The organism is Streptomyces sp. C36, assembly GCF_040932295.1.
Taxonomy (GTDB): domain Bacteria; phylum Actinomycetota; class Actinomycetes; order Streptomycetales; family Streptomycetaceae; genus Streptomyces; species Streptomyces triculaminicus.
In genome coordinates this window covers 738,690-1,193,050 of sequence record NZ_JBFQGI010000001.1, presented here as the reverse complement: position 1 = coordinate 1,193,050, position 454,361 = coordinate 738,690, and the positions used below count along the sequence as shown (strand labels likewise).

The following is a 454,361-nucleotide window of genomic DNA, read 5'->3' as shown; positions in this document are numbered from 1 at the left end:
GGTCCACGGTGTGCACGCTCCTTGTCGTCTCATCCTGGGCCTGCCACGAATGGCGGCCTTGCGTGAGGGGCAGGTTCCGAGGGCCGGGGAGGCAGTCTCGCTCATACGCACCCTGCGACACGCCACCGCCACCAGACCGTGACCAGCAACGTCACCCGACAAGCCGGACTCCGTCAGGTCGAGGTCGAGGTAGGCGAAGCTGTCCTTGACGGAAGCGTCAGGCACGGCGGTGTCGATCCGGGCCACCGGACCGGCCGGGTCGGCGCCAGGCCCCAGCCTGGAGCAGCCGACCGAACTGCGTCCATGTCCCCCGCCGGACCGCGGAGGGCGCAAGAATGCGGGGAGGGGTGCCGCCCGGCCGGGCGGCGGAGGGGGCGCGGCAGTGGTGCTCAATATCGTGGCCACCGGGTTGTCCGTGGTGGCGCTGTTCGTCGCGGTGTATACGGCGATCTCGCAGGCTGTTCTCCTGCGGCGGGGCAACCAGTTACCGGCGTACGTGGATCTGCTCGCGGACTTCCGATCGATGGAGTTCCATGACCGGTACCGGTTCGTGACGCAGCGGCTGTCCGTCGAGCACGACCCGGTACTGGGGCTGTCCGGGCTGCCGGACGAGGCACGCCGACAGGCGTACGACATCGTGTACTACTACCAGAACATCGCAGTGTTGCGGCTGGCCGGCATCGTGGACGACGAGATGGTGGCGTTGCTGCGGGGGCGGGTGATCAAGGTCTGGGAGGCCGTCGCGCCGTTCGTGGAGCGGGAGCGCGAGCTCATGGGAACGAACGGGCCGTACATGCTCCGGAATCTGGAGGACTTCGCCCGCGACGCACAGCACATGCCGCACGACGTCATCGACCACCTACTGCACCTCAACCGGGTGCAGCGGAGCGGGTGGCGGCGCGGCGTCGCGCTGGGGCGGCTGACCGCCGTACGGGTTCCGCGCCGGAACGACCACGGAGTCCTTTGACCACGTGGGACAGGTGTGACGCGTAAGGCGGCAGCCGAACGTGCGACGCCGTCACGGCGGAGGAACCGTCTCGGTATCTCTCGACGTGCGGGCCAGGATGCCTGGGGCTCTCCCTGGCCCGACGTCGCGAGCACATGCCGGGTGCCGGTGTCTTCGCGTGGCGTCGCATGCGCGTGCGTACGCCCCCGAAGTCCTGCTCCCCGTATGCCGGGCCCGGACTAGGGCTCGGAACGACGGTTCGCGGTCACTTTCTTGGCGGCCCAGCCGATGACCGCGAGTACCGTGCCCGAGCCCAGGCCGGCGACGAATCCGGGCAAGGCCGTGCGCAGGATTCCGTCGAAGGTCAAGGGGGCGGACTGGGGCGTCGGGGTGGGGTGGACGGCGCTGGGTGACTCGGGCGCCGCAGATGCCGCGGAGGCCTCCGGTCGCACGGGCGGTCGGCCCGCCTGTGCCGTGTCGGCGGGCGCCAGAGCGAGGAAGAGAACCACGAGGAGAATGTGGAGGTGCGCACGATAGCGCATGCGCACCGTCTCGTGACGGATTTGCGCGGTACGGGCATGCCGGGCATGCCCCTTCCTAGGATGCATGGTGCCCCTTGTGGGTCGGGCCGGGCCGCCCTCCCTGCTGCACGCTGGTTCGCGGCGGCCCGGCCGTGTGGAGGCCGGCGGCGGATCGCCGATCGGCTCCCCACCAGTCGACACCCGGCCACAGGGCGGGTTACACCATGCTTACGGGTGAACGTTTGTCACTCCGCTGCGGGCCGGGCGGATGTGATGACAGCATCGGAGCCCTCTGATCGTTCTGACAGCAGGGAGCCCTCGCTCATGCCCGCTCAGACTGGGGCTGAGCGGGAGCCCCATGGCGCTCTGCGCGCCTTGCGCGACGCGGTGGCCGAACTCCGTGAAGCGGCCGGCAATCCATCGGCGCGGGCGCTCGCCCGTAAGATCACCGATGACGCGGAACGCCTGAAGACGACCGCCTCGCACAATACGGTCACCGAGGTGTTCACCGGCAAGAGGCTCACGCGGCTGGTCACTCTCCAGGTCGTGGTCCTGCAGCTGCACAAGGACCGCAAGCAGCCCTCGCCGGGTGGCGGGAAGTCTCCGTCGGCCGAGGAGATCTGGCCCCGCTTCGAGGCTCTGTGGCATCAGGCGAAGCAGGAGAAGGACCACCAGCAACTCCCCCAGGCTCTGCGGACGTTCACCTCCCTCATGCGCGACATGGTCTTCGGCCCGCTGGGCCATGACGTCGACGTCATCAGCGACCGGCTGGGCACGCGGGCGCGGCCGGGCCCGGGTGTGCCGGCCGTCAGGTTGACGGCGATCTGCCACGGCACGCACGTACCCGAGAAACAAGAGGTCGACCATCTCGTCGACCTGCTGGAGGACAGCGGGCAAGGGCTCGCTCCGGGTGACCGACAGGCGCTGATGGTGTCGTATTACGACATGCTCCGCGTCTGCGCTCCGGACCGGTACGCCGATTACATGGTGCGGGAGGAGTGCGAGGCCCATCGCGAATTCCGCGCCGCCCTCGAAGACCGCGTAAAGGCCCTTGAGCGCCGGCATCGGCGGGACGGGGAGGGGGCCGGGGACAGGGATCGCGAGCCCCGGGAGCAGACGTCTCCGGCCCGCCCGCCGCAGATCGACGCGCGGCTGCTGAAGGACGAGCTGGATCTGACGCGCCGCCGGATCCGGGCTCTGCGGGCCGATCTGGCCCGCCAGTCGGAGCACATCCGCACCCTCAAGGGCAAGCTGTCCGACGCGGAGGGCGAGACCGAACGTGCCCGCAAGGACATCGCCGCCGCCCAGAACCTGGTCCTGGACGTGCGCAGTCAGCGTGACGAGCTCGAGCGCAGGAACACCGAGCAGGCGGCACTTCTCGAGGTCGCGAACACCATGGCCGCCACCGCCGAGCGCGTCCCCCCGCCCGCCATCCCGACCGTCCCCATGACGGGTTGGGACACCACCGCCTGGAGCCAAAGCCAGCCCTGGTCCCATGACTACGACCCCTACGCCGCTTCCAGCTGGGGCGGAGCGGAAGGTCTCTTGTGCAACCTGCCTCCAGAGGGAAGCGCTCCGGGCCCGTACGCGCTCTACTCCTACAACGACCGGCTGTATCCACCGCCTTCCTGGACGCCCGAGCCCTTCCCCGGCAGCACAGCGGCCGGAGGCGCGCTGGCCGCCATGCTCTCCAGCCAGACCACCGCTCCTCCCTTCACCCCACCGGCAACGCCCCTCCCCCCGTCAGATGTGACAGCGGCGGCAGAAGATGACAGCGCCCCGGACCCGGCTGATCCGCCCGCGCCGCAGACACCCACCGCGCGGACGCAAGGACCGTTCCAGCTCCTCAGGGCAGTCCTCCGCCCCGGCACCGGCCGCCACGCGCGGCGACGACGGGACTGAGGCGTGTTCGAGATGTGTTTGAGATGTGGTCACGGTGCTTGCCGTATCAGGACGGGCTGGACGGTGGCATGGCCAAGCTGGACACCTGCGGTGGCTGACCTGTCGTCGCGGACGCGCAAGGGGCAGGTCAGGCGGCTGTCCCGCCGGCGTTGCGGATCAGCTGCCGGAGCACCTTGAGCGTGGTGACGTAGTCCGTGTCGTCGATGCCCTGGTGGAGGGCGGCGCGGATCGCGGGGGCGTTGCGTGCGAGGTCGACACGGGCCTGTTCCCCCTCCTCGGTGAGCCACAGCCGGTCCTCGGCGTCCTGCGTCAGCCAGCCGCGCTCCACGAGCACCTCGGCCTCCGCCGCCAGATCGTCCTCGGGGCGGATGTAGGAGGCCATGGCCTTCCGCAGCTCGGGCAGGGTCATCCCCTCGCCGTCGGGCGAGATGTCGTTCACCGACAGATTGCGCAACAGCCAGAACTGGGGCTGGGTGTAGCCCTTCTCGGCCTGCCGGGCCCGGGTGAACGCGATGAGGGCCTCGTAGGCGACACCGGTCCAGTACGCGGCGGGCTGTCCGGCGAGTTCGGCGTCGGAAATCTGCTCGGTCGTCATGGCATGCCCTCCAGGCACTTCGGCGCGAATCCTGCACTCCCTGCAGGTCATGACCGAAACCGTAAGACCTCAAGTGCGGTTGAGGGCAAGCGCGTGATCTCCCGGAGCCCCGCACCGCCCCGCCCCGGGCGCATCCGAGGCGTTGACCAGCCGCCCTCGCGGGGCAGGTAGCGGTGGAACGTCAGCCGGCGAAGCCGCCCCGCCTGTTTCGAAGCCATGATTCGCCTCGGGAGAGCCGACCGGAACTGGGGTGGGTGGCGATGTTGAGGTGATCTTCTGGCCTATGTCGGCCCAGGAGATCAATTTCGATATCGACCTGCGAGAGCTGCGAGGCCAGACAGGGGTGGACACTCTTTGCGCTTTCCTCGGCACGCTCGGGCGGAGTCTCGGCAAGCCGGTGCGGATGACGGGCGAGGGGGACTACGAGAACCCGGTGCTCGGGTTCGAGCCCGCCCTCGGCCGCGTTGTGATGTCGGCACGGTGACGACAGCGGCGGCACCCCCGCAAGGGCTGGGCTGCCGCGACGGGGCGCCGCAGCCGGTCCCAGACCGGTGGTGGGCGTCAATTCCTGCCCGCGGCTCGGGGTTCGGCATTTTCGGCGGCTTCTCCGGCCGGACATGCGCCTTGATCCTCAACACCCATGAACGTCACGGTCACGACGGGCGCGAAGGCGTGAAACCCGGCCTCGACGAACCGTCGGCGGCCGCGCCGGAGTCGTACCGCCCAGTGGAACATCGAGCTGCTCGCACAGTACGGCATCGATTCCGCGCGCGGCCTCGGGCGGGGTACTGCTCAGCGGGGGACGAAAGGGTCAGTCGTGCCAAGGGGAGGATTCCTTGCGATGGCCCCAGCCGAGGACATCAGGCTCAGGTGCGGGCCTGTAGTCGCCCTCCGCCCTCTCCTCCACTTCCTTCCTGATCTTTGCCGCCTTCTCCTCTTGCTTGCGCTGGTGTTCGGCGGCACGGGCCTGTGCGCTTTTTCTCTTCAGCAGCCCGGCCATGGCCGATCCAATCTCTCGGAATTCGGAGTTCCCTTTCAGGTTCACACGGGCGCGCGAAGAACGCATCCCTCTGCGACAATGCGGAGCACGGAAAGCGACCAGTCATTCACGGTTCGTCGAGAACGTGGCTCGGGGCAACCATGAGCAGCCCCGCCGGTCGGCGCCCGGGACCGCATGCGCGACGGTCCCACCCCAGGCTCAGGCGGCAGTAGCGGAGCGGTAGGCGCGACCGTACGTCCCGCCGCGCCGCCCACTGCTCCGCTCACAGCCTCGGTTCCCGGGGCAGCGGGCCTGCTGCCCGGTCTGGGCCAGGATGCCGCAGCACGACGACAGCGGGAGATCTCCTCATAGCGGGAGAGGCGGGCGTGCCTTAGCGCTTGAACCGGCGGACCGATGGGCCAGGGCCGGCGTGTAGCCACCGCTCAACGGGGCACGATCACAGCCACCATCGGGGAAGACCCCCAACGTGAGTCGTTCAGCCACAGAACCCGACGGCGAGAGGGATCAGCATGCGGACCGGCATCGTCATGGCTGCACGCCCGGGTCTGGAGCACCTCGCCGCCCGCGCGGAGGAACTCGGCTTCAGTAGTTTCTGGGTATACGACACCCCGATGGTCCATGGTGATCCGTTCGTCAGCCTCGCGCTCTGCGCCAAGTCGACCAGCCGGATCAGACTCGGTATCGGGGTCACCTCACCGGCGCTGCGCTCCGCGCCTGCCGCGGCGGCGGCGCTCAGCAGTCTCAACGCCCTCGCTCCCGGCCGCATCATCTGCGGGGTCGGCACCGGCAACACCGCACGCCGCACGCTGGGCATGCGGCCCACGAAGATGGTGGAGCTGGAATCGTTCACGGCCGCCCTGCAGGATCTCACCGCCGGCTGCGAGACGGACTACCGCGAGGGAACCCGGACCAGCAGGGTGCGCTTCCTGCACGTCGGCGACTACGTCAACACCGAGGACCCGGTGGAGTTCGTCGTGGCTGCATTCGGCCCGAAAGTTGCCGCCATCGCCGGCCGCCTAGGTACAGGAATGATCTCCTTCGCGCTGCACGCCCCCGCGGCCTGGTCCGCGCTCGGCCAGGCACGCCGGGCAGCGGCACAGGCCGCGGGCAACAGCGAGAAGACGCATTCGTACCTCATCTCCTCCCTGTACGTTCTCGCAGACGGCGAGGACCGGCACGGCGATGCCGTCAAGGACGCGATGGGGCACATCGCGGTGAGCGCACTGATCCTCGCAGTGGAGAACCCGGCCTTCCGCGCGGCCCTGCCTGAGGAGGAGTCCGCGGCCGTCGACCGCCTGCTCCACCTACGCGGTACCACCGCCACCGACCCCGACCGCCATCACACGCTCTACCACAATTATCTCGGCCGACTGTCCACCGAGGACCGCGATCTCGTCGTGCCATCACTGGTGGACAAGTTCGGTCTGATCGGCACCAGGGACGAGATCGGACAGCAGATCAACGCGCTGGAGAAGTCAGGAGTCAACGAGCTCGTGATCCAGCCCGTGGCGGATCCTGAGGCGGAAATGGCCGAGCTCGCGCGGCTCCTGCCCTGACGCTGTGCCCTGATACTGCACAGCCACGGTCATGGCTCGTTGATCGTATCGGCGGCACGCAGGAGGACAGCGGCCGGTTCGGCCCCGAGCTGCCGGGCGGAGGCGGCGAGGGCAGCACCATCTGCCTGTACTGTCCGGGACTCCCGGCCCGCATCGTGTGCCGCCGTGCCGCCGTGCCACCTGAGCATCGGGCCGCGTCAGGCCGTGAAGGCGTTCAGCTTCGCACCTGTCACCGGAGCCGCAGGCTTGAACGTGTAGTCGAACTTGTACGTCGTCTCGTGCGAGCTCGTGAAGTGCGGGCAGACCAGCGGACCAACCATCCCGCCCTTCGCGCCCATCTCGATCCACCAGCCCGCGCAGCGCCCGTCCGGCGTGCCCCAGCCCTTGCCGGGCAGCAGGTCCTCGACCCAGCCGGTGACCCGCGTGGTGCCATCGCTCTGCGGGCACATCGATATCTCGCCGCGCCCGAAGGACTTCGTCCCGGCGGCCGTGACGCACGCCGACCCATCGGATGGGGCAGCCTGGGCGGCGGGGGCGGCCAGCAGCGTCAGGGCGCCGGCCGCAGCGGTCGCTCCGGTCATGGCCAGGGTACGGACAAAGCGTCTCATGCTCGTTCCTTCTCTCCTAAAGGGCTGATCCCGAGACAATCACGAAGTGGATCAACAACGCCAGAGGGTGTTCAACCGCCGGTACCGGACCGCGAGCCACCGTTCGACAGGGACTGCGCGCAACGACCCAGCGCCACCTTGAAGTTCGTCACGAACGCTTCCCTTTCTTGTGGCCCGTGTGCTGTCAGGATTGGGGTGGGTGCCCGCCCTTGAGTAGTCGGGTAGCCCGGCGGTGCGACCCCCTCCGGGCTACCCGACTCCTCATGCCTGCCCCCACAGGGTGTAGCCAAGATCCCAGGTGCCCGAGCCGAGACAGGCACCGCAACAGTCGGGACGAACCGCGAAACTGCCCAGGTGGCGGGCACCCGCCGAGCCCGATGCCGCAGCTAAAGCCCGTGGCGGTGTGGCAGCGGGTCCGGCATCATCCCTGTGTGATTGTGATGCAACCCGTTCTGGAGATCTTCGCTGCCGACGACTTCGCGCTCTGGCCGGTTGGCGAGCACGAGTCGTACGGCTACCTCGTGCTGAACGGGGAGCTGACTCCGGCGCAGGTCGGCACGGCAGTCATGCGGATCGCCGACTGCAACGACTACGAGCCGGAGGAGGAGCACGGGCCGTGCCCGACCGACCCGCTCGGCGCGTTCCTGCACGGGCTGCTCACCATGCCCGACCTGATCGCCGCCGGAGGGTTCCGGGTGACCGACATAGCCACCGGCACCGTCTTCGTCGAGCCGGGCTGCTGCAACGGCCTGGAGACCTGGCGGGAATGGCGGGAGGTGCTGGACGGCACCGGCTGCTCCTACTTCGGCCACGACCCGTCCTCGGCGGCCGAACGTGTCGGCGACACCGTCCGGCTGACTCTCGACGCCCACGCGAAGGACGGCAGCCCGGTGATCGAACTGCCGGTGGACCACGTGCGCGCGCTCGTCACCGGTGCCCAGGCGGACTTGCGGGACTTCCTCAGCCTCGCCGGAACCTGGGCCGAACAACACCTGCCGACGTACGCCGCCGCCGTCACGGCCGCCTTGGCCCGGGCACTGGACCTGGAGCTCACAGAGTGACCAGCTTCCTGACCCACCGGGCGCGCGTGCACGACGCCCGGCTCCCCCTCCACCGGCGGCACAGCGCGCTGCGCACCTGTCTCACAGTTTTCGCTCCTTACGGCCTGCGGGCGACATACCACCACCTCACGCTCAGCGCCGCGATCCCCCGGCGGCTGGAGGCGGACCCGGACGCGCTGGCGCGGGCGGTGGAGGAACTGCACGAGGCGCGGGTTCTATGGCTCGTGCGGGCAGAGGAGTACGCCGTGCAGCGTCGGACGGAGAAGCAGGCGGGACGGCGGGCTTCACCGAACCCTCGGCCGTGGTGGCTGCGGAGCTGGTGGGAGAGCCCGGACCGTGCCTGGTTCGAAGACCCGTTTCGCCACCCGTCGCTGCGACTGTCCGAGTACGTCCGGCGGCAGAACGCGCTTCTGGACGGCACCGATCTGCCCGGCTGCCCGGCTTGCGGGGACGAGGGACCGTTGGAGCCGCACTCGACCGGACACGGCTGGGTCGAGCTGTGCCGTGGGTGTGCGTGGGCGCCGTCGCCGTGTCCGTGCGGGCAGCGGCACCGGCTCGTGCCAGTGCTCCCGTATGGCTGGCAGGAGATCTGGCAGCGGGCGCACATGAGCGATGACGGCATGCCGAACCCACACCGGCCTGCGAGATAGCCACTCGGATGCGGACGGCGAACCCATGCGCAGGACCACCACAGCCATCAGCTGACATACAGGTTCGGGCCTCCCAACGCTCAGGATTCCGGGAACCCGCGCGCTTTCAGCCGTACGGAAGCATCGACATGGGCCAACACCTCCGTAGACCTCGGCGCATCGCTGGCATCCGGACAGTGTGTCCGAACCCGCGGGCTGTGTCTTGGTGTTGGCTCCGGAGCAGGTACGGCGAAGGCGGCTGCTGACCGTCTTCGGTGCTTGGGCACTCGCTCGGGCCGAGTGGCGACCACGAGCAAGAAGGCGCGCCCGGCGCCGGACCTGTCGATGATTGATTCCTGCCGCGTAGGATTCGCCCTCGCGGTCTGACCATCACCCGCGTCCGTTACACCGTGGGCAGTTGGGACAGGAAGGTGCGCACAGCGGCGGCGAACTGGTCGGGGGCGTCGCAATGCACGACGTGCCCAGCGGGGAGTTCGACCAGCTGAGCCCGGCCGACCCGGCGGGCGATCATTTCCCGGGCGTGGTCCTGCATCAGTACAACGCTGTCCCTTCCCCGGATCAGCAGGGTCGGGCAGGTCACCGACTCCCAGTCGCTCCAGTAGTCCCCGGTGAGGGCTTTGTGGGACAGCACCATGTGATCGATGTCGAACGAGTATCCCCAGCCATCACCGAGCCGACGGAAGGAACGCTCGAGATAGGGCGCCAATGAGCCGAGAGCCGAGGCCAATGCCTGGTGGGACGGCGCCTTGCGAGGCAGCCGCGTAGCGAGCGACCAGTCGGCGTTCACCACGGCGCCGATGTCCTCGACGATCAGAGCTGTCACCTGGTCCGCGTGCCGGACGGCGTACTGATAGGCGTTCACACCGCCCAAGGAGTGTCCGAGAACCGGCACCGGACCGAGTCCCAGATGGCGATGGAAGGCCGCGATGTCAGCGACGTACTCGTCCCGTTGATAGCTCGGGGCACAGTCGGACTCGCCGTGCCCGCGCTGGTCCAGAGCAATCACTCGCCACCGCGGCGCCAGCGCCTCAGCCAGCGGGGCGAACACCGATCCCTCGTTGTAATGCCCGTGAAAAGCCAGTACCGGAAGTCCCGAACCACCGAAGTCCAGAAACGACAACCGCCGCTGATCGACTGTGAAGAACTCACGCATACCGCGCATGCTAGCGCCGACATTGGCATCAACACCGGCCCATCACGCACTGACCAGGTTCCACCCATCGTCGCAGAACTCAGAGCACGCGCTGATAGCGGAGCTCAGTGAGCGTGATCTCGCCGTAGACGTCGTCTTGAGCCGCACCGTCGGCTTGATAGCCGGCTCGCTCGTAGAAGCGACGGGCGCGTTGGTTGTCACAGAGCACCCACAAGGCCGACGCCTCGAAGCCCTGGCCCTTCATCTGAGCGTGAGCCTCGCCCAGGAGCCTCCGGCCGATGCCCTGGCCGATCAGATCCGGCGAGACGTACAGGGCGTAGGTCTCACCTACCCGCCGCATATCAGGCATGTCGCTTCGACACGGTCCGAAGCAGATCCACCCCACCGGGCCACGGTCGCCGAGCGCCACAAGGTCTCGTGACGTCCGACGAGGTTGAGAGAACGACTGCCGTCGCTGACCGGCATCACCTTCGACCGTCATTGCATCCAGGTACGACTGGGGAACGATGCCGGCGTACGCCGCCTGCCATCCCCGGACCCGGATCGCCGAGACGGCCTCGATGTCGACCTCGAGCATCTCCCGCACATGCACCATCACGCCACGGTAACGCCACAGGTACCTCGGAACGCACTGCTTTACCCCGCTGAGGCCGTGAGGCCGTGAGGCCGAGTCTGCTGTCCGATGGTGCCCTGGCGAGGCGTTCGGCATGGGCCGACGTCCGACGACCTGCTCCTGGATCAGAATGCCCGCGAGTCCGCTCGGCGAGCAGCCGGGCCGGGCCGGGCCTCCGGCCCTGCCGGTCAGGCGGCCACGTCGCGTCGGCCCACGTTGTTGTCGAACCGGACCAGGATGTCGGGGTCGAGCTCGCCCGGGTAGACGTCGGGAACGGAGTGGTCGGAGGGGGCCGACGCGATCGCGAACATGACTTCGTGATCCGTGGTCTGAGGTGTCCATTCGAACGGCCCCACGCGCACCGAGCCGCCGGCCGGAATCGTCTGGCCGATCACCAGTGTGCCGATCGGCTGGAAGCCGGTCGGCCAGGTCACCTCGGTGACCGGGTCGCACCGGTAGGCGCGGACCTGGGCGACACCGCCGCCCACGGCGGCCGTCCCCCGGTTGTGCACGCGCACGTAGAGCCGGTTGGGTACGCCGTTGACGGGTGTCTGGTGGCCGAGTTCGGGGTCGTCGCCGGCGCTGATGTCGTTGTTGCGGACCCAGAGGTCGGGAGAGGCCCCGTCCGGAGCTGGGCTCGGCTGGGATCCGGTGTCGGCGAGACTGTCCCGGATGTACAGGTCCACGGCCGAACCCGCTTCGTCGGCGACGTCCAGCGCTTCGGCGAGCAGGGTCGCCAGTACCGTCTTGGTGACGGCGGCGAGGTAGCCGTAGTCGAGCGTCGCCGGCTTGTCGGACGTCCGGTGGTAGTGCGGGTTCCCCTCCCCCTCGTAGGCGCCGACCGTGATGTCTCCGCGGGCTTCGAAGGGCATGTAGTCGCTGTCGTAGATGGGGCCGAGCTTGACGGGCAGGGCCGTGTAGGACGCGGCGGCCTGCGCCATCACCGCGCCGAGGGCCTGGGATGCGGCGTCGTTGCCCGGTACCGCGTTTCCCAGGTCGCGTTCCACCGTCACGGAGCCGTCCGCCGGCGGCCGACCGATCATGTCGAGGTTGATGACCCGGTGGACGTCGGCGCCCGCGGCGTGGAGCTCCGCGGCGTACGCCGTGGAACCCCACAGCCCCTGTTCCTCCCCGGAGAAGGCCACGAAGCGGATCGTGGCGGAGAGGGTGACCGGCGCGAGCAGACGCGCGATTTCGAGGATCGCCGCGACGCCACTGGCGTTGTCGTCGGCTCCTGGAGCGCGAGCGGTCACGTTGTCCAGGTCTTCCATGCGGCTGTCGTAGTGGGCGCACACGATGATGACGGGTCCGCCGCTTTCCGTCCCCGGCTTGGTGCAGACGACGTTGTCCGCACTGTGGCCGGCGTGGGACCAGGTACGTCTGACGACGTCCGGGTATCCCGCTGCCGTGAACCGGTCCGCTATGAGGGTGGTGGCCTCCCCGAGGTGCGGTGAGAACGTGTGCCGTGTGGGGATCGCCGCGAGTGCCTCCACCGTGCTGCGGAGCGCCCCGGCCGAGACCAGTTCGACGAGCGTCGCAATGAACTTGTCCGGCAGTGTGCCGGCCCACTTGCGTGTGGCGGGTGTGACCCAGACGCCCGCGCTCGGTGGCCGGCGCTTGTCGGGGACGGCGAACGAATCGGGGACAGCGAAGGTGCCAGGGGCGGCGAGCGGCTGCCCGGCGTACATACCGTGCCGCCGCGTCGCGGGCCGTCCGTCGCCGCCCTGGTCGTTCTTCCGGCCCGCCGCCCGTCTACGCGGCCACATCGCGCAGCCCCACGTTGTTGTCGAACCGAACGATCTTCTCGGCGGGTACCGCCCCGTTGAGCGTGGCGGTGACGGCCGGGTCCGGAGCACCGTGCACGACCGCCGCCAGGAACGCGTCGTCCGCCCCGGGCGTCCACGCCAAGGGCCCGACGCGCAGTGCACCGCCGGCCGGGATCTGCTGGTCGATCAGCAACGTGCCGATCGACTGGAAGTGCGTCGGCCAGACCATCCCGGAGTTCCGGTCGCACCCGAAGACTTCGAGCTGGAACGTTCCGGCCGAGGCCGTCTGTACTCCACGGTTGTGTACGCGCACGTATACCTGGTTCGGCTGGCCGCTGACGGGCGTCTGGTGCCCGAGTTCAGGGTCGTCGCCCGCGCTGATGGCGTTGTTGCGGACCCAGATGTCGGGCGAGGTCATGTGCGGGCGCTCGCTCGGCAGGGCCCCGGTGTCGGCCGGGCTGTCCGCTACGTAGACGTCCACCTTGCGCCGCGCCCAGAGTCCCTGGCCGGTGAAGGCCTCGTCCATCACCTTGCTGAACAGGCCGCCGGTGAGCGCCGTGTCCGCGGCGATGCAGCCCTGGGCCAGGCTGATGGCGTGCGCCGCCTCGGTGGAGTCGTCGTCCGGCACGACGAGCAACATCTCCATGATCGTTTTGATCATGGAGTCGGCCGCGGCCACCCGCTCGGCGGGGTCCGCCGAGTCCCCGCCCATGCCCAGGTAGCACCGCCACAGTGCCGTGCCGAGCATCGAGGCGCGGAGATCGTGTCCGTAGGTGCCGAACTCCGCGTCGTCGAACCGCTCGGTGCGGTCGAGTCGGCGCTCCGTGCTCCACCGGTCGGTGGCGTTGTTGTCGAAGGGAAACGTCTCGGTGCGCCGCTTCCCGGTGGCGTTGAACCGGTCCCGGTAGATAGCGGGCAGGGCGTCACAGATGCTGTGCTCGTACGACAGCGATCCGCCGTGGTCCGCCCCGAGCCATTGGCAGACTCCGTGCGTGTACTCGTGGACGATGACGCCGAAGTCGGCGGCGTCCGGTGTACCGCCCTCGCCGAAGCGGATCCGCGGGGGATCGGTCGAACCGAACCATTGGCTGTTGTCACTGCCGTCGAACGCCTGGGCGTCGACGTCGACCTTCGCCATGTTGGCGTTCAGCGTCGTGTTTCCCAGGCCGCGGAGATAGCGCGCGGCGGAGTCGAGCCAGTAGTAGGCGTTCGCGCTCAGAAAGGCGCGATTACTGGGAAACGTGTGGTACTGGAATGCCGGCGATGTTTCCTGCGGCTGCGCGAACGTGGGGGTGTCCCAGTCCTTGCACCGGAACCAGTCGCCGTCGAGCAGGAACTTTCCGCCGGTGGCGGGAGCGATCTCGGCCTGGACGTCGTGCCGGAAGGCGTCGAGCGTCGCCGCGCTGGACCCGCCGTGCAGCGCGTCGCTGTCCGACTCCGTCACCGGGTCCGGGGAGAAGACCTTGAGGTCTGCCGCCACGTATTTGCCGACGAGCGCGATCCAGAGCAGCTCACCGGATACGGCATCCACGACGACGCGGAAGTGCTCGAAGGGCCCGGTGGTCTCCACCAGGAGGTCCCGGACGAGATGCAGTGCGCCGTCGGGCGGACTACCCTGCGCCAGCAGCTCGGTCGAGGCGCTGGGATAGTCGGTCGCCGGCAGGGCGGGCCGGGAAGCGTCCCGCAGATAGACAAGGTCGTCCTTGACCACTTCCGCGGCTTCGAAGTCCCTCTCGAACGGCGCGAGGGCCACCTCCTCGAGAGCATCGAGGGTGCGGGCCGCGCCCGGGTCGGGCGCCCCCGTCATATCGAGCTCGCCGCCATGGTCGACCTGGATGACGCCGGCCTGTTTGACGTCGGCGACGGCCTGCAAGGTCGCTCCCGCGACGGGGACGTCGTTGTGGAACTGCTGGAAGCGGACCCGCAGCGTCGCCGCGCCTTCACTCTCGTCGACCTCGCGCAGATCGATGCCGCCGGATTTCAGGTCGCCCTGGCGCGCCGCGATGAACTGCTCAATGGCTTTCCGGGCGGTTGGCGCACGGGTCAGCGTCGCTCCCGGATCGACGTACTTCCGCAGCACGCCCTCGGCATCGGTGTGCTCCCCCACGCCGGGAACCATCCGCAGAGGCTTCTCGGCTTCGGGGCCGGGCTGATTCCGCTGCTGATCGCTGTGGTGCTGGGCCATGATGATGCCCTCCTCAACACGCGTGGAGGGGAGATTCGCCGGATGAACGGCCCGCGAGCTCGCGATACACCCATGAACAGGCTAGCGCGAGGCGGGCCGGCTCGCGCCTCGGCTACCGAACGCTTCCAGCGGGCCGCTCGCCCGCGACATCGGGGGAGAGCGGCCTGTGGCCTCATACTCCAGTTGCAGTTCGCCATGACGGTGAAGACGGTCATCGCCCTCACCGATCGGGGCGATGAGGCGCTTCAGCCGCCCGGGGCCCGGCGCCGGGGCCCGGTTGCGACAATCCCGTACGAGCCGCGACGATCAGCGGATGTTCGAACTGCTGCCGAGAATCGGGGTCGTCCTGCCGGACGGCGCGGGGACCCTCCGCTTCGGCATGGACGAGGACGCCACGCAGGCGACTCTGGCCCGCCTCGGCCAGGTCCGCGGCGAGGATGTCCCCGACGTACCGTGGGCCCTCACCGTCGCATGCGGCGACCTCGAGCTGACCGCTGGACCGGACGCCATCGCGCGGTCCGGCACTCAGCGGACGGACCCGCTCCTGGCAAACGTCGTACTGCGCCGGACCCGGCACACCCACCGACCGCACCCCCGCCCGCCCAGGGCCGGACACGACACCCGCCCACCGGTGTGCTGGGGCCCGGCCGCGGTCCCGGTCGTCCTCGACGACATCGACCTGTTCGGCTACCCGGCGATCGAGGTGCTGGAGGCGCTCGGAGACGACCCGAACCGCGGGCTCCGACTCCGGCCCGTCGTACCGGGCGGCTACGCCCACGAGGTCGCCTTCCGACTTCGGCACCTGCCCCGGGGCGGGGACCGTGCCGGCGCCCGTACCGACAGCGACGAGCCGGTCCTCGCCGACTACGAGCACATGTGGACAACCGAACGGAACTCATGGCAGCTGGAACGGACAGGCACCGGCTATCTCGTCGTCCTGAAGGGCGACCCGCCGATGGACGTATTGATGTGCCACGACACGCTGGCCGATCAGATCATCGCCAGGATGATCGCAGCCGGGGTGGAGATCGTGGCCGGGTGAGGAGACGCCCAGGAGCTGGTCGTCGTCGACGTCGTTGACGCGGTCGGCGCCCACCCCGTACCGGTCCCTGTTCGTGGGCACCGAAGGGTGGTTCTGCATCAGGACCGCTGCCCGGCGACGGACCCGTGCTCGTCATGTGCCCGCTGGCACCGGACGAATGGCGGCGCGCGGCGGCGGATGAACGCGCGAGCTATCGGCGTTACGGCAGGATCTCCAGCTGAACGGCCCTTTCGCCCCCTTGGAGACCGGAGGCGAGGCAGTCCGTGGGCAGTTGCCGGGGCGGAGCAGCCACGGTGCGCCGTACGGGGTGTCCTGCGCCGCGTCCTGCGGTGACCCGGCCCGATTGCAGGACGACCAGGACACCCGCGACGCGGGTGGTTTCACTTTCGATGGTGATCAGCGAGCGTCCGCCGTCGGCGTACCGGACGATTTCCACGCCGACGCCTCCCTGGGACACCGAAGCGCAGGACGCCGGGGTCGGGGCCGAGTCGAACGAGCTGGTGGCTGCGACGGTGCGGTAGGCGCCGACGGCGCACGTGTACCGCACGTCCGCGTGGATGCGGGTCGGCCGCGGCCGGAGGGTGAGCGGTGGGTCGTAGCGACTCGTGGAGTTGCCCGTGCAGGTGACGGCCCCGTGCCCACCCGTCCAGGCCTGGCCGGCCGGCGCCCACACCAACGACGAACACACCAGTGCCAGGGATCCCAGCGTCACCGCCATGCCACGCATTCCGGACACACGCCCTCCAACGTATTTGCATCGCTACTGTCCCTTGACTGCCCCCGGCCGCAGCCGCCACCCCGGCGCCTCAGAGCGCATCTCCGCGCGCACCCGCCCGGACGCGCACCCCGACGCGCCACCGCTCCCGCCGGATCCCCACCTATTGCCGCGCCCGCATGAGAGGCGAAGCAACGCCGGGGTAGGAAGGGCGGGACGAGTCCTCGTCGAACTGCAGCGAGCGGGAGGAAACCCGAGTGGACCGTACGACCACCACAGCCGACACCACGCCCACACGGCGGGTCTTCGCCATGATGGACGCGGACGGGGACAGCGTCATCTCGGCGCACGACTACCTCTCCCGCATCGATCGGGCGGTCCGGGCGACAGGGCGTACGGAGGACGACCCACTCGTCGCCATCGCCCGTGCGGAAGGGCTCAAGGCCTGGGGGGTGATGGACGCCAACGCGGACGGCCTGCTGACCTTCGAGGAGTACGACGCATGGGTGGACGGAGACAAGTTCGACAACATCTGCCAGTTCGCACTCGGCTCACTGTTCGACCTCGTCGACACCGACGGGGACGGTGCCCTGGACCGGACCGAGTTCACCACCCTCCGCACCGCGCTGAACAATCCGCCCGGCAACGCCGCGGCCGCTTTCGACGCGCTGGACACCGATGGCGACGGCCGGGTCGCCCGCGCCGCGTACCTGGCGGCGATCCGCGCCTATGTCGTCGGCGAAAGCTCCCCCATGGGCGAAACCCTGTACTGAAGACTGTCCGGCATCGTCTCCGGATGGACGACGGAAAGCACGCCCGTATCCGCTTCGTCGCGTGGGAGCCAACAACGATTGGACGTACGGAATGTGACGCAAGAGCCGGTCCAGCGGCTCGCGGCGCCGAAACCTGTGGACGACACCGGCGGCTCGCGGCAACCGCGTCCCGCTCGTCCATGGGCACGCTCTTCTGTGACACCACTGTGACCGGAAGCGTGGCTTCCGTCATAGCCTGTCGTGGTCCTGGTCTGATCGACTCGGTGAAATGCGCAAAGCTCCGCTCACTCGACCCGCTCTGCTTGCCGGACTCCTGCTGCTCACGGCGTGCGGGACAGAGAAGGCCGAGGGGCAGGGCGGCGGTCTGACGCAGACCCAGGTGCCCGGCGCCCAGGGCCTTCCCGGTGAGTCCCTCTGCGGAGCTCAGCCCTCCGCAACGGCAGTCGCGCCGGGCACGTCGGCCGCCCTGCCCGGAGGCTCTTCCCACGAGGAGAAGGACGGAGTCACGATCACCGGCCTGAGCCGAGGTGCACCTCATTGCGCGGAGTTCGCGGTCACCAACCACAAGGCCGAACCCTTCAGCTACACGATCACCTTCACCTTCCTCTCGGGCACCGGCGAGGCGCTGGCAAGTCAGAAGAAGACCGTGCCGTCCGTCAAGCCCGGTCGGACGGCGAAGGGCACAGTTACCGCGAGCGGGCTTCCCTCCGGTGCGCCGAGCACAGCACGCGTACGGATCACCGAGGTGAGAAGCGTCCCCAGCGACGAAGCGCCTTCCGAAGGGAGCTCCTGCCCGCCCTCGGGCATCCGCGTGTACGCCGATGACGGCGATGCCGCCATGGGACTCCGCGTCGTAAGTCTTCACCTGGAGAACTGCGGCACTCGGCTCTACCCGCTCAACGGCTATCCGCGGCTGCAGCCTCTCGACAAGGACCACAAGCCCGTCGACAGCGTGAAGACCCTCCAGGGCGGAAGCTCCGTCGCCACCGGCACCGGAGCCGACGGTGTGCCTCAGCCGCTGGACCTGAAGCCCGGCGAGCGCGCCTACGCCACTCTGGTGTGGCGCAACACCGTGGAAGGCGGGACCGGCGATCCCGTGAACGCTCCCTATGCCAGGGCGTGGGCGAAACCCGGCGCCGCCCCGGTGATGGTGATGCCGGAGCTCGACCTGGGCACCACGGGAAAACTCGGCGTCGGCCCCTGGAAGAAGGACGAGAAGCCCGCGCCGGGCACCGGCAGCGCATCCGGCACCCGGCCGTCCGCACCGCCGGCCGCGTCCGCGGCACCCGCACAGCCGTAACGGCACGGAGCCGGTCCCAGCGAGCCGGAACCGTGAGAAGGCCGAGCAAGCCCACCTACGCCGGCCGGGTATGGGTGCGGGCCCCGGCCGACGGCGGTCACCAGTCGATGTGTGCGTTGATCCAGTCGACCAGGCCGTCTTCGTCGTCCGCGGAGGGCAGATCGGGGCCGCAGGTGAGGGGAGTAAAGGACAGCTGCAAGTGGGTGAGGTAGCCGTAGGGGCCGTTGTCGGATGTCTGCCCGAGTATCAGGGCGTGCGTGGGGGTGCGCCAGATGCGGTGCGTCAGTTCGGGCCCGGCCACCACGGTCGCAGAGGATGAGAACGTTCGCTCAGGGGGCGCTCCGAGGTGTTCGGTCACCGCCTGCGCGGCCTGCGTGAGGACGGCCTCGCAGTCCTGGTCCGTGGCGGGCCTGCGACCGCTCCAGCCGGGCAGTTCCTGCCAGCGGTCCATGAGGCCGTACAGCCATGATTCGTTGGCCAGGCGTTCGTCGTGCGGGTCGACGGGGTACAGCTCTCCGAAGACCAGGAAAGTCCGCGCGTCCGGGTTCCCGAACGGGCTGGCGTAGTCGGAGCACAGCACATGCTGGTCCGCGGTGCGGAAGGACTCGCAGACCAGGCTCTCCTCCCAGCACCACCCCCGCCTCTGCACTTCGGCCTCGACCGCTTCGAAGTCGTCGGAGACGTGAGACGCGGCCGGCAGATCCACGAGTTCGGCGACGGCCCCAGCCGTCAACGGCCGGTGGGCAAGGGCATGTACGGGAAACAGCATGCGCAACACCCTAAAGGTGGTGCCACCGCTGCCGAACCACCAGCTCCGCTTCCACAGCATCTCACCTCGGCCCTGCCCAGCCGCTTCGCAGGCCGCCGCCCCCGGCCGCGCCGTCAGGACGATCGGGCGTGGGCCGCGCCACGTCGGGATGGCCATGCCCATGCCATAAGCTCCGGATCGTCCCGGCCGTCGGAGCCGGGCCGCACCACGGGGAATCACCATGGCTGTTCGCCACGTTTTCACATCCGCGCTTGTCATCGCCGCCGCACTCGCCCTGACGGCCTGTGGGCCCGATGAGGACACCGGCGCATCGGGATCGTCGGCGACTCCGCAGCACAGCGCCACGGCTCAGCCTTCGGCCAAGCCGTCGTCTGCCGGGGGTGGGGACGCCAGGGGCAAGGGCGGCTGCCCCACGCTCAAGCCCGGCCACAAGGTCATCTGGGTCAACAACATCGAGGGCGCGATGAACAACGTCATCGCCAAGGACACCAAGACGGCCTGCGACCCGTCGTCGAACGCAGGGGCTTCCTACCACCCCGTGGGCGAGCTGAAGACCTACGCCCTGGACCCGAACACCAAATTCGTCCTCATCACCAAGGACGGCGGCGGCAAGGTCCCCGGCCCCACGGCGGGCCCCGGCAGCGGCGTCGCCCATGTGAAGACCTGTGCGGACCCGGACGGCAAGCAGTACGACGGCGGGCAGCAGAAGCAGAACCAGCAGAAGACGAAGAACGGGGAGTTCTGCTGGGGCATGAACTTCTACGACGTCGCGGTGGGCTCCGACAACAAGATCACGGAGATGACCGAAGTCTTCTCGTCGTAGCCACACCCCTCAAGAGCTCGGGCGCGACCGGGGCCGTCGCTCCGCACGGTGCAGTGGCATCGGCGGCGATCGTGACGACCCCGGTCTCCGCCATGGTCGGTTGTCCTGCGCACGCCCGGCCGGACCGGCGGTCGGTGCCGGCCTTCACGCCATGCGCGCAGGTCGCTCTGCCCAGGGCGACGCCGAGGCAGTGTCCGGCCTCGCGGTGGCGGTCGGTCGTCAGTCGTCTGTCTTGATCTTCTTCATGGTCAGGTGGGACTCGACGCGCAGGATGCCGGGGAGGCCGGTGAGCTTGCCGGTGAGGAAGGCGCTGTAGGCGGCGTGGTCGGCGACGGCGACGCGGAGGAAGTAGTCGGGGCGGCCGAACATCCGGCGGAACTCTATGACCTCCTCATAGGAGGCCAGCGTCTCCTCCAGCGTTTCGATGGTCTTGAGGTCGTTGGCATAGACCTCGATATCGATCATGACTTCCAGGCCGCGGCCGACGGCTTCCGGGTTGATGATCGCGCGGTATCCGGTGATGGCTCCGACCTCCTCCAGCCGCTTGAGACGCCGTAGGCACGGCGGCGGAGTCAGACCGACCCGCTTGGCCAGTTCCACGTTGGTCAGCCGCCCGTCCTGACGCAGATGAAACAAAATTTCTCGATCGACCGCATCAAGGCCCAGTTCATTGCTCATGGGGCCAGAATAAGGGAATTCTTAGCAACCATATGTGGTGGAAATCCGCCTAAAGTTTCAACATGCCCGCGTTTCCGGTCGCTGTCAGCGATCCCTCTCGTCATGCCCCCGCTCCCCCACCCCGACAGCTGTCCGAGGCGACGGCGGCCCTGAAGGATTCCGCCTCCGTGGGGCTGGGCCTGCTGCCGCTCGGACTCGCCCTCGGCGTGCTCATCACCCACGCCGACCTGCCTTGGTGGTGCGCGAGCCTGTCCACCGCCGTCATCTACGCAGGCTCGTTCGAATTCCTCCTCGTCGGCCTTGTGGTCGTGGCCGCGCCCCTGGTGACGGTCGCGCTGACCGCCTTCCTGGTCAACGTCCGGCACGTGTTCTACGCGCTGTCCTTCCCGCTCGGCCGCGTCCACGGGCGCCTGGCCAGGGCTTACAGCACCTTCGCCCTGATCGACGAGGCATACGCCCTGACCACCGGCCCACAGGCCCGGTCCTGGTCCGGCGCGCGCATTGTGTGGTTGCAGATATACATGCAGCTGTACTGGGTCGGCGGCGCCACCGTCGGCGCCCTGCTCGGCTCGGTGATACCCGACAGTGTCACCGGCCTGGACTTCGCCCTGACCGCTCTGTTCACCGTGCTGGCCCTCGACGCCGTCAGGGAACGGCGCGGCGACCTGCCCACCCCCGTCCTCGCGCTGCTCAGCGCGCTGGCCGCCCGCCTGATCCTCCCCGGCCAGCTGCTGCCGGCAGCCTTCGCCCTCTTCACCGCCGCGCTCCTGACCCGACACCTCGTCACCCGCAGGAGGCGGGCCCATGCCTGACACCCGCTATCTGCTCACGGCCATCGCCGTCTCGGCCGCCATCACCTGGGCCCTGCGCGCCCTGCCCTTCACGGTCCTGGCCCCCTTGCGCGCCAGCGCGACCGTCAAGTACCTCGGCGCCCGCATGCCGGCCGGTGTCATGGTGATCCTGTTCGTCTACTGCCTGCGCGACCTTCCGCTGCCCGGACCACGCGCCGCCGCACCCCTGGCAGCCCTGGCCGTCACCATCGGGCTGCACCTTTGGCGCCGCAACGCCCTGCTGAGCATCCTCGGCGGCACCATCGTCAGCGTGGCCCTGGCCAGCACCTTCTTCGCCCACTGAGCCGTTCCGGCGGCGAGCGAGCCGCCCCGCAGGGTACGCAGTCGGGACCGCCGCCTTGGGCGAGGCGCGCGTGGCGCCGCCGGCCGGCACGGTTGCCCTCGACGACTGGTCCCGCTGCCCCGCCGCGTGCACGGATGCTCTTGAAGCGCCGATCGTCGGCCGCCTACCGTCGTGTGGACCGTGTTCCGGTGAGCCGCTGGGCCGCCGGGTGAGCGGTACGCCGCCGCTACGAGAGGAACGCCCGCTGTGCGTGTGCGCGAGGAACGGGAGCAAGCCGAGGCCGCCGGACACCTGATCCGGCCGCCCGGGAACAGCACGCCCGAGCACCGTTTCGCCCCGGAACACGGCCCGATGACACCGGCCCAGGCGATCAACCTCCGGAGCACCGCGGGCAACGCGGCGGTGAGCCGGGTGGTCGGCCAGAACCGGGGAGCGGAGCCGAAGATTCCCTGGGCCGCGCCGGGGACGCGCTCGAAGCGGTCCCAGGGCGAGGCCGGCATAGAGCGGGGCGAGAGCCCGCCGCAGCAGGTGACCAGGACCACGCGCAGTGGAAGGGCCGGGACGTCGGCGAAGGGCAAGGAGAAGGCGGAGGAGCCCGAGGAGATCGGCAACCCCACCCTCCGGTTCACCTCCAACTATGCCGGCCCCACAGAGCAGTCCCTCGCCGGGAACCACGCGATCGGCTTCGAACAGGAGGCGACGCTCCAGCGGGCGAACGGGATGACGACGCCGGCGGAGGACGCGTACGACTTCTGGCAGGAGGTCACCGATACGTACTCTTACATCCCACCGGACGCGGTGAACTACCGTCCCAAGAAGACCAAACGCCCGTGGGTCGTGGACGGCCCCTTCCATCCGCCCTACAACACCGAGGACGGAATGGTCATCAAGGACGACAATCGCATCACCTTCGACGACAGCCCCGGATTCTCAGGCAATATGAGAATGACGAACGGCTACTGGCTCTCCTTCTACGAGGTCAAGTTCCGCTGGAAGGTCCGCCGCAAGCTGGGCGGGCAGTTCACCAAGAAGGAACCGTTCTGGACCAGTGACGAAATGGTCCATCGAGTGGAATCCGTGTTCGACCCCCAGAACCCGGAAGCGACCGCGCAGATCACGGCGAGGCCGGCGGGCAACCGTACGTGGAACGTCGAACTGCCCAACTGAGAAGTACTTGGCGTGCACGGCTGAAAGGCGCGGCCTCGATAGTACGTAGGGGCCCTGCTACGTAGTTCTCGCCGATGCGACGTTCCCCTCCCCCACGGCATGGTCGGTACCGCAGTCACGTCGCGCCGGCCGACGGCTCCCGCCCGGGACGTGCCGGTGGACAGAAGAGGGGAACGGTTTGTTCAGCTCGTATCCGGCCGCCACGTCTTCCGTACCGACCGCACGCCGGGTGCGGGTGGCGGTCACAGCACCCGATCCGATCAGCCGCGAGGGGGTTCTCGGTCTGCTGCGCCGCCGGCCGGAGGTCGACCTCTGCGAAAGTGACGGTTCCGCAGCCGTTGCCGTGCTCGTCGAGGACGTACTCGACGAGGCCGTGCTCGCCCGGCTGCGCCGGATCGTGCGCAGCGAGGGAGCGCGGGTGGTGCTCGTCGTGGGGAGCATCCGGGAGAACGAACTGCTGGACGTCATCGAGTCCGGCGCGGGAGCCATCGTCTGGCGCCGCGAAGCCACCGCACACCGGCTGGTGCAGGCGGTGCTGACCGCGGCCGAAGGCGGCGGCGATCTGCCCGCGGATCTGCTGGGCCGGCTCATCAGCCAGGTGGGACGCCTGCACCGGGGCGGCGCCGACCATCCGGGGTCCTTCCTGGGTCTGACGTCACGCGAGGTGGATGTCGTGCGGCTGGTGGCCGAGGGACTCGACACCTCGGAGATCGCCGCCAAGCTGTCGTACTCCGAACGCACCGTCAAGAACGTCATGCACGGACTCACCACGCGCCTTCATCTGCGCAACCGCTCGCACGTGGTGGCGTACGCGCTCCGTGAGGGCTACATCTGACCGGACGGGCGGCGGGGGCGGCCCCTTGAGGCACGAGCGCTGCCTCGCCGCCGTCCCTGACGCGCCTGCACTCCGGGCGGCGCGGGGACCACGATCGGCGGCGGGGCCGCGAAGAGCCGCCGCCGGGAGCCGGCAGGGGCGGCGGCCGACAGGTGGGAGCGCGTGAGTGATTCATGAGGTGGACGAGGTCCTCAAGGGCCTCATCGGCGGCGGGGCGCTGGCCGGGTCCGGCATCGAGGTGTCCTTCGAGGTGCCCACCCGTGACTGGGCGGCCCGGCGCAACGCGCCCGTGGTCAACGCCTACTTGTACGACGTCCGGGAGGACGTGTCCCGGCGGCAGCGCGGACGCACGGAACTGCGCGACGACCGGGACATCGCCGTACGCCGCCGTCGCCCGCCACGTTGGTTCCGGCTCTCCTACCTGGTGACGGCCTGGACGAAGACGCCGCAGGACGAACACCGGTTGCTGTCCGCGGTGCTGGCCACGCTGCTGCCGCACGAACTGCTCTCGGCGCAGGACCTTCCGGAGCCTCTCGGACGCCTCGGACTGGCGGTGCCGGTGACGGTGGGCGGCAGCCGGTCGGAGGCCCGCTCCCTCGCCGAGATCTGGTCCGCGCTGGGCGGTGAACTCAAACCTTCCCTGGACGTCGCGATGACCGTGCCGTTCCCGGCGTTCCCCGATTACGACGCGGCGCCCCCGGTCACGGAAGGCGCGGCGGTCCGGGTACGCGGTGTGGACGGCGGCCCGCCCCGGTCGGAGGAGCGCGCCCACCGACCCCGTCAGGTCGCGGCGGCCCGCGCCGCACACGAGCGGACGGCGGCCCGCCGCACGGAGCGGACATGAACGCCGCGCCCCTGGACGACCTGCTTCCCGCCACCGCCGGCCCCGGGGACGCCGGTGCGGCCGGTCCGGCGCACTCGCTCCTCGGACGGCTGACCGGACTGCGGCATGCCGTGACCGCGCTGGTGGAGCACCGCTCCGCCGACGACCCCACCGCGAACGACCCGTTGCGCGGCCTGTACATGTCCGAGGAGGCCGTGGGCCGTCTGCTGCACACCTGGCCGTGCGCGGTGCCGGACGCGGCGCGGGAGACGGACGTACGGCCGGGCACTCCGACGGAGTGGCCGCAGGACGCCGACGACCGCCTGGCCCGGACGGCCGCCCGGCTGCGGCTGACCGAGCTGGACACGGCCGTTCTCCTCATCGCCCTCGCCCCCGACCTCGATCGCACCTTCGAGCCGCTCTACGGCTACCTCAACGACGACGTGAGCCGCCGCCGAGCCACCGTGGGTCTCGCCCTGGACCTGTGCGGGACGCCCCCACACCTTCCGGAGGCCCGCGCCCGGTTCCACCTCTCGGCTCCGCTGCGCGCCTTCGGGCTGCTGGCCGTCGAGGAGGCCGACCGCCCGCTGCTGACCCGCTCGTTGTCCGTTCCCGACCGGCTCACCGCCCACTTGCTGGGGGATGATGCCCCGGATGCCGCGCTCCTCGGCCGGCTGCGCCCGATGCCGGACCCGCTGCCCGGCACGGAGCACGAGGCGGGCTTCGTCCGACGGCTGGCCGCCCGTCTCGGCGACGGACCGTTCAACGCCTACCTGCGCGAACACCGTGAGGGCGACGCGTTGGCCACCCTCGCGTCCGCCCTGCGCGAGGCGGACGTCGACGCGCTGCGCTACACCGGGCCCGTGGACCACGTACCGGAGCTGCTGAGGGAAGCACGCCTGACCGGCCGGGCGGTCGTGGTGTGCGGCCTGCCCGAGCGACCTGGCCCGATGGTGGCCGAGTTGACCGCGGCCGCCGACGTGACCGTGCTGCTGACCGACTCCCGTCCGTACGATCCGCAGTGGTCCGCGCACGACCCGCTGGTGCTCCAGGCGCCCCGGCGGCCGACCGGAGGTACGGCCTCCTGGCGCGCCGCGCTGGGGCCGGCGGCCGACGGCTTCGACCTGGCCGGCACGGTGGCCCCGTACCATCTCGGCGGTGAACGCATCGCCCGCGCCGCCCGGGCCGCGGCGGAGCTCGCCGCCTTCGACGGGACCGCGCTCACCGCCGCTCACGTACGGCTCGCCGCCCGGCAGCAGTCGGCCTCGGGCCTGGAACGGCATGCGCGCCGGATCCGGCCGGCGGTGGACTGGCGTGACCTGGTCCTGCCCGACGGTCCCCTCGCCCAGCTGCGGGAGCTCACCCTGCGCGCCCGCCACCGCGACCGGGTGCTCGGCGACTGGCGGCTGAGCGCCGGCGGCGGTCGCGGACGCGGCGTCCTGGGGCTCTTCGCGGGCGAGTCCGGCACCGGCAAGACGCTGTCCGCGGAGGTGATCGCCGCCGATCTCGGTGTCGACCTGTACGTGGTCCAGCTGTCCTCGATCGTGGACAAATACGTCGGTGAGACCGAGAAGAACCTCGAGCGGATCTTCACGGAGGCCGACCGTACGGACGCCGTGCTCCTCTTCGACGAGGCCGACGCCGTCTTCGGCAAACGCTCGGAGGTCAAGAACTCCCACGACCGGTACGCCAACATGGAGAGCGCCTACCTGCTGCAGCGCCTGGAGTCCTTCGACGGCATCGCCCTGCTGACCACCAACCTGCGGGCCAACATCGACGACGCGTTCACCCGCCGCCTCGACCTGGTGGTCGACTTCGCCTTCCCGGACGCCGGACAGCGTCGCGCGCTGTGGCGGCACGGCCTGTCGCACGTGCCCCGCGCCGAGGACATCGACGTCGACGACCTCGCCCGGGACTTCGAGCTGGCCGGCGGTGCCATCCGCGGGGCGGTGGTCACCGCCGCCTACCTCGCGGCCGGCCGGGACGAGCCGGTCACCGAGGGCGACCTGTGGGAAGGCGCCCGCCGCGAGTACCGCAAGGCGGGCCGACTGGTCCCGGGCGACACGAGCTGGTGACACGCGGCCGGCGTGGTCACACGGTGAACCGGACCGCCTCCAGCTGCAGTTTCAGCTCCATCGGGCTTCCGCCGTACTTCCACTGGCCGGGGTCGGTGCACACCTGGCCCATCCAGTTCTTCTCCTTGACATAGGCGGACTGACACACGGAGCCGTCGAAGACCTTGATGGTGAATCCCTGCATGGGGGAGTCCGCCTCATTGGTGCTGCCGATGACCATGTCCTCCTGGTCGGCCGCCGACGACCACTCGTCGCCCTTCCGCCAGCCCTCGACGACATAGGCACTGGCGCCGGTGACCCCCCTGGTGCCGGACACCGCGATGTTGAGGGCTTTGACGGGCGTGCCCTTGCCCACCGTGCCGGCCTCGGCTCCGTCGCACACCGGGTCCTGCCAGCCGCCGCCCGCGACGTACGCGCGGTAGCAGATGTGGCGGCCCGCGCTGCGGGCGGCGAGCTTGCGCACCGCGGTGGCCGCGGTCTGCTCCTCGGTCTCCTTCTTGGGCTCGTCCCCGCCTCCGTCCTTCGGCTTCTCCTGTCCGCCCGAGTCGGGATTCCCGGGCGATTCGTCCGACTTCTCGTCGGACTTGGGGGGTGGGCTGCTGATCGGTGGGGTCGGACTGACCGGCGTGAGCTCGCCGGCCTTCTCGGGCCTCTCCCTGGCCACGCTCTGCACTTGCGGCTGATACGCCAGCCAGATCGTCACGAACGCGATCGTCAGCGCGAGAAGCAGACCGAAGGTGGTGGCCAGCCAGCCCGGCAGGATGCCGCGCTGCACGAAGGTGCCGTTCACCTCCACCGGCTCGCTGCCTGAGCGTCGCAGGGCCAGCGCGTACGGCTGCTCCTGCTTGGAGCCGAACCAGGTGATCTGCCGGGGGCGCAGCGTCGCCTTCACGAAGGCGGCCCGGCCCGGCTCGATCTGGATGTTGCCCGGCTGGAGGTCGTACGACAGCCGTTCGCCGGTGTCCTTGCCACTGAGCGAACCGGTCACCTTGGTGTTGCCGAGGTTGTCCACGGCCAGTCGTGGCCGTCCCCGGAACCGCCCCTTCACGGTCGGCGGCACCAGCTCGGCGCGTACCTCGGTGAAGGGGGTGACGGTGAGGTTGCCCTCGGGGACGGTGACGGCGTCCGGATGTTCCGTCGGCGTGACCCGTACCGCGTACGGATGGGGGCCGGCGGTCGCGTCCGGCGTACGCGGCGGCGCGAACGTCAGCTCCACCGTGCCGGTCGTACCCGGATAGAGCCGCAGTGCCCGCGGCTCCACGGTGGTCCAGGGGGCGAGATCACCGACCGGTTCGAAGCGGTACTCGTCGACGATGTCCCCGGTGTTGCGCACCCGCAGCCGCACCGTGGTGCTGCTGCCGGGGTCGACGGTCGCGGAGAGGGGTTCCAAAGAGGTCCAAGGGCTCACGCCACGACGCTAGGAGAGGCGGCGGACAGCGTCAGGAGCCCTCCGGGCAGACCCGGTTGCCCGGACGGGCGATGACGTGTGCCCTCGGTCCGCGGCGCGGCACCCCGGTCGCCGGCGGTGTCGGCCCCGCCGGCCCGAACGGCTTCGGCGTCCGCGGCCATGGGCCACCGCCGGCCGGCCGCGAAGGCATGTCGTCACGCCCTTGGGGGCAGCGGCCTTGCCCGGGGCCCGGCACCCGGGGACGTTTCGGCGGCGAGGTGCCTGCGCGAGGGTGGGCACGTCCCGTTTCGTACCCCGAGGAGAGCAGAGCATGCCGTCCTATCTGTCGCCCGGCGTCTACGTCGAGGAGGTGGCCAGCGGTTCGCGTCCGATCGAGGGGGTGGGCACGTCCGTGGCGGCCTTTGTCGGGCTCGCGCCGGCCGGGCCCCTGAACGAGCCCACGCTGGTGACCAATTGGACCCAGTACGTCGCCTCCTTCGGTGACTTCACCGACGGGTACTACCTCGCCCACTCCGTCTACGGATTCTTCAACAACGGTGGCTCCGCCGCGTACGTGGTGCGGGTCGGCGGCCATGCCGGCGGTGCTTCCGGGGACGGCGAGGCCCCCGCCGAGGTGACCGGCCCGGCCCCTGCGGCGAAGCTGCCCGCCGCCGAGCCGAAACAGCTCGGCGCGTTCTCCGTGGCGGCCACCGCCCGGGGTGCGAACGGCCCCTTGACCGTGGAGGTCGCCGACCCCGAGGGGGAAGGCCCCGCCGAACGTTTCAAGCTGATCGTCAAGGACGGCGACAAGCCGGTCGAGACGTTCGACGTGAGCGCCAAGAAGAGCAACCGGTCCTACGTCGTCACCCAGGTCAAGGAGCACTCCAGGCTCATCACCGTGACGGAGGCCGCGTCGGCGGCCCAGCTCACCCGCCCGGAGAACCAGACCGTCACCCTGGCCGTGCCGCCCGCCCCGGCCCCCACGCGGGCGCCGGCGCCCGCGGAGCGGGACACGACCTCGAACCCCGGCCCGGCCCAGTACCTCGGCGACTCCGCGGACCGCACCGGCTTCGGCGGCCTGGAGGCCGTCGACCAGGTGTCCATGGTGGCCGTGCCCGACCTCATGGCCGCCTACCAGCGGGGGGCGATCGACCTGGAGGCCGTCAAGGCCGTACAGCTCGGGCTCATCGCCCACTGCGAGCTGATGGGCGACCGGGTGGCGGTCATCGACCCGCCGCCCGGCCTCAACGCCCAGCAGGTACGGGTGTGGCGCCAGGAGACCGCGGGCTACGACTCCAAGTACGCGGCTCTCTACTACCCCTGGCTGAAGTCCTTCGACCCCGCGACGGGCCAGGCCCGGATGGTCCCGCCCAGCGGCCATGTCGCCGGCATCTGGGCCCGCAACGACTCCGAGCGCGGTGTGCACAAGGCCCCCGCCAACGAGGTCGTACGTGGCGCCGTCGACCTGGAACTCCAGATCACCCGCGGGGAACAGGACCTGCTCAACCCCGTCGGCGTCAACTGCATCCGTGCCTTCCCCGGCCGGGGCGTCCGCGTCTGGGGAGCGCGCACCCTCTCGTCCGATCCCGAGTGGCGCTACCTGAACATCCGCCGGTACTTCAACTACCTGGAGGAGTCGATCCTGATCGGCACCCAGTGGGTGGTGTTCGAGCCGAACGACCACGCGCTGTGGGCCCGCATCCGGCGCAACATCTCGGCGTTCCTGGTCAACGAGTGGCGCGGCGGCGCACTTTTCGGCCAGCGGCCCCAGGAGGCCTACTACGTCAAGTGCGACGAGGAGACCAACCCGCCGGAGTCGGTCGACCTGGGCCGGGTCGTGTGCGAGATCGGTGTCGCCCCGGTCAAGCCGGCGGAGTTCGTGATCTTCCGGTTGTCGCAGTTCTCCAGCGGCAGCGGTGAGTTGGAGGAGTAGGCCGCCCGCCCACGCCCTCAGCCCTCGCACCCGACCGTCAAGAAGCCCAGAAGGACAGCGAACCCATGGCTCTCATGCAGGGTGACTCCCTCACCTCACACAACTTCGGCCTGCAGATCGACGGCGTGATGGTCGAGTACCTCTCGGAGGTCAGCGGCCTCACCATCGAACAGGACGTCATCGTCAGCCCGCAGAACACCGCACAGGGCAAGATCGACATCAACATTCTGCCGGGCGTGCAGAAGAACGGGCAGTGCACCGTGGTGCGCGGCATGACGCAGTCGTCCTCGTTCACGCAGTGGATCAACGACTCGATCAACGGCCGGATGAGCACGGCCCGCAAGAACGCCTCCATCATCATGATGGACTACGAGGACAATCCGGTGAAGCGGTACAACCTGCGCAACGCCTGGTGCAGCAAGATCGACGCCAGCACCCTGAAGGCCGGTGAGGCCGCCGTGCTCACCGAGACCGTCACCATTGTCTTCGAAGAACTGGTCATCGAGTGATGCGGCGCACGGCCACCGGTGTGCCGGGTACGGGCACAGCCACGGCGGTGCCACCGGCCCCTCGGACCGCGGCGGCGGAAACGGAGTCCCCTTCCCCGTCCCCCGCCGCCGCTCCGGCCGACGCGGCACGCCGGAGCCTGCGCACCGAGTTCCCCTTCCAACTGCCGCGCGGATACGTCGACGAGGCGGGCACCGTGCACCGGGACGGCGTGATGCGCCTGTCGACGGCGCGGGACGAACTGGTCCCGCTGCGCGACGTCCGGGTCCAGGAGAACCCCGCGTACCTGTCGGTGGTGCTGCTCGGCCGGGTCGTCACGCGCCTGGGCACGCTGCCGATGGTGCACGACGGGATCGTGGAGAACATGTTCGCCTCCGATCTCGCGTTCCTGCAGGACTTCTACCGCCAGATCAACGCCGAGGGCCACACTCGCGCCGCAGTGGACTGCCCGCACTGCTCGGAGCCGTTCGAGGTGGAACTCGGCGGGAGCCGCCTGGGGGAATCGTGACGTACGCGACCGACCGACTGCACGAGGAGATCGCGTACGTCGCCTACCACTTCCACTGGGATCTGGAGACGATCCTGGACCTGGAACACCACGACCGCCGCGGGTACACGGACCGGATCGCGTCCTTCGTGCCGCGCGCCGGGGCGGAGGACTGAGCCATGGGTTTCCTGGACCGGCTACGGGGCCGGGGCGGTCGTCACCACGGTGGAGAGGCGGAGGCGCGTCACACTCCTGAAGGCACGGACAGCCGGGGCGGCAGCGGAACCGAGACCGGCAGCGGCGTCGGCACCGCCGGGGAACCGCCGGCGAGCGGTGCCGTGCTCGGCGGTACGGCGTCCGGCACGGCCTGGCGAACGCTGCCGCCCATCGAGCGGTCCGTGGCCGGCGGCCGGGCCGAGGTCGCGGACGCCGGGTTCGGTAAGCGTCTGCCGACGTGGCAGAACCCTTCGTTCATGGAGGTACCGTCCCCCCTCGGAGTCCTCGACACCGCTCCCAGCAGCCTGCTTTCGGGGGCGATGACCGACACGGCCCGGCCGGTGACCGGGCTGGAACGGCCGTGGCACACGCTGCCCTGGACGCCGGGGTCAGCGGAGCTGACGGGGCAGCCGGTACCTGTGGCACCGCTGCGGGCCGTGCCGCCAGCGGCGACGACGGCGGCGGCGACGGCGACGGATTCGGCCGGAGGGGCGGGGGCACTGCCCACGGGAGCTGCGGAGGTGGGCGCGCAGCCGATGCCGCGGAGCGCGGTGGCGGCGTCGGCTTCCCCTGGCGAGGCTAGCGGGGCTGTTGGTGCCGCCAGGTCTGCGGTTGCGGCATTGCGAACTCCGTCTCAGGCCGCTGTCAGTGCTCGTCGGACCACACCTGCTGCCACGCCCCGGCCGGTTCGGACGGCTTCACGCCCCTCGACCACCGCCGGCGCTCAGAGGGTTACGGGGACGGCAGCGAACGGGCCGGCCGCCCGGGAGACGCCGACGACGCGGGAGCACTCGCCGGTTGCCCCGGCCGAGCGGACGCGTCCTGCCGAATCCTCGACGCCGGCGGCTCCGCTCGCCGCTTCCCCGGCTCCGGCGTCCCAGGACGCCCATGTGCCTGCCCTGACCCCGGAGCGCGGTGTCCGTGTGACGCCCGCCCCGCCCGCCCCGCCCACCCGGCTCCGGCCGCTCCTCACCAAGGCACCGACCGGACCGGAGGTCGTGCAACAGCGAACTCTGCCTGCGGTACGGCAGGAGCTCGCGCCCGCGAGGGACACAGTGGCGGCCGCGGAATCCCCGGTGACGCGAGCGCGTACCACGAGGACCACGCGGGAACCGGACGGTGTTCCCGACGAGTCCGGGACGGCCGCACCGGCCGCGGACGGCCGAGGGGAAACCGACGCGGCTGCCCCACGCGACCCCCTCAGCCACCCCGCTCCGTCGCCGAAGAACGAGAGTGCCGGTCCGCCCGCGCCCGGCGGCGCTTCGACATCCCGCGGGCGGACAGCGCCTGGACGGACAGGCGCCGAGACCGTGGTGCAGCCGGTGGCCGTCCCCCGCGATCGGGCACCGGCAGTGCCCGGCACCGGTACGGCACCCGGCCCGCGTGACGGAGCGACGGCCTCTCTCGCCGACGCCGCTTCCGCAGGCGCAGCACCCGAAAGGAGCGACGAGACGACCGGCCCCCTTCCCCGGGCCGACGATGCGCACGACCGTCACGGCCCGGCGGCCACCGGTCCGGCCGGCGTACAGCGGGCCACGGCCCAACAGAAGGACGTCGTCCAGAGGGACGTCGTCACGTACGCCACCGGCAGCGCGCCCGGCGAGGCGGCGTCCGCCACCGCACGCACCTCCGGATCCGGGAACACGGCACCGGCACCGGCACCGACACCGGCGCCCGGTCATGACGGCCCCGCCCACGCATCGCCGAGTCCGGTCCTGACCCCGCACCGGGCTCCTGCCACCCGGCGCGGAGCGGTCGGCCCGAGCGTGGCGGGCGCTTCCAGCGGGACCGAGGCCGCCGGCCGGCAGCCGACCGCCGTCTCCGGCCGGCCGGGGGCGCGGCAGGCCCAGGTGGCCGGCCCTGTCGCCGCGGCGGATGGTGGCCCGGCAGCCGGTCCGTCGGCAGGACCGGCGCAGGGTGCGGGCAGCGGTCCGGCACCCGCCCCGCGCGGCGCCGGCACCTCGGCCGTTCCGTCGCGCGCACTCCCCCGTACGCAGGACGCCGCGCCCGGGTCCGTCATGCCCTCGGGACAGGCGCCGGCCGCTCGCCCGGTCCCGGCCGGCGGGGCGGCGGAGAACACCACGGCGGCAGCCGTGCCCGCCTCGGGCCCGGTCAAGCCGGCTGCTCCTGCTCGGCGATCACTTCAAAGGCCGCGGTCGCTCGCGCTCGCCGACGGCCACGCCGTACCCACTGCACCTTCGGCGACCGGGTCCGACACGCCGGACCCGGCCCCGGGCCGCCTTCCAGCCCGTCCGGCCACGGCTCCGTCTCCCTCCGGGAGCACGCACCCCGTTTCCCCGGCGCCGTCCGCCACGTCCCGTACCAGGCCGAACCCGCCCTTGGACGGGTCCCCGGCTTCTCCCCCGTCCCACCGGCCGGTTCAGCGCGGCGTCACCCCTGGAGTCATCCGAACCGGCCTCGGCACCCCCGTCTCGGCGACGCCCGCGCCGCCGACCGCCGTGCCTCGGGCCTCGGTGTCCCAGGACTTCTCGCCCCGCCCCACCACGCCCACAGGCCCACCCGCCGCTCCGACCCTCCCGGGCGACGCACAGCCCGTCGTTCCGCACCGCCACCGCCCCCGGTCGGGCGCCACCTCGCCGGCCCCCGGGCCCGGGGCCGGCCCTGCTTCCCGCTCCCCGCTGACAACGCCCGGAGGCCGGAGTGCCCCGGCAGCCACCGCACCGCGCCGTACCCCACTGGGTGCGCCGATCACCGGCGCGCCCGCGGACGCCACCCCCCTGACCAGGCCCTCGGCCCGTACGAACGCCACGCTTCCCGCCGGGCCCCCGACCCGCGTGGCGGCCACGCCCGCTCGGGCCCCACTCCCCACGCCTCCGGCCGTGGGGTTCCAGGCCGCTCCACGGTCCCCGGTGGCCCCTGCCCCTCCCCCCGCCGACGTCCGGCGTCACACCGCGCTCCCCAAGGGCGTACCGCTGCATCACCCCACTCCTCACCGCTCCCCCTCCACTCCTCGCCCCCTTCCCGTGGCCTCTCGCGCGACTCCTCCGGGGCCGCCCCCGCTCCCGCACGCCCCCAGTGCCGGCGGCACCCCGGCGTCAGGCCCCGTCACCGAACAGCGTGCGCAGAACTCGGCCACCGGAGCGCTCGCCGCCCTGGCCGCCGCCACGGTGGCGGACGCGCTGCCGCAGATCCGTCCTCCGCTCCGGTCGGCTGCCGCGAGTGAGCACCTTCCTTCGTACGAACCGCCTCCTTCGTACGAATCGACCGCGCAGGAACAGCCGCTGGGGAAACAGCCCCCGCCCGCCTACACGGGACCCCCCGTCGGCGGATTCGATCCGCGCGCCCTCAGCGACTTCCAGCTCGACGAACTGGTGCACCGGATCATCGGCCGCGTCACCCGGCTGATCCGCACCGAACTGCGGCTGGACCGCGAGCGGATCGGCAGGCTCCGCGACCCCCGCCAGTGACCGGCCGACGGCCCCCCGCCTCGCCGGTCGGCCGGCCGACCACCGGCCGACCGGCACCGTACCTCCGACAGACCTGACAGAAAGGCCCTCCGCGATGTCCCGCCAGGACCCGGGATCCTCCCTCTGGTTCACCCTCTCCATCGACGGCGAGAGCCTCGGCTACTTCAACGGGTGCGACGGGCTGTCGTCGCAGGTGGAGACGGAGCAGCGGCAGGAGGGCGGCAACAACGGCTTCGTCTGGCGGCTGCCGACCCGCGTCACCTTCTCGACCATCCGGCTGACCCGGCCCCTCACTCCGGACACCACGAAGGTCGCCAAGTGGATCTCATCCGTTCAGACGGGCATCGAGCGGCCCACCGCCCAGATCACGGCGCTGCGTGCGGACGGCTCGGAGGTCGCGCGCTGGGGTCTGATCGACGTGCTGCCCGTCAGCTGGCAGGGCCCCACCCTCGATCCGGCCAGTCCGGCCGTCGCCACCGAGGTCCTGGAGATCGCCCACCACGGGTTCACCGACTGAAGCCCCTGACCGAGGAACGAAGAGACGACCCCATGCCCAAGAGCAGCAACGGCGCGGGCAAGAGCCTGGTCCGGGCCTCCCTCGCCATCCACGAGCCGCCACTCGGCACCGGCACCCGCCCGGGCGCGCTCATCAAGACGTTCGACTTCGACTTCAACCCGGCGCAGCTGTCCCTCAGCCGTGCCGCTCAGTGGAAGGTGACGCCGACCGTCGCCGCACGGGGCGGCCCGCGGCCGGAGTTCATGGGATCGGAGCCGCGCGCGATGTCCCTGGAGGTCTTCCTCGACTCCTCCGACCGTCCCACCAGCGACGTGGTGCTGAAGAAGGTGGCGGCGCTCTTGCGCTGCTGCGACGTGACCGCCAAGAGCGTGGCGGCCAAACAGCCCTCTCCTCCCTGGGTGGTCTTCCAGTGGGGGTCCTTCTCCACGGCCCGGTTCATCGCGTACGTCAGCTCCATCGACGTGTCCTACACGCTGTTCGGGACCACCGGCGTCCCCATCCGTGCCACCTGCCAGATGCGCCTGCAGGAGATCCCCCGCAAGTCCCGGAGGCAGAACCCGACGTCGGGTGCGCTCACCGCGCGGCGGGTGCACCGGGTCGTCGCCGGTGACTCGCTCCAGTCCCTCGCCTGGCGGGAGTACGGGGACGCGACCTCATGGCGGGCGATCGCCGAGGCCAACGGCATCGACGATCCGTCCCGGCTGCCCACGGGCATCGAACTCGTCCTGCCCGCCGCCGAGGAGGTGCGTCGCTGATGCCGGGTCCTGCCACGTCCGCCGTACTCCAGGTGTCCATCGGCGGCGACAGACTGCCCGACGACGCCGCCCTCGCCCTCGTCGACGGCTGGGTCGACCAGGGTGCCGGGGTCCCGGCCGCCTTCCAGCTCACCTTCCGGGATCCCGACCGGGTCATGATCAGCCGGCTGGGCGCCACGTTCGGCACCCCGGTCACCATCGCGACCGTCACCGACGGCCAGGGCGCCGGCGACACATTGCTGACCGGTGAGATCACCGGTTTCGAGGCCGATTACGACGGCACCGGCACGTTCACCGTCATCCGTGGCTACGACGCCGGGCACCGGCTCATGCGCCAGCGCCGGGTGGCGGCGTACAGGAACCAGTCCGCCTCCGACATCGCCACGAAGCTGGCCGCGCGGGACGGTGTGCCGATCGGCACGATCCGGCCGACGAGAACGGTGTACGACTTCATCAGTCAGTCCAACGTCAGCGACTGGGACTTCCTGGCGCGACTGGCCGACGAGAACGAGACCGTCATGTCGGTCGACGCGAAGGGCAGGTTCTGCTTCGTCAGGCCGGAGCCCGCCTCGGGGGCGCCCTCGACGAGCCCGGACGGAGAGGACCCGCTCGATCTGAAGGCCGGGATCGACATTCTGCGACTGCGGGCCGCCGTCACCGCCGCCGATCAGGTCGGCAAGGTGGAGACGCGTGGCTGGGACGTCTCCCAGAAGAAGGCGCTCAGCTCCGTGTCGCCCGCCACGGACAACCCGGGCTTCGCCATCGGCGACACGCCCGGCGGGGCCGCGGGCAGCTTCAAGCCGGGCAAGCTGGTCGAGACCTCGACCCCGTACGGCAAGTCGGCCGACGTGAGGTTCGCTTCCGACGCCCTCTCCGAGGACGTGACCGCGGCCTTCGCCGAGGTGGAGGTCGTGGTGCTCGGCAACACGCGACTGCGGCCGGGGGTGCCGGTGACGCTCTCGGACACCGGCGCGCCCTTCGAGGGCAAGTACACGGCGACCTCCGTACGGCACGTCTTCGGCGACGGGAAGCACTACGAGTCGTGGGTGACCGTCAGCGGCCGGCAGTGGCGTTCGCTGTTCGGGCTGACCTCCGGCGGGGGCGGCACGGGCACCGGCCCCACACTGCCGAGCGTGGCCAACGCCCTGGTCACCGACGTGAACGACCCGCTCAAGCAGGGCCGCGTGAGGCTGCGGTTCCCGTGGCTGGACGACAAGTACGTCAGCGACTGGACGCGGACGGTGCAGATGGGCGGCCTCGGCGGCGGCGGGGTGTTCCCGATGGACGTCAACGACGAGGTGCTGGTCGGGTTCGACCGGGGTGCCCTCGACCATCCGTTCGTGATCGGCGGTCTCTACAACGGCAAGGACAAGCCGACTGTCGTCGGTGACGTGCCGCTGCACGACACCGTACGGAAGAGGGCGAGCCGGCACACGGTCTCCGACCGGGACGGCAACCGCATGGACCTGCTCAGCCAGAAGACCGGCGGTCGCAAGCAGGGCGTCCGGCTGACGTCCGGCGACAAACAGCTGACCATCAACCTGGACCGGACGAACACCGAGATCGTCGTGGACAGCAAGGGGTCGGTCACCATCAAGGGCAGCAGGTCGGTGTCCGTGGAGGCCGGCGCCGACCTCACGCTCAGTGCCCGGCGCCGGCTGAGTCTGAAGAGCGGCGGCCCGCTCAGCGTCACGAGCGGCGGCCCGCTCACCATGGACAGCGTCGGCCTGATCAACCTCAAGGCCCTGGGACAGATCGGGCTCACCACGGGGGGAGCCCTGAACATGACCGCCGGCGGCGTCGCGAACCTCACCGCGGGAGGCACCGTGCAGATCACCTCGGCCATGACCACGATCAAGGGCCCGAACACCACCATCCTGTCCCCCACGTTCGCGGTCGCCACACCACCCGTGCCCTTCGCGGTATGAGCTCCGCCTTCTGCCCTGTGTCCGCTTCTTTCTGTTTCTGTGTCCGTGAAAGGCGGGTGTGGTTCTGATGGCCGAACAGTTCGTCGGCTCCGGGTGGTCCTTCCCGCTGCGCATCGGGCCGACCGGCGGTATCGCGCTGGTCAGCGGGGATCGGGAGATCGAGGAGGCGATCCGGCTGGTTCTGGCGACCACGCCTGGAGAGCGGCCCATGCGGCCCGAATTCGGCTGCGCCATCCACGACCTGGTGTTCGCCCCGGTCAACGAGCAGACCGCGGGCCGCATCCAGCACGAGGTGTACGCGTCCCTGGACCGCTGGGAGCCGCGCATCGAGGTCACCGACGTCCAGGTGACCACCGGTACCGACCGCAGCGTCCTGTACATCGACATCCGCTACCGGATCCGCGGCACCAACAACCCGCGCAGCCTCGTCTTCCCCTTCTACGTCATCCCCTCCCACGAGGACGGCCCCGGCGACGGCCTCTTCGACGACGGATCCGGCAACTCCCCCGAAAGCGACCGCTGATGTCCCTGCCTTCGCCCCACCTCGACGACCGCCGCTTCCAGCAGTTCGTCGACGACGCCAAGCGTTACATCCAGCAGCGCGCGCCGGAGTGGACCGACCACAACGTCTCCGACCCGGGCATCACCCTCGTCGAGACCGTCGCCCACATGGCCGACCAGATCGTCTACCGCCTCAACCGGGTACCCGAGAAGAACCACCTGGCGTTCCTGGACCTCGCGGGCGTCACCCTCTTCCCGCCGTCGGCGGCCCGTACGGACGTCACCTTCTGGCTGTCCGCGCCCCAGGAGGAGGTCGTACCGGTGCCGGTCGGCACCGAGGTGGCCACACTGCGCACCGAGCAGGAGGAGGCGGTGGTCTTCGCCACCGAGCGCGAACTGGCCGTCGTCCCCTGCGCGCTGAGCCGTCTGATGGTGCAGCACCGGGACGAGCCCGTCAGCGACCGCACCGCCGCGCTGGCCGAAGGCACCGACGTACGGTGCTTCGCCGAAGCCCCCGACCCCGGCGACTGCACGCTGATCGGTCTGACGGCAGCCGTCCCGCACTGCGCCGTCGCCCTGGAACTCGACAGCCGGGTGGACGGTGTCGGCGTCGACCCGAGGCAGCCGCCCCTGGTGTGGGAGGCGTGGACCGAGGACGGCTGGCAGCCCTGCGACATCGACCGCGACGGCACCGGCGGCCTCAACCGCCCCGGCGACGTCGTCCTGCACGTACCCGGCGGCCACGTCCTGTCCCGCAACGGCGGCCACGAAGCCGGCTGGCTGCGCTGCCGGGTCACCGAGCCCCTGCCCGGCCAGCCCTTCTACACCACGTCACCGACCGTACGGTCCGCCGGGGCCTGCACCATCGGCGGCACCACCCGCGTCGTCCACGCCGCCACCGTGTACGACGAGGCGCTCGGCGAATCCAGCGGACTGCCCGCGCAGCGACGGCGGCTCGCCCACGCGCCCGTCGTCGGCGACGACCCGCCCCTGCTGCTCCAGACCGCCGAACACGACGGATGGCAGGACTGGAGGGTCGTCCCGCACTTCGCCGCGTCCCGGCCGGACGACCGCCACATCACCCTCGACGCCACGACCGGTGACATCGCCTTCGGCCCCGCCGTCCGTGAAGCCGACGGCACCCTGCGCCAGTACGGCATGGTCGCCCCCAAGGGCGCGGTCGTCCGCGCCCGCCGCTACCGCACCGGCGGCGGCCGGACCGGCAACGTCACCCGGGGCGCCGTACGGGTCCTGCGCACCTCCATCCCCTACGTCTCCGAAGTCGTCAACCGCGAGGCCGCACGCGGCGGAGTCGACGGGGAGACCGTCGAGGAGGCCAAGGTCCGGGCACCGATCACCCTGCGCGCCCAGGAGCGCGCCGTCACCTTGCGCGACTACGAGGAACTCGCCCGCCGGGCCGCACCCGAGACCGCCCGCATCACCTGTCTGGAAGGCGACCCGGATGAACACGGGGCCTACGCGGTACGGGTGCTGGTCGTGCCGCAGGCCGTCCCGGACCCCGGCGGCCGTCTGCGGTTCGAGCAACTCGTCCCTGGCGACCGCCTGTTGGAACGCATCACCCGCCATCTGGACGAACGCCGCCTGATCGGCACCAGACTCGCGGTCGGTCCGCCCTATTACCAGGGAGTCACGGTGGTCGCCACCGTCCACGCCTTCCGCGGCACCGACACCGACCGGGTGCGCCGCCGGGCCCACGACGCCCTCTACCGTCACCTGGACCCGCTCACGGGCGGCGCGGAGGGCCGTGGCTGGGCCTTCGGCCGCCCGGTCCAGGCCGGCGAGGTCTTCGCCGTCCTGCAACGCGTCCCCGGCGTGGAGCTGGTCGACGAGGTCGTGCTGCACCCCGCCGATCCGCTGACCGGCCGGCGCGGTGACCCGACCGACCGCATCGATCTCGAACCACCGGCCCTGGTCTTCTCCTTCGACCACCGCGTTCGGGTGATCGGGGACGCGGCGTGACGCGATCGATGTGCCCAGGAGGCCGCCCGTGAGAGGCTCCATCGACGGCCTGGGCACCTCCGCCCCCATCGGGGCGATGCTCCCGGCCGTCTTCGCCGACGACGATCTCGCCCAGCGCTTCGTCGCGGGACTCGACGACGTCCTCGCGCCGATCCTGAACGTGCTCGACTGCCTGGACGCCTACTTCGACCCCGCGCTCACCCCGGTCGACTTCGCCCGGTGGCTCGGCACCTGGGTGGGCGCCGAGACCGACGGCACCGAACCCGAGCCACGGTTGCGCGCCGCCGTGGCCGCCGCTGTCGCTCTGCACCGCGTCCGTGGCACTCCGCGTGGCCTGTCGGAAGCCGTACGCCTGGCGTTCGGCGCCGAACCGGAGATCACGGAGAGCGGCGGCGCCACCTGGAGCGCGCGTCCACGCGGCTCCTTCCCCGGAAGTGCCCGCCCAAGTCTGCACGTCGTCCTGCGGCTGCCGAACCCCACCCGGGCCGACACCCACCGCCTCGACACGCTCGTGGCTGCGGCCCGTCCCGCGCACATGCCCTACACCGTCACTGTGACCACCACCACTGGGACCGCCACCACTGGGACCACCATCGAAAGGACCTCGGAGACATGAGCACGCCGGACTGCGGTGAGTGCGGCACCCGCGCGGAGCCGGGGCAGTCGTTCTGCGACGCCTGCGGAGCCGTCCTCCGCTGGGATTCCGCCGGTGGCCGTAGCGGCCGACCGGCGGCTTCGGCGGCCGGTTCCGGCCGGGGCGCCACCGTGCGCCCCGACGGCACCGGCCCGGCCCCGGACCACGCCGACGCCGGCGTACCGGCGGCTCCTTCCACCCTGCGCGGGCACCGCCCGTCGGGGACGGCCCCCGATCCCGTCGAGGACCGCGACGGTGCCGGAACAGCCGGCGCGTCCCGGTCCGCGTCCGGCACCCCGGATCCGGAGGACACCGGCCCCGGCATCCCGCCGGTCAGAGCGCAGGACGGCCCCCCTCCGGACAGCCCCACGACCGACCGCGCCCGTTCCCTCGTCGTACCCGTCCCGGAGCAGGAGGCCACCCCTGCCGTACCCGCTCCCGCCGTGGCCCCGGTCCTGCCCGGCCGCCCCGACACCGACCGGCCCCACGTACGCGTTCCCGGCCCCCGGGGGACGGGGGACGGCCCGCCCTGTGCCTGGTGCGCCACGCCGAACCACCCGGACCGCCACTTCTGCGACCACTGCGCGATGCCCCTCGCCGAGAGCGGTGACGCCCCCGCGCCCGGACACCGCCCCTGGTGGCGCCGCCTCCTCGGCCCCGGCGGCCACGAGACCCCCTGGGCCGGCGACCGCCCCCGCCTCCGCCGCGCGTTCGACCGCGTCGGCACCTGGGTCACCCTCGCCGTCGCCGTGACGCTGATCATTCTCGGCGTGCTGTACGTCCCCGACGGCATCCAGGCCACGCGCGACCACTTCGCCAAGCGCGCTCCGGTCCAGCCGGACGAGATCCGTGCCTCACGCTCCTACCCCGACCACGAACCGAAGCTGGCCATCGACAAGCTCAACAACACCTGGTGGGGTCCGGGGGTCTCGCAATCGGGCCAGGGCGAGTGGATCGAGATGCGCTTCGCGCGCCCGACGCGGCTGCTCGACGTCATCATCACGCCGGGTACGTCCACCCGCGCCGATCAGCTCGAGAAGTCCGCGCTGCCGCACCGGGTCAAGGCGACGGTCACGAGGAAGGACGGAAGGACCGTGACCCGCGAGCTCACCCTGGACCCGGGCGCGGGCGGGCAGCGCCGAGCCTTCCGTGTCGGTGAGGCCACGGCAGTCCGCTTCACCATCGAGTCGGCCCACGCCGCCTCCGCCGACAAGCAGGTGGCCATAGCCGAGATCGAGCTGTTCGGACGGTCCGGTGGGGACCGGTCCTGAACCGGCCGCGGTATGCCGGTATGCCGGTATCCCGGCGGAACCGGAGTGTCGGCGTACCGCGGAGCCGGGGGGTCACAGCGGCATCTCGCGGAGCTGGCGGCGCGAGGAGATGCCCAGTTTGCGGTACACGTTGCCCAGGTGGGTGTCGATGGTGCGGGGGCTGAGGAACAGCATCACGCCCACTTCCCTGGACGTCGCTCCGGCAGCGACCTTCCCGGCGATGAGCCGTTCCTGCGCGGTGAGCCGGTCCAGTGGGTCCTCCCCGTGCCGACCTGGCCGCTCGCCGGTGGCGCGCAGTTCCCGGGCCGCGCGCTCGGCGAAAGCGCGGGCCCCGATGCGCGACAGCATGTCGTGCGCCGCCCGCAGCTCGACACGGGCCTCGCTCCGCCGGTTCGCACGACGCAGCCACTCCCCGTACGTCAGCCGGGCGCGCGCGTGGAGCACCCGGACCCGAGTCCGGGAGAAGTGGTCGATGGCTCGCCGGTACAACGCCTCGCAGTCCTCGCCCCGTTCGAGGAGGGCCTGCGCCTGCAGCCATTCGGCGACGGCCCACGGGGCGGGATTCGCCCGGGCCAGCGCCTCCAGGTGTTTCATGGCCGCGGCCGCTTCCTCACCGCGGCCGGCGCGCGCGGCGGCTTCGACGAGCTCGGTGTAGACGGCCCAGATCGAGTAGGAGCCGGCCTGGTGCCGGCGCTGGGCCGTCAGCGCGGCGTCCAGAGCCGCTTCGTAGTCGCCGAGCCCGTTGTGCAGTACCGCCCTGGCGTAGTGCTCGCCGGCGGCTTCGAACGGCCGCCCGTCACGTCCCAGCAGATCCCGCAGCTCGGCGAACCGGTCCCCGTCACCGCGGAAGCCGGTGAGGACGAGCTCGGGCCCCAGGAGCGGCAGCGTGCCCGCCGCTTCGTCGACGTCCCGGGCCTCTTCGAGGCAGACGGCCGCCTCGTCGAACCGGCCGGCCGAGACCCTGGCGACCGCCTGGTACCGCAGGGCCTGCGGCAACGAGGCGAGGGAGCCCTGACGGCGCGCCACGTCCACCTGACGGTCCGAGATCTCCTCCATCGCCTCGTCGTCCCGCAGGTCGATGACGACCTGACAGAGCAGGTTCATCCGCCATGGCCCCGACGAGGGTGCGGCCGTACGGCAAGCCGTCACCGCGTCGCGCATCGCGGGCACCGCCCGCTCGACGGGCAGCATGCTCTGGTCCAGCAGAGCGTCGAGCAGCAGATCGGTCGGCCGGGCGGGCTCCCGCCGCGGCACTCGCTCACGGATCCGGGCGCCGAGCTCCTGGAGGAGGCCCGGGTGGTTGTCGTTGTACATGACCGACGCGAACGCTTCCAGGTAGGTGTCCCCCGCCTGTTCGGGGGCCAGCTCCATGACGGCGTCGACGAGTCTGGCGGTGGCCTGCGGGCCGTGGGAGAGCTGATAGCCGATCCGTGCCCGCAGCAGGCGGGCCCTCGCGCGGCTCTCGTCGTCCATCGGACGCCGCTCCGCCCGGGTGAGCAGTGCGCGGGCCGCGTCGGGCGCCCCGGCCTGCAGCCGCAACTGGGCCGCGACGAACAGCCGCCCGGCCTGGCGGCCGGGAGCTGGTGTCAGCCGCCCCGCTCGCTCCATGAACGCGGCGGCCGCGGCGAACCCGCCGCGCAGGCGCGCCCGGCCGGCGGACCGTTCCAGCTCCGCGGCGACGTTCTCGTCGGCGTCGATGACCGCGTGGGCCCGGTGCCACGCCCGGCGGTCGAGGTCGGTCTCCGGATCGGTCGCCTCCGCGAGAGCGCCGTGCATGCTGCGGCGCTTTTTCGGGGTGGCCGACGCGTAGACCGCGGAGCGCACCAACGGATGCCGGAAGCGCAGCCGCGGCCCCAGGGCCAGAAGTCCGGCATTCTCCGCGAGAGTGAGCCCCGCGGCATCCAGCCCGAGGAGCCGCGCCGCGCGACGCAGCAGGTCGAGATCGCCGACCGGCTCCGCCGCCGCGAGCACCACCAGCGACCGGGTCGCATCCGGCAACCGCTCGAAGCGGTGGACGAACTGCTCCTCCAGCATGTCCACCACACTCGCGCGGAATCGCCGTGGGCCGGGCACACCGAACGGCTCCGCGTGGTGGGCGAACTCCAGCAGCGCCAGCGGGTTTCCGTGCGCCTCGGCCAGGATCCGGTCGATGACCTCGGCGTCCAGCCCGACGTGTGTCGCCGCTCGCAGCAGGGCCCGGGCGTCCTCGTCACACAGACCCGCGAGGGGCAGGCGCGGAAGCTCGGCGAGTCCGGACGGCGGGCGGGCATCGCGCGCGGCGAACACCATCGCGATCCGCTCGGCGGACACCCGCCGGGCCACGAACACCAGCACGCGCCGCGAAGCGTCGTCGATCCACTGGGCGTCGTCCACCACGCAGCAGACAGGTCCGTCCTGCGCCACCTCGTGCAGCAGCCCCAGGACGGCGAGACCGACCGTCAACGGATCGGGCGAGGTCTGCGCGCCGAGCCCGAACACCGCCTCCAGCGCGTTCCGCTGCACCACGGGAAGTCTCTGACGGTATTCGAGAACCGGAGCGCAAAGCTGGTGCAGCGTCGCGTAGAGAAGGTCTCGCTCGAACTCCGTACCGGCGGCCGGCAACACCTCGAAGCCGTCCAGTTCCTCCACCACGGCGTCGACGAGCGCCGACTTGCCGATCCCCGCCTCCCCCGCCACCACGACGGCCCCACCACGCCCGGCGGCCGCCGAGGTCATTAATCGATCGAACTCACGCCGCTCCGCGTGTCGAGCCACGAGCTGCACCGGAATCGTCCTCCGAGTCAATTGCTAGAGGTTTCTCACGATCGCGTTCATATGGAGTCAGTCCGTCTCTCCTGCACGGCGAGCGCCCTGCACGGCGGGCGCCGGTGCAGCTCCTCAACCGGTGCCTTCCTGACTGATCTCACGTCTGGGAGACGTCGGGCACGGCCGACAGGTTCTTGATCGGAAGCGACATTTCTTGAGCGATAACGGCGTCCCGGTCGGTCAGTGATGCCGACGGCGGCGCGGGTGGACCCGCCGCCACGGCCGCTCCTCGTGACCGATCGCGCCGAACACTCCGGCTGACACCCGGGATGGGGTGGATCACGGCGCGAGGTAGGCGTGGAAGAGGTTCTCCGGGTCCCACCGCGCCTTGAGCTCTTGCAGACGGTCCCAGTCGGCGGGGGCGTACGAGCGCCGGGCGCGGTCGGCGCCGGCCTCCAGGTCGGCCTCGGCGACGTACCGTCCGCCGTGCCCCGACGGGTCCGCGGCGGCCTCCACGCCCCGCAGCCAGCGGGCGTTGGCCTCGTCGGCGCCCGGGTCGTCCCAGATCGCGTAGGAGACGCAATAGGACCGGCCGAGCGGCGAGAAGGACATGTTGCGCAGCAGGCCCGGTTCCTCGGACACCGGCTGCACCGGGGCGAGCACGAGGGACCTGGGGGACGGGGCGTGGGCGACCGCGTCGGCCATCCGGGTCAGCTGGGTCTCGTAGCTCTCGGCCGACCACAACGTGTCGGCCGCGTACCGGTGGTCGGGCGGCCACAGCGAGTCGGCGCCCGTGTGCAGGGCCGCGAACGACGTCGGCTCGGGCGCCTGCCGGGAGTCGGCGCCCGCGGCGAAGGGGCAGGCGGCCACCGGGGCGAGCGAGGCGAGCGCTTCGTCGGGCGACGCCGCGAACGAGGTGGCGGCGATCACGACCTGAGGCCCCGCAGGAGGCGTCGCGGCGGGATCCGCGGAGGCACGCAAAACTAGGGACGTCTCGACGTACGGCGGGAGTTCGCGCGCGGTCCGCTCCCCCCAGGCCGCCACCCGCCCGACCTCGGCCAACGGGAACGTCAGGCTGGTGGTCACGATGGCCGCCGGCTGGGGGTGGAGGCCGAGCCGGAAGCGGGTGACGACGGCGAAGAAGCCCGGCCCCGCGCCCCGGGCGGCCCAGAACAGGTCGCTGTTCTCCGTCTCCGAGCAGTTCACCGTGCGGCCGTCGGCGGTGACGGCCTCGATCTCCTGGACGTCGGCGCACGACACGCCCCAGGCACGGGAGTTCCAGCCGAGCCCGCCGCTCAGCAGGAAGCCGCCCACCGCGACGGTGGGACAGTGGCCCACGGGGAAGGCCAGTTCGTGCGGGGCGAGCGCCGCGACCAGGTCCCGGCCGGTGGCCGCGGGCCCGACCGTGGCCGTCGCCGACACGGGGTCGACCTCGCACCCCCCGAGCCCTGACAGGTCGATCAGCAGTCCCCCGTCCCGGAGCGGGGAGCCCGACCAATTGTGACCGCCGGAGCGCACCGACACGCGCAGCCCGTGGGAGCGGGCGTAGGACAGGGCCCTCGCCACGTCCCCCGCGGAGGCGGCCCGCACGATGGCATCGGGGGTTCGTCGCGGCTTGCGCCCGTTCCACACCGCGTCGGCCCTGGCCCGGTCGTAGTCCCGGTCACCGCGCCGGATCAGGACCCCTTCGAACTCCCTTTCCGCGGACATCAGCTGATCAGCCCGAAGATCGCGACGAACAGCAGATAGGCGAGCACCACCAGCGCCGCGCCCGCAACGTGCACACGGGTGCTACGGGCGCGCCCCGGCACCAGCCAGAAGGCGAGCACCCTGTTCACCAGGGGCATCAGCAGCCAGGTCAGCGCGCTGACGCTCAGCACGTTGCCGATGAACAGACCGACGTAGCCGGGGACGCCGAGGTCGTCCAGCTCGTATCCCACGGTCAGGTTCAGGACCATTACGGTGGGATAGAGGGCCAGGAGCACGGACATGGCCTGCTTCCAGTTGGGCGGGGCGTCACCCCGTGCGCCTCCCTCGAAGCTGAACCAACCGCTGAACGCCGAACCGACCTTGTGGACGTCGTACGAGGCGAAGTAGCGACGCCCCTCCTCCAACAGCCCCTGGCGGACGTCGGAGGCGAGCCAGTCGTCGAGGTGCTCGCGGGAATCGAACCGGAACACGGCGACCCAGCGCTCCTGGACCCCCTGGACCGGCCTGAACAACTCGGAACCCATGAATCCGGGTGCCTTCTCCTGCGCCTTGAGGGCCTTCGCCTGCCAGCGCAGGAACCCCTGTTCCCGCCCGGGCTCCACCACGTGGGAGACGACGGCCGTGACGGCGCCGGCCTCCTGCTCGGCGGGGGTGCCGCCGTGCAGCACTTCCTGGGTCGCAGGCCCGTCGAACAGGTCCTGCCCCTCGGCGAGCAGCTCCCGTCTGCGGCTCGAGTCCAGCCAGGCGGTCAGGCGGTCGATGCCGGAAAACCGGAAGACGGACACCCAGACGTTCTCGTCGCCGCCTTCGGGCGGGTACACCTCGGCGCCCTCGAACCCCTCGAATTCGCGGGCCGCCTCGTTCGTCCTGCCTTGCCAGCGCTGATAGTCGCCGATCCGACCTGCGCGCACCTTCTGCGAGATCACAACGGTGGCGTTGTCAGCCCCGGGGGCTCGGCTTGCGCGGGGACTCACAGCAGGTAGCCTAATTCATATAGGATATTTCTAGCAAATCGGGCGTTCGGCCGAGGGGTTGTTTCCATCGAGGGTTTGTTGAGCCGTTCCACCATTTCGTTCCTCAAAGGAACACCCACGCGCCGACGGCCCTGCCGATCGGAGAGCGCGCGATGGAACACAAGGAACTCATCACCGAAGCGGTACGGCTCGCCACCGAGTCGGTGGAGAAAGGCTGGGGCGGTCCGTTCGGCGCGGTGCTCGTCCGGAACGGCGAGATCATCGCGCGCGGGCAGAACCGCGTCCTGCTGACCGGCGACCCCACCGCCCACGCCGAAGTCGAGACCATCCGCAAGGCCGTGGCACATCTCAACCCCGAAGCCCCCTCGATCTCCGAGGAGCACCAGAACGAGAGCACCCTCGCCTACGTGCCCCGCCCCGAGGGGTCGCCGGACCCGGTCCCCGAGCGGGCCCGGATGCTCCAGGGCTGCTCCATCTACATCAGCGGCGCCCCATGCCCGATGTGCATGAGCGCCATCTACTGGGCACGGATAGACGCGGTCTACTTCAGCTGCGACCTCGACGACACTCGCCGGATCGGCTTCGACGACGCTTACCAGTACGAGGACTTCACCAAGCCGCTGAGCGAGCGGAGGATCAAGATCGAACAGATCCATCCCGAGATCGGCGCCCACGCCTACGACGCCTGGACGAGCAAGCCCGACCGGCACCCGTACTGACCTCGCACCGACCGACGCGGGCGTGCCGGGTCGGCGTGCCTTGCTGCCGGAGCGCTCATGGCCGCGCGAGGCGGGCGAGGTCGGTGGGCCTCAGGTGCAGACGGCCTGCGGCCACGTTCTCCTCCAACTCCGCCACGGTCCGGGCGCCGAGGAGGATCGCGTCTGCCGGGAACCGGGCGAGAAGCCAGGCCAGGGCAGTCTGGACCCGGCTCGCGCCATGCCGGGTGGCCACCGCGTCGAGCGCGCGCAGCTGTTCTTCGTCGGCTGTGCGAAGCATCGCATCGGCGGATTCGTAACGTGCTACGAACACCACGCCGCGTTCCAGGCAGGCGGACCGGAGATCGTCATCCTGCGGGCGGAAGAGGTCGAAGTCGGCCTGAACCGCGGCGATCGGGGTTATCTCACAGGCCAGGGACACTCCCTCGGGCCAGCATTCATTGAGACCGATGTGCCGGATGAGCCCGCGCTCACGCAGCTCGGCGAGCACCTCCAGACCCTGCGAGAGCGGCACGCCGTCATTGTCGCTCGTGGCACCGCCGAACAGCAGCACCAGGTCCAGCTGCTCTTTGCCCAGCTCGGACAGATCGTTGTCGACATCCGTGGCCAGTGCGGAGGCCCTGCGGTAGGCGTACGGCAACCGCCACCCGTCCTCCTCGACGCCCGCCGTGGTGGCGACTACGAGGTCGGCCGGGCAGGGTTGAATCGCTTCCCGGATCAGTCCGTTGGCCACGCGGGGGCGGTATCGCTCACCGGAGTCCAGGTGGGTGATGCCAAGCTCCACCGCGCGCCGCAGCACGGCCAGGGATGACAGGCGGTCCTTGGGGTGTCCGAATCCGTGAGGTCCGAGCAGCTGATTCGCACCGAGGCCGATCCGGCTCACCTCGAGCCCAGGGGCGAGCCGAACGGATCCGCCCGGCGCGGCACGATTCTCACTCATGGAAGTCTCCCTCGTTCGTCTGGACAGCCCCATCCTCTCGCGTGCCGAGCCACCGCCTTCCGCCCACGGCTCGTCGACGTCGCGGCTCAGCCCTCCTCCGCCCAGTCGAGGCCGAGCGTTTCGGCGAGTTGCTCCAGCGCTTTCTCGGTGCGTCCGCTCGCTGCAGTACTGGTTCTCGGCCATGAACACGCAGACGCGCTGGTCGTCCCCCGGTCCGACGAACGGGTCCTGGGTCAACTCCGGCGGCGGCTCGGTGTGGAAGTGCGGCACACCCGTGGGGATCTACAAGTAGCCGCGCGTCCGCCGCGCGCGTCACGCCTGCCGCGTCGGCGGACCATCACCCGCCGCAGGGTCACGTGCCGGGGGCGGCTCGTCACGAAGGCGACGACATCGGCGATCTCCTCGACGAAGGTGGGCGGCAGCACGACGTCGGCGGCCCCAAGGCGGGCCCGACGTGGCCGCCCCGGGGCCGAGGGTGTCCACCCCAGGGCCGGCCCGCATGGGGGATCAGGGGTGCCAGATCTCCTTGATGCTCTTCACCTTGCCCTCGGGGTCGAGCGTGATGTCGTAGATGTTTCCGGAGCAGCTGTACGGCGACTTCACTTCCGAGCTGCTCGCGATGCAGTCACCGGCGTGGTTCCACAGTTCCCCGACGGGGACCGTCTTGGTGGAGCCGGACCCGGTGGCCAGCTCCGCCTTCACGTCCTCGGAGAAGAGGTAGTAGTTGGCCTTGCCGTCGCCGTGGTAGATCCAGTCGTTGGGCGTGCAGGTCGGCTTGGCGTCCTTGGCGGACATCGAGCCCTTGGACGGGGGCACGGCGATTTCGACCATCTTGTGGCCGGCCGGGAGCTTCGGCGGCTGCCCGCAGTCGCCGCCACCGCTGTCCGTCGAGCCGCTTCCGCCCGTGCCCGTGCCCGGCTTCGCCGACGGCTGGGACGAGGCGCCCGATCCGCCGGCGCTGTCCTCCTCGGGCCCGCAGGCGGTGAGGGCGCTCAGCGCGGCCACGATGGCGAAGGTACTGATGAGACGTCGAGTATGAATCATTCTGATCCCCCGTGATGAAGTGACGTGATCATGATCGATCGACGGGGATTTCTACACCATGAAGTAGTTCAATATCCAATCGGTTGTGCGGCCCATGCCCGCGGCCGCGCCTCTGCGGCACGAGGGCTCGAGCGCTCCACGTGACCGGAAGCCACGCGGCGGGCCGGTATGCGGTGCGACGTCGACGCGGCCTTCGCGCTCTGCATGGGGCGCCGACACGCAGGCGGCCTGCGTCCCGCTCCCAGCGGTCCCAGTCGGTGGGCCACCGCGCATCGCCCAGGCCCCAGCGGCGATCGCTTTCTGCTCGTCGTGCACCGGCTAGGAGAGTGAACCGCCGTGGCCAGGGGCGGAATCGGTCGTTTTCCAGACTGGCCAGGAATTTCTCCGTATTCCTCTCAATGAATGGGGTTCACCGTGCGGCGTGCGTGTCCTCGGAGCCGGTGGAATGTCGTTGTCACCGGTGTCGCCTCGGTCGGCCTCGTGGGCTTGCTCACCACTCCGGCCGCCCCCGCGTCCCCCGACCGCCGTGGGATCTCCGACTGCCTGGGAAGGGAGGACGGCCACGACCGCGGGCTCCTGGAGAACAACAGGGAATGGGCGCGGGCCGAGAACCGCCACCTGGGATACGCCCGGTACGCGACATGCCGTTTCGTCATCACGCACAGGTCCCGGTACGTGGACCTCGGCCAAAAGGCCGTGTCGGACACCTACGGCGCCTGCGCCGGCCCCGCATGGAGTGTCGAACTGCTGGTCAACGAGTCCGTGGCCAGGTCGAAGGCGATGTCGTGGGAGAGGGAGAGGCTCAGGAAGCGGGAGCGCTCGATCGAAAGGAACGTCTCGGGCTTGATCTCGGCGGCCATCGCGGACGTGCTGGACATCAGCCTCCTCGGCGACGACGTCACCGTGGCGCATCTGGAAGGCGAAGAACACTCACAGCGGCACGGTGAGACCACGGAGTGGACCGACAGCAGGACCGACGAGAAGAAGAACATCGTCAGCATCCCCGAGGGGAAGAGGGTCTATCTCCGGTCCGCCCCGTGGCTTCAGAGGAGCTCCGGCTACCTGGAGATGAGCTACTGGGAAGGTGGGGCCGGCAGCCGCAGCAGGACCGTGAAGAAGAACGACCTGACGACCCACACCCCGGTCCTGACAGCGAACAAGAAGCCGCGCATGGACTACCAGACCCGATGGATGGAGTGCCGCAAGAAGAGGAGCTCCAAGCCCGAGCCGACCGCTGCCCCCTCACCGGCCTCACCGGCCCCAGCAGCCGCAAGTACGCCGTAGACAGATCAAGCACGCGGCGGCCCTTCTCGAATGGCTCAGCAGCCATGACCGGACGCTTGCCGCCTGCCGTCAGGCGGAGGAACGGGCGGACGACGGTCTGCGCCCCTTCCGCGACCGGGACGCCGTCGAGGAGGAGGGCTGACAGCCGGCGAGCGATGCGAGAACGCGAGCATGGGCCGATCGACCCGGGCACCGAGCTGAACGCCACTCCGGGGAGGTGCAGGGACTGACCTGCGGTGTCGGTCGCCTGTCGGGGACTGTCGGTCCGTTGCCGGTGGCTTGTCGGCGCGGCCTGGCACCTTTCCAGAGACGGCCGGCCGGAGCCCACCGGGCGGCCCGATCCCGAAGGAGCCACCATGCACACGCCCGTCACGATCATCGGCGCCGGACTCGGCGGACTCACGCTGGCCCGCGTCCTGCACGTCCACGGAATCCCGGCCACGGTCTACGAGGCGGAGGCCTCACCGTCGGCGCGCCTGCAGGGCGGGATGCTCGACATCCACGACTACAACGGGCAGCTCGCCCTCGAGGCGGCCGGCCTGATGGACGAGTTCCACGCCATCATCCTGGAGGGCCGCCAGGCGACGCGGGTCCTCGACCGGGACGGGACCGTCCTGCTCGACAAGGCCGACGACGGCACGGGCGGACGACCCGAAGTGCAGCGCGGTGAGCTGCGACGGATCCTGCTCGACTCCCTCCCGGCCGGCACCGTCCGGTGGGGACACAAGGCCGCAAGCACCCGTACCCTCGGCGAGGGCCGCCACGAGGTGACGTTCGCCGACGGCAGCACCGTCGCCACCAGCCTGCTGGTCGGCGCGGACGGCGCGTGGTCACGGGTGAGGCCGCTGCTCTCCACCGCCATACCCGAGTACACCGGCACGTCGTTCGTCGAGACGTACCTGTTCGAAGCCGACACCCGCCACCCCGCCGCCGCGAAGGCGGTCGGCGGCGGAATGCTGATCGCGCCCTCGCCGGGCAGGGAGATCTTCGCTCACCGCGAGAGCGGCGACACCCTGCACACCTACGTGGCGCTGGCCAAGCCGCAGGACTGGTTCGCCGCCATCGACTTCACCGACGCCGCCGCGGCCACCGCGCGGATCGCCCAGGAGTTCGACGGCTGGGCACCGGAACTCACCGCCCTGATCACCGACGGGGACACCGCGCCCGTCCTGCGCCCCTACTACGCCCTGCCGACCGGGCACCGGTGGGACCGGGTGCCAGGGGTGACCCTGATCGGCGACGCCGCCCACCTCGCCGCCCCGAACGGCGAAGGCGCCAACCTGGCCATGCTCGACGGCGCCGAACTCGGCAAGGCCCTCGCCGCACACCCCGCCGACATCGAGGCCGCGCTCACCGAGTACGAACAGGCCATGTTCCCCCGCAGCGCCGAGGTCGTCACTTTCGAAGGCGCCGAGGTCCACGGGATCGACTCCGACGGCAACACAGCCCACGCCCTGATCAGCCTGATCACCGAGAAGGGCTGATGAACCACTCAAGACTCGGCCTGATGCGCTCCCCTTCCCGCCGAGATGAGTCATAGGCCGGGTGAGGGGCCTCGGCAGCCCGGCGGATGGGCCCACATGGGAAGCCCACCCGCCGGGCGTTCGGCCGGGCGTCATTGCTGATGCTGGAGCCAGTAGACGAGCAGGCTCATCAGGCCGGTGCCTGTGCCGTAGCAGATGCCGCGCAGCACCAGTCCGAGGGCGGCTCGTCGGCGTACGGCCGTCCAGCGGGCGGCACGGCAGGGGGTGCGGCCGAGCTGCTGTGCGAGTCGGCGCAGGCGGATAAGGTGCATGGAGATGTCCTTCGCTGTCGGGGGATGTCGGGCGAGGAGCCCCTGTGCGACCCGTTGGCCTAGGAACCGGGGTCGTGGAGAGAGGGCTCCTTGCTGCTGTTCGGGGTCAGTGACGGTTGAAGTCCCGCAGTTGTTTGGCGAGGCGCCGGTCGGGCCGGCGGACGATGATGCAGTTGCCGGCGCCGGCGTCGGCGAGCCGGTCGACCTCCATCTCCAAGGTCCCGGTGGGGGCGGCGGCCACGGAGCCGTGGGTATGCACGTAGCGGGCGACGACTTCGATCGACTCGATGAAGTCCTCGTCCAGCGGCGCGTCCGTGCGCGTGGGGGCATGCATCACCTGATGCCGCCAGTGGGCGGCTTCGCGGGCTTCGCCCAGGGAGAGGTGGTGCAGGTGCAGGCAGTACCCCGCGGCCCGGTGGCCGGCTCCGGCGGCCAACTGCCACCAGAACTGGGCCGACTCCGGATGCCCCGTCAGGTACAGCAGGCAGGCGAAGACAACGGCCCCCTCGACGTCGAGGCTGTCCTCCTCCACCGGGGCGTCGGGCCCGTCCTGGACGAGGCTGTCGACGTGGTGCGCGGCGTCGGGCTGGTTGAGGATCCACCGGGCCACGACGCCCAGGCGCTGTCCGGCCTGGGCGGCGCGCGCCATGCCGAGGGTGGGGTCGGGGGTGGCCCGGGCCGCGTCCGCGGCCAGGCGCCGCAGGGCGGCCCCGACGTCGAAGCCGCGCGCGGGCGAGACCGGTACGGCGGCGTTGGCCAGGAGTGCGTCGATCGTCGAGATCACTGCCCTTGCCCCTTCCCGGGGGTATCGGAGGGCAGCCCCAGCCGGATCCGCAGCCGCTCCTTGGCCTTGCGGCCGTGGTAGTCGACGGTGCGCGGATCCAGGCCCATGAAACGTGCGATGCGGGCGGTCGGGTATCCGAGCAGGTGTTTGAGCACGATCACGGTGAACTGACGGGTGGGCAGCTCCAGGATCGCCTCGTACAGGCCCGAGGTCCCGTGTGCGATCTCCATCTCGCTGCGGATCGCGCGCAGGGTCTGGGCTATCGGCCCGGAGATCACGAACGCCGGCGGCCTCTGCTCCCGCTCCAGCCGCTCCCGCACATGGCGGCTCAGGACCGCCAGAGTGCGCTGTTCCAGGTCCGTGTCCTGCAGGAGGCCTTCCCATCCCGCCAGGATCTCCAGGAACACCTGGTGGACGGTTTCCTCGGCCTCGTGCCGGTTGCCGAGGTGGAGCTCGGCGAAGGAGTGGAAGAACTCCTGATGGCCCAGGTAGTACGCCTCGAAGTCCAGTGGCAGCGGCAGCGGCTCGTGCAGCGGTTGCGGCCGCCCCGCGAAGGACGGGCCCCCGTACGACTCGAGTAGGTGATCGTCGTTCACGCGGGCCTCCGGTCAGTGCTCATCGTGATCCTGTCGCTCGTCAAAGATCCGGCTCGGCCCAACAGGGCTTTGCCCAGAGCTGGGTGAGCTCTGATGACCACGATGTCGAGAACGACGCCGGCTCACTCAAAGCGACCGGCAAAGAATTACACAGCGATCGCGACCGGTCGCTGAACGTATTCGCGAACAATGAACACTTGATTAGCCGGGCGCGCTGACCAGCGGTGACGAACGGCTGCTTCTCCACACGCAACGAGTTCCCGTACACCACGTGAGATGAGTCATATCTCCGCCCTGAGACCCGTCCCGGTGCAGGCTTCTGACCACCCAGCGGTTTGCCAGGGCTGGGAACTTCCGGTGCCGCGCAGCGTCAGCCCGCTGCAGAGGAGATGCCGGCTGGTCGGGGATGGTCCCGAGCCGCCGCTGTCGCCTGCTCCTGAAGAGCCTGGATCAGCGTCGTCACCAAGGGGTGGCCCCGGCGGCGCAGCACAGCGACGCCGATGTGCCGGGTCGGGGCCGGCGGATTGATCGGAACGGCCCGCAGGCCCGGCAACTCCGGGGTCAGCGCGATGGAAGGGATCAGCGAGACCCCCATGCCCGCCGCGACGAGCGAGCGGGCGAAGAAGTAGTCGGTCGTCGTGCCGCGTACCTCCGGGGTGAAACCGGCGCGCTCGGCGTAACGACGCAGGTAGGTCTCGGTCTTGAGGCAGCCGAGCACCCAGGGCTCGTCCGCCAGTTCGGCGATGTCGAGCGCCCGGCGGCCGGCCAGGTGGTGAACCTCGGGGAGGACGACGTACAGGGGGTCCTCCATCAGCGCGGTCCACTCCACGTCGGAGCTCCGGCCCGGCCGGCCGGGCAGCGGCCCGTCGAAGTGGTAGGCGAGCGCGAGATCCACGGCACCCTGGCGGACCAGGGGCAGGCTGTCCTCGGGCTCGGCCTCCCTGACGTGGACCACGGTGTCGGGATGGGCGGCCGTCATGCGGGTGAGGGCGCCGGGCAGCAGGAGTCGGCCGCCGCTGGTGAACGTGGCGAGGGTGAACTGGGTACGGCCGGTGCCCAGCCGGTCGACCTGCCGCTTGGCGTGCGCCAGCTCCGCGGCGACCGACTCCGCGGCCCCCACCATGATCCGACCGGCCTGGGTGAGGGTCACCCCTCGGGTACTGCGTTCCACGACCCGCGCGCCGAGGCTGCGTTCCAGGGCCGCGACGTGCTGGGAGACGGCCGAGGGGGTGAGGCGCAGGGCGGCCGCCGCCTGGTTGAAACTGCCGTGTTCCGCCACCGTCCGCAGGACGCGGAGCCGCTGCACATCGATCAACAGTTTTCCTTAATACGTTTCCATTAAGTCGGCACTTCTGCTGGTGACTGTAGGCGCGCAGGATGAGGCCATGCAAAGCATCTGCGTCATCGGCGGAAACAGGTACTTCGGCAGGCTCCTGGTCCAGCGCCTGCAGGCCGCCGGACACCACGTCACTGTGATCAACCGTGGCTCGACCACGCCGCCCGACGGCGTCGAGCACCTCGTCGTCGACCGCGACGACGAGGCCGCCCTCACCGCCGCCCTCGCCTCCCGCACCTTCGATGTGGTCGTCGACCAGGTCTGCTACACGCCGGTGCAGGCCGCGATCGCCGCCCGCGCCTTCCAGGGCCGCACCCGCCGGTACGTCATGACGTCCACCATCGAGGTCTACGACCCGTCGACCGCGGCGCTGCCCTTCATCCCGCATGGCACACCGGTGCCGGAAGAGACCGTGGATCCCACCACGTGGCGGGTGAGCACGGATCTGCCCTGGCGCGACGAAACCTACCTGGAAGCGCACTATGCCGAGGGCAAGCGCCAGGCGGAGGCCGTCTTCACTCAGCACCGCGGGTTCGCGTTCGCCACTGTGCGCAGCGCCCACGTACTCGGCGGCGGTGCGCAGGAGTTCACCGGCCGGCTGGCGCACTACGTCGAGCACATCACCCAGGGCAGACCGCTCATCGTGCACCGCGCGGTGCTGCCCACCGTGTTCATCCGCTACGAGGAGCTGGCCGACCTGCTGTTGTGGGCGGCCACGGCCACCGACTTCACCGGACCGGTGAACGCCTGCTCGGACGGCCTGTTCGACGTACGCGATCTGAGTGCCGTGATCCACGCTCGGACCGGCCGAGAGCCGGTGTACCGGGCCGCCGCCGCGGGCGAGGCGGCCTCGCCGTTCTCCTTCGACCGCCACTACGCCATGAGCAACGCCCGCGCGAAGCAGCTGGGCTTCACCTTCTCCCGCACCGCCGACTGGCTGCCCGGCGCCGTGACCGAAGCCCTCACCGCATCCGCCACCCCGGCACTCTGAGCAACACGGACATCTGAGCAGCACGAACACTGGAGAACAGACGCATATGAAGTACCGCGCCTTGGGAAGCATCACGGTCGGCGCGATCGGCTTGGGAGCCATGCCCCTGTCCATCGAGCACCGCCCGGACGAGCAACGAGCCGTCGCAACCATCCACGCCGCCCTCGACGCCGGCGTCACGCTCATCGACACCGCCGACAGCTACCACTGGCACGCCGACGAGCGCGGCCACAACGAACTCCTCATCGCCCGCGCCCTGGCCCGCTACGGCGGTGACACCTCCGACGTCCTCGTCGCCACCAAGGGGGGCCGGGGCCGCCTCGGCGACGGCGGCTGGACCGTCACCGGCACCCCCGCCCATCTCAAGCACGCCGCCGAAGCCTCCCTCAAGCGCCTGGGAGTGGAATCCATCGGCCTGTACCAGCTCCACAAGCCCGACCCTGACGTGCCCTGGGCGGAATCGGTCGGCGCGCTGCGCGAACTGCTCGACGCCGGCACCATCCGCACCGCCGGCATCTCCAATGTGACCACCGGCCAGATCCGTGAGGCCCACGCCATCCTCGGCGACGCGCTCGTCTCCGTACAGAACCGGTACTCCCCCGCCGTTCGCGACACCGAACCCGAGCTGGAGCTGAGCACCCGACTCGGCCTGGCCTTCCTGCCCTGGAGCCCGTTGGGCGGCATCTCCCGCAGCTCCCTGGACGGCCGGTCCGGCCCGACCTCCGCGAACACCGTCTTCCATCGCATCGCGGCCGAACGCGGCGTCAGCCCGCAGCGGATCGCCCTGGCCTGGCTTCTGGCCCGCTCCCCGGCGGTCATCCCGGTACCGGGGGCCAGCCGTCCGGCTTCGATCCAGGATTCGGCCAAGGCCACGGAGGTCGAGCTCGAGGCGGCGGAACTGGCAGAACTGGAGGCAGCGCTGCCGAACTGAGAGGCTGACGCCCCTTTGCACGTACGAGCCCGTGTCACCGCACCGTCAGCTCGGGGCGTCGTAGGCGACGCGGGCGGCGCGCACCTCGTCCATGTGCTCCTCCGCCCAGTCCTTGATCGCGCGCATGACCGGCAGCAGCGAGCGGCCGAGCGGGGTCAGTTCGTATGCGACGCGGACCGGGACGGCGGGAATCACGGTCCGCGACACCAGTCCGTCGCGTTCCAGATGACGCAGAGTCTGCGTGAGCATTTTCTGGCTCACACTCGCCAGCCGGCGTTGCAGCTCGGTGTACCGCTGTGGCCCGTCGGCAAGCGCGTTGACGACGAGGCTGACCCATTTGTCGGCGATGCGGTCCAGCAGGTGCCGGGCGGGGCATTCGGCGAGGTACGCGTCGTAGGTGACGCTCGCCTCGGCCCGGCGCTGAGCGGCCGTGCGGGTGGGCATGGCTCTCCTTCCGGTGCCGTACGCACCCCGAAGTGCGTACTTCCTGATGGAGAGTAGCGGTTCCTATGGTGTGCAACATGATCACTGAAGAGAAGATGCGGGCGGTGGTCGCCCGCGGTTATGGCGGGCCCGAGGTGCTCGAGTCGGTGACGGTCGCGCTGCCGGAACCCGGCCCCGGGCAGGTGCGGATCCGTGTCGAGGCCGCGACCGTCAATCCCGTCGACCTGGTCACCCGTTCCGGCGCGCTCGTCGAAGCCGGACTGATGGCCGCCCGCGAGCACACGGGCATCGGATGGGACGCCGCGGGCGTCGTCGACCGGATCGGAGCGGGCGTGACGGCGTTCGCGCCGGGGCAGCGGGTGATCGGGCTGCGCGACCTGCTCGACGTACCGCTGGGCGCCTACGCCGAATACCTCGTCCTGGACACCACGGCAGTCGCGCCCGCGCCGGCCGGCGCCTCCGCCGCAGCCGCGGCGACGCTGCCGTTGAACGGCCTTACCGCCCTCCAGTCCCTCGACCTGCTCGACCTCGCCGCGGGCGACACCGTGCTGGTGACCGGAGCCGGCGGGGCGGTCGGCGGCTTCGCCGTCGAACTGGCGGCACGGCGCGGCCTGCGCGTCGTCGCCCAGGCCGGCGCCGCCGACGCGGAGTTCGCTCGAAGCGTCGGCGCCGAATGGCTCGTCGACCGTGACACGTCCGACCTCGCGGCCGATGTCCGGCGCCTGGTACCGGGCGGCACCGACGGCGCGCTCGACACGGCAGGACTCGGAATCCGCGCCCTGGCAGCCGTCCGCGGCAAAGGCGCCTACGCCACGGTGGTCGGCGGGTCGGCCCCGCTCCCCTTGCGCGGCATCCGGGTCCACCAGCACTGGATCAGCGCTGACGCACACGCCCTGACCGAGCTCGCCGCCATGGATCTGACTCTACGGGTCGCCGACGTCCTCCCCCTCGAGCGCGCCGCCGACGCCCACGACCGGCTCGCGGCAGGCGGGATACGCGGCCGGCTGGTACTGGATCCCACCAAAAGGGCCTGATCCGGCCCGGCCGCGCCGGACGGGACCCGAAGACCCGGCGTCAGCAGGGGCCGACCGGGGCGGGAGAGGACTCGGGATCGCTTCACACTCCGGGTGCGGGCCGCACGGTGATCCCGTTCCGCTCGAGCAGTGCCGCCGTCACGCCGTCTCCTGGCACCAGCTCCCCGGCGAACGACCCGTCGTAGACCACACCCCGTCCACACGACGGACTGCGCGGCATCAGCAGTGCCTCCGTGCAGCCTCCGTGCCGCGCCGCCGCGAGTGCGCGCCGCGCTCCGTCCACGAACTCCGCTGTCACGTCGCGCCCAGTGTCCTCGACGACCCGTGCCGTCCCGTCGAGCACGTCGTTCCCGTCGCCGCCCACCAGCTCCGCTGGCCGCCGCGGGGTCGCGAGCCCGCCCGCCACTTCTGGGCAGAAGGAGACGACTTCGCGACCCGTCACTGCCTCCGCGATCTCCGCGGACGCCTTGTGCTGCCCGTCGAACCGGCATGGGACCCCGCGCAGACACGCGCTGACCAGGATTGCTTCCATGCCGCCAGACTAGCCACAGCCACAGCCGAGGGCGCCGAGCCGTTGTGCGGCCCGGAGCGATCCCGGCTCCCCCAACCGCGCTCCCCGACCGGTCCGCCCGTGGTCACCACGACAGACCTGACCTCAACGCCCGGCCGGGGGCGTCCTGTTGGGGATCGGCAGGGTGGCCAGTGCGCGGCGGTCGGTCTTGCCGGAGGGGGTGACCGGCAGTTCGGGCAGCCGGACGAACCGGGTGGGGATCATGTGTGCGGGCAGGGTGCGGCGGGCGTGGTCGGCCAGCCGGGTGCCGAGGTCGTCACCGGGGGCGGCGGTGTAGAAGGCGGTCAGCGCCGGTTCGCCGAGCCGGGTGACCGTCCGGACGACCACCAGCTCGCGGACGGCGGGCGCGTCGCTCAGCCGGGCCTCGATCTCGCCGAGTTCGATCCGGAACCCGTTGATCTTCACCTGGTCGTCGACCCGGCCCGCGTAGCGGTACGTGCCGTTGGGCAGCAGCCGGGCCAGGTCGCCGCTGCGGTAGGAGCGCTTCGTTCCGCCGCCAGGGGCGGGGAGCTCGGGGAAGCGTTCGGCGGTGAGTTCCGGCCGGTCGAGGTAGCCGGCGGCGACGCCCGCCCCCGAGACCACGATCTCCCCGGTCTCGCCGGGCCGGATGTCCGCACCGTCCGGGCCGACGACCCGAAGTTCCCAGCCGTCCAGCGGTTCGCCCAGGTCGAGGGCGAAGTCCGGGTCGGTGGACGGGTCCGGCGCGCGGTCCAGTTCCTCGTCGGTGAGCGGGCGCGAGGTGACGAAGACGGTGGTTTCGGTGATGCCGTACGTGTTGACGAAACGTGTGGCCCGGCCGAAGACCGCCCGCCATGCCCGTACGTCCCGCACGTCGACGGACTCCCCGCCGAAGATCACGTACCGAAGCGCCGGCGGGGCGCCGCGCCCGGTCCGCGCGACGCGTGTCAGGTAGCGGAAGACCGAGGGCACCACGTTGAGGACGGTGACGCCCTCGCGGCTGAGCAGGTCCAGCGTCGCCTGCGGGGAGGCCGCGACCGCCTGCGGGACCACCACCAAGGTGGCGCCGCTCAGGAGCGCGCCCCAGATCTCCCAGACCGAGAAGTCGAACGAGTAGGAGTGGAAGAGCGTCCATACGTCGTCCGGACGCAGCTCGTAGCGGTGTGCGCAGGCCCGGATCAGTGCGATCACGTTGCGGTGGGGAACCGGCACTCCCTTGGGGAGGCCGGTGGAACCCGAGGTGTAGATCACGTACGCGGGGGTGGCGGGGTCGACCGTCGGCCGGGGCGTACGGTGCGGCTCGGGGGCCGGTTCAAGGGGTACGTCCAGCCGCAGTACCGGCGTCGCGCCCGCCTCGGCAGGGACGGGGCGGTCGGAGAGGATCAGCGACAGGCACGCGTCCCGTGCGGTGAAGCGCAATCGTTCGGCCGGGTATCCGGGGTCCAGCGGCACATAGGTGTGCCCGCTCTTGAGTACGGCGAGCATGGCGGTGACCACGTGGGCGCCGCGTTCCAGGTGCAGTCCGATCCGGGCGCCGGGTTCGGGGCAGTGTTTCCTCAGCAGTGCTGCCAGACGATCGGATCGGGCGGCGAGTCGGGCGTAGGTGACCTCGCCATGCTCGTCGCGCACCGCGATGCGGTCGGGCCCGTGCGCGGCCCGTCTGTCGAAGAGGAGGTGGATCAGCGGTTCGCCGTCGGGCCCGACGGGTTCGGTGATCTCTCGGGCGGTGCGGTGGTCGGTCATGGGCGGCCGGCCTTTCCGGGGCGGGGAACGGTGGTCACATGGCGAGTGGCGGCCGGGGGTGTTCACAGGACCAGCCGGACGCGGCGCCGGCGCAGCCAGGCGTCGAGTTGGAGCACCATCTCGGCATCCGCCCGGCCCAGCCAGCCGCCCCGGTCCAGTCGGCGCGGGTCGTCGACCACCTGCCCGGCCGCGGCCCGGTCGAGCAGTGGCAGCACGGGGGCGTCACGGTCGTGGAGCAGGTCGCGCATCCGGTCCGTCAGCGACTGCTTGTATCCGTTGTGGTACGTGATGGGGAACGGCACCTTGGGACGGTCCAGCACCGAGGCGGGCAGCAGGTCGCGGGCGATGGCCCGCAGCAGGCTCTTGTCCCGGCCGTCGAACGACTTCATCCGCCAGGGAACGTTGTACAGGTACTCGAAGAGCCGGTGGTCGGAGAAGGGGAAGCGGATCCGCAGTCCGGCCGCCGCGCCGAGCCGCTCGGAGTGGTTGACGGCCTGTTCGTAGAGCCGGGTCATGTGGAAGTGGTCGATCTCCCGGGCCCGCCGGTCGTCGGCGGGGGCGCCGGGCAGGTGCGCCACCTCCTTCCTGGCCTCCGCGTACCGCTCGGCGCAGAAGCCGATGAGGTCGACCCGGCGCAGCAGCCCCTGGTCGAACAGGCCGTTTCCGATGCCGTTCGTCAGTCCGAAGGCACGGGCGCGTTCGATCCACGGGAAGGTGCGGTGCCCGGCGTCGGCCCGTTCCTCCTCGCTGATGAGGCCGCCGAAGACGGCGTCGGCGGCCTCGCCGCTCAGCGCGGTCGGGGCGAGGCCGGCGACCCGGCGGTAGAACAGGTAGGGAGTGAGGTTCTTGTCACCGAACGGCGACGGGTGGTCCTTGGCGTCCAGTACCGCGTCGAGGATGCGCGGGTCGGTCAGTTCGGCCGGATCCACCAGGATTTCGTGATGGTCGCAGGCGAGGTGGTCCACCACAGCCTGGGCGAACGGCCGGTCCGGTACCGGCGCGGCGCTGTCGCCGAAGGAGACGGTGAAGGTCCGTGGGCCCGTGCCGGCCCATGCGGTCACCAGGCCGGTGAGGGCGCTGGAGTCCAGGCCGCCGGAGAGGAGCACGCCGGCGGGCGGGCCGCCGGGCCCGCCCCCGGCGGTGGCCTCCCGGGCGATCGCCTCGCCGAGCAGTCCGCGGGCGGTGTCGATGGTGGTGGCCAGGTCGTCGGTGTGCGGGCGTGCCGTCAGTGACCAGTAGCGGTGTTCGCGCGTCCCGTTCTCGCCCATGCGCACCAGGTGGCCCGGACGTACCTCGCGCACCCCTCGCAGTAACCCGCTGCCCGGTCTGCGCACCTGGGCGAGGAGCGCGCACAGTCCCTCGGCGTCGAGTTCCGGCTCGAGCAGCGGATGTGCGGCGAGGGTCGCCGCCTCCGAGGCGAACAACGCGCCGGTCGCCAGGGGGACGTAGCTGAGCGGTCGGATCCCGAATCGGTCCCGGCACAGCACCAGTTCCCGCGAGCGGGCGTCCCAGACCGCGAACGCGAACAGCCCGTGCAGCCGCTCGGCCACCGCGTCCCCCCACCGCAGGTAGGCGCGGAGCACCAGGTCCGCGTCGGTGGCGGGGCGCGGCCCGGGGCCGGCGAGCAGGGAGCGCAGTTCCCCGGCGTTGTCGAGGACGCCGTCGAAGACGATCACGGCGGCCGGGCGGCCGTGCTCCGTCACGGTCGCGGGCTGCGCCCCGACCGGGTCGAAGGCGTCGGCATCGTGGCGGAGCACGGCGGACGGGCCGGCCCACCGTCGTTCGCCCGCTCCGCCGCGGCTCGAGGGGAACGTCGATGCGGCGCCCTCGTGGGTCAGGTCACGGCTGCGGTCGATCCAGCCGCTGATCCCGGACATGTGCACCTCTGAATAGCTCGTACGGAAGGGGGACGCCGTGGTTCAGGACGCGACGGGCGGCGGGTCGAGCTCTTCCAGGGGGATCGTCAGCCGGTCCGGGAACGTGGTCAGCAGAGAGGCCAGGAACCGGCCGAGCCGGGTGACGTCCGCGGGGTCGAACCGGTCGCCGCGGTACGACAGCCCGGCCCGAAGGCGTGCGCCGTCCTCGACGAAGGTGACGGTGATCCCGAACTTGGTGTCGTAGCCGTAGCGTTCGTCGGAGTGCAGCGGGGTCATCTCCGCTCCGGCGAAGGACACCGGCGTCGCGGAGCGGGAGCTCATGTTGAGCATCACGTCGGCGAACGGGGTGGAGGTCGAGCCGCGTGGCGGGGCCAGCCGGGCGATGAGGTCGTCCAGGGGGGCGCGCGGGTGGTCGGCGAGGAGCAGCACCGTCTCGCGTGTGGCGGCCAGCAGATCGCCGAGGGTGTCGCCGGAACGCCGGGTGGAGCGCAGGACGGCGGTGCCCAGCCGGGGGCCCAGCAGACCGGCGAAGCCGTCGCCGGGGGAATCCGCGACCGGCACGGCGAACGTGATGTCCTCGTGTTCTGTCAGTCGGTGCAGTGCGGCGGCCAGCGCGGTGGCGGCCACCATGAACCATGAGGTCCCGCGCTCGCTTCCCACCGCGCGCAGCCGGGGCAACAGACCGTCCGGCAGTTCCAGGGCGAAAGCGCCGTCCGGCCGGCTGGGCGACGGCGGGTCCAGGGGCAGTCGGGCGGGGGCGCCGGTGAGCCGGGCGGCCCAGAAGTCCACCGACGTGGCGGCCTCGGCCCGTGCCCGGGGGTCCTCCAGGGCGGCGACGAAGTCCCGGTACTGCCTGGCCGGCGGCTCGCTCGGGAGGCCTTCGCCGGCGACCCGGTAGCCCGTGGCCAGTTCGGCCGCCAGTGTCCGCACCGACTCGCCGTCCAGCACCAGGTGGTGGGCGCAGACCAGCAGGGCCTGTCCGCCCGCGGGCAGTTCGGCCAGGGCGAAGCGGACCAGCCGTCCGCTCTCGGGGTCGAAGCGGGTACGGGCGGCTTCCCGCAGCCACGCCTCGACGGCCGCCGACGCGTCCGGTTCGGGCATCCCGGCCGGCTCCAGGAATTCGAGCACCGGATTCCATGGGTCCTGGATGCTCTGGACGAGCCTTCCGTCGTCGTCCAGGAACCGGGTCCGCAGGATCTCGTGCCGGTCCACCAGCACCGCCAGGGCCTTCTCCAGGGTGCCTGGATCGAGTCGGCCGTGGATCCGCCAGGCCAGCACGATGTTGTAGAGCGCCCGGCCGGGATCGAGGCGTTCCGCCAGCCAGATGCGTTCCTGGAAGCCGGACGCGGGGAACCGGGCGGCGCGCGGGGCCGGATCGGTCGGCGGTGCCGCGGGGGCGGGCGCGGTGCGCTCGTCCACGAGTGCGGCCAGTTCGACGAGCCTGGGGTGGTCGAAGACGTCCCGCAGGGTGATCTCCGCGCCGAGGTCCTCGCGCACCTGGGTGACGAGCATGCCCACGAGCAGGGAGTGGCCGCCGAGTTCGAAGAACGACTCCTCGGGGCCGGGTGGTTCGATGCCCAGCACCTGCCCCCACACATCGGCGAGCACGTCGAGGCAGGCAGGTGGCGTCGCCGCGGTGGCCGCCGGTCGGGTGGGTCCGCCGGTCTCCGTGGCCGGGGCGAGCGGTTCCAGGCGCGCGCCGGGCAGCCATCGGGCCCGCAGGCCGGTCCGCCAGGCGGAGCCACCCGCGGCGGACAGGGGCAGCAGGGCCGGCACCTGTCCGGGGTCGTCGTCCGGGACACCGTCGGAGGCGGCGAGGGCCACGGCTTGACCGGACAGCCACAGCCGTCCGGGAACCCCCGGCGCCGCCGGGTTGCCGTCCTGGTCCACGACGTACGCCGTCACGTCGTCGGGCAGAACTCCGTGGGTGCCGTCGTGCGCCGAGAGCAATCCTCGCCAGGGCGGCGGAAGTTCACCGGTCACCACGACCTGTGCCGGGGTTTCCTCGGTACGCCGCAGCACGGCGGCCACCTCGCCGATCGGGCGGTGCGGGGTGGCGCAGGCGTCGTCGAGCAGCGCCAGGTAGTCGTCGGCCATCGCGGTGAGCAGGGTCGGCCCCAGGGTGCCGCCCGGATCCTTCAGCAGCATGGAGAGGCCACCCTTGTCCCCGCGGAGCATGAAGGCGGTCCGGTAGTCGGCTGTGCTCTCCAGTTGCCGCAGTCGCAGGGTGCACGACGATCCGCCGGGTGCGGACAGCCGCAGCGCGCGGACGTCCACCCGCGGGTGGCGGCCGGCGTCCCACCACTGGAACACCACCTGGTGGGTGCGTGCGTGGGCGTCCGGACCGCTGAGTCCGGCGGCGCGCAGGAGGGCCGGCAGGGGCAGGTCGCCGTGGGCCGTGAGGGCCCGCATGTCGTGGTGGAGACCGGTGATCAGCGAGGCGTAGTCGTCCGTCCTGGTGACCGTGCGCAGGACCGGCAGGACATTGACGAAATAGCCCACCGCGCCTCGCGTCCCGGGCAGGCTCCGGCCGTGGAAGGGGACGGCGGTCAGCAGCCGGTCCTGTCCGCCGTAGCGGCGCAGAAGAACGAAGAAGACGCCGAACATGACCGTGAAGCGGCTGACTCCCAGCCGCTGGGCGAGTCCGGCGACCCGGTCGAGCAGTGCGCCGTCCAGCGGGCGGCCCAGCACCTGGTAGCCGGTGGGTTCCAGGGGTGCGGGCAACTCGAAGGAAGGTGGCTCGCCGCCGAGGGTCTCGCGCCAGAACCGCCGGTGCGCCTCGCCCTCCGGGCCTTCCGCCAGCGCCCGCGAGCGGTCCGCCGACGCGGCGAACGCCTCCGTGTCGTCGGGGACTCCCAGCTCCTCGCCGCGCCAGGCGCGTTCCAAGGCGTCCAGCAAGGTCAGTACTGACGCGCCGTCGCATACGAGATGGTGGATGGCGATCAGCAGCACGGTGCCCTCGGGGTGGCGGATGACGTCCGCGCGCAGCAGTGGCCCGGCGGTCAGGTCGAAGGGGTACTGCCAAGCGGCTCGCGTCGCCCGGTCGGCGCTGTCGGCGGTGGTGCGCTCGCGGACGGCGACAGGGGGCATCGCCGACCAGTCGAGGACGGGGGTGCCGTCGCCGGTGTCGCGGACCCGGCCGCGCAGGTGCGGGTAGCGCTCGGTGAGGGCGGCCAGCACGGTACGCAGCCGCTCGATGTCGAGATCGCCCTCGATGTCGAAGGCGAGGGGGATGATGTGCGTCCACTGGTCGCGGTCGAGCTGCCAGGCGACCCACATGGCCTGCTGTCCCACGGACAGCGCGACCTGCCGGCCGTCTCCGGCCTCCGGGGCCGCGCCCCCGGACTGATCGGTTGCCATGTTCTCCTCCTGCTGCGGTGGCACAGGCGCGCTGCGCCGGTGGGTGAGGCGTGGGGGCGTGTCCGGCCGCGCGGTCCGCGAGGGGGGGCCGGTCGCGGTGCGCCGGGCCGGCGGAGAGAAGCGTGCCGCCGGACCGGAGTCGGCAGGGAAGGGTTTTCCGTCACGTTCGGGAGTGGGTCGGCGAGCGGCGACTGCATTTGCTCGGCGAATCACCCCCGGCGCTGCCTGGCATTTTTCTCCGGCGCGCGGATACGGAGCACCGCGTTGGTGCGTTCACCGTGCAAGTAAACCGGTTCACGTGGCGAAGTCGGAGAGGCCGCCTTTGGATCAACGTAACTTCTCCGTAGCCATCACGCCAGACTTCTCCGCGATCTGACGCAGTCACACCCGGGCGGCAAATCCCTCTAATCCCGCATAAGATCGGTCATTTTGCCGCGCAAAACACGGCACTTGGGGGGAGTCATCCCCCCTCTGAGGTGATCTATGGGTGCAATTTTGGACGCTCGTATTCAGAGGTTGACGGATACACGGATTCGCCTATGCTCATGCCGAAACGGCCGATGGATTCACATCGGACCCCCATTCAAAAACCGTGCGCACCATGACCTGAGCGGCGGACAGCCGAATTCCCGGCGCACCGCGCGGACCTTTGCAGGTGCCCGCGCCCCCGCGAACAAATCCGAAGGAGAGTCGGCCAGATGTCTCCTGCTTTACCTTCCCTGCCCGAGGCCTTGGCCGAGCAGACGCTCCGCACCCCGGACGCGACGGCCATCCGCCACCAGGACGGCACTCTCACCTACCGCGAACTCGCCGACCACGTCACCCGCTGCGCCGCGGTCCTGCACGACCGAGGAGTGCGCCCCGGTGACGTGGTCGCCCTCCAAGCCCCCCGCGGCGCCCCCGCGGTGCTCGCCCTGCTGGGGATCCTCGCGGCCGGGGCGGCCTACCTGCCACTCGATCCGGCCGAACCCGCCGCCCGCGCATCGGGCCTGTTCGCCGACAGCGGCGTAGCGCTGGCGGTGGTCGACACGGCCGGCGGCGGCCCCCCGCCGACGGCCGGAGGCGTCACCGTGGTGCCCCTCGCCGAGCTCCTCTCGGCCCCCGCGGCCTCGGGGCCGCCGCCCGGACCCGCCGACGCGGGGCAGCCCGCCTACGTGATGTGCACCTCGGGCACCACCGGCCGCCCCAAAGCCGTCTCGGTACCCCACCACGGGGTGGTCCGCCTGGTCCGGGACCAGTGGTACGCCCGCTTCGGTCCCGACCACACGGTGCTGCTGCACTCCCCGCTCTCCTTCGACGCCTCGGTCTTCGAGATCTTCGCCGCCCTCCTCAACGGCGGTCAGCTGGTGATCGCCCCGCCCGGCCGCCTGTCACCGGCGGACCTGGGCAAGGTGCTGCACCGCTACGCGGTCACCACGCTGTACCTCACCGCGTCGCTGTTCCGGCTCGTGGTGGACGAGGAACCGGCGGCGCTCGGCGGGGTGCGTCTGCTGTTCACCGGTGGTGAGGCCGCCTCCGCGGAGCACCTGGAGCGGGTCCGCCGCCAACTGCCGGGGTGCCGGCTGGTCAACCTCTACGGCCCCACCGAGAACACGGTCTCCAGCACCATGTACCCGATCGACCCTCACTCACCGGTCCCCAGCCCCGTACCCATCGGCCGGCCGGTCGACGGCGCCGAGGTCCACATCATGGGTGAGGACGGCCGCCCGGTGCCCGACGGCGCGACGGGCGAGCTCTGGCTCGGCGGCGTCGGCCTGGCCCACGGCTACCTGGGCGCCGCCGGACGGGACGCCTCGAGGTTCGTACCGCACTTCGACGGCGTCCCCGGCCACCGCCTCTACCGCAGCGGAGACCTCGGCCACCGCCGCGCGGACGGCGACATCGTCTTCGAGGGGCGCGTCGACGATCAGATCAAGATCGAGGGGCATCGCGTCGAACCCGGCGAGATCGAACACGCCCTGCGCCGCCACCCCGCGGTCGCGGACGCCTTCGTCCACGCCCGGCGATCGCCCGGTGCCGAACAACGGCTCGTCGCCCATCTGGTCCCCCGAACCGGCGCCGCTGCCCCGCTCGACGCCCGCACGGCCCGCGAGCACCTCGCCGGACTGCTCCCCGCCTACCTGGTGCCCGGCCAGTACGTAGTGCTGGAGCGGCTGCCGCTCAAGGAGAACGGCAAGGTGGACCGCGCCCGGCTGCCGGCCCCCGAGGCTCCCCGGACGGCTCCGGAGCGCCTGTCGCCGACGGAGCATCAGGTCGCCGGGATCTGGTGCGAAGTGCTGCGGCTGGACACCGTCGGCCCGCGGGACGACTTCTTCACCCGGGGCGGCACATCGATCGGCGCCTCCCGGGTGGTGGCCAGGATCCGCGGCCGGCTGGGCGTGGAACTGCCGCTCGCCGTCATGTTCGACACCCCGACGTTGGCCGAGGTCGCCCGCGCGGTGGACGCGGCGGCGGGCCGCCCCGCACCGTCGCCGCCGCCTGCGGCGCCCCGCCCGTCGGCCGGATTCACGGTGGAACTCTCCGCCCAGCAACGCGCCCGCCTGAACGTCAACCGCGCGGCGGCCGACGGACGCACCCAGCCGGTGCTCATCGTCCACCGCCTCACCGGCCCCCTCGACGTACCCGCCCTGCGCTCGGCCCTCGACGCCCTGGTGGCACGGCACGACGTCCTCGCCACCCGCTACCCCCTCGTCGCCGAGCCGGTCGGCGTGGTCGCCCCGGCCGACGCGCGCCACTGGCCCCTGGAGGTACGCCTGCGGCCGAGGGCGCGGCATGACGCCGAGGTCGACGCCCTGCACGCCGAACAAGGCTTCGGCCGCCGTCCGTTCGACCTGGCCGACGGCCCCGTGGTCCGCGGCCTGCTGATCACCGACGGCGACCGGGACCACCTCCTCGGCCTCGCCGTCGACCACATCGCCTTCGACGAACTGTCGGCCGAACTCCTCACCACCGAGCTGGCGGCGCTGTACGGAGAAGCCCGCGGCACCGCGCCGGCCGGCCTGGGCCCGGTGACCCAGTACCAGACCTACGCCCGCATGCGGGCCGAACGCTACGCCGGCCCCGAAGGACGGGCGGCCGTGAACCGCGCCGTCGACGAACTGCGCACGAACGGGTTCCGGCCGCCGCTGCCGCTGCCCGACCACCCCGGACACGACCCGCGCGCGACCGGAGCGACCCGGACCCTGGAACGCGACCTGCCCCCGATCCCCGCCCCGGCCGCCGCCCGCCTCGCCGCCCACGGCATCACCCCCAACGGCCTCCACCTGTGCGTTCTCGCCCGGGCGGTCTCCGCCTTCGCCGAGCAGGAGCGCTTCGGCTTCCAGATCTCCCAGTCCGGCCGCCACCTGCCGGGCACCGACACCACCATCGGCTGCCTCACCGAACTCGCCTTCGTCCACTTCGAACGGACCTGGTGCGCGGACCTCGCCGAACTGTGCGAGAAGACCCGACGGCAGTTGGTACGGCTCGCCACCGACCCGCCACCGCTCGCCGCCGCACTGGCCCACTTGCGCGCGGACGGCCACCGCCAGGAGGTGGAGCGGTTACGCCACCGCCCCTACCTGCTGTTCCACCATCGCCAGGAGACTCCCGTGACCCCCTTCGCTCCCGATGTCAACCTCACCCCCTTACCGCGTCCGGCACCTCGCACGGGCGCCCGCCGGGATCCCGCCCTCACCGTGACCACCCGCTCCGGCCCCTGCGGCGGAAAGATCACCGTGGAGTACGTCGAAGCCGCCTATCCGCGGGAGTTCGTCGCCGGCCTCGCCGACGCCGCCGCCGACGCCCTGACCGACCTGACCACCTGGGCCGGCTCCCGGTGAGCCCGTCACGCACCCGCCCGGCCACGGCGCACCTGGCGCAGCGGGCCGCGCTGGCCGCCGTGCTGGGGTACACGGCCGTCGGTGCGAGCAACGTCATCCGGTCGGCCCGCTGGAAGAGTCGCGCCCGGGCCGGCTTCACCGCCCGACCGGCCGGCTCCGCCCCCGGCGCCGCCTACGTCTACCTGCTCGTACCCGCCCTGCGCGAGCAGAACGTCATCGAGGACACCCTCGCCCACCTGCGCCGCCTGGACTACCCCGCGGACCGGTTCGAGATCGTCGTGGCCGTCGACGGCAAGGAGACCGACGAGCCCACCACCGCCCGCGTGGTCGAGGAGTACGCCAAGCACCACCCCGACGGCGCCCCGATCACCGTCGTCGCCCACACCGGACCCGGTCAGCGCCGCAGCCTCCAGCTCAACGTCGCCCTCGACCACGTGCTGGAGCGCGTGGCGGAGCGGCCGCCGCGGGAGCGTGTCCTGGTCGGCGTCTACGACGCGGACTCCCGCCCCGAACGGCAGGTGCTCGCCTACCTCGACGACCACCTGCTCCGCCACCCCGAGGCGATGGCGTTCCAGCAGACCGTCACCTACCTGGACAACCACGAGGAACTGGCCGGACGCGGGCTGGTGCACGCCAACGCCGTCTACCAGAGCCTGTGGAACTACGTCTTCGAGATCCCCCGGCTGCTCGCCTCCCGGGACCGGCTCACCACCGGCCGCACCCTGCGGTTCCCGCCCTACTGCATGGGCCACGGAGAATTCTTCGACCTGCGGGCCCTGCGCCTGATCGGCGGATTCCCGCGCACCGGACCGTGCGACGGCATCCAGATCGGCTTCGCCCTGTCCCGCGCGGGCATCGCCGTCCACCCGGTGCCCTTCGACGACGCGTGCCAGTCGCCCACCTCACCGGCGACCATCGTGCGCCAGCACACCTTCTGGTACTCCGGACTCCTCCAGTTCTTCCACTGGTACACCCCGCGTCGCCTGAGCCGGGACACCGCCCTCCCCCTGCTCTGCCACACCGCGCACTCCACCAAGTGGCTGGTGCGACCGCTGGTGTTCACGCTGGCCGCGGCCGGCGCCCACCGCGCCTACGGGCGGCGCGGCCCCCTGGCGCTGACCGGACTGGTCTACGCGTACTACGAACTCGGCGCCGCGGCGCTGCGCCGTACCAGTGCCCCGGAAACCGGCGCCGCCGCGCGCCGGGTACGCGGACGGATCCCGCTCGCCGTGGCCTTCAAGTCGCTCGGCGCGGCCAACGCCGTCGGCCGGATGCTGCTGGGCAGATCGACGTTCAACAAAGTCGAGCGATAGAGAGGAAAACACGATGGACGAGACCTGGGTCTCCGACTTCCTCGCCCACGAGGAGATGGAACCGAACCGCACCGGCCACGCGGCCCTGCCGGCCGGACCGCCCGGATGGGGCGGACGCGACGCGCCGGACTCCGTCCGCGCCGAACACCGCGAGCGGCTCGGGCTCGGCTGGCTCTACTACGGCCTGGCCCGTGCCCTGGAACCGCGCACCGTACTCAGCATCGGCTCCGGACGCGGCTTCGTGCCGATCCTGCTCGCCAAGGCCCAGCGCGACCGCGGCGCGGCGCCCGTCACCTTCGTCGACCCCTCCTTCGACGACGACTTCTGGACCGACGCCGAACGGGTGCGCAAGTGGTTCGCGTCCTTCGGCGTGGAGGACCACATCGTCCACCACCTGATGACCACCGAGCGGTTCGCGACCACCGAAGCCTGTGCCCAGCTCCCCCTGGTGGACCTGCTGTTCATCGACGGCGGGCACTTCTACGAGCCGGTGGAGGCCGACTTCCGGCTGATGTCCCCCCGCCTCGCCCCCGGCGGCACGATGGTCTTCCACGACACCGTCAGCCGCAGCGCCAACCCCAAGTGGTCCGGCCCGCGCCGGCTCCTGCTGGAGATCGAGGAACGCGAACCGGGCCGCTGGCAGATGCTGGACCTGCCCTTCGGCGCCGGGGTGACGGTGGTCCGCGAACGCGCGGAGCAGTCCCTCCCCGGCTATCTCGCGGAACTGCACGAGTCGTGGCCCGACCCGGACTCCACGGAATTCTGACGGAGGCACACACCCGTGACGACAACACAGCGACACCTCCAGGAACGCATCGAGGCCCGCATCCGCGACAACCTGGTGGGCCTGGTCGACAGCAAGCAGTGGAACATCTACCGCGGGCGGTTCGTCAACGCGGTGGAGGCCCGCGCCCGGGAACTCGTGGGCGTGCCCTGTCTCACCACCAACGCGGGCACCTCCGCCATCGAGCTGGCCCTGCGCGCCCACGGCATCGGACCCGGCGACGACGTGGTGATCCCCAGCTCCACCTTCGTCGCCACCGTCCAGGCGGTCCTGCTCACCGGCGCTCGCCCCGTGCTGTGCGACGTGGACGACGCCACGTACAACCCCGAACCGGAACACGTGGCGGCGGCGCTGACCCCCGCGACCCGGGCAGTGCTCTTCGTCCACACCTTCGGCAACCCCTCCGGCGCCGCTCGGGTGGCGGCGTTCTGCGCCGAGCGGGACCTGATCCTGCTGGAGGACGCCGCCCAGGCGTTCGGCGGCCGGATCGGCGGCCGACCGGCCGGCACCCTCGGCTCCGGAGCGGCCTTCAGCTTCAACAGCTCCAAGCCCATGAGCTGTGGCGACGGTGGGATGTTCGCCACCGGCGACCTCGAGGTCCACCGACGGGCGAAAGCCATCCGGCACGCCGGACTGCGCGAGGTGCCCGACGGCCGCTTCCTGGCCCACGAGATCGGCGGCAAGTCGCTGATGACCGAGTTCCAGGCGGCCGTCCTCGAACCGCAGATGGACCTGTTCGACGAGTTGTCGCGGGTCCGTACCGGGGCCGCGATGTCGCTGCGCGAGGCGCTGCCCGAGGTGTCGCCGCACGCCCGCCTCCAGCGGGTGGACGACGACGCGGTCAGCGCCTGGCAACGGGTCGCCGTCACCCTCGACACCCCCGCCCGGGCCGAGGAGACACTCGCCCGCCACCCCTGGCTGGAGCGGTTCTACGCCGCGGCCCTGGTGGACGAGCCCGTCGTGGCCCGGCACGCCGTCTTCACCGACGACGTCGCCCACCGCTGCCGCGATCTGTGGGGACGCCTCATCGGCGTCACCCTGTGGCCGTTCCAGGACTTCGGCGATGTCGTGGCCAAGGCCCGCGAGGCGAAGGCAAGCCATGTCTGACCCGGCGGACCCGGCCGACCCGACGTGGGCCGTCGGCTCGACCCTCCTGGTCACCGGCGGCGGGGCGGGCATCGGGGCCGCGGTGTGCCGGGCCTTCGTCCGGGCGGGCGGTGAGGTGATCAGCCTCGGACGCTCCCCGGCCGAGGGCCCCGGCGTCCGCAACCACCTGGTGGACCTCGGCGACGCCGAGGCCCTCGACTCCGTACTCGCCCACCTCGCGGACACCGGCACCCCCATCCGCTATCTGGTCAACAACGCCTCGCTGCGGCGGACCCGGCCGCTGCCCGACGCCGACCGCGGGCACTGGTGCGAGACCTTCGAAGTGAACCTCTTCGCACCCATGGAGATCTGCCGGACGGTCGGCGGCCGGCTCCCGTCCGGCGGCGCCGTCGTGAACGTCACCTCCAGCGCCGCCCGCCACCTCAGCCCCGGCACCGCCGCCTACGCCGCGTCGCAGGCCGCGCTGGAGGCGGCGTCCACCGTGCTCGCCCGCGAACTCGCCGGCCGGGGCGTCCGCGTCAACACCCTCGCACCCGGCCCGACCCGGACCCCAGGGCTGAGCCGCGCGGTGCGCGGCGGACAGTCCCTGGACGAGGCACGGCTGGCCGAGCGCATCCCGCTGCGGCGACTGGGGCGGGCGGAGGAGATCGCCGCGGCCGTCATGTTCCTCCTCTCCCCGGCCGCCGGTTTCGTCACCGGACAGGTCCTGCCCGCGAACGGAGGCCTGTGATGCCCGCCATCGCCCTGCGCGCCCGCCGGGACGGCCGGCGACCGCCGCACGGCCTGGACGCGGCGGCCGGCACGGCGTTCGCGGCCGACCTGCACCACTGGCGCCGGCAGGCGGAGGAGGACTGGCGTGCGCTGTGCGGGCCGGACGAGGATTCGCCGGTCTCCCGCACCGTTCCCGGATACCTGCTGGACCGGTACGCCTTCCGCGCGTTCATGCGCGCCACCCGCGAGGTACGGATCGCCGACCGCTTCGCCCGCCCCACGGGGCCGCAGGCCGCGCGCTGGGAGGAACTGACCCGGTCACGGCTGCGCGGCGCCCCCAGCGTGGGGCTGGCGCCGGTACGGCTGACGGACCCGGTCACCGACACCCCGCTCGTGCGTGACCTGCTCGGCCGCTGGCGAGACCACCTGGCCGCGCTCGGCGTCGACCATGACCCGGCGCTCTTCCGGCCTCCCACCGGGCAGACCTGGCTGGACCTGTACCGTGCCTCCGTCCTCTACCCGTTCTACCCGCCGGCCATCCTCGGCCCGTCGTTCATGGAGCGGATCAGCGCCCGGCAACGCGACGAGATCCTCGCCACGCACGGCCCCACCGGCGTCATGAGCCTCTACACCTTCCTGCTGGAGTCGCACGAGGACACCCACCGCGCCCAGCGTGGCGAACCCCTGCTGTGCGAGTACGTGCTGGCGATCCTGTGGTGCCGGTTCCTCGACGAACACGACCAGTGGTACTGGGAGCGCAACGAGGACACCGGTGTCTCCCTCAACGTCGAGGAGCCCTACGTACGCCGCGTCCATCTGGCGGACGAGGCCCTGCGTGCCCTGTTCCGCGACACCGCGACCGGCGTCCACGAGGTGCTGGGCCCCACCGCCTACGACGAGTTGTGCCTGACAGGGTGGCTCTTCGACGCCCGGGCCATCACCTACCGCGACTATCTGGAACTCATCACCCTGCGTCTGACCGGCCACTCCCTGCACGACCGGCTGGCCGCGCTCACGACCGCGCTCGACGACCGCCTGGCGCCGCGGCCCCGGCCCGATGCCGGTGACACCGCCGGCTCCGCGGACCCCGCCGACCCAGCAGAAGGGACGCACCGTTGACCCCGACCGACCCGGCAGGGTTGCCCGGCACCGCCTACCTCTCCCTCCAGAACCCCTGCAACGCGAGCTGCCCGATGTGCCTGAGCTGGCGCGACGACAGCGCCCTGCCGATAGCGGCGGTCCGCGACACCGTGCGCGCCCTCGCCGACCAGGGCTGGCGGCGACTGATCTTCACCGGCGGGGAGTTCGTCACCTACCCGGGCTACGACTCCCTCCTCGACCTCGCCACCGACCTCGGTCTCGACCACGGCTTCATCACCAACGGAACCGCCCTCGACCCCGCCTACGACGCACTGCTGGACTCCCCCGGGCTGACCAAGGTCGTCCTCTCCCGGGACTTCGCCGACCCCGCGCGGCACGCCAAATGGCGCAAGCTGCCCGAATTCTCCGACGAGACCATCGCGGACGTCTTCGCCCGGCTGTCCGGCCGCGGTGTCTTCTGCCAGGTGAACACAGTGCTCATGCCGTCCAACGCGGACGCCCTGGTGGACTTCCCCGCCCTGCCGTTCTGGACCAGCCTCCACCTGTGGCACCTGATCCCCGTCAAGGGTCCGATGGCCAGGCGGTGGACACACGAGGCGCGCGAGCGCTTCGCGGCCACCGCGGAGGCACTGGAGCACGGACCGGGCCCGGGACCGACCCTGGTGACGCCGCTGCCGTCCGGCTTCGCCGAGCTGCCGCTCGCCGACATCCGCGGCTCACGCCCCACCGAAGCCACCGTCCAGGGGCGTTCCTGCGCGGTGGAACGTGCCCAGATCTACGTCGACGCCTCCGGCCACGTGCTGCCCTGCAACTCCATCGCCTGGGAGGAACGCAGGACGGTCGGCTTCGGCAGCCTCCACGACGACCCGGCCCACGTCATCCTCGACCGCCGCCGCCGCGCCCTGGAATCCGACCACAACAGCGAACGCCGTGGCTGTCACGCCTGCGACCCGCTCAACTTCGCCATGAACGAGAGCGCGTCCAGGGTGTGAGCGCACGGTCACTGTGCTTCGGCGGGCTGTCCCAGCCCGCCGAAGGCTGATTGGTCGCGCTATGAGAGTGTCCGATCCGGTGGTGCTCAGGGTCCCAGGACTCCGGCGGTGAAGGCCGCCAGGTGAGCCCGCATCTGCTCCCGGGTCATCCCCTGCCGGCCGACGAGGTGTTCGACGAGGTCGGCGCGGGTGGCGGCAAGCAGAGCATGCGCGGTGAAGTCGCTGTCGGCGAGTCCGGGAATCCCTTCCAGCGCGGCCTGGAGTGTGCTGTGCCACCGCTCGTAGTGCTCTGCCGCGTAAGGGCTGTCGCCACCGGTTCCCTCGAGCGCCAGGGCGAGGTGCCGGTTGTCGATCTTGAAGCACAGGACGGCATCGAGGAGGGCGGATACGCGCTGGAGCGGCGGGGTGGCCGGCCCCAGAGGTGGCGCCCCTTCCTCGATGGCGCGCCGGATCGGTGCGAGCCGCATCTCGTACAGCGCATGGATCAGGCCGGTGCGGTCACCGAAGCCGCGAAAGAGCGTCGCCTTGCCGACGCCGGCCGCTGCCGCGATGTCGGCCATGGTGACCGCCTCGGGGCTGTCGCAATGGGCGAAGAGTGCGTCGGCGGCCGCGAGGACGGCCTCCCGGTTGCGAGTGGCGTCCGCGCGCGGCTTGCGTTCAGGGCGTTCGGACCGTTCGGGCATGAGGCTCCTCCTTTACAAAACGGACCCCGGGTCCGTATCGTCGGCCCCATGAAGCGGACCCAGGGTCCGTATCGTACGGGGCGGAGCAACTCATGAGCGCGAGCACCGCACCGGCGGATCCGTACCGCCACGGCCTGCGGCTACTGCTGGAACCCGCTCGCCGTCCAGAACACCGCCGCCGACTTCGCCAGGAGCAACCAATGAACGAACCCCAAGAGTTCACCCTGGTCATCGGGGCCACCGGTACCACCGGCAGCCGCGTCGCCGCCCAGCTTGTCGCCGGGGGCCGGTGCGTCAAGGCCGCCAGCCGACGCGCCACCCCCGTGGACGGATCGCGTTCCGTACGGTTCGACTGGGGCGACCCCGCGTCCTTCGAAGGCGCCCTTGAAGGCGCGGACCGGGTCTACCTCATCCCACCGCTCGGCGATCCGGACCCGGCGGCCGTCATGCTGCCCTTCCTCCGACAGGCCCGCACCGCAGGGGTCCGCCGCGCGGTCCTGCTCAGCTCGTCGGCGATCCCCGCCGGCGGCCCTGCCGTGGGGCAGGTCCACCAGGCCCTGCCCGGACTGTTCGACCAGTGGGCGGTCCTGCGGCCCTCGTGGTTCATGCAGAACTTCACCGGCGACCACGCGCACGCCCGGACCATCAGAGCGGACGGAACCATCCACACAGCGGCCGGCGACGGCCGCGTCGGGTTCGTCGACGCCGACGACATCGCCGCTGTCGCCGTGCACGCACTGACCGAGACGCAGGCCCCCAACACCGACCTGATCATCACCGGACCCCAAGCACTGAGCCACAGCGACATCGCCGCCATCCTCACCGACGTCACCGGCCGGACCATCACCCACCGCAGGCTGACCTACGAGCAGATGCGCGACCGCCTGGCCGCCGACATCCCCGCCGAGTTCGCCACACTGCTCGCCGACATGGACCACGCCATCGCCCAAGGCGCCGAAGACCGCACCACCGACACCGTCCAACGCCTCACCGGCCGCCCACCGAGCACCTTCCGCGCTGTCGCAGAACGGGAACTGGGCCGGCTCCGGAGCTGAACTTCCCGGTTCCCACCGTGGCGAGGGCGCAAGTGAAGCGATGCCCTGACGGGCTCGAGTGGAGACATCACCCAAGGCTGGGTATCGTCAAGTAGGCGTTTCAGCCGGATGCTGGCGGCGTGTAGGCATTGATACCAAAGGCCGGTATCAAAGGCCGGAATGGCACGCCCACAAACGACCATCCCGCTGCATTTCGCTTCAGCATTCACACCCCGATTCCCCGGCACTCCCGTGCTGTCTCCGGAAGGGGAGAACGATGCGTTCCATGCGATCCCTCGCGCTGCGGGCAAGCCCGATCGCCGCCGCCGCGGCCTTGGCGTTCTCGCCGGTTCTGACGCCGCAGGCCGTGGCCGCGCCCGCCCATGCCACGGTGGTGGCGGTACCGCAGGTCACATGGGAATACGCGACCGCGCCGCTCCTCCCGGGGGCGACCAAGCAGATTCTGGACTTCTGGGGCGCGGACGGCTGGGAGCTCGTTCAGGTCGTCCCGAACCCCGCCAACCCGGCTCAGCTCGTGGCCTATTTCAAGCGGGCGCTGCCGGCGTAAAGGTCGGATCCCGGGGGTTCACGCCGGCCAGGGCAGCCCGAAGCGCCTGCCGATCGAGGGGCTCGGGGGCGACGGCCGGGTTCGGGCCTACCGGGGAACGTCTCCCCGCGCCTCCCGCCACATCGACCAGAGAGTCGGGCCTCCGCCGGGTACGTGGATCTCGCACCGCACGGTGAACCCGAATCGCTCGTAGAAGCCGATGTTGGCCTGCTTCGACGATTCGAGGTGTACCGGCAGACCGGCGGCGTCCGCCTTGGCCAGGCCCGAAAGCAGCAGGGCGGCGCCGTGTCCGTTGCCCTGGGCCGCCGGGTCGGCGCCGAGCACCGCCAGGTACCAGTGGGGTTCCTGGGGGGCTGCCTCGCCGACCAGTTCCAGCATTTCTCCCAACCGGGCCACGTGATCGCCCAACAGCCCGTTGATACGGGCCAGCGTCCCCTCGTCCGGGTGCTGCTCGGCCGTACCGGGCGGTGTCCAGAAGGCCGCTGCCGCGTCGGTGCGTTCACAGTGACCAAGTGGGCCGTACTTGTGCGTGAGCATGACGTCGAACCACTCGGCAAGACGCTCCTCACGCCCATCTTCGTCGGGGAAGAACCACAGCATCATCGGGTCGTCCCCGAATGCGCGGGCCAGGATGCGTGTGATCTCAGGGGTGTCGCCGGTCTCGATCGGCTTGGGTGTGTTCGGTGACTGCATGCGGCCAACGTAGGTTCCAAGATCCTTCCGGCACATCGGTCGTTCTGCCGATACCCGGGCCCCGGGTACGGCCCGCCGCGGCGCAGGGACGGCACACAGGCCGACTCCGCCGCGTCGATGGCGATCGTGGCGCTCATCGGCGGCACCTCCCCCGTCGCGGCGAGAGGAGCGGCGGCCCCCGACCCGTCCGCTCCGGCGACCGCGCCCGCCGGGCAGGGGCCCGTCGAGGGCAACGCGGAAGCCGGGAAGTCCGGCTCGGACGCGGACGCGTCCGCGGTGATCCGCTGTGACGGCCAGGTGCAGCGCCCGCACAGCGCGGCATGACGGGCCGGGCATGTGGCGGATGTACCTCGACCTGGGTTCGAGTCTCCATCCCCGACCCTGGCAGACGTGGCAGTTGCCGGTCACCGATCCCGCCGCCGATGTCCTGGAGATCGGCGGCGCGGGCGACTGGGCGGCTTTCGTCGGTCGCTATCCGCTCGTCCGCGGCAACGACGTCTACCCCGATTGGGCCAAGGTCGCCCGGGACTTCCCCGGGGTGCATATGACGCTGCGCGCGATCGTCGCGGCCCAGGGGTTCCGCATCCTGGTGGCGGACGGTCTGGCCGCGGCGCCGTTCTGGGACATCGAGTCAGTGCTGTGGCTGCGCTGGTGCTTCGACCCCCCGCGCCTGGTAGAGGTCACATCGCCCCACGTCCGGCCGTGACGGGGGCCGGCTCCTGATTCTGCCTCGCCACCGCTACGGGCCGGCCTGCGACCTCGTCCAGCTCGAGGAATCCGTTCGACGGCCGGCAGGAGGAGCGCGGTCACAGTCGGATGGCCTGGATTCCCTCCGAGGACAGCGCGTACAGGACGCCTGAGGCGATGTACGGATCGGCCATGGTGATGGAGGTGGCGGGCAGTTGCCACCGGGGTTTGCCGGTGCGGGCGTCGTAGGACCACATGTTCCCCGCATGGGTCACGATCACGTCGTCGCCGGCAACATAGGGACGTGACGAGCACCTCGTCGTGCGGTCCACCCGCCACAGCTGCTTGCCGGTGTCCGCGGACACGGCCAGGACGTAGCCGCGGTAGGCGCCCAGGCCGAGGACGCTGTCGGATCCGAATTCCAGGGCCGAGGTGACGAACACCCGGCCGGCGTGCTGGGTGACCAGCGGCTCGCGACGGTGACCCCACTGGGGTTCCAGTACCCGACTCCGACCTGCTTGTCCCATCGGCTGCGGCCGGTGGCGGTGTCCACGGCGAGGAGGCCGCCAGGCTGGTCGGTGGTGACGAAGAGACAGCGCCCGTCGCTGCTCGTGCCGTAGGGATTCAGCTTCCTCGGTGCGGTGAAGGACCACAGCGCTGTGCGCTGCGGCGGGGCGGGAACGTCCTTGTCCCGCTGCATTTCCCAGCTGGTGTAGCCACCGGCGCCGAGGACTCCCGCGGCCGCGGTCAGGAGAAGAGTCCGCCGCGACGGGAGACGGTTGTTCGAATTCAGGGACACGCACGGAACTTACCGTGCAGTAGCGCGAAAGCGCGGCCCGGATCGCGGCGGACAGCGGCTACGTCGACCAGTCAGGAGCAAGCACCGTGCGGCAGGCCGACCAGGCGGATCGGCTCAGCATGGGGCGGAAGCGGGTGAACAGGGCCAGGAGCTCGAGTCCACACGTCTCGCGGAAGAAAGGATCGATGCCGGCGAGGTCGAGTTCGTTGGCGGCGGACAACTCTGCGAAGTCTCGTCGCAGTTGCCATTCCGGAGCGTGGACGCGGCCGGTGAATCGGTCGCGGAAGGCGGCGTCGGTGGCCGTGAAGGCCGGATAGGTGGCCTTCCGGTCGCACGAGGCGTAGAGGTACACGACGGCTTCGGCCTCGGCGCCGATCACCATCGCGAGTTCGGTGCGACGGTCCGGCGTAAGCAAGGCGGCGGGAAAGCCGTCGGTGCCGTAGAACGCATGACACAGGCCTGCGAGCTGCAGCGCGGGGCGGGCACCCCATGCGGCGAGTTGCCCTTGGACGCGCTGGAGGTGTGCGAGGAGAGTGCCGCCCGGATGGGCGATGGCCGCGGCACCGAGTTCGCGCAGGAGCGCGGTGGCTTGGTCGGCGGCGAAGGAGGAAGCAGGCATGGCGGTGTCCTTCCTGCGCTCGGGTCGGCACCCGTCCGTGCCTTCGCCTGGTCCGGACACCGCGAAGACGCCGGACGGGTTGCCGCCCTGGGCCCTGCACCGATCCTCCCCGGCGTCCTGACCCCCAGTCAATCCTGGGGATTCATCGTCATATCCAAGCTGTAGCTTGGGTGTATGACTCTGGACGACCTTCGCGTCTTCGTGGCCGTGTGCCGAGCGGGAAACCTCAGCGCCGTCGCCCGGGAGCTGGAGTGCACACAGTCGGCGGTGAGCCAGCATGTGAAGCGGCTGGAACGGGAGACCGGCGTCAGCCTTCTGGAGCGCCGGCCGCGGGGTGTCGTGCCCACTCAGGCGGGGCGCGTCCTGGAGGAGGCCGCCGCCGACAGCCTTGCCGGCCTGGACCTGGCCCTGCGGCGCATCGGAGACCTCGTCAACGGCGACAGCGGCTCCGTGCGCGTCGCCACGGGCGGCACGACCGTACGGCACTTCATGTCCGAGGCCGTCGTCGCCTTCCGGCAGCGCTACCCCAAGGTGAGCCTGGAGTTCCGGACGGAGACATCCGGTCGCCGGTGTTTCGACGCCCTCGCCGCCGGCAAACTCGACCTCGCCTGGGTCACCATCGGCGATCCTGTGCGCGGCATCGAACAGCACCCCGTCGTCGACCTGCCCTGGGTGCTGGCCGTCCGTGCCGACGATCCGCTCGCCGACCGCCCTCGCGTCGGCACCGCCGACCTCACCGGCATCCGCCTCATACGGCTCCCCCGGAACTCCACCTCAGGTGCCCGCCTCGACGTCGCCTTCGCCGAGCTGGGCATCCAGACCGACTCCGACACCAGCGTCGCCGACTGGGACACCGCCCTCCTGCTGGCGGAACTCGGACTCGGCCGGGCCGTCATACCCGCCCTGCCAGGCCGACAGGTACCCGGCGAAGGCCCCCTCCGCCTCGTACCCCTCCCCGACCTGCCGCCGCTCCCGGTCGGCTGGGCCGTCCGCCGCTGGGACGCCCTCACCCCCCTCGCCCGGGCCTTCGCCGACACCGTCGCCCGCCATTGCGTGTCGACCTCGCCCCGACAGCGCGCGAGGTAGACACTGTCTACCTCCATCGGGTAGACAGCGTCTATGGAAAGCGAGAACTCCCTTCGGGAGCGGTTGATCGACGTCGGAGTGGAACTCGTGGCGACCACGGGTTCGGAGTCGTTGGGGCTGCGCGAGATCGCCCGTCGCGCGGGGGTGTCGCATGGGGCTCCGCGTCGGTACTTCCCCACACTCCACTCCCTGCTCTCCGCGATCGCCCGGCGCGGCTTCGAAGACCTCGGGGCCCGGTTCGCGGCGGCTGTCGCCGACACGGCGTCGCCGAGGGCTCAGTTGCAAGCGGCCGCGCGGGTGTACGTCGGGTACGCGCTGGAGTGCCGTGGAATGTTCGAGCTGATGTTCCGTCACGACCTGCTCGACAGCGAGAAACAGGCATCGGACGGGCCACGGCTTCGGGAATCGACCCTCCCTCTGTTCGAGCACTTCGTCGCCCTCGTCGCCCAGTGCCGGGCGGAGCAGGGCACCGCGAAGGCCGGCGGGCCGGGCACGGCCGCTCCCCCGCCTGCCGTGACGGCCGCCGCTCTGTGGGCGAACCTGCACGGCGTCGCCCAACTGTGGACGTGGGGCAGCCTGCAGCTCATCCTCGGCACCGAACCGCCCGGCGCCGCACCTCGTGGCGACCGACTCGACCGGCTCGACCGGCTCGTCGCGGCGGTGCTGGACGCTCACCTGGGCCCGGTGACCTCGTGATCGCCCCCGCGCAGCGGCACGTTGCGCTCCTGGCCTGCGTGGCCGGCGCGATGCTCGTCGCGCTGGACGGCACGGTGCTGCTGGTCGCGCAGCCGAATCTGCAGCATGACCTCGGCGCGAGCGTGGCGCAGGTGCAGTGGACGAGCACGGGTTATCTGCTCGCCGTGGCCGCGCTTCTCGTCATCGCCGGGCGCCTCGGGGACCGGTATGGGCACCGACGGCTGCTGTTCGTCGGCGTGCTCGGTTTCGGGGCCGCCTCGGGCGGTATCGCGCTCGCGCCAGGGGTCGGCTGGGTGATCGGCCTGCGCGTCGCGCAGGGCGTGTTCGGCGCTCTGCTCCAGCCGGCGACACTCGCGTTGCTGCGGCTGACGTACCCGGCGGACCGGCTCGGCAGGCCGGTCGCCATCCGGACCAGCGCGATCGCGGTGGCCGCGGGGGCCGGTCCGGTACTGGGAGGTGTCCTTGTCGCGCATCTGGGTTGGCGTGCCGTGTTCTGGATCAACGCCCCCATCGCACTCCTGATCGCCGCACTCACCCTCGCCGTCCGGCCGCCGGCGCCGGAACGCACCGGCCCCCAGCGGCTCAACCTCACGGGCGCGGCCCTGCTCGCGATCACGCTCGCGATCCTGGTCCACACCCTGGCCGGCGTACCGGCGCACGGGTGGACCACCGTGCCGACGCTGCTCGGACTCGTCGCCGTCGTGGGCCTCGCAGTCGTGCTCGCCGCGCACGAACGACGCAGCGCGTGTCCGATCGTGCCGCGTGCGGTGGCGCGGTCCGTGCCGGTGGCGGCGTCCATGGTGATGCTTCTGCTCACGGGCGCCGGCATGTTCGGTGCGCTGTTCACGGCCACGTTCTACCTCCAGGACGTACTCCGCCTCGATCCCCTCGCCTGCGGCTTGCGCGTCCTTCCGCTGACCGCGTTCATGGTCCTCGGCTCACCCGTCGCCGTTATCGCACTGCGCCGGTACGGCCCGCGCCGTAGCGCGATCGCCGGTACGGCTCTTGTCGTCCTGGGTATCGCGGGGCTGTCCCGGCTGGGACCGACGAGCACGTGGATGGCCATGGGCGCGACCTTCGCAGTGCTCGGCGCGGGGTGGGCCACCGTAATGGTCACCGCCACGGGGACCGTCGTCGGGGACGCCCCACCCGGTTACGCCGGGGTCGTCGGCGGACTCAAGCAAACCGCCATGAACATCGGGCCGACCTTCGGCATCGCCGTCGCCGCCGGCGTGACCTCGGACGGCTCCCCGGACAGGGTCGCAGCGTCCGCCCCGACGATGGGTTTCACGCTGCTGATCCTGGCCGGATTCGCGGCCCTTGGCCTGCTACCGGCATCTTTGCTGCCCCCCGCCCGGGCTACCGAGCGAGAGAAGCCGCGACCGCCGCGGCCGGACGTAGCCCCCGCCGCCGGTTGCGCGGCAGCCCGTGACGTCCGCTGAGTCCGCCGATTCCGCTACGAAGCGACTGTCCCGGTCGCAATCATCAACGCATGGCCACGAGGGGATGGTGGCGGACGCCTCACGCTACGGGTGACCACGGGACCCAGGGAAGAGCCTCACGCCAACCGGGTCGCCCGTAGGCCCAGGCCTGAAGCACCTCAGCCACAGGTTCTACGGCGAAGGTCTCGTGCTCGCGGGGTACCCATGCCTGGAAGTGCCTGTCCGGCCCTCCCTCTCGGTACTCCACCTGATAGCTCAGGTCGTCGTTGAGACGGACCTGCATGAAGTGCTGGTCGGCAGGTTCCACGTCGAGCCGCCGCACGACGACAAACCGCCACGTAAGGTTCATGTCGGCCAGCAAGTCGTGCAGTTGTTCTTCGGACGGGTCGTCCCAGGTCGTTCCGTCCGCTTCCATCGCTTGAAGTACTGGTGCTGCCATGCAGGTGACTCTAGTGGCCGATCAAGCCCTTGACCGCGGTGGGCTCGGCTACGTGCGGACCCGCCAGGCGCACGTAGCGGTGGCGGCTCTGCCGTTCCTCGGCCGGCAGGTTTCCGTACACGCAGGTGCGACGATCTTGGTATGAACACCTCTGAGCCGTTGCCTGCTGCGGAGAGCGCCTTCATGCTCAACGCGTTCGAGATCGACATCCTGCCCGGCGTGCGCGGGGACTTGGACGAGCCGCTCGCATCGGCCGCGCCCGAAGAACTGCTCCGCGTCCTTCTTCCGCTCGTCGACAGGGGATGGATCGAGGTGTGCCGCGTGATTCCGTTGGCGGCTCCGGACGGGCGGCGTGGTATCCAGGCCGGCGCGCCCCTTGCCCGTGAAGAACTGCCGAAGGTCCTGGCCGATGCCGCCAACTGGGAGTACCCCGGCGGCGGCGACTGGATCGGCTGCCTGACCCTCACCCTCACTCACCAGGGGCGTCAGATTCCCTGGTGAGTGGCCGGTGGTCCCACTTCGGTGGCGCCCCGGGGACCATCCCGCATGCGCGGGGAGCAGGCCTTCAGCGCAGCTTCGATCGCCTGCCACCCGGGCGCGCCCTCCCCGTACGGGCCCGAGCCCGCTCGGGCAGGCCCGACAGGTCGCGGTCGAGCCACCGCTCGGCCTGCGCCCATGCGGCCTTCGCCATGACGGCCCGCAGCCGCCCGGGCAGCGCCGCGCACTGCCGCCGGCACCGCTCGCTGCCGCAGTGCAGCGGGGAGGCCTTCGCGCCCGACCGCGGGTACTCCATCGACTTCGGCGGCAGGTAGACACAACCACAGACCATGCAGGTGAACACCGGGCGCATCGTCGACTGCTCCCCGGCCGCTTCTTCGCTCGTGCTCATCAGCTCTCCGTCCCCGTACCGCTGCAGTGTGAGCAGGCCGAGACGAACCTGTGGGTGACGGCGACCTGGTTGCCGTTCTCGTCGAGCTCGACCGAGTGCTGTTCCTTCTCGGTCACCGCATCGCCGTTGCAGGCGCCGCATTTCCGCTCCCGCCCACCGGACATCGCCGGCCCCCTTCTTCCGAGGTCGCCCCGAGGCTATCGCCGGAGCTTCCTCACGGACAGGTGGCGAGCCCTGGCGCAGCAGTGAGAGCCGGCGGTCGCTCATCACCTGGCCCACTCCCGGACGCCGCCCACACTGTGAACAGCGTTGCGTCAGGTGCCGGGCACGCCGGCCGGGGCCAAGGTAACGGAACGGGGTCGAGGTTACCGAATCGGCCACGTCGCTCTTCGGCCAAGGGCTATACCGGTGGCGTGACTGTGCCAAGGGATGTGGACGAAACGCGCGGTGAACTGCGCGATGTTCTCGACCGGTCCGAGGCGTGGCTGCGCGATGCGGCCGCCCTCCCCGAGGTTCCGGGAGAATGGCCGGAGGAATTACGCGGGGAAGCCTCGACCGTCAAGCGGCTGAGGACGCGTGCGGCCTCGACCCTGATCAACGTGGCGCTCCTGGGGGCCTTCTCATCCGGCAAGAGCTTCCTGCTCAGCGGTTTGCAGGGCGGTCTGGAACTGGTCGAAGTGCAGACAGCCGACGGCCAGACGGCGGACAAGTTCGTGGGACTGCTGCCGTCCTCGCCGGTGCCGACCACGGCCTGTCCGGCGAGCGTGGTGCCGGTGGACGTCCAGTCCACGGTCGACGCGTCCGGGACCGGCTATCTGCGGGTGCGCTTCACCGACTCCGCCGACGGCCAGTGGGAGGACGTCGGGAACTCCCCGGCCCCGTCCGTGGTCGCGGCGTACGCGATGCAGGACGCGGACGTCACCGACCGGCTCAGGGAGCACCGGGGCCGTGAGGTCGCCGAGGTCGAGGTGCTCCTGGCGGACGCCAGGCTTCCTGCGAAGTTCTACGACCTGCCCGGCTACGGCTCCCCGAACCCCGTCCACGACATGATCGTCAGGGCCGCGATGGCCGATGCCGACTGCTTCATGTACGTCTCGCACGCCAGCCGGACGCTGTCGGAGCGGGACCTCGACCTCATCCGCTTCCTCTACGAGCACTATCTGCTCTCCGGGAAGCGGGTCGTGTGGGTGGTCACCGCCATCGACTCGGCGTCGAACCTCGATCTGCGCAATGTCGTCGAGTGGAAGGCGACCATAGCCCGCAACAACAGCTACCTGCGGGAGAATTTCACCCTCCCCGACGGCCAACCGGACCTGGGTTTCATAGGCGAGGGTTTCCTCCCCGTCTCCCCCGCCCTGGAGGCGCGTGCGGCCAAGCTCGAGGCCGAGGAGGCCGAGGCGCCCGCACGGCGGTACCGCGCGGAGAGCCGGATGGACACGCTGCGTCAGGCGATCGAGGACCTGATCAGCACCGGAACCGGTACCCGGCACATCGCCGCCGTGGCGGCCGAAGCACGTGTCCTGCTCGTTCCCCGGCTGCGGGTGATCGAGGACCGGCTGCGGGCCGAGCGGCTCGAGGTCGACGGGCTGAAGGAACTGCTGGACGCCCAGCAGCAGCGGCTCGCGCTGTTGGACCGGGAGCTGCCGCAGTTGCGCGAGCAGCTCGAGCGCAAGCTCCAGACCCGCATCGGGCGGGCCGTCCGGCCGTTCGGCCGCCTGGCCGCCCATCTGCACACCGCGCTGGACTCCACCATCAGGCAGACCGACGTCAGCAAGCTGGCCAGGGCGAACCAGGTCCAGGTGTCGAAGTCCCAGGCGCTCCGGGCGTGGATGGAGGCCCCGACCGGTCCGGCAACGCTGTGGACCGAGCAGTTCGAGGCGTTCAAGCAGGACGTGGTGCAGGCCGTGGAGCACGTCTTCGGTGACAAGGACCTCGCGGGACGGCTTCCCGACTCCGTCTTCGACGTGAACGATCTGTCCTTGCCCCAGCGGCCGCATCGCGCGACCAGCGCCCAGGACGTGGTCCAGCGTGCGGCGGCCCTGGTCGGCATCGTCACCCCCGTCGCCGCGGGCGGGACCTGGCTGTACGGTCTGGCGGCGGCCGGCACCGTCTTCCCTCCCGCCGGGTTCGTCGCGGGCACGGCCGCGATGGTCTTCATGGGAATCCAGTACCGCAAGAAGAAGATCAGCTCGCTCCAGGCCCTTCAGGAGGAGTGGATCAGCTCCATCGACATCGAAGTCGCAACGGTCAAGGAACAGTTCGCGCTCTCCGCCGGTGTCCAGGGCACCGACGTCATCGATCACCTGAGCAACAATCTGGCGCAGTACCGGGAGCAACTGGAACAGACGCGCGACTTCGTACGGCAGCGCATCGCCAACCCCGAGAACCAGGTCCGGCAGGGCCTGATCGAACAGCTCGAACCGGTCTACGAGGAAGGCCGGGCGCTCATAGAAGCGCTGCGGACCCTGGAGAAGGCCTGACAGGTCCGGAGGCGAGGGCGGTGAAGGACGCCGGCGGGACGATCTGCCCAGCTCCCAGCGCCAGGGGATTCCAACAGGCACTCACGGATTCGGCATGGTGCGCCGGCGTTCCGTCATCGTCCTCACCGGTCGGGTCAGCCTGCGCATGACCGTGCCCAGGACGCGTTCGAGGGGGAAGTAGCCCACCTCCCTCGAGTCATAGCTGATGCCGCTGTTGTCGCCGAGGAGAACCAGCCGGCCTGGCGGCACGTGGCGTTCCGGAGTGGTGGCCAGGGAGCGGACGTGGTGACGGGGGACCGGGTCGCCGGGGACGGCGGCTACGCGCTTGATCAGCCATGCGCGTCCGTGGACGGCCGTCGCGCCGGCCGCGGGCGGGACGGGCGGGTCCGGCCAGGTTCCGCCGGGTGCCGGGTGTTCGGCCACGACCACCTGGCCCACGGCCGGTCGGGAGCCGCGCCGGACCAGGACCCGGTCGCCGTCCTCGAATGCCGGGGACATGCTCGCGCCGCGGACCGTCACCACGACCAGTCCGCGTGTGAGCACCAGCGTGGCGGTGGCGGCGACGAGCGCCGCGCCGGCCGCCGCCGCCAGGGCGGCCCTCACCGGGGTTCCCCGGTGACCGTGGGGGCGGGCTCGGTCCCGGCGGTGTCCTCGGCCTCGGCTCCGTCGACTGAGCGATCTGCGCGATCTGAGCGATAGCCGGCCGCCTGGAGGGCGAACAGGCGGGCGTAGCGGCCGTCGGAGGCGACCAGTTCCGCGTGCGTGCCCTGTTCCACGACGCGGCCGTCCTCGAGGACGGCGATGGCGTCGGCGTCTCGTACGGCACCGAGCCGGTGGGAGATGAGCAGGCTCGTACGCCGGCCGCGGTGGCGCCGCAGTGCGGTGTGGATCTCGTGTTCGGCCTCGGCGTCGAGTCCGGCCGACGGCTCGTCGAGGATCATCAGGTCGCGCCGGTCGCGGAGGAACGCGCGGGCGAGGGCGAGTCGTTGCAGCTGACCGCCGGAGAGGACCACTCCGGTCTCCGGATCGTCCTTGTCCGACTCCATGAAGAACCTCCGTGAGAGCAGGGTGTCGTACCCGTAGGGCAGGGCAGCCAGTCGGGGATGGATCCCCGCGCGCCGTGCGGCCGCCTCGACACGCGGGCGGTCGCCGAGCGCCGTGAGGTCGCCGAGGGCGATGCTCTCCGCGGCTGTCATGTCGTAGTGCATATAGTCCTGGAACACCGCTCCGATGTGCCGTCGCAGGTCGGCCGGGTCGACGGTGCGGATGTCCACACCGTCCCACAGGACCGCGCCGCGTTCGGGGTCGTAGAAGCGGCACAGGAGTTTGACGAGGGTGGACTTGCCCGCGCCGTTGAGGCCGACGAGGGCGAGCACCCGGCCGTGTTCGAGGCGAAGGTTCGCCCCGCGCAGCACCCACGGGTGCTCCTCCGAGTAGCGGAACCATACGTCTCGCAGCTCGATACCCGAGGAGAGGGGCGGGAGGGGTACGGGTGCGGCGGGCACGGGGAGGTCCGGTCCGGACTTCGTGACCGTCAGGTAGTGGTCGAACATCAGCAGCGCCTGGTGGGAGCGGGCCACCTCGCTGGCGAGGGTGGCGAGCGCACCCTGGATTCCGGCCACGGCCGCCACGAACATCACCACGTCGCCGGCCGACAGGGTGCCGGAGTGCGCGGCGGTCACCGCCCACAACAGCCCGCCGCCGGAGACGAGCGCGGCGAGGAGTCCGAGCCCTGCCATGACGAGGGCCTCTCGCCGGTCCACCGTCCGTTTGGCGGCGTCGGCGGTGCGCCGGTCGGCGAGCATCCGCGCGCGCAGGAATCCGCCGATGCCGAAGAGTCGGATCTCCTTGGCCGCTTCCACGCTGGACAGCAGTTCGCCATAGAACATCTGCCGTCGCTCGACCGGGCCGATCTCCCAGAATACGCGCGCTTTTCGGCGTGCCATGGAGACCTCGGAGACCAAGGTGGGCACGGCCGCGCCCAGCACGAGAGCGGTCATCCACGGGTTGAGTACGGACAGGGAGCCGAGGAACCCGCCGATCGTGACGGCACCGCGGGCGATGCCGACCGCCCCGTCCACGGCCTGGTTGGGGGTGCCGCCGCCGGAGCCCTGGGCCAGCCGCAGCCGGTCCAGGAAACGCGGGTTCTCGAAGCGGCCCAGTCCGGCGAAGCCCTCGACCGCGCGGAAGAGCCGGTCGTCGGCCAATAGCCCCACCCTGCGGTCGAGTTCGCGCCGGAGGTACTGGCTCGCCTGAGGTGTCACGGCGAGGACGACGCCCGCCGCGGCGAGTCCGGCGCCCACGCCGACGAGGTCGGCGAGCGGGGCGTGGGATCCCAGCCCGTCCAGAAGCAGCTTGGTCAGCCAGGCAGTGATCACGGGGAGGCCCCCGGCGACCAGGGTGAGGACGAGGTAGAGCCCCAGAGCGCTGGGGGACGCGCTCGCCACCAGCGCGGCAGCCGCGGCGATCCGCCTCGCCACGGCCGCGGGGCTGGTGGTCCCTCCGGGGGCGAGATCCGCCGCGTCGGCGCGGGGGCGGGGGCCGGCGGGGCCGGGCCTCGGGCCTGGGCCTGGACTCGGGCCTGGGCCTGGACTCGGTCCCGGGCCTGGACTCGGTCCCGGGGTGCGGTCCGGCCCTCCGTGGTCCTGCCCGCTCATGCCGCTACGACGGGCGCGTCCAGGTCGACATGGTTGCGTGCGATCACGGGCCGCCCCGCGGCGTCCGCGGTGACCTGGAGCAGGGTGGGGAAGCCGAAGACCTGGAACGCGTCGGTCACGGTGGTGTCGCTGCCTTCCTGCACCACGACGCGGGCGACCGGGCCGAGTTCGGCGACTTGCGATCGCGCGCGGTCGGCGGTACCCACCACCACGGCCAGCACCTGCTCGCGACCGCCGGGCACGTTCCGGGCGTACTCCACGAACTTCGGGAGCATCTCGTGGCACGGTCCGCAGTTCGGTGAGAAGAACGCCACGAGCGTGTCACCGGAGAGCGATGCCCGGGTCAGCGCCTCGCCGTCGGCGGAGACGGCGCTGAATTCGCCGACCCGCTCCCCCACTTTGATGACGGGAGGTCTGCCGGGGGCGCCTCCGTCGGCGACCTTGGTCAGCATCGCCGTGTGCTCCCGCAGCCTCTTGATCACCCCCAGGGTGAGGACCAGGTCCAGTGTGCAGAGCAGTCCCACCAGCACCACTGCCGCGGTCAGGACGGGCATGGGGTCGTCTCCTCCGGGATTCATGGCTTCGCAGGGATACGGGACGTGCGGAACAGGTCGAGGATGTCGTCGAGCGCGGCGACGAGCCCGCCCAGGAGCAGGCCGGTGCACGCCGCCAGTACGGCCCCGGCCGGGGCGGTGCCGCCGCCCGCGGTCACGGCGATCGCGCCGGTGACCGCCATGGCCGCCAGCGCGAGGTTGCGTACGAGGTGTCTCGGCCCGAGGACGCTCGCCGAGGTTCCGAAACATCGGCAGGGTGTTCGCGTGCCCCGCCGCACGGTCAGCGCGATGCCGGCCGTGAACACCGCGAGCAGGGCGGCCGCGAGCACGAATCCGGCGACGGCGGCCACCGGCAGCGGCGTGATGAGAGCCGCGCACACGGCGGCCTCGGCGGCCACCACCCACCGAGCCACCGACCGGGACGAGCGTGGGGGCACGATGCGCATGCCGTCCACCGAGGACACGAACCGGTCGAACGCCCCTGGCCCCGCCGTCTTGCCGACGGACGAGGCGAGGAACACCGCGCCGATCAGACAGCGGATGCCGAGCGCCAGATATCCCACCGGTTCTCCTCCTCCGGCTGTCGCCGTGTCGCTCCCGTTCCGGTCGGGGGCGGTTGTCGCCGGTCGTCACCTTGTGGTGCCGTTCAACCGGCTAGGGGTGAGGCAGTGGTGCGGGTCTTCTCCGGGCGACCGGTGTCATCAGCACTGACAGACGATCGTCGGGCAGCCGCGGGAGTTGCAGCAGGCCCAGCAGGGGGCGTTGTAGCCGCACTTCTCGCTGCACTGCCAGCAGGCCGGGTAGTTGCCGCAGGAGAGGATTTCAGCGGCGGCCGCGTCCACTTCGGGAACGAACTTCCCCAGCAGGCGGCTGCCCAGTTCCGTGAGCTTCGCGTACATCACATACTCCTCACTCGACCCGTAGCGGGATCGGATCCGGGATGGATCGGTGCGGCCGGGCTTGCGCCCCGCCTCACGGCGGTGAGTCTCATGGGCCACGAGAACGACGGATAGTGCTGTTTCCGGTCGAGGCGAGCCCGCGGGGCGGCGTATGCGGCCTCGTGGGGCGTGACGGGAAACAGGCCTTGCCGGATGTCCCGCGCGTCGCACGTGGTGTTCCGGCCCGCCCCGGGACACCGGGAACGGCGGTGACGGTCGGGGACGACCCGGCGGCTCCATGCCCCTGCGGACCGGTTCCTTCCTCCCGTGGGCGGGAAGCGCTCCCACCGGTTGCGCCGACGGGCGGGCACCCTGGCCAGGGTCGGTGCATGCCGCCGGTATGCGCCATGCGAGCGAGGCCGACCGAGAACGGTACGACATGTTCCGGCCGTCGCCTCCACTCCTCCGCACACCGGGCCGACGGGATGGTTCCGCTTCGGTACGAGGTGTGGTACGTGCGACGCCCAGGTCTCGTTCAGGACTTCGTCGCCGTCCGCCACTGGGGTGCGGGTGGTCCGTGGCCGCGCCCGTGTCGACGCTCCGGCATCGTTCCTCGTAGCCCGGGCGGCCCCGGACGCCTCTGCCGTACACCGATATGCGGACGTCCGGCCCGGAACAGCGCGGCAAGCATCGCGTGCGCGGAAGGGCCACGGCGGGACCGCGGGAGCTCCATCGGGCAGACGCAACCGTGGTGACGTGGTGCTCCGGGGCCGGGGAGCCGGATGAGGCCACCGGGACGTACGGCGGCCGGTTCTGGTCGGTCGCGCGGGGCGGCCGGGCGCTGCCCCCGTAACAAGCAGGGGCCGTGTCTGGGCCCGGGCTTCCGCCTCGTCTCCCGCCATTAGGAGGAGTCATGGGTGTGGCGGGATGCGGGCCGAGCGCGCCGCTCGTACGTTCAGGTGCTTGTCGAAGACCGTCCGCCGCGTGCGGCAATCCCGTCCGGAGCGCTCCCCCATGCCCTCTACCCTCCCCTCCCGTCCGCACGGGCCGACCCGGCGTGGCGCGCTCGCCGCGGGGCTGGCCACCGGCACCGGAGCGGTCGTCGCGGCTGCCACGTCGGCCCGGGCCACGCCCACTCCCGACACCGGCACCAGCCCCGGCACCGGCATCAGCCCTGGCGCCGGCCCGTCACCCGTGTCGTCCCCGGCTCCCGGAGCCATGAGGCTCTTCGCGGACGAGTTGTTCAACTTCAGTGCCCTGATGGCACTCGGCGGCTCCGGCATGGGCGCGGGTGAGGTGGGCGAGGTGCTCAGCGCGGTCAACGCGATCAACGCCGCGGGGCTCGGCGCGCAGACGTACACCGCGGAGTTCCGGCGCTGGGGCGACCGACTCGTCGCCACGGCCGGGAACCACAAGGAGACCCGCAGGTGGCGTTTCCTGCGGGCGGCCCAGTACTACGCGCAGGCGCTGTTCTTCGTCCTCGGCTCCGACAACCCCGGCGACGAGAAGAAGCTCTACCTCGCCGGGCGGCACGCCTGGGACTCGTTCGCCCGGCTCTGTGAGCCGGCCGCGCTGACGGACATCGTGCGATACGACAAGAAGACGTCCCTTCCGGTGTGGTTCTTCAGGCCCGACGACTCCGGCAAGCCGCGCCCGACCGTCATCCTCACCAACGGCAGTGACGGCCAGAACGTCGACATGTGGACCTACGGGGTCTCCACCGCGCTGGACCGGGACTGGAACGCCCTTGTCTACGACGGCCCAGGCCAGGGCCAGTTGCTCTTCGTCGACCAGCTGACGTTCACCCCCCGCTGGGAGCGTGTCGTCACCCCACTCGTGGACTGGCTGGTGCGCCGTCGGGACGTCGACGCCCGGCGGATCGCCCTGACCGGCCTGAGCATGGCCGGTGATCTGGCCCCACGCGCCGCCGCCTTCGAACCCCGTATCGCGGCCCTGGTCGCCATGCCTGGCACCCTGTCGCCCTGGCTCGCCTTCCCTCCGGAGATCCGGGAGATCGTCACCGCCGACAAGGCGGAGACCAATCGGATCTGGAACGAGGAGGTCGTGCCGGAACTCAACCCGCAGCAGGCCTACACGCTCGAGAAGCGGCTCGAGCCCTTCTCCGTCGAGGCCATGCTCGCCGCCCGCTCCGGCCGAATGCTGACGGACTTCTGGACACCGGCGCAGCGCATCATGGCGCTCGACATCAACGGTGTGGTGGGGCGGATCAAGGCACCCACCCTTGTTCTGGACTACGAGGACGAGCAGTTCTACCCGGGGCAGCCGGCCGAGTTCCACGAGAAGCTGCGCTGCCCGAAGAAGTACGTGAAGCTGACGGCCGCCACCGGCACCCAGCTGCACTGCTCCCCCATGGCGCCGCAGCAGCACGGCGAGGTCGTCTTCGACTGGCTGGAGGACACGCTCGGCAGGCGCGCCGGCCGAGCTCACCAACGACGGTGAGCACCGCGAAGCCCTGGCAGGGAGCCCACTCGGCCAGGCCCTGGGGACGGACGGCAGTGACGGCCCTGACCGGGCGACCGTGCGGCGGCCCCACTGCGAGACACCCAGTATTCGCCGACTTTGCCGTCAGGCTTGCGATGCGCTGTGTCCCACGCCAAGGTCGTCCGGCGGATGGGACCGCCACCCCTTCCACGCCCAAGAGTTCTCGCCGCACGCCGGGCTGCCACTGAGTCCGGACGCTCTCGGGCCGAACTCCCACCTGATCGTGTACAGGCGTCTCCAGGGAGGCATCGATGCTCCACCTGCAACTGATACCCCGCTCGCCCGCACGCGGAGGCACACGCTTCGCGCTGTGTGCCGTCGTCGCACTGCTCGCCACGCTGATAGCCCACCCCCAGACATCACACGCCACCGACAAGGCCAGGACCAGGGTCGCTCACGCCGCCGACCGGCCCGTCATGGCATGGCGGGGCACGGGGGCGGACAACGTGATCTGGTGGTCGCAGTTCGACGGCACCAACTGGTCCCCCCAGCAGGCACTCACGGACCGACGCACCGAAGCCGCACCCGCCCTCACACGCGGCAGCAACGGACGACTCCTCATGGCCTGGCGCGGCGCAGCCGACAACCACATCTGGTGGTCCCAATACGACGGTGCCACGTGGACCGCACCACAGGCGCTGGTTGATCGAAGAACCGACGGATCCCCGGCCTTGGGTACCGGAGCGGACGGCACGCCCGTAATGGCCTGGCGGGGAACCGGCCCTGACAACCTGATCTGGTGGTCGTACTTCGACGGCACCAACTGGTCCTCCCAGCAGGCACTGACCGACCGCCGCACCGAAGCCACACCCGCCCTCACACGCGGCAGCAACGGACGACTCCTCATGGCCTGGCGCGGCGCAGCCGACAACCACATCTGGTGGTCCCAGTACAACGGCTACAGCTGGTCCGCGCAGCAAGCGCTCAACGACCGCAGAACGGACGGCTCACCGGCCCTGGGTACCGGAGCGGACGGTACGCCCGTGATGGCCTGGCGGGGTGCCGGCCCTGACACCCTCATCTGGTGGTCGTACTTCGACGGCACCAACTGGTCCTCCCAACAGGCACTGACCGACCGCCGCACCGAAGCCGCACCCGCCTTGTCGCGCAGCGCCGACGGACAGCTCGTCATGGCCTGGCGCGGGGCCAGCGACAATCACATCCTGTGGTCCCGGTACAACGGCTACAGCTGGTCCGCACCGCAAGAGCTCTACGACCGAAGGACCGACGGCGCCCCCGCACTGGGGTTCTGACGGCTCCGGCTCTGCGCGGCCGGTAGCCGTCGGCCTGTGCTCCCGGCCGGACCGGCCGGGAGCACAGGCCCAGGCTCGAGCGCGGTACCGGTCGACCCCGGCTGACCCTGCTGCCACCGACGGCACGTTCCGGTACTCAGTCCTCCCACGGCCAGCGGGCGTTCCGGCCGGCCTCCAGCAGCGGCACCATACGGAACGCCGCGTCCGTCAGGCCGCCGAAGGTGTGCCGGTTGGCGGAACCCGACGGTCCGTGGGCGGGCCGGTAGCCGGCGAGGTTCCAGGTGTAGACCGGGACGTCCGCCGGGATCTGCTCGGTCGGACCGCCCGCACGGTGGTAGGAGGCCTGCTCGTCGGTGACGATGAGCACCCGGTCGTGGCCGCGGTAGTGCCGCCGCACCGCCTCCGTGGTGTCGGTACCGCCCAGGTCCCCGAAACGCTCCAGCACCTTCAGGACCGACTCGCCCCGGCGAAAGGCCACAGGGGCGCTGCTGGTGCCGAACTCGACGAGGTCGGCGTCGGCAGCGCGCATCGCCACGGCCGTGCCGAAGATCGCTGCCGCGTCCGCGCGGTTGAGCTGGGAACGGTCGGACAGCGGCGCCCACATGGAGCCGGAGCGGTCGACCAGGATCAGGGTCCGGCCGGGGAGCGCGGGCACGTTCGTCAGCGAGTGGCCGAGGGCCTGCTCCAGCGGGTAGGCCCAGCGCAGCGAGGGGGCGTGCTGGTATGCGGCCAGGTAGCGGAAGGGGAACTGCCGGGAGCGGGCGACTTCTGCCGGGTCGGCTATTCGCGCCGCCACGTGCTGGGCGACCTCGTCGCTGACACCGGCCTCGTCGAAGTTCCGCAGATTGCGGACCAGGGCCATGGTGCCCATGGAGGGGATGACGGCCTCCCAGGCCGCCGCGTCCATCGGGCCCTGCAGCCACCCCGCCAGCGCCTCCCACGTCATGCCGGCCGCGGCGAGCCGCTCGGCGCCACCGGGACCGGTGACCAGGGAGCGGCGTTCCTCGACGGGTACGGCCATCAGCGCGCGGTGCGCGCTCAGGGTGCGGTCCGAGGCAGGCGGCTCGGCGGTGTCGGGGTTGTGGCGGCGGTCGAGGGCGTACTGGAAGAGGTCACCCTGCCACGGCCTGTCCGGGTCGGGCGTGGGGTGGACGAGGTTGAGCACGTCGCCGAAGCGGTAGCCCTTGGAGGCGGTGTCGTACTTCAGGAGGCTGCGGCCGGTGTAGAGACGCCGCACGGCATCGGCGATGCCCCGCTTGACGGGCTTGGGCACATTCCTGCCGTACATGGAGGCCCAGTACGCCAGCATCTCGCCGGGCTCGTCCGCGCGGTACAGCACCGATGCGACGACCTCGCGGTTCGTGGGGCCGTCCGTGGCGCCGGCCTCGAGCCGGGCCTTGACGTACTCGGCCGCGCCGACCAGGGAGGCGGTGCGCATCTGGCCGTCGCCGCGCAGCCACTTGAGGAGGCCCGCGGTCCAGGCCGGGTCCTCGACGGCGAGCTTGCGCACGAGCGCGGCGAACCGCTCGTCACGGCCCGTGCCGCTCTCGTGGAAGGTCTGCTGGGAGACGAAGTTGGCGATCGCGAGCAGGAACAGCTCGGACCGGACGTCCCGCAGGTGCCCCTTGCCACCGAGGTGGGTGCGGGTGCCGATGGTCGTGGTCACGGGCGAGACAGCGCCGGCCGTCTTGGACGTGCGGGTGTTGAAGCGTGCCATGTGAATTCCCCCGAATTCCTCCGGGGAAGCACGACACCGGGGCGTCCGAGATCGGGGTCGGCGACGGTACGTAGACAGCTGCTCTACCTGACTGAGCTACACCAGCCCTCGGCTGGGACGGGATTCGAACCCGCGACCCGCTGTTCCGGGAAGTAACCGTCACCTGCGCACCGGACGCCCCGGTGCCGCGCCTCCCGAGTTCAAAGTGGCCACGGCATGGAATTCGATCACAACGAAGTAGCCGTGGCCCGCGCACCGGGAGGTGCGTGAAGTCTTGCGTCCAGAGATCGAGGCGGCGGAACCGACAAGGCGCTCTGTCCCCTGAGCTACGCCGGCCTGAGTACCGGCGGCGGGATTCGAACCCGCGACCTCCCGATGTGGAGTCGAAGTAGGTCCTGCCTTCGCACCTGGACGTAGATCAGCTTAGGTGTACCGGCGTTCCGGGTGCCAACGGTTTTTCGCACGGCTGCGGAATGCTCGTGGTCTGCCCCGCTGATGCCCCTTGGACGTGCCTGTACCGCCCTCGGGCCCGGAGGGCGGTTCGCGACTGATCATCGCCGGTCCGTCGGCCGATTCGACTGTCGCCGGGCCGCTCACCGGGCTCGGCGTCTTGCGCCGCTCGACGACGGGACGTCATCGAGCGGCGGCGCGCTTTGCGTCACTTCGTCGGGGGCAGCAGCACCGACGCCCGCACCGTGTGGAGGTGGATCACGATGTCGAAGGCGCGGCCCAGTGCCAGCGGCGGCGTGGGGTCGTTCGGGTGGCGCCCCGGGATGACGTACGTCGGGCGCGCCGTGTCCAGCCAGGCGCCCACACCGGGTGCGCTGCGTGCCGCGCGCAGGTCGATGTAGAAGTCGCGGTGGGGCACCTGGTCAAGGGTGTACTCGTTGCTCCCGGGTGCGGCGGGGGCGACGCTGAAGACCGCGCTCTCGCCGTTCGCCGTGCGGGCGCGGTAGTCGCCGCTGTCGATGGTGGTGCCGACGGCGACGTACTCACGGCCGACGAGCTCGCGCAGGTCGGCGCCCATGGTGACGGGGAAGACGGCGGGCACGGCCGAATCGTAGGCGACGTGCCCGTCGTGCCCGGAGACGACGAGATGGTCCCCGGTCCGCCGCTGCCACCAGACGGCGTTCTCGGCCAGGGTCCGGTCGCGATGGCGGTTGGCGGCGGTGGCCTGGGCGGGGTCGTCGCTGTCGAAGGCGAACGAGGTGGCCATCTGGGAGACGACGCGGGCGTCCTGGAGCACCCAGGGGTCCGTGGTGCCGTGCTGCTCCAGGAGCCGGTACGCGGCCCCGGCGTCGTCGGCCATCTTCTTCCGCTCGGCGAGTGGGAGTCCCATGTACGTCTCCAGCCGCGTCGCGACGCCGCCGGGCAGGGCGCGCAGGGCGGCGTAGTGGCGCTGCAGTTCGGGGAGGAGTCCGGGGGCGTGCTCACCCGTCCAGCCGAGGACGCGCTCGTACTGTTCGGGGTTGACGTCGGCGAAGTCCATGCCCACGAGGCGGACCTGGCGGCCGCCGGCCCGGTTGTGCTCCCGGATCCAGGTGAACAGATGCAGGTATTCCTCGGTGTTCGTCAGGCCGTATGCGTGCTGGAATTCCTCCCGCATGATCTGCCGCAGGTCGCCGCGCCCGGTGGTGAGGTAGGTGTTGAGCCGGGCGGCGGCCGACCAGTTGATCTCCATGGCGAAGGCGGAGAATCCCTCACGCTCGACCAGTTGCCGCAGTACGCGCTCCTTGACGGTGAACACGTCCTTCGAACCGTGCGAGACCTCGCCGAGCCCGACGAAGTTCGCGCCGCGGGTCATGGCGGCGAACGCGTCGAGGTCGGCGGCGGGCCCGACCGGCGCGGTGGTGCGCAGCGGATGGGCGTAGCGCGTCAGGCCGACCACCACGGACCGGTCCGAGGGGGCGGAGGAGGTGGAACGGGACATGCTGTGTGATCCGGCTGCCGTGGCGGTAGTCATGCCCGCACAGCCCAGGACCGTGGTCAGGGCGAGAGCCAGGGCCGTCGAGGAGCGTAAAGGTATCTGTATCATGCAGCAGTTATACAAGGCATCTCGCCTGGCGACTGAGGCAGTGGAGACACCCACACCGGGCAGCCCGGATGGCAGGCGTGGCGGGAGTCGCCTACGGTTATCTGGGATGTTCCCCTTTTCGAACGCCTGAGCCTTTCATGGAGGTCAACCATGAACCGTTTTCGAACCCTCACCCTGGTAGCCGCTCCCGCCGCGATGCTGATCGGCCTGGCCGCTCCCGCGGTGGCCGCAGACACACCCGGCCCGAACACGCCGGCAACCGTGAGCTCCAGCGCCGCCGCGAAGGTGCAGGTCAAGACATGGCACTGGATGGGCAATTACGGATCGCCCTACGACGTGACCAATGCCGCCAACGGGGCCGGGATCGGGGCCGGGGAACTCCTCACCCAGAACGTCAACGGCCTGTACGCGACATTCATGTACTACTGAGCCGACGCGGCTCGGCAGTCCCGGCACCATCACCCGTACACCGCGCAGGGCCCGTCCGTGGCCGCACGCCACGGACGGGCTCCTGGGTTTACTTCCTGTCGGTTACGCGGTATCCACCGCGGCCTCCGGCTTCGGGCGGCGAGCGGCGAGCGGCGAGTGGCCGACAATCAGCTCTCAGCCCACGACTCCCATCGCCTCCGCGTCGGCCGACGGAAGCCATCCCGAGCCCGCGGGCCGCATCCACCGCTGTGCCGCACCGAGCTCCTGCGCGGCCGTCCGCAGCGCGTCGACCCCAGGGTGCCGCAGGCCGCGCCGCCACACCATCGACACCGGCGACAGGGGTACGGGCTCGACCAGAGGCCTCAGCGCCATCCCCGGCACCTCGATGAACTCGACGCTCGCCAGGACCGACCATCCCCGCTTGCGTACGACCCGGACGAACTCCTCCGCCCCCTCGATCCCGGGGAACGGTTCAGCCATGACGATCCCGTGCCCGTCGAAGAGCCGGGTGGCGAGATCGGTCCACTCCGCGGTGGCGGAGTTCCCGGCACCGGCGTACACCGTCTCGCCCCGCAAAGCCCCCACCGGCACGGCGTCGTGGCCGGCCAGCGGATGGTCCTCGCGCAGCAGGACGGCCATCCGCTCCAGCCGGACGGGCAGGTGATCGAGTCGCTCCCGCACCTCCGGCGCCAGCCCCGCGATCCTGCCGAAGGAGACGTCGAGCCGACCGGCGAGAATGTCCTCGGCCGCGCCGGTCAGGCCGCTGTGGTAGCGGGCGACGAACTCGAGCCCGGGCGCCGCTGCCCGCGCCGCGGTCACCACACGCTGCCCCGTGGACACCGGCCCTCCGACGTCGACGAGCAGCGGCCGGCTCTCTCCCGCCCGCGCCGCGGCCAGTTCGTCGTACGCGGCGAGGACACGCCGAACGTACGGCAGGAGCCTGGCTCCCTCCGCCGTGAGCGAGACGGCCCGGGTGGTCCGGGTGAACAGCGTGGCACCGACGGCTTTCTCGAGCCGCTGGATGTCACGGCTGAGCGCCTGCTGGGCAATGTAGAGGCGCGCTGCGGCGCGCGTGAAATGGAGCTCCTCGGCAACGGCGGCGAAGGCTCGCAACAAACGCGGTTCCAGGTCGTACGGCACGTGAAGCAGTCAACAACAGCAACGTAGTAAATGGCCAGTGATCAGGTGTTGGACCCGTCGGCGCCGACCGGCGACCGTAGACGGCATGATTCTTTTCCTCGCCACCCCGCCCCGTTGGACGCCCGACGCGCGCCCCACCGTCCGCACCCGCTTCCGCTCCGCCCTCGGCGCCGTCGTCACCACCGCCCGGCGTGCGCGGGAATCCGCTCGCGGCCTGCATCCGTTGTTGGCTGATGCTCCCTGAACGATGGGCAGGCCATCGCACACGTCTCCTTGGCGAACAGACAGTTCGACCGGAGGAGCGCACGATGGCCTTGTCGCCCGCCCTGCGGCGTCAGCGGCCGTCGTGAATTTCCTGGTGCATCTGGGGCTGCTTGTCCTTGTCGTGGGTGGCCGCGTCCTCCAGGACCGCGTTGAACACCTTGTTGCCGGCGCCGATGGCCTCCTTGTACGGGTCGATGCCGGTGGTCTGTTTGACGGCACCGCTCAGGGCGCTGCCCAGACCGCCGGCGAGACCATGGCCGGCGGCGGCGGGCTTGGCGAAGAGGTCGAGCGGGCTCCTGGGAACGCCGGCCATGTCGGCGTACTTGTCGGTGAGCGCCTGGCGGACCATCGCGATGAACGTGTCGGTCACCACGGGCGTCTTCATGAGCAGTTCCCGGTAGTACTTGATGGCCTGCTCGGTCATGAAGACGCCGTCATTGGTCTTCTTCCACTCGTCGTCGCGCACCTTGGTCCATACCCGGTCGACCAGGTCGGCGTCCTTGGGCAGCTGGAACCTCTCGAGAGTGCCGAGGTAGTGGTTGACGTAGTGCCAGGCAGCCATGAAGCCGTGGCGCTGGGCATCCGAGGGATTGATGCCGAGGTGGCGCATGGCCTGAAGGATCTGCACGCTGAAGACGCACGTGGCGCCGGTGGTGTACTTCTGCGAGACCGGCTCGCCCCACTTGGCGTAGTCCCACTCACCGCTCTTCTTGTGCAGCTGCCGCACCGAGGCGTGCACGAGCCGGACCTTGGTGACCGTCGCCTTCAGCGTCCCGTCCCGCATGGCGCCCTGGTCGCCCATGCCCTGGAACAGGCGTGTGGACTGCGACAGCCGACGGCCCGGACCTTCGACGCCGCCGAGACGGCCGGTGGAGCGCAGCGTGTAGGCGCCGGTCGGGGACAGGTAGGTGCCGATGAGTCCGACGGTGCCCTGAAGCATGGACGCCACGCCGTGGTGCTCGTCGAAGAAGCCCTCCGCGGCCTTCACGTCCGCCTCGGTCCAGCCCGGCGGATCGGCTTCCGCCTCCCGCATGAAGTCCGCCAGCCGCGGGGGCAGCTGGGAGTGGTCCATGCCGGGCTTGAGAGTGTTGATGGTGCGGAAGAGCTGGTTGACCCCATCGACTTCCCTGTTGTCGATCAGATCGGACACGAGCTCGTCGGCGGGCGGATCGCCGACCTGGCTCGCCGCTTCCAGTTCTTGGACGATGTTTGCTTCCGTCAGTGTCACGGCCGTTCTCCGTTTCTCGGTGACTCAGTGTGCGCGGGCCATCCCCCATGCCGGGGACGGCAGGGCGTGCGGAAGCGTCTAGCCATGGGCCGGGCGGCACGCAGCCCACCAGACAACCCGGCGTTCCTGGACTGCCTGACTCAGCATCCCGCTCCGCAGCTCCGCCGCCCGAGCAAGATCACCGTCTCCCATCCTTCCCGCTACCTTGCGTAACGACCGCGCTCCCCTAGGGGCGCACAGAGGTGCACCGGCGCACTGGGAGCGCACTGTGCGCCGGCCACAGCCAGAAGCCAACCCGGCCCGAACGGCGCACCAACAGGGTCTTCGCATACGCGCGAAAAACTCGTGTGTAACGTGCCCCTCTCCCCGCCTCGTGTATGGAGTGACGTCAGATCACGGAAGGGAACACGGTGGGGGAAGCACCCGGCGATTACCTGGAATTCGCGACCGCGCGCAGCGGCTATCTGTTTCGTACAGCGTGCCTGCTCACCGGCGGCGACTGGCACCTCGCGGAGGACCTGGTCCAGGAGACTCTCGCCAAGATGTTCCGGTCGTGGCGGCGGATCAACCGCAACCACTCCCCGGTCGCCTACGCGCACACCGTGCTGGTGCGTACGTTCCTGTCGCACCGGCGGCTGCGCAGCTCCAGCGAGCGTCCGAGCGATTCGTTCCCGGACGCCGCCGGGCGCGTCGACGACGCGGAGCTGCGGCTGACGTTGCTGGACGGTCTGGCCCGGCTGGCCGCCAAGGACCGTGCCGTGCTGGTACTGCGCTACTGGGAGGACCGCACGGTGGAGGAGACCGCCGTGGCCATGAAGCTCTCGCAGGGGGCGGTGCGTGTCCGGAGCCTGCGGGCGTTGCAGCGCCTGCGTGAGCTGCTCGGCGACGAGCTGTCCGAGCTCGCGGCCCGCTAGCGTGCCCCGCCGTTCCCCTTCCCCGCGGTTTCCCCGCAGTTTCACTGCAGTGCGAGTCACCGCTGCCAAGTCACCGCTGTACGAGCCGTACGAACGGAGCTGTCCCATGCCCCTCGACGACCATGACGACGCGTTCGAGCGGCGGCTGTCCGCCGCCCTGGAGGACGCGACCCGCGCCTGCCCTCCGCCTTCCCCCGACCTGGTCGACCGCGCCACCGCGCGGGGCCACCGGCTGCGCCGGGTGCGCGCGTTCCAGATGGGAGCGGGGTGCGCCGCGCTGACGCTGGTCGCGCTCGGCGGCACGCTTCTGGGCACCGGCGGGTCCGGCGGCGCGGCGGCCCCTCAGGACCTCTCGCCCGCGGCCTCCGGCGCCGCGCGGACACCCGCCACGACGATCAGTGGGGAGGAGATGGTCACGACGTTGAAGAGCCTGCTGCCGAAGGACGGGACGGTCTCCGACACGTCAGGGACCGGCTCGACGGGCACCGGGAAGAAGGCCCTGACCGCCAAGCTCACCTACTCCGACGCGCGCGGCAGTTCCAGCCTCGACATCGCCGTCGGTCGGCTTGGTCCCGGCGACCGGCCGGGCGGCTGCCTGCCCGTCCAGGTGCGGCCGTACGACCGGTGCGAGGCACGCAAGCTGCCCGACGGCTCGATGCTCTACACCACCCGGTCCTTCACCCACCCCAACAGCGACACGGGCCAGCGGCGCTGGTACGCCGAGCTCGTCACCGCGGACGGCGCGGACCTGTTCCTCCAGGAATTCGGGGGCGGCGACGAGAAGGCCTCGGACGGCACCGCCGACCCGGCGTTCTCCCTCGAGCAACTGAGCACGATCGTGCGGAGCCCGGCATGGCGCAAGGCCATCGCAGCCCTCCCCGCCCCGGCTTCCGGCGCACCCGCCAGGCCCCAGCGGCAGGCCGCCTCCGGCGAGCGCATGGCCGAGGTGCTCACATCCCTGCTGCCACCGGGCGGCAGGATCACGGACCTGCACACCGACACCGGCCTCGTCCAGCTCGTCCACGACGACGGCCACGGCAAGTCCATGATCGAGGCGGACGTACAGAGCGACATGACCGACGCGCTGGCCGAACACATGGGCTGCCCGTCCGACACCGACGACGCCGACTGCCGGAGCCGGACCCTGCCGGACGGTACCCGGGTCAAGGTCACCCGTCAGCCCTCGGAGAAGGGAGGCTCCGCCGTCGTCTGGACCGCCGACACCCTGCGCCCGGACGGCCGCCGCGTCCTCGTCCGCGAGATCAACTCGTATGCGGAGAGCGGCCCGGTGACTCGCCCGGAACCGCCGCTGAGCCTGGAGCGGCTGCAGGCCATGGCGCTCGAGCGGAAGTGGCTCGGCTGACGGAGAGAACGAAGCGGACGAAGCGGCACGAGGGTGCGCCAAGCTCAAGAGCTGACGCGCCCGTCGACCGCGCTGCCCTCCGAGTACTCTCCGCACCGGTCGGTTGCCCGGAACACCGTCTCCGCGGCGATGGGCGCGGCCCATACGCGGATCAAGTGTTCCTCCGCGCCCGCCTCACCGTCGCGGGAGGCGTCCCGGCCGCGTGCGTGGACCCGTACCCGGTACGGTCCCGGGCCGGCCCCGGAGAAGCGCGGGAAAATGTCCCGGGCAGTCCTGGGGGGTTCCTGATCACCGTCCTCGTCGGGCTCCCAGGGGTTGGTCTCCTCCGGCAGGGAGAACACTCCGGCCTCCAGGCCGTCCAGCGCGAGCGACACCTCGACGATCTCGCTGTACCGCTCGCGTTCGGCGGCCGAGGGCGGCAGTGGCGGAGCGTCCAGCACCTCTACGGTCAGTTTCAGAGAACCGGACCTCATCCCGGTGCTCACCACGCCCCACACGCCGCCGTCCATGACATGCCCGTCCGGGCCCACGGAGGCGACCAGGCCGTTGGACCCGGCGAAGGAGAAGTCGACCGGGCCCGCGTCGCCCTCCAACAGGTATTGACCGTGGTCGATCTCGATCTGTGCTGTCACCGCCGCCATCTGCCGTCCTCTCACCTTCCTGTGTCAGCTTCCTTTACCGGCTACGGCTACGGCTGCCTTTGTCAGCCCGTTCCTCGTCAGCCGGCGTCGACCCAGAACCGGTCGCCGTTGAGGATCCGGTTGTTGTCGTAGAACGTGCGGATCTGGTAGCCCTGCCGATCGTTCTCGTTCTTCGGCACCCAGCGCCAGCCCCAGTCCGGCCACTGCGTCCGCGACGCCCCCTGAAGGGTAGAGGCGAAGGGGTACTCGTCGCAGGTCTGCCCCGGAGGGCGCGGACGGGAGGACGGGCACGCGGCGTCGTTGTTGTTCTTCCGGATCGCCGCGTTCGAGGTGTAGACCAGCGGGTTCGGGTTCGTACCCGTCTTACGGCCGTAGTGGTGCGGCCCGACCCGCTGGACCTTCCGGATGCCCTGGGAGATGTAGGGGAACTGCTTCATCTCCGTCATCGTGGGCCAGTACTCGGGCAGTACGCACCCGGCTCCCACGCCGCCCCGGCCCATGTTGCGTATGGAGTCGCAGCGCACACTGGCCGAGGTCAGATCATGCTGGGCAACGCCCACCCAGCCGGGGTTGATGAAGACGGCCGTGGCACGGTTCTGACCCTTGCCACGTTCCTTGCCCTGCTTGTCGATCGTGGACCGCATCTTCCACTGACCCTCGTTCGTACGCCCTTCGCCCATGCGCTGCATGGGGAAGTTCGTGAACAGCGTCGTGCACTTGTCCGCGGACGCGCAGCGGCCCACCCCGTAGACGCTGGTGCCGGCGATACGGCCCCAACCGCCGGTCTTCTTCATCGAAACCGTCTGATCCCAGGTCAGGGAGTCGTTCTTGGCGACGATCATGCCGACCGACAGGTAGTAGAGCTGCCCGACGAGTCGGCCGGTGCGCACGTTCCGCACGTTGATCAGGCGGGACTCAGGGTTGCAGGCCCGGCCGCGGCCGGTGAACTTCCACCCCTTGTTGGGCGCGGTCGCGCAGGGGCCGGCGGCCAGCAGTTCCTTGGCGGCGGGGGTACGGAGCTGCGCCGCTGCCTCCTTCTCCCCGGCGGGCGCGTCGCACGCCGCCAGGGCCCCGTCCTGCGCGGCCTTCGCGAGCGCCGGAAGGCGCTTGTCCAGCTCCGTGCAGTCCGAGACCGCGACGGCCGCGGACACAGTCCTGGGCGTAGAAGCGCCCCCGGACCGCTGCGGGGTGTCGGCCGCGGTGGATACGGGGGCGAGGAGGGTTCCCAGGATGGCTACCGCTCCGAGAGCGGGTACGGTTATGCGTTTTAACTGCATGGATTCCCTTCGCAGGCGATGGACATGAACATGCCATGCGTTTGGCCCGTCGATCCTAAGCGGTCAACCGTGATCGACTCCAACAACTCCGCGGAAATTGCGAGCAGTTGGACGCACGGCGTTGCCATCGGCCGTCATCGTGCAGACAAGCACGAAGGGGCAGCCTTCAAGCGGACTCACCCCGCACTGCCTTGCCCCATCTCGCGTACAGCCACTCACAGCGGACCAGCGGTCGCGCGAAAGGAGGTATCGCCCGTTCGGCGCAGCCTGGGGGCGTACGCGGACGGGGCGCCGGACAATAGCGTCAGCGACGACGAGGGATCCGGGCGCTCGATGGCGCATGAGGGAGAGGCGCATGGACTGCGGCGACCACCGCGTGCAGGCCCTGTCCTTCGGTGCCGCAGCGGCCGCCTACCAGCGCGGGCGCCCCCCGTATCCGGCCCAGGCGATCGACTGGATGGTCCCGGCGACCACGCGCCGCGTCCTGGACCTTGGGGCCGGCACCGGCAAACTGACCCGGCAGCTCCACGAACGCGGCCTGGACACCATCGCGGTCGAGCCCGACGAGCAGATGCGCGCCGAGCTCACCCGGAATCTGCCGGGCGTCCCTGTGCTGGCCGGCTACGCCGAGGCCATTCCGCTATCCGACCACAGCGTGGACACCGTGGTCGCCGCGCAGGTCTGGCACTGGGTCGACACCGAACGCGCCTTGCCCGAAGTCGCCCGTATTCTCACCCCGAACGGCACCTTGAGCCTGGTGTGGAACATCCACGACGAGCGTGCGGACTGGGTGGCCGGCCTCGACCGGATCCTGCACCCGCACGGCATTCCACGGGTTCCCAGCGTCGGCGTTGGTGTCGACGCCATCCAGCGGCCTTTCGCGCCGGTCGAGCATCACACCGTCGAGTGGTGCAATCACCTCACCCACGCCGAGCTCCTCGATCTGGTCGCCTCCGGTAGCTCCTTCATCGCCCTACCGCCTGCCGAGCGCACAGCCCTCCTCGCCGAGGTCCGCACCTTTTGCGCCACCCATCCCGCACTGGCCGGCACGAAGAACATCACCATGCCGTACATCACGCACTGCTACCGCACCCACCTCCTGCGATAGGGAACGATCACCCGCGAAGCGCGGCCATGGCCTTGAGCAAGCAGACGTGCGTCAACGCGGCCGTCATGGAGGTCCGCCACCCCTGCACACCTGACGCGCTCACACCAGGCCCGCTCACACCAGGCCGCCGCGTCACGAGTCGCGGAAATAGCGGATGCGCCGCTCAAGAGGCGTCGGTTACGGTAGGTGCATGTCTACGCCCCGAATTTCCTAGCTGAGGACCCGCTTCCACGCCAGAAGTGTGTCCTTTTGCTTTTTCGGAGCGTAACCCTATGATCACCGTTCGTGGTGCCGAGCTGCGCGCGGGCGCCCGCCTGCTGCTCTCCGGCATTTCCTTCACCGTCTCCCCCGGCGACCGCATCGGCCTGGTCGGCCGCAACGGCGCCGGCAAGACGACCCTCATGACGACCCTGGCGGGCCGGACCGTGCCCGCCGCCGGGTCCATCACCCGCGCCGGCCCGGTCGGCTTCCTTGCCCAGGACTCCCGCGCGTCCGACCCGGACGTCACGGTCACCGACCGGATCCTGTCGGCCCGGGACCTCGACCGGGCGCTGCAGCGGCTGCGTTCCGCCGAGGCCGCCATGGCCGACGCGCCGGGTCCCGCCGCGCTGGAGCGGGCGATGAACGTCTACGCCCGTGCGGAGGCCGCCTTCCAGGCCGGCGGCGGGTACGCGGCCGAGGCCGAGGCCGCGCGTATCGCCGCCGGCCTCGGTCTGCCCGACCGGGTCCTGCACCAGCCGGTCGGCACCCTGTCCGGGGGCCAGCGGCGCCGCGTCGAGCTGGCCCGCATCCTCTTCGCGGGCCACAACGGCACGCTGCTGCTGGACGAGCCGACCAACCACCTCGACGCCGACTCCGTCGCCTGGCTGCGCGCCTTCCTCCAGGGGCACCGGGGCGGCCTGGTGGTGATCAGCCATGACAACGGCCTGCTCGCCGACGTCGCCAACCGGATCTTCCACCTGGACGCCACCCGCGCCACGATCGACGTCCACAACACCGGCTGGACCGCGTACCTGGCCCAGCGGGAGGCGGACGAGCGGCGCCGCGCCCGGGAACGGGCGAACACCGAGCGCAAGGCAGCCGCCCTGCACACCCAGGCGGACAAGATGAAGGCGCGGTCCGCGACCGCCGTCATGGCCAGGAGCATGGCGCGGCGTGCCGACCGGATGCTGACGGAACTCGAGCCGGCCCGGCGGACGGAGAAGATCGCGAAGATACGGCTGCCCGAGCCCGCCCCCTGCGGCCGGACGCCGCTCGGCGCGATCAGCCTCATCAAGTCCTACGGCGACCACCAGGTCCTGGGCGGTGTGGACCTGGCCGTGGACCGGGGCAGCCGCCTGGTCGTCCTCGGCCTCAACGGTGCCGGCAAGACCACCCTGTTGCGCGTTCTCGCCGGTGCGGAGCGGCCGGACGCCGGCCGGGTGACGCACGGGCACGGGCTGCGCCTGGGCTACTTCGCCCAGGAGCACGACACCCTCGCCCTCGACCGTACGGTCCGGGAGAACCTGGCCGACGCCGCCCCGCACCTGAGCGACGGTGACGTGCGCAGGGTGCTGGGCGCGTTCCTGTTCTCCGGGGACGACGCCGAGAAGCGGGCCGGGGTGCTGTCCGGTGGGGAGAAGACCCGCCTGGCCCTGGCCGGCCTCGTCCACTCCGGCGCCAACGTGCTGCTGCTGGACGAGCCGACCAACAACCTCGATCCCGCCTCCCGTACCGAAGTCCTGGCCGCCGTCGACTCCTACCCCGGGGCGATCGTCATGGTCACCCACGACGAAGGCGCCATCGACGCCCTGCGCCCCGACCGCGTCCTGATCCTGCCGGACGCGGACGAGGACCTGTGGAACGAGGACTACCGGGACCTGGTCTCCCTCGCCTGACCACCCCGCCCCGACCGGACCCACCGCTCGGGGCGGTCCGGGGTGACAACGTCCGCGCCATCACCGGCCCGGTGGTGGCGCGGGCGGGTGTCGGCGACTCACGCAACGCCGCTTCAGGGGCCGCGTCGGGCTGGGGCGTGGTCAGGAAGCATCGCATGCTCTCCGGACCACCACCGGGACTGCCGACGCCGGTCATGGGCGTTTGTCGCCGTGGGCCATTTGTGGTAATTGCTACCGCCTCCTCCCGCGCCTGCCGTGGAACCGTCCGCATCGCGATGAACAATCACGTCGCCGTGGCCGTTGGACGCCCGAGCGGCGTGCCGATGGACGCGTGAGCACATCTCAGCTCGCAGCGACGCATGGAGAAGAATCCGATGGACGCAGCAGGACACCCGCGCCGTAGAGCGCTGCTCACCGGTGGCTTCGCGGTCGCCGCGGCCGCGCTCGCCGGGTGCGCGAAGAGCACGCCGAAGCCCGCGACGCCCGCCGACCTGAAGGTGAAGGCGAAGGCGACGACCGCGCCACCGGACGAGCGTCCGACCACGGCCAAGGCGGCACTCGCGAGGCTCATGGAGGGCAACAGGCGCTGGGTGGACGGAAACCTCCACCACCCCGACCGCGATCCCGACCGGCGTCAGCTGGTGGCCCAGACGCAGGAACCGTACGGGGTGGTCCTCTCGTGCATCGATTCCCGCGTACCGCCCGAGCTTCTCTTCGACACCGGTCTCGGCGACCTGTACGTGCTGCGCACTGGCGCTCAGGCGGTCGGCCCGGTGGTCACGGGTTCCGTCGAGTACGGCCCCATGACGAGCGGCACCCCGCTGATCGTCGTCCTCGGACACCAGCGCTGCGGCGCCGTGGAGGCGTCGTACAAGGCCATGCGCGACGGCGCGACGCTGCCCGGCAATCTGCAGGCGATCGCCGACGCCCTGCGTCCTGCGTACGACCAGGCCGTCAGGCTGGACGGTAGCGACCCGGTCGACACGATGACGCGCGCCCAGATCAGACTGACCGCGAACGACCTGCGCTCCAACAAGGACCTCGGCCCACTCGTGAAGAAGGGCTCCCTCGCGGTGGTCGGCGCCTACTACTCCCTCGACACCGGGCGCGTGGAGATCCTGGGCGGCGCTCCCTCCTGACACGCCCTGTCCGTGGGCGTACGACGGGGCGGCTGCCGCGATGGCCGCAGCAGCCGCCCCGTGCTCCACCGCCCGCGCACGTCGGCCGCGGGCAGGGCGCCCATCAGGGAGCGCTCGGCCCTCGATGGATCATGCCGTCCCGGAGGACATCAGGGGGGAGACTCCTTACGACGACCCGGGCCCAGGGCATCGGTCTCGGCAGCAGGCTTGTCAGGGCGTTCCCCCGTCGCTGCCCGCCGTTCCTGCTCTGCTGCGTCCGGTGCCTTCTGCTGCCGCTTCCGCTTCTTCGCAGCGGCGCGGGCCTCGTCCCGTCCCTTCTTGTGCGTCCCGACCATGACTAAGATCCAATCTCTTGCACCGCGGGATCTCTTCTCAGGTTCACACGGATGGACGAGGCGCGCATCATGCCGCGTATCCACGCGCATGAGATGACCCTGCGCATCGCCTACGACGCCCACCGAGCGGCCCTGCGGCCAGGCGTCAGGGAGCCGATCCGGCGATCAGCTGACGTGGGCGGCGATGGTGAGCGCACACGCAAGGGACTCGGTGTGCGTCGTGTCCACCTCCAGGTCATAGAAGACCCCGTCGTGAACGACCTCAGCCTGCAACGCGGCCATCCCCTGGACGCGATCTCCTCGTGCGATCTCACGGCCCGCGGCGACCGCGCTCTCGCACCTGACGCCGACCCACAACACGGCCAGTCCGTCCAGAGCCTTCTGCCACCGCTGCTGGGACGCCGCTCCGCCGAGGAAGACGTCATCGATGATGACCCTGGCGCCTCCACGGGCCATCGCCGCTATGCCCTCCGTCCAGGCCGCCTCCAGCGCCCGGAAGTCCGCCCCGACGCTCACTCCGCCATCCGACGCGATCCGGATCCCCTCGTCCGACGCCCGCATCTTCGCGGGCATGGCGTCGACGAACGAGTCGCACCCGAAGGCAAGCCACGGATCCGGCAGTACGTCCTGCAGGCACCGTACGATCCCGGACTTCCCTGAGCTGGACCCACCGTTGAGAATGATCATCTGAGTCGTCACCGGGTCACAGTAGGGCGCAACCTGCACGGCACGAAGCGAATTTCGGCACACACACGCCAGCGGTGCCGACAGCAACAGAAGTCGCACGCGGGCGGGGCGGCATCGGCCGGCCGTGTGCCCGCCGGCACGCCTTCGTCGTCTGCGTCGTCTGCGTCCGTGTGGCCGACGGCCGCCGACGGCCGCCGACGGCACGGCCGTGGCGCGGTGTCTCGTTCATGCCTACGACGCGGTACGGCGAGCGGAGTTCATGCTGCTCGGCTCGTCCGGTGAGCGGCGGGCTGCCGGTCCGCCGGGACGGGGGTCAGCCGGTAGCCGTCGGCGTGGGAGCTGACGTGGCCGCCGGTGGGCGGGGGGAAATGGGTGCCCAGCACGAGGGCGCCGGTGCCGGCCAGTGAGGCGAGCAGGGTGCGCCGGGTGGCCTGGGATTGCGCGGGGTCGATGTCGACGCAACTGCCGATGCCCGGGTCGGCGAGCTGGACCGGGTGATGGATGCAGTCTCCGGTGATCAGTGCCGTCGCGTCGCGGCTGCTGACCTGGACCGCGATGTGGCCCGGGGTGTGCCCGGGCGTGGGGATCAGGCGCACGCCCGGGGCGATGTCCTTGCCCTCGGCCGGAACGTCGACGAGGTCGAGCAGCCCGGCGTCCTCGATCGGGTGCACGGAATCGCGGAACATCTGCTGCCGGGCTTCGTCCATGTCGTAGCCGGCCCAGAACTCCCGCTCGGCGCGGGAGGTGACGTAGCGGGCGTTGGGGAAGGTGGGAATCCATTGACCGTCCACCTCACGGGTGTTCCAGCCGACGTGGTCGGCGTGCAGATGCGTGAGGATCACCAGGTCGACGGACTCCGGGGGAAAGCCGGCGTTCGTGAGGCGGCGAAGGTAGTCGGTCCGCAGGTTGTGCCAGGCCGGGTTCGCCCGCGTCTTTCCGTTGCCGATCCCGGTGTCCACGACGACCCGCAGCCCGCCGGCCGAGAACGCGAAGCTGTGGCTGGAGAGGTGCAGGACGCCTTCGTGGTCGGCGAAGTCGGGCTGCAGCCAGTCGTGCCGGGTGACGACATCGGCGGTGGCGGTGGGCAGCAGCCACTGCCCGGTCGCGGGCGGGAGAGGCACCTCGTCCACTCGGTGGAGGACGATGTCTCCCACGGTCCAGGACGGGGCCGCGGCGGAAGTGAGTTCGGTGGCGGTGGGTGCCTGCATCGCGGTGGCTTCCTTCAGGGAGAGGGTGGGCGGCGGGTTGCCTGGGCGGAACGGGGAGGCGGACACGGAACCCCCTTCCGACCCACTTAAAGCAATGGGTTTGCGTTAAGCCAGCGTAGTCCCTAGCGCTCGACAAAGGCAAACACTTAGCCTTTAGGCGGGTCGCTGGCTTCAACACCCCCGCCGTGTCGACCCGATCAGGTGCCGCCCACCGCGCGGGAGAGGAGAGCAGCGATGCCGCCGCATGAGCTGTCTCCGGCCGCCGCCATCCGAGGAGATGACGGCACAGTGGAGCCACGGCCGACCCGGGGTCGCACACCTGACGCAACTATTTTGCATTAAGTTAAAAGTGATCACCATGCCCAGACCAATGGCCCGCGCCGGTCGCCGACTGCCTGCGGCACGGGCGACGCCGGCGTCACGCCACCGCTGCCGGGCCGCCGGTGTACTGACCGTTCCGGCCCGGCTCGTCGCGCGCGGCCGCCGTGGAACGTCCCCGTTCCCTCAACGGCCGCTCGGGACACCGCACCGGGCCGGAGCGGCGGCTCTCAGAGCCGCGGCCGTGCCCAGAACCGCTCCAGGGCGTCAGCCGCGGCATCGGGCCGTTCGAGCATCCACCAGTGCCCCAGACCCGTCAGCGTCTCGGTGCGGGCACCGAGACGGGCGGCCACGGCGGACGAGGTCTCGATGTCGTCGAAGGGGTCGAGCGACGGCTGGAGAACCAGGCCGGGAGCGGAGGTGGGCGCCGAGAGCTCCCGGCTCCAGGACGCGAAGACGTTGGGCGTCGCCGAACGGTAGAGGTCCAGGATGGAGACCGCCATGGTCTCGTCGAACGCCGCGGCCATCGCCTTCGCGTGCTCCTCCCCCACTCCGGCAGCCACGAGTTGGGCGGCGGTTCCCTCAGGAGCGCCGGGGGCGGCGCCCACCGCGGTCCGCACCCATTCCTCGCCGGCTCCGGATGTCTGCCACAGCCGCGCCGCCGCATGCCACTCGTAGTCCGGGTGGAGTACGCCGCCCACGTCCACGGCCCAACTCCGCAACGGAACACGGGAACCAGCCGCCACGCACACCACCAGCAGCGCACCCCAGTCATGACCGACCAGGTCGATCGGCCCCTCCGTCTCGAGCAGCGCCTCCTCCAGCCACCGCACGTAATCCTCCTTCGCGGCACGGAACCCGTGCGGCCGGGGACCACCGAATCCCGGGAGCTCCAAGGCCACCGTGTCCCCGCCCAGCCGGGCACGTAAGCCGTCCCACACGCTGCCGGTCTCCGGAACACCGTGCACGAACACAGCCGTCATCGTCCTGCCTCCTGTCTCGATCACCGGGCTGCGCCCATGGCAGCCCTTTCCTCACCGTTCAACGGCGCGGACATCAGTTCAGTTCATCCGATCGATCAACTCTCTCGCCCCACAGGGAGATCAGCTCATCCCGCGGGGCCGGGCCGCTGGGTCAGTCGGCGGCGGTCAGCGCCGGCAGTCCGGACAGGTGCCGGCTGCTGGGCTGGTGGGGTGGGTCAAAGGAACGACGGTCGCGGCCGACCGCGCAGATGTACTCGCCCGGCCGGCGGGAGCCGCCTTGGGCGAATGGCTCCTCGCGGCCAGCCTGTTGGTGCTACCGCCCCCGGTCCCGCTCGACACCCGGTGCCCGTGGCGCGGTGTGCATACGGTGCCCGCTGACAGCCTCCTGCTCCTTCACGCGGACGGCGCGGCGCGGGTCGTACCGTGGTGGCGCCCGTCACCGTTTCGGCGCGGGAAAGGGTGCCGCTGCGGGATCGCCTCGCCGCCCGACTGGCCGTGACTCTGGCTCGCCCGCTGGCCTCTCTGCCCGCAGGGCGCCCGAGGCGCCTCCTGCGCGTCGTACGCCGAGGCGCCGCTCCGGCCACCGCCGCGCAGGCCCTCGCCGCCCGGCGGGCCGTCGTCGCGGTGAGCGCACGCTGTGCCGGCCAGAACTGCCTTCAACGTTCCGTGACCACGGCGCGGACGTGCCGGATGGGCTCGGTGTGCCCGTCTGGTGTACGGGCGTACGCACCCAGCCCTTTCGCGCCCATGCCTGGGTGGAGGTGGACGACCTTCCCATCGGCGAGCCGCACGTGCCCGGCTATTACCACCGGCTGATGACAGTAGGGCCCGTGGCACATGGATCCACCGCGGGCCCTTCCCCTCAGGGCGCGCCGCATCCCTGACACAACGGGCCGATCCGGTGTCGCATCGGTGATCTCCTGTGCCCGAACAGGACTAGGTGTGCTCCGGGCCCAGGCGTCAGTTCTTCGCGCATGCGACGACCGGCCCCTTGAGCATTCCACCGGTGTAGGTTTCCTGGCCATTGGGCAGCCAGTAGCCCATCTTGGAGATGATCGTCGAACAGTGGGCCCCCAGGCGCACCATGACCTTCACCTTCGTCGGACGTCCCGGTTGCACACCGACCAAGGCGCAGTCCAGGACGTGCGGCCGGCGTTCCTCGGACGGGTAGGCCTTCGTCAAGGGGTTGGTGCACTGGCGGTCGGAGGAGGAGAGGCGTAGGCCTGTTCCTTCCTGGCCGATCAGGCCCAGGCGGGCATTGCTGTCGCCGCGCAGGTCGTGGCGCGTGACCGTGTAGGTCAGCGTCGTGGCGCGGCCGGGGCGGATGGTGGCCGGTGTGACGGTGATGGTGTGGACCGGAGCCGGCTTGGGCCATGCCAGGGTGATCGTGCGGGTCCAGCCGCCGCGTGCGTCGAAGGCCGGCGTCGCCGACCGCGCGCGCATGGCGACCGTGACCTTGTACGTGCCCGGCCCGGGGTATTCGGTGCGGGTGCCCAGACTCCCCGAGGCGACCTCGCGGCCGTCGCGCGCCGTCATTCGGTACGTGCCGGAAACGTCGCACGCGGAGTGTTCGCACCACGTCGGCGTCGACAGGGTGACGAACGCATTGTCCAAAGACGCGCACAGCCGTGTCCTCGCCGAACGCCCACCCGCGCCGGTGAGCGCACCGCCGTCGACGCATCGCTGCTCCCCCGCCTGCGGGGCCGCCGCTTCCAGGGCCTCCACTGCCGGCGGCGGACCCCATAGCGGCGTCGCGACCAGCGCGGCAAGAGCGAACGTACGAACGAACCTCTTCGGCCTCATCACGAACTCCCGGTGTCCGGTAACAGCGCAAACGCCCAGAGTGATTATCCGTGCGCCCACGCCGACCCTTCCGACGCCACGCCGACGACAGGCCCCCGGGGCCAAGGGCTTCCAACCCCCACTCAGGCGACGTCGGCGCGTACGAGCAGGTTCCCCAGGGCCTCGTCCCCCGGCGGGTCGGGCCACATGCCGGTGATGTCCCTCCGCCGTGGACGGTGACGCCGCCCGCCTCGCACCGCCCAGCCGTTCCCTGCACGGTGAGCGCGGTGCCCGGCAGCTCGCCGACGGCGTGGCCAAGGCCGGCCCGGTCTGGTCCGGTCCGGTCCGGTCCGGTCAGAGGACCGCATCACCGACCAGCCGCAGGCGGCCAACTGCCCGGTCCGGTGTGCGAGCCAGGCGGCGAACATGGTGCAGGGGCGCCGAGCGGAGCTGTTTCGCACACATGCCCGCCGAGTCCTGCATCGCTGTCCGGACCATTATCGTGGACAGCGGGGTGGGTACGGCCCGATCGGGACCGGCTACCGCTGCTCGCGGAAGAGTGTGGGCAGCTGGGCGGTGGTGGTGACATGTGCTTGGCGGGGGAAGATCGTGTCGGTGAGGAAGTTGTGGACGGCTGGGTCGTGGTCGGCGCATGCGTCGGCGAGGACGACGAGGCGGTAGTCGCGGTCGGCGGCGTCGCGGAGGGTGGACAGGACGACGCCGCTGGTGGCCACGCCGGCGAGAACCAGAGTGTCGATACCGGCCGTACGCAGACGGTCGTCGAGGTCGGTGGTGGAGAACGCCCCGATGCGGGTCTTGCGGACGACGATGTCCTGCGGGTGCGGCGTGAGCCGCTCGTGGACGGCGGTGCCGGGTACGTCGGCGTGCAGAGCGCGTAGGAGTTCGGGCGTGGCCATGGCCGCGATCGGGCTGACGGCCGGGATCGCGTCGCAGTCGGCGTCGGTGAACGCGACGCGTACGTAGCCGATTCTGCCGCCCAGGTCACGGACGGTGTCGATCGCGGTGGCGGCCTTGTCCAGCAGATCCGGGGCAGCCGCTGCGAGCGAGCCGAGGATGGAGGGCTGGTAGTCCATCACCAGCAACGCGGTGCGGCGGGGGTCGAGCGTCGGCTTGGCGTCTGTCATGAGTCGGCTCCTTGGTGTCGGTGGCGTTCAGGCGGTGGTGTCGCCGGTGTGGCGCAAGGTGCGGTCGGCGAGGGTGATGAGCAGGAACAGTGCCGAGGCGGCGAGCATGAACCAGGCCAGGTGGTGCAGCCCTGTCGTGCCCGAGCCCGGGGTCAGGAAGGCGCTGGTGGCAACGGTCGACCCGATGGCGCCCAGGTAGGAGAAGGTGCGCAGTAGTCCCGCCGAGGAGCCGATGCGCTGCGGGTCCGCCTGGTGGTAGACGGCGTTTTGGATGGCGAGATTGTTGAGCCCGTACGGGATGCCTATGGCGCACGCGGCCGCCGGCAGGAGCCAGAGCGGGGCGGAGGGGCGTATCGCGAACAGGAGCGCGCAGGCCGCGAGCTGGGCTGCGCTGCCGGCGAGCAGCTTGCCGCGGATCTCGGCGCGACGCCCGGTGATGGTCGAGACCGCGATGGCGGTGGCCGACATCGGCAGCATGACGAGTCCGGCCGTGGTGGGGTCCAGGCCGCGGTCCTCTTCCAACCACTGGGGGAAGCCGTACAGGAAGCAGTTGGCAACCATGGCGATCAGCAGGCCGCGCGCGTAGCTGGCCAGGAGCGGGCGGCTGCCGGCCAGGGCCCGTATGTCGAGGAAAGGCTGCGTGGTCCGCAGCTCACGCACGACGAAGGCCGCCGCGAGCACCGCGGTGATCACCGGGAGATACCAGTGTCCGGCATGCGGGCTCATCAGAAACAGCAACAGCGACAGCAGCATGGCGGCGAAGAGCACCATGCCCGGTAAGTCCAGGCCGGCCAGGCCCGCCAGGCCGGACCGGGTCTCCCGCGACGCGGTGGTTTTCGGGAGCCAGATCATGCCCGCGATCAGGCAGCCGAGCGCCAGTGGGATGTTGATGGCGAAGGTGGTGCGCCAGCCGCCGAGATGGATGAGCAGCCCGCCCAGGGCCGGTCCGATCACGATGACGGTCTGATTGGCGATCGCCAGCACCGACAGCACCCCGGTGGGGCTGCTGCGGCCGGTGCGGTCGGCTTCGCTGCGCAGCAGGTACATCGAGGCGGGATATCCGGCACAGGTGCCGAACCCGAGGATCACGCGGGCCAGCACGAGCACCCACAGCGAGGGGGCGAGGGCGCCGACTAATCCGGCGAGCCCCGTGAGCGCGGCTCCGGTGAGGAACAGAGGGCGCGGGCCGTAGAGTTCGATCAGCCGTCCCATCGCCGGCTGCCCGATGGCGGTGGCCACATACAGGGCCGAGACCAGCCACACGGTCTGCGACGGCGGCGCGCCGAACGCCACCCCGATCGCCACCAGGGACACCGAGATGATCGAGGAATTGACCGGGTTCAGCACCGAGCCGAGCACCATCGGGACCAGCAGCCGCCGGTCGAAACCGTCCGTCTTCTGCCGTCCCTCGTCGGCTCGTTGCGACGTGGACGTGACGGTCACTGCCGCACCAGCCTTTCCAGGAGCCCCAGCGCCGTCAGTACGGTCTGCCGCTCCTGCTCGGTGAAGTTCTCCTCGAGCTCGGCGGACAGCCATTCCTGCGCGGCATGCGAGCGGCCCGCCACGTAGTCCTGACCTGCCGGGCTCAGGGACACCAGCTGACGGCGCCGATCGTCCGGGTCCGGCCGGCGTTCGACCAGCCCCCGCTCTCCCAGCACTGCGACGGTCGCGGCGATCGCCTGCGGACGTACCCGCTCGACCGCCGCGATATCGCTGGCCGACGCGTCCCCGTCCCGCAACCGGCTCAGCACCGCCACCTGCGACGGCGTGAGCTCCCCACTGCCGGACGACTCCTGGAACCTGCGCCGCAACCGGCTGACCAGCCCCCGCAGGTCCTGCGCGGCCCGAGCAGCCGATGCGGAGATGCTCGAAGGGTTCTGAGTGGATTCGGACATACCCTCAGAGTAGATCTTCAAGTCAGATTGAACAAGCCAGGTTGAAGATTGTCCGCCGTGTGATGAAGCCGGGAAGGTGGCGCAACGTCACGAGGTGGCTGCCGACCTGGCGCCAACGGATTCCTCGAAGCTCGCATCAGGCGCGAAGAGCCAGGCACCTCGCCGGGCCCCGAGGCCGGCCTCGGCCATGGCGCTGCTCCCCCTACGCCTCCCCGCTGGTGGGTTGCCTCGCCAATTCGGCCTCGAGGTCGTCCAGGCCCAACGAGCCCTGCGAGAGCGCCATCATGTGCCAGCTCTTGAGGTCGAAGCGCGCCCCCTGCCGACGGCGGGCTGCTTCCCGCCCGCGCAGCCATGCCCGTTCTCCCAGCTTGTAGCCGATGGCCTGGCCGGGCCATCCGAGGTAGCGGTCGATCTCACCGGCGCGGCGCGCGGCCGGGCTGCCGTGGTAGGCGGCCATGAACGCGGTCGCCAGCTCCGGGGTCCAGCGTTCGCCCGGGTGGAAGCCGGAGTGGGTGGGGATGGTGAGCTTCAGGTGCATGCCGATGTCGACGATGACGCGAATGATCCGGAGCATCTGCTTGTCCAGGTAACCCAGCCGACGGGCGGGGTCGGTGAGGAAGCCCAGTTCGTCCATGAGGCGTTCCGCGTAGAGGGCCCAGCCCTCGACGTTGGCGCTGACCTTGCCCAGGGTGATCTGGTAGCGACTGAGCCGGTCGGCGACGGCCACCCACTGGGCCAGCTGGAGGTGGTGCCCGGGGACGCCCTCGTGGTACCAGGTGCTTACCAGTTGCCACGTCGGGAAGGTGGTGCGGCCCAGGGCCGGCAGGTAGGCGCGGCCGGGGCGGCTGAAGTCGAGGCTGGGGCCGGTGTAGTAGGGGGCCGTGGAATTGCCGGGCGGGGCGATCCGCGATTCGAACCTGCGGACGGGGCCGGCGAGGTCGAAGTGGGTGCCCTCCAGAGCGTCCATCGCCTGTTCCGCGATCGCTTGGAGCCAGTCGCGTATCCGGTCCTCGCCTTCGATCGCGTGGCCGGAGGTGTTGAGGTGGTCCATGACGTTGCGTACACCGGCCCCCGGCAGTACGCGGTCGGCCGCGGCCCGCATCTCCGTGACCGTTCGGTGGAACTCTTCCCAGGCCCAGTGGTAGGTCTCGGTCACGTCGATGTCGGTGCCGGTGGTCCAGCGAGCCGAGAGCAGGTAGCGTCCGCGCCCCACGGCGTCCGGGATGCCGTCCGCGGCAGGCAGGTACGTCTCACTCAGCCAGCCGCGGAACTCCTCGACGCCGGCGGTGGCGTGGGCAGCAGCGGCCTCCAGCTCCTGGCGCATCCGGGGCGGGCCGTCGGCGACGAATTCGAGGAACCAACTCCTGGTGCCGTTGTCATGGCCGGTCCAGGAGGCAAGCTGGCCGATCACCGCCCGGGCCTGGCGCGGCGCGGACAGCAGACCTCGTCCGATGCCCTCGGTGAGGGTCGCGCGGTAACCGGCCAGCGCTGCCGACACATTGCGAAGCCGGCCGGCCACTGCGGCCCAGTCGTCCTCGGTGTCGGTGGGCATGAGGGCGAAGATCCTTCGTACCCGGTGCACGGGCGAGTTGACGTTGCGCAGCTGCCGGTAGTGGTCACCGGCTTCGTGCAAGGCGAGCTCGGCGGCGAGGCGCTCCCGCAGCAGCCGGTCACAGGCGCGCTCCGCAGTCCCCGCACCAGTCGGTGCCGCGTTCAGCGCGGCGAGCGCACGACGGCTCTCTTCGGCCAGGGCGTCGAAGCCGTCCGGGGACAGGTCGGGCTGACGGTGGTTCCCCGGGAACAGGCCCAGCCGTGCGGAGGTCATGGGGTCGAGTGACGCGATCCGGTGGACGTGATCGTCGGCGATACGACGCGCGGTCATGGGCTTCTCCGGCACCCCGCCATCCTGACGGAACGTGGAGCGCGGTGTCACCAACGCAACCTGCACGTCTGCACACCTGCATGCCTGCATGCCTGCATGCCTGCACGTCACGCGCCGGGGTCAAGACCGGCTTCGTCGACATCTCGCTGAAGGTCGCCGGTCTCAGACAGGCAAGAAGGGGCTCGGTGAACACCCGACAAAAGTGGTGCGGAGAGTGTCGGGTGATCGGGACCGGTGCCGCCGCACGATGGGGGCATGGATGACACGACCTTGGTATCCCGCTTCCTCCGCGACGGCTTCGTGAAGTTGGAGGGCGCCGTCGCGCCGCGCGTGGCCGCGGACTGCGCGCGACTGCTGTGGCGAGAGACGGGCTGCGACCCGAACGATCCGGCGACGTGGACGCATCCCGTGCACTGGGTGGCCGGCATGGCGCAGGGGCCGTTCGCCGCCGCACCCAACTCCCCGTCCCTGCAGCGCGCGTACGACCTGCTCGTCGGCGCGGGACGCTGGGAGCCGCGCTACTCGCTGGGCACGTTCCCGCTGCGCTTCCCGCACGAGGAGGAGCCGGACGACGCGGGCTGGCACATCGAGGGGAGCTACCTGCCGGAGGGCGAGAGCTGGTACTTCACAAACCTGCGCTCCCGGGGCCGGGCGTTGCTGATGCTGTTCCTGTTCAGCGAGGTCGGTGAGGAGGACGCCCCGACCCGGATCCGGGTCGGCTCACACCTCGACGTGCCGAAGGTGCTGGAGAAGTACGGGGAGGACGGGGCGAGCGGGCTGGCCCTTGCGCCCGATCTGGTGGCGGCGTCCGACCACCGGCCACTCGCCCTCGCCACCGGGTCCCCGGGCGACGTCTTCCTGTGCCATCCGTTCCTGGTGCACGCGGCGCAACCGCACCATGGGGTGCGACCGCGCTTCATGGCCCAGCCGCCGCTGATGCCGGCCGCGCCGTACGAACTGGAGCGGGCCGACGGCGCGTACTCACCCGTGGAGATCGCGATCCGTCGGGGCCTGGGACAGGACACCCCGGTCACCGGCCTTTACTGAGAAACGCTCAATCTTCTGACAAGGGGCCGACCGGGCCGACCGGGCCGCTATACAAAGGGGATGACTTTCCCGGAGGCGTCCCGACGCCACTTCCTGCACGCGGCGGCCGCTGCCACCCCGCTCGCCGCGCTCGGCACGGCCGCGCCACCCGCGAGCGCCGAGCCGCAGCGCTGGAGCGGGGACTGGCCCGCGCCCCTCCGGGACGCGGTGACGCGCGCCATGCCCGCCGCCGTGGACCGGGCCCGCGAGGCCCGCTGGCCGTTCGGGGCGGTCCTGGTCGACGTGAGCGGCGGGGCCGTCGTGGCCGGAGCCCGTAACACCACGGACCTCTCCGGCGACCCCACGGAGCACGCCGAGGTGAACCTGCTGCGCAAGGCCGTGGAGCTGGACCTCGACCTCCACACTCACGTGGTGGTCTCCACCGCCGAGCCGTGCGTGATGTGCGCGGGCGCGCTCCTCTGGGGCGAGGTACGGGGTGTCGCCTACGGCACCTCCGTGGCCAAGCTCATCTCCTACGGGATCCCGCAGGTCGACCTGTCCTTCACCGACATGGCCAGGCGCTCGCGGCTGAAGACGGGGCGGCCCATCGTGGCTCGCGACGTACGGCCGGACCTCACCGATCCCCTCTACCGCGATCTGATGCCCTGAGCACCGCCATGAGCTCCAGCCCGTAACGGCCAGAGCGGCCAGGGCGGCCAGGGCGGCCACAGGCCGATCGGGGTTCGACCGCGGGGACGGTGGCACGGGTGCCGTTCCAGTCCGCCACGGCCGGCGGAAAAACCCACTTGAACGGGCCCTGGGTGGGCGTGGCAGGCTTGCGCGGTGATCGTTGAGTTGGCTCCCGGCTTTCTGAGCTGGGACGAGGTGGACCCTGCCCGTCATCCGTTCGACAGCGCGTCGGCAGCGCACGTGGTGCGGTCGCTCGGGCCGGCCCGGCGGGTGCCTCGCCGCCCCGACATCCCCTTCCACAACGTGGCGATGAGCGATTGGAGCCACGGCGAGGCCAAGCTCTGGGCCGACGCCATGTCGTATGCCCTCGTCCAGCGCTACGGCCGCTGGACCGTGGGCTCGCGCTGGGCACACGACGAAGGGGACTTCGACGGAGGACCGGTGGGCAACTGGTGCTGCCCTCGGGATTCCATCACCACCCCGGAGGAGACGCTTGCCCTGGTCGTCGCCGCGCTGCGCGAGTGGCGCGGGTGGCTGGAGAGCCTCGCCGGATGGTTCGAGGCCTATCCGCTGCAGCTGACCGCCGTCGAGGATCAGCGGATCTGGTGGGAGCGCGCGGCTCGGAACCTGATCCTTCAGGTCGTCGACCGCACCGGCAGCGGCAGCGGCTGGCACAGGCACTGCCGGCAGGTGCTCACCTGGTTCCTCGATCGCTGGGGAGTCGCAGCCGACGTGGCGCAGGAGCTGGTCGAGGAGGCGATCGGCGGTCGGTTCCACAGCTGGACCGGCCCCGAGACGGTGCTGGTCGACGATGTCGCGGAGCGGCTCGCGCTGTCGCTGCGGCCGGACGACGGCACGCGGTCCCCCGAGCCAGTCCCGGACCACTTGCGGCGCTGGCTCGCGGTGCGTGAGTCCGTGCCGTGGCAGGAGGCCCCGGGGGGTGGCGCGGACGGGCCGGTGACCCCGTGCCGCGACGGCGCGGCGGAGGACATCCGTGCCTTCGACGGCGCCGTGGACCCCGCCCGCGCCTCGGGCCTGCTCGCCGCCCTGGACGTGCTGCGGGCCGACGCCGCACGCGGCGTCCCGCTCGACTTCGAACTGCTCCGCCGCTGGCAGCAGCACGTCCTGGACACACCACAGGTGCCGCCGTTCCGCACTTCACCCGCCTTCGCCAAGGGTGGCCGGGAACGCTACGGCATCGGCCCGGACACCCGCGCCCGCTTCGATGCCTGCCTGGCCGAAAGCGCAACGAACGGCGGGCGCACCCTGCCCCTGGCCGCTCGCGCGGCACGCGCCTATCTCGACGTCTGCTTCTTCCATCCCTTCGACGACGGCAACGCCCGGTCCGCCTTCCTCGCCCTCGCCCTCGTCTTCGTGCTCGCCCGCGAGGGCATCGCACTCGAGGATGTCGGCTTGCTCCGTCGCGTCACCTTCCAGGCCGATGTCCCTCAGGACCCGCTGATCCTCGCCCGGTACATCGGCATCCATCTCACGGAGACCCGACGCACCGCTGTCTCCCCCAGCTCGTCACCGAGCTGAGCGGCTCAGTCCCACACCGCGAACCATCCGACCGCCGTTGAAGCTCGCACGTTTCGGCTGCTGCGGCGGGAGGAGGTTGACCCTGACCCTACGTCAGGGTTGGAGCCTGGTCGCATGACGAACCACATCACTTCCTCGGATCGGCTCGCTCCGCCGATCGGAGGGTTCCAGGAGATCGACGGCCGCCGTGTTTTCGTGCATCGGTCGGGCAGCGGCGGACCGGCCGTCGTGTTCCTGCCGGGCGCGAGCGCGACCGGCCTGGACTATTTCGGTGTCCAGCAAGGGGTTTCGCAGTTCACCACCGCTGTGGTGTACGACCGTGGCGGCTCGGGCTACAGCGATCCCCTCCCGCTGCCGCGTACCGCCGCCGCGGTCGCCACAGAGCTGCGCAAGCTGCTGCGCGCCCAGGGCATCGCCGCCCCGTACGTTCTGGCGGCACACTCCCTCGGCGGCTTCTACGCGCATCGGTTCGCGCAGCTGTACCCGCAGGACGTGGCGGGACTGGTCTGGTTGGACGCCCTCCATCGCGACTGGGACGAGTTCCTGCCGCCCGCAATGCATCTCGCCGCCTTCGAGCGGACGGCGCCCGATCTGAAGCAGCTCGAACAGATGCGCCCAGCCCTGCGCGAGATGCGCGACGAGTTGCTCGCGGACTACCCGGAGCACGTACGGCAGCCGCTGATCGATGCCCATGAGAGTGACGAATGGCTCCGCGTCGGCATCGCCGAGCGCAGCGCATTGGCCGAACTCGCCAGTGAATTGCGGGCCGGACCGAACATTCCCGACGTCCCGGTGGTCGCTCTCACCGTGCTGGGCGTAGACCCCGCCCAGCAGGCTCTGACATCGGAGCGGACGTTGCAGGAGATGCATGACGGGAAGACGAGGATGGACGCGGCCCTGGTGAGCGCGGTCTCGCACGGGGAACAACGCATCCTCTCCGACACCCTCCATCACCGGCTCTGCTTCGACCGCCCGGATGCCGTGGTCCAGGCGATCCGCGACGTCTTCGACCGGGTGGCGCACCCCTAGACTCGGCTCAATCCCCTTGCACGAAAACCAGAGGAGCACGGTGCTCACGATCAGCCAGCTCGCGACTACCGCCGGCGTGACCGTGCGCACCGTGCGCCACTATCACCACGTCGGCCTGTTGCCTGAGCCCGAGCGCGACGCCTCCGGCTACCGGCGCTACAGCGCGCAAGCGGCGGTGGATCTCATCCGGATCAGGACCCTCGCCGATGCCGGTGTTCCGCTGGCCCGTATCGACGCGCTGCTGCATGCGCAGCCGGCCGAGTTCGCCTCGGCCATCACCGACATCGACGCCGAATTGCAGCGCAAGATCGACCAGCTCGCCGATTACCGCCGCCGGATCGCGGAACTGGCCGGCGGCGAAAAGCTTGTTCTGCCCCCCGAGGTGGTCGACATCCTGAACCGGATGCGCAGTCTTGGGGTCAGCGAACGGAGGGTACGGCTGGAGCGCGACTCGTGGATCCTGATGCGGGCACTGGATCCGCATGTCATGCCGCAGCGGATACGGGAGAAGAACGCCGGCTTCGACGACCCCGAGACGATGCGCCTGTATCTCGCCTGTGATCAATCAGTCGACTGGGATCCGGACGATCCACGCCTGGACCGGCTCATCGATGACCTGGACGCCTGGGAGATCAAGCACGAACGAGACGGCAGCGAGCCGAAGTACGTGAAGCTGGCCATTGCCCGGATCTCCGAGGCGTCACCGGCATGGCAACGCATCCTCGACGCGCTCGCCCACCGTGCCAAGCAGCGCCGAACCGCCGGGCGCGACAGCTGAAGCCGGCGCCTTGGTGACGTCCGGCGCGAGCGATCGCGTCAGCGACGCCGCCCCAGGTCAGGCCGGGCCAGGCAAGCACATTCACATTGCCGCAGTGGCTGTGAGAGCACCACCCACCCCGTCTCATTTGCCGAAGGCCGCCAGGGCGAGGCGCAGGCCTGTCGCGGGGGCGCCTTGGTTGTCGGTGGAGGAGGTGCCCAGGGCGTAGACGGCTCGGCGGTTGAGGTCGCGGGAGGCGAAGACGCCGCTGCGGTAGCCGGGGTCGCTGCCGGTTTTGCCCCAGAGTATCGAGCCGTCGGGCAGGGGGACCGACATCAGGCCGACGCTGAAGCAGGCCGTCCCCTTGACGGGGCCCGTGTTGCAGTTGGAGTCGTTCGCATAGGGCAGGGGCTTGTTGTCGGTGCCGCGCGGGACAGTGAAGAGTTCGGCGGCCTGGGCCGGGCGCAGGAGGCTGCCGTCGAACAGGCCGGTGATGAAACGGTCGAGGTCGCCGGTGGTGGAGGTCATGCTGGCGGGCAGGCCGCCCTGTTCGTTGACGTCGACGAGCTCGCCGTTGCTCCTGGGCAGGTAGCCGGGGAGGTACGGGCGGGGTACGGGGGTGCTGCGCCCGGGTACGGCGGGGGCGGTCTCGCGCATCTTCAGCGGCTTGAGGATGCGCTTGGTCACTTCGTACTGGTACGGGTGTCCGGTGATCTCCTCGATGAGCTTGCCGGCGACGCGGTAGCCGAAGGAGTTGTACTCCTGCTTGGTGCCGGGGCTGAAGCGCGGTCCCGGGCCGGGCCTGCCCTCGGGGCGGAGGGTCTGCTGGATGATCTGGCCGAAGGTGAGGTAGTCGAAGCGGCGGTCGATGTCCTGGTCCGGGGAGGTCCCGGGGGCGCCTTCGAAGTCCTGGGGAAGTCCGCTGGTGTGGTTGAGCAACTGCCGTACGGTGATGGGCTCCTTGAACCGGTCCTCCGGCAGCAGGCCCGGCAGGTAGTGCTGCACACTCTGGTCGAGGTCGACGCGGCCCTCGGCGGAGAGCTGAAGGAGGATCACCGCCTCCATGGGCTTGGCGATGCTGCCGATTCTGAAGTGCGCGTCGGTCCTGATCCGCTTGCCGGTCACGAGGTCTCCGGAGGTTCCCCGCCAGGTCTGCCCGTCCTTGTGGACCTCGGCCACAGCGCCGACGGCGCCGTCGCCGGGGCGCAGATGTATGGCCTCGTTCAGGGCGGCGCGGTCCAGGCCGGGGGACGTGGTCGGCGCCGCCTGCGCGGGGGCCATGGTGAGCATCACTGCGGCGGTCGTGACGGTGGCCAGGGACAGGGCCGATGAGCGGCGCATGCGGGAGACTCCGGTTTCGCAAGAAGGCGGTTGTCGAACGATGTCGAGTCTTCCGGTCAGGGCCTGCCGGTACGACAGGGAAGACCCTGACCCGCCCCCGAGAGACCCCCGACGTCCAGGTCCAGGAAGTCCCCGACGGCCTTGATGCCCCGCGACCTCCACCGCATCCTGTACCGCCCACCCGCCCTGGCCTTCGCGTCCGGGCCGGGCAGGACGGAATACTCCGAGCACGGCCGAGGCTGACCTGATCATGAGTGAGATTCTTGTGACTGGCGCGACGGGCAATGTCGGCCGAGAAGTTGTGGCTCAGCTTCTGGCCGCAGGCAACGCTGTGCGTGCATTGGCACGTGATCCCGAATCGGCCGAGCTGCCGGGGGAAGCCAAGGTCGTGGGTGGGGACCTGTCCGAGCCGGACTCGCTGGAAGGGGCACTGACCGGGAGTGAGGCGGTGTTCCTGATCTGGCCTTTCCTTACGACCGAGGGCGCCCCTGCCGTACTGGAGGCGATTGCACGACATGCTCGCCGCATCGTCTATCTGTCATCGTCCGGTGTGAACGAGGACGCCGATCGGCAGACCGACCCGATCCACCAGCTCCACGCGGACATGGAGCGCCTGATCGAAAAGTCCGGCCTGGAGTGGACCATCCTGCGGTCGGACAGCATCGCCTCCAACGCGCGATGGTGGGCCGAGCAGATCCGCGCCACGGACGTCGTTCGCGGTCCCGACATCGCCGCCACGGCGGTGATCCACGAGCGCGATATCGCGGCCGTGGCGGTACGTGCGCTGACCGATGACGGGCATACGGGCGCGAAGCACGTACTGACCGGCCCGCAGGTCCTGAGCAGAGCCGACGAGGTACACACGATCGGGCAAGCGATCGGCCGTGCGACGCGCTTCGAGAAGGTTCCCCTCCAGGTCGCACGAGAGCAGATGCTCGCCGACGGCCTTCCGCCCGCTCTCGTCGAGGCCCTGTTGGCCAGCGCTGAAACGCGGCCCGAATCGAGCTTGGTCACCTCCGCGGTGGAAGAGATCACCGGAGCGCCGGCACGCACGTTCCGCTCGTGGGCGGAAGAGCACGCGGGCGATTTCCGCTAGGTTCGCCGGCCGCCACCCCCGCCCCATGCGACAGGACCGCGTCAGGCGTATTCGAAGCCGTGACTCTGGAGGGTGCGGTCGATGTGCCAGAAGGTCCTGCTGATGGCGTGGCGGGGGAAGGTCGTGGAGTAGGGCCCGGCCGCCGCGGGGACGGAGTCGCAGCCGTCCTCGATGAGGACGAGGACGCGGTCGAATCCACAGTGCCCCTGGAAGAGGCCGATCTCGTGGATCACGTTCTGGCGAGCGACCAGGTGTCCGTCGTCGGTGGTGTCTTCGGCGGTGAGGATGCAGACCGCGAAGCTGCACCGTTGGAGATACTCGCTCAAGGCTTCGGTGACCGGACGACTGCCCCAGGATTCGGATTCGAAGGAGTAGACCGGTACGCCGAAGCGTTCCTCGATGAAGGCCTTCACCGCCAGCCACTCCGGGCTTCGTCCGTGGGCGACGAAGACGCCGGTCGGCTGGGCGGCGGTACGTCGGGCCGCGTCCAGAGTACGGATGAAGTCGCGGGTGACGTCGGCGAGCTGCGCGTGTCCGTGGCTGCCGACGTAGCGCAGTTTGTGACGTGCGAGGGTCATGCCGAGCAGACAGCCGAGCTCGATCCGCAGCCGGTCTCCAGTGAGGACCGCGAGCAGGCCGGCGGCGAAGACGTCTCCCGCACCGGTGGCGTCCTCGATCTGGTCGTCGGGGAGAACGACCTGGGGGTAGAACTCGTCGAGCACCTTGTCGTTCTCGCGGCGCCAGGCGTGGATGCCCGTGCGGCGTTTGACGATGACGACGCCGCGTTCGTTGGCGAGTCGTTCCAGCAGCCTCGCGGCCACGTCCTGTTCGGTGTCCTGTCCTGTGCGGTGCCCGAGTTCATGGAATTCGCGGTGGTTGAGCAGCAGGTAGTCGGCGAGACCGACGATCGCGTCCACGTCGGTCGTGTGGTTGACGCTCCAGACGTGGCCCGGGTCGAGGCTGATGCGTGTGGCGGGGCTGATGCGTTTGACGGCTCGCAGCAGCGCGAGGAGCCGCGCCGGGGTGTGGTCGTCGAGGAAAGAGGTGACGTGGATGACGCGGGCGCCGGCGAGATAGGCGACGACTTGGTCGAAGGCCGCGTCGAGATGGTCGGCCATGGCGGCGTTGGCGCCCGCGTGGGTGAGGAGGGTGCGTTCTCCGTCTTCGGTGTAGGAGAAGCAGACGCCGCAGAGGTGTTCTTCGTCGTGGAAGACCAGAGAGTGGTCCACCCCGAGTTCCTGGAACCTCTGGACGGCGGACAGGCCGGGCCCGGGAACGCGGCCGGCGACTCCGACGTAGCCGAGGCGCAGATCGAGCTGGAGCTGGGCCAGCGTGTTGATCGCGTTGAATGCGGAGCCGCCGAGTGAGGTCTGCAAGGCCGAGGCGTTGACCGCCTCGAGCGCGGCGTAGACCGTGGCCTCGTCCACCGCCGCCTCGGTGCCCCACTCCGGGACGGGGCTGCCGTCGTCCAGCAGAGCCGCGATCCGCGCGCTCAGGGGCATCGAGCGGTCCGCGTCCGTGCCGCGGTCGTCGTGGGTGATGTAGTCGAGGTTGAGGGCGCCGACACCGACGACGTCCAGGGCGAACTCCGCTTGTGTTGCCGGCGGGGATCCGTCGCTCAAGTCAGTGGTCACGTTCGCGGCCTCCTTACCAGGACTGCTTCCCGGACCAGCATGCGTTCCAGCTGCACGAAGGTGCTGTCGATACGCCCCGGCGGAAAGCTCATTCGAATCAACCCGGCGTTGTTCGAAAACTGCTCGCATCCTTCCTCAGCCAGGATGGCCACACGCCCGAATCCGTAATAGCCCTGGAAGACGCCAACCTGGTGAACGATCTCCTCGCTCGCCCGGCGCCGGCCTCCCGCCATCACCCGGGAGGCGGTGAGGACGGATACAGCGAATCCACAGCGTCCCAGTTGATCGTGCATGAGCCGGGTGACGTCACCGCCGTCGGGCCGGGCCCTGCCAAGGGTATGGACGGTCAGTCGGCAGTCCTCCTGCAGGAACCTGCGCAGTGTCTGCCACTGGCTCCCGCCGTCGTGGGCCACCAGCACGGCTCTGGGCCGGGTGCTCGGTCCGGTCAGCGTTTCGGTCGACTGCAGGAATCCCTCTCGCCCCACCGCCGGGAGGGCGGCGGAGGGATGGAGATCCCCTCGGGCGATGCGGTACCGGGACAGGCTCAGACCGAGGTACGCCCCCAGTTCCACCTGCAGGCGCCCGGAGAGCAGAGCTGCCAGGACGGAGGCGGAGAACACATCGCCGGCGCCTGTCGCGTCTTCGATCTGCGTCTCGCGCAAGGGCCGGCGCAGGTGGAAGCGCTGTGCGAGCACTCCGGCGCTGGAGTCCCGGAACACCTCGATCGAGTCGTAGCGCTTGGTGACGAAGACGGTGCATCCCCGCGAACAGCGCGCCAGCACCCTGCGGGAGAGCACCTCGTCGGATTCGCCGAGCGAGTAGCCGCCCAGTGCCTTGAACTCCCGGTGGTTGACGAAGAGCAGGTCGCTCAGGGCGAGGATTCCGTCGATGGCGTCGCTGCGGTGTGCCGCCCAGTCGAAGCCAGGGTCGAAACTGATCATCAGCGCCGGGTTGCGACTGCGCGCCCGGGTGAGAACCTTCAGCATCACAGGGGGTGTCACCTCGTCCAGGAAGGAGGTGACGTGCACGATCCGAGCGCCGGCCAGGTACGCCGCGATCTCTTCGCCATGGGCACGCAGGTGGTCGGCCATCGCGAAGTTGGCGCCGGGGTGAGTGAGCATGACGCGCTCGACGTCGTCCAGGTAGGACAAGCAGATGCCGCAGAGCCGGGCCGGCCGTCGGGCCACCCAGCGCCGGTCGATCCCCAGCAGATCCATCTGGCGCACGAACGACAGTCCCGGGGTCTCGATCCGCCCGACCACGCCCACGTATCCCAGCCGCAGGCCCAGTCGCATCTGCGCCAGCGTGAAGATGGTCAACCACGCCGAACCGCCTAATGAGGCATCCAGCGATGACGCCCCGAGCCGCTGGACCGCCTTACTGATGGTCAGCTCGTCGACGGGCCCTTCGGTGTTCCACTCGAACCGGGCCGTCGACTCCGAGACCTGCTCGGCCATCCGGGCCGACAGCCGGGAGGCGCTCGCGATGTAGTCGACGTTCAACGCCCCGAACCCGACGACCTCCGGTGAAGAAGGCTGCACGTCGGCTGCGCGCGTGTCCCCATCCATGACTCCCCCGTCAGGCCGGTTCCTCTTCCCACCATGGGATACCCGCCCACACCCCCGTTCATCGCGGAGCAGGCAGTCGGTCGGAGACAGGCGGTGGATCAGGACGGTCAAGACGCTCGCGTGCCGGACGGTCGCCGAAGCCGGGGTGCCGGGCAACGGCCGGGGCGTGTCCCCCGGCCGCTCGTCACGTCACCGGCCCACGGCTTCACGCAATCGGTCGATCACTTGTGGATTTTGATGCAGATCTCGTCGGGGTAGTCCAAAGGCTCCTGCGTCTTCTCCACGCCGGCGCACATCATCGCGCCATCGGGGTAGTTCCTGCTGCTGAGCCCTTTCATGTAGATCACGGGCGCCCCGTTCTGCCAATCGGTCCAGTTCCACTCGATGTTTCCTCCGCCATACCGCACCTTCGCGAAGTAGTAGCCCGAGCGGACGTGGCCGTGTTGCACGCTGACCATCACGTCCGAGACGTGCAGCCCCTTGCCGATGACCTTGATGCAGGTACCGTTGCCGCACTTGGCGACCGTGGCGGAGGCAACTCCGTTGGTGACCAGCGGAAGGACCGCGCCGGCCACGAGGGCCACCAGTAACCGACCTCGAGGAATACGCATATCGCTCCTGTCCGTGCGTGGGTGAAGTCCGGGGCGTCGCTTCTCCGCTTCCCACTCTCACGAGCCGCGCCACGAAAGCGCCCCGGCGGTGCTATGGGCCGGCTATGCCGGCGGTTGGGGCGGGCCGCTCTCGGCCAGGGACGAGGCTTCCAGCGCATGACGGATGGCTTGTTCGGCCGTCATGGCGCTGCCGTGCTTCTCGGCTTCGGAGTGCTCCCCCGCGGCGAGGCGTTTCCGGAGGCGTCGTGCCAGTGCTCGCAGCACGGGGTGTTCAACGGGTGCCGGGTGCCTGCCGGTCGTGGTGCGCAGGGAGTTCGCCGCGGAGAAGAGGGTGACCGCGCGGGCGGGGTGTCCGCGGTCGGCTTCCTGGCGTGCGGCGGTGATCAGAGCGTCCACGGCCGGCATCCACAGGCCTTTGTCGAGGCAGGCGCGCAGTACGGTACGGAGCAGGCGCGCGCTGGTGGCGAGGTCTCCGGCGGCGTGGAGGTTGCGGGCGTGCTGTGCTCGGCGGCAGACCGTGGCGAACAGGTCGTGCCCGACCGCTGTGTCCTGTAGCGCCGCGGCGGAGAGCGCGGCCGCGCTGTGCGCGTCGCCGCGGTAGTAGGCGAGCTCGGCCTGGGCCCAGCGGACCGTCGCCAGTGCCTCGCGGTCCTCGTGAGCGGCGAGGACGCCTTCGGCGAGTTCGAGATGGTGCGCGGCGAGGGAGAGGTCCCCAAGTCCGCACCGCGCGACGGCGACGGCCACCCTGGCCCGGGCGGTCGCGAATTCGGTGGCCAGGGGCTGGACGATGGTCAGTACGAATTCGGCGGTCCGGGTGGACTCCTCGGCTTCTCCCTGCATGCAGCGTACGACGGAAAGCTGGGCCAGGGCCTCCAGCTGCCGGGGAACGTCCCCGCACGCCTCGGCGGAGCGTGCGGCCTGCTCCAGCAGGGCGGCCGCGCGGGGCAGGTCGGTGCTCAGGTGGATCAGCCCGGCCGCGTACAGCACCTGGGGGCGGACCGTGGGCGGGGCCGAGTCCAGTCGGGTCAGGGCCCGCTCGACCCACTCAAGCCCCTCGCCGGGGAGCCCGACCCAGATCCAGGACATGGCGCCGACCAGCCGGAGCCCGTCGTCGAGGTCGCCGGGGCCGAAGGACCAGTCGAGGCCTGCTCTCAGGTTGGGCAGTTCGCGCCGGAGGCTTCTTCTGAGCCGGATGCTCCGGTGCTCCGCCCCGTCGCGGCCGTCTCCAGGAGCGTCGCCGGAGAGTTGGACGTGTTCGGCCATTTCCCGAAAGTACGCGGCGTGACGGGATCGTATCGCCGGTCCCTCGTCGTGCAGGGCGAGCCGCTCGCGCGCGAACTCTCTGATGGGCTCCAGCAAGCGGTAGCGCGTGGGCTCGTCCTCGGGCGAGGCCTGCAGGAGCGAGCGGTCGACGAGGTCGCGCACCGTGATGTCGACGGCTGCGGCGTCGGGCGGCGTGTGGGGGTGTACGGTCGCGGCCGGGACGTCCGCGGCGACGGCCTGGGCGGCGGCCAGGGTGAAGCCGCCGGAGAACGCGGACAGTCGGGCGAAGACCCGCTGCTCCCCCGGGGACAGCAGGCGATGGCTCCAGGCGATCGCCGCTTCGAGGGAGCGGTGGCGGTCGGGGGTGGCCCGGCGCCGTGACAGCGACCGCAATTGCCGAGGGAGTAGTGCCGCGACTTCGGCCAGTGCGTACGTACGCAGTTGTGCGGCGACCAGTTCCACGGCGAGGGGCAGTCCTTCCACGGCCCGGCAGATACGTGCGACCAGCTCCGCCTGTGCCGCGTCCGGCACGGCGAATCCGGGGCGGCGTGCGGCCGCGCGGTCGACGAACATCTGCCCCGCCGAAGAGCGCAGGACCGCCTCCACGGTGTCCTCCGGGGGTACGTCCAGCGGTCCGACGGGCTGGATCACCTCGTCCGGCAGTGCCAGTGGTTCACGGCTGGTGGCCAGGATGTGGAGCCGGGCACAGCGGGTCAGCAGGAGGTCTGCCAGCTCGGCGCAGGCATCGAGCAGGTGCTCGCAGTTGTCCAGAACGAGCAGGGCGTGACGTGGCGCCAGAGCTCCGCAGAGCGCGTCCATGACCGGTCTGCCCGGCCCGGCCGGAATCCCCAGCGCGCCCGCGACCGCGCTCGGCACCAGCTCGGGGCCGGTCACCGCGTCCAGTTCCACGACGTACACGCCATCGGGCAGGCGACCGGCCGCCTCCGCGGCCCCGGCCAGGGCCAGCTGCGTCTTGCCGACCCCGGGCGGGCCGACCAGCGTGACCATCCGCCGCTCGAGAACCAGCCCCACGAGCCCTGTGATGTCCCGCTCACGGCCGAACAAGGCACATCGCGACGCGAGGGATCCCGCTTGCCGCGGCCGGTCGGCCCCCTCCGGTGCCAGACCGGGGTCTTCGGTAAGGATCTGCTGGTACAGGGCCCGCAGGGCCGGGCCCGGCTCGACCCCCAGTTCGTCGCCGAGCGCTCTCCTGGCCTCGTGGAAGGCGTTCAGTGCCTCGGCGGGGCGCCCGGCCCGGTGCAGTGCGATCATCCGCAGCCGCTGCGCGGACTCCCGTAACGGATGGGCCACGGTGATGGCGCGCAGTTCGGTCATCAGGTCCATGTGCGGCGTCGGCAGCCCGAGGTCGAGTTCGACGCCGATGCACTCTTCAAGGACCGCCAGCCGGATCTCCTCGCATTGAGCGGCCTCCACCTCGAGCAGCCGGGAGGAGAACCCGTCGAACGCCGGGCCTCTCCATAAGGCGAGAGCGGCCCGGAACAAGCCCACCGCCTCGCCATGGCGGCCCGCGGCGGCCGCGGTCCGGCCCTGCCGTATCCGCCCGGTGAACGACGCGAGATCCGTGCGGACGCCGTCCGCGCGCAGCGCATAGCCTCCGCTGTGGGTCTCGATGGCCTGGGAGCGGGGGTCTGCGACGGCCAGGGCACGGCGCAGCGCGGAGACCAACGCTTGGACCTGGGCGCGGGCCGTGGCCGGGGAGTCCTCTCCCCAGGCCGCTTCGATCAGCCGGTCGACCGACACCGTCCTGCCCGCGTGCAGAGCCAGCACGGCGAGGACGATCCGCGCGCGCCCGGCCGGAAGCGCTACGGGACGGCCCTCCGCCAGGACCTCCAAAGGCCCCAACATCCTTATCTCCAACGTGCTCTCCTCCGTCGACCGCGTGACGGAGCCAATATCCGCGCTCCAGCCCACGGCCCGAAAGCCGTGCGGTCACGGACCGGTCGGCGAAGACCATCAGCGGCGGGACGGCCACGGGTGACAGATTCCGCGACGAAGACGCCACCCGGGCCGACCCGCACTCGTCCTCGTCGGTCGGGAAGTGCATCTCGCAGGGCGTGGCCGCGTTGACCGCCAGGACGTCCACGTGGGTCGGGCAGGATCTGGGCGAGCACGCCGAGCATCACCTGCTCGTACGCGAGGAACGAGAGGAAGGGTGCGGCCGGGGCAGCAGGCCCGCCGTGTAGTCCTGCGCCACGGTGCGCCCACCGGGAGCTCGATGGTAGGCATGGGGTACGCCTCGTCCCCGGCCGCCTGGGTCTCGTCGAGCCGCACGGGGTGGACCGCGCCCTCGATCGCCGGCGTGCGCGGGTAGGCGTGGCCGTTGTCCGGCCGGGCCGACTTGTACAGGCACTGCTCCACGAAACGGACGGGAGCGGGCAGAGCGTCCGGGGACCGGCCCGCGATGGATCATCTTCGGCCAAAGCCTGGGTAGAGTGTCGCCGCCATCAAGATCGACGCAGGTGAGGCAAGGTCAGCGGAATGGGCATATTCGAGCGGGCGAAGAGCCTGGGGGCTTCGGTGGGCACGACGGCCACCGCTTTCGGCAGCAATGTCGCCCAGGCCGTCCAGCGGGGCGTCGACGCGGGACGCGCCGGCACCAACGCCTCGGGCGAGTGGGTGGTCTCCGTCCTGCGCTCCTTGCCGGCGCCCGCCGCGCCCGCGCACCAGGAATGGGAGTTCTCGCTCGGCGCCCTCGTCTGCCGGCACCCGCGCGTGCCCGCCGTCACCGCGAAGGCGCTGCGCCCGCTGGACGCCATCGGCGCCCTGCGCTTCGGCCCCGAGTCGGTCGGCTTCGACGGGGAGGACATCCCGTGGTCGAAGGTGGTCCACCTCCAGCTGCACGACGCGTTCAGCGCCATGACGACGGAGGCGCTCGACGCCGAGATCGACCGGATCCGCGATCTGCTGCCCATGGTCCCTGGCCGGAAGTGGCTGGTCACCAAGGTCGTCGAGGGGCTCGCCTCCGTGATGCTGGCCGCGCTGGAACAGGCCGCCGATCAGCGGCTGGAAACCGTCGCCGTAGCCTGCGAGATCACCTACCGGGGTGCGCTCGGCATGAAGAAGACGCTGCACGCCAACCTGTTCACCACGGCCCTGCTGGCCCAGCAGGCGGAGGTCATGCACAGCCTGGTCCTCACCGCGCAGGCCAACGGCGTGCCCGTCCTGCCCTCCGAGGCGCCCCGGGCGGGAACGCCCACGGGCGAGCGGGTGCTCGCCCTGCGAGCCCGCACCGACGCCGTCGCCGCGCAGCTGCGCATCGAGCAGGGCACGGACGCTCCTCCCGCTCTGGAAGCCGGACCCCGCCCGTAGGCACCGCCGCCGGAACACGGTCGGCCACTGCGTCAACTCCTCGCGTACGCCGACCGCGAGACCGCTCAACGCGGGCAGATGGTGTCCTTGTCCGGCAGCCTGCCGGTCAGCAGGTAGTCGTTGACCGCCTTCTTCGCGCAGGGGCTGTGTGAGGAGTCGTACAGTCCGTGGGTACGGACGGGCACGGTCACGAGGCGGGAGCCGCGCATCGTGCGGTGCATGGCCAGGCCCCCGTCGTAGGGGGTGCGGGTGTCACCGGTGGCCTGGAGCTGGAGGGCCGGGACGTCGTTGCTGATCCTCGTCGGCTCTTCGCGGGGCTTCTCCTTCCAGAACGCGCAGGGCACCGGGCCGTTGACCATCGGGCCGAAGACCGGCTGGGTGGGCCGGGCCCGCTCGACGGCCTTCCGGTACCAGCCGGGGTCGCGGGGCGTGGTGACGTCGCCGCAGGCGATGGCCATCGTGGCCGCCAGGTCGACGTTCGCGCCGGTGTCCTGCGGCCGGAGTGTGAAGGTCAGCCATGCGCGGAGCGAATCGGTCGCCTCGACCGGTTTGCCGTCGGCCGCGTCGAGCAACTGCCGCAGCACGCCGGCGTACTCCTCGTTGCCGGCCTCGTCCGTTCCGAACGCGAAGAGCACGAGCGGCAGCATGTGGTCGTCCAGTCGGAAGCCCGCGATCGCGATCGGCTTCGCTTCCGCCCGCCGGATCAGACGTTCGACGGTGGCGCGGACGGCAGCGGGGGTGGTACCCAAGCCGTACCGCTTGTGGCGCCCGGCCGCCCAGGCGGCGAAGTCGTCGAGCGCCCGCTCATTCGCAGGGCCCATGACCTGTTGCATCCCTATCCAGTACGCGGCGGGATCGGGCGCACTGTCCAGCACAAGGCGGTCGACGCGGCGCGGGAACATCTGCGCGTAGGTGGCACCCAGGACGGTTCCGTACGACTGTCCGAGGAACGAGGTCTTCTGCTCCCCCAGCACGCTCCGGACGAGGTCCACGTCACGGGCGATGTTGCGGGTGGAGATGTGCGGAAGGATGTCGGGGTACTTCTTCCAGCAGGCATCGGCGTCACTCTTCGCCATGCGCCAGCTCTCGTCGAAGCCCGCGCGGTCCGTGCCCACCGACCGCAGCCAGGTCGCCCGTGTCAGCCCGCAGTCCAACGGGCTGCTCTCGCCGAGCCCCCGGGTGTCCATGCCGATGACGTCGTACGCCGCCGCGACCTCGGGTGTCATCTGTGCCCGCAGGATGGCGGGCGTCCCGAGGCCGCGTCCGCCGGGGCCGCCGGGGTTGGTCTGGAGGATGCCGCGCCGCTTCGCCGGATCGGCGGCCTTGATCCGCGAGATCGCGACGTCGAGCGTACGGCCATGGGGGTCGCTGTAGTCCAGCGGCACCTTGAGCGTGGCGCACTGGGTGCCGCTGTCGGCCGGTTTCGGGTCCTTGCAGGCGCTCCACTTGAGCGGCTGGTGACGGAAGCGGTCGAGGCCGTCGGCAGTGGACGCGGAGGCCTTCGTGGCCGTAACCGGTAACAGGCCGGTCATCGTGGCAGCCGTGGTCAGGGACAGGGCGAGAGCGGTGGTGGCCGCGGTGTGTCTCATGCCCCCTCACGCTAGGGAGGACATGATCTTCACTCCAGGGTGTGCGCTCCCCAATGCGGGCTACGGATCTCCCCCGGGCCGAACGGAGGATAACCCCCGGCCCCGGACGTAGCGTGTCCGGCTTCGTGTCGCCGATGCGGTCCGTAGGAAGGTCAGGTTCAGAGACGGCCCAGGCGGGCCACCAGGAGTGCGGCGTCATCCGTGGAGGCGGCCGGGCGGGCCGCCATGAGGGCGTCGCACACGTCGTCCAACGGTGCGTGAGGGTCGCGGACGGCGCGGCCCAGGGTGTCGATGGCCTGGTCCAGGTCGAGGGTGCCGGTGGGGTCCTCGACCATGCCGTCGGTGTAGAACACCAGCAGGCTTCCGGGCGGGAGGACATGCTCGGTGTGGGTGTACACCTGACGCAGGTCCATGCCCAGGGGCGGTCCGGGTTCGGCGTGCAGGGTGCCGGCCGTCCCGTCCGGCCGGATCGCCAGGGGTGGCGGGTGTCCCGCGAGGGCGAGGCGCAGGCGGCCGGTGGCGCCGTCGTAGACCGCGCAGGCGCAGGTTGCGGCAAGGTCTCCGGGGCCGGCGTCGGACAGCTGGTCGAGGCGGGTGAGCAGGTGGCCGGGCGGCAGCCCGGTGCCCAGGAGCGCGTGGGCGCTGGAGCGGTAGCGGCCCATCGCGGCGGCAGCCTGGACTCCGTGGCCCATCACGTCCCCGATGCTCAGGCCGATCCGGCCGCCGGGGAGCAGGATCGCGTCGTACCAGTCGCCGCCGGCCAGGGTGTCGTCCTCGGCGGGACGGTAGCGGTGGGACGGCTCGCACCAGGGCACGGACGGTAGCTGTGCCGGCAGCAGGTGGCGCTGGAGGGCGAGGGCGACCAGCCGTTGGCGCCGGTACAGCAGGGCGTTGTCGATGGCGGTGGCGGTACGGGCGGCGACCTCCTGGGCCAGCAGAACGTCCTCGCTGGTGAAGGCAGCGTTCGGGCGGAGGAAGGTGACGGCCCCGAGGACCTCGCCCGTCGTGATCAGTGGCACCGCGACGCCGCGTCGCGCCGAGGTGATCCCGTCGTCCTCGAGCATGACGGGTTTCATCGAGCGAACGCATTCCGCGATCGCCGGGTGGGCCGGGCGCGCGGGCGGCAGTTCCTCCTCCGGGAGCGGATCGCGTGCGTCCGGGGTGATGCCCAGGGAGTGGACGTGAGGGGCGGGTGAGGGGCTGTGCCGCGTCTTCGCCCCCTGTTCCTCGGTGTCGGCGGTGGCCGGCTTGAGCGAGCTCTCCAGCAGGTCGACAGCGACCGAGCCGGCGAATTCCGGGACGCACGCCGCGGCCAGCTGGCCGGCGACCGTACGCGGGTCCAGCTGCCGGGTGATACGGGCGCTGACCCGTCCCAGCAGGTCCAGCCGACGCCGGCTGCGGGCGAGGTCCAGCAGCTCACCGGGAGAATCCCGCAGTTCGTGGACGAAGCCCCCCGCACCCGTGATCGTGCCATCGGGGTCCCGGAGGGGGAACAGAGTGCCGATGACGGCCATCGGTTCCCCGTCCGGCCGGAGGGCGGAAACGCGCAGGTTCTCAACGGTCTCCCCGTGTTCCACGACGCGCCGCAGCGTCTCTTCGTACGCCTCCGGGTCGGGCAGGGCGAGGACGTCCGCCACGCGGCGGCCCAGGTGATCCTCGACGGACTTGCCGTTGAGCCGGGCGCAGGCGCCGTTGATGAACCGGAAGCGCAGCTCGGTGTCGACCACGGCCAGACCCACCGGGGTGGCGTGGACAAGCCGCTCCACGGCAGCCGGGTCGCACCCATCGACCGGCTGTGCCTCTGGTGGCGCCACGGCGAGCACACCCTGGCCGTCCGCCAATGGAACCGCGATCGGGTACCAGGCCACGCTGCGGCACGTGCCCTCACGTCGGCGCAGCCAGTCGGTACGCATCTGGCCGACGGTGCGCAGCAACGTCCGTACCAGCGCGTCCCCGCGCGGCGTCGCCCGGTCGGCGAGCAGGGCGGCATGCTGACCGATGATCTCCCGCTCCGGGTAGCCGGTGAGGGCCTGTGCCCCCGTGCTCCACTGCCGTACCCGTCCGTCGGGGGCGATGAGCAGGGTGGCGAGGCCGGTGTGACCGGCGGGCGGGGGTTCGGCCATCGACTGCATTCTGCCGTTGTGAACGGGCCAGGGCCGTGGAAGGACACGGGCACCGCAACGCCCTCGCGTTTTGCCGTAACCCCCGCAGCCCGCCGAGGTCGTGGGACGGGGCGGGCGGCCTGTCTCCGCGGTGGGTCTCAGCCCTGCGATCCCCTACGCCGAGGCCGGCCGGACGACCGGGGCGAGCCGATCGCGAGCAGCCCGACAGCGCCCCGACCGCGCGGCTCGAGGGCCGGCGCGACGACGGTCACGTCCGCTGGAGAGTCGGCGCATCGCGCGTTTGCGATCACGAGGGGTCCGGCGTAGAGAGGAAGAAAGGGTGCGAGGTCTGGTGGACCTCCTTTCTGCGCACCTGCTGAGGGGGCTTCCGATGCCCGATGCAGGCCCCTCGCAATGGGCTTTGAGCGCCGTACTCCTTGTCCTCGGCGCCTTCCTCGCCATTCGCGCCTGGCGGATGGCCATGAAGGAACCGGATTCCGAGCCGAAGATCGAGGTACTCGCGGGTATTGGCGGCGGTCTGGTGTGCGGGATCGCCGTGGGGTTGTCCGCCCTCTTCCTCGGCGAGGCGATCCGCGAGTCCCAGGAGCAGGCGTCATGGCGGGCGGACGTTGCTACCGCGGAGAGCATTCCGGGGTTCGTCATCGGCGACCACAACGTTGAAGGCATCAACTTCAGCGGGAAGTCGCTCCACGACGCGGACTTCCATGACGCTCACCTGCATGGCTTCCAGTTCCGGGACGCCGACCTCACCGGGGCCAACTTCGTGGGCGCCGATCTGCGGGGCGCGAACCTCATCGGTGCCAATCTCCAGGACGCGGACCTGACGGGTGCCAAGCTGGACAACGCCCTTCTGCACAGCGCGAACCTCTCCCACACGGACCTCCGCGAGATCTCCCTCGCCGGGACGAAGACGAATCCGCGCACCTGCTGGCCGAAGTCGCTGGGGCCCAAGGATCTCGAGGGCCTGCTCGCCAACGCGGTGGTGGAGAGGTATGAAGACGATGCGACCGGGCGGACACTGACGGCTCAGGACGACATCAAGGAAGACGGCCTGAAGGGCGGCCAGCGGGTACCGTCCTGCGACCTGTGGAAGAACGGCATGCGCATCCACCCGGAAGGCGGGCCGGTCGCTCCGCCACAGCCGCCCCACGAGCCCCAGTGACCTGAGTCGTAGGCGTGTCGCCGGGGCGGGGTGAGCGGTCCTCCCGACCGGATAGTCCAGTGTCACCCCCTGTTGCAGGCCTACACCTGGGAACTTACGGTGACATTCTGCGCACTTTACGTAAAGCCGAGGTGGCCGTGGGCACTCCATTCATCCGGGATCCGGCCGTGGTCCTGGAAAGGTGCAGCCTGAAGGGCTTCGGTCCACCCTTGCTCCACGGCCGTTTCCCTGGGGCCGCGGACGAGGTCGCCTCGGCATGCGGCCCCTACTGCAGACGCCCGCCTCGGGCATGACGTCCCCGGCCTGGCGGTGGGCCGTGCTCACCCTGACAACGCTCGCATGGTGGGCGGCACAGCCGACACCGGCGCACGCTGTCGATGCGACCACCTGCCCGGCCGTCCCCCAACACCTCACGAACACCAATGTCAATTACAAACTGATCTTCGACCAGCACCATTCCGATTTCGTTGAGGTGCGGCAGGTGACACGTATCGAGCTTCCCGAACAGCAGTGGGGGCTCGCGGACGATCTGACGCTCAGCACGGACAGCCTCAAATACAAAAACGCTACACGTTGCCTGCTGCACGAGGAGAGGAAAGCACAGAAGAAGGGTGACGGTTGGCACCCGGAGTGGCGATCCACCGGCTCCCCGGCAACCAAGGAAAAAGGGCTGGTCACGGCGCAGTACGAGTCATGGAATCTGATCAATGCTCCTGGTGAGTTCGAAGTCGGTCCATGGACGATCACCGTCGCACCCGACAAGGACTGGAAGGCTGTCCTCCATTCACCTGACGCTCTGAGCGGAGCCTCGCGGAGGACGATCGAGATCGACCCGGGCGGCATGGAAATCAGCGACGCCCCCGAGGCGACGAGCGCACATAAGACCAGTAGGGTATGGATCGCAGAGAACCCGGACACCGAGGCCACGATCGCACCGCCGCGGCACCTCACTCCGACGTTGAGCCGGCACACCCCTTGGATCGGGGCCCTGGGCGTCGTCTCGTGGTGGGTATGCGCCTCGTTCGTGATCGCCTTGTCGGCATGGCCTTTCCTCCGCAAGAGGACCGACAACAGTCCCGAGAATGCCGCTGCCGGAATGCTGGCCACCACGGTCTTGCAGTGGGCCGCGCTGAGCGCGGCCCTCGGTCTGACGTTGTTGCTGCTGCTTCAGCCTTCTCCGGGCGCCAACCGCTGGCGCGCCCTCATCGGAATTTCAGCGGGGCTTTCCCTCGTCCTTCTCGCACGTCCGTGGCTTCCCTTGGCTCAGGGCCCCGATGAAAGGCAAAAGGGCCTGAGGAGGCGCACACTGGTCGTCGCCGCCTCCTCCACGGCGGCTACGATCGGCCTGCTGGTGATCGTGGCCCCTCACCTCTTCGGCCTCCCGCCGGATCTCATGCCGACGAGCCCGCCCACCTCCCTGGGCATTGCCGGGTTGGCCCTCTTGGACATGTCCATCCTGTGGCTGTGGTTCACCGCGATGGCCGCGTGGGCCTGGCGCTTCACACGCGAGGGAAGGCTGGGGCGCCCTTCGATCGAAAACGAGCCGGATCATCGCCTCGGCCATATCACCGCGATCGGCGTCGCGCTGGCCACGGTCGCAGCCGTGGTGGTGGCCTTTCACCTGCTGGCCTTCGAACTCAGGTGGGAACGCGCCGACTGGGCGGGCGAAGCAAGCACATTCTTCGGCCACGACCACAGAAGCGCCCTGAGTCAGCAACTCGTACAGTTCTCGTCCACCGGCCCCACATGGGCATACGCCTACACATGGGTATTGTCGGGAATCGCGCTGGTAGCGCTGCTCCACAGCAGTTCCCGCGCGAACCCGAGGAAGTCCCTTGGGCCGGAAGGGTGCGATCTCCTTCTGGTGGCAGGTATCTTCGCCATCGCCGTGGCACTGAGGGGGACCAAGTTCGCAGGCAGCTCATCGGAGATCTACGGCCTCTGGCTGCCCCTGAACATGGGCGCGCTCTACGTCACGGTGAAGGCAGGGCGTCAATGGTCCGTCCTGGGCCGAGTGGACCGGGAAGCAGCGAATTGCGTCGTAGCGGAGCTGAGCACGCCAACAGGGCACCGGCGACTGATGGAAGACGCCCGCCGCTGCCGTGATCTGCTCCACCGCCTGGACCTCGTCGACAACGGACGTACGGAGTCGAGCACGAGACGAAATCTGGAGAAACAACTCCGCGCACTGCACCGCTGGCGGCCTACCGGATGCAACCGCGACTGCCTGCCGGACCCTGTATCCGTGGTCGACGTCGCCCTCAGCTGGGGACCGGGTCGGCACTGGTGGAACAACGCCCTCAAGGCTGCGCGCTCGGCCTCCGTCTTCGGAATTGTGCCGAGCATCGTCACTGCCTGGTACATGTACGCATACGACGTCGAGCATTGGATGTTCACACTCAACTCCCCCACGGGCATCCCGGACATGGTGGGGAAACTCCTCACACAGGAGATCTCCTTCGCCGGCGCGGGACTGGTTCTGGGGGCGTTGTGGCGCGTACTGCCCGGAGAACGAGGCCCGGTGCGGGCTTTCTACCTGTTCATCGCCTGGCTCGTCCCCATCGGGATCGTTGCCGCGCTCCACCACAGCATCGACCGCAGGGAACTGGCCTTGGCCGTCCTGAACGTCGTCCTCATGCTCATGGTGCTGACATTGACGAGCATGTGGATGGACACCGAAACGTTCAGCCGCGAGCGGCACTACTGGACAAGGCGTCTCGGCCTGCTGGCGTCGATCTACCACGTGCACGGCCTCTCCGGGCAGGTCGCCTTCCTGCTGTTGCAGGCGGGAGCAGCGGTGACGATCTGGCGTCAGATCGTCACCAAGTGATCACTATCCGACTGTCTACAATGCCTGCCGGCTCCTTGCGGATCCGGGAGCCGCTCAGCGAAGCGGGCGACTCCTTCGTGCGCCCCTGCTCCCCCCGGTTCCCCTTCCCCCAGCCGCCACGCCTGCCCGACAATATGAACCACCCCTGAGTTCGAGGGGTTGTGGCCGGATGCGGCTGCGTCACTTCCCACCGACAGGAAGGACGAGTGCATGCGACACGATCTCACCGGCTTCAAGCAGGTCGTCCTGCCGACGATCAAGCTGCCGTGGCCCAGCGCTCTTCATCCCGAAGTCCAAGGGATGCACACGGCCTTGGTCGACTGGTCCGAGCAGCACGCGTTGCTCCGGAACGACGACGAGCGCGACCGGTACGCGGGCTACCGATTCGCGTGGCTGACCGGGCGCTGCTTCCCTCGTGCCGATCGGGCGTTCGCCCAGTGGGCCGCCGACTTCATGCTGTGGTTCTTCCTGTTCGACGACGTGACGGCCGATCGCGTGGAGAGCGCGGAGCAGGCGACTGCCATGGTGCGGCGATTGACCGCGATGTTGGACGTGGTCGATCTCGACGAGCTCGGCGAGCAGCCCGTGCACGGTGAGGCGGCATGGCTGGACCTGTGTCGTCGACTGCGAGCGCTGGCCCCCGCGGCCGAGAATTATCAGCGGTGGGCGACGGCGATGCGACTGTGGTTGCTTTCGCTGAGTACGCAGGTGTTCGATCAGGTGAACACCCATCGCGTCAGCGCCCGTTCGTACGCGTCATACCGCCGCTACTCCGCGGGCCTGAAGCCCCCGATCGCACTCGCGGACGTGGCCAACGCCGGCCCCATCACGCCCGAGGAGTTCTACGCGCCCGAGGCACGCCGGCTGGAGCTGTACGCGGTCCACGTCATCGCGTGGTCGAACGACGTGCTCAGCGCGCCGGTCGAGGTGCATGAGCCGTCGACTCGTAGCCTCGTCACCGTCATCAAAGACACCGAGCCAGGCTGCTCATGGCAGGAAGCGGTAGATCTGGCCGTCGACCGGACGCATGCCGAGATCGCCAAGTTCGCCGAGCTGGCCGAGGACGTGCGCCGAACCGCGAGCCCCCAACTGTCCGGATGGATCGACGGCTGCCAGGACTGGATGACCGGCACGGTCAACTGGTCTCTTCACGACAGCGCCCGCTACGGCCACACCACCGCTGCTCCTCTCTCCATCGGGGGGACACCCAAGGCTCCCTGACCACAGCCGTTCCCGGAGTCCGACACGACAGGACGGTCCCGCACGATGGCCATCACTCGATCGTTGCCCCCCGGACCCGCCCCCGACCTCGAAGAACTGCGGTACCTGGAACAGCAGCCCGCGATCCTGGAGGACTTTCGCGCCTCCTACGGGGACCTGTTCACGCTGCATCGGCCGGACCAACCGCCGCGGGTGTTTCTCAGCGCCCCTGCCCACTTCCGCAGCATCCTGCTCCAGCACGACCAGGAACTCGTCGGTCTGGGCACCACCCTGTACAACGACCTGATCGGCCCGCGCAGCATGCTGAAACTGGCCGGAGCCGAACACCGACGAATACGGCAGATCGTGACACCACCCCTGGTCGGCGCGTCACTGCGGCGGCGGGCCGGGACGGTGCACCGGCTGATCGCACAGCGACTGCGCGACCTCCGTGGGCGACCCCCACAGCCGCTGGCCAGGATGACCATCGGGATCACGGCACGCATCATGAACGCGCTGATCTTCCCCGACCTTCCCGAAGCCACCGACCGCGCGCTGGAAGAAACGCTCGTCGCCGTACTCAACACCATGCACGACGCACGCACGGCGGTCCCCCGGCAACGCGCACAGCTCGACGCGCGATACCGCCACCATCGCACCGTATTGGACCGCCTCCTGCTGGCCGAGATCGCGCGGGCCCGCACCACCAGGGCCGACCCCGGGGAGTCGCTGCTGGCCGCACTGCTGGCCGCACCTCACCCGCTGTCCGACGAGGACATACGAGATCAACTCGTCAGCCTCCTCACGGGAGGCACCACGACGGCCGGCAACGGCATGTCCATGGCCCTCTACTGGCTGCACCACCGTCCCGATGTCGCCGCACGCGTATCCGCAGAACTACGGGCGCTGCCGGAAGACGCCTCCACACTGGAGATCGCGTCGCTGCCCTACCTGTCCGCCGTGTGCCTGGAAGCCCTGCGTGTCCCGACGATCACCCCGACCAGCGCTGCGCGGCGCGTGGTGACGCCCTTCACCGCAGAGGGCTTCCACTTCCCCGCAGGCACGGAAATCATCGTCGCGATCCACCTGGCCCATCACCACGAACAGACCTATCCCGACCACGCCCGGTTCCGGCCGGAGCGGTTCCTCGGCCGGCCGACCGACAAATTGCGCTACCTCCCCTTCGGCATCGGCACCCACCGCTGCCTGGGCGCCCAGCTGACCGAACTGGAGATGCGGCTCACCCTGGCCGAAGCACTGCGGCTGCACGGTTTCGGTCTCCTGGGCGCCGACGACGAGCTGAGGCCACGCTCCCACGGGGTCAACCTCACAACCCCTCACTCGATCCAGGTGCACTGCCGCAGCGCCTGATGGGCGGGGGCGGAGGCCGGTGGTCGGGTGGTCGGGTGGTCGGTGACTCCTACAGCGTGCGCCCCATCGTGTGGAGGAGACGATCCTGCTCGGACGAATCCGATGTCGGCGCACCCGTCGGCGGCCCGTAGTAGCGGTTGCTGTCCGCGATCGGGCTTTCGCTCACGCCGTGATAGATCCACTCGAAGTTGTCGAGTATCCAGCACACCGTGCGCGCGTCGAGTCGTTCATCGAGCCGTACCGCGCGGGCGAGATCCCAGGTGTGTGTGACCGCGTCCACCACGTACAGGCCGAGCAGCTGCCGGCCGGGTACGGGACCGAAGGGATAATCGACCGTCCGGTCGAGCGCGCCGGCGGCATGGAACGCCGCCCGGCACTCGGCCACCGCATCCCGGTAGGTGGTCACCGGGTCGCCGTCGAGCGCCTCCTGGCCCAGGTTCGCCATGAACTCCGCACTGTTGCCACCGCGCAGGAGCGAGGTGTAGATGCGGCTTCCCTGGATCATGTGGTTGACCAGCTGTCGCACGTTCCATTCGGTGCACGGCGTGGCGTTCTCCCAGCACGTGTCCGGCACCTCCCGTAGCCGACCGCCAAATCCTTCTGCCGCAGTGTCGAAGTAGCTGAGCAACGCGCTGTCCGTGTCATGCATGACGCCAAGTCTGGCTATCGTATGTCGCCGCTTCCGGCGGGAATCGGACCTCGACCTGATCACGCGAGTCGGCCGGTCGCGGCATGAGACTCGAAGCCGGCCGGGCGGTTCGCTCTCTCCTGTCCACGCCACCGCGGGCAGAAGAGAGCGCCTCAAGGCCTGTCCCTGTCGGTCGTTACGAGACGGTCAGCTCGGCAATCCCCGTACGGGACTTGGCGTTGGTCTCACCGCGCACAACCACGCGTACGTACCGCGCGGGCACCGGCCCGCCGCTGCCCGTGTCGGCGACGGCGTCGCGCCAGTGCCGGCCGTCGAGGGAGAGCTGGATGTTGTACGAGGTGGGTGCGGGGCCGCTCCAGACGGGGGTGGTCTTGGTGACACGTACGGTCTTGCCGAGGTCGGTGGTCAGTTCGCCGTTCGGCCCGTCGGGGATCCAGGCCGTGGCCGGGTTGCCGTCGACGGCTGCGGCCGCGTACATGCCGGGCTCCTCGGAGGAGGCGGTGACAGTGGTGCAGCGGGCAGCGTTGTCGGTGGGGGCGAGGTCGGGGCGGCGGGTTTTGAGGACGGCCGGGGCGGCCTTGGTGACGATCTGTTCGCCCTTCGGGGTGTCGATGGTCATGGGCGCGCCGTCGGTGAGCCGCACGGTGGTGTCGTGGGCGCCGATCTCGATGTCGTACGTGCGGCCCTGCCAGTGCAGGCCGCGCAGGGTGACGCCGCGGCCGAGTTGCGGGGGCAGCGTCGGGTCGAGGTGGAGCCGGTCCTCGCGCATGCGCATGCCGGTCAGGCCGTTGGTGAAGATCTGCAGGAAGCCGCCCTTGCCGGTGAGGAAGTCGTGGGCGGGCGTGCCGGCCAGGGGGTCCTCGGCGCCCGCCTTGGCGCCGCGGGCCTCGGAGAACTGGGCGAAGGGGCCTCGCACGAACGGCCTGATGGAGCGTTGCAGGTAGGTGTAGGTCGAGCAGCCCGGTTCGCCCGTGCCGGCGGCGGCGATGGCATGGACCGAGTCCGTCATGGCGGGGCCGTCGGGGTCGGTGCGCTGGGCGTAGTAGTCGAGGGTGCTGGTCGCGGCGCCCTGGGGCATCGGCCACTCCAGGGGGTACATCAGCAGGACCGTGTCGGCTTGTTTGATCTTGCTGCCCGAGTAGCCGTCGTACTGCTGGAAGACCTTGCGTCGCGCGTCGTAGGGGATCCGGATCCGGTCGGCGATCGCCGTCCACTCCCCCGGGGCGCGCTCGCCCAGCAGTTGTGCGGCACGGGTGGCGTTGCGCAGTGCGGTGACGGCTCCGGCGTTGGTGAAGACGGCGTCGTCGACGCCGTTGCTGTACTCGTCGGGGCCGGCGGTGTCCTTGATGGAGTAGCTGCCGTCCGCGTTGCGGTTGACCCTGCCGGCCCAGAACTCGGCTATGCCCTTCATCACCGCCCAGCCGCGCTCGCGCAGCCAGTGGGTGTCGCCGGTGGCGAGGTAGTACTGCCAGGTGGCGAGGGATATGTCCGACTGGAGGTGGATCTGGGTGCGGCAGTGGGGCGGGTCGACGCTGTGGCACTCCTGGGCCAGGTCGCCCTTGCTGCCGCTGTTCCAGGGATAGAAGAGACCCTGGTAGCCGAGCTTGCGGGCGTTTTCTCGGGCTCCCGGGAGGGTCCGGTACCGGTACTCGACGACGGTCTTGGCGAGGTCGGGCGCGGTGGCCAGCAGGGCCGGGTACATCCAGGTCTCGGCGTCCCAGAACACGAGGCCGGCGTAGTTGTCGCTGGTCAGCCCGGCGGGGGCGATGCTGTTGGCCGCCCCCTTCCGGGTGCCGGACAGCAGCCCGTACTGGGCGGAGCGCGCCCATGCCTGCAGTTCGCGCTGCCCCGGCACCTCGATGTCGGAGCGCCACAGCCGGGCCCAGGCGGCGGCGTGGGCGCGCAGCAGCCTGTCCCATCCTTGCCGGGCGGCGCGCTGCGAAGCGGTGGTGGCGTCCTGGCGGGGCGTGCGCGACGTCAGGGCGGTGTCGACGCCCACGTACTTGGTGAATTCGTAGGCGCGGCCCTTGCGGACGGGGAAGGTGAGCGACTGGCGCGCACTCAAGTCGCGTGCCGCGTTGGCGGCTTGGTACTGGGTTGCGCGTACGTCGCGCCCGGCCCGGAGGGTGGAGGCGACGGCCCCGTCGGTGTTCGTGCCGTCGGTGCGGAAGGCCACGTCCATGGTCCGGCTGTCCGGGCCGGATCCGGCGGTGCGGTCGCCGCCGCCGGTCTGGCGGATGCGCCGGGCGCCGTGTCCGTCCAGCACGTCGGTGACGGTGGCTTCACCGCTCCAGCGCGGCGTCATGCGCAGCCGTACGGCGCCTGTGTGCGGGTCGTCGCGGTCGGCCAGCACCTCGTAGACCAGGTCGGTCTTACGTCCGTCGGCGGCGGTCCAGGTCAGGGAGGTCCGGACGATGCCGCAGTGCAGGAAGAGGGACTGGCGATATCCGGATATTCGACCCGACTTCGTCAAAGAGTTGAAGGTATCGCTGTGTTGGCCGCCGGTACCGACGGTGAGCCCGGTCCAGGTGGGAAGGGCGGCGACGGCCTGCCGGTCCGCTGCGGTCCGCTGGTTGTGCGCATAGAGCCCGGACACGAACGAGCCGTCGTAGCTCGGAGTGAAGAGCGGCCAGCCGGTCTTGGCGTCGCTGTCGGTGTAGCCGGCTCCGTTGGGCGGTACGCGCTGCCCCAGGTAGCCGTTGCCGACATAGACGTGGTGGGTGTCGTCGGTGTTGATGCGGGTGGTCTCGAGTGTCCACCCGTCGCCCGTCCGGCAGCCGCCGGCGGGAGAGAGGTAGGCGGAAGGTCGTTCGGCGGTGGGGGGTTGCGGTGCTTGCGCGACGGCCGCGGGCGGCACCGAGGCAACGAGAATGCCTGCGAGCAGCAGTGCGGACAGGCGTGTTGGACGCGGCTGTGCGCCGGGAGAGTACGTCATTGTTCTCCGTCGTCTTGATCTCTTCCAAGAGTCCCGCGACCTTAAGTTGGTGAACACACAACGTCAACAGTCGAGTTTGTCCGTATGACTCTTGAAGGCGACGCGGTTTACGGTTTGCCCTGGGCCGTGTGTGACGACGCGGATGCGCATCCGTCACGACGGCGGAGTCGACGAGTCCCGTGACCGCTCCGGCCACCCTCAGCCGACGGGGCCACGCTGCGCAGGCGGAACTCGACGCCGGCTGACACGTGAGAAGAGGGTCGGCAGGGCCCGGGCGGGCACCGCGACAGCTCCCATGAGGTGAATGTGCGGACCTGCGGCGACCGTCCTGGGTAGACGGTAGGCATGAGCGACACGTTGTGGATCGTCGTCGGTGTCCTGGCCGTATTGTCCGCTGCGACGGCCGTCGCAGCCGTGATCGTCGCGGTCCGGCTCTTCAAGGCCCGGCGGCTGCTGCGCGGCGCCGGTGTGCCGGACAGCAGCAGGCTGTTTTTCTGGGGCGCCCTGCTCTACCTCGTCTCCCCCGTGGACCTGCTGCCCGACCCCATCTATCTGGACGACGTCGGAGTCCTTCTGCTGGCACTCCGGTCGCTCCGGTCGCTGCACGAAGCCGCCAACGCCGCGGGCGTGCCACCCGCGAGGGACGGGCGGAAGCCGACGCTGTGACCGCTCTCCCCCGCCCACCGCGTACGCGCCCGTGACCGCGGTGTGGTGCCTGGATCAACCAGCAGTGAGGAGCTGCCCTCCCCTACTGGTCGGGCAGCATCTGCAGCCGCCCCGCGGCCACACCCTTGCAGAGAGCACCGACAAGCCGGCTGTTGTGCATACTTCTGGGATGACTCCGCCGCTCACCGCCCGCATCCATCTCCTGATCACGCTGGTGCTGGTGACGTGCGCGACTCTGGGTGGCTTGTGTTCGGGCCTGCTTCTGGGCGGCCGACTGATGGCTCTGGTTGCCGCGGGAGCGGCTGGGCTGGGGGCGTGGATCGGCTCGCGTCTTGCCCGTCGGCAGATCATGGCCTGCGTCTCACCCGGCGTCCAGGCGGTGTCGGCGGACGGATACGCGCAAGGAATCGCCGACGCGGTCGTCGTCAGCATCGCCACCTACCGGGCCGCGGTCTTCCCTCTGGTCCCCCACGGTGTGACCGAGGAGGAACGGGATGCTCGTCGTACGCTCGCCTACCGGCTCTCCGCCATCGACGCCGTGCCGCGCCCGGTGCGGCTCTCAGCGGCCGCGGCCCTGGAGGCCATCGATCGAGGAACGGACGTCGAGCAGGCGGATGCCGCGCTGAAGGGCCTTTATCTCACCGCTTACGAACAGCGCCACAGCCAGTGAGCCAACCTTCTTCACCGCTCGGCTGTCACACGCCTGCGGTCTTGGAGAGCGAGTCGGTGCGGGTCGCGGCCCGGCGTGCGCGTTGGGAGTCTCTGTAGGGGATCCCGCGGTTGGCCGGTGTGGTGCCCTTCAGGTGCTGGTACAGCAGCCGGATCATCTGTTCCAACTGCAGGTCGATGTGCCGGCGTCGCCGGTTGCGGATCTCGGCGACGGTGAAGGTACTGGTGCCGAGCTGCCGGGCCAGGTAGGTGGCGGGCCAGCCCCGCCTGGCCAGTTCCAGCAGCCGCTCCGCCGCATGCTTTCCCGGGGTGAGGCCTGGTAGGCGCGGTGCCCGTGCCTGTGAGGGGACGGGCAGGCCCAGAATCGCTTCGGCGGTCGTCCGGTGGATTCTGGCCTGGATGCGTGCCGGCCTCAGGAGCCTGCGGACCAGGGTGACCGAGATACCGGCACGTTCGGCGATGTCTCCGGCGGACATGCCTGCCCGGCGCAGACGCATTGAGTGAGCCGCTGCCGGTGCTGCATCGACTCGGGCGTCCTGACCGCGGGCACGATCCGTCTCCCGCCGCACCCTCGCTCTGCGCGCGGCCCGTCGGCACTCCTCGCGGCCACAACCGTAGTCCGCACAGGAGGGGCTGCCGTGACGCACCCGGCTCTTCGAGGGCCGCCGGCCGCGAGCAGCGGGCTGCGGCATGACACGGCCTTCCCATCTCGTTGGCCGGTTGTGTTCGTGAGGGGACACGGTTGCCTCGGTGGTGATCTCCATGGTCTGCAACATGCGGTGATCTTCGCAGAGTCTCCAATTCGCTGCCGTTGCCCGTGTCCTGAGTACGACATACCCGGATGTGTCAGCGGGGCGCTACGCATCAGGGACGCGGCGAGCGGCCTGGTCGTACGGGACGAACCCGTCCTCCTGGCGCGTGGGAACTGGCCGCGCCCCTCCGGTGCCGCATCCTCCAGGAGCCGGCGGTGCTCGGCGGGCCCGCCGAGGACTCCGTACCGCTCGGGGTCGAGTGGGTCGCGCTGGACAGGCTCGCCGGGCTGCGCACGCTGCTGCGGGTGGCGGTGGAGCACTCCGCATGGATGTCCTGCTACGCGTGCGCATCGGAGTGCGACTCTGCGATCGGGTCCATCGCGAGCTCGACTTGGGGTTTACCGAGCCCGCCCTTCCAGCGGAAGGCGGAAGGAAGTTCGAGACCGAAGTGGTCGAGGATGCGGGCCACGAGGTGCATGACGATGTCGTCGATGCTCTTGGGGTGGTTGTAGAAGGCCGGCATCGGCGGAAGGATCAGGGCGCCCATGCGGGCCAGGGTCAGCATGTTCTCCAGGTGGATCTCGTTCAGTGGCGCCTCACGGGGGACGAGAACGAGCTTCCTCCGCTCCTTGAGCGTGACATCGGCCGCTCGTACGACGAGGTCTTCCGCGTACCCCGCCCGGATCGCGGCCAGCGTCTTCATGCTGCACGGGGCGATGATCATCCCGTCGGTCGGATAGGACCCGCTGGATATCGCGGCTGCCTGATCTCCGGGTGCGTGAACATGGGAGGCCATCGCGCGCAGATCCTGCACGGTGTGATCGGTCTCGTATTCCACCAGCGCACGCCCCCACCGGGTGAGCACGAGATGGGTCTCCACATCCAGGGCCTGCAATGCCTGCAGGGTGCGCACGCCGATGATGGCACCCGATGCGCCGGTCATGCCGACGATGAGGTTCACGGCTGTACCTTTCCGTGGTCGATTGCAGCAGCCGCGGGAGAAGCGGTGTGCAGCGGCTGCTCATTGAGCGACCAGGCGATTCCGTGCAGGAGTCCATGCCGGCTGACGACCATCGTTTCCTTGCCGGTGTGCTTCATCGTGGCACGCACCGCCAGCGCGCTCGCGACGATGACGTCCACCATGTCCGGGTGCATGCCGGGGATCTGGGACCGCTGCGCCGCTGTGGTTCCCAGCAGATCTGTCACCACTCGGTCCGCCTCGTGGTAGGTCAGGTATCCGGGGCGGCGACTGGATGAGGAGGACGACCGTGCCCAGGCGATTGCTGCCACTGTGGTGACCGCTTCGGAGGCCCCGATCAGGGCGGCTTCCTGCCGCCACCCCGGCAATGCCGCCAGCGCCTCCTCGAGCTTGGTCTCGATGGCCTGCTCGGCCGCGGCGATCTCCTGCGGTGTGGGCGGATCAGTGTGCAGATACTGTTCCGCGATCCGCACGCATCCAAGGTCGGCGGAGACGGCATGCTCGGCTTCCGAGGATCCGAGGGCGAACTGGGTCGAGCCGCCACCGATGTCGGCCATCAGGTACGGGGCCTTGATCCCGCCGGCCAGGCCGCGGGTGACTCCCGTGAAGGCCAGGTGAGCTTCCTGTCTGCCGGACAGCACGTCGCTCGTCAGGCCGAGCGTGTCGCTTACCAGGGCCAGAAACTCCTCGCCGTCGGCAGCGCCGCGTGAGACCCAGGTGGCGCACATCCGAACGCGCTCGACGTCGAACGCGGAGATCAGCGCCGCGTAGTCGGCCAGGACCGCACGTGCTCGGTCGACGGCCTCCCGCGCCAGCCTTCCGGTGTGACCGACGTCCTGCCCCAGGCGGATGATGTCGAATCGTTCCACCACCTCGACCATCTGCGCGACCGGGCCGCGCTCCGCCGAGGGCAGATCGGCCACGATGAGCCGCATCGAGTTGGTGCCGCAGTCGATCGCCGCCACCCTGGTGTACGTACGGCCGGACAGCGCGGGCCGCCGGCGCGATGCGCCGTCGTCTTCTGTTCGGTCCTGTGCCCCAAGGGCCGGGACGCTGACCGGCCCGCTGTTGGCACGAGGCTGCCGGAATCGAGGGGCCAAGGCAGCCGGGTCGACGTAGTGGATGCCGATTTTGGTCATCCAGTCGTCCTCCGGCAGAGGCCCGATGACGTAGATCTTCTTCCCGGTACCCGCGGCGTAGCCGAGTTCCCAGGCGCAGTCACGGCCGATCGGCGGCTGGCAGATGACGCAATCAGCTTCGTCGATCGCCTGCCGGCACGCCAGGGCGCCATCGGGAAATCCGAACGAACCGGCCTTGTCCTTGGGTAACCACAGGGGTAACCCGAGGATGTCGGCGAGGCGTTCGGCGTCACGGGGGTCGGTCTGCTCGTTCTTGCACTTCGCGCAGTAGTAGGCATGCGGCATACGAATCGTTCCTCCAGTCAGGGCGCAAACGACGGCATTCCTACGGCGATATCGAGCTCGGCGCTGGTGAGCTCGAAGGTCTGACTGCACACCAGTACCCGCCGGTGTTCGGCCGCGATGGCCCGGCGAACGTGCGCGTCGTTATGAATCACTGTCCCTTGACCGAACTTGACACGGAGTAGGCGATTTGCGCCGTTCTGATTCGCTGTGCTCTCGAGCTCCATGAGGGTATGCATGGATCGGCGCGTCACTACCCACAGGATCCGGCCTGGTGAGACATAGCCGGTTTCACCCCTCAGTCAACCCGTTGCCGCACAGCCGCTGCTGTCCCCACCACGCCGAAGCACCGTTGAGAAGTGGGCCGGAGGGCAGCGCATACGGCCCGGACGTCGGCAAGGCGTCGTCTCCGAACGTTCTGGCGACTCCGAATCTTGCCGACGTCGATCAGCCCGCTCGCGCCCGCTGCCTTCCGAAAAACACCGGCAAATGACTCCCGGAGAAGTCAACGCAGTCGCCCCCGAGCACGGAGCGGCTGCTTTGCGTCAGAGTTCCGCGCCCAACTCCCGTACCTGGCAATAGCGAGAGGAGGGGATGGAGTATGTCGTGCAACGGGTGAGGCCCACGGTCGGCGTGGCGCCTGACGCGGAGGGGGAAGCGTGTCATATCTGGTTGAGTTGCCCATATCCGACGTCGCCGGGTCGGGTTCCGCGGAGGCGGAAGCCGCGGGCGTGGTCATGGTCGAGATCGAGGAAGCGGCGGAAGGCTTGGTCAGGGTCGCCCGGCCAGGCCAGGTCGTGGCGCGAGCCTCCCGTTCGTTGAATGACATGCTGGCCGGGATACGGCCGGTCGCTCAGAACTTCATCACCAGCTTCCGGGGCATGGCTGACAGGCCCGACGAGATCGGCATCGAGTTCGGGCTGTCGCTGTCCGCCGAGGCGGACGTGGTGGTCTCGCGCACCACTGGCCAGGCCAACTTCAAGGTGACGCTCACGTGGCGCAAGCCTCCGGAGTCGGCCGGATGACGGCGTCGGCGTTGCCGGCCCAGCCCACGGAGGGCATCGGTCCGAAGGCCCTGGACGCGGCTGTGCTGCGGATCCGCGACGAGCGTGGAGAAACCGTAGGCCTCGGCTTTCTCGTTTCCGACACCGTTGCCCTCACCTGCGCGCATGTGGTCTCGGCTGCGCTGGGCACTCTGGAGGACGTGGAACCGCCCGCCTCCGCCCGCGTCCACGTCGATCTGCCCCTGGTGCCCGCTCCCGCGGGCGGCGCCTCCGCACCGGGCGTGACGGCGAGCCTCGAGCACTGGGTGCCGCCGAGGCCCTCCGGGGCCGGCGATGTGGCGGTGCTGCGGCTGAGCGCTCCGTTGCCCGGTGCCGGCCCTGTCCGGCTGGTCGAGGCACAGGATCTGTGGGAGCACCCCGTACGGGCCTTCGGGTTTCCGGCGGGTCGGCCGGGAGGGGTCTGGCACGCCGGTGTGCTTCGGGCGCACCAGGCGGACGGATGGGTGCAGGCCGATCTGATCGGCAGCGGATACCCGGTTTCCAGGGGGTTCAGCGGAACTCCGGTGTGGGACGAGAAGCTCGTCGGCGTGGTGGGCATGGTCGCGGTCGCCGAGTCCGGGCAGCCTCCGGTGAGCTATCTGATCCCTGCGAGTGGTCTGCTGACCGCCTGGCCCGAGCTGCGTGGTGTGGCCCTGCCCCCGTCGCCGTTCCGTGGGCTGTCGGCGTTCGAGGAGTCGGACGCGTCGGTCTTCCACGGCAGGCGGTCCGAGAGCGACGATGTGGCTGGGGCCCTTGCCGCCGAGCGCTGGGTCACCGTCGTCGGCCCCTCGGGCTCCGGCAAGTCGTCGCTCGCCCTGGCCGGTGTCGTACCACGACTGCGCGCGGACGGCGCCTCCGCGGTCGTCCTGCGGCCGGTGGCGGGAAGCAGTCCCCTGTCCGCACTCGCGGCCTCGCTGCTGCCACTCCTCGAGCCCGGGCTGTCCGAGACCCAGCGCCTCACCCGGATCCCGGAACTGTCCGACGTGCTGAGGGAGCGGGGACCGGCCGATGTCGTGGCACGGCTGCTGCAGCTTCACCGCAGCCGGCGGCTGCTGATCGTCATCGATCAGTTCGAGGAACTGCTCGGGCTCGGTCCAGCAGCCGTGGACGAACTGGCCGACGTTCTCTTCGGGGACGCCCTGCCGGACACGGTCCGTGTGCTGATCACCCTACGAGCCGACTTTCTGGAGCCGGTGCTGGCACACCCGCGCCTCGGTCCGGTGGTCGGCCGGCACCTCCACGCACTCGGCCCCCTGGGCCCGGAGCGCCTCCGCGACGTCGTGACCGCGCCCGTCGCGGCCATCCCCGGCGTGCGCTACGAGCCTCACCTCGCCGACCGGATCCTCGCCGACACCGGCTCCGAGCCGGGAGCTCTCCCGCTTCTCAGCTTCACCCTCGACCTGCTGTGGCAGCGGCAGGAAGGCGGCCTGCTGACCCACCGGGCGTACGAGGAACTCGGCAAGGTCACCGGTGCCCTGGGCATCCACGCCGACCGGGTCTGGGGCGAGTACGTACCGCCGCATGACGAGGAAGCGGCACAGCGGCTGTTCACCCAGCTCATCCGGGTGCCGCTGGGGGCGGCGGCACCCGCGCGCCGCATGGCACACCGTACGGAGCTCAAGCAGGAGCAGTGGCACATCGCCCAGCGGCTCGCCGCGACGCGGCTCCTGGTCACCGGACGCGATGCCGAGGGCGCCGAGACGGTCGAGCTCACGCACGAGGCTCTGATCAGCGGCTGGGGGAGGCTGGCCGCTTGGGCGGCCGACGACCGCTCCTTCCTGGTGTGGCGGGAGGCCCTGCGACACGACATGGATCGTTGGGAGCGCGGGGGACGTGCTCCCGAGCTGTTGCCGACCGCTGTCGCGTTGGCGGGTGCCCAGCAGTGGCTGAGCGAGCGCGGCGACGAGCTGAGCGAGGCGGAACGGCACTATCTGGAGGCGGGGCGCGCCCGTCGCCGTTCGCGTGCCCGCAGACGCCGGGCGCGGTTCTCCGTGCTCGGCTTGGTTCTGGTACTGGCGCTGGTCCTCGGGACGCTGTTCTTCGTCACGCGCAGCGAGAGCCAGGAACGCGCGGCGCTCGCCTCATCGCGCTCCCTCGCGCAGGCTGCCGAGGACGAGAGTGTCCTCGACCCGGCTCGCGGGGTGATGCTGGCGTTGGCGGCGTACCGGAGGGCACCGACGCAGGAGGCCCGCAATCAACTCCTGCGTCAGTATGTGAGGTATGAGGACAACGACCGTGTGCTCTCCGGCATGTTGGGGAACGTCAGAACCTTCGACAAGAGCCGCGATGGGAATGTGGTGCTGGCCGCGTCGGAACTGGGCCGGGCGACGCTGTTCGTGCACGCCATGTCTGGGCAGCGGGTACGCAGCCAGCAGGTGTACTCCACCGGTCAGGTGCTGTATGTCATGGTCTCGGCGGACGGAAGGCGGGCCGCCTACGTACAGGAGGACGGGAAGGCCGCCTGGTTCGAGGTGGACGTCGGCGCCGAGCGACCGATGGGTCCGCTGCACAAACTGCCGGACGCCGGAGGAGCCGGTGCCGGCTGGAGCGACAGCGTCAAGCCTTCGATGTCGACGGACGGGAGGATGCTCGCCGCCAAATTCCGGGACCGGCTGGTGTGGTGGAACCTCGACAGCGGCGCCCACGGTGCCCTCGGCGGAAGTGTGCCCGCTCCCAAGGGCATGATCTTCGATCTGTGGTTCGGTGCCGATGACCGAACAGTCCTGACGCCGGTCTATGAGCATCTCAACGAGCTCAAGCAGCAGAACACCGAGAAGACAAAACAGAGCCTGCTCGCTGTCGACTTGAGGACCGGCCGGACCCGGGTCCTCGTCTCCGGCGTACACGAGTTCCGGCTCTCCGGTGACCGCAAGTCGGCAGTAGCCTGCCGCGTGGAGGACAAGAGAACCGTCATCACCCTGTACCAGGTCTCGGACGGCGTCCAGCAGGGAGCCCCGTACCGCGAGCAGGACAAGAAGTTCGTGACGGATTCCTGCATGGTGCAGGCCGTCGATGTGACCGGCCGGCGTATAGCGCTCAACTGGTCCGACAGCGTGCGCGTCGTGGACCTGACGTCCAACAAGGTGATCTCTCACGTCGCGCTGCCGAAGGTGGACACCATGGCCATGAGCAACCCCGGCCTCGTGGAGTTTCGCGGAAGGCTCCATTACGCCCGCCAGGACAAGTCGATGATCACCTTCGTCGGCCTCCCCCCGGGTGACCAGTTCCTCGATATCAGTCAGCAGACGCTCACTGACGACGGCAAGAAGACCATCAGCGTCCTGGGGGACGGCTCCCGTCTGCAACTGCGCCCGGCACTCGGCGAGGACGGCGTCAAGGTACTCACCGAGGCGCAGCGCAGAAAGCCGTACTGGATACCACAGCACAACGACATGCTCGCCCTCGACAGAACAGGACGGCTCGTCGCCGATCGCGAGGACAAAAACATTGTCACCATCCGCGAGGTCTCGACCCTGCGGCGCACGGCCACCGTGACCGCCGTCGAACCACCGAAGGTCGCCGGCACGACACCGCAGATCCTGGACACCAGCGGTTCTGTCAGCGCGCATCGGCCGACATGGGACTTCCACTACCGCTTCGATCACAGCGGAAACCTGATGACCGTCTCGGGAACCGTGGTACAGCAGTGGAACGCGCGCACCGGGAGACAACTCGCGCGCTTCGATGCCAAGGCCTTCCGGCCCAAAGGCGCACGGGACGGCGAGGCCGAGGTGATGATCGGTGGATACCCGGCCCCGAACCAGGTGTCAGTGGTGGTCCTGGGCCGGCCCGGGATCCGCGTCGTCGACATCACCAATGGACGCACAACAGCCGAAGTGAAGACCACAGATGACGTCCTGGCGGTCCAATTCGACCCATCCGGCAGGTACTTCGCGCTGATGAGGCGCGGTTCGGTGATCGAGCTATGGCGACGCGACCCGTGGCGAAAGGAGCTCGGCCCCTTGCGGAGCGTCAGTGAGGACCGTTTCACCCCATGGGTCGCGCGTTTCCTGGATGGCGACGGTCGCTATCTTATAGCCGCCAACAACGCCGTACAGACGTATCGGATCGGCGAGCGCGGCTACCGGGACTCATATGAGTTCGGTAACCAGAGCCGCACCTTCCTCGACAAGGGGCACTCCTTCATGGGCACGTCGAAGGACGGAAAGACAGTGATCCACGTCGACCCCACCGGCAAAGGCGGGCCACTCTCACTCGATCCTGCCACGTGGCAGCAGAAGTTATGCGAAATCATCGCTCACCGAGAATTCACGACCGACGAGCTCAAGTTCCTGCCGGCGGGCGTGCCGGGACGGCGAGTATGCCCACGGAGTTGAGCGGTGACGTGAACCATGTTCGCCGGCACCGCGTGTGGAGGTCAGTTGGTGAGCGTCACGCAAGGCAGGCCGACGCTCCGGCCTCCACGGAAGCCCTCCGCGCACAGCCGGGTGCCCGCTGGAAAATGACGCTGGGGGTATACCTGGTCGCGGTAGGTCCGGCAGTCATGCCTCCTCAACGACGCTCGTAGCCGGTTGTTACGAACCTGCAGCGGGCCGCGCCCGAGCGGCCCCGCTCGGCTCAGGGTGCGGGACGTTCACGTTCGGTTGACTTGGAGCGCGCTCCAACACCTAGCGTCCTGGGCAGATGATTCCGAGCTCAGGAGGCAACACCATGACCGACACCCCCACCCGACACCTGGGCAATCTGACAGTCTCCGCGCAGGGCCTGGGGTGCATGGGCATGAGTCATGCCTACGGCGCCACGGACGACGCGCAGTCGATCGCGACACTGCACCGTGCCCTCGACCTCGGGGTGACCTTCTGGGACACCTCCGACTACTACGGCGCCGGGCACAACGAGGAGCTGATCGGACGGGCCGTCGCCGGGCGCCGCGACGAGGTGGTGCTGGCCACGAAGTTCGGCTTCGCCAACCGCCTGGGCGAGCCCACCCAGGTCCGCGGCGACGCCGCCTACGTACGGCAGGCGTGCGAGGCGTCGCTGCGCCGGCTCGGGGTCGACCACATCGACCTCTACTACCAGCACCGGGTCGATCCGCAGGTGCCGATCGAGGAGACCGTCGGCGCCATGGCCGAGCTGGTGCGGGCCGGGAAGGTCCGCCACCTCGGGCTGTCCGAAGCCGGCGCGCGCACCATCCGACGGGCGCACGCCGTGCACCCGATCACCGCGCTGCAGAGCGAGTGGTCGCTGTGGACCCGCGACCTCGAGGCCGAGATCGCCCCGGTCTGCCGCGAACTCGGCATCGGCCTGGTCCCCTTCTCCCCGCTCGGGCGCGGCTTCCTGACCGGCCGGTACAGCTCGCTCGAAGGGCTGGCGGAGACCGACATGCGGCGCGGCCAGCCGCGCTTCGCCGACGGCAACCTCGAACGAAACCTGGCGATCGTCGCGAAGCTGAACGAGCTGGCCGAGGCGAAGGGGGTCACCACCGGGCAGCTCGCCCTGGCCTGGGTGCAGCACCGTGGCGACGACGTGGTGCCGATCCCCGGCACCCGGCGGCAGCGCTACCTGGAGGAGAACCGCGCGGCCCTGGCCGTCGAGCTGTCCCCCGAGGACCTCGCCGCCATCGAGGCCGCCGCCCCGCCCGAGCGGATCGCGGGCACCCGCTACGACGCGACCAGCCTGACCTTCGTCAACAACTGAGCCCGCCACGATCGCGTGCTTCTGCCGGGACGCGATGCCTCGGTGACCGGCCCCGTAACAGGCGCGGATGGGGCCGATTTACCAGGTGCTCGAGCCGCCTGATGTACGGCAGAGTCGGTCGGGCACCCCGAAGGGATCGATCGCTGACAGCGCGGAGGCTCCATGGGACGACCCCACGGCGTGAGCCAGGGAACCACTGAGGTCTGACCGTCACCGGACAACCCCGAGGAGCCGACGTGGCAGCACGCACCGGCAAGGACTTTCTCGACCGGCTCGCCGACTCGCGCCCCACCGTGCACATCCAGGGAGAGACCCTGACCGGAGGGATCCAGCACCACCCCGCGTTCCGCAACGTCGTCCGCACATACGCCGAGCTGTACGACCTGCAGCATTCCGCCGAGCACAAGGACGTCCTGACCCACCCCTCCCCCACCTCGGGGGAACCCGTCGCCACCTCCTTCCTCGCCCCCACCGCACCCGACGAACTCGTCAAGCGCCGCGAGGCGTTCACCGTGTGGGCCGAGTACAGCAACGGCATGCTCGGGCGTACCGGCGACTACCTCAACAGCGGGCTGATGGCCATGGCCACGGCCGCGGACTGGTTCGCCGAGGCGGACCCGGCCTTCGGCGACAACATCCGCCGCTACTACGAGAAGGTCCGGGAAGAGGACCTTCTTCTGAGTCACACGCTCATCCCACCCCAGGTCAACCGTGCCGTCGCGGGCCCCCGGCAGGCCGGGGGGAGCGTCACCGCGCGCATCGTGCGGGAGGACGACAACGGCGTGGTGATCCGGGGCGCCCGGATGCTGGCCACCATCGCACCGTTCGCCGACGAACTTCTCGTCCTCCCCTCGACCCTGCTGCGCGGCGCCCCGGAGGACAGGCCCCATTCGTACGCCCTCGCCGTCCCGATGGACGCCGAGGGGCTGCGGTGCATCGCACGCGAACCGCTCGATCACGGCCTGCCGCGCCACGACCACCCGCTCGCCTCGCGCTTCGACGAGCCCGACTGCGTGGTGGTCTTCGACGACGTGCACGTGCCGTACGAGCGGTGCTTCCTGCTGGGGGACGTCGATCGGTGCAACGGCCTCTTCGCCCGGACGTCGGCCGTCGTGCACATGTCCCACCAGGTCGTCACCCGCACGGTGGCGAAGACGGAGTACGTCCTGGGCCTGGTCTCGCTGCTGACGGAGGCCATCGGCATCGAGGGGTATCAACACGTCCAGGACGACGTGGCAGAGGTGATCACCACGTTGGAGATGCTGCGGGCTTTCCTGCGCGCCGCCGAGGCCGATGCCGCTGTGAACGAGTTCGGGGTGCTGACCCCGGCATGGGCCCCGCTGAACGCCGCCCGCAATCTTTACCCCAAGCTCTACCAGCGCTTCCCGCAGATCCTGCGCAAGCTCGGTGCCGCCGGACTGATGGCCACGCCCACCGGGTTCGACGTCATCGGACCGGCCGCCGCCGACATCGACGTCTACCTGCAGTCGGCGACGCTGACAGGGGCCGAGCGCGTGAAGCTGTTCCGGCTGCTGTGGGACACGTGCGGCTCGGCGTTCTCCGGTCGGCAGGCGCTGTATGAGTACTACTTCTTCGGCGACCCGGTGCGCATGGCCGGCGCGTATGTCGCCTCCTACGACCGGGAGCCGTACAAGGCCCGTGTGCGGGCCTTCCTCGACGGGTACGGCGCGAACGCGGCCACAGACGTCCGGGCCGGGCGGGGGCCGGCATGAGCCCCGCCGCACCGCCGACGCCTTCCGTCATCAGACACTGGATCGGAGGCGAAGCCGCCGATGCCGCCGACCGCCGGACCCTCGATGTGACGGATCCGGCCTCCAACCGGCCGTACGCGCAGGTGGCCAGGGGCGGGCCGACCGACGTCGCCCAGGCCGTGGACGCTGCCCGCACCGCCTTCCCCGCCTGGGCGGCGACCGCCCACCACGAGCGAGCCCGCGTCCTGCACCGCATCGCCGACGCCGTCGAGGACCGGCACGACCGGCTCGCCGCCCTCGAGTCGTACGACTCGGGGCTGCCCATCGGCCAAGCGCGGGGGCAGGCCCGGCGCGCCGCCGAGAACTTCCGCCACTTCGCCGGCGTGATCACCACGCTCGGCGAGGAAGCCTTCCGGCAGGGCGAGGAGCAGCTCAGCTACGTGGTCCGCGGCCCCGCGGGGGTCGCGGGCCTCATCACCCCGTGGAACACCCCCTTCATGCTGCAGAGCTGGAAACTCGCCCCGGCCCTCGCGGCAGGCTGAGCCGTCGTCCTCAAACCCGCCGAGTGGACCCCGCTGTCGGCCTCGCTGTGGCCGGAGATCCTCACCACGGCGGGCGTACCGGCCGGTGTCGTGAACATCGTGCACGGCACCGGCCCGGAGGCGGGTCAGGCGCTCGTCGACCACCCCGGTGTCCCGCTGATCTCCTTCACCGGCTCGACCGCCACCGGCCGCCACATCCTGCGTTCCTGCGCCGACCATCTGAAGGCCGCGTCCATGGAACTGGGCGGCAAGTCCCCCGTCGTCGTGTTCGGCGTGTTCTCCCTCAACGGGGAGCGCTGCACCGCCGGGTCCCGGGTGCTCGTAGAGCGCCCGTTGTACGAGGAGTTCACGTGCCGTGTCGCCGAGCGCGCCGCAGGTCTGCGCGTCGGACCGCCCGCCGACCCTGCACCACGGAGGTCGGCCCGCTGGTCCACTCCGACCATTACCGGCGCGTCCTGGAGTACGTCCGGCACGGGCGCGAGGACGCCCGGCTCGTCACCGGCGGCGGGCGGCCGGCGCACCTGCCCCACCGACCTGGACAGGGCCCGATGGTTCTGGGCGGATCCAGCCGGTGTCCGACACCGCGCTGGACGAGTCGTCCGCCCGGGTGGGAGCGGACGGGCTGGGCTGACACGGCGACGGGGGTCGTCGAATGTCCGGGCGGGCGTCCTTGAGCGCAGGAGGAGGGCTGGGCTGTCAGCTGCTGTTCTGGATCACGATGCCGCCTGGGAAGACGATCACGCCGGGGGCGGCCGACGTCCCGTCGCAGCCCCGGAAGACGCTGCGGTCCGTACCCTCGGTCACGAGTGACAGGGCCTGCGGCGTGGCGGTGTACGTTCCCTGGTGGATCACCCCGTCCCCGAGCTCGTACTCGAATGCGCCGCCGGCCCGGAACGTGATCCTGAGGATGGTCTCCGGGGCGTAGAGGCGGTATGTCACGCCCACATAGTCGTCGGGCTTGGTGCCGCAGGGGTCGGCTGCCCGCGCGGGCCGAGCGGGGCCGAGCGGCGTCACCGCCACCAGCACGGCGGCGAGCAGGGGGAAGACGAGGGAGGAAAGACGGAGACGGTGTCGCTTCATGGGTACTCCTCCGACGGAGGCGGGGGGCATCGGCTGCCGCCGTACGCCGCCCCGGATGTGCCGGGGCCCGGGCAGCACGACCCGGGCCTACGGGTACGGGACGGTGGTGCCGCCTTGGAGACTCCTGCGCAGCATTGGGGTGCCGCACCCCGCCCACCGTCAGGACACCTCTCTTCACGCCGGCACGCAACACACGGCCGTCAACCCCGGCCGTACCTGGCACTCCCCCGCTTACGCGAAGCTCAACGCCTCGTGTCGCCCGCCCACGCCGAGATCTCCGCGGCACCCCGACGAACAGCTTCTTCCGGGTCCTGGGCGAGCTGCCCGCAGACCGCCGAGATGTCCGGCACGCTGTCCGGCTCCGCGAGCGCGTCGTGCAGCCCGGTCAGCATCCAGTCGGCATGGCTGTCGTCGGCCTCGGCAAGCGCGAGAGCGATGAGCCTGACGGCGGCCACCGTCCCCACCTGGGCCAGGGCCTCTGCCGTCTGCCGGGTCACCGCCGTGTTCACGGCGTCCAGCAGCAGGCCGACCAACGCTTCCGCGACTTCAGGAGCGTCGGCGAGGGAAGCAAGGTCACGCCCGGCGCGGGCACGTTGCGACCACGAAGGAGACGAGGCCTCGGCCAAGGCCGCTTGCAACCCACCCGGTATCTCTGACACAACCAGACAGTCTCATCCCCCACCAAGAAGATCGAACCCGGGCGCCTGCGCCCGGTGCCTCACCCGTGCCAGGTCAAACGTCGACATGCCCGGCGATGACGCCGGGCAGGGCGGCGTCGTTGTGTGATTGACCGACCTTCGCGCCACCCGTGACCGGCGAAACCCACCCACACCACTCCGATAGCATGTTCGGGCTCACGACGATCAGCTTGACCGCCCGCCCTCACCGGAAAATTAAGCTATCCAGCACGAAGAGTGACCCATTTAGCTAACATCTATCAAATTGGCCAAACAATTGATATCCATATCATCACGGGTGCTTTCGCGAATAAACCGCAGAATGACATTCGCCGCGTGGCGTCAGCCGCGGGCGATACTGTGGGCCACGGTGGGTGTGGTGGCCCTCGGTTTTTTCATCGCGCTGGAGATCGCCGCGCGCCACTACGGCCAGCCGGGGCCGATCACCAACCAGGCGAAGGAGGTGATATTCGCCCCTAAATCGGGTCCGCTGCTGTACGCCAGCATGGCGTTGATGATGGTGGTGCTCACCTGGCGGCAACGATTGATCGCGGCCGGTGTCGCGGTCGGCATCGATGTCGTCTTCGTGCTGGTGCGGTGGGCGTTCGACATCAAGATGAGCCACGGCCATTTCTTCGGCAACGGCGCCTTGTGGGTGATTTTGGGCTATGCGGTCATCGCTGTCACGCGCCGCACCGGCCGGGAACGCATTCTGCTGCTGAAGGGTGTCGGGCTGGGCCTGCTGCTGGTGGCCGGCCGTAAGACCGGCGATACCTGGCTGCTCATCACGTCGAAGACCCGGCCGACGGTGCTCGACCAGTATGTGGCAACCGCCGATCACGCGCTGGGTGACCCGTCGTGGCTGATAGGCCGGATCGTCAGAGCCAGTGGTCCGATCGGCGAGCACGTTCTCGACTACGTCTACATTCAGCTCGCGGTGGCCGCGTCCGTCGTCGCGCTGTACCAGCTGCGCAACGTGGCGGCCGAGCGCCGCTTCCCGCGCCATCACCTGGTGCGCACCTTCCTGATGATCGGCCTCCTCGGGCCGGGCATCTACATGATCTTCCCGGTGGTAGGACCGATCTTCGCCTACGGAGCCGACGGCGGCCACTGGGCGGTGGCCGACCTGTGGCCGAACACGGCGCCGACTCTCGCCGCGCCGCACCAGATGCCATTCGACGAGATCACGCCCCGCAACTGCATGCCCAGCCTGCACACCGCATGGGCCACCGCCATCTTCATTCATTCCCGCAAGGGCCCGAGGCTTCTGCGATTCGCCGGCGCATTCTGGCTGATCGCCACGCTCGGCGCAACGCTGGGATTCGGCTATCACTACGGCACGGACATCATCGCCGGCGTGGTGTTCACGCTCACGATCGAGGCCGCCCTGCGCGCGCTCGACCGTGGCTGGGATCGGTCGGGAATCCAGATGGTCGCTTATGGCGCCACGGTCTTCGTTGCATTCCTGGTGTCATACCGCTACCTGCCGATGGAGATGGCCGAACACCCGTGGGTGTTCGGACCGCTTCTCATTCTGGCGACGGCCTCGGTGATCCACCTCTATATACGGACCACCAAGCTGTGGGAATCGGAGGCCCCGAAGGCCGCACCGGCGCGGCAACCGGAACCGCAGCCCGAACTGGTCTGAAGCCGTCCCGCCGGCCCGGACGACCCGGGCCGGCGGGAGGGAGACCGCCACGCGGCTGCTGTACCTGGGCAGGGGCCATCAGAAGCTGGCTAGCGGCCGCCGTCACGCGCCCCGGACGTCCGCTCCCAGGCCTCCGTGAACATCTCGTGCAGTGGTGCCGTCGGCAGCACCCGTCCGAACGGGGCGTGGATCTCGTTGCCCCACAGGGGGCGGACCAGGTGGCTCGCCAGCTTCACGGTCTCCAGCGGCAGGTGCGGGGCCTTCAGCTCGGTCCACTCCCCCGGCAGGAACAGGGTCCGGCCCGCCCGCGCCCGCTTGGCCTCCACCACGGCGCCGGTGGCGAGGAGCTCCGCCCGGACCTCCGCGTGCCGCTTGGTGGACCAGCCGTTCCACCGCCGCACGTTGCGATCGGTGGGCGTGGCCAGCGTCGCCACCTGGAGGTACAGCGCCGCCGCGGCCGCGCCCACGCCGAGCTTCTCCGCCACCCGCGTGACCAGCTCCGGGCAGGACTGCCGCGGATCCGCCTCGTACGCGCCGGCCGGCACCGCTCCCGAGCGGGCCCGGCGCATCATCCGGTCCAGCCCGCCGCCCGCGAGAAGCGGTGCCACGCGGTCCAGCTCCTCGGCGAGGTCGGTGACCTCGCGGACCCGCCGCCACGTCTCGGCGTCGGCGACCGCCGCGGGCCGCAGGAAGGAGGCGCCGCCGGGCGCGCACACCACCAGTGGTCCGGAGTCGTACGCGGTCACCGGAACCGGCCCCTCCTCCTTACGTCGGTCCATCGCCACCGGCAGCCGAGCGGACCCGAACCGCTCGGCGATCCGCGCCGAGGTGTCCTTGACCCGCCCGCCGGGCAGTGCCAGCAGCAGTTCCGGACGCTCCAGCTCGGCCCGCAGCCGTTCGTAGAGGGCCATCGCGCCGGCCACGGCGGGATCGCCGACGGGCCGGTCCGTCCACGCCCACACCAGCGCGCTCGCCATCTGCCCGAGCGGGAGGCCCACCGGGGTGCGGTAGGGCAGCTCGGGCCCCGCCGGCGGCACGGCCCTGACCTCTGCTCCTATCCCGTACGGGGTCGCGGCCAGTTCCCAGCCGGCCGCGGGCACCGTCGCGTCCTCGGCGGCCTCGTAGCCGCCCGCCAGCCGCCGGGCCCACACCTCGGAGAGCCCCAGGCCGGCCTCCAGGGCGTCGGCCGCCTCGTCGTGCACGGCGGGCAAGGCCCCGACCATCTCCTGCCACACCCCGGCCATCCGTTCCACGGCCGCCTCGATCCCTCCCGGCCGCCACAGCTCGGCCGGGTCGTCGGGCAGGGCGGCGGCCAGGACGGCCCGCCGGCCGTCGGCCCCGAGCCGCTCGCGCAACCGCTCGTACGACTCGGCCGTCATCGGGCTCGCCTTGAAGGGGGCCTTACGGACCAGGGCGCGGTCCTCGTCCCGGTCGGGCCGGCCGACCAGGCCGGCCACCACGAGCCGGGCCACGGCCCGCCGCACGCCCGTCAGTTCGGCGAAGCGCGCGGCCGCCGACTCCGGCAGCGGCAGCGGTCCGTGTGCGTCGACCGCCGCCACCAGGGCCCGGAGCCGGGTGGCGTCGTCCCGCTCCACCCGGACGAGCCGCGCCCCCTCGGCCACCGCCGGCACCGGGTCGGCGTCAGGGTCCTCGGCGGCGGGCGCCACGAACCAGCACCGCGACCCTCCGCCCCGCACGGCCGCGGACACCACGACGGTCCCGCCCGCACGCGGACCGTCCAAGGTCTCGGAGCCGGACGCGCGGCCCACCCACCACCGGCTGCCCGCACGGGCGAACGGCTGGTCGGCCCAGGTGTCCAGGAGCGCCAGCAGCGCGGCCCGCTCCGTGTCCGGGGTCGGTGCCACCGCCGCGCGCCACGCCGCGGCGTCGATCGCGCCCAGCAGCTGCGACCAGTCGTGCGGCGGCGCCGGCGGCGAGAGCCGCCGCACCTCCTCCGTGATCGTCCCGGCCAGGCAGGCACCGTCGGCGGCCAGCGCGCTCAGCGTGGCCGCCAGGGCCGGGTCCGGGGTCCGCCGCCACCGATCGCGCTCCTCGTCCAGGACCAGGCCGAACAGCGCGGGCATCAGCTCGGTGTCCGGCGCGGACCGGCGTGGCAGGGCCGGCGGCGCCTCGGCGAGCAGGGTGACGCGCCGGTGCAGGGCGCGCCGCCGCTCCTCCACCCGGGCGGCCCGCTCGGCGACCGCCACGACGGCTTCGACGAGCACCGGGTCGGTGACGTCCGGCAACTCCCGTGCCACGGCCGCGCGCAGCGCCCCCGTGCCGTCGAGGGCGGCTGTCAGCAGCGTGTCCGCCGTCCCCTGTCGTACGGTCCGCAGCGCCCGGGATCCGGCCGCGTCCCGGGTCCGCAGCAGGTACCAGAAGGCCGGCGGCAGGGCGACGCCGCCCGACACGGTGACCGGCCGGGCCGGCTTGACCCGCGGGTGCCGGGGTGAGTGGTGCCCGTCCAGCTCCCACAGCAGGACGCCGTCGGCGGTGTACGCGCGTACGCCCGTCCGGGTCTCCGCCTCGGCGAGGACCACGTCCTCCGCCGCGCCCTCCGGCGGCGCCCACAGCGCCCAGGGCTCCTGCCCGGGGCGGTCGATGTCGAAGCGGGCCGTGCGCCCGTCGACGCTCTCCACCAGGAAGTGGTCGGGCGCGTGGTCGCGGTGCCGGGTGCGGAAGAGCACCCGGGTTCCGATCAGTCCGTCCCGGCTGCCCAGCGGGGAGTCGGACAGGCCGGCGGGCAGTGGTGCCAGCTGCAGGGCCTCGACGGCCAGCGTCATCCCGGCCTCGGACGGTTGCGCGGCCGGATCGGCGCTCGCGGCGCGGCCGGGGAAGTCCGGCAGCGCCGTCGCGCCCCGCCGCTCGCCGGTGACCGGGTCCACGACCTCCCACGGCTGCCCTCCGTAGACGGCGTTGGTCCAGATCCGGGTGCCGTCGCCGAGCTGCAACTCGTCCCGGTCGATGCCCTCTCTGCCGCCCGGGCGCAGCACCCGCAGGCCGCCGTGCCGTCCGCCGGCGTCGGCGGTCTCGAACTGGAAACCGTAGGCGCCGTCCAGGCTGCCGCCGAACGGCACCAGGCCCCCCACCTCGTCCGGTGTGAAGGGCTCCTCGGGGCGGTCGGCCCAGACGGCGGTGTCGCAGTAGTAGGGGTCCGGCTTGAGGGTCCAGCTCACGAGGAAGGATCCGCCCACGTAGTGGACGGCGTGCATGGTCGCGTCCTGCGGGACCGTGAACCGGCAGGAGCCGCGCACGCCGTCAGGGGCGACGGCGACCGCCCGGTCGCGCCCGAACACCGTCAGCACCGGCCAGGTGGAGGTCACGCCTGCCACTCCCGGCAGCGCACCGTCCGCCTCATTCCCAGGTGCGGCGTCCGCCGCGAACTGCGCGTACACCGACTCCAGGGCCGGCCAGGCCAGCTCCTCCGGCAGCCCGGCCGCGAGCGAGCGTCGCAGCGCGCCCGCCGCGCCCGCCCCGGCGAGGGCGTCGGCAGTCCCGTCGAGCGCCGTCACCGTCGGCCGGTCCAGGAGGGTCTCCAGTTCGGCCACGGCCTCCTCGGCTCCCGCCATGCCGCCGCCGGCGACCGTGTCGACGAGCTTGCCGACCCGTACGGCGACCTCGTGGGCGATGCCCTTGTTGCCCGGCAGCAGCGTCACCGCCGACCCGGACCGGCGCCGCGCCAGGGACCAGTTCGGCAGCAGGTCCGCGTGTACGGTCCCCTCGAGCCGGGGGCCGAAAACCGGGTCGGCGGCCAGCGCGGCGAGGTCCCGCCGCGACTGCTCGCCCCAGAAGCGCATCCGGGTCTCCGGGCCCGGGTCGACGACCGTGGCCCCGGCCGCCAGACAGGCGTCCAGCACATCCGCGTCGAAGCCCTGGTAGTAGTGACGGGTGGTGTGCACCGTCACCGGGGCGCCCGCCGCCCGCAACCACGGCCCCAATCGACCCACCAGGTCGAGGAATTCCACCGGCAGCGGCTGCCGCGCGACCCCGCCGCCGGACTGCGCCGAGTACTGGTACATGTGCACGAAGTGCCCGACCCAGCGGTGCACCCCGCCCTCCGGCACCACCCGCCCGGCCTCCATCGCCTCCGCCGCGCCGCAAGCGATCAGCATCCGCAGCCACGCCCCGCCGTCGGTGGCCCCCTCGGGGAAGACCTCCACCAGCCCGGCCGCGACCGTGTCCGCCGGCGGGTGGGCCGCCAGCACCGGGCCCGCGGCGGTCAGCAGCGCGTCCGGCACCGACTTCTTCCGGGTCACCGAAAGGATCGCGCCCACCAGCCGCGCGACCTCCTCGTCCCCGTGCCCGGCCGCCTTGGCGGAGGCCCGGACCCGGCGCACCAGGTCCGCCGGCAGGTCCGCCTTCGAGCCCGCCCAGGCGGTCAGGAACGCGTCCAGGGCCGCGTGCGCCGCGGCCGGCTCCAGTGTCTCGGCGAGGAGCCGCTGATGGGCCCCGAACTCCTTGGCCGGCATGGCCCCGCCCGCGGCGAACAGCAGTGCGTTGGCGCGGCGGTAGCCGGGATCCACCGGCAGCCCGTGCTCGGCCTCGGCGGCCCGCGCCGCCGCGTAGGCCCGCCCGCCCGGCCGGCTCCCGTAACCGATCAGCCGGTGGCCCACGGTGTCCCAGAACCACGGCAGGTGCGCCGGCGGCAGCCGCCGCGCCCGCACCGCCATCGTGTCGACGAACCGCCCGGGCTTGGTCCAGGACTGGTTGAGTTCGCGGCCCATGTCCACGATCAGGTCACGCGCGGCCCCGGCCGCGTCCGGGTCGTGGGCGGCTACCCAGTCGGCGTAGGTGGTCGAGACGTGCGTACCGGCGGCAGGCAGCAGGGCATCAAGCGAGACGATCATGCCCCGGATGGTCGCACGCCCCACTGACACCGCTTGCGCGGGAGCGCATCCGCCGGTCCGCCTCACTCCCGGCGGCAGCCGCGGCCGTCCTCACGGCCCGATCTCGAACCGGGGCGGCTTGAGGCCGGTGAGGCATCCGGTTTTCGGGGCGGTCGGATTGTCGAAGAAGGAGACGGTGATCTCTTGGGCGCACGGGGAGGTGGCGAACACCACGTGGGGCTCGTAGGGGACCGTGACGACGGTGGCGCGGCTCAGCGTGCGGGCGACGTACGGCCCGTTGGCCGCCCCGGTCTGGGAGTCGAAGCCGCCCGACAGGGCGAGGGTGGGGATGTCGCTCCGCGTGACGTCCCGGATCGAGCGCGGCGCCGCGGGGACGTTCCAGACGTCGCAGTCCGGACGGAGGAAGGTGAGCTGCGGAGCCTGGGCCAGTACCGAGCGGGGGAACGACGGGAACGCTTCCCGCCCGCCCCGGAGCGCCTCGGCCCGGCTCTCGTACGGCACCCACTCACTGCAGAAGACGCCGTAGGCGAGCCCGTGGGCGACCCTGCCGAAGGCCTGGGGGCTGAGCTTGCCGCCCGCCCACTGCTCGGCGATCCGCTGCGGGTTGCCGTGGGCCAGCTCGTCGAGGGAGCGGGGCACGCCGGGCGCCACGTGGGTGGCGGAGGTCATCCAGTTCACCAGGGCCCCGCCGTCCAGTACGACTTTCACCGGCTGCGGGTGGCCGGGGACCGTGACGGTGGTGGTGACGGGGTGGGCTTCGAGTTCACGGACGAGACGTTCGAAGGTGGCGGACAGGTTCGGATAGCGCAGGTTGCACGCGGGCTGCTCCGCGCAGGCCTTGAACAGGCCGTCGAAGCCCTGCCGGGCGCTGCTCCAGGTCAGCGCGGACCCTGCCGTGGACGGCGGCAGGATGCCGTCGATGCCGACCGACCGGATTCCCTGGGGGTGTTGGCGCATGTAGATGAGTGCCAGGTGGGTGCCGTAGGAGATGCCGTACACGTTCCACTGGTCGATGCCCAGCGCCACGCGCAGGTCCGCGTAGTCGGCGGCGCTCTCGGTGTCGTTGTAGGCGCTGAGGTCGGCTCCGCGGCCCGCCAGCTGGTCGCGACAGGTGCGCGTCGCCTTGACGTGCAGGCGCTCGGTGGACGGCGCGTCGTAGACGAGGCCGACCGCGCGGGCGTTGAACTCGTCGATGTTCGGGCAGGTGAGCACCGGGTCGGCCGAGTACGTCCCTCGCTGGGACATGAAGATCACGTCCCGGTCGCGGTTCAGGCCGCCGTCGATCGCCATGCCCGCCTCCCCGACCGCGTCGTCGCCGGGTCCGCCGGCGAGCCACACGATCGGGTCGGGCTTGGGAGTGCTCGTGGCCGCCGGCACGATCGCGACGCTGAGGGTGATCGTCCGGCCGTGGGGCCCGGCGCGGTTCTCGGGCACGGTGAGCGTTCCGCAGCGGGCACCTGCGAGGGCGGGGACGGGGTCCGCCGTCTTCGGGCAGGGGCCCGGAACGAAACGGGCATCGCCCGCCGTCCGGGTGGCTGTGCCGATCGTCGCTCCGGTGCCGGTGCTGATGCCCATGCCGATGCCCATGCCCGTGCCGATGCCGTGTTCCGCGTGAGCGGGCGTCACGAGCAGGCCGGTTATGAGGACCCCGGTCGCCATGCCCGCCGACGTGGCGTGGAGCTGTCGCAGGGTGCGGCGGCGACGGCGGGGCGCGTGGTCGAGTGCCATGTGGCCTCCCGGTCACTTGGGGATGATCGTGAACGGTTTCGGCGCGAGGCCGCCCACACAAACGGTGTCGGGGGGCGCGGTCGGAGACGCGAGGAAAGACGCCAGCACATGCTGCGCGCAGGGCGACTGGGGGACCACCCAGTGGCCGATTCCGGGGATCCGCACGGACGTCGAGCGGGACAGCGTACGGGCCGCGTCCCGCGCCAGGCTCGCCCCGGTCTTCGTGTCGAACGTGCCGGAGACGATGAGCGTCGGGATCGCGCTGACGGTGGTCACCCGCTGTTCGGCGGTGCGGTCCGGAACGTTCCAGACGCGGCACACCTCGTGCTGGAAGGGAAGCTGCGGTGCCTGGGCCAGGACCGTGTCCGGCCACCCGGGGAAGGCCCGGCGTCCCGCGTTCAGCAGGCCTGCCGCCGAAGTACCCGGGGCCCACTCGCTGCACGCCACCGACTCCGTCAGGCCGTGGGCCCACTCGCCGACGGTCTGGAGCGAGTCGGCCGCACGGGCCCGCGCGAAGCGCTCCGGACGCCCGTGGGCGAGCTCCTCGAGCGCCGCCGGGACGTCGGTGGCCGGGACGGCGTTGGCGACCAGCAGGTTCACCAGCGCACCGCCGTCGAGGACGACCTTGACCGGGTCTCCTCCGCGCGGCGGCCGGGCGTTCAGGGTCAACGGCTGTGCCTCCAGCCGGCGCACCTGCTCGGTCAGCGTACGTCGGAGGTCGGGGTAGCGGCTCTTGCAGCGGGGCTCGGCCGCGCATGCCTTGAGGAGGTTGTCGATCCCCTCATGGGCGCTGCGCCAGGTCACCGGCAGCGTTGTGGTGCGCGGAGGCGCGACCGAGTCGATCGCCACCGCGCGAATTCCCTGGGGGTGTCCGCGCAGGTAGGTGAGGGCCAGGTCGCTGCCGTAGGAGTACCCGTAGACGTTCCACGAGGGGAGGCCCATCGCCGTTCGCAGGTCGGCGAAGTCCGCTGCGTTCTCGGTGGTGTTGTAGGCACTCAGGTCGATCCCGCCGGCTGTCAGGCGGTCTCGGCACGTCTTCACCGCGTCCAGCAGGAGCCGTTCCGTCGACGGTGCGGCGTAGGGGAGCCCCACGGCCTTCGCGATGAACCGGTCCATCTCCGGGCAAGCGAGGTGCGGCTGCGTATGGAGGTTTCCGCGCTGGGCCATGATGATCAGTTCGCGATCCCGGTTCAGGCCGGAGTCGACCAGGAAGGGAATGTCATCGAAGGTGTCGGCCCCTGGGCCGCCCGCCATGAACACCACCGGGTCCGTGGCGGGCTTCGCCGACGTGGCCGGAATGACCGCCACGGCCAGCCGGATGGTCCGGCCCCCGGGGCGGGCGCGGTTCTCGGGGACCTCCAGAAACCCGCATCGTGCGGTATTCAGCGCGGCGATCGGCTCAGGCGTCGCCGGGCAGGGGCCGGGTATGAACCGCGGCGGGACCGCCGGCCGGGGTTCGGTGGAGGGTGGCGACGCAGGTGGTGATGCGGCACTGCTCGGTGCCGGGCCGAGCGCTGCCAGCAGCGTCAGGACCGCGGTGGCAGCCACCACGGTGGCCGGCGCGCGGCCGGACCGCCGCCGGGCGCACCGGGCCTTCGCTCTCGTCCGTATGGACCTGCCGCTCTCGAGAGCGGATGACGGGCTTATCGGACCGTTGCTGTCCTCTGTCATGTGATCCCGTTTCTCTGCCGACATCCACAGCTGCCCAGCAGGACAACGCCACAGCAGTTCGGGCGAAAGGTGTGATATGGACCATACCGGGCGGCGCGGACGCGCGCACTCGGACAGGTCACCGGTCCACCACGCACAGCTGCCGGAGCTGAGGGTTGCGGTCGCGGGAGGTCTCTGCCGTGCGGATATCCCTTTGTGGGTCCAGGAGTGCAGCCCTAGGGTCTTCTGCATGTCTCTTCGTCTTCGGATGCGTCAGGCCCTGCCGGAAGCGATGCGTGCCCGCGACAAGGCTGCGGTGAGCGCGCTGCGTTCAACGCTTGCCGCGCTGGACAACGCCGAGGCGGTGCCCGTGGACGAAGCCGCGCTACGTGGTTCGGCCCTCGAGCAGTCGCCGGTCGGTGCCGGCGCCACCGAGGCGGCGCGCCGTGAGCTGAGCGAGCACAGCGTGGCGGAGATCGTACGTGCCGAGGCCACCGAGCGACTGGAGGTCGCAGCGCAGCTGACCGCGTCCGCGCACGCTGATCGAGTCGCGCGGCTCCGCGCGGAGGCCGCCGTGCTGCTTCGGTTCCTCGACGGCGTCGACACCCTTGGAGCGCGGTGAGGCTTGGCGCGGTACCGCGTCACTGGTACCGCGTCACTGGTACTGCGGGCGCCATTCGAAGAGCTGGATGGTCGCGTCGTCCCGCAGTTGGTTGCGCTGGTAGTCGAGGATGGCGTGGATGAGCAGTCGTAGAACCTCGGCCGGGCGCTGGCCTGCGGCGGAGGAGCGGATGATGAAGTCGGTGAACCGGTCGAGGCCGAACTCCGCCCCGTCCGCGTCGCGGGCTTCCACGACACCGTCGGTGTAGAGCAGGACGCAGTCCCCTGGTTCCAGTGTCGTCTCGTGGACCTGCCGGGGCGCCGGGGCGAGTGAGCCGACCAGGCCGATCGGCGGCTGCGGGGGGCTGTCCAGCGCCCCGTCGAGCACCCGCTCGCCACGGATCAGCAGCGGCGGCGGGTGACCGCAGTTGACCCAGCGCAGCACCCCGGTGAGCGCGTCGAGCCGGCACAGCACGCCGGTGCAGAAATGGTCGGGCAGCCACTGGGCGAGCGCCTGGTCGACGGAGCCGACGATGTCGGCCAGGTCGCCTCCGCCGCGGCGGGCGTTTCGCGCCGCCGCCATGGCGACCGACGTGGTCAGGCCGGAGTTCAGGTCATGACCCATGGAGTCGAGGATCATCGTGTGCAGGATGTTCTTGACGACCGAGTGGTCGAAGGCGTCGCCGGCGACGTCGTACGCCGGTTCCAGGACCGCGGTGGAGACACACCTGCTGCTGCCGATGGTGTGGGACGGCAGGAAGGCCCGCAGCATCTCGGTGGGCAACCGCATGGTCGCGGTACGGGCGCGGGCGGCGAGCCAGTCGCTGTAGGCGCGCTTGGAGGTGATCAGCATGGCGAACAGGTATGCCAGCATGCGGCTGCGGCGCATCCGCACCCCGTCGAGCGAGGCGGTCCGCACCGCCAGCACGCCCAGCCGCTCCGCGCCGTCGACCAGAGGCATCCAGATGACCACGTCGTCGTCGGCGTCGGCCACTCGCGGAGTGACCGTGCGGTACGCCCAGCCGGCCAACGAGCGCTCCACCAGCAGCGGCTCCAAAGTCTCGTCGAGTGGGATGAGCAGCTGTTGCTGCAGGTCGACGAGGTAGATCAGCGCGGTGCCCAGGCCGAGGGCCGAGGCGCACCGGTTCGCCAGGTCGGGCAGTTCGAACGGCAGGGACGTCTGCGCCTCGATGATCAACTCTTCCAGTCGAGTCTCGTCGACGGCGGTGCCGGGACCGGCGGGCGCGTGCGGTGGGTCCGGCACGGGATCACCCCTTCCCTTCCAGTCTCACACCGATCCCAGCCTCTCTCACATCGGGCGCGATCGCGCGGCATGTGACCGCGGTGAGGGCGAGCGCGGCGGCCAGGTCGGTGAGCCCGGCTCGACCGGGCACGCGTCCCACGCCGGCCACCCGATCAGCCGGGCCTCATCGGCTCCTGACTGGCGAGCTCGCATGGTGAGGTGTCGTACGTCCCTCGACTGCGCGGCGCGGCCGGGGCCGCGCCGCTCGACCGGTCCGGTTCAGCCGCCCAGAACGGTGTTGCCGGTCAGGTTGCCGCTGGTGCCGTCGACGGTCACCACGTGCCGCACCGCGTCGGGGCCGACGACGACGATCTTCCAGGCGCGGCCGCCTCCCTGCTCGGTGACCGGCGCCAGCGACTCGACCTTGCCGTCCTTGACCGCGGCGGCGGCCTTGCCCACGGCGTCCGCCGCGGAGAGCGAGGGCAGCGGGGCCGGGGCGTGGCCGGCCAAGAAGTCACGGCCGTGCTGACCGCGCGGGCCGGGCCCGCCGGCCCGGGTCCGGCCGTCGTGGCCGTCGCGGCGCTTGGACTTCTCCTGCGACCCGTCGCGCCACTTGTGGCCCCCGGCGAACGCCATCTTGTGGTCGCCGCGTCCCTTGTCCTCGTGGTGGTGGTGGTGGATCGTCGCCGCGGCCGCGCCGCCGCCTATGACCACCACGGCCGCCGCGCCGGCCACCGCCCAGCGCGCCCTGCGGCCACGCGGCCGACGCCCACCGGCCGGCTTCGTCCGCGTCGTGCCCGGACCGTCCTCGTCCGTCCGCTCCCGCTGCTCCCCGGCGCCCATGGATTCGCTCACTGGGCCCACCCCGATCTCCTGACAGGGTCCGGGCCCTGTGCCCGGACGTCCGGGGCACAGCATCGCCGGGGCACGCTGAAGAGAAGCTGAAGACCTGAAGGCGCCTTCAGCTCGGCGGCTCCGCCTTCCGGCGGCATGCCACCCTGGGGGCATGCGTGTACTGGTGGTGGAGGACGAGCGCCGACTGGCCCTGGCGCTTCAGCATGGCCTGAGTGCCGAAGGGTTCAGGGTGGACGTCGCTCACGACGGCCTGTCCGGGCTCGCCAAGGCCACCGATCACGCCTACGACGTGGTCGTGCTCGACATCATGCTGCCCGGCCTCAACGGCTACCGGGTGTGCTCGCGGCTGCGGGCCTCCGGCAGCAACGTCGGCATCCTCATGCTCACCGCCAAGGACGGCGAATGGGACGAGGCCGAGGCGCTGGACACCGGCGCCGACGACTACCTGTCCAAGCCGTTCTCCTTCGTGGTGCTCGTCGCCCGCCTGCGTGCGCTGGCCCGCCGGATCGGCAGCCGGGCCCCGAGGCGCACGGTGCTGGGCGACCTGGTGGTCGACTCCGCCGCCCGCACCTGCACCCGCGGGGGCGTGCCCGTCCCCCTCACCCCGCGGGAGTTCGCCGTCCTGGACCACCTCGCCCGGCGGGCCGGAGAGGCCGTCTCCAAGCGCGAGATCCTCGACGAGGTCTGGGACAGCGGCCCGGACAGCGACCCCAACACCGTCGAGGTCCACGTGAGTGCCCTGCGCCGCAAGATCGACACCCCGTTCGGGCGGGCCGCGGTGCAGACCGTCCGGGGCGCCGGGTACCGGCTGGCGGCCGACGGTGGCTGAGCCGGAGCAGACCACGCCGGGACCCTCACGCCCCGGGATCGTATCCGCCGTGCGCCGCCGGGTCCGGGCCGCGATGCACCGCCTGACCGGCCGTTCCCGGGCGGCCACGCTGATCCGCGGGCTGGCGCCGCGCTCGGTCCGTGCCCGCACCACCCTCGCCGCGTGCGCGAGCGTCGCCGTCGTCCTGCTCGCCGCGTCGGCCGTCGTCCTGATGCTGCTGCGCCTCAATCTGGAGCGCACCGTGGAGACGGTGGCTCGCGATCAGGCACGGGCCGTCGCACGCCTGGCCGCCGCCGGACGCCTCACCCCGCAGCTGCCGCTCCGCCCCGGAACCGACTTCATCCAGGTCGTCGACGCCCGCGGGAGGGTCGTCGCGCAGAGCCAGAACCTCACCGGCCGCCCCGCCCTCACCCCCACCGGCGCCCACAACCGCCACCGGACGTACAACCTCGACGCCCTCGGCCAGAAGCATCACCAGCGCGTCACCACCGTCACCACCGTCACCCCCGCCGGCCCGGTCATCGTCCACGTCGGCGCCTCGCTGCGCACCGCCGACGCCGCCGAGGACCTCACCACCGCGGCCCTCACCGCCCTGAGCGCCCTGCTGCTGTTCACCGTCGGCGCCCTGACCTGGCGTACGACCGGACGCGCGCTGAGGCCGGTCGAGGCCATCCGCGCCGAGGTCGCCGCCATCAGCGACCGCGGCCTGGACCGCCGGGTCCCGGCCCCCCGCGGCGACGACGAGATCGCCCGCCTCGCCGACACCATGAACGCCATGCTCGAACGGCTGGAGGCCGCAGGCACCCGGCAGCGCCGGTTCATCGCCGACGCCTCCCACGAACTGCGCAGCCCCCTCGCGGTGCTGCGCACCCAGCTGGAGGTCGCGCTCACCCACCCCGATCCGGAGGTGCGCAACGCCTTGGTGGCGGGCGCCCTTGAGGACACCGAGCGCCTCCAGGCGCTCTCCGCCGACCTGCTGCTGCTCGCCCGCCTCGACGCCACCGGTCAGAGCCGGCCCGACGAAGCCGTCGACCTCACCGAACTCGTCCGCACCACCGTGACCGCCCGCTCCACCGACCCCCACCCGGTCGCCCTCCACACCCCCTGCGACATCACCATCCCGGGCAACGCCCTGTGGCTCGGCCGCCTGCTGACCAACCTCCTCGACAACGCCCAGCGCCACGCCCACCGCACCGTCACCGTGCGGCTGACCGCGGACCCGGCAACCGGCGACGCTGTCCTGGACATCGCCAACGACGGCCCCCCGATCGCCTCCGCGTACCGGGAGAAGATCTTCGAGCGGTTCACCCGCCTCGACGACGCCCGCAGCCGCGACGACGGCGGCACCGGCCTCGGCCTGCCCATCGCCCTGGACATCGCCACCCTCCACGGCGGCACGATCACTGTCGAGGACACCCCGGACGGCACCACCTTCCGTACCCGCCTCAGCACCAGCATCCGGGGATGAAGCAGGGGCACCGCCAGGACGACCGTATGCGTGCGGATCCCCGACCAGGCCCTGGTGGGGCCGGACATCGGTTGAACGACCGATGTGCGCGGACGCCGCCGATCGACGCCGGCGTGACCGTCACCAGCGGCTCCGACGCCCCCGTCACCCTCCCCGACCGGCGGCAGGGCGTCTCCACGATGATGCTGCGCGAGTCCAAGGCCAGCGGTCGCGTCAGCGGACCCGGCCAGCGCATCCGGCTCGCCGAGGCCCTGCGTACGTACACCTCCGACGCGGCCTGGCAGGACTTCGCCGAGGACTGGAAGGGCACCCTGGAGGTGGGCAAGGTCGCCGATCTGTGTGTGCTCGCGGGCGACCTGCTGACCGCCGACCCCCACGACATCCCCGCCATGTCCGTGGTGTTCACCGCCGTCGGTGGCGACGTCGTGCACGACGAACTCACCGTTTGACCTCCGTACACCGGATGATCATTCTGAGCGCATGGAAGCCGAGCCGACGCCCATGACACAGCAGCCGAGCGCGACGGACGTCCTGAGCGCGGCCTTGGAGGTGCGCGAGGCCGCGCGCCACGCCGTGCGGGGGAAGGGCGGTGCCGACGCCGTCCTGACGGCACTGTCCGCGGTGATCGATCACGACCACGCGTCGTTGTCCCGGTGGGATCCGTTGCTCCGCCGCCACGTGACGCTGGCCGGCAGCTACCCGGCGGGAACCAACCGCTACATCGAGACCCGGCTGCACGACGATCCGGCGTTCGCGCTCATGCGGCACGCGCCGGGCAGCACGAGCTGGTGGCACGACGTGCCCGCTCCGGTGCGGCGGGCCTCCACCGGGTTCCAGGAGGTCCTCGAACCGCTGGGCGTCCAGGACGGCGTGGCCCAGTGCCTGTTCTCCACGGACGGCCGGTACGTGGGCATCCTCAACATCAGCACGACGCGGATACGGTGCGACCAGCCGGCCGTCCGGGCGGTGATGACGCTGCTGGGCGAAAGCCTCGCGGCCGTCGCCGACCCGCTCGCCGGGCACCGCTCCCCCGGACCCGGCGGCTCCGGCCACACCTGTGCCGTGCTCCTGCCGGACGCCGACAACGCCGACCACGCCGAAGGAGCAGCTCCGGTGACACTGAGCGGGGAACCGCTGCCCGGCCTCACCGAGGCCGGTTCCCCGCTCGTGGCCCTGCTGCGGCGGACGGCCGCACGACGGACGCTGCCGGCCACAGTGCTGGTGCCCTACCGGCAGCGGATGCTCGAACTTCACCTGACCCGCCAGGGAGACCGCACGGTCGCCGTGTGCCGTACGGTCACCCGACCCGCGGCACTCTCCCCACGCGAACTGGAGGTACTGGCGGAACTCACCCAGGGGCGCACCAACCGGGAGATCGCCGACCGCCTGTACGTCAGCCCCCGCACCGTCGCCACGCACATCGAGCACATCCTCGCCAAACTCGACGTCCCCAACCGCGTGGCCGCCGCGGGCCGAGCCGTCGCCTGGGGCCTCGAACCGGCTCCCTGACCGGTCGATCGACCCACATGACAATCGCCGCTGCTCTGGCCTGTCGCGGAATTCGATTTGGCCCGCATGCCGGGCACACATACCCTCTGGCTCGTGATCCAGATGGAGAATGACGAGTTGCGCAGCTATCAGGTGGGGTCCATACATGCCGAGCTTCGCTCGCTCACGGTAAGTGACGACCGTGAAGGCATGCTCGAGGGGACGCCGCACCTGCATCGTCGCTTTCGTCTGAGGAGCATCGACAAACAGATGGCGGCGACGCCGTATTTGTATGTGCATGATCTCGACAAGATCCGAGCCGATGCGGAGGCGCGAGTCGAAGAGTGGATGCCACGAGAGAGGGTCCGTGCTGAGCTGACGTCATGGTGGACGCCCGAGGACACTGCGGAATTCGGGCAGACGGTGCTCTCGGTCATGTGGTTCCAGACGGCAAGGAAGGATCCCTTTGCCTACCTGGCCACGATCGTGCGTCCTCTCGACTGGCCTGCGCTTGCCCGTTTTGAGCCTTGTGACGACTGACGTGTGGCCCGGCTCCTCCTGCCGGGCACCGTGAGAACCACGACGTGGAAGGGCTACTGGAGCGCTAGCGGTTGCTTCATGACTCTTTGTGCACGAAGTCGGTGGCCGGCTCGGTGGCGTAGCGGCTCATCGTTCGGATGCTCGCCTGTGGGGTCGGTGCCTGGCCGCCGGCAATCATGTCCTGCAGGTCCCGGAAGTACTGCACGTACAGGTCCGGCGTGAAAGTGCTGAGCATGACGGCCGGTTGGTCGGTCGTATTGGCGAATGTATGCGGGGCTCCGGCCGGGACCATCACGAGCGTTCCCTCGGTCGCGTCGTAGTCCTTCCTGCCGACCGTGAACCGCACCGTGCCGGAGATGACGTAGAAACCCTCGTCGTGCTGAGCGTGACGGTGCTGCGGCGGCCCGGGCGTGTGCGGTGCGAGGACGGACTCGGCGAGCCCGAGGCGGTGCCCGGTGTTGCTGCCGTCCTCGAGGACGCGCAGCCGCGTGGTGCCCAGGTGGATCGTTTCACCCTCGCCCGGACGGACCACCGATACGGCGGGGTCCGCAATCGGATCGATCTGCTCACTGGCTTTCGGTTCGTCAGTCATGCCTCCGAGTCCACTGCCAAGACACTGCGACTGTCCAAGACCCATCCTGGAGTGCCGATACCGTACGGGTATCGTTGCACTATGGAGCTACGCACGCTGCGTTATTTCGTGGCGGTCGCCGAGGAACTTCACTTCGGCCGGGCCGCCGTCCGGCTGCACATGAGTCAGCCGCCGCTGAGCCGGGCGATCAAGCAGCTGGAGGCCGGGCTCGGCGCCACGCTCTTCGACCGATCCTCCACCGGTGTCGCGCTCACTCCGGTGGGGACGGTACTGCTCGACGAGGCACGCGCCCTGCTCGACCAGGCCGACCGGGTACGCGCACGTGTGGCCACCGCGGCCGGCGCCACCACCATCACCGTCGGCATCCTGGGTGACAGCACCGACCCGGGCGCAACCCGGCTGGCCGACGCGTACCACCGGCAGCACCCGCGGGTCGAGGTCCGCATCCGCGAGACCGACCTGACCGATCCCTCCTGCGGGCTGCACGCCGGACTGGTCGATGTCGCCCTGACCCGCGGGCCGTTCGACGAGACCGGGCTGACCGTGCAGGAGCTCCGCGCCGACCCGGTGGGCGTGCTGCTGCGCGCCGACGATCCGCTGGCCCGCCGTAGCAGCCTGGAGCTGGCCGACCTGGCCGACCGCCGCTGGTTCCTGTTCCCGGAGGGCACCGACCCCATCTGGCAGTCGTACTGGAACGGCGGAGAAACCCGCGAGGGCCCGGTGGTACGCGCCGTCCAGGAATGCCGGCAAGCCGTCCTCTGGAACGGCACGGTCGGCATGACCCTCCTGGACCACGAACCGGCAGAAGGGCTCACGGTGGTGCCGCTGGTCGACATGCCGCCGAGCCGCGTGGTGGTGGCGTGGAACGAGGGCGACACGAATCCGCTGATCCGCTCGTTCGTCCGGATCGCGATCGCCGCTTACCGCGACTGAGCGCCTCACCGGCGGCACACGGGCACGCGAACCCGGGGCGGCGCGCAGTCGGTTCGGGTCGACCGGGGCGATCCAGTCGTCGGCTTCGTCCAGGCCGGTGCCGAACCTTCGCCGGACGCCCGGAAAATCGGTGTCCCGGCCGGCGCAGTGCCGTGATCATGGACCGGAGACCGATGACCGACTTCCCCGAGGAAACACCGACCATGCCTGTGCCTGCCGATCCCACGATCCTCCATCCGATGCCCGAGCAGCCCCGAGTGGTGCTGCTCAAGCCGCTGGTCAAGTCCCCGCTGATCGAAGTCGGGGAGTACTCCTACTACGACGACCCCGACGACGCGACCGCGTTCGAGACGCGCAACGTGCTCTACCACTACGGGCCGGAGAAGCTGGTCATCGGCAAGTTCTGTGCGCTGGGCACGGGAGTGCGGTTCATCATGAACGGCGCCAACCACCGCATGGACGGCCCCTCGACCTTCCCCTTCCCCACCATGGGCGGCTCGTGGTCCGAGCACTTCGACCTGCTCACCGGCCTCCCGAACCGAGGGGACACCGTCGTCGGCAACGACGTCTGGTTCGGCCACGGCACCACGGTGATGCCCGGCGTCCGGATCGGACACGGCGCGATCATCGGCTCCGGCGCCGTGGTCACCACCGACGTACCTGACTACGGCATCGTCGGCGGCAACCCGGCCCGCCTCATCCGCACCCGCTACAGCGAGCAGGACATCGCCCGGCTGCTGACGGTGGCCTGGTGGGACTGGCCCGCCGAGCACATCACCGAGCACGTGCGCACGATCATGTCGGGAAGCATCGCCGACCTGGAAGCCGCCGCCCCGGACACCCGCCGCGCGTGACGAGACGGGAGTCCCCGTGCGGGACACCCTCTCCACGGAGGCCGCCATAAATGCGATGCACCGAAGACCGGAGGCGGGCTAGAGTCGCGGCATGCACCTTTACCAGATCTACGGCTGACACGGGCGGGGCAGAGCCCCCGCTTCCGTCCCGCATGCTCCAGTGCGCCCCCGCGACTGCGCCCTTCCTCGCGCAGCGGTCGGCGCACCGGCTTGCTGTTCCTCTTTCGCCGTAGACCTGAGACGAGTGATCCTTCATGTCTTCCCTGCCCCGTCGCCGCGCGCACATCGCGATGATCGGTATCCCTGCCGTAAGTCACGTGCTGCCAAGTCTTGAGATCATCCGAGAGCTGGTGGCTCGCGGCCATCGGGTGACCTACGCCAACGACCCGGCGATGACCGACCTGATCGCAGCCACCGGCGCTGAATTCATCCCCTGCACGTCCGTGCTGCCGGTCGCCGACAACAACTGGCCCGACGACCCCATCGCCGCGATGAGCCTCTTCCTCGAGGACGCCGTTCAGGCACTCCCGCAGTTGCGCGCCGCCTACGACCACGACCCGGCGGACCTCTACCTGTACGACATCGGCGCCTACGCCGCGCGTGCCCTCGCCGAGTCGCAGGGCCGGCCCGTCATGCAGTTGTCTCCGACATTCGTGGGCTGGAAGGGCTACGACCAAGACGTCGCAGCACACGTGCGGCAGTTGCCGGGCGCCGACGTGTACCGAGCGAGGTTCGCACAGTGGCTCGCCGACTGCGGGGCGTCCACCACCGACGTGGACGCCTTCTCCGGCCGTCCCGCGCACGCTCTGGCCCTTATCCCCCGAGCGATGCAACCGTACGCCGACCAAGTCGACACCGACACCGTGACGTTCGTCGGCCCCTGTCTCGGCCCACGTTCAGGCGAGGGCGTCTGGACGCGTCCGGCCGATGCGGAGAACGTGCTGCTGGTCTCCCTGGGCTCGGCGTACACACGCCGGCCGGAGTTCTACCGCCAGTGCCTGGCGGCCTACGGCGACCTGCCCGGCTGGCACGTCGTACTCCAGATCGGCAAGTACACCGACCCGCGGGAACTCGGCACCATCCCGCCGAACGTCGAAGTGCACTCCTGGGTGCCTCAAATGACAGTCCTGGAAGAAGCCGACGCCTTCGTCACCCACGCCGGAATGGGCAGCTGCAACGAAGCGCTGTTCGCCGGCGTCCCGATGATCGTGGTCCCGCAGGCCGTCGATCAGTTCCTCAACGCCGACCGACTCGTGGAACTGGGCGTGGCCCGCCGCATCGACACCCCGGAAGCCACCGCCGAAACGCTACGGACGACGCTGAACGAACTTGTCACCGACGCGGAGGTCGCCCGCCGCTCGGCGCGACTCCGTGCCGACGTACGAGCCGAGGGCGGCAGCATGCGCGCCGCCGACCTCATCGAGGACGTGCTGGGCTGACATCCACATGCCACAACCTGGGGTGGTGAAGCAGCGCCCGGCTTCACCACCCCGCCGCTCACGCCGGCGCCGCGCTCACCCCACGTACACGTAGGTCTCACCACGCGGACAGCGGTCCCTGGCCAGGGATATCCTGCCGTGACACCGGCCATGGCACCTGTCAGGGCGTCAGGCCAGGCGAAGGCGACGGGGGTTCATGCGAGCGCGGCGACGGGACCGGCTGCGGTACTGGTTCGAAAGCACGATGGACCGGGGGACGCCCGCTCTGATCGGCTGGCTGGGCCTGGGGTCGGTGGCGCTGATCGCGGTCATCACCATGGGCGTCGTGCTCCTCACCAATGAGGACACCGAGGCCAACGGCGGTTGGGCCGGGGTGGCGTGGATGAGTCTTCTGCGCACTCTCGATCCGGGCACCATGGGCGGCGACGACGGCAGCCCGTTGTTCCTCGGGCTCATGCTGGCGGTCACGCTGGGCGGCGTCTTCATCGTCAGCGCCCTCATCGGTGTGCTGACCACCGGGCTCAACCACCGTCTTCAGTTTCTGCGCAAGGGGCGTTCCCGGATCATCGAGCGTGGCCACATCGTGGTGCTCGGCTGGTCGGAGCAGATCTTCACGGTGGTCGAAGAGCTCGTCGAGGCCAACCAGAGCGAGCGCCGGTCCTGTGTGGTGGTCCTCGCGGACCATGACAAGGTCGACATGGAGGAGCAGATCCGCACGCGGGTCCGGGTAACGGGCCGGACGCAGATCATCTGCCGGTCGGGCAACCCTCTCAAGCAGGCCGACCTGGAGTTGGTGAGCCCGGACACCGCCAGGGCGGTCATGGTGCTTCCGTCCTTCTCCTCGGAGAGCGACACCACCGTCATCAAGACGCTGCTCATCCTCAACAACAGGCCCTGGCCGACGGGTCGGCCGCCCTTCGTCGCCGCCGTGATGGATTCGGGCAACCTGGCCGCCGCCCGGCTCGCCGCCGGTGAGAGCGGGCTGGTGGTCGACGCCGACGACCTCGCCGTCCGGCTCGTCGTGCAGTCGCACCGGCAGTCCGGCCTGTCCGCCGTCTGCAACGAGCTGCTGAGCTTCTTCGGCAACGAGATCTACATCCGGCACGAGCCGGCGCTCATCGGCTCGACGTACGGCGAAGCCCTCGCGCGATACGACCTCGGGGTGCCGATCGGCCTCCGCACCAAGGACGGGCGCGTCGTCCTCAACCCCGCCGGGTCGACCGTCGTCGCCGCGGACGACAGCATGATCCTTGTCGCCGAGGACGACGTCCTGATCCGTCTGGCGGATGCCCCGGTCAGGACGGTCGAGTCGGCCATCGCGGGTGCCACCGCCTGGCGACGAGAGCCCGACCGCACGCTGATGATCGGCTGGAACTCCCGGGCCGCGAAGATCATCGACCTGCTGGACCAGTTCGTCCAGTCCGGCTCGCACCTCGACGTCGCCGCACCCGACCGCCCCGACGCCCCGGGCTCGGGCCCGGCCTTGATGAACCTCACACTCGGTCACCGGACGTGCCGGCCCACGAGCCGGGTGTCCCTCGAGGCCCTCGGTCCGGGTGACTACCAGCACATCCTGGTCCTCGCGGACGAGTCGGTGGACCCGGAGCTCGCCGACAACCGGACCTTGGTGACACTGCTGCACCTGCGCGACATCGAGGAGGCACTCGGCGATCCGTACTCGATCGTCTCCGAGATGAACAACGACAGCAACCGCGAGGTGGCCCAGGTCACCAAGGCCGACGACTTCATCGTCAGCAGCAAGCTGATCTGCCTGCTGCTGACCCAACTGGTCGAGAACCCACAACTCCACGAGGTCCTCACCACGCTCCTCGACCCCGCCGGCTCGGAGATCTACCTCAAGCCCGCGGACCAGTACCTCCAAGCCGGGAAGGAGGCCAACTTCGCCACCGTCATCGAGGCCGCGCTCAGGCGAGGGGAGACGGCCATCGGCTACCGGCACGGGCGCGACCGCAACACCGCCCCGTCCTACGGGGTACGTCTCAACCCGCCCAAGGACACAGCCCTCACGCTGGGGCACGACGACCACATCATCGTTCTCGCCGAAAGCGAGTAGCCGAACGGGCGAGCAGCCGGACGGACCGCTCGCCCCGGCAAGGCACTTCGGCGGCGCCTCCCGCCCGGCCATCGCCGCACCTGCCTGGTGACGGCCGAAGAGGTCCGCTGGGCGATCGAGCACGCGCCCCCGGCACCCTGGCTGTGCCTGAATACCTCGACGCCGGACCGGCTCACTCCGGCGAACTGATTCGGATTCAGACAGGCGCCCGTTTACCGCCGTTGATCCGTACAAGGCGGCACAGGCGGCGACTCAGAACTTTCGACAGTGCTGTAGTTTTATGTGCAGCCGGACGGGACCTCGTCCCGACGGAACCACCTCGCGCAGGGCGACACCGTTCGCGCGTTCCGAACCTCTACTACCCACCCAGGGGGTACATCTCGATGGCCGTGAGCCTGACCAAGGGCGGAAACTTCTCCCTCACCCGCACCGAGCCCGGCATAGCCAGTGTCGTCGTCGGGCTCGGCTGGAAGGTGAACACCGGCCCTGGCGACGTCGACCTGGACGCCAGCGCGCTCGTGCTGGGCGGTGACGGCAGGGTCCTGTCGGACGAGCACTTCGTGTTCTTCAACAACCGTGCCACGCCGGAGAACTCCGTACGCCACACCGGCGACAACAAGACCGGCGAGGGCGAGGGGGACGACGAGCAGATCGCCGTCGACTTCACCCTGCTGCCGGCGCAGGCCGAGTCCGTGGTGTTCGTGGTCTCGGTCCACAACGAGAACGGTCCGGCCATCACCTTCGGCCGCGTCCGCGATGCCTACATCCGCGTGGTCCACCAGGCCACGGGCGTGGAGATGTGCCGCTTCGAGCTCACCGAGGACGCGCACGACCAGACCGCCATGGTCTTCGGCCAGCTGTACCGCCGTGAGGGCGAGTGGAAGTTCCGTGCGATCGGGCAGGGCTACGCCTCGGGGCTGGCCGGCATCGCCAAGGACTACGGCGTCAACATCTGAGCGTTCCCCGACGCTGACCGGACCAGGGGTGAACGCCCGGCGCCCCGCGCGCCGGGCGGGAGTCCGGCCCGGCCACACCGGCGGGCTTGTTGCGAGCGCGTTGCACCTGGTCAGTGGTGGTACGACGGTTGTGGCCGCGATGGGTTTCGCGTGCCACGGTAGGCCGTATGGAGGCACATCACCGCACACACGCGCACAGGCCTGGCGAGTGGTGGACTCGCGTACGTCACCAGGTGACCCACCTGCTCACCCCGCATTCCCACGCGCCGGTCGACAAGCTGGACGGCGCGCTGGAGTCGTCCGTGCGGGGAATGCGCGCGCTGTGGATCTCTCTGGTCGTGCTCGGGGTGACGGCTGCGACGCAGGCTGTAGTCGTGATGCTCTCGGGGTCGGTGGCGCTGCTGGGCGACGCGGTGCACAACGCCACCGACGCCATGACCGCGCTACCGCTGGGCATCGCCTTCGTCCTGGGGCGACGAGCCGCCACGCGCGGGTTCACCTACGGATACGGGCGAGCGGAGGACCTCGCGGGTATCGCGATCGTCCTCACCGTCGCCGCCTCGGCCGCCTTCGCCGCGTACACGGCTGTCGACCGGCTGCTGCATCCCCGCGATATCGCCTACCTCCCGGCGGTCGCGATCGCCTCGGTGATCGGGTTCCTCGGCAACGAGTGGGTGGCCCGCTACCGCATCCGCGTCGGCCGGGAGATCGGCTCCGCCGCGCTCGTCGCGGACGGTCTGCATGCCCGTACGGACGGTTTCACGTCCCTGGCCGTCCTGCTCGGAGCCGGTGGCGCCGCGCTCGGATGGCGCCTCGCCGACCCGCTGGTCGGTCTGGTCATCACCGCGGCGATCCTTCTCGTCCTCCGGGATGCCGCCCGTGAGGTCTTCCGTCGGGTGATGGACGCCGTGGACCCCGCTCTGGTGGATGCCGCGGAACGCGCTCTGCTCGGTGTCGCAGGTGTTCAGGCGGTAGGGGAACTGCGCATGCGCTGGATCGGGCACACGCTGCGTGCCGAAGTGGCCGTCACCGTCGATCCGCGCCTGCCGCTGAAGGAGGCCCACCGCATCGCGGTCGATGCCGAGCACGCCCTCCTGCACGCCGTTCCCCACCTGGCCGCCGCTTTGGTCCACACCGATCCGGCCCCTCAGCCGGGGGCGGCGGACCCGCATGCCGTGCTGGCCCACCACGCCGTCGCGTGACCGTCGCGGAGCGGCACAATCCGTCCGGTCTCCAGCGCAGCGACGACCGTGCCCGACCGACGCCTTCCCCGGCCCGTCCGCACACAGCATCGCGCCGGTGAGCTCGAACAAGGCATCCGCACGCGCGGTCAGCGACGCGTGCGGCTCCGCCCGGAAGCATGACAGCGACTCCAACGGCTCCCGCCCGACATCCTGATGCAGCAGACTCACTCTTACGGCCTTCGTTGATCCAGTCGCCTCTGTGACGGAAGGCAGGATCGAACGAAGGCCGTACTCACGCCCCGGCCCACCGACAAGCCCCTCACGTCGGGAAGGGAGTCGGGCGGCGGCACCGGGGGAAGCCTGCTCGCGATCGGCTGGGATCGTCGTCGAAGGAGGATGACCACATGCGCACTCTGACGTTCGTCGTCGGTACAGGCCGCAGCGGGTCGACCGCACTGTCCCATATCGTCAACGCGCATCCGGATGTGCTCAGCCTGAGCGAGCTGCTGTCGTCGGTACAGAGTCGGGGCTTCCCGCAAGGCCTCGTCGGCGGTGGGGAGTTCTGGCGGCTCCTGGCCGATCCCAATCAGCTGTTCGAGCGCATGATCCGCAGCGGGGTGCCGATGCCGGAGTTCGTCTACACGCGGCGCCCCGGACGGTTCGCGACCGAGACCACCGGCATCCCCGCCCTGTCCCTGATGGTGCTTCCGCACCTCACCGACGACCCGGACGGATTGTTCGACGAGCTCGAGAAGCAGGTATGCCGCTGGCCGGACCGTGCCGCCGCAGGCCACTACGAGGCCCTGTTCGACCTGCTGTGCACGCGGTTCGGGCGCACGGCGGTCGTCGAACGATCCGGCTACTCCCTGGAGCGCGTGCCGCTCCTGCGCGGGGCCTTCCCGCAGGCACGCTTCGTGCACCTGTTCAGGGACGGGCCCGACTGCGCGTTGTCCATGAGCCGGCACACGGGCTTCCGACTGATCTTCCTGCTGAGGGAAATCCTTGCCCGGACCGGCGCACAGCGCGTCGAGGACCTGACCGAGGACCAGGTTCGATCTTTGCCGCCCGAGCTGTCGGACCTCTTGACCGAGCGTTTCGACTCCGCCCTCGTGCTGGACAGTGACGTGCCGCTGACCGGATTCGGGGCGCTGTGGTCGGAACTCATCACCCGGGGCGTGGACCATCTCAGCGAGGTACCCGCACCCATGCGGACCACCCTCGCCTACGAAGACCTGCTCGACGAACCCCGCAAGGAGCTGACGCGACTGGCCGACTTCATCGGCGTCGAGCCGCTCCCACAATGGCTCGACGCCGGCAGCGCGCGCCTGGACGCCGGCCGACGCGGCGCCTCCCGGCGACTGCCGACGGATGAATTCACCGCGCTACGAGAGTGTTGCGCTCCCGGCGCACGCGCCCTGGCAGACGACCAGGGGTAGGAACCGCCTGCGGCGACTGATCTGCCGGCCCTTGGCAAGGTTCACGGTCATGCCGACCTCACTTCATTCTTGGGGCTGGTGTGGCTGTCGCGGTGTACCGGAGCGGTTTCGCGGAGCGCGCGGCGGAGGAACGGGAGGAGTCCTCGTTCCAGCAGGGACTTGCGCCATGCCTGGCGGGTGCGGTCCACCTCGTCCGCCTCGGGCAGGCCACGCCCGGCGGGCGCGGCGGTCGCAGGGGCTCGGTGGTGACGTAGCGCCGTGATGAACAGCCCGGCACCCGCCAGCAACGCGGTGACCGCGGCGATGCCCGCCGCCGCCCAGCCCGCGAGGGACAGAGCGGCGACGTTGCGGCCGTTGCCGGTGAGTTCCAGCGCGTAGCCGAGCAGGAGAAGGACCGCAGAGGCCACGAAGGCCACGATGGGTGCCAGGACGGCCAGCATGGGGAGCAGTCCGGCCGATGGTTTCGGCTGATGACCGGGGCTGTGGTGGGACAGGCGGTCCGCTTCTCGTGCCTGCCGGTAGGCACGGTACTCGGTGTCGCATACGGCCGTGATGTCGTCGGCCGACCCGAGCGCGCGGGCGCGCAGCCGCCCGGCGTCCCTTCCGGCGTCATGGAGTGCGGTACGGACTTCGGCTGTGTTCAACGCCTGGTGCAGCACCTGCTCGAAGGTGTCCAGGTCTTCTGGTTGCAGACGCATTGGGCTGGTCACGGTGCATACACCCCAGGTGGATTGCCTTCGGCCGGGAGCCGGCCGTACCCCGGTGCGGCTGGGCGCCGGGGTACGGCCTGTCGGGTCAGGGTGGCGGTGTCGACTCAGACGTTGATGCCGTAGTCGCCGACGATCCCGGCGAGCCCCGAGGCGTAGCCCTGGCCGACGGCGCGGAACTTCCACTCGGCACCGTGCCGGTAGAGCTCGCCGAAGATCATGGCGGTTTCGGACGCGGCGTCCTCGCTCAGGTCGTAACGGGCGAGCTCGGCTCCGCCGTTCTGGTTCACGACGCGGATGTAGGCGTTGCGAACCTGTCCGAAGCTCTGGCCACGGGCCTGGGCGTCGTGGATGGAGACCGGAAAGATGATCTTGGCGATGTCGGCGGGTACGGCGGCCAGGTCGACCTTGATGGTCTCGTCGTCGCCCTCCCCCTCGCCGGTGAGGTTGTCGCCGGTGTGCTGGACCGAACCGTCGGGGCTGGTGAGGTTGTTGTAGAAGACGAAGTGCTGGGGCGAGGCCGTCTTGCCTGCCTCATTGCACATCAGGGCGCTGGCGTCCAGGTCGTAGTCGGTGCCGGTGGTGGTACGTACGTCCCAGCCGAGGCCGACCTCCACGGCGCTCAGGCCCGGCGCCTCCTTGCTGAGCGAGACGTTGCCGCCCTTCGCCAGGGAAACTCCCACGTCTTTCCTCCCGATCGTGACGCGCCGGGCCGGGTGGGCCGGCGTCGCGGACAGAACGATGAATCTACAGTACTGTCGAAACAATGGGGTAGGGCGGGCCCCCGCAGTAGGATGGGGCGCCGTGCCCGAGGCAGCGGGCCGAGCCGACGAAGGGAGACGGCGTGACCGACAGCAAGGGGCCGCTCGACGAGCCGCGCTCCCGCCGACGAGGCCAGGGCGAACTCGAAGCACACGTCCTGTCCGTGCTCCAGTCCGCCCCCGGACCGGTCACCGCCGCGTGGGTGCACGAGCGCCTGGACGACACCACGCTCGCCTACACCACCGTCGTGACCATCCTCACCCGCCTCCTGGCCAAGAACGCCGTCACCCGCAAACGCGCGGGCCGCTCCTTCGAGTGGCAGGCCACCTCCAGCCAGGCCGGCCTCGCCGCCCGCCGCATGCACCGCGTCCTGGACGCGGACGAGGACAGGGCAGCGGTCCTGGCAAGCTTCGTCACCTCCCTCTCCCCGGACGACGAACAACTCCTGCGCGATCTGCTCAACCAGACGGCCGAGAACTCAGAAGGCTGACTCCGTGGGCGTCTTCGTCTTCCTGCCACTCGTCCTGCCCTTCACCGCGTGGCCCATCGCACGACTCGCGGAACAACAACTCCACCCGCGCAGCGCCACCCGCCTCCTGACCACCGTCAGCGTGGTCCTGGCCGTCTGCAGCACCCTCTGCCTCGCCCTGCTCATGGTCGTCGGCACCGCACAACTCCCCGGCAACCCCCTGCCCGACGGCTGGTCCGACCCCGAGGTCCGCGCAGCGGTCCCCTTCGACGAGATCGCCGGCAAGGCGTCCATCGTCGCCCTCATCGCCGTGGCCGCCGCATGCACGGCCACCGGCGTGCGCCACTGGCGCGTACGGCGACAGGCCCGCCAAGCGCTGGCCGGACTCCCGCCCCGCCAGGTCGCCGTCCTGCCGGACGACATGCCCTACGCCCACGCCGTCCCCGGCAAACAGGGCCGGATCGTCGTCTCCACCGCCATGCTCGCCGGCCTCAACTCCCGTGAACGCCGAGCCCTGTTCGCCCACGAACGCGTACACCTCACCGCACGCCACCACCGCCACCTGCTGGCCGTACAACTCGCCGCCCGCGCCAACCCCTTCCTACGCCCTCTCGCCACCGCCGTGGCCTACACCGCCGAACGCTGGGCCGACGAAGAAGCGGCCCACGCCATCGGCGACCGCCGACTGATGGCACGCGCCGTCGGCAAAGCGGCGCTCATCTCCCCCGCCGTTCCCTCCCTGCCATTCGCCGCATTCGCCACACCGGGCCCCGTCCCCCGCCGGGTCGCCGCACTCCTGGGCCCGGCCCCCTGCCCACGCGGCTGGCCGCCGGTCTTCACCCCGGCCGGCTTCGCCGCCTGGATGGCAGCCACAGGCGCCGCCGCCTCGGCCCTCTCCTCCGCGAACGCGGCCATCGGGCTGGCTCTCGTCCTCCACGCCGCCACGCCGTTTGTCTGAGCCGCGAGAGCACGCGGTGGTCCGAGCTTCACACCGTGCCTCCCGTCGTCGTGGTCCAGCCGTGGGTGGACAGCAGTGCACCGGCACAGAATTGGTGCAGGACGGCGGCGGTGTAGGGGACGCAGTCCGAGGGGGGCTGCGCCGGGTTCGCCCAGATCAGAGCCGAGCACTTGTCCGGCTCCTGGTTGTGCGGCTCTCCTGACCACCGTTGCGCGGTGAAGACGACGCCCAGCCGGGCCTCCCCCTCCGGGGAGCGGTGATGGACGAGGTGGCAGAACTCGAGGTCGGGCCGGGCGATGCCGACCCCGACTTCTTCGCTGACCTCGCGCAGGGCCCCGTCGACGACGGTCTCGCCGCCCTCCAGGTGCCCGCCGGGCGGGACGAGGAGACCGCTGGCGTAGACGTTTCCGGCCCGGCGCAGCAGGAGTACGCGCCCGTCGGGGCGGTGCAGCAGGACCATGACGTCGACCACGCTCGTGTAGCGGCTCCGGTGGCTCATGCCGGCCTCCTCATCGGGTTGCCGGTGGAGGCGACCAGGAGCCGGCGTTCGAACAGCAAGGGCACCCTCGTGTGGTTCGTACGGCAGGTGGGGCGGTGACGCACTGCGCCTCCTCATTGACGGGCCGATCGGACGAGTGATCGGAAAAACGACCCTCGATCGGGCGCGTCACGGGCCCCAGGGGGCGTTTCGTCGCGCGTAAGTTCGGATTTATGTCAATCGGCCTGTGATCAAGGGGCAGGAGCTGGTGGCAGGCTTGTGCGATTCACTCGGCCGTGTCCGCTCACCCGATCCGGGGGTTGCGTTGCGTGAGGAAACGGCGGTCCGCAGGCTGCCGCCCGGGGGTTACCGGGCGGTGGGCGCGGTGGCTTTGCAGCCGGCCGGGTGACGGCGCCCGGGCGTGACGACTCGCGGCTCGGCGGCGTCACGTGGCGGGTTGGGGGCGGGGTGAGGAGCGGTGGTCAGGACGCGGTGCCGTTGCGTGCCACGATCCGGTAGGCGTTGGAGAGCCGCGTCCGGCGGAGGAGCGGGGCGAGCAGTTGTTCCGCGCCGTACACGCCGGCCAGCAGGGGGGCGGCCGACCAGAACAGGGCCGTACGGGCTTTCCGCTGGAGGTCGCTGGGCGGGGCGGCGTGCCAGGGTTCGTCGGCGAGGGGCAGTGCGTTGACGAGGGCGAGGACCGCGGCCCCGGTGAGGTCGAACGGGATGTGGGGCTCGTGCCGTTCGACGGCGACGACGGTGTAGCCGAGTGATTCCAGTTCGCGGCGAAGGTTGGCGAGCGGGATGAGGTGCAGGTGCTGGGGCTGGAAGTACGGCATCCAATAGCGGCCCAGGATCGCGCTCGAGACGCACTCCGGGTCCGGGACCTCGATGATCAGGTGTCCGCCGGGGGTGAGGACCGTGCGGGCGGCGGTCAGTTCCGCGCGCGGGTCAGTGGTGTGCTCCAGATAGTGGAACATGCTCGCCGTGTCGTACGTGCCCTCGAGCTTGGGGGCGAGTTCGGTGAGCAGGCCGCGGTGGGCCTCGGCGATCCGGCCTTGGCGCTTGGCCTCGTCGACTCCTCCGCTGAGGTCGAGGCCGTCGAAGGTGGTGGCCGGATGCACCGTCCTGGCGGTCTGGGGGAAGTGCCCGTGCCCGGTGCCGACGTCCAGCCAGCGGCGGGGGGCGCCGAACGGGAGGAGGGCGCGGGCGCTGGCGAGGTAACGCTTGCGGTTGCCCTTGCCGTCGAAGACCCATTCCGCCAGGTCGGCTCCCAGGCCGTCGTAGAAGTCCCGGTAGTAGAAGTCCAGGCCCTCGGGCGTGAGCTGAGGGTTCTGGAAGGAGTGGGAGCAGTCGCGGCACTGGTCGATCACGAAGGTGCCGGGCTTGTGCTGAAGCAGGTCGACGGTGCGCAGCCGGGTTCGCAGGCGGGAGGAGCCGCACCAGGGGCACATGGTGCGTTTCGGGGTGTGGAAGCGGTCCGTGCCGAGGGCGAGTTCGCGCTGGTAGTCGACACGGAGCCGGTCTACCTCCTGGGTCCGGTTCATCATCTTCCCCGATCTCCTTGTCCTGTGGGGGCGACTTCTTCGATGGGCGTGGCGACTTCTTCGAGATGTGTGGCGGCCGCGGCGGCGCCCCCCGCGGCGCGGAAGGATTCCTGGACGCGGCGGGCGGCCGCGCGGTACCGGGGGTCGGTGAGCACGGCGTCCAGTGCGGCGCCGATCGCGTGGCGGTCGCCGCGGCCGAACCGGATGCGGATCCCGGCACCGGCCGTGGTGAGCTGTGCGGCGATCACGGGCTGGTCGTCCCGTATGGGGGCGACGACCAGGGGCACCCCGTGCAGCAGCGACTCGGCGACGGTGTTGTGGCCGGCGTGGCAGACGACTGCGGACGCCCGGCGCAGCAGGGCGAGTTGTGGCATGCGCCGCACGGCCAGCACGGTGTCGTCCGAGGTGCCCTCCAGCACCCCGCCCAGGTCGGCGACGACGGCCTGGAGGTGCGGTGACCGGTCCCGTACGGCCGCCGCGCACTCGGTGAGGAAACGGCCGCCGAGGTCGGTGTTGGCGGTGCCGATGGACACCAGAACGGTGTGCCGTGCGGGGTCCGGCCACTCCCAGGGGAAGGGCGTGGTGTCGGGCCGCCGGGCGAGGGCGGGTCCTACGAAGCGGGTCTGCGGGGGCGCGGCGCACTCCCCCGTCAGGGCGGTGGTGGTGAAGGCGAGGACGAGGTCGGGCGAGAAGCGGGGGTCGTGGGTGCGTGCCGGGTCGCCGAGCTCGGCTCGCAGCCCGGCCAGCAGCCCGTGGATCCATTCCTCCACCTTCGGCATTCCGGCGAGGGCGTCGGAGAACTCGGCGGAGGTGGTGGCGGAGGTCGCGTAGGGGATGTTGAGCCGTTCGGCCGTCAGGGCGCCGGCGAGCGCCTGCTGGTCGGCGACCATCACATCCGGGCGGAAGGCGGCGACGGCCCGTTCCACCCCGGGCGCCATCGCCACGGCGAGCGGGGCGAGGCAGTCCTGCCACAGGAAGCGCAGCGCGGCGGCTCCGCGCAGCCCCGGAGGCCGGCGGAGATCGCGGGGTATCTCGCAGGGGTGGATGTCGGCGCCGGGCCCCGCCGGCTCCTCGACGAGGCCGGGGAGACCGGCCCAGGCCACCCGGTGCCCGCGCCGGGTGAGTTCGGCGGCCACCGCGGCGGCCGGGTTGATGTGCCCGACGAACGGCGGCACCACGAAGAGGAACCGGCTCATGCCCGTATGGCCTCCGCCCGCTGCCGATGGCCCGCCCGGACCCAGTCGAGCATGAGCGCGCCGACGGCGCGTGGGGCGTTCACGAGTACGTAGTGGCCGTGGCCCGCCACGTGATGGGTACGGCAGTCGGGGAGCAGGGATTCCAGCCATGGCGCCGTGCCGGCGAGGTCGGAGGTGTCGCCGTACACCGCCAGCACGGGCAGATCGAGCGCCCGCCAGCGTTCCTCGGCGGGTATGCGGCTGGCCGCGATGTCCTCGGCGATCGTCGTCCCGTGCAACAGCGGGCAGGCCTGGCGCGCGAGCCGGGCTTCGTGCCGGCCGTTGGTCCGCTCGATCCGGGGCAGGGCCTCCTCGTCCCGGAGATCGGTCGCCGAATCCGCCAGAAGCCTGCTGACCTTGGCCGCCCAGGCGGCGGTGGGTGGTTCGGACTCGACCACCAGGAGGCTGGCGACGCGGTCGGGGTGGCGCAGGGCGTAGTCGAAGGCGACGGTGCCGCCGAAGGAGTTCCCGATCAGGTGGACCGGCCCGGTGGTGTCCGTACGGTCGAGGAGGGCGGCGAGGTCGTCGGTGAAGTCCTCGAGGCGGTAGCCGGTGGCGGGGCGTTCGCTGCGGCCGTGGCCGCGCTGGTCGTACATCACCACGTCGTGTCCGGCTGCCGCGAGGGCCGGGGCCACGGTGAAGTAGTAGCTGGTCAGATTGTCCGTGACCATGCCGTGCACCAGGACGACGGTGCCCTGGCCGACCGGTCCGAGGCGTACGGAGTTCAGGCGCGGGCGGCCGGCCCCGTTCACCCCTGGCACCCGGCGATGTGACGCACCACGTGGCCGACGGAGAGCCCGATGATCTCGGAGAGTTCGAGGGAGGCGAAGAAGGCCGGGAAGTCGACCCGGTCGCCGTACCGGTGCCCGAGTTCACCGGCGAGGGTGACCAGGTCGATGGACTCCAGGTCGAGGTCCTCGACGAAGCGGGTGTCCATGGTGATGGCCGTGCCCTCGAGGCCGATCTCGGGGAGTACGGCGTGCAGTGCCTCGGTGACCTCGGCGAGCACGGCGTTCTCACCGGCCCCCGGGAGGGGGGTGGCGGCGTCGGGTGTGGGGGTGGTGGTCATGAGGGTTTCTCCTCGTGATGCTGCCGGTGGGTGTCCTCGGTCCAGGCGACGATGTAGCGGCGGGGTCGCAGGCCCGGCGGATTGCCGACCTCGGCGAGGGATACGGGGTGGGTGCGGCCGGAGGGCGTACGGACCGTCAGGCGGTCGCCGTCCGCGGTGGTGACGCGGAAGTCCCGTGGTCTTCCCCGCAGGCCGGTGCCCTCGGCCTTGGCCGCGGCCTCCTTGGCCGCCCAGAAGCGGATGAGGGTGCGCGCGCCGCCACCGAGGCGGTCGTGGAGCGGGTGTTCCTCGGGGGCCAGGACCGCGTCGCGGGTCGTCTCCGGCCGCTCGGTGATCTCCTCGACGTCGATGCCGACGGGTGCGCCGCCGGCGGGACGTACCAGGGCGACGGCCGCTTCCGCGCAGTGGGCGAGGGACAGGTCCAGGGGCGGAAGTTCCCGGCCGTGCACTCCTTCGGGGTGAGGGCGGCCGCTGTCGTCGTTGCGCACCCGGATCTCGGCGGGGAAGACGGGGCCGGCGCCGTGCTGCCAGAGGTGGTGGCGTACGGCGTCCTTGGCGGCGATCCGGCCGAGCAGCCACTGGTGTCTGCCCCGCGGCGGCCGGGCCGCGTAGGCGTCTCGTTCGGCGCCGCCCAGCACGTTGCGCATCATCAGCTCGCGGGAGGCCGGGTCGGGCCAGTATTCGAAGACCAGGTGCCAGCCGCCGGGCTGTGGCCGGGCCAGGGTGCTGCGCTCGGGGCGGCGCCGGATGGCGTCGGTGGCGGCGGGTGAGTCGAAGCGGCGATTCTCCCAGCCGTCGATCTCGCACCAGACGGTTCCGCGGTGACTGAGCTGGATGTCCGCTGTCAGCCGGGTATCGGTGAGGGAAGTGATACGGACGTGGCAGTCGAGGCGCTCGCCGGTGGTGGGTTGCGGTCCGTGGTAGCGGATCTCGCCGATCCCGACCGGCAGGACGACCGTGCCGTCGGAGCGGGTGGCCATCAGCCAGTAGCCGATGAGATGCCCGGCGCTGTCGAGGAGCGCTCCGGGCGCGGGCGGAGCGGTGAGCACGCCCCGGACGTGCCGTGCGCCGAGTCCGGTGACCGCGGTGACGCCCTGGTAGAGCGGGCCGTGGAACATCCAGCGCTCGTCGTACATGCGCCGGGCCGAGACGGTGGGCGCCTCTTCGCCGGCCGGGGCGGGCCAGCGGGCGGGCGGTGCCGGGTGGCGGGGCGCCGTTTCGGTCTCCACGCGCGCGTACCCGCCGAAGTCCACGGTGTGGTGGCCCGGCCGTCCGGGGACGCTCCGCACGGTCGTGGTCACGTCGACGGCGGGCTCGGCGACCAGCCACGCGAGGAAACGGGCGTCGCGGACGGCGACCGTGACCCCCGTGCCGGGCGCGGCCGCCGCCGCGTCGGTCATGTGCTGGACCATGGTCGTCGCGGGAACCACGGGCCAGCGGTCGCCGAGGTCGGGCCAGTCCGGCCGCTGGCGGTAGAAGCAGTGGTCGGTGAGGTACGGCATGGTGTCGAGGGCCACCCGGAGGGTGCTGACCCGGACGTCCGCCGCGTGGCCGGGCGTCGCCGGGGCGGAGGCGCTGATGGCCGGAACCGGCGTGGTCCGCGCCGGGGCCGGCGGAACCGTGCGCGCGGTGTCGTGCGCCGCGAACAGGGCCGCGGCGGTGTCGGCCGTCTCGGTCAGCAGAGCACGTAGGCGTTCCGCCTCCGGGTAGCGCCGTGCGGCGTCCTCGAGCTGACCGGTGCCGGGCGTTCCCTGGCCGCCGAGGGCGCCGCGCAGCACCGTACGGAGCCGGTCCCGGGTGGCGGGTTCGAGACGGACCGGCCCGGCGTCCAGGCCGAGCCGTACGCCCGGCCGGGCCGATGCCGCGGCCGACGGTGGCGTGGCGGTAGTGGTGGCGCGGCCTCCTCTGGGGGCCAGGGCGGCGAAGTCGGGCTCCGCCCCGTACGCCCACAGCCCGGCCACGGCGCGCCGCATGTGGCCGAGGGCGTCGTCGCCGGCGCTTCCGGCCGTGACCGCCACGTGCTCGCGGTCGGTGAGGATGTCACCGACCAGGGACGGCAGCTGGCCCTGTCCGGCCTGGACGAAGGCCCGGAACCCGGCCGCGTGCAGGGCTTCGACGAGACCGCGGAACCGGACCGGCTCCAGCAGGTGGCGCACGGCGAGCTCACGGACCTCCGTCTCACGGTCCGGGAACGGCGCGCAGGTCGTCCCCGACCACACCGGCACCGAGGTCGGGTGCAGGGTGAGGCGCCGCATCGCCTCCCGGATCGGCCCCAGGCTGGGCGCCAGCATGGGCGTGTGGAAGCCGGACGCGAAGGGCAGGGCACGGCCGATCACGCCGTCCCGGCGCAGTCGTCCGGTCACCTTCTCCACGTGGGCCGCGGGGCCGCAGACCACGGACTGGTGGGGGGCGTTGTCGTGGGAGAGCACCACCTCGTCGATTCCGGCCAGGGCCGCCTCCACCTGGGCGGCGGGCGCTCCGAAGGTGACGAAGACCAGGTCCGGGAACTCCAGGGCCATGGGGTCGAGGTCCCGTAGGAGGGCGTCCACTTCCTTGTCGGCGAAGATCCCGCCGACGGCCATGGCGGTCCACTCCCCCACGCTGTGCCCGGCCAGGGCGTCGGGGGCGATACCGCAGCGGCGGAGCGCGGTGGCCAGGAGCCGGCCGGCGTCGACGACGGCGGCGGCGTGCTCGGCGACGGCGCCGACCTGAGCCTGCTGCCAGGAGGGGCGGGGCAGTCCGAAGTGGCGGGCGATGTCCTCGCCCTGGGCGGTGAACCCGGCCTCCAGGCCGGGGAAGAGGAAGGCGGTACGGCCACCGGCCGGTCCGAGCAGGGGCCTTGGTGCGAACCATACGTCGCGGCGACCACCCCAGGCCTGACCGCGGGCGACGATTTTGCGGGCCAGTGCGAGACGGTCGGCCCCGGGCCCGGCCACGGCCAGCCGGGCGCCTCCGGCGCCGGTGTCGCTTCGTACGCGCAGTCGGGCGTCCTCGGTTTCGAGGAGCGCGCGCAGTTCCTCCGTCGTGTCCGCTGTGATCCGCAGGACCGGTTCGGGCTCGGCCACCCGGAGCGCCGTGGGCGCGGAGCGTCTCCTTCCCGCCGCGGGGCGGAACTCCTCGAGGACCACGTGGGCGTTGATGCCGCCGAAGCCGAAGGCGTTCACCCCGGCCCGGCGCACCTCCGCCTCCCAGGGGCGGGCCACCGGGGACGGGCGGAAGCGGGTGGTGAGCAGCTCGGGGTGGGGGTCGTCGCAGTGCAGGGTGGGCAGCAGCACCTGGTGATGGAGGGCGAGCGCGGCCTTGACCAAGGCCGCGGCCCCCGCCGCCGGCATGGTGTGGCCGATCATCGACTTGACCGAGCCGATCACCGCGTCCGGCTCGCGCCCGGTGCCGAACACCCGGCGCAGCGTGGTGATCTCGGCCGCGTCACCGTTGGGGGTGCCTGTGCCGTGCGCTTCCAGCAGGCCGATCGCGCCGGGGGCTGCGGGGTCCAGGCCGGCCGCCTCCCAGGCGAGCCGGACCGCCCGGGTCTGACCGTCCGGGTCCGGGTTCACCAGGGCGGCGGCGCGCCCGTCGCCGGCCACCCCGGTGCCCCGGACCACCGCGTACACCCTGTCCCCGTCGCGCACGGCGTCGGCCAGCCGTTTGAGGACGAGCACCGCGGTGCCCTCGCCCATCAGCACACCGTCCGCGTCCCGGTGGAAGGGGCGGATCCGCTGTGTCCGGGAGAGCGCCCCGAGCCGGGCGAACACCGACCACAAGGTCACGTCGTGGCAATGGTGCACGCCTCCGGCGAGCATCACGTCGCAGCGCCCCGCGGCCAGCTCTCCCACGGCCTGGTCGACCGCCAGCAGGGAGGAGGCACAGGCCCCGTCGACCGTGTAGGCGGGACCGCGCAGGTCCAGCCGGTTGGCGATGCGCGAGGCGGCGAAGTTGGGGACCAGGCCGATGACCGCGTCCGGGCTGTCCGGCCCCAGGGCCTCCTCGAAGGCGCTACGAACCTGAGCCAGCCGCTCCTCGCCGAGCTCGGGCAGCAACTCCCGCAGCGTACGGGTCAACTGACCTGCGGTACGCACGCGTTGGTCGAGCCGCGCCAGTCCGGGCGTGAGGTAGCCGCCCCGGCCCAGCACCACGCCGACCCGTGCGGGATCCACCGTGGCCAGGCCGCCCGCGTCGGCGATCGCGGCGGCGGCCGTGCGCAGGGCGATCAGCTGGTCGGGTTCGGTGGCCGGGACGGAGTCCGGCATGATGCCGAAGGCGACGGGGTCGAATCCGGTGAGCCGGTCGTCGACGAAGCCGCCGCGCCGGCAGTAGATGGCACCGGAGCGGTACTCGTCCTCGTCCCAGCGCCCCGGCGGTGCCTCGGAGATGGCGTCCACGCCGGTGAGGAGGTTGTGCCAGTAGCGGTCCAGGTCGTCCGCGCCCGGCAGCATGACCGCCATGCCGGTGATGGCCACCGGTTCCTGTGCGGGATTCCCGGAATGACCGTGGTCCACCGTCACCACCCCGGAGCGGCGTGGACGACCTCGCACGTGTCGTCGTCACCCCAGGTCAGTTCGCGCAGCAGGGCGAGCGTCCCCTCCCTCGGGTCGATCAGGCCGATGCCGCGCCGGGCGTACTCCCGGGCGAGCTCGGGGCCGACCATCCCGCCGTACGTGCCGTCCGGGGCCCACGGCCCCCAGTGGACGGTCACCGCCCGCGTGCCCGTGGAGCGGTGCCATGCCCTGCCCTGTGCGGCGAGGGCGTCGTTGGCGGCGGCGTAGTCCGCCTGGCCCCGGTTGCCGTACACGGCCGCGACGGAGCCGAACAGCACGGTGAAGCGGGGTGGTGCGGGGAGCCGGCGCAGCGCGGCGAAGAGAGTACGGGCGCTCTCCGCCTTCGTCTCGTGGACGCGGGTGAAGGACGCCGGGTCCTTGTCGGCGATGAGTTTGTCCTCGATGACGCCGGCGGCGTGCACCAGGCCGTCGATGCGTCCGTGGCGGGCGTGGGTCTCCTTGACCGCCTGCTCTACGGCCTCCGCGTCCCGCAGGTCGACGGAACGGTATCCGCCCTCGCCGCCGGCCGCGCGGATCGCGGCGAGGGTCGCCTCGATCCCGCGGCGGGCCAGGATGAGGCCGGCTTGCCGGTCGATCTCCGCGGGGCGGAGCTCGCCGCGCTCGGCGAGCGCGGCCCGCAGCGCGGCGCGGCCGGTGACGCCCGCGATCCCGGGCGGCTCGGGGGCGTCGACCAGGGCGGTGCGGCCGAGCAGTTCGATCCGGCAACGGGCGGCCGCCGCGAAGGCGACGGCGACGCGCGCGGCGATGCCGCGTGCCCCGCCCGCGAACAGCAGGACGGAATCCGGCCCGAGCCCGAGGGCCGTGACCGCCCGCTCCGCGGTGGACTCGTCGTCCGTGAGCAGCGGGCCCAGCGGTGTCTCCTGCGGCTCGATGCCGAACCGTCGGCCGTCTTCGGTACGGACGACGACGGGTTCCCGGTCGGGTGCGAGGAGTTCCGCGACGATCGAGGCCGCCGTGCCGTCGGTGTCCTGCCCGCCGGGAAGGGACACCAGGCGGGCTGTCGTGTCCGGATACTCGCGGGCGACGGTGCGGAGGAAGCCGCCCAGCCCGTCGAATCGATCCCCGTCCTCGGCCCACCGTACGCACAGCAGGCGGCGCGGTCCGCGTCCGAGCAGGTCCTTCAGGAGGGGGAAGGCGCCCGGCAGCACGGGCCCGGCGGACTCCCCCGCGGGCCCGGCCAGCAGGATCACCCCGTCCAGCGGCCCGGCCGGGTCCGTGGACGTGCCGTCGGAGTGGGTGGCGTGCGCTCCGTGCTCCCGGAGCCGGGCGACGAGGGCCCGGGCGGTACGGTCGCCGCCGCCGAGCACGAGGACCTGCGTGTCCCGTAGGGCCGGGGAGCCGTCGGGTGGCGGTGTGTCGTCCAGGGTCACGCTCCGCGGGACGTACCGCCGGGGCGCGACTCCGGTCGGCTCCGCGGCCGCGGTGTCGTCCGGCTCCCGCTCCGGGCGCGAAGTGAGGGTCCGGGACTCTGTCGGACCTCCCGTGTGCGCGTCCATCCACTCCACGATCGACGCCACGGTCCGTGCGCGGGTCAGGCTCTCCAGGTCCGCGTCGTCCGGGATCCGCGCCCCCGCGCCTCCCAGGCGCTTCGCCAGTTCACCGGCGATCTCCGTCCGCTTGATCGAGTCCACGCTCAGATCGGCCTCGAGGTCGAGCTGGGGGTCGAGCATCTCCACCGGGTAGCCGGTCCGTTCGCTGATGACCGACAGCACCGTGCGCAACAGGTCGGGCTCGTCGGCTTCCGCGGGAAGGGCCACTGCCGCCGCCTCAGCCGCCACTGCTGTCGCTGCTGTCGCTGCCGGAACGGCGGCCGATTCCATCACCGGCGCGGGGGCCTGCGGCGGGATGGCCGCCGTCCCGCCGAAGTACGTCAGCAGGACGTCCCGCTGCGCCGCGATCAGCTCACGGCTGCCGCGCAGGAAGTCCTGGAGCAGGACCGCCCGGTCCACCCCTCCGCTCCCGTTCGCGTCGGCACCGCCCAGGGCCGGTGTCAGCGGTGCGATCCGCCGGGCCGGCCGCATTCCTCCGGGGAGCAGCGCGCCGTCCGCGGTGCGGACCAGGTGCCCGTCCACGATCCAGCCGGGGCGCTCCGGCGTCCGCCCGGGCTCGGCCACCACCGCGTCCCGGCCCGCGAACAGCGCTTCCGCGTCGACGTGGACGCCCCCTGAGACCGCCAGCCGGGCCAGCGCCTCCAGGTGACCGCGCAGACCCGCCTCGGGGTGCGGCTCGAAGGGGACGGCCAGGTGGGGTCGGTCGCCGAGGGTGGCGCGCACCAGGCCGGTGAGTACGGTGCCGGGGCCCGCTTCGACGAAGATCCGCGCCCCGGCCTCGTACATCGCCTCGATCTGCTCGGCGAAGCGCACCGGCGCCGTGATCTGCCCGGCGAGGCGGGCCCGCAGCTCCGTGGTGTCCGCCGGGTAGCGGGTCGCTGTCAGCCCGGACCACACCGGGATGTCCGGTGCCCGTAAGGGACGGGAGGAGAGCGCCTCGGCGAAGGTCTCCGCCGCGCCGGCCATCATCGGGCTGTGGAAGGCGCACGCCACGTCGAGCGGCTGCGCGCCGAAGCCGGCGCCACGCAGTGCCGCCACGCCCTGGCGCACCGCCTGGCTCGGCCCCGCGATCGTCGTCTGGGAAGGGGAGTTGTGGCCCGCGACCACCACCTGGCCGGCGAGACCGGCCCCGGCCAGTACGGCTTCCACGACTGCCGCGCCCGCTGTGACGGCGGCCATGGTGCCCGACTCGTCCCCGGCCGCGCTCAGCATCGTCCCGGCGCGCAGCTCGCTCAGCTCCGGCAGGTCCGCGGCGGGGAACGCGTCGGCCACGCACAGCGCCACGAGTTCCCCGTAGGAGTGACCGGCCACCATGTCGGGGCGGACTCCGAGCTTCGACAGCACGTCGTGGGCGGCCAGGCAGGCGGTGCCCAGGGCGGGCTGGGCCCGTCGGGTGTCGGCGAGCCGGGCGCGCTGTGCGTCCCGGCTCGCCGGGTCGAAAGCGGCCGGCGGGAACATCGCGTCGGCCGGGGCCCGGCGCAGGTGCTCGTGCGTCTCCGGGAAGGCGGTGAACAGGTCCGCCAGCATGCCGGGCCGCTGGCTGCCCTGGCCCGGGAAGAGGAAGGCCAGCTTGCGGGTCTCGCCCTCCGCGGTGGCCGCGTGGTCGTTCCCCCCACTCCCGGCCGTGAAGACGCCCGGCGCCGCACTGCCTGCCAGCGCGACCCGTAGCAGGCCGGGCAGTTCGGCGAGGTCGGAGGCGACGACGGCCGCGGTGACCGGCCCGGCGGCCGGGTCCGCGGCCCGGCGCGCCGCTGTGCGTGCCAGGTCGCGGAGCCGCCACGGCCGCCAGTGGGCGGTGTCCTTCCCGTCCCCGGCGGCGGCCGTTCCGGCGACCGCGCGGTCCGCGTCCGTCTCGGCCAGCCGCAGCAGCTCCTCGATCGCCGCCTCGCTACGGAACAGGAACAGCTCGGCGGGCCAGGCGTCGGCGGCCTGGCGTGGCGGCGCTTCGTTGTCGCACCCGCCCAGGACCACATGGAAGTTGGTGCCGCCGAAGCCGAAGGCGCTCACGCCACCCACGCGTTCCCCGGACGGCGTGGCCCAGGGCAGGGCCCGTTGGTGGAAGACGAACGGACTGCTCTCCGGCCGCCACGCCGGATTGGGCCGCCGGATGTGCAGGGTCGGCGGGCGCACTCCGGCGTACAGCGCCAGAGCCGTCTTGATCACGCCGGCGAGGCCAGCCGCGCACTTGGTGTGGCCGATCTGCGACTTCACCGAACCGATCACGCTCGCGCCCGGTGCGGCCCCCGACTCCTGGAACACCTCGGTGAGCACGTCGAGTTCGGTACGGTCGCCGACCACCGTGCCGGTGCCGTGCGCCTCGACCAGGCCGACCCGGGCCGGTGAGATCCGGGCCTGGGCGTAGGCCCGCTCCAGCGCCGTGCGCTGGCCCTCCGGTCGCGGCGCGGTCAGGCCGCGGGAGCGTCCGTCGCTGGAGGAGCCGACGCCCTTGACGACGGCGTAGATCCGGTCGCCGTCGCGCTGCGCGTCGGCCAGTCGTTTGAGCACCACGCAGGCGACGCCCTCGCCCAGGGCGATGCCGTCCGCCCCCGCGTCGAAGGTCTTGCAGCGGCCGGTGGGCGACAGCGCGTGCACGGAGGAGAAGAGGACGTAGTCGTTGATGCCGTTGTGCAGGTCGGCGCCGCCGCACAGGGCGAGGTCCGCCGCGCCCGTCGTCAGCTCCTTGCAGGCGACGTCGAGGGCGGCCAGCGAGGAGGCGCAGGCGGCGTCCACGGTGTAGTTGGCTCCGCCGAGGTCCAGGCGGTTGGCGATCCGGCCGGAGATGACGTTGGCGAGCATCCCGGGGAAGGAGTCCTCGGTGAGGGCGGGCAGCTGCTCCGCCAGGTCCTCCGGAAGTCGTCCGCCCAGATAGGACGGCAGGACGGTGCGCAGCGTGGTCGCGCCGGCCATGTCGCTGCCCGCCTCGGCCCCGAAGATCACGGCGGTGCGTGCGCGCGGGAAGTCACGCCGCTCGTAGCCCGCGTCGGCGAGGGCGCGCCGGGCCGCCTCCAGGGCGAGCAGCTGCACGGGGTCGACGGAGGCGAGCGAGGACGGTGGAATGCCGTAGCGCAGCGGGTCGAAGGGGATTCCCGGCAGGAAGCCGCCCCATCGGGAGGCCGAGGTGTCGTCCGCGGGCGCTTCCGTGCCGTAGTGGAGGGCCGGGTCCCAGCGGTCCTCGGGCACTTCGGTGACCGCGTCGGTGCCGGCGAGTACCTGGGCCCAGAAGGCGGGCAGGTCGGGGGCTCCGGGGAACATGCCGGCCATGCCGATGATCGCGACGTCGAGCGGCGGCGCGGGGGCCGGGGTCGTGCGGTCCGTCGCCCCGGAGGGCGCGTCGCCGGTCAGTTCCGCGGCGCGCCGCTCGTAGAAGGCGGCCGCCCGGTCCGTGACGGCGTGGTGCAGCTCGGCCACGGTGGTGGTGGCGTCGCGCAGCACCGCGACCTCCCCGGCCATGAACATGCCCTCGTCGAGCTGCCGTTCCTCTCCCACCTGGCGGAGCTCGTCGTCCACGCGCTCGACGCCCTTGGCGGCGATGCGCAGCCGTCCCAGGTTGAGCCGTTCCAGCCGCTCCCAGGCTTCTCGTCCGCGGACGCCTCGCCGGCGCAGGTCGTCCTGGTGCCTGCGGTAGGTGGCGGTGAACGGGCTCGGTACGCAGCGGGTGACGTGGCCGGGCGCGGTGTCCAGCAGGACGGTGCTCTCGGCGGTGAGCACCGTGTGCTGGAAGGCCGGCTGGAGCGCGCCGCACTCCACCGCCTCGTGGGTGAAGAGGTACGCGGTGCCCATCAGGACGCCGACCGCGGCACCGCGTCGGGTCAGCCCGGTGGACAGAGCCGCGACCATGGCCGCCGAGCGCTCGTCGTGGATCCCGCCGGCGAACAGCACCTCGATCCCAGGTGGCTCGTCCCGCTCCCGCCGGTCGCGGTCGTCCAGGAACCGTTCCAGGACGGCCAGCTGGGCCTCCCAGAGCGGGAAGGAGTTGCTGGGCCCGACGTGGCCGCCGCACTCGGCGCCCTCGAAGACGAAGCGCCGGGCTCCCGCGTCGAGGAACTGCCCGAGCAGCCCGGGCGTCGGGACCTGCAGGAAGGTGCGGACGCCGTGGGCTTCCAGCGCGGCGGCCTGCGTGGGGCGGCCACCGGCGAGGACGGCGTGGGTGGGCCGGAGTTCGCGTACGGCTTCGAGCTGGGCGCGGCGCACGTCGTCCGGCGCGAAGCCCAGGATGCCGACGCCCCAGGGCCGCCCGTCGAGGACGGCCCTGGTCTCCTCCAGGAGGGACCTGGTCCGCTCGGGACCGGAAAGGGCCAGCGCGAGGAACGGGAGGCCGCCGCCCTCCGCGACGGCCGCGGCGAAGCGCGCCTGGTCGCTGACCCGTGTCATCGGCCCTTGCGCGATGGGGAGTTCGGTGCCGAGCGAGCGGCTCATGGCGGATCCGGGGCGCAGCGCCTCGGGCCCGCCGGGGGTGCGGAGCGCCCGGTCGATGCCTTCGCGTACGGACCGTATCGCGGCGCCCACCGTGCGGTGGTCCTGGGCGAAACGGCGGGCGAGGAAGGCGTCCTGTCCGAGCGGGACGGGGCGGTCGCGCAGTTCGGCGGCCAGGCCCGGCCGGTCGCGGTCCAGCAGGCGCCGCCCGTCGGCGAGGATCGTGCCGGTGCCGTCCGCCGTGCGCAGCAGGCGGGCGAGCGCGGGCGGGGTGGCCGCTTCCTCCAGCAGTGCGAGTTGTACGTCGAGTACGACGCCGGTGGCGCCGGCGAGGACGGCCGCCGCGGCGGTGTTCGGCCCGATGCCGCCGCACGCCCAGAGGGGGACGTCCGCTTCCGGGTCGGCGAGCAGTTGTTGCAGCAGGACGAAGGTGGACAGTTCGCCGGCAGGGCCGCCGCACTCACTGCCGCGGGCGACGATACCGGCCGCCCCCGCCCGTACCGCGGCACGGGCCTCGGCCCGGGAGCGGACCTCGGCCAGGACGGTGACGCCTCCGCCCCAGTCCGCGGGCCGGCCGACGCCGGGGGCGAGCAGGACGGTGTGCGGTCCTGGGGCGTGCCGGTCGTGCAGTTCGTCCGGATGGAGTGCGCACTCCTCCGCGACACGTACACCGAAGGCGCCGCCGGTCCAACGGCGGGCGAGGGAGAGGGCTTCGCGGGCGTGTCGGCCTCCGCCGCCGAGGTCGAGGATGCCCAGCCCACCGGCTTTGCGGATGGCCGCGACGAGCCGCGGGTCGGCCTCCCCGAAAGGACTGACACCGATGACGGTTGTCTGCACCACGAAGACGGCTCCCCACCAGGAACTCTGGAATCTGGACGATGCCGGAGGAGCCGGACGCAAGGACGATCGCTCCCGCCTCCGCAGTTACTTGAGCCTCTGCAGCAAACGTTCCGGATCACCGTTTCACGCCCGCAACCGGAGGGACAAGTCCAGTTACACGGCGCACAGTTGCATACACGGGAATCCTTTTGGCGCTCGCGCATCATATTCCGCTTGACATTGGACCTCAATACTCAACCTGCGACCGGCCATTCGCTGCCCGGCGCCGAGTGGACCCCCAGGACGACCCACCCGGGTCAGCTGCCGGTGGCCGTCTTCCACGCCTCGACATAGGAGGGGAGGTTCTTGTCGATGTCGGCCCAGTCGGGCTGGAAGATCTCCACTCCGCGCATGATGCCGGTGAGCGCGGTGGCGTTGAGGTCCGTCGCCTTGACGTCCGTGCGGGAGGGGAAGCCGCCGCCCACGGCCGAGACCTCGCGCTGCACGCGGTCGGTCAGGAGGTGGTCGAGGAACTTCTTGGCGCTCGCCGCGTGCGGGGCGTCCTTGACGAGGCCGGCGGCGTACGGGAGGGCGAACGTGGTGGGCTTTCCGTTGTCGCCCGCGGGGAAGAAGATGCCCTGGTTCGGCATCGACTTCGTGTTGGCGAAGTTCATCTGTACGTCCCCGTTGGCCACCAGGAGTTCACCCTTGTCGACCTTGGGGGCGAGCTGACCGGTGGACTTGGAGGGGCCGACGTTGTTCTTCTGGAGGTCCTTGAGGTAGGCCATGGCGGGTTCCCTGCCGCCGAGGTCGTGCATGGCCTTGATGAGGACGGCCGTGCCGTCGCCCGCCACGCCGGGCGTGGAGTACTGCAGCTTGCCCTTGTATCCGGCGTCGAGGAGGTCCTTCCAGGTCCTGGGAGGGGTGTTGTGGAGCTTCTTGGTGTTGTAGATGAAGCAGAAGTAGTTGTTGGCGATGGCCGTCCACTTGCCCGCGGGGTCCTTGGCGCCGTCGGCGACCTTGTCGGAGCCCTGGGGCCGATAGGCGGCCAGCAGGCCTTTGCCGTCGGCCTGCTGGATGAAGGGCGGCAGGGTGACGACGACGTCGGCCTTGGTGTTGGACTTCTCCCGGGCCAGGCGCTGCACGACCTCGCCGGAGCCGCCCTCGACGTAGCGGACCTTGATGCCGGTCTCCTTCTCGAAGTCCTTGAAGACCTTGTCGTAGAAGCCGGAGCCGTCCTCGGCCCTGAGGCCGTCGGCGCTGTAGACGGTGATCTCCTTCGCGTCGGCGCCGGCCGTCCCGCCGCACCCGGTGAGCGGCAGGACGAGCAGGGCGGCCAGGGGAAGCATCAAGCGGGTACGGGGCATGGCGGACTCCCTGGGGTTCCTGGGGTTGTAGGTGATCAGCGGTGTACGGCCCGCGTGCGGAGCCGGGAGACCGCGAGGAGCGCGAGGAATGTGGTGGCCATGAGGACGACGGCGAGCGCGGCACCGGAGAAGAGCGCACCGCGGTCGGTGGCGGCGAAGACCTTGACCGGCAGAGGCGCCCAGTCGGGCGGGTACAGCATGATCGTGGCGCTCAGTTCGCCCATGGACAGGGCGAAGCACAGCCCCGCGGCCGCCGAGAGCGACGGCAGGAGCAACGGCAGCTTGACCCGCAGCAGTACGCGCAGGGGGCTCGCGCCGAGGCTCGCGGCGGCCTGTTCGTAGGCGGGGTCGAGGCGGTCCAGGGCTGCCGAGACGGCCCGGTGGACGAAGGAGGTCACGAGGACCGCGTGGGCCAGGACGACGATCGTGGGGGTGCCGTTGAGCAGGAGCGGCGGCTTGGAGAAGGCGACCAGGAGGGAGAGCCCGACCACTACGGACGGTACGGCGACCGGCAGCATGAACAGCAGGTCGATCACCCGGCGGGCGCGGGAGCCCTTGGCCGCCAGTGCCGCCCAGGTGCCGGTGACGAGGGCGGCGGCCGAGGCGGCCAGGGCGGTCAGCAGACTGGTGGTCAGGGCGTCGAGCGCGTCCGCGTCGGTGGCGGCCCGGTAGTGCTCCAGGGTCGCGCCGGCGGGGAGGACCCCGCTCCACCGGGTGGCCAGGGAAGCGGCGAGGACGACGAGGAACGGCAGGGCGAAGACGGGCAGGAAGAGGGCGAGGAAGGCGGCGTGAACGGCCCGGCGGGCGCGTCGGCTACGCACGAGCACGGTGGGCTCCGTCCATGCGGTGGGTGAGTGTCCGGTAGAGCCCGTACAGCGCCAGGGAGAGGGCGATGTTGACGACGGCCACCACGCAGGCGCCGGTGTAGTCGCCGTCGAGGATCGCCTTGCCGTAGACGAGGACGGGCAGGGTCGTTACTCCCTTGGCGCCGGTGAAGAGGACGATGCCGAATTCGTTGAGGCACATGACCAGGACCAGCGAGCCGCCCGCCGCCAGCGAGGGCAGGGCCTCGGGCAGGATCACCTGCCGGACGATCCGTGGGGCCCGGGCGCCGAGCGAGGCCGCGACGTCCAACTGTGCGGGATCGATCTGCGCGAAGGCGCCGAGCAGCGGCCGCATCACGAACGGTGTGAAGTACGTGATCTCGGCGAGCAGCACGCCCCAGGGGGTGTGCAGGAAGTCGAACGGGCCGGCTGCCGCCCCGGTCGCACCGGTCCACAGGCCGTTGGCGATGCCCGCGGTGCCGTAGACGAACAGCAGCGCGAGGGTGATGAGGAAGGAGGGGAAGGACAGGAAGACGTCGATGAACCGCCCGATCGCCTTGCCGCCCGGGAGGGGTACGAACGCGATGACGAGGGCGAGGGCGAAGCCCAGGAGCAGGGAACCGGTGGTGGCGCCGACGGCGATCAGCACGGTGTTGCGCAGGGCGTCCCGGAAGGCGGCCTGGGCGAAGACCTCGCCGTACGCGGAGAACGAGTGCCCGCCGCCGTCCGGCGACACCGACTGCCAAAGAACGAGCGCGAGGGGATGGAGGAAGACGACACCGAGGGCGGCGACGGGCGGGAGGGCCAGGACCCAGGCGGGGATCCGGCGCGGCCGGGCGGGCACGGCCATCCGTACGAGCGGCAGGCGCACGCCGCCGCTAGCCATGAGCGGCACCTCCGCCCGGCCCGACGGGGGCTGCTGTCGCCGGGAGCACCACCGCGTCGCGCGCGGCGAAGTGCAGCGTGACCTCGGTGCCGAGCGACGGCGTTTCGTGCAGTTCGCGGACGTCGGCCGTGACCGGGTGGCCGGCGACGTCGACGCACAGGCGGTGCGTGGCACCACGCCACTGCACCTCCATGACCGTCCCGCGCAAGGCGTTCGGCCCTACCCCGAGCCCGATGGCGTGCGGGCGTACGCACAGCGTGGCCGGGGCGCCCGGCGCGACGGCACCGGCCGCCGGTACGTCCAGCACGGCGTCGGCAAGCTGTACGCCGTCGCCGGTGACCGTCACCGGCAGCAGGTTGGCGTTGCCGACGAAGGAGGCGGTGAACTCGGTGCGCGGCCGCCGGTAGAGGTCCTGCGGCGTACCGCAGTCCTGGAGGCGGGCGCGGTCCATCAGCGCGATCCGGTCGGCGAGGGTGAGCGCCTCGATCTGGTCGTGCGTGACGTACAGCATGCTGACGTCCGGCAGGTCGCGGTGCAGGCGGGCGAGTTCGGCGAGCATTCCCGAGCGCAGCCGCGCGTCCAGGGCGGACAACGGTTCGTCCAGGAGGAGCACGCCGGGCCGGACGGCCAGCGCGCGGGCGATGGCGACGCGCTGCTGCTGTCCGCCGGAGAGCTCGCGCGGGTAGCGCCGGGCGTACGCGGACATGCCGGTCATCTCCAGCGCCTCGGCGACGCGCGCCGCGATCTCGTCCCGCGGTGCCCTGCGTGCCCCGTGCGTCCCGTGCCCCCCGCGTGCCTTGAGGCCGAAGGCGACGTTGGCGTCGACCCTCATGTGGGGGAAGAGCGCGTACTGCTGGACCACCATGCCGACGCCGCGCCGGTGGGGCGGCAGGTCGGTGACGTCCCGGTCCCCGATGAACACCCGGCCGGCGACGGGCTGTACGAAGCCGGCGACCGCGCGCAGGGCGGTGGTCTTGCCGGAGCCCGAGGGGCCGAGGAGCGCCATGACTTCGCCGGGTTCGACGGTGAGGTCGAGAGCGTCGAGGACGACGTTTCCGCCGTAGGCGACCGAGACGCCGTCGAAGCGGATGCCGGTGTTCAACGGCCGTCCTCCAGCCGGGTGAGCAACTCCGGGAGATCTGCCACGGAAGCGAGGACGTGGGTGGCGCCGGAGGCGCGGAGCGTGGCCTCGTCGTGGGCTCCGGTCAGGACGCCGGCCACCACGGCCGCCCCCGCCGCGGTGCCGGAGAGGATGTCGGAGGAGGTGTCGCCCGCCACCGCGACCTGCCGCACGGAGTCCGCGGCCCGGGTGCGGAGCAGGGCGGTGAGCACCATGTCGGGGTACGGGCGCCCGCGGCCGCCCGCGTCGGCGGGGCAGAGGGCGAGGTCGGCCAGGTTCGTCCAGCCGAGGGCGCGGAGAATGGCGTCCTGGGTGACGCGCGCGAAGCCGGTGGTGAGGACGACGGTGCGGCCGTCGGCGCGCAGCCGTTCGATCGCTTCACGGGCGCCCGGCACGGCCTCGCAGTGGCCGTCGGCCACCAGGCGGCCGTAAGCGGACTCGAATTCCGTGTTCGCGCGTCGCGCCTGCTCCTCGTCGCCGGGGAACAGGTGGCGGAAGACGGAGATCTTCGATTCGCCCATCGTGGCGCGCACGTAGGCGAGCTGTTCGCCGTAGCGGGGCGTGCCCGGCTCGACGCCCAGTGCCGTGGCCGCGGCGCCGAAGGCCCGCTCGACGAGGCCGTCGTCGATGACGGTGGTGCCGGCCATGTCCAGGGTGACAAGGGTGATCTTCTCGGTCATGCGTGTGTCACCAGCCCAGTTCGTTCGCGGTCGTCTCGGCGATCGCCGGGGAGCAGGTCATGCCGCGGCCGCCGGGGCCGGTCACCAGCCACACGCCGTCGCGCACCCGCTCGCGGTGCACGACGCGGGTGGTGTCCACGCACTGCGCGTACACCCCGGCCCAGCGCCGGCGGATCTGCGGCAGGGGCCGGCCGAGCAGCGACTCGGCGACGGCGGTCAGATGCTCGTACGGCGCCTCGTCCACGTCGAAGGCGAACGGTTCGGCGTACTCGTGGGTGTCACCGATCGTCAGGCCGCCGTCCGCGCGCTGCACCATCAGCAGCTGCATCTTGTGCTCGGCCGCGACCGGGGGCTGTGCCTGGCCCGCGGCCATGGCCTCGAGGGCGGTGCCGCTGTAGGCGGGGTAGTAGCGGAAGCTGTCGGCGTCGGCGACGGAGGTGGTGAGCTCCTCCCCCAGTGGCGCGGTCTGCATCATCTGCAGCCGCACACGACGTACGGGGAGGGTGGGTGCGAGTTCGCGGACGAGTCCGCCCAGCCAGGCGCCGGTGCACAGGATGACCGCGTCGCCGCTGTGGACGTGACCGTGGTCGTCGCGGACGGCGCCGTCTCCGACGACCTCTCGGACCTCTCGCCCGCCGAGGAAGGTGTAACGACCGGACAGTCGCAGGGCGTCCTTCAGTGCGCGCTGGGCGGTGCGCGGCTCGACGGCGGCGTCGCGGTCGCAGGCCAGGGCGCCGAGGAGCTCGCCGCGCAGGGCCGGGTTGGCCACCCGGACCTCGGCGGGGGTGAGGAGGCGGAACCCGCGGGCGTCCGCGTCGGGCGCGGCCAGGGCGGCGCGGGCGACGGCCAGTTCCGCCTCGGTGGTGACGGTGGTCAGGGAACCGTTGGCGCGGAAGCCGAGGCCCGGTACGGCGGTGGCGATCTCCTCCCACAGGGTCCGGGCCCGCAGGGCCGTCTCCAGCTCCTCGCCCGCGGCCCGGCCGCTGACCCAGATCAGACCGAAGTTACGGACGGAGGCACCCCTGGCCTCACGCTCGCGCTCGATGTGCACGACCTCGTGGCCGCGCTGAACTGCTTGCCAGGCGTGCATGGTTCCCAGCACGCCCGCTCCGACGACTATGACTCGCATGAGTCGAACACTCGTCAAACGGAGTGACGCGACGGCGGCCGAACGCCGAACCGGCGGCAAACGGGCCGCCAATCTTGGACTAGACCCGTTATCTTCTCGTGACAATGGCTGGAACGACCGTTGGGCGGTGCCGACTCAGCCTTCGCTACCGCGCAGGTGCGTGGTGAAGGAGAACCGGTCCCCTCTGTAGAGCGAGCGCACACGCTCCAGCGGCCTTCCCTCCGTATCCCGCGACACCCGGTGGATCAGCAGCATCGGCAGGGCGGGCGGCGTCCCGATCAGCAGCGCCTCGCGGGGCGTGGCCAGAACGGTCTCGAGCCGTTCGTCCGCGTCCCCGAAGCCGATACCGAGGCGCTCGCGCAGATACGCGTAGAAGGACGAGTCCGGCTCGAACTCCGAGTCCAGCCCCGGTGCCCGCTCGACCGCCACGTACGTACTCTCCAGCCCCACCCGTTCGTCGTCGGCGAGCAGCACCCGCTCCAAGTGCCACACGGGATCCCCCGCCGTCACACCGAGGTCGGGAGCGAGCGCGGCAGGGCAGGCGAGCCGGTCCAGCCCGATGAGGCTGCGTCCCGGGCGCCGACCCTGACGACGTACGCCCTCGGTGTAGCTGGCCAGCGACAGCGGCTGCTCCAGCTTGGGCCCCGCGACCACCGTCCCCCGCCCCATCCGGCGCAGCCGCCCCTCGAGCAGCAGCTCCCTCAGAGCCTGCCGAACGGTCTCCCGCGACACCTCGAAGCGCACGGCCAGCTCCCGCTCGGTGGGCAGCAGGCCCCCTTCCCCCAGCTCGTCGAGGAGGACGGCGACTTGGGCCTTGACCGCGTAGTACTTGGGGATCCGCCCGTGTTCGGGAATGCCGGCGCGCACCGGGGCACCGGGCGGCCGCGCGGATTCGTCGTGCGTGTGCGTAGGGTCCACGGCGCGATCTTCGCATCTGCCGCCGGTGCGACGCATGGAGCCGGTGGCTTGCCGCACGGGCCGCTTTGAAGAGCCCAGCAGGGGGTCCGCTGTCACTTCGTAACGGTGGTGTATCGGGCCGGTAACCGGGTGAGGCTGCCCCGGTGTCCGGCCCGTACGAACCGGTGAAGGCTTCGGGCGGACCGGAGCCATGACCTGGGGGGATCATCATGATCCGCACGCGCACCGCCACATCCGTCGCTATAGCCACTGCCGGACTCCTGCTGCTCACCGCCTGCGGCGGCGACAACGACAGCTCCGCGCCCGCCTCCTCGGCGTCCGCCGGATCCAACCCCATCGCCGCCGGACAGGGCCTGGGCTTCCTCGGCGGCACCGCGAAGGCGAACAACGCCCCGCCCAGGACGGGTGACTGGGCGAACGAGCCGGGAAAGCCGGCGGTGAAGCCGGAGGCGCAGCAGTGGGTGCAGCTGTCCGCGTCGAAGGCCGGTGTGCTGAACCCGGTGGTGGTCAACGGCTCGGGCTTCACCCTCTACCGGTTCGACAAGGACACCGCGAGCCCGTCGAAGTCCACGTGCAACGGCGAGTGCGCGTCGACCTGGCCGCCGGTCGTCGTCGCACGGGGCGGCAAGATCTTCCTCGACGGGGTCGACAAGTCGAAGGTCGGAACCGTCAAGCGGGACGACGGCACGCTCCAGGTCACCGTCGGGGGCTGGCCCGTCTACCGCTTCAGCAAGGACACCAAGCCCGGTGAGACCAAGGGGCAGGGCGTCGGGGGCACCTGGTTCGGTGTGACCCCCGACGGCAAGAAGGCGGGCGGGGCTGCCGCCGGCAGCGGGAACGGTGGTCAGGGCAAGCCCGCCACCAGCGTCGTCCTGTTCGACGACGCCAACTTCGGCGACCCCTCCCAGGGCCTGGCAGGCAAAGGCTGCCAGAACGTCGCGCGCGACAACGTCGCCTCCTCCCTGCAGGCGCAGGGCAGCCTGAAGATCTGGTCCGAGGCCAACTGCAAGGGCAGGTCCAAGGTCGTCAACGGCGACGTCGCCGATCTGGCCACCATCGGCTTCGACAACGACATCTCCTCCGTCTTCTTCGGCTGAGCTTGCCCTTCAGCCTCCGTCTGCGCGGTACCGCGCAGACGGAGGCTCTCGATCGCGCGGAGCGGGAGAGCCGTTCAAGGGCCGGTGGGTGAACGTGATGTTCTGGCCATTGCCCGTGCTCGTGGGCACCTCGTCACACCTGGGCGTCGCCGGTGGCCGTGAGTCGTGTGCCGAGCCATGCCCGGATGGTCTCCGCCGTCGTATGCGCGTGCTCCTCGGTCATGCTCCAGTGGTCGCCGGGGACGTCCACTGAGGTGTGCGGCAGCGGCCAGGACGTTCGCCGCTCCCCGGCCCCCGTCTCGGGCATGCCGTGGCCTGGCGGCCGCGGCAGCGGTTCGGTGGCGCGGAGCAGCAGTGTGGGGACGTCTGTCGGTTCCGGCTGCCAGCCGCGGGCGATACGGGTGTAGGCGCCGAGGGCGGCCATGGACATGTCGTCCACGGCGGTGTCGAACCGCTCGCCCATCTGCCAGGGGATACGGGCGGGCAGGGCGAGCAGCCACGGCTCGCTCTCGAGGTCCGGGGTGACGTGGTAGGTGTCGATGAGGACGAGCCCGAGCGGCGGTGTACCGGTGGCCGCGAGGCGCGCGGCCACCGAGTGCGCGGGGCAGCCGCCCATCGAGGAGCCGGCGACGACGTACGGGCGGTCGCCGAGGTGCTTGCGCACGGTGTCGGCGTGCAGGTCCACGAGGGTCTGCCAGTCCCGGGGGACGGCGTCGCCCTCCGCGACGCCGGGGTGCTGGATCTCGAGTACGTCCCGCTCGCCGCCGAAGGCGGAGGCCAGCGTGGCGTGCCCGGGTCTGCCGAGAGCCGGGAAGAAGCCGGGGAAGCACACGAGCGCGGGACCGGCGGTGCCTTCGGCCAGCTTGAGGGGCGCGAGCGCGTGCCGGGCGCTTTCGGCGTGGTCGAAGGCGGGCAGGGCGAGCGAGGCGGTCACCAGCAAGTGCATCGCCGACACGACATCCCCCGTCTCGCACACGCGCCGGTAGAGGGAGGCGAGGGTCTGCGACGGCCGTGCCGTTCCCCGCGGGGCGGCGAGCCCGGTGACGGAGACCTCTTCGAGCCGGGCTGTGCCCAACTCCTCGTCGAGGTGATCGGCCAGCTCCACGGCGCTGGGCCGGTCGAACACGACGGTGGCGGGCAGGGGCACGCCGGTGAGAGCGCTGAGACGGTTGCGCAGCAGTACCCCGGTCAGGGAGTCGAAGCCCAGCTCGGTGAAGGGGCGGTCGGGCGCCACGGCATCCGCGCCGGCATGGCCGAGCACGGTGGCGACTTCCTCGCGGACGAGTGCGAGCAAGGCCGGTGCCCGGTCGGGTACGGGCAGTGCGGCGAGCCGTTCCCGCCGGGCTCCGGCCGCGGCCTCGGGATCGTCGGCCGGCCCGGCCGTGGCCCCGGCTGCCGGGCGGGCCGTGCGCAGCAGCCCGCGCAGGGGCGGCGGCACCGGCTGTCCGGCGGTTGCCGCCTTCCGCGAACGGTCCAGCAGCAGCTGGGCCAGCACCGGTTCACCGCTGCCCAGCGCGGCGTCGAACATCGCCAGACCCTGTTCGGGGGAAACGGCGCGCAAGAGGCCGTCCATGGCCCGGTCGGGGGCGGCGGTACGTGCCGCCATCCCCTCCCCGCCCGCCCACGGCCCCCAGGCGAGGGAGAGCGCCGGCAGGCCGAGGGCGGCGCGATGGTGCGCGAGCGCGTCCAGGAAGGTGTTCGCGGCGGCGTAGTTGGCCTGGCCCGCGGTGCCCAGCACTCCGGCCGCCGAGGAGAACAGCACGAAGTGGGACAGGGGCAGATGCTTCGTCAGCTCATGCAGATTCCACGCGGCGTCCACCTTCGGGCGAAGCACCGCGGCCAGCCGCCCGGGCGTCAGGGACTCCAGCACACCGTCGTCCAGGACACCGGCGGCATGAACGACGGCGCTCAGCTCGTGCGCGTACGTTTTCACGACGGCGGCCAGCGCGGTGCGGTCCGCGGCATCACAGGCGATCACGTCCACGCGGGCGCCGGACTCCTGCAGCCCTGCCCGCAGCCGCCGCGCGGCCGGCGACCGGAGGCCGTGACGGCTGACGAGGACGAGGCGGCGGACCCTGTGCCGGGTGACCAGGTGCCGGGCCAGCAGGCCGCCGAGGGCTCCGGTGCCGCCCGTCACCAGGACCGTACCCTCGACCGGAGAACGGCCCTGCGGGATGCCGGTGCCGGCCAACCGAGGGACACGTATAGCGCCTTCGACGAGGGAGAGCTGGGGCTCACCGGTGGCGACGGCGGCCGGCAGCAGGCGCAGGGAGTCGGGCCGGCCGTCGGTGTCCACGAGCGTGAGACGCCCGGGATACTCCGCCTGTGCGGAACGCACCAGGCCCCACACCGCGGCGGCCGGCAGGTCCGGCACGGCGGAGGTGGCGCCGCGGGTCACCACCACGAGGCGCGATCCCGGCGCGGCCGGGGCGGACAGGTGGGTCTGCAGCACGGCCAAGGCACGCGCGGTCAGCGTATGGGTGTCCGCGGCCGGATCGGCGCCCGAGGCGAGGCAGGACAGAGAGACCACCTCCGCCCCGGGGCCATCGTTCCCTCTTCCGGCCGACGGCCCGGGGAGCACGGAGCGCAGGCCGAGGTCGTCGGGTTCCGCCACGGACAGGAGCGGCCTCTCGCCGTCGGCCGGAACGCCGACCCACCGCAGGCCGTACAGGCCCCCGGAAGCGCTCACTTCCGCGGCCGCGGCACCGATGGATTCCGGTACGGGCCGAGTGGTCAGGGAATCCACCCGGGCCACCGGTCTGCCGGCGGGGTCGGCGAGGTCCACGGCGACCGTGTCGGGGCCGGTGGCGCGTATGTGTACGCGCAGCGCCGTGGCACCGACGGCATACAGGCTCATGCCGCGCCAGGCGAAGGGCAGGCGGACGGGACCGGCGGTCGGCGCGACGAGCAGAGTCGTGTGCAACGCGGCGTCCAGCAGGGCGGGGTGAAGGCCGTACCGGCCGGCGTCGGCGCCCGTCGCCCCGGGCAGGCGTACCTCGGCGAACACCTCCTCGTCCAGCCCCCGCCAGGCTGCCGTGACGCCCCGGAAGGCAGGACCGTACGCGTGACCGGCGTCGGCCAGGCGGTCGTAGGCGCCCGCGAGGTCCACGGGCACGGCGCCCGGGGGCGGCCACGCGGCGGCGCCGGCACCATGGCCTGCCTGCCCGGTGGCCGGGCCGAGCCGCCCGGTCGCGTGGTGCGTCCAGACGCCCAGCGGACCCGACTCCCGCGGACGGGAATGGACGTCGGCGGTGCGGCGGCCGGAGACGTCCGGCTCGCCGAGGACCACCTGCACCTGGACCCCGTCGCCAGAGCCGGAGGGCGGCAGCGGCAGCGGGGCCAGCAGCGCGAAGTCCTCGATGACTTCCAGCCCGCATGCGTCGCCCGCGTGGATCACCATCTCGGCGAACGCGGTGGCGGGTACGAGCACCTGCCCGGCGATGACGTGGTCGCGCAGCCAGGGCTGGGCGGCGGTGGAGAGGTGGCCGGTGCAGAGCAGGCGTTCCGTGCCGGGCACAGTGGTCGTCGTGCCGGTCAGCAGAGGGTGGTCCTTGCCGGCCGGTGCGGGAGCTTCGGTGTCCTCCAGCCAGTAGTGCTGCCGTTGGAAGGGGTAGGTGGGCAAGTCCACCCGCCGGGCGCCGCTGTCCGCGTACACCCGGCGCCAGTCCACCGGCAGGCCGTGTACGTGCAGTCGGCCGAGCGCGGCCAGGACCGCCTGCGCCTCCGGCGCCCCGGCCCGGGCGGTGGCCGTGCACACCACTCCCCCGCGCTCGCCCGCGACGCCGCCCATGGCAGCCGCCGTGAGCTGCGCGTCGGGGCCCAGCTCCACACAGGCGGTCACCCGCTCGTGGTTCACGAGATGTCGCACGGCGTCCCCGAACCGTACGGTTTCGCGGGCGTGGCGCACCCAGTACGCCGCCGAGCGCAGGTCGTCCCCGTCGGCTGCGCGCCCTGTCACGGTCGATATCACGGGGATGCGCGGCTTCCCGTAGGTCATGCCCGAGGCGATGCGGCCGAACTCGGCGAGCATCGGTTCCATCAGTGGTGAGTGGAAGGCATGGCCGGTCCGCAGCCGCGTGGCGCGACGTCCGCGACCGGAGAACCGGGCGGCGACGACGCGTACGGCTTCCTCCTCTCCGGAGACGACGACCGACCGGGGACCGTTCACCGCCGCGATCGCCACGCGGTGCGTCGGATCCGCCAGGTCCGCCAGCTCGTCCGCCGCCTCGGCCTCGGTGGCCTCCAGGGCCACCATGGCGCCGTGACCGGGCAGTTGCCGCATCAGCCGCCCCCGGGCCGCGACCAGCTCCACGGCTTCCGCCTCCGACAGGACGCCCGCGACGTGGGCCGCTGCCAGCTCGCCCACGGAGTGCCCGGCCACGGCGTCCGGCTGTACTCCCCAGGACTCCAGCAGCCGGAACAGCGCCACTTCGTAGGCGAACAGTCCCGCCTGCGCGAAGTCGGTCCTGTCCAGCAGAGCGGCGTCGGCGGTGTTCTCACCCGCCCACAGCACGGTGCGCAGCGGCCGCTCGAAACCGCCGGTGCCGTCGAAGCGTTCGCACAGGGCATCGAAGGCGGCCGCGAAGTGGGGGAACGTGCTGTGCAGTTCCCGGCCCATGCCAGGCCGTTGCCCGCCCTGGCCGGAGAACAGCAGTGCCGGCCGCCCGGCAGGCGCGCCCGGCCTCACCTCGGTGCTTCCGGGGACCTGACCGGTGGCCGCCAACGCGTCCAGAGCGTTCAGCAGCGCCTCACGATCCCCTCCGGTCACAGCCGCCCGATACGTGAGCGCCGCCCGGGTCGTGGCCAGGGAGAACGCGACATCCAGCGAGGACAGCCGGGGCCGCTCCCGCAGCAGGGACGCCACCTGCCCGGCCTGTGCACGCAGAGCCTGCGGATCCGCACCCGACAGCAGCAGTGGTGGCACCGCTTTCCAGGGCCCGGGGGGCGCCGTTTCCAGAACCGTTTCCCCAGCGGGCTCCTCAAGCGCCTCCTCCAGAATGACGTGGGCGTTGGTCCCGCCGATGCCGAACGCGGAAACCGCCGCCCGGCGCGGGCCGCCGGGTCGGGCCGGACGCCACTCCTCCTCCTGTGCCAGGAGCCGTACGGCGCCCGACGACCAGTCCACGCGCGGTGACGGCTCCTCGCAGTGCAGGATGCGCGGCAGCCGTCCGTGGCGCATCGCCAGGACCGTCTTGATGACACCGCCCACGCCGGCCGCGGCCTGAGTGTGCCCGATGTTGGACTTGAGCGCCCCGAGCCACAGCGGCCGGCCGCCGGGCCGCTCCCGCCCGTACGCGGCCTGCAGCGCCCGGGACTCGATGGGATCGCCGAGCGCGGTGCCGGTGCCGTGCGTCTCGACAACGTCGATGTCGGCCGGGGACAGCCCGGCGGCCGCGAGGGCCTGCCGGATGACCTCCTGCTGGGCCGGGCCGCTCGGCGCGGTCAGACCGTTGGACGCGCCGTCGGAAGCGACGGCCGAGCCTCGGACCACGGCCAGCACCGGATGGCCGTTGCGCCGGGCATCGGACAGCCGCTCCAGCAGGACCACGCCTACGCCCTCCGCCCAGCCGGTGCCGTCGGCCGCGGCCGAGAACGGTTTGCACCGGCCGTCCGGCGCCAGGCCCCGCAACCTGCTGAACGCGACGAACGACGCCGCGGTGGCCATCACCGTGACGCCCCCGGCCACCGCCAGCGAGCACTCGCCGGACCGCAGTGCCTGCGCCGCCGAGTGCATCGCCACCAGCGACGACGAGCAGGCGGTGTCCACGGTCACGGCGGGCCCGCGCAGGTCCAGGGCGTAGGCGACGCGGCCCGAGGCCACGCTGCCCGCCGAGCCCAGCGCGAGGTGCGCCTCCAGCTCGTGGGGGCCTCGGTTCAGCAGACGGCCGGCGTAGTCGTCGTGCATCACGCCGACGAAGACGCCGGTGTCACTGCCGCGCAGGGCCGCCGGGTCGATGCCGGCCCGCTCCAGGAGCTCCCAGGTGGTCTCCAGCAGGATCCGCTGCTGCGGGTCGGTGGCCAGTGCCTCCCGCGGAGACATCCCGAAGAAGGCCGCGTCGAAGTCGGCCGCCCCGTGCAGGAAGCCGCCACGGCGGGTGACGGACGTGCCGAGCCGGTCGGGATCGGGGTCGAAGAGGCCGGGCAGGTCCCAGCCGCGGTCGTCGGGGAGGTCCGACGTCGCGTCGATCCCGTTCGCGACGAGCTGCCACAGGTCTTCGGGTGAGGCCACGCCACCCGGATACCGGCAGGCCATCGCGACGACGGCCACCGGCTCCGCCGCGAGCGTACGCGCCCTGGCGCTGCCCGAGCGGCCGTCCGGGGCCGAGTCGCCGAGCAGCGCGGTCCGCAGAAATTCCGCCACGGCGGCCGGCGTCGGCTGGTCGAACACCAAGGTGGCGGGCAGCTCCAGGCCGGTGGCCGTGCCCAGCCGGTCGCGCAGCAGTACTCCCGTGAGGGACGTGACCCCGAAGGCGGTGAAGGGCCGGCCCGGTTCCAGGTCCCGCTCCGGCACGCCGCTCGCGTGCGCCGTCGCGGTGAGGACGAGACGCAGCACCTCGTCGTACCGCCCGGACGGGGTCAGATCCGCCAGGCGCCGGCGCAGGGCGGACGCGGTGGCGTCGCGCGCCGAGCCGAGCCGTTCGGCCAGATACCGGGCCAGCGCGGGACGGTCGGTCTTGCCGGAGGGAGTACGGGGCACGGAGTCGGTCTCGTACACCTCGTCGGGCACCTTGAAACCCGACAGCCGCTCCCGGCACGCGTCGCGTACCCGGTCGGTGTCGACGCCGAGCCCCGGGTCGGCGACCACGAACGCGACCGGCACCTCACCGAGCACGTCGTGCGGTCTGCCGACGACGGCTGCGTCCACGACGCCGGGGCAGGCGAGCAGTACGTGCTCGACCTCGACCGGGTTGACGTTCTCGCCGCCGCGGATGATCAGTTCCTTGACGCGGCCGGTGACGCGCAGACCGCCGTGTCGGACGCGGCGGCCGAGATCCCCTGTGCGGTACCAGCCGTCCTTGAACGCCTGGGCGGTGTCGTCCGGGCGATCGTGATACCCCAGCATCAGGTTCGGGCCGCGGACCCGGATCTCCCCCTCGTTCCCGTCGGCGACGTCGTCGCCGCTGGACGGATCGGTCAGCCGCACCTCGACACCGGGCACCGGCAGACCGCTGGGGCCGGCGCTCCCGGAGCCGTCGAGCCGGTCGACCGCGATCTTCCCGCAGGTCTCGGTGCTGCCGTAGCCGTCGAGCAGCGGTGCGCCGAGCAACTCCTCGACGTCCGCCCGCAGCTCCGGGGGACACGGCGCGCCCGCGGTGACGCACAGACGTATGCCGGCCGGCGGCCGAGGGGCCTCGCGGACCGCGCTCGTGAGCAGGCGGTAGGTGGCGGGCACGCCTGCGACGATGGTGAACCGCTGATCGGTGAGTGTCCGCGCGACGTCGGCACCCCGGTCGAGGAGGTACGCGCTCGCGCCCACGGCCACCACGCCCAGCAGGCACAACGAGTGCGCGTAGGCATGGAACATCGGCAGCGGCCACAGCAGCCGGTCCTGCGGCTTCAGGTCCCACAACGGGGCATAGGCCGCCGCCACGGACCACAGGGCGGTGCGCTGGCTGGAGACCACCCCCTTGCTCCGCCCGGTGGTGCCCGAGGTGTAGAGGATCCAGGCCGCCTCGTCCAGGCCGAGGTCGTCCCGGGGCGCGCATCCCGGATCCGATCCGGCGAGCTGTTCGAAGAAGTGCGTGCCCGCGGCCGCTCCGTCCGGCACGGCGCCCGCGCCCGCGCCTGTGCCTGTGCCCGCCACCAGGACCCGCGACCGTAACCGTGGCCGCACGGCCACCAGCCGCGAGACCCGTGGCAGCAGCGTGTCCTCGGTGACCACCGCGACCGCCCCGCTGTCGTCGAGGAAGTACGCGAGCTCGGCGTCCGCGGCCCCGGGATCGAGCGGAACACCCACCGCTCCGGCCCGCAGAACCGCGAGGAAACCCTCCACCGTCTCCACCCGGTTGCCCAGCACGAGCGCCACCCGGTCGCCCCTGCGTACGCCAAGCCGCCCGAGGTGACCGGCCAGACGACGGGTCCGCTCTTCCAGCTCCTGGTACGTGACGCCCCGGCGCGCGTCTTGGAAAGCGGTCTTTCCTCCCGACCGTGCCGCGTGCGTCTTCAGTACTTCCGGCAACGCGCGGATCAACTCGCGACGGATCTCCGTCATCCCCACCCCATTCGGCCCCGGACGAGCGAGACAGCTCTGCTCCGCGAACTCCTCGTCGAAAGCGGAGCGTTGCCGTCACGGCGCCCCCCGGCGCCATGACGACAGGCTACAGACGACCCCCGGGCGGGAACGGCTCGAGGCATCGGACGCGTTCGAACCGGCCGTGCTGCCAGGACGCGGCAGTCACTGCCTAAACCGTCGCCCCCAGCAGTTCCTGGAACGCCTCGGTCCCTTCCGGTGTCACCTTCACCGCGCGTCCGGAACCCACTCGCCGCACCCACTGTCGTTCCAGCGCCGTGGCGCACAGGGCGGCCCCCAGTGCTCCGGCGAGATGGGGGCGGCGCTCCGTCCAGTCCAGGCAGCCGCGTACCAGGGGCCGCCGGGTGCCTGGCGGTCGTGTGAAGCCCAGGGTGTCGGCCAGCCATGTCCGGCCGTCCGGGGTGACGGCGAGGCCGTCCTCGGCGGCGACCAGGCCTCGGGCGATCATCCCGTCGGCCAAGGCCACGCCCAATCGCCCTGCCAGATGGTCGTAGCACGTACGGGCCCGGGCCTCGGCGCTCAGGCGCACCGATTCCCGCAGGTTCTGCGGCGGTGGGGTGCTCGAGGCGTGGGTGGCGTATGAGGTAAGCGCTTCGATCAGGTTGGCTGCCTCTGGGCCGGCCAGCCGGACGTAGCGGTGCCGGCCCTGGCGTTCCTCGGTCAGCAGTCCGCCCTCGATGAGGCGGGAGAGCTGCTCGCTGGCGGTGGAGGGCCGCACCCCCGCGTGCCGGGCGAGCTCGCCCGCCGTCCAGGCGCGTCCGTCGAGCAGGGCCAGGCAGAATGCGGCCCGCGTACGGTCGGCGAACAGGGCGGCGGTCTCGGCGAGCTGAGGTGGTTGAGGCATGAGGCGATGATGCCGTAGGCATGGTTCGGGGAGCGCCGAACTGTCGCGGCCCTAGGGTCAGGGCCATGACGCACATGATCACGACGCATGAATTCGACCGCCATGAGGACGTGCGGGCCGCGCTCGCGGACCCGGCTCTCGTCCCCGAGTTGCCAGCGGCGGACGGAGGTACCGCCGGGGCGAGTGTCGCGTGGTTGCGTGCCACCGTGGTCCGGTTCAGCTCCGGGGAGCGGCATCGACGGCGACGTGCCCTGGTGGAGGCCGAACTGGACCGGCTGGACCCCGCCGCGCTGCGCCGGGCAGCAATGGAGGCGCCTGCGGGGGACGTACGCCTGCGGGTGGTACGGACCCTCGCCGAGGCCCTGGAGATGCCGGAGCCCGGGGCGGTCGCCGAGGCGGTGACCGTGGTGGCCGAAGCCTACTTCGGGGGCACGGACCCGGCCGCAGACGAGGCGGTGGCCTGGCTGACGGCTCACCTGGCGGCCCCCGAGGGGGCGGACGAAGCCCGTCTGGAGGCCGCCGCCAACCGCATCGGGCTGCTGGTGCAGGCCTGCGCGGCGACGGCGGCGCTGGTGGAGGCCGCGGCCGAGGGCGACGTACCGCTGGCCCGCGCGCTCCGGGAGGCGTCACCGGTGCGGGCCATGCGCCGGGTCGGCGCCCGTGCCACGCGCATCGCCGGTCGTGAGATCGCCGAGGGCGACGTGGTGCTCCTGGACGTGGCCGCCGCCCACCGCGCGCACCCCGTACCCCTCTCCTTCGGCGCACCGCCGCGCGTATGCCCCGGCCGAGCTCACGCCCTGGCCTTGGCCGACGGCCTGCTCCAGCGCCCGCTGACCGCCTTCGCCGGCCTTCACCACCAGGCCGCACCGCTGTTGCTGCCCAACGCCTGGGACTATGCCTCCGCCGCCGCCCTCGCGGAGCAGGGATTCCGGGCCATCGGTACCACGAGCCTCGGCGTGGCCGCGGCCGCCGGCCTGCCGGACGGGGTGGCAGCGACCGCCGAAGCGACCGTGGCGCTGGCCCGACGGCTCGGACGGGGCTCCTTCCTGTTCACCGTCGACGTCGAAGGAGGTTTCAGCGACGACCCGTTGGACGTGGCGGTGCTGGCCCGAAAGCTGTACGACGCGGGCGCGGCGGGGATCAATCTCGAAGACGGCCGCCCGGACGGCTCCCTCGCCCCGCTGGAGCTGCACGCCGCGAAGATCGCCGCCGTCAAGGCCGCCGTACCCGAGCTGTTCGTGAACGCCCGCACCGACACCTACTGGCTCGGACGTCGAGAGGAGGAGACGGCGGCGCGCCTGGCGGTGTACGAGCAGGCCGGTGCAGACGGGGTGTTCGTGCCGGGTCTGTCCGATCCGGACCGGATCGCCGCTCTGACGGCCATGCTCGTCGTCCCGCTGAACATCCTGTACTCGCCGACCGGCCCCTCCCTCACCGAGCTGACCGCGCTGGGCGTGCGCAGGGTCAGCCTCGGCTCGCTGCTCTACCGCAGCGCCCTGGCGGCGGCCGTGAGCACCGCGACCGCCATCCGCGACGGCCGTCCGGAAGACCTCACGGCCCTCTCCTACGCGGAGGTGCAGGCGCTGGCAGTGCCCGATGGGATTCCCCGCTCTTGTTAGAGCGAGTCGGCGACCCGTCGGACACGCCCTGGCTCCTCCGGTGCCGTGGCACTACGACGCCACGGCAAAGGCCGGGGCCGGGGCGCGGTTCCAGCACATGCGGGACCACGGCAGGGCCAGCCGGCTCTGGTCGGGCACCTCCCTTGGGGTGAGATCCGCGATCGGCGCGGCTTCGCGGTGCCGGGCGTAGACGGTGTCGACGTAGCGGTGGCCGGTGTCGGCGGCGATGAAGAGGACCGTCCGCTCGGGGGAACGCTCGCGTTCGTGGCGGGCCGCGAGGTAGCCGGCGCCGGTCGACAGGCCCGCGAAGACCGCGTGCCGGCGCAGCAGGTCGACGCTGCCGGCCAGCGCCGCGTCGAAGGAGATCCAGTGCAGGGTGTCGTACAGCTCGTGGGAGACGTTGCCGAAGGGGATGGAGCTGCCGATCCCGGCGATGATGATCTCGGGGTCTGAGACGTGTTCGGCGCCGAAGGTGACGCTGCCGTAGGGCTGGACGCCGACGAGTTCGACGTCGGCCGAGCCGACCGGGCTCGCGGAGCGCAGGTGGCGGGCGAGGGCTCCGGTGGAGGCGCCCGACCCGACACCGCCGACGACGGTGAGGGGCCCTTCCGCGCCGGTCGCCTCCCGGATCCGCTCGGCGATCGGGCGGTAGCCGAGATAGTGGATGTCATCGTGGTACTGCCGCATCCAGTGGTACTCGGGGTGTTCGGCGAGGATCTCGTGGATCCGCTCGACGCGCCGTTTCTGGTCGAGTTTGAGGTCGCTGCACGGTTTCATCCGCTCCAGCGTCGCCCCGAGTACGGTGAGCTGGGTGCGCAGCGTGTGGTCCACCGTCGTCGAGCCGACGATGTGGCATCGCATGCCGTGCCGGTGGCAGGCCAGGGCGAGGGCGTACGCGTAGATGCCGCTGGAGCTGTCCAGCAGGGTGTCCCCGCGCCGCACCGCCCCGGTGTCCAGCAGGTGGCGTACCGCGGCGAGGGCGGAGACCACCTTCATCGTCTCAAAGCGCAGGCAGACGAGCCGGTCGTCGAGGCGTATCAGGTCCGGCCGGCCGATCGACTCCGCGATGTGCTGGTCCATTCAGCAGCTCCTTGGTGGTGGTGAGGGTCGTGAAGGTCCGAGTGGCGGGGATGCCCTGGGCGTCCAGGGCCCGCAGGCAACTGCGGACGCGGTGCCGCAGGCCCGGCGCGGCCGGGTCGAACAGCACGCCCGCCACCGCGCCGCTGTGCGCGATCTGGACACCCGCCGCCCCGACCCGGCGGGCGACGCCGGTCAGCACGTCGAACTCCGGGTGGCCGAGCACCTGTTGTCCGCGCCGCGCGCTGGCGGTGGCGACCTGGCCGAGCAGCTGCACGTCGCCCGTCGCCACCGCGCGGCGCAGCCGCGTGCGCATGCGCTCCCAGGCCCGTACATCGCTGTCGCCGGGCTCGTGCACGGGCAGGGACAGGGTGTCCACGGGCGCGCCCCCGCCGAGGGCGCAGCCCACGACGACCAGCGGAGGCAGGGCCGGGCCGAGGACCTCCAGGACGCGGCCCTCCCGTTGGGCGAACAGCACCGGGCGGTCGTCCAGCATCAGCGGATCGCAGGCCGACTCCGCGTGCACGGCGAGCCGGGCGACCGTGCCGGGGGCCAGCCGCAGCCCGTAGGAGTCCGCGACCGCGCGCACGGTCGCGATGACGTCGCTGGTGGAGCTGCCCATGCCCAGGCCCACCGGTATGGCACCGGTGAGCCGCAACTCCCCGCCGCAGAGCGGCTGTCCGGTCCGCCGCGCGCATTCGGCCACCGCGAGGGCCGCGGCCAGGGCGGCTTTCGTACGGTCGGCGGGTACGACCGTGAGCGCCTGGGGCGCCGTGCCGGGCCGGCGGACGAACTCGGCGCTGCTGCCCGGCCCGGCCATGGGGAGAGTGACCAGGCCCGCGCACCGGCGTCCATCGCCGTCGAGGAAGACGCCCTGGAGGATCTCGCCGTGGTGACACGGGGCGTATCCGGTGCCTACGGAGGTGCCTACGGAGAGGGCGTCGGCACCGCGTACGGCGGTGGTGGTGGTGGTGCGGGCGGCGGGTGTCATGCGCCGCTCACCGCCCGGTAGCGGTACAGGACGGTCTCCTCGGCGCTGAACTGGGAGAAGGGGAACGGTTCCGCGGACAGGGCGGTCACCCCGGCGCCGAGGAAGGCACGGGCGACGGCGCTACCGGTCTGCGCGTAGACGACCAGCGGGACGCCCCGGGAGCGGCAGCGCTCGAGGATGGTGTCGAACGAGCCGTTGCTGAGGGTCATTCCGGTGGCGACGACGGCCTCGGCGCGCTCGAGGACCTCGTGCATGTCATCGGTGACGGGGTCGCCCCACTGGGTGGTCCTGAGGTTGAAGTCGCACGGCAGCGGTTCGCCGCCCCGCTCGCGTATCGCCGCGACCAGTGGGTTGACGACGCCTATGAGGCCGACCTTGGCGCCCTCCTCGATGTCCAGCAGGCCGGCGATGGCCGCGTCGCGGGCCGTCGCTCGGACCTCCGGGGTACCGGTGGGGAGGGTGACGGGCTCGGCGTCGCCCGCCTCGGCGGCCACGCGGTGCGGTCGGATCGAGGAGAGGTAGGCGTCGAGGCCGGCGATCCGCAGCGGGCGTGGGGCTTCGCGCAGCAGGACGTCGAGCGGGGCGCCGGAGGAGTCACGACAGATCACCGGGTCGATCTCGCCCGCTTCGAAGGCGCAGCCGCCGAAGGCGTCGCCGAGGCGGACCAGGACGTACTGGTTGAGGTAGGTGGTGTCGCCGCCGGCGAGGCGGGTGCCGTGGTGGATCCAGAACACGCTGGTGGCGACGAGTTCGGAGGGAAGCGGGCCGTGTTCGCCCGCGAGGACGGCCTCGACGAGCGCGTCGACGGTCGGGGCGGGGGTGATGGCGGGGGGCGTCCGGTGCATGGGATTCCTTTTCACGGGGATTCGGAGAGGTTCAAAGGGAAGGGTCGGGGTGCCAGGGCAGGGGCGCCGCCGAGCGGCCCGCGGTAGGTGACGGCGGGGTGTCCGAGGGTGTCGGTGGCGAGATCGGCGTCGACCTCGAAGACCTCGGCGAGCCGCTCGGTGGTCAGGACGGCGGCGGGGGTGCCGGAGGCGATCAGGCGGCCATGGTGCAGAAGCAGCAGCCGGTCGCAGTAGCGGGCGGCGAGCGACAGGTCGTGCAGCGCGACCAGGACGGTCCGGTCCGTACCGGTCAGCAGCCGCATGAGTTCCAGCTGGTGTTTGACGTCGAGGTGGTTGGTGGGCTCGTCGAGCAGGAGCGCGTACGGCTGTTGGGCCAGCGCGCGGGCGATGTGGGCGCGCTGTCGCTCGCCGCCCGACAGGGCCTTCCAGGAGCGGCCGGCGAGCGCGGTGAGTCCGACGCGTTCCAGCGCGGCGGCGACCACGTCCCGGTCGGTGGCGTCCGGCCCGCGCCAGCGGTCCCGGAACGGCGTCCGGCCCAGGCCCACGACGTCGGTGACCCGCAGGTCGCTGTCCGCGCCCGAGTCCTGTTCGACGAAGGCGACATGGCGGGCGATCCGGCGCGCGCTCCAGTCCCGTACGGGCTCGCCGTCGTAGCGGACCGTGCCCGTGTCGGGGGCCCGCAGGCCGGCCAGGCAGCGCAGGAGCGAGGACTTGCCCGAGCCGTTGGGGCCGAGCAGTCCGACCGTCTCGCCGGGGGCGATGTCCGCGTTGACGTCGCGTACGACCGGCGTGCCGGCCACCGACCAGCTCAGGCCTTCGGCGGTGATCCTCACAGTTCACCCCTCTTGCGCAGGACGAGGAGGAAGAGCGGCACGCCGAGCAGTGCGGTGATCACGCCCACGGGTACCTCGCGGGGTGCGAAGGCGATCCGCGCCAGCGCGTCCGTCCACACCAGGAACACCGCCCCCGCCAGCGCCGCGTACGGCAGCAGCACCCGGTGCAACGGCCCGACGAGGAACCGCACCCCATGAGGGACGATCAGCCCGACGAAGCCGATGGCGCCGACGGTGGCCACCGCCACCGCGGTCAGCGCGGCCGTGACCGCGAGCAGCAGCATCCGCGTGTTCCGTACGCCGATTCCGAGGGACGCGGCGGTGTCGGTGCCGAACGCGAGCCCGTCGAGGGCGTTCGAGCACAGCCACGCGGTCACCAGCCCCAGCGGGGTGACGATCGCGCAGACCACGACGGTGTTCCAGCGGGCCGGCGCCATCGAGCCCAGCAGCCAGTGGGTGACGGCCCGCGTGGTGTCCGCGTCCGCCGAGGCCATCAGGACGAGCGAGGTCGAGGCGGTGAAGAGCTGGCCGACGACCACGCCGGTGAGCACGATGCGGGCCGAATCCAGGCCGGTGCGTCGCAACAGCAGCAGAAGCAGCCCGAAGGAGAGCAGCGCCCCGGCCAGCGCGCCACCGGTGATCCCAAGGGTGCTCGCGCCCACTCCGAGGACGACCACGGTGACGGCTCCCGTCGAGGCGCCGGAGGAGACGCCCAGCAGGTAGGGGTCGGCGAGTGCGTTGCGGGTGATCGCCTGGAGGACCGTGCCGCACACGGCGAGGGAGGCGCCGACCAGGGCGGCCATCAGCACGCGCGGCAGCCGTAGGTCCCAGACGAGGGAGTCCAGCAGTGGGGGCAACGGCTCGACGCCCAGGCCGAGTCGCGTGCCCAGGACGCGGGCGAGGCCGGTCCAGCCCACGTCGGCGGTGCCGATGCGTACGGCTGCCGCCATGGAGCCCACCAGGGCGAGCGCGGAGAGGAGGAAGAGGAGTGCCTGGGTGGCCGCGGACCGGCCGGGTCGACCGGCCGGTGCGGGCGATCCGGGTGCTCCGGGTGCTCCGGGTGACAGCAGGAGATCCGCGGTGGGTTTCGGGGCGAGGGGGTCAGCGGACATACCCGAGGTCCTTCATCCCCTTGGCCAGCAGTTCCAGAGCGTGCACGGAGCGCACGGACGGGTCCAGTTCGATGCCCGGCACCTCGAGGATCTTGTTGTCGTGGACCGCGGACAGCTTGGATATCACCGGGTGCTCGGCCATGGTGGCGCGCTTCTCGGCGGCGCTGTCGCCGGGCCGGCCGCGCTCGGACAGGTCGCCGATCACGATGAAGTCGGGGTCGCGCTTGGCGACTTCCTCCCAGGAGACCTCCGGCCAGTCCTCGTCGATGTCGTCGAAGGCGTTCTTCGCGCCGACGATCCGGCTCATCTCACTGGGCAGGCCGGACTTGCCCGCCACGTACGGCATGCCGTTGAAGACGGAGTAGAGGTGGACGACGGTCGGCCGGTCGTCGCCGTGGGGAGTCTTGGAGGCGTTCTCCCCGGCCTTGGCGACCGCGGCGCGCTGGTCGGCGGCGAGCTTGCCGGCCCGCTGCTCGGCGCCGAAGGCCTTGCCGAGGTTCTCGTAGTCGGAGAAGAGCCGCTCGAAGGGGGACCTGACGGCCGGGTTCTGCTGTGGGCAGTCGACGGCGCTGACGAAGGTGGGGACCTTGAGGGCGGCCAGCTCCTCCCGGGTGCCGGCGCGGTCCTTGGTGTAGAGGTCCGAAGAACCGGCGACGAGGAAGTCGGGGGTGGCGGAGCGGAGTTGCTCGCCGGTGGCGATCTTCGGGGCGATGACGGGGATCTTGGCGTACGCGGCCGCGTACTGCGCGGGGATCTTCGTCTTGAGGTTGGCCGTTCCCGCCATCCGGTCCTCGAGTCCGAGGGCGAGCAGGGTCTCGGTCGAGGTCTGGTCCAGGGCGACAGCCCGCCGGGGAGGTTCGGCGAAGGACAGCCGGCTGCCGCAGCTGGTGACAGAGGTCGCCTTGACGGAGGCCCGGGCTGCGGGGCCGTCGCCCTCCTTGGATCTGTCGCCGACTGCCGCGGAACAGCCCACGGTTGCGAGAGCGATGGTCAGGGCGATGCCGAGGCGGGCGGGGTGGCGCATGGCTTCTCCGGTCCGAGAGGGGGCGAGGGGTGGGGAAAGCGTGAGTGCTGTGGTGCACCGGGGCAGGAGTGCTGCACTCGAGGGTACTGTAATGGTATTCATTTTCATTAAGGAAATCGGGTGCGGCCATCGAACCTCACCCCACACCCTCAAGGAGCACCCACACCGTGACGACCACACCCACGCCGGCAGCGATCAAGTCCGCTGCCCCTCCCCCGCGTTCAGTCCTTCGCAGCGCCGCGTTCCTGCGCCTGTGGACCGGCACCACCGCCTCCGGCCTCGCGACCTGGGCCCTGCCCTTCGTCCTCGGGCTCGCGGTACTGCACCGCGGCCTCGGCGCCGCCGGCCTCGGCCTGGTCCTCGCCGCGCGCACCGCCGGCTTCCTCGTGGCCGTCGCCATCGGCGGCGTACTGGCCGACCGGCACTCCCGCCGCACGGTCGTCCTCTGGTCGGCCCTCGCGGCGGCGGTCGCCGCACCCCTCCTCGCAGCCGGACTCGGCCGCTCCCTCGTACTGATGACGGCCGCCGCCGCCCTCGCGGGCGCCGGACAGGGCGCCTGCCGCCCGGCCTTCCAAGCGCTCACCGCCGAGACCGTCGCCCCCGAGCACCGTCAGCAGGCCAACGCCGCCATGACCATGGCCGTACGCAGCTCCACGCTCGCCGGACCAGCCCTGACCGCGCTGCTCGCGGCCTTCCTCGACATCGGGACGCTCCTCCTCGGCATCGGCCTGCTCTGGCTGGTCGCCGCACTCGTCCCGGGCCAGGGCACTACGGGCATCACCGTGGCGAACCGGGCCGGCGCCGAGCCCGCCCCGCGCGCCGGCTTCCGCGCCGAGTTCCTCGAAGGGATACGCGAGGCACGCCGCCACCCCTGGTTCCTCGCCGGACTCGTCGCACTCGTCGCCGTCATCGCCCTCGGCTACTCGGCGACCAGCGTCGCACTGCCCCTGATCAGCCGGGACCGCTACGACACCGAGTGGGTCCTGGCCGCCGCCATGACCGCGTACACCGTGGGAGCGCTCGGCGGGGCGCTGGTCATCGCCCGCTGCCGGCCGCGTTCGCAGGGCTGGGCCGCCTTCGCCGGGCTGGCCGCGTACGGCTTCGCCCCGTTGAGCCTGATGCTGCCCGTGCAACCGCTCGTGGTCGTCGCCGCGTACGCCGTCGCCGGAATCGGCATCGAACTGTTCAACGTGCCCTGGTTCACGGCCACCCAGCGCGAGGTCGCCCCGGACAAGCTGGCGCGCGTCTCCTCGCTGGACTTCCTCGTCTCCTACGGCCTCGCGCCGGTCGGCCTCGCCCTGATCGCCCCGGCCATCGACGCCTTCGGGGTCACCCCCGTACTCGCCGTATGCGCCGCCGCCTGCTTCCTCGTACCGGCCGCGGCGGCCCTGGTGCCCACCGCCCGCCACTTCGCACGCACGGCCCCGGCGACGATGGACTGACCGCCGGACGGTCATGGCGCGCTCGTGCCCTCCGGCCGGGCAGCGAGGGCCCGGCCGGTCCTCTCCCCCACCGGCCGGGCCCTCGCAGGGTCGGCCATGAAGGTGAGCGGAGTCACCGTCACACCGCGTGAGATGTGCGGCGATCATAGTCGTCATGAAGATCCATCGCGCCTCGCCGCTGGAACCCGACCGAGCCACGATGGTGGACATGGCGGACCTGGTGACGCAACAGGTCGCCACCTTCCTCACGACACTGGACTCCCGACCGACGCACGACAGGACCGTGCCCGAGGTCGAGGAGAAGCTGGCGGAGTCCTTCCTGTCGGGGCCGCCGGAGAACGGCACCCCCTTCGCGTCACTCATGGACCGGCTCGGGACGGCCGCCGAGAGCGCCATCGAATCCGCCGGGCCGCGGTTGATGGCCGCGTTACCCGGAGGCGGACTCTACTCGTCGGCACTCGCCGAGTTCTTCACCAGGGCCCTCAACCGCTACGGCACCCTTGCCGCCGCGGCACCCGCCCTGACGGCCCTGGAGGAAGGTGTCCTGCGCTGGATGGCGCAGGACGTGTGCGGGCTTCCGCCCGGCAGCTCGGGAGTCCTCACCACCGGCGGATCCATGGCCAACCTCTCCGCCGTGGTGACGGCTCGTCATGACCGGCTGGGAGAGGACATCGGGCGGGGCACCATCTACGTCAGCGAACAGGCGCACTACTCCGTTGCGAAGGCTGCCCGTATCGCCGGGATCCGGCAGCAGAACGTTCGCGTGATACCGGTCGCCGAAAACTTGAGGATGGATCTCGGCGTGGCCGCGGAACGGATACGCGCCGATCGCAGTGCGGGATTGCGGCCATTCCTGCTGGTCGCGACAGCGGGGACAACGGACACCGGAGCCATCGATCCGCTGACGGACGCAGGCGCCCTGGCTGATCGCGAGGACCTCTGGTTTCACGTGGACGCGGCCTACGGGGGCTTCTTCCGGCTCACCGCACGCGGCCGCGAGCGCACGGCAGGCATCGAGCGGGCGGACTCCGTGACCCTGGATCCCCACAAGGCCTTGTTCCTGCCGTTCGGCACCGGTGCCCTCGTAGTCCGGGAGCCGGCCCGTCTGCATGCCGCGCACGAGGGTTCCGCCGCCGCCCTGCAGGACGTCGGCACGTCCGATGCCCTTCCGGACTACGCGCAACGGGGAATCGAGCTGAGCAGAGAGAACCGGGGGGTGAGGGTGTGGCTCCCGCTGCACCTCCACGGGCTGTCCGCCTTTCGCGACGCGCTCGATGAAAAGCTCGACCTCGCGGGCCGTGTTCACAGCAGGCTGAGCGCCGTTCCGCATCTCGACGTCCCCTGGCGGCCCGAGTTGACCACCGTCGCTTTCGCCGTCCGGCCGAGGCGACCCGGGGCGACGGCACGGCGTGATGCCGACGCCGCCACGCGACGGCTCCTCGACAGGATCAACTCCGACGGCCGTGCGATGGTGCACAGCACCACCATCGCGGGCCGGCAGCTGATCCGCATCTGTGTGCTCGCGCATCGCACGCACAGGGAACACGTGGACGAAGTACTCGACGCGATCACCGCCGGGACCGCCGAGTTGTGAGCTCGAGCGTCAACGAGACAAGGGCGCGCGAAATGCCGGCGAAGCACCCGGGGCGGGCTTCCCCGGAGTGCCACGCGGACGGCCAGGACCGGGACACCGCGCCGGCGCCGGCCCCGAAGAGGGCGGTTTCGACACACACACGGAAAGTTGAGCGATCCATGGCACCACGGTATGCAATATTCGATGCGGGCGATCAGTCCTTCGGTGAGTTCATATGCCGTCAATGGGAAAGCGCAGCAAGCGCACTCCGCCTTCCCCATGAAGGCATGAGACAGACGGAAGCAATCATCCGCGAGGTCCTGACCGACTGGTTCGACACGCGCATCGGACGCGAATGCCGAATGCCCTCGTACGTTGCGGCAGATGGTTTCCCGGCCGAATTCTCGATCAACTGGTCAGGAGCCCAGCCGGAGCTCCGGATCCTCTTCGACGCCGGGTTCTGCTCACCCCGGCCCAGCGCATCAGCCATGGAAGTGTCGCGGAAACTTGCAAGCCGGCCTGGCGTCGACCTCGACCGATACCTGAGTGTCGAGGACATCTTCCTCGGTGATGCCGGCCACGAGCCCGCACCCCTTTGGCACGCGATGGCCTGGCGCCCTGGCGAGGGGCTCACCTTCAAGGCGTACTTCGGCCTCTACCGTTGGGACCACCGAAGGCGCGAGGCCGTGATCGGGCAAGCCATGGAGCGGCTGCACATGGATTCCGCGTGGAAGAACGCGACACGATCGCAAGGACCGGTCCCGAGCGACAGGGAGCTCGAGTTCTTCGCCCTGGACCTGTCCCCCGAGCCCAAGGCACGAGCCAAGGTGTACTGGCGCAATCGCGTCGTGGATCTGGACACGGTCAATGCTTACGCCTCGACGGCACGGGCCCACGATCCGCTGCAGGCGTCGAAGGTGTTCCGCACACTCGCCGGTCCGCACAGGAATGACGCGGGTGAGGCGGCGTGGACGTGTCTGGCGTTCCGGGGCGGCGCGGACCGGGCTGACGAGGCGACCACATACCTGCGGATGCCGGACCTCTGTGAAGACGAACTGGAGGTGGTCCGCCGGGTTGAGGCGGTCCTGCTCGAAGAGGGCGTACCCGTCGGCCCCTACCGGACTCTTGTCGACTCCCTGGCGCCCACATCACTGGACTCGTTCACTGGGCTCCAGGAGCTCGTCAGCTACCGGACGGGGCGCCGCCGCGGCGACATCACGACATATCTGCGCTTCTCGGTCTACCCGGGCCCTTGCCCCGAGGACTACGCGTCCCAACAGCACGGCGCAACGACTTGACTCTCGCGGTCGAGGCCTGCGGGGTGGGCGGCGAAACGGTCAGAACCAGTGCAGGCAGTGCGGGGGGCGGTCGGCGCGGAAGAGGGCGTCGGCGAGGGTGGCCGCGCCCGGGCGGTGGGCCCGGATGTGTCCGGCGCGTACGAGCGTGCTCGGCGCGGTGCCGCCGAGGTAGACCGAGCCCAGGTCGCTCACGTCCAGGGACAGGTCGGGCGCCCGGTCCGTCGGGACGCAGTCGGCCTTGCCGTCCCGGACGGTCAGCAGGTAGCGGCCGTGCTCGCCGAGGAACGGGTCGTCGACGTCGAGGACGAGCTCGCCGTCGGCGAACCAGCCACGCGCGGTCAGCGCACGCGGGACGTCCAGCAGCCGCACCCACAGCCAGTCGGTGTCGTCGCTCACCTGCCCGGCCCGGAAGTCCGCGAGCTGCCAGCGCAGCGGGTGCTCGGGCGGAACGTGCTTGAACACGACCTGAGTGACCAGGTCATGTTCAAGCACGAAGCGGGCCAGGGCCGTGAAGACGGCGTCGTCGGTGGCGATGTTCTCGTCGACCGTCAGGGTGCCGGACTCGACCGAATAACTGGCGTACCCGTCCGGGACGGCGTCGGCGTCCCGGTGGACGGCGACGTAGCGCGGCGCCGGAGCAACCGGGGGCCGCCCCGCACCCAAGGCCCACCAGCGGTGCGGCCGGGACAGCGCGCCGGGCTGTGCGCGGCGGTACCGGTCGTAGACCTCTTCCAGGATCTCGCCGCACTCGGCACGCCGCAGCAGCTCGATGGAGCCCGGGTCCGATCCGGTCGCCGGGGCGCCGACTGTTCCGCGCGCCCGAGGGAGGGCGAAGGCGGCCTGGTGGCGCGGCACCGTCAGCCGCTGCGTGTAGGTCGCCGGTCCGTAGCCGAACCTGCCGTAGATCAAGGCCTCGGAGGCCAGCAGGACGGAGAGGAACTCCCCTCGGGCCCGCAGCTCGGCGAGCTGATGCCGCATCATCGCGCTGAGCACGCCCTGGCGTCGGTGCGAGGGCAGGACGCCGACGGCGCTCACGCCGGCGGCCGGGGCGAGGATCTCGCCGGGCAGGGTGAGCTCGAAGGAGTACGCGCCGGCGGTGCCGACGGGCCGCCCGTCCGCAGTCCTGGCGAGCAGGTTGCGGTCCGTTTCGAGCGCCGACCACCACAGACCGCCGCCGCCCTCGGTCGGGGTTTCCGGGAAGAGCCCGAACGCGGCATGAAGTGTGTCGACGAAGACGTCGAGATCCTCGTCGGTCGTGGGACGGATCTCCATTGCTGCGCTGCCTCCCCGGGATACCGGCACCACGACTCGTGGTGCCCCGCCACAGTGCAGCGTTGCCCCGTGACCAGGTCAAACGAATTACGTGCGGTGGGCGGGCGCAGGCAGTCTGCGGCCGGCTCGGGGGCCGGCGGGTGCCGGCACCCGCCGGCATCCGCAGTGACCGAAAGCCGCCTACCCAGGGCGCACGCACACCCTTAGTGTCATGGCCGCTTCATGCACGACTCGGCAGTCATCGGCGCGGAAAGTGGTGGGTATGGGCTTTCTCGAACGTTCCGACGAACCCTCGCGGCAGTCCGACGGTGAGCCCCCTGGGCGCCGTCTCTTCCTTTCCAGAGCACTCGGCACCACCGCCGGCCTCGTGGCCGTCGCCACGGCCGGTGCGGTCACCGGCGGCGTGACGTCGGCGTACGCCGCGCCCGTCTCCGGCCAGGGACCGACGCGGCAGCAGGGCCAGCGCAACTGGCGCTTCTGCAACAAGTGCTTCGGCATGTTCTATTACGGATACCCGCAGAACGGCGTCTGCCCGGCCGGCGGTGCGCACTACATGGCCGGCTACGACTTCGACATCCCGTACAACGTGGGCGAGACGCCCAACGCCCAGGCCAACTGGCGCTTCTGCGACCGTTGCTACGGCATGTTCTTCTTCGGCTACCCCAGCGGCGGCTGGTGCCCGGTCGGCGGGTCGCACCACGCCGCGGGCTTCAACTTCGTGCTGCCGCACGAGGTCGTCGAGACCCCGAACGCCCAGGCGTACTGGCGTTTCTGCACCAACTGCTACGGCCTCTTCTTCTGGGGCTACCCGTCCAAGGGCCGCTGCCCCGCGGGCAACGAGCACAACGCCGCCGGATTCAACTTCGTCATCCCGCACTGGTGAGCAACGGGCGGTGCAGCCCGATCGCGGTGCCGGCGGTGGAGGTCCGTCACGCACGGCTCGGCGCCGGCTCCGGCTCCGGCTCGAGCTCCGGCTCGGAAAGAGGCGCTGCCGCGCGGCGGGGAAGCAACAGCGGGGTCGCCAGCAGGAGCACGCCGGCCAGGCCGATGGCCGTTCGCGGGCCGAGCAGAGCGCCCAGCACGCCCCAGGCGGCCGTCAGGAGCGCGGTCGCGGCCTTGGTCGTCACTGCCCAGGCTGACAGCGTGCGGGCGACCCGGTCGGTCGCGGTGCGTTCGAGCCGGTAGGTGGCGTGGACGGGGTTGAAGACCCCGCAGCAGAAGATGAGCCCGAGCTCGACGCCCATCACCAGCACCAGTCCTCCGGCGCCCGGCCCGATGAAGGCCAGGCCGACGGGCCAGAGCGCGCGCAGCGTCCCGGACACGACCAGGACCTGGTGCTGTCCGAACCGGGTGACGAGCGGTCGGGCCAGCCGCGAACCGAGCAGCCCGCCGATCGAGGGTGCGGCGAAGGCGAGGCCGTACTGCCAGGGCGTGAACTCGAGTCGGCCGAGCATCAGGACGGCCAACAGCGGCTGGGAGGCCATCACCAGGGCGTTGAACAAGGCGGTGTTGAAGAACAGCGGACGCAGCGTCGCGTCGGCGAGGATGTACCGCCAGCCGTCGAGCAGGTCCCCGGCCCGCACGCGCGGGGCCTCCCGGCGCTCGGGTCGTGGCTCGTGCGCGCCCGTCGCACGGATGCCCAGGGCCGAGAGCAGGTAGCTGACCGCGTCGGCCACCACCGTCGCCACCGGACCGAGGAGCCCGATCGCCGCGCCGCCCAGTGGCGGTCCGATGATCGTGGTCGTCCAGGCCGTGGACTCGAATCGGGCGTTGGCGACGAGCATGTCCTCGGCCGGCAGCAGCGTCTTGAGGTACGCGCCGGAGGCGGCGCGGAAGGTGATGTCGGCCGCCGCGACGACGACCGAGACCAGCAGGAGCTGAAGAAAAGTGAGCACGCCGAGCGCGAACGCGGCGGGGATCGTCAGCAGCGCCGCGAACCGCACCAGGTCCATCGCGATCAGCACCGGCCGCTTGCGGCGGAACTCCACCCACGGGCCGAGCGGCACCGCCACGGCCGCGCCCACCGCGGCCCCCACGGAGGAGAGCGCGGCGACCTCGGCCGGTCCGGCGTGCAGCACCCGGATGGCGATGAGCGGGAACGCGCCGAAAGCGAGCCACGTGCCGAGCGCGCTGGTCCCGTACGCTCCCCACAGCCACCCGAACCGCCGCCCCAGCCGGTGCCCGCTCCTCATGCCCCACGCCCCCTCGCCACTCACCCGTACAACCGATCCGCGATCGAACCAATCAAAGCGAGCGCCCTACCCAGGGATCAAACAACCGCAAGGCCACCCAGCCACAACCAACGGTTGTACCCCTAGGGTGTCGGCATGGACCTCGACACCGTCCGGACCTTCGTGGCCGCCGCCGACGCGGGGCAGTTCCAGGAGGCCGCCGCCGAGCTGGCGGTCACCCAGCAGGCCGTCTCCAAGCGCATCGCCGCGCTCGAGCGCAACCTCGGCGTGCGGCTGTTCACCCGCACGCCGCGCGGCGCCGAGCTCACCATCGACGGGCAGGCGTTCCTGCCCCACGCCCGGGAGCTGCTGCGCGTCGCCGAGCGCGCGGTCGCGTCCGTGCGCGCCGGCCGCCGTCCGCTGCGCGTCGATGTGATCAACTTGCGCGGCGCGGCGTCGGGCCTGATGCGCGGCTTCCACCGCGCGCACCCCGAGATCGAACTCGACGTGGTGACGCTGTTCGACATCGACACGGCCGTCGCCGCCATCCGCTCCGGCACGATCGACGCCTCCTTCCGCGCCGTCGCCGCGCCCGGCCGTCCCCTTCCCGAGGGCATCGAGTCCGTCCGGGTGGTCGACGAGCCCCTCCAGCTCCTCACCGGCCCCGCCCACGCGCTGGCGGGCGCCCGGTCGGTGTCCCTCGCCCAGCTCGCCGGGCACCGGATCTGGATGCCCGGCATCGTCCCCGGAACCGAGTGGGCCGCCTACTACGACGGCCTCGTCGCCGAGTTCGGCCTCACCATCGAGGCGACCGGCCCCAACTTCGGCTCCGACGCCCTCCTCGACACCGTCGCCGACACCCCGGCCCTGGCCACCTTCATGGGCGAGCACACCCGCCTCGTCTGGCCCGCCGGCCACGGCCTGCGCCGCATCCCGGTGACCGACCCCACGCCCGTCTACCCGCACTCGCTCCTCTGGCACCGCGACAACCCCCACCCGGCACTGGCCACCCTCCGCGCCCACCTCGCCGCCACGGCGGCCGGGCACGACGCCGCCGGGACCTGGACGCCGAGCTGGGTGATCCCGCGCTGAACGCCGCGGTGCGCTCAACCCACCCCAGTTGAATACGCGAGCTCACATGAGTCAGCGCTGAAGTCGAACCGGCAGGGCTGGTAACAGCGTTACCCATCAGATACGGTGTTGCCGTGAACACGCCCTACCAGGACGCCCAGTCCATCGGCCAAGCCGCCGTGCGCACCACGATCCTCGACCACGCCATCGACCTCCTGGTCACGGAGGGGCCGGCCGCCCTGACGATGCGTCGGATCGCCACCGGGATCGGCGCCTCGACCAAGGTCCTGTACACCATGTTCGGCGGCAAGGAAGGTCTGGCCGACGCCCTCTACCGGGAGGGGTTCGCCCGGCTGCGGCGCGCGCAGCAGCAAATACAAGGTGCCGGCGGTCCGTTGGCCCACCTCAACGATCTCGCAGCCGCCTACCGCGCGCACGCCCTGGCCGAACCGGCCTACTACCGGGTGATGTTCGAGCAGGCCATACCCGGCTACCGGCCGAGCGCCGATGCCCTGAGCGCGGCCGAGACCGCCTTCGACGCCTCCGTGACGGCCGTCCAGGCGTGCATCGACTCCAGGGTGTTCCGGCCCGGAGACGCGTACGAGATCTCCAAGCTCTTCTGGGCGGCCGCACACGGTGCGGTGAGCCTGGAGATCGCCGGCCATTTCCCGCCGGAGACCGCGGCGCACCGCTACGACACATTGATGACGGCGCTGGGACAGTCGTTCCTCGCCGAACAGGGACAAAGTGAACAGGGACAAAGCAGTGACAAGGACTGACATGACGATCAACCGCTACCTCTCGGGGAGCTTCGCACCGGTCACCGAGGAGGTCACCGCGTTAGACCTGCCCTTCACCGGCCGGATCCCGGTCCACCTCAACGGCCGCTACCTGCGCATCGGCCCCAACCCGCTCGGCATCGAGGACCCCGCCGCCCACATCTGGACGCTCGGCGCCGGCATGGTGCACGGGGTCCGCATCCGCGACGGCCGCGCCGAGTGGTACCGCAACCGCTGGGTGCGCTCCGGCTCGGTCGCCGACCGGCTCGGGGAACCACGACGCGGCATCCCCTTCGACGAGCGCCTGGACATGGCACCGAACGTCCAGGTCGCCGGGCTCGCGGGCCGCACCTTCGCCCTCATAGAGGGCGGGATACGCCCCTACGAGCTCACCTACGACCTCGACACGGTCGGCCCCTGCGAGCTCGGGGTGACTCCCGAGGGCTACAGCGCCAACGCCCACTCCATCTTCGACCCGCACACCCGCGAACTGCACTCGCTCGCCTTCCTCTACGGCTCGGAGCACGTCCAGCACATCGTCATGGACGAGACCGGCACGGTGGTGCGGACCACGCTCATCCACGCGCCCGGCAACCCCTACATGCACGACTTCGCGCTGACCGAGCACCATGTGATCCTCTTCGACGCCCCTGTGCTGTTCAGCGCCGCACACCTTCCGACCGGGGTCCCCTTCGTCTGGGACGACTCGCACCAGGCGCGCGTGGGCGTCATGCCCCGCACGGGAGGCGAGGTGCGTTGGTTCGAGGTCACGCCGAGCCTGGTGGGTCACACCCTCAACGCCTACGAGGACGGCACGGACATCGTCGTCGACATCGTCCGGCACCCCGAGGGCTTCGACATCAGGGACTTCGGCAACAGCCGCCCCACCCTGGACCGCTGGCGGATCGACCTCGCCGCCGGAAAGGTGCGGGAGGACCGGCTCGACGACCGCACCCAGGAGTTCCCCCGCGTCAACTCCCACCGCGTCGCACGTCCTTACCGCTACGGGTACTCGGCCGCCGTCGAGCTCTACGCCCCGCCCACCGGCCCCATGGACCCGCGGCCGGGCACCGGGTTCAGCAACGCCCTGCTCAAGCACGACGTGGTGCGCGGCACGACCGAGGCGCACGAGTTCGGCCGGTTCGGAGCCGTCGGTGAGGGCGTCTTCGTCCCCGCGGAGTCGCCCGTCGCCGAAGACGACGGATACGTGATGGCGTACGTGCACGACCCCGAGCGCGGCGCGGCGGACCTGGTGATCCTGTCCGCCCAGGACTTCACGGGCGAGCCGGTCGCCCGCATCCACCTACCCGTTCGGGTGCCGCTCGGACTGCACGGCAACTGGGTCCCCGGCGACCCGTGGGGTTCGCGTCCGTAAAGGCCGACGCGCCGGTACTGATCCATCGCACACCCCGAGGCGCTCATCTCACGGAGGATCTTCAGAACAGTGGCGGTATCGCGTGGCGATGATGAGCCGGGGTGTGCTGTACCCGGGCACATGGCGGCCTGGTTGCCGCCGGCGGCTGGCCCGAGGCTGGGGTCGTAGCTCACCACGTAGGGGCCCGTCGCCCCTGGCATGACGAACAGGATCCTCCCCTTGATCTCCTCCGGCACCACCAGCCCTGACGTGCTCGAACAGCTTCGGCGCCGATCCGCCGACCCGAAGCGGCGCGTTCTGTTCACCGGCGCGACCATCGTCACCATGGATCCCGATTCCGGTGTCCTGGACGGCGCCGATCTGCTCGTCGAGGGCAACGCGATCACCGCGATAGGTCCTGACCTGAGCCGGGAGGGCGCGGTGGTCGTCGACGCGACCGGCACGATCCTCACGCCGGGCTTCGTCGACACGCACCGGCATGCCTGGCAGACGCAGCTGCGTCGGATCATGCCGGACGTCGACGATCTCGGTGCCTATGTGATGTCCACCCTCGCCGGCTACGCCACGGCCTACCGGCCCGAAGACATGTACGTCGGTACCAGGCTGGCCGCGCTGACGGCGATCGACAGCGGCATCACGTGCATGCTCGACTTCTCCCACAACTCCCGTACCCCTGAACACTCCGACGCCGCCGTCCAGGCCCTCATCGACACCGGCATCCGCGGGGTGCACGCCTCCATGGGCCCGCACTTCGGCGACTGGGCCAAGCAATGGCCCGGTGACCTGGCCCGCCTCAAGGAGAAGTACTTCGTCGGCGAGGACGGGTTGCTGACCCTGCGGCTGGCCGCTCTGGCCACCGACGAGGTCGCCGGGGCCGCCCTCGCCTACGGCCCCGAACTCGCCCGCACGGCCAAGGACCTGGGAATCGGTGTGAGCGTGGACGCCGTCTTCGGCGTCTCCTCCTCCCGGGCCATCCTGGATTGGGAGAGGGCCGGCATCCTCGACGCGGACCTCACCCTCATCCACGCCACCGGCCTGACCCCCGAGGCGTGGAGGGCGATCGGAGAGAGCGGCACGACCATCGCCCTGGCTCCGACCTCGGACGCCCAGATCGGGCTGGAGACCGCGATCCCCGCGATCGACGAGGCCCTGTCGGTCGGGGTGCGGCCCGGTCTGAGCATCGACGTCGAGGTGGCGCTGGCCAGCGACATGTTCACACAGATGCGGGCTCTGCACGCCATCCAGCGGATGCGCGCGGTCAACACCGCCCACGGCACGGACCAGCAGCCGGCCCGCATCACCACCCACGACGTCCTGGACTTCGCCACCCTCCAGGGTGCCCGTACCAACGGGCTGGCCGGCGTCACCGGCTCGCTCACCCCGGGCAAGAAGGCCGACCTGCTGGTGATCCAGGCCGAGGACCTGAACAACATGCCGCTCAACGACGCCGTCGGCACCGTCGTGCTGGGCTCGGACGCCCGTAACATCAGCGCCGTCCTCATCAACGGCGAGCCCCGCAAATGGAACGGCCAGGTCCTCGATGTCGACCTGGCCGCCCTGCGCGACGAGGTCCACGCCTCCCGCGAGTACGTGCTCAATACGCCCGCCGTCTGACGCCGTCGCCCCTTCCGGGCCTGGACGGCCCGCTCCCGCCGCTGACCACGCCGCCCCACGTGCACAAGGCCGTGCCGGGGTGTTACTGCTCGGAGGCGGACTCCTGGTGGCGTGTGGCGTGGAGGCTGCCGAGCAGGGCGAGCGCCTGGGCGCTGGGGCTGCCCGGTTCGGCATGGTAGACCACCAGCTGCTGGCCCGGCGCTCCGCGGACGTCGAAGGTCTGGTAGGTGAGGTCGAGGGGGCCGACGTCGGGGTGGACAAGCTCCTTGCCGTCACGGGTCTTCGCGTGCACGGTGTGCGAGGACCACAGGTCGGCGAACTCCTCGCTCTCCTCGGTCAGGGAACCGACGAGATCGTGCAGACGCCGATAGTTCGGGTCCAGACCCATGGCGTGGCGCAATCCGGCAACGACTGCCTCGGCTGCTCGCCCCCACCGGGCGAAGAAGCTCCGGGCGGCCGGGTCCAGGAAGGTCATGCGGGCCAAGTTGTCCACCTGCCCGAACGGTGAGAACAGCGCGTCGGCCAGCGCGTTCGAGGCCAGGAAGTCGTTGGCCGGGTTCAGTACGAACGCCGCGGCGTTCGGGTATCCGTCCAGCAGCTGCCGCAGCGCGAAACCGACCGTCTCCCGCGGCTGCGGCCGCTCGCCTTCCGGCGCGGTGCCGGCCAGCCGGAACATGTGCTCCCGCGCTTCGCCGTCCATCCGCAGCGCACTGCTGATCGACTCCAGCATCTGCGGGGAGGGGCTGCGCTCGCGGCCCTGTTCGAGGCGGGCGTAGTAGTCGCTGTTCATCCCGGCAAGGACGGCGACCTCCTCGCGCCGCAGTCCCGCAACCCGGCGCGCGCCGTAGGAGGCGAGCCCGACGTCGTCGGGGCGCAGGCGGGCGCGGTGGGCGCGCAGGAAATCTCCGAGATCGTTGCTGGTCATCCCTTCAGGCTATGCCGCCCCCGCCCCGCGTGCCTGGGTGCGCCGTACCCGGGCACGACTCGTCCTGGCTCCCCCTCTCCTCGCCCGCCCACGCCGGTGCCCTCCGCTCACCCCGTGCGGTATCACGATCGCCATCACTTGTGGCCGATGACTGACTGGCCGGCGGGTTCTCCCAGGGCGGCCATGACGTCGTGCAGGGTGTGCTCGAAGAGCGGCTCGGGGTCGGTGAGGGCGAAGTCGAGGTGGCCGAACACCTCGACTGCCACCGCCCCGTACAGGCGGGCCCAGCAGGCGACGAAGACGTAGATGGCCTCCAGCGGTACGGGCTCGCCCGCCAGGTGCTCGCGTACCTCCTCCAACTGGCCGATCCACGAAGGGTCCAGATCGGTCGGCGGCCGCATGCCGCCGCAGCGCCACAGTTCGACCATCAGGTCGAGGAGTACGGCGCCGAAGCGCCAGCTCGGGTCGTGCGCGGCCGAGCCGGGCGCGGTGTCGGCGTCCGTGACCGGCTTGGCGAACAGCAGCCCGAACTCGCGGGGATGGGCCAGCGCCCAGCGGCGCAGTTCCCGGCACACCTCCCGCAGCCGTCGCCCCGGCTCATCAGCAGGATGGCGTTCGCGCGCCTCGGTCAGTGCGGCGGCCAGCTCGTCGTACAGGTGCGAGGTCAGTGCCTGGATCAGGTCGCGGTGGCTGGCGTAGTAGCGGTAGAGGCCGGGTGCGGTCATGCCCATCTCCCGGGCGATGGCCCGCAGTGTGACCGCGGACGGCCCCTCCTCGATCAGGAGTCGGCGGCCGGTGCGCAGGATCTCGGCCAGCGCCTCCTCGCGGACGCGGTGACGCCGGCCGGTGGACCCGGTCCCCGATGTGCTCGGCACGGCTGCACCCTCACCTTCCCTTGACAAAGTTAACGCCTATCACTTTAGCTTGCGCCGAAAGTTAACGGTGTTAGCAAATTTCTTCGGGGGATCTCATGACCTACGGCATCGTCCTGACGTACACGGTCACGCCGCGGTGGCTGGCGCTGTCGCGCGAGCAGCGCAACGCGATGCGCGCCCAGCACCTCGAGCCGGTCTTCGCCTCCTACGCGGACCGGGTGACGGCTCGCTTCTTCGACGCGGAGGCGTTCAACGGACGCGTCTCGGACTTCGCCGTGCTGGAGACGGAAGACCTGGGCGCCTACTACTTCCTCATCGAGGCCCTGCGCGACACGCCGGTCATCGCCGAGGGGTACCTGACCTTCAGCGATGTCTTCCTGGGCGTCGAGGACGGCTTCCACGCCTACGAGCAGGCGCTGACGGCCGGGGCCGACCCCCGGTGAGCGGAAAGAACGAGGCGCCTGTGCGCCGGTGGCCTTTGCGCGCGCTTCGGGTGGTGGCCGTGCTGGTGCTGCTGGACACACTGGCCCAGGCGGCTCTGGCCGGTCTGTTCGTCATCGGGGATCTCGACCTGCTGACCTGGCATGCGGCGAACGCGGGCGTGCTCAGCGCGTTGACCATCACTCAAACAGCGGCGGCGCTGGTGGTCCGGCGCACCGGGCGCGGTCCGTGGTGGCCGGCCGTGGCGAGCGCGGTGCTGGCCGCTCTGGTGAGTGTGCAACAGGGGCTGGGTGAATCGCGTGTCCTTGCCGGCCACATGCCGCTGGGCATGGCCGTCTTCGGCTGCGCCACAGCCCTGACGTACTGGGCGTTCACCCAGCACACCAGCACGTCGCCGCTGGTGGCCCGGCCCCGGCAGGGGGTGGCCGAGTGATGCCGAGGCTGATGAGCCGACGCGGACTCCTCGCCCTGACGGCCGGAGCCGGCACGGCGATCACAGTGGGCGCGGCGGGCTGGTCCCGCGTCGCCGAGGCGTCCACCGGCCGGGTGCTGGCCAGCACGGGCCCGCTCCCCCGGCCGTTCGGTGTACCGCTGCCGGTACCGCCGGTGGCCCGGCCGGTGCGCAGCGAGCACGGTACCGACTTCTACGAGGTCGAGCAGCGCGAGGGCCGGGTGGAGATCCTGCCGGGCCGTAGGACAACGGTGTGGGGGTACGACGGGATCTTCCCCGGTCCGACCTTCACCGCCCGCTCCGGGCGCCGGACCGTGGTGCAGGTGCGCAACAGCCTCACCGTGCCGACCGTCACCCACCTGCACGGCGGCGTCACCCCGCCCGAGTCCGACGGCTACCCCACCGACCTCCTGCTGCCCGCCCGCTGCGCACCCGGCCGGACCCACGACGGCATGGCCGGCGCCCACCCGGGGCGGACGGCCGTGGGGTACCGCAGCTACGCGTACCCGCTGCCGCAGCAGGCCGCGACCCTCTGGTACCACGACCACCGCATGGACTTCAGCGCCCCACAGGTCTGGCGCGGCCTGGCCGGCTTCTTCCTCATCAGCGACCAGGAGGAAGAACGGCTGCCGCTGCCGGGCGGGCACCGCGACTACCGCTGATGCTGTGCGACCGCTCCTTCGCCGAAGACGGCTCCTTCCGCTACCCCGCCCACCACGGCCACGACACGTTCCCGGACGGCGTGCTCGGTGACGTCCAGCTCGTCAACGGCGCCCCCTGGCCCGTCCTGGAGGTCTCCGCGACCCGCTACCGCTTCCGGCTGCTGAACGCCTCCAACGCCCGCCGCTACCGGTTGCGGCTCGACGCCGGGAACGGCAAGTGGGGGCGGTTCGTCCAGATCGGCAGCGACGGCGGCCTGCTGGCCGCACCCCAGCCATTGGGCACCATCGACATGGCGCCCGGCGAGCGCTTCGACGTCGTCGTCGACTTCTCCGCCTTCCCCGTCGGCAGCAAGGTCACCTTGCACAACTCCGCGGCCGAGGACGGCATGCGCGACGTCATGCGCTTCCACGTCGTGCGCAAGGAGAAGGACGACAGCCGCGTACCGGACCGCCTGTCGGCCTCCTTCGAGGCACTCTCCCCGGACAGAGCGGTACCGGTGCGCAGTTTCGACTTCCGCCGCACGCACAGCACGGACGAACGGCAGATGTGGACGATCAACGGACGGCCGTTCAGTACGGATGCGCTCCTGGCTTCCCCGCGCCTGGGCAGCGTGGAACGCTGGCGCTTCAGCAGCGACTTCCACCACCCTGTCCACCTGCACCTGGCCCAGTTCCAGGTCACCGCCCGCGGCGGCAGACCACCGGCGGCCACTGACGCCGGCTGGAAGGACACCGTGGACGTCCGCCCCTACGAAGTGGTCGAAGTGCTCGTACGGTTCACCGGATACAAGGGCCGCTACATGCTCCACTGCCACAACCTCGAACACGAGGACATGGCCATGATAGGCAACTTCCAAGTGGTCTGACCCCGGAAAGAAGGGGGCGCCTCCGGCGTAACAGGGCGACTACGATCCGACGGCCGTTCGCGACCAGAGCGTGAGATCGCTACTGGTTGCGACCGCCAGGGAGTGCCCCGACGGTGAGCCGCGCAGGACTCCCGTAGTCGGCCGGATCGATGTCTTTACACCCCTCTTCCCGGCAAGAAGAGTGACCACTTCTGCCCAGGTTCAGGGGCGGCGCCTGTACTGACTCACTGCTTGACCGTCCTCGCCGCTGTCACCGCTTCACCGCCGTCCCCGTCCTCACCTTCCTGACCGTCCTGACCTTCGAGGTCCTCCAGGAGGCGAAGTGTTACCCGAACCATCCCGCCGGACCGGCCTGTTCCGACTTTCCCGCCTCTCCCGTCTCTCCCGTCTCAGATGGCAGGGGCTCGTCCTGCTCGCCTTGGTGGCGGTCCTCGTCGCGCTCCTGCCCGTACTGAACGCGCGGGGCGGCGGGTCCGTCGCCGAGGCCGAGGCGCACGGTGATCACCCGTCACGTCCGCACCATGCCGCTGCGCCCGCCTCGGCCATGGAACCGGCGGCACCCGTCCTCTCCAGGGCGGGTTGGACGGCAACCGCCAGTGACGAGGAGACGGCCCGGGCCGACAACCGTGCCGCGAACGTGCTCGACGGCAAGGACGAGACCATCTGGCACAGCCGGTGGTCGGGGAGCGCGGCCGCGTTGCCGCACTCCCTCGTCATCGACATGCACCGCACCGAGGTCGTGTCCGCGCTTCTCTACCGGCCGCGTGCCGACGGCCCCAATGGCCGCATCGGCGAGTACGCCATCCACCTCAGCGCCGATGGGCGGAACTGGGGAGCGGCCGTTGCGAGCGGCACCCTGGCCGACGACGCCACGACCAAGACGCTGAGCTTCGCCGCCAGGGGCACCCGGTACGTCCGGCTGACCGCCATCTCCGAGGCGGGCAAGCGCGGTCCCTGGAGCTCGGCCGCCGAGATCCAGCTGCTGGGTGACCCGGGACTGCCCGCTTCCGTCGTCGAGCTGCCCACCACCGGCTGGACAGCCTCCGCGAGTGACGAGGAGACCGCGCAGGCCGACAACCGTGCCGCCAACGTCCTGGACGGCGACGCCGACACCCTCTGGCACAGCCGGTGGTCGGGCGGTGCGACCCCGCTGCCGCACTCCGTCACCATCGACATGCACCGTACGCAGACCGTGTCCGCGCTCACCTACCAGCCCCGCAGGTCCGGCGGCGGCCCCAACGGGCGCATCGGCGCGTACTCCGTCGCCACCAGCCTCGACGGCGTCTCGTTCGGGGCCCCCGTGGCCGGCGGCGTGTGGAAGGACGACGACACCGTCAAGAGCACCACGTTCACGCGGCCCACCCCGGCCCGGTTCGTGCGGCTGACCGCGACCACCGAGGCCGGCAACCGGGGCCCGTGGAGCTCCGCCGCCGAGATCCGGCTGAGCGGCCCCGCCGACCCCTCCGTCTCCGGCGCCTGGGACCGGGTGACCGGCTTCCCGCTCGTCCCCGTGGCCACTGCCGTCCTGCCGAACAACAAACTGCTGGCCTGGTCCGCGTATGCCATCGACCGGTTCGGTGGCAGCAACGGATACACCCAGACCGCCATCATGGACCTCGGCACCGGACAGGTCACCCAGCGCCGCATCGACAACACCGGCCACGACATGTTCTGTCCCGGCATCGCCATGCTCTCGGACGGCCGGGTGCTGGTCACCGGCGGCAGCAACGCCTCCCGCGCCAGCATCTACGACCCGCGCACCGACGCCTGGTCCGCCACCGGCGATATGAACACACCCCGTGGGTACCAGGCCATGACGCTGCTCTCGAACGGCGAGGCGTTCGTGCTCGGCGGCTCCTGGAGCGGTGCCCGCGGGGACAAGGACGGCGAAGTGTGGTCCCCGGCGACCGGCAAGTGGCGCAAGCTGCCCGGCGTACCCGCCAAGGACACCCTGACCGCCGACCCCGCCGGCCCCTACCGCGCCGACAACCACCAGTGGCTGCACGCCACTTCCCGTGGCCGAGTGCTGCACCTCGGGCCGAGCAAGCAGCTGAACTGGATCGACACCACCGGCAACGGCACCATCACACCGGCGGGAACGCGCGCCGACAGCCCGGACGCCATGAACGGCAACGCCGTCTCCTACGACGTCGGCAAGCTGCTCACGCTCGGAGGCGCCACCGCGTACGAGAACGCGAACGCCACCCGCCGCGCCTACACCGTCGATCTTGGCAACGGCATCGGCGACGGCTCCCTGCCCGTCAGCAAGCGCACGGGCGACATGGGCTACGCCCGCTCGTTCAGCAACAGCGTCGTCCTGCCGGATGGCAAGGTGGCGGTGTTCGGCGGGCAGTCCTACCCCGTCCCCTTCAGCGACGCCACCTCGGTGATGACCCCGGAGATCTGGGACCCGGCGACGGGCAGTTTCACCAAGTTGGCCGGCATGGCGGTCCCGCGCAACTACCACAGCGTGGCGAACCTGCTGCCCGACGGACGGATCTTCTCGGGCGGGGGCGGGCTCTGCGGCGACTGCGCCACCAACCACTCCGACGGGGCCGTCTTCACCCCGCCGTACCTCCTCAACCCGGACGGCACCCGGAAGCCCCGCCCGGCCTTCACCAGCACGCCGCCCGCCAGGATCGCGAACGGCGCCGCCCTGCCGGTGACGACCGACAAGCCCGTCACCGCCTTCTCACTGGTACGGGCCGGAGCGGCGACCCATTCGGTCGACAACGACCAGCGGAGGATCCCGCTGACGTTCCGGCAGACGGGCGACACCTCCTACGAGCTGAAGGTCCCGGACGATCCCGGAGTGGCCCTGCCCGGCACGTACATGCTCTTCGCCCTCGACGCGGCGGGGGTTCCCAGCGTCGCCAAGATGATCGCGATCGGCTGACCTTCGCCTGATCTTCGCCTGACCCTGCCCGTGGGGGCGTGGTGAAGCGGTGCGCCCCGAGCGGGTGCACCGCTTCCGCGCGTCCGGGACGGCCGGGCCGTCCGGGCCCGTGATCACGGCGAGGTAAGGGTGCGGGTTCGCGGGAGGGGGAAGGACGCACGTCCCTCTTCGGCCCGTTCCCTCCTTCCGTGGACAAGGCATGAAGTGAAGGATCACGGCATGTCCTTGACATCCTCCAATAGAACCCCGGTCACGCCTGCGTGCCGGATCGGCGCCCTGGTGCTGGCCGGGGTGCTCGCCTGCGCGATGCTTCTGGTCGGCGGCGGGCCCGCGGCCGCCGCCGACCCCGACACCCACCGCCTGGCCACCTGGAACATGCAGGTTGGTTCCACCCGTTGGGCGGGCGTGCGGACGCTGTCGCGCACGTTCGACGTCGTGGCCCTCCAGGAGGTGCCCAGAGCCGCCCCCGGCGGCTCGCACCTGCTCGGCCAGAACGGCAACATCCGCTCGTACCTATGGGACATCGGCAGCGGGCAGTTCCGTTACCTCCACATCCTCAACCAGCGCTCCCGCAACCTCGGCATCGTCACGTCGTTCTTCCCGGACTCCGTCCATGAGCTGACGGGCGGCTACCGCTCGGCACTCGCGGCGGTGCGCGGCGAGGACCGGACCGTCTTCGCCTCCGTGCACGCGGCGTCCGAAGGCGGGCGGCGCAACGACGCGGCCGGCCTCATCCGCCGGGTCGCCGGCTACGCGTCCAACAACGGCATCGCGAACTGGGTCGTGCTCGGCGACTTCAACCGCTCCCCACAGGCCGTCGCCAATGACGGCGTGCCGCAGAACACCCGGATCTACAACAGCGGGCAGGCCACCCAACTGAGCAACAACGAGCTGGACTACGCGGCCTCCAACGTCAACACGCAGAACTGGCACGCGACCGTGAACCCGAACTACGGAAGCGACCACTGGCCCGTCGGCTTCTCCACCCTGCGCGCCTCGGGGGGCCCACGAGACCTGACCATCCACGCGGACAACAGTGACCGGCTCCTGGACGTCTACAACGGCCAGAGCGCCAACGGCAGTCACGTGATCATCTACCACGCCAACGGCGCCGGCAACCAGCGCTGGCGACTGTTGCCCGTGGGACGCTCCGCTGAGACCGGGCAGCCGTTGTACCGCATCCAGACCCTCAGCAGCGGCAAGTGCCTCGACGTCTACCGGGGCCAGAAGAGCAACAACGGCGACTACCTGAACATCTGGGACTGCCACGGACCCAACGGCGAGCCCGACCCGGGTGGCCCCCAGCGCGACACCCAGAACTTCACGCTGGAACACCCCAACTGGCGCTTCCCCAACGTCACCGTGCTGCGCAACATCAGCACCCGCCGGGTGGCCAACGTCGACCACAACCGCACGGGTGACGGGACCTGGCTGATCCAGTGGCCGTACCAGCGGAACTCCGACGGCACTCCGGCCATCAACGAGACCTTCTACCTGCACCCCCGTTTCTGAGCCCCGTCCCACACACACAGGGCGCCGGCCGCTCCCCCGCGGCCGGCGCCTCGAGACCCCTCGCTCTGTCAGGCGACCGTCCCACCCGCGTTGCGGATCAGCTGCTGGAGCACCTTCACCGTCCGGAGACCGGAGGCGCCGGCCGTCTACCTCTCAGTCGAGACAGAACTCATTGCCCTCGATGTCCTGCATCACGATGCACGACTCGTTGTAGCCATCGGCAATCAGTACTTGCACGCGTACCGCGCCGAGCGCGACCAGTCGTGCGCACTCGGCCTCGAGTGTGGCGAGGCGCTCTTCACCCACGAGCCCGGTGCCGACCCGCACGTCGAGATGCACCCGATTCTTGACGACCTTGCCTTCGGGGACGCGCTGGAAGTACAGTCGCGGGCCCACACCTGAGGGATCGATGCAGGCGAACGCCGCACCCTGGCGCTCAGGCGGCAGCGAGCTATCGAAATCGCCCCAAGTAGCGAACCCCTCCGGAGGCGGAGGTACGACGTACCCCAACACCTCGCACCAGAAACGAGCGACGCGCTCAGGTTCTGCGCAGTCGAAGGTGACTTGGACCTGCTTGATCGACGCCATCGGTCCACCATAGTGGCGCGTGCTGCTCACCGAGACCCCAGGGCGTCATCGCCCGCGCGGGTCGAGGTCCAAGCGGGTCGACGCGCCCCCGGCCGGTAGGTTCACCAGCGCCGCTCTGCCGACCGGCAGGCGGCTTCGGGGTGCGACCGGCGTGCGGCCGACAGCACTTCCCGCTCGAAATAGTTCACGCACGGTGTCACCAGATCCAGGCCGCTCAGTGCCTGCATGAAGAGAAACTGCCCTTGAGGGTTGACCTCCAGCCAGACAGGAGTCCCGCCGCTGTCCAGCTTCATGTCGACCACGCCCATTCTCAGCCGAAGGCGTCTGAGGACATCTATCAGGCCGGCGCGGGTGGCATCGTCGACCTGCGCGATCCCGAATCTTCCGGGGAGCCTGCCCCGCCAGTCCAGGTCCTCGCTGTGGATGGAGACCGCATAGATCTCGTCCCCCAGGACCAGTGCGCGAAGGTGATCCTGCCCCGGCACGCATTCCTGGTAAATGGCCGGGGCCAAGCGCATCGATATCTCTTCCCTGAGGTGTGCATCGGTCACCTTGGTGGTGAATATCGGCGCGGAAGAGCAGCCCCGCACGCTCTTCACGACCACGTCGCCCTCGGTTGACAGGCAGAAACTCCTGATCTCTTCCGGGTCCTGGCTGACGAGGGTCCGCGGCACGGGCAGTCCCGCCGCCTGTGCTGCGCGCAGTTGAACGAGCTTGTTCTCAGCCGTGGCGGTGGCGTGCGGGTCGCTCACCCATGTGCCGTGAAAATCGTTCCAGAGCATCCCGGCCAATGCCGTCCGGCAGTCGTTGTTGATGACTTCCACGTCGGCCCGGTCGGTGATGTCCGGCGGGATCCTTTGAAGGTTGCCGCCGCGCCGCCACCAGACGACGTCGAGGTCTCCGACGTCGATCGATCCGCCGCCCTTGACGGACATACGACTCCGGGCGTCCGACCAGCTCAATCCGCCGCCTCCGCAGAGACTGTCCGTCTCGACGACGTCGCAGGCGATCGTTCCCCGGGCATTCAGTACTTGCTGCATGAGCAGCGCGTGAAGATCTGCCGAGTCCGTGAGGATCGCCAGGCGGCCCGTCTTCACCCTTCACCTCCAAGCCGGCCGGTACGTCGTTGTTCCGGGCTGCTTGCGGACTCCTTCCGCAGCCGTGCTGGAGCCGGGACGTACACACCCGGCTCCAGGGCCTTGCCTACATGTCTTGCCTACATAAGGGTGTAGTCCACCTTGGAGTCATCGGCTTCACGAGGAGTCCCGCTCGTGGAGAAGGCGCAGGAGCCACCGGATCCCTCCGGGATGTCCTCCCTAAGCTCCGCGAAGCGAATGACTGCCGCTTCCCACTCCCTGAGCTCCGGGGGCACCGGAGTGTCGACGCCACCTTGCGGTGCGCCGAGGAACACGATCGGTCGTGAATTTTCGGATTCCGAGGCCATGGTTCGCATCCCATTTCTCGCGATCAATCAGCCACCCCTGGTGTGTGATCAATCCGCCACCAGGGCAATCCGCCGGCAAGCGGCGTGCAGTGAGAACCGGGTTCTGTGGTGCCGGGACCTGAAGCGGCCACAGCTCTCTTTTCATGAGATCACCAGGTGTCGAGCCTGTCAAAATGACCTCTTATTCCACCTTTTTATTACACTTTCCGGGTTGTTGTGCGATCAACAAGTGAGACCGTAAAGGGAGTTCATCGCAGGCCGGGTGTCGCCCCGCTTCCCGGTCCAGGTGCCCGATCCGGTCATGGCGGCACGTCCGGACACGCGCACGGGCAACGGGAGAGCGAACATCCGGCCCCGTACGACCCCCTGCCGCGCACCGCCCCGCCACGGCTCCCGCCTGCGGCGGCCCCCCGGCCCGCGCGCATCACGCCGCGCCCTCCAAGAAGCGGCTCAAAAGCGCCTAAACCTCATGTTTATCGGCTAATCGGTCGGGGATTGATCTCTCGCTCTCAAGATTGTTCACAACAGTGACGTCACCCCAACAGCACCACTTCAGCCACAGTCGCCAAGACAGGAGCCACCGCACATGCTGCCTTCCATGCCGCGCCCCGACCGTGAACGCTTCCTCGCCGAACCGCGCGTCGGTGTCCTGGGGGTCGCCGACTCCCGGGGCGGTGACCGCGCGCCCCTGATCGTGCCGGTTTGGTACGACTACGAGCCCGGGGGCGAGGTCGTCGTCCAGACGGACCGGGAAAGCATCAAGGCTCGGCTTCTGCGCGCCGCCGGGCGCTTCAGCCTCTGCGTGCAGGACGAGGGACGACCGTACCGGTACGTCAGCGTCGAGGGACCGATCACGGCGATCGAGGACCCCGTGGACCCGGCCGTACGAGAGGCGCTCACCCAGCGGTACCTGGACCCCGAGGAAGCACGCGCGTACCTGGTGGCGACCGAGGCCCAGCTCAAGAACGACATCCTCTTCCGCATGCGCCCCCAGCACTGGCGCAGCGCCGACTTCGCCGCGTTCGCGGCCGACTTCGCCGAAAGCGGTGTCGGGACGGCCGGCGACGCCGGCTGAACACCGACGAGTCAGCCGCATACCCGTAACTGTCCCTTCCCCCGCACCCCACACCCCGCACCACCCCACGGCCACACCGGCCTCCCCCGCGCCTCCACGAACGTCTCACCGGCCGCGCGGCCGCGCCGCACAGAACCGCTCGAGCAAGAAGGAATCGATGACCGACACCCACGTTTCGTCACGCCTGTTGCCCCCTCCCCCGGCCTCGGACCCGGCCCCGGCCAAGTCCCCGGCGGCCGGCACCCTTGTGCCCGGCTATCCCCGGGACAGCCGCATCCCGGATCTGTTCGAGGCACAGGCCGCGGCGCGGCCCGACGCTCCGGCGGCCCGGCACGGGGAGCGCGTCGTGACCTACGGGCAACTCGACGCCCACGCCGACGCACTGGCGGCGCGCCTGGTCGAGCATGGTGTCCGTCCCGGTGAGCTGATAGGTGTGTGCGGCGGCCGCTCGCTCGAGGCGCTGGTGGCCTTGCTGGGCATTCTCAAGGCCGGCTGCGCGTACGTACCGCTCGACGAGGACCTTCCGCCGGCCCGATTACGGGCCATGGCCGAGGACGCGGGTCTGAGCGCGGCGGTCACTCTGCCGGGCAGTACGCGTCGCGTGCGTGGTCTACGCGCGTCGGTCGAGGTCGATTCCCTCGACCGTGCGGCCGACGACCCGGTGCTCACCGCCACCGCCCGGCCCGCAGCCCCCACCCCCGTCCCCGCCTTCGCCCGTACCGGCTCCGCGACCGACTGCGCCTACGTGGCCTTCACCTCCGGGACGACCGGCCGCCCCAAGCCGGTGGCGATACCCCACCGGGGCGTGGTGCGCCTGGTGCTCTCCGAGCCCGAACTCCCCCCGCCCGCGCCGGGCGACGGCGTGCTGCACGCGTACGGCCTGTCCTCCGACGCCTCGACGATCGAGATCTGGGGCGCGCTGCTCACCGGCGCCTGCCTGGTCATCGCCGACCGGGAGGAGCTCCTCTCCCCCACCGCTCTGGAGCAGCTCTTCCTCACAGCGGGCGTCACCGTGGCCTATCTGACGACGAGTGTCTTCCACCTCGTCGCCCGGACACGTCCCGAGGCGCTGGCGACGCTGCGCTTCGTCTCCGCCGGCGGGGAGGCGATGGACCCGCACCTCGCGAACGCCGTCCTCGCGGCCTGCCCCGGCACCACGGTGGTCAACTTCTACGGTCCGACGGAGAACGCCGTCGTCTCCACCGCCCACATACTGCGCCCCCTGCCCGAGGACGCCACGCACGTCCCCCTGGGCCGCCCCTTCGGCGCCTCCACCTGCCACGTCCTGCGGGCCGACGGCTCGGTCGCGGCGCCGGGCGAGGAAGGGGAGCTGTACGTCGGCGGGGACGGACTGGCCCTGGGCTACCTCGGCGACCAGCGGCTGACCGCCGAACGGTTCGTCTCCCTGCCCGCCGTGGAGCCGGGGGGCGGCCTGCTCTACCGGACCGGTGACCGGGTCGTGCGGCACACCGACGGCCTGCTGGAGTACCGCGGCCGCCTCGACCGCCAGGTCAAGCTGCGCGGCGCGCGCGTCGAGCTCGACGAGGTCGAGGCCCGCCTGCGCGCCCACCCCGAGGTCGGCGAAGCCGCCGTCGAGGTCGAGTCGGGCGCCCTGACCGCCTACGTCACGCCCGCCGTCCCCGGCCACCGCCTGCCGCTGCCCGTCCTGCGCGCGTACTGCACCGAGTGGCTGCCCCCTCAGGCCGTCCCCACCCTGGTGCCCATGGACCACTTCCCCGTGACCAGCGGGGGCAAGGTCGACCGCACCCGCCTGAAGTCCACCGCACCCCTGACCGACCGCGTCAGCGACACGACAGGGGCGCAGGACACCGAGGAGACGGACGAGCCGAAGGTCGAGGGCCTGCTCGACGTCCTCACCGAGGTGTGGCAGCAGGTGCTGCGCGTACGCCCGATGCCTCACGACGACTTCTTCCACCTGGGCGGCGACTCCCTGCTCGCCTCGGAGGCCGTCACCCGCACCCTCGCCGTGCTCAGCCTCGACGCCACACTGGGCTCCACCCTGATCAGGGCCCTGCTGGCCACCCCCACACTGGACGGCTTCACCGCCGCCGTGCGCGAGGCCCGAGGCGGCTTCGGCGCTCCGACAGGACCGGAACCGGTCGTCGACTTCGTCGGCGAGAGCGAACTCGGCTTCGCCCTCCCGCCCGCCGAAGGTCCGGCCCCCCGCCCGCAGGACCCCAAGGACGTGCTGCTCACGGGCGCTTCCGGGTTCGTCGGCGTGTTCCTGCTGCACCGTCTGCTGCGCTCGACGGCAGCCCGCGTCCACTGCCCCGTACGGGCGACGAACCCGGCACACGCCGAGCAGCGGGTGCGCACCGCGCTCGCCCGCTACGGCCTCCACCTCGACGAGGCCGAGTGGCGACGCGTCGAGTGCTTCCCCGGGGACCTGACCCGGCCGGAGCTGGGCCTGTCGGCCGAGCACGCCACCCGACTGGCCCGCCGGCTGGACCTCATCGTGCACAACGGCGCCCAGGTCAACTTCCTCTACCCCTACGAACAGCTGCGGCCGGCGAACGTCGACGGGACCCGTGAGGTCATCCGGATCGCGGCGCCCCGCCGGATCCCGGTGCACTTCATCTCGACCGTCGCCGTCGTCGCCGGATTCGGCACCGCCGGAGTGCACGAGGTGGACGAGGACCTTCCGCTGGCACACGCGGACGGGCTCACCATGGGCTACGCGGAGAGCAAGTGGGTCGCCGAGGGCGTGCTGCGGCAGGCGGCCGCGCTGGGCCTGCCGGTGGCCGTGTACCGGCCGTACGAGGTGACCGGCGACCGGGTGCACGGCGCGTGCAACACCGAGACGGCCATCTGCTCGCTGTTCAAGACGATCGCCGAGACCGGCGTGGCCCCCGACATCGAGCTCCCGATGGACTTCGTCCCCGTCGACCACCTCGCCGAGTCCGTGGTCCACATCGCCACGCACCAGCCGGCGGACGGCCGGGTCTACCACCTCACCAACCCGCGCCCGGGAATGCTGTCGGACGTCCTCGACCGGATGCGTGCGGCGGGCTTCACCCTGCGCACGCTCCCGTACGACCGATGGGTCGGCGAGCTGGTACGTCACGTCGCCGAGAACCCGACGAGCGCCACGGCACCCTTCGTGTCCCTGTGCGTCGACCGCAGCCGCAACGCCGACATGTCCGTCAAGGAGATGTACCTCAAGGACACCTTCCCCGTCCTGGGACGGCGCAACGCCGAAGGAGCACTGACCGACAGCGGGCTGGACTGCCCGCCGGTGGACTCCGCGCTGCTGGACCGGTACCTGGAGCACTTCTTCACCACCGGCTACATCGCACGCCCCCCGCACGCACCGGACCGCATCACACCGGTCCACAGCACGTCGCACATCACCGCGGGATCGGAGCACACCGCATGAACCACCCCGAAACCATCATCCCGGTCCCGGACGTCGAACCCGGTACCGCCGGGCCGCCCTGCGCCTACGCCCGCCTGCGCGCCGAACAGCCCGTCGTCAAGGCACTCCTCCCCAATGGCGAGACCGGCTGGCTGATCAGCCGCTACGACGACGCGCGCGCCGCGTTCGCCGACCCCCGGCTCATCCGGCCGCTGCTGTCGGCCTGGCCGCCCCGCGAAGGCGACGACGCCCCGCCGCCGGCCCTGCCGACCTTCCTGGAGATGACCGGCGAGCACCACGAGCGCGTACGCCGCACCGTCCTGCCGATGTTCGGCCGACGGCAGCTGGAGTTCATGCGGCCCCGGATCCGGGCGATGGCCGAGGAACTCATCGACACGATGGTCGCCGGCACGGCGGGCGGCGCGACAGCGGATCTCGTCGCCTCCTACGCCGAACCACTGCCGCTGCGCGTGCTGTGCGAGACCGTCGGCCTGCCCTACGAGGACCGCGAGATCTACCTGCCGCACACCCTCGCCCTCCTCGGCGCCTCCGGGCTGTCGATGGAGGAGGTGCTCGAGGCGCTGTACGCGCTGCAGGACTACGCCGACGAGCTGATCTCCCTCAAGGAGAAGGCCGCCGAAAAGGACGGCGAGGACGAGGACTACATCCGCCGGCTCCTGGCGGAGGCCCGGCGACCGGGGGGACAGCTGACCCGCGACGACGTCGTCAGTTTCGTCGTCACCATGCTCATGGCCGGCTACAAGACCAACATCCAGCACACCGCCAACGCCTTGCTCGTACTGCTCACCCACCCCGAGCAGCTGCAAAAACTGCGCGAGAGGCCCGAGGGGATCAGCACCGCGGTGGAGGAACTGCTGCGGTACGTCCCACTGATGAACGCCATCAACATCCTCGTCGCGACCGAGGACCTCACCCTCCACGGGCAGCACATCCGCGCGGGCGACGCGGTCGTCCCCGTACCGGCGTCCGCCAACCGCGACCCGGAGGCCTTCGCCGACCCCGACCGCCTCGACCTGACCCGCACCCCCAACGCACACATCGCCTTCGGGCACGGCCCGCACGCCTGCACCGGCGGGCACCTGACCCGCATGCAACTCGCCATCACCATCGAGGTGCTCCTGGAACGCCTCCCCGGCATCGAACTCGCGGTACCGGCGGAAACCATCGCCTGGGACGAGTCCACCCCCCTGCGCGCACCGGCCCGGCTGCCCGTGCGCTGGTGAGCGACAGTCCCGCTCCACCAGCGCGCCCTACGCGCCCCCAGAAACGTTTCGCAGGCGACCCCAGGAAAGAGGGCCCGCACCCCATGACCACACCACAAGCACCCGCATCCACATCCACGTCCGCATCCGCATCCGCATCCACATCCACGTCCACGGAAGCCCCGCACGAAGCGCCCCTCCCCCACTATCCCTTCAGCACCCGCGGCGACCAGCTCGCCCCCGAACTCACCGAGCTGCGCGGCCGCTGCCCCGTCGCCCGGGTCAGCACCAACTCCGGCGACCAGGCTTGGCTGGTCACCGGCTACGAGCTGACCCAGCACGTCATGCGCGACCGCGCCTACGCCCGCTCCGTCCTGGCCGCCGCGGACAGCCCGGCACAGGACGCCCCGATCCTGGCGCCCGAGCTGCTCGACGCCATGAACCACCTGCAGCAGGCGGGCCTGCGCGACGAAGTGCTCAAGGCCCTCGGCCGCAACCAGCCCGACCTCCCCGCCGACTGGGTCGAAGCCGCCACCCACGAAGGCCTGGACGCGATGATCCAGGAAGGCGGCCCCGGCGACCTGCAGCGTCACTTCGCCGAGTGGGTCGCCGCCCAGTGCATGTGCCGGCTCCTCGGACTGCCCTTCGAGGACCGCGAATGGCTCGCCGTACGGGCCGACCTCGACCTGACCATGGTCACGCCCACGCACGAGGAACTCGCCCGCAACTGGGAGGAGATCCGCGCGTACATGCACGAGCACATGGCGACCCGCCGCCCCGGCCATCCGCGCGGCCTGGCGGACCGACTCGCCGACCTCAACGCCGAGCACCAGGGCCTGACCGGCCGCCAGCTGTCGAACATCGTGTCCGTCCTCTTCGTCAGCGGCTACGAGGACTTCGCGAGCTTCCTGGGCGTCGCCGCCTTCAACCTCCTGCAGCGCCCCGACGTCATGAGCGCGGTCCGCGCCCGTCCGGAAACGATGCCGCAGTGCGTCGAAGAGCTCCTGCGCTGCAGCGTCGTCCTGGGCAACGCGATCCCCCGCTTCGTCACCCAGGACGCACAGCTCGGCGACGCGGAGGTGAAGGAGGGCGACATGGTCCTGCTCTCGCTGGACGCGGTCAACTACGACCCCACCGCGTTCTCCGACCCCGAGACCTTCGACCCCACCCGTTCCCCCAACCCGCACCTCCGCTTCGGCTACGGCCGCCACCACTGCCCCGGCGCCCACCTGGTCCGTCGCCAGTCCGACGTCGCCTTCCGCGTCCTCCTCGAGCGCCTCCCCGGAATCCGTCTGGCCGTGCCACCGGCGGAGGTCCCCTGGCACCCGAACCGCATGGCCATCATGGCGGCGGCGCTGCCTGTGACCTGGTAGTTCCGCAGGGACGGCAGAAGGGCCGAGCCCGGCGGGCCGAGACGGCTACTCAAACGTGTCGTGTCGTGCCGGGCTCGCGCCCGACCAGCCGTGTTAGATCTCCCGCGGCCACGGGTAGGGTTGGTTTGAGGCTCAATGCGTGGATTTCAGAACCAACTCCAACGTGGTCGAGGACCTGGTCGTACTCACCGGCCGGGACATGGCCCACCACCCGGACACCCCGCGCCCGGCCAGGGGCTGACGCCGCCCCTGGCCGCCGGACGCCACAGTTGCCTGCCGGTACGCGCGCGACGCCGACCGCGCGATCTCCCGGCCGCCCGTTCCTCGTTGCACTGCATCTCGGCCACGGCCAGGCGTCCGACCAGATGGCGGCAGCCGCGACAGCGGCAATCCTCAAGGGGCCATGATGACCACCGATGCGCGTGGACGGGGCGACGGACGCGAGTCCCTCCTCCCCGTCGACCTGCCCCACCAAGCGACAGGAACCCCGAACGTCGACACGGAAGACGAGTCGCGGACACCATCGACGCGTCCCCCCGTCTACAGGCCACCCGACATCCCCGGCCTGGAGTTCGACCCGTTCCTGACCCAGGCGCTGGCCCAGGGCCCGGTGATGAAAATCCGGCTGCCCCAAGGAGCGGCGCTGGCGGAGTGCTGGCTGGTCACCGGATACGAGGAAACACGGTTCGTGGCGTCCGACCCGCGATTCAGCCGGGACATCACCAAGCGTGCCTTCCCCACGATGAACCGCCACCTCATCCCCATGGGCGCCAGCGTCAGCTTCATCGACCCGCCCGACCACACCCGGATCCGCTCCGTGGTCACCCCGGCCTTCTCCGCCGGCCGCATGCAGGCGCTGCGCCCCCGGGCGGAAGCCCTGGTGACCCAGCTGTTGGACGGCCTGGAAGCCGTCGGCCCGCCGGCCGACCTGATCGAGCAGGTCATCTCCCCTTTGCCGCTGACACTCATCGGAGAGATCTTCGGCATCGACCCGGCCGAGCGCCCGCGACTGCGCCGCTGGGCGGAAGGCATCCTCGTACGCCCACGCACCGAACAGGACGCGGCACACGCCCGCGCACTGCGCGACGAGGCGGCCGCACATTTCCGCGACCTGCTGGACCGACGCCGCGCCTCGTCCGGCGGCGACCTCATGACAGTCTTCGCGCACGCTGTCGAGGAGAGGCGGATCAGCGAGGACGAAGCACTCGCCATGGCCTCTCTCACGGCGCTGAACGGCTGGCATCCGGTCCGCAACAACCTCGCCAACATGGTCTTCACCCTGCTGCGCCGACCGCACCTCGTCGAAGCGCTCAGCGGCGGAGACATCCCCGTCGCGCAGCTGGTCGAAGAGCTGCTGCGCTGGATTCCCCACAAAAACGGCATCGGACAGCCCCGAGTGGCCACCGAGGACGTGGCACTGGGCGAGGCCACCATCTGCGCCGGGGACTACGTCTACGTCCAGTACTGGGCCGCCAACCGCGACCCGGCCGCTTTCACCCGCCCAGCCGAGATCGATGCCGACCGCTCCGGTCCGCCCCACCTCGCCTTCGGACACGGCCCCCACTACTGCGTGGCCCCGCACCTGGCCCGCCTCCAGGCCCAGCTACTGCTGCCCGCCCTCTTCACCCGTCTCCCCGCGCTACGCCTGGCGGTGCCCGCCGACGAGGTGGCCTTCCGACTGGACGCCCTGATCCGTGGCCCCGTCACGCTCCCCGTCGCGTGGTAGCCCCTACGAGCGCGCCCTGCCGCAGCGGCACACCGCCCGGTGCGTGCGGGGCCCCGGGGTTCACCGTGTGATCGGGGTGGCGCCGGTCGCGGCGATGGACAGGTCCCAGAGCCGTGCGGCCGCGTCGGGGTCGATGGCGTACTCGCGGACACCGCCATCGTCCATCGGCGCATCGGGGGCGGAGACGCGTGCGATGTCGCAGTCCTCGAGGTAGAGCCCGCCGCGGTCGTCGAGGAGTGGGGACGTAGCTGCCCACAGACCGGTGGCGGCGCCCTGCGAGGGCGTCTTGAAGTCGGCGCCGATCACGTTGCCGTGCGCGTCCACCCACCCGCGTTCGATCTGTTCCTGGAACGTCATCTCCCGCTGAAGACCGGTGATGATCTTGCCTGGGTGGAGAGCGAACGCCCGGACGCCGTCGTTGCGCCCGAGGGCGTCGAACTGCACGGCGAAGAGGGCGTTGGCGGTCTTGGCCTGGCCGTAGGCCAGCCACTTGTCGTAGCCGGTGCGGAAGTGCGGGTCGTGCCAGCGGATGTCGGTCAGGACGTGTCCGGCGGAGCTGTTGATGACGACGCGCGCACCATCGGCGGCGGCCAGGAGCGGATAGAGCTCGCAGGCGAGGGTGAAGTGTCCGAAGTGGTTGACGGCGAGCTGGCTCTCCCAGCCGGGGCCGACGTGCCGCTCGGGGGTCGCCATGACTCCGGCGACGGCCATGAACAGGTCGAGCCTGGAGAGCGAGTCCCCGATCCGTGCGGCGGCGGCGCGCACGCTCTCGAGATCCGCCAGGTCCATGGGAACGACGTCGCAGCCCTCCACATCGGCGAGCGCGGCGCGGGCGATGTCGGGTCGGCGGGCCGGAACGACGACCCGAGCCCCGGCGGCCGTCAGGGCCCGGGTGGTTTCCAGGCCGAGCCCGGAGTAGCCCCCGGTGACGACGGCGCTCGCGCCGGAGAGGTCGAGGCCGGCCATGACGTCCTCGGCGGTGCTGGCGGCGGAGAAGGGCGAGCCGAGCGGCTGCTGATCAGTGCTGGTCATGGCGTCGACGCTACGATCTGGAGCGAGGTCTAGATCAAGTCCTAGACTGACCGGCATGGCGACCACCGAGACCTCCGCGGAACCACTGAGCATCGGCGAGGTGGCCGAGCGGACCGGTCTCAGCGTGCACGCACTGCGCTTCTACGAGCGTGAGGGCCTGCTCGTCGGACCGGTCCAGCGCACGTCCGGCGGTCGACGGCGGTACACCGCGTTCGATGTCGACTGGCTGCTGATCTGCGTCAAGCTGCGTGAATCAGGGATGCCCCTGGCCGACCTCAAGCGGTTCGCCGAGCTGGTGCGGCACGGCCCGGGCAACGAGGCGGAGCGCCTCCAGCTCCTCGATGCCCACCGGCAGCGCGTCGACGCACAGATCCAGGCGCTGCAGGAGTGCCGTTCCGTCATCACCTGGAAGGTCGGCGTCTACGCCGACCACCTCGCCCGCGGCGAAGCCGGCGGACTCTGGGATCCGACGGCCTGAGACAAGAACAAGCTCCCCGCATCCGGAAGGACTGCTCAGCTCACCTTGGCCTGGGCCTGGGCCTGCTTGGCAGACGCCTCCAGCCTGTTCCAGTACTCCTGGTACCAGGCTTCGTCGTCGCCGGCCATGTTGCTTCTGGTCTCCCGCATGCCGACCTTGCCGTCGATCAGCTCGCGGACGATGTCGGCGTGGCCGGCGTGCCGGTTCGTCTCGGCCGTCATATGCAGCATGATCCGCTGAAGCGTCACGTCCCCGTCGTCGCCCCACCACGCGACGTGGCCCATCGCGTCGAGTGCCAGCGCCTCGATCGTCGCATCCGCGTGCGCCCAGGCGCGGTGGTAGAGGCCGAGGATTTCCTCGCGCGACTCGTCGGCGGTTGCCCACATGTCCGAGTTGGGCTCGGCGTCCTCCTCGTGCCAGGGGAGCAATTCGTTGTGCGGGCGGCCGAAGGTCGGGCCGAAGTACCCGAACTCGACGCTGGCGAGGTGCTTGACGAGGCCGAGAAGGTTGGTGCCCGTGGGGGTCAGAGGGCGGCGGACGTCGTACTCGGACAGTCCGTCCAGCTTCCAGACGACGACTTCGCGGGCTGTCTTGAGGTAGCGGTGCAGGTCGCCTTTAGGGTCATTGGGCTTCATGGTGCCGAGTCTCGCACCACCTGCCGACAGCAGTCGCATGAGTTTCCCCCTCGCTGCTCAGCGCTCAGATGCCGCTGCCTCAGCCGGAGGACGCGTTCCCCTGGCCCTCGCCACGTCGGGCTCCGACCAGCAACAGGCAGGCCGCGACAAGGAGGATCAACAGGGGCGAGGGCCCGTCGACCACGAAACCGAGTACGACCCACGCCACCATGGCCCAGGCGATGAACGCGGGCGGCGTGATTCCGCGACGGGCGAGCCACAGCACCGTCAGGCCGGTGAGGAGAAGCGGCGGGCCGAAGCTGTACACCGAATACCACCAGGCGACGGTGGCGTCGCTCATCTCGGGGTAGTCCCCGAGGTTCCACACCCCGCCGAACCAGGTCCCGGCGTAATCCGGAGCCGTTTCGAGGAGGCTGCCCAGCGTGTGCCCGATACCGGCCAGCGTGATGATCCAACCTGCCCACTTGATCATCTGAGTACTCCGTTTCTCGCGACCACGGGGACGAGGGGACGGGCGGGTCGTTCCCCAGGGGAGGCGTCCGCCCGGAACGCCGAAGGCCCCGCCCCCCAGCGCCCGTTATACAGTTACGTACAACACGAGATTAGCCCCGTTATACAGCCCTGTACAACCAGCAACTGCATGAGGTGGACCACAAGATGGGTGCGCTGCGCACACCGCGCGAGACCTGGGTCGAAGAAGGACTGCGGGCCCTGGCGAAGGGCGGCGTGGAGGCCGTACGCGTCGACGCCCTGGCAAAGACGCTCGGCGTCACCAGGGGAGGCTTCTACGGCTACTTCGCCAGCCGCGAGGCGCTGTTGACCGAGATGCTCGACGCCTGGGAGCGAGAGAGCGTCGACGACGTCATCGACCGGGTCGAGCAGGAGAGCGACACTCCCCTGGAAAGGGCGCGGCTCGCCGGGCAACTCACCTTCTCCGGCGACCGTCTGCTGCCCATCGACCTCGCCGTCCGCGACTGGGCACGCCGCGACCAGGCGGTCGCCGACCGGCTGCGCCGCGTGGACAACCGGCGCATGCAGCTGCTGCGTGACGCGATCAGCACATTCTGCCCCGACCCGGAAGAGGTCGAGGCCCGCAGCCTGCTCGCCTTCTGCATGGCCATCGGCAGCCACTTGCTCGCCGCCGACCACCCCGGCCGCACCCAAGCCGAGGTCCGCGCCCGGGCCGGCCGGCTCCTCCTCGACCGCTCGCCCGGCACGGACGACCGCTCACCCCGGTGACCGGCGGCAGCCTCCTCTCTCTGCAACTACGCCGGCTCCGGCCTGCGCCGGAGTCAGGCGGCCGCGTGCTGGGCGGGCAGGTGGTCCCGTATCTCGTCGTAGCCGCCGACGGCGACCACCCGCCCGCCGTCCAGCACGACGACCTGGTCGGCGGACCGGACAGGATCTCCGGCCGGGCCAGCAGGGCACGAGCGATCGCCACCCGCTGTTGTTCGCCATCGGACAACGACGAGCCGTGTTCCCCGACGGGGGTGTCGAGGCCGTCGGGCAGCCGCTTCACCAAGGCGGACAGGCCCGCCATCTCCACCACCCGGTGCAGCCACGGTTCGTCGGCGTCCGGTGCCGCGTAGGTGAGGTTGTCGCGCAGAGTGCCGTACATCAGCGGTGAATGCTGCTCGACCAGGCCGATGCGGGACCGCCATTCGCCCGTGGTGTGCTCGGTGTGGGCGTCGCGCCCGTCAAGGGTGATGGTCCCGGCCGCAGGCTCGTAGAACCGTCCGAGCAGGCTGAAGATCGTGCTCTTGCCGGCCCCGGACGGCCCTGCGATGGCCGTGAAGCTGTGGCGGGGCACCCGGAACGACGCCCCCTTGAGAATCTCGCGATCGGTGTAGCGGAACCGGAGCTCACGCAGCACGAGCCCGGAGGCGACGGCGGTGGCGGCGACGGGCTGCTTCCGGAGCTGGTCCGTCCGCGGGTGGTCCGTCCGGAGCCGGTCCGTTTCGACCGGCAGATCCAGGACCTCCTGGATGCGCTGCAGCGCCGCGAGGCCGGCTTGCAGTGCGGGAGCGATGTCGAACAGCCCGGCCATCGGTACTGCCCGGTAGTTCACGTAGAGGAGGAAGGCCACCAACTCGCCGACGGCCATATCCCCGGACGCGACCCTGGCCAGGCCCACGACGATGACCACAATCAGCGAGCCCTGCACCGCGAGTTCGATGGCGGGTGAGACCACGGCGGTCAGAACTGGTCGACCATCGCCCTGCGCAGCCGCTGGACGACGCCCTCGCCGGCCTGGTCGAGCCGGAACGTCGACCAGGCCTGCAGTGCGGCTTGGCCTGCGAAGACGGCGGCGAGAAGCCACAACAGTCCGGCGACGGATCACCCCAGAGCCCGAGCGGAAGACGGCAGGGCGGTGGCCGAGGCGGTCATCGGCGAACCCGTCCAGGGCATCGGCGTCCTGTGGTGGATCGAGGTCGGACCCGAAGCCCGCAGGCAGGGCCTGGGACGCGCGCTGCTCGGCTCCGCCCTCGACACGCTCACCGGCCTCGGAGCCACCGACGCGATCCTCTACGTCGACGACGACGAACCCCCCGGGGGCGAGCGCGACCGGACGGCGGCCAACGCCCTGTACGAATCCGCCGGATTCAGCGAAGTCGATCAGCTGTGGATCTACGTACGGCCCGCCACGACCACCGATCCGGCTCCCGAGTAAGCCTGTTTCCGTTCACGCGGCGGGTCGGCTGCTCAGGAGCGTCCGGTACGAACCCACCTCGCCGCCCGCCTCCTCGCCGGCCGGGCGGCCGTCGACCTCGACCCAGGCGTGGGCGGCGAACGGGCTCGTCCGCACGCCCACGCACCAGTCGGCATGCTGCCCGTACAGCCGGGCCAGCAGCACCACCGCCAATGAGCGGCGCAGACAGCCCTGCTGGCCGCGGCAGCCGGGGCTGACGGCGACGACGGCAGCCCGGTACGCGCACACCGACGCGTAGTCCGCCCCGCGCGCCCCGCGCCCTACGAGGCTCAGAATCCGCAGAATCACAGCGGGCGGGCGGTGGGCCAGCGGTGCGGCGAGGCACGCCGCGGCGTACGCGGGCACGCGCAGCCGCCAGCCCGGCAGCGGCGGGCGGTCCAGCGCCTGGGCGGTGGCGGTGGCCTTGGCCGTCATGGCGTCACCAGACCCGCGTCGCGCAGCCGGTCGATCAGTGCGGTGACGTCTCGGTGCACCGTCTCCCGGACCGCACCCGAACGCTCCGCGATCCCACTGACCACATCGGGCAGGCGCTCACCTGCCAGCAGGCGGGACAGCACTTCCGAGCCGGTGGCGTTGAGTTGGTAGAACTTGCCGTCGCGCTCGTGGAGCAGGACCGTGCCGTCGTCCGTGTCCAGCGTCGACACGGATCGCGCGAGACGCATGCCGCCCCCTCCTGCCTGTTGTCCTTGTGCCTGTTGTCCCTGTTGCTCTTGTCGTTGCGTCCGTCATCGAGTTCGGTGGTGCGCGCCGACCCCGGTCACCGGCCCGCGGTCCAGCGCGCGCAGCCACACCTCGCCGCCCAGCGTGAGGGTCACCGCCGCGATGGGCAGGCGTGGCGGGAGCGGCCCGGACAGGAGCGTGCGTAATGTCCCCGCGTCGATGAGGCCGAGCCCGGCGAGGGCCGAGTCCTCGCACAACTCCAACAGCTGATGACGGTGCCGGCGCAATCCCTCGTGCGCGTCCCGCGACGTCTCGTCTTTCGTGCGGCGTGCCAGGAGCTCCGGCGGCAGGACGCCGGTCATGGCCTCCTTCAGCAGCGGCTTGTACTCCCACGGTGAGAACCGCTCACCGGAACGGACGCTCAGACAGGCGTCGACGACGGTGTCGTCGAAGAACGGGACCTGGCAGCGGACCCCCTCCGCCTCGAAGACCCGCCCGTACAGGCGGCTGCCGCGGGATCCTGCCCGTACCCGCTCCACGGCGAGGTGCCGCCCGCGGCCGTCCGCCTGCGGTCCCGCATCGGTCAGGTGGCTCTCGACGAGCCCGCAGACCAGCTCGGCGGCCGTTGCGGTGGCCCACGGCGGCAGCTTGAGCGGGTAGCCCCACGAGGTGGGCGGCGCCGAGTAGTTCATGTCCGTACGGAGCCCCTGCCGCTGACCCGACAGCCACCGTGCGTACCCCCGGGGTCCGCCGCCGAGCAGCCCGAGCGCCTGCCGCAGGGGCCAGCGGTGGTGCGCCCGGTACGCGCTCCAGTGGCGTAGGGCGTGGAGTGGTTCGCGGCGGGCGAGGTCGTGGAGGTATCCGTGGGAGGGCGCGAAGAGTTCGTCGCCACCGAGGCCGGCCAGGTGCGTGCGGGCGCTTCGGCCCGCCAGGTGGCGGGCGACTCCGCGCAGCCGGGCTTGGGTGCGGGCTTCGGGGAAGGGTTCGTCAGGTGGCACCCAGGCGTCGGACAATTCCGCGTAGCAGGGGGCGAGTTCGTTTGCCGCGTCGAGTGTGATGTGGGTGGCGTCCGGCATCAGGGAGCGGGTGAGCGCCGCCCAGCGCATGTCCTCGTCGCCGAGCCCGGTGACGGACACGGTGGTGAGCTGGGCGCCCGCTTGGTGGGCGAGGAGGGCGAGACTGCTGGAGTCGAGGCCGCCGGAGAGGTCCGCGGTGAGTGGTCCGAGAGCGGTACGTACCGCGACGGACCGCCGGAGTTCGGTGCGGAGGAGTTCGGCTCCTTCACGTAGGGAGAGTTCCTCGGCGGGCGGCGTCCACCAGCGGTCTTCGGCGGCCCGGCCGTCCGGGGTGAGTGTCAGAAGGTGGCCGGGCGGCACGGCCCGCAGGCCCTGCCAGACCGTTGTGTCCGCCAGGGCCTGCGGCATACCGGGCAGGAGCAGCCGGGCAGCGAGAGCGGCCGGCTCGACGCGGGCCCTGACGAGGCCGGCGAGGATGTCCGCGCGGTCCGCGGCGACCGTCAGGCCGCCGACGGACACGGTGAACACCTGCCGTACGCCGTGTGCGCCGCCCCGCAGAGACGTCCGCCCGTCGGCTTCGCTGACGGCGACGTGGAACGAGCCGGGCAGGACGGTGCGCAGCAGCCCGGCGGGTCCCGCCGATGCCAGCACGGCACGGACTTCGGCGTCCGGGAAGGCTCCGCACACCGCGACCCGCACCGGCCCCACGTCGAGGACGCATAGCTCATCCGCCCGCCAGACGCCCATCAGCCACGGCCGGCCCGAGCGGTGGGCCACTTCGGCGGGGGTCGCTTCGGCGGCTGCGCGGGAGCGCAGGCTCGCCGCGACCGGCTCGCCCGCCGGGCAGTCGGGGAGCGCGACGAACCAGCCCGCATCGGCAGCGGGCATGCCCTCGGCGCGCGCCACGGCGGCTTCAGCCGTTGAAGCCGAAAGCCATGGGCTCCACGGCGATCGTCCCGGTCCCCTTGGTCAGCTCGGCGAAGGCGCCCAACTCGGTGAAGGTCGGGGCGATGTACGTCATCGGCTCCGATTGTTCGGCAATCTCTGAGCGTGCGGTGTCATTCTGCGGTGTGATGCGTGTGCTGTCTTTCCTGTCGTTCATGGAGACCTCCCAGAGGGGTGAACGGTCTGCAAGGAACGGATCATCCGCGCATTCATGGTATCGAGAGGCTCAAGGTTTCCTCAATGAGCCGTCAGCAGCGCGAATTCGCAGGGGTATGCGCAGCCGCGAATCGGCCGTCTGGTGCGGCATCGCAGTGAAGCCGGGGGTGTAGCTCACCATCTCCGTCGGCAACAGCGGAAACGGCGGCAACAGCAGTAACGGCGGTCTATAGCGAGACCTTCCGTTCGTCGGCCTTGAGACCGCGGAGCGTCCAAAGTCCGTACAGAGCCAGCAGCGGTTTGACGACCGTCCACTCGCCAGGATGGTAGTCATCCGCCCGCACCAGCCTCTCTGCAAGATCAGGGCGCTGGCGCCGCAAGTACGCGCGGGCCTTGAGCGCGTGAGCCGGCTGGGAGACGATCTTGATGCGGTCGACATCCTCAAGCAGTGGGATCACGTTCGTGATGTTCTCCCACGTCGTGGCGCTTTGGTCTTCCAGGATCACCCTGCCGTCGAACTCAAGCACCGACTTCGCGTAGTCAGCCATCAGCTGGGCCTCCGCAGCGCCACCGCTGGTCGCACCGCCGCTGAAGATCACGCGAGAGCCATACGCGCTGTCAGCGGCGATGGAGCGAATGCCGGCACGGACTCGCCAGCGATTGATGAGGTTCGCCGTCGCTTGGGGATTCCGGTAACCCAACACCACCACGGCCTCGGCAGCACCCGCACCGTTCCCTACGAGAGCTCGAGACCAGCGCCAGTTCAGCCACTCGCCCCAGGCAAGAGCTGCGACCCCCGCTACCGCCAGTCCTGTCCTTCGCCGCATGCCGCGACTCTAGGGCACCCCACGCATCGGGCAACCACTTGCTAATGCTAACCGTTATGATTTCATAACGGTTCTGGCTTTGCATTTGATAGCGTCAGGGCATGACCGAACCGCCCGGACGCCGTGAGCGCAAGAAGGCCGCGACCCGCCAGAAGATCGCCGACGCCGCCCTGCGGCTCTTCCTGGAACGCGGATACGACGCGGTGGGCATCCGTGACATCGCCGCCGAGGCCGACGTCGCCGTCACCACGCTCTTCTCCCACTTCGCCTCGAAAGAGGCCCTGGTGTTCGAGCAGGACCAGGACTTCGAGCAACGCCTCACCCAGGCGGTCGCCGACCGGGCACCCCACGAGCCGCTCATCCCCGCGCTGCGCCGCGAGATCCATGCCCTGGTGCGCCACTGCACGGCGGACAGCGCCGCCCCGATCTGGCGCATGATCGACGCATCGCCTGCCCTGCGTCAGTACGAGGAGTCGATGAGGCTGCGCCATGCGGACTCGCTGGCGACGTCCATCGCCGCCGACCTCGGCCTGCCGCAGACCACGACGGCCTGCCGGACGATCGCGAGGTTCGCGATCGACGCCTATTCACTGGCCCGCGAGGCACCCGATCCGGACGCCGCGATGGATGAGATCTTCCCGATGATCGAGGCGGCCTGGGAAGTCGCCTGCCCCATCCCGGCGCCGACCGGCGACACAGACAAAGGGGCGAGCCTCACTGCTCCGCCGTCGACTCGTCGTCGGCGAGCTCGATGAAGGCCAAGACGGCGGCGTACCGCTCGGCGCTGAGGCCGAGCGGCTGCTCGCCCCGTTCTTCGGACGCGGTGTACAGGTGGCGCTGGATCTCGGCCCAGGAACGCAGCAGCGTACGGGCCTCGTCAGGGGCGATGTCCAGCGCCGCGGCGACCTCGGACCAGGTCGCACCGAGCTGCAGGGCGTCGCGGACATGGGCACCGCGGCCGTACTCCATCTCCCGGCGGATGGCCTCGCGCAGAGCGAGCACGGCGAGGGCGTCGTCGGAGGTGCCCCGCTCGGCCTCGTGCGGGGAGTCGGCGGCGAGCAGGTGACTGGTCAGCCGGTCGGCGTGTCCCTGGTGCTTCTCGGCCAGCCACATCAGCGGCGTGGCCGGCGGGACGTCGCCGGGGCGGCAGACCTCAAGGGCCTGCCAGTGCTTGTACGCGTCGGTGCTCATTTGGGTTGCCCTTGTCCCTCCGTCGCGGGGGCGCGCCGATCGTGGCGGTTCTCCATGCCGGTGAAAGCACCTCGCCGCTCGGGCCATCCGGCCCCACCTGACGGGAGCGCCCGTCCCGAGCGCAACCTCTTGGCTGCCACGAGGACCCATCACGCCATGCCGGGCGGGGGCGTTCGACGATGACCCTACGTACGCGTTGACAGCCCCCGGCAGCGTCGCCGTCGGGGCAGCCCGGCGCCTCTCCTCGAGAAGAATCCGGACACCGTCGCCAGGAGGTGGCGGTAGCCGGCGAGCCAGACCTTCACCGGAAGACCACGCCATCCGGCACGACGAACGACCTTCTCGGCCAACACCCAACAAATCGGTCAAATAATTGATGCCTATAGTATGCGGGTGTTTTCGCGAATAAGCTGCAGAATCAAGTTCGCCGCGTGGCGTCGACCACGAGCGATCCTGTGGGCCGCGGTGGGTCTGGCGACCCTCGTCCTCCTCGTCGCGATGGAGATCGCCGCGCGTCGCTACGGCGGCGTGCCGGGGCCGGCGGCCACCCTGGTGAGAGAGGTGATCTTCGCCCCCAAACCGGGGCCGCTGTACGGCGGTCTGGCGTTGATGATGGTGGTGCTCACCTGGCGGCAACGGTTCCTCGCGGCCGGCGCCGCGATCGGCATCGACATCGTCTTCGTGCTGGTGCGGTGGGCGATCGACGCCAAGGTGCCCGACGGCCACTTCTTCGGCAACGGCGCCTTGTGGGTGATGCTGGGCTGTGCGGTCATCGCGGTCACGCGCCGCACCGGCGAGGAACGTGTCCTCCTGCTCAAGGGCGTCGGGCTGGGCCTGCTGCTGGTGGCCGGCCGCAAGATCGGCGATTCCTGGCTGCTCATCACGTCGAAGACCCGCCCGACGGTGCTCGACCCGTACCTGGCAACCGCCGACCACGCGCTGGGCAACCCCTCGTGGCTGGCAGGCCGGATTCTCAAGTCCACCGGCCCGATCGCCACCCATGTTCTCGACCTCGTCTACGCGCAGCTCGCGGTGGCCGCGGTCGTCGTCGCGTTGTACCAGCTGCGCAACGTGGCGGCCGAGCGCCGCTTCCCGCGCCATCACCTGGTGCGCACCTTTCTGGTGATCGGCCTTCTCGGGCCGGCCATCTACATGATCTTCCCGGTGGTCGGACCGATCTTCGCCTACGGCCCGGGCACCTCCGGCACCGGCGGCGTGGAGTGGGCGGTGGCCAACCTGTGGCCGCACACGCCGCCTCCGATCGCCATCCCGCACCCGGTGCCCTACGACGCGATCACCCCTCGCAACTGCATGCCCAGCCTGCACACAGCGTGGGCTACCGCGATCTTCATTCATTCCCGCAAGGGCCCACGCGTTCTGCGCTACGCCGGGGCGTTCTGGCTGATCGCCACCCTCAGCGCAACGCTGGGCTTCGGCTACCACTACGGCGTGGACCTCGTCGCCGGTGTGGTGTTCTCGCTCACGACCGAGGCAGCTCTGCGAGCGTTCGACCGTGGCTGGGATCGGTCGGGAATCCAGCTGGTCACCTACGGCACAACAGTCTTCGCTGCGCTCCTGGTGTCGTACCGCTATCTGCCGATGGAGATGGCCAGGCATCCGTGGGTGTTCGGACCGCTTCTCATTCTGGCGTTGACCTCAGTGATCTACGGCTACGTACGGACCACCAAACTGTGGGAGTCCGAGGCACCGAAGGCCGCACCGGCGCGGCGACCGGAACCGCAAGCCGAACTGGTGTGAGTCATGTTGCATGGGGTGGTGGGCGCTGCGCGCGGTGCCTCACCCCATGTTCAGCCGGCTGGACTCAAGGGAGGGTCATGTCCGATTCCCCGGATTCCGAGCCAGGCCCAGCACACCGCGAGACCTGACCCGGCATCCTGCCGGACGACCGCCGAGCCCGCGCCCCACCTACCTGGGCACGATGCACAGCCGGTCGAGGATCATGGACAGATGACGACTGATCACTCCTCCGACGGGCCGGCTCCGGCCGTCGTCCGTCTCGCCCGGTACACGACCACGGATCTGCAGGAAATCCTCGGTGACGGCAGCGACCCGTTCGGCGTCGCCGACACCGGTCTGACCTGGCTGCCGAAGGAAGAGCACTTCGGCATACAGCACGACGGACGTCTCGTGGCGCACGCCGGCCTGCTGCGGCTGCCCCTGTCCATCGGCGGGACCGTCACGGACGTCGTCGGCGTCGGCGGCGTGGCCGTCGCACCTGACGTACGGGGCCGGGGCCTGGCACGGCGGGTCGTGACGGCCGCACTCGACCACGCACGGACGATGGGCCCCCGTCACGCAATACTCTTCTGCCGGCCTCCGCTCGTCCCCCTCTACCAGCGCCTCGGCTGGCAGGCACTCGACGGCGACATCCGCGTCGAACAGCCCTCCGGCTCCGTGGTCATGCCCCTGCGCACCATGTGGACGCCCCTGCACGAGAACGCGGATTGGCCTGCCGGAGAAGTACGCCTGCTGTCGTTCCCCATGTGAGCTCGGCCTTGGACCGTGTCCTACGTGATGAGGTGGGCGTTGCCCCGTCCGTAGGACCCGGTCCTACTGCTTGTGGGGCCACCATGACCGGCCTCGGCTCGGCGATACCCCAACCAGGGCCGCGTTAATGGCCGCCTCCGCGTGCAGCCGTGTAGTGGGGAAGACCGGGACGGGGCTGTCCTGCGGCCCGACGAGAAGCTCGATTTCGGTGCAGCCCAGGATGACGCCCTCTGCACCCGCCTCGACGAGACCCCCGATAACGCGCTGATATTCCTCGCGTGATGCGCTCTTCACGATACCGAGGCACAGTTCTTCGTAGATCACCCGGTGCACAAGAGCGCGTCCTTCGGCATCTGGGACGCACACGTCCAGCCCACCCGCCTCCAGGCGTGCACGGTAGAAATCCTGCTCCATGGTGAACGCGGTCCCGAGCAGGCCGACCTTGCGTATCCCCGCAGCCCGCACCGCATCCGCTGTGGCATCGGCAAGGTGCAGCAACGGAACCCCCACTGCCGCCTCCACCTGACCCGCGACCTTGTGCATCGTGTTGGTGCAGATCAGCACCATGTCGGCGCCGGCCTTTTCCAGAGAACGGGCGGCGGCGGCCAGAATTTCCCCGGCTTCCTCCCAGCGCCCCTGCACCTGCAAGTGCTCGATCTCCGCGAAATCCACCGAGTACAGCACGCACCGGGCGGAGTGCAGACCGCCAAGCCGGTGGCGTGTGAACTCATTGAGCAGCCGGTAGTACTCTGCCGTCGATTCCCAACTCATCCCCCCTATCAGCCCGATTATTTTCATCGTCACCCCTCGCCATCCGCTGCTGATGTGCAGATTTTGCAGGAACGCAACACTCAAAGCAATTCAAGGAAATCCAAGATCCTCCCCAAGGTTTCCTTATGGGGGACGGTTCAGGATTGCGGAGTCCGGGCGGCGACGAACAGCTGGTTCGAGTGCTCGAGAGCCGGGACATCACGTCGACGGTCCGGACCGGGTCGGCTGGGATGAACTTCGGTGCGCGAGCGCCCTCGGCGTTTTATCGTGGCCGCATGGACGAGAAGCGAGCGCTTCGAGTCGTGGACGTGTTGCGGCAGCGGGGCACGGATGCCCACCTGGCCCGCGAGGGCGTCTACCAGATCGGCGTGCGCGTAGTCCTGCGCGACGGCCGTGAGGCGGTCTGGGACACCGACGGCACCGCCGGCCTGGAAGCCCAGGTCATGCGGGACGGCGTCCTGGTCGGCTTCGTGCCGTGCATCGAGGGATCCGAGGACTTCGACGTCGACCGGACCGTCGACGCGATCGTCCGGGCCGACTACGACCAGCCGATCGCCCGCGAGCGGCCCACGGCTCCACCGCCGTCCGCCCCGCTGCCCCGGGAGGGCGGCGTGTTCCGCCGCTTCCTCGGCGGCTTCCGGGAGCGTTGAGCAGCGGCCGGAGCCGCGGGCCCGGCCCGCGGGTCAGCAGGCTCGGTCATCGGTGCTGACAGATCACCGATCAGCTGGGCGTCGGCACGTCGGCAGGCTGGGTGGTTACGGCCTGGCGGCGACGCCGTGCGAGGGCACGAGCAGTCGTTCCGGTCCGGCTTGGGAAGCGCCCATCAGCGGTGAGTGCGCCGGCCCGGCAGAGAGCGGAGATGCGATCGTGTGCGCGAACCGCCGCAATGCCCCGAAAGGGTGAGCCACCTCGCGCGGGTGATTCGAAAATGCCGCCACACCGCCGGAGCCCAAGCGTGCGCTGGGGCGCGGACGACTATCGAACCTTCGCTCCAGCCTTCGCCCAGCCGCGCCCGTGACGGGCCCTTGATCAGCAGCGTTGTTCCGGGCGTCCGCGTCGACTGCCCACCCACGGAGGACTCGCGACCCCCATGCTTGACGCCGCCACCTCGCGCACCGCATTCGAACTCCTTCCGTCCAGCGATCAACCGGGAGAGACGAGCGCGGTTGACGGTTTCTTCGCCCGTGCATTCGACGCACCGTGGCGGCCACCAGGGCGGAGGGCAAGACCGCCGGAACACCGCAGCGCCCGCGGCCGCACCGAAGCACACCCGAGCCAGAGGAGAGGAAAGCCTGTGTCGACCCTGCCGAACATCGTTGGCGCGCACCTGTTGTTCGAGCGGAGAGGTCACGTCCTGTTGGGGCTACGGCCGCCGGAGGCACTGTTCGCGGCGAATGTCTGGCATGTACCGGCGGGCCATGTGGAGCGGGAGAGCGTACGGGCCTGCGCCGTGCGGGAAGCCGGCGAGGAGCTCGGCGTCACCGTTGCCGAGCCCGACCTCGAGCTCGTACATACCGTGCACCTGCTCCACGCCGATAACTCCGTGCCGCGGTTGCAGCTGTTCTTCCGCGTTCACCGGTGGCAGGGCGAGCCGCGGTTGATGGAGCCGGACCGGTGCGTGGAGTGGCGGTGGTGGCCGTTGCACGCTCTGCCCGAGCCGACGGTGGAGTACACCGTCGCGGCGCTGGAGGGCATGACGAACGGCTGGCCGTACACGGACATGGGCTGGCCCCGATGACCCTCAGGGACTTAACCGACCCGCTGCCGCGTGAGAGCTACCGGCTGGAGCCGGCCGCCGATGGCCGGCAATACGTCTGCTCCGCCCGGAGCGCGGCGGCCCTCGCGTGGGAGTCGCCGAAGCAGGCTGAGTCCATCGACGAAAACGAGGGGGAAAGCACAAATGAGTGACGCGGACGACATCAACAGGTCGGAGAACGGTGATCGGAAGGAGGTCCCCGGCCCCCGCCGGCGCGTGGAGTTGCCGTTGCCCCCGGCCAGGGCGGCGGCTGCACCGACAGGCGAGGAGGTCGGCGACGAACTGACCAGTGTCTACTGGATGCAGTGGGACGGCGAAGCCGCCCGCACCAGCGTGGCGCGGATTCTCGGCCGGCTCCCGGCGATCAGCCGTAGGGTGCTCGGATTGGCCTACCGGGCCGACGCACGGGCCACGGTCATGGTCGTCGTGCTGCAGCTCGCGTCGGCGTTGATGAGTGCGTTCGGGCTGCTGGCCTCGGTGCGCGTGCTGTCGGCGCTCTTCGCCCAGGGCGCGACCTCCGAACGCATCCACCACGCCCTTCCCTCGCTCGCGCTGGTCGCCGGCCTGTTGGCGATGCAGGGACTGCTCGACTTCGGTGTCGCCCGCGGAGAGGCCGCGCTCACTCCGAAGGTCCGGCGCACGGTGGAGCAGGAGTTCTTGCGGTTGAACTGCCACGTGCGCCTGGAAGCGGTGGACGACGCCGCCTTCGCCGACGAGGCCAACAAGGCGAACGACCGTGGCCTGTACTACATGCGCCAGGCCGTCCCGCAGCTGATCGCGCTCGCGCACGCCGCACTCGGTCTGATCGGGGCCGCTGGCGTCCTGGCCGTACTGCACCCTGTGCTGCTGCCCCTTCTTCTGCTCTCCGTCGTTCCTCAGGGGTACGCGGCGGTGCGCTCGGCACGGGCGCAGTTCCTCTCCCACAGCCGCTACAGCACCCTTCAGCGCCGCATCCGCCTGTTCACCTGGCTCCTTCTCGACCGCGACTCCGCACCGGAGGTACGCGCCTCCACGGCGCAGCAGGCGCTGCTCGAGGAGCACGAGCGCTTCGCCCGGCGGATCGAGAAGGAAGACGCCCGCCTGGGGCGGCAGGAAGCGAATGTCTCGCTGTGGGGCCGGGCGGTCGGCGGCCTGGCGGTCGGGGCCACCTATGCGGTGCTGGGATGGATGACGGCGGCGGGCTGGATGCCGCTGGCGGCGGGCGGCGGCGCGTTCCTTGCGATCCGCTCCAGCCGGGGCACGCTGGTGAACGTCGTACTGGCCATGCACCAGATCTACGAGCACGCCCTGTGGATCGACGACCTCGAGCGGCACCTGGAGCGCTGCCGTGCCCTGCAGCCGCACCGTACGGGCCGGCGCCTTCCGGACGCGGTGAAGACCATCACGGTCACGGACGTCCACTACACCTACCCCGAGGCCGGCCGGGACGCGCTGCGCGGGGTGTCGATGACGCTGACGGCGGGCTCCACGGTGGCCTTCGTCGGAGCGAACGGGTCCGGCAAGTCGACGATGGCCAAGCTCCTGGCCGGGCTGTACACGCCGAGCGAGGGCAGCATCCGCTGGGACGGCGTGGAGGTGCGGGAGGTGGACGCCGAGAGCATCCAGGCCCAGGTCGCCATGGTGCTCCAGGACCCGGTCGCCTGGCCGCTGTCGGCACTGGCCAACGTCACGATCGGCGCGGGGACCATCACCGAGGCCGACCCACGGCGGGCCCTCGCGGCGGTGACCGAGTCAGGGGCCGACCGCGTCATCGCCGGTCTGCCGCAGCTGTGGGCCACCCCGCTGTCCAAGCGTTTCAAGGGCGGACAAGAACTGTCCGGCGGGAACTGGGCGAAGGTGGCCGTGGCCCGGGGCCTGTACCAGGACGCCGCGATGCTGGTGCTCGACGAGCCGACGGCCAGCATGGACGCCCGCGCCGAACACGCCGTCTACGAGGCCGTACTGCACGGTACGCGCCGCCCGGACCGCATCACCGTCCTGATCTCCCACCGGCTGGCCAGCGTGGCCGCATGCGACATGATCTACGTCTTCCGCGACGGACACGTCGTCGAGTCCGGCGACCACCACACCCTCATGTCCCGCAGGACCAGCAGTGGAGAACCCGGCGAGTACGCGCAACTGTTCACCCTCCAAGCCACCGCCTACCAGGCGGCAACCGGCACCGACGAGCAAACGTGACCGGCGCCGTCACGGCCGTGGGCGGGTGGCGGGCAGGCGGGGTCGTCACGGACCGATACCCCCGAGCGCACATCCTGCTGACCGGGAATCCCGCACGCACCGCCCGTGAGCCGTGAGGTTACAAAGCCGAGAGCGATCGGGAGCAGGCCGCCGCGACCTCAAGTGCCTCGCTCAGCGAATCCACCTCACGCCGGAATGCGACTGGATACGTGATCACTTGGTAAGTGCCTCCAGAAAGAGGAGTGACCTTCACAAGGCCGGATTCCAGGTCGCATGGCTTCCGGCTCAGCATCAGGCTCCTGTGGCTGATGTCCGGGTAGAACACCCGCAGGTCAGGATGCGCGTGGGCTGCCTGGAGGAGCGGGCGATCGGGCAGATGCCAATCGCTGGAAAGGAGCTGTCGCCACTTCGTGGGGGCAGGGTCACCGTCCTCGAACGCCTGCGCCAGTTCGTCCCAGCTCATGAACGGGAACCGGTCGTGCAGCTCCCGCAGAAGGCCGCCCCGGCGCCACAGGTCCGCCACCTCCACCACCGCGACGAGATCGTTCGTCCAACCCTGCGACCAGGCGAAACCGCGGTGGAGGATCCGTACCTGGAATGTCCCCTCCACACGCGGGGACACGATCACCCTGCCTCGATCAGTGCCTATCTCGGCACCGGCGTTCCAACCGGACGTAGCCTGCGGCTCGCCCAAATCGATGCCGCGGGCCAGTGCGATGAGCGCCATGCTCCGAACCAGATCCTCAGGCGACTCCGCACCAGCGGCGGCCGCAGCCCGCGACTCAGCCTCTTGGTCGCCTGTTGCCATGACCGCCTCCACAATTGCGATGACTCGGGCGGACAGGATAAGCCGGTCTGCATCGCTCGGCCCGCCCGCGGACCGGCCCGTTCCGACGCGTCATCCGGTCACCGGGCCGCTGTGAGGATCGAGGCGATCACCGAGGGGGCGGGAGGGCCGTCGAGGGCACGACGCAGTTCCGTCACTGCCCCGCGCCGCTGGTCCGGAGTGAGGGAGAGGTACTGCTCGATGCGTTCGTTGAACGTGCTGCGGAAACGCGCGTAAAGGTCGTCGTCCCGGACGATACGGCCGGCGACGGCGACGAGGGCCTGGGTGCCGGCGTAGTCGTCCTCGGGCAGTGCGTGACCGGGCAGGACGTCCGCGAATCGGCCGGCCAGATGCCCGAAGAGGGTGTCCTCGAGATTTCGGATGGTGAACGTGTGGGCGTAGTGCTGTTCGTGGAGGCCCAAGGGCAGACGCCCCAGGAGCGTGGCCTCGTTGAGCGCCGAAAGGCCGGGGGCGAGGAGGGAGTGGGGTGTTCTCGCCACCTGTCGCATGAGCTCGCGCTGGGGCAGGAACTGGCGGTCGACGCGACGTCCGGCTGTCCGGTGGGTACCGCCGCGGTGTCCCGCGTACGGGCCGCCGCAGACCAGGACGCGGGTGAAGCGGGGCCAGTCGGCGAGCAGGTCCGGGATCCAGCGGTCGATGAGCCGGAGGTAGTCGTTGTTGGCCTCGAAGTCCAGGAGGAAGTTCTTGAAGCCGCCGGTGTTGATCAGCAGGTCGTAGCCCGGTCCGCCGACCCCCGGTGCGTCTTCCCCCGCCTCTCTCAGACCGTCCAGGTCGACGAGGGGACCGGTCGGATGCATCGCGCAGTCGGCGCCGGCGTCGGTGAACTCGGCCATGTGCCGCGAGACGCCGGGGAAGTTCTGGACAACGCTGTGGTCGGCCAGCAGATGCGCCGCGAGGACGCGTTCGTGCGGCGAGAGGCAGGCCAGGTGGCGGCGTGCCGCCGGTAAGGAGGTGCGGGGAACGGTCGCGCACAGCTCGCGGATCCGCGCCAGGGAGTGGTGGTGCTGCCAGAAGCCGAACAGGCAGTCCACCAGGACCACCGGTCGGCGCGCCACGACGGAGCGCAGGACGAGGTCGGCGTCCATGACGGAGACGACCTGTTCGCTGTCCTCGAGCAACCGGTCAAGGAGCGGGGCTCCGTTCCTGTGCGGCCGGGTGAGCTCGTGGATGCCGTCGAAGGCGCTGGCGTTGCGGTGGGCGAAGGCCGCTGCGACACCGTCGCCCACGAACACTCTCTCGTGTCCGGGGAGCAGCCGGGAAACGGCGACGAGCACGGAGGCCGGACCGAAGCCACAGTTCTGGGCGCCCATCAGGATGCGCATGGCGCGTCAGCCGAGTGAGGGCTGTGCGTCGGCCAGGATTGCCGCGAGCTGTGCGGCGAAGGGGGCGGGGTGTCTGGCGTAGCCGGCGTGCCCGCCGGGGAACTCCGTCAGTTTCCGCCCGAGCCGCTTCGCGAGGACGTCCGCCGGACGGTGCACGTCATGGGTGCGCGATCCTTGGCCGCCGGCCATGACGAGGCGGTCCGCCACGGCCGCCAGGGCGTCCACGTCGGGCACGCAGCGGGTGGAGGGCAGCATCACGTGGGAGAGAAAGAATTCGCTGTTGTCGGTTGCTTCGGGGAGTGGCGGGGCCGGACTGCCGCTGAAGATGGCCCGGAGCTTGTCCAGGGCCGCCGGGACGCCTTCCCGGCGGAACGTCGCGTGCACCTCGTCGAAGAACGCGGCGTGTCGTACCGCGTCCGGCAACATCCCCATGGCAGGCGGCTCATGGGCGACAGCCAGCCGGATCCTCCGCGGATCGCGGACCATGAGTTCCAGGGCGATCAGGGCGCCCGAGCAGCTGCCGAACACCCGCACCGGCTCGCCGGTGCGGGCGAGGTGGTCGAGCAGCCGGGCGGCGTCGTCGGCCTGGGTGTCGAGCCACGATTCGGGCGGCGGTCCGTCGAGGAGGCTGCGGGAGATGCCGCGCGGGTCGTAGGTGACGACGCGGTGGTGGGCGGCGAGTTCTTCGGCCAGGTCCCGGAAGACCTCGGCGTCGGAGGCGCCGCCCGGGATGAGCAGCAGCAGCGGCCCGTTGCCGCGCGCTTCGAAGTACAGTCTCGCGCCCGGCACCGTCAGCGTGCCGCTCCGCAGCGTGTCCATCTCTCTCCAGCTCGTTCCGGCGCGGGGCCGTATGGGAGGTCGAAGGGGCGGCACGAGGCTACCCGCGGGGCGGCCCGCGCGGGTAGGCGTGCGCGCCGCTTCGCGCGCCGTTCACCGAGACCGGGCATCCGACATCGCTCTGGCGCGCCTGTCTCCGGGCGGTACGACCGGGGAAGGGTTTGTCCCATGTCGCTGAGTGTGAAGAGATCCGCTGTGGCCGTCGGCGGGAAGCGGCTGCGCACGCTCGCCCTCGTGGCCGCCGTGATGTGCGGCGCGGCCGCGCTGGTGCCTGCGGCCGCGTCCGCCCACCCGCGGGAGTCCGTGCTGTTGCAGTGCCAGGGCACCGAATCCGTCAGCTACGAACCAGGGGTCACCCTCCGGCCACGCCCCATCCACGTCACGGTCGACGGGCGCTTCGCCTCCTGCGTCGGCGGTGACGGGACCGTGAAGAGCGGTGGATACCACGAGGAGTTCACGCTCGACACGGGCTGCAGCAGCCTCCTCGAAGGCTTCCGGAGCCGCCGGACGTACACCTGGAACACCGGTGACTCCAGCACTGCGGACATCACCGGCAGCAGCACGGCCGTAGCCGGTCAGGTGGTCACCCCGGTCACCGGCACCGTCACCCGCGGCCGCTTCCATGGCCGGAAACTGTTCCAGCTCATCCCCCTGCCCCAGCCGAGCGCACTGCAGTGCCTTGGGCGCGGTTTCACTGGCGCGACCGGGGTGACGACCTTGACGATCTCCTAGCTGCTCGAGTCGCTCGTTGTGCCGACGGAAGGTAGCTGGTCTCCGGCCAGCATGGGGGCGGCAGGTATGACACCACCGGTCAGGGTCCGCACACGACCGAGCGGGGTCGGCCCCCTGATGGCGGTCACCCCAAGCTGATCCCGCCTCCACCGGCGAGGCCCGCCACCGGTCCCGTTCGGCGAGCAGCCGCCGGTGGTGGCCGCGTGACCCGGAAACCCCGGGGTTTGTATCCGGTGGGTATCAGGAGGCGCTTGGTCGTCCATCAAAACAGCGCGCCGGGCCGCGGCGACGGAAGCCCCACAAGGTATCGGAGCGCCCTGGGTCCGGCAGCTGCCCGGCCCGGTGCCACACAACCTGACCTGCGGGTTTACTGATGGAGAAGACCCTGCACAGGTGTCACGCGTGTCCGCTGTGCGACCTGGCTGTACCCGGCGACGTCTGTCGTATCGTTCCCTTCGGGTCGCCGACTGCGCATGAGTCGTGAGCGCAGCCAGGCCTCTGTCCCACCCGGCCCGTACGAACAGGAGTCATCCGCCCGTGTCCTCGTCCACCCCGGCTGGGGTCTCTTCGCGACCTGTTCGCGTGTTGCTGGTGGAGGACGACGACCTGATGCGCCGGTCCTTCACCGTCGCGCTCGAGCGCTATGGCTACGAGATGAAGGCCGCGGCCGACGGTCTCACCGGGCTCGAGCTCTTTCGCGACGGGAGCTTCGACCTGCTGATCCTGGATGTGATGCTGCCCGGTCTGGACGGGATCGGCCTGTGCCGCAGGGTCCGGGAGACCAGCTTGGTGCCCGTCTTGATGATGTCCGCTCGCGGCGACGGGCTCGATGTCGTCGCCGGTCTGGAGGCCGGGGCGGACGACTATGTGGTCAAGCCCGTGGACACCTACGTACTCGTGGCACGCATCCGCTCCCTGCTGCGGCGGGCGACCTACGCCGCCGCCCCAGGACCGGAGCGGGCCGCAGGCGAGGGGCCGCCGTCCGAGGGATCCGAGAGGGACATGCTGGTGCTCGGGGACCTGACCATCGACACGGCCGGCATGGAGGTGTTCCTCTCCGGATGCCCGGTGGCGTTGACCCCGACCGAACTGAAGCTGCTGCTGGAGTTCGCCGCCCACCCGGGCGTCGTGCTGGAGCGGCACACCCTGCTGCGCAACGTCTGGGAGTACGGCTGGGACGGCGACAGCCGGGTCGTGGACCTGTGCGTACAACGGCTGCGCAAGAAGCTGGGGCGGGAGCGGATCGAAACGGTCCGCGGCTTCGGCTACAAGCTCAGGCGATGAGGCCGGTGCGTCCGTTCCAGAGGCCGGTGCGTCCGTTCCACCGACTGCGACGGCCGGCCCGCACGTACCTGCGCTGGAAGATCGCCGCGCTGGCCGCCGCCACAGCATGCCTGGTGGCGGTGGCGGTGGGTGTGCTGGTGCACGTATGGACCGCGCAGGAAATCCGCGACCGGGCCGGAGCACAGGCCTTCAACACCGTGTACTCGGCCATGGACGTCTACCGGCGTACCGGAACGCTCGCGGACGGCGCCGAGCTCGATCCGGCCGAGCTGCCCGCCGCACTGCGCCACCCGGCCGACGGCGAGCGGCACACCGCCTACGACGGGCGCGTCGAGGGAAACCTGGGCCCGAGCGTCTGGGCCGCCCAGCGGACCGGCGGCCCAGGCAGCCCGGTCCTTGCCGTCCGGGTCAACATGAGCCCGGATCTCCACACCCTGCGCCGGCTCGACGTGACCATGACGCTGGCCTCGCTGGTTTCGCTCGCGGCGGCCGTGCCCCTGGCGGTGTACGGGGCCGGGCTGCTCGGCCGTCGGCTGCGGCGGGTCTCCGAGACCGCGGGCCGGATCGCCGCCGGGGACCTCGACGCCCGGACCGGGCCCACCAAGGGCCGCGACGAGGTGGCCGACATCGCCGCCACCGTCGACCTCATGGCCGACAGCCTCGGCCGACGGCTGCGCACCGAGCGTCAGTTCACCGCGGACGTGGCCCACGAGCTGCGTACCCCTGTCGGTGGTCTGCTGGCCGCCACCGACCTGCTGCCGCCCGGTGAGACGGAGGATCTGATCCGTGCCCGGGTGCGTGATCTGCGCGGTCTGGTCGAGGACCTGCTGGAGATCTCCCGGCTGGACGCGGGTGCCGAACAACCGGTCCATGCCCGGGTGCCGCTCGGCGCTGTCGTCTCCGACGCCGTGGCGCGCACCGGCTTCGACGCCGAGGTCACCGTCGGCGGCACGCAGCGCGCAGAGGACGCCGACACGCAGCACGTGGAAGACGCCACGACCGTGGAGACCGATCCTCGGCGCCTGGAGCGGATCGTCAGCAATCTCGTCGTCAACGCCCATCGGCACGGGGACACCCCCGTGCAGGTCACCGTCGAGGGCCGTACGGTCGTCGTGCGCGACCACGGCCCCGGCTTCCCGGCGGACCTGCTGCTCCACGGTCCGCGCCGGTTCCACACGGGCGCGACGGAGCGCGGATCGGGCCACGGCCTGGGCCTGACCATCGCCCTGGGACAGGCCCGGCTTCTCGGCGCCGAGCTGCGCCTGGACAACGCCCCGGACGGCGGCGCCGTCGCCACCCTGCGCCTGCCGGCCTGACCGCCTGGCCCCCTGACCTCCTGGCCCCCACAGAACCGCTACCGGCCCGGCCCCTACACAACTGCTACGAAGCGGCGCGGCCCCTGATACACAGCGGCCCAGGCCCCGATACGTTCCCCCGGCACCCTTCGAAGTGCATCTTTCCGCACCCGAAGAGGAGTCCCTGTGATCGTCGATCCCTTTGCCCCGCACGCGCTGCACACGACGCCGGGGATCGCGGCCGCCACCGTCGGCCTGACGAAGGTCTATGGCAGCGGCGACACCCAGGTCGTCGCCCTGGACGGGGTCGGCATCGACTTCCGCGAGGGCGAGTTCACCGCGATCATGGGCCCTTCCGGCTGCGGCAAGTCCACCTTGATGCACTGCGCCGCCGGGCTCGACTCGCCCAGTTCCGGCTCCGTGCGCATCGGCACCACCGAACTGAGCACGCTCGACGACCGGCAGCTCACCGAGCTGCGCCGCGACCGGATCGGCTTCATCTTCCAGGCGTTCAACCTGCTGCCGACGCTGACCGCGCTGGAGAACATCACGCTTCCGCTGACCATCGCCGGACGCCGCCCCGACCGGCAGTGGCTGGACCGCGTCATCGCCATGGTCGGCCTCTCCCAGCGCCTTGACCACCGGCCCTCGCAGCTGTCCGGCGGGCAGCAGCAGCGCGTCGCGGTGGCCCGCGCCCTGGCCTCCCGCCCCGCGATCATCTTCGGCGACGAGCCCACCGGCAACCTCGACTCCCGAGCCGGGGCCGAGGTCCTCGGCTTCCTGCGCGATTCGGTACGCGAGCTCAGTCAGACCGTCGTCATGGTCACCCACGACCCCGTCGCCGCCGGCTACGCCGACCGCGTGGTCTTCCTCTCCGACGGCCGCCTGGTCGACGAGATGACGCGTCCCACCCCGGACCGGGTCCTGGACCGGATGCTGCGTCTTTCCGGGGGGAACCCCCAGACCCCCGCCTTCGACGGCCACTCGCGCACCAGCTGACCCACCGCACACCGGTGCCGGACGAGCCACCCGCTCGTATCCGTCGATCCCGCCTGCCGGCCCCGCGCACCGCGCCGTACGTCCCCGCCCCTCCCCCGTTCCCGAAAGCTGCCCATGCTGAGAACAGCCCTGCGCAACGTCCTGGCGCACAAGGCCCGTCTGGTCATGACCGTCCTCGCGGTCTGCCTGGGTGTCGCGTTCGTCTCCGGCACCCTCGTCTTCGCGGACTCCTCCGCCGCGGCCTACCGCGCCGCCGCATCGCGGAACTTCGCGGGCATCGCGGTCACCGTGACCGCGAAGGAGCCCCCGCCGGGGGCCGCCGCGAACGAGCACACCAGCGTGCTCGACGACGCGCTCGTACGGAAACTGGCCGACGTGCCCGGTGTCGCCGCCGTGCGGCCGTCGGCCGACGGCTCGGCCACTCTGAACGCCGCCGACGGCACTCCGATGCGGGCCGACAAGGCGTGGGCGCACCTGGCCGCCGCCTACGTACCCGGCGCGGACGGCAAGGACAGCCGCTATCCGCTGGTCAAGGGCCACGCCCCCACGGACGGCGGCGAACTGGCCGTGGACAGCGGCACCGCCGTCGCGGGCCACCTCCGTATCGGTGACCCGGTCACGCTGGCCACGGACGGCCCCGTCATGACCAAGCGGCTCGTCGGCATCGTCAGCACCAAGGACTCCAGGGTGACCGCCGGCGGCACCCTCGCCCTGTTCGACAAGGCGACCGCCCAGCGTCTGTTCGCCACCCCGGGCCACTACACCGGAATCGACCTGTCCGCCACGCCCGGCACCCACCAGGTCGAGCTCTCCAACCGGGTCACCGCCATGCTCCCGGCCGACCGGGCCGAGGCCACCAGCGGCAGCGCCCAGGCCGCCCAGCAGGCCACCAACGTCGACATGCAGACCCGTGGCTACAAGAAGCTGCCGCTGGTCTTCGCCGGGGTCTCGCTGTTCATCGGCTCGTTCCTCGTCGTCAACACCTTCACCATGCTCGTCAACCGGCGCACTCGCGAGATCGCGCTGCTGCGGGCGATCGGCGCCTCGCGCCGCCAGGTGGTCCGCTCCGTCCTCTGGGAGGCCCTCCTGATCGGCCTCGCCGCGTCGGCGGCCGGATTCGTAGTCGGCCTGGGCATCGCCTCGGTGCTCCCCGACATCCTGGGCACCAGCGCCGACCCGCTGCCCCGCGGCCCCCTGGTGATCGGCCCGCGCTCCATCGTGGCGGCGCTCGGCGTGGGCGTGGGCGTCACCGTACTCGCCGCGTGGCTGCCCTCCCGCCGGGCCGCGAAGGTCGCGCCCGTCGAGGCGATGCGCTCGGCCGAACAGCCGCCCTCCGCCACCCGGTCCCGCATCCGCGCCGTGGCCGGTCCTGTCCTCCTCGTCGTCGGCGCCGGCCTGCTGATCTCGCTCACCGGAGCGAAGGACGCCTCGGAGAAGAACCTCAACAGCGCGATGCTCGGCTGCGCCGTCCTCGTCATCGCCATGATCGTGCTCGCGCCGCTGCTCGCCACCCCCGTGATCCGGCTGATCGGACGGCTGACCCGCCACTTCGGGATCACAGGCCATCTCGCGCAGGAAAACGCGCTGCGCGACCCGCGGCGCACCGCGGCCACCGCCTCCGCCCTGATGATCAGTACGGCACTCGTCGCCGGGCTCGCCGTTCTCGGCAACTCCACCGGACAGGCCCTCGACCACCGGGCCGCGGCCGGCCTCGGCGCCGACTACGTGATCGGCACCCGCACCGCCACGGTCGCCATCGACCCGGCCGCCGTACAGCGCGTGGCCGACACCCCCGGGGTACGGACCGCGACCGCCGTCGCCGACTCCACCGTGGTCATCGGCGGCAGCGTCCAGGGCATCTCCGGCGTCGAGCCCGACACCGTGAAGGACGTCATGAAGCTCGACCTCACCAGCGGTTCCCTCGCGGACCTCGGGCCGGGCCGGATCGCCGTCTCCAGCACCGTCGCCCGCGAACACGGGGTGAGCGCGGGCGGCAGGATCAACGCCGGCATGGGCCGCAGCCAGGACTTCAAGAAGTACACCGTCGTGGCCGTCTACAAGGACAACCCCATCGCCGACGGCGTACTCGGTTCCCGTGCCGAAGTCCAGCAGAACAGCTTCAAGCCCGGCTCCGTCCAGCGGATCCTCGTCCGCACCGACAGCGGCGGCGCGGTCTCCAAGGCCACCGAGCATCGGCTGCGCACCGCCGTGGGCAACAACCCGCTGCTGAAGGTGCAGGACCGAAAGGCACTCGTCCGAGAGGCCGCCGGCGCCACGGGCGATCTGCTGACCCTGATGTACGGGCTGCTCGTCATCGGCGTCGTGATCGCCTCGCTCGGCATCGTGAACACCCTGGCCATGTCGGTCGCCGAACGCACCCGTGAGATCGGCGTGCTGCGCGCCATCGGCATGGACCGCGCCGGCATCCGGCGGACGATCCGCCTGGAAGCGGTCACCGTCGCCGCGTTCGGCACCCTCCTCGGCCTGGCAGGCGGCCTGTTCAGCGCCTGGGCCGTCGGCTCGCTGGCCAACGGCGCGATGGAGCAGTACTCCTTGGCGCTGCCCTGGGGGACGCTGCTCCTCGTGTGCCTGCTCTCCCTCGCGATCGGCGCGACAGCGGCCGCCCTCCCGGCCCGCCGGGCAGCCGCCCTGAGCCCGCTGGAGGCGGTCGCGGAGGCGTGACAACACGGCCTCTTGGGCCGCCCCAAGTGGGGCCCCGCCGAGGCGGGGCCCCACCGGTGTCTCAGCTGTTCCCTTCCTTCAGGGCGATGCCCTGGAGGTTGTAGACCAGGCCCTCGTTGGACTCGGCCAGCGAGTGGTGCAGTACCTGCACCTGCACGTCCAGCGGTGTGTTGGGCTCGATGCTGTGACCCGTCGCGGGCGACTCGATGATGACGTGCCCGTCCGCGCTGCCGTCCTTCACCACTGTGTACCAGTGGTCCTTGTACGCCGGGTTGAAGCGGCTTCCCGCGGGCAGCCCGTCGAAGGAGAGCTGCCATTGCTGGATGCGGTTCTTGCTGGCCGCCAGCGTGAAGGTGTACGACCAGACGTAGCCCTTGTACTCCTCGGGCCAGCTCTGCTCGAAGCCGTTCTTCGCCTTGATGGTGATGTCGATCTTCGGTGCGGCTACCGTCGTCGTCACGGATCCGGTCTTGTCCGGCGAGGTGTTGGTGACGTCCGGGGTCTCGATCTTCGACGTACTGGTGAGGTCGCCGGTGAAGTTCTGCTCGATCGTGCCGGTGATGCGGATGACGGCCTTGCCGCCCATGGGCAGGTTCAGGGGCTGGGTGAAGTCGGTGCCGGAAACGGTGCCCTGGCCGGCCGTCGCGCCCCCGGAAAGCTGGGGCGTCTCGAGCTTCGCCCCGGTGATGTGCGCGGCGAGGGTGCCCGTGATCTTCGCTGCGGGAACGGCGTTCGGTCCCTTGTTCTCCACCGTCATCGTGTAGGAGATCGGCTTGCCCGAGTCGGCCGTGGCCGGCCCGCGCATGCCCAGCGGGACCTCGGCGGTCGGTGGTGCCGTCACCGTGGTCGTGACGGAGTCGGAGTGCTTCGTCGCGATGTTGGCGCGCGTCTCCGAGGTGACCGTGGCATCGCATGTGATGCTGCCGGTGGTGCCGGTCTTGACCGTGCCGTTCAGCGGGATGATGGCCTTTCCTCCCACCGGAAGGTTCAGCGGCTGCGTGAACGTCCCGTCCGTGATGCTGCCCGTGCCCGCCGTCGCGCCGCCGCTGAGTTCGAGCGTGCCGAAGGCCGGGGCGGTCACCTCCGTCGGCAGCTTGCCGGTGACCTTCGCGTCCGGAACGGCGTTGGGGCCCTTGTTCTCGACCGTGATCCGGTAGCCGATCTGCGAGCCGGCCTGGATGGACTGCGGGCCCGTCATCGCCAGCGGGAACTCGGCGGGGAGCGTCACCTCGAGGTCGCGGACCTCGTAGTTGTTGGTGAGCGCGCCCGTGGCGGCCGACAGGCCGAGCTTGAGCGTGCCGGGGAGCGGGGCCTGGCCCGCGGCGGCGTGCAGGTCGTAACCGTCGATCAGCCGCTGCCAGTTGTTGTCCTTGCGGACGGAGACCGACACCTTGCGGTCGCTGATCGACAGGAGGACGCGGGTGGGGTTCGCACGCTCGAGGCTCAGCGGGGGCAGGGCAGCGCCCACGAGGTAGCGGTACCCGTCGTACCCGTCCCCCGAGCCGCGCAGCACGACGTTGTCCGGCCTCGTCCCGGGCCCGGTGTCCCCCGCCTGGGTCGGGTTGGAGAACGAGCCGTGCTGGTCCACGCCGATGCCGACGTAGCCGTGGGAGACGCCGGGCTGCTTGTCCGGCTGTCCCTTGCGGTAGCAGGCGTAGCCGAGGGCTCCGCCGGGACCGCCCACGCCGGTCTCGTACGCGCCGTCGATGAGGAAGAACGAGAGTCCGTCGGCGGGGTCGCCACTCCCGTAGGCGGCGAGGTCGAACTGCACCGAGATGCCGTCGCTGCTGGGGAAGGCGACGTTCAGCAGGGCCGTCCCGGCCTGGAACGTCGTGGCGGGCGTGAGGCTGAGCCAGCCCTCGCCGGTCATCCTCGCGGAGCCGTACAGCTTCCAGTCGGGCGGGACGGTGGATCCGGCGAAGGACTGCTTGTAGGGGAACAGCGACATCCCGAGGGCCTCCGTTGTGGACGAGGACGGGTTCGCTTACGCGACCAACGACGCAAAACGTACGGGCGCGCCCGGCCGGCCCGCAGCGGCGCCAATGCGCCACCGGCGCGAAATGTGCCCTATCAGGACATGGGGTTGGCATCGCAGCGCACCGGGCCTCCGCCCTGGCCCGGATGTGCGCCCGGCGCGCGGTGAATATGCCGAGGCCATGGCCGGAACCGACTCAGTAACCGTTTCTGCTCACGGGCGCCCGAAGCACCGTTGGCCTGCTTTGCCCCGTCGTCGAGCCCCTGGAGGGTACGGAGAGCACCGGCGGCCAAGGGTGATCAGGGCGCCGCACGGGCCCGCACCCGCTTGAGTTGCGACGCTTATCCGTTGGGCTGCCATCGCCAACGCATCAGCGACCGGATCACTACCAGACGACCGGGCCGGTCCTGTCGAAGAAGCCGCTGGTCGGGCCGTCGGCGCCGATCGAGGCCATGCGGACAATGATCTCCGCCCCCTCCTCGATGGTTTGCGTGCCCGTGTGGCCGTTGAGGTCGGTGGCGGTGTAGCCGGGGTCGACGGCGTTGAACCGGATGGCGGGAAAAGCCTTGGCGTACTGCGAGGTGACCATGACCAGTGCGGTCTTGGAGGAGTTGTAGTCCAGCGCCGTCACCTGGAACTCCACCCGGCCGGGGTCGGCGCATGCCGCCGGCGAGCCCAGACCGCTGCCGACGTTGACGACGACCGGGGCGTCACTCGCCTCCAACAGCGGCAGGAAGGCGTGCGTGACGCGCACGACGCCGAAGACGTTCGTGTCGTACGTGGTCAGCATGTCGGCCCCGGTGACCTCGCCGACGGGCTTGCGCGCGCCCACGATCCCGGCGTTGTTGACCAGGACGTCGAGGCCGCCGGCGTCCGCACGGACGAATTCGGCGGCAGCCTTGACGGAATCCTCGTCGGTGACGTCGAGCTGCACGAAGCGGGCACCGAGCCTGCCGGCCGCCTCCCGGCCGCGCTGTGCGTCGCGTGCCCCGGCGTAGACGGTGTGCCCGGCCTCGACCAGGCGGCGGGCGGCCTCGAAACCCAGGCCCTTGTTCGCTCCAGTGATCAATGTGATGGTCATATGTCCGCTCCGTGATCGGTGGGTGGGTGGTGCCTCCACCCTCCTCGCACCGCACGAAAACAGACAGTGCCCGCCTCAGCCAGTGGACTGGCAGTACCAGGCTGTCCGGGAACGGCAACGCGATACTGGGACGATGAACGAATCCAGGGAACTGGGCAGAGCCCTGCACGGCTGGCGGGACCGGATCACCCCCGAGGCCGTCGGACTGCCCGCGGGCGGAGTACGCCGGGCGGCCGGGCTGCGCCGCGAGGAACTGGCACAGCTCGCCGGCCTGTCGGTGGACTACATCACCCGCCTCGAACAGAGCCGGGCCACCTCCCCGTCGGCGCAGGTCCTGTCCGCGCTGGCCCGCGCCCTGCGACTGTCGGCAGCCGAGCGCGAATACCTGTACCGCCTCGCGGGCCGGCCCGCGCCGGGCCCCGGGCAGCTGTCGACGCACATCCCACCGGGGGTGCGAAGGCTGCTCGACCAACTGGACGGCTCACCGCTGAGCGTGCATGACGCCGCATGGAACCTGATTCTGTGGAACCCGTTGTGGGCCGCGGTGTTCGGAGACGCGTCCGCGCAGCGCGGACGCGAGCGCAACATCGCCTGGCGGCACTTCGCCGGTCTGCCGAGCCGTGTCAGCCACGCCCCCGAGCAGGAGGCCCGGTTCGAGGCGGCCGTGGTCGCCGATCTCAGGGCAGCGACCGCCCGCTACCCGGCCGATGCCGGCCTGCGCATGCTGATCAACGACCTCCGGGGTGTCAGCACCGACTTCGCACGCCTGTGGGACACGGGCATCGTGGGCGTCCATGAGTCGGACACCAAGACCGTCCATCACCCCGACGTCGGCACATTCACCTTCGACTGCGACGTGCTCACGGCTCCCGGCAGCGATCTGCGCATCGTCGCCTGCACCGCCACTCCTGGCAGCGACACCGCCGGCCGACTCAGGCTCCTCAACGTCATCGGCACCCAGGCCATGACCGAAGCGCTCGACGCGAGTCAGCAGAAGAAGGCGTTCATCCCGCCCACATCGGACAGGTAGCTGTCGATGGCCGTGATCTTCCCGTCCCGGATGGTGAGCACGGTCGCGAGGTGCTCGTCGAGGGTACGACCGTCGGGCGTCACGGCTGTGTTGCGCAGCGACAGGGTGACGCCGTACTGGCCGGACAGGACATGGAGCAGCTCCGTCCGCAGCCCCCTCCCGACGATCTCCCGTACCCGGTCGATCGCGGCATCCGCGCCGTGGACGGTGCCGGATATGGTCCCGGTGCCGGGCATGCTCCAGGCGATGTCAGCGGTGAACAGGGCGCGCAGCGCCTCCCAGTCGTGTGACCGGTACGCCGTGAGAAAGCGCTCGGCGATCCGGACGTCAGGGCCGTTTTCGGTGTGGGTGGTCATGCTTCGACGGTAGACGGCCCGTGGGCCGCCAACGAGCCCGCAGCCTGGTGGCGTCGCCACCAGGAAACGGCCGTCGGCGGACCTGGGAGGCGTGGTTCAGCGGCACAGGGCCGTGTCCACGACCCTCTCGGCACGCTTCATGACTTCCTTGTCGGTCGCCTGGACGGTCACCGCGATGTTGGCGGCGCGGCCCTTGTCGGTGGCGCCGCCCCGGGTCTCGTACCCCGGGATGCTCCCGCCGTGGCCCCAGTAGACACCGCCGCACGACAGCGGCCTGCTCACGAGTCCCAGTCCGTAGCGGGCGCCGGAGCCGAGGTATTCAGCGGGGACGGTGGTGCGCATCTGGGCGAGCTGGGCCGGCTGGAGGAGTCGGCCGGCCAGGAGTGCGCCGAAGAACCGGTTGAGGTCGGAGTCGGTGGAGATCATTTGACCGGCCGCCCAGGCCCAGGAGTGGTCCATTTCCGTGACGTCGCGCAGCGGCGCGCCTGCTGATTCCTGGTAGTAGCCCTTGGGATGGGGCTCTCGGATGGTCGCGTCGCCGGGGGCGGGGAAGTAGGTGTGGCGCAGCCCGATGTGCTTGATGATGCGCTGATCCACCTCCTCGGCGATGGGCCGGCCGGTGACCTTCTGGACGATCAGGCCGGCCAGTACGTAGTTCGTGTTGCTGTACTTCCAGTTCGTCCCGGGGGCGAAGTCGGCCTTGTGCCGGAAAGCGATGTCGAGGAGTTCGCCGGGTTCGTAGTGACGGATGTCGTCGCCGAGGTAATCGCTGTAGTTGGGAAGTCCGCTGGTGTGCTGCAGGAGCTGACGGACGGTGATGTGGCCTCCGTCGATCCCCTCCCCGCGGACGAGGCCGGGCAGATAGGTGTCGACGGGTGCGTCGAGGCCGATCCTCCCTTCGCCGACCAGTTGCAGCACGACCACCGCGGTGAACGTCTTGGTGTTGCTGCCGATCCGCACCTGACCGTCAACCGGCACCTTCGCCCCGGTGGCCAGGTCACCCACCCCTGCCGTGTAGGTGCGCGTGCGGCCCTCGAGGTCCTTGACGCTCGCCAACGCGGCGGGCACGCCGTCGGCGCGCACCAGCGTGTCCAGGCCCTGCTGGACGGTATCCGGCCTGGAGGCGGCAAACGCCGCGGGCGGCGCCAGGACACCCATCGTCATCACGCCCACGGCCACCGCGACCGCGGCCGGCACGGCTCTGCGCCGACCGCCTCGCCGCTTGGAACCACGAAACTCTTGCCATGTCTGCTCGCGCACGAGTCAACTCCCACGGATTCACTGGAACATCAGCGGTATCTGCCGGTCCCAGCATGTCCGGACACGAGCACCCGCAGCGATCCTGCTACCCGCCCAGCTCCAGGTAGGGCTAACCCCCGGTGCACCCAGCCGACGGGGAACGGCGAGCACATGACACCGCGAGCCCTCCACGCCTTGGTTCGCCTACGGGTGGTACAAGGCTCGCGCACGCGCCACGTCGACGGGCCCGTCCTCATGCCCGAGACGCAGGAAGTAGTTCACCTGCCACGCCTGGGTGCTGCTCGCCTGGCGATTGGTCGTGGTCACCCACGGCGGGTACACGCGAAACCCCCGCTTCCCGCCGGACCCGTTCCGGGAGACGATGCCGCGCTCGCACAGCACCTCTCGCGGGAACACGAACTGCCCGAAGTGGCCGCTGTCGCGGCTGCTGATGACGAAGAGATCAACCCCGTCATCGGCGTCGAAGGGCCGGATCGGGCCTTCCACGGATCGCTGCCACACGGTGACGAACTGGCCGACCTTCGTCGGGGTGGTCTTGCCCACGCGGAACCTGACCGACAACCCGTCGAGCGTGAAGCCGTGAGCCACGTATTCGGCACTCTCCGGTTCGGGCACCGGCTGTGAGCACGTAAAGCCATTCGGGTCGTACACCAGGGTCTTCGCCGCCAGCAGGTCGTCGTGAAGTCCTGCCCACGGTTGGTTCGTCGCCATCCCCACATCCTGCCACTTCGCTCGCCACGCTCTGCCGAGTCGCACAAGGCGTGGTGGACCGTCGCGCCGCCCGCAAAACCCGTGGCGGCGTAGGCCCCACCCCTCGGTAGACTGCTGCCGCGCCGGGGTGCCCGGTGCGCAGGTGGCGGATCCTTCTGGGGCAACAGCCCCTCGCGGGTTCAAATCCCGTCGCCGGCCCCGGTGGCCGGTGTGGCCGAGCGGTCCATGGCAACAGCACGCCGCCGCCGACCCCTGATCTCGGGCACCCCACGCACCCACCCCGAGCCCGCCCTGACGAGTACTGATGACCACTCCCTCCTGCACACCACTCGACGACACCACGGCGAAGCACCCCGTCCCGACCCGCTTGAGGGTCCAGGCGCTGCTCGTCCCGGTCATGACCGTCCTGGGGGTGGTCAGTGCCTGGTCCGCGCAGGTCACCGCAGGTCACCGACTTGATCGGTCGAGGCCCTGCAAGGTGGTGCGGGCGTCCGTCCCACCGACGGAATACGTCGCCGCCTGGGCCGGCCTGGCCCTTGGCATCGCCGCCGTCGTCGTCTGCGTTCTGGCAGCCAAGAGCATCCGCCGGCAGTGCGCCGTGGGTCTCTGGTCGACGAGGTCCGGTCTGCTCGCCTACATCAGTGTGTGGTTCAACGTCCTGGCGATCCCGTTCGCGGTGTTGACCCTCCTGATGGCCCACACGCCCGGTGCCACCTGGGGCGGCGGTGACTGCGGGTGATCGCCGCACGGGAACCCGCTCCCGTCCCCGCAGGGACGGGAGCGGAGTGGCTTTCACACCTCTGACCGGATCAGCGGATCAGCGGGTCAGCGGGTGTCAAGGGAGGTTGACCCACCTGTGGGAAGCGATGTTGTCGTTCAGTTGCTCGCCGGCGCCTCTGCCGGTGCCCGCGTCGAAGGTGTACTGCCGGAGGTCCGGCAGGGCGACTCCGTTGTAGACGCCCCGACCGGCGCCGGTGTATCCGCTGCCCCAGTAGACCCAGACGTCGTCCAGGTTGCCCGGGTAGCCGTTGTTCCACAGTGAGGTCGCCTGGTTCTTGCACGAGCCCCAGTTCGAGGAGTTGCCTGCCCAGGTACAGGCGGGACCTTGGTAGTTCAGGTGGTACCAGGCGTACAGATTGCCGTCCGGTGCCTTGATGGAGTCGGGCCCGGCGACGGTGGGCGGCGGGGCGGGTTCCGCTGCCTGAGCCGCGAAGGGCGCGGCCGTGACGGCCAGTGCGGCGACCGCCGTACTGACCATGAGCGTGCGCAGGGTTCTCATGCTGCCGTGTCCTCTCTTGTTGTTCCGGGTTCCGCCGTCGTGGTGCCGGCGGATATCGGGGCAGGAGGTCTGTGGCGAGCGATTGTGCGGCTGTGCGGCGTGCGACCGAGCGGTCAGCCTGCCCTGACGATCTCGCGCGCACGAGGCAGCGCCTCGAGCTGGAGCCGGGATGCGGTGTTCACTTCGGACGCGTGGCGTCCCCGCAGTTGTGCGTCGTGTTTCCGGTCGAGTCGCTTCGCCGTTTCGGCCAGGCCGGAGGTGTGAGCGCAGTTCGCCTCGGCCAGGGCCAGTGCGACCTCTTGTGCTCTGGGCAGGGGCCGTTCCGGGGGCGGCAGGCTGCGGCGTAGAGCGGCGGGGTCGGCGTAGTCGTGACCGGCCTGCCGCATACAACGGGCCCAGGCCCGGGTGGCGGGAGCGTACTCGGCGTCGGACGTCACGTTCTGGATGCGCATCTGGCGCAGCGCGTCCCGCGTGGCCCGGGCTTGGAACCAGGCCCCGAGGTCGTGGTAGAGGGTACGTTCGGCCTCCGACCGGCATCCCTGAGGGCTACGGGTGAGCCTCACACCGTCGGGGCCCGTGGCGGTGAGGCCTTGCGGTTGTGTGCCGTTGGCGGCGGCGAGTGCTTTGGCCCTCTGCTCGGCGGGCAGACCGCGGAAGTAGCGTTGGTTGGGGTCGTTCGTACGAAGCTCGCTCATGCGGCGCTCGATGTCGGTGCCGTAGCCGTGTCGGCGGGCCCAGTCGGTGTCCTCGATGACGTAGGGGAACTCGCGGGCATCGGGCACCGGCTCACGCGGGACAGGGCGGTACTCGAAGCCCTTTTCGCGCATGCAGTCGCGTAACAGGAGCTGTTCGGCGGAATGGAGTGTGTCTTTCTCCGTGCCGGTCAGCTCGCGTGGTTCCCGCACTGTCCGCAGGGGTGGCGTTGGCGGAGGTTCGGCTGCTTCCTCGGGGGCGGTGTACGCCGCCAGCGCGGCCGCGCCTGCGACCACCGGTGCCACGAGGACCGTGACGAGCACGGGGCGCGGCAGTCTCACCACCGTCAGGAGGGCGTGCCGTAGGCGTTGATGACGCCCGCGTTGAGGTCGCACCAGACGGTCGATGTACCGCCGGACGGCGCCCGGTTCCCGAAGTGGCGGTAGACGTAGCCGGTGTCGAACCGGCGGCAGTCGATGACGCCGGTGAACGACCCTCCGTAACATGTGATCGCCGAGCCGTAGTGTCCCCCGCTGCCTCGAACTCCCCGGGCGCCGCACGAGAGGGCGTCGGCGGAACCGGAGGAGGCGGAAGCGGGAGGAGCGGAAGCGAGGGCGCCTCCGGCTGCGAGGACGAGGCAGGCCCCGGTTGCTGCGATTCGCTGACGGACATTCATGGTGATCTCCAAAGATGATCGAGTATGTCCACGCTGTCTCGCATGCAGGAAGCTACGGGCAGGCATGAGCTCGCCGCTAGTCCACTTGAGCAACTTGACCGGAAATGCGCTCGGGGCTCCACGCTGCCGCGCTGATGGCACACCTGGGCGGGGCTCGGTAGTCGTCCCGTCAGCGGCACCGGCGGGCGTTGAGCCGGGCGGCCTGGCGCGTCAGGTAGTCGCGTTCGGCGAGGTTGGATGCCTTTCGGGCCGCCTCGGCGTACAGCCGTGCCGCCGTCGCCGGGTCGCCGTCGCGCTCGTGGAGGTACGCCGCCACCGCTGCGTGGCGGGGCAGTGAGTCGTCCAGCGCGGCGAGTGCCGCCAGCCCGGCGCGCGGGCCGTCGGCCTCGCCGACGGCCACCGCGCGGTTGAGCCGGACGACCGGGCTGTCGGTCAGGCGTACGAGCTCGTCGTACCACTCGACGATCTGCACCCAGTCGGTCTCCTCCGCGGTGGGCGCGTCCGCGTGGAGTGCCGCGATGGCGGCCTGGGCCTGGAACTCGCCCAGCCGGTCGCGGGCGAGGGCCGCCTGCAGGATCTCGACGCCCTCGGCGATCGACCCGGTGTCCCACCGGCCGCGGTCCTGCTCGGCGAGCGGCACCAGGCTGCCGTCGGGCGCGGTCCGGGTGGCGCGTCGGGCGTGGTGGAGCAGCATGAGGGCGAGCAGCCCCGCCACCTCGGGGTGGTCGATCGCGGCCGCGAGCTGCCGGGTGAGCCGGATGGCTTCGGCGGCGAGGTCGACATCGCCGGAAGTAGCCCTCGTTGAAGACCAGGTAGAGGACGCGCAGCACGGTGGCGACGTCGCCGGGCCGGTCGACACCGCACGCCGGAGACCGTGCGCTTGGCACGGCTGATGCTCCCCCAGCCTCCGGCCGGGGGGTGCCCCCATCGCCATGGTCGCCTCGGGCACCAGGTAGGCCTGGGCGATCTGGCGGGTGGTGAGCCCGCCGACGGCGCGCAGCGTGAGGGCGACCGCGGACGACGGCGTCAGCGACGGGTGGGCGCACAGGAAGTAGAGCTGGAGCGTGTCGTCCCCCGCGGGGGTGGGCCCGGGCGCCGGCTCCTCGTCGACGAGGTCCTCGCGCCGGCGGCGGGCGGCGTCCGCCCGGGTGGCGTCGAGGAACCGGCGCCAGGCCACGGTGACCAGCCAGCCCTTCGGGTCCCGCGGCAGGTCGGCCGGCCAGACGCGGACCGCCTCGACCAGCGCGTCCTGTACGGCGTCCTCGGCCGCCGCGAAGTCGGCTCCGCGGCGGACGAGGATCCCGAGCACGCTCGGCGTGAGGCTCCGGAGCAGCGCCTCGTCCATCCGAGGCACCGGAGAGGTCACTCGGTGACGGTGGGCGGCGCGGTCAGGAACGGGCGCAGCTCGAGCCACTCGTGGATCGGCTTCCCGCCCGCCCCCGGGGCGGCCGACAGTTCGCCGGCCAGCTCGACGGCGCGCTCGTAGCTGTCGACGTCGATCACCATCCAGCCGGCGATGAGGTCCTTGGTCTCGGCGAACGGGCCGTCGGTGACCGGCGGGCGGCCTTCGCCGTCGTACCGGACCCACGTCCCCGCGGGGGCGAGCGCCTGAGCGTCGACGAACTCGCCGGTCCCCTCGAGACGGGCCGCGAAGTCGTTCATGTACTGCACGTGGGCCGAGATCTCCTCCGGCGTCCACTGGTCCATCGGCACGTCGTTGACCGCGGCCGGAGCGCCGCGGTAGTGCTTGAGCAGCAAGTACTTGGCCATCGTGCTTCTCCTCAGGGCTGGTGCGACCCATTGTGGTCGCGTTCACCCCTGGGACGGAGCCGGGCACGGGTTCTCGACATCGCCGCCGAAAATTTTTTCCGGCTCTCGTAAGGCCGGCGGGCGCGCCCGTGGCAGGCGCTACCTCAGCAGCCATCTCCTGGTCAGCTCCATCACCTCCGCACGGCTGCGTGTGCCATGGTCGGCGGCGACGAAGTGGTGGCCGACGCGCACCGAGAAGGCGAGCATGCAGCGGACCTCGACGTCGTCCTCGTCGGGGCAGAACGAGCCGAAGAGTGAGCGCAGGTACTCCATTCGCCGGTTGTCGATCCGCCGGAGGCGCTGCGCCACGGCCTCGTCGCGGCGGGCCCAGTCGCGGATCGCGAGTTCGGCCGTGATGCCTCTCATCGGATCGTCCGCGGTCGAGGCGATCGCGAACAGCCGTATCAGCTTGGCCCTGGCGTCTCCCCCGTCGCTCTCGACCCGCTCGATCACGTTCTCGGTGACCTCGCGTTCCCAGGTGTCGAGGATCTCGGTGAGCAGCGCGTCGCGGTTGCGGAAGTACCCGTAGAAGCCGCCTTTGCTGACGCCGAGCGACTGCGCCAGCGACTCGATCCGGACGGCCTCCGGGCCGCCGGCGGACAGCGCCTTCATGCCCTCCTCGATCCACTTGCCGCGCGGCGTGCGGGCCACGGCCATGATGCGTCTCCCTTCCTTCCCACCCCCCATCTATACGGGTCCGTATAGATGGGTCTATCCTTGATCTATACGCCATCGTATAGACAGGGGTCCGCCCATGAGACTGCCCGCGACCGCACACACCTCCCGCCCCTGGCGGATCCACGAGATCGCCGGCGACTTCCACGTCGAGGACGTATGGGCACTGCCGACACCCGGCGGCCCCGACGACCTCCACCACCTCGTACGCCAGATCACCGACGGCGGGGGCGACAAGAACACCATCTCCTCCCCCACGTACCGGGCACTCTTCGCGCTTCGCTGGAAGCTCGGAAAGCTGCTCGGCTGGGACAAATCCGACGCCGGCATCGGCACCCGGGTGGAGACACTGCTCGACCGGCTTCCGGCGGACCTCCGCGAGGGCCCCAGGGGGACCGACCCCCGCTCGGTTCCGTTCACCTCCCTCTACCAACTGCACGACGAGTGGGCGGCCGAGATGGCCAACCGGACCGTGCACGCGGTGATGCACATCGGCTGGGTGCGGGACGGGACCGGTGGCTACCGCGGCCAGATGGCCGTCCTGGTGAAGCCGAACGGGCTGTTCGGCGCCCTGTACATGGCAGCCATCAAGCCCTTCCGGTACGTGGGGGTGTATCCGGCGCTCTTCCGGGCGATGGGACGCGCATGGCAGGCGAATGCCCGGGAAAGGAACGCCGCGGCGCGACCGGGCCCAGCGGAAGGCGCGGCACGGACGACGTGACCGTCAGGCGTGACCGTCAGGGGGGTGTCGAGCGAGTGATCGCGGCGAGGGCGTGGTGGAGGGTGACGTCGCTCGGTGGGCCGTCGGGCCAGCGGGCGCCGATGTGGCCGTCGGGCCGGATGAGCAGCGCTCCGTACGGGCCGAGACCGCAGAGGCCGGCGTGCTCGCCGGGAAGGGTCTCGACGCGCAGGGGCCACGGCGCGTCGACGCGCTGCTCCCAGCTAGCGGGGGCCGGGGTGAGCAGGGTGAACCATTCGCCGAAGGCGTCGAGCGTGGAGCGGTCGCGGGTGAGCCAGAGGTGTGGCATGCGATGGCCCGGTTCGGCGGTGGGGACGTAGTCCGTGCCCATGCCGGAGGGATCGGGTGGGGTGCTGTCGTCGGTGAGGACGGCGTCGGAGTGGTAGGTGACGCCGAGCACGAGACCGAGCTGGGCGAAGTACCGGTCCGTCCAGGGGAGCTCGACATGGACCGGCGCCGCTTCACCGGCCTGGCGCTGCTCGCGGCGCCGGCTTTGCACGTCGAGCAGGAGTTTGGTGTTGGCCACCGCTTGGCGGAGGGTCTGGTGGGCGACGGGTTGCCGCTCCGCCCCGTAGGTCTCCAACAGGCTCGGGTCGGCCCAGCCGTGGAGAACGCCCGCCAGTTTCCAGCACACGTTGTGCACGTCGGCGATGCCGGCGTTCATTCCCAGGCCGCCGACGATGGGGACCGCGTGCGCGGCATCGCCGGTCAGCAGGATCCGGCCGTGACCGAAGCGCTCCGCGACGAACGCGTTCATCACCCAGTGCTGAACCCGCAGGACGCGGACTTGCACCTCGTCGCCGGATCCGAGGGCGTGTGACACGAGGCCGGGCCAGTCGGCGTGCGCGACGTCCTCGGGCGTGGGGACGAACCAGGCCCAGCCTCCTTCGGGGTAGAGCGGGGCGAACATGCCGTGCGCGGTGAAGTAGACGCCGGCGGGCTGGTGGGCGCTCCAGTGGTTGAGGTCGGCGTCGAACACGACGGTGGTGAAGCCTCCCATCTCCCGGGGGCCGGTGGTGTCGATTCCCAGCATCTGGCGGACGGTGGAGTTCGCACCGTCGGCGGCGAGGACGTAACGGGCACGGACGCGTGTCTCCTCACCGCTTCGGTGGTCGACGACCACGGCCACGACGCCGTCGGCTTCCTCGGTCAGGTCGACGAGCTCGACCCCGAACCGCATGGGTGCCTCCGCTGCGGCGAGCAGGGTGGGTTCCAGCCGGTCCTGTGAGGTGACCACGCCGGTCACGGGGCTCTCGGGTACCGGCGCGTTGATCCCGACCATGGCCGCTGTGGCGAAGTCCCGTTCGAGCAGGGTGTCGCGGAAGCGGATGCGACCGTACTCGGGTGGGAACGCACGGGCCGTGATCCTGTCGGCGAGCCCGAGCCGACGGTAGATCTCCATCGAGCGCACGTTGACCAGCCGGGAACGTGGGAAGGGTGACAGCTCGCCGTGTTTCTCGACCAGCAGAGCCCGTACGCCCCAGCGTTCCAGCAGCGCTCGGGCGGTGAGCCCGACAGGCCCGCCACCGACGATCAGTACTGCCGCCTCCTGAACCGTCATGAGATCAATCTTCCGCACCCGGCGGGCGGCCGCAATGCGGCCTCCAAGGCTTCGGCGGAGCCGCCCACCCTGTGACCCGGCCCTTGCATCATCTATCGAGAATCGATAGATTCCCATCGTAGTTCGATGGGAGGACGGGTCATGGGAAAGCTGACAGTGCGCGCGCTGCGCGCCGTGCTCATGGTGGTGCTCACCGGCACCGTGTTCGTACAGACATTGATGCTGTGGGCGTTGGTCAGCGGGAATGACCCGGAGGACGGGTCGCTCCCGCTGACCCCGCTGCGCGTGATCACGATCCTGGGCATCGGCACGGCCCAGGTCGCCCTGGTCTGTGTATGGCGACTGGTAACGATGGTGCGGCGCGGAACCGTGTTCTCCCACGCCGCCTTCCGGTACGTGGACGTCATCATCGGCGCGATCGTCGCGGCTGCTCTCGTGTGGTTCGCGGTCACGGCCCTCAATGCGCCCGGCCAGCGGGACGACCCGGGCGTCACCCTCATCATGGGCGGGGTCGGCGTGGCCATCCTGGGAGTCGCGCTCATCGTGCTGGTGCTGCGGATGCTGCTCGCCCAGGCCGTCGCCCGCGACGTCGAAGCGGCTCAGATGCGGGCCGAGTTGGACGAGGTGATCTGATGCCGATCGCCGTCGACATCGACGTGATGCTGGCCAGGCGGAAGATGTCCGTGGGCGAACTCGCGGACCGCGTAGGGATCACGCCCGCCAACCTGGCGGTACTCAAGAACGGCCGCGCCAAGGCGGTGCGCTTCGCGACGCTCGCCGCGCTCTGCGAGGTACTCAAGTGCCAGCCGGGCGACCTGCTTCGCTGGGAGGCCGAGGACACCGCGGGCGAATGAACCGTGCCGGCCGACCCGCCACGCTCCTCCCGTAGACCGACGGACTCGAATGGCCCGAGAACATCGTTGACGGGTGCATGTAACCAGTCCGAGACTGAGCCCCACACTTCTCGGGAGGCACAATGCGAGCACGCGTCTTTGCCGTCACCCTCGTCATCGCCGCCGTCGCCGCCGCGGCGACCCAGGCCACCGCCCAGCCCGCGAAGTCCTATCCGAAGTCCCCGGCGGCCTGGTGCAAGTCCCAAGGTGGCGACCCGGCGAGCTACCGGCCGTTCTACGATTCGGGCCCCAAGCTCACCCCGCTCGGTGGCCGGCGGGAGCTGTGCGAGTTCACCGCCAAGGACACGTCGCACATCGTCGTCGCGACCGACACCCTCGCTGCCGACCTGCCGACCCTCGCCGCGCTCGCGTACGTCCGCAAGCCGCCGCTGCCGGAGCACCCGCAGGGCAACCCGTCGGCCGCCTACTGCGCTGCCATCGGCGGAACGACGCAGTTCGGCGACCGGAAGGGCGACACCGGCGGCTGGATCAGGTCCGGCGAGCCGATCGACCGTGACCACCTGCGGAGCATGTGCCTCTTCGCCGACGGCTCGACCATCGACGCGTGGGGCCTGACCTATCACGCCCACGGCGTGATCCGAGGCGCCGACCTGGAGCACAGGTTCCGCGCCACCATCCCCGCCGGCACGTGATCTTCAGGTGTGCACAGAATCACGCCGCCGCGCTCGCTGGGACAGGGTCAGCCGGCCGACCGGGTTCGGGTGACCGTGAAGAGCAGCGGTGTGCGGACGCCGAGTGAGGCGGAAGTGTCGGCGAGGGCCTCGGCCAGCCAGCCGATCGCGTCGCACGACCACTCGGTGAGTTCCCCGCGCAGCGCCATGCCGTGCAGGGGCGGGCCGTTCCAGAAACTGTCGTCGAACGGTGGCGCGAGGACGGCGTCCCGGCCGACGAGGTCATGCGAGCTGTAGGCGAAAACCGGCTGCTCCAGGTGGCGGAGGCAGTCCGCGAGCCGTTCGGCGACGTCGGGGACCGAGGTGTACCGGCCGCTGTTGATGTCGACCTCGACCGGTGTCCTCGACCGCGGGTCGCGCGCGGCGAACCACAAGCCGGGGGCCCGCCGCAAACGGTCCTCGGAACCGCCTCCGGCCGACCTGTCGTCGAACCCCATGGCGAGCGACCGCTGGTGGAAGAGCAAGTAGGCCTCATGCTCAAAGCCGGGATCGCCCCAAGCGTGCGCGGTGAGTTCACCGCGCAGGGCGGCGAACATGGTGCCTGCGGTCCGACGGACCGCAGGCACCACGCCGGGCTGATCCGTGGCGCTCTGCTCCGGCACACCGAGTCCTCTCTTCTTGCTGTGCATCACAGCCGCGCCGTTCTCCACCTGTTCGTTCTCAGAACACCTGGCAGGCGACCTCGGCTTGGCGGTACGGCCGCTCGCCCGTGTCGCTCTCATCGATCACGTCGACGTCCACGTGGTTGCGCCACGATGCCACGCTGGTGTTGGTGCAGTCGTGGCGCGCTGCCGTGCGGTAGCTGCTCCCACCTGTGCTGAGCTTGAGCGTTTCGGTTTCCGAGCACGCTTTCCTGCGCCAGGTGCGGACACGATCCGCACACCGGACCGGCGGTCGCCGGCAGTCACCCCCAGCCCTGGCAGCCGGCCGACCCTGTTTATGATCACGCCCATGGCACTCGAATGGGAACAGATCATCGTCGACTCCTCCGACCCCATCGCCCTCGGGCGCTGGTGGGCCGAGGCTCTGGGCTGGGTCGTGGTCGACGAATCCGAGGAGATCATCGAGATCCGGCCTGAGCCGGACCGGATGCCGGGGCTGCTCTTCGTGCCTGTACCCGAGGGCAAGACGTCGAAGAACCGGCTCCACCCCGACTTCCGCCCCGACGACCAGGAGGCCGAGGTCGCCCGGCTTCTCTCCCTCGGTGCCCGGCCCGCCGACACCGTGCAGGACGAGCAGCACTGGGTGACCCTCCTCGACCCGGAGGGCAACGAATTCTGTGTCCTGGGTGAGCGGAAGAGCTGACCGGGGCCGGGCAGCCGTTCGGGCGAAGGTGCCGACGGTTCGCCCACCCGCAGCTGCCCCAGCTGCTGCTCGCCGACCCGGCTGCGCCGGGTGCTCTGACCGTGGTCCGTGCATGGCTCCGGCTGGTGCGTTGATGACGCGCGGCTCGGCCCGGATGGCCTACGAATCACCAGATGGTGTCGCGCTGAGTGGTGTACCGGTGATCTCGGTATAGCCCCTGACTATGGGGCGGCCATCGCGTAACTCTGCGAGTAGTGACGCTCGTTGAGAGGTGACGCGAAGGCCTTGTCCCAGCATGACCTACTCCGGCTGATGGAGTCACTGCGTACGGCGGACGGAATCGAGTTGGTGCGGGTCCTGGCCCAGCGGATCCTGCAGGAACTCATCGAAGCTTGGTGGGGACACCGGGATCTCCAAGTCCGAGGTGTCCCGCATCTGCGGCGACCTCGACACCGAACTGACGGTGTTCCGCACCCGACCACTGGATCACATCCGCTTTCCCTGCATCTATCTGGACGCGACCTACTGCAAGGCCCGCCTCCAGCACCAGATCGTCTCCCAGGCCGTGGTCATCGCGGCACGGGGGCACCCGCCCCGGCTGGTGTACTCGCACTCCGGGGCGGTCATCGGGCCGGTCGGCCACAGGCGCGTTCAGCGGGACTACCGTTGGTACATTTGGCCGATCATGGTGCACGTGGAAGTTCTCGGACCGCTTGCCGTCCGGGTCGGTGGAACGCCGGTGACGGTCGGACGGCGACAGCAGCGAACCGTCCTGGGGATCCTCCTGGCGGCCCGGGGTCAGAGTGTTCCGCTCGACCGGATCGTCGAGGTGCTCTGGGCGGAGCGGCCTCCGGCCAGGCCCCGTACGTCCCTGCATTCCTACGTCTCCAATCTGCGCGGCATCCTGGAGCCGGACCGGCGCGTGCGTACACCGTCCCGGCTGCTCGTCAGCAGCCCGGAGGGGTACGCCCTGCGGCTTCCCGACGACGCCGTCGACGCCCGGCGTTTCGAGTCCGCGGTGGGCCGGGCCCGGCAGGTGTCCGCCCCAGAGGCGGTTCCGCTGCTCGACGCGGCGCTCGGCTCGTGGCGGGGGGAGGCCTACGAGGAGTGGGGCCCGGACTCGTGGGCGGGCGCCGAGATCGCCCGCCTCAGTGAACTGCGGCTCATGGCACAGGAGTTGATGATGGAGTGCGGGCTCCGCACGGGGCAGCCGCACGAGGTGGTGCCGGCCGCCGAAGCTCACGTGCGCCGACACCCGCTGCGTGAGGAGGGATGGCGGATCCTGGCCCTGGGCCTGTGGGCGTCCGGACGTCAGGGAGACGCGCTGGCGGCGCTCAGACGCGCGGCCGCCGTGTGCGCCGAGGAACTCGGACTGGACGTCGGGGCGCGGCTGGTGGAGCTGGAGCGGGCCATCCTCTGCCAGGACCTCGGCGTCCTGTCCGCCTCGGTCCCGGCCGTCCAGAGTCCGGCCGTTGCACTGCTCGACAGGCCACTGGGCGGGGGCGCTGTACCCGAAGTGGTCCGCGTGGCCGACGTACCAGAAGCGATCCCCGTGGCCGACGTACCCGAAGCGGCCGGTGTGACCGACATACCTGCCGCCATGCCTGCCGCGGTCGGCAGCGGAATGCCGCCGGATGGTGCCCCGCACCCCTTCGTGGGGCGGCAATGTGAATTGGAGGTGCTGGAGCGGGCGGCACGGGCGGGCCTTCGGGGCGGGGCGGTGGCGCTGGTCGCGGGTGAGGGCGGCGCGGGCAAAACGGCGCTGCTGGCACGCTTCGCCGCCTCACTGCGGACGCAGGGCTGGACGGTGGTGAGCGGCCGCTGCCCCGACGACGCCGGGGTTCCCGCGGCATGGGCCTGGGCGGAGGCGCTCGGGGAACTGGCGCGGGTCCATCCGCCCGAGCGTGTGGGACCGCTGGCGGCGTTGATCGATCCGCTGGACGCCACGGCCGCCCCGTACGGCGACGCCACGGCGGGCCGCTTCCGGCTGCACACCGCCTTCACGCGGTGGCTGGCCTCGGCGGCGGCACGCGGCCCGCTCGCCGTGCTCATCGACGACGTGCACGAGGCGGACGAGGAGACGCTGGCCCTGCTGGGCCGCGCGGCCGGCGTCGACGCGGTCCCGCTCCTGGTGGTGGCCGCCTACCGGCCAGGGCACGCCGACGGGCGCCTCGCCCCGCTGATGGCCGCACTGGCCCGGCGTCATCCGTTCCGTATCGCACTGACCGGACTCGCTGTGGACGAGGTCGGTGCCCTGGTGCGCTCGCTCTGCGGCCGGGAGGTCGACGCGGAGGTCGTGGCCGTCCTCGCGGAACGGACCGGCGGGAACCCCTTCTTCGTCGGTGAAAGCAGCCGTCTGCTGGCCGCCGGCGGAGAACCGTCACAGGCGGTTGACGGAGTGCCCGACGGCATCCGTGACGTCGTACGCCAGCGGCTCGCGCGGCTTCCGGGCGACGTCGCCGACCTTCTGAGGCTGGCGGCGGTCGCGGGAAGCGAGACGCATGTCGCGGTGCTGTGCGAGGCCTCCGGACTGTCGCCGGCGGTGGTCGTCGACGCGTTGGAGGTGTGCCTCACGAGCGGGCTCCTGACGGAACCGAGCCCCGGGCGCGTCTCGTTCGCCCACCCGCTCGTGCGCGACACCGTCTACGGAGACCTCACCGGACTGCGTCGCAGCCTGCTGCACGGACGGCTGGCGGACACCCTGGCCCGCCTGCGACCGGACGACCTGCCGGCACTCGCTGTGCACTTCACCCGCGCCTGCGACCCGGCGAAGGCCGGTCAAGCGGTGGAATTCGCGCTGCGGGCGGCCGAACTCGCGCAGCACCGCTACGCCCATGACGTGAGCGTCGACCTCCTGGGCCAGGCGCTCGACGCGGCAGACCTCATTCCCGCCTCCGTGGACGAACGTGCCGAGCGCGCCGTCGGCCTGCTCGGGGCCCTGCTGCGCGCGCACGTCCGGGCCGGATCGGGTGACGCGGCCATCAAGACCCGTCGCCGGGCTCTCGCGATCGCCGAGCAGGCCGCGCGTGAGGATCTGGCCGTCACGGCATTCACCGCGTGGACCGAACCCACACCATGGCTGACCCGGAGCCACACCACGGTGGACCGGCACGTGGCCGACACCCTCGACCGGCTCGTCGCCCTTCCGGACCTGCCGCCGGCCGATCTCGCCCGACTGCTGCAGGCGCAGGTGGACGAGTCGCCGGAGAACGCCGACGGGAAGGCACAGGAAGCCGCCGAGCGGCAGCTCGCCCTCGCCCGCCGTACGGGAGACCCCGTCCTGCTGGCCGCGGCCCTCACCACCATGACGAAGCTGCTGCCGCACGAAACGCAGGCCGCGCGCTGCGTTCCCGTGGTCGCCGAGCTGCGGGCGCTCACCAAGAGGCACGACCTGCCGGCCCACCGGTGGGTGTGTGAACAGGTGGACGCGATGATCTCCGCGATCGGCAACGATGCCGAGGCGGTCGAGCGGCACGCCCGCACCGGCCTTGCCGTCGCCCGCCGCTACCGCATGCCGGAGGCCGAAGCCGCCAGCCTTTCCACGCTGGCCATGCTCGCCCACGCCGGGGACCGGTTCGCGGAGGCGGAGGACCTGTACGAGCAGGTACGGGAGCGGCTCGTACGGCACAACGCCCCACGCGCCGCCGACCTCCACGCCCGCGGCCTGATCACGATCCGGCTGAGCCAGGGCCGGGTCGCGGAGATCGAGCCACTGGCCCGCACAGTGGCCGCGGCCTGGGGGACGCGCGGAGGAGAGGCGCTCGCACTGGTCCTCGCGCTCCAGGGCAGGGTCGAGGAAGCCCGGACGGTTCGGTTCGATCCCGTCCCCGTGAAGGACCACTTCTACGGGGTCCGGCTCGGAGCCCGCGCCCGGCTGGCCTGTGTGCTGCGCGACACCGAGGCGGCGGCCGCGCTCGTCCCCCACCTGCAGGCCGTGCGCGACCAGTTCGGTTCAGCGGCGACGACCGCCTTCTGCACCCGCCCGCTGGGCCTCGCCCTGGGCGAGGTGTACGCGCTGCTGGGCGACGCGGCCGCGGCCCGGTCGGCGTTCCTGCGGGCCGGTGAGGTGGCGCGGTTGTGGGGCTCGGATCTCGGTGCGGCCGCAGCCCTGGAGGGCGCACGGTCCCTCCCGGAGATCAAGGGTCCGTGACGGAACCCGGCACGCGGGCAGTCGGCCGCCCGGGGCCGAAGCCGGATGCCAAGTCGATGCCAAGCCGGTGCCGGCCGGCGTCAAGCCGATGCCAATACCGGCGTGCCAGCATGGTGATCACCACGGAGCCGGTCGTGCCCGGCCTCCGCTGACGGCCCGTACCCGTACACCCGTACCCGTGCCGCTCGCGGCCCGGCCCACGTCTGCCCGTGCCGTCCCTCACCCCCTTCCTAGGAGAGTTCCACCATGGCCCTCGTCTGTGGCCACGACGCGCCTGCCTACGGTCTGCCCCTGTGTGAGCACATCCGCACCGCGACCGCCGACCCTCTTGAGCACTACCTCCACTACACCGGCCGGGGCGTGGAACGACAGTGGATCTGCGGGCTCTGCCGCAACGAAGCCGCTGCGGCGGTGACCGGAGCCGTGTGCGAGGACTGCTTCGACGCGAGCGAGGGCGGCATGCTGGGCGTGGTCGGCCGCCCGCAGATCATCGAGGCGTCCCGGCCCGTGGACGGCGCCGTGGAGTGCACGGCGCTTCCCGACGGGGCCGGGGCGGTGGTGGACATCGCGCCGACTCGGCAAGGATTCCTGCTGTTGTGCGACGACGGACGGATCCTGCGCTGGGACGGGACATCGACGAGCTGCACCGAGGCCGCCCGCAGCACGGTCGCCGTGCCGGCCGGCACCACGCCCTGGTGCGGCCGTGAGCAGAGCCTGCGGCTGCACGCCTCCCGGGACGGAGCCTTCGCCGCGGTCGTCGTCGACTACGGTCGCACGGGGCAGGTCCTCGACCTGTCCACCGGCACCGTCACGATGTCCTTGGAGAACGACGGGTACTACAGCAGCACGGTGCCCTTCTCCTTGGCGTTCGCCGAGCACGCCGGACGCACCGTGGTTCTGTACCGCAGCGTGTGGAGGGTCATCGAGGCCGCCGATCCCGCGACGGGCGCACCGGTGACCCGCATCCCCATGGGCGAGACCCGCACGGCCTGGTCGGGCTTCTTCCACGGCGCGCTGTACCCCAGCCCCGCGGGCACCAGGATCGCGTCGGACGCCTGGTGGTGGCACCCCGTGGGGCGGGTCGTCGCCTGGAACCTGAACCAGTGGCTCTCCGAGGGTGAACGCGCCTGGGCGCAGGACATCGGCTGGTCGGCACTGCCGGCCTGCGACTACTACTGGAACCGCCCCGTCGCCTGGCTCGACGACGACCGTCTCGTCGTGGGCGGCCTGGGCGACGACGAGGAGGAACTGGTTCCCGGGGCCCGCGTCTTCGACCTCGGCCGCCGCGGATCCGGCGCCACTGAAGGCGCCGAGGTCGTCGCCGAGGTCGCCGAGGTCGCAACCTTCGGCGGACCGGACGGCCGCTTCTTCGCTGCGGACGGCCTGCTGTTCTCCACCTCGGAATCCGGGCTTGAGATCTGGGACCCCACCAAGGGCGCCCGGCTCGCCGTCATCGCCGGATTCCAGCCCACCCACCACGACTTGGCCCGTGGTGAACTCATCGAGCTCTCCGCCACGGGGTTGCGCCGCTGGAGGACCGCTCGTGCCACCGCCTGACACGTCGTCCCCGGCCCGGCGTCGGCGGGCGGGCAGGATCAGGTAGTCCGGTGTCACGGTCACCCCTGCACCAAGCCGCGCGCCAGCCGCCCCCGGGCCTCTTTCAGCGCACCGGCCTGCGCCTGCGCGGTTCAGGAACACGGCACGTCCTCTATGCGCCTTGATGACGATCACGGGTTCGGCGTGCGAACGATCACGTGACCTCAGATTGCCGTCGAGGTGTTTGCTGGATGCCAGTTGCGCTGGTTTGGACGTAACAGTCGGCCGGCCCGTGCCCCGGCTTCTCGCAGCAAATCCCGAACCTGAACGACCTGCGATCCCGGACAAACCTTCTCAGTTGGAGCATCTGGCGCTCTTGCAGGTGACTGGTCCCGAGGAGTCGGCACGTGCAATAATCGTCTACATGACGATAAGAGTGAGGGATGTCGTAGCCGCTGTCGAGGACATGGCCGCCAAGCTGGACGGGTGGAAGGCACGCGACATGATCGCCTTCAGCCCCCATGACGGTCGGCCGTACGTCGTCGTGGATGACGCTGTGTTCCACTGGGCCGTGAGGGAACGTGGCCTGCTGAGGGAGCATCGCACCACGGAAAGCCTTGAAGAGCTCCTGCACTGGGTCGCCCTCGACACTGCCCAGGACGCGGCCTTCGACTGGGAGCTGCACATGCGGCAGCACTTCCCTCACCAGCGTCTGAGCATCGGCCGTCTGGCCAAGGAGCTCGAAGTGCTGGACCGGCTCAACCCCCAGTGGGCCGCGGAATTCCGGGCCGGCATCGCCGAGCAGCAGCCGGAAGTGCGCTTGGATGACGTGGACGCCTACCCCCTGAACTCCCTCGCCGAACAGACGGCATGGGTCGAGCAGGGCCGAGGCTGACGCGGACCATGGTCCGACCAGAGTCCACCTTCACCTCGACATGAACCGGACCAGCTTGCGCGACTTCATCTGCAGGACGGCCGCCCCCGCCTGCGTAGAGGAAGCTGGGATGGCCAAGTCCTGCCCATCCGCGCGGGTTTCCTCGGTGCCGCCGATCGAATGCCGGCCCACCTCGATGCCCGCTCTGCCGGCCAGTGCCAGCACCGTGACAACAAACCCCTCGGACAGGGATGTGCGTCGCGGCACTGCGGGAGGCCGTGACGAGAGCCCTGGCCCGCACGCCCGGCGGCCTCCCGCCGGCTTCATCAAGAACGAAAGGCCGTGGAAATACCGTGACTGCACCTGTGGTCCACCCCTCCCCCGTCAAAGGCCAGGCCGCCGTCTTCCAGGGTGACCGCCACCCGGCCCGTGGCGCTGTCGGGCTGTGGCCGTACGTCGAGCTGCTGCCCGAGCCCGGCCGTCCCGCGCCCGAAGGGCTCGCGCCGCGCGAGGCCGCCGACGGGTCGGTGGGATACCCGGTTGCGCCGGAGCATCTGGAAGCCTGGTACGCCGTGACGTGGAGGTTCCGCTGGCGCGGCGAGCTCTTCAAGTGCAGCGCCGCCACGCCCACCACGCTCGAGGGTGACTATCTCGGCTCCGACGAACACTTCGCCAAGGAACATCTCAAGCGTCTGGTCACCGACTACTACGGCGTCTTCCCGCGCGACGAGGTCACCGATCTGGAGGAGCATCACGAGGATCTGCTGCAGCCTCTGCACGCCCGGGTGCGGCGTCTGGACGAGGTTGACCACTTCCGCCCCAAGGCCTACGCGGTCCACCGCGGCCGGACGTATCCGGCCGCTGCCGAGGCCGACGCCTCGGGCCTCATCGCGCTGGCCACCGGGGATGACCGGCCCGAGGACCTCGTCGCCGATTCCCGGAACCCGGACGCCGGGCATTTCCTGGCCACCCCGGAGCAGTTGGACAGCTGGTACCGGACCCACTGGACCTTCCGGGTGTACGGCGAGCCCTTCGACATCGTCGGGACGGTGGACGGCAGGATCAAGGGCGTCTACACAGGCGGCAGCTGGGGCTTCGTCGGGCACAGCGGCATCGTGTCCGAGGAGATGGGCCCCGACGGGGTGCGCCAGTACACGGTCGAGACGGGCCTCGGCGGCCTCACCGACCTCGAACAGCACCGCACCGACCTGCTGGCCAACCAGTAGCCGCTCAGCACATGCGGTCCGCGGGTCTCAGGCAGGGTTCGGAGTACCGACGAGGGATGCTCCATCAGCGTCGACGGTCACCCGTCGGCGGGCTCGGGCCGTCGCGGACGACCGAGGCCTTCTCCAGGGCACCCGGCCTCCATGCCTGCCAGGCGCATGGCCCAGGTGCCGCATGGCTGTTCACTCAGGACATCCCTACGTTGAGAACCACCAGGGTTCGGTGAGAACCACTCAACGTCCGCTGAGACGGGTCACCGGCGATCAGCGGTAGTAGGGCTCGACCGCGGCCCGTACCTCTTCGAGCAGCGCGGGGCTGTCCTGCGGCACGGGCGGCCGGCTGCTGCCCGGCCTGATGTCCAGGAGCTGTTCGTTGGACAGGGCGAACACCACTCGCCGAAGTCCCGCCCATTGGATGACGGCCTCGCACATCCCGCACGGCTGGCAGCTGGTGTACATCGTGGTGCCTGCCGCCGTCTGCGCGTCGAGCTCTCTCGCGGCCCACCTCGCCAGTGCCTGGGCCGAAATTGGGGACGTTCACTCCGATCTTCATGGGCCCCACCCTAGGCAGGGCCTATGGGTCGCCAGAAGAGATTGAGATTGGCGCCGGCGATTCCCCCCTCAGCCCTTCCACTGCTCCCGACGAGCAGCGAGCATGATCGTCGGGAGGGGGCGCCCCCTCCACGGCAATGTCGCCTTATTTCGGGGGAGACAGAAGGATGAACGTTTTAGCGTCAACCAACGCCGCCTTACCGCAGGCCGGACAGCTGGCAGAGCTGCTCCGCCTGGCCCGCGTGGGGCCCGCCGGCCCCGAGGCGGCCGCCCGGCGCATCATCGGCTGGCTGGCCGGCGCCGTACAGGGAACCGCCGACATCACGGGTGCCGACGCCCACCAGGACGCGGGCCTGGACAGGGGCCCGGACGCGATCGCGGGCGGCGCCGGAGGGCTCGCGGAGCAAGTGAGGGCCGTCGCCCGGGGCAGTATCGGTTCGGCCGTGGTCTCCGAAGCGGACCGCCACACACGGATGTACCGCCTGGGCGATCAGGCACCGTACCGCGTCCTCGTCATCACCCGAGAGCAACCCTTCGACGCGGAGTCGGCCCGCCTGTGCGAGCACGCGGCCGTCGTACTCGAACTACTGCTACGAGTGGCGCACGCGGACGCCGTCCGCCGGGAAGGGGAGTCGAGCAGCCGGCACCTGCGGCTCGCCGTGCTCCAACTGCTGATGGGCGGGGACGTGGTCCTCGCCCAGAGGACGATGGCCGGAGCGAGTCCCGGGCTGCTGGACGCGCAATGGGCCCGTGTCTGCGTCCTGGAAGCGCCCATGACCGCGCGGGAGGAGGTGGCCCGGGACTGCGGGGAACGCGTCGCCGGTCGCGCCCTCGTCGTGCCCTGCCCCGCGTACGACGACCGCGTGACCGTGATCGTTCCGGTCACCGACGGGCGGACGGCGAACGGCGTGATCTCGGAGTTGTCCGCCTGCGTCGCCGCCCGCACGGACGTGTTCATGGGGCTGAGCCGGCGCCACGTGCTGGCGTCCGTCGCGATGGCCTACGAGGACGCGGCCCGGAACCTGAGCGCGGCCCGGTACATGCCCGCCCGGCTGGCCGGGAACACCACGCACACGGACCTGGTGGACCTCCTTCCCGCCACCGATGCCGCGCTGTGGGCCGCCTGCACGCTGCGACCGCTGGACGCGGTACCCCCGCTCGCCCGGAGCCAGCTGCTCACGACGATGAGCCTGGGACTCCGGTTCACCGCCGTACGAGCGGCGAAGATCATGGGCGTGAGCCGCAACACCGTCCGGTCACGGATGGAACGGGCCGCGGGCCTGCTGGGAGTGGATCTGGAGAACGTACGGGTGCGCACGTCCCTTTACGCCGCCCTCTGTCTGCGGGACGGGGGCGCCGAACCGGACGCGGGCACCGGCGAACTGTGCCGGCACCCGTGCCTGCGCCCTCTCATCAGCGCCGACCCCGGCCGGGCCTGGGCGCAGGGTCTGCTCGGCGTGCTGGACGCGGACGCACGCGGCCTGCGCCGGACCCTGCGGGCCTGGGTCCTGGCCGACTGCCGCATCGACGCGGCGGCCCGGCGCCTGGGACTGCATCCCCAGACCGTGCGTGAGCACCTCCGTTCCATCGAGTCGCTGCTGCGCCGGCAGTTGGTGTCCCGCGGCGCGGACGTCTACGAGGTGGTACTGGCCCTCGCCGCGCTGGGCGAGCTGGACGAGCCGGATGAGTGGGACGCGTTGGATGAGCTGGACGGGCCGGACGCGACAGGGCCGGGCATCCGCACGGACCGGCGCCGTCCGGCAGCCGGCCCGACCGTGCACCGGTGACAGTCCGCCCTCCCACGACCGTGCACCACTGCGATACCGGCACCCCGACGGCCCGCCATAGCTTGATCACACCGACACCGAAGACGGCGTGCTCGACCGAGCAACGCCCGCCGGACGTCGGCCTTTGGACGGAGGAACGGAAATGAAGAAGCGATTCGCCCGCGCAGGAATGCTGGCCACCACCCTGGCCGCCGTCGCGATCGGCATCACGGCCTCCCCGGCGAGCGCCGCGAGCGCCACCTGCGAGAGCTGGGGCGGCAACATCTGCACCAGCGGCAGCATCCCTGCCAACGACAAGCACGAGGTCTGCTTCGGCGGGCAGCACAAGGCCCTCAGCTACTGGGGCCGCGCCGAGCTGTGGGACGCCGACTCCGGTGTGATGGTCGGTTCCATCGCGACCAACGCCTACCGGTACCAGCAGAAGTGCGTCGGCGGCCTGTCCGGGCAGCACTACTACGAGCGCGGCACCGGCGGCGACTTCAAGGGCGACGTCTGGAACGACTGACCCCGGTCACGCCCCGGGATCGTGCCGACGGCCCTCGTCGGCACTGAGCCCTCTCCAGCCGCCCGGGGACCGTCGGCCCCCGGGCGGAGCCGGATCCGCGAACGGACAGTGGCGAGCGCCGGCAGCCGCGCAGGGACAGTTCGTAGGTCGCCGTCAGGCCGACGACGCCGCCCCCAGGATGAACACCTTCGGTTGTTCCTCGCGAGGGGCGGTCGGCAGGCCCAGCTCACCGGCCCCCTCGACAGGCGCCCTGACAGGGGGCGTTGGGAAGTACGAAGGTCCGTGTTCCCTACGGGGTCCCCCATGCGCGGGCGGCCCCGCCGGACCCCCGGCGACGACTGTCGGCGGGAGCCCGGGACAGGGCCGCGACCAGCGTTTCCGTCCGAAAGGCCACCACAACGGCCACGGTTTCCGGAAGGCACAGCACCGTCGGCCGGATATGCGCGGAAGCGGAATACGTCAGGAAGGCGAAGGCCGCGACGACCTCATTGCGGCCGGCGCGGACCGCAACCGAGAGGGACGCCCGTGCGCTCGAACTGGTCGCGGGAGGCCTTGGAGTCCTTGCTCAGGGCCGCCTCCAACGGAATGTCGGGCGCGTGCGTCGGACGTCCGGGCGGCGGGACGTAGCCGGGCAGGCGCAGGCCGCCCCAGACGTACGGGTCGGCCTGGGCGCTCCCGTACGTGGACCAGGCGAGTCGGGAGTGGCCCGTCTTGTCCTGGGTGTCGGAGTCGAAGAGGAGGACGTTGGCGGTGAGGCGGTCGGGGTCGACGGGCGCGGGGAGGTCGGCGAGCGGGATCTTCGCCTCTACGGTGTAGCCCTCGTACGGCTCGGTCACGGTGGACGCGACGACCATGCCCGGTGCGGTCTTGGCCGCCGGACCCTGCCGGTTGTCGCCGTCGCGCGCGGCGCACGCTCCTCCCCCGTTCGCGGTGAAGGGCAGGACGGCGGCCTTGAAGGTGGTGGACGTGTCGTCGGAGCGGCCCCGCGGGTCGAGGTCGAACTCGACGGAGTCGGTGCGCCAGTGGCGCTTGCAGTCGGTCTTGGCGTCGAGGGCGGCGCCCTTCTTGTCGTCGGTGACGTGCACCAGGACGAACAGGTCGTCGCCGTGGCGAGCGAACCGGGCGTCGGCCGCGCAGTCCTTCTCGGAGGAGCAGCGCGTGCCCTCCCAGTGCGTGAGCTTCAGCGCCGCCGCGGGATACTCGCCGGGGTCCGCCTTGCCGTTGACGACCGGCGCCTTCGCGACCTCGGGGACCGTGGCGGAAGGACGGGCCGGGTAGGCGGGCTGGGCCTCGTTGGCCAGCCACGGCATCCTCATCCGCCGCGCCCAGTCCTGGAACTCGGCGTACCGGGGGCGCAGGCCTGACTGGGCGTGCGCTTCGGCCCGCAGGAGCTTTCCGCCCTCGGCCAGGACCGTGAACCACTCGCAGGGCAGCTTGTCCGCCGGGGTGGTGACCGTTTTCGGCAGCGAGCCGAAACCCTGCGTTTCGTACGTGCGGGCCGCGTCCCGTTCCAGCTGGGCCCACGTCTTCCCGCCGGCGGAACGCCCGCCCGGCCAGACGCCGAGGACGGGCAGCTTGGTGCTCGTGTCGGTGATCCGCTTGCCGTCGCACCGGGCGCCCAGGGGGCCTTTGAAGCCCCAGCTCTGGGTGAGGAGCCGGGAGGGTTTCCACGGCTTGTACTTCTCGTCCTTGATCTGTTCGGGGAACGTCTTGGGGTCGCCGGCCATGGCGAACGCCTCGATCGCCCGACGCCCGGCCTGCTGATGGGCGCCGTGCTGGTTGAAGGGCCGCGGGTCCATGGTGACCACCGTCTTCGGGGTGGTCGCCCGGATCGCCCGGACCAGCCGCTCGAGCGTGTCCGTCGACCGCTGCGGGGTCCGGTTCCAGACCTTGCCGGTCAGAGGCGCGTTGAGCGTGTACCAGAAGTCGGGCTTGTCGAGGTAATAGACGTCGCGTATCCCGAGGATCCCTACGGCCTTGCGCTCCTCCGTCTCACGGATCATGCCGAGCGCGGCGCCCTCCTGGAGACCGACGGCGTTGCCGCCGCCCTCGCCACGAGTGATGGTGGCCACCGCGCTGCTGAACCCGTCCTTCTCCTTCCACCGCCCCAAGGTGGCCAGGGACTGGAACTCGTCGTCCGGGTGGGCGCCGATGAACAGGACGTCGGCGTGCGCCCGGTCCGTACCGCTGCTCGACGCCCCGCGCCCGGTCGGCGCGGCCTTCGTGTCGCACGCGGCCACCGCCGGCACGAGCGCGATCAGTCCGGCTGTCGTGAGCGCGACGGACAGAGCGCTTCTCTGCCTGCGTGGATTTTCGCGTTGACGTTTGCATGGATGTTTGCGTGGATTCACGGGAACTCGTCCTTTCCTCCGGCTGTTTCTCTTTCTACCCACGAATTCGTGCACGGCTCACCAGGAAAATCCGCCGCCTCCGGGCCGGTTATCCGATGGTTACCGCCACACGGTTGACGCGATGGCGCATTTCGTTTGCCTGCCGAAGCCGCCGGACAAACGCCGAACGCCGCCTCTGAAAGGATCACGATGCACACCGTCCGGCATGCCATCGCCCTGTCCGATCCCGATCCGCTCCGAAGGCTGAAGCTCCAGGAATTCTTCGCCAAGTGGTACGGAGACCAATTCACCGTTGTTCCCACCGCTCGCGCGGAGGACACCGAGCAGGTGGTGGACGCCCTCACCCAGGAGGGAATCGACGTGGTGCTCGTCGCCGCGGTGGGCGACGAGCCGAGCGCCTCGGCGGTGCTGGAGCGTGCCGGGGCCGCTGAGGGGGAACCCGGGCGGCTCTGGTTGGTCCCCGACAGCGAGGGCGAGGCCGTCGCACCCCATGACAGCGCACCCGCCCGCCTGCCGTTCACCACCGACACCCTGGCGGAACTGGACCCGCGCGTCGTCGATGACGCCATCGCCGACTGGTGGGAGCACGCGACAGCGGACCAACGCGACGGCCTCGGTGAGGTGACGGTCCGGGCACCCCACCGTTCCGCCAAGGCATTCGAGATCCGGGCCTTCCTCTCCGGCAGCGGCTTCGTCATCAAGTGGCAGAAGCCGCAACCGGCCACGGACGAGAACGTGTACGTGACGGTCCCGGGCGTCAAGGAACCGCTGAAGAACCCCTCCCTCGCCCGCCTGGCGGTCGCTCTGAAGCTGGTGGACCCGGCCGAGGACAACGCCTGGTTCGACATCATCATCGTGGGCGGAGGGCCTGCCGGACTGTCCGCCGCGGTCTACGCGGGGACCGAGGGCCTCAAGACGCTGGTCATCGAGGACGACGTGCCGGGCGGCCAGGTCGGGCCCAGCACCGAGATCGCCAACTACTTCGGCTTCCCCGACGGGATCGCCGGCTTCGAACTCGCCCGCCGGGCGCTGAAGCAGGCCCGCAAGTACAAGGTGGCCTGGCAGCCCGCCCACCAGGCCGCCGCGCTGCGCATCGGCGACGCCGAGAAGCCGCACGAGGTGACCGTCGGCGGAACGGAGACACACACCTACAAGGCCGGGGCGGTCGTCCTCGCCAGCGGGCTCAAACCCACCCGGATGGACGTCCCGGGGCTCAAACCCCTGCTCGGGCGCGGCGTCTACTACAGCGCCCTGGCCGTCGACGCGCCGGAGACCACGGGCGACCGCGTGGCCATCGTGGGCGGCGGCAACTCCGCCGGCCAGGCCGCGCTCCACTTCGCCAAGTACGCCAAGGACGTCACCGTCATCATCCGCGGCGACAGCATCAAGGCGAAGATGTCGGACTACCTCGTCAAGCGCATCGAGGCACAGAAGAACATCCACGTCTGGACGAACAGCAACGTCTCACGGTGCAAGCCCGACGCCGGCAACACACTGGCGAGCCTGGAGATCACCCACAACCAGACGGACGAGGTCCGCTACCTGGACGCCCGCTGGCTGTACCTCATGCTGGGCGGCAAGCCGGACATCGACTGGGTCGGCAAGGAGGCCAAGGACAGGATCGCCGTGTCCGCCCTCACCGGCGCCGTGCTGACCGGCATGAACATCCCCGGCCACGCCGAGGAGCTCCTGAAGGTCGCCGGTCTCGCCCGTAAGGAGGGCGAGAAACTGGGGTACACGGGAGACAAGCTGGCCAGACACATCGAAACCGCGGTCCAGAAGGTCCGGGCAGCCAACAACCAGACCAGCATCCCCGGCGTCTACGCCGCCGGAGACGTCCAGTACGGCGTCCCCCCGCGCGTGGGTTCCGCCGTGGGGCAGGGCGCGGCCGTCCTCGGCGAGCTCTTCCGCTACATCGCCAAGTACCCCCATCTCTTCCCGTCCTTCAAACCGAAGTCGTGACCGCCGGCCTCCGCGTCGGTGAAGAGCGGCACCGAGGTCATGGGGCTCCGTGCCGGCGTCTCCAGAACTGCCGGTGCGGCCAGCGCTGTTCGAGTGCGTAGTACGTGTGCCGGTTGTGCAGGTGGGCGGCGACGATGCCGGCGACGTTCGCCGCGTAGTGGTCGAGGGCCACGGTGTCCCCGTCCAGGCGCGCGGCGACCGCCTCGCCCGCTCTCATGCCCGTGTAGAGGGCGGTGAGGATGCCCTGGGAGGAGAGGGGGTCGAAGGCCGCCGCCGCGTCGCCGGCGGCGGTCCAGCCGTCTCCGTGCACCCGGTCGAGGTGCGCGGTGTGGGCGGGTGCCCGCCGTGGCCTCACACGCGCCACATCGCCGTGCGCGCCGGCGCCGGCGCGCGCCGCGATGTGGCGCGTGGCGGCGAGCCGGTCGAGCCAGGGCGGTCCGGTGCGGGCGGCCGGGAGGTCGGCGTCGGTGAACCAGGCGACGAGCAGGTGTTCCGAGGGCAGCGCGGCGGAGTACCACCAGCCGTCGGGGGCCGCCTCCACCAGCGTCGAGTGGTCGGCGCAGGCGTCCCGGTCGCGGCCGAGTACGCAGTGGAGCGCGGTGAGACGGTCGTACGTACGCCGCCGCGCACCGCAGGCGGTGGCGATGCCGGCGCGGCGGCCCGTGGCGTCGAGGAGCCACCGGCACCGTACGGTCCGGCGTTCGCCGACCCGGTAGTCATCCGTCCGGCAGTCATCCGTCCGGCAGTCATCGGCCCGGCGCAGGCTCACCGTCCAGGTGCCGTCGGCGTGCCGTGCCCGGGGGCGGACGGTCGTGCGGGTCTCGACGTGCGCTCCCGCCGCCTGGGCGCAGGCGCGCACGCGGCGGTCGAAGAGCGGGCGGTCGAGGTGCCAGCCGGGGCCGTGCGGGTCGTTGAGGCTGTCCACCGCGCCGAGTGCCGGCGAGCCCCAGGCGGAGAGGTTGGCGTAGCAGGGCAGGTGGCCGTCTCCGGGGATCCGGTCGCCGACTCCCAGGTCGCGCAGGAGCACCCCGGCGGCGGCCGGCAGGGCTTCGCCGACGCTGGGGGCGCCGGTGGCCGCGTCGGCCAGTACGACGGTACGGCCTTCCCGGAGCAGGGCCAGGGCGGCGGCCGCGCCGGCGGGCCCGCCGCCGGCCACCACGACGTCGTACGGTTCGTCCAGTTCGCCGCAACCCCTCACGGCATCTCCCCGACCGCTCCCTCCCCGTAGGGGTCGAGCTTGTCGATGTACCCCACGGTGATGACCTCCGGCGGGTAGCCCGTGGCATCGGAGATGTCGGAGACGACTCCGTCGAGGGACGCCCGGTCCAGGGCTGCGGCCTCGTCGACGTGGATGTTCACCAGGTTGTGGTCGTCGGACACCCCGGTGAGGTCGAAGCCGGGAACGGACTCGACCTGCAGGCGCTCGGGGTACTTCCCATCGCCCACGGTGTACGGGCGGACCTCGACGATGCCGAACTTGTGCCACTCCTTCGCAGCCTGGACCAGCTGCTCCTTCGGGTCGTTGCCGCGCAGGCCGCGCAGCCAGGAGGCGCGGCGGGCGAAGGCGTCCTCCCGGGCGCCCTCCCCCGCGTTCGGGTCGTTGACGACGTGGTAGTCCGATTCCTTGAGGACGTGATTGGGCACGCGGGCGGGCCAGAAGGTCGGCAGGTGGGGGTCGTAGCGCGGCCCGAGGTTCGCCCGGCTGAATTCGTAGCCCCAGCGGCAGCTGGCGGCGTCGGTCTGCCAGGGGACGGCCATCCACCGGGTCAGACCGCCGGGCGCCTGGGCGTGGAGCGGGCCGTCGGCGGCCAGTACCCGCTGGTGGGTGAGTGCGGCGCCGTAGTCCGGTTCCGGCTGCGAGGCCGGGCGGTGCCCGATGCGGAACGGCTCGGAGTACATCGAGGCGTGCCGGACGGGCCAGGTGACCTCGCAGCCGGGGTGGAAGGCGTCGGCGAGGCAGAAGTCGAGCGCGGCGCGGTCCAGGAGGCCGGGCCGGTCCCCGACTGGGGCGTCCTCGAGGGAGTGGGGGAAGCCGGCCCAGGGGCTGGGGTCGAATTCCCCCTTCACCCACTTCAGCAGCATGCCGTCCTGCAGCTTCGAGAGGGTCATGTACTGCAGGTCGGATTTCGGCTTGCTGGCCATTCCGTCGCCGTAGAGCCAGGGCCAGGTCATGGGGGCGATGCCGTCGCGGTGGCGGTCGCGCAGGGCGGTGTAGATCTGCCGGCGCAGTTCCTGGTGGGTGTCGCCGGTGCCGGAGAGGCGGCGCAGCGTCTCGGGGGCCATGAAGTGCTCGGGTCCGCCGAAGCCGAAGTGGGTGGCGAAGCCCTTGTTGACCCATTGGAGTTCGCAGAAGCGGCGGAGGATGGGCTTGATGTCCCGTTCGAAGGACACGACGGTGGGCGCGGGGAGTGTGCCTTCACCGACAAAGAGGTCGACAAGCAGGTCGTGGACCGTGCGCAGGGTCTTCACATCGGGTGCGTAGTTGGGCGGGGCGACCACGAGCCAGGCGGGGTGGACGGGTACGGCGTGGCCGCCGAGGGTGAGCTGTGCGGTGACGGGGCCGTCGGAGGTGTCGTCGTACCAGCCGTCGTTGTTGGCGAACGACGTCAGCGGCTTGTTCTGCGGAGACTTCGCCGCTCCGGCGCCGCCGAGCACCACCAGGCGCCCGTCGCCGTCGGCGTGCATCCGGCCGAGCGGGACGGCTTGGCCGAGGAACTTCCCTCCGCTGAATTCCACCGTCTGGCCGCTGGAGGCGGGCAGGGACTTGCGGCCCGGGTCGATGACGAGTTGGCCGCGGTCGGTGACGGTGCCGTTGCGTCGTGGCGAGCTGATGTTCACGCTGTCGTCGATGTCCAGGGCGAGGTTGAACGCGTACCAAGCGCCCTTCTTGTTCGCCAGGTGCACACTCCAGGTGAGGTCGGCGCCGGGCTCGGTGCCCTTGATCTCACGGACGACATGGCCCGCCGCGTCGTACCCGTAGAGACGGAACCGTGCCGCCTGGCGCTTCACGGCCCCCTGGGAGTCCTTGTACGAGCCGGGGGGCGCGGGCTGGGGCTCGGGGGTTTCGGGGCCGAGGAACCAGCCGTCCGGGTCGGTGCTGTTCCCCACGCGGGCGACCCCGATGGCGGGGTGGATCTTGGCAAAGGCGATGTCGTCGGGCACGGTCCGGGCCTCTCTGCACGGCGTGGCGGCCGGGCTGCGGGGAGGAGGGATTGTTTGCAGCCAAGTGACTGTTACGCCCAGAATTGACCGTACCGAGAATGCATGGCTATGCCATATAACGCATTGTGACCATTTGATGTGGTGCGACCGGGGCGCCGGTCCTGGGCATCTGCACACGCCGAGCCCCGGGTCAGGCCGAGGCCGTCCAGCACGCTCTCCCGCGTGATCCGGGCGGCCGTCCACTCCGACGGCCGCCCGCGGCTCGCTCGCCGGCCTACCGGCCCTCGCCGGGCGGCGTACCACAACTCGGGCCACCCGGCCCGTCGAACTGCACCGAGCTGAAGAAGTCCCGGTAGGCGGGGAAGAAGTTCCCCTTGCCGGTCGGTCCCGAAGACGTCACGGCCGTGCAGCCGCTGTAATTCGCGTCGGACCAGAGGTGGATGGTCGAAGACGTACGGTTCCAGTCCGACCTGGCCCGGTCGTTCATGCCGAGCGCCGCGAGATCGGGAGTGCCGCGCGTCAGTTTGATCATGTCGCCGGTGCCGTCGAGGCCCGAGAACATGCAGTAGTAGCCGGCCGGGCACCGGTCGTACCCGTCGGCCGCGTGAGCCGTGGAGACCGGCACCACAGCGGCGGTCGCGGCGGCCACCGACACGAGAAGTGCGGACAACTTCTCTCTCATCGCCACGTATGAGCTCCTTCCCTGAGACGTCGTGCACTCATCGAGGACAACGGTAGAAGCCGGGCACATCGCCACACCCAGACCACATGAGTCCTCCACCGAACGATCAGGAGACCCCGACATCGCGGTGCGAGCCGGCCTGGTCGAGCTCTTGATCGTCGCCGCAGAGCTCTCCGGCCTCCGCCCAGCACCCGACGGTGAGACCCGCACAGAGGACCCGGTTCCCTCACGTCCGTGTCGGGGCCCTCATCGGTGACCGTCGGCACGGGGCTGCAGTACGAAGTCGTACGTGGCGTGCCGGAAGGGCCGGTCGAGGGTGTTGCCGTCCGGGGCCGGGCCTGGGGTGTGGCGGGTGAACGCGGTGACCAGCTCCGGTCTGGTGGCGAAGACCACGTTGCTGTCCAGGAATTCCGAATCCTGCTGGTAGAGGATGGTGACCAGCTTCTCGTGGCCCGGGTGGTCGATGAGGCAGTGGATATGGGGCGCGTGGTGCGGGTCGATGTCCGTGGTCCGGACGAGTGCGCCGACAGGACCGTCCATGGGGATGGAGTAGGCGCGCGGGACGATGGTGCGGACGCAGAACGTACCGTCCTGCCGCGTCCGGTACTTGGCCCGCAGCCGGGCCTCGCCCGACTCGGGGAGCCGTGAGGTGTACGCCCCGTCGGCATCCGCGTGCCAGACGTCCAGGACCACGTCCGTGAGCGGCTTGCCGTCGGTGTCGGTGACGGTTCCGGTGAGGAAGAGCGGCTCTCCGGGGAGGCCGCCGGACATGTCGTGGCCGTAGGGGACCGTGGGCGAGCCGTCGATGTGGAAGGGGCCCATGAGGGTCGCCGGGGTGGCGCCGTCCCGGAGGTGGTCGTCCAGCTGGACGACGAGCCTGCTCAACCCCAGGACGTCGGAGGCGAGGACGAACTCCTGGCGCTCGCCGTCGCAGGCGCGGCCGGCGGCGGCCAGCCAGTCCGCCGCGGCCGTCAGCTCGTCCTCGGTGAGCCGGACCTCACGGGCGAAGGCGTGCAGGTGCCGCACCAACGCGCTCATGACCTCGGCCGCCCGGCCGGGCCGCGCGGTGGCCCAGCGGTGGGCCGCCGACTCGGTGATGTCGTCCTCGTCGGCGAAGGTCATGGCGATCGTCCCCGGTTCCGTGCTGGTGGTGCTGAGGGCCGAGTCCACGCTCCCATCGGCGTGCGGGCGCGTACAAGGGCGCACCCCGGCCGCTCGGGCCCCCGGCCGCTCCGGCTCCCGGCCGCTCCGGCTCCCGGCCGCTGGGGCGCCCTTCCCCGAGCCGCCCGTGATCGACCATGCTGCCGTCAGAGGGCACGGCAGGGCGCTGTCCCGGTACCGCGACGTGGAGGGCACTGTCATGACGACGAGCGCGAAGAACCGAGCGCTGACCGAAGAGGCCACCGCGCTCGTCGGCCTGCTGCGTCGCAACGCCGCCCGTACCGAGGAGGACCGGCGGGTGGCCGAGGAGAACATCGAAGCCCTTGCCGAGGCCGGCCTGTTCGGCATCACGGTCCCCGAGCGGTTCGGCGGCCACCAGGCGAACATCCGTACGCTCCTGGAGGTCAGCGCCGAACTCGGTCGCGGCTGCGGATCCACCGCCTGGACCACCACTCTGGCCAATGTGTGCGGCTGGCTCGTCGGCCTCTACCCGGAACGCGCGCAACGAGAGGTGTTCGAGACGGACGCCGCCGCCCGTGTGTGCTCCGTCCTCACCCCCGGCGGGACGAGCAGAGCGGTCGATCAAGGGCAGATCATCACGGGGCGGTGGCCCTTCGCGTCCGGCTGCCTGCACGCCCGGTGGGCGCTCCTCGGCATGCCGGTCACCGGTGCGTCCGGTGAGAAGCCGGAACAGGGGCTGGCGCTCGTCCCGATGGAGGAGCTGAAGATCGAGGACACGTGGCACATGGCCGGGATGCGCGGCACCGGCAGCCACACCCTCGTCGCCGAGGAAGTGTTCGTACCCGCCCACCGCATCCTTTCCGTCACCAGGGCGCTGCGGGGCGAGTACCCCACCGAGTTCACCGACGAGACCCTGTACCGGTCCGCGTTCGTACCGGTGCTCGCCTCGGTGCTCGTGGGACCGCAGCTCGGCCTGGCCCGCGGTGGCCTGGAGCTGGTCACGGCGTCCCTCGCCAAGGGACGTCCCATTTCGCACACCTTCTACGAGCAGGCCCGCGAAGCGCCCTCCACCCAGACGCAGATCGCCGAGGCCGCCCAGCTGATCGACACCGCCATGCTGCACCTGATGCGCGCGGCGGACGACATCGACGGCTGGGCGGCGAGCGGCCGGTACATGCCCCTCCTCGAGCGGGCACGCGTGCGCATGGACACCGCCACGGTCGCCCGCCGCTCACGGGAGGCGCTGGACATCCTGCTGAACGTCCACGGCGCCGGGAGCTTCGCCGAGGCCAACCCCCTGCAGCGCGTCTGGCGCGACCAGGAGACCGCCGCCCGGCACGCCATGACCAACCCGGCCATCACGAGCGAGTTGTACGGGCGGGCTCTGCTCGGCGTCGAGGAACAGGTCAGCGCACTGATCTGAGTCCGAGCGTCGGAAGACACCGAATACCGACCGCGGCGGCGCGTCACACGTAGGTGAACACCGCACCGCCCCCGATTTCACAGCTCGTCGGCAAGGTCCTCCCAGTTCATCTGCTGCAGCACGACACGCGTCGTGGCCCGGAACTGCTGGTGGCGACCCGGATCGCCGTCCAGTCTCTCCATGACCTGGGCGAGAACGGCGGCAGCGCGCATGGCCTTGGACTGGGGGTCCTGCGCGTTCCCCACGTACGGCAGCACCTGGGTGTTGAACTCCTCCCACGAGATGGGGCGGTCGCCGTCTCTGTGGAGGTCGATCCACCAGGCACGTGCCGCGTCGGCGCTGACGAGTACCCGGTGTCGCAGGTGATCGATCTGGTCGGTATCTAGGTGATGCCGCAGCTGCTGCTCGCGACGTGCGTCGTCGTACGCCTGGGAGCGCGCGCGGTCCTCGGGGGCGAGGCGGAGCGTAATGCTCGCCCTGATCTCCATCGGGCATCCCTCCGCTGCCGGCCCCCATGCGGACAGCCGGAGCGCCAGGGCGTTCTGTGCCTTGTCGAGCGCTGACGGCATGTGCTCGCTGGTGATGGGGCGGACGATGTCGTCGAGGGCTTGCCGTGCGGCGGCGCGGACAACGCCTCTGCCCCGCTCCCGGAATTCGGGGGCGGGGCGGAAACGCAGGACGCCGCCGGCGCTGTAATGGATGCCGTGGAGTGCTGTGGGCCAGGTGGCGGAGATGCGCAGGCGCATGCTCCGCCGCAGCCCGAAGTAGTGCATCACTCGGTAGCTGCCTTACGGCGCTCGTCGTCCCGGATGATGGCCTTGGTGAGGATCTTTCCCCAGAAGGACTGCAGGAACTCCTCGCCCCTCGCGAAGAAGCGTCCGAAGGTGTCCCCGCGCAATTCGGGTTGGTACACATCTGCCAAGAGGTCGATCAGCTCGTCGGCCGGAAGCTCCCCCCTCTCAGCGGCGGCTCCCCACCGGGTCAGCTCCGCGTTCGCGGCCTCCCGCGCGTCGTCGTACCCGAGCAGCCGCTGCCAGGCTCGTACGAAACGCACCCGCCCGTCCTGCTCACGCGCCGTATCCAGCAGGAGCCGCGCGCCCCCGTCGCTGGAGGCGAGGGCCAGGAAGGCGACCAAGGCGTGCCGCTTGGGCGCCTGCTCCCCCAGCCAGGTCTTGAGCGCCCTCGACACATCGGCGGGGCTGACCTCGACGAGCTTCGCGAAGGCCGCCACCATCGACGGGGAGGAGTACTGGGCGTGGGCGGCGGCTCTGGCCAGACGGGTGATGGCGATCGCCGGCTGGCGGTCCCCCAGTTCGCCACCGCAGATCTCCGTGACCAGCTCGACGAGCTCGTCGGCCGGCTTGCCTGCGACCATCCACTGGTACAGCCGATTTCTGACGTAGCGTCCGATCTCGGGGTCCAGCGCCGCGGTGGTGAGGGCCTCCACGGCCAGCGGGCGGCGGCGTCCGACTAGGTCCTTTCCTATTCGGTCGATGATGGTGTGGTCGTGTACCTCGGTGGCCAGGCCGAGCAGCGATCGGGTGACGAGGCGCGCGTCGTCCTCGGGCAGGCCCTGGTCGGCCGCCACGGCGACGGCCCAGGTACGCAGCCTTTCTCGCTGCGTCGGAAACTCCTTCCACAGGTGGCGGAGCACGGCCGGGGCCAGGTCGTGCTTGGTCCTGTCGTGGAACACGTGATCGCCATGCTGCGTGAGGTGTGCGGCGGCAAACCGCCGACTGGAGGTCGCGTCCGAGAGGATGTCCAACGGCGCGCGGGGGACGTTCAGCCGTTCCAACAGCATGTCGGCCGCGTGGATGGCCGACCGTCCGGTCCCGCCGTCCAGCAGGGCGCCGGCCCAGACCATGGCGCGTGTGGTCATGAGCGTGGGCTCTCCGGGCCCCTGTGCCGACGGGCTGAGAAGACCGTCGATGTGCTTGTGCCAGCCGCGGAACTCGTCGAGAAGGGGGCTCTCGTCGGGCTCCGCCGCTTCCTGGACGATCCGTGCCAGCCGGCGGGTGTCCTCGGCCGACGGGTTGGACTCCCAGACTTCCTTGAAGCCGGCGCCGTCGAGCCAGCCGGCCTTGAGGCCGGCGCCCCGCCGCCGGAGTTCCTGGACGAAGAGCGGCTTCGCATCGGGGGACGGGAGCGCGACCGTGAACGGCCGTGTCGCCTCCGCCCACGCCCCCTGCCAGGTCTGCGGTGTGGCGAGGACGACGAGGAAACGGTCGGCACCCCTGCCGGTCTCGCCGTACCCGCGCAGCGCCTCACCGAATCGCGGGCCGGGAGGCTCGGGCATCTCGGAGAGGTCCAGGAGGTACCTGTGGCCGGGCGCGGTCGGGAGCTTCGCCACGTCGGGCCTGGCCCAATGGGGTTCCAGGTCCATGAGCGGCGGCCCGGCGTCGGTGGCTCCGACCGTACGGAGCAGGCGGAGCGCAGCCGTCCGCCGACCGTTTCCGGGGAGTGCGCACAGGACGACGACTCCGTACTCGGCAAGGTGCTTCTGGGTCTGAGCCCATAGCTCCCGGTCGCGCGGTGCGACGAAGCGGTCGTCGGCGGTGGCCCGGAGGTCGGCCGGGGGAACGGGCTGGGGCTGCACGAAGTCGGTGCCGTAGAAATACTGGTTCTCGGCCTGATATCCCCGGCCGCCGGGACCCACTTCCTGCATCAGCTGCTTGGTGGGCCGATCCGGTTGGTCGGGTGCCGCGTCTACGCTCGCCACTTCCGGTGCCTTCGCGGCCGCCGACGGCTCGGAGTGCTCGTCAGTCCCGCCTTCACCGGCGGGGACGTGATGTGCGCCGACCATCTGGCCGGCCTCGTACAGGCCGGGATGCGGCCGAGGTCCATACCCGACCTCCGCTTCTCCGCCGTCGGGGTGTATCGCTGCCCGGTCCGGCGCGGGCACCGGCAAGTCGTCATCGCCTGCGATGCTGGACTGCGGCCGAGCTGCGGGAAGCAGAGAGGCAGCATCATTGCGTGTGGTGGAAGCCGCGTCGACGCTGTCCTCCTCGTGTCGGGGCCCGCTGGTGGCGTCGCCCGGGTGGGGGTCTCCCCCCTGCGGTCGGCTGGGTCGGGCGAGCCATGGGGAGAACCGCCCAGGCTGCGTCGGCGGTGGTGGGACGTCATCCTGGGCGTCGGGGTTCGTGTCCCGGTCGGTCTCCTCAGTCCGGGCGGTGTAGGCATCGTCGTTCATCGCGTTCCTCCGGCTTCGTTGAAGTACTGCTGCTGGGCCTGGTACTGGTTCCCGTCGCCGTTCTGGGTGAAGGACACCGCCGCGGGAGCGGGCGTCGGCGCCTGCGTCTCACCGGGTGTCCGTGAAGGCGTCTGCGAAGCCGACTGCGGCGTGTCGCCGGCATCCGCGGTCTCGAAGATGGCGGGATCCGCCAGGCCCCAGTCGAGGCCCGGGACGTGCAGCCACGCGGGCTGCTCGAACGTCTTGACCTTGGCGAGGCTTCGCGCGTAGTGCGCGGGCAGCGTTCCGCCCGTGGCGAGCCCGCTGCGGAAGACGTCTTCGTAGACGCGCTGCGAGATGACGACAGCCGTATTGGTCAGCTCCGGATTGGCACGTGCCAGCAGGTCACGCAACTTCTGGTGATCCAGCAGCCGGTGGGTTTCCACCATCGGCACGCCGAGCCCGGTGGGAGGCAACGGGCCGACGTGGATGCTGACCCGCAGCTGCAGAGCCGGCTGACCGGGGTTGTGCCTCCGGTAGTCGTGGAGGACCTGGCTGAGCGCGTCGGGGAAGCATCCGACCAGACCGGGCAACACCTCGGGGTCCATGCCGGCGACGTACCCGTCCCCGGTGTGCTGCGGGAAGGCGCGCTGCTCCCACCTCGCGCTCAGGCCGACAGCCGACAGTGCCTGCGCGAGCACCTGCTGGATGACGGCGTTGACCTGCTGCATACCCGTGCTGTTGTGCGCGCTGAAGTTCCTCGCATCGACCGCGAGGACGGCGCGGTAGGGCCACAGCGGCTCCCAGGACGGAGTCATAGGGGGTCTCTTCTCTTCGTGTCTCTTCATGGAAGGTGCCGCCGAAGCGGTCACAAGTGACTGTGGCGGCAGACGGCAGGCGGCACCGTCCAGCGCTGGACCTTCCAGTGGTGACGTGGGCCACATCGCGGTGCCGGTGCCGTGCTCTACTCCTCGGAGAGCTCCGCGAGCGCGGCACTGTCGTTGACCACCAGGCGGCCGCGCCCCAGGGTCAGCACCCCGATGGCGTGGAGATCACGGAGCACCGCCATGACCGAGGAACGGCTCATCGCGGCCATGACGGCGAGTTCCTCCCGGTCCATGCCCAGTTGCACGCTGACGGCTCCATCAGCGTCCGGGGTGCCGACTTCGGCTGCCAGGTGGCCGACCACGCGCGCCACACGCGCTCGAGGCGGCAGCCGGATCAGGGCGGCGTGCAGGTTTTCGTTCTCCTGCATACGTTCAACGGCAAGCCGGTACACGGCCCCCTCCAGGCGGTGCCGGGCAAGGTGACCACGGAACGCGTGCGCGGGCAGCACGTATCCGATGCACGCGGTCACGGCCGTCACCGTGGCCGATCTGCGGTGGTCGAGGAGCGCTCCCATCTCACCCAGCACTTCGCCCGCACCACGCAGAGCCAGGGGGACGTGCTCCCCGCTCCGGGCCGACTGCGCGACCTTGACGATGCCGTCGGTGAGGGCGATGACGGCGGTCGCCGTCTCTCCCTGCCTCAACAGCACAGCCCCTCGCCGGTACTGGCGCCGTTGACCGCGTTGCACAAGATCCGCCCATGCCTCTTCAGGCACCAAGCCGCGAAAGTTCATGAATCCCCCGTCTGCACTTCCCCGCCCGCGCTCCCCCGTCCGTGCTCCCCCGTCCGCGGCGGCTGCTAACCGATCACCGCCGCGATACCCAGCGCACCCGAGCCCGTCACCGCCGCCGCGAACGACCACTGCACCCGGCGGTGCTTGACCCAGGCGATCTCGCTCATGACCACCAACTGCCGCGACAGCGCGGCCAGGTGGTCTCTCTCACGCAGCGCGCTCTCCAGCTGCTCGGGTTCGAAGTGGCGCAGGTGGCCGAAAAACAGGTAGTCCTCGTCGGGTTCCTGCCCTCGCCGTTCGGATCGCAGGTTGGGTGAAACCGCCGCTGCCGCAAGACAGGCACCCACCAGGAGCGTCAGCACCCCCGCCCACCCCAGCACCTGCGCCGGAACCGGTCCCCCGCGGAATCCGTGCCCGGCTCCGGTCAGTACCCCGAACAACGCCAGCACGGCCGACTGCAGGCTGAGCGCGATCGACGCCTTGGCGTCGGCCTTCCCCGTCCAGTCCGCCAGAGCCGTCTGAATCCTCCACGCCGCATCCAACGGATCTGCTGCCACCAGTATTTCCGCCCTCTCACGGCTCCGGACGGCCCCACCAGCCGACTTTTTCGGCACCATGATCGCTCACCACCCGCGCGAACCAGCCCGACGACCGTTCTTCGGCCGAAAATGACCCATGGGCCAGTGCGGATCCCCCGCCATCGCCGTGGTTCCGGCTTCTCCACCTTCGGCGGAGGACGCGAAACATCTCCGCACGCTCGCCCAGGGCGCCCGGAGCGTGGCCGGGGGTCGGGCGAGTGGTCCGCTGCTCGATCAGCCGGCCCGACTGACGGGCACTGGCGTAAATCCGCCGCTTACCCCGGTTCCTGCCCCGCGACGGCCCCGGTGGGAGCACTGTGTTGCCGCTTCAGCACACCACAGGACAACACCACGGAACGCACGTCACCGGGGGGATCACCATGCCGAGCCGGATCGGGGTCGCGGTCGCCATCACCGCGCTCACCCTGTTGACACCCACAGCGGCCGCCGCCGCGCAGGACACCAACTCGTCGGCCACAGCATCGGTCTCGGGCCCCGCCGCCCAGCCTTCCGCCGGGCAGGCCGGAACGCAGGACGGGCCCACCTGGCCACAGCTGCGCGCCCGGGTGGTCGGCACCCTGGAGGAGGACGGCGTCGCCCGGGCGATGAACAAGCACGGCGACGTCCCCTTCCGCACCGAGCAGGGCGATCCTCTGGTGTGGAACGCGGCGACCGGCAAGCGACGCGCCCTCGAGGGCGCCCCGAACGCCAACCCCACCGACATCGCCGACGACGGCCGGGTCGTGGGCGTACGCGCCGGCCAGGGGGTGGTGCTGTGGAACGCCGACGGCACCCTGACCACCCCGGGCCTGCCGGATGGCGAGACGGCGGCCGGCATGGCACGGCTGGGCGAGGACGGCACGCTGCTGGTGACGGCGTCCCACCAGTTCATCGGCTGGCCCGGAGGGCACCCGCGCGTCGCCACCTCGTACTACCGCTGGCGGCCGGAGAGCGGGTACAAGCGCCTGGCAGGCCCGGGCGACGGCTCTTACACCTCCGCGATCAACGACGAGGGGCTCGTCGTCGGCTGGAGGAGCGACACGGGCACCGCCTGGCGGCCCGACGGTACGGAGGCGACGTACGCCGGCTCGGTGCCCGGCACCACCCGCACCTGGCTGCACGGCGTCAACGACAGCGGCGTGGCCGTCGGTGGGGAGATCCGCCCGGACGGCACCGCCGCGGCCATCCGCTGGGACGCGCCGAACACCCCGCGGCGGCTCACCGACGAAGGCCTCGGCGGAGAGGCCCTGGACATCAACGAACGCGGCTGGATCACCGGTACCGTCCGTGCCACCGCGGGCGGCGGCAGCCTCCCCGTGGTGTGGGATCCGCACGGAGGAACGCACCGCCTCGATCGGATGCTGGAGCTGCCCGAGGGCAGTTCCGTTCAGTCGATCGACGCCCTCAACGACCACAACCAGCTGCTGCTACGGATCCGCGACGCCGCCTCACGCCGCACCACCGCCATGGTCGTCCAGCTCGTCTGAGGACGGGTCATCAGGCGGATCGACGCGTCACCACCGGACACGTCGATCCGTCGACCTCCGGCACACCGGCACACCGCAGACCGGCAGACCGGCACACCGGCACACCGGCCGAGCTTCAGGCGGCGGTCCGCTCGGGCGCGGCGGACGCGGCCTTGCCCGGCCGGCCGGACCACCAGATCGAGGCGAGCAGGAGCACGCCGGGGAGGATTCCGGCGACCACCCTGATGACGGCGACGGAGGCATCGCAGGCCGCCAGTGCCAGGCCGGCGGCACCGCAGGCCGCCATCGACGCGCCGAGCACGCGCAGCAAGGGCCTTCCCCAGGCGGCTGCGAGGCCGAAGAAGTGCACGCCGACCACGAAGGCGATCCAGCCCACGGCCGCGCGCGGGGTGTGCAGCACCTTGCTGATCACGATCAGCCCGACCGCGAGCCCGAGCACTTCGGCTGCCACCACATACCAGTAGCGCCGCCCGAAGTTCGCGCTCGGCGTCGCGTCACCGCCGCTCTCGGTCCCTCCACCGCGCCGCCGCCCGAAGACGACCAGGCCGAGGAACGCGGCGATGGCGGCTATGCGCAGCGGAACGGCGACGGCCATCGGCAGCGCGCCCGCATTCACCTGGATGAAGGCGAGCCCGAAGCTGGCACCGATAAGACTGCCGACCCGATCTTTTGTCATGAGCACAAGTTTTTCACCCATGTGGATCATCGGCCAAATCCCACCTTGACAGCGGCCGGTCGCGAACCCTCCTCTTCCCGGTCCCGTTCGGCCTTCTATCCGGTCAGCGGTCCTGGCTGAGTTCGTACAGTTCCTGGAACAGCCCGCCGGCGCGGACGAGCTGGTCGAACGTGCCCTGCTCGGTGATGCGGCCTCGCTCCATGACGATGATCCGGTCGGCGATCTTCGTGTTCTCCAGGCGGTGCGTGACCACGATCGAGATCCGCTCGGCGGCCATCTCCTTGAGCACTTGGAAGATCAGGTGCTCGCCGCGGGCGTCCATCTCGCTGGTGGGCTCGTCCAGGACCAGTACGGCGGGCTTGCGGTAGATCGCCCGGCCGCAGGCGAGGCGCTGCCACTGCCCGCCGGAGAGCGTCACACCGCCCCACACCTCGCGGGCGAGGAGCATGTCCAGGCCGTCGGGCAGTTCCTCGACGGCCTCGCGCATGCCGACCGTCTCGACGACGTCCCACACGGCTTCGTCGTCCCAGGTGACCGGCTGGCCGAGGGTGATGTTCTCCCGGCACGCCAGGGGCCAGCAGGCGAAGAACTGCGGCACGAGACCGGTCTGCGCCCACACCGTGTCGGGGTCGACGCTCGCGAGATCGACGCCGTCCCAGGTGACGGTGCCCTTCTCGGCGAGATACAGCCCGGTGACGAGCTTGATGAGGCTGGACTTCCCGGAGCCGTTCTCGCCGATCACCGCCACCACCTCACCCCGGCGCAGGGTGAGCGACAGGTCGTCCACGGCCGGGTGGGGCTTGTTCGGATAGGCGTAGGTGACGTTCTCGAGACGGATCGTCTCCGGGCACACCGGAGCCTGCTCGCCGCCCCGGGCCAGGGCGACGTCGGCGGTGGTGGTGTCCACGAACCGCTTCCAGTCCCCAAGGAAGAGGGACGAGTGGAACAGACTCGCGCTGTAGTGGACGACGTTGGTCAGGTTCCCCAGCGCGGTGCGCACGGCCACCACGGCGGTGGCCGAGACCGCGAGCGACACCTGTCCGGAGATGGTCAGCCATACCAGCGTGGCCCAGGCGCCGGTCAGGCAGACGCCGCCGGCCGCCGCCGCGACGAGGTTCGTACGTACCTGCCGTCCGGCCGCGGCTACCGTACGGCCGTCGATGCGGCGGCTGAGCGTCTCGTACCAGAACATCAGGTAGCGGCGCATGCTGTTCGCGCGCACCTCGTTGGCGAAGCCGGAGGTGGTGATGTGCCAGCGCATCATCCCTTTGAGGTTGCGGTTGGCGGCGTTCTCGTAGTGCGTACGGTGCTCGATCTTCGCCTCCGCCACCGCCCCGATCCCCGACGGCAGCACCGCCAGCGTCAGGACCGGCAGCATCAGCGGGTGCAGCACCGTGACGACACCGAACGCCGCTACGAGGCGGATGAGCGCGGCCATGAAGGACTGGGCGTCGTACAGCATCCGCTCGCAGCGCACCACGCCCGTCTCGGCGTGCTCGTGCTCCTCGGCGAAGGAGGCGTGGTTGAAGGCCTCCAGCTCCACCGACAGCATCGCCCGCACCAGCGCCGTGTCCGCCGCCGTCATCACCCGCGGCTTGAGCCGGGCCACCGCCCACGCGGCCAGCCCGTAGGCGACCCGCCCCACCGCCGCCGCGACCGCGACGACCGCCAGCGCCGGCAGGGCCTCGCGCACGCGGTCGGGAACCAGGCCACCGCCCAGGATCGGCACCATCGCCTTCGCCGTGGCCGCGAGCACCACGGCCGCGGCGACGCCGGAGGCGATCTGGCAGCCGACCAGCAGCATCACGTCCCGCCGGTCGATCGCCCACGCCATCTTCGCGATCTGGCCGAGCAATGCCGGAATCCTCTTGCAGAGCCCCCAGAACGAGGTGTCCTGGAACGCCGACCGCAGCTTCGCCCGCTTCTGCTTCGGCTCCACCGGCTCCGGCATCGGCGGCCTGCCCGGCGTCCGGGTCTGTTTGTCCCCCTGTACAGCCTCCATGATTGATTTCCCTCCCATGGTGGGTAACGACTCCCCTGGTGGGTGAAGAGCACCGAATTCAAGGCACCCGGTGCCTAACCGGCATCATCGGGGAACGGTCACGGGTCCGGGCCGGCCGACTTCCTGACCTCGCGTCACGTGGTGGTCGCTGGTGCGGGGCTGGAACGATCCGGCCGCTGAGTCGTTCGGGGCTCGGGGAGCCCGCGGATCGCCTGCCTGTGCCAGTGACGCCGGGCGGGGCGGCTGCGGCTCGGCGTACGGGGGCTGGTCAGATGTAGGGCTCTTGGCGCCCAACCTCGTCAGGCGGTGACGAACCGCAGTTCAGGGCGTTCCCAGGCGACCTTCGGTGGCGACGGTGCGATCATTCCCACTCGCTCGGCGCCCAGGCGCCGGTAGAACTCCTCCGCCGGAGGATGAGAGACCACCCGCACATCGGCCAGACCGGCCTCCTTGGCCTGGCCGATCATGTGCTCCATGAGGAGCCGACCTACACCTCTTCCCTGCGCGTCATCCGCCACGAACGCCAGGTCCAGCTCCGGTGGCTCCAACAGCAGGGCGTAGAAGCCCAGGAGCCGCTCGGTCGTATCGACGGCCACGAAGACCCGGTGCTGGGCGATGTAGTCGGGGGTGACCCGGTAACCGGAGGTGATCGAGGCGTACTTCCCCTCGTACGCACCGGACTCCTGCACCAGGGTGGTGAGGCGCTCCGCATCCTGGGCAACGGCTCGCTTGATCATCGTGGGCTGCATCCATCGGAGTATAGGAGCACAGGCGGCCAGTGCCCATTACATGCCAGGCCGGACGCTCATCCGATGACGAGCGGGAGCTTCCCGGCCAGCGCGCCCAGTTCGGCCGTCTCCGCGTCGGTCGAGGCACGTCGTCCCGTGCCGACCAGCAGCGCGTCCTTGTCGGAGAACGACGCGGGGAACGTGTTCCCGGCGATCTCCTCGAGCATTTCGCGGGACCGGGCGAGCCCTTCCGCGGGCGGTTGTACCGCGTCGGGGAGGTGGGCGGTCAGGTCGAGGTGGTGCAGCGTCCACTCCAGGACGTACGCCGAGAGGTAGTCGCTCGCGGTGAGGACCTCGTCGCGGGTGCCGACCCGTAGGTGCGGGTCGGCGAGTTCGGCGGCGCGGCCGGCGGCGGAGCCGAGGTCGTCGAGGTGGAATTTGAGCAGCCAAGGCTCCTGGTACGCGGCGGCCAGGCGCACGATCAGCGCGTCGAGCGGGTCGTCGCCGGTCGGTTGCGTTTCGGCGACGGTCCAGTAGGTCACCGCGTCGCAGGTCGGTTCCCCTTCGGCGGGGGTTACGAGCGTGATCAGGACGTCCTGAGCGTCGATGACCAGATGGCACACCAGATCCCGCACGAGCCAGCCGGTACAGCCGGACGGCTGTGCGAAATCCTCGTCCGAGAGCTCGGCAATCGCCGTGCGCAACGCCATCCAAGAGCGCGAGAAGAGGTCCACCTCGGCACCGTAGTGCGGTGCCGAGGTGACGGACAAGCACACCGTGAAGCCGGCCGTTCCCTACGGAGTCCATCCCACCCGTCCCACGACTGCCTCGGCCGATTCCATGTCTCCGCAGGTCAGAGCGTGGGACGTCCCACGATGGCCCGACCCTCCGAGATCCGTTGGCAGGCGCGGACGCGGCACAGCAGAGTCGTTCCCGCAAGCCGACGGGCGGTGCGGTCCACCCCGCGCCGCCCGTCGCACCACCACTCACCGACGGACTCGTCAACGGGGAGGAATCCACCTCATGAACGTACGCAGGAACATCGCCGCCGTGGCCGTGACCGCCGCACTCGGCGGAGGGCTGGCGCTGGCGGCACCGGCCGCCACCGCCGCTCCGGCGTCCGGCACCACCGTGACCGCGCCCCAGGTCCAGGAGCGCTGGTACCGCCAGTGGGGCCCTGTCGACATCAGCCAGGCCTACCTCCGGTCGCACGACCACCGCTGGGACTCCTCCGGGCACCAGCAGCCCGGCGGCGGGCTGACCATGGCTCGCGGGGCCATCAGCTGCACGGGGAAGGGCTCGATGTCCCTGGAGGTGCGCAACGTGAGCCAGAACAAGAAGGACTCCGCGAAGGCCGGCTGCAACGGCAAGAAGAACTACGCCACCGTGGCCGCCAGGCAGGGCGACGTCATCAAGTTCACCATCAAGGGCAGCAAGGCCACCAAGATCGAGGCATGGGCCGGCTGACATCACATCCATCCAGGTACCGGGTGCCTGACGCCCTGACCTGACGCTCGTCCGACCGCGGTGGCGTGGCCTCTCTTGGGGAGGGGCCACGCCACCGCCCCTTTGCTACTTGCAGGGCGCGCTCCGGGGCGAAGAGGACCGACGGCGCTGCGGGCCTGGTCCCTCTTCAGCTCGTGAACCCCCCGCGGGATCAGGCCGTGCAAGACACTTGTCCGGGCTACGGCTGATCAGAGGGCGGATGCGGAATCCGCTCGATGGCAGCCGAAAGCACCTGCCTCAGCAGAGTAGTTCGCGCCTGGAAAGGCAACCCGGGCGGCTCCGGAACCGCTAAGGTCTTCCGCAGGCGCACTGCGGTGCGCTCCCCTCCACGAGGAGTCCCCTGAGGCTCGGGCTTCGCACCCAGGGGGCCCGATCCGGGTCTCCTCCGGAGTGGCCACCGGCAACGGCCACACCTGTTGGAGGGGAGCGTCCATGGGACGCCACCGCAAGAAGCCTCTGCACGAGCGGATCGCCTCGGTGATCCGGGAACTGTGGAGGTGGATGCGGGGCCGGTGACTAGCCCGCCCCCAAACACATTAGGGGCGGACTAACTAGTCCCAGCTCGGTCCTCGCCCGTGAACTTGCCCTTCACGGGTGAGGGCCACTCTACCGCCCCTGCCCTCCTCGCGCAGCCTCAGGCGCGGTCTGCGGCCCGCCGGATGGCCACGACCGGCTCCGTCGGCACTACGCGCGCCTACTGCCCCGGCTGAACGCCCAGCCCGACGGCGCGGATGACCGTACATGGGCTCGGCCCGATACCTAGGCCTCCGGTTCGGCGCGGCGGGAGCCCCGCCCGGCTCGCATTTCGCTCATCGAGTGCGGCCGGGCGAACTCCTCGGCGAACATGAAGCGCAGCAACAGTACGGCGGCTTCTGCCGCGTAGCCCTTGCCCCGGTGGTCGGCGCCTATCGTCACCGGTCGAGGAGCCCGCTCTCCCTCTCATACACAAGTCGGGTGCGGTGCCGTCCCTGCGGGAGCGGAGCGGAGTTCGGCGGGGGTGAGGGTCGTGCGGGAGGAGATGCGACAGAGGTGTGCGATCCACGTGGCCGGGGCGAGTGGCAGAACCGCCCACGATGAACGGCGCGTGTGCCCGACGAATGACTGGTCGTCGAAACTCGCGCCGTAGAGCAGGTGGCCGGTGGTCGGCGCCAGCGTGGCCGGTGACGTTTCCAGGGGTATGGCGCGCTCTCGCGTCCGCGTGAGGAGGTTCCAGATCGCCAGCTGCTGGCCGTCGCCCACCGCGAGCCGGTCGCTCGCTGTCAGTCGTGAGGAGGCGGGCAGCCGCATGTCCGACGAGGGGGCGTAGCCGTGGGCGGCGTCCCAGGTGTGAAGGGTGCCGTCGGCGGCAAGGGCGCGCAGGCGATCGCCGGCGTAGTGCAGGTCGGTGGTGTCCGTTCCGGCGGGGAGGTCGAGGGTGGCCCGTAGGGCGCCTGTCGTGGTGTCGTGGATTCCGATGTGTGCGCTGCCCTTGACCGCTGTGGCGTACTGGGCGGCGTTGGGCCGAGCTGCGAGCCGTGGGGTGATGGCCGCTCCGTCGACGACCGTGTTGACGCCTGCGGTGTCCTGGACCTTTCCCGGTGTTCCCGCGGCTCGGCCGGTGCGTGGATCCCAGCGGCTGATCAGGCCCTCGCAGGACGCGAGGAGGTGCTCTTCCGAGTCGACGGCGAGTTCGGGCGTGGGGGTGGCTCCGGTCCGTGGTGCGCGGCGGGTCGTGGGGAGGGTGATCCGGTGTTCTTGCCTCAGCTCGGGGATGCTCCAGACGATGACGTCGTTCGGCTCGCTCGTCGTGGTGATCAGGTGTTTCTCGTCCCTGGTGAAGACCATGCGCGCGGTGGCGGCCAGCGTGTGATCGGAGGCGGTCGCGGAGATGGTCCTGCGGCCGAGGGGATCCCACAGGCGCAGTTGGACGTCGGCGATGTCGTCGACGCTGTGGGAGACGGTGGCCAGGTAGTGGCCACGCGGGCTCGGTTCAGCTGTGATGCTGCTCTGCGGCAGCGATTCGAGCGTACGGAGCCCGAGGCGGAGTATTCCGACCGAGGTGACCTGGTCGATGGCGAGGAGGAGCTCGTCGGGGCGGCCGGTGTCCACGGCTGCCTGGATCCACTTGAGACCACGGGTCGGCAGGACCCGCATCGCTGTCAGTCGGCCGGTGGTGACGCCCCAGACCGACAGGCTGGTCCGCGGGGTGTATCCCATGAGCCGGGCCGCGGTGGGCGTGCTGATGAGCAGGTAGCGGCCCCGCGTGTCCAGGCGGACGGCACCACGGTCGCGACAGCCGAGGTCGCCGCTGGTGAACGAGCCGCCGGCCTTGCCTGTGGTCAGGTCCCACGTGCGCACACGCTGCAGCGAACCTCCCGCGTCCGTGTTCTCGCACATGACGTCGGCCAGAACGCGGCCGTCTCCGCTGACGAGCGCCGATTTCCCGGCCTTGATGTCGTTCCGGAAGGCGCCCGTGCCGCGGTCCCACACCGCGACTGCCCCCGCGTGCCGGACGACGAGCGTCGTAGGGCTCGGTCCTCGGCCGAGGATCGCGTCCAGCCCCTCGGCCGGGACGGCGACCCCCGGCGGGGGAAGCCTGCCGGACGCCACGTCGGCCGGTGCGACGGAGACCGTCTTGTGGTCGGCCCGTAGGACGACGAGTGCGCCGTCGCCGGTGAAACGCACGCTGACGGGCGCCGGCTCGATCGTCCGATCGCTGATGGCCGTGTGCTGGGCGAGGTCCCACACGACCACGCGCTTCCGGTGGGTCGTCACCAGCTTGGTGCCGTCCGGGCTGAGGTCCACCTGCCCGAAGCCGGAGCCGGGCAGGTCACGTCGTACGGGTCGCGAGGAGTGCAGGTCCCACGTTCTGACACCGTCCTCGCGGCCGAGGGCGACGGCGAACCGGCCGTCGGTGGTGAGCTGGACCCCGGACTGGTCGGGGACGTCCAGGACGCGCTCGTAGTCGTGAGTGTCGAGATAGCGGCCGAACAGGTTGGCGTAGGCCTCGGGAGTGGGGTGCGCCTGGTACGCGGCGATGCTCAGCAGGTTCGTCAGCGTCGGCTCGGACAGCGCCCTGCTGTTGCCGTCGGCCGCCGAGGCGAGGGCCCGGGAGGCGGCGATCGCCTGCTGGGTACGGGCGACTCCGTGCTGTTGGAGGAACAGCGCCCCCAGGACGAGGGCGGTCACCACGATGAGGCCGACCGTACCGATCGCCGCGCGGCGGACACGCCGTGTTCGGCGGTCGTGGGCCACGCTCAGCGCGATGTACTCCCGCTCCGGGGGCGAGAGGTCCTCGGCCCGCTCCTCGACCCGCCGCGAGGCTTCCCGAAGATCTGCCGCCTTCAGCAGCCGGCCGCTGTCGCGGCTATCGCGCTGCCAGTCGTGGAGCGCGTGCCGGAGGTTCTCCTGCCACGTACGGAAGTCGAGGTCCTCCTCCACCCAGCGGCGCAGCCTCCCCCAGCGCCTGATGAGCTCTTCGTGGACCAGCTCCACGACTTCCTCGCCCTCGGCGGTGCGGTCGGCCGTCAGAAGGCGGCTGTCGAGCAGGCGCATGGCGAACGCCCAGACCTCCGTCGGCACGGAGGTGCGGCGGACGAGCCGACGTGTGTGACGGCCCTGCTGGTCGGGCCGGACCAGCTGGGTGAACAGCCGGGGCGCCAGGGTGCGGTCGGCGTCGGACAGCTCGTGGGCGTGCACACGCTCGGCGTGGGTGGCCAGCGCTCCCAGGACACCGCCTGCGGCGTCGTAGGCACGGTGGGTGATCCAGCCGTTCTGCCTGGTCTCCCAGAGCTGGGTGAGGGTGAACTGCAGCAGTGCCAGGGCTCCCGATTCACCGCTCACCTCCTCGACCATCCGGGTGGCGAGGCCCTCCTCGAAGAACACCGACGTTCCCGCGACCGGTCCCTCGACCACTTCCAGCAGGGACGCGGCGGACGGTGGAACGACCGGGAAGACGCTCTCGGCCAGCGCGTCGGCCACGCCGCGGTGGCTCAGCGCCGCGTCGAGGTAGTCCGACCGCAGCACAACCACGGCGTGCCAGGTACGTTGGCCGCCGGCCTGACCGTCCCGTCCCGGCAGCTGTCTGACGAGAGCGGCGGTCTCCTCCTGCCAGGTAGCCAGCAGTTGCTCGAACTGGTCGATGACCAGGACCAGCCGCCGGGCCCGTGTGAGCGCGAGGATGCGGCTCACGACGGGCTGGAGGCCGCCGGAGGCGAGCACGGAGGCCAGCTTGGGCACTTCCGTCTGCCGGTCGACCTCGCTCATCGACGGTTCCAGGTACGGCAGCAGCGCTCCGGCCAGGGGCGCGGCGGGGCGCGTGTCGGTCTCGGGCCGGAAGGAGACGACCAGGCAGTCGTAGCGTTCCCGCAGCCGGCGCGCGACCCCGGCGTGCACCAGGGAGGACTTGCCGACCGCGGACGGCCCTACGACGGCCAGGGTGCCTGCGCGCGTCACGCGGGCGGCCAGCCGCTCGACGGTCTCGGTCCGTCCGAACAGCTCGTCCCCCTCGCGGAAGGGGTGAAGGCCCTTGTAGGGGCAGTGCGGGGGTGGCAGCAGGTCACGCAGACGCGGCCAGGAGCGGATGAGCGTGTCGACAGGGATCATGTAGGACGTCCGCAGGGCCGGGTCGCGTGTTCTGGCGACCGCGATGCCGACGATTCCGCCGAGCTCGACGTCCCAGACGGGCGTTCCGCTGAAACCCGGTCCCACCGGGATTCCGGAAGGGCGGACGTCGTCGATCTGGACCCACCCCACGGCCGTCCGCCCGAGCAGCGTTCCCCGCGCGTACGCTCCCCCTGCCTCGTCTCCCTCGGTCGGGAACCCATAAGCCCGGATGCCGTGGTTCCAGAGGCTCTGGCCGGTGACCAGCTGTAAGGGACGGGGCTCGTCGACTTCCGGCTCGAGCCGGAGCACGGCGACGTCTCCGGACCCGTCGGCGGCAATGGGGAACCAGCCGTCCTCACGCACCCGGGCGCTGGCGGGGCCCGTACGGGTCAGGGGAAAGGCGACCTTCACCGCTCCCGAGGGACGCTCCTGAGCGTCCTCGGGGAGGGCCAGCGCCTGGGCCACCACGTGGGCACACGTGATCACGGTGTCGGACGAGACGAGCAGCCCGCCTCCGCAGGCGACACCGGCCGTCGAATCGATCCGCGCGACGGCGCTCGCGCAGTCCGCCTCCCGGGGTGTCACGACGGGTGCTTCGTCCACTTCATGACGACCGTGAAGTTGGCCTCGGTCGCGGCTTTGGCGATGACGAGGCCGGCCTCGGTGTTCAGCTTGACCCCGAACTCGACGGTCATCTCCTCCGGAGCGTGCGCCACGTCCCGCAGGCTGGAAGCCAGGGTCTCGGCCACCGACCGCAGCCGCCCCAGGGCGGACTCCAGGGACTCCCCCGCGGCCTTGACCACCTCCCCTGGCCGGGTGACGCGCACGACGCCCCCCGGGGCGGCCTCCACCTCCACCTGAACCGGCTCGGCGCCGTCGACAGGTATCTCCACCAAGCAGCGCATGCGATCCCCCGATCATCGGCGCACAGGGCCTCTTGGGGCCGGTGGTAGCGGCGGGCAGGCCGTTTGCACAGATGTGCAGGGCGCACTGTCCGCCTGGAGCCGGAAAACTACTCCCGCCCTCCGGGCGGCTCCAGGCGCACGACACCGCATGTGGGGGCGCGTTGCCGGGCACAGAGGCGTACATGGAGGTGTACGCGCCGCCATTCCTGAGGCCGGGGCGGCCCATTGCCGGCAGCGGCGTCGCCAGTACGCGTAGGTCAGGGCCGGTACGAGCAGACCCCACGAGCAGAAGAGGCCGCTGACGGTCGCGGCCAGGATCCGCCACCCCTGGTTGTCCCATGGGCCGTCCCCGAAACCGGCGATGTGGAAGGTGCACACCACCCAGTCCGCGAACAGGAAGAGGAGGAAGAGGCCGGCGATCGTCGCGGGTACGAGCGCCACGACCGGCGGAATGCACTTGCCGCCGAGCCTCGGTACCCAGTCGGGCACGACCTCCCCCCACCAGCTCACCAGGCCGCGGCACGCGAACGCGGCGAGCTCGGTCAGCACGCTCAGCGCGCCGACGTAGGCTAAACCGCCCAGGATGCCGACCGGCAGAGGTTCGACGTCCATGCCCATCATGTACCCGAAGCCGATGGGGAGCCGCCACAGGCACACCGGCAGGGCGAGCAGGGGCAGGAGCCGGGCGATCCGCATCGCCCAGGGCGGGACGGGCCGTTTCGTCGTTCTCCCGGCGGACGTCCTCTTGGTGGGTGGTCGGGCGTCGGTATGCGTCATGTGCGGGTCGTCCTTTCGGCCAGGCGCCGGGGTCGGCCTCAGCCACCTGTTCGAAAATCGCAAACCGTTCTGCCCAGGGGCGTCGACCAAGGGGACGAAGCAGGTCCGCCTCGTGGCGGAGGCCGCGTTCCACCTCGGGATGACGCGCGGAAAGGGTTCTGGTTGGTGAACCCTCAGGGGCTTCGTGCACGAGGCGACCGCCGGGGCACGCACCGTCTTCTGGGTCGACCCCACGCCTCACTGCCATGCAGGTCTCGGCCCGTACAGGGACCGCGAGGGCCTCGGTCAGGCGCCGACGTAGGCGGAGAGGTGCTCGCCGGTGAGGGTGGTGCGGGCGGCGACGAGGTCGGCGGGGGTGCCCTCGAAGACGATCCGGCCGCCGTCGTGGCCGGCGCCGGGGCCGAGGTCGATGATCCAATCGGCGTGGGCCATGACCGCCTGATGGTGCTCGATGACGATGACGGACTTGCCGGAGTCGACGAGCCGGTCGAGCAGGCCGAGCAGTTGCTCGACATCGGCGAGGTGGAGGCCGTTGGTCGGCTCGTCGAGGACGTACACACCGCCCTTGTCGGCCATGTGGGTGGCCAGCTTGAGCCGCTGCCGCTCCCCGCCGGACAGGGTGGTGAGCGGCTGACCGAGGCTCAGGTAGCCGAGCCCGACGTCGGCGAGCCGGCCGAGGACGCGGTGCGCGGCCGGCGTGTGGGCCTCGCCGGCGCCGAAGAACTCCTCGGCCTCGGTCACCGGCATCGCGAGCACCTCGCTGATGTCGCGGCCGCCGAGGTGGTACTCGAGCACCGACGCCTGGTACCGCTTCCCCTCGCACTCCTCGCAGGTGGTGGCGACGCCGGCCATCATCGCCAGGTCGGTGTAGACGACGCCGGCGCCGTTGCAGGTCGGGCAGGCACCCTCGGAGTTGGCGCTGAAGAGCGCCGGCTTCACGCCGTTGGCCTTCGCGAACGCCTTGCGGATCGGGTCGAGCAGGCCGGTGTACGTCGCCGGGTTGCTCCGCCGCGAGCCGCGGATCGGTGTCTGGTCCACCGACACCACGCCCGCCGAGGCCGGGACGGACCCGTGGATGAGCGAGCTCTTGCCGGAGCCGGCGACGCCGGTGACGACGGCGAGCACCCCGAGCGGGATGTCGACGTCGACGCCGCGCAGGTTGTGCGTCGTGGCGCCGCGGATCGGAAGCGAGCCGGTGGGCCTGCGCACCGTCTCCTTGAGAGCGGCCCGGTCGCCGAAATGGCGGCCGGTGGCCGTGCCGCCGGCCCGCAGCCCCTCGACGGTGCCCTCGAAGCAGACGGTGCCGCCCGCCGTACCGGCTCCGGGGCCGAGGTCGACGACGTGGTCGGCGATGGCGATCACCTCCGGCTTGTGCTCCACGACGAGCACGGTGTTGCCCTTGTCCCGCAGCCGCAGCAGCAGGCCGTTCATCCGCTGGATGTCGTGGGGGTGCAGGCCCGCCGTGGGCTCGTCGAAGACGTAGGTGACGTCGGTGAGCGAGGAACCGAGATGGCGGATCATCTTGACGCGCTGCGCCTCGCCGCCCGACAAGGTGCCCGAGGACCGGTCGAGCGAGAGATAGCCCAGGCCGATCTCCACGAACGAGTCGATGGTCCCCTGCAGCGCCGTCAGCAGCGGCGCCACCGACGGCTCCTTGAGACCGCGGACCCATTCGGCCAGGTCCCTGATCTCCATCGCGCAGGCGTCCGCGATGCTGATCCGCTTGATCTTCGACGACCGGGCGCCCTCGCTGAGCCGGGTGCCGTCGCACTCGGGGCAGACGCCGAACGTCATCGCCCGCTCCACGAAGGCACGGATGTGCGGCTGCAGCGCGTCGATGTCCTTGGCCAGCATCGACTTCTGGATCTTCGGGATCAGACCCTCGTACGTCAGGTTGACGCCCTCGACCTTGATCTTGGTCGGCTCCTTGTGGAGCAGGTCGTACAGCTCTCTCTTGGTGAACTTGCGGATCGGCTTGTCCGGGTCGAAGAAGCCGCAGCCGCGGAAGATGCGGCCGTACCAGCCGTCCATGCTGTAGCCGGGGATCGTGAGCGCGCCCTCGTTGAGCGACTTGCCGTCGTCGTAGAGCTGGGTGAGGTCGATGTCGGAGACCGTGCCCCGGCCTTCGCAGCGCGCACACATGCCGCCGGTGCGGCTGTAGGTCGCTTTCACGGCCTTCTTGTTGCCGCGCTCGACGGTGATCGCACCGCTCGCCCGGACCGAGGGGACGTTGAAGGCGTACGCGCCGGGCGGGCCGATGTGCGGCTTCCCGAGCCGGCTGAAGAGGATGCGCAGCATCGCGTTGGCATCGGTGGCGGTGCCGACCGTGGAGCGGGCGTCGGCCCCCATCCGCTGCTGGTCGACGATGATCGCGGTCGTCAGCCCGTCGAGCACGTCGACCTCGGGCCGCGCCATTGTCGGCATGAAGCCCTGCACGAAGGCGCTGTAGGTCTCGTTGATCAGCCGCTGCGACTCCGTGGCGATCGTGTCGAACACCAGCGAGCTCTTGCCCGACCCGGAGACGCCGGTGAACACCGTCAGCCGGCGCTTCGGGATCTCGATGCTGACGTCCTTGAGGTTGTTCTCGCGCGCACCGTGCACGCGGATCAGATCGTGGCTGTCGGCGGCGTGCGGCGCAGGCGACTGCGTGCCCGTCCTCGAGGTCTTGCTCATCGTGTTCGTGTCTCCATCAGTGGGGCCGCGGCCGCCTTCGCGGTCTCCGTCGGGGTCGCCCGGCTCGATCCATCCGTCGCGAGGAGCGCCGCCGAGCGGTCCTCGCGACAGATCGAGCGCTACGCCTTGGGCTTCTGCTGGATCCGCACCATGTTGCCCGAGGGGTCGCGGAACGCGCAGTCGCGCGGGCCCCAGGGCTGGTCGATGGGCTCCTGCAGGACCTCGGCGCCGGATGCCCGTACCCGCTCGAAGGTCGCGTCGAGATCGTCGGTGCTGAAGACGGTAGTCGGCAGGACACCCTTGGTGAGCAGTTCCTGCAGGGCGTCGCCGTCGGCCTGGGAACGGCCGGCGTGCGGTTCCGAGAGCACGATCTCGAGGTCCGGCTGAGCAGCGCTGCCAAGGGTGACCCAGCGGAATCCGCCGGAAGCGACGTCATTGCGCCCTTCGAGGCCGAGGGCGTCACGGTAGAAGGCGAGCGCCTCGTCCACGTCGTTGACGGTGATGTGGCAGTACTGGAGTGCGATGTTCATGTCGCCAACGTTAGGTGGCGGCGTCGCGGCCCGCTTCTTCAATCCTGCTCGGTGGATTTCTCGTCGGGCGGGTGCGCACCTTCGCCACGCACGCGGGCATCGCCGCCACGGCGCGGTGCTCCCGTTTGCTGTACGCGCTCGGCGTCTCCCCCACGACCTCGGTGAACCGCGAGCTGAACGAACCGAGCGAGGTACAGCCGACCGTCATGCACGCGTCGGTCACGCTCATGCCCCCACGCAGCAGCGCCATCGCCCGCTCGATCCGGCGGGTCATGAGATAGCTGTACGGCGTCTCGCCGTAGGCCGCGCGGAACTGTCGCGAGAAGTGCGCCGGCGACATGAGGGCATGGCGGGCCATCGTCGGCACATCGAGCGGCTGTGCGTAATCCCGGTCGATCAGGTCGCGCGCTCGGCGCAGGTGCACGAGGGTGGCGAGCTCTTCCGGGGTCATGGCACGACGCTACCACTCGACCACTGAAACATCCGTTGACCTGCATGAACGGGATGTGGGGCAGCAGGCGGGGACATGCGTCGGGAGGTGGTACGAGGACCTCACGCCGCCCGGACCGCCGCCCGGACCGCCGGCTGGTCCGCGAGCCGGCCCACGGCCGCTCCGTAAATGGCTGGCACGCATCACGGCACAGCGGGATGATCCGAGGGTCCGGGCCGACGTAACGGTCCGTGATCGCGCTCCACCCTGCCCAGCGAGGGAGTTGTGATGACCGCCGCCGTATCCGATCCGTCCGATCCGTCCGGGCCCCGGCCCGAAATCGACGCGGTGACCGGCGCGTTGCACGGCGTCTGGGAGGCGGGTGTAGCGGTCTTCCGCGGCATCCCGTTCGCCGAGCCACCGGTCGGCACGCTGCGCTTCGCCGCACCACGGCCGGCCCGGCGGTGGGACGGGGTACGGGCGGCGGTGTCGTACGGGCCCCCGCCCCCTCAGGGTGGCGCTCTGGGCATGGCCGCGCTGTCGCGGGGCGCGACGGGTGACGACTGGCTGACGGTCAACGTCTGGTCGCCCGATCCGGGGCGGGGCGCGGGGCTGCCGGTGATGGTGTGGATCCAGGGCGGCGCCTACACGGTCGGCATGTCCGCTCTTCCCGAGTACGACGGCGGCCGTCTCGCGCGTGAGGGTGGCGTCGTCGTGGTGACGTTCAACTACCGTGTGGGGCTCGAGGGTTTCGGACAGATCGAGGGGGCGCCCGCCAACCGCGGGCTGCTCGACCAGGTCGCCGCCTTGGAGTGGGTGCGTGACAACATCCGCGCCTTCGGCGGCGACCCGGACCGTGTCACGGTCTTCGGCCAGTCGGCGGGCGCGGGATCGGTCGCCGCGCTGCTGGCGATGCCGCGTGCGGCCGGGCTCTTCGGCCGGGCCGTCGCGCAGAGTGTGCAGGGCACGTTCTTCTCGCCGGATCTCGCCGCCGACATCGCCGCCTCCTGTGCCGCCGAGCTGGGGCTGCGGCCCACGGTGGCCGACCTGTCCGCGGTGGCCCCGCCCCGGCTGTCCGCCGCGGGTGACGCGGTCGGCGCGAAGATGACCCAGTGGGCGGAACGCTGGGGTCCGGTCGCGCACAGGACCATCCCGTTCTCGCCGGTCGTCGACGGCGATGCGCTGCCGGTCACTCCATGGCAGGCCCTGGCCGACGGTGCCGGCCGGGACATCGGACTCCTCGTCGGCCACACCCGCGACGAACAGCGGCTGCTCACCGCGCTGGACGGCCTGCTGGGCCAGGTGACCCAGGAACAGGCGGCGACCGCGCTGGACGTCTTCGGCCCCGGCCAGGACGGCGCACGCCGCTACCGCGACGGCTTTCCGGCCGCGGGATCGGAGGAGCTCCACGAACTGGTCCAGTCCGACTGGGTGTTCCGCATGCCGAGCCTCCATCTCGCCCAGGCCCAGACGGCCTCCGGCGGTCGTGCCCACGTCTACGAGCTGACCTGGACCGCTCCGGGCATGGGCGGCGCCCTCGGCGCCTGTCACGGCCTCGACGTACCGCTCGTCTTCGGCAACCTCGACCGCGGCCAGCCGGCCATGCTGATCGGCGAAGCCCCTTCCCCGGAGGCGGAGGCCCTGTCGGCACGCATGCGCGCCGCATGGACGGCGTTCGCCGCCCACGGTGACCCGGGCTGGGCCCCGTACGACACCGAGCGACGCCTCGTACAGCTCTTCGACACCCAGCCGGCCGTCAGCGCCTACCCGGAGGAGGCCTCCCGCCTGATCTGGCAGGACCACACCTTCCCCGTGCTACCGCTGATCGGCCGGTAGGTTCGCCCGGCCACGCATCCGGGATCGCGGTCCAGGGCCGCGAGAGGCAGCTCAGTGATCGACGGTGACGACGATCTTGCCCACCTGTGCGCCCGCCTCCATATAGCGGTGCGCTTCGACGATCTCGTCGAGGCCGAAGGTACGGTCCACGACGGGCCGGAAGGCACCGCTGCGCAGGCCGGAGGTCACGAACGCCGTCGCCCGGCGCAACCGCTGCGAATCGGCGGTCGTCTCGCGCACGACGGTGTAGGTGCGCATGTTCAGGGCGGGCATGCCGAGATCGAACCCCGGATAGGGGGTCGGCTCGCCGCTCAGCGCCCCGTACAGGAAGAGCGTGCCACCCGGGGCCACCACCTTGGCCAGATCCACCACGCCGGGGCCGGCGACGGCATCGAAGACGAACTCGGCACCCCGCCCGCCGGTCGAGGCGAGAACCCGCTCGACGACGTCGTCCTCATCCGTGACGATCACCTCGGCCGCGCCCGCCTCGAGCAGCGCGTCCTTCTTGGCGCCGGTGCGCGTGGTGGCGATCGGCACCGCCCCGACGCGCCGGGCGACCTGGATCGCGGCCAGACCCACACTGCTGGAGGCGGCGGTCAGTACGACCGTGTCACCGGCCCGCATCCCGCCGACGTCCACCAGCGCCCCGTAGGCCGTCAGGTACGGCATCCACACCGCCGCGCCCTCCACCGCACCGAGCCCCTCAGGTCGGTGCACCACAGCGGCCGCGGGAACGATGGCGCGCTCGGCGTAAACGCCGTAGTCGTTCATCGAGAACGCGGGCAGGACGCTGACCGGTTGGCCGATCTCGAAGCCCGTCACCCGAGGTCCGACGGCCTCGATCACGCCTGCGGCCTCCGCGCCGAGCCGGGCGGGGAACTCCTTGACGGGCTCGATGTAGTCGCCGCCGCGGAACAGCGCTTCCGCGCGATTGACGCCGATCGCATCCACCCGGATCAGCAGCTCACCGGGGCCGGGTTCACCGACCTCCACGTCCTCCAGCCGCAGCACCTCCGGGCCGCCGTACTCGTGGAACCGCACTGTCTTGACCATCACACATCCCCCTCGCGAGCGGTGACGGCGGCACGTGATCCGCGCCGCCGGGCCTCACTCAAGCCAAAAGTACGACGCCTGTCAAACTTCGATGATCGTCATACTTCGATGAGTGTCGTACGATGCGTTTCAGGAGGTCGACGAACGATGGCAACAGCACGGCGAAGCACACGCGAACGCGTCCCGCAGCACCCGGACATCCACACGATCCGCCTGCAGCAGGTACTCGAGGCCCTGGTCGACCCGGTCCGCCGCAGGATCATCGGCGCGCTCCACGACGCCCGCCAGGACCTCGCCTGCGGCACGATCGACCTGCCGGTCAGCAAGTCCACGGCCACCCACCACTTCAACGTCCTGCGCGAGGCCGGCCTCATCCGCCAGTACTACGCCGGCACCTCCCGCATGAACGGGCTGCGCCAGGACGAGTTCGAAGAGGCCTTCCCCGGACTCCTCCAGGCACTGCTGATCCATCGCGACACGGAAGGCTGAGCGACCGACCTCGCGCCACGCACAGCATGCGCAGCGGCCGCCGCTGCCGGTTCGGCGAGATCGCACTCACCACGGACGTGCGCGCCGCACAGGCGCAACCGGCCGGGCGACCGTCAGGGAGGTAGCCCTCAGCCTGTGGCACGCAGCGCGCGGCGCGCCGCGTCGCGGAGGTAGGCGATGACGTCCGGGTCGGCGTCGAGGGTGTAGTCGGTGTCGAGGCCGGCCAGGGTCCGGGCGATGCGGGGCAGGGAGTCGTCGGAGGCGTCGAGGAGGCAGGTGTTCTCCCCGGCGGGGCGAAGGCGGGTGGCCAGGCCTCGGGTGCGGGCGCGGATGTGGTCGGCGGGGGCGTGGACGGTGGCGACGGCGCGGTGGCGGGTGGGGGCGGCGGAGAGGCGGTCGGCGACGAAGGCGGCGGGGTCGTCTCCGGGCACCGGGCGGGGCGGCACGCGCCGGCCGGTGGGTAGGGGGTGGGTGATGCGGTCGAGGCGGAAGAGGCGCCAGTCGTCTTTCTCGGTGTCGTGGGCGAGGAGGTACCACAGGGCGCCGGAGGCGATCAGGTGGTGCGGTTCGACGCGGCGGGAGGCGGTAGTGCCCCCGCGGGTCGTGTAGTCGAAGGTGAGGATCTCGTGGTCGCGGCAGGAGACGGCGAGGGTGGCCAGGAGGGCCGGGTCGGCGCGTGGTCCCCGGTCCTCCCAGGTGATGCCGGCGACGGACTCCTGGAGTGCGGTGACCTGTCCGCGCAGGCGGCGGGGAAGGACCTGCTCGAGCTTGGCCAGGGCCCGCAGTGCCGTCTCCTCGATGCCGGCCAGGCCTCCGGCGGCGGTGCGCAGGGCGACGGCGATGGCGACCGCCTCGTCGTCGTTCAGGAGGAGGGGCGGCAGGTCGGTGCCGGCGGCCAGGCGGTAGCCGCCGGCGTGACCGCGGGCGCTGTCGACGGGGTAGCCCAGCTCGCGCAGCCGGTCGATGTCCCGGCGGACGGTACGGACGGTCACGTCGAGGCGTTCGGCCAGGTCGGAGCCGGACCATTCCCGCCGGGTCTGCAGCAGGGACAGCAGCCGCAGTATGCGGGCGGTCATGTCGCTCGTCATGACATCCACTATGACCGGATCAAAGGACACAGGTTGTCCTGAAATCCTCGACCTCGGCCCCCTCGTGTGCGCCCGTGGCATGGAGATGTACGCCCACATGCACTCCGCCATCGGCTTCGGCCTCGGCCAGCAGTTCGGCGGTCACTTCGGCATCAAGGTCGTGCGATAGGGCCGAGGAGCGAGTGCCGCCGACGGCGGCAAGGACGAGCCGCTCGTGGACGAGCCACCCGTGGACCGGTGATCCAGTACCTGGCCGGGCGTTGTCGCCGGGCCAGGGCTACGGGCGGGCGCTGCCGGCAAGGGCACGGATCATGCCGTGGTGATGACGATCTTCCCTCGCAGGTGGCCGAGGTCGAGACGGCGGTAGGCGTCGGGCGCCTTCTCCAACGGGAAGACCGCTTCGACGGGCATGCGGATACGACCGGCCTCGATCAGGGGAAGGACCTCGGCCATGACGTGGGGGATGGGCAGCGCTTCAGTGGAGAAGTGCACGCCGTGCCGGGCGGAGTCGAGGTCGGCGATGCTGATGACCTTCGCCGGGTTGCCGGTCAGTTCGATGGACAGAGGCAGGACGCCGCGTCCGGAGCCGTCCAGGACGGCATCGACGCCTCGCGGGGCAACGGCCCGTACCCGTTCGGCCAGGCCGTCGCCGTAGGTGACCGGCGTGGCGCCGATCTCGCGGAGGAAGGCATGGTTGGCCTCGCTCGCGGTGCCGATGACGGTGGCGCCCCACGTGCGGGCGATTTGGACCGCCATGAGGCCGACGCCGCCGGCAGCGGCATGGACGAGCAGAGTCTGTCCGGCCCGCAGGCCGAGCTGGCGCAGGGTGCGGTAGGCGGTCTCCGTGGCGATCGGCAGCGCCGCCGCCTGTTCGAAGGTGAGAGCGTCGGGCTTCGCGACGACGGCGTCGGCGGGAGCCAGGGCGTGGGTGGCGATGGCGTCGAGCGCGGCGGTGCGCCCCAGCACCGCCCGGCCGATGCTCCACTCGCTCACGCCCGGGCCGAGCGCGTCGATGACGCCGGCCATTTCGATGCCCAGCGAGGCGGGTTCGGCGGGGGCGGCCTGGCCGGGGGCGAACAGCCCCTGGCGCATCTTGGAATCGAGGCCGTTGACGCCGGCGGCATGGATCCGGACACGGACCTGGCCCGGCCCCGGCTCGGGCAGGGGTAACTCGGCGAGCTGGAGCACCTCGGGGCCGCCGTAGACGGCGTGCTGAAGGCGGCGGGCGATGCTGGCGGTCATGGGCGAACATCCTTGGGTGAGCAGTTGTGCGGGGGTGGGCGTGGGCCGGCCGGGGGCCCGCCCACGGAGGCGGAGCCGGCCATGAACGCATCTGCTACGCATAGGGCTTCGCCTCCGTGCCCGTACCGCCGGGGTCTCCAACGATGCGGGCGGCGTGTGCCCCCGTCCAAGACCCATTTCGGACCACCCGATGCGATTTCGGCATCACCGCACGCGGAGCGCGCCATGAGTGGCGGCTTGCCCCCGCCTCAGCCCGCAGGGCTCCAGCGCGGGTCGCGTCCCACGAAGGCCAGCAGCGCGGCCGCCCTGTCGGCGTCCTCCAGCTGCCGCACAGCCGGAGCGTAGACGCCGTAGGCGTCGCGGATCCGGTCGACAAGCTGGTCCGCCGCGGCACTCAGGCCCTCGGCCAGCTCGGCTTCCAGCGGCAGGTCCTGGCCGGTCGCGACCGCGATGTCCCAGGCATGCACGCCCGCGTCCAGGGCGGCCGCGGTGGCACCGAGCCAGACGGGCAGCGGACCCAGCGGCGTCGGCGCCTCGGCCGCGTCGGCCGGAAGCCGGGCGTAGGCATCGAACGTCTTGGCCAGGACGTCGTCCAGCACCTGGACGGGATCGCCGTCGAGGGCGTCAGCGGGCTGGAAGGGGTCGGACCGCGGGCCCCCTTCGCCGGTGATGGCAGCCGCGTACGCCTGCTGGTCCAGCCTCGCGTGGTTCAGCACCTGACGTACCGTCCACTGGTCGCACGGTGTCGCCGCACCCCACCTGTCGGCGGGCACGCCCGCGACCGCCGTACGCAGGTACGCGTGAGCCAGGCCCAGAATCTTGAAGCCGTCGGTCGAGTTCATACGTATCTCCCGTCCCCTGTTGTCCCAGGGGCTCCCCCAGCCCCTGCCGACAGATCAATGTACGCCCCTGGCGGCCGCGTTCGGCTACGTCAGGAGCAGGGCGCGCCCCAGACGACGTTGGCGGCACGCTCGGGGGGGATCGTCGTTGCTGGGGTTCCGTGCGGCCGCACGGGGCGGTCGCACGGAACGGGTCGGTACGTAAACCGAGGTCACGACGGACAGCGCGGCGGATCCGCCTACTGACCGCTCGTACGGAGGGTGTCACAGCACATCGCGGGCTCCAGCGCCTGCTCGTCCGTCTCCGGCAGCTCTTGCAGCTCCAGCACTGTCTCTTCCATGGTTCTCACCTCCTTCCGCGGAGGGGGGAACGGGCCTGTGGTGTCCTCCGTCTCTCACCTCCCTTCGGGGGCCGCCGGCCGGGGGTCCACGGACCAGGAGCGGCCGCCGCCGTGTTTGAGGCGTAGCAGCAGGTCCAGGGCACCTGCCAAGCCGACCTGATAGCTGACGCAGAAGTCGCGCAGGGTGTCGTCGGGGACGACCAGCCGCCCGTCCCTGAGTGCGGCCCGCGCGTGGAGGCATGCGGCGGCCTCGGCGGCCCAGGTGCGGTAGGTCTCATCGCCGGTGACCGCTGCCAGGTCGAGCAGGAGTTGGGCGTTGCCGGCGACGCCGTGGCAGGTGCCGGTGCCGAGCCGCCAGCGGTCCCGGTGGGTGGTGCGCGCGGCCAGTTCGGCGTACTCGCCGAAGCGCGGCTCGCCGGTCTCCTGCCACAGCCGGACGAGGGTGGTACCGATGCCGGAGGCGCCGTGGCACCAGAAGTCGAGGCCGGTGCGTTCCGTACGCCCGGGCCCCTTGGGCCAGACGGCGATGTCGCCTCGGCGTTCGGCCACGGCGCACAGCGCGTGCCCGCCGCCGATCGCGATGTCGAGGAGCTCCGGGCGGTCGAGGTCGCGGCCGGCGGCGAGCAGGAAGGCGGCGTTGCCGGCGACGCCGTGCCCGAAGCCGTAGGAGCCGGAGCCGGCGAGCTCGGAGCGGTATGAGGGGCCGAGCGGCCAGTCCACTCCCCCGTCGGCCTCCGCCAGCAGGCGCAGCACACCATCGGCGCAGGCGGAGGCCCGCTCGGCGAAGCGCTGGTCGCCGGTGGCGTGCCACAGGTGCAGCTGGGCGAGTCCGGCACCGGACAGGCCGTGGCAGATGTCGGGGTTGGTCGCCCCGGGGGGAATGCCCAGAGGAATACCGAGGGCGTACTGCCGTGCCCGGGCGGCGAGTTCGGGGTCGTCGAGGGTGCGGGCCGCGTCGTGCAGCGCCCATGCGGTGCCGGAGCGGCCGAAGTAGAGGCCGGGCAGGACGCGGCCGGTCCGGGAGAGTCGTTCGTCCAGCCAGTGGGCGGCGGTCCGCAGCAGCGGTTCGAGGGCGGGCGCCTCGCCCGTACGGACGGCTCTGTCCAGGACGGCCACGACGCCCGCCGCTCCCTGCTGGAGGTTGCAGGGGTCGCCTTCCGGCAGCGTGCGGGGTCTGGGCCACAGGTGTACGGCGGAGGGGTCGGCCGTCGCCGCGATGTGAGCCAGCCCGTCGGCAAGCAGCCGGTCGAGGTCGGCGCCGGCCGGAGCGGGGCCGACCAGAGCGGAGTCGCCCAGAGCGGGGCCGGACGAGATCGCCGGTTCGGCGGGCTCCGCCCGGAGGAACGCGGCGGCCTTCTCCAGAGGCCAGCGGGCCGCTGGGTCGGCCGTGAGGCCGAGCACGAGGGGAGCGAGGGCGCGGAGGGCGGGGCAGTCCGGGGCGGCGGCCTCCACGATCGCCGTGAGCCGCTCGCCGGGTGGGCGCTCGGGCGAAGTGTCGGGGGCGAGCAAGGGATTGATGCCGGCGGTGGCGTGGAGCAGGGTGGCACCCAGGCTGAAGCAGTCCGCTTCGGGGCCGGGCGGGAGCCCGTCGTCCTCCGCACGGGAGAGGTATTCGGGCGCGGTGAAGCCCTGGGTGCCCATGACGGTGGTCGTGCCGTCCGCGCGTACCGCGCACTCCAGGTCGACGAGGACGGGCCTGCCGTCGGGGCGCACGACGACGTTCGTCGGCTTGAGGTCGCGCAACACGAAGCCCGCCGCGTGCGCGGCGTCGACCAGGCGTGTGAGGTCACGTGCGAGCCGCCACGCCGCCGGGACCGGAAGCCTGCCGCCGGCGCGCAGGGCGCCGTCCGCCGACCATTGGTGCATGTTGTCGCCGTCGATCAGGTCCTCGGCGAGGAAGACGTGTCCGCCCGCCTCGAAGACCCCGTGCGGCGCGGGGGCGATGCCGAGCGGTGCCAGGTGGGCCAGCACGTCGGCCTCGTAGCGCAGCCAGTCCCGGGCGTCGGTCCCGTCGGGCCGCGCGCCGACGTGCGGGCGGGCCTCCTTGAGGAGGACGTCCCGGCCGGTGCGCCGGTCGTGCGCGCGGTAGACGCCGCCGCGGTTGGCATGGCGGATCGCCTCCCGGACCAGGTAGCGGTCCGCGAGGAGTACGGGGCCGCCGCCGGCTCCGGCGCGGGTTCGGGCGGGCTGGTCGAACGGCGGCCTGGCCCAGGCGGGCGGTGAGAACCACGGGTTGCGCTCGTCGGTGACGAGCGTCCCGTCCGGAGCCTGGAGCCGTCCTCGGTAGAAGCCCTCGTCGTCGAGCTCGCGCGGTGCCGAGAAACAGCCGTAGCGGTAGTGGACGAGGCTGCCCGGACGGTACCGCCGGTCCGACAGGATCGCGGGACCGGCGAGTCCGGCAGTGGCCCGGTGCAGCTCCTCCGCGAGGACGCGCAGTTGCTCGTCGTCGGCGGGATAAGCAGTGAGGAACTTGCCGGAGTGCGCCCGCGCGGCCCGCACGCCGGTGAGATCGGCGGTCACGCTCGGCGACACCGCGAACTTGAACGCGCAGCCGCGCGCCACCAGGACGCCCGCCGCCCGCTCCAGCACCTCGTGGGCCGAGACGACGGTCGCCGAGACGTGGAGCTTCCACCCCTGCCTGCGGGTCCGGTAGCCGGGCGGCGTGATCATGCACCACGCTTCCCCGTCCCGCATCGTCCACGAGGGGCGCTCGGCCCCGAGAATCCGCGCCGCGATCGACTGGTAGCTCACCTGGGGGCTCACCGTCACACGGCCACAGTGGCACGGCTCGACGCGGCGCGGAAGGTTGCGGCAGTGCGCTCTTGAAGCCCGCGACGCACACGACGAAACGGCTGTCCGAGTGGCCCTTGCCCGTCCGGTCGATGAACACGGTGGGAGCCGACAGGGACACATCGGCGGTCCCGGACCGGGGCGCAGACTGCGGATGCGCCTCTAGGCGTTGGCCAAGGGCGCGGGTTCTCGACGATGATCCAGCCAGGTGCGGCTCAGGTCGTCCCAGATCGCCTGATACCGACCGAAGATCTCGCCCAGCTGATCGAACGTGAGCTCGTCGGTGGCTGTCGATGCCACGAGGTATTCAAGGTCGTCGGCAAGCCGCTGGAACCGGTACTGCGCTTCCTCCATCAGAACGAACCTGGAGCGCCAATTGAAGAAGGGCTCGACGGCTCCCAGCAACGTCACCAGCGCCACACAGGCCAAGGCCAAACCAGCCCATGCGTTGAGATTCTGCAGGCCCAGGATGACGGTGGACGCAGCGGACAGTACAAGCGTCGCCACCTTGATGGCGGAGGCGCTTCGGCCGAATCGTTTCTTCTTGGCGCGGGCGTAGCCGTTGCCCTGACGAATCTTGTCCAGAAGGAGGGCGGCTGCCTCCCTCGGACCGAGACCAGCACCTAGTCCACCGTCCGGCCGCACTCCGCCCCCATAGCTCTGTCGCCACCTTGCAGCTCGCTCCCCGGCAGACGCTGCCCCTGGCATCGCGCGGTTCCCTGGCGTCGCCGCTCGATAGCCCGTACTGCGGAAGGCTATCGGGCGGTCAAGTTTTGTTAGCACGCGGCCAGGAAGCGGCAGCCGGCGGCTACGGCTCGACCGTGACCGGCTTCTCGGCGCGCAGGTCGCTGACGAATCCGTCCTTGACCGCGCGCATCCAGTAGGCGTGTGCTCGGTGCTCTGCGGGAATGCCGGGGTCACGCTCCAGCTTGCGGTCCACCGAGGTGGCGCCGACCGGGACGTCCCGCTGGAACGTGTAGGGGTGCCATATGCCGATCTCGCTGCTGTAGAAGGGCTTGCGTTCCATCAGCATGACGTGGTCCGGGCTGCCCTGCGCGGGCTTCCAGGTGACGCGGACGGTGGCGGCGTCGAGGCGGTCGATGGACGTCGGCGTCGGCGCCTTCGGGATCACCGAGGCGGCGGCGGGCTTGAGGTCGTTGCTGCGGATCGTCCGCGGTACGGACGAATCGTAGCCGTCCGGGTTGTCCAGCTTCCCCGTGACGCGGAGCGCGGTCGGGGCCTGACCGCCCTTCCCGCCTGCGCATGCGTCGACCTGGGTGACCTGGTGCCAGTTGCCGGAGAACCTCACGAAGTCCTCCTTCTGCACCGGCAGTTCGCGGGTGACGCCACCGAAGACCCCGCTCACGGAGTAGACGTAGCGGGAGTCGTCGGAGCGGACCACCTGATAGCTGCACGGGTCCACGGCCGCGGCGCGCGCGGTGATCGCGGGCCCGGCGGCGGGGGCCGACGGAGCCGCCGCGGCGACGCCCGCGCCCGCGGCGAGGGCGCCAAGGCTCAGCGCGCAGGCGGCGAGCGCGGTGGCGGTACGAGAGGGCATGCATCCTCCGGTGGCATTCAACGACTCACGAAGAGCCGACGAGCAGACGGCGTGCTGAGCCGGGCCCCGAGCGGGATCACCGGCCAGGACCGGACGCTACCGTCAACCGGCAGTCAAGAAAAAGTCAAACAGAGGCAAAGGGAAGGTTTTTCGTCACCTTCCTTCAGCTGCCTGACGATGGCACGAAACCGTGAATCACCCTCCCCGGACGGACCCACCGAGATGCCGCGTGCACCCCTCGCGCCCCTCTGGAATGGCCGGTTTCCTCTTGTTCCGACGGTACGCGGCGCCCTGCCCGCCACCGATCACCATCTCCGGGGCAGCGCATTTCACCCGTCGACGGTCTTGAGGGTGCCGGTGGTCCGGAGGGCGTGCTCCGTGTCGAGGCCGAGACGGGCCGCCCAGGCGAGGGCGTCGTCAAGGGTGGCGTCCGCGTCGGCCAGGCAGGCGGCGGTGAGGGCGGGAGGCACTCCGCCCTTGTCGAGCAGGGCGGTCCACTGGCGTCCGGTGAGGGAGAGGTAGCGAAGCTCCGTCAGGTCGGCCAGGACGGCCGGTTCGAGGACGTCGGCCCGGGAGAGGTCGAGTCCGCGCAGGTGGGGGATGGTGCGCAGCGGGGTGAGGTCGGCCGTGGCGGTGGTGGTCAGGTCGAGGGAGGCGAGGTGGGGGTGGCCGGCGAGCGGGGTCAGATCGCCCGCGTCGAGGGTGACGCGCAGGGATTCGACGGGCAGGTCGCGTACCGGCGTCAGGTCGGTGGTGGCGGAGCGGTTGAGGTGCAGTCGGCGAAGGTGGGGCGCTGCGGTGAGCGGGGCGAGGTCGACATGGCCGGTGGCGTCGTTGATGTGGATCGCCTGGAGGGTGACCGGGACCTCGTCGGGGATGTCGCCGATGATCTCGCTGGGAGCGTAGTCGCAGGCGGGTTCGAGCAGGGCGATGTGGTCGCCGTGCTTCTCGTACGCGCCGTGGTCCAGCAGTTCCAGGTAGTGGCCGAGGAGTGAGGTGACCGAGTCGGCGACGTAGCCGGGCCCGTGGTCGTAGTCGCGGCCGGTACGGATGATCTGCCCGGGACGGCCGGCGCGGGCCGGGGCCGTGTCGACGGCCAGGTAGTTGCCGTCCTCGCCGGTGGCGAAGGGCAGCCAGCCGGCGTGGCCTCCGCAGCGGCGGACGGTATCGGCGGGGGTGGCGTCGAAGACGACGGCGTCCCATTCGAGGTCCCAGCCGTACCAGGGCCGTTCGCCCGCGCCCTCGGTGTGCTCGGCGACGAGGCTCTCCAGCGGCAGCCAGGCGTTGCCCTGGAACAGGTAGCGGTGCTCGTGGCCGACACCGTCGCCGTCGGCGATCGTGTAGAGCGCCCGCAGGTCGGGGGGCAGTCGGCGGCCGAGTCGGCGTTCGGCTTCGTCGATCGCGGCGGCGGTGGCGGGCGGAGGAAGTTCCTCGGGGTGCCCGAGGATCGCGGCGCGCCGCTCGAGGTAGGTACGGAAGCGGGCCTTGGCCAGCTCGGGGTCGCCTGCGGGTGCCGCGGTGCCGGGCTCCTGGCGCAGGCCGGGCTGGGGCGGCCGGTGGTCGGGGTCGAGGACCGCTTGGAAGCCGTTGCCGCCCATCCCGATCACCCGGGTGATGGCGTCGTTGAAGGCGACGAGCCGGTACTCGCCGGACGGCCGGCACTGGATCTCGAGGCTGACGGGTTCCCAGCCGCGGTCTTCACGCAGCGTCCCGGCCAGTGCCATGAGTTCCCTGTACGGATTGGGCAAGCCGGTGTTCCAGCGGTCCTTTCGCGGGGTGTACCCCCCGGTCGCCGAGGTGCCGCCCCGCCCTGCCCGGCCGTGCAGCACCGCGTGCGTCCAACCGTCCGGCGCGCTCGCGACGATCGCCTCGACTATCGGTCGTAGGGTCCGCTCCACCATGCTCTGCTCCCGTGCTGTCGCTGTTGCCAGGGCATCATGGCAGCGACCACTGACACACAGGGAACGGCGGCCCCGCAGCCGCGCAACCGTGGAAGGGGCCGGGGACACCTTGGCCTGTTGTGTCCCCAAGTGATCGCCATGGCTGGTTCTCCCCCTCCCGTCCTCTCGGCACGTGCTGCGAAGGTGTGGCCTTCGCCGTCTCCGAGCCGAGAGGAACGACCGCCATGAGCAAGTCCTCCGCATCAGGGTGCGAGCCGGACCCGAACTCCCTTCCGCAGGAGCAACCCAGGGAACTGCACGTCTGCATGGGGCTCAACTCGTGCGCCTGTCTGGACGCCTCCGGCCAGGCGCCCATGGCGGGCATGGGTACCTGCGCGACGGTGTACCACGTCTGCCACGGCGAAGGGTCCTGCCGGGGCCAGGGTGGCTGCGGCTACGCGGGCACGGAGGCCGAACAGTTCCACCCGGGCGAGCAGGACTGCCGTTACAACGGCAGCTGTGCCAGTCCCATCAACGAGAGCCGGGTCTTCTCCGCCGGGCCTCTGAAGGGCAAGAGCGTCTGGAGGCAGGCCCGCCGGCTCTTCGAGGCGCGGATGTACGCGGCCGGCAAGGCGTTCGGGCCGTCGCCGGGCGAGGGCATCAAGGACGGTCAGATGCCGCACTACGACTACATGCAGCAGCCGAAGTGAGCGAGCCGCGCCTCGGCATGCCGCACCTGGGCTTCGGGGTGGGGTTACGGACGCCGCATCTGCCCTACATCCGCCGGCACCTGCCGCCGGTGGGCTTCTTCGAGATCATCTCGGAGAACTTCCTGGACACCCGGGGCGGCAGGCGCCGGGCCCTCGAGGAGATCGCCGAACGGTATCCGGTCGTCCTGCACGGGGTGTCGCTGTCCATCGGCAGCACGGACCCCCTCGACTTCGGCTATCTGCGCCGGCTGAAGCGGCTCGCCGACGAGATACGGGCGCCCTGGGTGTCGGACCACGTGTGCTGGACAGGGGTGCTGGGCGTCAACACCCACGATCTGCTGCCGCTGCCCTTCACCGAGGAGACACTCGACCACGTCGTGCGGCGCGTACGTGTCGTCCAGGACGTACTGGAACGACAGCTCGTGCTGGAGAACCCGAGCAGTTATGTGGAGTTCCACGCCTCGACGCTCACCGAGTGGGAGTTCCTCGCGCGGATGGCGGAGGAGGCGGACTGCGGGCTGCTGCTCGACGTCAACAACGTCCATGTCTCCGCGTTCAATCACGACTTCGACCCGGTGCGGTACCTGCGGGAGCTGCCGCACGAACGCATCGTGCAGATGCATCTCGCCGGGCACACCGACTACGGCACACACATCGTGGACACGCACGACGCGCCGGTCTCCGCTCCGGTGTGGGAGCTGTACCGGCTCGCGGTCGAGCTGACCGGGGGCGCGCCGACGCTCCTGGAGCGGGATGACAAGCTGCCGCCCTTCCCGGAGCTGCTGGCCGAGCTGGACACGGCGCGGGCGCTGACGACCGCACCGGCCGGGGGCGCTCGTGGCTGACGAGGCCCCCGCCCTGGCCGCCGTGCAGCGCTGGATGCAGGCCGTCATCCTGGACCCGACGGGCGAGGACCCGGGCCATACGATCACCGCGTCCAGCCGACTGTCGGCCCGCGAACGGCTGCTCGTCCACCAGCGCGGCTACCGGCTGCGGCTGCTGGAGTGCATGCGCACCCTGCACCCGGGCTCCGTTCACCTGCTCGGCAGGCAGATCTTCGACCAGTTCGCGCTGAACTACCTCGACGCGCACCCGTCCCGCTCCCCCACGCTGGCCGGGCTCAGCGAGCGTTTCGCCGGCCACCTGGGTCGTACGCGTCCGGACGCCGTGGCCGGCGCGGAGCGCGAGGCGTGGATCGACCTGCTGATCGACCTGATCCGCTTCGAGCGGGCGTTCACGGAGGTCCTCGACGGCCCGGGCCCGGAGAACGACGCGAGCCCCGCCCCTCCCGCCCGGCTCTTCCGGGCCTGCGCACCCGTCCACACGTATCTGGCCGCGGTCCACCGGGGCGACGATCCCGCACCGCCGGAGCAGAGACCGGTCCGTCTCGCCCTCATCCGGCGGGACTTCACGGTCGTCACCCGGGAACTGAGCCCGGGGGCGTACGAGCGCCTGAGCCGCTGACCCGGCGATCACACCCAGAGCATTCGCATCGGAGGATCTCGCATGGCCAAGAACGCACCGGCACCCGTCCCCCCGATCACCACTCTGCCGGACCTGATCGACCACCTGAAGGCCGCCGCACAGGTGGAGCTGTCCACGATCCCGCTGTACCTGTACGCCACCTACTCGATCAAGACGCGGGGCTATTCCCAGTGGGCCGCCGGGGCGTCGGCCCAGCGCACCATGATCGGCATCTCGATCGAGGAGATGCTCCACCTCACGCTGGTGCGCAACCTGCTGATCGCGGTAGGGGACACGGACTTCCGGCTCTACGACGAGCAGGTCGTTCCCACCTACCCGAGCCCGATGCTGAAGCGGGAACCCGAGCTGACGCTCCACTTACGGAAGCTCTCCACGGACCAGGTCGCGAACACGTTCATGGGAATCGAGCTGCCGGACCAGCACCTGAAGGAACTCCTCGGCGACATCGCTCCCTACGACTCCCTCGGCGAGTTCTACGCCCGCATCGAGCAAGGCATTCGCAACCTCAGCCTCGCGGGCGCCCACGGATCGGACGGCGCGCAGGCGCCGGACGCGATCGACTGGACCAAGGCCAAGAAGGACCTGTGGAAGTTCCAGTACCACCGGGGCTACTGGAACCAGAACGGCGGCTCCGACCAGCCGCTCGTCATCATCGACGAGAATTCCGCGATCCAGGCCATGCAGATCATCGTCGACCAGGGCGAAGGCGCCCCGGGGGACAACTACAGTCTTCCCGACCCGATCGTCCGCACGGACGACCATCCGCCGGAGAAGCTCGGAAAGTGGCAGGCATCCCACTTCGCCAAGTTCTCCGCCATCGCGAAGGGCCTCGACGGGATCGGCGTCGTCGTCGACGACAACGGCAGGCAGAAGTACACGATCGACGACAGCGAGGTCATCTGGCCCGTGCTGGACGACCCGAAACTCGCGACCGTTGACGCGGACCAGCCGGTCAAGGAACTGATGGAGTTCTCCAATGCCGTCTACTGCTACGTGCTGGCGCTGCTCGACACCATCTACCGGACGCCGATGGAAGCGATGGATCCGAGCAACAAACAGCCGTTCACGGACAGCACGCGGTACGCCTACGAGCGAGGGTTCATCGCCGTGATGCAAGGGGTGCTGTACCCGGTCGCCGACCTTCTGGTGCGTACTCCACTCAAGGCGAGTGAGCCGTCCACACACGCGGGCCCGCCCTTCGAGTTCTACGCGTTCACGACGAAGAACGCACGGGGCCGGCTCACCCCGAAGGCCGATCTCGTCGCTCTGTGCGGCAAGCTGCTCGAGCGCTTCCCCTCGTTGGGCGGTGACGACGGGGTCCAGCGACAGATCACGCTGCTGCCGGACATCGAACTGGGCTGAGCGAAAATCCTTGAGCGGCGGGTACGGGGAAATTGCGCTCTCCCCAAGGGGAGGGCACCATTTCCCCGTACCGGCCGCTTCAGCGGTTACTTGGCCCGGGCGATCTGCGCGTTGACGAAGACCGGCGCTCCGCTGTCGGCGTCACCGCTCTCGTTCTGCGGGACGGTGATGTCGACCTTGTTCCTCTCGAACAGCAGGCACATGCTCGAGCCGCCGTAGCTGAAGTAGCCGATCTCCTGGCCCTTGGTGATCGTGTCGCCGACCCCTACCGTGTGGGTGATCGAGGAGATCTCGGTGATGCCGATCGGCATGACGCACACCAGACCGATGGCCGGCGCGGTGCTTTCGATGATGACGATTCCGCGTGTGTTGACCGACGCCCCGTAGCACTGCGAGTGCGTGCCCGCGGTCGGATCGTCGCCCATGGACTGCAGCTCGGCGAACATATAGCCCGGCACCGTATCGCAGGCCACCACCTTGCCGTCGACCGGCGAGTGCCAGCGGTGGTAGTCGGCACCGGAGAGGAACGTCTGGAGGACGTCACCGCCCACGAACCGGTCCGTGTACTCGCTGTTGTCGAGCATGTTCTCCAGCGAGTAGGGCTGGCCCTTGAGCCAGAACTGGTCCTTGCGCCTCACGTCCTGCCGGTACCGGACGACCTTGCCGTCGTTCGGCGAGGCGACGGCCGCGGCGTCCGTGGTGAGCGGCCGGAACTCCTGCTTGATCGGGCGGTGGAAGAACGCGTTGTACGACGCGAGCCCGCCGTATTCCTGTGACAGGTCGATGTCGAACTCGTAGAGCTTGTTCTGCTCGTACGCCGGCTGCGAGAACCAGCCCTGCGGCCCCTTGTTGAGGACCACCCGGCTGTCCTCGCCGGCGATCTCGTTGCTCAGGAACGTGAACCAGTACTGGAGGACACCGGCCAGAGCGTCGTTGAACGCGGCGTTGCGGAAGGCGTTCCACCCTCCGTCCGTCGCCATCATATGGACGAACAGGGTGGACATCGGGAAGAAGACCCGCTTGGCGGGATCCCATTCGTACTCCGGGGCCGTCACCGCGATCTTGTCGAGACACTGGAGCAGGTGCGGGATGTCGGTGACGATCCGCTCCCCTTCGGGGACCTGCTCGATCATCCCGGCCACGTACTGATGAACCACCGGGTCGGTGTCGAGGAGCCGCTCCAGATCGGCCACGGGCGGGATGTGGTCCCCCTTGTGCTCCGTCGCCCGCTCCGCGAACTCCTTCGCCCACGCGTGGGCGTGCGCCCGGTCCTGCGGCAGATAACCGGCTGCCCGGCCAAAGGAGTTGTAGTAGTGCGCGTCGATTGCCGCGGACGTGGTCATCCGGCTCATCGTTTCCCCTCCGTCGGTCGATTCGCCGTGCGACGGTACTGCCGCGCCTTCCGGGGCCGCAGGAGCCCCGTTTCGGCCGCAGCACCGATCGAGCCACCCGGACGCCGGTCACCGCGGTCACGCCCGTGCCTGGATGCCGAGATCGGCGAGCAGAGCGCGGACGCGCTGCCCGATCTCGCGCTCAGGCAGCCGGCTCGGAGGCCTCGCGGACAGCCTCGACGTCGACCACGACATCGATCATGTCGCTGACGACCACCCCGCCCCGGTCGACGACGTCGTTCCAGCTGACGTCGAAGTCGTGCCGGTTGATGCGGGTCGTGGCGGAGAATCCGGCGCGTCGCCGGGGGCCGAGATCGCGGCCGTCCTCCCACCAGGGTGTTTCCCATTGCCCCAGGTACGTCACGTCGAGCGTCACGGGACGTGTCACACCGCGCACGGTGAGGTCTCCGACGAGCGAGAACTCCGTGGCGCTCAGCTGGCGGATGCGCCTCCCGGTGAACGTCCACGTCGGATGGTGCTCGACGTCGAAGAAGTCGGGGCTGCGGAGGTGATCGTCGCGCTGGGGCTGTCCGGTGTACACCTGTGCGGCGTCTATCGTCGCCTCGACCCGTGCCTGCTCCGGGTGGTCCGGGTCGACCTCGAGGGAGCCCCGCACGTTCTTGAGGTGCCCGCGCACGTACGTGACCATCATGTGCCGGGCGCGGAACTCCGCGCTGGTGTGACCGGGCTCGAAGAACCACTTGGTTGTGGCCATGGCCGCTCCCTGGCTTCACTGCCCCCTGCAGCCAGGATAGGCATCCACAGAGAGTCACATGAGTCATATACCAGGATAAAAGATGGCATAACACAGGCCCATCCGCGCCCTGGGGCCTCCCTTCGCACCAGCCTGGAGACATCGGCCCTTCCTTGGGCCGTGCACTGCACCTCGGTGGCGGCGGACGGGTTCGACGATCCCCCCGAGGTCCACTCCTTCGTGATCGCCCAGTTCCCGCGCGCCGCGCCGGCGGCGTCCCCGTGCCGCTGCGGCGCACGGTGGTCCGGGGCACCGTGCGCGGCAACAGCATGACGTGTCGGGCGCTGACTTCCTCCCTCCGGGCTGCGGGGACCAGCCTGTTACGTGCGCGGCCGCGGCCGGCGGGCGGGGGCGAGCGGTCCGGTGCCGCGTACGGCCAGGACGGTGCCGCGGACGACGGCCTCTTTGAAGACGGCCGCCGTGCGCCCGGTCAGTACGGACGCACGCGGGCTGTCGTCGGGGCGGGTGAACTGCACGATCCCGTCGCGGCGGCCGAGGCTGATGTTGGTGAAGGCGTACCGGATACGGACCGGTCGTGGTTCCCGGCCGGTCAGCCGGGCGGCGATGACATCGGCCACCTGACGCCCCATGGGCATGGCCGTCTGGCAGGACATCCGGGTGACGGCGGCGTCCACGGCATGTCCTGCCGCGGCGTCCCCGACCGCGTACACCTCCGGGTGGGAGACCGAGCGCAGCGTCCGGTCGACCGTCATACGGCCGTCCTCCTCCGTGGTGAAGCCCGCCTCCGCCGCGAGGGCCGGGGCCCGGAAACCGGCGGTCCATATGACGGCGCCGGTGGCGAAGGACCTGCCGTCGGCGTCCACCACCACGTCCCGGCGCACTTCCGTGACGGAGGTGCCCGCGTGGACGGTGACGCGCAGCCGGTCCAGGGCGCGCCGGAGATGCCGTCGGGCCCGTGGGGAGAGCAGGTTGCCGGGTTCGGCGCCGGTGTACAGCGCGACGTGCAGGTCCGGGCGGGTCTCGGCCAGCTCGGTGGCGGCTTCGAGGCCGGTGAGGCCGCCGCCGACCACGGCGATGCCGGCGCCGGAGGGGAGCCGGGCGAGGCGGCGGTGGAGTCGGTCCGCCCGGTCGGGCTCGGCGAGGGTGTGGGCGTGCTCGGCCGCCCCCGGCACGGCGTCGACGTGGGCCCGGCTGCCCAGCGCGTACACCAGCGTGTCGTAGCCGACCGCGTGGGGCGCACGGTCGACGTGCACGGTGCGGGCCGTGGCGTCGATGGATGTCACGCGGGCGACGAGGAGGTCGACCCGTGTTCCGTCGAGCAGGTCGCGCAGCGGAAGGTACTGCGGGTGCCGGCCGGCCGCGACTTGGTGGAGCCGGACGCGTTCCACGAATCGGTCCACGGCGTTGATCAGTGTGACGGTGACGTCGGTGTGGCGCAGCCGTCCGGCGACGCGCTTGGCCGCGACGAGACCGGCGTAGCCGGCCCCCACGACCACGATGTGATGGCTCACAGGGTGACTCTTTCTGTTTCGACTTCTGTTCGATGGATCCGGGGCAGATGGATCCGGGGCAGGCGGGCGGAGGCACGGCGGGCGGAGGCACGGCGGGCGGTGTCAGGCTGGGGCGAGCGCCACCGCGAGCGCCCAGCCGAGGTGGCCGAGGTTGACCGCCAGCCGCGCCGCCGCGCCGACCGGACGCCGCAGTGGGCTCGGGTGGCCGGCGCGGGCGTTCCGCAGGGCGTCGAGGTGGGAGGCGAGGTAGGCGGTGACGAGTACGGCGGCCGCCCAGCCGCCGGCCGTCCGGCTGCCGGGCAGCAGGACCAAAGCGGCCACGGCGATCTCCGCCGCCCCGCTCACGGCCACAACCGGGCCAGCCGAGCCGACCGGGCCGATCCAGGACGGCACCAGGGAGCGGAAGTAGCGCGGGAACACGAAGTGCGCGACACCCACGGCCAGGAGGAATACCGCCAGGGCGACGGCGGCGATAGCGTGCATGGCGCGATGCTCCCTTCACCTCGCGCGTGGGCGCTTGAACAAAACGATCGCCGGCTCGTCTTCGCCACCGACGCCCGGGCGACGCTGTTCGCCGACTCCGGCGCGTTCGGTGTGAGCCGTCATCTCCACCCCGCGTGGAAGGTCGTCCTGCCGATCGGCGGCCACGCCCGCGTCGGACGGGACGACCGTCCTCCCCTCGCGGCGGCCGGGCTGATCGTGCCTCCCCAGCTCGCCCACACCTGCGCGGCGACGTCCTCGTACGCCGCCGTGTTCGTCGACCCGTGGCTCGTGCACGCCGGATTGGGGCTCGTGCGGCTGGACGCCCGGGCGGTACGGCGCCTGCTCGCGGCCCTGGGACCGACCGGAGTCGACGGTCCCGCTGCCGCTCCCGACCTGAGCGCGTTCCACGACGAACTCATCGCCCTCACGGGAGCGGCACCCCGGCTCGACGCGAGGGTGGCCCACGCCGCGCGGGCGACCATGCGCCCGGGCCCCGGCGCCTCCCTGGACGCCGTCGCCGCCGAGGTCGGTCTGTCGCCGCCCCGGCTGCGGGCCCTGGTCCGCGAGTCGGTGGGGATCCCCCTCGCCCGGCTGCGGCAGTGGGGGCGGCTGCGGGGCGCGGTCGCCGACCTGCCCGGCTCGTCCGTGGCCGCCGCGGCGGCAGCCGCGGGCTTCGCCGATCAGGCCCACCTGACCCGCACGTCCCGCACCCTGCTCGGCCGCACCCCCGCTTCCCTGAGCCGGGCGGTGCCCGCCCCGCGCGACGAACGGCAGGAGCCGGCCGGCGGCGAAGAAACCCGCAGAGGTCCTGCGGCGCACGGCCAGTGATCCGACGGCCAGTGATCCGACGGCCAGGCCGAGGAGGGCGTCCCACGCCCCCAACGCGGGTTCCTCCCGCCCCGTCGCCCGGCGTACGAGGCGCCTCCGGGCGCGGGAACCCGGCGGGCGCGCGAAAAACCGGTTGCCGACGGGGGTGGTGGGTGCGCAAGCTGAAGGTCACTCGATCACCGATGGGAGCATGCGATGCGCCGATTCCTCGAAACACCCCAGCGCCCCTACCGGACGGTGAATTTCGAGGACTTCGTCACCCATGCAGATCCAGCACACCCTGAACATCGGCATCGTCGCGCACGTAGACGCCGGTAAGACCAGCCTGACCGAGCGCCTGCTGTTCGACACCGGCACGATCGACCGGCTCGGCAGCGTCGACGGCGGGAGTACGCAGACGGACACCGGGTCCGTCGAGCGACGGCGCGGTATCACCGTCCGCTCAGCGGTCGTCTCCTTCGCCGTCGGCACGACGCAGGTCAATCTCATCGACACCCCCGGGCACGCCGACTTCGTGGCCGAGGTCGAGCGGGCCCTCGAGGTGCTCGACGGCGCGATTCTGGTGCTCTCGGCTGTCGAGGGCGTCCAGGCACACACCCGCGTCCTGATGCGCACCCTGCGCGACATGGGGCTGCCGGTGCTCCTCTTCGTCAACAAGATCGACCGTCCGGGCGCGCGGCGGGACGGTCTGCTGACGGACATCCGACGGAAGCTGACGCCGCATGTCCTCCCCATGACGGCGGTACGCGACCTCGGTACGCGGGCCGCTCGCGCGCTGCCCGAGTCGCTCGACGACCCGGACTTCCGTACCCGCACGGGCGAGGTGCTCGCCGAGACGGACGACGCGCTGCTCGCCCGGGTCGTGGACGGCCCGGCTCCCTCCTCCGAGGAGCTGGGAGCCGCGCTCCGCGACCGCACGGCACGGGGGCTGGTGCACCCCGTGTACTTCGGTTCGGCGCTCGGCGGGCAGGGCGTCGGCGCCCTCGTCGAGGGGATCACCGGCCTGCTCCGGCCCCCGTGTGCCGATGCCGCCGGCACCGCCGGCACGGCACCGGCGGAGGTGGCGGCGCCGACGGGGACGGTCTTCGCCGTCGACCGCGATCCGTCCGGGCGCAAGACCGCGTACCTGCGGCTGTCCACCGGGGCGCTCACCGCGCGCCGGCGGGTCACGCTCCACCGCCGCGAGCCGGACGGCACACACCACGCGTACACCGGCCGGATCACCTCGCTCGACGTCGTCGGACGCGCCGACGACGGCACGAGCCGCCTGACGGCGGGGAACATCGGAAGGATCACGGGCCTGACCGAGGTCCGGGTGGGCGACCTGCTCGGAGACCCCGACGGGCGGGGCGGCGGGCCGCACCGCCCGCGCTTCCCCGCGCCCGCACTGCGGACCGTCGTCCGGCCGCGCGACGTGGCGCCCGGGGCGACGGCGCGCCTGCGCGCGGCCCTGCGGAGCCTCGCCGAGCAGGATCCGCTGATCCACGCGAGCGCCGAGCCCGACGGCGCCACATCGGTGCTGCTGTACGGCGAGATCCAGAAGGAGATCATCGCGGCCGCTCTCGCGGAGGAGTTCGGCATCGAGGCCGTCTTCGAACCCAGTCGCACCGTGTGCGTCGAACGGCCCGTCGGCACCGGCGAGGCGTACGAGGAGATGGGGCGACGTGCCCCGTCGCCCAGCGGCTTCTGGGCCACCGTCGGCCTGCGCGTCGAGTCGGCGGAGCGGGACACCGGTGTGACCTTCCGGTACGAGACCGAGCTGGGTGCCCTCCCCCACGCCTTCCACTGCGCCGTCGAGGAGAGCGTGCACGCCGCGCTACGACGGGGCCCGCACGGCTGGGCGGTCACCGACTGCACGGTCACCCTCGTCCGCTCGGGCTTCGCGGGCCCGGTCAGCACGGCCGGCGACTTCCGTGGGCTGACACCGGTGGTGCTGGGCAGGGCCCTGGAGCGCGCCGGCACACGGGTGTTCGAGCCCTACTACCGCTTCGAGGCGGACATCCCCACGGACACGCTCGCCTCGGTCACCGGATGTCTCGCCGAACTGGGGGCGGACATCGGCGCGACGACGGGCGGGACGGAGTCATGGCTCCTCAAGGGCCTGCTGCCGGCCCGCCGGGTCCGCGCCGTCGAACAGCGGCTCCCGGGCCTGACGCGCGGCGAAGGCGTGTGGTGGTCGAGACCGTGCGGGGATGGACCACTGATCTCAGCGTGCGGGCTCAGGGGTGAAGGTCGGGCGGGAAGCCGGTCCAGCGGAGCTCCGGGGGAAGGTGCCCCATGTCGTTGAAGAAGAGCACGGAAGCAGGGCGTCCGGGCGCGTACCGGATCACGGTCAGCGCGGCGTTGCCGTGATTGAGGCCCATCCAGCGCCACTTCGGTGCGTCGAGGGCGGCTCGGACGAGCCAGCCGATGAGGAAGTTGTGGGTGACGACGAGCTCGTGACGGGGCTCGTCGCCGTCAACGGGTCCGGCGAACCGCGCGAGGGCCGCCTCGGCCAGCGCGGGCCCCCGCTCCCGCTCCTCTGCCGTGAACTGGGACAGAAGGGCGAGCAGGGCGTCGGCCGAATCCGCCGGCAGCTCCTCCCGGTGCGGCACGTGGGGGATGTAGTCCCCGGCCAGTTCCGTCACCTGTGACGGAACGCCGTCGAGCTGTTCGCAGACCAACCGAGCGGTCTGCCGCGCCCGCGGCAGCGGCCCGTGATGGACGACGGACAGCGGGCTGTCGCGAAGCCGCTCGCCGAGCAGTACGGCCTGTCGGCGTCCGTTGTTCGTCAGCTCGCTCTCGTCCGGTGACGCCTCACCGTGCCGGGCGAGGTAGAGGAAGCGGGTGGCGGTCCCGGTCATGGGCAAGGTCCTCTGCAGCGTTCATGATCTTGCGGATGTCCGGTGGGACGCCGCCTTACGCCCTATGGTTTCCGGCAGCCGATGCGCGGCCTCTTCCCGCCACGCGGGCGAACGGGTCCAGGGCGGACCCGTTCACCTCGGACACACCGCACTCCTGGTCAGCCGAACTGGCCGGGCTGGTAGTCGCCGGCGGGCATCTGGAGCATGACGTTCGCGCGGTTGAAGGCGTTGATGAGGGTGATGACGCCCACCAGGGCGCCGAGCTGCTCCTCGTCGTAGTGCTTGGCGGCGTTCGCCCACACCTCGTCCGGGACGCCGCCGGCCGCGTCGGCGATGCGGGTGGCCTCCTCCGCCAGCTCCAGCGCGGCGCGCTCGGCCTCGGTGAACACCGTGGCCTCGCGCCAGGCCGCGACCAGGTTGAGGCGCTCCGCGGACTCTCCGGCGTGTACGGCGTCCTTGAAGTGCATGTCGGTGCAGAAGCCGCAGCCGTTGATCTGGCTGGCGCGGAGCTTCACCAGCTCCTGCGTGGAGGCCGGCAGGGTCGAGTCCCCGAGCACCTTGCCCGCGGCGATGATGTGCTTGAAGACCTTGCCCAGGACCGGGTTGGTGAAGGCGTTGAGGCGTGCTTCCATGATGCGCTCCGTTGATGTTGTCCGTCGGTACACATCTATGACGGGGCAGCCCGGCGAGTTGTGACACGACCGTCTGTGACGTGCGTCTCACCCGATCGCGCTATGGCGGCAGGCCCTGCGCCGACCTGGGCGGGCCACCCTTCGCCGAACACCCGTCCTCCCCAGGAATGATCGCCCGCACAGGTCGGTAGGAGCGGATCAGGGCGCCGTACGGGCTCGACTTCCACCTGGGCCTGCCCGAGGCGCTCGAAGCGCGCTATGCCGACGTGCTGCCGTTGCCGCCCACCCGGGCGTACCCATGCAGTCGCCCGGGTGGGAGCGTCGCTCGCCGACGTGGATGCCGACGACGTACCAGTCAGGTCAAAGTTCGCACGGGGAGGCAGCAGGCGCCGGCCGTCCAGCGCCCATGGCAATGCGGCCGGGAGGCGACCGGTGAGTCGGCAGAGTCTGCGGGCAGCAGAGGAGCTCGCGGGCGCCGGTGAGTGTCCGGTACAACGCCCTAGGGCCTCAGCAGGCCGTCGAACTGCTCCCACCCGGACCACGGGCCGCCGATCCTGGTCTGCCAGCGGTGGTACGGGTAGCCGCCGCCGTTGACGCCGAAGAGCTCGATGCGGCCGTCGGCATTGGTCTCGGCCGCGACCTGGCTCAGCGCACCGTCGAACTGTTCCCAGCCCGACCACGGGCCGCCGATGGCCTTCTGCGCGCGGTGGTAGATGGCGTCGCCGCTGTTGGTTCCGAAGATCTCCAACCGCCCGTCGGCGTTACGGGCCGCGGCGATGGACGTCAGGCTGCCGTCGAGTTGCTCCCAGGACGACCATCGGCCGCCGAGAGCGGTTTGCCATTTGTGGAAGATCTGGCCGGCGCTGTTGACGCCGAAGAGCTCGATGCGGCCGTCGGCATTGGTCTCGGCGGCGACCTGGCTCAGTCCGCCCTCGATGAGTTCCCAGCCCGACCAGGGGCCGCCGATGGCCGTCTGCCAACGGTGGTAGATGTTCCCGGCACTGTTGGTTCCGAAGATCTCCAGACGTCCGTCGGCGTTGCGGGCCGCGGCGATCGACGTCAGAAGTCCGTCGAGCTGCTCCCAGTTGGACCACGGAGTGCCGGTGTCCGGGGTCTGCCAGCGGTGGAAGATGGTTCCGGCGCCGGTGACGCCGAACAGCTCCATGCGGCCGTCGGCGTTGGTCTCGGCGGCCACGGCGCGCAGCGCGCCGTCGAACTGTGCCCAGGGCGACCACTGGCCGCCGCTTGCACGGTTCTGGTAGCGGTGGAAGACGGCGTCGCCGCTGTTGGTTCCGAAGAGCTCCAGCCGTCCGTCGGCGTTGCGGGCGGCGGCTATGGAGGAGCCGAAGACGCTGATGGCGACACGGTTCCCCGCGGTCGCGGGGGCCGGAGCGGTGCCCAGGAGGGCCACGGCCGCGGCCGACGCCACCAGAGCGCCGACCAGTCGGCCGATGGGTCTGTGCCTCGTTCTCATCGACTTCCCTTCCTGCTCGCGAACGCGAGCCATGTCGGTGTGAGCCGGTGTGAAACGTTGCGCACGCTACAGCCACCCTGCCGCACCGCACAGCCTTCCGGTGCGCCCTCCCGGGTCGCTTTCCGGTCGACTGCGGCGGGCCTTTTTGAGCACTCGGCTGGGATCACGCGTGTGTGCGGACGGGCGTCCTGTCCCGTGCGCCGACGGCGGCGGCACCGCGACGTGAGCTACGCGCGCCTGACCGACCCGCCGGGTGATCCGGCAATCCAGCGGTCCGGCGATCGGTACGTGATCGGCACCGCAGGCGGGTCGGCTCGGCTGTCCGGGGGATCAGCTGGTGTAGAAGCGCTTCACCGCCTTCAGGAACTCCTTGGGGCTGATGCGTCCGCTGCCGTCGGCGTCGAGTTCGTCGAAGTACGCCCTGGCGTCAGCGGCCGACACCCCCAGGAAGTCACCGGCCCGCAGGAATTCGTCCCGGTCGAGAGAACCGTCGTCGTCACGGTCGAGCAGATCGAACAGGGTCCGGCACACGTCCCCTTTCCCGGGGCGGTCCGCCGAACGGAAGGCGGGAGACGTGCGGGCGGTCACGTACTCGTCGGTCGTGAGGATCCCGTCGCCGTCGGCGTCGCCGAGGGACAGCAGGAACGTCCACTGGGTCTTGTTGGCCTCGAGGAGGGCCCGCCCCTTGTCCGACTCCTCCGGGATGCCGAGCTCGGACAGGAGCCGGTGCGGTGCCCGGAGGAAGTCGGTCAGGTCGACGGATCCGTCGCCGTCCGCGTCCATGCGCTGGAACTCCTGGACGGGCGCGAGCTGGGCGTTCTTGGCGATGTCGGTCATGTTCCGAGAGGGTGCCACCTCCTGGCCGACCCACCGGCGAGCCCCGGTGGTGTTCCCCCTGACGGGTGAACACCACCGCCGGACGGGACCACCGTCGCCCACGGTGGCCGTCAGCCGCCGATGGGGAGCCAGACGGAGTACACCCGCGGGTCGGGGTAGGTGAACTTGCCGCTCTGCCCGTCGTACCGGGCGTTCTGCAGCTGAATGGACCCCTCCTCGCGCATGTCGTAGTTGCACTCGGCCCACTTGCCGGCGGTCAGCTTGTTGCGGCAGCCTCCGGAGCGGCCGTAGTCGGTCCGCCACAGCCCGACCGCGGACTTGCCGTCGGCCTTGGTGTCCTTGACGTACACCTTGTCACCCGCCTTGTCGAAGCACGTTATGACTCCGGTGCTGGTGATGCACGGCAGTGCCGCCGTGACCGCTTCGGCGTTCTCGCTGACCACGCTGTCGTCGATCTCGATCCCCTCGACGGTTTCCGCGAACGCCTGGCCGCTGAAGGCCGTGGCGGACACGAGCAGCGCGGCGAGGCCGAGCCCGACGGAGGACAGCGGCTTCTTCCAGTGGGCGTTTCTCGACATCTTCCAACTCCCTCGTGATGGGTCGCCGACCCGCGGACGGGAGGGCGATCGGAGTCATGGGCCCTTGCCCCGGGCCCCGTTGCGCACACCGTACGCATGGGCGAACAGCGTGCGCAAGGGGTCGTGTCCCATCCCGGTCACCATCGGTGGACGCAACAAGTCGAGGCCTCACGGCGGCAGGTGACAGGCCAAAACCCCTCAGAGGGAGGACCGTCGAGCCACACCCGCCCCTTGGTCACCGACCGGCGTGGTGTTCCAGGTAGATGGAGGTGAACACTGCGACCTTGGCGCGCAGGGCCCAGGGGTCGAAGGGCTTGCTGATGTAGTCGACCGCGCCGGCCGCGTAGCCGCGGGCGGAGTGTTCCGGGTTCACGCCCATCGCCGTCAGGAAGATGATGGGCACGTCGCGGGTCCGGGCCCGGCGCTTGATGTGCGCGCACGTCTCGTAGCCGTCCGTCTCCGGCATCTGTACGTCCATGATGATGACCGCGAAGTCGTCATGGTCCAGCAACGCCTTGAGGGCCGCCCGCCCGGAGGAGACGGTGACCAGGCCCTGGTCGAGCGTTTCCAGTACGGCCCTCATCGTGAGCAGGTTGTCCGCCTGGTCGTCGACGATCAGGACCTTGGGCATGTCCTGGGGTCCGGAGGCGACGGCGGTCAGGGCGGTGGCGGGCCGCTCGACGGCGTCCAGTTGCCGTTCGAGCAGGGCGCACCGGGCCTCCGCGGCGCCGCGCCGTTGCGCCGCAACGCTGCCGGCGCCGCGCCGTGCGGCAGTGTGCACTCCTCGTAAAAATGTTTGACCTCGGTCGAGTTCGACGGTCGGATGGCGGTTCATGAGCGCAGGGCAGATGCATCCGGGCCAGTTCGCCGTCGACGAGGACCTCGTGCGGCGGCTGGTCGCGGGACAGTTCCCGCGGTGGGCGGGGCTGGCGGTGGAGCGGTTCGCGTCCGGAGGCACGGTCAACGCCATGTACCGGCTGGGCGACGGCATGGCCGTACGGCTACCGCTGGTGAAGGGCGGGGCCGAGGACCTGTCGATGGAACGCGAGTGGCTGCCCCGCCTCGCAACCCTGCTGCCTACGGCCATCCCCGAAGTACTCGGGGCCGGGGATCCCGCCGAGGGGTATCCGTGGCGGTGGTCGGTGTACCGGTGGCTGGCGGGTGAGAACCCCGAAGAGGGGGCGCTGAGCGAACCCGTACCGCTGGCCAAGGACCTGGCCGCGTTCGTGGCGGCGATGCGGAGCATCACCCTGCCGGGCGCGCCGCGGGCCCACCGCGGTGGGCCGCTCGCCTCGCTCGACGCCGAGACCCGGGCGGCGATCGAGGAACTGCGCGCGATCCCGCAGGAGGGCATCGACTGCGACGCGGTGACCGCCGTATGGGACGACGCGCTACGGGCCCCGGCCTGGGACGGGCCGCCGGTCTGGCTGCACGCCGACCTGATGCCCGGCAATCTGCTGGTGGCCGGCGGCAGGCTGACCTCGGTGATCGACTTCGGATGCATGGGCGTGGGCGATCCGGCCTGCGACCTGTTCCCGGCATGGAACCTGCTGCCGCCCGACGCGAGAAAGGTCCTCCGCGAGGCCCTCGACGTCGACGACGCGACCTGGACCCGCGGCCGGGGACGGACGCTCTCCCAGGCGCTGATCGCACTGCCGTACTACCGCAGGACGAACCCGGCGATGGCGCGCAACGCCCGGCACGTCATCCGGGCGGTGCTGGGAGGCGACTGAGCGTACGGCACGTCCGCTATGCGGGGGCGCCGGTCCAGGTATTCAGCGCCCGGGTCCGTTCGGCCCGACGGGTGTCGGTATCGGTGGTACGGGTGGCCCACGCGATGTGACCGTCGGGGCGGTACAACCACGCGCATCATCCACACCCCGCCAGTCGGCCCACCCCGCGCCCCACCGCTCAAAGGTTAGGCGGCGGCGCTCCAGCCGGCAGCCCCGACGGCTGTTCGCCGTACGCCTCATGGTGCGGGTTGGCCGCTGTGCCTTCGGTGCTGAGCAGCACGACCGTCGCGTCGGGGCGGAGCCCGACGGCGGCCCGGCGGTCTTCGGCCTGTACGACCGCACGGACCCCGGCGAGGGAGGCCGCGCCGCACGGGCCGGAGGAGACGCCGAGCGCGGCCAGGTCGCGGCCGGCTCGGGCGCCCTGCTCGTCCGTGACGGCCACGGCCGCCGCGAGCCCGTCACGTAGTGACGGCCACGCGAGCGCGGACGGTGTACCGCAGTTCAGCCCCGCCATGGTGGTCCGGCCCGTCGCCACGCTGACGCGTTCGCCGCGCGACAGGGAGCTCAGTACGCAGGCGGCGGCCACGGGTTCCACCGCGAGCAGTGCGGGGGCGTGGCCAGGGGAGCCGCCGTAGTGCGCGACCGCCGCCTGGGCCAGCGAGCCGACGCCGACCGGTACGACGACGAGGTCCGGGCTCGGGGCTCCGGTGGCGGTCAGTTGCTCGTCGATCTCGCGGAAGAGGGTCGAGTAGCCCTCGACGATCCAGCCGGGGACACGTTCGTAGCCGGGCCAGGCGGTGTCCTGGACGAGCAACGCGTCCGCGGTCTCGTCCGCGACGGCGGCGGCCCGGTGTACGGCTTCGTCGTACGAGCCGTCGACGCGTGTCACCCGGGCCCCCTCGCCGGCGATCGCGTCCGCGGCGGCGGGATGGACACCCGCCGAGACGAAGACGTGCGCGTGCTGCCCGAGGAGGCGGGCCATCCGGGCCACGGCCCGGCCGTGATTGCCGTCGGTGGCGGTGACGAGCGTCACCGGAGTGGAGGTGTCGCGCCCGGCGAGCGCGCGGTGGATGGCCCAGGAGGCGCCCAGGGCTTTGAAGGCGGGCAGTCCGAGGCGCGTCGACTCGTCCTTCACGAACAGTCGGCCGACATTCAACTCACTCGCCAGACCGGGAAGTTCGGTCAGTCGTGTCGGGCCGTACCCCGGGAGGGAGGCGTGGAATTCCCGTACGGCGGCTGGGGTGGGGGCGGGGAGTGGGGCGAAGGAGGTACGGGGAGCCGGCCTCGCGTACCACCGCGCAGTAGGTTCTTCGAGCACCCCACCACCCTGCGACGCCCCCACCGATTCGGTCCAGCGAATGTTTCCGGCCTTTTCTGTTCACGAAACCCGAACGTTTGGCGTGCGGGGCCCTGTTCGCGCCGCTCGGCGCCTGTCGCGTCCTGTGGGCGCCGGGAAAGGCCTGCTAGCCTGGACCGGACGTTGATCATGTATCGAGGAGCGACAGACATGGCAGGGGACGACGACATCTCCGGGTGATACCCGGATGTGATCGACCACCGGCAGCCGCATGCGAGCGCAGCCGTTGTGGTCTCTCGGTCGTTCCCTCCTTCATGTCTGCCAGGGCAGTGGTTTCCTCCTGCCCTCCTCCCGCACGAGGTCGTCTTCATGTCCAACGCTTCCGTCGTTTGCTCGAACCTGTCCTTCTCCTGGCCGGATGACACCCCGGTCTTCGAGGATCTGTCCTTCTCCCTGGGTGGGGGACGTACCGGCCTGGTGGCCCCCAACGGCTCCGGCAAGAGCACGCTGCTCAAGGTGATCGCCGGCGAACTGCGACCCCGTGCGGGTTCCGTTTCGGTGGCCGGAACCCTCGGCTACCTCCCGCAGAGCCTGCCGCTGACCGGCGACCTCACGGTGGCCGAGGTCCTGGGGATCGCCTCGGTGATCCGGGCCATCGACGCCGTCGAGTCGGGCGACGTGGCCGAGGAGCACTTCACGGCCATCGGCGACGACTGGGACATCGAGGAACGCACCCGCGCCCAGCTCGACCGCCTCGGCCTCGGTGACCTCGCCCTGGAACGCGGCCTCGACACGCTCAGCGGCGGCCAGATCGTCTCCCTCGGCCTCGCCGGCCGGCTACTGAAGCGCCCCGCCGTGCTGCTGCTCGACGAGCCCACCAACAACCTCGACCTGGACGCCCGGCACAGGCTCTACGACGTACTGGAGGACTTCAACGGCTGCCTGCTGCTCGTCAGTCACGATCGGGCGCTGCTCGACCGCATGGAACGCATCGTCGAACTCGACGGCCGTGAACCGCGCTTCTACGGAGGCAACTTCACCGAGTACGAAGAGGCCGTGCGAGCGGAGCGGGAAGTCGCCGAGAAGAACGTCCGCAACGCCGAGCAGGAGCTGAAGCGCGAGAAGCGGGAGATGCAGCAGGCCCGCGAACGCGCCGAGCGCCGCCAGAGCAACGCCGCCCGCAATCTCAAGAGCGCCGGCCTTCCTCGGATCTTCGCCGGAAACATGAAGCGCGGAGCACAGGAGTCGGCGGGCCGGGCCGGGCAGACGCACGCCAACCGGGTCGGCGAGGCCAAGGCCCGCCTCGACGACGCGGGGCGGGCCCTGCGTGACGAACAGCGCCTCACACTCGACCTGCCGGACACCGACGTCCCCGCCGGCCGCACCGTCTTCCTCGGCGAGCGGCTGCAGGTCCGGCTCGGTGACCGGCCCGTGTTCGGGGGCCCGGGCGTCGACCTCACCGTCCGGGGCCCCGAACGCATCGCCCTGACCGGCCCCAACGGGGCGGGCAAGAGCACGCTGCTGCGTCTGATCACCGGCGACCTCCCGCCGGGCAGCGGAGAGATCAAGCGCGCCGACGGGCGGCTCGCCTACCTCTCCCAGCGCCTGGACCTGCTGGACCTGGACCGTACCGTCGCCGAGAACTTCACCGCCTTCGCACCCCACCGGACGGACACCGAGCGGATGAATCTGCTCGCCCGCTTCCTCTTCCGTGGGGCCCGGGCCCATCTGCCCGTACGCGTACTGTCCGGTGGTGAGCGGCTGAGGGCCACCCTGGCGTGCGTCCTGTACGCCGAGCCGGCTCCGCACCTGCTGCTCCTCGACGAGCCGACGAACAACCTCGACCTCGTCAGCACGGGGCAGCTGGAGAGCGCCCTGAACTCCTACCGGGGAGCCTTCGTCATCGTCAGCCACGACGAACGGTTCCTCCATGAGATCGGCGTGAACCGGTGGCTGCGGCTGACCGACGGCGAACTGACGGAGACCGGGGCACCGCGACGACAGTGAGCCGCGAGCGGGCGCGCGGCCTCTGTCAGCGCCTCCCCCGCCGGCGAGCCGCAGCCGGCGGGCGGCCGAAGGTGTCGAGGTCCTCGACCGCTTGGCGCAGTGCCTTGCGGCAGGCCTCGACAGCGGGGTGGCGGCTGCTCCCGACCCGCACCGCCGTGATGATCTTGCGTGCGTTGAGGCCCTGGGGAAGCGGGTGGAGCGTCACGGTCGGGGTGCGGCCGCTCCAGAGCAGGTCGGGGAGGAAGGCCACGGCGTGACCTTGCTCGACGAGGCGCGCGTGGAAGAGGAGGTCGGCGGACTCGAACCGTACGTCGGGCTCGAAGCCGGCCGTGCGGCACAGCGTCAGGGCCCAGTGCCGCGCGGCGCTTCCCTCCGGTTCCAGCACCCAGGGCCGGTCGCGCAGGTCGGCGAGACGGACCGCCCTCCCCTCGCCGGGCGGGATGGCCAGGCGCAATGCGTCCTCGTGGAGCTCCTCGAGTTCCAGGCCCGTCGGGCGGGGGCTGGGGCTTCCCGGGTACTCCTCGGTCACGACCAGGTCGAAGTCGTGGGCGAGCAGGGCGGGAAGGGCCTGCTCGGGCTCGGCCTGGGTGAGGTGGACCCGTAATCCCGGGTGGGCGTCGCGCAGCAGCGTCAGCGCGTTCGGCGCCAGGGCGAACGCGGCCGTCTGGTAGCAGGCGATCCGCAGCCTGCCGGTCAGTCCGGCCAGCGACGTGGCGATGTCCGCCTCGGCCCGCTCCAGCTGTTCGAGAACGGCCTCGGTGTGCGCGACCAGGATCTCGGCCTGCGGAGTCAGCCGCACCCGCCGCCCCACCGGTTCCAGGAGCGGGAGGCCGACCTGCGCCTCCAGCTGAGAGAGTTGCTGGGAGACGGAGGAAGGGCTGTACGACAGCGCGGCGGCGACGGCCGAGAGCGTGCCGCGGTGCTTGAGCTCGCGCAGCAACCGCAGCTTGTGCAGATCGAATGTCATGCCGTCCCCGCTCGTCGACCGTTCGGATTCCGTGACGAATATAGGACGCATACATTCACTGGACCGAACGGGCGTGGACGCAGCACAGTAGTGACGTGCCCGATGATCTCTTACCCAGGCGGGGCGCGAGGACGCTTCCCCGCACCGCCCCCGCCCGCCCTCCACCTCCACGAACGTACGGCACTTCATATGCCTCTTCGCCCGGCGCTACGCACACCGAGGCCTCAGCCGGACGTCCCCACACCCGTACGGGGGTTGGGTGTGGGAAGCGTCCTTCCTCAGGCGGACCTGGCGGTGACCAGCTGGTCGGCGAGCTTGCACAGGCGGCGCACCGTGCGGTCCTCCATGGCGGCGGGGGCGGCCGGGGAGAGGGCCGTACGGTCGTAGTAGGCGCCGGGGACGAGTTCGGTGGCGGGTTCGCAGAGGCGGACGACGCGCGCGGCGCCTTCTGCGGCGGGGTCGCCCTCGTGCGCGTACAGGGGCAGCAGACCGGTGTCGCACACACCGGGGTGCACGCTGACCGACGTCCACGGGGCCTTCTCGCGGGCAAATACGGTCAGTGCCAGCTGGGACTGGGCGTAGGCGGCGAGGCGGGAGTAGCGCTTGGTGCGCTGCGGGTCGTTCCAGGAGATGGACGCGGTGCGGTGCATGGAGGACGACACGTTGACGACGCGGGCTCCGGGGCGGGCACTCAGCGGACCGGCCAGCTCGTGGGTGAGCAGGTAGGCCGCCAGGAAATTGACCTGGAAGGACAGTTCGTTGCCGTCGGCGGTCACCGTACGCCGTTCGGGAGCGGCGACGGCGGCGTTGTTGACCAGGATGTCCAGGACGGGGTGCTCCTCGGCGATCCGGACGGCCATGGCCCGGACCTCGTCGAGCCGGGAGAAGTCGGCGACGACCAGGCGTAGCCGCAGGACGTCCACGCCGGCCGCGGCCAGGCGGGTGACGGCGTCGTCGCCGGACGTCTGGTCGGGGGCGTGGACGATGACCGTGTCGCCCTTTCCGGCGAGGAGCCGGGCAGTCTCCCAGCCGATGCCGGAGGTGGCACCGGTGACCAGCGCGGTCCTGGGGGCGGGCGAGACAGCAGAAGACATGGGAATCCACTCCGGGAAGGGCAGAGCGGCAGCGAGCGCCGTATGGCGGAGCTGCCGTGCGAGCGTGAGGCGACATCAGCGACAGGTACGGCCGAAGCCGGAATGCGCCGTGCCACGGGATACCGACTGCCGCGTGATGGTGCAGCCGGGGTGTCAGTGAAGAGTGGGCGCGCTCAGCGCATCGTGCGTGAGCGGCGCACCGTGTGCGAACAGCGCGCCATGTGCGAACAGCGCGCGGAACCGGGCAGCGCCGTATGAGGCGGCCGGTCGTCGTGGCGCAGATGGCTGTTCACGAGCACCATTGAAGGAAGCCCCGCGCCCGGGCACAAGCGACACGCCACATCCCTGACGCCGCCCTGACGTGCGCTCCCCTGGCCTCCTCGGCGTTGCGTACCATCACATAGGTCACATATGCCGCATAGGCTCGCTTCGTGATCAATGTGACGGGGCTTCTGAAGCGGCTGGCCATCGGCCGGGCGATGCGCAGCGAGGAGCTGCACGAGACGCTGCTGCCCAAGCGGCTGGCCCTGCCGATCTTCGCCTCCGACCCCCTGTCGTCGGTCGCCTACGCCACGCAGGAGATCCTGCTGGTCCTCACGCTCGGCGGCATGGCGTACCTGCACTTCACGCCGTGGATCGCGGCGGCGGTCGTGGCGCTGATGGCCGTGGTGGTGCTCTCCTACCGCCAGGTGGTGCACGCCTATCCGAGCGGTGGCGGATCGTACGAAGTCGTCTCGCACAACCTGGGCGCCTCGGCCGGCCTGGTGGTCGCCGCGTCGCTGCTGGTCGACTACGTGATGACGGTGGCCGTCTCGGTCGCCTCGGGCGTGGACAACATCATCTCGGCGGTGCCCCAGCTGGCCGGATACCGGGTGCTCATGGCGGTGGTCTTCGTGGCTCTGCTGACGGGGGTGAACCTACGGGGCGTACGGGAGTCCGGCCAGGCCTTCGCCGCTCCGACGTACCTGTTCATCACCGGTGTAATGATCATGGTCGTCACCGGGCTGGTCCGCTACGCGCTCGGCCATGCCCCGGTCTCGGAGAGCGCGGGCTTCGGCATCGCCCCCGACCCCCGCGACGCGGGCCTCGCGGGTTTCGCCCTGGTCATGCTGTGCCTACGCGCGTTCTCCAGCGGCTGTACGGCCCTGACGGGCGTGGAGGCGATCTCCAACGGCGTCCCGGCCTTCCGTAAGCCCAAGTCGAAGAACGCCGCCTCCACGATGAGCATCATGGGCACCGTCGCGGTGGCCATGTTCGTCGGCGTGACGGCCCTGGCGCTGATCACGAAGGTGCACATCACCGACGATTCCTGCCGGCTCACGGGCCTGACGGGCGACTGCGACGCGTACACCCAGCGCACGGTCATCGCCCAGCTCGCCGCGGCGGTCTTCGGGGGCGAGCAGAGCTTCGGGTTCTACTTCGTCCAGGCGGCCACCGCCCTGGTGCTGATCCTGGCCGCCAACACCGCCTTCAACGGCTTCCCGCTGCTCGCCGACATCCTCGCCCAGCACCGCTACCTGCCGCGGCAGTTGCACAACCGCGGCGACCGGCTGGCCTTCTCCAACGGCATCCTCGCCCTAGCCCTGGCCGCCGGGCTGCTGCTGTGGTTCTACGAGGCGGACGTCACCAGCCTCATCCACCTCTACATCCTCGGCGTCTTCACCTCCTTCACCCTCTCCCAGACCGGCATGGTCCGGCACTGGAACCGCGAACTGCGCGCGGAGACCGACCCCGAGACCCGCCGGCGGGCGCAGCTCGCACGGGTCATCAACGCGGTCGGCGCCGTCGTCACCGGTCTCGTCCTGGTGATCGTGCTGGCCACCAAGTTCACCCAGGGCGCCTGGCTGGCCGTGGTCGCCGCGGTGGTGCTGTGGCTGACGATGCGCGGCATCCGCCGCCACTACGATGGCGTCGCCGACGAACTGGCCGTCAGCGACCCGCGCGCCGAGCTCGTCGGACCCTCACGCGTGATCGCCGTCCTCCTGGTCTCCACCATCCACAAGCCCACCCTGCGCGCCCTGGCCTACGCCCGCGCCTTCAGGCCCGACCTTCTCGAGGCGCTGACCGTGTCCGTGGACCGGGAGGAGTCGAAGGATCTCGAGCGCCGCTGGGCGGAACTCGACGTCGACGTACCGCTGAGAGTGCTCGACTCCCCCTACCGGGAAATCACCCGGCCGGTCGTGGAGTACGTACGTTCCCTGCACCGTGACAGCCCCAGGGACGTGGTGGGCGTCTTCATTCCCGAGTACGTGGTGGGGCACTGGTGGGAGCACCTGCTGCACAACCAGTCCGCGCTGTGGCTCAAGAGCCGCCTGTTGTTCACCCCCGGTGTCATGGTCACCAGCGTCCCCTGGCAGCTCACCTCCTCCCGCCGTGCGGACCACCCCGCCCGGCGCGCCCCCGGAGCCATCCGCCGCGGCGAGCCCCTGCCCGTCCATCAGCACCGCTCGCACTCCGCCGACAGCACACGGCCCTAGGGCATGCCCTGAGGGCGCGGACGGCGTTCGGACCGCGTCAAGAAGCAGGCAGTCACTTCCCCAGGGCCCGCAGCGATCATTCGGACTCCGCCGCGGCCGCGGGGCCGTCGTCGAGGCGCCCCTGGCGACCCGCGGAACCCGAACTTCCGCCGTATGTCATGTGAATTGCCGACGTCAAGATCACATAAGGAACCCTCTCCGACCGGTGACCTGACCCGCCGGTAATGGAAACGTTCCGGCCCGAAGATCGCATGTCCCGCGGCAGGTGACCTCCGTCCCTGCCGCGGGACGACCATGCCCACACTCGAGGGGGAACCCGAATGAAGATCACCCGGCGCACCGCCGGCATCATCGCCGGCCTGACCGCCACCGCTGTATGCGTCACCGGCGCCACGGCCGCTGCCGCGCCGAGCGGGGCCGACCACGCGAGGACCGTCAAGACCGCGCCCGCCAAGCCGGCCCCGAACGCCGCCGAGGACGGCAAGGCCGTCTTCAAGGGCCTGTTCTTCGGGCAGGGGAAGGTCGGCGCCGAGCTCGCCAAGAGCCCGCTGTTCAGCGAGATGCGTGCGGAGCTCGCCACGTCCGACGCCAAGGACTCCGCGCGCGTCGCGCAGGTCGTCACCGACGCCGTCGACGCCAAGCACCCCGGCTTCTTCGCCTCGTTCGCCAAGAAGGTCCGCAGCGGCGACCCGCGCAAGGTCGAATCGGCCGTCAACGACGCACAGGCCAAGCTCCTGTCGATCGCCAAGAAGGCGGACGCCAAGGACACCGCGCAGCCGGTCCAGAACGGCCAGATGTGCGGCACGTTCGTCGCCGTCGCCGGCGCGGTCGTCCACATCGCCGCCGCCGTGACCGCGGCGGCCGCCGCGGTGACCGTGACCGTCGCGGTCGGCGCCAACTTCGTCAAGGCGAAGAACTGGTTCTGGAGCGTCGCCCCCAAGGGTGACGACACCGCTCTCGGCCACGACGAGGCCGTCGCCACCGTGACGAAGATCCTCAAGACCGCCTGACCATGCTCCCGGCCGTGCACGGCCGGGACGGCACCACTCCGCGCGGGCCGGGCCACGCCGGCTGCCCGGCCCGCGCCCCACACGCACCCGCACCCGCACCCGCACCGAACACCACGGGGATTGACGACGTGATACGCCACCGATGGACCACAGCGGTCCACCGCTTCCCACGCTTCCTTCGCAGGGTCGCGCAAGGACCCGCGCCCGGCCGCGTCCAGGTGTCCGGTCGTTCGGTACTGGCCCTCGCGGCCGTGTGGGGCGTCGCGGTCCTCTACGTGGCCGAGGTCCACGTCCCCAAGAACGTGCTCTCCCTGCCCGGCCAGAAGCAGGCCCGCTCCACGGTCGCCAACGTCGCGCCGCAGGGCTGGGCTTTCTTCACCAAGTCTCCCCGGGACGTGGAGGTCCTGCCCTACCGGCGGACCGCGGACGGAACCTGGACCTCCCTGGCCCTCACACCGCACTCCAGCCCGCGCAACGCCTTCGGCCTCGACCGCGCCTCCCGATCGCAGGGCATCGAGGTCTCCCTCCTGCTCAACCTGGCCGAGAAGAAGGACTGGAAGGAGTGCGAGGAGGACCTCACCGACTGCCTGGCCGACGCCCGGCCAGCCCGGAAGGTCAAGAACCCCTCGCCCGAGGCGACCGTCTGCGGCCGCGTCGCACTCGTCCAGGAGAAGCCCGTCCCGTGGGCCTGGCGCGACCTCGTCCACGAGCGCACCACCCCCGAGCGCTACCTCGCCATGGACGTCACATGCTGAACACACCGACCCGCCGCACCCGTGGCATCCCCCTGCCCTGGGGCAACGCCTACGGCCTCGCCCGCACCCTGCTCGCCCTCGGCACCGCCGGCACCCTCGCCTTCAGCAGCTCGGCGACCCTCTTCCGGCCCGTCGCCACGATGGGCGAATACCCGCTGTGCCACGACATGGCGGCGGGCGGCGCCTTCTGCCTCGTACCGCGCGGACAGTTCGACCTGCTGCGATGGCTGTGTGTCGCCGTCCTCCTGGTCGTCGCGTCCGGCTGGCGGCCCCGCCTCACGGCCCTGCCGCACGCCTACATCGGCTTCAGCGTCTTCTCCGGCATCGCCATCGGCGACGGCGGCGACCAGATCACCTGGATCCTCTCCCTGCTGCTGGCCCTCGTCGCGCTCGGCGACGGCCGTCGCTGGCACTGGCGGACCCCCGGGCCGCGTACGGACGACGAGCCCGTCTCCCGCGCCACCCGTGCCTGGGCCCTCCTCGGGGTGAGCGTGTGGACCGTCGCCCGCCTTCAGATGGCGATCCTCTACTTCCAGGCGGGTGCGGCCAAGCTGCCGCACACCGAATGGGCCGACGGCAGCGCCATGTACTACTGGGCCAACAACTCCTCCTTCGGCTTCCCCGAGTGGCTGCGCCCCCTCACCGACCACGTCGTCTACTCCCCCGTCGGTGTCGCCGCCCTCTCCTGGCTCCCCATCGCCCTCGAACTCGCCCTGGCCGCTTCCCCGGTGATGTCACAGCGGGCACGGTGGATTCTGCTGCCGCTCGGCATCACCTTCCACCTCGGCATCGCCGTGCTGATGGGCCTGTGGAGTTTCGCCCTCGCCATGTGGGCCGGCCTCTTCCTCCTGCTGTCCCCCATCGGCCACAGCTTCCCCCTCCTCTCACCCGACCGTTCACGAAGGAAGACGGCACCGTCGTACGCACCCGCGGCACCCGGCGACGTCTCACCCGCAACCCTGTGAGACGGCAATTGACCTGGTCGACATGCGGATTGCCTTCCGCTCACCCAGCCTTCAGGTCCAGCAGCAGAGCCATCATGGCGACCAGGGTCGCGCTGCTGACGATCTCCCGTCGGGCGATCATGCCGGGGACGTCGGCCAGCGGGATCCACTCCAGCCGGTCCGACTCGTTGCGTTCCGTAGGCTCACCGACGCGCCGGACCCCGTCCGCGCGGAACACGAAGTGCTGGGAGTCGGTGATCCCGGCCGCCGGCTGCGCGTAGATCAGCTCCTGCATCGCCTGCGGGCGCCAGCCGGTCTCCTCCTCCAGCTCCCGGGCGGCGGCGTCCTGCGGGCTCTCTCCGTCCTCGACCAGCCCCATCGGCAGCTCCCACGCCCAGGTGTCCGTGACGAAGCGGTGGCGCCACATCATCAGGACACGCCGCCGGTCGTCGACGGCCGCGGCGATGGCGACGTCCCGCAGCCGGACGACGTGGTAGTCGGTGCGGGCGCCGTCCGGTTGCTCCACGTCCAGCGAGCGCAGCCGCACCCACGGGGTGTCGTGGAGGGAACGTTCGCCGTGCACCGTCCATCGCATGCTCTCGTACGTGCCCGTTTCCTCGTTCGACGGCGCATGTGAGTCCTGCATGTCAGCCCCTTTTCAGCGTTGTGTTGATCTCCTTGTTGAAGTGCTCTCCCGGCTGAAGCCGGGAGATTCCTGCTTACCTCGCGGCAGCGGGCTTGACGCGCTTCGCGCGCCTGACGACTGCCCTCCCGGCAGCCGGGATGAGCGCAAGGCCCATCCGGTACAGGTGCAAGACGTTCCGGGCTGCGTTGTGATCGGCGTTGCCCGACCAGCCGCAGTCCGGGTTCTTGCACACGAACACGGCCTGGCTCTCCCGGCTGCCGGACGTGGTGAAGCCGCACGCCGAGCAGCGCCTGGAGGTGCCGGGGGCGGGGACCTTGACCACGGTGCCGCCGAGCTGGGCGGTCTTGTACGTCAGCATGGTGACCGTCCGGCCCCATGCCTCTCCGCTGATGGAGCGGTTCAGCCCAGCCTTCTGGGCAACGTTCTTCCCCGGCTCCTCGATGGTTCCCCTGGCCGACTTGACCATGTTCGTGATGCTGAGTGCTTCGACCACGACGGTGCCGTAGGTGCGGGCGATGACGGTGGTCGTCTGGTGCTGCCAGTCCAGGGCCCGGCGCTTGGCTTTCGCGCGCAGTCCTGCGATCTGGTCATAGGTGTGGTGCAGCCGGCAGCTGGTGCGCTCGCCGGGCTTGCGGTGCTGCTTACGCTGCGCGGCACGCTGCTCCAAGTACAGGAGCCTTGCCTTCTCCTTGCCGGTCAGCCATTCGCCGTGCTCGTACGTTTCACCGTCCGAGAGGGCTATGGGCACGGTGACGCCCACGTCGATGCCGACGTCCGGCCCCTGGTGGGGATCGGGCTTGACCTCCACGGTCTGGACACGGAAGGCGATGTGCCAGCCGAGCGCGTCCTTGATCAGTCGTGCCCCGGTGATCCGGTTCTCCGCGCCTGCACGCTTGCCGACCGGAAGGTCTTTGGTCCACCGGAAGCGGACCCGGCCCACCTTGGGAATGTTGACCATGCCCCAGCGGCGGTGCACGCGGGTGATGTTCAGGTCCCGGCCCTGCGGGATGTCCACGGACATCACCGTACGGAACCGGTTCTTGAAGTTCGGGGCGTCGGCGCAGCCCTCCCAGCAGTTCTTCCACGCCCGGAAGTACGTCTTGAGTACCGCTTGCGCGGCCTGGGCGGGGAGGACGGCCAGGAAGTCGATGTCCTCGCGGGCCTGTCGGATCGCGGCGTCCGCGTTCGCGAGTGTCCGCTTCTCCTTCGGCATCATCTGCCACCACGCGTGCAGCAGGTTCCACATCGTGCGGGCCGCGTGCGCCTGGCCGTCTGTCTTCAACATCTCGGCAGGCGACAGCGCGAGCCGGGCACGGTGCCCGAACTGCCGCTTGACCAGGGTGTTGTGACTCACAATCGAGAACCTAACATTGGTTTATGTCACCCCGCTGGAACCCTAATCCCGATGTCAGAACCGGTCGCCATGTTGTCTACAACCTGCACGTTCACTTGGTTTTTGTCACGAAGTACCGGCGGAAGGCGTTCACCGACGCCATGCTGACCCGCACAGAAGAGATCATGCGGGAGGTCTGCACCGACTTCGAGGCCGAGCTGAAGCAGTTCAACGGCGAACAGGACCACGTCCACCTGCTCGTGCACTACCCGCCCAAGGTCCAGCTCTCCAAGCTGGTCAACTCCCTCAAGGGCGTCAGCTCCCGCAGACTCCGCCAGGAGTACGACAGCCACGTCCGCCGGCACCTGTGGGGTGGACACTTCTGGTCCGGCTCCTACTTCGCAGGATCATGCGGCGGGGCACCCCTGACCGTCGTCAAGCAGTACATCGAAAACCAGCAGCGCCCCGTCTGACCGTCACCCCGACGGTGCAGAGCGCTCCGGCGCTTCGCACCTCCGGGCCAAGGATGGCCTTCACCCCCGCCCTGAAGGGCGGAGCACTGGCCAAGATCAGAGGTAGACGGCAGCGGGGCCGGGCCAGTTCGTCCTGACCCAGCGGTTCATGCCGGTGTTCCCGTCAGGGTGTGGGCGATGTGGTCGCTGAGGTGGGACAGCCAGTCGGGCCGGGCGTTGCCGAGGAGGTGGTCGCCGTGCGGGACGGACAGGTAGGTGCCGTGTGGTGCGAGACGGGCAAGGGGTTCGCCGTTCGTCACGCCGGGAATGACGTCCTGACCTCCGTCCACGACCAGCAGCGGGGCCGTGATGCGGGGCGCCAGGGCGGCGAGGTCCACGTGGCGGGCGAACGCACGGGCGGCGGCGGTCCCTCCGGTGCGTCGGGCCAGGATGTCCCTCACCGGCGCCGGAAGCTCCTCCCAGTCGAGGCGGAACGGGCCGCTGACGGTGGCGGCCGCCGCCACGCGCGGCTCCAGTGCCGCGGTACGGGCCGCGAAGTAGCCGCCCAGGCTGAGGCCGACGAGCCCGATGCGGGTGACGCCGAGAGCGTCGACGACCCGGCCCACGACCTGCTCGTAGTCCGGCCTGAGGGTCGTGCCGGCCGCGAGCACGCCCTGCCCGGGGCCGTCCATGGCGAACACCGCCAGCCCCCTGGCCAGCAGCGCGGACACCAGATCGAGGAACTCCTCCTTGGCCGAGTCCAGGCCGGGCACGACGACCACGGTGCCCGGCGCGTCGGCCGGCCCTCGCAGCGATCCGGTGAATCCCTCGCCGCTCACGCGCCGGGCGCCCGGCTCCAGTACCGTGAGCGCCCGGCTCAAGGCGCGGTCCGCCTCGGCGGCCGCACGGTGTGCCTCCGTGTACGGCGCGAGCGTGGCGAGGTGGAACCATCGGGCCGCCATCAGCAGGTACTCGCCGGCCGAGAGGGACGATGCCGCGTCCTCCGCGCGCTCGAGGTAGCCGTGTCCGGTCCGCCGGAACGACGGTCCCCAGTCGGCGACGGAGGCGAGGCCATCGGTGACGCGACGGTATTCGTGGGGGTCGACGCCCGCACCGGTGGCACGCGTCCACTGAGCGGCGGCGAACTCGGCGGCGAAGTCGGCGGCGAGCTCGGCGGCGCTCATCGTGCTCCTCCCGTCAGCAGGACGGCCTTGCCGCGGACCCGGCGCTCCCGCAGGTCGACCAGAGTGCCGGCGGTCTGCGACCAGTCGGCGATCCGGCCGATCTCCGGGTGCAACCGTTCCCCTTCCACGAGGCTCACCAGAGCTTCCAGGTCGGAGCCGTACGGGGCACCGGCGTAGTGGAAGTGCCGGATCGTGACGCGCTCCGGTCCACCCAGCAGGTCGAAGAAGTCGAGGGTGACCGGGGTGCGGCTCGCCTGGCCGAACCAGACGAGGAGGCCGCCCGGGCGCACCTTGGAGAGGGCGAGCGGCAGAACCGGCCCGCCCGTGGACTCCAGCACGACGTCGAACGGCCCCTGGGCCGCCGCGACATCGTGCACCACCGTGGCGCCCAGCGCGGCGAGCCGCTCGCCGCGCACCGGTGTGGCCGTGACCGCGGTCAACTCGGCGCCGGCCCCCACGGCCAGCTCGGTGACGTAATGGCCGACTCCGCCCGAGGCGCCGGTCAGCAACACCCGTCGCCCGGCCAGGGAACCGGCCGTGCGCAGCAGCCGCAGGGCGGTGATCCCGGCCAGGGGCAGGGCCGCCGCCCGGACACTGTCGATGCCGTCCGGAAGCACCGCGAGAGAGTGCGTGGGCACGGCGGCGTACTCGGCCCAGCCGCTGTGTGCCGGATGCCCGACGACCCGGGTGCCGATGCCGGGGCCCGAGCCGTCCGCGGCGGCCTGTACGACGAGCCCCGCGATGTCCTTGCCGGGCAGCAGCCCCGGGCGGGGGTTCTCGAGGAGGAACGTCTCGCCTCGGTTCGGCGCGAACGCCTCGACCTTGATCAGTGCCTCATCGCGCTCCGGGACGGGCTGAGGGGCTTCGGCGAAAGCGACCGGACGCGCGGCGTCGCCCGTGGGAATCAGTCTTTGCATGCCCCGAATGCAACCCCCGCGGCCACCCGGCGATCCAACAACGAACACGCACGACCGACAACTTTTGGTTGTCGCCTATGGTGAGAGCCATGGATCTCGACGTGGCACATGTACGTGCCTTCGTACGCGCCGCCGAGGAACGGCACTTCGGGCGGGCGGCCGGGACGCTCGCCATCTCCCAGCAGGCGCTGTCCAAGAGGGTCGCGCGGCTGGAATCGCTGCTCGGCGTCACGCTGTTCCAGCGCGGCGGCAACGGCGTACACCTCACCGAGGCCGGACAGCGTTTCCTCCCGCCGGCCCGCCGGACCCTGGCAGCCGCCGACGCCGCGGTCGCGGCGGCCGTCGGCACGCGCCGCCCGCTGCGTGTCGACGTGTGGGGACACCTCTACGCGCCGATGCGGACGCTGGCCCAGATCGCGGAACGGGCCGGGGACCTGGCCCTGGGGCACGGGCGCGATCTGCCGTCGGTGACGAACGCACTGCTGCACGGCGACATCGACGCCGCCTTCGGCCGGGTCCACCCCCCGCTGCACACGGGGCTGACCCACCGCCTCGTCCGCCTCGAACCCGTCGACGCCGTACTGAGCGCCGACCATCCCCTCGCGGCCGAGCCCGCGCTACGACCCGGTCAACTGCGCGGCAGCCTGCTGTGGGCACCCGGAAATCTGGACCGGCTCGACTTCCTCCACCAGTTCGCCGACCGGTTCGACATCCGCGACAGGGCCGCGAGCGTCAACCTGGGACTCGCCCACTTCCTCGAAGAAGTGGCACGAGACCCACAACGCTTCTCCCTGATCCCCGCCGACGTCCCCCTGCCGGAGATCCCCGGCCTGCGCACCGTCCCGCTGGTCGACCCCACCCCGCTGTACGCCTGGTCCCTGTTGTGGCGCACCGGCGACGAACACCCCGGACTCGACGGCCTCACCGCCGCTTGCGCCACGGAAGCGGGACGAAGCCGCTGGCTGGAGTACGACCCGGCCCACGACTGGCTGCCCGAACCACCCAGTTGATCACCCTGCGGTGACTCCGGGGCGGAACCCTCGGTCACAATGCCCCCCCATGACTGATGACCAGGCCCACGTTTCCGCTCGTCCGCTGCTGCGTCGCCCCCAGGACGGTGAGCTCCTGGACGTCGCCGGTGTCGCGCACTTCTTCCGGCTCACCGGCGAGCACACGGGCGGGCACTTCGCCTTCGAGGAGTTCAGCCTCGCCCCCGGCACCATGGGCGCCAGGCCGCACGTGCACGATGGACACGACGAGTACTTCTACGTCCTGGAGGGCGAGTTGACGCTCCACACCGGGGACGGCGAGCTGACGGCCGGCCCCGGGCATCTGCTCGCCGCGACCCGCGGCACCCCGCACGGCTTCCGCAACGCCGGCCCGGTCACCGCACGCGCCCTGTGCCTCTACACCCCCGCCGGCTACGAGAACTACTTCCGCGACGTCCACGCCGCCGTGAACGCCGGGGCCGAGGTGACCGACGAGCTGCTGGCCGAATTCCGGAGCCGATACCGTACCAGCTCCCACCAGGTCTCCTCGGACAGGACCTAGCTCTGCCGGTTGGCTCTGCCGGTTAGCTCTGCCGGGAGACCGGAAGCCTTGCCGTCACTCGCCCGTCGAGCCGGTGATGGACTGCGGTTCGCCGTCACTTGCGGTCGCGAAGGAAGGCGGGGATCCCGCCGCGGGTCGGGTGGTTCGGCAGGGGCGCCGCCGTGTCCTGCAGGAATGCGGTGATGGTGGCGGCGGCTCGGCTGTTGTTGTCGTCGAGGCCGTTCCACATGTGGTGTCCGACGCCGGGCATGTACTGGGTGCGCTGGATGGCGGGATCATTGGCGAGGACGGCCGTCGCCCATTGGCGGACCTGGGAGGAGCACTCCGCGATCATCAGCATCGCGGGCGTCCGGGAGTGCCTCAGTTGCGGGGCGATGGAGGGAGAGTCCTTGGTCGTCCGCTGAACTCGGAGGCTGGCGGCGGGGCTGAAGGAGAAGTTCTGTGCCGTGTCCTCGACGGGTATGCGGTGCGCGTCGCGCGCGCAGTAGGCGGATGCGGTGTCGCTGCCGAGGTCGGCGGCGGTGAACGCGTTGTCGCCTTCGGCCTGTCCGATCAGCCCGCTGTCGGGGGTGAGGAGCCCGAGTCGCATGAAGCCGAACGCGACGGCGTACCGGGGGATGCGCGTCGACCGCGGTCCGGTCATGGCCGGCGCGAGGCCGCGCGCGGATTCTCGGCCCTTGTGCCCGGTGATGCGCGCGGTGGGGCCGTCCATCGGGCCGGGCTCGGCGATGACCGCCCGGTGCAGGCGTGCGGCGACGTCCGGGTCGGCCAGGGCTCGCGTGAGCACGACCGCGCCTGAGGAGAACCCGAGGATGTCGACCCTGCCCTTGCCCAGGCGGTCGACGAAGGCGGCGAGATCGCGGACCGACCTGGAGATCGCGTACCGGCCCATGGGAAGCAGGCCGCTTCGCCCGCCGCCGGCCTGCTCGTAGGCGTAGACGTCGTAGCCCTGTCGCGCCAGGAGCTGAAGGAACCGGTGGTCGAGAATCGAGATGCCGCGAACCGGCCCGCCGTTGAGGTACACGAACGGAACGGGGTGTCGGGTGCTGGCGTTCGCGGGCGGGTAGTGGTACACGGCGACCCGGCTGCCCGTGGCCAGGCTCCAGTGCTGCGTGGCCACGAAAGGCAGGTCGGGCGGGTACCGCCGTGCTGTGGGAGCGGTCGGGATGCACACCGACGCCGTCAACGCTGCCGCGACGACCACCGGCACGAACGGCACGAGCCGCGCCGGCCAGGTACGGCGCCAACCCCACCACAGCGCGGCGGCTGTCCCGATTCCAAGGGTGGTCGACAACGCGGGAAACCCCGAGCCCGCCCCGTCCGTGAGGACGATGAGCGCCAGGAAGAGGACGACCAGCACCGCGCCGGCAGCCAGGGCCAGTACGAGGCGACCGGCCAAGCGGACAGGTCGTATCAACGTTGGCATGAGGGGCCTCCAGCCGTTTCAGAACACTGTTTCAAAACGACGTTATCAGAGCGGGTAAGCTGTTCGCCGTGGGTAGGCCGAGAACGAACGACGAGACCGTCAAAGAGCGCCTTGTGGCGTGCGCGACCGAGATGCTCGCCACCCGCCCGCGGGAGTCGCTCACGGTCCGCGCCCTCGCCACTGCCGCCGGGACGTCGACGACGGCGGTGTACTCCTTGTTCGGCGGCAAGGACGGCCTGATCGGCGAGGTCCGCAACAGAGCCGTCGCCGGCCTGTTCCACGATGTGTCGGCGGTGCCGACCTCCCAGGACCCCCTCGCCGACCTCTACGCACTGGCCGCCGCATACCGTCGATGGGGCCGCGACCACAGCCACCTCTACACAGTGCTGTTCGGCGGCGTGCAAGCCTTCGACCCGTCCGGCGCGGTCGGCACCAGCGACCCCATCCAGCCACTCCTCGCGGCGATCGATCGCGCCCTGGCGGAATCCGTCCTCGCCGGCGAAGCGACCCTCATCGCCCTCTCGCTCTGGGTGACCCTGCACGGCCTTGTGACCCTCGAACTGGCCGGAGCCCTCGACGCCGACACAGCCGAGGCCACCTTCGGCCCGACGATCCACGCGACGCTGCGCGGCTGGACGACCCCCGAGGTCTTCCGCACCCTCCGGCACACCGAACCCGCCCCATAACAGCGGCGCGAGGAACGTCCGTGCGACACCATGACCGCATGGTGTCTGCCGCGCGACTGCCGCGCCCCCTGTTACCCGTGATGGCTGTGGTGTCCGTTGCCCTGGTCGCCTGCGGGACCGAATCCGCCGGAAGTGGGGCCGTCCATTCCGGAGTCGACCGGTCCGAACTGGAGGCACGTGCGCGTGCCGCCCAGGTGTCGATCAAGAACGTCTACGTCACCAAGGTGCCCGGCTATGAGGTCGCCAAGCAGTCCGTGGGCGTCCTCGGCGCCGACGGGTTCTCGGCGACGTATGTGGAACAGGAAACGGGGGCGCGGATACGCCTCGCTGTGGATCAGGGTTCCATGGACGCGGCAAGCTGCCCGAAGGCCCCGCTCAGGGGCGGCAACGGTGGCATGGGCGACGGTGCCAAGTGCCTGAGGGATGGCAAGGGGTGGTACCGCACGAGCGGCAAGCAACACGAGTACGCGAGCGAGGTGGACGGGCGCCTGGTGCAGGTCACCGCCGACACCGGGACCGTCGATCGCGCGACCCTGCGCAAGGCGGCCGAAGCCGCGCACGCTGCGAGTGACACGGAACTCGACGCCGTACTGCCTCCCCAGCAGAGCAGCGGTGGGCAGCCCGCCGGGCGGGGCGATCTGCCGCCAGTCGGCGACGGAGCACCGAACAACAAGGTGGGCGCCACCGGTTGAGCGCAGGGCCGGGTCCGGCCCCGAGGAGCGTGACCCGCGGGGACAACGAGGCCCGGTCAGCGCGGTCCGGCGCCCGGGCCTTCCTCGGGGTTGTCGTCGAGTGTGGAGCGGCGGCGGACCTGGTCCTCCTGGGCGAGGCGTCGCAGCAGTTCGAGCATGGGGCCGGACAGGGCGAGGACGATGACCGCCTGTTCGGCGAGGGCCGGCGAGTCGTCGAAGGCGGCCGCGCGTTCGAGGTCCAGGCGGGCGATGGAGTGGGCCAGTTCGGCGTAGGCGACGAGCCTTTCCGGTCGGTAGTCCGCGTCGAGGCGTCTGAGCTCTCTCAGCGCCATCGCCAGGCCGCGGATGTGGGGAGAGGTGCCGGGGATCTTCCAGTCCATGGCCGCGATGAGGCGCGTCACGTCCGCTTCCGCGGCCGCTTCGGCGTCCGCGTCCCGTTCGGCGTCTCCGGCCGATGCCGCCGTGACGGGTACGGGCAGGGCGTAGCTGATCGCCCGGAGCGTTCCGTCGGTGGTCTCGGCCTGGTCGACCGCCGCCAGTACGTCGCGGGTGGCGGCGATGGACAGCCCGCCCAGGGTGGTCAGGGCCTTGATCAGCCGCAGGCGCTGGACGTGCTCCTCCCCGTACTCGGCCAGCCTCGCGGCCGTCGCCCTGCCGGCGGGGAGCAGGCCTTCGCGGCGGAAGTACTTGATGCTGGCGACCGGCACACCGGTCCTGCGGCTGAGCTCCGAGATCTTCATGCGGCGTCCTCGCTGGTGGTGCGAACCGGGCATCCGTCGGCGACGACTGGACACCTTAAGAAGATACTGCCACTATCCAGTACTGGATACCTTAAATATCTAGCTACTCTATGTAACCTTCCGGAGCAGTCATGCCTTCCCCTCAGCCCTCCTCCGCGCTCCGCAGCCCGCGGCTGTGGATCGGGTCGGGCCTCATCCTCGCCATGGTCTCCACCTTGTTCGCCCTGCTCTATGTGGGTGGCAACGTGAACCCCAAGGGCAACCTGCGCGACCTGCCCGTCGCCCTGGTCAACAACGACAGCGGCGCCGAAGCGGGCGGCAAGCCCGTCAACCTCGGCGACCAGGTCGTCGCCGGCATCAAGAAGAACGCCGCCAACAACCACAGCTTCGACTGGCAGGTCCTCGGCCAGAAGGAGGCCGACAAGCGGCTGGGCCAGGGCAAGGTCTTCGGCGCGCTCGTCGTGCCGAAGGACTTCACCGCCGCGGTGATGGGGCTGACCAGCCCGCAGCAGAAGCAGCAGAAGCAGCCCGTGCGGCCGACCCTGACCGTGCTGACCAACCAGTCGGCCGGCAGCATCGGTTCCTCCATGGCCAGCCAGGCGAACCAGAAGGCCGCCCACGCCGCCTCCGCCCAGCTCGGCAAGGAGCTCCTCAGCCGCGCGAACAGCCAGGGAGCCAAGCTCACTCCGGCCTCCCAGCTGATGCTCGCCGATCCCGCGACCGTCGTCATCGCCGACGGCCACCCGCTCGGCTCGCACAGCGCCATGGGCCTGAGCGCCTTCTACTACGCGCTGGTCCTGGTCGTCTGCGGCATGCTCGGCGCCAACGCGATCAACTCGCAGGTCGACACCGCGCTCGGCTACCTGCACGCCGACTTCGGGCCCATCCGTCAGCGCATGCCCCTCCAGCGCACGAGCCGGGTGCGCACGCTGGGCATCGGCACCGTCCTGATGCTCGCCTTCTCCGTGCTCATGGGCTCCCTCGTCGAGTTCGCCACCGTCGGCGTCCTCGGCATGGACGCCTCCCACCTCGGTCTGCTGTGGCTCTACTCCGTGGGCGCGATCGCGGTCGTCGGCGTGAGCGCCCTGGCGCTGCTCGCCGCCTTCGGCGTCCCCGGCATGCTGCTTTCGGCCATCGTCTTCGTCGCCATGGCCGTCCCCTCCTCCGGGGCGACCGTCCCGCTGCAGGCGCTGCCCGGCTTCTTCCACGGGCTCTCGGAGTTCGAACCGCTCCGGCAGATCACCGATGGCATGCGCTCCATCCTCTACTACGACGCCCAGGCCGACGCCGGCCTCACCCGCGCCTGGGTCTCCATGGGCATCGCCCTGGCCGTCTCCGTCGTCTTCGGCTTCGGCGTCACCCGCTTCTACGACCGCAAGGGCATGCACCGCATCCCCCCTGCCGACGAGACCGCTGAGGCCGTCGAGACCGCCGAGGCCGCCGAGTCGGCTCCGGCGTCCGCCACAGCCTGAGGGGCGTAGACGCAACAGGGCGGCGAGGCCCCTGCCGAACAGGACCTCGCCGCCCACCCCACGCTCCGGAAACGCCGTTCAGGATGCCGCAACCGGCATCCTGAACGGCGTTTTGGCGTTTTGGCCTCTCCTCTGCCCGCGGCACGACCGACCCGGCCCGCGCGGCCAGGAGGCCGCGCACTCACCGATCGCTTACCTCAGGAACGATCCCGAAGGCCTGCCCGCTGCCCTCGTGGGCTCAGCGGCTGAGGGATTCCAGGTGTCGGTAGAGCACCTGATGGCCCTCAGCGGTGGGGTGAAGGCCGTCGACGAACAGTTCGGAGCTGTCGCGCAGCGGCTCCCACATGTCGAGGAAGTCGACGTGGTTCTCCGCGCACCAGGCCTGTATGGACTCGCGCAGGGCCAGCGCCCGGGCCTGGGTGAAGCGCAAACCCTCGTAGTCGCCGGTGCGCGCCTCGTCCAGCCACGTCGGGCCCGCGACGACGAGCCGCGCGTTGTGGCTCTGGGCCGTGGCGGCCAGCGAGCCGAGGTCGTCCGCGAGGCGGGCCAGGCCGTCGTGGCCGGCCCGCGGGGTGGCGAGCGGCACGGCGGAGTCGTTGATGCCGGCGGCGACGAGGATGGTGTCGGGCCGGCGGGCGGCCAGGAGCGGAGGCGTCTGCTCACTGACGTCGGTCAGGGTGCTGCCGGGGATGGCCAGGTTGAAGACCCGGTGCGCGGCCTCGTTCCGGGCGATGTGAGCGGCCGCCAGGTGCGCTGCCCATCCGCCGTGCGGATCGCAGCGTCCGTAGGCGATGCTGTCGCCCACGATGACGATGCGCTCCGCCGAGCGCAGCGGCTTCGCGTCCACGTACGCCCAGGCGCTCTCACCGGAGGTGAGGAGCACCCGCCGGCGGGTGTAGTCGTCGACCTCGTACGCGTCGGCCGCGGCGAGGTCCTGGTCGGTGAGGCGCAGGACGGCACCGTCGACGACGGCGCCGATCCTGCGCTCCAGGGTCAGGTGCACATCAAGGCCGCTGGCGTCGATCACGGACTGGTCGGTGATCGGCAGGGGCCTGGTCGTGTAGCCGACCAGCGACGCCGCGGAACTGGGCACGGACCGACCGAAGAGCGCGGTCTGAACGTGCTCCTCCCTCAGCGTGCCGAAGGAGAACAGGGAGTGGGGGCGGGACTCGGTCACCGTGAACGCCGTGGCCTTTCTTCAAGCAATGATCACGCCACCCTAACGACCGAGCCGGACCGCGAAGCACGCCAGGCAGGCGCACCGCACGACGCTCACCTGCGACGACGCCCCGTCCGACGCCTCGCCGACGGTCCGGCCGTCGTACCCTGCCAGGGGTCAGGCCAGGTCGAGCAGCTGCTCGTAGAAGCCGCCGAACCGGCGCTGTTCGTCGACGAGGTGCAGCTCGAGGATCCAGTGGCAGACCCGGCCCCCGCGGTCGGTGCGGCGCAGCGGGCCGTCGTTCTCGGGCGTGATGTAGGACTGGCTCTTCGCGCCCTCGTTGGTCTCGTGCGGGAACTCGCCGACGAGGTGACCGGTGTGCCAGATGCCGATGCTCCAGCCGGCCTCGGCGGCCAGGCGCTCGACCTCGGCGTACAGCTGCTTGCCCGTGATTCCGGGATCGGCCTCGAACGCGGCGCGCCCGGCGTCGAAGATGCGGGGGAGGTCGCGGACGAGCCGGTGCTTGTCCGGGTCGTCGCCGAAGACGTACGTGCGGCCGAAGTCCGCCTCGTACTCCTCGAAGATCGGGCCGAAGTCGACGAAGGCGATGTCGTTCTCGTCGATGACGCGGTCCGGCGGGTTCTCCTGGTACGGGGCGAGGGTGTTGGGACCGGAACGGACGATGCGCTTGTGCCAGTGCTTGGTCGTGCCGAACATCTCGTTCGCCAGGTCCCGGATGCGGTCGCTCGCCTCCCGCTCCCCCACGCCGGGCGCCACCAGCCCGCGCGCCTCCACCTCGGCGAACAGCGCGATCGCCTTCTCCTGTGCGGCCTCCAGGCCCGCGATGCGCCGGGCCTCGTCGTGTTCGGGCGGTTTCACTGCCATGTTCGAATTCCCCCATTTCACCTGGAACGGTGGTCTGCTCCTCACGGCGGCAGCGGACGGGGCCGCACGCACGCGGGATCATCCATGGCCGGAAATCCGTTTCATCGGCCACGCGTTCGCAAGCTTAGCCAGCCGGCGAGGCGCGTATCTGCGTGTCGATCACCACATCGTTCCCTGCGGGCACAAGGGAATACGGGACGGCGACGGTCGCCGTCGTTCAGCCCTCGAGCGTGCCGCGCAGCGCGGTCGCGAAGTCCGCCGGGTGCGTCAGGAAGCCCACGTGTCCGCCCGGGAACTCCACGATCCCGGTGCCGACACTCTCCGCCAGGACCCCTGCCGTACGGTGCAGCAGCGTCTGCGGCCCCTCGCCGCCGACCACCAGTGTGAACGGCGCGGCGCGCAGTGCGGCGACGTCCGGCCTGAACCGGACGAACGAGCGGAGCTCGTACCGCAGGCAGGTGTCCATGTTGACCCGCAGGCGCGCCAGCACCTGCCGCACCGGCTCGGGAAGGCCCTCCGCCGGTTCCGGCGGCGCGTCCACGCCGATCGCGTCGCCGAACTTCCGGAAGGCGGCGTCGAGCCCCTCGCGCTCGAACAGCTCGTAGATCTCCTGGAAGAACGCGTGCCAGCGGTCCGCGTCGGGCAGGAGATCGATGAGGAACGGCTCGTGCGCCACCAGCGCCCGCACCTGGTCGGGGTGACGGGCCAGCAGGTCCATGCCGATCATCCCGCCGTAGCTGGTGCCGAAGACGTACGCCGGTTCGCCGCCGGCGACCGCGCTCAGCAGCAGGTGGGCGTCCTGGCCGTGCCCCTCGATCCGTTGTTCCTCGGGCGGGCCCGTGAGGCGGCTGCGGGAGTTGCCGCGCAGGTCGAACGTGATGACGGTGTAGGTCTCCGACAGCAGTGCGGCCAGCGGCCCGAAGAGGGCCGCGTCGCCGTCGCCACCGTTGACGAGCAGAAGAGGCCGCCCCGATCCGCGTACCTCGTAGTAGATCTCGGCCCCGGGCACGGTCAACGTACGTGTCTCCATAAGACCATCAGGGTGCACCGGAGACGGGACGTCCGGCAATGGCCGGCGATGGCCCATGGGTGGCATTCCGCGGCCGCCTGGCTCCCCGTGCTCCCTGCAGGTGGTATTCCGCGCCGTTCGGTCGCGCGCCGCGCCGGACGGGTATGCACCGACCGGGCCCGGGCCGACGACCGCCGGTCCGGGCCCGGTGGCGGAGAGGAGGGAGTGCTGACCGGCAACGGTGCGGAAGAGGGAGAAGAGGGAGCGGACGCGACATCCGAGGGCGCCGGCGTGCGACCGGGCGGACGGCATGCGGGGCGCGAGCGCCGGGTACGACCGACGTCGTCCTGGTTCGCCGTCGGCTTCGGCATCGGCCTGGGGCTGACGCTCGCCTTCGTGGCGCTGCAGACGGTGCTGCACATCAGGGGACTGCTCACGCTCCTGTTGCTGGCCCTGTTCGTGGCGATCAGCCTGGAGCCGGTGGTGGGGTGGCTGGCGCGGCGCCGCATCGGCCGGGGCTGGGCGGTGGTCGTCGTGATCGCGGGCCTGCTGGTGGTGCTCGCGGGCTTCCTCGCGCTGGTCATCCCCCCGGTCTCCAAGGAGGTCTCCGCACTGGCCGACGCCGTGCCGAAGTGGCTGCAGCAGCTCCACGACCGTCACTCGCTGCTCGGCCGGCTCGAGAATCGCTACCACCTCGTCGCCAAGCTGCGCGAGCAGCTCGGGGCGGGCGGCGGCTCGGCCGTGCTCGGGGGGCTGCTGGGCGCGGGTCACATCGTGCTCAGCGCGGTCACCGGGACCGGGCTCGTCATCGTCCTGACCGTCTACTTCATGGCCGGCATGGAGCACCTGAAGCGATTCGCCTACCGGTTCGTACCGCTGAGCCGGCGCGCCAAGGTGATCGACGTGACCGAGGAGATCCTGTGGCGCGTGGGTCGCTACATGCTGGGCAACGCGGTCACGTCCGCCATCGCGGGTCTCGCCACGTTCCTGTGGTGCGTGGCCCTGGACGTGCCCTACGCCGCCGCGCTGGGCGTCTTCGTCGCGCTGATGGACATGGTGCCGGTGGTCGGCTCCACCATCGGCGGCCTGGTGGTCAGCCTGGTCGCGCTCTCGGTGTCCTTCCCGGTCGCGCTGGCCACGGCCGGCTTCTACGTCGGATTCCGCCTGGCCGAGGACTACCTGATCATGCCGAAGGCGATGAGCTACGCCGTGAGCGTGCACCCCATCGTCACGGTCGTCGCCGTGGTCATCGGCGGTGCGCTGCTCGGGGTGGTCGGCGCGCTCATCGCCATTCCGGTCGCGGCCGGGATCGGGATCGTTCTGGACGAGGCCGTCTTCCCCCGGATCGACGCACTGTGACGCTCCGCCCGCGATCCGGCGTTGACGTGCCGCGCCCCGGGCGTTGACCGGTCAGCTTCCGCCGATGACGAAGTCGAACGTCGCCTGCTTCGCGGGTCCGGCCTGACGGACGTTCATCAGGAGGGCCGCGTTGAAGATCGGGTCGGTGTTGTTGCGGGGCTCACCAGGGAAGTAGAGCTGGGTGGTGAGGATGGGGCCACCGGGGGCCTGGACCTTGACGTGGATGTGGCGGGTGCGGCTCGGATAGAGCCCGGGGACGATGGTGGTCAGCATGAAGGCTCCGCGCGCGTCGGTGTACTGGTGTCCTCTCAGCCGGAATCCCGTGTTGTCGTACGCGCCGGCCGTGTCCGCCTGCCAGAAGTCCAGCAGAGCGTGCGCGACCGGGCGGCAGGTCGGGCCGAAGACATAGCCGCTGACCGTGAGCCGGGTGCCGCGCGTACCGGGTTCCAGCAGGGAGGCACGTTCGGGAGAGTCGGGCTTGAAGTACGGGCCTTCGGTCTGCGGCGGCGTCGGGTCGTCCCCGTCGTCGCAGTACGGCGTGGGGGTGAGCGGCGGGTCCGACGGCCGGTGGTCGCGGGCGAGAGCCACGCCGCCGCCGAGCAGCGCGGGCATGGGCACCGCGATGAGTGCCGCCTTCAGCAGCGTCTTGCGGCTGACCGACCGTCGTCCGAAGGGTTCCGGGGCGTCGGCGCCGATGTGCTCGTCCGTCATGGTTCGCCTCCTGGGGGTGAGTGGCCCGCTGACGAACCTAGGGAGAACGAACGTGCGGATCGATGGACTCCGTTCGGTGAACGTGGTGATTCCCGTGGGTGTCCGCTCCAGCGCGGTTCCGGGACTCACTCCTCTCCAGCGCGGTTCCGGGACTCACTCCTCCACGGCCGCGCCCGCGGCCGCCCGCCGGAAGGCCCCCGGGCTGATGCCGGTCTCCCGGCGGAAGAAGCGGCAGAAGTACGCGGGATCCGTGAACCCCACGCGCCGCGCGACCTGCCCCACGCCGAGGCCGGAGCCGGCCAGCAGACGTTTCGCCTCCAGGAGCCGTGCCGCGCGCACCAGCTCGCCGGGGGTCCGGCCGGTCGCCTGCTTCACCACTTCGTTCAGGTAGCCGACCGAGACGCCGAGGCGGGCCGCGTAGGCGCCGACCGATCCCTCGGCCCCCGCGCTCTCGGTCAGGAGCAGGCCGAACGTCCGGGACACCTCCGCGGCCCGGCCCGTGGCCGTGCCGTGCTCCCGCGCGGCGGGCAGGCGCAGGGCGCGTACGAGGAGGATGTGCAGGTAGGCCTCCAGTACGGAGACGTAGCCGTCCGCCTTGGCGACGCATTCCCGTTCCATGGACCGGACCAGCGCCCCGATGCCGGCGCCGTCCTCGCCCGGCTCGGCGGGCTCGGCAGGCTCGGCCGGCAGCCCGGGTGGCAGGTGCAGCCATGACCGCTCGCCGAGCGCGCGCAGGAGGTGCCGGTCGCCGGGACGGGCCAGGAGGAAGTCCTCGGTGAACAGCATCAGCACACCGCTCAGGTCGGAGGCCTGTTCCCAGTGGTGCACCTGGCCGGGCAGCAGGACGCACAGGTGCGGTGGGCGCAGCGGCCGGCGGACGAGGTCGATGACGTGGGTCCCCGAACCGCCGGTGACATAGACGATCTCGTAGAAGGTGTGCCGGTGGGGATAGCCCGCCCGGGAATCGGGGCCGAGCGAGTCGAACGAGCCCATGGCGAACGGTGGCACCTGCGGCCGGGGGACCTGCAAGCGGTGCAGGGGCAGGGGGTCGGTGTGCCGAGTGTCGTCATGTGCGCACGTGTTCATGCTCCGCTTCATGCTCCGCCTCTCGGTCCGGCGCGGCCCGGCCCCTCCGGTGCTCCTTCGGAACGGAATGCACCATCTCAGGAAACGAAGCCGATGACATCGGACCCGGGTCGGCTCTCCGCATGCCGCAGCCGGCCGGTGCGGTCGAGGACGGCGTCCACGAGCCAGTGCGAGCCCCTCGATCGACTGGCCGCCGGCGTCAGTCGCCGGACGGAAAGTCGCGGGCCTTGATCTTCGCCATCCGGCCGTCGGGGTGGTGGAAGACGACGCCCTCGCAGCCGTCCGAGGTGTGGGAGGTCAGGACGCGGTCGCGGATCACGGTGAAGGAACGCTCCGGGATGTCGCACTGCGCGGCACCCCGATGGGCGATCAGCTCATGCCGCTCCTTGCGCTCCGGATTGCCGTTCACCTTCGGGCCGACCAGCTCGTACGTGCCCGGGGCGAGCGTCCCGGCGGCGGAGGCCGCCGGGTTCGCCAGCGCCTCCGCGTGGAACTTCGCGAACGACGACTGCGCGATGGGCTCCCAGCCGACGGTCTTGCCCGTCACCTCGTCCGTCTCGACCGCCAGGTAGCCGGGCGGGGGCGTCCTGCGCGGCTTGACCTCGCGACGGGCCCACCACTCGCCGGTGCCGTCGAGCATCACGCACGTACCGTCGTACTTGCGAGTCGGTATGCCTTCGCCCGCGATCACCCACTCACAGCCGGGCGTCACCTCGGGGAGGACGTACCGGCGGTCGTCGGGATCGCGGACGAAGAGCGTAGGGATCTTCTGCATGCGCCCATCTTCGCTGGCGAGACCGGCGACGGCCGGTGATTTTCGAACGACGGGCTGCGTGCTTTGGCCAACGCAGCGGCAGGGAACCAGCGTTGTGAAGCAAATCACAGTGAGGGGCTGTCACGGTTCGCCGGTCCGGCGTGTCCCGATGGGCAGCCGAAGAGAGGAGCCGGATGTGATGCCGGGATGCCGACACGTGCTCGGGCCGGTGGCGGGCCATGGCTGAGGACGCCTTCACCGAGCACCGTCCGCTGCTGTTCACCATCGCCTACGAGATGCTGGGCAGCGCCGGCGACGCCGAGGACGTGCTGCAGGAGAGCTACCTGCGGTGGAGCGCGGTCGATCCGGACACGGTCGAGCATCCGCGCGCCTACCTGGTCCGGGTGGTGACCCGGCAGGCCCTCAACCATCTGCGTGCGGTCAAGGCGCGGCGCGAGGAATACGTCGGCACGTGGCTGCCCGAACCGATCCGTACCGCACCCGACGTGAGCGAGGACGCGGTCCTGACCGAGTCGGTGTCCATGGCCATGATGCTCGTCCTGGAGACGCTGAACCCGACCGAACGCGCGGTGTTCGTGCTGCACGACGTGTTCGGCTACTCCCACGGCGAGATCGCCGCCTCGATCGGGAAGACCGAGGTCAGCGTCCGGCAGATCGCCCACCGCGCCCGTCGGCACGTCCACGCGCGGCGCCGTCGCTTCGAGCCCGACTCCGAGGCCGGCCGGGAGATCGTCCAGCGGTTCCTGCTGGCGACGGCGACCGGAGAGGTCCAGGTGTTGATGGACCTGCTGGCGCCCGATGTCGTGCAACTCTCCGACGGCGGCGGGAAGGTCGTCGCCGCCCGTCGCCCGATCATCGGCCGCGACGACGTCGCCCGCTTCGTCCTCGGCGTCACCCGCGCCACCGCCGCGACGACCCGCGTCGAACAGGCCACCTACAACGGCATGCCCGCGGCACGGTTCCTCACCGACGGCGAACTCGACTGGCTGGTCGCGTTCGAGATTCACGACGGACGGATCACCGGCCTCTACGGCATACGCAACCCCGACAAGCTGCACCGTGCCGAAACGGTGCGCCCACTCGACCGAGGAGGTCACCAGCCGTGGAAACCATGACGGTCGAACGCGTCATCAACGCCCCGATCGACGATGTCTTCGCCTGGCTCACCACGACCACCAACTACACGAGCTCGCCCCTGGTGCGGCGCTGCCGCCTGACCCGGCACGGCGAGACCGCGCCCTACGGCGTCGGCGCGATCCGGAACCACCTGTGGCTGATCGGCTGGTTCCGGGAACGCGTCACCCAGTACGACCCGCCGTACTCCACCGAGTACGTCGTCGAGCGCAGCCTGCCGCCGTCCAGGCACGAGCTCGGCCGCATGTCGTTCACCGAGGTCGACGGCGGCACCCGGGTGCTCTGGACCACTCGCGCCGAGATGCGTCTCCCCCTGCTCGGTGCCGCCCTCACACGGCTCCTCGTACGCCCTCTGATCACCCGCACCTTCGGCAACATCCTGGGAGCTGCCGACACCGCGCTGACCGGCGGATCGGCTCGACAGGCCTATCCGGTTGTGACGGACCGCCAGGTCAAGTAGGGTCACCCGACGTGAACACCGGAACGGCGCTACGCCACGCACGGATTGGCCACCCGGTGGGGGGCTGATCACGCGACGGGTGCGAAGAAGGCACCCCCTCGGTTCGGCACGCGGACCCCCAGCGCAGCTCGCGCACCACGAGTCCGTTCTTTCTGCCGAACATCAATGAGGTCAACCGCATGACAGTTACGTTCAACCACACCATCATCGCCGCCAAGGACCGCCACGAGTCGGCGCGGTTCTTCCGGGAGTTGCTGGAACTCCCCGAGGCGCCGTCCTGGGGGCCGTTCGTCAACATCCAGCTCACCGATGGCGTACTGCTCCAGTTCGCCGAGCCGCCGGTGGACATCCAGATGCAGCATTACGCGTTCCTGATCGACGACGAGCTGTTCGACCGGGCGTACCGGCGGCTGAGCGACGGCGGCATCGAGCACTGGGCCGATCCGCAGATGCAACTCCCGGGCGAGATCAACAACGGGCACGGCGGTCGAGGGGTGTACTTCAAGGACCCCGCCGGTCACGCGATCGAGCTGATCACCCGCCCGTACCTGTAAGGGGCGTTCGGGGGCGGCGGCCTCTCGTCGGCGGGGCTCCGGGCTGGCAGCATCGGAGCGTGGAGGCCGGGGAGGAGTCGGTGCCGCGCTTCGTCATTCGTGCGGGATACGCGTGCTATCTGGGTCCGTCGACGAACAGCGCGTTTCATGGTCACGCCGCCTTTCAGATCGCCATCGCCCTCCAGGGCGACGTGACCATGCTGGACGCGTCCGGGACGTGCCATCGCGACACGGCGCTGATCGTGCCGCCGATGGCCCGTCACCGCATGCTCGCGGCGACGAGCCTGCGGGTCTTCTTCGTCGACCCGCATTGCGCGTTCGCGGACCGGCTGCGCGAACGCTGCGGCGATGGCATCAACGGCATCACCGCCGCTCCCGACCTGAGCGGCCTCCGTGAAGAGCATGTCCGTCCCGCCGGCGCGCGCCCCTCGAGCAGGATCGACGGGCGGCTGCTGGCGGCGATGGACGCGCTGGCGGACCGGAGCGTACCGATGCCGAGGCTCGCCGAGGAGGTGGGGCTCTCGCCCCAGCGTCTTCGCGCGCTGGCGCGGCATCAGCTGGGCATGCCCCTCGCCCGCTGGCGTATCTGGCAGCGGCTGATCCGTGCTGCCGAGGCCCTGCGCGAAGGCCAGTCGCTCGCCGACGCGGCGATCACGGGCGGCTTCGCCGACCAGGCCCATCTCAACCGGCAGATGCGCGACATGATGGGCCTCACCCCCTCGGTCCTACGGCCGATACTGCTACGGCCGATTCCGCGCCCGTCAGCCGCGACGCGCGACGTACACCGAGATCGAACCGAAGACCGTTGAGACCGCCTCCGCCTCGCGAACCTCCCGGAATCCGGCCTCGGCGATCATCCCGGGCAGGACGCCGTCCGCGTTGGGCCGCGTGTCCTCCCTGCCGTCCGCCAGCTGTACGAACCGGAACGCCAGGCGCATCAACCTCGTCCGCTGCAGCCCGAAGTCGGCGATCACCAGCTTCCCGCCGGGCCGTAGCACCGCGAACGCCGAGGCGAGCACCGCCCGTTTCATCGCGACCGGACACTGGTGGAGCACCAGGCTGGAGACGACCGTGTCCGCCGATCCGGCGCCCAGGAGCTCCACCAGCGCGTCACCCATGCCGACCCGCCATTCCAGCACCGCTCCGGCGGCATCCGCCTTATGCCGTGCCAGCGCCAGCACGTCACGGTCGGGATCGACGCCGACGATCCGGGCGTCCGGTTCCACACGTTTCAACAGCAAGGCCTGCGAGCCGGTTCCGCAGCCCACGTCGACGATCACGTCGCCCGGGCGCGGCGCCGCATGGGCGGCCAGCAGGCCGCGCCACAGGGGTTCACGCATGAGGGCGAGGACGAGATCGAAGAAGCGCACGGGGGCGATGCGGCCCAGCGCGGGCGTGAAAGGTCGCTCAGTCACTGGCTCTGTCGCTCGCTCGGTCATACGAGCAGCTTCGGGCCCGCGATGCCGCCCGGTCTTGAACGAACCGCTCGCGCGGTCCGTCCCACCACCGACCCACCACCTCGGGCTGGATAGTCTATTTGGACTGATAGAGTTCGACCATGCCACGCCGCGCCCTCGACAACCCGATCGTCCTCGCAGTGCTGGGACTCCTGCTGGAACAGCCCTCGCACCCCCACCAGATGCTGAACGAGCTGCGCCGGCGCAGCGAGAGCCACGCGGCCGCGATCACACGGGGCACGCTCTACAACACCGTCGCCGCCCTGGCCGAAGCGGGATGGGTGGCCGAGCAGGGCCGGGAGCGCTCGGGAAAGCGTCCGGAGAGGACCGTCTACGCACTGACACAGGCGGGCTGGGACGAACTCGTACGGCGCCTGGACTCCCAGGTCCGCAACCCGCGGCGGGAGTTCTCGCAGTTCCTGGGCACGGTCACCTACCTCGGCGCCCTCGGGCCGAGCGGCGCGGTGGAGGCCCTGACCGAGCGGGCCCAACGCCTCCGGCAGCGCACGGACGCCGATGAGGAGCGCCTTACGAACGCCCTGGCGGCCGGCGTACCTCGCCTGCACGTGGTCGAGGCCGAATACGCGCTGTGCCTCGCTCGCGCCGAGCTGGCCTGGATCGCCTCGGTCATCGACGACATCCGCGGCGGCTCGCTGACCTGGCCTGCCGCCTCGACGGCCGCTCCCCCGCCGCAAGTCCACCGAGACGACCGCTCCCCGACCACACCGACCGCACGATCACACGACCACTGAGCCGAGAGGAATCGAACGCGTGACGCTGACAGCGCATGACGGCATGCTCTTCGGGATCTACCCGGGCGGAATCGCCGGTGACGACGCCGGGGGCCTGGCCGTCGGCCCGCCCGACGACCCGGCCCGCATATCGACCGCACTCGACCTGCTGCAGGGCCGGCCGGACCGCCCGTTCCTGGTGCGCGCCTACACCCGGTTCGACGACGCCACCCGGCTCGGCGAGCCGCACGCCACCGCGACACCGGCCGACGCGGACCGGTACGCCACCCGGGGGCGCAGCCTGGACCTGGTGGCGCAGTACCAGTCCACCGCCGGAGACGTCGACGGCTACTGCGACTTCCTGCGCGAGCTGGTCGAGCAGTACGGCGCCGTCACGAGCACCCTGCAAGTGACGGAAGAGCCCAACCTCACCTCGAACCCGACGCTGGACGGCTACTACCCGGCGGTGCATGAGGCGGTCGTCCGTGGGGTGTCCGTCGTAAAGGAGCGAGCACGCGAGCTCGGGTACACACACCTACGGGCCGGGTTCAACACCACCCCGCTCTTCGGCCCGGCCACCTCCTTCGTCGCCGACCTCACCCACCGCGGAGGCGGAGGCTTCATCGCCGATCTGGACTACGTGGGCCTGGACTTCTTCCCCGACGTCTTCCAGCCTGTCGCCATGCCGGACCTCGCGCTGGCCGTCGAGGGGCTGCTGCGCCATCACCGTGACGCGGTGCTGACACCCGCCGGCCTGGGCCACCTGCCCCTGCACATCACCGAGCACGGCTGGCCCACCGGACCCCACCGCCCACCGCACCGGCAGGCCGGCATCGTCGAGACCGTCGTACAGGTCATCGCCGCCCAATCGAAACAACTCAACCTGAGCGGCTATACGCACTTCTCGCTGCGCGACGCCGACAGCGCGAAGCCCGGCCTGTTCCACCGATTCGGGCTCACCACCGACGACTACACCCCCAAGCCCGCCTTCGACAGCATGAAGACGCTCATCGAGCGCTTCAGCGCCTGAAGAGCCCGAAGGGCCCGGAGAATCTCGAAGAAAACGGTCGCCCGGCAGGCGGCACACGGCCGCCTGCCAGTAGCGGTCGCATCAGCAGCGGTCACAGCGGCAGAGGCTACCGGGATCGGGGCCGTCGTAGCCGGTCAGGGGGCATGGCTGGACGGCTCCCCGGCCGTCAGCCGACGGTGAGGGTCCGCGCGAGGAGGTCCAGCAGCCGGTCCCAATGCCGGTCGAGCCCGGCCTGGTTGAAGACCGCGGTGTCCGCCATGGTGAAGCCGTGCACCGTGCCCGGGTACACCTCGCAGGTGTTGCGGACGCCGGCCGCGTCCAGGGCCGCGCTCAGGCGCGCGACGGCCTCGGGCGGCATCGACTCGTCATGTTCGGCGATCCCGAAGTGGACCTCCGCGCTCACCTTGGGAGCGAGCAGATGGGGGCTGTCGGGGGCGTCCGTGGCGAGGGAGGCGGGGTGGAAGCCGGCGACGGCGGCCACCTGCCCGGGGTGGGTGGCCGCGGTCCGTAGGGCCAGGGTCGCCCCCATGCAGTATCCGACGGTACCGACCGGGCCGGGACGGACCTCGGGCCGCGCCGTCAGGAAGTCCAGGTAGGCCTGGGCGTCGGAGAGCACACGCTGCGGGGTGTGTTCGGTCAGCAGCGGTATGACGCGGGAGACGAAAGCCTCGCGGCTCTCCGCGTTCGTCAGGTCGGGGATCTCGAGCACGGGTGCGCGACCGGTGCGGTAGAAGACGTTGGGGACGAGCACGCAGTAGCCGTGCGCCGACAGCCGCTCGGCCATCTCGCGCAGCACGGGCCGCAGCCCGATGGCGTCCATGTAGAGGAGGACGCCCGGGTGGCTGCCGCCGCCCTCGGGGAACGCGAGGAAGGCGTCGGCCGTACCGTCGGGTGTGGGGACATCGATCATCTGGCTGGGCATCGCGCACTACTCCTTCTTGATCTTATTGGTGTCCGTCACGCTAGCGCGAGCCGGTGGAGCGAGACGAGGGGCCTCGGAGCCTCTTCCGCCCGCTTCGGCCCGGTACATCCCGTCCACGGCGCGCGTTCCGGCGATTTCCCGCCAGGCGGTCTACGGTCGGACACATGATGAAGATCATCACGGTGTACGAGCTCGAGAGGGCGCCGACCACGGCCGACGCGGCGTCCGGTGGGGAGGAGGCGACCCCGGTGGTCCACAGGGTGCATGCCGCGCCGACCGCCCCGGGCTCCTCGGCGCTGGGCCCTCGGACGTTCTGCGGCAAGGACACGTTCGCCATGGAGGCGGCGCCGGGGAAACCGTCGGAGCACCCCGGTTCCCCGTGGTACGCCCCGGAATACGCCGACCGGGTCTGCAGCACCTGCGACGCCGCGATGGAGGACGAGACCTGACGGCCGGCCACCACTCGGCTCGAGGGCCTACGCACTCCCGTCCGCGCCCTCCCCGAAGAGACGTGCTTCGGTCGCCGGAACGGCCAGGAACGCCTCGGCGACCGCGGTGTGCACGGCCGCCCCGATCGCCATCACGCTCTCGTCGTACACGACGCGGTTGGAGTGGTTGTCGGGAGCCGTCGCGGGCGAACGACCCGGTGGGCAGGCACCGAGGAAGGCCATCGCGCCGGGCACGCGCCGCAGGACGTACGAGAAGTCCTCTCCGCCCATGGTCGGGTGGGGCATCTCGTGGACGCGGCCGGGGCCGACCACCGTCGCCGCCGCCCGGCGGGCGCCGGCGGTGAACAGCGGATCGTTGTGCAAGGCCGGGGAGCCGTCGACGAGCTCGACGTCCGCCACCGCGCCGTGGGCCGCGGCCACGCCGTGGGCCACCCGGACGATGCCGTCGCGCACCACCTGTCGGCTGGCGTCGGTGAAGGTGCGGTAGGTGCCGTAGAGCTCGGCGGTCTCGGGCACGACGTGGAACGTGCTGCCCGCCGTGACGCTTGCGATCGTGAGGACGGCGGGGTCGAAGACGCTGACGGTCCTGGTCATCATGGTCTGCAGGGCTTGTACGATCTCGCAGGCCACGGGCACCGGGTCGAGGACCTTGTGCGGCGCGGCCGCGTGTCCGGCCCGGCCGCGCACGGTGACGCGCACGAAGTCCGCGGCGGCGAACTGCGGCCCCGGGCGCAGGTGCACCGTCCCCGCCTCGTAGCGGGCGGCGACGTGCAGGGCGAACGCCCCGTCCACCTTCGGGAAGCCTTCCGCGTCGCCCAGTACCCCTTCCTCGAGCATGAGCTGGGCCCCGCCGCTGAGCTCCTCCCCCGGCTGGAACATGAACACCACCCGACCCGCGAGCCGCTGCCTGCGGGCGGCGAGCAGCCGGGCCGCCCCGACGAGCATGGCCGTGTGCGTGTCATGGCCACAGGCGTGCATGAAGCCTTCGCTCTGCGAGGCGAACTCCAGCCCGGTGTCCTCCTGCTGCGGCAGTGCGTCCATGTCGGCCCGCAGCAGAACGGTACGGCCCGGAGCCGCGCCCTCGAGGACGGCGACGACCGAGCTGAGGCGCTCACCGACCGAGACGGTCAGCCCCAGGCCGGCGAGCGCGCTCAGCACGGTCTGCTGCGTCCGGGGCAGATGAATGCCGGCCTCCGGAGTGCGATGGATCTCGCGCCGCACGGCGACGATGCCGGGCAACAGCCCGCGGGCCTCGGCCAGCAGAGGTGACGGGGGCATCGTCTCCTCGTCGCCCGGCGCTTCGATCCGGTCCATGCCGCTCAGGCTCATCGGTCGGTCACCGCCTCGGGCACGGCACGAACGGCCTGCGGGGGTCCGACCGTACCGATGAGCAACGCCACACGCACGGGCGATACCTCCCCAGCCGCCTATGGATGTACCGGTCCCCACCACTCTTCCCAGTCGGGCCCCCACACATCCACGACCACGCCACCCTTCCCGGCACGGCACGTTCGGCGAGATCGCGACAGCACGGCCGGGACGCCGGCTATCTGATCCTGCGTCGGGAAGAACTCGGCCCTCGCATCCGTTGCACGCAAGCAGTGAACATACGGAATGCCGGACAGAAGGGTGAGGCCATGTCAGTGGCGTTCAACGAGGAGACGCGCAAGCTTCTGGACGGGAGGAACTTCGCCACCGTCGCGACGCTGAACCGGGACGGCGGACCGCAGACCTCGGTGGTCTGGATAGCAAGGGACGGAGACACGGTGCTGTTCTCCACCACGGCAGGGCGGCAGAAGGCCCGGAACCTCACCCGGGACCCACGGGTCAGCCTCACCGTCTACGACACCGAGAATCCGTACCACTCCGTGGACATCCGCGGCACCGTCGAACTGATCGAGGACCGGGAGAAGTCGCTTCCGCGCGAGCTCTCGCAGAAGTACCTCGGCGAGGACCCGCCCGCCGAGTCGGACGATGTCCTCCGGCTGGTCGTCCGGGTGACTCCGCAGAGGATCTCCGGCTTCTCCGTCTGAGGCCGACACGCTGGGATGTGGAAAGCCCCGAACCCGCCCTCGCCGCTTCGGATCTGCACATGGTGATGTTCTGTGCGATGTGCACCTTTACCTGTACGCGATGCTGAGCTGCACGGTTCATGGGGAGTCGAACCCCGGCGTTGCTCTTCACGCGCCATAGGTGGGCCGGAAAACCGCCGGCCCTCGGTTTGTGCACGCCTCCGAAACGGCTACCTGCTCCACATCGTCACGCCTCCTGCTGGGACTGGACTGTTCAGTCCAGCAGGTCGGCCTCCCAGTTCACCCGCTGGATCCGCATGTCGATCTCACGGATCTCCCGGGCGATGTCATCCGCCTGACGGCGCAGTTCCGCGACCGGAAGCGCGGAGAGCACCATCAGCTCGGAACGGAGCTGGCGGCCGTAGCCCCGGTCGCCCGTGCCCGCTGCGGCGTCCGCCGCCGCGGTGACCACCGAGTGGCGCAGTCGCAGCACGTCGCGGCGTGCGAGGGCGTCGGTGAGCGTGCCGTCCTGGCCCATCTCCACTGCGGCGTTGGTCCGGTTGATCCGCCGGATCAGCGTCTCCAGGGTGCCCAGTACCTCACCGGCCTCGGCCAGCAGCTCGGCCGCGTCCTCGGCGGGCGTCTCGCCTTCCTGATACCGCGCACTGCCGACGACGCGCGTTCGCAGCTGTTCCACACGACGCGTCGCCTCCGCGCGTTCTGCCAGCGCCTCGGCAAGCTTCATCGTCCCCACCTCCCGTCTTTTCGGCTCGCGCAAGTATACGAAGGCAAAGCGGCTCAAACGCACCTGGTTTTCGGGTCCGACGGGGCTCGGACCAGGCCATTCGAGACACGGTCCGCCACCCGTACCCCGGCTCCCCGGGGCAGCGGGCAAGCGCGCTAAGGTCTGCTTCATGAAGTGCTGACCACGCCCCGGTGCATCGATTCGCACAACGCCGCCGTCCGAGCCCTGCTCCGGCGTTCATCCGGTGTGCCGCCGCATCGCCCGTCATCCACTTCTCACGATTCACGATCGGATCGCCATGACCGACGACATCTTCCTCGACCACGTCGCCGACCGGCTCGCCGCCCTGCCCGCCGTACGCGCCGTCGCGCTCGGCGGCTCGCGCGCTCAGGGCACCCACACTCCCGACAGCGACTGGGACCTGGCCGTCTACTACCGGGGCGGTTTCGACCCCGCCGACCTGCGCGCTGTCGGCTGGGAGGGCGAGGTCTCCGGTATCGGGGACTGGGGCGGGGGCGTCTTCAACGGCGGCGCCTGGCTCAGGATCGACGGCCGCCAGGTCGACGTCCACTACCGCGACCTCGACGTCGTCGAGCACGAGCTCGCCGAAGCACGGCAGGGGCGCTTCCACTGGGAGCCGCTGATGTTCCACCTCGCCGGCATCCCCAGCTATCTGCTGGTCGCCGAACTCGCCGTCAACCAGGTGCTGCACGGCACGCTGCCCCGCCCCGAGTACCCGCAGGCGCTGCGCGAGGCGGCCCCACCGATGTGGCGCGACCGGGCGGCCACGACACTCCAGTACGCCAAGGGCGCGTACGCCCGGCACGGCCGGGCCGCCGAGGTCGCGGGCGCGTTGGCCATCGCGGCCATGCAGACGGCGCATGCGGTGCTGGCGGCGCGCGGCGAGTGGGTCACCAACGAAAAGCGGCTCTTGCAGCGGGCCGGCCTACGAGGGGTCGACACGATCGTGGCCGGACTGCGGCCGGAGCCCGGGGCCCTGACCCGGGCGATCTCCGAGGCCGAGACGCTGTTCGAGGTCGCTGCCGCATAGGGGAAGGGCAGGGCGGGCGCCGGCGGGCCTGGCCGGGACGTGCACGCCCAGGACCACCGCGCGGCGGGTCAGGCCCCGATGTCCACGACGCGCGCCCACGCGGGCGGGCGGTCCGGAACGTAGTCGGGATCGTCCTCGTCCCACGCCGCGTGCTGCCGGGAGAACAGACCCACCACCGTCCGGCACGGTGGTCGCGTGGCCGGCCAGGGCGTCTGGCCGTCGGTCAGGACGACGATGACATCGGGGCGGACCTGCGCCCGGAGCGCCTTGGCGAAGCCCGTGCGCAGGTCCGTACCCCCGCCGCCCATCAGCGGTATTCCCTCGGCGCGGCACAGCGGGTGCGCGATCCGGGCCGCCGCGTCGCACGGCAGTACGGTGATCAGGTCGCGCCGGCCGCCCACCGCACGGGAGATCGCGGCGACCTCGAGGAGGGCGCTGCCCAGTTCGGTGTCGCTGACCGAACCGGAGGTGTCGATGACCACGGAGACGCGAGGCGGCCTGCGGCGCAGGCTCGGCAGAACAGCGCCGGGCACCCCGGCCGAGCGCCGCGACGGCCGACCGTAGGTGTAGTCCTCGCCCGCGCCGGAGCCGGACACGGCCGAGCGGACCGCCGCACCCAGCAACTCCCGCCACGGCTGCGGCGGATGGAACGCCTCCTCCGCCCACCGCCGCCACGCTTTGGGGGCGTTCCCCGGACGGCCGGTGATGCCCTGCGCCACCCGGAACCGGACCGCGTCGATCTCCTGCTCGCTGAGGCCGTGCGCGCCGTCCGGACCCAGGTCCCACTCCCGTTCGAGTCCGTCGGCGCCGCTGCCGCAGTCCAGCCAGGTCACGCTCGGCGTGTGCTGCCCGAGCCTGAACTGGCGCAGGTAGTCCTCCATGAGCTCCCCTCCGGGCAGCCCCAAGGACTCCGGGTGGATGGCGCCTTCGGGCCGGACCAGCCCGTCGCCGAACACGTCGTCGTTGATCTCGCAGTCCGCGGCGATGTTCATCCGCAGCCGTTCCCCCGGGCCGGTCAGCCCGCGCTCCCGCGCGACCCGGTCACTGCGCCCGTGGTGGTCGCGCAGCAGGTGCGACACCTCGTGCACCCATACGCCGGCCAGTTCCTCCACGGGCGTCCGGTCCACGAACGCCGGGGAGACGTAGCAGCGCCAGTACCGGTCGACGGCCATCGTCGGTACGCGCCGGGACTCCACGGTGTGCAGGGCGAACAGGGCCGTCGCCAAGTAGGGCCGGACCCGAACGGCATGCAGCCGGGCGGCGAAGAGCTTCTCGAGGTCGAGTGCCCCCGGAGCGTCCAGGGTCGTCGATGTGTCCGCGGCCATCGATGTGTCCGAGGTCGTCGATGCGTCCGAGGTCATCGGCCGGCCTTCGCGGCGGCCGTGGCCCGGGTCGCCGCGTGATCTGCTCGCCGGGACAGGGACACCACTCCGGCGAGCCCCTCGATCGAGGGCGGAACGTCCCACTCCTCCTGCCGCAGCGTGGCCAGGGTGGTCGCGGGGACGACGACCAGGTCCGGGGCCCCGGTCTCCACGGCCCGGGCCAGGAGCGCCCACGCCGCGTCCCAGCGGGACTGCTCCGGACGCCGGCGGACCGCCTCCACCACACCGTCGAGCACGGCCTGGCGCAGATCCCCCCGCTCGGGCAGGGCGGCGCCGACCGGGTCGGCGAGAAGCGCCTCGGGGTCCGGGAGGTCCATCCGGTCCAGGGCCGCCAGCAGCTCCAGCCCCGGCCCGTCTCCCACGGTGCCTCTGACCAGCAGGGACAGCACGTCCCGGGAGGAGCCGGCCGCGGTCGCGAAGGCGATCAGGCACAGGGTCATATCCCAGCTCCGGGGTGACGGCCAGGGGCCGCCGCGGCGGGCTTCGTTTCCGGGCAGTCGGTGTACGAGCCCGGGGCGGGCGGAGAGGAGTCCGCACACCGCGCGGCGGGCGTGGCTCACGGCCTCCGGCAGCTTCTCCGGGTCGAGCCGTGGCAGCGTCGCCCGGGGCCAGGTCCCTCCGAGGCCGCGTACCACGACCTCGTGGTCGTGGGTCCATTGCAGGTGGACGAACCGGTTGGCCAGAGGCGGGCTCAGCTCCCAGCCGTCGGCGGCCGAGGAGCGTGGGTTGGCGGCGGCCACGATCCGGATCCCGGGCGGCAGTTGCAGGGAACCGATCCGTCGCTCGAGCACGAGGCGGAGCAGGGCGGCTTGAACGGCGGGTGGCGCGGTGGACAGCTCGTCCAGGAACAGCAGTCCTCGGCCTGCCCGTACCAGGCGCACCGCCCAGTCCGGCGGGGCCATCGGGACGCCCTGTTCCGCGGGATCGTCCCCGACGACGGGCAGGCCGGAGAAGTCGGACGGCTCGTGCACGCTGGCGATCACTGTGGTCAGCGGAAGGTCCAGGGACGCGGCGAGCTGTGTCAGGGCCGCGGTCTTGCCGATCCCCGGTTCACCCCACAAGAGCACGGGCAGGTCGGCGGCCACGGCCAGGGTGAGGGCCTCGAGTTGTGTGTCGGGCCGCGGTTCGGTCGTCGTGTCGCGCAGCAGGGTCAGCAACTCGCCGGCGACGTCGAGCTGGGAGGTGCGGGCCGGGTCGGCGGGTGTTTCGGTGGCAGCGGACGGGGTGCATGCGGGCATGTGTGATCACCTGAGGGTTCGTGGTGAGACGTATGGGTGTGCGTGTGCAAGGGGGGACGGAGTCCCAGGGTCAGCGGGAGATCGCGTGGCGTGGGTGGGAGCGGCGGTCACGGGGACGGCGACGCTTCGGGGGGATATGGCGGGGCCCGGGGCCGATCAGACCTGCCCTGTACAGCCCGTAGGTGATCCGCCGCAGGGCGGCCGTCTCCAGTTCGTCCCGCAGGGCGCCGGCGCGCAGCAGTGCGTCGGGGCCCAGCAGGCCCTCGACGACGGCCAGCGCACCGGCTGTGTCGCCATGGTCCAGGCGTTCGCGGACGCCGGTGAGGCAGTCGGGGTGACGGTGCGCCTCGTCGATCGCCCGCAGGCAGGGAAGCGGAGTGCCGGTCAGTGCGGCCAGCAGTTCCTCCCGCCGGATCTCGGCCGGGTCGTGGTCCAGCGGGGCGAGCACCCCGTCGACCAGGGCGATCCGGTGCCGAACTCCCCGGCACTCCACGAGGCGTGGCTCTCCCGCCCGGTCCGGAGTCCGGGGCGGACGGGACGGGTCGGGCGGTGAGTACTCCGGTACGAGCGCCGAGGCGACCAACGGGTGCAGCCGGTCGGCCTCGATCGAACCGGTGCGGAGCAGTTCGAGGTCGGGCAGCACCCAGGTCGCCGCGTCGGGCAGGACGGAGACGCCACGGTCTCTCGATGCCGCCACGATCCGCAACGCGGGCGGTGCCGCACCGCTTTCGTCCGTGCCCGGATCGAGGACCAGCCGATGCCGGGCCCCGAGCCATACGGTGACGGTGCCGGAGGCCCGTCCTTCGGCGTGCAGAAGGATGCCCGCCTCGGCCGCCCACCGGTCCACGGCGCAGCGGTGCCCCTGCGGCACCGCCTCCAGCAGCTCCGCGCCCAACGCAGGGCGGCCCTCCGCGGGGGGCCGGTCGGCGCCGGACCGGGCCCGCAGTTCACCGGTCCTGCGCGCGTCCCACAAGTGACGGTGCAGGTCGAGGCGGAACCGCTGGTGGGGACGGGAGTGCGGATGGGGGGAGGCGCCGGCCTCGGAGCCGGATTCGTCCCACAGCGCGAGGCTGATCCGCTGGCCCGCGTCCGCCCAGGCGGGCGGGGTACGGGCCACGAGGTGCACGGGGCTCGCGCCGTCGCGCCCCGCGAGGTCGTACCGGGCCAGGGAAGTGGTCAGGCCTGGGCGCAGCAGCCCGTTGGGAGCGATCCTCGGCATGTGCCAGCGCAGCAGGTCGGGCGCCAGGTGACGGAGATCGGCCCGGACGCGGGCCGCGAGTTCCTGGCCATGGGTACGTGCTGTGGAACGAAGGTTGAGATCGACATCGAAGCCTGCGGCGGCGCACGCCCCCGCCCAGTCGCCGGCATACCGGCGGGCGGTCGCAGTCTCGATCATGGACGGCGGCACGGCGAACTCGCGCACGCGCAGCCAGAAGGAAAAGCGGGAATCCCCGTTCGCGGTCCGAGTGAGCATCAGCACTCACCTTGCGCGGACAGGACCCCCGATCTGTGAGAAGAAGGAGTCATCATCGCAGTGATCATATCGCTCCTCGCTCCGGTCTGTCTGCCGGGCGCCCGGATGTTCTCCGCCCTGGGCGGCATGAACGCTTCCTCAGTGGGGCCGGGCGTGCCCACCGCTGAGGTGGGGTATCACCGAGACGCACTGAGACGATCGCTCTCGGCGATCAGGATCCGGACGGCGCATGGGGGAGCGATGGAGCCGGGTGAAATGCTGGATGGGCGCTATCGGCTGATCGACCCGCTCGGCGAGGGCGGCTTCGGCGTCGTATGGAAGGCGTTCGATGAGCACATGCGGCGCAATGTCGCCGTCAAGGTCCTGACCCGCACGGAACAACCCGGCCATGAGAAGGCGGAGGTGCGGTTCTGGCAGGAGGCGATCACGGCCGGCGGCCTGTCCCATCCGCACATCGTCACGGTGCACGAGTTCGGCCGGACGCAACACAACGGCAGCCGACAGGACTTCCTGGTCATGGAACTGCTCGGCGGGCGTTCACTGTCGCAGATACTCACCACCGGGCCTCTGCCCGCGCAGCAGGCGCTGCGCTGGGCACGGCAGATCTGCGCGGCGCTGCAGGCCGCGCACACGGCCGGGGTGATCCACCGGGACATCAAGCCGCAGAACGTGATGGTCGACGAGAGCACCGGCATCCTGAAGGTGGTCGACTTCGGCATCGCGAAGAGTGCCGCCTTCTCGCTGAACCTGACGATGACGGGCGAAGTCATCGGCACGGTGAGCTACATGGCTCCTGAACGAGCGGGCAAGGGCCCGGTGGACGCGCGCTCGGATCTGTACTCGCTGGGGTGCGTGCTCTACGAACTGCTGACGGGCAACCCGCCTTTCACCGACCCCGACGCGGCGCCGCTCATCGTGCTCTACCGCCACCTGCATCAACCGCCACCGGCACCCCGCGCCACCCACCCGGAGCTTCCGGAGGAGGCCGACCGGCTGGTCCTGGACCTCCTGGCGAAGGACCCCGGCCGGCGCCCTGCCGACGCCGCCGCCGTATGCACGCGGCTGGCCGCCCTGGCCTCGCAGGTCGAGCGTCCGCTCACCATCCTCACCGGCGGCGCACCCAGCGCCGATCGGCAGGCGATCCTGCTCCACCGCCTGCGGGAGGCCGTGCTCATAGGCGACAAGGGACGTGCCGACACGGCGAGGAACCTCCTGCGCGGCGTGGTCTCCGACCACACCCGGACGCTGGGCGCGGAAAGCCCGCAGACCCTCGAGGCACGACTCCAGCTGGCGCACTTCACCGCTGAAGCAGGCGGCTACGAGCAGGCGCGCGACCAAGCCGCCAAGCTGATGGCCCGTTGCTCTTCCATCCTTGGGCCCGAGCACCCTCTGAGCTTGCGGGCCAGGATCCTGCACGCCCACTCCACTGATAACGCCTTGAGGCCGGACCTCGCCCGAAGTCTGTTTCCGCCCCTGATAGCCGACTGCACTACCGCCCTGGGGCCCGACGCCGCCGAAACGCTTGAAGCCCGGGTGCATTACGCCGACGCCCTCCACGCGACAGGTGCCCACGCCGAGGCGCGAGATCTCGGCGCCATGCTGATCAGCCACTGTGCCCGCGTGCTCGGAGCAGATCACTCTTTGACGTTGAGCGCACGAGCGCAGCACGCGCTCTCCACGGACAGCGCCGGAGAAGAGAGCCGGGCCAAAGACCTGTTCTTGTCGCTGGTGACCGACTGCGCGGCCGCCCACGGACGCGATGCGCGTATCACGCTCGAGATCCACACCGTCGCGTCGATGTATCACTTCGCCGCCGATCCGTCGGGCGCACTGGACACAGTCGGTCTGCTGCTGTCCGACTGCCTGCGTGTCCTTGGACCCGTCGCACCCTTCACTCTGATCGCACGCCTCGGACAAGCGGTAGCCATCGCCACACTCGCCGGGGCCCAGGAGGGGGTGACGCGGCTGACCGCACTCACCGCTGACTGCACGGCGGCCCACGGCCCTGATTCGGCCTTGTCCCTGCTCTTCAGGAAGCTCACCGCGGACTTCCATGGTGCGTTCGGATACAGCGCTCAGGCACGTGACCTCCTGAAACCTCTCGCGGCAGACTGTGCCAGGGTGCTCGGGCCGGACGCCTCGTTCACCGCTGAAGTCCAGGCCTCTCTGAAGGAGCGGACCCAGGCCGCTCCCCGCCGGCGCCTGCTCGACTGGCTCAAGGGTCTCTGAGACGAGACCCCTGGCAGGGTGGGCGGTAGCGGTGCCGATGCAGAGGGCCACGCTGGTTCTGGGAGCGGCTGCCGGGGAGGAATGAGGCGATGGGTACGACGGGATTCGACGTGGCGACCGGCGATACGGGTCCCGTCAGCGCCGGTCCCCGTGAACGCGCGGACGCGGTGCGGCAGGCCGTCGACGGTCTGTTGCAGATCCGCCGGGTGATGAACGCCGGTACCGCCGAGCCCGAAGCGGTCCCGGCCGAGTGGGAACGTCGGCAGCCCGTACGCGCGGTCGCCTTGGTCCTGGAGGCAGCCGGAATCCCGCCCTCCGCCGTGGGCGAGGATGGGAGACGCCTGGGCACCGGGTACGTCGTCCGCCTGAGCGAGCCGACCGGGGCGCTCCCCCGCGGTGGTGAGCCGCGGAGCGTGGCACGTGTCGAATGGCTCGGCCCGCCGGGGAGCGGGGCCGTGCTTCAGCAGCACGCCGAGCTGCAGCGGTGCGCTGGGGCCCTCGAGGGGCTGGGCTGGCTCGCGCTGGCGTACCGCGGTGAGCGACGACAGCACTGGCTCGAAGTCGAGCCCGTCCTCCCCGGAGAGCGCAGGGCATCAGGGCCGTAGGATCCCTTGATGATCACTGACAGCCACCAGGGAAAGTCGGCAATGAAGAACACGTGGGGGACTCTGGCCGCCGTCATGGCCGTCGGCGTGCTCGCCGCCGGTTGCGGGTCCGGGGGCGATGGCAAGAACGCCCTGCCGAAGGCGGACAAGCTCGCCGCCGACACCGGAACCCGCTACAAGGAGCTCAGCGCGCCCACGCTGGACGGCATGACCTGCGACAAGGGCGACGGCGGCTTCCACTTCGGCAGCGACCTGGACATGCTCGTCGCCGGCGACGACGACCTCCCGAAGGTCAAGGACGCCGGGGAGGACCAGATCTCCTGCTTCGGCGCGACACGCATCACCCTCGGCAAGGGCGGACGGCAGGCGACCGTACCGCACCTCACCACGCGGACGACCCTGTACGACAAGGTCGCGGACCCCACCGCCGCCCTGGACAAGGTCTTCTCCCACACCATGGATCTGGAGAAGGGCTACGGCCGGAACCCGGTCGGCTCGCCCCAGGCCTTCACCACCAAGGAACTGGTGCTGAAGTGCCGGCAGAACGTCACCGATACCTTCCCCATGACCACGTGTTTCTGGGCGAACTACGGAGCGGTCGGCGTCGTCGACTTCTTCCCGCCGGAAGGCAAGCACGTACCGGTCGACGAAGCCGCCGCGCAGACGTACAAGTTCGCCATGGGCGCCCTCGCCGGCACCGGCAAGAAGTCCTGACGCCCGGCCGCCCGGGGTGCCGCTCGGTGGGGCCCCGGCGCGTCCCCCTCGTGCCGGGGCCCCACCACGGGGCCCGATCCGGGAATTCCGAGACTTCTCGTCCGGTTCAGGCGGCCGGGTCGGTGGGGGTGGGCTGGTCGTTCCAGCCGGACCGGGCGATCAGGTCGTACCAGTCGGGCATCGTGCCGGGCGGCAGGTGGCGGCGCAGGAGCTGGCCGGGGAAGCCCAGGGGGCCGGCCTTGGCGGGATTGTCCAGCGCCTGGTGGACGATCATGTCGGTCATCGTGTAGGCGAGGTCCTCGCGGGGGAAGGCGGCGTGCACACGGTCGGCGAAGCCGTCGGGCAGGAGTTCCTTGCCGTACCCGAGAACGTCCACGGAGATGCCTGCGTGAGCCAGCGCGACTTCCGGGCCCTTGCGGGAGGCGATGCCCTCCGAAGTGTGCAGGGCGATCGCGTCCCACACCACGGTCACGGCGTCCTCGTCGGTGCCGTGTTCGCGGAGGAAGCGGGCCGCCAGATCCGCGCCGTCCACCTCGAAACGCTGGTCGCCGTTGCCCTGCTCGGACAGACCCAGGTCGTGCAGCACACAGCTGACGAACACCAGCTCGTCGTCGAAGTCCGCCCCGGCCTCCATGCCGCGGTGGCCGGCGAGCGCCCGGGCGAAGAGGTAGCTGCGCACGCTGTGGCGGAAGATGACCGCCGGCTCGGTTTCCTCGGCGTAGCGCAGCGCGCGGGCGGCCAGGTCCGTCCGGGGCAGATCGAACGGGTCGTAGACAGCGGGCAGGGCGACATCCACCGCGGGGACTCCTCATACGTCGTTCAGTGAGTACGCCCTTGATCCTGCTGCCGTCCGCATCCCCCGGCCAGCGGCCACAATGCCGTCCTGCGCTAAATTCTGGCCATGACTCGTGTGGTGGCCGTGCTCGCGCTCGACGGCGTCCTCCCGTTCGAACTGTCCATCCCGGGCCAGGTCTTCGGCACCGCCAACCAAGCCGCCGGCATGCCGCACTACGACCTGCGGATCTGCGCTCCCGGCCGCAGCGCCACCACCTCACCCGAGCACGGCGCCTTTCGGATCCACACCCCTCACGGCCTCGACGGCCTCGCGGACGCCGACACCGTCGTCATCCCCGCCCACGCCGGTTTCCTGGGCGCACCGCCCCCCGCGGTCGTCGAGGAGCTGCGGCGGGCGGCGGGGCGCGGGGCGCGTCTGGCATCGGTGTGCGTGGGCGCCTTCACCCTGGCCGCCACCGGCCTGCTGGACGGTCGCCGCGCCACCACCCACTGGCAGTACGCCGGTGAACTCGCCCGGCGTCACCCGCGCGTCGACGTCGACCCCGCCGTCCTGTTCGTCGACCACGGCAGTCTGATCACGTCGGCCGGGGTGGCCGCCGGACTCGACCTGTGCCTCCATCTGGTCCGCCGCGACCTCGGTGCGGATCTCGCGGCCGCCACCGCCCGCCGCACCGTGATGCCTCTCCAGCGCGACGGTGGTCAGGCCCAGTACATCGAACGCCCCGAGGCCCCGACCGGCCTCAGTACCCTTCAGCCCGTCCTGGAGTGGATGGAGAGCCACCTCCACCGGCCCCTCACCCTCGCCGACATCGCCGGACACGCCGGGATCAGTGTCCGGACGCTCAACCGGCGGTTCCGCGCCCGGACCGGCACCACCCCGCTGCAATGGCTCCTGGGCGCCCGTATCCACCGGGCCCAGGAACTGCTGGAGACCACCGACCTGCCCGTCACGCACATCGCCGACCGCACCGGCTTCGGCTCCCCCGTGACCTTGCGCCATCACTTCACCCGCCGCACCGGAACCTCCCCCCACGCCTACCGCGCGGCCTTCCGGCGACAACATCTCGACACATAGAACCCCGTCACCGCGACCGTGGCACGCGTACCTCCGCTGTCAGCAGTCCCTGGCCGGTCGGGCGCGGGATCGTGGCCCAGAAGTCGCACTGGTGGGCGGTGTCGAAGTCGGTCCGGGGCGTGATGGCGTCCGGGGCCAGGGAGAGCGGGCGGTAGGGGTCCGGGGCGGTCGCGGGCCAGGTGCCGGGGGCGGGGTCCGTCGTGGTGACGAAGCGGGTCCAGAAGGTGGTCATGGCCTGCGACAGCCGGGTCTGGGCCGGGTTCAGTCGGAGGTCGCCCGCCTGCAGGTAGTCGAACAGGTACGGGAGTTCGGCGCCGTGGTAGGCGCCCAGCGGGAAGTCGGGGTGGACGTTGTAGAGGACGGGGGCGGCGCGGTCGGCGAACTCGTAGGCGAAGACGCGGCCCGGTGTGGCGGTGGCGAGTTGCCGCGCCGACTCCCGGGTGGGGCAGGCGACGAGGTAGTCGCCGAACGCGGCCGCGAACGCCAGGCGGTGGTCACCGCCGTAGTTCGACGCCGGGTAGTGGGCGGCGACCCGGGGGCCGTCCAGCTTGAAGAGGGTGGTGAGCACGGCCGGGTACGTGACGGCGTTGAAGCGGATGCCGGTGGATTCGAGGATGACCGTGTGGATGGTTCCCTCGTCCAGCCCGTTGCCGAGCAGCACGGGCACCTTGGCGTAGTCGCCCGCAGCGATGGCCTGGTCGGGCGGCACGGGGAGGACGGGCGTGCCGGATACCGGCCACCAGGGGGCGGCGCCGCTCGTCGGCGCCTTCAGCAGGTCGGCGGCCGGCTTGCCCCGCAGGCAGGTCACGACGGCGGCGTCGCTGCCCAGGCAGCCGGCTCCTGTGGCGAAGGAGGTGCCGGCGGAACCGGCCTCGGCGGCCGGGCGGGACGCCACGCCGCAGGGGCCGCTGTGGATGACGGCGCGTGTGAACAGGCCGCGCGAGGCGGGCGAGGTGAGGTGTCCGCAGACGCTCAGGCCGCCCGACGACTGGCCGGCGGCCGTGACCTTCGCGGGGTCTCCTCCGAAGGCGGCCGCGTTCGCCCTGGTCCAGCGGAGCACGGCCTGCTGGTCCATGAGGCCGTAGTTGCCGGATCCGGTGCCGGGGGCCTCGGCGGTCAGCCCGGGGTGGGCCAGGAATCCGAAGGGGCCCAGCCGGTAGTTGGCCGTGACCACGACCACGTCTCCCGCGCGGGCCAGGCGGGAGGCGTCGTAGTGGGCGGCGGAGCCGGAGACGAACGAGCCGCCGTGGAACCACACCAGGACGGGTTTGCCGCCACCGCCTCCCGGCGGGGTGAAGACGTTCAGGTAGAGGCAGTCCTCGTTGGTGGTCTCGGATGTGCCGAGCACCGGCCGGGCCGGCTGGGCGCACGCCCCGGCGAAGCGGGTGGCGTCCCGGACGTCGGACCACGGGGCGGAGGGCTGGGGCGGCCGCCACCGCCGCTCCCCCACCGGCGGCGCGGCGAACGGCACGCCGAGGAAGGCGCGGCCGCGCTCGGTGACGGTGCCGCGTACGGGTCCGGCGTCCGTGGTGACCACCGCCGGGTCCTCCGGCGCACCGGCGCCCGCCCGGGCCGGGACGACGGCCGCGGCGGTGGCGCCAGCGGCAGGGGCGAGAAGACCGAGGAGCCCGAGGAGAAGGGGGACGAGCAGGCTGCGTGGGGTGGCCATGAAGGGTGTCTACCCGTGGGCGGGGAGGGTTTCCGTCGCCCGGCCGGGGCACACGCGAACGACCGTGCACCCTCTGGGTGCCGTCATCCCGGGAAGGGGCCCGCCACCGGCGGGAACGACGCCCGTACGACCATGCCGCCGCCGCTCCCGCCGTTCGCCAGGGTGAAGTGGCCACCCAGCTCGGCCGTCCGCTCCCGCATGGACCGGATGCCCACCCCGTCGCCCGTGGGGTGTTCGACGAGCCCGTGCTCGGCGATCCCGTGCTCGACGATCCCGTGCCCGTCGTCGCTGACCTCGATCGTCACCTCGTCCGGCACCACCCGTACGCTCAGCGCGGCCGCAGTGCCGCCGGAGTGCCGCACGACGTTGTTCAGCGCCTCGCCCCCGATGAGGTAGACGGCCACTTCCACGGCGGCCGGCAGTCCCGGGAGCGGGTCGGGGGTAAAGCGCACGTCCACCCGCAGCCGCTGGCCGAACCGGTCCGCCAGCTGGCGCAGCGCGCCGCCCAGTCCGTTGCGGTCGAGCGCGGCCGGGGCGAGGCCGGCGGAGATCCGGCGGAGTTCGGCGATGGCCTGCCCGATGCCCTCGGAGGCGGTCTCCAGCGGCTGGGCGGCGGCGGAGCCGTTCGGTACGGCGTAGCGGGCGGTGTCGATCTGCAGCCGGGCGCCGGAGAGGGCGGGGCCGAGGCTGTCGTGCAGGTCGTGGCGCAGGGTGCGGCGTGCCTCTTCGCGGGTCACCACCATGCGTTCGCGGGCCGCCCGCAGGTCCTCGTAGAGGCGTACGGAGGCGAGCGCGGGCGACGCCTGGTCGGCGAGGGATCGCAGGACCTCCTGGTCCTGGCGGTCCAGTGTCCGCTGGCCCGTCCTGGGGGTGACGTGCAGGTGGCCGACGACGTTGCCTTCGAACGTCAGGGGGAATCCGTGGGAGTCGGGCACCGGCTGCCCGGCGGCGGCGAGGGTGCGGGGGCCGCCGCGGGTGTCGACCACCACTTTGGCTCCGGGCAGGTTGAGCGTGGTGACGACGGTGTCGCACAGCAGCCGTGGGGCCTGTGCGGGGGCGGCCGCCCGGCTGAGCCGCTGGGAGAGTTCGCGGACGACCTGGTAGGGGCGGGCGCGGTCGCCGTAGTAGATGCGGTCCACCACGCGTACGGCCAGGCGTGCGCAGGGGTAGAGCAGGGCGCCGAAGGTCAGGCCCGCGGCGCCCGACACGAGGGCGCCCGTGCTCAGTCCGCCGGGCAGGGCGCGCACGACCAGCAGGGAGACGGCGGTGTACACGGCGATCAGGGCGGCGGTGAGCAGGAGGGAGGCCAGCATCTTGCGCGTGGCCCGGTCCAGCTGGCCGGATCGGTCGCGGCTGATGCCGTAGATCGCGCAGAAGGGCCAGAGGAACGCCACGGCGTATCCGTAGGACCACAGGGCGCCCTTGGGCGGGGCGAGGTGGTTGACGTAGAGGAGTACGAGCCACAGCACGTACGGCAGGACGGGAATGATCTGCCGGCGGTCGGGGGTGCGCCACCAGCGCACGGCCATGACGGTGAGGCCGGTCAGCAGGAGCGCGGTCATGAGGGGGATGACGGGCAGGTGGGTCAGGAGGGTCGTCCTGAGTCGTGCCCACGCGCCCCGGTTCGTCGGGTCGGCGATGGTGTAGGTGCGCGCCGGGACGGGGTCGGCGTAGGCGTGCACCAGGCTCCAGGCGGCGACGAGAGCGACGTACGGCCGCCAGATCCAGTGGCGGGGCAGTTCGCCGCTCGGCAGGTACAGCGGCAGCACGTAGAAGGTGAAGACGGCCAGCGCGTAGGAGACTTTCGAGACGACGGTCAGGGTGACGCCGACGCCGTGCGGGGCGTCGGTGACGGCGGCGGCGATGATGCAGGCGTCCGAGAGGACGTTGGTCGTTCCGGTCGCGACGAGGAGCGGGCCCAGGACGCTGTGGGGGCGGTGGGCCGTCATGAAGGCGCCCAGCAGGACGACTCCGGTGGAGGCGATGACGGGGACGCCGCGGGGGACGATGTACGGGGTCAGCCGCGCGTCGTCCAGGTGGGCGAGGGCGATGACGGTCCAGGTCACGGCGGAGGCGAGGGTCAGCGTGTAGGCGGCGAAGGTCAGGACGGACCGCCCGCCCCGCACGGTTCCCGCCTCGTCCACCGCGGCGCGCCCCTTCAGTCCTCGTCCCCCAGGCCCGCGTCCCGCGCCCTGGCCACGGCCTCGGCGCGGGTGGTGACCTGGAGTTTGTCGAAGATGTGCGTGACGTGGTTGCGGACCGTCTTCTCGGACAGCACCAGCTCCCGGGCGATGCGCCGGTTGTCCAGGCCCCGGGCGATGAGCTCGAGGACCTCCGCCTCGCGCGCGGTGAGCGCCGGGAACAGCTGCTCGGCGTCGTGGCGGCGGCCCCCGCACAGCAACGCGGTGAGGCGGGCCGCGGTCTGCGGGCCGAAGACCGCCCCGCCCGCGGCGACCGTGCGGACCGCGTGCAGCACCTCCCCCGCGCCCGCGCCCTTGACCAGGTAGCCGCGGGCACCTGCCTGGAGCGCGGCCAGCAGGCTTCCGTCGTCGTCGGACATGGTCAGCATCAGCACCGGCAGTCCGGGGTACAGCCCGGCGAGCTGCCGGGTGACGTCGATGCCGGAGGCGTCGGGGAGGGACAGGTCCATGACGACGACATCGGGCAGCTGCCGCGACACGGCCTCCAGCGCCTCGCCGGCGGTGGCGGCCTCGGCGACGACGTCGGCGCATCCGCTGCTCTCCAGCGCGCCCTTCAGGCCGTTGCGGAACAGCGGATGGTCGTCGACGATCAGGACACGGGGCATGGCGGCGTCCTCGTCTTCTTGTCTCACAGGGCGACGCTAGCCGCCGCCCTGGGCGATCTCTCGTTCGTCAGGCCGTGTGGGTGCCGGTCATCAGTGCGGCCAGGTCCTCCGGCGCGATCCATGAGGGCGGGGGCGGCTGCCCCCAGCTGAAGAAGCTCTCGTTGACGTCGAAGACCTCCGGATCCCACAGCTGGTCGTCGACGATGCAGTCCATGTCGGAGTAGTACTCCGTGAAGTTGCCCGCCGGGTCCTTGAGGTACCAGAAGAAGTTGGAGCCGATGTAGTGGCGGCCGAAGCCCCAGATGTGGCGTTCGGGGTGCTCCTCGAGCATGGCCATGGCGCCGCGCCCGATGTCGTCGACGTCGTCGACCTGCCAGGACGTGTGGTGCAGGAAGGGGACGGGGGCCGCCAGGACGAGGATGTTGTGGTGGTCGGTGGTGCAGCGCAGGAAGGCGCCCGCGTCGCCCAGTGAGTCGCTGACCTTGAATCCGAGGCCGTCGCCGAAGAAGGCCGCGGTGGTCCGGGGATCGGGGGTGCCCAGCACGGCGTGGCCGAGCTTGCTGGGCCGTACCCGGTCGGCGCGCTGGACGCCGGGAGCACGGCCGGCGGTGCGTTCGTCGCGTCCGGGCCCGTTGTAGGGGGTGGGGGGTGTCGGCGGCGCAGCGGGACGCGGTTCGACCTGGAGCACGGCGCGGGCTCCGGTGACGGGGTCGGCCGCGGTCAGGCTAGGACCGGCTCCGCGGACGGTGGCGACGCCCATGCGGCGCAGCCGGGCGCCGGCGGCGTCCAGGTCGTCGGTGTCGTCGACGCCGACCCGCATCTCGACCAGCCGGCGGGTGGGTGCCGGCACGATGCGCAGCTGGCGGCCGCCGTCGCGGGTGGAGAACCAGCCGTCGTCCTGCCGGCGCAGGCCGAGTTCGGTGTAGTAGGGGGCTGTCGCGGCGGGGTCGGGGACGCCGATGGTGACGGAGGACAGACGGTGCAGGGACATGGTGGGTCTCCTTCGGTGGCATCGGGGCAGGGTGGTGGCATCAGGGCAGGAGGGTGTCGCCGCTGCCCGCGCGCAGGGCCTGCGCGACGATGGTCAGGGTCGGGTTGACGGCCGCGGACGAGGGGAAGAAGCCGCCGTCGACGACGAACAGGTTCCGTACCTCGTGGCTGCGGCAGTAGGGGTCGAGGACCGAGCGGGCGGGGTCGTGGCCGGCGACGGTCGTGCCGCACTGGTGGCCGGTGTGCTCGACGCCCATGCGGTGGGTGAGGACGAGCGGATAGCCGGCCCGGCGCATCATCCGCGCCCCTTGGCGCACCAGGCGCCGGTGGGCCCGGGCGTTGACCGGGTGCCAGGCCAGGGTGATTCCGCCGCCGGGCCCGAGCAGGACCCGGTTCTCGGGGACGGGCAGGTCTTCCGAGATGAGCCACCAGTCGACGCTGTGGGCCGCCAGCTCGCCCAGAACGCGGCGGGGCACGCGCGGGTGCGCGGTCGCCATGGCCGCCGGGTGGACCTTGCCCATGAGCTGGAGGTTGCCCAGCGGGTGGGGGGTGCGGGCGCCGGCGCGGTAGAAGTCGTTGACGGCGAGGGTCTTCTGGAAGACGGCCGGGTTGCGGTGCCGGGGGTCGACGGCCATCAGCATGCTGTTGTGGTGCAGCATCAGGTTGCGTCCGACCAGCCCGCTGCCGTTGGCCAGGCCGCCGGGGTGGGCGCCGCTGTCGGAGCGGAGCAGCAGCGCCGCGGAGTTGACGGCCCCGCAGGAGACGACGACGGTGCCGGCGGTGAGGGTGACGCGGTGGCCGTTCCTCGTGGCCTCGACGGCGGTGACCGTACGCCCGGATGCGTCGGTGCGCAGCCGGGAGACGTATGTGTGGGTGAGCAGCCGGACCGACGGGGAGCGCAGTGCGGGGCGCAGGGCGCGGGTCTCCGCGTCGCTCTTGGCGCCGACGCGGCAGGGGAATCCGTCGCAGGTGCCGCAGCGTACGCATGTGCCGCCCTCGGCCAGGTCGATGCCCAGTTCGAGCGGGTGGGGGTGGAGGCCCTGGGCGCGCAGGCGGCGCTCCAGCTCGGCGATGCGGGGCGCGTGGGCGACGGGCGGGTGGGGGTACGGGCCGGAGCGGGCCGGTTCCGTCGGGTCGTGGCCGCACCGGCCGTGCACCCGGTAGAGGCGCTCGGCCTCGGCGTAGAACGGTTCCAGGTCGCCGTAGCCGAAGGGCCAGGCCGGGGAGGTGCCGTCCAGGTGTTCGACGGCCTCGAAGTCGCTCTCGCGCAGCCGGGGCAGGCTCGCTCCGTAGACCTTGGTGGTGCCGCCGACGTAGTAGTGGGCGGCGGGTGTGAAGGCGGTGCCGCCGGTGGTGTGCCAGGTTTCGGCGTTGCGGTAGCGGCCGTCGCCGAAGACGGCCTCCGGCGACCAGTTGGCCTCCTCGCGGGGGAGGAAGCCGCCGCGCTCGACGACGAGGACGCGGGCGCCGGTCCGGGCGAGTGCCCAGGCCACGGTCGCTCCCCCGGCCCCGGAGCCGATCACGACGACGTCGGCGTCGTAGCGGGTGGCGTCGTGCCGGACCACCGGCGGGGTGCCGGGCCCCCAGATGCCGGTCATGATCCTCTCCCTTCGTGCGGGGCCTGCGGCTGGTAGAGGCGTACGGGGGTGTGGTCCTGGTAGGGCTGGTGGCCCGGGGCGTGGACGAGTTCGAGGTGCTGGCCCCAGGGGGTGGTGAAGTACACCCACCGGGTGCCGCGGATGGGCCCTTCGCCGACCTGTTGCGGCTCGCCGAGCATCCGTACGCCCGGTGTGGCGGTGAGGTGGCGGACGCTGGCGTCGAAGTCGTCCGTCCACAGGGCCAGGTGGTGGCCGCCCCAGTCGCTGTTGCGGGGCATCTGCCGGCGCCGGCCGGGGCCGCTGTACTGGAACAGCTCGAGGTTGAGGGTGGGGCCCAGGCGCAGCATCGCGATGTGCGCGGTGGCCCGTGGGTCGACGCCGAGCTGCCGGCGCATCCAGTCGCCGCCGGGGTCGGGGTCGGAGATCGGGCCGGTGCGGTAGGCCGTTTCGGCGCCCAGGACGTCGGTGAAGAAGGCGACGGCCTCGTCGAGGTCGGGCACGGTGAAGGCGATGTGGTGGACGGCGCGCACGCCGGGGGCGTGCGGGGGACGCCGTGGTGCGGTGGCGGGCGTGGTGGATTCGGTGGATTCGGCGGATGCGGTGGTCATGTCCGGTCCTTGGTGGTGTCGGGGGTACGGGGCGGGAGGTCCCGGGTGACGGCCGGCGGTGTCACGGTCAGGCACAGCAGTTCGGCGCCGCCCGGGCCGGCCCGCAGGGTGACGTCCTGCGCCGTGCGGGCCAGGAGCAGGTCGCGGTCGCCGAGCACGGCGGTGGCGGGCGGGTCACCGGCCCACCGGGCGGTGAGCGGGCCGCGCAGGACGTACCAGGCCGCTTCGGTGCCGGCCCGGCCGACGAGGTCGTAGTGCGTGTGGGGGCCCAGGCTCACCCGGTCGACGGCCTCGCACTCGCTGTGCAGCATGCCGCGCCGGGCGAGGCAGCGGATGCGGATGTGTTCCCGGCCGCCGGTGTGGAGGGCGGCCGTCCGGCGGCTCGCGTTGATGATCACTGGTGCTCCTCTCGGGGGACGTCCAGGACGGCGTGGAAGTACTCCAGCCCCTGGACGCCGGCGCGGACGCGGGTCCGCGTGCCCAGCGGCAGGGTCAGGGAGACGCCGGGGGCGAGGGGCACGCTCGTCGCCCCGGCCTCCGCCGTGCCGGCGCCGGCGGTGACGTACACGGTGTGCTCGACGTCCCGGGCGGCCAGCTCGGCCGTGCCGGCCGGGAGCAGGCGGGCCACCCTCACGGTGCGCAAGGGGCCGGTGAGAACGGTGGCGGCGTCCACCGGTCCGGTCTCGTGCAGGTCGGTGATGATGGCGTCGGCGGTGGAATCTCTGTGGTCGGTGTCGGTCGTCCCGTGCATGGTGGTGTCCTTCGTGGCGGGTGGCCCGGTGGCGGGCAGTTCGATGACGAGCCAGGACAGCGGCTCCTCACCGGTGTTGCGCAGCCCGTGCCGGCGGCCGAGGGCGGTGAGGACGGTCGTGCCGGGGCGGACGGGGTACGGCCGGCCGTCGAGGGTGATCTCGCCCTTCCCGTGGAGGACGAAGTACAGCTCCTCGGTACGGGAGTGCCGGTGTTCGCCGCTGACGCCGCCCGGTGGCAGCCAGGCCCACTCGACCGCTTCCCACCGGCCGTGCAGCCCGGTGCGCCGGGCCAGGCACGTCCAGCGCGAGTGACCGTCGGCGGCGTGCACCCCGTGAACGTCGGCCGGGTCGTGGACGGTGGCGACGACGAGGCCCTCACGCATGACCGGCCTCCCCGGTCCCCGTGTGGTACGCCCTCAGGCGCCGGGCCGCGTGGGCCAGTTCGCCGGGCGTCACGTCGTCGACGAAGACGGCGTCGCCGATGCCGGCGGGCAGCGGCAGCCTCTGGCTGCCGTCGCGGTGCCGGACCGTGTCGGCCAGCGCCTCGCCCAGCACGCCCGGCTCGCACAGCCGGTGCCAGACGGGCAGCCCCAGCCCGCGCATCACGTCCAGGATCCGACGACGCTCTACGGGCCGGACCAGGCCTCGCCGTTCGGCGATCACCGTGGTCAGGGCCATGTCGAGGCAGACCGCCTCGCCGTGCAGCAGCTCGGGCAGGGCGCGCATCTCCAGCGTGGGGCTGAAGGAGTGGCCGTAGTCGACGACCCGTTCCAGCTCGCTCTCCCACAGGTTGCCCTGCAGCTCCTCCAGCATCCCGTGCACCGCCCGGCCCAGTACTTCCCGTACGACCGTGGCAAGGCCCCGGCCGTCCTGGAAGTGCTCGCCGACCAGTCGGCCGCCGTGCCGCTCCAGCAGGCCGAACAGCTCGCGGTCCTTGATCAGGGCCATCTTGAGGATCTCGGCCATGCCGTTGCTCAGGTGCCGCCGGTCGAGGGTGGCCAGGAAGCGCGGGTCCAGGAGCGTCTGCGCGGCGGGGTGGTAGGTGCCGAGCCGGTTCTTGTGGGGCCCGAAGTTCACCCCGGTCTTCGCCCCGACACCGGCGTCGACCAGCCCGATCAGCGTGGTCGGCACCCGTACGAACGGGGTGCTGCGGCGGTAGAGGCTGCACGCCAGGCCGACGACGTCCAGCAGCACGCCGCCGCCGACGGCGACGACCGGCTCGCTGCGCCGGGCGATGCCGAACCGGTCCATCGCCTCCACCACCGAGAAGACGGCGTCCATCGTTTTCAGCCGCTCGTGGGCGGTCAGCACGTGGACCTCGTACTCCAGGCCACGGGCCGCTCCGTAGGCGCGGACGCGGTCGCCGTACAGTTCGTCGACCGTGGTCTCCACGACGAGGAGCCTGCGCGGCGGCGCGGGATCGTCGGCGGGGACTCCGGCGCCGGCGAGCGCGGGGTTGCGCGGGTCCAGTACGTCCGGCGTGAAGCCCACCTCGTAGCGGACGGGCTTGGCGGTGCTCACGGTCCAGGAGCGGACCGGCTCGCCCGAGGTGAACAGGCCGTGGGAGGAACGGGGGGCCAGGGTGGTCACGGTGATCTCCTCACAGAAGGTGCGGCCCCGGTCGGGGCCGGAGCGGAACGTCCCTCACCACGCTGGGCGTCCCGGCGCCCCGGGCACATGAGAGGACGGTCCCGACCGAGTCCCGGCCGTGTCCCGGCCGCCGGGACGGGGCACCAGGACGTCCGCCGCCGCCTCCCCCGCCGCCAGCCCGGCCCGCAGCGCGTCCTCGCCGACCGCCGTGACGGTGCGGCCGGCGGACACGTGCGGCCGGCCCAGGGCCTCGAGGAGCACCATGCCGACGGTGCCGTCCGGGGCGTCTGTGCCGCCGGTGCCGGTCGTCGCCTGCCGCAGGGCCCGCAGGACGTCCTCCGCCGTGACGGGCCGGGGCAGTACGGCGGGAGCGCCCCAGCGCCCGATCAGTTCCCGGTGGGCGGCCTCCCCCTCCGCGTCGAGCAGTCCCATCCGGCGGGCGCACCGGGCGGCCACCAGCAGGCCCTGGGCGACGGCGTCGCCGTACCGCAGGGCGCCGACGCCGAGTACGCGCAGGGCGTCGGCCACCACATGCCCGTACCGGAACGCCCCGGCCGGGCCGTCCTCCAGCGGGTCGTAGCAGGTGAGGGCGGCGCGGGCGTCGGCGCACAGGGCGATGAACGAGGCCAGCGCGCTCCGGTCGTACCGGCCGTCCGGGCGCAGCCGCGCGCAGACCTGGTCGTAGGCGGCCGGACACACCGACAGCACGTTCCTGACCAGGGCGTACAGTCCCGGCCGGACGGCACCGGGGGCGAGCGTGTCGAGGAACTCCAGCTGCGCGCGGACCAGGACCGGTACGCGGCGCGGCCCGACGGGGCCGGCCAGCGACAGCGCGGTGTCCAGGACGGCGGGCAGCGTGGTCGGCATCAGGACCGGACCCCGGCGGGTGCGCGCGGCCGGGCGGCCGGCGGCCTCGAGGACGCTCGTACCGCCGAGAGCGACGACCACGGCGTCGGGAGGCACGTCGTCGGCCCCGACGGCGTCCGGTCCGGACGCCGGGACCAGGCGGGTGGGGGCGGCCCGGCCGAGGTGGTGCAGGACGCGCTCGGTGTGGGCCTCCGGGACTCCGGGGTCGCGGACGAGCAGGAAGCGGTCGGCGTCCAGCCGCCGGGCGATGCCGGCCAGCTCGTCCCACGAGCCGTGGCCGGCCCGTACCTGCAGGGGGAAATGGGTGAGGCCGGAGCCGATGCTCCGGTCGAGGGCTACGGACGGATCCGAGGGGGACATGACGGGACTCGCAGACCGGGCACTGCCCGAGGAGTGAATCGTTGCCCTCTCACCGTCGGCGGGCCCGCGCCCCGGCCGCATGAGGCTGCGGCCCCGTCACGGACCCAACGTCCGGTCCCGGACCCTTGACGAGCCTGTGAACCGTGACCGTGGCCGGGCGGGTGGCCCCGTACGGCTGTCCTCGCCGTCGCGGCTTCGGCCAGCCGATGAGTCGTGACCACGGGCGCGCGCGGGGCGTGGGCTGTGACCAGGGTGTTCCTGATAGGCAGTCACGGTGAGCAACCATGCGTCCGCGCGTCGAGGGGGCGACGCCGATCCCGGCCGGTACGGCACCGACCGCTGGTGGCCGTTCGCCGTGGCCGCCTACGCGTTCGCCGTCGCCATGTGCGGCACCACGCTGCCCACGCCGCTCTACGGCTTGTACCAGCAGGAACTGGGCTTCTCCTCGTTCATGGTGACGCTGATCTTCGCGGTGTACGCCGTCGGTGTCATCGTGGCGCTGCTCCTGCTGGGGCAGGCGTCGGACTCCGTGGGCCGCCGGCCGGTGCTGCTGGCCGGTCTGGTGCTGTCGGCGATGAGCGCGGTGTGCTTCCTCTTCCAGAGCGGGCTGCCGGAGCTCTTCGCGGGCCGGGTGCTCTCGGGACTGTCCGCGGGGCTGTTCACGGGAACCGCGACGGCCGCCGTGGTGGAGCTCGCCCCACGGCGGTGGGCCGTGCACGCCACGCTGATCGCCACTGCGGCCAACATGGGCGGGCTGGGCAGCGGACCACTGCTCGCCGGCCTGATGGCCCAGTACGTTCCGGACCCGCTCCGGCAGGTGTTCATCATGGACCTCGTGCTCGTGGCGGTCGCCGTCGTCGGCGTGCTGCTGATCCCGGAGACGGTGCGGGACCGGCACGGTACGTCGCGCGGCCCCCGGCGGCTGCGCGTGCCGCCGTCGGTGCGCCCGGCCTTCGTGCCGGCGGCCATGGCCGGCTTCGCCGGGTTCGCCACGCTGGGTCTGTTCACGTCGGTGGCGCCGAGCTTCCTGAGCGAGGTGGTGGGGGTGAGCGATCCGGCGGTGTCCGGCACCGTGGTCTTCGCGGTCTTCGGGGCGTCGACGGCCGGTCAGCTGCTGATGGGGCGGGTCGGTGTGCACCGGGCGCTGCCGTGGGGGTGCGTGGTGCTCGTGGGGGGCATGGCGATGATCTCCTCCGCGCTGATCACGGCCTCGTTGTTCTTGTTGGTGGCGGGGGCGCTCACCGCGGGCTCGGGGCAAGGGCTTTCGTTCCGGGCCGGCGTCACCCTGGTGGGTGAGCACAGCCCGGCCGAGCGGCGGGCGGAGGTCACCTCCGCGTTGTTCGTGGTGCTGTACGTGGCGATCTCGATCCCCGTGGTCGGGGTGGGAATCATGGCCGTCACCCTGGGGCTGCGACAGGCGGGGCTGATCTTCAGCGGGTGCGTTGCGCTGCTGGCGGCCACCACGGCGCTACTGCTGTGGCTGCGACCGGTGGCGGTGCGAGGCGGCGGGGCGTAGGGACGGCGGCCGTTGGGGCGGCCGACGGGGTGACCGCCCCGGCTCGTCCCGGTCACGATCCGACGGGTTCGAGTACCTGGGCGGCGTGCGGGACGTCGGCGGCCAGCGTGGGGTAGTCGGTGTATCCGGTCTCCCCGCCCACGTACATCATGTGCTGGTCGCGCACCTGATTGAGCGGTGCGCCGACCCGCAGTCGTTCGACCAGGTCGGGGTTGGCCAGGAAGGCGCGGCCCAGTGCGATCAGGTCGGCTCCCGCGTCCAGCAGCCGCTCGCCCGCCAGTTGGCCGCCGTCGGCGGGGATCGGCCCTCCCCAGCCCAGCGCCGGGTTGGCGATCAGCGTGCCCGGCCAGGCCTTCCGGAGGTCCTGGAAGAGAGGCTGGTCGGGGTCGGCCCACACGATGTGCAGGTAGGCCAGGCCGGTGTCCGCCAGTGCCTCGACGAGCGCCGGGTAGATGCTCTCGGTGTCGCCTTCCTCGATGCCGTTGACGGTGTTTCCCGGGGAGACGCGCAGGCCCACCCGCTCGGGGCCGATGGCTTCGGCGACCGCCTGGACCACCTCGACGGCGAACCGGATGCGGCCGGCGACCGAGCCGCCGTAGGCGTCGGTGCGGTGGTTGGTGTTGCGCGCCATGAACTGGTGCAGGAGATGGCCGTTGGCGGCGTGCACCTCCACTCCGGCGAAGCCGGCGTCGACGGCGTTGCGGGCGGCCGCGGCGAAATCGGCGACGGTCGACCGGATGTCGTCCTGGGTCATCTCCCGCGGTACGACGGCCTCCTGGCGCCCGGCGGGCGTGTGGATCGTCTCCGGGAGCGGCACCGGCGACGGCGCGACCGGCATCAGTCCGCTGTTGTCGGGATGCCCGACCCGGCCGCCGTGCTGCAGCTGCAGGAACATCCGGCCGCCCTTGGCCGCCACCGCGTCGGTGACCTGCCGCCATCCGGCCACGTGCGCCTCGTTGTGGATCGCGGGGATGTTGGGGTACGTCTGCCCCACGGCGTTCGGTGTGGCGGCCTCGGCGATGATCAGTCCCGCGGAGGCGCGTTGTGCGTAGTACGTGGCCATGATGGGCTGCGGGACGCCGTCGGCGCCGGCGCGGTTGCGGGTCAACGGCGCCATCACCAGGCGGTTGGGCAGGTCCAGGGGGCCGAGGCGGGCGGGGTCGAAGAGGCGGGACGGTGCTGGTGTGTTCGTCATGCCGGTACCGTAGGAGTTGACATCAGTGTCAGGTTCAAGTCCCGTAGCGGCGAGGCGACGGCAGCGGCAGGCGAGGTGGGGAATGCGGATCGGCGAACTGGCGCGACGCAGCGGAGTGAGCGAGCGTTCGCTGCGCTACTACGAGACGCAGGGTCTGCTGAAGGCCGAGCGCACTCCGGGCGGTCAGCGGCAGTACGGCGAGTGGGCGGTCGACCGGGTCATCCGCGTCCAGGCGCTCTACGCGGCGGGGCTCAACAGCAAGAAGATCGCCCAGCTGCTGCCCTGCATGCGGGACACGGACGGCGGCCCGTCCGAGGCCGCCACCGAGCAGCTGGTCGTGGAGCTCGCCTCGGAACGGGACCGTATCAACCGACTGATCACCGATCTGATCCGGTCCCGCGACGTCCTGGACGAGGTCATCACCACGGCGTCGGTCGGCGTCTCCTGAGGCGTGCCCGGCAGATCACATGACGCCATCCCCGGAGGGCGTGCGGATCAGCCGCCCTGACCGGCGCTTCCGATCGGGCCGACCTTCACCGGGGAGCCGGAGCCGTCCGTGACGGGCAACGTGGCGGCGCCCGGCCAGGAGAGGGAGACCGTCTTCGTCTCGCCCGGCGGGGTCACCAGCAGCCCCGTGATGCGGACGCCGGAGCCACCCGAGGTGTTGAACGGGTAGTTGATGCCGAAGAACGTCGACTGCCCGTCCTTGAGGATGGTCGAGGGGGCCTGCTCACCAGTGCGCTTCGCGGACAGCGACCCCGCGTTGGTCTTCAGGTCGACACCCGCGTACCCGGAGACCGTGCAGCTGTGGCCGCCGCGGTTCTTCATCTCCACCACGACGGTGGCATCGGTGTCACCGTCGATGGTGCGGTCCTTCGCCGTGATCTCCAGCTCGTCGGTGCGGCACTTGGCGGCCTTGCCGCTCTCCTTGGAGCCGGTCCCGGCGGCCGTGCCCTGCCCGCCGGAGCTCTTCCCGGCGGGGCTCTTCCCGGCGGAGTCCTTCCCGCCGCCCTGACCCGAACCGCCCGAGCCCGAACCGCCCGAGCCCTCACCACCCGAACCCGAACCGCCGCCCGTGGAAGACGCGGAGGATGCGGACGACGGGGAGCTCTTTCCCGCACCGTCGTCGTCGCTCTGACAGGCCGTGAGCAAGAGACCGGCGGCAACGGCCAGGGTTGCGAAAGTGAGCTTGTGAACGCGCATCGCTTCTGCCTCAATATCGGTTGGGGGTGCCGACCGCTCGGTACGAATTCGCACGAGCGAGCGTTTCTGATCACCAAGATGCACCCGGCCCGGCGAAGCGTTCCACCCAACCACCCTCTAATACATTCCTGTTACACACACAGCGGGGTCGTGGCGCCCGCCCGGGATCGCTACCCCTGTGCGCCCACCTCGACCAGCCCCGTCTCGTACGCGGCGATCACCGCCTGGGCCCGGTCACGGACGCCGAGCTTCGCGAAGACGCTGGTGATGTGGTTCTTCACGGTCGACACGCTGATGTCCATCTCCCCCGCGACCTCCGCGTTGTCGAGCCCCGTGGCCATCAGCCGCCACACCTCCTGCTCGCGCGGCGTGAGGTCGCCCGCGAGCGCGACGGGCGGCCGCGGCCGGTGCGGGGTCCTGACGTACGTGGAGATCAACCTGGTCAGCAGCCGGGGCGCGACGGCGGCCTCCCCGGTGTGCACCACGCGGACGGCGGCGACCAGTTCCTCGGGCGAGACGTCCTTGGGCAGGAAGCCGTAGGCGCCCGCCCGCAGTGCGGCCACCACGTACTCGTCCATGTCGAAGGTGCTCAACGCCAGCACCCGGCAGCCGGGCAGCTCCCGTGCGAGCTGCCCGGTCGCGGCGACCCCGTCCAGCACCGGCATCCGGATGTCCATCACGACGACGTCGGGCCGCAGCCGGTGCGCGAGGGCCACGGCCTCGGCGCCGTCACCGGCCTCGCCCACCACCTCGAAGGCCGGGTCGGGCGCGAGGATCAGCGCCAGCCCGCGCCGCACGAGCGGCTGGTCGTCCGCGATCAGCACTCTGATCACACCCCCGCGCATCGCCTCTCCCATCGCGGCGTTCGTCGTCCCCTTCATCGCAGCGCCCCCATACCGGTCTCCCGCGGCAGCCGTTCGTCGGCCGTCAGCGGCAGCCGGGCCGACACCCTGAACCCGCCCCGGTCCAGCGGACCGGCCTCCAGCGTCCCGCCGTGCAGCACGGCCCGCTCCCGCATCCCGACCAGGCCGTAACCGGAGCCCGACCCGAAGGCCGTGCTCACGCCGGCGCCGTCGTCCGACACCTCCACCGCAACGCCGTCCGGCTCGTACGTCAGCCGTACGGACGCCTCGGCCTCGCCCGCGTACTTGCGCGCGTTCGTCAGCGCCTCCTGCACGACGCGGAACACCGTCAGGCCCACGCTCGGCGGCAGCGGACGTTCTTCGCCCCGCACCTCGAGCGCGGTGGGCAACCCGGCCCGGCAGGACTCGGCGACGAGCCGCTCGAGGTCGCCGACGCCCGGCTGCGGGGCGGTCGGCGCCTCCTCGGCCTCGTCACCGGCCCGCAGGACGTCCAGCAGCTGACGCATCTCGCGCAGCGCCATCCGCCCGGATCCCTCGAGGGTGACCAGCGCCTCCCTGACCACCTCCGGGTCACCGCTGAGGTTGGCCCGGGCGCCCCCGGCCATCAGCTGCATGGTGGTGATGTGGTGCGCCACGATGTCGTGCAACTCCCGTGCGATGCGCCGTCGTTCGTCGGCCACCGCCCGGTCGGCGAGCATCCGGCGGTTGGCCTCGATGTCCCGCTGCCAGTGGTTCATCACGATCGCGGCGATGACCACGAGCGCTCCGGCGGACACGTCGCCCGCCACGTCCACGAGCCTCGGCCGCGGCCACGACGTCTGCCCCACCAGCGGCAGCGTCACGGCGACGAGCGACGCCGGCACCGCCACGGCCGCGCCCCGGGTCCGTACGACCGTGTAGAGCGCGACCACGACCGTGGCGTTGAAATGCTGCGCGACCGGGACGCTCAGGTTCAGCACGAGGCCGAGCAGCAGGACGGCCGCGAGCGTCGGCACCGGGGCGCGGCGCCGGGCCACCAGCGGCAGCGCGGAGACCATCAGGAGCACGCAGCCGACCGCCGGGACGTATCCCAGGTCGACCTGGCTGGTGAGCGTGAAGCCGATCAGGTCCACGACCGCCGCCCCGACCGCGACCAGCGCGTCGTTGCGCGTCCAGGGCGATGTGTCGCTACGCGTCCACGGCAGCGCGTCGCCGCTCGGCACGGCCCGGAATCCTGCGGAGGCTTCCGAAGCCCCGGAAGTCCCTGAGCCCGGGGAACCTCCCGGAGCCCTGGCTTCAAGGCGTGTCGTCGACATTACGGTCCTCCCCCTCGGCCGCCCCACCGACCACGTCCGGTGCGGCACGGCCGTCATTTGACGATCCATTCTGGCATCGGCTCCCGGCCCCTCCCCCGGCCCGTGAGTCGACAACGGCCTGGGACCACGGTCCTGGTCGGCGGCTCCGCCCGGCCCCCGCTCCCAGGCCCTTTCTCGTCCCGCGCTCGGACGATTCGCGCGTTCCGCGCTGATGAGCTGGACACCTGCCGGGAGAACCCGGTGCACCACCCACCGCCGGAGGACAACGTGATCCGCGCCCTCACCGGGCTCTCCACCCGCAACCCATGGAAGGTCATCGTCCTCTGGACGGTGCTGGGCCTGTTCCTGACCGTGCTCGGACAGGGGCTGCTCTACCGCGTCACCCAGGCCCAGAGCGGCGACTTCCTTCCCGCGACGTACGACTCGGCCGCCGCGCTCAAGGTCGCCGAGGAGCGGTTCGGGGTGAAGCCCGACGCCAACGCGGTGACCGTGCTCGTCGCCCGCGCCGACGGCGAGCCCCTCACGGAAGCCGACCACCGCCGCGTCGGCGCGCTCGCCGAGCGACTGGGCCACCGGCGCGTCGCGATGCCCGCGCCCAAGGAGGACGGGCCGCCCTCCTTCCTGGCCGAGGACCACTCCCAGACGCCCAAGGTCGCTCCCGCGATGGTCGCGCCCGACCGGAGCTTCGAACTGCTCTCCGTACAGCTGACCGGCAACTCCACGGACCCCGGCATGCACGACCTCTACCGCGCCTTCCGCGACCGGGCGAAGGCCGACTTCGCCGAGGCCGGGATGCGCACCGGCTTCACCGGCGGCCTGGCCGACGTCGTCGACACCGACGAGGCGGAGAAGACCACCCAGATGGTCGTCGGCATCGTCATGATGGGCCTGATCGTGCTGATCAACATCCTGGTGTTCCGCAGCGTGCTGGCAGCCTTCGTACCGCTGCTCGCGGTCGCCGTCATCGGCGGCGCCGCGACGGGAGCGGTGGCCGGCCTCGCGATGCTCACCGGCATCACGCTCGACTCCTCCACCCCCAGCATGATCAGCGTCGTGCTGATCGGCATCGGCGTCGACTACTTCCTCTTCCTCCTCTTCCGCTTCCGCGAACAGCTGCGAGCCCACCCCGACCTGCCCGCGCGCGCCGTGGCGGCCGAGGTCAGCGCCCGGGTCGGAACGGCGATCACCTCCGCGGCCCTCACCATCGTGGCCGCCTTCGCCACCCTCGGCATCGCGACGTTCGGGCAGTTCCGCGTGCTCGGCCCCGCCATCGCCGTCTCGGTGCTCGTCATGCTGCTGGCCAGTCTCACCTTCATGCCCGCGCTGCTCGCGGTCACCGGGCGCAAGATGTTCTGGCCGTCCCGCGCCCTCAAGCGCGAGCCCCGCCCCGGCACGGCCGGGCGCGTCGGCGACCTGGTGGCCCGACGCCCGTTCACCCTCGTGCTGGCGTCCGTCGCCCTGCTCGGCGCCCTGGCGGCCGGACTGGCCGGCATCCGGATGGACTTCGGCCAGACCGCCGGCGCCCACGACACCCCGGCGGCCGCCACCTCCGCCGAGATATCCCGCGCCCTGCCCGCCGGAGTGTCCGACCCGGCCACCGTCTACGTCACCGCGAAGGACGGCCGCGCCCTGACCGCCGAGGCCCTCGGCGCCCTTCCCCAGGCCCTCGCCGGGCTCAAGGGCGTCGGGCAGGTCGGCGGGACCGCCCTCAACGACGACCGCACCGCGGCCCGCATCGACCTCTACCTGACCGCCGACACCCAGAGCCAGGCGGCCCGCGACCTCGTCTCCGGGCCCGTCCGCGACACCGTCGCCCGCCACACCCCCACCGGACTGGAAGCCCATGTCGGAGGCACAGCCGCGATCTTCGCGGACATCTCCACCGCCGTCGACCACGACCTGAGGATCGTCTTTCCGGTCGCCGCCGTGCTCATCGCCCTCATCCTGCTCGTCCTGCTGCGCAGCCTGCTCGCCCCGGCCGTTCTCATGATCGCCGTCGGCCTCGGGTTCGCCGCCACCCTCGGCGCCTCCGCCCTCGTCTTCCAGCACCTCCTCGACAAGCCGGGCGTCAACTTCGTCCTGCCGCTGGTGCTCTTCCTCTTCGTCGTCGCACTGGGCACCGACTACAACATCCTGATCAGCGACCGCATCCGCGAGGAGATGGAACGCCCCGGCCCGGCCCGCGCGGCCGTCGCCCGCGCCGTGCGCCACACGGCACCCGCCATCGCCACCGCGGGCGTCGTCCTCGCCGCGTCCTTCGGCAGCCTCGCCGTCAACGCGGCCCCCTCCACCCAGCAGATCGGCTTCGCGACGGCGCTCGGCATCATGCTCTCCGCCTTCGTCCTCTCCATCGTGCTGGTGCCCGCGCTCGCCGCGATCCTCGGCCGGGGCATCTGGTGGCCGGTCCGCCCGGGCCGCGCCCAGGGCCGCCACCACGCCGGACCGCCGGCCCCCGAGCCGCACGTCGACCGCGTCCCCGTGCACTGACCGGCCCGGCGTACGAAGCGTCGACGCACGAAGGGGGACGAGGCGCGCCCCCCGCCCGGGCCGGGAACCCTACGGCTGCGGTGAACGCGCGTCGTAGCGGATGAAGTGGCGACATACGACGGCGATCAGTACGACGGCCACGACGCAGGCGGCTCCACCGCCCGCGACCGCGAAGGACGGTGAGGCCAGGTCGGCCGCGGTTCCCGCGACGAAGTCGCCGAGCCGCGGCCCGCCCGCGACCACCACGATGAAGACGCCCTGGAGTCGGCCGCGCATGTCGTCCGGGGTGGCCGCCTGCATCATGGTCATGCGGAAGATCGCGGAGATGCTGTCGGCGCACCCGGCGAGCGCCAGGAAGAGCAGCCCCAGCCACAGGTCGCGGGTCAGCCCGAAGACGGCGACGGCCGTTCCCCAGGCGGCGACGGAGATCAGGATGGCCAGGCCGTGCCGGTGGATACGGCCGAGCCAGCCGGAGAACAGCCCGCCCAGCACCGCGCCGACGGCCGGGGCCGCGACCAGCAGGCCGACCGTCTTGGTGTCCCCGCCGTACCAGAGTCCCGCGACGGCCGGGAAGAGCGCCCTGGGGTGGGCGAGGATCATGGCCGCGAGGTCGGCGACGAACGTGACGCGCAGGTTGGGTCTGGAGACGAGGAAGCGCAGGCCGTCCCGGACGGAGGCGCGACGCCGCACCGCCTGCCCGTCGGCCGGCTCGGGGCGCATCGACGGGAGCCGCCACATGGCGTACAGGGAGCCCGAGAACGCGACCACGTCGATCAGATACGCGGCCTGGTATCCCCACAGCCCGACGACCGCACCGCCGATCGCGGGCCCGCCCATGAGGCCGAT

The 454,361-nt window shown here is 71.0% G+C and carries 391 protein-coding genes and 8 pseudogenes (2 of these 399 cut by a window edge); 185 read left to right on the top strand and 214 right to left on the bottom strand.

Annotated features, from left to right (window positions below):
* Nucleotides 1-7 carry the 5' end (the start) of an SRPBCC family protein gene (locus AB4K12_RS05240; RefSeq protein ID WP_368433060.1) on the bottom strand. Its footprint begins 470 nt before the window's first position, so the window shows 7 of its 477 coding nt (coding positions 1-7); the start codon lies at nt 5-7; the stop codon falls past the left edge of the window.
* 378 nt (nt 8-385) lie between these two features.
* On the opposite strand from AB4K12_RS05240, the gene AB4K12_RS05235 reads away from it, so the two are divergent.
* Nucleotides 386-967: a hypothetical protein gene (locus tag AB4K12_RS05235; RefSeq protein WP_368433161.1), complete on the top strand. Its 582-nt coding sequence runs from the start codon at nt 386-388 to the stop codon at nt 965-967.
* A gap of 218 nt (nt 968-1,185) precedes the next feature.
* On the opposite strand, the gene AB4K12_RS05230 is transcribed toward AB4K12_RS05235, so the two are convergent.
* Nucleotides 1,186-1,455, bottom strand: a complete 270-nt coding sequence (locus AB4K12_RS05230) for a hypothetical protein (RefSeq protein WP_368433059.1) — start codon at nt 1,453-1,455, stop codon at nt 1,186-1,188.
* Between the two features lie 336 nt (nt 1,456-1,791).
* On the opposite strand from AB4K12_RS05230, the gene AB4K12_RS05225 reads away from it, so the two are divergent.
* Entirely contained in the window at nt 1,792-3,369 is a 1,578-nt protein-coding gene (locus AB4K12_RS05225) for a hypothetical protein (protein WP_368433058.1), read from the top strand.
* 127 nt (nt 3,370-3,496) lie between these two features.
* Here the strand turns inward: AB4K12_RS05225 and AB4K12_RS05220 are convergent, their stop codons facing one another.
* Entirely contained in the window at nt 3,497-3,964 is a 468-nt protein-coding gene (locus AB4K12_RS05220; RefSeq protein WP_368433057.1) for a MarR family transcriptional regulator, read from the bottom strand.
* Between the two features lie 283 nt (nt 3,965-4,247).
* Here AB4K12_RS05220 and AB4K12_RS05215 point away from each other — a divergent pair, with 283 nt between their 5' ends.
* A complete protein-coding gene (locus AB4K12_RS05215; RefSeq protein WP_368433056.1) occupies nt 4,248-4,448 on the top strand; it encodes a hypothetical protein in 201 nt (66 codons plus the stop codon).
* Nucleotides 4,449-4,775: 327 nt separating this feature from the next.
* Here the strand turns inward: AB4K12_RS05215 and AB4K12_RS05210 are convergent, their stop codons facing one another.
* Entirely contained in the window at nt 4,776-4,964 is a 189-nt protein-coding gene (locus AB4K12_RS05210; RefSeq protein ID WP_368433055.1) for a hypothetical protein, read from the bottom strand.
* A 509-nt stretch (nt 4,965-5,473) separates the two neighbouring features.
* Here AB4K12_RS05210 and AB4K12_RS05205 point away from each other — a divergent pair.
* Nucleotides 5,474-6,520 carry an LLM class flavin-dependent oxidoreductase gene (locus AB4K12_RS05205; RefSeq protein WP_368433054.1) on the top strand — a complete coding sequence of 349 codons (1,047 nt, stop codon included), beginning with the start codon at nt 5,474-5,476 and terminating at the stop codon, nt 6,518-6,520.
* 197 nt (nt 6,521-6,717) lie between these two features.
* Here AB4K12_RS05205 and AB4K12_RS05200 read toward each other — a convergent pair whose 3' ends face one another.
* Entirely contained in the window at nt 6,718-7,128 is a 411-nt protein-coding gene (locus AB4K12_RS05200) for a hypothetical protein (RefSeq protein ID WP_368433053.1), read from the bottom strand.
* Nucleotides 7,129-7,568: 440 nt separating this feature from the next.
* Between AB4K12_RS05200 and AB4K12_RS05195 the strand changes: the two genes are divergently transcribed.
* Nucleotides 7,569-8,189, top strand: a complete 621-nt coding sequence (locus AB4K12_RS05195) for a hypothetical protein (RefSeq protein WP_368433158.1) — start codon at nt 7,569-7,571, stop codon at nt 8,187-8,189.
* 1,032 nt (nt 8,190-9,221) lie between these two features.
* On the opposite strand, the gene AB4K12_RS05190 is transcribed toward AB4K12_RS05195, so the two are convergent.
* From AB4K12_RS05190 to AB4K12_RS05175, 4 genes are all read right to left on the bottom strand, one after another.
* Nucleotides 9,222-9,992, bottom strand: a complete 771-nt coding sequence (locus AB4K12_RS05190) for an alpha/beta fold hydrolase (RefSeq protein ID WP_368433052.1) — start codon at nt 9,990-9,992, stop codon at nt 9,222-9,224.
* A gap of 79 nt (nt 9,993-10,071) precedes the next feature.
* Nucleotides 10,072-10,587, bottom strand: coding sequence for an N-acetyltransferase family protein (locus tag AB4K12_RS05185; RefSeq protein ID WP_368433051.1), 516 nt, complete (start codon nt 10,585-10,587; stop codon nt 10,072-10,074).
* Nucleotides 10,588-10,793: 206 nt separating this feature from the next.
* Nucleotides 10,794-12,371, bottom strand: a complete 1,578-nt coding sequence (locus AB4K12_RS05180; protein WP_368433050.1) for a M28 family metallopeptidase — start codon at nt 12,369-12,371, stop codon at nt 10,794-10,796.
* Entirely contained in the window at nt 12,358-14,556 is a 2,199-nt protein-coding gene (locus AB4K12_RS05175) for a hypothetical protein (RefSeq protein ID WP_368433049.1), read from the bottom strand. The genes AB4K12_RS05180 and AB4K12_RS05175 overlap by 14 nt, the downstream gene beginning before the upstream one ends.
* Nucleotides 14,557-14,869: 313 nt before the next feature.
* Between AB4K12_RS05175 and AB4K12_RS05170 the strand changes: the two genes are divergently transcribed.
* Nucleotides 14,870-15,598, top strand: a complete 729-nt coding sequence (locus tag AB4K12_RS05170; protein WP_368433048.1) for a hypothetical protein — start codon at nt 14,870-14,872, stop codon at nt 15,596-15,598.
* 199 nt (nt 15,599-15,797) lie between these two features.
* Here AB4K12_RS05170 and AB4K12_RS05165 read toward each other — a convergent pair whose 3' ends face one another.
* Complete coding sequence (locus tag AB4K12_RS05165) at nt 15,798-16,334, bottom strand: hypothetical protein (RefSeq protein WP_368433047.1); 537 nt, start codon at nt 16,332-16,334, stop codon at nt 15,798-15,800.
* A gap of 236 nt (nt 16,335-16,570) precedes the next feature.
* Between AB4K12_RS05165 and AB4K12_RS05160 the strand changes: the two genes are divergently transcribed.
* Both AB4K12_RS05160 and AB4K12_RS05155 read left to right on the top strand, forming a co-directional pair.
* Complete coding sequence (locus AB4K12_RS05160; protein WP_368433046.1) at nt 16,571-17,086, top strand: EF-hand domain-containing protein; 516 nt, start codon at nt 16,571-16,573, stop codon at nt 17,084-17,086.
* Between the two features lie 268 nt (nt 17,087-17,354).
* Nucleotides 17,355-18,386, top strand: a complete 1,032-nt coding sequence (locus AB4K12_RS05155; protein ID WP_368433045.1) for a DUF4232 domain-containing protein — start codon at nt 17,355-17,357, stop codon at nt 18,384-18,386.
* Between the two features lie 97 nt (nt 18,387-18,483).
* Here the strand turns inward: AB4K12_RS05155 and AB4K12_RS05150 are convergent, their stop codons facing one another.
* Entirely contained in the window at nt 18,484-19,155 is a 672-nt protein-coding gene (locus AB4K12_RS05150; RefSeq protein ID WP_368433044.1) for a hypothetical protein, read from the bottom strand.
* A 220-nt stretch (nt 19,156-19,375) separates the two neighbouring features.
* Between AB4K12_RS05150 and AB4K12_RS05145 the strand changes: the two genes are divergently transcribed.
* Nucleotides 19,376-19,978: a hypothetical protein gene (locus AB4K12_RS05145; protein ID WP_368433043.1), complete on the top strand. Its 603-nt coding sequence runs from the start codon at nt 19,376-19,378 to the stop codon at nt 19,976-19,978.
* Nucleotides 19,979-20,197: 219 nt separating this feature from the next.
* Here AB4K12_RS05145 and AB4K12_RS05140 read toward each other — a convergent pair whose 3' ends face one another.
* Nucleotides 20,198-20,656, bottom strand: coding sequence for an Lrp/AsnC family transcriptional regulator (locus AB4K12_RS05140; RefSeq protein WP_368433042.1), 459 nt, complete (start codon nt 20,654-20,656; stop codon nt 20,198-20,200).
* A gap of 167 nt (nt 20,657-20,823) precedes the next feature.
* Between AB4K12_RS05140 and AB4K12_RS05135 the strand changes: the two genes are divergently transcribed.
* From AB4K12_RS05135 to AB4K12_RS05110, 6 genes are all read left to right on the top strand, one after another.
* The gene (locus AB4K12_RS05135) at nt 20,824-21,468 is read left to right on the top strand and encodes an AzlC family ABC transporter permease (protein ID WP_368433157.1); all 645 of its coding nucleotides are present in this window, start codon (nt 20,824-20,826) and stop codon (nt 21,466-21,468) included.
* The gene (locus AB4K12_RS05130) at nt 21,461-21,790 is read left to right on the top strand and encodes a branched-chain amino acid transporter permease (protein ID WP_368433041.1); all 330 of its coding nucleotides are present in this window, start codon (nt 21,461-21,463) and stop codon (nt 21,788-21,790) included. Before AB4K12_RS05135 ends, AB4K12_RS05130 begins: the two co-directional genes overlap by 8 nt.
* Nucleotides 21,791-22,036: 246 nt before the next feature.
* Entirely contained in the window at nt 22,037-22,957 is a 921-nt protein-coding gene (locus tag AB4K12_RS05125; RefSeq protein WP_368433040.1) for a hypothetical protein, read from the top strand.
* Nucleotides 22,958-23,135: 178 nt separating this feature from the next.
* Nucleotides 23,136-23,792 carry a response regulator transcription factor gene (locus AB4K12_RS05120; RefSeq protein WP_368433039.1) on the top strand — a complete coding sequence of 219 codons (657 nt, stop codon included), beginning with the start codon at nt 23,136-23,138 and terminating at the stop codon, nt 23,790-23,792.
* 166 nt (nt 23,793-23,958) lie between these two features.
* A complete protein-coding gene (locus AB4K12_RS05115) occupies nt 23,959-24,636 on the top strand; it encodes a DUF4255 domain-containing protein (RefSeq protein ID WP_368433038.1) in 678 nt (225 codons plus the stop codon).
* The gene (locus AB4K12_RS05110) at nt 24,633-26,690 is read left to right on the top strand and encodes an ATP-binding protein (protein ID WP_368433037.1); all 2,058 of its coding nucleotides are present in this window, start codon (nt 24,633-24,635) and stop codon (nt 26,688-26,690) included. The genes AB4K12_RS05115 and AB4K12_RS05110 overlap by 4 nt, the downstream gene beginning before the upstream one ends.
* Before the next feature lie 16 nt (nt 26,691-26,706).
* On the opposite strand, the gene AB4K12_RS05105 is transcribed toward AB4K12_RS05110, so the two are convergent.
* Nucleotides 26,707-28,098: a hydrolase gene (locus tag AB4K12_RS05105; protein ID WP_368433036.1), complete on the bottom strand. Its 1,392-nt coding sequence runs from the start codon at nt 28,096-28,098 to the stop codon at nt 26,707-26,709.
* 310 nt (nt 28,099-28,408) lie between these two features.
* Between AB4K12_RS05105 and AB4K12_RS05100 the strand changes: the two genes are divergently transcribed.
* From AB4K12_RS05100 to AB4K12_RS05085, 4 genes are all read left to right on the top strand, one after another.
* Nucleotides 28,409-30,010 carry a phage tail sheath subtilisin-like domain-containing protein gene (locus AB4K12_RS05100; protein WP_368433035.1) on the top strand — a complete coding sequence of 534 codons (1,602 nt, stop codon included), beginning with the start codon at nt 28,409-28,411 and terminating at the stop codon, nt 30,008-30,010.
* A 65-nt stretch (nt 30,011-30,075) separates the two neighbouring features.
* Nucleotides 30,076-30,519, top strand: a complete 444-nt coding sequence (locus tag AB4K12_RS05095) for a phage tail protein (RefSeq protein WP_368433034.1) — start codon at nt 30,076-30,078, stop codon at nt 30,517-30,519.
* Complete coding sequence (locus AB4K12_RS05090; RefSeq protein ID WP_368433033.1) at nt 30,519-31,025, top strand: hypothetical protein; 507 nt, start codon at nt 30,519-30,521, stop codon at nt 31,023-31,025. Before AB4K12_RS05095 ends, AB4K12_RS05090 begins: the two co-directional genes overlap by 1 nt.
* The gene (locus AB4K12_RS05085; RefSeq protein ID WP_368433032.1) at nt 31,022-31,180 is read left to right on the top strand and encodes a DUF6760 family protein; all 159 of its coding nucleotides are present in this window, start codon (nt 31,022-31,024) and stop codon (nt 31,178-31,180) included. Before AB4K12_RS05090 ends, AB4K12_RS05085 begins: the two co-directional genes overlap by 4 nt.
* 68 nt (nt 31,181-31,248) lie before the next feature.
* Here AB4K12_RS05085 and AB4K12_RS05080 read toward each other — a convergent pair whose 3' ends face one another.
* On the bottom strand, nt 31,249-31,728 hold the full coding sequence (locus AB4K12_RS05080; protein WP_368433031.1) for a hypothetical protein: 480 nt from the start codon (nt 31,726-31,728) through the stop codon (nt 31,249-31,251).
* A 2,476-nt stretch (nt 31,729-34,204) separates the two neighbouring features.
* Between AB4K12_RS05080 and AB4K12_RS05075 the strand changes: the two genes are divergently transcribed.
* The 8 genes from AB4K12_RS05075 (at nt 34,205) to AB4K12_RS05040 (ending at nt 42,234) form a co-directional block, all read left to right on the top strand.
* Complete coding sequence (locus AB4K12_RS05075) at nt 34,205-34,648, top strand: extensin (RefSeq protein ID WP_368433030.1); 444 nt, start codon at nt 34,205-34,207, stop codon at nt 34,646-34,648.
* Nucleotides 34,649-34,742: 94 nt separating this feature from the next.
* The gene (locus tag AB4K12_RS05070) at nt 34,743-35,165 is read left to right on the top strand and encodes a phage tail protein (RefSeq protein WP_368433029.1); all 423 of its coding nucleotides are present in this window, start codon (nt 34,743-34,745) and stop codon (nt 35,163-35,165) included.
* Nucleotides 35,166-35,197: 32 nt separating this feature from the next.
* The gene (locus AB4K12_RS05065) at nt 35,198-35,920 is read left to right on the top strand and encodes a LysM peptidoglycan-binding domain-containing protein (RefSeq protein ID WP_368433028.1); all 723 of its coding nucleotides are present in this window, start codon (nt 35,198-35,200) and stop codon (nt 35,918-35,920) included.
* Nucleotides 35,920-37,848 carry a VgrG-related protein gene (locus tag AB4K12_RS05060; RefSeq protein ID WP_368433027.1) on the top strand — a complete coding sequence of 643 codons (1,929 nt, stop codon included), beginning with the start codon at nt 35,920-35,922 and terminating at the stop codon, nt 37,846-37,848. The genes AB4K12_RS05065 and AB4K12_RS05060 overlap by 1 nt, the downstream gene beginning before the upstream one ends.
* A gap of 67 nt (nt 37,849-37,915) precedes the next feature.
* Nucleotides 37,916-38,371, top strand: a complete 456-nt coding sequence (locus AB4K12_RS05055) for a GPW/gp25 family protein (protein WP_368433026.1) — start codon at nt 37,916-37,918, stop codon at nt 38,369-38,371.
* Nucleotides 38,371-40,329, top strand: a complete 1,959-nt coding sequence (locus tag AB4K12_RS05050; protein ID WP_368433025.1) for a putative baseplate assembly protein — start codon at nt 38,371-38,373, stop codon at nt 40,327-40,329. The genes AB4K12_RS05055 and AB4K12_RS05050 overlap by 1 nt, the downstream gene beginning before the upstream one ends.
* 76 nt (nt 40,330-40,405) lie before the next feature.
* A complete protein-coding gene (locus AB4K12_RS05045; protein WP_368433156.1) occupies nt 40,406-40,945 on the top strand; it encodes a phage tail protein in 540 nt (179 codons plus the stop codon).
* Nucleotides 40,942-42,234, top strand: a complete 1,293-nt coding sequence (locus tag AB4K12_RS05040; RefSeq protein ID WP_368433024.1) for a zinc ribbon domain-containing protein — start codon at nt 40,942-40,944, stop codon at nt 42,232-42,234. The genes AB4K12_RS05045 and AB4K12_RS05040 overlap by 4 nt, the downstream gene beginning before the upstream one ends.
* A gap of 72 nt (nt 42,235-42,306) precedes the next feature.
* Here AB4K12_RS05040 and AB4K12_RS05035 read toward each other — a convergent pair whose 3' ends face one another.
* The 3 genes from AB4K12_RS05035 to AB4K12_RS05025 all read right to left on the bottom strand — a co-directional run bounded on the left by AB4K12_RS05035 (nt 42,307) and on the right by AB4K12_RS05025 (nt 47,600).
* A complete protein-coding gene (locus AB4K12_RS05035) occupies nt 42,307-44,988 on the bottom strand; it encodes an AAA family ATPase (protein WP_368433023.1) in 2,682 nt (893 codons plus the stop codon).
* Nucleotides 44,989-45,318: 330 nt separating this feature from the next.
* Entirely contained in the window at nt 45,319-46,689 is a 1,371-nt protein-coding gene (locus AB4K12_RS05030; RefSeq protein ID WP_368433022.1) for an FAD-binding oxidoreductase, read from the bottom strand.
* Entirely contained in the window at nt 46,689-47,600 is a 912-nt protein-coding gene (locus tag AB4K12_RS05025) for an antibiotic biosynthesis monooxygenase (protein WP_368433021.1), read from the bottom strand. The genes AB4K12_RS05030 and AB4K12_RS05025 overlap by 1 nt, the downstream gene beginning before the upstream one ends.
* A 215-nt stretch (nt 47,601-47,815) precedes the next feature.
* Between AB4K12_RS05025 and AB4K12_RS05020 the strand changes: the two genes are divergently transcribed.
* A complete protein-coding gene (locus AB4K12_RS05020) occupies nt 47,816-48,382 on the top strand; it encodes a nucleoside deaminase (protein ID WP_368433020.1) in 567 nt (188 codons plus the stop codon).
* 55 nt (nt 48,383-48,437) lie between these two features.
* Here AB4K12_RS05020 and AB4K12_RS05015 read toward each other — a convergent pair whose 3' ends face one another.
* Nucleotides 48,438-49,319 carry an aldo/keto reductase gene (locus AB4K12_RS05015; protein WP_368433019.1) on the bottom strand — a complete coding sequence of 294 codons (882 nt, stop codon included), beginning with the start codon at nt 49,317-49,319 and terminating at the stop codon, nt 48,438-48,440.
* A gap of 507 nt (nt 49,320-49,826) precedes the next feature.
* Entirely contained in the window at nt 49,827-50,324 is a 498-nt protein-coding gene (locus AB4K12_RS05010; RefSeq protein WP_368433018.1) for a hypothetical protein, read from the bottom strand.
* A gap of 519 nt (nt 50,325-50,843) precedes the next feature.
* On the opposite strand from AB4K12_RS05010, the gene AB4K12_RS05005 reads away from it, so the two are divergent.
* Both AB4K12_RS05005 and AB4K12_RS05000 read left to right on the top strand, forming a co-directional pair.
* Nucleotides 50,844-51,647 (top strand): hypothetical protein, encoded by an 804-nt coding sequence (locus AB4K12_RS05005; protein ID WP_368433017.1) that lies wholly within the window; start codon nt 50,844-50,846, stop codon nt 51,645-51,647.
* A 356-nt stretch (nt 51,648-52,003) separates the two neighbouring features.
* Nucleotides 52,004-53,131, top strand: coding sequence for an FAD-dependent oxidoreductase (locus AB4K12_RS05000; RefSeq protein ID WP_368433016.1), 1,128 nt, complete (start codon nt 52,004-52,006; stop codon nt 53,129-53,131).
* Between the two features lie 131 nt (nt 53,132-53,262).
* Here the strand turns inward: AB4K12_RS05000 and AB4K12_RS04995 are convergent, their stop codons facing one another.
* The 4 genes from AB4K12_RS04995 to AB4K12_RS04980 form a co-directional block, all read right to left on the bottom strand.
* Nucleotides 53,263-53,442, bottom strand: coding sequence for a hypothetical protein (locus AB4K12_RS04995; protein ID WP_368433015.1), 180 nt, complete (start codon nt 53,440-53,442; stop codon nt 53,263-53,265).
* A 106-nt stretch (nt 53,443-53,548) separates the two neighbouring features.
* On the bottom strand, nt 53,549-54,226 hold the full coding sequence (locus AB4K12_RS04990) for a hypothetical protein (protein ID WP_368433014.1): 678 nt from the start codon (nt 54,224-54,226) through the stop codon (nt 53,549-53,551).
* Entirely contained in the window at nt 54,223-54,822 is a 600-nt protein-coding gene (locus AB4K12_RS04985; protein WP_368433013.1) for a sigma-70 family RNA polymerase sigma factor, read from the bottom strand. The genes AB4K12_RS04990 and AB4K12_RS04985 overlap by 4 nt, the downstream gene beginning before the upstream one ends.
* 370 nt (nt 54,823-55,192) lie before the next feature.
* Nucleotides 55,193-56,137, bottom strand: a complete 945-nt coding sequence (locus AB4K12_RS04980; protein ID WP_368433012.1) for a LysR family transcriptional regulator — start codon at nt 56,135-56,137, stop codon at nt 55,193-55,195.
* Between the two features lie 70 nt (nt 56,138-56,207).
* On the opposite strand from AB4K12_RS04980, the gene AB4K12_RS04975 reads away from it, so the two are divergent.
* Both AB4K12_RS04975 and AB4K12_RS04970 read left to right on the top strand, forming a co-directional pair.
* Nucleotides 56,208-57,149 (top strand): NAD-dependent epimerase/dehydratase family protein, encoded by a 942-nt coding sequence (locus AB4K12_RS04975; RefSeq protein WP_368433011.1) that lies wholly within the window; start codon nt 56,208-56,210, stop codon nt 57,147-57,149.
* A 46-nt stretch (nt 57,150-57,195) separates the two neighbouring features.
* Nucleotides 57,196-58,080: an aldo/keto reductase gene (locus tag AB4K12_RS04970; protein WP_368433010.1), complete on the top strand. Its 885-nt coding sequence runs from the start codon at nt 57,196-57,198 to the stop codon at nt 58,078-58,080.
* Between the two features lie 45 nt (nt 58,081-58,125).
* Here AB4K12_RS04970 and AB4K12_RS04965 read toward each other — a convergent pair whose 3' ends face one another.
* The gene (locus AB4K12_RS04965) at nt 58,126-58,524 is read right to left on the bottom strand and encodes a winged helix-turn-helix transcriptional regulator (protein WP_368433009.1); all 399 of its coding nucleotides are present in this window, start codon (nt 58,522-58,524) and stop codon (nt 58,126-58,128) included.
* Nucleotides 58,525-58,601: 77 nt separating this feature from the next.
* Between AB4K12_RS04965 and AB4K12_RS04960 the strand changes: the two genes are divergently transcribed.
* A complete protein-coding gene (locus AB4K12_RS04960) occupies nt 58,602-59,558 on the top strand; it encodes an NADP-dependent oxidoreductase (RefSeq protein ID WP_368433008.1) in 957 nt (318 codons plus the stop codon).
* A gap of 82 nt (nt 59,559-59,640) precedes the next feature.
* Here the strand turns inward: AB4K12_RS04960 and AB4K12_RS04955 are convergent, their stop codons facing one another.
* From AB4K12_RS04955 to AB4K12_RS04940, 4 genes are all read right to left on the bottom strand, one after another.
* Nucleotides 59,641-60,090, bottom strand: coding sequence for a DUF523 domain-containing protein (locus tag AB4K12_RS04955; RefSeq protein WP_368433007.1), 450 nt, complete (start codon nt 60,088-60,090; stop codon nt 59,641-59,643).
* A gap of 123 nt (nt 60,091-60,213) precedes the next feature.
* Nucleotides 60,214-61,830, bottom strand: a complete 1,617-nt coding sequence (locus tag AB4K12_RS04950) for an amino acid adenylation domain-containing protein (protein ID WP_368433006.1) — start codon at nt 61,828-61,830, stop codon at nt 60,214-60,216.
* A gap of 62 nt (nt 61,831-61,892) precedes the next feature.
* Nucleotides 61,893-63,707, bottom strand: coding sequence for an asparagine synthetase B (locus AB4K12_RS04945; RefSeq protein WP_368433005.1), 1,815 nt, complete (start codon nt 63,705-63,707; stop codon nt 61,893-61,895).
* A gap of 42 nt (nt 63,708-63,749) precedes the next feature.
* Complete coding sequence (locus tag AB4K12_RS04940; protein ID WP_368433004.1) at nt 63,750-67,067, bottom strand: condensation domain-containing protein; 3,318 nt, start codon at nt 67,065-67,067, stop codon at nt 63,750-63,752.
* Nucleotides 67,068-67,765: 698 nt separating this feature from the next.
* On the opposite strand from AB4K12_RS04940, the gene AB4K12_RS04935 reads away from it, so the two are divergent.
* Genes AB4K12_RS04935 through AB4K12_RS04905 form a run of 7 tightly spaced genes read left to right on the top strand, consistent with a single transcriptional unit; the run spans nt 67,766 to nt 76,896 of the window.
* Nucleotides 67,766-70,888, top strand: coding sequence for an amino acid adenylation domain-containing protein (locus AB4K12_RS04935; protein ID WP_368433003.1), 3,123 nt, complete (start codon nt 67,766-67,768; stop codon nt 70,886-70,888).
* A complete protein-coding gene (locus AB4K12_RS04930) occupies nt 70,885-72,201 on the top strand; it encodes a glycosyltransferase (RefSeq protein ID WP_368433002.1) in 1,317 nt (438 codons plus the stop codon). The genes AB4K12_RS04935 and AB4K12_RS04930 overlap by 4 nt, the downstream gene beginning before the upstream one ends.
* A gap of 13 nt (nt 72,202-72,214) precedes the next feature.
* Nucleotides 72,215-72,967, top strand: coding sequence for a class I SAM-dependent methyltransferase (locus AB4K12_RS04925; protein WP_368433001.1), 753 nt, complete (start codon nt 72,215-72,217; stop codon nt 72,965-72,967).
* Nucleotides 72,968-72,982: 15 nt separating this feature from the next.
* Nucleotides 72,983-74,092 carry a DegT/DnrJ/EryC1/StrS family aminotransferase gene (locus AB4K12_RS04920; RefSeq protein WP_368433000.1) on the top strand — a complete coding sequence of 370 codons (1,110 nt, stop codon included), beginning with the start codon at nt 72,983-72,985 and terminating at the stop codon, nt 74,090-74,092.
* On the top strand, nt 74,085-74,822 hold the full coding sequence (locus tag AB4K12_RS04915; RefSeq protein WP_368432999.1) for an SDR family NAD(P)-dependent oxidoreductase: 738 nt from the start codon (nt 74,085-74,087) through the stop codon (nt 74,820-74,822). Before AB4K12_RS04920 ends, AB4K12_RS04915 begins: the two co-directional genes overlap by 8 nt.
* Nucleotides 74,822-75,922: a hypothetical protein gene (locus AB4K12_RS04910; protein WP_368432998.1), complete on the top strand. Its 1,101-nt coding sequence runs from the start codon at nt 74,822-74,824 to the stop codon at nt 75,920-75,922. Before AB4K12_RS04915 ends, AB4K12_RS04910 begins: the two co-directional genes overlap by 1 nt.
* Entirely contained in the window at nt 75,919-76,896 is a 978-nt protein-coding gene (locus AB4K12_RS04905) for a radical SAM protein (protein WP_368432997.1), read from the top strand. The genes AB4K12_RS04910 and AB4K12_RS04905 overlap by 4 nt, the downstream gene beginning before the upstream one ends.
* Before the next feature lie 86 nt (nt 76,897-76,982).
* Here the strand turns inward: AB4K12_RS04905 and AB4K12_RS04900 are convergent, their stop codons facing one another.
* Nucleotides 76,983-77,579, bottom strand: coding sequence for a TetR/AcrR family transcriptional regulator (locus AB4K12_RS04900; protein ID WP_368432996.1), 597 nt, complete (start codon nt 77,577-77,579; stop codon nt 76,983-76,985).
* Between the two features lie 200 nt (nt 77,580-77,779).
* Between AB4K12_RS04900 and AB4K12_RS04895 the strand changes: the two genes are divergently transcribed.
* Both AB4K12_RS04895 and AB4K12_RS04890 read left to right on the top strand, forming a co-directional pair.
* Complete coding sequence (locus AB4K12_RS04895; RefSeq protein WP_368432995.1) at nt 77,780-78,634, top strand: NAD(P)H-binding protein; 855 nt, start codon at nt 77,780-77,782, stop codon at nt 78,632-78,634.
* 256 nt (nt 78,635-78,890) lie between these two features.
* Nucleotides 78,891-79,181 carry a hypothetical protein gene (locus AB4K12_RS04890; protein ID WP_368433160.1) on the top strand — a complete coding sequence of 97 codons (291 nt, stop codon included), beginning with the start codon at nt 78,891-78,893 and terminating at the stop codon, nt 79,179-79,181.
* Nucleotides 79,182-79,268: 87 nt separating this feature from the next.
* Here the strand turns inward: AB4K12_RS04890 and AB4K12_RS04885 are convergent, their stop codons facing one another.
* Complete coding sequence (locus AB4K12_RS04885; RefSeq protein ID WP_368432994.1) at nt 79,269-79,874, bottom strand: GNAT family N-acetyltransferase; 606 nt, start codon at nt 79,872-79,874, stop codon at nt 79,269-79,271.
* Between the two features lie 117 nt (nt 79,875-79,991).
* Between AB4K12_RS04885 and AB4K12_RS04880 the strand changes: the two genes are divergently transcribed.
* Nucleotides 79,992-80,198: a hypothetical protein gene (locus AB4K12_RS04880; protein ID WP_368432993.1), complete on the top strand. Its 207-nt coding sequence runs from the start codon at nt 79,992-79,994 to the stop codon at nt 80,196-80,198.
* A 19-nt stretch (nt 80,199-80,217) separates the two neighbouring features.
* Nucleotides 80,218-80,580 (top strand): hypothetical protein, encoded by a 363-nt coding sequence (locus tag AB4K12_RS04875; protein WP_368432992.1) that lies wholly within the window; start codon nt 80,218-80,220, stop codon nt 80,578-80,580.
* Nucleotides 80,581-80,680: 100 nt separating this feature from the next.
* Here the strand turns inward: AB4K12_RS04875 and AB4K12_RS04870 are convergent, their stop codons facing one another.
* Together AB4K12_RS04870 and AB4K12_RS04865 are read right to left on the bottom strand one after the other, a co-directional pair.
* On the bottom strand, nt 80,681-81,088 hold the full coding sequence (locus AB4K12_RS04870) for a PQQ-binding-like beta-propeller repeat protein (RefSeq protein WP_368432991.1): 408 nt from the start codon (nt 81,086-81,088) through the stop codon (nt 80,681-80,683).
* 330 nt (nt 81,089-81,418) lie between these two features.
* Complete coding sequence (locus tag AB4K12_RS04865; protein ID WP_368432990.1) at nt 81,419-81,979, bottom strand: DUF6817 domain-containing protein; 561 nt, start codon at nt 81,977-81,979, stop codon at nt 81,419-81,421.
* Nucleotides 81,980-82,153: 174 nt separating this feature from the next.
* Between AB4K12_RS04865 and AB4K12_RS04860 the strand changes: the two genes are divergently transcribed.
* Genes AB4K12_RS04860 through AB4K12_RS04850 form a run of 3 tightly spaced genes read left to right on the top strand, consistent with a single transcriptional unit; the run spans nt 82,154 to nt 85,203 of the window.
* Nucleotides 82,154-83,065, top strand: a complete 912-nt coding sequence (locus tag AB4K12_RS04860; protein ID WP_368432989.1) for a LysR substrate-binding domain-containing protein — start codon at nt 82,154-82,156, stop codon at nt 83,063-83,065.
* A 33-nt stretch (nt 83,066-83,098) separates the two neighbouring features.
* The gene (locus tag AB4K12_RS04855; protein ID WP_368432988.1) at nt 83,099-83,761 is read left to right on the top strand and encodes a TetR/AcrR family transcriptional regulator; all 663 of its coding nucleotides are present in this window, start codon (nt 83,099-83,101) and stop codon (nt 83,759-83,761) included.
* Between the two features lie 50 nt (nt 83,762-83,811).
* Nucleotides 83,812-85,203 carry an MFS transporter gene (locus AB4K12_RS04850; RefSeq protein ID WP_368433155.1) on the top strand — a complete coding sequence of 464 codons (1,392 nt, stop codon included), beginning with the start codon at nt 83,812-83,814 and terminating at the stop codon, nt 85,201-85,203.
* Between the two features lie 79 nt (nt 85,204-85,282).
* On the opposite strand, the gene AB4K12_RS04845 is transcribed toward AB4K12_RS04850, so the two are convergent.
* The gene (locus AB4K12_RS04845) at nt 85,283-85,642 is read right to left on the bottom strand and encodes a hypothetical protein (protein ID WP_368432987.1); all 360 of its coding nucleotides are present in this window, start codon (nt 85,640-85,642) and stop codon (nt 85,283-85,285) included.
* A gap of 141 nt (nt 85,643-85,783) precedes the next feature.
* On the opposite strand from AB4K12_RS04845, the gene AB4K12_RS04840 reads away from it, so the two are divergent.
* The gene (locus AB4K12_RS04840) at nt 85,784-86,143 is read left to right on the top strand and encodes a hypothetical protein (RefSeq protein ID WP_368432986.1); all 360 of its coding nucleotides are present in this window, start codon (nt 85,784-85,786) and stop codon (nt 86,141-86,143) included.
* A 64-nt stretch (nt 86,144-86,207) separates the two neighbouring features.
* Here the strand turns inward: AB4K12_RS04840 and AB4K12_RS04835 are convergent, their stop codons facing one another.
* Nucleotides 86,208-86,531 carry a hypothetical protein gene (locus AB4K12_RS04835; RefSeq protein ID WP_368432985.1) on the bottom strand — a complete coding sequence of 108 codons (324 nt, stop codon included), beginning with the start codon at nt 86,529-86,531 and terminating at the stop codon, nt 86,208-86,210.
* Entirely contained in the window at nt 86,531-86,695 is a 165-nt protein-coding gene (locus AB4K12_RS04830) for a hypothetical protein (protein WP_179198737.1), read from the bottom strand. Before AB4K12_RS04830 ends, AB4K12_RS04835 begins: the two co-directional genes overlap by 1 nt.
* Nucleotides 86,696-86,944: 249 nt before the next feature.
* Here AB4K12_RS04830 and AB4K12_RS04825 point away from each other — a divergent pair, with 249 nt between their 5' ends.
* Entirely contained in the window at nt 86,945-89,011 is a 2,067-nt protein-coding gene (locus AB4K12_RS04825) for a dynamin family protein (protein WP_368432984.1), read from the top strand.
* 81 nt (nt 89,012-89,092) lie between these two features.
* Here AB4K12_RS04825 and AB4K12_RS04820 read toward each other — a convergent pair whose 3' ends face one another.
* The 5 genes from AB4K12_RS04820 to AB4K12_RS04800 all read right to left on the bottom strand — a co-directional run bounded on the left by AB4K12_RS04820 (nt 89,093) and on the right by AB4K12_RS04800 (nt 93,121).
* On the bottom strand, nt 89,093-89,614 hold the full coding sequence (locus AB4K12_RS04820) for a S26 family signal peptidase (protein ID WP_368432983.1): 522 nt from the start codon (nt 89,612-89,614) through the stop codon (nt 89,093-89,095).
* Nucleotides 89,611-91,491, bottom strand: coding sequence for an ABC transporter ATP-binding protein (locus AB4K12_RS04815; protein ID WP_368432982.1), 1,881 nt, complete (start codon nt 91,489-91,491; stop codon nt 89,611-89,613). Before AB4K12_RS04815 ends, AB4K12_RS04820 begins: the two co-directional genes overlap by 4 nt.
* A 173-nt stretch (nt 91,492-91,664) precedes the next feature.
* Entirely contained in the window at nt 91,665-92,222 is a 558-nt protein-coding gene (locus AB4K12_RS04810; RefSeq protein WP_368432981.1) for a TlpA family protein disulfide reductase, read from the bottom strand.
* A 20-nt stretch (nt 92,223-92,242) separates the two neighbouring features.
* On the bottom strand, nt 92,243-92,785 hold the full coding sequence (locus AB4K12_RS04805; protein ID WP_368432980.1) for a MauE/DoxX family redox-associated membrane protein: 543 nt from the start codon (nt 92,783-92,785) through the stop codon (nt 92,243-92,245).
* A gap of 138 nt (nt 92,786-92,923) precedes the next feature.
* The gene (locus tag AB4K12_RS04800; RefSeq protein ID WP_368432979.1) at nt 92,924-93,121 is read right to left on the bottom strand and encodes a hypothetical protein; all 198 of its coding nucleotides are present in this window, start codon (nt 93,119-93,121) and stop codon (nt 92,924-92,926) included.
* Between the two features lie 993 nt (nt 93,122-94,114).
* Here AB4K12_RS04800 and AB4K12_RS04795 point away from each other — a divergent pair.
* Nucleotides 94,115-95,560, top strand: coding sequence for an alpha/beta hydrolase (locus AB4K12_RS04795; protein WP_368432978.1), 1,446 nt, complete (start codon nt 94,115-94,117; stop codon nt 95,558-95,560).
* Between the two features lie 293 nt (nt 95,561-95,853).
* Nucleotides 95,854-96,855 (top strand): sialidase family protein, encoded by a 1,002-nt coding sequence (locus AB4K12_RS04790; protein WP_368432977.1) that lies wholly within the window; start codon nt 95,854-95,856, stop codon nt 96,853-96,855.
* A gap of 136 nt (nt 96,856-96,991) precedes the next feature.
* Here AB4K12_RS04790 and AB4K12_RS04785 read toward each other — a convergent pair whose 3' ends face one another.
* Nucleotides 96,992-98,572 carry a TROVE domain-containing protein gene (locus tag AB4K12_RS04785; RefSeq protein ID WP_368432976.1) on the bottom strand — a complete coding sequence of 527 codons (1,581 nt, stop codon included), beginning with the start codon at nt 98,570-98,572 and terminating at the stop codon, nt 96,992-96,994.
* Nucleotides 98,573-99,230: 658 nt separating this feature from the next.
* A complete protein-coding gene (locus AB4K12_RS04780; RefSeq protein ID WP_368432975.1) occupies nt 99,231-100,502 on the bottom strand; it encodes an erythromycin esterase family protein in 1,272 nt (423 codons plus the stop codon).
* A 255-nt stretch (nt 100,503-100,757) separates the two neighbouring features.
* Here AB4K12_RS04780 and AB4K12_RS04775 point away from each other — a divergent pair, with 255 nt between their 5' ends.
* A complete protein-coding gene (locus tag AB4K12_RS04775; RefSeq protein ID WP_368432974.1) occupies nt 100,758-101,036 on the top strand; it encodes a hypothetical protein in 279 nt (92 codons plus the stop codon).
* 174 nt (nt 101,037-101,210) lie between these two features.
* Here AB4K12_RS04775 and AB4K12_RS04770 read toward each other — a convergent pair whose 3' ends face one another.
* Entirely contained in the window at nt 101,211-102,176 is a 966-nt protein-coding gene (locus tag AB4K12_RS04770; RefSeq protein WP_368432973.1) for a LysR family transcriptional regulator, read from the bottom strand.
* Nucleotides 102,177-102,261: 85 nt separating this feature from the next.
* On the opposite strand from AB4K12_RS04770, the gene AB4K12_RS04765 reads away from it, so the two are divergent.
* Nucleotides 102,262-102,420 (top strand): hypothetical protein, encoded by a 159-nt coding sequence (locus tag AB4K12_RS04765; protein WP_368432972.1) that lies wholly within the window; start codon nt 102,262-102,264, stop codon nt 102,418-102,420.
* Between the two features lie 90 nt (nt 102,421-102,510).
* Here AB4K12_RS04765 and AB4K12_RS04760 read toward each other — a convergent pair whose 3' ends face one another.
* The gene (locus AB4K12_RS04760) at nt 102,511-103,668 is read right to left on the bottom strand and encodes an oxygenase MpaB family protein (protein WP_368432971.1); all 1,158 of its coding nucleotides are present in this window, start codon (nt 103,666-103,668) and stop codon (nt 102,511-102,513) included.
* 410 nt (nt 103,669-104,078) lie between these two features.
* Here AB4K12_RS04760 and AB4K12_RS04755 point away from each other — a divergent pair, with 410 nt between their 5' ends.
* A complete protein-coding gene (locus AB4K12_RS04755) occupies nt 104,079-104,582 on the top strand; it encodes a SigE family RNA polymerase sigma factor (RefSeq protein ID WP_368432970.1) in 504 nt (167 codons plus the stop codon).
* A 106-nt stretch (nt 104,583-104,688) separates the two neighbouring features.
* On the top strand, nt 104,689-105,945 hold the full coding sequence (locus AB4K12_RS04750) for a hypothetical protein (protein WP_368432969.1): 1,257 nt from the start codon (nt 104,689-104,691) through the stop codon (nt 105,943-105,945).
* Between the two features lie 44 nt (nt 105,946-105,989).
* Here AB4K12_RS04750 and AB4K12_RS04745 read toward each other — a convergent pair whose 3' ends face one another.
* Together AB4K12_RS04745 and AB4K12_RS04740 are read right to left on the bottom strand one after the other, a co-directional pair.
* Nucleotides 105,990-106,601 (bottom strand): hypothetical protein, encoded by a 612-nt coding sequence (locus AB4K12_RS04745; protein WP_368432968.1) that lies wholly within the window; start codon nt 106,599-106,601, stop codon nt 105,990-105,992.
* Nucleotides 106,602-106,663: 62 nt separating this feature from the next.
* Nucleotides 106,664-107,737: a NucA/NucB deoxyribonuclease domain-containing protein gene (locus tag AB4K12_RS04740; RefSeq protein ID WP_368432967.1), complete on the bottom strand. Its 1,074-nt coding sequence runs from the start codon at nt 107,735-107,737 to the stop codon at nt 106,664-106,666.
* A 481-nt stretch (nt 107,738-108,218) separates the two neighbouring features.
* Here AB4K12_RS04740 and AB4K12_RS04735 point away from each other — a divergent pair, with 481 nt between their 5' ends.
* The 3 genes from AB4K12_RS04735 (at nt 108,219) to AB4K12_RS04725 (ending at nt 111,987) form a co-directional block, all read left to right on the top strand.
* Nucleotides 108,219-108,971 (top strand): class I SAM-dependent methyltransferase, encoded by a 753-nt coding sequence (locus AB4K12_RS04735; protein WP_368432966.1) that lies wholly within the window; start codon nt 108,219-108,221, stop codon nt 108,969-108,971.
* 272 nt (nt 108,972-109,243) lie between these two features.
* Entirely contained in the window at nt 109,244-110,848 is a 1,605-nt protein-coding gene (locus AB4K12_RS04730) for an ABC-F family ATP-binding cassette domain-containing protein (protein WP_368432965.1), read from the top strand.
* Between the two features lie 374 nt (nt 110,849-111,222).
* The gene (locus AB4K12_RS04725; protein WP_368432964.1) at nt 111,223-111,987 is read left to right on the top strand and encodes a carbonic anhydrase; all 765 of its coding nucleotides are present in this window, start codon (nt 111,223-111,225) and stop codon (nt 111,985-111,987) included.
* A 500-nt stretch (nt 111,988-112,487) separates the two neighbouring features.
* Here the strand turns inward: AB4K12_RS04725 and cpt are convergent, their stop codons facing one another.
* The 3 genes from cpt to AB4K12_RS04710 form a co-directional block, all read right to left on the bottom strand.
* Complete coding sequence (cpt, locus tag AB4K12_RS04720; protein WP_368433154.1) at nt 112,488-113,009, bottom strand: chloramphenicol phosphotransferase CPT; 522 nt, start codon at nt 113,007-113,009, stop codon at nt 112,488-112,490.
* Nucleotides 113,010-113,266: 257 nt separating this feature from the next.
* On the bottom strand, nt 113,267-114,217 hold the full coding sequence (locus AB4K12_RS04715) for an MBL fold metallo-hydrolase (protein ID WP_368433153.1): 951 nt from the start codon (nt 114,215-114,217) through the stop codon (nt 113,267-113,269).
* Nucleotides 114,218-114,765: 548 nt separating this feature from the next.
* Entirely contained in the window at nt 114,766-115,518 is a 753-nt protein-coding gene (locus AB4K12_RS04710; protein ID WP_368432963.1) for an alpha/beta fold hydrolase, read from the bottom strand.
* A gap of 423 nt (nt 115,519-115,941) precedes the next feature.
* Here AB4K12_RS04710 and AB4K12_RS04705 point away from each other — a divergent pair, with 423 nt between their 5' ends.
* Both AB4K12_RS04705 and AB4K12_RS04700 read left to right on the top strand, forming a co-directional pair.
* Entirely contained in the window at nt 115,942-116,334 is a 393-nt protein-coding gene (locus AB4K12_RS04705; protein WP_368432962.1) for a lasso peptide biosynthesis B2 protein, read from the top strand.
* Entirely contained in the window at nt 116,274-116,402 is a 129-nt protein-coding gene (locus tag AB4K12_RS04700; RefSeq protein ID WP_368432961.1) for a hypothetical protein, read from the top strand. The genes AB4K12_RS04705 and AB4K12_RS04700 overlap by 61 nt, the downstream gene beginning before the upstream one ends.
* 76 nt (nt 116,403-116,478) lie before the next feature.
* Here the strand turns inward: AB4K12_RS04700 and AB4K12_RS04695 are convergent, their stop codons facing one another.
* The 5 genes from AB4K12_RS04695 to AB4K12_RS04675 form a co-directional block, all read right to left on the bottom strand.
* Nucleotides 116,479-117,321 carry a hypothetical protein gene (locus tag AB4K12_RS04695; protein WP_368432960.1) on the bottom strand — a complete coding sequence of 281 codons (843 nt, stop codon included), beginning with the start codon at nt 117,319-117,321 and terminating at the stop codon, nt 116,479-116,481.
* 518 nt (nt 117,322-117,839) lie between these two features.
* Nucleotides 117,840-118,445 carry a cysteine hydrolase family protein gene (locus AB4K12_RS04690; RefSeq protein WP_368432959.1) on the bottom strand — a complete coding sequence of 202 codons (606 nt, stop codon included), beginning with the start codon at nt 118,443-118,445 and terminating at the stop codon, nt 117,840-117,842.
* 27 nt (nt 118,446-118,472) lie between these two features.
* Nucleotides 118,473-119,888 (bottom strand): MFS transporter, encoded by a 1,416-nt coding sequence (locus AB4K12_RS04685; protein WP_368432958.1) that lies wholly within the window; start codon nt 119,886-119,888, stop codon nt 118,473-118,475.
* Nucleotides 119,885-120,340, bottom strand: coding sequence for a MarR family winged helix-turn-helix transcriptional regulator (locus AB4K12_RS04680; protein WP_368432957.1), 456 nt, complete (start codon nt 120,338-120,340; stop codon nt 119,885-119,887). The genes AB4K12_RS04685 and AB4K12_RS04680 overlap by 4 nt, the downstream gene beginning before the upstream one ends.
* Before the next feature lie 202 nt (nt 120,341-120,542).
* The gene (locus tag AB4K12_RS04675; RefSeq protein ID WP_368432956.1) at nt 120,543-122,222 is read right to left on the bottom strand and encodes a DUF885 domain-containing protein; all 1,680 of its coding nucleotides are present in this window, start codon (nt 122,220-122,222) and stop codon (nt 120,543-120,545) included.
* A 255-nt stretch (nt 122,223-122,477) separates the two neighbouring features.
* On the opposite strand from AB4K12_RS04675, the gene AB4K12_RS04670 reads away from it, so the two are divergent.
* The 5 genes from AB4K12_RS04670 to AB4K12_RS04650 all read left to right on the top strand — a co-directional run bounded on the left by AB4K12_RS04670 (nt 122,478) and on the right by AB4K12_RS04650 (nt 127,284).
* Nucleotides 122,478-123,269, top strand: coding sequence for a phytanoyl-CoA dioxygenase family protein (locus AB4K12_RS04670; protein ID WP_368432955.1), 792 nt, complete (start codon nt 122,478-122,480; stop codon nt 123,267-123,269).
* A 60-nt stretch (nt 123,270-123,329) separates the two neighbouring features.
* The gene (locus AB4K12_RS04665) at nt 123,330-123,917 is read left to right on the top strand and encodes a nucleoside deaminase (RefSeq protein ID WP_368432954.1); all 588 of its coding nucleotides are present in this window, start codon (nt 123,330-123,332) and stop codon (nt 123,915-123,917) included.
* A 330-nt stretch (nt 123,918-124,247) separates the two neighbouring features.
* Nucleotides 124,248-125,477, top strand: coding sequence for a Fic family protein (locus AB4K12_RS04660; protein WP_368432953.1), 1,230 nt, complete (start codon nt 124,248-124,250; stop codon nt 125,475-125,477).
* Between the two features lie 114 nt (nt 125,478-125,591).
* The gene (locus AB4K12_RS04655) at nt 125,592-126,506 is read left to right on the top strand and encodes an alpha/beta fold hydrolase (RefSeq protein WP_368432952.1); all 915 of its coding nucleotides are present in this window, start codon (nt 125,592-125,594) and stop codon (nt 126,504-126,506) included.
* A gap of 40 nt (nt 126,507-126,546) precedes the next feature.
* Nucleotides 126,547-127,284 (top strand): MerR family transcriptional regulator, encoded by a 738-nt coding sequence (locus AB4K12_RS04650; protein WP_368432951.1) that lies wholly within the window; start codon nt 126,547-126,549, stop codon nt 127,282-127,284.
* Between the two features lie 123 nt (nt 127,285-127,407).
* Here AB4K12_RS04650 and AB4K12_RS04645 read toward each other — a convergent pair whose 3' ends face one another.
* Entirely contained in the window at nt 127,408-128,604 is a 1,197-nt protein-coding gene (locus tag AB4K12_RS04645) for a serine hydrolase domain-containing protein (protein ID WP_368432950.1), read from the bottom strand.
* Nucleotides 128,605-128,854: 250 nt separating this feature from the next.
* Here AB4K12_RS04645 and AB4K12_RS04640 point away from each other — a divergent pair, with 250 nt between their 5' ends.
* Nucleotides 128,855-129,700 carry an SDR family oxidoreductase gene (locus AB4K12_RS04640; protein ID WP_368432949.1) on the top strand — a complete coding sequence of 282 codons (846 nt, stop codon included), beginning with the start codon at nt 128,855-128,857 and terminating at the stop codon, nt 129,698-129,700.
* A gap of 41 nt (nt 129,701-129,741) precedes the next feature.
* On the opposite strand, the gene AB4K12_RS04635 is transcribed toward AB4K12_RS04640, so the two are convergent.
* The 4 genes from AB4K12_RS04635 to AB4K12_RS04620 all read right to left on the bottom strand — a co-directional run bounded on the left by AB4K12_RS04635 (nt 129,742) and on the right by AB4K12_RS04620 (nt 136,642).
* Nucleotides 129,742-131,334: a PfkB family carbohydrate kinase gene (locus tag AB4K12_RS04635; RefSeq protein ID WP_368432948.1), complete on the bottom strand. Its 1,593-nt coding sequence runs from the start codon at nt 131,332-131,334 to the stop codon at nt 129,742-129,744.
* Nucleotides 131,331-132,902 carry a carbohydrate kinase family protein gene (locus AB4K12_RS04630; RefSeq protein WP_368432947.1) on the bottom strand — a complete coding sequence of 524 codons (1,572 nt, stop codon included), beginning with the start codon at nt 132,900-132,902 and terminating at the stop codon, nt 131,331-131,333. The genes AB4K12_RS04635 and AB4K12_RS04630 overlap by 4 nt, the downstream gene beginning before the upstream one ends.
* Before the next feature lie 221 nt (nt 132,903-133,123).
* Nucleotides 133,124-133,486: a hypothetical protein gene (locus AB4K12_RS04625; protein ID WP_368432946.1), complete on the bottom strand. Its 363-nt coding sequence runs from the start codon at nt 133,484-133,486 to the stop codon at nt 133,124-133,126.
* A 129-nt stretch (nt 133,487-133,615) separates the two neighbouring features.
* Entirely contained in the window at nt 133,616-136,642 is a 3,027-nt protein-coding gene (locus AB4K12_RS04620) for a BTAD domain-containing putative transcriptional regulator (RefSeq protein ID WP_368432945.1), read from the bottom strand.
* Nucleotides 136,643-137,275: 633 nt separating this feature from the next.
* On the opposite strand from AB4K12_RS04620, the gene AB4K12_RS04615 reads away from it, so the two are divergent.
* Nucleotides 137,276-138,106 carry a hypothetical protein gene (locus AB4K12_RS04615; protein WP_368432944.1) on the top strand — a complete coding sequence of 277 codons (831 nt, stop codon included), beginning with the start codon at nt 137,276-137,278 and terminating at the stop codon, nt 138,104-138,106.
* Nucleotides 138,107-138,171: 65 nt separating this feature from the next.
* On the opposite strand, the gene AB4K12_RS04610 is transcribed toward AB4K12_RS04615, so the two are convergent.
* Nucleotides 138,172-139,695: an alpha/beta hydrolase gene (locus AB4K12_RS04610; RefSeq protein WP_368432943.1), complete on the bottom strand. Its 1,524-nt coding sequence runs from the start codon at nt 139,693-139,695 to the stop codon at nt 138,172-138,174.
* A 158-nt stretch (nt 139,696-139,853) separates the two neighbouring features.
* Entirely contained in the window at nt 139,854-141,818 is a 1,965-nt protein-coding gene (locus AB4K12_RS04605; RefSeq protein WP_368432942.1) for a SpoIIE family protein phosphatase, read from the bottom strand.
* A 370-nt stretch (nt 141,819-142,188) separates the two neighbouring features.
* Between AB4K12_RS04605 and AB4K12_RS04600 the strand changes: the two genes are divergently transcribed.
* From AB4K12_RS04600 to AB4K12_RS04585, 4 genes are all read left to right on the top strand, one after another.
* Entirely contained in the window at nt 142,189-142,980 is a 792-nt protein-coding gene (locus AB4K12_RS04600) for a pentapeptide repeat-containing protein (RefSeq protein ID WP_368432941.1), read from the top strand.
* A gap of 316 nt (nt 142,981-143,296) precedes the next feature.
* On the top strand, nt 143,297-145,810 hold the full coding sequence (locus AB4K12_RS04595; RefSeq protein WP_368432940.1) for a DUF6185 family protein: 2,514 nt from the start codon (nt 143,297-143,299) through the stop codon (nt 145,808-145,810).
* A gap of 210 nt (nt 145,811-146,020) precedes the next feature.
* Nucleotides 146,021-147,031 carry a hypothetical protein gene (locus AB4K12_RS04590; RefSeq protein WP_368432939.1) on the top strand — a complete coding sequence of 337 codons (1,011 nt, stop codon included), beginning with the start codon at nt 146,021-146,023 and terminating at the stop codon, nt 147,029-147,031.
* Between the two features lie 45 nt (nt 147,032-147,076).
* The gene (locus tag AB4K12_RS04585) at nt 147,077-148,381 is read left to right on the top strand and encodes a cytochrome P450 (protein WP_368432938.1); all 1,305 of its coding nucleotides are present in this window, start codon (nt 147,077-147,079) and stop codon (nt 148,379-148,381) included.
* 49 nt (nt 148,382-148,430) lie between these two features.
* On the opposite strand, the gene AB4K12_RS04580 is transcribed toward AB4K12_RS04585, so the two are convergent.
* A complete protein-coding gene (locus tag AB4K12_RS04580; protein WP_368432937.1) occupies nt 148,431-149,030 on the bottom strand; it encodes a TIGR03086 family metal-binding protein in 600 nt (199 codons plus the stop codon).
* Nucleotides 149,031-149,205: 175 nt separating this feature from the next.
* Entirely contained in the window at nt 149,206-151,965 is a 2,760-nt protein-coding gene (locus tag AB4K12_RS04575; protein WP_368432936.1) for a discoidin domain-containing protein, read from the bottom strand.
* Between the two features lie 345 nt (nt 151,966-152,310).
* Here AB4K12_RS04575 and AB4K12_RS04570 point away from each other — a divergent pair, with 345 nt between their 5' ends.
* Nucleotides 152,311-152,631 carry a YkvA family protein gene (locus AB4K12_RS04570; protein ID WP_368432935.1) on the top strand — a complete coding sequence of 107 codons (321 nt, stop codon included), beginning with the start codon at nt 152,311-152,313 and terminating at the stop codon, nt 152,629-152,631.
* Between the two features lie 169 nt (nt 152,632-152,800).
* On the top strand, nt 152,801-153,301 hold the full coding sequence (locus AB4K12_RS04565; protein ID WP_368432934.1) for a hypothetical protein: 501 nt from the start codon (nt 152,801-152,803) through the stop codon (nt 153,299-153,301).
* A 25-nt stretch (nt 153,302-153,326) separates the two neighbouring features.
* Here the strand turns inward: AB4K12_RS04565 and AB4K12_RS04560 are convergent, their stop codons facing one another.
* The 4 genes from AB4K12_RS04560 to AB4K12_RS04545 all read right to left on the bottom strand — a co-directional run bounded on the left by AB4K12_RS04560 (nt 153,327) and on the right by AB4K12_RS04545 (nt 156,679).
* Nucleotides 153,327-153,776 carry a hypothetical protein gene (locus tag AB4K12_RS04560; RefSeq protein ID WP_368432933.1) on the bottom strand — a complete coding sequence of 150 codons (450 nt, stop codon included), beginning with the start codon at nt 153,774-153,776 and terminating at the stop codon, nt 153,327-153,329.
* A 613-nt stretch (nt 153,777-154,389) separates the two neighbouring features.
* Complete coding sequence (locus AB4K12_RS04555) at nt 154,390-155,013, bottom strand: UbiX family flavin prenyltransferase (protein ID WP_368432932.1); 624 nt, start codon at nt 155,011-155,013, stop codon at nt 154,390-154,392.
* Nucleotides 155,010-156,455 carry an exopolyphosphatase gene (locus AB4K12_RS04550; RefSeq protein WP_368432931.1) on the bottom strand — a complete coding sequence of 482 codons (1,446 nt, stop codon included), beginning with the start codon at nt 156,453-156,455 and terminating at the stop codon, nt 155,010-155,012. The genes AB4K12_RS04555 and AB4K12_RS04550 overlap by 4 nt, the downstream gene beginning before the upstream one ends.
* Before the next feature lie 17 nt (nt 156,456-156,472).
* Nucleotides 156,473-156,679, bottom strand: a complete 207-nt coding sequence (locus AB4K12_RS04545) for a hypothetical protein (protein WP_368432930.1) — start codon at nt 156,677-156,679, stop codon at nt 156,473-156,475.
* A gap of 432 nt (nt 156,680-157,111) precedes the next feature.
* On the opposite strand from AB4K12_RS04545, the gene AB4K12_RS04540 reads away from it, so the two are divergent.
* The 5 genes and pseudogenes from AB4K12_RS04540 (at nt 157,112) to AB4K12_RS04520 (ending at nt 166,217) form a co-directional block, all read left to right on the top strand.
* Complete coding sequence (locus AB4K12_RS04540; protein WP_368432929.1) at nt 157,112-157,477, top strand: CU044_2847 family protein; 366 nt, start codon at nt 157,112-157,114, stop codon at nt 157,475-157,477.
* Nucleotides 157,447-161,832 (top strand): trypsin-like peptidase domain-containing protein, encoded by a 4,386-nt coding sequence (locus AB4K12_RS04535; RefSeq protein WP_368432928.1) that lies wholly within the window; start codon nt 157,447-157,449, stop codon nt 161,830-161,832. The genes AB4K12_RS04540 and AB4K12_RS04535 overlap by 31 nt, the downstream gene beginning before the upstream one ends.
* A 334-nt stretch (nt 161,833-162,166) precedes the next feature.
* Nucleotides 162,167-163,153 carry an aldo/keto reductase gene (locus AB4K12_RS04530; protein WP_368432927.1) on the top strand — a complete coding sequence of 329 codons (987 nt, stop codon included), beginning with the start codon at nt 162,167-162,169 and terminating at the stop codon, nt 163,151-163,153.
* A 236-nt stretch (nt 163,154-163,389) separates the two neighbouring features.
* Entirely contained in the window at nt 163,390-164,886 is a 1,497-nt protein-coding gene (gene hpaB, locus AB4K12_RS04525; RefSeq protein ID WP_368432926.1) for a 4-hydroxyphenylacetate 3-monooxygenase, oxygenase component, read from the top strand.
* Nucleotides 164,883-166,217, top strand: a pseudogene (locus AB4K12_RS04520) (aldehyde dehydrogenase family protein). Before hpaB ends, AB4K12_RS04520 begins: the two are co-directional and overlap by 4 nt.
* Here AB4K12_RS04520 and AB4K12_RS04515 read toward each other — a convergent pair.
* Together AB4K12_RS04515 and AB4K12_RS04510 are read right to left on the bottom strand one after the other, a co-directional pair.
* Nucleotides 166,104-166,487, bottom strand: coding sequence for a hypothetical protein (locus AB4K12_RS04515; protein WP_368432925.1), 384 nt, complete (start codon nt 166,485-166,487; stop codon nt 166,104-166,106). The pseudogene AB4K12_RS04520 and the gene AB4K12_RS04515 sit on opposite strands and share 114 nt — an antisense overlap.
* A 242-nt stretch (nt 166,488-166,729) precedes the next feature.
* On the bottom strand, nt 166,730-167,113 hold the full coding sequence (locus AB4K12_RS04510; protein ID WP_368432924.1) for a hypothetical protein: 384 nt from the start codon (nt 167,111-167,113) through the stop codon (nt 166,730-166,732).
* Nucleotides 167,114-167,486: 373 nt separating this feature from the next.
* On the opposite strand from AB4K12_RS04510, the gene AB4K12_RS04505 reads away from it, so the two are divergent.
* Entirely contained in the window at nt 167,487-168,812 is a 1,326-nt protein-coding gene (locus AB4K12_RS04505) for a phosphatase PAP2 family protein (RefSeq protein WP_368432923.1), read from the top strand.
* Nucleotides 168,813-168,901: 89 nt separating this feature from the next.
* Here AB4K12_RS04505 and AB4K12_RS04500 read toward each other — a convergent pair whose 3' ends face one another.
* From AB4K12_RS04500 to AB4K12_RS04490, 3 genes are all read right to left on the bottom strand, one after another.
* Nucleotides 168,902-173,659, bottom strand: a complete 4,758-nt coding sequence (locus AB4K12_RS04500; protein WP_368432922.1) for a hypothetical protein — start codon at nt 173,657-173,659, stop codon at nt 168,902-168,904.
* A 90-nt stretch (nt 173,660-173,749) separates the two neighbouring features.
* On the bottom strand, nt 173,750-175,318 hold the full coding sequence (locus tag AB4K12_RS04495) for an alpha/beta fold hydrolase (protein WP_368433152.1): 1,569 nt from the start codon (nt 175,316-175,318) through the stop codon (nt 173,750-173,752).
* A gap of 81 nt (nt 175,319-175,399) precedes the next feature.
* Nucleotides 175,400-176,695, bottom strand: coding sequence for an alpha/beta fold hydrolase (locus AB4K12_RS04490; RefSeq protein ID WP_368432921.1), 1,296 nt, complete (start codon nt 176,693-176,695; stop codon nt 175,400-175,402).
* Nucleotides 176,696-177,329: 634 nt separating this feature from the next.
* Here AB4K12_RS04490 and AB4K12_RS04485 point away from each other — a divergent pair.
* Complete coding sequence (locus AB4K12_RS04485; protein WP_368433151.1) at nt 177,330-177,659, top strand: hypothetical protein; 330 nt, start codon at nt 177,330-177,332, stop codon at nt 177,657-177,659.
* A gap of 33 nt (nt 177,660-177,692) precedes the next feature.
* Here AB4K12_RS04485 and AB4K12_RS04480 read toward each other — a convergent pair whose 3' ends face one another.
* Nucleotides 177,693-178,901: a PP2C family protein-serine/threonine phosphatase gene (locus AB4K12_RS04480; protein WP_368432920.1), complete on the bottom strand. Its 1,209-nt coding sequence runs from the start codon at nt 178,899-178,901 to the stop codon at nt 177,693-177,695.
* A gap of 258 nt (nt 178,902-179,159) precedes the next feature.
* Nucleotides 179,160-179,735 (bottom strand): hypothetical protein, encoded by a 576-nt coding sequence (locus tag AB4K12_RS04475; protein WP_368432919.1) that lies wholly within the window; start codon nt 179,733-179,735, stop codon nt 179,160-179,162.
* Between the two features lie 151 nt (nt 179,736-179,886).
* Here AB4K12_RS04475 and AB4K12_RS04470 point away from each other — a divergent pair, with 151 nt between their 5' ends.
* The 5 genes and pseudogenes from AB4K12_RS04470 (at nt 179,887) to AB4K12_RS04450 (ending at nt 184,060) form a co-directional block, all read left to right on the top strand.
* The gene (locus AB4K12_RS04470) at nt 179,887-180,564 is read left to right on the top strand and encodes a response regulator transcription factor (RefSeq protein ID WP_362256980.1); all 678 of its coding nucleotides are present in this window, start codon (nt 179,887-179,889) and stop codon (nt 180,562-180,564) included.
* A 49-nt stretch (nt 180,565-180,613) separates the two neighbouring features.
* Nucleotides 180,614-182,032, top strand: coding sequence for an ATP-binding protein (locus AB4K12_RS04465; RefSeq protein WP_368432918.1), 1,419 nt, complete (start codon nt 180,614-180,616; stop codon nt 182,030-182,032).
* A gap of 101 nt (nt 182,033-182,133) precedes the next feature.
* Nucleotides 182,134-182,481, top strand: a pseudogene (locus AB4K12_RS04460) (amidohydrolase family protein); the annotation flags it as partial.
* 31 nt (nt 182,482-182,512) lie between these two features.
* Nucleotides 182,513-183,541 (top strand): response regulator transcription factor, encoded by a 1,029-nt coding sequence (locus AB4K12_RS04455; RefSeq protein WP_368432917.1) that lies wholly within the window; start codon nt 182,513-182,515, stop codon nt 183,539-183,541.
* A gap of 93 nt (nt 183,542-183,634) precedes the next feature.
* On the top strand, nt 183,635-184,060 hold the full coding sequence (locus AB4K12_RS04450) for a hypothetical protein (RefSeq protein ID WP_368432916.1): 426 nt from the start codon (nt 183,635-183,637) through the stop codon (nt 184,058-184,060).
* A gap of 76 nt (nt 184,061-184,136) precedes the next feature.
* On the opposite strand, the gene AB4K12_RS04445 is transcribed toward AB4K12_RS04450, so the two are convergent.
* Nucleotides 184,137-184,652: a cupin domain-containing protein gene (locus tag AB4K12_RS04445; RefSeq protein ID WP_368432915.1), complete on the bottom strand. Its 516-nt coding sequence runs from the start codon at nt 184,650-184,652 to the stop codon at nt 184,137-184,139.
* Nucleotides 184,653-184,733: 81 nt separating this feature from the next.
* On the opposite strand from AB4K12_RS04445, the gene AB4K12_RS04440 reads away from it, so the two are divergent.
* The 6 genes from AB4K12_RS04440 to AB4K12_RS04415 all read left to right on the top strand — a co-directional run bounded on the left by AB4K12_RS04440 (nt 184,734) and on the right by AB4K12_RS04415 (nt 192,110).
* The gene (locus AB4K12_RS04440; protein WP_368432914.1) at nt 184,734-185,585 is read left to right on the top strand and encodes a LysR family transcriptional regulator; all 852 of its coding nucleotides are present in this window, start codon (nt 184,734-184,736) and stop codon (nt 185,583-185,585) included.
* Between the two features lie 203 nt (nt 185,586-185,788).
* Nucleotides 185,789-186,439, top strand: a complete 651-nt coding sequence (locus tag AB4K12_RS04435; protein WP_368432913.1) for a CatB-related O-acetyltransferase — start codon at nt 185,789-185,791, stop codon at nt 186,437-186,439.
* Between the two features lie 263 nt (nt 186,440-186,702).
* Complete coding sequence (locus tag AB4K12_RS04430) at nt 186,703-187,878, top strand: macrolide family glycosyltransferase (RefSeq protein WP_368433150.1); 1,176 nt, start codon at nt 186,703-186,705, stop codon at nt 187,876-187,878.
* Nucleotides 187,879-188,074: 196 nt separating this feature from the next.
* Nucleotides 188,075-189,952, top strand: a complete 1,878-nt coding sequence (locus tag AB4K12_RS04425; RefSeq protein WP_368432912.1) for a potassium transporter TrkA — start codon at nt 188,075-188,077, stop codon at nt 189,950-189,952.
* 383 nt (nt 189,953-190,335) lie between these two features.
* Nucleotides 190,336-190,908, top strand: a complete 573-nt coding sequence (locus AB4K12_RS04420) for a TerD family protein (RefSeq protein WP_368432911.1) — start codon at nt 190,336-190,338, stop codon at nt 190,906-190,908.
* Between the two features lie 167 nt (nt 190,909-191,075).
* The gene (locus AB4K12_RS04415) at nt 191,076-192,110 is read left to right on the top strand and encodes a cation diffusion facilitator family transporter (protein WP_368432910.1); all 1,035 of its coding nucleotides are present in this window, start codon (nt 191,076-191,078) and stop codon (nt 192,108-192,110) included.
* A gap of 69 nt (nt 192,111-192,179) precedes the next feature.
* On the opposite strand, the pseudogene AB4K12_RS04410 reads toward AB4K12_RS04415, so the two are convergent.
* Nucleotides 192,180-192,320 (bottom strand): annotated as a pseudogene (locus tag AB4K12_RS04410) (transposase); the annotation flags it as partial.
* 176 nt (nt 192,321-192,496) lie between these two features.
* Here AB4K12_RS04410 and AB4K12_RS04405 point away from each other — a divergent pair.
* Entirely contained in the window at nt 192,497-193,528 is a 1,032-nt protein-coding gene (locus AB4K12_RS04405; protein ID WP_368432909.1) for a sulfotransferase, read from the top strand.
* Nucleotides 193,529-193,575: 47 nt separating this feature from the next.
* Here the strand turns inward: AB4K12_RS04405 and AB4K12_RS04400 are convergent, their stop codons facing one another.
* On the bottom strand, nt 193,576-194,226 hold the full coding sequence (locus AB4K12_RS04400; protein WP_368432908.1) for a hypothetical protein: 651 nt from the start codon (nt 194,224-194,226) through the stop codon (nt 193,576-193,578).
* A 116-nt stretch (nt 194,227-194,342) separates the two neighbouring features.
* Nucleotides 194,343-194,918 (bottom strand): TerD family protein, encoded by a 576-nt coding sequence (locus AB4K12_RS04395; RefSeq protein ID WP_368432907.1) that lies wholly within the window; start codon nt 194,916-194,918, stop codon nt 194,343-194,345.
* Nucleotides 194,919-195,079: 161 nt separating this feature from the next.
* Between AB4K12_RS04395 and AB4K12_RS04390 the strand changes: the two genes are divergently transcribed.
* On the top strand, nt 195,080-195,487 hold the full coding sequence (locus tag AB4K12_RS04390; RefSeq protein WP_368432906.1) for a BlaI/MecI/CopY family transcriptional regulator: 408 nt from the start codon (nt 195,080-195,082) through the stop codon (nt 195,485-195,487).
* Nucleotides 195,488-195,491: 4 nt separating this feature from the next.
* A complete protein-coding gene (locus AB4K12_RS04385; protein ID WP_368432905.1) occupies nt 195,492-196,424 on the top strand; it encodes a M56 family metallopeptidase in 933 nt (310 codons plus the stop codon).
* 28 nt (nt 196,425-196,452) lie between these two features.
* Here the strand turns inward: AB4K12_RS04385 and AB4K12_RS04380 are convergent, their stop codons facing one another.
* The 14 genes from AB4K12_RS04380 to AB4K12_RS04315 all read right to left on the bottom strand — a co-directional run bounded on the left by AB4K12_RS04380 (nt 196,453) and on the right by AB4K12_RS04315 (nt 219,015).
* Nucleotides 196,453-196,923, bottom strand: a complete 471-nt coding sequence (locus AB4K12_RS04380; protein WP_368432904.1) for an NUDIX domain-containing protein — start codon at nt 196,921-196,923, stop codon at nt 196,453-196,455.
* Between the two features lie 461 nt (nt 196,924-197,384).
* The gene (locus tag AB4K12_RS04375) at nt 197,385-198,452 is read right to left on the bottom strand and encodes a class I SAM-dependent methyltransferase (protein WP_368432903.1); all 1,068 of its coding nucleotides are present in this window, start codon (nt 198,450-198,452) and stop codon (nt 197,385-197,387) included.
* A complete protein-coding gene (locus tag AB4K12_RS04370; protein WP_368432902.1) occupies nt 198,449-199,645 on the bottom strand; it encodes a glycosyltransferase in 1,197 nt (398 codons plus the stop codon). Before AB4K12_RS04370 ends, AB4K12_RS04375 begins: the two co-directional genes overlap by 4 nt.
* Nucleotides 199,642-200,436 (bottom strand): alpha/beta fold hydrolase, encoded by a 795-nt coding sequence (locus tag AB4K12_RS04365; RefSeq protein ID WP_368432901.1) that lies wholly within the window; start codon nt 200,434-200,436, stop codon nt 199,642-199,644. Before AB4K12_RS04365 ends, AB4K12_RS04370 begins: the two co-directional genes overlap by 4 nt.
* Nucleotides 200,433-200,753 (bottom strand): acyl carrier protein, encoded by a 321-nt coding sequence (locus AB4K12_RS04360; protein WP_368432900.1) that lies wholly within the window; start codon nt 200,751-200,753, stop codon nt 200,433-200,435. Before AB4K12_RS04360 ends, AB4K12_RS04365 begins: the two co-directional genes overlap by 4 nt.
* Nucleotides 200,750-205,210 (bottom strand): beta-ketoacyl synthase N-terminal-like domain-containing protein, encoded by a 4,461-nt coding sequence (locus AB4K12_RS04355; protein WP_368432899.1) that lies wholly within the window; start codon nt 205,208-205,210, stop codon nt 200,750-200,752. Before AB4K12_RS04355 ends, AB4K12_RS04360 begins: the two co-directional genes overlap by 4 nt.
* Before the next feature lie 41 nt (nt 205,211-205,251).
* The gene (locus AB4K12_RS04350) at nt 205,252-212,112 is read right to left on the bottom strand and encodes an SDR family oxidoreductase (protein ID WP_368432898.1); all 6,861 of its coding nucleotides are present in this window, start codon (nt 212,110-212,112) and stop codon (nt 205,252-205,254) included.
* A gap of 296 nt (nt 212,113-212,408) precedes the next feature.
* Nucleotides 212,409-213,458: a 2-aminoethylphosphonate ABC transporter substrate-binding protein gene (locus AB4K12_RS04345; RefSeq protein WP_368432897.1), complete on the bottom strand. Its 1,050-nt coding sequence runs from the start codon at nt 213,456-213,458 to the stop codon at nt 212,409-212,411.
* Between the two features lie 35 nt (nt 213,459-213,493).
* A complete protein-coding gene (locus AB4K12_RS04340; RefSeq protein ID WP_368432896.1) occupies nt 213,494-214,285 on the bottom strand; it encodes an ABC transporter permease in 792 nt (263 codons plus the stop codon).
* Nucleotides 214,272-215,168, bottom strand: a complete 897-nt coding sequence (locus AB4K12_RS04335; protein ID WP_368432895.1) for a 2-aminoethylphosphonate ABC transporter permease subunit — start codon at nt 215,166-215,168, stop codon at nt 214,272-214,274. Before AB4K12_RS04335 ends, AB4K12_RS04340 begins: the two co-directional genes overlap by 14 nt.
* Nucleotides 215,161-216,270: an ABC transporter ATP-binding protein gene (locus AB4K12_RS04330; protein WP_368432894.1), complete on the bottom strand. Its 1,110-nt coding sequence runs from the start codon at nt 216,268-216,270 to the stop codon at nt 215,161-215,163. Before AB4K12_RS04330 ends, AB4K12_RS04335 begins: the two co-directional genes overlap by 8 nt.
* On the bottom strand, nt 216,267-216,968 hold the full coding sequence (locus AB4K12_RS04325) for a phosphonatase-like hydrolase (RefSeq protein WP_368432893.1): 702 nt from the start codon (nt 216,966-216,968) through the stop codon (nt 216,267-216,269). Before AB4K12_RS04325 ends, AB4K12_RS04330 begins: the two co-directional genes overlap by 4 nt.
* A gap of 7 nt (nt 216,969-216,975) precedes the next feature.
* Complete coding sequence (locus AB4K12_RS04320) at nt 216,976-218,097, bottom strand: TIGR03364 family FAD-dependent oxidoreductase (RefSeq protein WP_368432892.1); 1,122 nt, start codon at nt 218,095-218,097, stop codon at nt 216,976-216,978.
* A gap of 135 nt (nt 218,098-218,232) precedes the next feature.
* Nucleotides 218,233-219,015, bottom strand: coding sequence for a GntR family transcriptional regulator (locus tag AB4K12_RS04315; RefSeq protein WP_368432891.1), 783 nt, complete (start codon nt 219,013-219,015; stop codon nt 218,233-218,235).
* A gap of 209 nt (nt 219,016-219,224) precedes the next feature.
* Here AB4K12_RS04315 and AB4K12_RS04310 point away from each other — a divergent pair, with 209 nt between their 5' ends.
* A complete protein-coding gene (locus AB4K12_RS04310; RefSeq protein WP_368432890.1) occupies nt 219,225-220,112 on the top strand; it encodes a hypothetical protein in 888 nt (295 codons plus the stop codon).
* Nucleotides 220,113-220,245: 133 nt separating this feature from the next.
* Here AB4K12_RS04310 and AB4K12_RS04305 read toward each other — a convergent pair whose 3' ends face one another.
* Both AB4K12_RS04305 and AB4K12_RS04300 read right to left on the bottom strand, forming a co-directional pair.
* On the bottom strand, nt 220,246-228,324 hold the full coding sequence (locus AB4K12_RS04305; RefSeq protein ID WP_368432889.1) for a type I polyketide synthase: 8,079 nt from the start codon (nt 228,322-228,324) through the stop codon (nt 220,246-220,248).
* Between the two features lie 190 nt (nt 228,325-228,514).
* A complete protein-coding gene (locus tag AB4K12_RS04300) occupies nt 228,515-229,207 on the bottom strand; it encodes an ArsR/SmtB family transcription factor (protein ID WP_368432888.1) in 693 nt (230 codons plus the stop codon).
* A gap of 65 nt (nt 229,208-229,272) precedes the next feature.
* Here AB4K12_RS04300 and AB4K12_RS04295 point away from each other — a divergent pair, with 65 nt between their 5' ends.
* Nucleotides 229,273-230,826 (top strand): isocitrate lyase/phosphoenolpyruvate mutase family protein, encoded by a 1,554-nt coding sequence (locus AB4K12_RS04295; protein WP_368432887.1) that lies wholly within the window; start codon nt 229,273-229,275, stop codon nt 230,824-230,826.
* Between the two features lie 51 nt (nt 230,827-230,877).
* On the opposite strand, the gene AB4K12_RS04290 is transcribed toward AB4K12_RS04295, so the two are convergent.
* From AB4K12_RS04290 to AB4K12_RS04265, 6 genes are read right to left on the bottom strand one after another with little or no spacing between them, the layout of a single operon-like run.
* Nucleotides 230,878-231,906, bottom strand: a complete 1,029-nt coding sequence (locus AB4K12_RS04290; RefSeq protein WP_368432886.1) for a pyridoxal-phosphate dependent enzyme — start codon at nt 231,904-231,906, stop codon at nt 230,878-230,880.
* The gene (locus tag AB4K12_RS04285) at nt 231,827-232,894 is read right to left on the bottom strand and encodes a GHMP kinase (protein WP_368432885.1); all 1,068 of its coding nucleotides are present in this window, start codon (nt 232,892-232,894) and stop codon (nt 231,827-231,829) included. The genes AB4K12_RS04290 and AB4K12_RS04285 overlap by 80 nt, the downstream gene beginning before the upstream one ends.
* Nucleotides 232,891-233,739: a DUF364 domain-containing protein gene (locus AB4K12_RS04280; RefSeq protein WP_368432884.1), complete on the bottom strand. Its 849-nt coding sequence runs from the start codon at nt 233,737-233,739 to the stop codon at nt 232,891-232,893. The genes AB4K12_RS04285 and AB4K12_RS04280 overlap by 4 nt, the downstream gene beginning before the upstream one ends.
* A gap of 11 nt (nt 233,740-233,750) precedes the next feature.
* Nucleotides 233,751-234,572 (bottom strand): ABC transporter ATP-binding protein, encoded by an 822-nt coding sequence (locus tag AB4K12_RS04275; protein WP_368432883.1) that lies wholly within the window; start codon nt 234,570-234,572, stop codon nt 233,751-233,753.
* Complete coding sequence (locus AB4K12_RS04270; protein WP_368432882.1) at nt 234,569-235,684, bottom strand: FecCD family ABC transporter permease; 1,116 nt, start codon at nt 235,682-235,684, stop codon at nt 234,569-234,571. The genes AB4K12_RS04275 and AB4K12_RS04270 overlap by 4 nt, the downstream gene beginning before the upstream one ends.
* Nucleotides 235,674-236,708: an ABC transporter substrate-binding protein gene (locus AB4K12_RS04265; protein WP_368432881.1), complete on the bottom strand. Its 1,035-nt coding sequence runs from the start codon at nt 236,706-236,708 to the stop codon at nt 235,674-235,676. The genes AB4K12_RS04270 and AB4K12_RS04265 overlap by 11 nt, the downstream gene beginning before the upstream one ends.
* Before the next feature lie 167 nt (nt 236,709-236,875).
* Here AB4K12_RS04265 and AB4K12_RS04260 point away from each other — a divergent pair, with 167 nt between their 5' ends.
* The 3 genes from AB4K12_RS04260 to AB4K12_RS04250 all read left to right on the top strand — a co-directional run bounded on the left by AB4K12_RS04260 (nt 236,876) and on the right by AB4K12_RS04250 (nt 241,021).
* Nucleotides 236,876-238,150, top strand: a complete 1,275-nt coding sequence (locus AB4K12_RS04260; protein WP_368432880.1) for an MFS transporter — start codon at nt 236,876-236,878, stop codon at nt 238,148-238,150.
* Nucleotides 238,151-238,304: 154 nt separating this feature from the next.
* On the top strand, nt 238,305-239,744 hold the full coding sequence (locus tag AB4K12_RS04255; RefSeq protein ID WP_368432879.1) for an aspartate aminotransferase family protein: 1,440 nt from the start codon (nt 238,305-238,307) through the stop codon (nt 239,742-239,744).
* Between the two features lie 266 nt (nt 239,745-240,010).
* On the top strand, nt 240,011-241,021 hold the full coding sequence (locus tag AB4K12_RS04250) for a tryptophan dimethylallyltransferase family protein (protein ID WP_368432878.1): 1,011 nt from the start codon (nt 240,011-240,013) through the stop codon (nt 241,019-241,021).
* Between the two features lie 39 nt (nt 241,022-241,060).
* On the opposite strand, the gene AB4K12_RS04245 is transcribed toward AB4K12_RS04250, so the two are convergent.
* Entirely contained in the window at nt 241,061-242,293 is a 1,233-nt protein-coding gene (locus tag AB4K12_RS04245) for a GNAT family N-acetyltransferase (RefSeq protein ID WP_368432877.1), read from the bottom strand.
* Nucleotides 242,294-242,555: 262 nt separating this feature from the next.
* On the opposite strand from AB4K12_RS04245, the gene AB4K12_RS04240 reads away from it, so the two are divergent.
* Entirely contained in the window at nt 242,556-243,176 is a 621-nt protein-coding gene (locus tag AB4K12_RS04240) for a hypothetical protein (RefSeq protein ID WP_368432876.1), read from the top strand.
* 46 nt (nt 243,177-243,222) lie between these two features.
* Here the strand turns inward: AB4K12_RS04240 and AB4K12_RS04235 are convergent, their stop codons facing one another.
* Nucleotides 243,223-244,485, bottom strand: coding sequence for an MFS transporter (locus tag AB4K12_RS04235; RefSeq protein WP_368432875.1), 1,263 nt, complete (start codon nt 244,483-244,485; stop codon nt 243,223-243,225).
* A gap of 135 nt (nt 244,486-244,620) precedes the next feature.
* Between AB4K12_RS04235 and AB4K12_RS04230 the strand changes: the two genes are divergently transcribed.
* From AB4K12_RS04230 to AB4K12_RS04215, 4 genes are all read left to right on the top strand, one after another.
* Nucleotides 244,621-245,556 carry a LysR family transcriptional regulator gene (locus AB4K12_RS04230; protein ID WP_368432874.1) on the top strand — a complete coding sequence of 312 codons (936 nt, stop codon included), beginning with the start codon at nt 244,621-244,623 and terminating at the stop codon, nt 245,554-245,556.
* Nucleotides 245,557-245,669: 113 nt separating this feature from the next.
* Nucleotides 245,670-246,314 carry a TetR/AcrR family transcriptional regulator gene (locus tag AB4K12_RS04225; protein WP_368432873.1) on the top strand — a complete coding sequence of 215 codons (645 nt, stop codon included), beginning with the start codon at nt 245,670-245,672 and terminating at the stop codon, nt 246,312-246,314.
* A gap of 1 nt (nt 246,315) precedes the next feature.
* Nucleotides 246,316-247,689, top strand: coding sequence for a carotenoid oxygenase family protein (locus tag AB4K12_RS04220; RefSeq protein ID WP_368432872.1), 1,374 nt, complete (start codon nt 246,316-246,318; stop codon nt 247,687-247,689).
* Nucleotides 247,690-247,887: 198 nt separating this feature from the next.
* Complete coding sequence (locus AB4K12_RS04215; protein ID WP_368432871.1) at nt 247,888-249,303, top strand: amidohydrolase family protein; 1,416 nt, start codon at nt 247,888-247,890, stop codon at nt 249,301-249,303.
* A gap of 82 nt (nt 249,304-249,385) precedes the next feature.
* Here the strand turns inward: AB4K12_RS04215 and AB4K12_RS04210 are convergent, their stop codons facing one another.
* Together AB4K12_RS04210 and AB4K12_RS04205 are read right to left on the bottom strand one after the other, a co-directional pair.
* Nucleotides 249,386-250,228 (bottom strand): helix-turn-helix transcriptional regulator, encoded by an 843-nt coding sequence (locus tag AB4K12_RS04210; RefSeq protein ID WP_368432870.1) that lies wholly within the window; start codon nt 250,226-250,228, stop codon nt 249,386-249,388.
* A 134-nt stretch (nt 250,229-250,362) separates the two neighbouring features.
* On the bottom strand, nt 250,363-251,103 hold the full coding sequence (locus AB4K12_RS04205) for a TetR/AcrR family transcriptional regulator (RefSeq protein WP_368432869.1): 741 nt from the start codon (nt 251,101-251,103) through the stop codon (nt 250,363-250,365).
* 95 nt (nt 251,104-251,198) lie between these two features.
* Here AB4K12_RS04205 and AB4K12_RS04200 point away from each other — a divergent pair, with 95 nt between their 5' ends.
* The 6 genes from AB4K12_RS04200 to AB4K12_RS04175 all read left to right on the top strand — a co-directional run bounded on the left by AB4K12_RS04200 (nt 251,199) and on the right by AB4K12_RS04175 (nt 257,931).
* Nucleotides 251,199-251,546, top strand: a complete 348-nt coding sequence (locus AB4K12_RS04200) for a darcynin family protein (RefSeq protein ID WP_368432868.1) — start codon at nt 251,199-251,201, stop codon at nt 251,544-251,546.
* 59 nt (nt 251,547-251,605) lie between these two features.
* Complete coding sequence (locus AB4K12_RS04195; RefSeq protein WP_368432867.1) at nt 251,606-251,977, top strand: hypothetical protein; 372 nt, start codon at nt 251,606-251,608, stop codon at nt 251,975-251,977.
* Nucleotides 251,978-251,988: 11 nt separating this feature from the next.
* Nucleotides 251,989-252,657 carry a multicopper oxidase family protein gene (locus AB4K12_RS04190; protein ID WP_368432866.1) on the top strand — a complete coding sequence of 223 codons (669 nt, stop codon included), beginning with the start codon at nt 251,989-251,991 and terminating at the stop codon, nt 252,655-252,657.
* Nucleotides 252,657-253,523: a multicopper oxidase family protein gene (locus AB4K12_RS04185; protein WP_368432865.1), complete on the top strand. Its 867-nt coding sequence runs from the start codon at nt 252,657-252,659 to the stop codon at nt 253,521-253,523. The genes AB4K12_RS04190 and AB4K12_RS04185 overlap by 1 nt, the downstream gene beginning before the upstream one ends.
* 322 nt (nt 253,524-253,845) lie before the next feature.
* Nucleotides 253,846-256,419 (top strand): discoidin domain-containing protein, encoded by a 2,574-nt coding sequence (locus tag AB4K12_RS04180; RefSeq protein ID WP_368432863.1) that lies wholly within the window; start codon nt 253,846-253,848, stop codon nt 256,417-256,419.
* Nucleotides 256,420-256,638: 219 nt separating this feature from the next.
* Complete coding sequence (locus AB4K12_RS04175; protein ID WP_368432862.1) at nt 256,639-257,931, top strand: RICIN domain-containing protein; 1,293 nt, start codon at nt 256,639-256,641, stop codon at nt 257,929-257,931.
* 153 nt (nt 257,932-258,084) lie between these two features.
* Here the strand turns inward: AB4K12_RS04175 and AB4K12_RS04170 are convergent, their stop codons facing one another.
* Nucleotides 258,085-258,519 (bottom strand): VOC family protein, encoded by a 435-nt coding sequence (locus AB4K12_RS04170; RefSeq protein ID WP_368432861.1) that lies wholly within the window; start codon nt 258,517-258,519, stop codon nt 258,085-258,087.
* Between the two features lie 101 nt (nt 258,520-258,620).
* Nucleotides 258,621-259,616 (bottom strand): RimK family alpha-L-glutamate ligase, encoded by a 996-nt coding sequence (locus AB4K12_RS04165; RefSeq protein WP_368432860.1) that lies wholly within the window; start codon nt 259,614-259,616, stop codon nt 258,621-258,623.
* 945 nt (nt 259,617-260,561) lie between these two features.
* Here AB4K12_RS04165 and AB4K12_RS04160 point away from each other — a divergent pair.
* From AB4K12_RS04160 to AB4K12_RS04140, 5 genes are all read left to right on the top strand, one after another.
* A complete protein-coding gene (locus AB4K12_RS04160) occupies nt 260,562-261,038 on the top strand; it encodes a pyridoxamine 5'-phosphate oxidase family protein (RefSeq protein WP_368432859.1) in 477 nt (158 codons plus the stop codon).
* A 157-nt stretch (nt 261,039-261,195) separates the two neighbouring features.
* On the top strand, nt 261,196-264,435 hold the full coding sequence (locus AB4K12_RS04155) for an amino acid adenylation domain-containing protein (RefSeq protein ID WP_368432858.1): 3,240 nt from the start codon (nt 261,196-261,198) through the stop codon (nt 264,433-264,435).
* Nucleotides 264,432-265,658, top strand: a complete 1,227-nt coding sequence (locus tag AB4K12_RS04150) for a cytochrome P450 (RefSeq protein WP_368432857.1) — start codon at nt 264,432-264,434, stop codon at nt 265,656-265,658. Before AB4K12_RS04155 ends, AB4K12_RS04150 begins: the two co-directional genes overlap by 4 nt.
* A gap of 83 nt (nt 265,659-265,741) precedes the next feature.
* Entirely contained in the window at nt 265,742-267,010 is a 1,269-nt protein-coding gene (locus AB4K12_RS04145; protein WP_368432856.1) for a cytochrome P450, read from the top strand.
* 406 nt (nt 267,011-267,416) lie between these two features.
* Nucleotides 267,417-268,736, top strand: a complete 1,320-nt coding sequence (locus tag AB4K12_RS04140; RefSeq protein WP_368432855.1) for a cytochrome P450 — start codon at nt 267,417-267,419, stop codon at nt 268,734-268,736.
* Between the two features lie 60 nt (nt 268,737-268,796).
* On the opposite strand, the gene AB4K12_RS04135 is transcribed toward AB4K12_RS04140, so the two are convergent.
* A complete protein-coding gene (locus AB4K12_RS04135) occupies nt 268,797-269,768 on the bottom strand; it encodes an SDR family NAD(P)-dependent oxidoreductase (RefSeq protein WP_368432854.1) in 972 nt (323 codons plus the stop codon).
* A 55-nt stretch (nt 269,769-269,823) separates the two neighbouring features.
* On the opposite strand from AB4K12_RS04135, the gene AB4K12_RS04130 reads away from it, so the two are divergent.
* Nucleotides 269,824-270,246: a MerR family transcriptional regulator gene (locus AB4K12_RS04130; RefSeq protein ID WP_368432853.1), complete on the top strand. Its 423-nt coding sequence runs from the start codon at nt 269,824-269,826 to the stop codon at nt 270,244-270,246.
* Nucleotides 270,247-270,281: 35 nt separating this feature from the next.
* Here the strand turns inward: AB4K12_RS04130 and AB4K12_RS04125 are convergent, their stop codons facing one another.
* Nucleotides 270,282-270,881 (bottom strand): DinB family protein, encoded by a 600-nt coding sequence (locus AB4K12_RS04125; RefSeq protein ID WP_368432852.1) that lies wholly within the window; start codon nt 270,879-270,881, stop codon nt 270,282-270,284.
* 79 nt (nt 270,882-270,960) lie between these two features.
* On the bottom strand, nt 270,961-271,353 hold the full coding sequence (locus AB4K12_RS04120) for a DUF6463 family protein (protein ID WP_368432851.1): 393 nt from the start codon (nt 271,351-271,353) through the stop codon (nt 270,961-270,963).
* Between the two features lie 185 nt (nt 271,354-271,538).
* Between AB4K12_RS04120 and AB4K12_RS04115 the strand changes: the two genes are divergently transcribed.
* On the top strand, nt 271,539-272,120 hold the full coding sequence (locus AB4K12_RS04115) for a TetR/AcrR family transcriptional regulator (RefSeq protein ID WP_368433149.1): 582 nt from the start codon (nt 271,539-271,541) through the stop codon (nt 272,118-272,120).
* A gap of 220 nt (nt 272,121-272,340) precedes the next feature.
* Here the strand turns inward: AB4K12_RS04115 and AB4K12_RS04110 are convergent.
* Together AB4K12_RS04110 and AB4K12_RS04105 are read right to left on the bottom strand one after the other, a co-directional pair.
* A pseudogene (locus AB4K12_RS04110) lies at nt 272,341-272,928 on the bottom strand (ATP-binding cassette domain-containing protein); the annotation flags it as partial.
* A gap of 149 nt (nt 272,929-273,077) precedes the next feature.
* The gene (locus AB4K12_RS04105) at nt 273,078-273,203 is read right to left on the bottom strand and encodes a hypothetical protein (protein WP_368432850.1); all 126 of its coding nucleotides are present in this window, start codon (nt 273,201-273,203) and stop codon (nt 273,078-273,080) included.
* 40 nt (nt 273,204-273,243) lie between these two features.
* On the opposite strand from AB4K12_RS04105, the pseudogene AB4K12_RS04100 reads away from it, so the two are divergent.
* A pseudogene (locus AB4K12_RS04100) lies at nt 273,244-273,552 on the top strand (GNAT family N-acetyltransferase); the annotation flags it as partial.
* A 12-nt stretch (nt 273,553-273,564) separates the two neighbouring features.
* On the opposite strand, the gene AB4K12_RS04095 reads toward AB4K12_RS04100, so the two are convergent.
* The 5 genes from AB4K12_RS04095 to AB4K12_RS04075 form a co-directional block, all read right to left on the bottom strand.
* The gene (locus tag AB4K12_RS04095) at nt 273,565-274,005 is read right to left on the bottom strand and encodes a lasso peptide biosynthesis B2 protein (protein WP_368432849.1); all 441 of its coding nucleotides are present in this window, start codon (nt 274,003-274,005) and stop codon (nt 273,565-273,567) included.
* Entirely contained in the window at nt 274,002-274,253 is a 252-nt protein-coding gene (locus AB4K12_RS04090; protein ID WP_368432848.1) for a lasso peptide biosynthesis PqqD family chaperone, read from the bottom strand. Before AB4K12_RS04090 ends, AB4K12_RS04095 begins: the two co-directional genes overlap by 4 nt.
* Nucleotides 274,254-274,316: 63 nt before the next feature.
* Entirely contained in the window at nt 274,317-276,173 is a 1,857-nt protein-coding gene (locus AB4K12_RS04085; protein WP_368432847.1) for an asparagine synthase-related protein, read from the bottom strand.
* A 7-nt stretch (nt 276,174-276,180) separates the two neighbouring features.
* A complete protein-coding gene (locus AB4K12_RS04080) occupies nt 276,181-276,369 on the bottom strand; it encodes a lasso RiPP family leader peptide-containing protein (RefSeq protein ID WP_368432846.1) in 189 nt (62 codons plus the stop codon).
* Between the two features lie 226 nt (nt 276,370-276,595).
* A complete protein-coding gene (locus AB4K12_RS04075) occupies nt 276,596-277,195 on the bottom strand; it encodes a YdcF family protein (RefSeq protein ID WP_368432845.1) in 600 nt (199 codons plus the stop codon).
* A gap of 101 nt (nt 277,196-277,296) precedes the next feature.
* On the opposite strand from AB4K12_RS04075, the gene AB4K12_RS04070 reads away from it, so the two are divergent.
* A complete protein-coding gene (locus AB4K12_RS04070) occupies nt 277,297-277,950 on the top strand; it encodes a TetR/AcrR family transcriptional regulator (protein WP_368432844.1) in 654 nt (217 codons plus the stop codon).
* Here AB4K12_RS04070 and AB4K12_RS04065 read toward each other — a convergent pair.
* Nucleotides 277,910-278,386 (bottom strand): hypothetical protein, encoded by a 477-nt coding sequence (locus tag AB4K12_RS04065; RefSeq protein WP_368432843.1) that lies wholly within the window; start codon nt 278,384-278,386, stop codon nt 277,910-277,912. The two genes, AB4K12_RS04070 and AB4K12_RS04065, sit on opposite strands and share 41 nt — an antisense overlap.
* 393 nt (nt 278,387-278,779) lie before the next feature.
* On the opposite strand from AB4K12_RS04065, the gene AB4K12_RS04060 reads away from it, so the two are divergent.
* Together AB4K12_RS04060 and AB4K12_RS04055 are read left to right on the top strand one after the other, a co-directional pair.
* Nucleotides 278,780-280,144: a phosphatase PAP2 family protein gene (locus AB4K12_RS04060; protein WP_368432842.1), complete on the top strand. Its 1,365-nt coding sequence runs from the start codon at nt 278,780-278,782 to the stop codon at nt 280,142-280,144.
* 210 nt (nt 280,145-280,354) lie between these two features.
* Nucleotides 280,355-280,894, top strand: a complete 540-nt coding sequence (locus tag AB4K12_RS04055) for a GNAT family N-acetyltransferase (RefSeq protein ID WP_368432841.1) — start codon at nt 280,355-280,357, stop codon at nt 280,892-280,894.
* Between the two features lie 63 nt (nt 280,895-280,957).
* Here AB4K12_RS04055 and AB4K12_RS04050 read toward each other — a convergent pair whose 3' ends face one another.
* Complete coding sequence (locus AB4K12_RS04050) at nt 280,958-281,692, bottom strand: aspartate/glutamate racemase family protein (RefSeq protein WP_368433148.1); 735 nt, start codon at nt 281,690-281,692, stop codon at nt 280,958-280,960.
* A 248-nt stretch (nt 281,693-281,940) separates the two neighbouring features.
* On the opposite strand from AB4K12_RS04050, the gene AB4K12_RS04045 reads away from it, so the two are divergent.
* From AB4K12_RS04045 to AB4K12_RS04035, 3 genes are all read left to right on the top strand, one after another.
* Nucleotides 281,941-282,315, top strand: coding sequence for a hypothetical protein (locus tag AB4K12_RS04045; RefSeq protein WP_368432840.1), 375 nt, complete (start codon nt 281,941-281,943; stop codon nt 282,313-282,315).
* Between the two features lie 644 nt (nt 282,316-282,959).
* Nucleotides 282,960-283,403, top strand: coding sequence for an NUDIX domain-containing protein (locus tag AB4K12_RS04040; protein ID WP_368432839.1), 444 nt, complete (start codon nt 282,960-282,962; stop codon nt 283,401-283,403).
* Between the two features lie 162 nt (nt 283,404-283,565).
* Nucleotides 283,566-285,599 carry an ATP-binding cassette domain-containing protein gene (locus AB4K12_RS04035; RefSeq protein ID WP_368432838.1) on the top strand — a complete coding sequence of 678 codons (2,034 nt, stop codon included), beginning with the start codon at nt 283,566-283,568 and terminating at the stop codon, nt 285,597-285,599.
* 118 nt (nt 285,600-285,717) lie between these two features.
* On the opposite strand, the gene AB4K12_RS04030 is transcribed toward AB4K12_RS04035, so the two are convergent.
* From AB4K12_RS04030 to AB4K12_RS04020, 3 genes are all read right to left on the bottom strand, one after another.
* The gene (locus AB4K12_RS04030) at nt 285,718-286,326 is read right to left on the bottom strand and encodes a DUF6193 family natural product biosynthesis protein (RefSeq protein ID WP_368432837.1); all 609 of its coding nucleotides are present in this window, start codon (nt 286,324-286,326) and stop codon (nt 285,718-285,720) included.
* Between the two features lie 179 nt (nt 286,327-286,505).
* Nucleotides 286,506-287,768: a hypothetical protein gene (locus AB4K12_RS04025; RefSeq protein ID WP_368432836.1), complete on the bottom strand. Its 1,263-nt coding sequence runs from the start codon at nt 287,766-287,768 to the stop codon at nt 286,506-286,508.
* A gap of 6 nt (nt 287,769-287,774) precedes the next feature.
* The gene (locus tag AB4K12_RS04020; protein ID WP_368432835.1) at nt 287,775-288,587 is read right to left on the bottom strand and encodes an alpha/beta fold hydrolase; all 813 of its coding nucleotides are present in this window, start codon (nt 288,585-288,587) and stop codon (nt 287,775-287,777) included.
* 186 nt (nt 288,588-288,773) lie between these two features.
* On the opposite strand from AB4K12_RS04020, the gene AB4K12_RS04015 reads away from it, so the two are divergent.
* The 5 genes from AB4K12_RS04015 to AB4K12_RS03995 all read left to right on the top strand — a co-directional run bounded on the left by AB4K12_RS04015 (nt 288,774) and on the right by AB4K12_RS03995 (nt 295,597).
* A complete protein-coding gene (locus AB4K12_RS04015) occupies nt 288,774-289,337 on the top strand; it encodes a hypothetical protein (RefSeq protein ID WP_368432834.1) in 564 nt (187 codons plus the stop codon).
* Nucleotides 289,338-289,919: 582 nt separating this feature from the next.
* Nucleotides 289,920-290,621 (top strand): two-component system response regulator CseB, encoded by a 702-nt coding sequence (gene cseB, locus AB4K12_RS04010; protein WP_368432833.1) that lies wholly within the window; start codon nt 289,920-289,922, stop codon nt 290,619-290,621.
* A gap of 5 nt (nt 290,622-290,626) precedes the next feature.
* A complete protein-coding gene (locus tag AB4K12_RS04005) occupies nt 290,627-291,937 on the top strand; it encodes a sensor histidine kinase (RefSeq protein ID WP_368432832.1) in 1,311 nt (436 codons plus the stop codon).
* Between the two features lie 195 nt (nt 291,938-292,132).
* Nucleotides 292,133-292,915, top strand: a complete 783-nt coding sequence (locus AB4K12_RS04000) for an ABC transporter ATP-binding protein (RefSeq protein WP_368433147.1) — start codon at nt 292,133-292,135, stop codon at nt 292,913-292,915.
* Between the two features lie 114 nt (nt 292,916-293,029).
* Nucleotides 293,030-295,597 (top strand): ABC transporter permease, encoded by a 2,568-nt coding sequence (locus AB4K12_RS03995; protein WP_368432831.1) that lies wholly within the window; start codon nt 293,030-293,032, stop codon nt 295,595-295,597.
* Nucleotides 295,598-295,658: 61 nt separating this feature from the next.
* Here the strand turns inward: AB4K12_RS03995 and AB4K12_RS03990 are convergent, their stop codons facing one another.
* Both AB4K12_RS03990 and AB4K12_RS03985 read right to left on the bottom strand, forming a co-directional pair.
* On the bottom strand, nt 295,659-297,545 hold the full coding sequence (locus AB4K12_RS03990; RefSeq protein ID WP_368432830.1) for a hypothetical protein: 1,887 nt from the start codon (nt 297,543-297,545) through the stop codon (nt 295,659-295,661).
* A gap of 412 nt (nt 297,546-297,957) precedes the next feature.
* Nucleotides 297,958-298,653, bottom strand: a complete 696-nt coding sequence (locus AB4K12_RS03985) for an SDR family NAD(P)-dependent oxidoreductase (protein WP_368432829.1) — start codon at nt 298,651-298,653, stop codon at nt 297,958-297,960.
* A 133-nt stretch (nt 298,654-298,786) separates the two neighbouring features.
* Between AB4K12_RS03985 and AB4K12_RS03980 the strand changes: the two genes are divergently transcribed.
* On the top strand, nt 298,787-299,683 hold the full coding sequence (locus AB4K12_RS03980) for a helix-turn-helix transcriptional regulator (RefSeq protein ID WP_368432828.1): 897 nt from the start codon (nt 298,787-298,789) through the stop codon (nt 299,681-299,683).
* Here AB4K12_RS03980 and AB4K12_RS03975 read toward each other — a convergent pair.
* The 3 genes from AB4K12_RS03975 to AB4K12_RS03965 all read right to left on the bottom strand — a co-directional run bounded on the left by AB4K12_RS03975 (nt 299,641) and on the right by AB4K12_RS03965 (nt 302,010).
* Nucleotides 299,641-300,039, bottom strand: coding sequence for a nuclear transport factor 2 family protein (locus AB4K12_RS03975; protein ID WP_368432827.1), 399 nt, complete (start codon nt 300,037-300,039; stop codon nt 299,641-299,643). The two genes, AB4K12_RS03980 and AB4K12_RS03975, sit on opposite strands and share 43 nt — an antisense overlap.
* A gap of 96 nt (nt 300,040-300,135) precedes the next feature.
* On the bottom strand, nt 300,136-301,236 hold the full coding sequence (locus tag AB4K12_RS03970; RefSeq protein WP_368433146.1) for a serine hydrolase domain-containing protein: 1,101 nt from the start codon (nt 301,234-301,236) through the stop codon (nt 300,136-300,138).
* 246 nt (nt 301,237-301,482) lie between these two features.
* Nucleotides 301,483-302,010: a MepB family protein gene (locus AB4K12_RS03965; protein WP_368432826.1), complete on the bottom strand. Its 528-nt coding sequence runs from the start codon at nt 302,008-302,010 to the stop codon at nt 301,483-301,485.
* Between the two features lie 304 nt (nt 302,011-302,314).
* Here AB4K12_RS03965 and AB4K12_RS03960 point away from each other — a divergent pair, with 304 nt between their 5' ends.
* Nucleotides 302,315-302,749: a hypothetical protein gene (locus tag AB4K12_RS03960; RefSeq protein WP_368432825.1), complete on the top strand. Its 435-nt coding sequence runs from the start codon at nt 302,315-302,317 to the stop codon at nt 302,747-302,749.
* A gap of 96 nt (nt 302,750-302,845) precedes the next feature.
* Here AB4K12_RS03960 and AB4K12_RS03955 read toward each other — a convergent pair whose 3' ends face one another.
* From AB4K12_RS03955 to AB4K12_RS03930, 6 genes are all read right to left on the bottom strand, one after another.
* Nucleotides 302,846-303,289 carry a peptidase inhibitor family I36 protein gene (locus AB4K12_RS03955; protein WP_362249103.1) on the bottom strand — a complete coding sequence of 148 codons (444 nt, stop codon included), beginning with the start codon at nt 303,287-303,289 and terminating at the stop codon, nt 302,846-302,848.
* Nucleotides 303,290-303,402: 113 nt separating this feature from the next.
* Nucleotides 303,403-304,323 carry a hypothetical protein gene (locus AB4K12_RS03950; RefSeq protein WP_368432824.1) on the bottom strand — a complete coding sequence of 307 codons (921 nt, stop codon included), beginning with the start codon at nt 304,321-304,323 and terminating at the stop codon, nt 303,403-303,405.
* A 5-nt stretch (nt 304,324-304,328) separates the two neighbouring features.
* Nucleotides 304,329-304,658: a hypothetical protein gene (locus tag AB4K12_RS03945; RefSeq protein WP_368432823.1), complete on the bottom strand. Its 330-nt coding sequence runs from the start codon at nt 304,656-304,658 to the stop codon at nt 304,329-304,331.
* Between the two features lie 169 nt (nt 304,659-304,827).
* A complete protein-coding gene (locus AB4K12_RS03940) occupies nt 304,828-306,024 on the bottom strand; it encodes an RNA polymerase sigma factor (RefSeq protein ID WP_368432822.1) in 1,197 nt (398 codons plus the stop codon).
* Complete coding sequence (locus tag AB4K12_RS03935; protein ID WP_368432821.1) at nt 306,021-306,428, bottom strand: YciI family protein; 408 nt, start codon at nt 306,426-306,428, stop codon at nt 306,021-306,023. Before AB4K12_RS03935 ends, AB4K12_RS03940 begins: the two co-directional genes overlap by 4 nt.
* Nucleotides 306,429-306,566: 138 nt before the next feature.
* The gene (locus tag AB4K12_RS03930) at nt 306,567-307,124 is read right to left on the bottom strand and encodes a TetR/AcrR family transcriptional regulator (protein WP_368432820.1); all 558 of its coding nucleotides are present in this window, start codon (nt 307,122-307,124) and stop codon (nt 306,567-306,569) included.
* 97 nt (nt 307,125-307,221) lie between these two features.
* Here AB4K12_RS03930 and AB4K12_RS03925 point away from each other — a divergent pair, with 97 nt between their 5' ends.
* Nucleotides 307,222-307,863, top strand: coding sequence for a DUF2867 domain-containing protein (locus AB4K12_RS03925; RefSeq protein WP_368432819.1), 642 nt, complete (start codon nt 307,222-307,224; stop codon nt 307,861-307,863).
* Between the two features lie 16 nt (nt 307,864-307,879).
* Here the strand turns inward: AB4K12_RS03925 and AB4K12_RS03920 are convergent, their stop codons facing one another.
* Entirely contained in the window at nt 307,880-309,442 is a 1,563-nt protein-coding gene (locus tag AB4K12_RS03920) for an FAD-dependent monooxygenase (protein ID WP_368432818.1), read from the bottom strand.
* A 141-nt stretch (nt 309,443-309,583) separates the two neighbouring features.
* On the opposite strand from AB4K12_RS03920, the gene AB4K12_RS03915 reads away from it, so the two are divergent.
* The 3 genes from AB4K12_RS03915 (at nt 309,584) to AB4K12_RS03905 (ending at nt 310,988) form a co-directional block, all read left to right on the top strand.
* A complete protein-coding gene (locus tag AB4K12_RS03915) occupies nt 309,584-310,075 on the top strand; it encodes a DUF2975 domain-containing protein (RefSeq protein ID WP_368432817.1) in 492 nt (163 codons plus the stop codon).
* On the top strand, nt 310,075-310,296 hold the full coding sequence (locus AB4K12_RS03910; protein WP_054237256.1) for a helix-turn-helix transcriptional regulator: 222 nt from the start codon (nt 310,075-310,077) through the stop codon (nt 310,294-310,296). The genes AB4K12_RS03915 and AB4K12_RS03910 overlap by 1 nt, the downstream gene beginning before the upstream one ends.
* 122 nt (nt 310,297-310,418) lie before the next feature.
* Nucleotides 310,419-310,988: a hypothetical protein gene (locus AB4K12_RS03905; RefSeq protein WP_368432816.1), complete on the top strand. Its 570-nt coding sequence runs from the start codon at nt 310,419-310,421 to the stop codon at nt 310,986-310,988.
* A gap of 47 nt (nt 310,989-311,035) precedes the next feature.
* Here the strand turns inward: AB4K12_RS03905 and AB4K12_RS03900 are convergent, their stop codons facing one another.
* The gene (locus AB4K12_RS03900) at nt 311,036-311,629 is read right to left on the bottom strand and encodes a hypothetical protein (protein WP_368432815.1); all 594 of its coding nucleotides are present in this window, start codon (nt 311,627-311,629) and stop codon (nt 311,036-311,038) included.
* A gap of 349 nt (nt 311,630-311,978) precedes the next feature.
* Between AB4K12_RS03900 and AB4K12_RS03895 the strand changes: the two genes are divergently transcribed.
* The 5 genes and pseudogenes from AB4K12_RS03895 (at nt 311,979) to AB4K12_RS03875 (ending at nt 318,913) form a co-directional block, all read left to right on the top strand.
* Nucleotides 311,979-312,332, top strand: a complete 354-nt coding sequence (locus tag AB4K12_RS03895) for a VOC family protein (protein ID WP_368432814.1) — start codon at nt 311,979-311,981, stop codon at nt 312,330-312,332.
* A gap of 391 nt (nt 312,333-312,723) precedes the next feature.
* Nucleotides 312,724-312,909 (top strand): annotated as a pseudogene (locus tag AB4K12_RS03890) (transposase); the annotation flags it as partial.
* A gap of 108 nt (nt 312,910-313,017) precedes the next feature.
* On the top strand, nt 313,018-316,482 hold the full coding sequence (locus AB4K12_RS03885) for a BTAD domain-containing putative transcriptional regulator (protein WP_368433145.1): 3,465 nt from the start codon (nt 313,018-313,020) through the stop codon (nt 316,480-316,482).
* Between the two features lie 246 nt (nt 316,483-316,728).
* The gene (locus AB4K12_RS03880) at nt 316,729-318,039 is read left to right on the top strand and encodes a hypothetical protein (RefSeq protein WP_368432813.1); all 1,311 of its coding nucleotides are present in this window, start codon (nt 316,729-316,731) and stop codon (nt 318,037-318,039) included.
* Nucleotides 318,040-318,442: 403 nt separating this feature from the next.
* Entirely contained in the window at nt 318,443-318,913 is a 471-nt protein-coding gene (locus AB4K12_RS03875) for an Imm63 family immunity protein (protein WP_368432812.1), read from the top strand.
* 30 nt (nt 318,914-318,943) lie between these two features.
* Here the strand turns inward: AB4K12_RS03875 and AB4K12_RS03870 are convergent, their stop codons facing one another.
* A complete protein-coding gene (locus tag AB4K12_RS03870; RefSeq protein WP_368432811.1) occupies nt 318,944-319,117 on the bottom strand; it encodes a hypothetical protein in 174 nt (57 codons plus the stop codon).
* A 128-nt stretch (nt 319,118-319,245) separates the two neighbouring features.
* On the opposite strand from AB4K12_RS03870, the gene AB4K12_RS03865 reads away from it, so the two are divergent.
* Nucleotides 319,246-320,118 carry a hypothetical protein gene (locus AB4K12_RS03865; RefSeq protein WP_368432810.1) on the top strand — a complete coding sequence of 291 codons (873 nt, stop codon included), beginning with the start codon at nt 319,246-319,248 and terminating at the stop codon, nt 320,116-320,118.
* Between the two features lie 261 nt (nt 320,119-320,379).
* Here the strand turns inward: AB4K12_RS03865 and AB4K12_RS03860 are convergent.
* Nucleotides 320,380-320,628, bottom strand: a pseudogene (locus AB4K12_RS03860) (deaminase); the annotation flags it as partial.
* Nucleotides 320,629-320,834: 206 nt separating this feature from the next.
* On the opposite strand from AB4K12_RS03860, the gene AB4K12_RS03855 reads away from it, so the two are divergent.
* Entirely contained in the window at nt 320,835-322,454 is a 1,620-nt protein-coding gene (locus tag AB4K12_RS03855; protein ID WP_368432809.1) for a helix-turn-helix domain-containing protein, read from the top strand.
* 142 nt (nt 322,455-322,596) lie between these two features.
* Entirely contained in the window at nt 322,597-322,959 is a 363-nt protein-coding gene (locus tag AB4K12_RS03850) for a hypothetical protein (RefSeq protein WP_368432808.1), read from the top strand.
* 485 nt (nt 322,960-323,444) lie between these two features.
* On the opposite strand, the gene AB4K12_RS03845 is transcribed toward AB4K12_RS03850, so the two are convergent.
* Nucleotides 323,445-325,199, bottom strand: coding sequence for a sugar-binding protein (locus AB4K12_RS03845; protein ID WP_368432807.1), 1,755 nt, complete (start codon nt 325,197-325,199; stop codon nt 323,445-323,447).
* Between the two features lie 300 nt (nt 325,200-325,499).
* Between AB4K12_RS03845 and AB4K12_RS03840 the strand changes: the two genes are divergently transcribed.
* Nucleotides 325,500-327,272: an FAD-dependent oxidoreductase gene (locus tag AB4K12_RS03840; protein ID WP_368432806.1), complete on the top strand. Its 1,773-nt coding sequence runs from the start codon at nt 325,500-325,502 to the stop codon at nt 327,270-327,272.
* Between the two features lie 37 nt (nt 327,273-327,309).
* Here the strand turns inward: AB4K12_RS03840 and AB4K12_RS03835 are convergent, their stop codons facing one another.
* The 4 genes from AB4K12_RS03835 to AB4K12_RS03820 form a co-directional block, all read right to left on the bottom strand.
* Complete coding sequence (locus AB4K12_RS03835; RefSeq protein ID WP_368432805.1) at nt 327,310-328,470, bottom strand: NAD(P)/FAD-dependent oxidoreductase; 1,161 nt, start codon at nt 328,468-328,470, stop codon at nt 327,310-327,312.
* A complete protein-coding gene (locus tag AB4K12_RS03830; protein WP_368432804.1) occupies nt 328,467-330,434 on the bottom strand; it encodes a LodA/GoxA family CTQ-dependent oxidase in 1,968 nt (655 codons plus the stop codon). Before AB4K12_RS03830 ends, AB4K12_RS03835 begins: the two co-directional genes overlap by 4 nt.
* 274 nt (nt 330,435-330,708) lie before the next feature.
* The gene (locus tag AB4K12_RS03825) at nt 330,709-331,116 is read right to left on the bottom strand and encodes a peptidase inhibitor family I36 protein (RefSeq protein WP_368432803.1); all 408 of its coding nucleotides are present in this window, start codon (nt 331,114-331,116) and stop codon (nt 330,709-330,711) included.
* Between the two features lie 246 nt (nt 331,117-331,362).
* On the bottom strand, nt 331,363-332,286 hold the full coding sequence (locus tag AB4K12_RS03820; RefSeq protein ID WP_368432802.1) for a dioxygenase: 924 nt from the start codon (nt 332,284-332,286) through the stop codon (nt 331,363-331,365).
* Between the two features lie 190 nt (nt 332,287-332,476).
* Between AB4K12_RS03820 and AB4K12_RS03815 the strand changes: the two genes are divergently transcribed.
* Nucleotides 332,477-333,661 (top strand): acyl-CoA dehydrogenase family protein, encoded by a 1,185-nt coding sequence (locus AB4K12_RS03815; protein WP_368432801.1) that lies wholly within the window; start codon nt 332,477-332,479, stop codon nt 333,659-333,661.
* A gap of 77 nt (nt 333,662-333,738) precedes the next feature.
* Here the strand turns inward: AB4K12_RS03815 and AB4K12_RS03810 are convergent, their stop codons facing one another.
* The 5 genes from AB4K12_RS03810 to AB4K12_RS03790 form a co-directional block, all read right to left on the bottom strand.
* Nucleotides 333,739-334,434: a hypothetical protein gene (locus AB4K12_RS03810; RefSeq protein ID WP_368432800.1), complete on the bottom strand. Its 696-nt coding sequence runs from the start codon at nt 334,432-334,434 to the stop codon at nt 333,739-333,741.
* On the bottom strand, nt 334,434-336,326 hold the full coding sequence (locus AB4K12_RS03805) for a hypothetical protein (RefSeq protein ID WP_368432799.1): 1,893 nt from the start codon (nt 336,324-336,326) through the stop codon (nt 334,434-334,436). Before AB4K12_RS03805 ends, AB4K12_RS03810 begins: the two co-directional genes overlap by 1 nt.
* A 521-nt stretch (nt 336,327-336,847) precedes the next feature.
* Entirely contained in the window at nt 336,848-337,648 is an 801-nt protein-coding gene (locus AB4K12_RS03800; RefSeq protein WP_368432798.1) for a hypothetical protein, read from the bottom strand.
* A 146-nt stretch (nt 337,649-337,794) separates the two neighbouring features.
* Nucleotides 337,795-338,451 (bottom strand): Crp/Fnr family transcriptional regulator, encoded by a 657-nt coding sequence (locus AB4K12_RS03795; RefSeq protein WP_368432797.1) that lies wholly within the window; start codon nt 338,449-338,451, stop codon nt 337,795-337,797.
* Nucleotides 338,452-338,516: 65 nt separating this feature from the next.
* Nucleotides 338,517-339,008, bottom strand: coding sequence for a Pycsar system effector family protein (locus tag AB4K12_RS03790; RefSeq protein WP_368432796.1), 492 nt, complete (start codon nt 339,006-339,008; stop codon nt 338,517-338,519).
* A gap of 401 nt (nt 339,009-339,409) precedes the next feature.
* On the opposite strand from AB4K12_RS03790, the gene AB4K12_RS03785 reads away from it, so the two are divergent.
* Nucleotides 339,410-340,516 (top strand): hypothetical protein, encoded by a 1,107-nt coding sequence (locus tag AB4K12_RS03785; RefSeq protein WP_368432795.1) that lies wholly within the window; start codon nt 339,410-339,412, stop codon nt 340,514-340,516.
* 115 nt (nt 340,517-340,631) lie between these two features.
* On the opposite strand, the gene AB4K12_RS03780 is transcribed toward AB4K12_RS03785, so the two are convergent.
* The 4 genes from AB4K12_RS03780 to AB4K12_RS03765 form a co-directional block, all read right to left on the bottom strand.
* The gene (locus tag AB4K12_RS03780) at nt 340,632-341,192 is read right to left on the bottom strand and encodes a hypothetical protein (protein WP_368432794.1); all 561 of its coding nucleotides are present in this window, start codon (nt 341,190-341,192) and stop codon (nt 340,632-340,634) included.
* A gap of 103 nt (nt 341,193-341,295) precedes the next feature.
* Nucleotides 341,296-343,194: an ABC transporter ATP-binding protein gene (locus tag AB4K12_RS03775; RefSeq protein ID WP_368432793.1), complete on the bottom strand. Its 1,899-nt coding sequence runs from the start codon at nt 343,192-343,194 to the stop codon at nt 341,296-341,298.
* Between the two features lie 299 nt (nt 343,195-343,493).
* Complete coding sequence (locus AB4K12_RS03770) at nt 343,494-343,943, bottom strand: GNAT family N-acetyltransferase (protein ID WP_368432792.1); 450 nt, start codon at nt 343,941-343,943, stop codon at nt 343,494-343,496.
* A gap of 56 nt (nt 343,944-343,999) precedes the next feature.
* Nucleotides 344,000-344,656: a maleylpyruvate isomerase N-terminal domain-containing protein gene (locus AB4K12_RS03765; RefSeq protein ID WP_368432791.1), complete on the bottom strand. Its 657-nt coding sequence runs from the start codon at nt 344,654-344,656 to the stop codon at nt 344,000-344,002.
* Nucleotides 344,657-344,945: 289 nt separating this feature from the next.
* On the opposite strand from AB4K12_RS03765, the gene AB4K12_RS03760 reads away from it, so the two are divergent.
* The gene (locus tag AB4K12_RS03760) at nt 344,946-345,389 is read left to right on the top strand and encodes a hypothetical protein (protein ID WP_368432790.1); all 444 of its coding nucleotides are present in this window, start codon (nt 344,946-344,948) and stop codon (nt 345,387-345,389) included.
* A gap of 798 nt (nt 345,390-346,187) precedes the next feature.
* Here the strand turns inward: AB4K12_RS03760 and AB4K12_RS03755 are convergent.
* From AB4K12_RS03755 to AB4K12_RS03725, 7 genes are all read right to left on the bottom strand, one after another.
* On the bottom strand, nt 346,188-346,343 hold the full coding sequence (locus tag AB4K12_RS03755) for a hypothetical protein (protein WP_368432789.1): 156 nt from the start codon (nt 346,341-346,343) through the stop codon (nt 346,188-346,190).
* A gap of 24 nt (nt 346,344-346,367) precedes the next feature.
* Nucleotides 346,368-350,615 (bottom strand): trypsin-like peptidase domain-containing protein, encoded by a 4,248-nt coding sequence (locus AB4K12_RS03750; protein ID WP_368432788.1) that lies wholly within the window; start codon nt 350,613-350,615, stop codon nt 346,368-346,370.
* On the bottom strand, nt 350,594-350,905 hold the full coding sequence (locus tag AB4K12_RS03745) for a CU044_2847 family protein (protein ID WP_368433144.1): 312 nt from the start codon (nt 350,903-350,905) through the stop codon (nt 350,594-350,596). Before AB4K12_RS03745 ends, AB4K12_RS03750 begins: the two co-directional genes overlap by 22 nt.
* Before the next feature lie 24 nt (nt 350,906-350,929).
* Nucleotides 350,930-351,694, bottom strand: a complete 765-nt coding sequence (locus tag AB4K12_RS03740) for a hypothetical protein (protein ID WP_368432787.1) — start codon at nt 351,692-351,694, stop codon at nt 350,930-350,932.
* Between the two features lie 285 nt (nt 351,695-351,979).
* A complete protein-coding gene (locus AB4K12_RS03735) occupies nt 351,980-354,367 on the bottom strand; it encodes an ATP-binding cassette domain-containing protein (protein WP_368432786.1) in 2,388 nt (795 codons plus the stop codon).
* Nucleotides 354,368-354,486: 119 nt separating this feature from the next.
* The gene (locus AB4K12_RS03730) at nt 354,487-354,897 is read right to left on the bottom strand and encodes a VOC family protein (protein ID WP_368432785.1); all 411 of its coding nucleotides are present in this window, start codon (nt 354,895-354,897) and stop codon (nt 354,487-354,489) included.
* A 10-nt stretch (nt 354,898-354,907) separates the two neighbouring features.
* Nucleotides 354,908-355,348: a helix-turn-helix transcriptional regulator gene (locus AB4K12_RS03725; RefSeq protein ID WP_368432784.1), complete on the bottom strand. Its 441-nt coding sequence runs from the start codon at nt 355,346-355,348 to the stop codon at nt 354,908-354,910.
* A 267-nt stretch (nt 355,349-355,615) separates the two neighbouring features.
* Here AB4K12_RS03725 and AB4K12_RS03720 point away from each other — a divergent pair, with 267 nt between their 5' ends.
* The gene (locus tag AB4K12_RS03720) at nt 355,616-357,163 is read left to right on the top strand and encodes a carboxylesterase/lipase family protein (protein WP_368432783.1); all 1,548 of its coding nucleotides are present in this window, start codon (nt 355,616-355,618) and stop codon (nt 357,161-357,163) included.
* Between the two features lie 51 nt (nt 357,164-357,214).
* On the opposite strand, the gene AB4K12_RS03715 is transcribed toward AB4K12_RS03720, so the two are convergent.
* On the bottom strand, nt 357,215-358,216 hold the full coding sequence (locus AB4K12_RS03715; protein WP_368432782.1) for a zinc-dependent alcohol dehydrogenase family protein: 1,002 nt from the start codon (nt 358,214-358,216) through the stop codon (nt 357,215-357,217).
* A gap of 147 nt (nt 358,217-358,363) precedes the next feature.
* On the opposite strand from AB4K12_RS03715, the gene AB4K12_RS03710 reads away from it, so the two are divergent.
* Complete coding sequence (locus AB4K12_RS03710; protein ID WP_368432781.1) at nt 358,364-358,705, top strand: ArsR/SmtB family transcription factor; 342 nt, start codon at nt 358,364-358,366, stop codon at nt 358,703-358,705.
* 128 nt (nt 358,706-358,833) lie between these two features.
* Here AB4K12_RS03710 and AB4K12_RS03705 read toward each other — a convergent pair whose 3' ends face one another.
* The gene (locus AB4K12_RS03705) at nt 358,834-359,793 is read right to left on the bottom strand and encodes a helix-turn-helix transcriptional regulator (RefSeq protein ID WP_368432780.1); all 960 of its coding nucleotides are present in this window, start codon (nt 359,791-359,793) and stop codon (nt 358,834-358,836) included.
* Nucleotides 359,794-359,803: 10 nt separating this feature from the next.
* Here AB4K12_RS03705 and AB4K12_RS03700 point away from each other — a divergent pair, with 10 nt between their 5' ends.
* Nucleotides 359,804-359,962, top strand: coding sequence for a hypothetical protein (locus tag AB4K12_RS03700; protein WP_368432779.1), 159 nt, complete (start codon nt 359,804-359,806; stop codon nt 359,960-359,962).
* Between the two features lie 140 nt (nt 359,963-360,102).
* Here AB4K12_RS03700 and AB4K12_RS03695 read toward each other — a convergent pair whose 3' ends face one another.
* The 6 genes from AB4K12_RS03695 to AB4K12_RS03670 all read right to left on the bottom strand — a co-directional run bounded on the left by AB4K12_RS03695 (nt 360,103) and on the right by AB4K12_RS03670 (nt 368,464).
* Nucleotides 360,103-361,035, bottom strand: a complete 933-nt coding sequence (locus AB4K12_RS03695) for an NADP-dependent oxidoreductase (protein ID WP_368432778.1) — start codon at nt 361,033-361,035, stop codon at nt 360,103-360,105.
* A 248-nt stretch (nt 361,036-361,283) separates the two neighbouring features.
* Entirely contained in the window at nt 361,284-361,877 is a 594-nt protein-coding gene (locus tag AB4K12_RS03690) for a TIGR03086 family metal-binding protein (RefSeq protein ID WP_368432777.1), read from the bottom strand.
* Between the two features lie 392 nt (nt 361,878-362,269).
* Entirely contained in the window at nt 362,270-364,984 is a 2,715-nt protein-coding gene (gene lanL / locus AB4K12_RS03685; RefSeq protein WP_368432776.1) for a class IV lanthionine synthetase LanL, read from the bottom strand.
* A gap of 183 nt (nt 364,985-365,167) precedes the next feature.
* The gene (locus tag AB4K12_RS03680; RefSeq protein WP_368432775.1) at nt 365,168-365,650 is read right to left on the bottom strand and encodes an SLATT domain-containing protein; all 483 of its coding nucleotides are present in this window, start codon (nt 365,648-365,650) and stop codon (nt 365,168-365,170) included.
* A gap of 163 nt (nt 365,651-365,813) precedes the next feature.
* On the bottom strand, nt 365,814-366,563 hold the full coding sequence (locus AB4K12_RS03675; protein WP_368432774.1) for a hypothetical protein: 750 nt from the start codon (nt 366,561-366,563) through the stop codon (nt 365,814-365,816).
* A 329-nt stretch (nt 366,564-366,892) separates the two neighbouring features.
* Nucleotides 366,893-368,464, bottom strand: coding sequence for an SMI1/KNR4 family protein (locus AB4K12_RS03670; RefSeq protein ID WP_368432773.1), 1,572 nt, complete (start codon nt 368,462-368,464; stop codon nt 366,893-366,895).
* A gap of 224 nt (nt 368,465-368,688) precedes the next feature.
* On the opposite strand from AB4K12_RS03670, the gene AB4K12_RS03665 reads away from it, so the two are divergent.
* From AB4K12_RS03665 to AB4K12_RS03650, 4 genes are read left to right on the top strand one after another with little or no spacing between them, the layout of a single operon-like run.
* Nucleotides 368,689-369,153, top strand: coding sequence for a hypothetical protein (locus AB4K12_RS03665; RefSeq protein ID WP_368432772.1), 465 nt, complete (start codon nt 368,689-368,691; stop codon nt 369,151-369,153).
* Nucleotides 369,150-369,998, top strand: a complete 849-nt coding sequence (locus AB4K12_RS03660) for a DUF692 domain-containing protein (protein WP_368432771.1) — start codon at nt 369,150-369,152, stop codon at nt 369,996-369,998. The genes AB4K12_RS03665 and AB4K12_RS03660 overlap by 4 nt, the downstream gene beginning before the upstream one ends.
* Entirely contained in the window at nt 369,991-370,617 is a 627-nt protein-coding gene (locus AB4K12_RS03655; RefSeq protein WP_368432770.1) for a DNA-binding domain-containing protein, read from the top strand. Before AB4K12_RS03660 ends, AB4K12_RS03655 begins: the two co-directional genes overlap by 8 nt.
* Before the next feature lie 42 nt (nt 370,618-370,659).
* Nucleotides 370,660-372,000 carry a ferritin-like protein gene (locus tag AB4K12_RS03650; protein WP_368432769.1) on the top strand — a complete coding sequence of 447 codons (1,341 nt, stop codon included), beginning with the start codon at nt 370,660-370,662 and terminating at the stop codon, nt 371,998-372,000.
* A gap of 86 nt (nt 372,001-372,086) precedes the next feature.
* Here the strand turns inward: AB4K12_RS03650 and AB4K12_RS03645 are convergent, their stop codons facing one another.
* The 4 genes from AB4K12_RS03645 to AB4K12_RS03630 form a co-directional block, all read right to left on the bottom strand.
* A complete protein-coding gene (locus AB4K12_RS03645) occupies nt 372,087-373,343 on the bottom strand; it encodes a phophatidylserine decarboxylase associated domain-containing protein (RefSeq protein ID WP_368432768.1) in 1,257 nt (418 codons plus the stop codon).
* A gap of 190 nt (nt 373,344-373,533) precedes the next feature.
* On the bottom strand, nt 373,534-374,106 hold the full coding sequence (locus tag AB4K12_RS03640) for a YceI family protein (protein WP_368432767.1): 573 nt from the start codon (nt 374,104-374,106) through the stop codon (nt 373,534-373,536).
* 359 nt (nt 374,107-374,465) lie between these two features.
* Entirely contained in the window at nt 374,466-375,617 is a 1,152-nt protein-coding gene (locus tag AB4K12_RS03635; protein ID WP_368432766.1) for an NAD(P)/FAD-dependent oxidoreductase, read from the bottom strand.
* Between the two features lie 102 nt (nt 375,618-375,719).
* A complete protein-coding gene (locus tag AB4K12_RS03630; protein WP_368432765.1) occupies nt 375,720-376,100 on the bottom strand; it encodes a hypothetical protein in 381 nt (126 codons plus the stop codon).
* Nucleotides 376,101-376,106: 6 nt separating this feature from the next.
* Between AB4K12_RS03630 and AB4K12_RS03625 the strand changes: the two genes are divergently transcribed.
* Together AB4K12_RS03625 and otr(A) are read left to right on the top strand one after the other, a co-directional pair.
* Nucleotides 376,107-376,928 carry a helix-turn-helix domain-containing protein gene (locus AB4K12_RS03625; protein ID WP_368432764.1) on the top strand — a complete coding sequence of 274 codons (822 nt, stop codon included), beginning with the start codon at nt 376,107-376,109 and terminating at the stop codon, nt 376,926-376,928.
* Between the two features lie 262 nt (nt 376,929-377,190).
* Entirely contained in the window at nt 377,191-379,215 is a 2,025-nt protein-coding gene (gene otr(A) / locus AB4K12_RS03620) for a tetracycline resistance ribosomal protection protein Otr(A) (protein ID WP_368432763.1), read from the top strand.
* On the opposite strand, the gene AB4K12_RS03615 is transcribed toward otr(A), so the two are convergent.
* From AB4K12_RS03615 to AB4K12_RS03590, 6 genes and pseudogenes are all read right to left on the bottom strand, one after another.
* A complete protein-coding gene (locus AB4K12_RS03615; protein ID WP_368432762.1) occupies nt 379,148-379,771 on the bottom strand; it encodes a histidine phosphatase family protein in 624 nt (207 codons plus the stop codon). The two genes, otr(A) and AB4K12_RS03615, sit on opposite strands and share 68 nt — an antisense overlap.
* Before the next feature lie 158 nt (nt 379,772-379,929).
* Nucleotides 379,930-380,403, bottom strand: coding sequence for a carboxymuconolactone decarboxylase family protein (locus tag AB4K12_RS03610; protein WP_368432761.1), 474 nt, complete (start codon nt 380,401-380,403; stop codon nt 379,930-379,932).
* 499 nt (nt 380,404-380,902) lie between these two features.
* A complete protein-coding gene (locus tag AB4K12_RS03605; protein WP_368432760.1) occupies nt 380,903-381,877 on the bottom strand; it encodes a tectonin domain-containing protein in 975 nt (324 codons plus the stop codon).
* 330 nt (nt 381,878-382,207) lie between these two features.
* Nucleotides 382,208-382,714 (bottom strand): EF-hand domain-containing protein, encoded by a 507-nt coding sequence (locus tag AB4K12_RS03600; protein WP_368432759.1) that lies wholly within the window; start codon nt 382,712-382,714, stop codon nt 382,208-382,210.
* 110 nt (nt 382,715-382,824) lie between these two features.
* A complete protein-coding gene (locus AB4K12_RS03595; RefSeq protein ID WP_368432758.1) occupies nt 382,825-383,292 on the bottom strand; it encodes a hypothetical protein in 468 nt (155 codons plus the stop codon).
* Between the two features lie 235 nt (nt 383,293-383,527).
* Nucleotides 383,528-384,037: pseudogene (locus AB4K12_RS03590) on the bottom strand (response regulator); the annotation flags it as partial.
* Nucleotides 384,038-384,125: 88 nt separating this feature from the next.
* On the opposite strand from AB4K12_RS03590, the gene AB4K12_RS03585 reads away from it, so the two are divergent.
* A complete protein-coding gene (locus tag AB4K12_RS03585; protein WP_368432756.1) occupies nt 384,126-385,025 on the top strand; it encodes an aminoglycoside phosphotransferase family protein in 900 nt (299 codons plus the stop codon).
* 16 nt (nt 385,026-385,041) lie between these two features.
* Here the strand turns inward: AB4K12_RS03585 and AB4K12_RS03580 are convergent, their stop codons facing one another.
* Both AB4K12_RS03580 and AB4K12_RS03575 read right to left on the bottom strand, forming a co-directional pair.
* Nucleotides 385,042-385,152 (bottom strand): hypothetical protein, encoded by a 111-nt coding sequence (locus AB4K12_RS03580; RefSeq protein ID WP_368432755.1) that lies wholly within the window; start codon nt 385,150-385,152, stop codon nt 385,042-385,044.
* Between the two features lie 51 nt (nt 385,153-385,203).
* Nucleotides 385,204-386,343: a diaminopropionate ammonia-lyase gene (locus tag AB4K12_RS03575; protein WP_368432754.1), complete on the bottom strand. Its 1,140-nt coding sequence runs from the start codon at nt 386,341-386,343 to the stop codon at nt 385,204-385,206.
* Between the two features lie 348 nt (nt 386,344-386,691).
* Between AB4K12_RS03575 and AB4K12_RS03570 the strand changes: the two genes are divergently transcribed.
* Nucleotides 386,692-388,329 (top strand): ABC-F family ATP-binding cassette domain-containing protein, encoded by a 1,638-nt coding sequence (locus AB4K12_RS03570; RefSeq protein ID WP_368432753.1) that lies wholly within the window; start codon nt 386,692-386,694, stop codon nt 388,327-388,329.
* A 25-nt stretch (nt 388,330-388,354) separates the two neighbouring features.
* On the opposite strand, the gene AB4K12_RS03565 is transcribed toward AB4K12_RS03570, so the two are convergent.
* Together AB4K12_RS03565 and AB4K12_RS03560 are read right to left on the bottom strand one after the other, a co-directional pair.
* Nucleotides 388,355-389,296, bottom strand: a complete 942-nt coding sequence (locus AB4K12_RS03565) for a LysR substrate-binding domain-containing protein (RefSeq protein WP_368432752.1) — start codon at nt 389,294-389,296, stop codon at nt 388,355-388,357.
* A gap of 278 nt (nt 389,297-389,574) precedes the next feature.
* Complete coding sequence (locus tag AB4K12_RS03560) at nt 389,575-390,390, bottom strand: SDR family NAD(P)-dependent oxidoreductase (RefSeq protein ID WP_368432751.1); 816 nt, start codon at nt 390,388-390,390, stop codon at nt 389,575-389,577.
* A gap of 431 nt (nt 390,391-390,821) precedes the next feature.
* On the opposite strand from AB4K12_RS03560, the gene AB4K12_RS03555 reads away from it, so the two are divergent.
* From AB4K12_RS03555 to AB4K12_RS03540, 4 genes are all read left to right on the top strand, one after another.
* Nucleotides 390,822-392,867 (top strand): APC family permease, encoded by a 2,046-nt coding sequence (locus AB4K12_RS03555; RefSeq protein ID WP_368432750.1) that lies wholly within the window; start codon nt 390,822-390,824, stop codon nt 392,865-392,867.
* Nucleotides 392,868-393,187: 320 nt separating this feature from the next.
* The gene (locus AB4K12_RS03550) at nt 393,188-393,877 is read left to right on the top strand and encodes a sporulation delaying protein family toxin (protein WP_368432749.1); all 690 of its coding nucleotides are present in this window, start codon (nt 393,188-393,190) and stop codon (nt 393,875-393,877) included.
* Nucleotides 393,878-394,005: 128 nt separating this feature from the next.
* Nucleotides 394,006-394,632, top strand: a complete 627-nt coding sequence (locus AB4K12_RS03545) for an SdpA family antimicrobial peptide system protein (RefSeq protein WP_368432748.1) — start codon at nt 394,006-394,008, stop codon at nt 394,630-394,632.
* Nucleotides 394,626-395,597 (top strand): sporulation-delaying protein SdpB family protein, encoded by a 972-nt coding sequence (locus AB4K12_RS03540; RefSeq protein ID WP_368432747.1) that lies wholly within the window; start codon nt 394,626-394,628, stop codon nt 395,595-395,597. The genes AB4K12_RS03545 and AB4K12_RS03540 overlap by 7 nt, the downstream gene beginning before the upstream one ends.
* Before the next feature lie 40 nt (nt 395,598-395,637).
* Here AB4K12_RS03540 and AB4K12_RS03535 read toward each other — a convergent pair whose 3' ends face one another.
* The gene (locus tag AB4K12_RS03535; protein WP_368433143.1) at nt 395,638-396,171 is read right to left on the bottom strand and encodes an NUDIX hydrolase; all 534 of its coding nucleotides are present in this window, start codon (nt 396,169-396,171) and stop codon (nt 395,638-395,640) included.
* Between the two features lie 124 nt (nt 396,172-396,295).
* Complete coding sequence (locus AB4K12_RS03530) at nt 396,296-397,576, bottom strand: RNA-guided endonuclease InsQ/TnpB family protein (protein WP_368432746.1); 1,281 nt, start codon at nt 397,574-397,576, stop codon at nt 396,296-396,298.
* A 23-nt stretch (nt 397,577-397,599) separates the two neighbouring features.
* Between AB4K12_RS03530 and tnpA the strand changes: the two genes are divergently transcribed.
* On the top strand, nt 397,600-398,028 hold the full coding sequence (gene tnpA, locus AB4K12_RS03525) for an IS200/IS605 family transposase (protein WP_368432745.1): 429 nt from the start codon (nt 397,600-397,602) through the stop codon (nt 398,026-398,028).
* Nucleotides 398,029-398,174: 146 nt separating this feature from the next.
* On the opposite strand, the gene AB4K12_RS03520 is transcribed toward tnpA, so the two are convergent.
* The gene (locus tag AB4K12_RS03520; RefSeq protein ID WP_368432744.1) at nt 398,175-399,191 is read right to left on the bottom strand and encodes an alpha/beta hydrolase family protein; all 1,017 of its coding nucleotides are present in this window, start codon (nt 399,189-399,191) and stop codon (nt 398,175-398,177) included.
* The gene (locus AB4K12_RS03515; protein WP_368432743.1) at nt 399,188-400,108 is read right to left on the bottom strand and encodes a zinc-binding dehydrogenase; all 921 of its coding nucleotides are present in this window, start codon (nt 400,106-400,108) and stop codon (nt 399,188-399,190) included. Before AB4K12_RS03515 ends, AB4K12_RS03520 begins: the two co-directional genes overlap by 4 nt.
* A gap of 89 nt (nt 400,109-400,197) precedes the next feature.
* Here AB4K12_RS03515 and AB4K12_RS03510 point away from each other — a divergent pair, with 89 nt between their 5' ends.
* Together AB4K12_RS03510 and AB4K12_RS03505 are read left to right on the top strand one after the other, a co-directional pair.
* A complete protein-coding gene (locus AB4K12_RS03510; protein ID WP_368432742.1) occupies nt 400,198-401,118 on the top strand; it encodes a LysR family transcriptional regulator in 921 nt (306 codons plus the stop codon).
* A 49-nt stretch (nt 401,119-401,167) separates the two neighbouring features.
* Entirely contained in the window at nt 401,168-401,659 is a 492-nt protein-coding gene (locus tag AB4K12_RS03505; RefSeq protein ID WP_368432741.1) for a cupin domain-containing protein, read from the top strand.
* Between the two features lie 94 nt (nt 401,660-401,753).
* Here AB4K12_RS03505 and AB4K12_RS03500 read toward each other — a convergent pair whose 3' ends face one another.
* Complete coding sequence (locus AB4K12_RS03500) at nt 401,754-403,058, bottom strand: alpha/beta fold hydrolase (RefSeq protein ID WP_368432740.1); 1,305 nt, start codon at nt 403,056-403,058, stop codon at nt 401,754-401,756.
* A 95-nt stretch (nt 403,059-403,153) separates the two neighbouring features.
* Here AB4K12_RS03500 and AB4K12_RS03495 point away from each other — a divergent pair, with 95 nt between their 5' ends.
* Together AB4K12_RS03495 and AB4K12_RS03490 are read left to right on the top strand one after the other, a co-directional pair.
* Nucleotides 403,154-403,771, top strand: coding sequence for a TetR/AcrR family transcriptional regulator (locus AB4K12_RS03495; protein ID WP_368432739.1), 618 nt, complete (start codon nt 403,154-403,156; stop codon nt 403,769-403,771).
* Nucleotides 403,772-403,809: 38 nt separating this feature from the next.
* Nucleotides 403,810-404,463 (top strand): hypothetical protein, encoded by a 654-nt coding sequence (locus AB4K12_RS03490; protein WP_368432738.1) that lies wholly within the window; start codon nt 403,810-403,812, stop codon nt 404,461-404,463.
* A 56-nt stretch (nt 404,464-404,519) separates the two neighbouring features.
* Here AB4K12_RS03490 and AB4K12_RS03485 read toward each other — a convergent pair whose 3' ends face one another.
* Nucleotides 404,520-405,203, bottom strand: a complete 684-nt coding sequence (locus AB4K12_RS03485; protein WP_368432737.1) for a MerR family transcriptional regulator — start codon at nt 405,201-405,203, stop codon at nt 404,520-404,522.
* A gap of 131 nt (nt 405,204-405,334) precedes the next feature.
* On the opposite strand from AB4K12_RS03485, the gene AB4K12_RS03480 reads away from it, so the two are divergent.
* A complete protein-coding gene (locus AB4K12_RS03480; protein WP_368432736.1) occupies nt 405,335-406,675 on the top strand; it encodes a YhgE/Pip domain-containing protein in 1,341 nt (446 codons plus the stop codon).
* A 238-nt stretch (nt 406,676-406,913) separates the two neighbouring features.
* Here the strand turns inward: AB4K12_RS03480 and AB4K12_RS03475 are convergent, their stop codons facing one another.
* From AB4K12_RS03475 to AB4K12_RS03465, 3 genes are all read right to left on the bottom strand, one after another.
* Nucleotides 406,914-407,852: a GDSL-type esterase/lipase family protein gene (locus AB4K12_RS03475; protein WP_368432735.1), complete on the bottom strand. Its 939-nt coding sequence runs from the start codon at nt 407,850-407,852 to the stop codon at nt 406,914-406,916.
* 159 nt (nt 407,853-408,011) lie between these two features.
* Complete coding sequence (locus tag AB4K12_RS03470) at nt 408,012-408,719, bottom strand: M24 family metallopeptidase (RefSeq protein WP_368432734.1); 708 nt, start codon at nt 408,717-408,719, stop codon at nt 408,012-408,014.
* Between the two features lie 217 nt (nt 408,720-408,936).
* Nucleotides 408,937-409,728 carry an alpha/beta fold hydrolase gene (locus tag AB4K12_RS03465; protein ID WP_368433142.1) on the bottom strand — a complete coding sequence of 264 codons (792 nt, stop codon included), beginning with the start codon at nt 409,726-409,728 and terminating at the stop codon, nt 408,937-408,939.
* 225 nt (nt 409,729-409,953) lie between these two features.
* Between AB4K12_RS03465 and AB4K12_RS03460 the strand changes: the two genes are divergently transcribed.
* On the top strand, nt 409,954-411,087 hold the full coding sequence (locus AB4K12_RS03460) for an AI-2E family transporter (RefSeq protein ID WP_368432733.1): 1,134 nt from the start codon (nt 409,954-409,956) through the stop codon (nt 411,085-411,087).
* Between the two features lie 51 nt (nt 411,088-411,138).
* On the opposite strand, the gene AB4K12_RS03455 is transcribed toward AB4K12_RS03460, so the two are convergent.
* The 3 genes from AB4K12_RS03455 to AB4K12_RS03445 all read right to left on the bottom strand — a co-directional run bounded on the left by AB4K12_RS03455 (nt 411,139) and on the right by AB4K12_RS03445 (nt 413,659).
* Nucleotides 411,139-411,798 (bottom strand): dioxygenase, encoded by a 660-nt coding sequence (locus AB4K12_RS03455; RefSeq protein ID WP_368432732.1) that lies wholly within the window; start codon nt 411,796-411,798, stop codon nt 411,139-411,141.
* Nucleotides 411,799-411,951: 153 nt separating this feature from the next.
* Nucleotides 411,952-412,884: an AraC family transcriptional regulator gene (locus AB4K12_RS03450; RefSeq protein WP_368432731.1), complete on the bottom strand. Its 933-nt coding sequence runs from the start codon at nt 412,882-412,884 to the stop codon at nt 411,952-411,954.
* Between the two features lie 199 nt (nt 412,885-413,083).
* Nucleotides 413,084-413,659 (bottom strand): hypothetical protein, encoded by a 576-nt coding sequence (locus AB4K12_RS03445; RefSeq protein ID WP_368432730.1) that lies wholly within the window; start codon nt 413,657-413,659, stop codon nt 413,084-413,086.
* A gap of 218 nt (nt 413,660-413,877) precedes the next feature.
* Between AB4K12_RS03445 and AB4K12_RS03440 the strand changes: the two genes are divergently transcribed.
* From AB4K12_RS03440 to AB4K12_RS03425, 4 genes are all read left to right on the top strand, one after another.
* A complete protein-coding gene (locus tag AB4K12_RS03440) occupies nt 413,878-414,774 on the top strand; it encodes an RNA polymerase sigma-70 factor (RefSeq protein WP_368432729.1) in 897 nt (298 codons plus the stop codon).
* The gene (locus tag AB4K12_RS03435; RefSeq protein WP_368432728.1) at nt 414,762-415,253 is read left to right on the top strand and encodes an SRPBCC family protein; all 492 of its coding nucleotides are present in this window, start codon (nt 414,762-414,764) and stop codon (nt 415,251-415,253) included. Before AB4K12_RS03440 ends, AB4K12_RS03435 begins: the two co-directional genes overlap by 13 nt.
* Nucleotides 415,254-415,432: 179 nt before the next feature.
* Nucleotides 415,433-415,807, top strand: coding sequence for a VOC family protein (locus AB4K12_RS03430; protein WP_368432727.1), 375 nt, complete (start codon nt 415,433-415,435; stop codon nt 415,805-415,807).
* Nucleotides 415,808-415,866: 59 nt separating this feature from the next.
* Nucleotides 415,867-416,616, top strand: a complete 750-nt coding sequence (locus AB4K12_RS03425; RefSeq protein ID WP_368432726.1) for a helix-turn-helix domain-containing protein — start codon at nt 415,867-415,869, stop codon at nt 416,614-416,616.
* Here the strand turns inward: AB4K12_RS03425 and AB4K12_RS03420 are convergent.
* Entirely contained in the window at nt 416,569-417,246 is a 678-nt protein-coding gene (locus AB4K12_RS03420) for a class I SAM-dependent methyltransferase (protein WP_368432725.1), read from the bottom strand. The genes AB4K12_RS03425 and AB4K12_RS03420 overlap by 48 nt on opposite strands.
* Before the next feature lie 119 nt (nt 417,247-417,365).
* On the opposite strand from AB4K12_RS03420, the gene AB4K12_RS03415 reads away from it, so the two are divergent.
* Entirely contained in the window at nt 417,366-418,016 is a 651-nt protein-coding gene (locus AB4K12_RS03415; protein WP_368432724.1) for a PadR family transcriptional regulator, read from the top strand.
* Between the two features lie 43 nt (nt 418,017-418,059).
* The gene (locus AB4K12_RS03410; protein ID WP_368433141.1) at nt 418,060-419,025 is read left to right on the top strand and encodes a hypothetical protein; all 966 of its coding nucleotides are present in this window, start codon (nt 418,060-418,062) and stop codon (nt 419,023-419,025) included.
* A 166-nt stretch (nt 419,026-419,191) separates the two neighbouring features.
* Here AB4K12_RS03410 and AB4K12_RS03405 read toward each other — a convergent pair whose 3' ends face one another.
* Nucleotides 419,192-419,947: a dienelactone hydrolase family protein gene (locus AB4K12_RS03405; RefSeq protein WP_368432723.1), complete on the bottom strand. Its 756-nt coding sequence runs from the start codon at nt 419,945-419,947 to the stop codon at nt 419,192-419,194.
* A 164-nt stretch (nt 419,948-420,111) separates the two neighbouring features.
* On the opposite strand from AB4K12_RS03405, the gene AB4K12_RS03400 reads away from it, so the two are divergent.
* A complete protein-coding gene (locus AB4K12_RS03400; protein WP_368432722.1) occupies nt 420,112-420,396 on the top strand; it encodes a hypothetical protein in 285 nt (94 codons plus the stop codon).
* Between the two features lie 27 nt (nt 420,397-420,423).
* On the opposite strand, the gene AB4K12_RS03395 is transcribed toward AB4K12_RS03400, so the two are convergent.
* Nucleotides 420,424-421,710 carry a M20 family metallopeptidase gene (locus AB4K12_RS03395; RefSeq protein WP_368432721.1) on the bottom strand — a complete coding sequence of 429 codons (1,287 nt, stop codon included), beginning with the start codon at nt 421,708-421,710 and terminating at the stop codon, nt 420,424-420,426.
* A 323-nt stretch (nt 421,711-422,033) separates the two neighbouring features.
* On the opposite strand from AB4K12_RS03395, the gene AB4K12_RS03390 reads away from it, so the two are divergent.
* Nucleotides 422,034-422,429, top strand: a complete 396-nt coding sequence (locus AB4K12_RS03390) for a PPOX class F420-dependent oxidoreductase (protein ID WP_368432720.1) — start codon at nt 422,034-422,036, stop codon at nt 422,427-422,429.
* A gap of 253 nt (nt 422,430-422,682) precedes the next feature.
* Here AB4K12_RS03390 and AB4K12_RS03385 read toward each other — a convergent pair whose 3' ends face one another.
* On the bottom strand, nt 422,683-423,153 hold the full coding sequence (locus tag AB4K12_RS03385) for a DIP1984 family protein (protein ID WP_368432719.1): 471 nt from the start codon (nt 423,151-423,153) through the stop codon (nt 422,683-422,685).
* A gap of 298 nt (nt 423,154-423,451) precedes the next feature.
* Here AB4K12_RS03385 and AB4K12_RS03380 point away from each other — a divergent pair, with 298 nt between their 5' ends.
* Nucleotides 423,452-424,204 (top strand): nucleotidyltransferase domain-containing protein, encoded by a 753-nt coding sequence (locus tag AB4K12_RS03380; RefSeq protein WP_368432718.1) that lies wholly within the window; start codon nt 423,452-423,454, stop codon nt 424,202-424,204.
* A gap of 68 nt (nt 424,205-424,272) precedes the next feature.
* Here AB4K12_RS03380 and AB4K12_RS03375 read toward each other — a convergent pair whose 3' ends face one another.
* The 3 genes from AB4K12_RS03375 to AB4K12_RS03365 form a co-directional block, all read right to left on the bottom strand.
* Complete coding sequence (locus AB4K12_RS03375; RefSeq protein ID WP_368433140.1) at nt 424,273-425,529, bottom strand: VWA-like domain-containing protein; 1,257 nt, start codon at nt 425,527-425,529, stop codon at nt 424,273-424,275.
* A 32-nt stretch (nt 425,530-425,561) separates the two neighbouring features.
* Nucleotides 425,562-426,824: an AAA family ATPase gene (locus AB4K12_RS03370; RefSeq protein ID WP_368432717.1), complete on the bottom strand. Its 1,263-nt coding sequence runs from the start codon at nt 426,822-426,824 to the stop codon at nt 425,562-425,564.
* 70 nt (nt 426,825-426,894) lie between these two features.
* The gene (locus AB4K12_RS03365) at nt 426,895-428,298 is read right to left on the bottom strand and encodes a hypothetical protein (protein ID WP_368432716.1); all 1,404 of its coding nucleotides are present in this window, start codon (nt 428,296-428,298) and stop codon (nt 426,895-426,897) included.
* 60 nt (nt 428,299-428,358) lie between these two features.
* Between AB4K12_RS03365 and AB4K12_RS03360 the strand changes: the two genes are divergently transcribed.
* The 3 genes from AB4K12_RS03360 to AB4K12_RS03350 all read left to right on the top strand — a co-directional run bounded on the left by AB4K12_RS03360 (nt 428,359) and on the right by AB4K12_RS03350 (nt 431,846).
* Nucleotides 428,359-430,527, top strand: coding sequence for a protein kinase (locus AB4K12_RS03360; RefSeq protein ID WP_368432715.1), 2,169 nt, complete (start codon nt 428,359-428,361; stop codon nt 430,525-430,527).
* Nucleotides 430,528-430,616: 89 nt separating this feature from the next.
* Entirely contained in the window at nt 430,617-431,132 is a 516-nt protein-coding gene (locus AB4K12_RS03355) for a hypothetical protein (protein ID WP_368432714.1), read from the top strand.
* A gap of 9 nt (nt 431,133-431,141) precedes the next feature.
* Complete coding sequence (locus tag AB4K12_RS03350; protein ID WP_368432713.1) at nt 431,142-431,846, top strand: hypothetical protein; 705 nt, start codon at nt 431,142-431,144, stop codon at nt 431,844-431,846.
* A 106-nt stretch (nt 431,847-431,952) separates the two neighbouring features.
* On the opposite strand, the gene AB4K12_RS03345 is transcribed toward AB4K12_RS03350, so the two are convergent.
* Entirely contained in the window at nt 431,953-432,642 is a 690-nt protein-coding gene (locus AB4K12_RS03345; RefSeq protein ID WP_368432712.1) for an HD domain-containing protein, read from the bottom strand.
* 105 nt (nt 432,643-432,747) lie between these two features.
* Here AB4K12_RS03345 and AB4K12_RS03340 point away from each other — a divergent pair, with 105 nt between their 5' ends.
* Entirely contained in the window at nt 432,748-433,716 is a 969-nt protein-coding gene (locus AB4K12_RS03340) for a GlxA family transcriptional regulator (RefSeq protein WP_368432711.1), read from the top strand.
* 7 nt (nt 433,717-433,723) lie between these two features.
* On the opposite strand, the gene AB4K12_RS03335 is transcribed toward AB4K12_RS03340, so the two are convergent.
* The 10 genes from AB4K12_RS03335 to AB4K12_RS03290 all read right to left on the bottom strand — a co-directional run bounded on the left by AB4K12_RS03335 (nt 433,724) and on the right by AB4K12_RS03290 (nt 444,956).
* The gene (locus AB4K12_RS03335) at nt 433,724-435,385 is read right to left on the bottom strand and encodes a carboxylesterase/lipase family protein (protein WP_368432710.1); all 1,662 of its coding nucleotides are present in this window, start codon (nt 435,383-435,385) and stop codon (nt 433,724-433,726) included.
* An 83-nt stretch (nt 435,386-435,468) separates the two neighbouring features.
* Nucleotides 435,469-437,529 carry a histidine kinase gene (locus tag AB4K12_RS03330; RefSeq protein ID WP_368432709.1) on the bottom strand — a complete coding sequence of 687 codons (2,061 nt, stop codon included), beginning with the start codon at nt 437,527-437,529 and terminating at the stop codon, nt 435,469-435,471.
* Between the two features lie 14 nt (nt 437,530-437,543).
* The gene (locus tag AB4K12_RS03325; protein WP_368433139.1) at nt 437,544-438,191 is read right to left on the bottom strand and encodes a response regulator; all 648 of its coding nucleotides are present in this window, start codon (nt 438,189-438,191) and stop codon (nt 437,544-437,546) included.
* 67 nt (nt 438,192-438,258) lie between these two features.
* Nucleotides 438,259-439,182, bottom strand: coding sequence for a VOC family protein (locus AB4K12_RS03320; protein ID WP_368432708.1), 924 nt, complete (start codon nt 439,180-439,182; stop codon nt 438,259-438,261).
* A 40-nt stretch (nt 439,183-439,222) separates the two neighbouring features.
* Nucleotides 439,223-440,779, bottom strand: coding sequence for an FAD-dependent oxidoreductase (locus AB4K12_RS03315; RefSeq protein ID WP_368432707.1), 1,557 nt, complete (start codon nt 440,777-440,779; stop codon nt 439,223-439,225).
* Complete coding sequence (locus AB4K12_RS03310) at nt 440,776-441,387, bottom strand: VOC family protein (protein ID WP_368432706.1); 612 nt, start codon at nt 441,385-441,387, stop codon at nt 440,776-440,778. Before AB4K12_RS03310 ends, AB4K12_RS03315 begins: the two co-directional genes overlap by 4 nt.
* On the bottom strand, nt 441,384-441,785 hold the full coding sequence (locus AB4K12_RS03305; RefSeq protein WP_368432705.1) for a hypothetical protein: 402 nt from the start codon (nt 441,783-441,785) through the stop codon (nt 441,384-441,386). The genes AB4K12_RS03310 and AB4K12_RS03305 overlap by 4 nt, the downstream gene beginning before the upstream one ends.
* A complete protein-coding gene (locus AB4K12_RS03300; protein WP_368432704.1) occupies nt 441,782-442,522 on the bottom strand; it encodes a cupin domain-containing protein in 741 nt (246 codons plus the stop codon). Before AB4K12_RS03300 ends, AB4K12_RS03305 begins: the two co-directional genes overlap by 4 nt.
* Nucleotides 442,515-443,729: a sedoheptulose 7-phosphate cyclase gene (locus AB4K12_RS03295; RefSeq protein WP_368432703.1), complete on the bottom strand. Its 1,215-nt coding sequence runs from the start codon at nt 443,727-443,729 to the stop codon at nt 442,515-442,517. Before AB4K12_RS03295 ends, AB4K12_RS03300 begins: the two co-directional genes overlap by 8 nt.
* Nucleotides 443,730-443,783: 54 nt before the next feature.
* On the bottom strand, nt 443,784-444,956 hold the full coding sequence (locus tag AB4K12_RS03290) for a hypothetical protein (RefSeq protein WP_368432702.1): 1,173 nt from the start codon (nt 444,954-444,956) through the stop codon (nt 443,784-443,786).
* Nucleotides 444,957-445,311: 355 nt separating this feature from the next.
* Here AB4K12_RS03290 and AB4K12_RS03285 point away from each other — a divergent pair, with 355 nt between their 5' ends.
* Nucleotides 445,312-446,472 (top strand): MFS transporter, encoded by a 1,161-nt coding sequence (locus AB4K12_RS03285; RefSeq protein WP_368433138.1) that lies wholly within the window; start codon nt 445,312-445,314, stop codon nt 446,470-446,472.
* A gap of 52 nt (nt 446,473-446,524) precedes the next feature.
* Here the strand turns inward: AB4K12_RS03285 and AB4K12_RS03280 are convergent, their stop codons facing one another.
* On the bottom strand, nt 446,525-447,667 hold the full coding sequence (locus AB4K12_RS03280) for an alkene reductase (RefSeq protein WP_368432701.1): 1,143 nt from the start codon (nt 447,665-447,667) through the stop codon (nt 446,525-446,527).
* An 82-nt stretch (nt 447,668-447,749) separates the two neighbouring features.
* Between AB4K12_RS03280 and AB4K12_RS03275 the strand changes: the two genes are divergently transcribed.
* Nucleotides 447,750-448,115 (top strand): MerR family transcriptional regulator, encoded by a 366-nt coding sequence (locus AB4K12_RS03275; RefSeq protein ID WP_368432700.1) that lies wholly within the window; start codon nt 447,750-447,752, stop codon nt 448,113-448,115.
* 47 nt (nt 448,116-448,162) lie between these two features.
* Here AB4K12_RS03275 and AB4K12_RS03270 read toward each other — a convergent pair whose 3' ends face one another.
* The 3 genes from AB4K12_RS03270 to AB4K12_RS03260 form a co-directional block, all read right to left on the bottom strand.
* Nucleotides 448,163-448,870: a DUF4232 domain-containing protein gene (locus AB4K12_RS03270; protein ID WP_368432699.1), complete on the bottom strand. Its 708-nt coding sequence runs from the start codon at nt 448,868-448,870 to the stop codon at nt 448,163-448,165.
* 170 nt (nt 448,871-449,040) lie between these two features.
* Complete coding sequence (locus AB4K12_RS03265; protein WP_368432698.1) at nt 449,041-449,751, bottom strand: response regulator; 711 nt, start codon at nt 449,749-449,751, stop codon at nt 449,041-449,043.
* Nucleotides 449,748-450,935 (bottom strand): sensor histidine kinase, encoded by a 1,188-nt coding sequence (locus AB4K12_RS03260; RefSeq protein WP_368432697.1) that lies wholly within the window; start codon nt 450,933-450,935, stop codon nt 449,748-449,750. The genes AB4K12_RS03265 and AB4K12_RS03260 overlap by 4 nt, the downstream gene beginning before the upstream one ends.
* Nucleotides 450,936-451,268: 333 nt before the next feature.
* Here AB4K12_RS03260 and AB4K12_RS03255 point away from each other — a divergent pair, with 333 nt between their 5' ends.
* Nucleotides 451,269-453,515: an MMPL family transporter gene (locus AB4K12_RS03255; RefSeq protein ID WP_368432696.1), complete on the top strand. Its 2,247-nt coding sequence runs from the start codon at nt 451,269-451,271 to the stop codon at nt 453,513-453,515.
* A gap of 69 nt (nt 453,516-453,584) precedes the next feature.
* Here the strand turns inward: AB4K12_RS03255 and AB4K12_RS03250 are convergent, their stop codons facing one another.
* On the bottom strand, nt 453,585-454,361 hold the 3' portion of the coding sequence (locus AB4K12_RS03250; protein ID WP_368433137.1) for an MFS transporter. 453 nt of this gene lie beyond the right edge of the window; the window shows 777 of its 1,230 coding nt (coding positions 454-1,230); its start codon lies off the right edge, out of view; its stop codon occupies nt 453,585-453,587.

What these genes read in the sequence shown, in the direction of transcription:
- AB4K12_RS05225 (WP_368433058.1), top strand. Translation starts at nt 1,792, where the DNA reads ATGCCCGCTCAGACTGGGGCTGAGCGGGAGCCCCATGGCGCTCTGCGC.
- AB4K12_RS05220 (WP_368433057.1), bottom strand. Translation starts at nt 3,964, where the DNA reads ATGACGACCGAGCAGATTTCCGACGCCGAACTCGCCGGACAGCCCGCC.
- AB4K12_RS05215 (WP_368433056.1), top strand. Translation starts at nt 4,248, where the DNA reads ATGTCGGCCCAGGAGATCAATTTCGATATCGACCTGCGAGAGCTGCGA.
- AB4K12_RS05210 (WP_368433055.1), bottom strand. Translation starts at nt 4,964, where the DNA reads ATGGCCGGGCTGCTGAAGAGAAAAAGCGCACAGGCCCGTGCCGCCGAA.
- AB4K12_RS05205 (WP_368433054.1), top strand. Translation starts at nt 5,474, where the DNA reads ATGCGGACCGGCATCGTCATGGCTGCACGCCCGGGTCTGGAGCACCTC.
- AB4K12_RS05200 (WP_368433053.1), bottom strand. Translation starts at nt 7,128, where the DNA reads ATGAGACGCTTTGTCCGTACCCTGGCCATGACCGGAGCGACCGCTGCG.
- AB4K12_RS05195 (WP_368433158.1), top strand. Translation starts at nt 7,569, where the DNA reads ATGCAACCCGTTCTGGAGATCTTCGCTGCCGACGACTTCGCGCTCTGG.
- AB4K12_RS05190 (WP_368433052.1), bottom strand. Translation starts at nt 9,992, where the DNA reads ATGCGTGAGTTCTTCACAGTCGATCAGCGGCGGTTGTCGTTTCTGGAC.
- AB4K12_RS05185 (WP_368433051.1), bottom strand. Translation starts at nt 10,587, where the DNA reads ATGGTGCATGTGCGGGAGATGCTCGAGGTCGACATCGAGGCCGTCTCG.
- AB4K12_RS05180 (WP_368433050.1), bottom strand. Translation starts at nt 12,371, where the DNA reads ATGTGGCCGCGTAGACGGGCGGCGGGCCGGAAGAACGACCAGGGCGGC.
- AB4K12_RS05175 (WP_368433049.1), bottom strand. Translation starts at nt 14,556, where the DNA reads ATGGCCCAGCACCACAGCGATCAGCAGCGGAATCAGCCCGGCCCCGAA.
- AB4K12_RS05170 (WP_368433048.1), top strand. Translation starts at nt 14,870, where the DNA reads ATGTTCGAACTGCTGCCGAGAATCGGGGTCGTCCTGCCGGACGGCGCG.
- AB4K12_RS05155 (WP_368433045.1), top strand. Translation starts at nt 17,355, where the DNA reads ATGCGCAAAGCTCCGCTCACTCGACCCGCTCTGCTTGCCGGACTCCTG.
- AB4K12_RS05150 (WP_368433044.1), bottom strand. Translation starts at nt 19,155, where the DNA reads ATGCTGTTTCCCGTACATGCCCTTGCCCACCGGCCGTTGACGGCTGGG.
- AB4K12_RS05145 (WP_368433043.1), top strand. Translation starts at nt 19,376, where the DNA reads ATGGCTGTTCGCCACGTTTTCACATCCGCGCTTGTCATCGCCGCCGCA.
- AB4K12_RS05140 (WP_368433042.1), bottom strand. Translation starts at nt 20,656, where the DNA reads ATGAGCAATGAACTGGGCCTTGATGCGGTCGATCGAGAAATTTTGTTT.
- AB4K12_RS05130 (WP_368433041.1), top strand. Translation starts at nt 21,461, where the DNA reads ATGCCTGACACCCGCTATCTGCTCACGGCCATCGCCGTCTCGGCCGCC.
- AB4K12_RS05110 (WP_368433037.1), top strand. Translation starts at nt 24,633, where the DNA reads ATGAACGCCGCGCCCCTGGACGACCTGCTTCCCGCCACCGCCGGCCCC.
- AB4K12_RS05100 (WP_368433035.1), top strand. Translation starts at nt 28,409, where the DNA reads ATGCCGTCCTATCTGTCGCCCGGCGTCTACGTCGAGGAGGTGGCCAGC.
- AB4K12_RS05095 (WP_368433034.1), top strand. Translation starts at nt 30,076, where the DNA reads ATGGCTCTCATGCAGGGTGACTCCCTCACCTCACACAACTTCGGCCTG.
- AB4K12_RS05090 (WP_368433033.1), top strand. Translation starts at nt 30,519, where the DNA reads ATGCGGCGCACGGCCACCGGTGTGCCGGGTACGGGCACAGCCACGGCG.
- AB4K12_RS05070 (WP_368433029.1), top strand. Translation starts at nt 34,743, where the DNA reads ATGTCCCGCCAGGACCCGGGATCCTCCCTCTGGTTCACCCTCTCCATC.
- AB4K12_RS05065 (WP_368433028.1), top strand. Translation starts at nt 35,198, where the DNA reads ATGCCCAAGAGCAGCAACGGCGCGGGCAAGAGCCTGGTCCGGGCCTCC.
- AB4K12_RS05060 (WP_368433027.1), top strand. Translation starts at nt 35,920, where the DNA reads ATGCCGGGTCCTGCCACGTCCGCCGTACTCCAGGTGTCCATCGGCGGC.
- AB4K12_RS05055 (WP_368433026.1), top strand. Translation starts at nt 37,916, where the DNA reads ATGGCCGAACAGTTCGTCGGCTCCGGGTGGTCCTTCCCGCTGCGCATC.
- AB4K12_RS05050 (WP_368433025.1), top strand. Translation starts at nt 38,371, where the DNA reads ATGTCCCTGCCTTCGCCCCACCTCGACGACCGCCGCTTCCAGCAGTTC.
- AB4K12_RS05045 (WP_368433156.1), top strand. Translation starts at nt 40,406, where the DNA reads ATGCTCCCGGCCGTCTTCGCCGACGACGATCTCGCCCAGCGCTTCGTC.
- AB4K12_RS05040 (WP_368433024.1), top strand. Translation starts at nt 40,942, where the DNA reads ATGAGCACGCCGGACTGCGGTGAGTGCGGCACCCGCGCGGAGCCGGGG.
- AB4K12_RS05030 (WP_368433022.1), bottom strand. Translation starts at nt 46,689, where the DNA reads ATGTCCGCGGAAAGGGAGTTCGAAGGGGTCCTGATCCGGCGCGGTGAC.
- AB4K12_RS05020 (WP_368433020.1), top strand. Translation starts at nt 47,816, where the DNA reads ATGGAACACAAGGAACTCATCACCGAAGCGGTACGGCTCGCCACCGAG.
- AB4K12_RS05015 (WP_368433019.1), bottom strand. Translation starts at nt 49,319, where the DNA reads ATGAGTGAGAATCGTGCCGCGCCGGGCGGATCCGTTCGGCTCGCCCCT.
- AB4K12_RS05000 (WP_368433016.1), top strand. Translation starts at nt 52,004, where the DNA reads ATGCACACGCCCGTCACGATCATCGGCGCCGGACTCGGCGGACTCACG.
- AB4K12_RS04995 (WP_368433015.1), bottom strand. Translation starts at nt 53,442, where the DNA reads ATGCACCTTATCCGCCTGCGCCGACTCGCACAGCAGCTCGGCCGCACC.
- AB4K12_RS04975 (WP_368433011.1), top strand. Translation starts at nt 56,208, where the DNA reads ATGCAAAGCATCTGCGTCATCGGCGGAAACAGGTACTTCGGCAGGCTC.
- AB4K12_RS04970 (WP_368433010.1), top strand. Translation starts at nt 57,196, where the DNA reads ATGAAGTACCGCGCCTTGGGAAGCATCACGGTCGGCGCGATCGGCTTG.
- AB4K12_RS04965 (WP_368433009.1), bottom strand. Translation starts at nt 58,524, where the DNA reads ATGCCCACCCGCACGGCCGCTCAGCGCCGGGCCGAGGCGAGCGTCACC.
- AB4K12_RS04960 (WP_368433008.1), top strand. Translation starts at nt 58,602, where the DNA reads ATGATCACTGAAGAGAAGATGCGGGCGGTGGTCGCCCGCGGTTATGGC.
- AB4K12_RS04955 (WP_368433007.1), bottom strand. Translation starts at nt 60,090, where the DNA reads ATGGAAGCAATCCTGGTCAGCGCGTGTCTGCGCGGGGTCCCATGCCGG.
- AB4K12_RS04950 (WP_368433006.1), bottom strand. Translation starts at nt 61,830, where the DNA reads ATGACCGACCACCGCACCGCCCGAGAGATCACCGAACCCGTCGGGCCC.
- AB4K12_RS04945 (WP_368433005.1), bottom strand. Translation starts at nt 63,707, where the DNA reads ATGTCCGGGATCAGCGGCTGGATCGACCGCAGCCGTGACCTGACCCAC.
- AB4K12_RS04940 (WP_368433004.1), bottom strand. Translation starts at nt 67,067, where the DNA reads ATGGCAACCGATCAGTCCGGGGGCGCGGCCCCGGAGGCCGGAGACGGC.
- AB4K12_RS04935 (WP_368433003.1), top strand. Translation starts at nt 67,766, where the DNA reads ATGTCTCCTGCTTTACCTTCCCTGCCCGAGGCCTTGGCCGAGCAGACG.
- AB4K12_RS04925 (WP_368433001.1), top strand. Translation starts at nt 72,215, where the DNA reads ATGGACGAGACCTGGGTCTCCGACTTCCTCGCCCACGAGGAGATGGAA.
- AB4K12_RS04915 (WP_368432999.1), top strand. Translation starts at nt 74,085, where the DNA reads ATGTCTGACCCGGCGGACCCGGCCGACCCGACGTGGGCCGTCGGCTCG.
- AB4K12_RS04910 (WP_368432998.1), top strand. Translation starts at nt 74,822, where the DNA reads ATGCCCGCCATCGCCCTGCGCGCCCGCCGGGACGGCCGGCGACCGCCG.
- AB4K12_RS04900 (WP_368432996.1), bottom strand. Translation starts at nt 77,579, where the DNA reads ATGCCCGAACGGTCCGAACGCCCTGAACGCAAGCCGCGCGCGGACGCC.
- AB4K12_RS04895 (WP_368432995.1), top strand. Translation starts at nt 77,780, where the DNA reads ATGAACGAACCCCAAGAGTTCACCCTGGTCATCGGGGCCACCGGTACC.
- AB4K12_RS04890 (WP_368433160.1), top strand. Translation starts at nt 78,891, where the DNA reads ATGCGTTCCATGCGATCCCTCGCGCTGCGGGCAAGCCCGATCGCCGCC.
- AB4K12_RS04885 (WP_368432994.1), bottom strand. Translation starts at nt 79,874, where the DNA reads ATGCAGTCACCGAACACACCCAAGCCGATCGAGACCGGCGACACCCCT.
- AB4K12_RS04880 (WP_368432993.1), top strand. Translation starts at nt 79,992, where the DNA reads ATGGCGATCGTGGCGCTCATCGGCGGCACCTCCCCCGTCGCGGCGAGA.
- AB4K12_RS04875 (WP_368432992.1), top strand. Translation starts at nt 80,218, where the DNA reads ATGTACCTCGACCTGGGTTCGAGTCTCCATCCCCGACCCTGGCAGACG.
- AB4K12_RS04870 (WP_368432991.1), bottom strand. Translation starts at nt 81,088, where the DNA reads ATGGGACAAGCAGGTCGGAGTCGGGTACTGGAACCCCAGTGGGGTCAC.
- AB4K12_RS04865 (WP_368432990.1), bottom strand. Translation starts at nt 81,979, where the DNA reads ATGCCTGCTTCCTCCTTCGCCGCCGACCAAGCCACCGCGCTCCTGCGC.
- AB4K12_RS04860 (WP_368432989.1), top strand. Translation starts at nt 82,154, where the DNA reads ATGACTCTGGACGACCTTCGCGTCTTCGTGGCCGTGTGCCGAGCGGGA.
- AB4K12_RS04855 (WP_368432988.1), top strand. Translation starts at nt 83,099, where the DNA reads ATGGAAAGCGAGAACTCCCTTCGGGAGCGGTTGATCGACGTCGGAGTG.
- AB4K12_RS04850 (WP_368433155.1), top strand. Translation starts at nt 83,812, where the DNA reads ATGCTCGTCGCGCTGGACGGCACGGTGCTGCTGGTCGCGCAGCCGAAT.
- AB4K12_RS04845 (WP_368432987.1), bottom strand. Translation starts at nt 85,642, where the DNA reads ATGGCAGCACCAGTACTTCAAGCGATGGAAGCGGACGGAACGACCTGG.
- AB4K12_RS04840 (WP_368432986.1), top strand. Translation starts at nt 85,784, where the DNA reads ATGAACACCTCTGAGCCGTTGCCTGCTGCGGAGAGCGCCTTCATGCTC.
- AB4K12_RS04835 (WP_368432985.1), bottom strand. Translation starts at nt 86,531, where the DNA reads ATGAGCACGAGCGAAGAAGCGGCCGGGGAGCAGTCGACGATGCGCCCG.
- AB4K12_RS04830 (WP_179198737.1), bottom strand. Translation starts at nt 86,695, where the DNA reads ATGTCCGGTGGGCGGGAGCGGAAATGCGGCGCCTGCAACGGCGATGCG.
- AB4K12_RS04810 (WP_368432981.1), bottom strand. Translation starts at nt 92,222, where the DNA reads ATGCCCGTCCTGACCGCGGCAGTGGTGCTGGTGGGACTGCTCTGCACA.
- AB4K12_RS04800 (WP_368432979.1), bottom strand. Translation starts at nt 93,121, where the DNA reads ATGTACGCGAAGCTCACGGAACTGGGCAGCCGCCTGCTGGGGAAGTTC.
- AB4K12_RS04795 (WP_368432978.1), top strand. Translation starts at nt 94,115, where the DNA reads ATGCCCTCTACCCTCCCCTCCCGTCCGCACGGGCCGACCCGGCGTGGC.
- AB4K12_RS04790 (WP_368432977.1), top strand. Translation starts at nt 95,854, where the DNA reads ATGCTCCACCTGCAACTGATACCCCGCTCGCCCGCACGCGGAGGCACA.
- AB4K12_RS04785 (WP_368432976.1), bottom strand. Translation starts at nt 98,572, where the DNA reads ATGGCACGCTTCAACACCCGCACGTCCAAGACGGCCGGCGCTGTCTCG.
- AB4K12_RS04780 (WP_368432975.1), bottom strand. Translation starts at nt 100,502, where the DNA reads ATGTCCCGTTCCACCTCCTCCGCCCCCTCGGACCGGTCCGTGGTGGTC.
- AB4K12_RS04775 (WP_368432974.1), top strand. Translation starts at nt 100,758, where the DNA reads ATGAACCGTTTTCGAACCCTCACCCTGGTAGCCGCTCCCGCCGCGATG.
- AB4K12_RS04765 (WP_368432972.1), top strand. Translation starts at nt 102,262, where the DNA reads ATGATTCTTTTCCTCGCCACCCCGCCCCGTTGGACGCCCGACGCGCGC.
- AB4K12_RS04750 (WP_368432969.1), top strand. Translation starts at nt 104,689, where the DNA reads ATGCCCCTCGACGACCATGACGACGCGTTCGAGCGGCGGCTGTCCGCC.
- AB4K12_RS04735 (WP_368432966.1), top strand. Translation starts at nt 108,219, where the DNA reads ATGGACTGCGGCGACCACCGCGTGCAGGCCCTGTCCTTCGGTGCCGCA.
- AB4K12_RS04730 (WP_368432965.1), top strand. Translation starts at nt 109,244, where the DNA reads ATGATCACCGTTCGTGGTGCCGAGCTGCGCGCGGGCGCCCGCCTGCTG.
- AB4K12_RS04725 (WP_368432964.1), top strand. Translation starts at nt 111,223, where the DNA reads ATGGACGCAGCAGGACACCCGCGCCGTAGAGCGCTGCTCACCGGTGGC.
- cpt (WP_368433154.1), bottom strand. Translation starts at nt 113,009, where the DNA reads ATGATCATTCTCAACGGTGGGTCCAGCTCAGGGAAGTCCGGGATCGTA.
- AB4K12_RS04715 (WP_368433153.1), bottom strand. Translation starts at nt 114,217, where the DNA reads ATGCAGGCACCCACCGCCACCGAACTCACTTCCGCCGCGGCCCCGTCC.
- AB4K12_RS04710 (WP_368432963.1), bottom strand. Translation starts at nt 115,518, where the DNA reads ATGACGGCTGTGTTCGTGCACGGTGTTCCGGAGACCGGCAGCGTGTGG.
- AB4K12_RS04695 (WP_368432960.1), bottom strand. Translation starts at nt 117,321, where the DNA reads ATGAGGCCGAAGAGGTTCGTTCGTACGTTCGCTCTTGCCGCGCTGGTC.
- AB4K12_RS04690 (WP_368432959.1), bottom strand. Translation starts at nt 118,445, where the DNA reads ATGACAGACGCCAAGCCGACGCTCGACCCCCGCCGCACCGCGTTGCTG.
- AB4K12_RS04680 (WP_368432957.1), bottom strand. Translation starts at nt 120,340, where the DNA reads ATGTCCGAATCCACTCAGAACCCTTCGAGCATCTCCGCATCGGCTGCT.
- AB4K12_RS04675 (WP_368432956.1), bottom strand. Translation starts at nt 122,222, where the DNA reads ATGACCGCGCGTCGTATCGCCGACGATCACGTCCACCGGATCGCGTCA.
- AB4K12_RS04670 (WP_368432955.1), top strand. Translation starts at nt 122,478, where the DNA reads ATGGATGACACGACCTTGGTATCCCGCTTCCTCCGCGACGGCTTCGTG.
- AB4K12_RS04665 (WP_368432954.1), top strand. Translation starts at nt 123,330, where the DNA reads ATGACTTTCCCGGAGGCGTCCCGACGCCACTTCCTGCACGCGGCGGCC.
- AB4K12_RS04660 (WP_368432953.1), top strand. Translation starts at nt 124,248, where the DNA reads ATGAGCGATTGGAGCCACGGCGAGGCCAAGCTCTGGGCCGACGCCATG.
- AB4K12_RS04655 (WP_368432952.1), top strand. Translation starts at nt 125,592, where the DNA reads ATGACGAACCACATCACTTCCTCGGATCGGCTCGCTCCGCCGATCGGA.
- AB4K12_RS04645 (WP_368432950.1), bottom strand. Translation starts at nt 128,604, where the DNA reads ATGCGCCGCTCATCGGCCCTGTCCCTGGCCACCGTCACGACCGCCGCA.
- AB4K12_RS04640 (WP_368432949.1), top strand. Translation starts at nt 128,855, where the DNA reads ATGAGTGAGATTCTTGTGACTGGCGCGACGGGCAATGTCGGCCGAGAA.
- AB4K12_RS04630 (WP_368432947.1), bottom strand. Translation starts at nt 132,902, where the DNA reads ATGGATGGGGACACGCGCGCAGCCGACGTGCAGCCTTCTTCACCGGAG.
- AB4K12_RS04620 (WP_368432945.1), bottom strand. Translation starts at nt 136,642, where the DNA reads ATGTTGGGGCCTTTGGAGGTCCTGGCGGAGGGCCGTCCCGTAGCGCTT.
- AB4K12_RS04615 (WP_368432944.1), top strand. Translation starts at nt 137,276, where the DNA reads ATGGGCATATTCGAGCGGGCGAAGAGCCTGGGGGCTTCGGTGGGCACG.
- AB4K12_RS04610 (WP_368432943.1), bottom strand. Translation starts at nt 139,695, where the DNA reads ATGAGACACACCGCGGCCACCACCGCTCTCGCCCTGTCCCTGACCACG.
- AB4K12_RS04605 (WP_368432942.1), bottom strand. Translation starts at nt 141,818, where the DNA reads ATGGCCGAACCCCCGCCCGCCGGTCACACCGGCCTCGCCACCCTGCTC.
- AB4K12_RS04600 (WP_368432941.1), top strand. Translation starts at nt 142,189, where the DNA reads ATGCCCGATGCAGGCCCCTCGCAATGGGCTTTGAGCGCCGTACTCCTT.
- AB4K12_RS04590 (WP_368432939.1), top strand. Translation starts at nt 146,021, where the DNA reads ATGCGACACGATCTCACCGGCTTCAAGCAGGTCGTCCTGCCGACGATC.
- AB4K12_RS04585 (WP_368432938.1), top strand. Translation starts at nt 147,077, where the DNA reads ATGGCCATCACTCGATCGTTGCCCCCCGGACCCGCCCCCGACCTCGAA.
- AB4K12_RS04580 (WP_368432937.1), bottom strand. Translation starts at nt 149,030, where the DNA reads ATGCATGACACGGACAGCGCGTTGCTCAGCTACTTCGACACTGCGGCA.
- AB4K12_RS04575 (WP_368432936.1), bottom strand. Translation starts at nt 151,965, where the DNA reads ATGACGTACTCTCCCGGCGCACAGCCGCGTCCAACACGCCTGTCCGCA.
- AB4K12_RS04570 (WP_368432935.1), top strand. Translation starts at nt 152,311, where the DNA reads ATGAGCGACACGTTGTGGATCGTCGTCGGTGTCCTGGCCGTATTGTCC.
- AB4K12_RS04565 (WP_368432934.1), top strand. Translation starts at nt 152,801, where the DNA reads ATGACTCCGCCGCTCACCGCCCGCATCCATCTCCTGATCACGCTGGTG.
- AB4K12_RS04560 (WP_368432933.1), bottom strand. Translation starts at nt 153,776, where the DNA reads ATGTCCGCCGGAGACATCGCCGAACGTGCCGGTATCTCGGTCACCCTG.
- AB4K12_RS04550 (WP_368432931.1), bottom strand. Translation starts at nt 156,455, where the DNA reads ATGCCGCATGCCTACTACTGCGCGAAGTGCAAGAACGAGCAGACCGAC.
- AB4K12_RS04545 (WP_368432930.1), bottom strand. Translation starts at nt 156,679, where the DNA reads ATGGAGCTCGAGAGCACAGCGAATCAGAACGGCGCAAATCGCCTACTC.
- AB4K12_RS04530 (WP_368432927.1), top strand. Translation starts at nt 162,167, where the DNA reads ATGACCGACACCCCCACCCGACACCTGGGCAATCTGACAGTCTCCGCG.
- AB4K12_RS04515 (WP_368432925.1), bottom strand. Translation starts at nt 166,487, where the DNA reads ATGAAGCGACACCGTCTCCGTCTTTCCTCCCTCGTCTTCCCCCTGCTC.
- AB4K12_RS04505 (WP_368432923.1), top strand. Translation starts at nt 167,487, where the DNA reads ATGACATTCGCCGCGTGGCGTCAGCCGCGGGCGATACTGTGGGCCACG.
- AB4K12_RS04500 (WP_368432922.1), bottom strand. Translation starts at nt 173,659, where the DNA reads ATGATCGTCTCGCTTGATGCCCTGCTGCCTGCCGCCGGTACGCACGTC.
- AB4K12_RS04495 (WP_368433152.1), bottom strand. Translation starts at nt 175,318, where the DNA reads ATGGCGACCGGGGTCCTCATAACCGGCCTGCTCGTGACGCCCGCTCAC.
- AB4K12_RS04485 (WP_368433151.1), top strand. Translation starts at nt 177,330, where the DNA reads ATGCGTGCCCGCGACAAGGCTGCGGTGAGCGCGCTGCGTTCAACGCTT.
- AB4K12_RS04470 (WP_362256980.1), top strand. Translation starts at nt 179,887, where the DNA reads ATGCGTGTACTGGTGGTGGAGGACGAGCGCCGACTGGCCCTGGCGCTT.
- AB4K12_RS04455 (WP_368432917.1), top strand. Translation starts at nt 182,513, where the DNA reads ATGGAAGCCGAGCCGACGCCCATGACACAGCAGCCGAGCGCGACGGAC.
- AB4K12_RS04445 (WP_368432915.1), bottom strand. Translation starts at nt 184,652, where the DNA reads ATGACTGACGAACCGAAAGCCAGTGAGCAGATCGATCCGATTGCGGAC.
- AB4K12_RS04440 (WP_368432914.1), top strand. Translation starts at nt 184,734, where the DNA reads ATGGAGCTACGCACGCTGCGTTATTTCGTGGCGGTCGCCGAGGAACTT.
- AB4K12_RS04435 (WP_368432913.1), top strand. Translation starts at nt 185,789, where the DNA reads ATGCCTGTGCCTGCCGATCCCACGATCCTCCATCCGATGCCCGAGCAG.
- AB4K12_RS04425 (WP_368432912.1), top strand. Translation starts at nt 188,075, where the DNA reads ATGCGAGCGCGGCGACGGGACCGGCTGCGGTACTGGTTCGAAAGCACG.
- AB4K12_RS04420 (WP_368432911.1), top strand. Translation starts at nt 190,336, where the DNA reads ATGGCCGTGAGCCTGACCAAGGGCGGAAACTTCTCCCTCACCCGCACC.
- AB4K12_RS04415 (WP_368432910.1), top strand. Translation starts at nt 191,076, where the DNA reads ATGGAGGCACATCACCGCACACACGCGCACAGGCCTGGCGAGTGGTGG.
- AB4K12_RS04405 (WP_368432909.1), top strand. Translation starts at nt 192,497, where the DNA reads ATGCGCACTCTGACGTTCGTCGTCGGTACAGGCCGCAGCGGGTCGACC.
- AB4K12_RS04400 (WP_368432908.1), bottom strand. Translation starts at nt 194,226, where the DNA reads ATGCGTCTGCAACCAGAAGACCTGGACACCTTCGAGCAGGTGCTGCAC.
- AB4K12_RS04380 (WP_368432904.1), bottom strand. Translation starts at nt 196,923, where the DNA reads ATGAGCCACCGGAGCCGCTACACGAGCGTGGTCGACGTCATGGTCCTG.
- AB4K12_RS04375 (WP_368432903.1), bottom strand. Translation starts at nt 198,452, where the DNA reads ATGATGAACCGGACCCAGGAGGTAGACCGGCTCCGTGTCGACTACCAG.
- AB4K12_RS04370 (WP_368432902.1), bottom strand. Translation starts at nt 199,645, where the DNA reads ATGAGCCGGTTCCTCTTCGTGGTGCCGCCGTTCGTCGGGCACATCAAC.
- AB4K12_RS04360 (WP_368432900.1), bottom strand. Translation starts at nt 200,753, where the DNA reads ATGACCACCACCCCCACACCCGACGCCGCCACCCCCCTCCCGGGGGCC.
- AB4K12_RS04345 (WP_368432897.1), bottom strand. Translation starts at nt 213,458, where the DNA reads ATGCCCCGTACCCGCTTGATGCTTCCCCTGGCCGCCCTGCTCGTCCTG.
- AB4K12_RS04335 (WP_368432895.1), bottom strand. Translation starts at nt 215,168, where the DNA reads ATGGCTAGCGGCGGCGTGCGCCTGCCGCTCGTACGGATGGCCGTGCCC.
- AB4K12_RS04325 (WP_368432893.1), bottom strand. Translation starts at nt 216,968, where the DNA reads ATGACCGAGAAGATCACCCTTGTCACCCTGGACATGGCCGGCACCACC.
- AB4K12_RS04320 (WP_368432892.1), bottom strand. Translation starts at nt 218,097, where the DNA reads ATGCGAGTCATAGTCGTCGGAGCGGGCGTGCTGGGAACCATGCACGCC.
- AB4K12_RS04310 (WP_368432890.1), top strand. Translation starts at nt 219,225, where the DNA reads ATGATCCGCACGCGCACCGCCACATCCGTCGCTATAGCCACTGCCGGA.
- AB4K12_RS04305 (WP_368432889.1), bottom strand. Translation starts at nt 228,324, where the DNA reads ATGACGGAGATCCGTCGCGAGTTGATCCGCGCGTTGCCGGAAGTACTG.
- AB4K12_RS04300 (WP_368432888.1), bottom strand. Translation starts at nt 229,207, where the DNA reads ATGCCTCAACCACCTCAGCTCGCCGAGACCGCCGCCCTGTTCGCCGAC.
- AB4K12_RS04295 (WP_368432887.1), top strand. Translation starts at nt 229,273, where the DNA reads ATGACGCACATGATCACGACGCATGAATTCGACCGCCATGAGGACGTG.
- AB4K12_RS04290 (WP_368432886.1), bottom strand. Translation starts at nt 231,906, where the DNA reads ATGGACCAGCACATCGCGGAGTCGATCGGCCGGCCGGACCTGATACGC.
- AB4K12_RS04285 (WP_368432885.1), bottom strand. Translation starts at nt 232,894, where the DNA reads ATGACACCCGCCGCCCGCACCACCACCACCACCGCCGTACGCGGTGCC.
- AB4K12_RS04280 (WP_368432884.1), bottom strand. Translation starts at nt 233,739, where the DNA reads ATGCACCGGACGCCCCCCGCCATCACCCCCGCCCCGACCGTCGACGCG.
- AB4K12_RS04270 (WP_368432882.1), bottom strand. Translation starts at nt 235,684, where the DNA reads ATGTCCGCTGACCCCCTCGCCCCGAAACCCACCGCGGATCTCCTGCTG.
- AB4K12_RS04265 (WP_368432881.1), bottom strand. Translation starts at nt 236,708, where the DNA reads ATGCGCCACCCCGCCCGCCTCGGCATCGCCCTGACCATCGCTCTCGCA.
- AB4K12_RS04255 (WP_368432879.1), top strand. Translation starts at nt 238,305, where the DNA reads ATGAAGATCCATCGCGCCTCGCCGCTGGAACCCGACCGAGCCACGATG.
- AB4K12_RS04250 (WP_368432878.1), top strand. Translation starts at nt 240,011, where the DNA reads ATGAGACAGACGGAAGCAATCATCCGCGAGGTCCTGACCGACTGGTTC.
- AB4K12_RS04245 (WP_368432877.1), bottom strand. Translation starts at nt 242,293, where the DNA reads ATGGAGATCCGTCCCACGACCGACGAGGATCTCGACGTCTTCGTCGAC.
- AB4K12_RS04240 (WP_368432876.1), top strand. Translation starts at nt 242,556, where the DNA reads ATGGGCTTTCTCGAACGTTCCGACGAACCCTCGCGGCAGTCCGACGGT.
- AB4K12_RS04235 (WP_368432875.1), bottom strand. Translation starts at nt 244,485, where the DNA reads ATGAGGAGCGGGCACCGGCTGGGGCGGCGGTTCGGGTGGCTGTGGGGA.
- AB4K12_RS04230 (WP_368432874.1), top strand. Translation starts at nt 244,621, where the DNA reads ATGGACCTCGACACCGTCCGGACCTTCGTGGCCGCCGCCGACGCGGGG.
- AB4K12_RS04220 (WP_368432872.1), top strand. Translation starts at nt 246,316, where the DNA reads ATGACGATCAACCGCTACCTCTCGGGGAGCTTCGCACCGGTCACCGAG.
- AB4K12_RS04215 (WP_368432871.1), top strand. Translation starts at nt 247,888, where the DNA reads ATGACGAACAGGATCCTCCCCTTGATCTCCTCCGGCACCACCAGCCCT.
- AB4K12_RS04210 (WP_368432870.1), bottom strand. Translation starts at nt 250,228, where the DNA reads ATGACCAGCAACGATCTCGGAGATTTCCTGCGCGCCCACCGCGCCCGC.
- AB4K12_RS04200 (WP_368432868.1), top strand. Translation starts at nt 251,199, where the DNA reads ATGACCTACGGCATCGTCCTGACGTACACGGTCACGCCGCGGTGGCTG.
- AB4K12_RS04190 (WP_368432866.1), top strand. Translation starts at nt 251,989, where the DNA reads ATGAGCCGACGCGGACTCCTCGCCCTGACGGCCGGAGCCGGCACGGCG.
- AB4K12_RS04185 (WP_368432865.1), top strand. Translation starts at nt 252,657, where the DNA reads ATGCTGTGCGACCGCTCCTTCGCCGAAGACGGCTCCTTCCGCTACCCC.
- AB4K12_RS04175 (WP_368432862.1), top strand. Translation starts at nt 256,639, where the DNA reads ATGTCCTTGACATCCTCCAATAGAACCCCGGTCACGCCTGCGTGCCGG.
- AB4K12_RS04170 (WP_368432861.1), bottom strand. Translation starts at nt 258,519, where the DNA reads ATGGCGTCGATCAAGCAGGTCCAAGTCACCTTCGACTGCGCAGAACCT.
- AB4K12_RS04160 (WP_368432859.1), top strand. Translation starts at nt 260,562, where the DNA reads ATGCCGCGCCCCGACCGTGAACGCTTCCTCGCCGAACCGCGCGTCGGT.
- AB4K12_RS04155 (WP_368432858.1), top strand. Translation starts at nt 261,196, where the DNA reads ATGACCGACACCCACGTTTCGTCACGCCTGTTGCCCCCTCCCCCGGCC.
- AB4K12_RS04150 (WP_368432857.1), top strand. Translation starts at nt 264,432, where the DNA reads ATGAACCACCCCGAAACCATCATCCCGGTCCCGGACGTCGAACCCGGT.
- AB4K12_RS04145 (WP_368432856.1), top strand. Translation starts at nt 265,742, where the DNA reads ATGACCACACCACAAGCACCCGCATCCACATCCACGTCCGCATCCGCA.
- AB4K12_RS04140 (WP_368432855.1), top strand. Translation starts at nt 267,417, where the DNA reads ATGACCACCGATGCGCGTGGACGGGGCGACGGACGCGAGTCCCTCCTC.
- AB4K12_RS04135 (WP_368432854.1), bottom strand. Translation starts at nt 269,768, where the DNA reads ATGACCAGCACTGATCAGCAGCCGCTCGGCTCGCCCTTCTCCGCCGCC.
- AB4K12_RS04130 (WP_368432853.1), top strand. Translation starts at nt 269,824, where the DNA reads ATGGCGACCACCGAGACCTCCGCGGAACCACTGAGCATCGGCGAGGTG.
- AB4K12_RS04125 (WP_368432852.1), bottom strand. Translation starts at nt 270,881, where the DNA reads ATGAAGCCCAATGACCCTAAAGGCGACCTGCACCGCTACCTCAAGACA.
- AB4K12_RS04120 (WP_368432851.1), bottom strand. Translation starts at nt 271,353, where the DNA reads ATGATCAAGTGGGCAGGTTGGATCATCACGCTGGCCGGTATCGGGCAC.
- AB4K12_RS04115 (WP_368433149.1), top strand. Translation starts at nt 271,539, where the DNA reads ATGGGTGCGCTGCGCACACCGCGCGAGACCTGGGTCGAAGAAGGACTG.
- AB4K12_RS04095 (WP_368432849.1), bottom strand. Translation starts at nt 274,005, where the DNA reads ATGACGGCCAAGGCCACCGCCACCGCCCAGGCGCTGGACCGCCCGCCG.
- AB4K12_RS04090 (WP_368432848.1), bottom strand. Translation starts at nt 274,253, where the DNA reads ATGCGTCTCGCGCGATCCGTGTCGACGCTGGACACGGACGACGGCACG.
- AB4K12_RS04080 (WP_368432846.1), bottom strand. Translation starts at nt 276,369, where the DNA reads ATGAACGACAGGAAAGACAGCACACGCATCACACCGCAGAATGACACC.
- AB4K12_RS04075 (WP_368432845.1), bottom strand. Translation starts at nt 277,195, where the DNA reads ATGCGGCGAAGGACAGGACTGGCGGTAGCGGGGGTCGCAGCTCTTGCC.
- AB4K12_RS04070 (WP_368432844.1), top strand. Translation starts at nt 277,297, where the DNA reads ATGACCGAACCGCCCGGACGCCGTGAGCGCAAGAAGGCCGCGACCCGC.
- AB4K12_RS04065 (WP_368432843.1), bottom strand. Translation starts at nt 278,386, where the DNA reads ATGAGCACCGACGCGTACAAGCACTGGCAGGCCCTTGAGGTCTGCCGC.
- AB4K12_RS04055 (WP_368432841.1), top strand. Translation starts at nt 280,355, where the DNA reads ATGACGACTGATCACTCCTCCGACGGGCCGGCTCCGGCCGTCGTCCGT.
- AB4K12_RS04050 (WP_368433148.1), bottom strand. Translation starts at nt 281,692, where the DNA reads ATGAAAATAATCGGGCTGATAGGGGGGATGAGTTGGGAATCGACGGCA.
- AB4K12_RS04045 (WP_368432840.1), top strand. Translation starts at nt 281,941, where the DNA reads ATGGACGAGAAGCGAGCGCTTCGAGTCGTGGACGTGTTGCGGCAGCGG.
- AB4K12_RS04035 (WP_368432838.1), top strand. Translation starts at nt 283,566, where the DNA reads ATGAGTGACGCGGACGACATCAACAGGTCGGAGAACGGTGATCGGAAG.
- AB4K12_RS04030 (WP_368432837.1), bottom strand. Translation starts at nt 286,326, where the DNA reads ATGGCGCTCATCGCACTGGCCCGCGGCATCGATTTGGGCGAGCCGCAG.
- AB4K12_RS04025 (WP_368432836.1), bottom strand. Translation starts at nt 287,768, where the DNA reads ATGCGCATCCTGATGGGCGCCCAGAACTGTGGCTTCGGTCCGGCCTCC.
- AB4K12_RS04020 (WP_368432835.1), bottom strand. Translation starts at nt 288,587, where the DNA reads ATGGACACGCTGCGGAGCGGCACGCTGACGGTGCCGGGCGCGAGACTG.
- AB4K12_RS04015 (WP_368432834.1), top strand. Translation starts at nt 288,774, where the DNA reads ATGTCGCTGAGTGTGAAGAGATCCGCTGTGGCCGTCGGCGGGAAGCGG.
- AB4K12_RS03995 (WP_368432831.1), top strand. Translation starts at nt 293,030, where the DNA reads ATGCTGAGAACAGCCCTGCGCAACGTCCTGGCGCACAAGGCCCGTCTG.
- AB4K12_RS03990 (WP_368432830.1), bottom strand. Translation starts at nt 297,545, where the DNA reads ATGTCGCTGTTCCCCTACAAGCAGTCCTTCGCCGGATCCACCGTCCCG.
- AB4K12_RS03985 (WP_368432829.1), bottom strand. Translation starts at nt 298,653, where the DNA reads ATGACCATCACATTGATCACTGGAGCGAACAAGGGCCTGGGTTTCGAG.
- AB4K12_RS03980 (WP_368432828.1), top strand. Translation starts at nt 298,787, where the DNA reads ATGAACGAATCCAGGGAACTGGGCAGAGCCCTGCACGGCTGGCGGGAC.
- AB4K12_RS03975 (WP_368432827.1), bottom strand. Translation starts at nt 300,039, where the DNA reads ATGACCACCCACACCGAAAACGGCCCTGACGTCCGGATCGCCGAGCGC.
- AB4K12_RS03965 (WP_368432826.1), bottom strand. Translation starts at nt 302,010, where the DNA reads ATGGCGACGAACCAACCGTGGGCAGGACTTCACGACGACCTGCTGGCG.
- AB4K12_RS03960 (WP_368432825.1), top strand. Translation starts at nt 302,315, where the DNA reads ATGACCACTCCCTCCTGCACACCACTCGACGACACCACGGCGAAGCAC.
- AB4K12_RS03955 (WP_362249103.1), bottom strand. Translation starts at nt 303,289, where the DNA reads ATGAGAACCCTGCGCACGCTCATGGTCAGTACGGCGGTCGCCGCACTG.
- AB4K12_RS03945 (WP_368432823.1), bottom strand. Translation starts at nt 304,658, where the DNA reads ATGAATGTCCGTCAGCGAATCGCAGCAACCGGGGCCTGCCTCGTCCTC.
- AB4K12_RS03935 (WP_368432821.1), bottom strand. Translation starts at nt 306,428, where the DNA reads ATGGCCAAGTACTTGCTGCTCAAGCACTACCGCGGCGCTCCGGCCGCG.
- AB4K12_RS03930 (WP_368432820.1), bottom strand. Translation starts at nt 307,124, where the DNA reads ATGGCCGTGGCCCGCACGCCGCGCGGCAAGTGGATCGAGGAGGGCATG.
- AB4K12_RS03925 (WP_368432819.1), top strand. Translation starts at nt 307,222, where the DNA reads ATGAGACTGCCCGCGACCGCACACACCTCCCGCCCCTGGCGGATCCAC.
- AB4K12_RS03920 (WP_368432818.1), bottom strand. Translation starts at nt 309,442, where the DNA reads ATGACGGTTCAGGAGGCGGCAGTACTGATCGTCGGTGGCGGGCCTGTC.
- AB4K12_RS03915 (WP_368432817.1), top strand. Translation starts at nt 309,584, where the DNA reads ATGGGAAAGCTGACAGTGCGCGCGCTGCGCGCCGTGCTCATGGTGGTG.
- AB4K12_RS03910 (WP_054237256.1), top strand. Translation starts at nt 310,075, where the DNA reads ATGCCGATCGCCGTCGACATCGACGTGATGCTGGCCAGGCGGAAGATG.
- AB4K12_RS03905 (WP_368432816.1), top strand. Translation starts at nt 310,419, where the DNA reads ATGCGAGCACGCGTCTTTGCCGTCACCCTCGTCATCGCCGCCGTCGCC.
- AB4K12_RS03895 (WP_368432814.1), top strand. Translation starts at nt 311,979, where the DNA reads ATGGCACTCGAATGGGAACAGATCATCGTCGACTCCTCCGACCCCATC.
- AB4K12_RS03885 (WP_368433145.1), top strand. Translation starts at nt 313,018, where the DNA reads ATGGTGCACGTGGAAGTTCTCGGACCGCTTGCCGTCCGGGTCGGTGGA.
- AB4K12_RS03880 (WP_368432813.1), top strand. Translation starts at nt 316,729, where the DNA reads ATGGCCCTCGTCTGTGGCCACGACGCGCCTGCCTACGGTCTGCCCCTG.
- AB4K12_RS03875 (WP_368432812.1), top strand. Translation starts at nt 318,443, where the DNA reads ATGACGATAAGAGTGAGGGATGTCGTAGCCGCTGTCGAGGACATGGCC.
- AB4K12_RS03855 (WP_368432809.1), top strand. Translation starts at nt 320,835, where the DNA reads ATGAACGTTTTAGCGTCAACCAACGCCGCCTTACCGCAGGCCGGACAG.
- AB4K12_RS03850 (WP_368432808.1), top strand. Translation starts at nt 322,597, where the DNA reads ATGAAGAAGCGATTCGCCCGCGCAGGAATGCTGGCCACCACCCTGGCC.
- AB4K12_RS03840 (WP_368432806.1), top strand. Translation starts at nt 325,500, where the DNA reads ATGCACACCGTCCGGCATGCCATCGCCCTGTCCGATCCCGATCCGCTC.
- AB4K12_RS03825 (WP_368432803.1), bottom strand. Translation starts at nt 331,116, where the DNA reads ATGAGAGAGAAGTTGTCCGCACTTCTCGTGTCGGTGGCCGCCGCGACC.
- AB4K12_RS03815 (WP_368432801.1), top strand. Translation starts at nt 332,477, where the DNA reads ATGACGACGAGCGCGAAGAACCGAGCGCTGACCGAAGAGGCCACCGCG.
- AB4K12_RS03810 (WP_368432800.1), bottom strand. Translation starts at nt 334,434, where the DNA reads ATGCACTACTTCGGGCTGCGGCGGAGCATGCGCCTGCGCATCTCCGCC.
- AB4K12_RS03805 (WP_368432799.1), bottom strand. Translation starts at nt 336,326, where the DNA reads ATGCAGGAAGTGGGTCCCGGCGGCCGGGGATATCAGGCCGAGAACCAG.
- AB4K12_RS03800 (WP_368432798.1), bottom strand. Translation starts at nt 337,648, where the DNA reads ATGACTCCGTCCTGGGAGCCGCTGTGGCCCTACCGCGCCGTCCTCGCG.
- AB4K12_RS03795 (WP_368432797.1), bottom strand. Translation starts at nt 338,451, where the DNA reads ATGAACTTTCGCGGCTTGGTGCCTGAAGAGGCATGGGCGGATCTTGTG.
- AB4K12_RS03785 (WP_368432795.1), top strand. Translation starts at nt 339,410, where the DNA reads ATGCCGAGCCGGATCGGGGTCGCGGTCGCCATCACCGCGCTCACCCTG.
- AB4K12_RS03780 (WP_368432794.1), bottom strand. Translation starts at nt 341,192, where the DNA reads ATGACAAAAGATCGGGTCGGCAGTCTTATCGGTGCCAGCTTCGGGCTC.
- AB4K12_RS03775 (WP_368432793.1), bottom strand. Translation starts at nt 343,194, where the DNA reads ATGGAGGCTGTACAGGGGGACAAACAGACCCGGACGCCGGGCAGGCCG.
- AB4K12_RS03770 (WP_368432792.1), bottom strand. Translation starts at nt 343,943, where the DNA reads ATGCAGCCCACGATGATCAAGCGAGCCGTTGCCCAGGATGCGGAGCGC.
- AB4K12_RS03760 (WP_368432790.1), top strand. Translation starts at nt 344,946, where the DNA reads ATGAACGTACGCAGGAACATCGCCGCCGTGGCCGTGACCGCCGCACTC.
- AB4K12_RS03740 (WP_368432787.1), bottom strand. Translation starts at nt 351,694, where the DNA reads ATGACGCATACCGACGCCCGACCACCCACCAAGAGGACGTCCGCCGGG.
- AB4K12_RS03735 (WP_368432786.1), bottom strand. Translation starts at nt 354,367, where the DNA reads ATGAGCAAGACCTCGAGGACGGGCACGCAGTCGCCTGCGCCGCACGCC.
- AB4K12_RS03730 (WP_368432785.1), bottom strand. Translation starts at nt 354,897, where the DNA reads ATGAACATCGCACTCCAGTACTGCCACATCACCGTCAACGACGTGGAC.
- AB4K12_RS03725 (WP_368432784.1), bottom strand. Translation starts at nt 355,348, where the DNA reads ATGACCCCGGAAGAGCTCGCCACCCTCGTGCACCTGCGCCGAGCGCGC.
- AB4K12_RS03720 (WP_368432783.1), top strand. Translation starts at nt 355,616, where the DNA reads ATGACCGCCGCCGTATCCGATCCGTCCGATCCGTCCGGGCCCCGGCCC.
- AB4K12_RS03715 (WP_368432782.1), bottom strand. Translation starts at nt 358,216, where the DNA reads ATGGTCAAGACAGTGCGGTTCCACGAGTACGGCGGCCCGGAGGTGCTG.
- AB4K12_RS03710 (WP_368432781.1), top strand. Translation starts at nt 358,364, where the DNA reads ATGGCAACAGCACGGCGAAGCACACGCGAACGCGTCCCGCAGCACCCG.
- AB4K12_RS03705 (WP_368432780.1), bottom strand. Translation starts at nt 359,793, where the DNA reads ATGACGAGCGACATGACCGCCCGCATACTGCGGCTGCTGTCCCTGCTG.
- AB4K12_RS03700 (WP_368432779.1), top strand. Translation starts at nt 359,804, where the DNA reads ATGACCGGATCAAAGGACACAGGTTGTCCTGAAATCCTCGACCTCGGC.
- AB4K12_RS03695 (WP_368432778.1), bottom strand. Translation starts at nt 361,035, where the DNA reads ATGACCGCCAGCATCGCCCGCCGCCTTCAGCACGCCGTCTACGGCGGC.
- AB4K12_RS03690 (WP_368432777.1), bottom strand. Translation starts at nt 361,877, where the DNA reads ATGAACTCGACCGACGGCTTCAAGATTCTGGGCCTGGCTCACGCGTAC.
- AB4K12_RS03675 (WP_368432774.1), bottom strand. Translation starts at nt 366,563, where the DNA reads ATGCCCTCTCGTACCGCCACCGCGCTCGCCGCCTGCGCGCTGAGCCTT.
- AB4K12_RS03670 (WP_368432773.1), bottom strand. Translation starts at nt 368,464, where the DNA reads ATGGTGGAGCGGACCCTACGACCGATAGTCGAGGCGATCGTCGCGAGC.
- AB4K12_RS03665 (WP_368432772.1), top strand. Translation starts at nt 368,689, where the DNA reads ATGAGCAAGTCCTCCGCATCAGGGTGCGAGCCGGACCCGAACTCCCTT.
- AB4K12_RS03650 (WP_368432769.1), top strand. Translation starts at nt 370,660, where the DNA reads ATGGCCAAGAACGCACCGGCACCCGTCCCCCCGATCACCACTCTGCCG.
- AB4K12_RS03645 (WP_368432768.1), bottom strand. Translation starts at nt 373,343, where the DNA reads ATGACCACGTCCGCGGCAATCGACGCGCACTACTACAACTCCTTTGGC.
- AB4K12_RS03640 (WP_368432767.1), bottom strand. Translation starts at nt 374,106, where the DNA reads ATGGCCACAACCAAGTGGTTCTTCGAGCCCGGTCACACCAGCGCGGAG.
- AB4K12_RS03630 (WP_368432765.1), bottom strand. Translation starts at nt 376,100, where the DNA reads ATGCACGCTATCGCCGCCGTCGCCCTGGCGGTATTCCTCCTGGCCGTG.
- AB4K12_RS03625 (WP_368432764.1), top strand. Translation starts at nt 376,107, where the DNA reads ATGCTCCCTTCACCTCGCGCGTGGGCGCTTGAACAAAACGATCGCCGG.
- AB4K12_RS03615 (WP_368432762.1), bottom strand. Translation starts at nt 379,771, where the DNA reads ATGACCGGGACCGCCACCCGCTTCCTCTACCTCGCCCGGCACGGTGAG.
- AB4K12_RS03610 (WP_368432761.1), bottom strand. Translation starts at nt 380,403, where the DNA reads ATGGAAGCACGCCTCAACGCCTTCACCAACCCGGTCCTGGGCAAGGTC.
- AB4K12_RS03605 (WP_368432760.1), bottom strand. Translation starts at nt 381,877, where the DNA reads ATGAGAACGAGGCACAGACCCATCGGCCGACTGGTCGGCGCTCTGGTG.
- AB4K12_RS03600 (WP_368432759.1), bottom strand. Translation starts at nt 382,714, where the DNA reads ATGACCGACATCGCCAAGAACGCCCAGCTCGCGCCCGTCCAGGAGTTC.
- AB4K12_RS03595 (WP_368432758.1), bottom strand. Translation starts at nt 383,292, where the DNA reads ATGTCGAGAAACGCCCACTGGAAGAAGCCGCTGTCCTCCGTCGGGCTC.
- AB4K12_RS03585 (WP_368432756.1), top strand. Translation starts at nt 384,126, where the DNA reads ATGAGCGCAGGGCAGATGCATCCGGGCCAGTTCGCCGTCGACGAGGAC.
- AB4K12_RS03570 (WP_368432753.1), top strand. Translation starts at nt 386,692, where the DNA reads ATGTCCAACGCTTCCGTCGTTTGCTCGAACCTGTCCTTCTCCTGGCCG.
- AB4K12_RS03565 (WP_368432752.1), bottom strand. Translation starts at nt 389,296, where the DNA reads ATGACATTCGATCTGCACAAGCTGCGGTTGCTGCGCGAGCTCAAGCAC.
- AB4K12_RS03560 (WP_368432751.1), bottom strand. Translation starts at nt 390,390, where the DNA reads ATGTCTTCTGCTGTCTCGCCCGCCCCCAGGACCGCGCTGGTCACCGGT.
- AB4K12_RS03550 (WP_368432749.1), top strand. Translation starts at nt 393,188, where the DNA reads ATGAAGATCACCCGGCGCACCGCCGGCATCATCGCCGGCCTGACCGCC.
- AB4K12_RS03540 (WP_368432747.1), top strand. Translation starts at nt 394,626, where the DNA reads ATGCTGAACACACCGACCCGCCGCACCCGTGGCATCCCCCTGCCCTGG.
- AB4K12_RS03535 (WP_368433143.1), bottom strand. Translation starts at nt 396,171, where the DNA reads ATGCGATGGACGGTGCACGGCGAACGTTCCCTCCACGACACCCCGTGG.
- tnpA (WP_368432745.1), top strand. Translation starts at nt 397,600, where the DNA reads ATGTCACCCCGCTGGAACCCTAATCCCGATGTCAGAACCGGTCGCCAT.
- AB4K12_RS03520 (WP_368432744.1), bottom strand. Translation starts at nt 399,191, where the DNA reads ATGAGCGCCGCCGAGCTCGCCGCCGACTTCGCCGCCGAGTTCGCCGCC.
- AB4K12_RS03515 (WP_368432743.1), bottom strand. Translation starts at nt 400,108, where the DNA reads ATGCAAAGACTGATTCCCACGGGCGACGCCGCGCGTCCGGTCGCTTTC.
- AB4K12_RS03510 (WP_368432742.1), top strand. Translation starts at nt 400,198, where the DNA reads ATGGATCTCGACGTGGCACATGTACGTGCCTTCGTACGCGCCGCCGAG.
- AB4K12_RS03505 (WP_368432741.1), top strand. Translation starts at nt 401,168, where the DNA reads ATGACTGATGACCAGGCCCACGTTTCCGCTCGTCCGCTGCTGCGTCGC.
- AB4K12_RS03490 (WP_368432738.1), top strand. Translation starts at nt 403,810, where the DNA reads ATGGTGTCTGCCGCGCGACTGCCGCGCCCCCTGTTACCCGTGATGGCT.
- AB4K12_RS03485 (WP_368432737.1), bottom strand. Translation starts at nt 405,203, where the DNA reads ATGAAGATCTCGGAGCTCAGCCGCAGGACCGGTGTGCCGGTCGCCAGC.
- AB4K12_RS03480 (WP_368432736.1), top strand. Translation starts at nt 405,335, where the DNA reads ATGCCTTCCCCTCAGCCCTCCTCCGCGCTCCGCAGCCCGCGGCTGTGG.
- AB4K12_RS03470 (WP_368432734.1), bottom strand. Translation starts at nt 408,719, where the DNA reads ATGGCAGTGAAACCGCCCGAACACGACGAGGCCCGGCGCATCGCGGGC.
- AB4K12_RS03455 (WP_368432732.1), bottom strand. Translation starts at nt 411,798, where the DNA reads ATGACGGACGAGCACATCGGCGCCGACGCCCCGGAACCCTTCGGACGA.
- AB4K12_RS03450 (WP_368432731.1), bottom strand. Translation starts at nt 412,884, where the DNA reads ATGAACACGTGCGCACATGACGACACTCGGCACACCGACCCCCTGCCC.
- AB4K12_RS03445 (WP_368432730.1), bottom strand. Translation starts at nt 413,659, where the DNA reads ATGCAGAAGATCCCTACGCTCTTCGTCCGCGATCCCGACGACCGCCGG.
- AB4K12_RS03440 (WP_368432729.1), top strand. Translation starts at nt 413,878, where the DNA reads ATGGCTGAGGACGCCTTCACCGAGCACCGTCCGCTGCTGTTCACCATC.
- AB4K12_RS03430 (WP_368432727.1), top strand. Translation starts at nt 415,433, where the DNA reads ATGACAGTTACGTTCAACCACACCATCATCGCCGCCAAGGACCGCCAC.
- AB4K12_RS03420 (WP_368432725.1), bottom strand. Translation starts at nt 417,246, where the DNA reads ATGACCGAGCGAGCGACAGAGCCAGTGACTGAGCGACCTTTCACGCCC.
- AB4K12_RS03415 (WP_368432724.1), top strand. Translation starts at nt 417,366, where the DNA reads ATGCCACGCCGCGCCCTCGACAACCCGATCGTCCTCGCAGTGCTGGGA.
- AB4K12_RS03410 (WP_368433141.1), top strand. Translation starts at nt 418,060, where the DNA reads ATGCTCTTCGGGATCTACCCGGGCGGAATCGCCGGTGACGACGCCGGG.
- AB4K12_RS03405 (WP_368432723.1), bottom strand. Translation starts at nt 419,947, where the DNA reads ATGCCCAGCCAGATGATCGATGTCCCCACACCCGACGGTACGGCCGAC.
- AB4K12_RS03400 (WP_368432722.1), top strand. Translation starts at nt 420,112, where the DNA reads ATGATGAAGATCATCACGGTGTACGAGCTCGAGAGGGCGCCGACCACG.
- AB4K12_RS03395 (WP_368432721.1), bottom strand. Translation starts at nt 421,710, where the DNA reads ATGGACCGGATCGAAGCGCCGGGCGACGAGGAGACGATGCCCCCGTCA.
- AB4K12_RS03390 (WP_368432720.1), top strand. Translation starts at nt 422,034, where the DNA reads ATGTCAGTGGCGTTCAACGAGGAGACGCGCAAGCTTCTGGACGGGAGG.
- AB4K12_RS03385 (WP_368432719.1), bottom strand. Translation starts at nt 423,153, where the DNA reads ATGAAGCTTGCCGAGGCGCTGGCAGAACGCGCGGAGGCGACGCGTCGT.
- AB4K12_RS03380 (WP_368432718.1), top strand. Translation starts at nt 423,452, where the DNA reads ATGACCGACGACATCTTCCTCGACCACGTCGCCGACCGGCTCGCCGCC.
- AB4K12_RS03375 (WP_368433140.1), bottom strand. Translation starts at nt 425,529, where the DNA reads ATGGCCGCGGACACATCGACGACCCTGGACGCTCCGGGGGCACTCGAC.
- AB4K12_RS03370 (WP_368432717.1), bottom strand. Translation starts at nt 426,824, where the DNA reads ATGCCCGCATGCACCCCGTCCGCTGCCACCGAAACACCCGCCGACCCG.
- AB4K12_RS03365 (WP_368432716.1), bottom strand. Translation starts at nt 428,298, where the DNA reads ATGCTCACTCGGACCGCGAACGGGGATTCCCGCTTTTCCTTCTGGCTG.
- AB4K12_RS03355 (WP_368432714.1), top strand. Translation starts at nt 430,617, where the DNA reads ATGGGTACGACGGGATTCGACGTGGCGACCGGCGATACGGGTCCCGTC.
- AB4K12_RS03350 (WP_368432713.1), top strand. Translation starts at nt 431,142, where the DNA reads ATGATCACTGACAGCCACCAGGGAAAGTCGGCAATGAAGAACACGTGG.
- AB4K12_RS03340 (WP_368432711.1), top strand. Translation starts at nt 432,748, where the DNA reads ATGACTCGTGTGGTGGCCGTGCTCGCGCTCGACGGCGTCCTCCCGTTC.
- AB4K12_RS03335 (WP_368432710.1), bottom strand. Translation starts at nt 435,385, where the DNA reads ATGGCCACCCCACGCAGCCTGCTCGTCCCCCTTCTCCTCGGGCTCCTC.
- AB4K12_RS03325 (WP_368433139.1), bottom strand. Translation starts at nt 438,191, where the DNA reads ATGCCCCGTGTCCTGATCGTCGACGACCATCCGCTGTTCCGCAACGGC.
- AB4K12_RS03320 (WP_368432708.1), bottom strand. Translation starts at nt 439,182, where the DNA reads ATGTCCCTGCACCGTCTGTCCTCCGTCACCATCGGCGTCCCCGACCCC.
- AB4K12_RS03315 (WP_368432707.1), bottom strand. Translation starts at nt 440,779, where the DNA reads ATGACCGGCATCTGGGGGCCCGGCACCCCGCCGGTGGTCCGGCACGAC.
- AB4K12_RS03310 (WP_368432706.1), bottom strand. Translation starts at nt 441,387, where the DNA reads ATGACCACCGCATCCGCCGAATCCACCGAATCCACCACGCCCGCCACC.
- AB4K12_RS03300 (WP_368432704.1), bottom strand. Translation starts at nt 442,522, where the DNA reads ATGCGTGAGGGCCTCGTCGTCGCCACCGTCCACGACCCGGCCGACGTT.
- AB4K12_RS03290 (WP_368432702.1), bottom strand. Translation starts at nt 444,956, where the DNA reads ATGTCCCCCTCGGATCCGTCCGTAGCCCTCGACCGGAGCATCGGCTCC.
- AB4K12_RS03280 (WP_368432701.1), bottom strand. Translation starts at nt 447,667, where the DNA reads ATGACGAACACACCAGCACCGTCCCGCCTCTTCGACCCCGCCCGCCTC.
- AB4K12_RS03275 (WP_368432700.1), top strand. Translation starts at nt 447,750, where the DNA reads ATGCGGATCGGCGAACTGGCGCGACGCAGCGGAGTGAGCGAGCGTTCG.
- AB4K12_RS03270 (WP_368432699.1), bottom strand. Translation starts at nt 448,870, where the DNA reads ATGCGCGTTCACAAGCTCACTTTCGCAACCCTGGCCGTTGCCGCCGGT.
- AB4K12_RS03265 (WP_368432698.1), bottom strand. Translation starts at nt 449,751, where the DNA reads ATGAAGGGGACGACGAACGCCGCGATGGGAGAGGCGATGCGCGGGGGT.